At 39.3% G+C, this 461,373-nt stretch carries 430 protein-coding genes, 2 tRNA genes, 64 pseudogenes and 2 riboswitches (1 of these 498 running past the window's edge); of the genes and pseudogenes, 255 read left to right on the forward strand and 241 right to left on the reverse strand.

What is annotated here, in order from left to right:
- Window positions 1–205: 205 nt before the first annotated feature.
- A complete protein-coding gene (locus V8V91_RS15360; protein ID WP_373395982.1) occupies window positions 206–958 on the reverse strand; it encodes an efflux RND transporter periplasmic adaptor subunit in 753 nt (250 codons plus the stop codon).
- Window positions 959–1,325: 367 nt separating this feature from the next.
- On the opposite strand from V8V91_RS15360, the pseudogene V8V91_RS15365 reads away from it, so the two are divergent.
- The 8 genes and pseudogenes from V8V91_RS15365 to V8V91_RS15400 all read left to right on the forward strand — a co-directional run.
- A pseudogene (locus tag V8V91_RS15365) lies at window positions 1,326–1,469 on the forward strand (carboxypeptidase-like regulatory domain-containing protein); the annotation flags it as partial.
- A 42-nt stretch (window positions 1,470–1,511) separates the two neighbouring features.
- Entirely contained in the window at window positions 1,512–3,359 is a 1,848-nt protein-coding gene (locus V8V91_RS15370) for a TonB-dependent receptor plug domain-containing protein (RefSeq protein WP_373395984.1), read from the forward strand.
- Between the two features lie 10 nt (window positions 3,360–3,369).
- Window positions 3,370–4,014 carry a hypothetical protein gene (locus V8V91_RS15375; RefSeq protein WP_373395986.1) on the forward strand — a complete coding sequence of 215 codons (645 nt, stop codon included), beginning with the start codon at window positions 3,370–3,372 and terminating at the stop codon, window positions 4,012–4,014.
- Between the two features lie 86 nt (window positions 4,015–4,100).
- The gene (locus tag V8V91_RS15380) at window positions 4,101–5,168 is read left to right on the forward strand and encodes a sensor histidine kinase (protein WP_373395988.1); all 1,068 of its coding nucleotides are present in this window, start codon (window positions 4,101–4,103) and stop codon (window positions 5,166–5,168) included.
- The gene (locus V8V91_RS15385; protein ID WP_373395990.1) at window positions 5,165–5,917 is read left to right on the forward strand and encodes a LytR/AlgR family response regulator transcription factor; all 753 of its coding nucleotides are present in this window, start codon (window positions 5,165–5,167) and stop codon (window positions 5,915–5,917) included. Before V8V91_RS15380 ends, V8V91_RS15385 begins: the two co-directional genes overlap by 4 nt.
- Window positions 5,918–5,932: 15 nt before the next feature.
- The gene (locus V8V91_RS15390; protein ID WP_373395991.1) at window positions 5,933–6,316 is read left to right on the forward strand and encodes a hypothetical protein; all 384 of its coding nucleotides are present in this window, start codon (window positions 5,933–5,935) and stop codon (window positions 6,314–6,316) included.
- Entirely contained in the window at window positions 6,307–6,774 is a 468-nt protein-coding gene (locus tag V8V91_RS15395; protein WP_373395993.1) for a hypothetical protein, read from the forward strand. Before V8V91_RS15390 ends, V8V91_RS15395 begins: the two co-directional genes overlap by 10 nt.
- Window positions 6,775–6,842: 68 nt before the next feature.
- The gene (locus tag V8V91_RS15400; protein WP_373395994.1) at window positions 6,843–7,058 is read left to right on the forward strand and encodes a hypothetical protein; all 216 of its coding nucleotides are present in this window, start codon (window positions 6,843–6,845) and stop codon (window positions 7,056–7,058) included.
- Window positions 7,059–7,193: 135 nt separating this feature from the next.
- Here V8V91_RS15400 and V8V91_RS15405 read toward each other — a convergent pair whose 3' ends face one another.
- From V8V91_RS15405 to V8V91_RS15415, 3 genes are all read right to left on the reverse strand, one after another.
- Window positions 7,194–8,765 (reverse strand): Rne/Rng family ribonuclease, encoded by a 1,572-nt coding sequence (locus V8V91_RS15405; protein WP_074225798.1) that lies wholly within the window; start codon window positions 8,763–8,765, stop codon window positions 7,194–7,196.
- A gap of 181 nt (window positions 8,766–8,946) precedes the next feature.
- Window positions 8,947–9,744, reverse strand: coding sequence for a tetratricopeptide repeat protein (locus tag V8V91_RS15410; protein WP_373395997.1), 798 nt, complete (start codon window positions 9,742–9,744; stop codon window positions 8,947–8,949).
- A 48-nt stretch (window positions 9,745–9,792) separates the two neighbouring features.
- Complete coding sequence (locus tag V8V91_RS15415) at window positions 9,793–10,101, reverse strand: HU family DNA-binding protein (RefSeq protein ID WP_074225800.1); 309 nt, start codon at window positions 10,099–10,101, stop codon at window positions 9,793–9,795.
- 145 nt (window positions 10,102–10,246) lie between these two features.
- Here V8V91_RS15415 and mutY point away from each other — a divergent pair, with 145 nt between their 5' ends.
- From mutY to V8V91_RS15440, 5 genes and pseudogenes are all read left to right on the forward strand, one after another.
- On the forward strand, window positions 10,247–11,314 hold the full coding sequence (mutY, locus tag V8V91_RS15420) for an A/G-specific adenine glycosylase (protein WP_373395999.1): 1,068 nt from the start codon (window positions 10,247–10,249) through the stop codon (window positions 11,312–11,314).
- A gap of 44 nt (window positions 11,315–11,358) precedes the next feature.
- Window positions 11,359–11,814 carry a single-stranded DNA-binding protein gene (locus V8V91_RS15425; RefSeq protein ID WP_373396000.1) on the forward strand — a complete coding sequence of 152 codons (456 nt, stop codon included), beginning with the start codon at window positions 11,359–11,361 and terminating at the stop codon, window positions 11,812–11,814.
- A 67-nt stretch (window positions 11,815–11,881) separates the two neighbouring features.
- A complete protein-coding gene (gldE, locus tag V8V91_RS15430; RefSeq protein ID WP_373396001.1) occupies window positions 11,882–13,246 on the forward strand; it encodes a gliding motility-associated protein GldE in 1,365 nt (454 codons plus the stop codon).
- Between the two features lie 379 nt (window positions 13,247–13,625).
- Window positions 13,626–18,116 (forward strand): glutamate synthase large subunit, encoded by a 4,491-nt coding sequence (gltB, locus tag V8V91_RS15435; RefSeq protein ID WP_373400715.1) that lies wholly within the window; start codon window positions 13,626–13,628, stop codon window positions 18,114–18,116.
- A 1-nt stretch (window position 18,117) separates the two neighbouring features.
- A pseudogene (locus tag V8V91_RS15440) lies at window positions 18,118–19,595 on the forward strand (glutamate synthase subunit beta).
- A 94-nt stretch (window positions 19,596–19,689) separates the two neighbouring features.
- On the opposite strand, the gene V8V91_RS15445 reads toward V8V91_RS15440, so the two are convergent.
- Both V8V91_RS15445 and V8V91_RS15450 read right to left on the reverse strand, forming a co-directional pair.
- Entirely contained in the window at window positions 19,690–20,121 is a 432-nt protein-coding gene (locus V8V91_RS15445) for a DUF4890 domain-containing protein (protein WP_373396003.1), read from the reverse strand.
- Between the two features lie 88 nt (window positions 20,122–20,209).
- Entirely contained in the window at window positions 20,210–21,541 is a 1,332-nt protein-coding gene (locus tag V8V91_RS15450; protein ID WP_373396005.1) for an NAD(P)/FAD-dependent oxidoreductase, read from the reverse strand.
- Between the two features lie 145 nt (window positions 21,542–21,686).
- Here V8V91_RS15450 and V8V91_RS15455 point away from each other — a divergent pair, with 145 nt between their 5' ends.
- Genes V8V91_RS15455 through V8V91_RS15465 form a run of 3 tightly spaced genes read left to right on the forward strand, consistent with a single transcriptional unit; the run spans window position 21,687 to window position 22,985 of the window.
- On the forward strand, window positions 21,687–22,394 hold the full coding sequence (locus V8V91_RS15455) for a YebC/PmpR family DNA-binding transcriptional regulator (RefSeq protein ID WP_074225806.1): 708 nt from the start codon (window positions 21,687–21,689) through the stop codon (window positions 22,392–22,394).
- A 4-nt stretch (window positions 22,395–22,398) separates the two neighbouring features.
- The gene (locus V8V91_RS15460) at window positions 22,399–22,674 is read left to right on the forward strand and encodes a DUF84 family protein (protein WP_373396007.1); all 276 of its coding nucleotides are present in this window, start codon (window positions 22,399–22,401) and stop codon (window positions 22,672–22,674) included.
- Between the two features lie 35 nt (window positions 22,675–22,709).
- A complete protein-coding gene (locus tag V8V91_RS15465; RefSeq protein ID WP_373396010.1) occupies window positions 22,710–22,985 on the forward strand; it encodes a DUF84 family protein in 276 nt (91 codons plus the stop codon).
- A 162-nt stretch (window positions 22,986–23,147) separates the two neighbouring features.
- On the opposite strand, the gene V8V91_RS15470 is transcribed toward V8V91_RS15465, so the two are convergent.
- A complete protein-coding gene (locus V8V91_RS15470; protein WP_373396012.1) occupies window positions 23,148–24,155 on the reverse strand; it encodes an NTPase in 1,008 nt (335 codons plus the stop codon).
- A gap of 70 nt (window positions 24,156–24,225) precedes the next feature.
- On the opposite strand from V8V91_RS15470, the gene V8V91_RS15475 reads away from it, so the two are divergent.
- From V8V91_RS15475 to V8V91_RS15490, 4 genes and pseudogenes are all read left to right on the forward strand, one after another.
- Complete coding sequence (locus V8V91_RS15475) at window positions 24,226–25,149, forward strand: M28 family peptidase (RefSeq protein WP_373396015.1); 924 nt, start codon at window positions 24,226–24,228, stop codon at window positions 25,147–25,149.
- Window positions 25,150–25,219: 70 nt separating this feature from the next.
- Window positions 25,220–25,699 carry a chloride channel protein gene (locus V8V91_RS15480; RefSeq protein WP_373396017.1) on the forward strand — a complete coding sequence of 160 codons (480 nt, stop codon included), beginning with the start codon at window positions 25,220–25,222 and terminating at the stop codon, window positions 25,697–25,699.
- 32 nt (window positions 25,700–25,731) lie between these two features.
- Window positions 25,732–26,444, forward strand: a pseudogene (locus V8V91_RS15485) (chloride channel protein); the annotation flags it as partial.
- 30 nt (window positions 26,445–26,474) lie between these two features.
- A complete protein-coding gene (locus tag V8V91_RS15490; RefSeq protein ID WP_373400716.1) occupies window positions 26,475–26,996 on the forward strand; it encodes a CBS domain-containing protein in 522 nt (173 codons plus the stop codon).
- Between the two features lie 443 nt (window positions 26,997–27,439).
- On the opposite strand, the pseudogene mtgA reads toward V8V91_RS15490, so the two are convergent.
- The 8 genes and pseudogenes from mtgA to V8V91_RS15530 all read right to left on the reverse strand — a co-directional run bounded on the left by mtgA (window position 27,440) and on the right by V8V91_RS15530 (window position 34,669).
- Window positions 27,440–28,134: pseudogene (gene mtgA, locus V8V91_RS15495) on the reverse strand (monofunctional biosynthetic peptidoglycan transglycosylase).
- Between the two features lie 4 nt (window positions 28,135–28,138).
- Entirely contained in the window at window positions 28,139–28,933 is a 795-nt protein-coding gene (locus V8V91_RS15500) for a trans-aconitate 2-methyltransferase (protein WP_373396019.1), read from the reverse strand.
- A 72-nt stretch (window positions 28,934–29,005) separates the two neighbouring features.
- Window positions 29,006–30,370 (reverse strand): hypothetical protein, encoded by a 1,365-nt coding sequence (locus V8V91_RS15505; protein WP_373396021.1) that lies wholly within the window; start codon window positions 30,368–30,370, stop codon window positions 29,006–29,008.
- The gene (locus V8V91_RS15510; protein WP_373400718.1) at window positions 30,367–30,675 is read right to left on the reverse strand and encodes a DUF3857 domain-containing protein; all 309 of its coding nucleotides are present in this window, start codon (window positions 30,673–30,675) and stop codon (window positions 30,367–30,369) included. Before V8V91_RS15510 ends, V8V91_RS15505 begins: the two co-directional genes overlap by 4 nt.
- Complete coding sequence (locus tag V8V91_RS15515; protein ID WP_373396023.1) at window positions 30,642–31,883, reverse strand: hypothetical protein; 1,242 nt, start codon at window positions 31,881–31,883, stop codon at window positions 30,642–30,644. Before V8V91_RS15515 ends, V8V91_RS15510 begins: the two co-directional genes overlap by 34 nt.
- A 41-nt stretch (window positions 31,884–31,924) precedes the next feature.
- A complete protein-coding gene (locus V8V91_RS15520; RefSeq protein ID WP_373396025.1) occupies window positions 31,925–32,869 on the reverse strand; it encodes a DUF3857 domain-containing protein in 945 nt (314 codons plus the stop codon).
- 4 nt (window positions 32,870–32,873) lie between these two features.
- Window positions 32,874–33,515 (reverse strand): hypothetical protein, encoded by a 642-nt coding sequence (locus V8V91_RS15525; protein ID WP_373396027.1) that lies wholly within the window; start codon window positions 33,513–33,515, stop codon window positions 32,874–32,876.
- A complete protein-coding gene (locus V8V91_RS15530; protein ID WP_373396029.1) occupies window positions 33,512–34,669 on the reverse strand; it encodes a transglutaminase family protein in 1,158 nt (385 codons plus the stop codon). The genes V8V91_RS15525 and V8V91_RS15530 overlap by 4 nt, the downstream gene beginning before the upstream one ends.
- Window positions 34,670–34,923: 254 nt before the next feature.
- Between V8V91_RS15530 and V8V91_RS15535 the strand changes: the two are divergent.
- A pseudogene (locus V8V91_RS15535) lies at window positions 34,924–35,387 on the forward strand (MaoC family dehydratase).
- A gap of 50 nt (window positions 35,388–35,437) precedes the next feature.
- Here V8V91_RS15535 and V8V91_RS15540 read toward each other — a convergent pair.
- The 5 genes and pseudogenes from V8V91_RS15540 to V8V91_RS15560 all read right to left on the reverse strand — a co-directional run bounded on the left by V8V91_RS15540 (window position 35,438) and on the right by V8V91_RS15560 (window position 41,747).
- Window positions 35,438–36,736, reverse strand: coding sequence for a serine hydrolase domain-containing protein (locus V8V91_RS15540; RefSeq protein WP_373396031.1), 1,299 nt, complete (start codon window positions 36,734–36,736; stop codon window positions 35,438–35,440).
- Between the two features lie 78 nt (window positions 36,737–36,814).
- Window positions 36,815–39,243 (reverse strand): annotated as a pseudogene (locus V8V91_RS15545) (outer membrane beta-barrel protein).
- A 204-nt stretch (window positions 39,244–39,447) separates the two neighbouring features.
- Window positions 39,448–40,053, reverse strand: a complete 606-nt coding sequence (locus V8V91_RS15550) for a superoxide dismutase (protein WP_373396032.1) — start codon at window positions 40,051–40,053, stop codon at window positions 39,448–39,450.
- 103 nt (window positions 40,054–40,156) lie between these two features.
- Entirely contained in the window at window positions 40,157–40,600 is a 444-nt protein-coding gene (locus tag V8V91_RS15555) for a nucleoside deaminase (protein WP_373396034.1), read from the reverse strand.
- A 5-nt stretch (window positions 40,601–40,605) separates the two neighbouring features.
- Window positions 40,606–41,747: pseudogene (locus V8V91_RS15560) on the reverse strand (hypothetical protein).
- 232 nt (window positions 41,748–41,979) lie between these two features.
- Here V8V91_RS15560 and V8V91_RS15565 point away from each other — a divergent pair.
- Window positions 41,980–43,092: a Na/Pi symporter gene (locus V8V91_RS15565; RefSeq protein WP_373396035.1), complete on the forward strand. Its 1,113-nt coding sequence runs from the start codon at window positions 41,980–41,982 to the stop codon at window positions 43,090–43,092.
- Here the strand turns inward: V8V91_RS15565 and deoC are convergent.
- From deoC to V8V91_RS15580, 3 genes are read right to left on the reverse strand one after another with little or no spacing between them, the layout of a single operon-like run.
- A complete protein-coding gene (deoC, locus tag V8V91_RS15570; RefSeq protein WP_373396037.1) occupies window positions 43,089–43,754 on the reverse strand; it encodes a deoxyribose-phosphate aldolase in 666 nt (221 codons plus the stop codon). The two genes, V8V91_RS15565 and deoC, sit on opposite strands and share 4 nt — an antisense overlap.
- A 1-nt stretch (window position 43,755) precedes the next feature.
- Window positions 43,756–44,439 (reverse strand): hypothetical protein, encoded by a 684-nt coding sequence (locus V8V91_RS15575; protein WP_373396039.1) that lies wholly within the window; start codon window positions 44,437–44,439, stop codon window positions 43,756–43,758.
- Window positions 44,402–44,806 (reverse strand): hypothetical protein, encoded by a 405-nt coding sequence (locus V8V91_RS15580; protein WP_373396041.1) that lies wholly within the window; start codon window positions 44,804–44,806, stop codon window positions 44,402–44,404. Before V8V91_RS15580 ends, V8V91_RS15575 begins: the two co-directional genes overlap by 38 nt.
- Window positions 44,807–45,063: 257 nt before the next feature.
- On the opposite strand from V8V91_RS15580, the pseudogene V8V91_RS15585 reads away from it, so the two are divergent.
- Window positions 45,064–45,495 (forward strand): annotated as a pseudogene (locus tag V8V91_RS15585) (isoprenylcysteine carboxylmethyltransferase family protein); the annotation flags it as partial.
- 97 nt (window positions 45,496–45,592) lie between these two features.
- Here the strand turns inward: V8V91_RS15585 and V8V91_RS15590 are convergent.
- From V8V91_RS15590 to V8V91_RS15605, 4 genes are read right to left on the reverse strand one after another with little or no spacing between them, the layout of a single operon-like run.
- Window positions 45,593–46,144: an FKBP-type peptidyl-prolyl cis-trans isomerase gene (locus V8V91_RS15590; protein ID WP_373396043.1), complete on the reverse strand. Its 552-nt coding sequence runs from the start codon at window positions 46,142–46,144 to the stop codon at window positions 45,593–45,595.
- Window positions 46,145–46,147: 3 nt separating this feature from the next.
- Window positions 46,148–46,702 (reverse strand): FKBP-type peptidyl-prolyl cis-trans isomerase, encoded by a 555-nt coding sequence (locus V8V91_RS15595; protein WP_373396044.1) that lies wholly within the window; start codon window positions 46,700–46,702, stop codon window positions 46,148–46,150.
- A 45-nt stretch (window positions 46,703–46,747) separates the two neighbouring features.
- Complete coding sequence (locus V8V91_RS15600; RefSeq protein WP_373396046.1) at window positions 46,748–47,674, reverse strand: FKBP-type peptidyl-prolyl cis-trans isomerase; 927 nt, start codon at window positions 47,672–47,674, stop codon at window positions 46,748–46,750.
- Between the two features lie 47 nt (window positions 47,675–47,721).
- Complete coding sequence (locus V8V91_RS15605; protein ID WP_373396048.1) at window positions 47,722–48,690, reverse strand: bifunctional oligoribonuclease/PAP phosphatase NrnA; 969 nt, start codon at window positions 48,688–48,690, stop codon at window positions 47,722–47,724.
- A 252-nt stretch (window positions 48,691–48,942) separates the two neighbouring features.
- Between V8V91_RS15605 and V8V91_RS15610 the strand changes: the two genes are divergently transcribed.
- The 16 genes and pseudogenes from V8V91_RS15610 to V8V91_RS15685 all read left to right on the forward strand — a co-directional run bounded on the left by V8V91_RS15610 (window position 48,943) and on the right by V8V91_RS15685 (window position 64,801).
- Entirely contained in the window at window positions 48,943–49,365 is a 423-nt protein-coding gene (locus V8V91_RS15610) for a nucleoside-diphosphate kinase (RefSeq protein WP_205646073.1), read from the forward strand.
- 279 nt (window positions 49,366–49,644) lie between these two features.
- A pseudogene (nirB, locus tag V8V91_RS15615) lies at window positions 49,645–52,150 on the forward strand (nitrite reductase large subunit NirB).
- A 5-nt stretch (window positions 52,151–52,155) separates the two neighbouring features.
- The gene (locus V8V91_RS15620; protein ID WP_373396050.1) at window positions 52,156–52,350 is read left to right on the forward strand and encodes a hypothetical protein; all 195 of its coding nucleotides are present in this window, start codon (window positions 52,156–52,158) and stop codon (window positions 52,348–52,350) included.
- A complete protein-coding gene (gene nirD / locus V8V91_RS15625) occupies window positions 52,287–52,580 on the forward strand; it encodes a nitrite reductase small subunit NirD (protein ID WP_373400720.1) in 294 nt (97 codons plus the stop codon). The genes V8V91_RS15620 and nirD overlap by 64 nt, the downstream gene beginning before the upstream one ends.
- Complete coding sequence (locus V8V91_RS15630) at window positions 52,543–53,124, forward strand: DUF4202 domain-containing protein (RefSeq protein WP_373396052.1); 582 nt, start codon at window positions 52,543–52,545, stop codon at window positions 53,122–53,124. Before nirD ends, V8V91_RS15630 begins: the two co-directional genes overlap by 38 nt.
- Window positions 53,125–53,127: 3 nt before the next feature.
- Window positions 53,128–54,939: an ATP-binding protein gene (locus tag V8V91_RS15635; RefSeq protein ID WP_373396053.1), complete on the forward strand. Its 1,812-nt coding sequence runs from the start codon at window positions 53,128–53,130 to the stop codon at window positions 54,937–54,939.
- A gap of 58 nt (window positions 54,940–54,997) precedes the next feature.
- Entirely contained in the window at window positions 54,998–55,660 is a 663-nt protein-coding gene (locus V8V91_RS15640; protein ID WP_373396055.1) for a response regulator, read from the forward strand.
- A gap of 139 nt (window positions 55,661–55,799) precedes the next feature.
- Entirely contained in the window at window positions 55,800–57,224 is a 1,425-nt protein-coding gene (locus V8V91_RS15645; protein WP_373396057.1) for an MFS transporter, read from the forward strand.
- 100 nt (window positions 57,225–57,324) lie between these two features.
- Complete coding sequence (locus V8V91_RS15650) at window positions 57,325–57,837, forward strand: molybdopterin-dependent oxidoreductase (protein WP_373396059.1); 513 nt, start codon at window positions 57,325–57,327, stop codon at window positions 57,835–57,837.
- 22 nt (window positions 57,838–57,859) lie between these two features.
- The gene (locus V8V91_RS15655) at window positions 57,860–59,173 is read left to right on the forward strand and encodes a molybdopterin oxidoreductase family protein (protein WP_373396061.1); all 1,314 of its coding nucleotides are present in this window, start codon (window positions 57,860–57,862) and stop codon (window positions 59,171–59,173) included.
- Entirely contained in the window at window positions 59,170–59,886 is a 717-nt protein-coding gene (locus V8V91_RS15660; protein WP_373396064.1) for a molybdopterin dinucleotide binding domain-containing protein, read from the forward strand. The genes V8V91_RS15655 and V8V91_RS15660 overlap by 4 nt, the downstream gene beginning before the upstream one ends.
- Window positions 59,886–60,845, forward strand: a complete 960-nt coding sequence (locus V8V91_RS15665) for an FAD-dependent oxidoreductase (RefSeq protein WP_373396065.1) — start codon at window positions 59,886–59,888, stop codon at window positions 60,843–60,845. Before V8V91_RS15660 ends, V8V91_RS15665 begins: the two co-directional genes overlap by 1 nt.
- Entirely contained in the window at window positions 60,842–62,284 is a 1,443-nt protein-coding gene (locus V8V91_RS15670; RefSeq protein ID WP_373396066.1) for a rubredoxin, read from the forward strand. Before V8V91_RS15665 ends, V8V91_RS15670 begins: the two co-directional genes overlap by 4 nt.
- Window positions 62,285–62,428: 144 nt before the next feature.
- Window positions 62,429–63,601: an alginate export family protein gene (locus tag V8V91_RS15675; RefSeq protein ID WP_373396067.1), complete on the forward strand. Its 1,173-nt coding sequence runs from the start codon at window positions 62,429–62,431 to the stop codon at window positions 63,599–63,601.
- A gap of 190 nt (window positions 63,602–63,791) precedes the next feature.
- Window positions 63,792–64,166: a DUF3703 domain-containing protein gene (locus V8V91_RS15680; RefSeq protein WP_373400721.1), complete on the forward strand. Its 375-nt coding sequence runs from the start codon at window positions 63,792–63,794 to the stop codon at window positions 64,164–64,166.
- Window positions 64,167–64,390: 224 nt separating this feature from the next.
- Entirely contained in the window at window positions 64,391–64,801 is a 411-nt protein-coding gene (locus V8V91_RS15685; RefSeq protein ID WP_373396068.1) for a hypothetical protein, read from the forward strand.
- Window positions 64,802–64,945: 144 nt separating this feature from the next.
- On the opposite strand, the gene V8V91_RS15690 is transcribed toward V8V91_RS15685, so the two are convergent.
- The 14 genes and pseudogenes from V8V91_RS15690 to V8V91_RS15755 all read right to left on the reverse strand — a co-directional run bounded on the left by V8V91_RS15690 (window position 64,946) and on the right by V8V91_RS15755 (window position 75,460).
- Window positions 64,946–65,743: a GTP 3',8-cyclase MoaA gene (locus tag V8V91_RS15690; RefSeq protein WP_373396069.1), complete on the reverse strand. Its 798-nt coding sequence runs from the start codon at window positions 65,741–65,743 to the stop codon at window positions 64,946–64,948.
- On the reverse strand, window positions 65,740–65,961 hold the full coding sequence (locus tag V8V91_RS15695; RefSeq protein ID WP_373396071.1) for a hypothetical protein: 222 nt from the start codon (window positions 65,959–65,961) through the stop codon (window positions 65,740–65,742). Before V8V91_RS15695 ends, V8V91_RS15690 begins: the two co-directional genes overlap by 4 nt.
- Window positions 65,945–66,862, reverse strand: a complete 918-nt coding sequence (gene moaCB, locus V8V91_RS15700; protein ID WP_373396073.1) for a bifunctional molybdenum cofactor biosynthesis protein MoaC/MoaB — start codon at window positions 66,860–66,862, stop codon at window positions 65,945–65,947. Before moaCB ends, V8V91_RS15695 begins: the two co-directional genes overlap by 17 nt.
- A 618-nt stretch (window positions 66,863–67,480) precedes the next feature.
- Window positions 67,481–67,909, reverse strand: coding sequence for a molybdenum cofactor biosynthesis protein MoaE (locus V8V91_RS15705; RefSeq protein WP_074225836.1), 429 nt, complete (start codon window positions 67,907–67,909; stop codon window positions 67,481–67,483).
- Window positions 67,910–67,996: 87 nt separating this feature from the next.
- Complete coding sequence (locus V8V91_RS15710) at window positions 67,997–68,902, reverse strand: ThiF family adenylyltransferase (RefSeq protein WP_373396076.1); 906 nt, start codon at window positions 68,900–68,902, stop codon at window positions 67,997–67,999.
- Entirely contained in the window at window positions 68,853–69,056 is a 204-nt protein-coding gene (locus V8V91_RS15715) for a hypothetical protein (protein ID WP_373400854.1), read from the reverse strand. Before V8V91_RS15715 ends, V8V91_RS15710 begins: the two co-directional genes overlap by 50 nt.
- 208 nt (window positions 69,057–69,264) lie before the next feature.
- On the reverse strand, window positions 69,265–70,077 hold the full coding sequence (cobA, locus tag V8V91_RS15720; RefSeq protein WP_373396078.1) for a uroporphyrinogen-III C-methyltransferase: 813 nt from the start codon (window positions 70,075–70,077) through the stop codon (window positions 69,265–69,267).
- 11 nt (window positions 70,078–70,088) lie between these two features.
- Window positions 70,089–70,664 carry a molybdenum cofactor guanylyltransferase gene (locus V8V91_RS15725; protein ID WP_373396081.1) on the reverse strand — a complete coding sequence of 192 codons (576 nt, stop codon included), beginning with the start codon at window positions 70,662–70,664 and terminating at the stop codon, window positions 70,089–70,091.
- A gap of 8 nt (window positions 70,665–70,672) precedes the next feature.
- Complete coding sequence (glp, locus tag V8V91_RS15730) at window positions 70,673–71,845, reverse strand: gephyrin-like molybdotransferase Glp (protein ID WP_373396083.1); 1,173 nt, start codon at window positions 71,843–71,845, stop codon at window positions 70,673–70,675.
- A gap of 366 nt (window positions 71,846–72,211) precedes the next feature.
- Window positions 72,212–73,013, reverse strand: a pseudogene (locus V8V91_RS15735) (YgcG family protein).
- Window positions 72,991–73,428 (reverse strand): TPM domain-containing protein, encoded by a 438-nt coding sequence (locus V8V91_RS15740; protein WP_074225842.1) that lies wholly within the window; start codon window positions 73,426–73,428, stop codon window positions 72,991–72,993. The pseudogene V8V91_RS15735 and the gene V8V91_RS15740 overlap by 23 nt, the downstream one beginning before the upstream one ends.
- Window positions 73,429–73,438: 10 nt before the next feature.
- Entirely contained in the window at window positions 73,439–74,029 is a 591-nt protein-coding gene (locus V8V91_RS15745) for a LemA family protein (RefSeq protein WP_074225843.1), read from the reverse strand.
- A 121-nt stretch (window positions 74,030–74,150) separates the two neighbouring features.
- Window positions 74,151–75,272: an aspartyl protease family protein gene (locus V8V91_RS15750; protein ID WP_373396086.1), complete on the reverse strand. Its 1,122-nt coding sequence runs from the start codon at window positions 75,270–75,272 to the stop codon at window positions 74,151–74,153.
- Entirely contained in the window at window positions 75,269–75,460 is a 192-nt protein-coding gene (locus tag V8V91_RS15755) for a hypothetical protein (RefSeq protein ID WP_373396088.1), read from the reverse strand. The genes V8V91_RS15750 and V8V91_RS15755 overlap by 4 nt, the downstream gene beginning before the upstream one ends.
- A 151-nt stretch (window positions 75,461–75,611) precedes the next feature.
- Here V8V91_RS15755 and V8V91_RS15760 point away from each other — a divergent pair, with 151 nt between their 5' ends.
- Window positions 75,612–76,085 (forward strand): Fur family transcriptional regulator, encoded by a 474-nt coding sequence (locus V8V91_RS15760; protein ID WP_373396090.1) that lies wholly within the window; start codon window positions 75,612–75,614, stop codon window positions 76,083–76,085.
- Here the strand turns inward: V8V91_RS15760 and V8V91_RS15765 are convergent.
- The gene (locus tag V8V91_RS15765; RefSeq protein WP_373396092.1) at window positions 76,082–76,423 is read right to left on the reverse strand and encodes a hypothetical protein; all 342 of its coding nucleotides are present in this window, start codon (window positions 76,421–76,423) and stop codon (window positions 76,082–76,084) included. The genes V8V91_RS15760 and V8V91_RS15765 overlap by 4 nt on opposite strands.
- 110 nt (window positions 76,424–76,533) lie before the next feature.
- Entirely contained in the window at window positions 76,534–77,148 is a 615-nt protein-coding gene (locus V8V91_RS15770; protein ID WP_373396094.1) for a heme-copper oxidase subunit III, read from the reverse strand.
- A 125-nt stretch (window positions 77,149–77,273) separates the two neighbouring features.
- On the opposite strand from V8V91_RS15770, the pseudogene mfd reads away from it, so the two are divergent.
- The 3 genes and pseudogenes from mfd (at window position 77,274) to rluF (ending at window position 82,839) form a co-directional block, all read left to right on the forward strand.
- Window positions 77,274–80,625 (forward strand): annotated as a pseudogene (gene mfd / locus V8V91_RS15775) (transcription-repair coupling factor).
- A 177-nt stretch (window positions 80,626–80,802) separates the two neighbouring features.
- Window positions 80,803–82,026, forward strand: coding sequence for a gliding motility lipoprotein GldJ (gldJ, locus tag V8V91_RS15780; RefSeq protein ID WP_373396096.1), 1,224 nt, complete (start codon window positions 80,803–80,805; stop codon window positions 82,024–82,026).
- An 82-nt stretch (window positions 82,027–82,108) separates the two neighbouring features.
- Window positions 82,109–82,839: pseudogene (gene rluF / locus V8V91_RS15785) on the forward strand (23S rRNA pseudouridine(2604) synthase RluF).
- On the opposite strand, the gene V8V91_RS15790 reads toward rluF, so the two are convergent.
- Together V8V91_RS15790 and V8V91_RS15795 are read right to left on the reverse strand one after the other, a co-directional pair.
- Window positions 82,836–83,402: a family 16 glycosylhydrolase gene (locus tag V8V91_RS15790; protein WP_373396097.1), complete on the reverse strand. Its 567-nt coding sequence runs from the start codon at window positions 83,400–83,402 to the stop codon at window positions 82,836–82,838. The pseudogene rluF and the gene V8V91_RS15790 sit on opposite strands and share 4 nt — an antisense overlap.
- Window positions 83,318–83,641, reverse strand: a complete 324-nt coding sequence (locus tag V8V91_RS15795) for a hypothetical protein (protein WP_373396099.1) — start codon at window positions 83,639–83,641, stop codon at window positions 83,318–83,320. The genes V8V91_RS15790 and V8V91_RS15795 overlap by 85 nt, the downstream gene beginning before the upstream one ends.
- 233 nt (window positions 83,642–83,874) lie before the next feature.
- Between V8V91_RS15795 and V8V91_RS15800 the strand changes: the two genes are divergently transcribed.
- Entirely contained in the window at window positions 83,875–84,318 is a 444-nt protein-coding gene (locus V8V91_RS15800) for a DoxX family protein (RefSeq protein ID WP_074225849.1), read from the forward strand.
- Between the two features lie 6 nt (window positions 84,319–84,324).
- Here V8V91_RS15800 and V8V91_RS15805 read toward each other — a convergent pair whose 3' ends face one another.
- From V8V91_RS15805 to V8V91_RS15865, 13 genes are all read right to left on the reverse strand, one after another.
- A complete protein-coding gene (locus V8V91_RS15805; RefSeq protein WP_373396100.1) occupies window positions 84,325–84,651 on the reverse strand; it encodes a hypothetical protein in 327 nt (108 codons plus the stop codon).
- A gap of 250 nt (window positions 84,652–84,901) precedes the next feature.
- Window positions 84,902–85,543: a hypothetical protein gene (locus V8V91_RS15810; RefSeq protein ID WP_373396101.1), complete on the reverse strand. Its 642-nt coding sequence runs from the start codon at window positions 85,541–85,543 to the stop codon at window positions 84,902–84,904.
- A gap of 101 nt (window positions 85,544–85,644) precedes the next feature.
- Entirely contained in the window at window positions 85,645–86,322 is a 678-nt protein-coding gene (locus V8V91_RS15815) for a hypothetical protein (RefSeq protein WP_373396104.1), read from the reverse strand.
- Window positions 86,304–86,681: a hypothetical protein gene (locus V8V91_RS15820; protein ID WP_373396106.1), complete on the reverse strand. Its 378-nt coding sequence runs from the start codon at window positions 86,679–86,681 to the stop codon at window positions 86,304–86,306. Before V8V91_RS15820 ends, V8V91_RS15815 begins: the two co-directional genes overlap by 19 nt.
- Before the next feature lie 58 nt (window positions 86,682–86,739).
- Entirely contained in the window at window positions 86,740–87,555 is an 816-nt protein-coding gene (locus V8V91_RS15825; protein WP_373400722.1) for an HAD family hydrolase, read from the reverse strand.
- 267 nt (window positions 87,556–87,822) lie between these two features.
- On the reverse strand, window positions 87,823–88,284 hold the full coding sequence (locus V8V91_RS15830) for a hypothetical protein (RefSeq protein ID WP_373396107.1): 462 nt from the start codon (window positions 88,282–88,284) through the stop codon (window positions 87,823–87,825).
- Entirely contained in the window at window positions 88,281–89,378 is a 1,098-nt protein-coding gene (locus V8V91_RS15835; protein ID WP_373396109.1) for a sulfatase-like hydrolase/transferase, read from the reverse strand. The genes V8V91_RS15830 and V8V91_RS15835 overlap by 4 nt, the downstream gene beginning before the upstream one ends.
- A gap of 342 nt (window positions 89,379–89,720) precedes the next feature.
- Complete coding sequence (locus V8V91_RS15840; RefSeq protein ID WP_373400723.1) at window positions 89,721–89,945, reverse strand: helix-turn-helix domain-containing protein; 225 nt, start codon at window positions 89,943–89,945, stop codon at window positions 89,721–89,723.
- Window positions 89,873–90,883 (reverse strand): hypothetical protein, encoded by a 1,011-nt coding sequence (locus tag V8V91_RS15845; protein WP_373396110.1) that lies wholly within the window; start codon window positions 90,881–90,883, stop codon window positions 89,873–89,875. Before V8V91_RS15845 ends, V8V91_RS15840 begins: the two co-directional genes overlap by 73 nt.
- 112 nt (window positions 90,884–90,995) lie before the next feature.
- A complete protein-coding gene (locus V8V91_RS15850; protein ID WP_373396112.1) occupies window positions 90,996–91,187 on the reverse strand; it encodes a hypothetical protein in 192 nt (63 codons plus the stop codon).
- Between the two features lie 8 nt (window positions 91,188–91,195).
- A complete protein-coding gene (locus V8V91_RS15855) occupies window positions 91,196–91,420 on the reverse strand; it encodes a hypothetical protein (RefSeq protein ID WP_373396114.1) in 225 nt (74 codons plus the stop codon).
- An 8-nt stretch (window positions 91,421–91,428) separates the two neighbouring features.
- Complete coding sequence (locus V8V91_RS15860) at window positions 91,429–91,785, reverse strand: hypothetical protein (RefSeq protein ID WP_373396117.1); 357 nt, start codon at window positions 91,783–91,785, stop codon at window positions 91,429–91,431.
- Between the two features lie 285 nt (window positions 91,786–92,070).
- The gene (locus tag V8V91_RS15865) at window positions 92,071–93,654 is read right to left on the reverse strand and encodes an arylsulfatase (RefSeq protein WP_373396119.1); all 1,584 of its coding nucleotides are present in this window, start codon (window positions 93,652–93,654) and stop codon (window positions 92,071–92,073) included.
- A 441-nt stretch (window positions 93,655–94,095) separates the two neighbouring features.
- Between V8V91_RS15865 and V8V91_RS15870 the strand changes: the two are divergent.
- The 4 genes and pseudogenes from V8V91_RS15870 to V8V91_RS15885 all read left to right on the forward strand — a co-directional run bounded on the left by V8V91_RS15870 (window position 94,096) and on the right by V8V91_RS15885 (window position 100,677).
- Window positions 94,096–96,533 (forward strand): annotated as a pseudogene (locus tag V8V91_RS15870) (prolyl oligopeptidase family serine peptidase).
- 220 nt (window positions 96,534–96,753) lie between these two features.
- Entirely contained in the window at window positions 96,754–97,098 is a 345-nt protein-coding gene (locus tag V8V91_RS15875; RefSeq protein WP_373400724.1) for a DUF4140 domain-containing protein, read from the forward strand.
- Between the two features lie 2 nt (window positions 97,099–97,100).
- Window positions 97,101–98,549, forward strand: coding sequence for a mucoidy inhibitor MuiA family protein (locus V8V91_RS15880; RefSeq protein WP_373396121.1), 1,449 nt, complete (start codon window positions 97,101–97,103; stop codon window positions 98,547–98,549).
- Between the two features lie 646 nt (window positions 98,550–99,195).
- Window positions 99,196–100,677 (forward strand): BCCT family transporter, encoded by a 1,482-nt coding sequence (locus V8V91_RS15885; RefSeq protein WP_373400726.1) that lies wholly within the window; start codon window positions 99,196–99,198, stop codon window positions 100,675–100,677.
- A 42-nt stretch (window positions 100,678–100,719) separates the two neighbouring features.
- Here the strand turns inward: V8V91_RS15885 and betA are convergent, their stop codons facing one another.
- From betA to V8V91_RS15915, 6 genes are all read right to left on the reverse strand, one after another.
- Entirely contained in the window at window positions 100,720–102,390 is a 1,671-nt protein-coding gene (gene betA / locus V8V91_RS15890) for a choline dehydrogenase (protein ID WP_373396123.1), read from the reverse strand.
- A gap of 65 nt (window positions 102,391–102,455) precedes the next feature.
- Complete coding sequence (locus tag V8V91_RS15895; RefSeq protein ID WP_373396125.1) at window positions 102,456–103,301, reverse strand: alkaline phosphatase family protein; 846 nt, start codon at window positions 103,299–103,301, stop codon at window positions 102,456–102,458.
- On the reverse strand, window positions 103,247–103,696 hold the full coding sequence (locus tag V8V91_RS15900; RefSeq protein WP_373396127.1) for a hypothetical protein: 450 nt from the start codon (window positions 103,694–103,696) through the stop codon (window positions 103,247–103,249). The genes V8V91_RS15895 and V8V91_RS15900 overlap by 55 nt, the downstream gene beginning before the upstream one ends.
- 65 nt (window positions 103,697–103,761) lie before the next feature.
- A complete protein-coding gene (locus tag V8V91_RS15905; protein ID WP_373396129.1) occupies window positions 103,762–105,552 on the reverse strand; it encodes a RagB/SusD family nutrient uptake outer membrane protein in 1,791 nt (596 codons plus the stop codon).
- 18 nt (window positions 105,553–105,570) lie between these two features.
- Window positions 105,571–108,810, reverse strand: coding sequence for a SusC/RagA family TonB-linked outer membrane protein (locus V8V91_RS15910; RefSeq protein WP_373396131.1), 3,240 nt, complete (start codon window positions 108,808–108,810; stop codon window positions 105,571–105,573).
- A 373-nt stretch (window positions 108,811–109,183) separates the two neighbouring features.
- Window positions 109,184–109,993: a metallophosphoesterase gene (locus V8V91_RS15915; RefSeq protein ID WP_373396133.1), complete on the reverse strand. Its 810-nt coding sequence runs from the start codon at window positions 109,991–109,993 to the stop codon at window positions 109,184–109,186.
- Window positions 109,994–110,280: 287 nt separating this feature from the next.
- Here V8V91_RS15915 and V8V91_RS15920 point away from each other — a divergent pair, with 287 nt between their 5' ends.
- Window positions 110,281–110,865: a TetR family transcriptional regulator gene (locus V8V91_RS15920; protein ID WP_373396135.1), complete on the forward strand. Its 585-nt coding sequence runs from the start codon at window positions 110,281–110,283 to the stop codon at window positions 110,863–110,865.
- A gap of 21 nt (window positions 110,866–110,886) precedes the next feature.
- Here V8V91_RS15920 and V8V91_RS15925 read toward each other — a convergent pair whose 3' ends face one another.
- From V8V91_RS15925 to V8V91_RS15940, 4 genes are all read right to left on the reverse strand, one after another.
- Window positions 110,887–111,432 carry a hypothetical protein gene (locus V8V91_RS15925; RefSeq protein ID WP_373396136.1) on the reverse strand — a complete coding sequence of 182 codons (546 nt, stop codon included), beginning with the start codon at window positions 111,430–111,432 and terminating at the stop codon, window positions 110,887–110,889.
- Window positions 111,433–111,682: 250 nt separating this feature from the next.
- Complete coding sequence (locus tag V8V91_RS15930) at window positions 111,683–112,057, reverse strand: hypothetical protein (RefSeq protein WP_373396138.1); 375 nt, start codon at window positions 112,055–112,057, stop codon at window positions 111,683–111,685.
- 42 nt (window positions 112,058–112,099) lie between these two features.
- Window positions 112,100–112,381 (reverse strand): transcriptional regulator, encoded by a 282-nt coding sequence (locus V8V91_RS15935; RefSeq protein WP_074225867.1) that lies wholly within the window; start codon window positions 112,379–112,381, stop codon window positions 112,100–112,102.
- Between the two features lie 2 nt (window positions 112,382–112,383).
- On the reverse strand, window positions 112,384–112,947 hold the full coding sequence (locus V8V91_RS15940) for a hypothetical protein (protein WP_373396139.1): 564 nt from the start codon (window positions 112,945–112,947) through the stop codon (window positions 112,384–112,386).
- Window positions 112,948–113,089: 142 nt separating this feature from the next.
- Between V8V91_RS15940 and V8V91_RS15945 the strand changes: the two genes are divergently transcribed.
- The 4 genes from V8V91_RS15945 (at window position 113,090) to V8V91_RS15960 (ending at window position 115,170) form a co-directional block, all read left to right on the forward strand.
- On the forward strand, window positions 113,090–113,542 hold the full coding sequence (locus tag V8V91_RS15945; protein ID WP_373396140.1) for a DUF1569 domain-containing protein: 453 nt from the start codon (window positions 113,090–113,092) through the stop codon (window positions 113,540–113,542).
- On the forward strand, window positions 113,539–113,910 hold the full coding sequence (locus tag V8V91_RS15950; protein WP_373396141.1) for a glyoxalase: 372 nt from the start codon (window positions 113,539–113,541) through the stop codon (window positions 113,908–113,910). Before V8V91_RS15945 ends, V8V91_RS15950 begins: the two co-directional genes overlap by 4 nt.
- 65 nt (window positions 113,911–113,975) lie before the next feature.
- On the forward strand, window positions 113,976–114,584 hold the full coding sequence (locus tag V8V91_RS15955; protein ID WP_373396143.1) for an energy transducer TonB: 609 nt from the start codon (window positions 113,976–113,978) through the stop codon (window positions 114,582–114,584).
- A gap of 112 nt (window positions 114,585–114,696) precedes the next feature.
- The gene (locus V8V91_RS15960) at window positions 114,697–115,170 is read left to right on the forward strand and encodes a copper resistance protein NlpE (protein WP_373396145.1); all 474 of its coding nucleotides are present in this window, start codon (window positions 114,697–114,699) and stop codon (window positions 115,168–115,170) included.
- Here V8V91_RS15960 and V8V91_RS15965 read toward each other — a convergent pair whose 3' ends face one another.
- Window positions 115,171–116,103 carry a hydrogen peroxide-inducible genes activator gene (locus V8V91_RS15965; protein WP_373396146.1) on the reverse strand — a complete coding sequence of 311 codons (933 nt, stop codon included), beginning with the start codon at window positions 116,101–116,103 and terminating at the stop codon, window positions 115,171–115,173. It lies immediately after the preceding gene.
- 180 nt (window positions 116,104–116,283) lie between these two features.
- On the opposite strand from V8V91_RS15965, the gene V8V91_RS15970 reads away from it, so the two are divergent.
- Genes V8V91_RS15970 through V8V91_RS15985 form a run of 4 tightly spaced genes read left to right on the forward strand, consistent with a single transcriptional unit; the run spans window position 116,284 to window position 119,764 of the window.
- A complete protein-coding gene (locus tag V8V91_RS15970; RefSeq protein WP_373396147.1) occupies window positions 116,284–117,591 on the forward strand; it encodes a Gfo/Idh/MocA family protein in 1,308 nt (435 codons plus the stop codon).
- A 32-nt stretch (window positions 117,592–117,623) separates the two neighbouring features.
- Window positions 117,624–118,847: a redoxin domain-containing protein gene (locus V8V91_RS15975; RefSeq protein WP_373396149.1), complete on the forward strand. Its 1,224-nt coding sequence runs from the start codon at window positions 117,624–117,626 to the stop codon at window positions 118,845–118,847.
- Window positions 118,848–118,904: 57 nt separating this feature from the next.
- The gene (locus V8V91_RS15980; RefSeq protein WP_373396151.1) at window positions 118,905–119,345 is read left to right on the forward strand and encodes a MarR family winged helix-turn-helix transcriptional regulator; all 441 of its coding nucleotides are present in this window, start codon (window positions 118,905–118,907) and stop codon (window positions 119,343–119,345) included.
- Window positions 119,342–119,764: an Ohr family peroxiredoxin gene (locus tag V8V91_RS15985; protein ID WP_373396152.1), complete on the forward strand. Its 423-nt coding sequence runs from the start codon at window positions 119,342–119,344 to the stop codon at window positions 119,762–119,764. Before V8V91_RS15980 ends, V8V91_RS15985 begins: the two co-directional genes overlap by 4 nt.
- A 105-nt stretch (window positions 119,765–119,869) precedes the next feature.
- Here the strand turns inward: V8V91_RS15985 and V8V91_RS15990 are convergent, their stop codons facing one another.
- Together V8V91_RS15990 and V8V91_RS15995 are read right to left on the reverse strand one after the other, a co-directional pair.
- Window positions 119,870–120,100 (reverse strand): hypothetical protein, encoded by a 231-nt coding sequence (locus V8V91_RS15990; protein ID WP_373396154.1) that lies wholly within the window; start codon window positions 120,098–120,100, stop codon window positions 119,870–119,872.
- Complete coding sequence (locus tag V8V91_RS15995; RefSeq protein WP_373396156.1) at window positions 120,097–120,843, reverse strand: NADPH:quinone oxidoreductase family protein; 747 nt, start codon at window positions 120,841–120,843, stop codon at window positions 120,097–120,099. Before V8V91_RS15995 ends, V8V91_RS15990 begins: the two co-directional genes overlap by 4 nt.
- A gap of 104 nt (window positions 120,844–120,947) precedes the next feature.
- Here V8V91_RS15995 and V8V91_RS16000 point away from each other — a divergent pair, with 104 nt between their 5' ends.
- A complete protein-coding gene (locus V8V91_RS16000; protein WP_373396157.1) occupies window positions 120,948–122,336 on the forward strand; it encodes a dipeptidase in 1,389 nt (462 codons plus the stop codon).
- A gap of 54 nt (window positions 122,337–122,390) precedes the next feature.
- A pseudogene (locus V8V91_RS16005) lies at window positions 122,391–124,456 on the forward strand (cytochrome c biogenesis protein CcdA).
- Between the two features lie 68 nt (window positions 124,457–124,524).
- Here the strand turns inward: V8V91_RS16005 and V8V91_RS16010 are convergent.
- From V8V91_RS16010 to V8V91_RS16035, 6 genes and pseudogenes are all read right to left on the reverse strand, one after another.
- Window positions 124,525–125,293: pseudogene (locus tag V8V91_RS16010) on the reverse strand (S1/P1 nuclease).
- Window positions 125,294–125,351: 58 nt separating this feature from the next.
- A complete protein-coding gene (locus tag V8V91_RS16015) occupies window positions 125,352–126,542 on the reverse strand; it encodes a M20 family metallopeptidase (RefSeq protein WP_373396158.1) in 1,191 nt (396 codons plus the stop codon).
- Window positions 126,523–127,065 (reverse strand): hypothetical protein, encoded by a 543-nt coding sequence (locus V8V91_RS16020; protein ID WP_373396160.1) that lies wholly within the window; start codon window positions 127,063–127,065, stop codon window positions 126,523–126,525. Before V8V91_RS16020 ends, V8V91_RS16015 begins: the two co-directional genes overlap by 20 nt.
- 11 nt (window positions 127,066–127,076) lie before the next feature.
- A pseudogene (gene secA / locus V8V91_RS16025) lies at window positions 127,077–130,449 on the reverse strand (preprotein translocase subunit SecA).
- 98 nt (window positions 130,450–130,547) lie between these two features.
- Window positions 130,548–130,805, reverse strand: coding sequence for a hypothetical protein (locus V8V91_RS16030; RefSeq protein WP_373396162.1), 258 nt, complete (start codon window positions 130,803–130,805; stop codon window positions 130,548–130,550).
- Window positions 130,751–131,323, reverse strand: a complete 573-nt coding sequence (locus V8V91_RS16035) for a hypothetical protein (protein WP_373396164.1) — start codon at window positions 131,321–131,323, stop codon at window positions 130,751–130,753. Before V8V91_RS16035 ends, V8V91_RS16030 begins: the two co-directional genes overlap by 55 nt.
- 261 nt (window positions 131,324–131,584) lie before the next feature.
- On the opposite strand from V8V91_RS16035, the gene V8V91_RS16040 reads away from it, so the two are divergent.
- Window positions 131,585–132,052 (forward strand): hypothetical protein, encoded by a 468-nt coding sequence (locus V8V91_RS16040; protein ID WP_373396166.1) that lies wholly within the window; start codon window positions 131,585–131,587, stop codon window positions 132,050–132,052.
- Window position 132,053: 1 nt separating this feature from the next.
- Here V8V91_RS16040 and V8V91_RS16045 read toward each other — a convergent pair whose 3' ends face one another.
- The 7 genes and pseudogenes from V8V91_RS16045 to mutS form a co-directional block, all read right to left on the reverse strand.
- Window positions 132,054–132,905, reverse strand: coding sequence for a mechanosensitive ion channel family protein (locus V8V91_RS16045; RefSeq protein WP_373396167.1), 852 nt, complete (start codon window positions 132,903–132,905; stop codon window positions 132,054–132,056).
- A gap of 76 nt (window positions 132,906–132,981) precedes the next feature.
- Window positions 132,982–134,432: pseudogene (gene betB / locus V8V91_RS16050) on the reverse strand (betaine-aldehyde dehydrogenase).
- A 178-nt stretch (window positions 134,433–134,610) separates the two neighbouring features.
- A tRNA-Leu gene (locus tag V8V91_RS16055) sits at window positions 134,611–134,694 on the reverse strand.
- Window positions 134,695–134,761: 67 nt separating this feature from the next.
- Window positions 134,762–134,834: transfer RNA gene (locus V8V91_RS16060), tRNA-Gly, on the reverse strand.
- A gap of 125 nt (window positions 134,835–134,959) precedes the next feature.
- Window positions 134,960–135,340, reverse strand: a complete 381-nt coding sequence (locus tag V8V91_RS16065; protein WP_373396169.1) for a helix-turn-helix transcriptional regulator — start codon at window positions 135,338–135,340, stop codon at window positions 134,960–134,962.
- Window positions 135,337–135,768 carry a hypothetical protein gene (locus V8V91_RS16070; RefSeq protein ID WP_373396171.1) on the reverse strand — a complete coding sequence of 144 codons (432 nt, stop codon included), beginning with the start codon at window positions 135,766–135,768 and terminating at the stop codon, window positions 135,337–135,339. The genes V8V91_RS16065 and V8V91_RS16070 overlap by 4 nt, the downstream gene beginning before the upstream one ends.
- A gap of 53 nt (window positions 135,769–135,821) precedes the next feature.
- A complete protein-coding gene (gene mutS / locus V8V91_RS16075; RefSeq protein WP_373396173.1) occupies window positions 135,822–138,428 on the reverse strand; it encodes a DNA mismatch repair protein MutS in 2,607 nt (868 codons plus the stop codon).
- 94 nt (window positions 138,429–138,522) lie between these two features.
- Here mutS and V8V91_RS16080 point away from each other — a divergent pair, with 94 nt between their 5' ends.
- Window positions 138,523–139,056 (forward strand): RNA methyltransferase, encoded by a 534-nt coding sequence (locus V8V91_RS16080; RefSeq protein WP_373396175.1) that lies wholly within the window; start codon window positions 138,523–138,525, stop codon window positions 139,054–139,056.
- 446 nt (window positions 139,057–139,502) lie between these two features.
- Here V8V91_RS16080 and V8V91_RS16085 read toward each other — a convergent pair whose 3' ends face one another.
- The 9 genes from V8V91_RS16085 to V8V91_RS16125 all read right to left on the reverse strand — a co-directional run bounded on the left by V8V91_RS16085 (window position 139,503) and on the right by V8V91_RS16125 (window position 144,780).
- Window positions 139,503–139,949, reverse strand: coding sequence for a PaaI family thioesterase (locus tag V8V91_RS16085; protein WP_373396177.1), 447 nt, complete (start codon window positions 139,947–139,949; stop codon window positions 139,503–139,505).
- Window positions 139,950–139,957: 8 nt separating this feature from the next.
- Entirely contained in the window at window positions 139,958–140,389 is a 432-nt protein-coding gene (locus tag V8V91_RS16090) for a hypothetical protein (protein ID WP_373396179.1), read from the reverse strand.
- A gap of 192 nt (window positions 140,390–140,581) precedes the next feature.
- A complete protein-coding gene (locus tag V8V91_RS16095; protein ID WP_373396181.1) occupies window positions 140,582–141,340 on the reverse strand; it encodes an SDR family NAD(P)-dependent oxidoreductase in 759 nt (252 codons plus the stop codon).
- Window positions 141,341–141,351: 11 nt separating this feature from the next.
- Window positions 141,352–142,131, reverse strand: coding sequence for a hypothetical protein (locus V8V91_RS16100; RefSeq protein ID WP_373396183.1), 780 nt, complete (start codon window positions 142,129–142,131; stop codon window positions 141,352–141,354).
- Window positions 142,132–142,256: 125 nt separating this feature from the next.
- Window positions 142,257–142,715, reverse strand: coding sequence for a hypothetical protein (locus tag V8V91_RS16105; RefSeq protein WP_373396185.1), 459 nt, complete (start codon window positions 142,713–142,715; stop codon window positions 142,257–142,259).
- Window positions 142,712–143,179, reverse strand: a complete 468-nt coding sequence (locus tag V8V91_RS16110; RefSeq protein ID WP_373396187.1) for an MBOAT family O-acyltransferase — start codon at window positions 143,177–143,179, stop codon at window positions 142,712–142,714. Before V8V91_RS16110 ends, V8V91_RS16105 begins: the two co-directional genes overlap by 4 nt.
- Window positions 143,140–143,670, reverse strand: a complete 531-nt coding sequence (locus V8V91_RS16115; protein ID WP_373396190.1) for a hypothetical protein — start codon at window positions 143,668–143,670, stop codon at window positions 143,140–143,142. Before V8V91_RS16115 ends, V8V91_RS16110 begins: the two co-directional genes overlap by 40 nt.
- A gap of 23 nt (window positions 143,671–143,693) precedes the next feature.
- Complete coding sequence (locus tag V8V91_RS16120; RefSeq protein ID WP_373396192.1) at window positions 143,694–144,227, reverse strand: YfiT family bacillithiol transferase; 534 nt, start codon at window positions 144,225–144,227, stop codon at window positions 143,694–143,696.
- 7 nt (window positions 144,228–144,234) lie between these two features.
- Window positions 144,235–144,780 carry a ComF family protein gene (locus V8V91_RS16125; RefSeq protein WP_373396194.1) on the reverse strand — a complete coding sequence of 182 codons (546 nt, stop codon included), beginning with the start codon at window positions 144,778–144,780 and terminating at the stop codon, window positions 144,235–144,237.
- Window positions 144,781–145,004: 224 nt separating this feature from the next.
- On the opposite strand from V8V91_RS16125, the gene V8V91_RS16130 reads away from it, so the two are divergent.
- From V8V91_RS16130 to V8V91_RS16240, 23 genes and pseudogenes are all read left to right on the forward strand, one after another.
- Entirely contained in the window at window positions 145,005–145,346 is a 342-nt protein-coding gene (locus tag V8V91_RS16130) for a carboxymuconolactone decarboxylase family protein (protein ID WP_074225897.1), read from the forward strand.
- 8 nt (window positions 145,347–145,354) lie between these two features.
- Window positions 145,355–145,716 (forward strand): annotated as a pseudogene (locus V8V91_RS16135) (hypothetical protein).
- Between the two features lie 2 nt (window positions 145,717–145,718).
- Window positions 145,719–146,482 (forward strand): annotated as a pseudogene (locus V8V91_RS16140) (exodeoxyribonuclease III).
- 32 nt (window positions 146,483–146,514) lie between these two features.
- Window positions 146,515–146,916 carry an ATP-binding protein gene (locus V8V91_RS16145; RefSeq protein ID WP_074225900.1) on the forward strand — a complete coding sequence of 134 codons (402 nt, stop codon included), beginning with the start codon at window positions 146,515–146,517 and terminating at the stop codon, window positions 146,914–146,916.
- 3 nt (window positions 146,917–146,919) lie between these two features.
- Window positions 146,920–147,345 (forward strand): rRNA maturation RNase YbeY, encoded by a 426-nt coding sequence (gene ybeY / locus V8V91_RS16150; RefSeq protein ID WP_373396198.1) that lies wholly within the window; start codon window positions 146,920–146,922, stop codon window positions 147,343–147,345.
- An 81-nt stretch (window positions 147,346–147,426) separates the two neighbouring features.
- Window positions 147,427–149,292 (forward strand): tRNA uridine-5-carboxymethylaminomethyl(34) synthesis enzyme MnmG, encoded by a 1,866-nt coding sequence (gene mnmG / locus V8V91_RS16155; protein WP_373396200.1) that lies wholly within the window; start codon window positions 147,427–147,429, stop codon window positions 149,290–149,292.
- Window positions 149,293–149,294: 2 nt separating this feature from the next.
- Window positions 149,295–150,191, forward strand: coding sequence for a class I SAM-dependent methyltransferase (locus tag V8V91_RS16160; RefSeq protein WP_373396203.1), 897 nt, complete (start codon window positions 149,295–149,297; stop codon window positions 150,189–150,191).
- Window positions 150,188–151,234 (forward strand): Ig-like domain-containing domain, encoded by a 1,047-nt coding sequence (locus V8V91_RS16165; RefSeq protein WP_373396205.1) that lies wholly within the window; start codon window positions 150,188–150,190, stop codon window positions 151,232–151,234. Before V8V91_RS16160 ends, V8V91_RS16165 begins: the two co-directional genes overlap by 4 nt.
- Window positions 151,235–151,350: 116 nt before the next feature.
- A complete protein-coding gene (locus tag V8V91_RS16170; protein WP_373396207.1) occupies window positions 151,351–151,560 on the forward strand; it encodes a hypothetical protein in 210 nt (69 codons plus the stop codon).
- A gap of 77 nt (window positions 151,561–151,637) precedes the next feature.
- The gene (locus V8V91_RS16175; protein WP_373396209.1) at window positions 151,638–151,847 is read left to right on the forward strand and encodes a hypothetical protein; all 210 of its coding nucleotides are present in this window, start codon (window positions 151,638–151,640) and stop codon (window positions 151,845–151,847) included.
- Between the two features lie 475 nt (window positions 151,848–152,322).
- On the forward strand, window positions 152,323–154,071 hold the full coding sequence (locus V8V91_RS16180; RefSeq protein WP_373396210.1) for a long-chain fatty acid--CoA ligase: 1,749 nt from the start codon (window positions 152,323–152,325) through the stop codon (window positions 154,069–154,071).
- A 280-nt stretch (window positions 154,072–154,351) separates the two neighbouring features.
- Window positions 154,352–154,761: pseudogene (locus V8V91_RS16185) on the forward strand (MarR family winged helix-turn-helix transcriptional regulator).
- A gap of 104 nt (window positions 154,762–154,865) precedes the next feature.
- Window positions 154,866–157,270: pseudogene (locus V8V91_RS16190) on the forward strand (3-hydroxyacyl-CoA dehydrogenase NAD-binding domain-containing protein).
- Between the two features lie 43 nt (window positions 157,271–157,313).
- Window positions 157,314–158,489 (forward strand): acetyl-CoA C-acyltransferase, encoded by a 1,176-nt coding sequence (locus V8V91_RS16195; RefSeq protein WP_373396211.1) that lies wholly within the window; start codon window positions 157,314–157,316, stop codon window positions 158,487–158,489.
- A 45-nt stretch (window positions 158,490–158,534) separates the two neighbouring features.
- Window positions 158,535–160,328: an acyl-CoA dehydrogenase family protein gene (locus tag V8V91_RS16200; RefSeq protein ID WP_373396213.1), complete on the forward strand. Its 1,794-nt coding sequence runs from the start codon at window positions 158,535–158,537 to the stop codon at window positions 160,326–160,328.
- 122 nt (window positions 160,329–160,450) lie between these two features.
- Entirely contained in the window at window positions 160,451–160,969 is a 519-nt protein-coding gene (locus V8V91_RS16205; protein ID WP_373396214.1) for a cytochrome c, read from the forward strand.
- Between the two features lie 5 nt (window positions 160,970–160,974).
- Complete coding sequence (locus tag V8V91_RS16210; protein ID WP_373396216.1) at window positions 160,975–162,123, forward strand: sorbosone dehydrogenase family protein; 1,149 nt, start codon at window positions 160,975–160,977, stop codon at window positions 162,121–162,123.
- Window positions 162,120–162,758, forward strand: a complete 639-nt coding sequence (locus tag V8V91_RS16215) for a serine hydrolase domain-containing protein (RefSeq protein WP_373396217.1) — start codon at window positions 162,120–162,122, stop codon at window positions 162,756–162,758. The genes V8V91_RS16210 and V8V91_RS16215 overlap by 4 nt, the downstream gene beginning before the upstream one ends.
- 8 nt (window positions 162,759–162,766) lie before the next feature.
- A pseudogene (locus V8V91_RS16220) lies at window positions 162,767–163,402 on the forward strand (serine hydrolase domain-containing protein); the annotation flags it as partial.
- A 17-nt stretch (window positions 163,403–163,419) separates the two neighbouring features.
- Window positions 163,420–163,698, forward strand: coding sequence for a hypothetical protein (locus V8V91_RS16225; protein ID WP_373396218.1), 279 nt, complete (start codon window positions 163,420–163,422; stop codon window positions 163,696–163,698).
- Window positions 163,695–165,647, forward strand: coding sequence for an alpha/beta hydrolase family protein (locus V8V91_RS16230; protein ID WP_373396220.1), 1,953 nt, complete (start codon window positions 163,695–163,697; stop codon window positions 165,645–165,647). The genes V8V91_RS16225 and V8V91_RS16230 overlap by 4 nt, the downstream gene beginning before the upstream one ends.
- Before the next feature lie 11 nt (window positions 165,648–165,658).
- A complete protein-coding gene (locus V8V91_RS16235) occupies window positions 165,659–165,844 on the forward strand; it encodes a hypothetical protein (RefSeq protein WP_373396222.1) in 186 nt (61 codons plus the stop codon).
- A gap of 148 nt (window positions 165,845–165,992) precedes the next feature.
- Window positions 165,993–168,710 carry a PQQ-dependent sugar dehydrogenase gene (locus tag V8V91_RS16240; protein ID WP_373396224.1) on the forward strand — a complete coding sequence of 906 codons (2,718 nt, stop codon included), beginning with the start codon at window positions 165,993–165,995 and terminating at the stop codon, window positions 168,708–168,710.
- Window positions 168,711–168,931: 221 nt separating this feature from the next.
- Here V8V91_RS16240 and V8V91_RS16245 read toward each other — a convergent pair whose 3' ends face one another.
- Window positions 168,932–171,934 carry an AsmA-like C-terminal region-containing protein gene (locus V8V91_RS16245; RefSeq protein WP_373396226.1) on the reverse strand — a complete coding sequence of 1,001 codons (3,003 nt, stop codon included), beginning with the start codon at window positions 171,932–171,934 and terminating at the stop codon, window positions 168,932–168,934.
- 201 nt (window positions 171,935–172,135) lie between these two features.
- Window positions 172,136–173,477, reverse strand: a pseudogene (gene dgt / locus V8V91_RS16250) (dGTP triphosphohydrolase).
- A 108-nt stretch (window positions 173,478–173,585) separates the two neighbouring features.
- On the opposite strand from dgt, the gene V8V91_RS16255 reads away from it, so the two are divergent.
- The 4 genes and pseudogenes from V8V91_RS16255 to V8V91_RS16270 all read left to right on the forward strand — a co-directional run bounded on the left by V8V91_RS16255 (window position 173,586) and on the right by V8V91_RS16270 (window position 176,827).
- Window positions 173,586–174,431 carry a DUF4382 domain-containing protein gene (locus V8V91_RS16255; RefSeq protein ID WP_373396228.1) on the forward strand — a complete coding sequence of 282 codons (846 nt, stop codon included), beginning with the start codon at window positions 173,586–173,588 and terminating at the stop codon, window positions 174,429–174,431.
- A 181-nt stretch (window positions 174,432–174,612) separates the two neighbouring features.
- A complete protein-coding gene (locus tag V8V91_RS16260) occupies window positions 174,613–175,329 on the forward strand; it encodes a DUF4382 domain-containing protein (RefSeq protein WP_373396230.1) in 717 nt (238 codons plus the stop codon).
- Window position 175,330: 1 nt separating this feature from the next.
- The gene (gene ribD, locus V8V91_RS16265; RefSeq protein ID WP_373396233.1) at window positions 175,331–176,353 is read left to right on the forward strand and encodes a bifunctional diaminohydroxyphosphoribosylaminopyrimidine deaminase/5-amino-6-(5-phosphoribosylamino)uracil reductase RibD; all 1,023 of its coding nucleotides are present in this window, start codon (window positions 175,331–175,333) and stop codon (window positions 176,351–176,353) included.
- Window positions 176,346–176,827: pseudogene (locus tag V8V91_RS16270) on the forward strand (GAF domain-containing protein). The gene ribD and the pseudogene V8V91_RS16270 overlap by 8 nt, the downstream one beginning before the upstream one ends.
- Window positions 176,828–176,860: 33 nt before the next feature.
- On the opposite strand, the gene V8V91_RS16275 reads toward V8V91_RS16270, so the two are convergent.
- From V8V91_RS16275 to dxs, 3 genes are read right to left on the reverse strand one after another with little or no spacing between them, the layout of a single operon-like run.
- Entirely contained in the window at window positions 176,861–177,262 is a 402-nt protein-coding gene (locus tag V8V91_RS16275) for an alpha/beta fold hydrolase (protein WP_373396235.1), read from the reverse strand.
- Window positions 177,244–177,627: an alpha/beta fold hydrolase gene (locus tag V8V91_RS16280; RefSeq protein WP_373396237.1), complete on the reverse strand. Its 384-nt coding sequence runs from the start codon at window positions 177,625–177,627 to the stop codon at window positions 177,244–177,246. The genes V8V91_RS16275 and V8V91_RS16280 overlap by 19 nt, the downstream gene beginning before the upstream one ends.
- An 11-nt stretch (window positions 177,628–177,638) precedes the next feature.
- Window positions 177,639–179,552 (reverse strand): 1-deoxy-D-xylulose-5-phosphate synthase, encoded by a 1,914-nt coding sequence (gene dxs / locus V8V91_RS16285; protein WP_373396240.1) that lies wholly within the window; start codon window positions 179,550–179,552, stop codon window positions 177,639–177,641.
- Window positions 179,553–179,730: 178 nt separating this feature from the next.
- On the opposite strand from dxs, the pseudogene V8V91_RS16290 reads away from it, so the two are divergent.
- The 5 genes and pseudogenes from V8V91_RS16290 (at window position 179,731) to V8V91_RS16310 (ending at window position 184,849) form a co-directional block, all read left to right on the forward strand.
- A pseudogene (locus V8V91_RS16290) lies at window positions 179,731–180,478 on the forward strand (ScpA family protein).
- A 55-nt stretch (window positions 180,479–180,533) separates the two neighbouring features.
- On the forward strand, window positions 180,534–181,409 hold the full coding sequence (locus V8V91_RS16295; protein WP_373396242.1) for a lysylphosphatidylglycerol synthase transmembrane domain-containing protein: 876 nt from the start codon (window positions 180,534–180,536) through the stop codon (window positions 181,407–181,409).
- Between the two features lie 149 nt (window positions 181,410–181,558).
- Window positions 181,559–182,644 (forward strand): Mur ligase family protein, encoded by a 1,086-nt coding sequence (locus V8V91_RS16300; RefSeq protein ID WP_373396243.1) that lies wholly within the window; start codon window positions 181,559–181,561, stop codon window positions 182,642–182,644.
- A 4-nt stretch (window positions 182,645–182,648) separates the two neighbouring features.
- Window positions 182,649–184,004: an alanine racemase gene (alr, locus tag V8V91_RS16305; RefSeq protein ID WP_373396245.1), complete on the forward strand. Its 1,356-nt coding sequence runs from the start codon at window positions 182,649–182,651 to the stop codon at window positions 184,002–184,004.
- Window positions 184,005–184,039: 35 nt separating this feature from the next.
- Entirely contained in the window at window positions 184,040–184,849 is an 810-nt protein-coding gene (locus V8V91_RS16310) for an ion transporter (protein WP_373396248.1), read from the forward strand.
- Between the two features lie 97 nt (window positions 184,850–184,946).
- Here the strand turns inward: V8V91_RS16310 and V8V91_RS16315 are convergent, their stop codons facing one another.
- From V8V91_RS16315 to V8V91_RS16330, 4 genes and pseudogenes are all read right to left on the reverse strand, one after another.
- The gene (locus V8V91_RS16315; protein ID WP_373396251.1) at window positions 184,947–185,534 is read right to left on the reverse strand and encodes a TrkA family potassium uptake protein; all 588 of its coding nucleotides are present in this window, start codon (window positions 185,532–185,534) and stop codon (window positions 184,947–184,949) included.
- Window positions 185,535–185,635: 101 nt separating this feature from the next.
- Window positions 185,636–187,450: a TrkH family potassium uptake protein gene (locus V8V91_RS16320; protein ID WP_373396253.1), complete on the reverse strand. Its 1,815-nt coding sequence runs from the start codon at window positions 187,448–187,450 to the stop codon at window positions 185,636–185,638.
- Window positions 187,451–187,490: 40 nt separating this feature from the next.
- Window positions 187,491–188,066, reverse strand: coding sequence for a chloride channel protein (locus V8V91_RS16325; protein ID WP_373400728.1), 576 nt, complete (start codon window positions 188,064–188,066; stop codon window positions 187,491–187,493).
- A gap of 85 nt (window positions 188,067–188,151) precedes the next feature.
- Window positions 188,152–188,606, reverse strand: a pseudogene (locus V8V91_RS16330) (chloride channel protein).
- A gap of 264 nt (window positions 188,607–188,870) precedes the next feature.
- On the opposite strand from V8V91_RS16330, the gene V8V91_RS16335 reads away from it, so the two are divergent.
- Window positions 188,871–189,062, forward strand: coding sequence for an NAD-dependent epimerase/dehydratase family protein (locus tag V8V91_RS16335; protein ID WP_373396254.1), 192 nt, complete (start codon window positions 188,871–188,873; stop codon window positions 189,060–189,062).
- Window positions 189,032–189,760: a TIGR01777 family oxidoreductase gene (locus V8V91_RS16340; protein WP_373396256.1), complete on the forward strand. Its 729-nt coding sequence runs from the start codon at window positions 189,032–189,034 to the stop codon at window positions 189,758–189,760. Before V8V91_RS16335 ends, V8V91_RS16340 begins: the two co-directional genes overlap by 31 nt.
- Window positions 189,761–189,766: 6 nt before the next feature.
- Here V8V91_RS16340 and V8V91_RS16345 read toward each other — a convergent pair whose 3' ends face one another.
- From V8V91_RS16345 to V8V91_RS16355, 3 genes and pseudogenes are all read right to left on the reverse strand, one after another.
- The gene (locus tag V8V91_RS16345) at window positions 189,767–189,940 is read right to left on the reverse strand and encodes a PLDc N-terminal domain-containing protein (protein ID WP_074225930.1); all 174 of its coding nucleotides are present in this window, start codon (window positions 189,938–189,940) and stop codon (window positions 189,767–189,769) included.
- Between the two features lie 4 nt (window positions 189,941–189,944).
- Entirely contained in the window at window positions 189,945–190,169 is a 225-nt protein-coding gene (locus V8V91_RS16350) for a PLDc N-terminal domain-containing protein (RefSeq protein ID WP_373396257.1), read from the reverse strand.
- A gap of 3 nt (window positions 190,170–190,172) precedes the next feature.
- Window positions 190,173–190,337: pseudogene (locus V8V91_RS16355) on the reverse strand (PLDc N-terminal domain-containing protein); the annotation flags it as partial.
- A 283-nt stretch (window positions 190,338–190,620) separates the two neighbouring features.
- Here V8V91_RS16355 and V8V91_RS16360 point away from each other — a divergent pair.
- The 3 genes from V8V91_RS16360 to V8V91_RS16370 all read left to right on the forward strand — a co-directional run bounded on the left by V8V91_RS16360 (window position 190,621) and on the right by V8V91_RS16370 (window position 195,021).
- On the forward strand, window positions 190,621–193,176 hold the full coding sequence (locus tag V8V91_RS16360) for a M14 family zinc carboxypeptidase (RefSeq protein ID WP_373396258.1): 2,556 nt from the start codon (window positions 190,621–190,623) through the stop codon (window positions 193,174–193,176).
- 202 nt (window positions 193,177–193,378) lie between these two features.
- Entirely contained in the window at window positions 193,379–194,479 is a 1,101-nt protein-coding gene (locus V8V91_RS16365; protein WP_373396260.1) for an amidohydrolase family protein, read from the forward strand.
- A 56-nt stretch (window positions 194,480–194,535) separates the two neighbouring features.
- A complete protein-coding gene (locus V8V91_RS16370) occupies window positions 194,536–195,021 on the forward strand; it encodes a hypothetical protein (protein WP_373396262.1) in 486 nt (161 codons plus the stop codon).
- A gap of 5 nt (window positions 195,022–195,026) precedes the next feature.
- Here V8V91_RS16370 and V8V91_RS16375 read toward each other — a convergent pair whose 3' ends face one another.
- Window positions 195,027–197,489 carry a TonB-dependent receptor gene (locus V8V91_RS16375; RefSeq protein WP_373396265.1) on the reverse strand — a complete coding sequence of 821 codons (2,463 nt, stop codon included), beginning with the start codon at window positions 197,487–197,489 and terminating at the stop codon, window positions 195,027–195,029.
- Between the two features lie 136 nt (window positions 197,490–197,625).
- Window positions 197,626–197,722, reverse strand: a riboswitch (TPP riboswitch).
- A 118-nt stretch (window positions 197,723–197,840) separates the two neighbouring features.
- On the opposite strand from V8V91_RS16375, the gene V8V91_RS16380 reads away from it, so the two are divergent.
- From V8V91_RS16380 to V8V91_RS16400, 5 genes are all read left to right on the forward strand, one after another.
- Window positions 197,841–198,686, forward strand: coding sequence for a fumarylacetoacetate hydrolase family protein (locus V8V91_RS16380; protein WP_373396267.1), 846 nt, complete (start codon window positions 197,841–197,843; stop codon window positions 198,684–198,686).
- A gap of 5 nt (window positions 198,687–198,691) precedes the next feature.
- Entirely contained in the window at window positions 198,692–199,048 is a 357-nt protein-coding gene (locus V8V91_RS16385) for a TfoX/Sxy family protein (RefSeq protein WP_373396269.1), read from the forward strand.
- A gap of 79 nt (window positions 199,049–199,127) precedes the next feature.
- Window positions 199,128–199,541 carry a hypothetical protein gene (locus V8V91_RS16390; RefSeq protein ID WP_373396271.1) on the forward strand — a complete coding sequence of 138 codons (414 nt, stop codon included), beginning with the start codon at window positions 199,128–199,130 and terminating at the stop codon, window positions 199,539–199,541.
- Between the two features lie 57 nt (window positions 199,542–199,598).
- Complete coding sequence (locus tag V8V91_RS16395) at window positions 199,599–200,030, forward strand: secondary thiamine-phosphate synthase enzyme YjbQ (protein ID WP_373396272.1); 432 nt, start codon at window positions 199,599–199,601, stop codon at window positions 200,028–200,030.
- 93 nt (window positions 200,031–200,123) lie between these two features.
- Window positions 200,124–202,334 (forward strand): DUF5916 domain-containing protein, encoded by a 2,211-nt coding sequence (locus V8V91_RS16400; protein ID WP_373396273.1) that lies wholly within the window; start codon window positions 200,124–200,126, stop codon window positions 202,332–202,334.
- On the opposite strand, the gene V8V91_RS16405 is transcribed toward V8V91_RS16400, so the two are convergent.
- Window positions 202,306–202,863 (reverse strand): hypothetical protein, encoded by a 558-nt coding sequence (locus V8V91_RS16405; RefSeq protein WP_373396274.1) that lies wholly within the window; start codon window positions 202,861–202,863, stop codon window positions 202,306–202,308. The genes V8V91_RS16400 and V8V91_RS16405 overlap by 29 nt on opposite strands.
- 45 nt (window positions 202,864–202,908) lie before the next feature.
- Window positions 202,909–203,856, reverse strand: coding sequence for a polysaccharide deacetylase family protein (locus V8V91_RS16410; RefSeq protein WP_373396275.1), 948 nt, complete (start codon window positions 203,854–203,856; stop codon window positions 202,909–202,911).
- A 69-nt stretch (window positions 203,857–203,925) separates the two neighbouring features.
- Between V8V91_RS16410 and V8V91_RS16415 the strand changes: the two genes are divergently transcribed.
- Together V8V91_RS16415 and V8V91_RS16420 are read left to right on the forward strand one after the other, a co-directional pair.
- Complete coding sequence (locus V8V91_RS16415; protein WP_373396276.1) at window positions 203,926–204,417, forward strand: DUF1684 domain-containing protein; 492 nt, start codon at window positions 203,926–203,928, stop codon at window positions 204,415–204,417.
- The gene (locus V8V91_RS16420; RefSeq protein ID WP_373396277.1) at window positions 204,398–204,532 is read left to right on the forward strand and encodes a DUF1684 domain-containing protein; all 135 of its coding nucleotides are present in this window, start codon (window positions 204,398–204,400) and stop codon (window positions 204,530–204,532) included. The genes V8V91_RS16415 and V8V91_RS16420 overlap by 20 nt, the downstream gene beginning before the upstream one ends.
- 483 nt (window positions 204,533–205,015) lie before the next feature.
- Here the strand turns inward: V8V91_RS16420 and V8V91_RS16425 are convergent, their stop codons facing one another.
- From V8V91_RS16425 to V8V91_RS16445, 5 genes are read right to left on the reverse strand one after another with little or no spacing between them, the layout of a single operon-like run.
- Window positions 205,016–205,828: a serine hydrolase gene (locus tag V8V91_RS16425; RefSeq protein WP_373400730.1), complete on the reverse strand. Its 813-nt coding sequence runs from the start codon at window positions 205,826–205,828 to the stop codon at window positions 205,016–205,018.
- Window positions 205,777–206,247: a hypothetical protein gene (locus V8V91_RS16430; protein WP_373396278.1), complete on the reverse strand. Its 471-nt coding sequence runs from the start codon at window positions 206,245–206,247 to the stop codon at window positions 205,777–205,779. Before V8V91_RS16430 ends, V8V91_RS16425 begins: the two co-directional genes overlap by 52 nt.
- Window positions 206,248–206,256: 9 nt before the next feature.
- Window positions 206,257–207,069 carry an aminotransferase class I/II-fold pyridoxal phosphate-dependent enzyme gene (locus V8V91_RS16435; protein ID WP_373396279.1) on the reverse strand — a complete coding sequence of 271 codons (813 nt, stop codon included), beginning with the start codon at window positions 207,067–207,069 and terminating at the stop codon, window positions 206,257–206,259.
- 11 nt (window positions 207,070–207,080) lie between these two features.
- Complete coding sequence (locus V8V91_RS16440) at window positions 207,081–207,320, reverse strand: hypothetical protein (protein ID WP_373396281.1); 240 nt, start codon at window positions 207,318–207,320, stop codon at window positions 207,081–207,083.
- Window positions 207,321–207,331: 11 nt separating this feature from the next.
- Window positions 207,332–207,754 (reverse strand): VOC family protein, encoded by a 423-nt coding sequence (locus V8V91_RS16445; protein WP_373396282.1) that lies wholly within the window; start codon window positions 207,752–207,754, stop codon window positions 207,332–207,334.
- A gap of 59 nt (window positions 207,755–207,813) precedes the next feature.
- On the opposite strand from V8V91_RS16445, the gene V8V91_RS16450 reads away from it, so the two are divergent.
- Genes V8V91_RS16450 through V8V91_RS16470 form a run of 5 tightly spaced genes read left to right on the forward strand, consistent with a single transcriptional unit; the run spans window position 207,814 to window position 209,935 of the window.
- On the forward strand, window positions 207,814–207,954 hold the full coding sequence (locus V8V91_RS16450; RefSeq protein WP_373396284.1) for a hypothetical protein: 141 nt from the start codon (window positions 207,814–207,816) through the stop codon (window positions 207,952–207,954).
- Between the two features lie 4 nt (window positions 207,955–207,958).
- Window positions 207,959–208,102 (forward strand): hypothetical protein, encoded by a 144-nt coding sequence (locus V8V91_RS16455; RefSeq protein ID WP_373396285.1) that lies wholly within the window; start codon window positions 207,959–207,961, stop codon window positions 208,100–208,102.
- 29 nt (window positions 208,103–208,131) lie between these two features.
- Complete coding sequence (locus V8V91_RS16460; RefSeq protein ID WP_373400732.1) at window positions 208,132–208,722, forward strand: patatin-like phospholipase family protein; 591 nt, start codon at window positions 208,132–208,134, stop codon at window positions 208,720–208,722.
- On the forward strand, window positions 208,700–209,329 hold the full coding sequence (locus V8V91_RS16465) for a class I SAM-dependent methyltransferase (protein WP_373396287.1): 630 nt from the start codon (window positions 208,700–208,702) through the stop codon (window positions 209,327–209,329). The genes V8V91_RS16460 and V8V91_RS16465 overlap by 23 nt, the downstream gene beginning before the upstream one ends.
- Window positions 209,330–209,332: 3 nt before the next feature.
- Complete coding sequence (locus V8V91_RS16470) at window positions 209,333–209,935, forward strand: trimeric intracellular cation channel family protein (protein ID WP_074225947.1); 603 nt, start codon at window positions 209,333–209,335, stop codon at window positions 209,933–209,935.
- 469 nt (window positions 209,936–210,404) lie between these two features.
- On the opposite strand, the gene V8V91_RS16475 is transcribed toward V8V91_RS16470, so the two are convergent.
- The 12 genes from V8V91_RS16475 to V8V91_RS16530 form a co-directional block, all read right to left on the reverse strand.
- Window positions 210,405–210,578 carry a hypothetical protein gene (locus V8V91_RS16475; protein ID WP_373396289.1) on the reverse strand — a complete coding sequence of 58 codons (174 nt, stop codon included), beginning with the start codon at window positions 210,576–210,578 and terminating at the stop codon, window positions 210,405–210,407.
- A gap of 10 nt (window positions 210,579–210,588) precedes the next feature.
- Window positions 210,589–211,398, reverse strand: a complete 810-nt coding sequence (locus tag V8V91_RS16480) for a DUF4221 family protein (protein WP_373396291.1) — start codon at window positions 211,396–211,398, stop codon at window positions 210,589–210,591.
- Window positions 211,395–211,544, reverse strand: a complete 150-nt coding sequence (locus V8V91_RS16485; RefSeq protein WP_373396293.1) for a hypothetical protein — start codon at window positions 211,542–211,544, stop codon at window positions 211,395–211,397. Before V8V91_RS16485 ends, V8V91_RS16480 begins: the two co-directional genes overlap by 4 nt.
- Complete coding sequence (locus V8V91_RS16490; protein ID WP_373396295.1) at window positions 211,537–212,685, reverse strand: DUF4221 domain-containing protein; 1,149 nt, start codon at window positions 212,683–212,685, stop codon at window positions 211,537–211,539. The genes V8V91_RS16485 and V8V91_RS16490 overlap by 8 nt, the downstream gene beginning before the upstream one ends.
- Window positions 212,678–213,856 (reverse strand): DUF4221 family protein, encoded by a 1,179-nt coding sequence (locus V8V91_RS16495; RefSeq protein ID WP_373396297.1) that lies wholly within the window; start codon window positions 213,854–213,856, stop codon window positions 212,678–212,680. The genes V8V91_RS16490 and V8V91_RS16495 overlap by 8 nt, the downstream gene beginning before the upstream one ends.
- A 28-nt stretch (window positions 213,857–213,884) precedes the next feature.
- On the reverse strand, window positions 213,885–215,033 hold the full coding sequence (locus tag V8V91_RS16500; RefSeq protein ID WP_373396299.1) for a DUF4221 family protein: 1,149 nt from the start codon (window positions 215,031–215,033) through the stop codon (window positions 213,885–213,887).
- 10 nt (window positions 215,034–215,043) lie between these two features.
- Entirely contained in the window at window positions 215,044–215,415 is a 372-nt protein-coding gene (locus tag V8V91_RS16505; protein WP_373400733.1) for a DUF4221 family protein, read from the reverse strand.
- Between the two features lie 357 nt (window positions 215,416–215,772).
- Window positions 215,773–216,180, reverse strand: a complete 408-nt coding sequence (locus tag V8V91_RS16510; protein WP_373396301.1) for a DUF4221 family protein — start codon at window positions 216,178–216,180, stop codon at window positions 215,773–215,775.
- Between the two features lie 10 nt (window positions 216,181–216,190).
- A complete protein-coding gene (locus V8V91_RS16515) occupies window positions 216,191–217,480 on the reverse strand; it encodes a DUF4221 family protein (RefSeq protein WP_373396303.1) in 1,290 nt (429 codons plus the stop codon).
- A gap of 4 nt (window positions 217,481–217,484) precedes the next feature.
- Entirely contained in the window at window positions 217,485–218,603 is a 1,119-nt protein-coding gene (locus V8V91_RS16520) for a DUF4221 family protein (RefSeq protein ID WP_373396305.1), read from the reverse strand.
- Window positions 218,604–218,607: 4 nt separating this feature from the next.
- On the reverse strand, window positions 218,608–219,762 hold the full coding sequence (locus V8V91_RS16525) for a DUF4221 family protein (RefSeq protein ID WP_373396307.1): 1,155 nt from the start codon (window positions 219,760–219,762) through the stop codon (window positions 218,608–218,610).
- 60 nt (window positions 219,763–219,822) lie between these two features.
- The gene (locus tag V8V91_RS16530) at window positions 219,823–220,128 is read right to left on the reverse strand and encodes a DUF4286 family protein (protein ID WP_373396309.1); all 306 of its coding nucleotides are present in this window, start codon (window positions 220,126–220,128) and stop codon (window positions 219,823–219,825) included.
- A gap of 111 nt (window positions 220,129–220,239) precedes the next feature.
- Between V8V91_RS16530 and V8V91_RS16535 the strand changes: the two genes are divergently transcribed.
- The 11 genes and pseudogenes from V8V91_RS16535 to V8V91_RS16585 all read left to right on the forward strand — a co-directional run bounded on the left by V8V91_RS16535 (window position 220,240) and on the right by V8V91_RS16585 (window position 230,139).
- Window positions 220,240–220,908 (forward strand): carotenoid biosynthesis protein, encoded by a 669-nt coding sequence (locus V8V91_RS16535; protein WP_373396310.1) that lies wholly within the window; start codon window positions 220,240–220,242, stop codon window positions 220,906–220,908.
- An 80-nt stretch (window positions 220,909–220,988) separates the two neighbouring features.
- Window positions 220,989–221,435 (forward strand): sterol desaturase family protein, encoded by a 447-nt coding sequence (locus tag V8V91_RS16540; RefSeq protein WP_074225962.1) that lies wholly within the window; start codon window positions 220,989–220,991, stop codon window positions 221,433–221,435.
- Window positions 221,432–222,328: a MerR family transcriptional regulator gene (locus V8V91_RS16545; RefSeq protein ID WP_373396313.1), complete on the forward strand. Its 897-nt coding sequence runs from the start codon at window positions 221,432–221,434 to the stop codon at window positions 222,326–222,328. The genes V8V91_RS16540 and V8V91_RS16545 overlap by 4 nt, the downstream gene beginning before the upstream one ends.
- Window positions 222,329–222,520: 192 nt before the next feature.
- The gene (locus V8V91_RS16550) at window positions 222,521–223,033 is read left to right on the forward strand and encodes an RNA polymerase sigma factor (RefSeq protein WP_074225964.1); all 513 of its coding nucleotides are present in this window, start codon (window positions 222,521–222,523) and stop codon (window positions 223,031–223,033) included.
- A gap of 4 nt (window positions 223,034–223,037) precedes the next feature.
- Complete coding sequence (locus V8V91_RS16555) at window positions 223,038–224,516, forward strand: phytoene desaturase family protein (RefSeq protein ID WP_373396315.1); 1,479 nt, start codon at window positions 223,038–223,040, stop codon at window positions 224,514–224,516.
- 25 nt (window positions 224,517–224,541) lie between these two features.
- A pseudogene (locus V8V91_RS16560) lies at window positions 224,542–225,382 on the forward strand (phytoene/squalene synthase family protein).
- Between the two features lies 1 nt (window position 225,383).
- On the forward strand, window positions 225,384–225,662 hold the full coding sequence (locus V8V91_RS16565; protein WP_373396316.1) for a lycopene cyclase domain-containing protein: 279 nt from the start codon (window positions 225,384–225,386) through the stop codon (window positions 225,660–225,662).
- Complete coding sequence (locus tag V8V91_RS16570; RefSeq protein WP_373396317.1) at window positions 225,616–226,089, forward strand: lycopene cyclase domain-containing protein; 474 nt, start codon at window positions 225,616–225,618, stop codon at window positions 226,087–226,089. Before V8V91_RS16565 ends, V8V91_RS16570 begins: the two co-directional genes overlap by 47 nt.
- A 6-nt stretch (window positions 226,090–226,095) precedes the next feature.
- A pseudogene (locus tag V8V91_RS16575) lies at window positions 226,096–226,940 on the forward strand (4-hydroxy-3-methylbut-2-enyl diphosphate reductase).
- Window positions 226,941–226,963: 23 nt separating this feature from the next.
- Window positions 226,964–227,670 (forward strand): annotated as a pseudogene (locus V8V91_RS16580) (fatty acid desaturase).
- A 66-nt stretch (window positions 227,671–227,736) separates the two neighbouring features.
- Complete coding sequence (locus tag V8V91_RS16585; RefSeq protein WP_373396318.1) at window positions 227,737–230,139, forward strand: carboxypeptidase-like regulatory domain-containing protein; 2,403 nt, start codon at window positions 227,737–227,739, stop codon at window positions 230,137–230,139.
- Window positions 230,140–230,143: 4 nt separating this feature from the next.
- Here the strand turns inward: V8V91_RS16585 and V8V91_RS16590 are convergent, their stop codons facing one another.
- The 3 genes from V8V91_RS16590 to aqpZ are packed head-to-tail and all read right to left on the reverse strand — an operon-like array spanning window position 230,144 to window position 231,841.
- Entirely contained in the window at window positions 230,144–230,596 is a 453-nt protein-coding gene (locus V8V91_RS16590) for a DUF1905 domain-containing protein (RefSeq protein WP_373396319.1), read from the reverse strand.
- 35 nt (window positions 230,597–230,631) lie between these two features.
- Entirely contained in the window at window positions 230,632–231,099 is a 468-nt protein-coding gene (locus tag V8V91_RS16595; protein ID WP_373396320.1) for an outer membrane insertion C- signal, read from the reverse strand.
- Window positions 231,100–231,157: 58 nt separating this feature from the next.
- Window positions 231,158–231,841, reverse strand: a complete 684-nt coding sequence (gene aqpZ / locus V8V91_RS16600) for an aquaporin Z (RefSeq protein ID WP_373396321.1) — start codon at window positions 231,839–231,841, stop codon at window positions 231,158–231,160.
- A 217-nt stretch (window positions 231,842–232,058) separates the two neighbouring features.
- On the opposite strand from aqpZ, the gene V8V91_RS16605 reads away from it, so the two are divergent.
- Window positions 232,059–233,105, forward strand: a complete 1,047-nt coding sequence (locus V8V91_RS16605; protein WP_373396323.1) for a putative zinc-binding metallopeptidase — start codon at window positions 232,059–232,061, stop codon at window positions 233,103–233,105.
- A gap of 19 nt (window positions 233,106–233,124) precedes the next feature.
- On the opposite strand, the gene V8V91_RS16610 is transcribed toward V8V91_RS16605, so the two are convergent.
- The 4 genes from V8V91_RS16610 to V8V91_RS16625 form a co-directional block, all read right to left on the reverse strand.
- Window positions 233,125–234,459 carry a glycoside hydrolase family 28 protein gene (locus V8V91_RS16610; protein WP_373396324.1) on the reverse strand — a complete coding sequence of 445 codons (1,335 nt, stop codon included), beginning with the start codon at window positions 234,457–234,459 and terminating at the stop codon, window positions 233,125–233,127.
- A gap of 100 nt (window positions 234,460–234,559) precedes the next feature.
- The gene (locus V8V91_RS16615; RefSeq protein WP_373396326.1) at window positions 234,560–235,885 is read right to left on the reverse strand and encodes an adenylate/guanylate cyclase domain-containing protein; all 1,326 of its coding nucleotides are present in this window, start codon (window positions 235,883–235,885) and stop codon (window positions 234,560–234,562) included.
- A gap of 295 nt (window positions 235,886–236,180) precedes the next feature.
- Complete coding sequence (locus V8V91_RS16620) at window positions 236,181–236,558, reverse strand: amidohydrolase family protein (protein WP_373396328.1); 378 nt, start codon at window positions 236,556–236,558, stop codon at window positions 236,181–236,183.
- Window positions 236,507–237,172: a hypothetical protein gene (locus tag V8V91_RS16625; protein ID WP_373396329.1), complete on the reverse strand. Its 666-nt coding sequence runs from the start codon at window positions 237,170–237,172 to the stop codon at window positions 236,507–236,509. The genes V8V91_RS16620 and V8V91_RS16625 overlap by 52 nt, the downstream gene beginning before the upstream one ends.
- A gap of 165 nt (window positions 237,173–237,337) precedes the next feature.
- On the opposite strand from V8V91_RS16625, the gene V8V91_RS16630 reads away from it, so the two are divergent.
- Complete coding sequence (locus V8V91_RS16630; protein ID WP_373396331.1) at window positions 237,338–237,637, forward strand: Dabb family protein; 300 nt, start codon at window positions 237,338–237,340, stop codon at window positions 237,635–237,637.
- Window positions 237,638–237,748: 111 nt separating this feature from the next.
- Here V8V91_RS16630 and V8V91_RS16635 read toward each other — a convergent pair whose 3' ends face one another.
- The 8 genes and pseudogenes from V8V91_RS16635 to polA all read right to left on the reverse strand — a co-directional run bounded on the left by V8V91_RS16635 (window position 237,749) and on the right by polA (window position 245,347).
- Window positions 237,749–237,925, reverse strand: a complete 177-nt coding sequence (locus V8V91_RS16635) for a hypothetical protein (protein WP_373396333.1) — start codon at window positions 237,923–237,925, stop codon at window positions 237,749–237,751.
- Window positions 237,907–238,251: a YncE family protein gene (locus tag V8V91_RS16640; RefSeq protein ID WP_373396335.1), complete on the reverse strand. Its 345-nt coding sequence runs from the start codon at window positions 238,249–238,251 to the stop codon at window positions 237,907–237,909. Before V8V91_RS16640 ends, V8V91_RS16635 begins: the two co-directional genes overlap by 19 nt.
- A complete protein-coding gene (locus V8V91_RS16645) occupies window positions 238,236–238,892 on the reverse strand; it encodes a YncE family protein (RefSeq protein WP_373396337.1) in 657 nt (218 codons plus the stop codon). Before V8V91_RS16645 ends, V8V91_RS16640 begins: the two co-directional genes overlap by 16 nt.
- A gap of 11 nt (window positions 238,893–238,903) precedes the next feature.
- Window positions 238,904–239,131: a hypothetical protein gene (locus V8V91_RS16650; RefSeq protein WP_373396339.1), complete on the reverse strand. Its 228-nt coding sequence runs from the start codon at window positions 239,129–239,131 to the stop codon at window positions 238,904–238,906.
- Window positions 239,132–239,220: 89 nt separating this feature from the next.
- Complete coding sequence (locus V8V91_RS16655; RefSeq protein ID WP_373396341.1) at window positions 239,221–240,885, reverse strand: LVIVD repeat-containing protein; 1,665 nt, start codon at window positions 240,883–240,885, stop codon at window positions 239,221–239,223.
- 155 nt (window positions 240,886–241,040) lie between these two features.
- Window positions 241,041–242,413: pseudogene (gene radA / locus V8V91_RS16660) on the reverse strand (DNA repair protein RadA).
- A gap of 151 nt (window positions 242,414–242,564) precedes the next feature.
- Window positions 242,565–243,212: a DNA polymerase gene (locus V8V91_RS16665; protein ID WP_373396342.1), complete on the reverse strand. Its 648-nt coding sequence runs from the start codon at window positions 243,210–243,212 to the stop codon at window positions 242,565–242,567.
- A gap of 11 nt (window positions 243,213–243,223) precedes the next feature.
- Window positions 243,224–245,347, reverse strand: a complete 2,124-nt coding sequence (gene polA / locus V8V91_RS16670; RefSeq protein WP_373396344.1) for a DNA polymerase I — start codon at window positions 245,345–245,347, stop codon at window positions 243,224–243,226.
- Between the two features lie 201 nt (window positions 245,348–245,548).
- Here polA and V8V91_RS16675 point away from each other — a divergent pair, with 201 nt between their 5' ends.
- On the forward strand, window positions 245,549–245,863 hold the full coding sequence (locus V8V91_RS16675; protein WP_373396346.1) for a hypothetical protein: 315 nt from the start codon (window positions 245,549–245,551) through the stop codon (window positions 245,861–245,863).
- Between the two features lie 157 nt (window positions 245,864–246,020).
- Here V8V91_RS16675 and V8V91_RS16680 read toward each other — a convergent pair whose 3' ends face one another.
- Complete coding sequence (locus V8V91_RS16680) at window positions 246,021–246,482, reverse strand: hypothetical protein (RefSeq protein ID WP_373396348.1); 462 nt, start codon at window positions 246,480–246,482, stop codon at window positions 246,021–246,023.
- A gap of 74 nt (window positions 246,483–246,556) precedes the next feature.
- Here V8V91_RS16680 and V8V91_RS16685 point away from each other — a divergent pair.
- A pseudogene (locus V8V91_RS16685) lies at window positions 246,557–248,235 on the forward strand (amidase).
- 52 nt (window positions 248,236–248,287) lie between these two features.
- Here the strand turns inward: V8V91_RS16685 and V8V91_RS16690 are convergent.
- Together V8V91_RS16690 and gpmI are read right to left on the reverse strand one after the other, a co-directional pair.
- A complete protein-coding gene (locus V8V91_RS16690; protein WP_373396350.1) occupies window positions 248,288–248,851 on the reverse strand; it encodes a hypothetical protein in 564 nt (187 codons plus the stop codon).
- Window positions 248,851–250,373, reverse strand: a pseudogene (gpmI, locus tag V8V91_RS16695) (2,3-bisphosphoglycerate-independent phosphoglycerate mutase). The gene V8V91_RS16690 and the pseudogene gpmI overlap by 1 nt, the downstream one beginning before the upstream one ends.
- 134 nt (window positions 250,374–250,507) lie before the next feature.
- Here gpmI and V8V91_RS16700 point away from each other — a divergent pair.
- The 3 genes and pseudogenes from V8V91_RS16700 (at window position 250,508) to V8V91_RS16710 (ending at window position 252,278) form a co-directional block, all read left to right on the forward strand.
- Window positions 250,508–250,903: a DUF4783 domain-containing protein gene (locus V8V91_RS16700; RefSeq protein WP_373396351.1), complete on the forward strand. Its 396-nt coding sequence runs from the start codon at window positions 250,508–250,510 to the stop codon at window positions 250,901–250,903.
- Window positions 250,904–250,958: 55 nt separating this feature from the next.
- Window positions 250,959–251,814 (forward strand): annotated as a pseudogene (nadC, locus tag V8V91_RS16705) (carboxylating nicotinate-nucleotide diphosphorylase).
- 59 nt (window positions 251,815–251,873) lie between these two features.
- Window positions 251,874–252,278 (forward strand): META domain-containing protein, encoded by a 405-nt coding sequence (locus V8V91_RS16710; RefSeq protein ID WP_373396353.1) that lies wholly within the window; start codon window positions 251,874–251,876, stop codon window positions 252,276–252,278.
- A gap of 1 nt (window position 252,279) precedes the next feature.
- Here V8V91_RS16710 and corA read toward each other — a convergent pair whose 3' ends face one another.
- Both corA and queG read right to left on the reverse strand, forming a co-directional pair.
- Entirely contained in the window at window positions 252,280–253,305 is a 1,026-nt protein-coding gene (corA, locus tag V8V91_RS16715; RefSeq protein ID WP_373396355.1) for a magnesium/cobalt transporter CorA, read from the reverse strand.
- Window positions 253,306–253,393: 88 nt separating this feature from the next.
- Window positions 253,394–254,333, reverse strand: a pseudogene (queG, locus tag V8V91_RS16720) (tRNA epoxyqueuosine(34) reductase QueG).
- A 131-nt stretch (window positions 254,334–254,464) separates the two neighbouring features.
- On the opposite strand from queG, the gene V8V91_RS16725 reads away from it, so the two are divergent.
- On the forward strand, window positions 254,465–255,736 hold the full coding sequence (locus tag V8V91_RS16725) for a hypothetical protein (RefSeq protein WP_373396356.1): 1,272 nt from the start codon (window positions 254,465–254,467) through the stop codon (window positions 255,734–255,736).
- Window positions 255,737–256,522: 786 nt separating this feature from the next.
- Here V8V91_RS16725 and V8V91_RS16730 read toward each other — a convergent pair.
- A complete protein-coding gene (locus tag V8V91_RS16730; protein ID WP_373396357.1) occupies window positions 256,523–256,747 on the reverse strand; it encodes a hypothetical protein in 225 nt (74 codons plus the stop codon).
- 190 nt (window positions 256,748–256,937) lie between these two features.
- Between V8V91_RS16730 and V8V91_RS16735 the strand changes: the two are divergent.
- Together V8V91_RS16735 and V8V91_RS16740 are read left to right on the forward strand one after the other, a co-directional pair.
- A pseudogene (locus tag V8V91_RS16735) lies at window positions 256,938–258,037 on the forward strand (VWA domain-containing protein).
- Window positions 258,038–258,042: 5 nt separating this feature from the next.
- Window positions 258,043–259,565 (forward strand): annotated as a pseudogene (locus tag V8V91_RS16740) (magnesium chelatase).
- 125 nt (window positions 259,566–259,690) lie between these two features.
- Here V8V91_RS16740 and V8V91_RS16745 read toward each other — a convergent pair.
- Together V8V91_RS16745 and V8V91_RS16750 are read right to left on the reverse strand one after the other, a co-directional pair.
- On the reverse strand, window positions 259,691–259,870 hold the full coding sequence (locus V8V91_RS16745) for a DUF1304 domain-containing protein (protein WP_373396358.1): 180 nt from the start codon (window positions 259,868–259,870) through the stop codon (window positions 259,691–259,693).
- A 14-nt stretch (window positions 259,871–259,884) separates the two neighbouring features.
- Complete coding sequence (locus V8V91_RS16750) at window positions 259,885–260,031, reverse strand: DUF1304 family protein (RefSeq protein WP_373396359.1); 147 nt, start codon at window positions 260,029–260,031, stop codon at window positions 259,885–259,887.
- A gap of 169 nt (window positions 260,032–260,200) precedes the next feature.
- A riboswitch (cobalamin riboswitch) is annotated at window positions 260,201–260,401 on the forward strand.
- Window positions 260,402–260,613: 212 nt separating this feature from the next.
- Between V8V91_RS16750 and metE the strand changes: the two are divergent.
- Window positions 260,614–262,937 (forward strand): annotated as a pseudogene (gene metE, locus V8V91_RS16755) (5-methyltetrahydropteroyltriglutamate--homocysteine S-methyltransferase).
- 31 nt (window positions 262,938–262,968) lie between these two features.
- Here the strand turns inward: metE and V8V91_RS16760 are convergent.
- Window positions 262,969–263,307: a n-acetylglutamate synthase gene (locus V8V91_RS16760; RefSeq protein WP_373396360.1), complete on the reverse strand. Its 339-nt coding sequence runs from the start codon at window positions 263,305–263,307 to the stop codon at window positions 262,969–262,971.
- Window positions 263,304–264,577 (reverse strand): annotated as a pseudogene (hflX, locus tag V8V91_RS16765) (GTPase HflX). The gene V8V91_RS16760 and the pseudogene hflX overlap by 4 nt, the downstream one beginning before the upstream one ends.
- A 203-nt stretch (window positions 264,578–264,780) precedes the next feature.
- Between hflX and rfbC the strand changes: the two are divergent.
- The 9 genes and pseudogenes from rfbC (at window position 264,781) to purU (ending at window position 271,984) form a co-directional block, all read left to right on the forward strand.
- Complete coding sequence (gene rfbC, locus V8V91_RS16770; protein ID WP_373396361.1) at window positions 264,781–265,335, forward strand: dTDP-4-dehydrorhamnose 3,5-epimerase; 555 nt, start codon at window positions 264,781–264,783, stop codon at window positions 265,333–265,335.
- A gap of 46 nt (window positions 265,336–265,381) precedes the next feature.
- Window positions 265,382–266,080 carry a tyrosine-protein phosphatase gene (locus V8V91_RS16775; protein WP_373396362.1) on the forward strand — a complete coding sequence of 233 codons (699 nt, stop codon included), beginning with the start codon at window positions 265,382–265,384 and terminating at the stop codon, window positions 266,078–266,080.
- 9 nt (window positions 266,081–266,089) lie between these two features.
- Window positions 266,090–267,043: an NAD-dependent epimerase/dehydratase family protein gene (locus V8V91_RS16780; RefSeq protein WP_373396363.1), complete on the forward strand. Its 954-nt coding sequence runs from the start codon at window positions 266,090–266,092 to the stop codon at window positions 267,041–267,043.
- Between the two features lie 143 nt (window positions 267,044–267,186).
- Window positions 267,187–268,188, forward strand: coding sequence for a tetratricopeptide repeat protein (locus tag V8V91_RS16785; protein ID WP_373396364.1), 1,002 nt, complete (start codon window positions 267,187–267,189; stop codon window positions 268,186–268,188).
- Window positions 268,125–268,601, forward strand: coding sequence for a tetratricopeptide repeat protein (locus V8V91_RS16790; RefSeq protein ID WP_373396365.1), 477 nt, complete (start codon window positions 268,125–268,127; stop codon window positions 268,599–268,601). Before V8V91_RS16785 ends, V8V91_RS16790 begins: the two co-directional genes overlap by 64 nt.
- Before the next feature lie 18 nt (window positions 268,602–268,619).
- A pseudogene (locus tag V8V91_RS16795) lies at window positions 268,620–269,391 on the forward strand (phosphosulfolactate synthase).
- Between the two features lie 60 nt (window positions 269,392–269,451).
- Entirely contained in the window at window positions 269,452–270,387 is a 936-nt protein-coding gene (locus tag V8V91_RS16800; RefSeq protein ID WP_373396366.1) for a DUF368 domain-containing protein, read from the forward strand.
- The gene (locus V8V91_RS16805) at window positions 270,384–271,121 is read left to right on the forward strand and encodes a shikimate dehydrogenase (protein ID WP_373396368.1); all 738 of its coding nucleotides are present in this window, start codon (window positions 270,384–270,386) and stop codon (window positions 271,119–271,121) included. Before V8V91_RS16800 ends, V8V91_RS16805 begins: the two co-directional genes overlap by 4 nt.
- Window positions 271,122–271,130: 9 nt before the next feature.
- Window positions 271,131–271,984, forward strand: a pseudogene (gene purU / locus V8V91_RS16810) (formyltetrahydrofolate deformylase).
- Here purU and alr (V8V91_RS16815) read toward each other — a convergent pair.
- Entirely contained in the window at window positions 271,981–273,135 is a 1,155-nt protein-coding gene (gene alr, locus V8V91_RS16815) for an alanine racemase (protein WP_373396370.1), read from the reverse strand. The pseudogene purU and the gene alr (V8V91_RS16815) overlap by 4 nt on opposite strands.
- Before the next feature lie 177 nt (window positions 273,136–273,312).
- On the opposite strand from alr (V8V91_RS16815), the pseudogene V8V91_RS16820 reads away from it, so the two are divergent.
- Window positions 273,313–273,806, forward strand: a pseudogene (locus V8V91_RS16820) (DNA-3-methyladenine glycosylase I).
- On the opposite strand, the pseudogene V8V91_RS16825 reads toward V8V91_RS16820, so the two are convergent.
- The 4 genes and pseudogenes from V8V91_RS16825 to V8V91_RS16840 form a co-directional block, all read right to left on the reverse strand.
- Window positions 273,803–275,327: pseudogene (locus V8V91_RS16825) on the reverse strand (sodium:proton antiporter). The pseudogenes V8V91_RS16820 and V8V91_RS16825 overlap by 4 nt on opposite strands.
- A 181-nt stretch (window positions 275,328–275,508) precedes the next feature.
- Window positions 275,509–276,734 (reverse strand): annotated as a pseudogene (locus tag V8V91_RS16830) (Glu/Leu/Phe/Val dehydrogenase dimerization domain-containing protein).
- Window positions 276,735–276,807: 73 nt separating this feature from the next.
- Window positions 276,808–277,104, reverse strand: coding sequence for an anhydro-N-acetylmuramic acid kinase (locus V8V91_RS16835; RefSeq protein WP_373396372.1), 297 nt, complete (start codon window positions 277,102–277,104; stop codon window positions 276,808–276,810).
- 5 nt (window positions 277,105–277,109) lie between these two features.
- Window positions 277,110–277,880, reverse strand: a complete 771-nt coding sequence (locus V8V91_RS16840; RefSeq protein WP_373396374.1) for an anhydro-N-acetylmuramic acid kinase — start codon at window positions 277,878–277,880, stop codon at window positions 277,110–277,112.
- Window positions 277,881–277,982: 102 nt separating this feature from the next.
- Here V8V91_RS16840 and V8V91_RS16845 point away from each other — a divergent pair, with 102 nt between their 5' ends.
- The 13 genes and pseudogenes from V8V91_RS16845 (at window position 277,983) to V8V91_RS16905 (ending at window position 287,744) form a co-directional block, all read left to right on the forward strand.
- Window positions 277,983–278,699 (forward strand): type III pantothenate kinase, encoded by a 717-nt coding sequence (locus V8V91_RS16845; RefSeq protein ID WP_373396376.1) that lies wholly within the window; start codon window positions 277,983–277,985, stop codon window positions 278,697–278,699.
- Window positions 278,689–279,648: a hypothetical protein gene (locus V8V91_RS16850; RefSeq protein WP_373396377.1), complete on the forward strand. Its 960-nt coding sequence runs from the start codon at window positions 278,689–278,691 to the stop codon at window positions 279,646–279,648. The genes V8V91_RS16845 and V8V91_RS16850 overlap by 11 nt, the downstream gene beginning before the upstream one ends.
- A complete protein-coding gene (locus V8V91_RS16855) occupies window positions 279,645–279,971 on the forward strand; it encodes a hypothetical protein (protein WP_373396378.1) in 327 nt (108 codons plus the stop codon). The genes V8V91_RS16850 and V8V91_RS16855 overlap by 4 nt, the downstream gene beginning before the upstream one ends.
- A gap of 12 nt (window positions 279,972–279,983) precedes the next feature.
- Window positions 279,984–281,285, forward strand: coding sequence for a hypothetical protein (locus V8V91_RS16860; protein ID WP_373396379.1), 1,302 nt, complete (start codon window positions 279,984–279,986; stop codon window positions 281,283–281,285).
- 88 nt (window positions 281,286–281,373) lie between these two features.
- Window positions 281,374–281,631 (forward strand): hypothetical protein, encoded by a 258-nt coding sequence (locus tag V8V91_RS16865; protein WP_373396381.1) that lies wholly within the window; start codon window positions 281,374–281,376, stop codon window positions 281,629–281,631.
- 135 nt (window positions 281,632–281,766) lie between these two features.
- Window positions 281,767–281,916 (forward strand): annotated as a pseudogene (gene lptC, locus V8V91_RS16870) (LPS export ABC transporter periplasmic protein LptC); the annotation flags it as partial.
- A gap of 35 nt (window positions 281,917–281,951) precedes the next feature.
- Window positions 281,952–282,161, forward strand: a complete 210-nt coding sequence (locus V8V91_RS16875; RefSeq protein ID WP_373396382.1) for a hypothetical protein — start codon at window positions 281,952–281,954, stop codon at window positions 282,159–282,161.
- 2 nt (window positions 282,162–282,163) lie between these two features.
- Window positions 282,164–283,444: a hemolysin family protein gene (locus V8V91_RS16880; protein ID WP_074226015.1), complete on the forward strand. Its 1,281-nt coding sequence runs from the start codon at window positions 282,164–282,166 to the stop codon at window positions 283,442–283,444.
- An 85-nt stretch (window positions 283,445–283,529) separates the two neighbouring features.
- Window positions 283,530–285,637, forward strand: a pseudogene (locus tag V8V91_RS16885) (peptidylprolyl isomerase).
- Window positions 285,638–285,720: 83 nt separating this feature from the next.
- The gene (locus tag V8V91_RS16890) at window positions 285,721–285,987 is read left to right on the forward strand and encodes a DUF493 family protein (protein WP_074226017.1); all 267 of its coding nucleotides are present in this window, start codon (window positions 285,721–285,723) and stop codon (window positions 285,985–285,987) included.
- 12 nt (window positions 285,988–285,999) lie between these two features.
- Window positions 286,000–286,232: pseudogene (locus V8V91_RS16895) on the forward strand (4a-hydroxytetrahydrobiopterin dehydratase).
- Window positions 286,229–286,923, forward strand: a pseudogene (rsmI, locus tag V8V91_RS16900) (16S rRNA (cytidine(1402)-2'-O)-methyltransferase). Before V8V91_RS16895 ends, rsmI begins: the two co-directional pseudogenes overlap by 4 nt.
- Window positions 286,924–286,941: 18 nt before the next feature.
- Window positions 286,942–287,744, forward strand: a pseudogene (locus V8V91_RS16905) (inositol monophosphatase).
- 2 nt (window positions 287,745–287,746) lie between these two features.
- On the opposite strand, the gene V8V91_RS16910 reads toward V8V91_RS16905, so the two are convergent.
- Complete coding sequence (locus V8V91_RS16910) at window positions 287,747–288,655, reverse strand: AEC family transporter (protein ID WP_373396383.1); 909 nt, start codon at window positions 288,653–288,655, stop codon at window positions 287,747–287,749.
- 104 nt (window positions 288,656–288,759) lie between these two features.
- Between V8V91_RS16910 and V8V91_RS16915 the strand changes: the two genes are divergently transcribed.
- Entirely contained in the window at window positions 288,760–288,987 is a 228-nt protein-coding gene (locus V8V91_RS16915) for a hypothetical protein (RefSeq protein WP_373396384.1), read from the forward strand.
- On the opposite strand, the gene V8V91_RS16920 is transcribed toward V8V91_RS16915, so the two are convergent.
- Window positions 288,984–289,358, reverse strand: coding sequence for a UDP-glucuronosyltransferase (locus tag V8V91_RS16920; RefSeq protein WP_373396385.1), 375 nt, complete (start codon window positions 289,356–289,358; stop codon window positions 288,984–288,986). The genes V8V91_RS16915 and V8V91_RS16920 overlap by 4 nt on opposite strands.
- Before the next feature lie 160 nt (window positions 289,359–289,518).
- On the opposite strand from V8V91_RS16920, the gene glyA reads away from it, so the two are divergent.
- The 3 genes from glyA to rpiB all read left to right on the forward strand — a co-directional run bounded on the left by glyA (window position 289,519) and on the right by rpiB (window position 292,225).
- Window positions 289,519–290,787, forward strand: a complete 1,269-nt coding sequence (gene glyA / locus V8V91_RS16925; RefSeq protein ID WP_074226024.1) for a serine hydroxymethyltransferase — start codon at window positions 289,519–289,521, stop codon at window positions 290,785–290,787.
- Between the two features lie 16 nt (window positions 290,788–290,803).
- Window positions 290,804–291,661: a twin-arginine translocase subunit TatC gene (gene tatC, locus V8V91_RS16930; protein WP_373396386.1), complete on the forward strand. Its 858-nt coding sequence runs from the start codon at window positions 290,804–290,806 to the stop codon at window positions 291,659–291,661.
- A gap of 126 nt (window positions 291,662–291,787) precedes the next feature.
- Window positions 291,788–292,225 carry a ribose 5-phosphate isomerase B gene (gene rpiB / locus V8V91_RS16935; RefSeq protein WP_373396387.1) on the forward strand — a complete coding sequence of 146 codons (438 nt, stop codon included), beginning with the start codon at window positions 291,788–291,790 and terminating at the stop codon, window positions 292,223–292,225.
- Window positions 292,226–292,384: 159 nt separating this feature from the next.
- Here the strand turns inward: rpiB and V8V91_RS16940 are convergent, their stop codons facing one another.
- The 10 genes from V8V91_RS16940 to V8V91_RS16985 form a co-directional block, all read right to left on the reverse strand.
- Entirely contained in the window at window positions 292,385–292,684 is a 300-nt protein-coding gene (locus V8V91_RS16940; RefSeq protein WP_373396388.1) for a hypothetical protein, read from the reverse strand.
- Window positions 292,685–292,706: 22 nt separating this feature from the next.
- The gene (locus V8V91_RS16945; RefSeq protein ID WP_373396389.1) at window positions 292,707–292,913 is read right to left on the reverse strand and encodes a hypothetical protein; all 207 of its coding nucleotides are present in this window, start codon (window positions 292,911–292,913) and stop codon (window positions 292,707–292,709) included.
- Between the two features lie 140 nt (window positions 292,914–293,053).
- Entirely contained in the window at window positions 293,054–293,350 is a 297-nt protein-coding gene (locus V8V91_RS16950) for an HNH endonuclease (protein WP_373396391.1), read from the reverse strand.
- A gap of 343 nt (window positions 293,351–293,693) precedes the next feature.
- On the reverse strand, window positions 293,694–294,848 hold the full coding sequence (locus V8V91_RS16955; protein WP_373396392.1) for a hypothetical protein: 1,155 nt from the start codon (window positions 294,846–294,848) through the stop codon (window positions 293,694–293,696).
- A 391-nt stretch (window positions 294,849–295,239) separates the two neighbouring features.
- On the reverse strand, window positions 295,240–295,914 hold the full coding sequence (locus tag V8V91_RS16960; RefSeq protein WP_373396394.1) for a hypothetical protein: 675 nt from the start codon (window positions 295,912–295,914) through the stop codon (window positions 295,240–295,242).
- A gap of 166 nt (window positions 295,915–296,080) precedes the next feature.
- Window positions 296,081–296,431, reverse strand: a complete 351-nt coding sequence (locus V8V91_RS16965) for a hypothetical protein (protein ID WP_373396396.1) — start codon at window positions 296,429–296,431, stop codon at window positions 296,081–296,083.
- A 1,545-nt stretch (window positions 296,432–297,976) separates the two neighbouring features.
- Window positions 297,977–299,428, reverse strand: a complete 1,452-nt coding sequence (locus V8V91_RS16970) for an AIPR family protein (RefSeq protein WP_373396398.1) — start codon at window positions 299,426–299,428, stop codon at window positions 297,977–297,979.
- Window positions 299,429–299,768: 340 nt separating this feature from the next.
- The gene (locus V8V91_RS16975; protein ID WP_373396400.1) at window positions 299,769–301,403 is read right to left on the reverse strand and encodes a S8 family peptidase; all 1,635 of its coding nucleotides are present in this window, start codon (window positions 301,401–301,403) and stop codon (window positions 299,769–299,771) included.
- Window positions 301,404–301,510: 107 nt separating this feature from the next.
- Complete coding sequence (locus tag V8V91_RS16980) at window positions 301,511–302,251, reverse strand: TIGR00366 family protein (protein ID WP_373396401.1); 741 nt, start codon at window positions 302,249–302,251, stop codon at window positions 301,511–301,513.
- Window positions 302,252–302,256: 5 nt separating this feature from the next.
- Complete coding sequence (locus tag V8V91_RS16985) at window positions 302,257–302,898, reverse strand: TIGR00366 family protein (protein WP_373396403.1); 642 nt, start codon at window positions 302,896–302,898, stop codon at window positions 302,257–302,259.
- Window positions 302,899–303,362: 464 nt separating this feature from the next.
- On the opposite strand from V8V91_RS16985, the gene V8V91_RS16990 reads away from it, so the two are divergent.
- Entirely contained in the window at window positions 303,363–303,854 is a 492-nt protein-coding gene (locus tag V8V91_RS16990; protein WP_373396405.1) for a hypothetical protein, read from the forward strand.
- Between the two features lie 869 nt (window positions 303,855–304,723).
- Here V8V91_RS16990 and V8V91_RS16995 read toward each other — a convergent pair.
- From V8V91_RS16995 to V8V91_RS17220, 46 genes and pseudogenes are all read right to left on the reverse strand, one after another.
- Entirely contained in the window at window positions 304,724–305,635 is a 912-nt protein-coding gene (locus tag V8V91_RS16995) for an endonuclease/exonuclease/phosphatase family protein (protein ID WP_373396407.1), read from the reverse strand.
- A 457-nt stretch (window positions 305,636–306,092) separates the two neighbouring features.
- Complete coding sequence (locus tag V8V91_RS17000; protein ID WP_373396409.1) at window positions 306,093–307,103, reverse strand: TIR domain-containing protein; 1,011 nt, start codon at window positions 307,101–307,103, stop codon at window positions 306,093–306,095.
- A 1,739-nt stretch (window positions 307,104–308,842) separates the two neighbouring features.
- On the reverse strand, window positions 308,843–309,145 hold the full coding sequence (locus V8V91_RS17005; RefSeq protein WP_373396411.1) for a hypothetical protein: 303 nt from the start codon (window positions 309,143–309,145) through the stop codon (window positions 308,843–308,845).
- 2 nt (window positions 309,146–309,147) lie between these two features.
- On the reverse strand, window positions 309,148–310,221 hold the full coding sequence (locus V8V91_RS17010) for a DNA adenine methylase (protein ID WP_373396413.1): 1,074 nt from the start codon (window positions 310,219–310,221) through the stop codon (window positions 309,148–309,150).
- Window positions 310,222–310,230: 9 nt separating this feature from the next.
- Window positions 310,231–310,554, reverse strand: a complete 324-nt coding sequence (locus V8V91_RS17015; protein ID WP_373396415.1) for a helix-turn-helix domain-containing protein — start codon at window positions 310,552–310,554, stop codon at window positions 310,231–310,233.
- Window positions 310,555–310,921: 367 nt separating this feature from the next.
- Window positions 310,922–312,234 (reverse strand): annotated as a pseudogene (gene eat, locus V8V91_RS17020) (ethanolamine permease).
- Window positions 312,215–312,975 (reverse strand): annotated as a pseudogene (eutC, locus tag V8V91_RS17025) (ethanolamine ammonia-lyase subunit EutC). Before eutC ends, eat begins: the two co-directional pseudogenes overlap by 20 nt.
- Window positions 312,972–314,419: pseudogene (locus V8V91_RS17030) on the reverse strand (ethanolamine ammonia-lyase subunit EutB). Before V8V91_RS17030 ends, eutC begins: the two co-directional pseudogenes overlap by 4 nt.
- A 94-nt stretch (window positions 314,420–314,513) precedes the next feature.
- Window positions 314,514–315,953, reverse strand: a complete 1,440-nt coding sequence (locus V8V91_RS17035; protein ID WP_373396417.1) for a serine hydrolase domain-containing protein — start codon at window positions 315,951–315,953, stop codon at window positions 314,514–314,516.
- Between the two features lie 121 nt (window positions 315,954–316,074).
- Window positions 316,075–318,120, reverse strand: coding sequence for a DUF4157 domain-containing protein (locus tag V8V91_RS17040; RefSeq protein WP_373396419.1), 2,046 nt, complete (start codon window positions 318,118–318,120; stop codon window positions 316,075–316,077).
- Window positions 318,099–318,623 carry a hypothetical protein gene (locus V8V91_RS17045; protein ID WP_373396420.1) on the reverse strand — a complete coding sequence of 175 codons (525 nt, stop codon included), beginning with the start codon at window positions 318,621–318,623 and terminating at the stop codon, window positions 318,099–318,101. The genes V8V91_RS17040 and V8V91_RS17045 overlap by 22 nt, the downstream gene beginning before the upstream one ends.
- 68 nt (window positions 318,624–318,691) lie before the next feature.
- The gene (locus V8V91_RS17050) at window positions 318,692–319,681 is read right to left on the reverse strand and encodes a hypothetical protein (protein ID WP_373400855.1); all 990 of its coding nucleotides are present in this window, start codon (window positions 319,679–319,681) and stop codon (window positions 318,692–318,694) included.
- Window positions 319,578–319,924 (reverse strand): annotated as a pseudogene (locus V8V91_RS17055) (DUF4157 domain-containing protein). Before V8V91_RS17055 ends, V8V91_RS17050 begins: the two are co-directional and overlap by 104 nt.
- 404 nt (window positions 319,925–320,328) lie before the next feature.
- Entirely contained in the window at window positions 320,329–320,715 is a 387-nt protein-coding gene (locus tag V8V91_RS17060) for a hypothetical protein (protein ID WP_373396421.1), read from the reverse strand.
- 10 nt (window positions 320,716–320,725) lie between these two features.
- Complete coding sequence (locus tag V8V91_RS17065; RefSeq protein WP_373396423.1) at window positions 320,726–322,378, reverse strand: DUF4157 domain-containing protein; 1,653 nt, start codon at window positions 322,376–322,378, stop codon at window positions 320,726–320,728.
- A 17-nt stretch (window positions 322,379–322,395) separates the two neighbouring features.
- Window positions 322,396–323,700, reverse strand: coding sequence for an ATP-binding protein (locus tag V8V91_RS17070; RefSeq protein WP_373396424.1), 1,305 nt, complete (start codon window positions 323,698–323,700; stop codon window positions 322,396–322,398).
- Window positions 323,701–323,706: 6 nt separating this feature from the next.
- Complete coding sequence (locus tag V8V91_RS17075; protein WP_373396425.1) at window positions 323,707–324,855, reverse strand: DUF4157 domain-containing protein; 1,149 nt, start codon at window positions 324,853–324,855, stop codon at window positions 323,707–323,709.
- A gap of 72 nt (window positions 324,856–324,927) precedes the next feature.
- Entirely contained in the window at window positions 324,928–325,980 is a 1,053-nt protein-coding gene (locus V8V91_RS17080) for a DUF4157 domain-containing protein (RefSeq protein WP_373396426.1), read from the reverse strand.
- On the reverse strand, window positions 325,977–326,201 hold the full coding sequence (locus V8V91_RS17085) for a hypothetical protein (RefSeq protein ID WP_373396427.1): 225 nt from the start codon (window positions 326,199–326,201) through the stop codon (window positions 325,977–325,979). The genes V8V91_RS17080 and V8V91_RS17085 overlap by 4 nt, the downstream gene beginning before the upstream one ends.
- Window positions 326,202–326,223: 22 nt before the next feature.
- A complete protein-coding gene (locus tag V8V91_RS17090; protein ID WP_373396428.1) occupies window positions 326,224–326,418 on the reverse strand; it encodes a contractile injection system tape measure protein in 195 nt (64 codons plus the stop codon).
- Window positions 326,419–326,536: 118 nt separating this feature from the next.
- Window positions 326,537–327,349 (reverse strand): contractile injection system tape measure protein, encoded by an 813-nt coding sequence (locus V8V91_RS17095; protein ID WP_373396430.1) that lies wholly within the window; start codon window positions 327,347–327,349, stop codon window positions 326,537–326,539.
- The gene (locus V8V91_RS17100; RefSeq protein WP_373396432.1) at window positions 327,313–327,741 is read right to left on the reverse strand and encodes a contractile injection system tape measure protein; all 429 of its coding nucleotides are present in this window, start codon (window positions 327,739–327,741) and stop codon (window positions 327,313–327,315) included. The genes V8V91_RS17095 and V8V91_RS17100 overlap by 37 nt, the downstream gene beginning before the upstream one ends.
- An 8-nt stretch (window positions 327,742–327,749) precedes the next feature.
- Entirely contained in the window at window positions 327,750–330,278 is a 2,529-nt protein-coding gene (locus tag V8V91_RS17105; protein WP_373396434.1) for a PKD domain-containing protein, read from the reverse strand.
- Window positions 330,203–331,939, reverse strand: a complete 1,737-nt coding sequence (locus V8V91_RS17110) for a hypothetical protein (RefSeq protein WP_373396436.1) — start codon at window positions 331,937–331,939, stop codon at window positions 330,203–330,205. The genes V8V91_RS17105 and V8V91_RS17110 overlap by 76 nt, the downstream gene beginning before the upstream one ends.
- A 47-nt stretch (window positions 331,940–331,986) precedes the next feature.
- On the reverse strand, window positions 331,987–332,442 hold the full coding sequence (locus tag V8V91_RS17115; RefSeq protein ID WP_373396438.1) for a hypothetical protein: 456 nt from the start codon (window positions 332,440–332,442) through the stop codon (window positions 331,987–331,989).
- A gap of 2 nt (window positions 332,443–332,444) precedes the next feature.
- A complete protein-coding gene (locus tag V8V91_RS17120; RefSeq protein WP_373396440.1) occupies window positions 332,445–333,260 on the reverse strand; it encodes a hypothetical protein in 816 nt (271 codons plus the stop codon).
- A 181-nt stretch (window positions 333,261–333,441) separates the two neighbouring features.
- The gene (locus tag V8V91_RS17125) at window positions 333,442–335,424 is read right to left on the reverse strand and encodes a hypothetical protein (protein WP_373396442.1); all 1,983 of its coding nucleotides are present in this window, start codon (window positions 335,422–335,424) and stop codon (window positions 333,442–333,444) included.
- Entirely contained in the window at window positions 335,424–336,080 is a 657-nt protein-coding gene (locus V8V91_RS17130; protein ID WP_373396444.1) for a hypothetical protein, read from the reverse strand. The genes V8V91_RS17125 and V8V91_RS17130 overlap by 1 nt, the downstream gene beginning before the upstream one ends.
- Complete coding sequence (locus tag V8V91_RS17135; RefSeq protein WP_373396446.1) at window positions 336,020–338,299, reverse strand: hypothetical protein; 2,280 nt, start codon at window positions 338,297–338,299, stop codon at window positions 336,020–336,022. The genes V8V91_RS17130 and V8V91_RS17135 overlap by 61 nt, the downstream gene beginning before the upstream one ends.
- Before the next feature lie 8 nt (window positions 338,300–338,307).
- On the reverse strand, window positions 338,308–338,808 hold the full coding sequence (locus tag V8V91_RS17140) for a hypothetical protein (protein WP_373396448.1): 501 nt from the start codon (window positions 338,806–338,808) through the stop codon (window positions 338,308–338,310).
- Window positions 338,766–338,993, reverse strand: a complete 228-nt coding sequence (locus V8V91_RS17145) for a hypothetical protein (protein WP_373396450.1) — start codon at window positions 338,991–338,993, stop codon at window positions 338,766–338,768. The genes V8V91_RS17140 and V8V91_RS17145 overlap by 43 nt, the downstream gene beginning before the upstream one ends.
- Before the next feature lie 31 nt (window positions 338,994–339,024).
- Entirely contained in the window at window positions 339,025–339,261 is a 237-nt protein-coding gene (locus V8V91_RS17150) for a GPW/gp25 family protein (protein WP_373396452.1), read from the reverse strand.
- A gap of 156 nt (window positions 339,262–339,417) precedes the next feature.
- Window positions 339,418–339,711, reverse strand: a complete 294-nt coding sequence (locus tag V8V91_RS17155) for a PAAR domain-containing protein (RefSeq protein WP_373396454.1) — start codon at window positions 339,709–339,711, stop codon at window positions 339,418–339,420.
- A gap of 7 nt (window positions 339,712–339,718) precedes the next feature.
- Entirely contained in the window at window positions 339,719–341,488 is a 1,770-nt protein-coding gene (vgrG, locus tag V8V91_RS17160) for a type VI secretion system tip protein VgrG (RefSeq protein WP_373396456.1), read from the reverse strand.
- Window positions 341,489–341,497: 9 nt separating this feature from the next.
- Window positions 341,498–342,214, reverse strand: a complete 717-nt coding sequence (locus V8V91_RS17165) for a LysM peptidoglycan-binding domain-containing protein (protein WP_373396458.1) — start codon at window positions 342,212–342,214, stop codon at window positions 341,498–341,500.
- Entirely contained in the window at window positions 342,214–342,384 is a 171-nt protein-coding gene (locus V8V91_RS17170) for a DUF5908 family protein (protein ID WP_373396460.1), read from the reverse strand. Before V8V91_RS17170 ends, V8V91_RS17165 begins: the two co-directional genes overlap by 1 nt.
- 10 nt (window positions 342,385–342,394) lie before the next feature.
- A complete protein-coding gene (locus V8V91_RS17175) occupies window positions 342,395–342,892 on the reverse strand; it encodes a phage tail protein (protein WP_373396462.1) in 498 nt (165 codons plus the stop codon).
- 3 nt (window positions 342,893–342,895) lie between these two features.
- Window positions 342,896–343,327 carry a phage tail protein gene (locus V8V91_RS17180; RefSeq protein WP_373396464.1) on the reverse strand — a complete coding sequence of 144 codons (432 nt, stop codon included), beginning with the start codon at window positions 343,325–343,327 and terminating at the stop codon, window positions 342,896–342,898.
- A 35-nt stretch (window positions 343,328–343,362) separates the two neighbouring features.
- A complete protein-coding gene (locus V8V91_RS17185; RefSeq protein WP_373396466.1) occupies window positions 343,363–344,463 on the reverse strand; it encodes a phage tail sheath family protein in 1,101 nt (366 codons plus the stop codon).
- Window positions 344,400–344,759: a hypothetical protein gene (locus V8V91_RS17190; RefSeq protein WP_373396467.1), complete on the reverse strand. Its 360-nt coding sequence runs from the start codon at window positions 344,757–344,759 to the stop codon at window positions 344,400–344,402. Before V8V91_RS17190 ends, V8V91_RS17185 begins: the two co-directional genes overlap by 64 nt.
- Before the next feature lie 155 nt (window positions 344,760–344,914).
- The gene (locus V8V91_RS17195) at window positions 344,915–345,406 is read right to left on the reverse strand and encodes a hypothetical protein (protein WP_373396468.1); all 492 of its coding nucleotides are present in this window, start codon (window positions 345,404–345,406) and stop codon (window positions 344,915–344,917) included.
- A gap of 2 nt (window positions 345,407–345,408) precedes the next feature.
- Window positions 345,409–345,999, reverse strand: a complete 591-nt coding sequence (locus V8V91_RS17200; RefSeq protein ID WP_373396469.1) for a DUF4255 domain-containing protein — start codon at window positions 345,997–345,999, stop codon at window positions 345,409–345,411.
- A gap of 156 nt (window positions 346,000–346,155) precedes the next feature.
- Entirely contained in the window at window positions 346,156–346,791 is a 636-nt protein-coding gene (locus V8V91_RS17205) for a LuxR C-terminal-related transcriptional regulator (protein ID WP_373396470.1), read from the reverse strand.
- A gap of 227 nt (window positions 346,792–347,018) precedes the next feature.
- The gene (locus V8V91_RS17210) at window positions 347,019–347,414 is read right to left on the reverse strand and encodes a hypothetical protein (RefSeq protein WP_373396471.1); all 396 of its coding nucleotides are present in this window, start codon (window positions 347,412–347,414) and stop codon (window positions 347,019–347,021) included.
- The gene (locus tag V8V91_RS17215; protein ID WP_373396472.1) at window positions 347,411–347,839 is read right to left on the reverse strand and encodes a hypothetical protein; all 429 of its coding nucleotides are present in this window, start codon (window positions 347,837–347,839) and stop codon (window positions 347,411–347,413) included. Before V8V91_RS17215 ends, V8V91_RS17210 begins: the two co-directional genes overlap by 4 nt.
- The gene (locus tag V8V91_RS17220) at window positions 347,836–348,345 is read right to left on the reverse strand and encodes a hypothetical protein (protein WP_373396473.1); all 510 of its coding nucleotides are present in this window, start codon (window positions 348,343–348,345) and stop codon (window positions 347,836–347,838) included. Before V8V91_RS17220 ends, V8V91_RS17215 begins: the two co-directional genes overlap by 4 nt.
- Before the next feature lie 151 nt (window positions 348,346–348,496).
- Between V8V91_RS17220 and rbfA the strand changes: the two genes are divergently transcribed.
- From rbfA to V8V91_RS17255, 7 genes and pseudogenes are all read left to right on the forward strand, one after another.
- Entirely contained in the window at window positions 348,497–348,880 is a 384-nt protein-coding gene (gene rbfA / locus V8V91_RS17225) for a 30S ribosome-binding factor RbfA (protein WP_074226057.1), read from the forward strand.
- 12 nt (window positions 348,881–348,892) lie between these two features.
- Window positions 348,893–350,118 (forward strand): annotated as a pseudogene (locus V8V91_RS17230) (FtsX-like permease family protein).
- Between the two features lie 176 nt (window positions 350,119–350,294).
- Window positions 350,295–350,897 (forward strand): hypothetical protein, encoded by a 603-nt coding sequence (locus V8V91_RS17235; RefSeq protein ID WP_373396474.1) that lies wholly within the window; start codon window positions 350,295–350,297, stop codon window positions 350,895–350,897.
- Window positions 350,898–351,029: 132 nt separating this feature from the next.
- On the forward strand, window positions 351,030–351,968 hold the full coding sequence (gene solA, locus V8V91_RS17240) for an N-methyl-L-tryptophan oxidase (protein WP_373396476.1): 939 nt from the start codon (window positions 351,030–351,032) through the stop codon (window positions 351,966–351,968).
- 11 nt (window positions 351,969–351,979) lie between these two features.
- Entirely contained in the window at window positions 351,980–352,165 is a 186-nt protein-coding gene (locus V8V91_RS17245; RefSeq protein ID WP_373396478.1) for a hypothetical protein, read from the forward strand.
- Between the two features lie 95 nt (window positions 352,166–352,260).
- Window positions 352,261–354,049, forward strand: a pseudogene (locus V8V91_RS17250) (ABC transporter ATP-binding protein).
- 178 nt (window positions 354,050–354,227) lie between these two features.
- Window positions 354,228–354,896 (forward strand): annotated as a pseudogene (locus V8V91_RS17255) (DUF3050 domain-containing protein).
- A gap of 9 nt (window positions 354,897–354,905) precedes the next feature.
- Here V8V91_RS17255 and V8V91_RS17260 read toward each other — a convergent pair.
- Both V8V91_RS17260 and V8V91_RS17265 read right to left on the reverse strand, forming a co-directional pair.
- Window positions 354,906–355,391, reverse strand: coding sequence for a methyltransferase domain-containing protein (locus V8V91_RS17260; RefSeq protein WP_373396480.1), 486 nt, complete (start codon window positions 355,389–355,391; stop codon window positions 354,906–354,908).
- Complete coding sequence (locus V8V91_RS17265) at window positions 355,379–355,576, reverse strand: hypothetical protein (RefSeq protein WP_373396482.1); 198 nt, start codon at window positions 355,574–355,576, stop codon at window positions 355,379–355,381. The genes V8V91_RS17260 and V8V91_RS17265 overlap by 13 nt, the downstream gene beginning before the upstream one ends.
- Before the next feature lie 329 nt (window positions 355,577–355,905).
- On the opposite strand from V8V91_RS17265, the gene V8V91_RS17270 reads away from it, so the two are divergent.
- On the forward strand, window positions 355,906–356,169 hold the full coding sequence (locus V8V91_RS17270; protein ID WP_373396484.1) for a hypothetical protein: 264 nt from the start codon (window positions 355,906–355,908) through the stop codon (window positions 356,167–356,169).
- A 19-nt stretch (window positions 356,170–356,188) separates the two neighbouring features.
- Complete coding sequence (locus V8V91_RS17275; RefSeq protein ID WP_373396486.1) at window positions 356,189–356,815, forward strand: class I SAM-dependent methyltransferase; 627 nt, start codon at window positions 356,189–356,191, stop codon at window positions 356,813–356,815.
- On the opposite strand, the gene V8V91_RS17280 is transcribed toward V8V91_RS17275, so the two are convergent.
- Window positions 356,812–357,726: a universal stress protein gene (locus V8V91_RS17280; protein WP_373396487.1), complete on the reverse strand. Its 915-nt coding sequence runs from the start codon at window positions 357,724–357,726 to the stop codon at window positions 356,812–356,814. The genes V8V91_RS17275 and V8V91_RS17280 overlap by 4 nt on opposite strands.
- A 103-nt stretch (window positions 357,727–357,829) precedes the next feature.
- Between V8V91_RS17280 and V8V91_RS17285 the strand changes: the two genes are divergently transcribed.
- The 5 genes from V8V91_RS17285 (at window position 357,830) to V8V91_RS17305 (ending at window position 365,682) form a co-directional block, all read left to right on the forward strand.
- The gene (locus V8V91_RS17285) at window positions 357,830–358,324 is read left to right on the forward strand and encodes a 2'-5' RNA ligase family protein (RefSeq protein WP_373396489.1); all 495 of its coding nucleotides are present in this window, start codon (window positions 357,830–357,832) and stop codon (window positions 358,322–358,324) included.
- A gap of 546 nt (window positions 358,325–358,870) precedes the next feature.
- A complete protein-coding gene (locus tag V8V91_RS17290) occupies window positions 358,871–359,665 on the forward strand; it encodes a TonB-dependent receptor plug domain-containing protein (RefSeq protein ID WP_373396490.1) in 795 nt (264 codons plus the stop codon).
- Between the two features lie 856 nt (window positions 359,666–360,521).
- Entirely contained in the window at window positions 360,522–361,874 is a 1,353-nt protein-coding gene (locus tag V8V91_RS17295) for a TonB-dependent receptor domain-containing protein (RefSeq protein WP_373400734.1), read from the forward strand.
- A 99-nt stretch (window positions 361,875–361,973) separates the two neighbouring features.
- A complete protein-coding gene (locus V8V91_RS17300) occupies window positions 361,974–363,494 on the forward strand; it encodes a RagB/SusD family nutrient uptake outer membrane protein (RefSeq protein WP_373396491.1) in 1,521 nt (506 codons plus the stop codon).
- A gap of 202 nt (window positions 363,495–363,696) precedes the next feature.
- Window positions 363,697–365,682, forward strand: a complete 1,986-nt coding sequence (locus V8V91_RS17305) for a M1 family metallopeptidase (protein WP_373396492.1) — start codon at window positions 363,697–363,699, stop codon at window positions 365,680–365,682.
- Between the two features lie 330 nt (window positions 365,683–366,012).
- On the opposite strand, the pseudogene V8V91_RS17310 reads toward V8V91_RS17305, so the two are convergent.
- Both V8V91_RS17310 and V8V91_RS17315 read right to left on the reverse strand, forming a co-directional pair.
- Window positions 366,013–366,474: pseudogene (locus V8V91_RS17310) on the reverse strand (CAP domain-containing protein); the annotation flags it as partial.
- Window positions 366,475–366,760: 286 nt separating this feature from the next.
- A complete protein-coding gene (locus V8V91_RS17315; protein WP_074226070.1) occupies window positions 366,761–367,252 on the reverse strand; it encodes a DUF6702 family protein in 492 nt (163 codons plus the stop codon).
- Between the two features lie 82 nt (window positions 367,253–367,334).
- Between V8V91_RS17315 and V8V91_RS17320 the strand changes: the two genes are divergently transcribed.
- The 4 genes and pseudogenes from V8V91_RS17320 to V8V91_RS17335 all read left to right on the forward strand — a co-directional run bounded on the left by V8V91_RS17320 (window position 367,335) and on the right by V8V91_RS17335 (window position 371,386).
- The gene (locus V8V91_RS17320) at window positions 367,335–367,916 is read left to right on the forward strand and encodes a HupE/UreJ family protein (RefSeq protein ID WP_373396493.1); all 582 of its coding nucleotides are present in this window, start codon (window positions 367,335–367,337) and stop codon (window positions 367,914–367,916) included.
- Between the two features lie 19 nt (window positions 367,917–367,935).
- Window positions 367,936–370,265 (forward strand): annotated as a pseudogene (locus V8V91_RS17325) (M1 family metallopeptidase).
- Between the two features lie 360 nt (window positions 370,266–370,625).
- Window positions 370,626–370,841: a hypothetical protein gene (locus tag V8V91_RS17330; protein WP_373396494.1), complete on the forward strand. Its 216-nt coding sequence runs from the start codon at window positions 370,626–370,628 to the stop codon at window positions 370,839–370,841.
- Complete coding sequence (locus V8V91_RS17335) at window positions 370,838–371,386, forward strand: hypothetical protein (RefSeq protein WP_373396495.1); 549 nt, start codon at window positions 370,838–370,840, stop codon at window positions 371,384–371,386. The genes V8V91_RS17330 and V8V91_RS17335 overlap by 4 nt, the downstream gene beginning before the upstream one ends.
- 295 nt (window positions 371,387–371,681) lie before the next feature.
- Here the strand turns inward: V8V91_RS17335 and V8V91_RS17340 are convergent, their stop codons facing one another.
- The gene (locus V8V91_RS17340; RefSeq protein WP_373396496.1) at window positions 371,682–372,212 is read right to left on the reverse strand and encodes a transposase; all 531 of its coding nucleotides are present in this window, start codon (window positions 372,210–372,212) and stop codon (window positions 371,682–371,684) included.
- A 207-nt stretch (window positions 372,213–372,419) separates the two neighbouring features.
- On the opposite strand from V8V91_RS17340, the gene V8V91_RS17345 reads away from it, so the two are divergent.
- On the forward strand, window positions 372,420–373,199 hold the full coding sequence (locus V8V91_RS17345; protein WP_373396498.1) for an NIPSNAP family protein: 780 nt from the start codon (window positions 372,420–372,422) through the stop codon (window positions 373,197–373,199).
- 122 nt (window positions 373,200–373,321) lie between these two features.
- Here the strand turns inward: V8V91_RS17345 and V8V91_RS17350 are convergent, their stop codons facing one another.
- On the reverse strand, window positions 373,322–374,338 hold the full coding sequence (locus V8V91_RS17350) for an amidohydrolase (protein WP_373396499.1): 1,017 nt from the start codon (window positions 374,336–374,338) through the stop codon (window positions 373,322–373,324).
- 346 nt (window positions 374,339–374,684) lie between these two features.
- Window positions 374,685–375,158: an IS200/IS605 family transposase gene (gene tnpA / locus V8V91_RS17355; protein ID WP_373396500.1), complete on the reverse strand. Its 474-nt coding sequence runs from the start codon at window positions 375,156–375,158 to the stop codon at window positions 374,685–374,687.
- A gap of 253 nt (window positions 375,159–375,411) precedes the next feature.
- Between tnpA and V8V91_RS17360 the strand changes: the two genes are divergently transcribed.
- From V8V91_RS17360 to V8V91_RS17380, 5 genes are all read left to right on the forward strand, one after another.
- Window positions 375,412–375,588: a hypothetical protein gene (locus V8V91_RS17360; RefSeq protein WP_200800418.1), complete on the forward strand. Its 177-nt coding sequence runs from the start codon at window positions 375,412–375,414 to the stop codon at window positions 375,586–375,588.
- Entirely contained in the window at window positions 375,567–376,232 is a 666-nt protein-coding gene (locus V8V91_RS17365) for a pseudouridine synthase (RefSeq protein ID WP_373396501.1), read from the forward strand. Before V8V91_RS17360 ends, V8V91_RS17365 begins: the two co-directional genes overlap by 22 nt.
- Window positions 376,233–376,345: 113 nt before the next feature.
- Entirely contained in the window at window positions 376,346–377,314 is a 969-nt protein-coding gene (locus tag V8V91_RS17370; RefSeq protein ID WP_074226075.1) for a MoxR family ATPase, read from the forward strand.
- Window positions 377,315–377,504: 190 nt separating this feature from the next.
- Entirely contained in the window at window positions 377,505–378,737 is a 1,233-nt protein-coding gene (locus tag V8V91_RS17375; protein ID WP_373396502.1) for a hypothetical protein, read from the forward strand.
- Between the two features lie 118 nt (window positions 378,738–378,855).
- Window positions 378,856–381,735 (forward strand): TonB-dependent receptor domain-containing protein, encoded by a 2,880-nt coding sequence (locus V8V91_RS17380; RefSeq protein WP_373396504.1) that lies wholly within the window; start codon window positions 378,856–378,858, stop codon window positions 381,733–381,735.
- Window positions 381,736–381,787: 52 nt separating this feature from the next.
- Here V8V91_RS17380 and V8V91_RS17385 read toward each other — a convergent pair whose 3' ends face one another.
- Both V8V91_RS17385 and wecB read right to left on the reverse strand, forming a co-directional pair.
- Complete coding sequence (locus V8V91_RS17385) at window positions 381,788–382,276, reverse strand: cupin domain-containing protein (RefSeq protein ID WP_373396505.1); 489 nt, start codon at window positions 382,274–382,276, stop codon at window positions 381,788–381,790.
- Between the two features lies 1 nt (window position 382,277).
- Window positions 382,278–383,375 (reverse strand): non-hydrolyzing UDP-N-acetylglucosamine 2-epimerase, encoded by a 1,098-nt coding sequence (gene wecB / locus V8V91_RS17390; RefSeq protein ID WP_373396507.1) that lies wholly within the window; start codon window positions 383,373–383,375, stop codon window positions 382,278–382,280.
- Between the two features lie 138 nt (window positions 383,376–383,513).
- Between wecB and V8V91_RS17395 the strand changes: the two genes are divergently transcribed.
- The 5 genes and pseudogenes from V8V91_RS17395 to V8V91_RS17415 all read left to right on the forward strand — a co-directional run bounded on the left by V8V91_RS17395 (window position 383,514) and on the right by V8V91_RS17415 (window position 386,404).
- A complete protein-coding gene (locus V8V91_RS17395; RefSeq protein ID WP_373396509.1) occupies window positions 383,514–383,852 on the forward strand; it encodes a hypothetical protein in 339 nt (112 codons plus the stop codon).
- Window positions 383,837–384,178 (forward strand): hypothetical protein, encoded by a 342-nt coding sequence (locus tag V8V91_RS17400; protein WP_373396510.1) that lies wholly within the window; start codon window positions 383,837–383,839, stop codon window positions 384,176–384,178. Before V8V91_RS17395 ends, V8V91_RS17400 begins: the two co-directional genes overlap by 16 nt.
- A gap of 16 nt (window positions 384,179–384,194) precedes the next feature.
- Entirely contained in the window at window positions 384,195–384,896 is a 702-nt protein-coding gene (locus tag V8V91_RS17405) for a hypothetical protein (RefSeq protein ID WP_373396512.1), read from the forward strand.
- Between the two features lie 80 nt (window positions 384,897–384,976).
- On the forward strand, window positions 384,977–385,876 hold the full coding sequence (locus V8V91_RS17410) for a hypothetical protein (RefSeq protein ID WP_373396513.1): 900 nt from the start codon (window positions 384,977–384,979) through the stop codon (window positions 385,874–385,876).
- A 10-nt stretch (window positions 385,877–385,886) separates the two neighbouring features.
- A pseudogene (locus V8V91_RS17415) lies at window positions 385,887–386,404 on the forward strand (peptidylprolyl isomerase).
- 78 nt (window positions 386,405–386,482) lie between these two features.
- Here V8V91_RS17415 and V8V91_RS17420 read toward each other — a convergent pair.
- Together V8V91_RS17420 and rlmH are read right to left on the reverse strand one after the other, a co-directional pair.
- Window positions 386,483–387,094, reverse strand: coding sequence for a hypothetical protein (locus V8V91_RS17420; RefSeq protein ID WP_373396515.1), 612 nt, complete (start codon window positions 387,092–387,094; stop codon window positions 386,483–386,485).
- Window positions 387,095–387,472: 378 nt separating this feature from the next.
- Window positions 387,473–387,946: a 23S rRNA (pseudouridine(1915)-N(3))-methyltransferase RlmH gene (gene rlmH / locus V8V91_RS17425; RefSeq protein ID WP_373396517.1), complete on the reverse strand. Its 474-nt coding sequence runs from the start codon at window positions 387,944–387,946 to the stop codon at window positions 387,473–387,475.
- Between the two features lie 152 nt (window positions 387,947–388,098).
- Between rlmH and V8V91_RS17430 the strand changes: the two genes are divergently transcribed.
- The 3 genes from V8V91_RS17430 to V8V91_RS17440 all read left to right on the forward strand — a co-directional run bounded on the left by V8V91_RS17430 (window position 388,099) and on the right by V8V91_RS17440 (window position 391,824).
- Complete coding sequence (locus V8V91_RS17430) at window positions 388,099–388,605, forward strand: fasciclin domain-containing protein (RefSeq protein ID WP_373396519.1); 507 nt, start codon at window positions 388,099–388,101, stop codon at window positions 388,603–388,605.
- 101 nt (window positions 388,606–388,706) lie between these two features.
- Window positions 388,707–389,501 (forward strand): hypothetical protein, encoded by a 795-nt coding sequence (locus V8V91_RS17435; RefSeq protein WP_373396521.1) that lies wholly within the window; start codon window positions 388,707–388,709, stop codon window positions 389,499–389,501.
- Entirely contained in the window at window positions 389,473–391,824 is a 2,352-nt protein-coding gene (locus V8V91_RS17440) for a S41 family peptidase (protein WP_373396522.1), read from the forward strand. Before V8V91_RS17435 ends, V8V91_RS17440 begins: the two co-directional genes overlap by 29 nt.
- A 248-nt stretch (window positions 391,825–392,072) precedes the next feature.
- On the opposite strand, the gene V8V91_RS17445 is transcribed toward V8V91_RS17440, so the two are convergent.
- The gene (locus V8V91_RS17445; RefSeq protein WP_074226088.1) at window positions 392,073–392,546 is read right to left on the reverse strand and encodes a YcxB family protein; all 474 of its coding nucleotides are present in this window, start codon (window positions 392,544–392,546) and stop codon (window positions 392,073–392,075) included.
- Between the two features lie 147 nt (window positions 392,547–392,693).
- Between V8V91_RS17445 and V8V91_RS17450 the strand changes: the two genes are divergently transcribed.
- The gene (locus tag V8V91_RS17450; protein WP_074226089.1) at window positions 392,694–392,921 is read left to right on the forward strand and encodes a hypothetical protein; all 228 of its coding nucleotides are present in this window, start codon (window positions 392,694–392,696) and stop codon (window positions 392,919–392,921) included.
- Between the two features lie 34 nt (window positions 392,922–392,955).
- Here V8V91_RS17450 and V8V91_RS17455 read toward each other — a convergent pair whose 3' ends face one another.
- The 3 genes and pseudogenes from V8V91_RS17455 to V8V91_RS17465 all read right to left on the reverse strand — a co-directional run.
- Window positions 392,956–393,327 (reverse strand): Fur family transcriptional regulator, encoded by a 372-nt coding sequence (locus V8V91_RS17455; protein ID WP_373396525.1) that lies wholly within the window; start codon window positions 393,325–393,327, stop codon window positions 392,956–392,958.
- Window positions 393,328–393,426: 99 nt separating this feature from the next.
- Complete coding sequence (locus V8V91_RS17460) at window positions 393,427–395,655, reverse strand: zinc-dependent metalloprotease (RefSeq protein ID WP_373396527.1); 2,229 nt, start codon at window positions 395,653–395,655, stop codon at window positions 393,427–393,429.
- A gap of 36 nt (window positions 395,656–395,691) precedes the next feature.
- Window positions 395,692–395,760, reverse strand: a pseudogene (locus V8V91_RS17465) (DUF5118 domain-containing protein); the annotation flags it as partial.
- Window positions 395,761–396,065: 305 nt separating this feature from the next.
- Between V8V91_RS17465 and V8V91_RS17470 the strand changes: the two are divergent.
- Window positions 396,066–396,335: an FAD-dependent oxidoreductase gene (locus V8V91_RS17470; RefSeq protein WP_373396529.1), complete on the forward strand. Its 270-nt coding sequence runs from the start codon at window positions 396,066–396,068 to the stop codon at window positions 396,333–396,335.
- Window positions 396,287–397,117, forward strand: coding sequence for an NAD(P)/FAD-dependent oxidoreductase (locus V8V91_RS17475; RefSeq protein ID WP_373400857.1), 831 nt, complete (start codon window positions 396,287–396,289; stop codon window positions 397,115–397,117). Before V8V91_RS17470 ends, V8V91_RS17475 begins: the two co-directional genes overlap by 49 nt.
- 58 nt (window positions 397,118–397,175) lie before the next feature.
- On the opposite strand, the gene V8V91_RS17480 is transcribed toward V8V91_RS17475, so the two are convergent.
- Window positions 397,176–397,838, reverse strand: a complete 663-nt coding sequence (locus V8V91_RS17480; protein ID WP_373396531.1) for a UbiA family prenyltransferase — start codon at window positions 397,836–397,838, stop codon at window positions 397,176–397,178.
- A gap of 324 nt (window positions 397,839–398,162) precedes the next feature.
- Here V8V91_RS17480 and V8V91_RS17485 point away from each other — a divergent pair, with 324 nt between their 5' ends.
- The 6 genes from V8V91_RS17485 to V8V91_RS17510 are packed head-to-tail and all read left to right on the forward strand — an operon-like array spanning window position 398,163 to window position 400,817.
- On the forward strand, window positions 398,163–398,822 hold the full coding sequence (locus V8V91_RS17485) for a hypothetical protein (RefSeq protein WP_373396532.1): 660 nt from the start codon (window positions 398,163–398,165) through the stop codon (window positions 398,820–398,822).
- Window positions 398,819–399,238: a 3-oxoacyl-[acyl-carrier-protein] synthase III C-terminal domain-containing protein gene (locus tag V8V91_RS17490; protein WP_373396534.1), complete on the forward strand. Its 420-nt coding sequence runs from the start codon at window positions 398,819–398,821 to the stop codon at window positions 399,236–399,238. Before V8V91_RS17485 ends, V8V91_RS17490 begins: the two co-directional genes overlap by 4 nt.
- On the forward strand, window positions 399,238–399,507 hold the full coding sequence (locus tag V8V91_RS17495; protein ID WP_373396536.1) for a hypothetical protein: 270 nt from the start codon (window positions 399,238–399,240) through the stop codon (window positions 399,505–399,507). Before V8V91_RS17490 ends, V8V91_RS17495 begins: the two co-directional genes overlap by 1 nt.
- A 35-nt stretch (window positions 399,508–399,542) precedes the next feature.
- On the forward strand, window positions 399,543–399,941 hold the full coding sequence (locus V8V91_RS17500) for a hypothetical protein (RefSeq protein WP_373400735.1): 399 nt from the start codon (window positions 399,543–399,545) through the stop codon (window positions 399,939–399,941).
- 25 nt (window positions 399,942–399,966) lie between these two features.
- Window positions 399,967–400,323, forward strand: coding sequence for a hypothetical protein (locus V8V91_RS17505; RefSeq protein WP_373396538.1), 357 nt, complete (start codon window positions 399,967–399,969; stop codon window positions 400,321–400,323).
- A 2-nt stretch (window positions 400,324–400,325) separates the two neighbouring features.
- Window positions 400,326–400,817 carry a mechanosensitive ion channel family protein gene (locus tag V8V91_RS17510; protein ID WP_373396540.1) on the forward strand — a complete coding sequence of 164 codons (492 nt, stop codon included), beginning with the start codon at window positions 400,326–400,328 and terminating at the stop codon, window positions 400,815–400,817.
- A gap of 50 nt (window positions 400,818–400,867) precedes the next feature.
- Here the strand turns inward: V8V91_RS17510 and V8V91_RS17515 are convergent, their stop codons facing one another.
- The 4 genes from V8V91_RS17515 to V8V91_RS17530 all read right to left on the reverse strand — a co-directional run bounded on the left by V8V91_RS17515 (window position 400,868) and on the right by V8V91_RS17530 (window position 402,739).
- Window positions 400,868–401,239, reverse strand: coding sequence for a nitroreductase family protein (locus tag V8V91_RS17515; protein WP_373396542.1), 372 nt, complete (start codon window positions 401,237–401,239; stop codon window positions 400,868–400,870).
- 31 nt (window positions 401,240–401,270) lie between these two features.
- A complete protein-coding gene (locus V8V91_RS17520) occupies window positions 401,271–401,474 on the reverse strand; it encodes a nitroreductase family protein (RefSeq protein WP_373396544.1) in 204 nt (67 codons plus the stop codon).
- A gap of 127 nt (window positions 401,475–401,601) precedes the next feature.
- A complete protein-coding gene (locus V8V91_RS17525; RefSeq protein ID WP_373396545.1) occupies window positions 401,602–402,429 on the reverse strand; it encodes a hypothetical protein in 828 nt (275 codons plus the stop codon).
- Window positions 402,430–402,547: 118 nt separating this feature from the next.
- A complete protein-coding gene (locus V8V91_RS17530) occupies window positions 402,548–402,739 on the reverse strand; it encodes a hypothetical protein (protein ID WP_373396547.1) in 192 nt (63 codons plus the stop codon).
- 15 nt (window positions 402,740–402,754) lie between these two features.
- Between V8V91_RS17530 and V8V91_RS17535 the strand changes: the two genes are divergently transcribed.
- The 6 genes from V8V91_RS17535 to V8V91_RS17560 are packed head-to-tail and all read left to right on the forward strand — an operon-like array spanning window position 402,755 to window position 406,489.
- On the forward strand, window positions 402,755–403,462 hold the full coding sequence (locus tag V8V91_RS17535) for a hypothetical protein (RefSeq protein WP_373396548.1): 708 nt from the start codon (window positions 402,755–402,757) through the stop codon (window positions 403,460–403,462).
- A gap of 14 nt (window positions 403,463–403,476) precedes the next feature.
- Window positions 403,477–403,884, forward strand: coding sequence for a hypothetical protein (locus tag V8V91_RS17540; protein ID WP_373396549.1), 408 nt, complete (start codon window positions 403,477–403,479; stop codon window positions 403,882–403,884).
- Complete coding sequence (locus V8V91_RS17545; RefSeq protein WP_373396550.1) at window positions 403,868–404,596, forward strand: hypothetical protein; 729 nt, start codon at window positions 403,868–403,870, stop codon at window positions 404,594–404,596. Before V8V91_RS17540 ends, V8V91_RS17545 begins: the two co-directional genes overlap by 17 nt.
- Before the next feature lie 54 nt (window positions 404,597–404,650).
- A complete protein-coding gene (locus tag V8V91_RS17550; RefSeq protein WP_373396551.1) occupies window positions 404,651–405,793 on the forward strand; it encodes a 5-(carboxyamino)imidazole ribonucleotide synthase in 1,143 nt (380 codons plus the stop codon).
- A complete protein-coding gene (purE, locus tag V8V91_RS17555; RefSeq protein WP_373396553.1) occupies window positions 405,793–406,308 on the forward strand; it encodes a 5-(carboxyamino)imidazole ribonucleotide mutase in 516 nt (171 codons plus the stop codon). Before V8V91_RS17550 ends, purE begins: the two co-directional genes overlap by 1 nt.
- Window positions 406,309–406,339: 31 nt before the next feature.
- On the forward strand, window positions 406,340–406,489 hold the full coding sequence (locus V8V91_RS17560) for a hypothetical protein (RefSeq protein ID WP_200800419.1): 150 nt from the start codon (window positions 406,340–406,342) through the stop codon (window positions 406,487–406,489).
- Here V8V91_RS17560 and V8V91_RS17565 read toward each other — a convergent pair.
- Both V8V91_RS17565 and V8V91_RS17570 read right to left on the reverse strand, forming a co-directional pair.
- Window positions 406,486–406,944, reverse strand: a complete 459-nt coding sequence (locus V8V91_RS17565; protein WP_373396556.1) for a hypothetical protein — start codon at window positions 406,942–406,944, stop codon at window positions 406,486–406,488. The genes V8V91_RS17560 and V8V91_RS17565 overlap by 4 nt on opposite strands.
- Before the next feature lie 13 nt (window positions 406,945–406,957).
- Window positions 406,958–407,314 carry a DUF3127 domain-containing protein gene (locus tag V8V91_RS17570; protein ID WP_074226104.1) on the reverse strand — a complete coding sequence of 119 codons (357 nt, stop codon included), beginning with the start codon at window positions 407,312–407,314 and terminating at the stop codon, window positions 406,958–406,960.
- Between the two features lie 350 nt (window positions 407,315–407,664).
- Here V8V91_RS17570 and V8V91_RS17575 point away from each other — a divergent pair.
- Together V8V91_RS17575 and V8V91_RS17580 are read left to right on the forward strand one after the other, a co-directional pair.
- Window positions 407,665–408,266 (forward strand): annotated as a pseudogene (locus V8V91_RS17575) (RNA polymerase sigma factor).
- Entirely contained in the window at window positions 408,241–408,474 is a 234-nt protein-coding gene (locus V8V91_RS17580) for a hypothetical protein (RefSeq protein WP_373396558.1), read from the forward strand. Before V8V91_RS17575 ends, V8V91_RS17580 begins: the two are co-directional and overlap by 26 nt.
- 33 nt (window positions 408,475–408,507) lie before the next feature.
- Here the strand turns inward: V8V91_RS17580 and V8V91_RS17585 are convergent, their stop codons facing one another.
- From V8V91_RS17585 to V8V91_RS17595, 3 genes are read right to left on the reverse strand one after another with little or no spacing between them, the layout of a single operon-like run.
- The gene (locus V8V91_RS17585; protein WP_373396560.1) at window positions 408,508–409,338 is read right to left on the reverse strand and encodes a prolyl oligopeptidase family serine peptidase; all 831 of its coding nucleotides are present in this window, start codon (window positions 409,336–409,338) and stop codon (window positions 408,508–408,510) included.
- 34 nt (window positions 409,339–409,372) lie between these two features.
- Window positions 409,373–410,536 carry an aldehyde dehydrogenase family protein gene (locus V8V91_RS17590; RefSeq protein ID WP_373396562.1) on the reverse strand — a complete coding sequence of 388 codons (1,164 nt, stop codon included), beginning with the start codon at window positions 410,534–410,536 and terminating at the stop codon, window positions 409,373–409,375.
- Between the two features lie 41 nt (window positions 410,537–410,577).
- Complete coding sequence (locus tag V8V91_RS17595; RefSeq protein WP_373396564.1) at window positions 410,578–410,781, reverse strand: hypothetical protein; 204 nt, start codon at window positions 410,779–410,781, stop codon at window positions 410,578–410,580.
- 543 nt (window positions 410,782–411,324) lie between these two features.
- Here V8V91_RS17595 and V8V91_RS17600 point away from each other — a divergent pair.
- From V8V91_RS17600 to V8V91_RS17705, 22 genes and pseudogenes are all read left to right on the forward strand, one after another.
- Window positions 411,325–413,574 carry a hypothetical protein gene (locus tag V8V91_RS17600; protein ID WP_373396566.1) on the forward strand — a complete coding sequence of 750 codons (2,250 nt, stop codon included), beginning with the start codon at window positions 411,325–411,327 and terminating at the stop codon, window positions 413,572–413,574.
- Between the two features lie 247 nt (window positions 413,575–413,821).
- A complete protein-coding gene (locus V8V91_RS17605; protein WP_373396568.1) occupies window positions 413,822–414,079 on the forward strand; it encodes a hypothetical protein in 258 nt (85 codons plus the stop codon).
- A gap of 217 nt (window positions 414,080–414,296) precedes the next feature.
- Window positions 414,297–414,557 carry a hypothetical protein gene (locus V8V91_RS17610; RefSeq protein WP_373396570.1) on the forward strand — a complete coding sequence of 87 codons (261 nt, stop codon included), beginning with the start codon at window positions 414,297–414,299 and terminating at the stop codon, window positions 414,555–414,557.
- Between the two features lie 195 nt (window positions 414,558–414,752).
- Window positions 414,753–415,202, forward strand: coding sequence for a hypothetical protein (locus tag V8V91_RS17615; RefSeq protein WP_373396572.1), 450 nt, complete (start codon window positions 414,753–414,755; stop codon window positions 415,200–415,202).
- 55 nt (window positions 415,203–415,257) lie between these two features.
- The gene (locus V8V91_RS17620; RefSeq protein ID WP_373396574.1) at window positions 415,258–415,458 is read left to right on the forward strand and encodes a hypothetical protein; all 201 of its coding nucleotides are present in this window, start codon (window positions 415,258–415,260) and stop codon (window positions 415,456–415,458) included.
- 163 nt (window positions 415,459–415,621) lie between these two features.
- Window positions 415,622–416,224, forward strand: a complete 603-nt coding sequence (locus tag V8V91_RS17625; protein WP_373396576.1) for a hypothetical protein — start codon at window positions 415,622–415,624, stop codon at window positions 416,222–416,224.
- Between the two features lie 23 nt (window positions 416,225–416,247).
- Window positions 416,248–416,499, forward strand: a complete 252-nt coding sequence (locus V8V91_RS17630) for a hypothetical protein (RefSeq protein ID WP_373396577.1) — start codon at window positions 416,248–416,250, stop codon at window positions 416,497–416,499.
- 17 nt (window positions 416,500–416,516) lie between these two features.
- The gene (locus tag V8V91_RS17635; RefSeq protein ID WP_373400736.1) at window positions 416,517–416,726 is read left to right on the forward strand and encodes a hypothetical protein; all 210 of its coding nucleotides are present in this window, start codon (window positions 416,517–416,519) and stop codon (window positions 416,724–416,726) included.
- A 389-nt stretch (window positions 416,727–417,115) separates the two neighbouring features.
- The gene (locus V8V91_RS17640; protein ID WP_373396578.1) at window positions 417,116–417,694 is read left to right on the forward strand and encodes a hypothetical protein; all 579 of its coding nucleotides are present in this window, start codon (window positions 417,116–417,118) and stop codon (window positions 417,692–417,694) included.
- Window positions 417,695–417,795: 101 nt separating this feature from the next.
- The gene (locus V8V91_RS17645) at window positions 417,796–418,140 is read left to right on the forward strand and encodes a hypothetical protein (RefSeq protein ID WP_373396579.1); all 345 of its coding nucleotides are present in this window, start codon (window positions 417,796–417,798) and stop codon (window positions 418,138–418,140) included.
- Complete coding sequence (locus tag V8V91_RS17650) at window positions 418,137–418,505, forward strand: hypothetical protein (RefSeq protein WP_373396581.1); 369 nt, start codon at window positions 418,137–418,139, stop codon at window positions 418,503–418,505. The genes V8V91_RS17645 and V8V91_RS17650 overlap by 4 nt, the downstream gene beginning before the upstream one ends.
- Before the next feature lie 246 nt (window positions 418,506–418,751).
- Window positions 418,752–418,868: pseudogene (locus V8V91_RS17655) on the forward strand (hypothetical protein); the annotation flags it as partial.
- Between the two features lie 241 nt (window positions 418,869–419,109).
- Window positions 419,110–419,493 (forward strand): hypothetical protein, encoded by a 384-nt coding sequence (locus V8V91_RS17660; RefSeq protein ID WP_373396583.1) that lies wholly within the window; start codon window positions 419,110–419,112, stop codon window positions 419,491–419,493.
- A 241-nt stretch (window positions 419,494–419,734) separates the two neighbouring features.
- Entirely contained in the window at window positions 419,735–420,010 is a 276-nt protein-coding gene (locus V8V91_RS17665; protein WP_373400737.1) for a hypothetical protein, read from the forward strand.
- Window positions 420,011–420,070: 60 nt separating this feature from the next.
- The gene (locus V8V91_RS17670) at window positions 420,071–420,322 is read left to right on the forward strand and encodes a hypothetical protein (protein ID WP_373396584.1); all 252 of its coding nucleotides are present in this window, start codon (window positions 420,071–420,073) and stop codon (window positions 420,320–420,322) included.
- Window positions 420,323–420,393: 71 nt separating this feature from the next.
- Entirely contained in the window at window positions 420,394–420,678 is a 285-nt protein-coding gene (locus V8V91_RS17675; protein WP_373396586.1) for a hypothetical protein, read from the forward strand.
- A complete protein-coding gene (locus V8V91_RS17680) occupies window positions 420,647–420,907 on the forward strand; it encodes a hypothetical protein (RefSeq protein WP_373396587.1) in 261 nt (86 codons plus the stop codon). The genes V8V91_RS17675 and V8V91_RS17680 overlap by 32 nt, the downstream gene beginning before the upstream one ends.
- Entirely contained in the window at window positions 420,870–425,468 is a 4,599-nt protein-coding gene (locus V8V91_RS17685) for a gliding motility-associated C-terminal domain-containing protein (RefSeq protein WP_373396588.1), read from the forward strand. Before V8V91_RS17680 ends, V8V91_RS17685 begins: the two co-directional genes overlap by 38 nt.
- 8 nt (window positions 425,469–425,476) lie before the next feature.
- Window positions 425,477–426,448 carry a type IX secretion system membrane protein PorP/SprF gene (locus V8V91_RS17690; RefSeq protein ID WP_373396590.1) on the forward strand — a complete coding sequence of 324 codons (972 nt, stop codon included), beginning with the start codon at window positions 425,477–425,479 and terminating at the stop codon, window positions 426,446–426,448.
- A gap of 341 nt (window positions 426,449–426,789) precedes the next feature.
- On the forward strand, window positions 426,790–427,206 hold the full coding sequence (locus V8V91_RS17695; protein WP_373396592.1) for a hypothetical protein: 417 nt from the start codon (window positions 426,790–426,792) through the stop codon (window positions 427,204–427,206).
- Window positions 427,207–428,026: 820 nt separating this feature from the next.
- A complete protein-coding gene (locus tag V8V91_RS17700; RefSeq protein ID WP_373396594.1) occupies window positions 428,027–428,335 on the forward strand; it encodes a hypothetical protein in 309 nt (102 codons plus the stop codon).
- A gap of 55 nt (window positions 428,336–428,390) precedes the next feature.
- A complete protein-coding gene (locus V8V91_RS17705) occupies window positions 428,391–428,654 on the forward strand; it encodes an OmpA family protein (protein ID WP_373396596.1) in 264 nt (87 codons plus the stop codon).
- A 334-nt stretch (window positions 428,655–428,988) separates the two neighbouring features.
- Here the strand turns inward: V8V91_RS17705 and V8V91_RS17710 are convergent, their stop codons facing one another.
- Window positions 428,989–429,666, reverse strand: coding sequence for a helix-turn-helix domain-containing protein (locus V8V91_RS17710; RefSeq protein WP_373396597.1), 678 nt, complete (start codon window positions 429,664–429,666; stop codon window positions 428,989–428,991).
- A gap of 2 nt (window positions 429,667–429,668) precedes the next feature.
- A complete protein-coding gene (locus V8V91_RS17715) occupies window positions 429,669–430,598 on the reverse strand; it encodes a hypothetical protein (protein ID WP_373396599.1) in 930 nt (309 codons plus the stop codon).
- A gap of 131 nt (window positions 430,599–430,729) precedes the next feature.
- Here V8V91_RS17715 and V8V91_RS17720 point away from each other — a divergent pair, with 131 nt between their 5' ends.
- From V8V91_RS17720 to V8V91_RS17835, 24 genes and pseudogenes are all read left to right on the forward strand, one after another.
- Window positions 430,730–431,299 carry an outer membrane beta-barrel protein gene (locus V8V91_RS17720; protein ID WP_373396600.1) on the forward strand — a complete coding sequence of 190 codons (570 nt, stop codon included), beginning with the start codon at window positions 430,730–430,732 and terminating at the stop codon, window positions 431,297–431,299.
- Between the two features lie 488 nt (window positions 431,300–431,787).
- Window positions 431,788–432,066: a LamG-like jellyroll fold domain-containing protein gene (locus V8V91_RS17725; protein WP_373396601.1), complete on the forward strand. Its 279-nt coding sequence runs from the start codon at window positions 431,788–431,790 to the stop codon at window positions 432,064–432,066.
- Complete coding sequence (locus V8V91_RS17730) at window positions 432,033–433,316, forward strand: LamG domain-containing protein (RefSeq protein WP_373396602.1); 1,284 nt, start codon at window positions 432,033–432,035, stop codon at window positions 433,314–433,316. The genes V8V91_RS17725 and V8V91_RS17730 overlap by 34 nt, the downstream gene beginning before the upstream one ends.
- The gene (locus V8V91_RS17735; RefSeq protein WP_373396603.1) at window positions 433,276–433,680 is read left to right on the forward strand and encodes a hypothetical protein; all 405 of its coding nucleotides are present in this window, start codon (window positions 433,276–433,278) and stop codon (window positions 433,678–433,680) included. Before V8V91_RS17730 ends, V8V91_RS17735 begins: the two co-directional genes overlap by 41 nt.
- A gap of 91 nt (window positions 433,681–433,771) precedes the next feature.
- The gene (locus tag V8V91_RS17740; protein ID WP_373396604.1) at window positions 433,772–434,824 is read left to right on the forward strand and encodes a hypothetical protein; all 1,053 of its coding nucleotides are present in this window, start codon (window positions 433,772–433,774) and stop codon (window positions 434,822–434,824) included.
- A complete protein-coding gene (locus tag V8V91_RS17745; protein ID WP_373396605.1) occupies window positions 434,788–435,465 on the forward strand; it encodes a hypothetical protein in 678 nt (225 codons plus the stop codon). The genes V8V91_RS17740 and V8V91_RS17745 overlap by 37 nt, the downstream gene beginning before the upstream one ends.
- Entirely contained in the window at window positions 435,459–436,256 is a 798-nt protein-coding gene (locus V8V91_RS17750) for a hypothetical protein (protein ID WP_373396606.1), read from the forward strand. Before V8V91_RS17745 ends, V8V91_RS17750 begins: the two co-directional genes overlap by 7 nt.
- Before the next feature lie 128 nt (window positions 436,257–436,384).
- Window positions 436,385–438,613: a hypothetical protein gene (locus V8V91_RS17755; protein ID WP_373396607.1), complete on the forward strand. Its 2,229-nt coding sequence runs from the start codon at window positions 436,385–436,387 to the stop codon at window positions 438,611–438,613.
- An 11-nt stretch (window positions 438,614–438,624) separates the two neighbouring features.
- A complete protein-coding gene (locus V8V91_RS17760) occupies window positions 438,625–451,323 on the forward strand; it encodes a beta strand repeat-containing protein (protein ID WP_373396608.1) in 12,699 nt (4,232 codons plus the stop codon).
- Window positions 451,305–454,007 carry a hypothetical protein gene (locus V8V91_RS17765; protein WP_373396609.1) on the forward strand — a complete coding sequence of 901 codons (2,703 nt, stop codon included), beginning with the start codon at window positions 451,305–451,307 and terminating at the stop codon, window positions 454,005–454,007. The genes V8V91_RS17760 and V8V91_RS17765 overlap by 19 nt, the downstream gene beginning before the upstream one ends.
- Window positions 454,008–454,061: 54 nt before the next feature.
- A pseudogene (locus V8V91_RS17770) lies at window positions 454,062–454,115 on the forward strand (hypothetical protein); the annotation flags it as partial.
- Between the two features lie 177 nt (window positions 454,116–454,292).
- Window positions 454,293–454,565: a hypothetical protein gene (locus V8V91_RS17775; RefSeq protein WP_373400738.1), complete on the forward strand. Its 273-nt coding sequence runs from the start codon at window positions 454,293–454,295 to the stop codon at window positions 454,563–454,565.
- 101 nt (window positions 454,566–454,666) lie between these two features.
- Window positions 454,667–455,023 (forward strand): hypothetical protein, encoded by a 357-nt coding sequence (locus V8V91_RS17780; RefSeq protein WP_373396610.1) that lies wholly within the window; start codon window positions 454,667–454,669, stop codon window positions 455,021–455,023.
- Window positions 455,010–455,216, forward strand: coding sequence for a hypothetical protein (locus V8V91_RS17785; RefSeq protein WP_373396611.1), 207 nt, complete (start codon window positions 455,010–455,012; stop codon window positions 455,214–455,216). The genes V8V91_RS17780 and V8V91_RS17785 overlap by 14 nt, the downstream gene beginning before the upstream one ends.
- Window positions 455,217–455,375: 159 nt before the next feature.
- Window positions 455,376–455,654 (forward strand): hypothetical protein, encoded by a 279-nt coding sequence (locus tag V8V91_RS17790; RefSeq protein ID WP_373396612.1) that lies wholly within the window; start codon window positions 455,376–455,378, stop codon window positions 455,652–455,654.
- A gap of 5 nt (window positions 455,655–455,659) precedes the next feature.
- Window positions 455,660–455,824 carry a hypothetical protein gene (locus V8V91_RS17795; protein ID WP_373396613.1) on the forward strand — a complete coding sequence of 55 codons (165 nt, stop codon included), beginning with the start codon at window positions 455,660–455,662 and terminating at the stop codon, window positions 455,822–455,824.
- Window positions 455,784–456,257, forward strand: coding sequence for a hypothetical protein (locus tag V8V91_RS17800; RefSeq protein WP_373396614.1), 474 nt, complete (start codon window positions 455,784–455,786; stop codon window positions 456,255–456,257). Before V8V91_RS17795 ends, V8V91_RS17800 begins: the two co-directional genes overlap by 41 nt.
- A pseudogene (locus V8V91_RS17805) lies at window positions 456,254–456,361 on the forward strand (hypothetical protein); the annotation flags it as partial. The gene V8V91_RS17800 and the pseudogene V8V91_RS17805, both read left to right, overlap by 4 nt.
- A gap of 261 nt (window positions 456,362–456,622) precedes the next feature.
- Entirely contained in the window at window positions 456,623–457,105 is a 483-nt protein-coding gene (locus V8V91_RS17810; protein WP_373396615.1) for a hypothetical protein, read from the forward strand.
- A 113-nt stretch (window positions 457,106–457,218) separates the two neighbouring features.
- The gene (locus V8V91_RS17815) at window positions 457,219–457,377 is read left to right on the forward strand and encodes a hypothetical protein (protein ID WP_373396616.1); all 159 of its coding nucleotides are present in this window, start codon (window positions 457,219–457,221) and stop codon (window positions 457,375–457,377) included.
- A gap of 452 nt (window positions 457,378–457,829) precedes the next feature.
- Window positions 457,830–458,186, forward strand: coding sequence for a hypothetical protein (locus tag V8V91_RS17820; protein WP_373400739.1), 357 nt, complete (start codon window positions 457,830–457,832; stop codon window positions 458,184–458,186).
- Window positions 458,183–459,004, forward strand: a complete 822-nt coding sequence (locus V8V91_RS17825; RefSeq protein WP_373400741.1) for a hypothetical protein — start codon at window positions 458,183–458,185, stop codon at window positions 459,002–459,004. Before V8V91_RS17820 ends, V8V91_RS17825 begins: the two co-directional genes overlap by 4 nt.
- 43 nt (window positions 459,005–459,047) lie before the next feature.
- On the forward strand, window positions 459,048–460,919 hold the full coding sequence (locus V8V91_RS17830; RefSeq protein WP_373396617.1) for a beta strand repeat-containing protein: 1,872 nt from the start codon (window positions 459,048–459,050) through the stop codon (window positions 460,917–460,919).
- Between the two features lie 152 nt (window positions 460,920–461,071).
- A protein-coding gene (locus V8V91_RS17835) for a gliding motility-associated C-terminal domain-containing protein (RefSeq protein WP_373400743.1) crosses the window boundary here: on the forward strand, window positions 461,072–461,373 show its 5' end (the start). 1,540 nt of this gene lie beyond the right edge of the window; 302 of the gene's 1,842 nt are visible here — the first part of the coding sequence; the start codon lies at window positions 461,072–461,074; the stop codon falls past the right edge of the window.

Raw genomic sequence — 461,373 nt, forward strand, 5'->3', positions numbered from 1 at the left:
ATCGACTTTGAAAACAAAAATCTTCCCTGAAACTCACTGAAAGCCCGCTGAGGCACGATTAGCCCATTCTCGACTTCATCAAATGGCACTCTCACCCTTGCAAACTGCCCCGGTCTAATCAATCGATCTGGATTTGGAAAGGTGGTTTGTATCAAAATAGTCCCTGAGGTTTCATCTATCTGCCTATTTATAAAATCAACCATTCCTAATTGATCAAAAACAGTCCCGTCAGATAAAATGAGTTTAATATCTGCAACCTCCGATTTAACTTTTCTTTTTCTTCTTGGTATTCCCTGAATAATAAGAGATAATCATTTTCAGAAAGGTAAAATTCTACCCTAACCGAATCTATCAGCGACACTGTATTCAAAATCACTGGATTGGGATCCCTCCCAACATATTCACCTACTTTTGCATTGGTTTTTCCGATAATACCATTGATGGGAGACTTGATATTCGTATATCCCAATTGAATATCTTGATACCTCACTTGGGCTTCAGCTGCACTTACCATGGCTTTTGCCGCATCTCGATTGGCAATCGCGGCATCTAGGTCTTTTTGTGAAATGGCATTGATTTCTGCAAGTGGGATATATCTAGCCAAATCATTTTCGGCTTGTGTCAAAGCTACTTTTGAAGAAGCTAATTGGCTATTGGCGGTATTGACTCTTTCTTGGAAAGGATCAGAATCTACGGTGTAAAGCAAATCCCCTTTTTGAACCATTCGACCTTCCTGAAAATGTATCCCTTCCAAATAACCTTCAGCCCGCGCACGTATTGGAATGTCTATTTTCCCAAAAACATGGGCAACAAAATCTTTTTCCAACAGAACTGACTCTGATTTGACATTTACTACATCCACCTTAAGCGGGGGAGTTTGAACAGTCTCATTATTCTTAGAGCAGGAAAAAGCCAATAAAGCTATTGCTAAAATCCTAATTCTTTTCAATTGAATCATTGGATGAATGTTTAAATTCAAAAAGGGAATGATTAATTAACAATCTATCTAAAAATGACCATTTTTTGATAATAAAGCACAAACGATGATGGCTTTTATTTAAAACAGGTAGTTCAAATTAATACTTTCAAAAAAATTCATCCACAGGTTTTTACAGTTCAGTAGCAGGTTGATACAGTTCAGTCAGTTCAAATTTTTAACCCGGATTCCTCCCGACATATTTGGCTTAAATCTAAGCCGACATGAAAACGCTCTACCTTTTTACCTATCTCTTTTTTCTTCAAATAGGCCTCTTATTTGGGCAAAGTCAAATTTCGGGAATCATCACCGATGAAAAAGGCCTCCTCTACCAGGTGTCAATATCTTTATTAAAGGTAGCTTTGATGGGGCAAGTAGTGACACAGAGGGCAAATATGTTTTTGAAACTTCTTTAGAAGGTGAACAAACCCTTGTTTTCCAATTTTTAGGATTTAAAGCCCAGGAACTTTCCATCAATTGTAATCAACAATCTATACAAGTAGAATCTATTCGATTAATCGAAGCAATTACCGAAATGAATGCTGTTACTATTTCTGCCGGGGCTATGGATGCGTCGGATGAAAGTAAGGCAGTCATCTTGAAACCAATTGATATTGTCACGACCCCAAGTGCTATGGGTGATGTTGTGGGAGCGTTTCAGACTTTACCAGGTACAAGTACTGTAGGAAATGACGGAAGGCTATTTGTACGTGGTGGTGATGCCAGCGAAGTGGGTATTTATGTGGATGGCATGCGTGTAGGAAATGCTTATGGCACTACTGCTGCAAATGTTCCAACAAGGACTCGATTCAATGCAAATTTATTCAAAGGTACCTTTTTCAGTACAGGAGGTTATTCAGCGGAATATGGCCAAGCGCTTTCCTCTGCTTTGGCTTTAAAAACCAAAGACTTGGCCATCCGAAACCAAGGGGATCTTAGCATCATGTCTGTGGGAGGAGGGTATTCCCACACCCTCGCCAACGAAAAGCACAGCATTACTCTATCCGCTAATTATTTTGATCTACAGGCCTATCAAAATCTAATCAAACAAAACTTTGATTGGGAAAGAAGTCCTCACAGTTGGGATCTGGAATTAGCGGCTCAACAAAAGATTAAAAAGAATGGCTTAGTGAAAGTATTGGCTAGAACAGAATCAGGGGGAATGTCACTTTGGAGACCAGAACCTGGTAAAGAAGAAAGAGGAGTCCTGACAGATATCAACAATACCTATTCTTATGTTCAGACAAATTATAGACAAGCCCTAAAAAACAACTGGACCTTATTTTCAGGTATCGCTTTTTCACACAACAAGGATGAGATCGGGTTGGATAGTCTGCAGGTTCACCGAACTAGTAAGTTAACGCACATTAAAACTACTGCAACCAAAGATTTTTCTGATCGGGTATCTGCCAATTCAGGGATAGAGGTGTATCTCCATGGTTATGAAGAGTTACTTCCCAATAACAACCTTAGCAGAAAAATTGATGAAACCGAAGCTTACCTATTCACAGAATGGGATTGGTATCTCAACAAAGATTTCATAGTAAGAGGGGGCCTTCGAGGAGGTAGGAGCCAGTTATCCGATCAATATTGGCTTGACCCTAGGATTTCTTTAGCATACAAAGTTTCCGAAAATGGAACAATCTCTTTTGCCTCTGGAAAATTTCATCAATTGCCTGTGGATAACTACAGAGTCATAGACAATAGTTTACAAAATTCAAATTCCAATCATCTGATTTTAAATTACTTATATGCAAATGATGGGATTACATTTCGAAGTGAACTTTTTTATAAATCATATGATAGATTGGTCACTTTTGAAGATTATCCACAAGATCCACAAGAGCTAAGTAATGGTGGATACGGTAATGCAAAAGGATTTGACCTCTTTTACAGGGATAGAAAAAGCATCAAAAACACGGATTTTTGGGTCACTTATAGTTTTGTGGACAGTGAGCGAAAATTTGATCAATTCTCCAATCAGGTTCAACCGAATTTTGCTCCAAAGCATAACTTTTCGATAGTCGCAAAGCATTTCATAACAAATCTTAATTCACAATTTGGGGCTTCATTTTCTTTGAATGATGGCTATACCTACTCCAACCCAAATTTGCCGGGAGAAATGAACTCAAAAACCGAGAGCTATCAAAGTTTAAGTCTGTCATGGAGCTACCTACCCAAACCGAATTTGATCATTCATTTAGCTTGCAGCAATGTGTTGGGAAGGGAAAATATCTTTGGATATACCTATACTCAAAATCCCAATGAAATGGGAGTTTTTGAATCTCTGCCAAGTGGACAGGCAGCTCCAAGATTTCTCTTCCTTGGGATCTTCCTGACTTTATCCAAAGACAAAACAGCAAATAATCTAAACAACTTATAAAACTAAAATCATGAAAAAGTCAATTTTAACATTCGCTCTCCTATTTATTTGGATCACTTTTGTAAAAGCCATGGACCCTGCATATGAAGCGGTTATGCAAAAGCAAATACAGGCTATGAACTCTATTCCAAACTTGGAAACAGCACAGCAGGTAACCAATGGTTTTATCAGGATCGCAGAAGCAAAGAATGAGGAGTGGCTTCCATTATATTATGCAGCTTATACGAATGTAATTTCAGCTTTCCGTTTTGATGTTAACAAAGACCAATATTTTGACCAAGCTTTGCAATGGGTGAATAAAGCAGCTGAAATATCGCCAGATAATTCTGAAATCACCGCCTTGCATGGATTCGTTATTATGGGTAAACTAAGTGTAGATCCAGCCAGCAGAGGACAAGAAATGAGTCCTATGGCCATGCAGTTATTTAATAAGGCCATTAACCAAGATCGTGAAAATCCGCGTGCGGTTACCTTAATGGCCCAAATGGAATTAGGAATGTCTCAATTCTTTGGTTCAGGACCAGAAAAAGCATGTGGAATGGCAAGATTAGGGTTAGAGCTTTTTAAGAAGGAGAAAATGAAAATTACGGAAGACTATATCTTACCTACTTGGGGAGAAAGAGATGCTGAGGGTGTTTTAAAGAATTGTAAATGATTTAATTGTGTAAAATCAATAAAGAGCTAATTACGGATGACACGAATCTTTATTCTGAATTAGCTCTTTTTTATTATCTTCCTACGATGCTTAAAAAATCATCTTCTAAAAAAGGTCAAGGATTATGGAATAACTTACGAAGCTTCCTAATCATCAACCTTTGTATAGCCATCATCTTGGTAATATTCTTTTGTCCCAAATGCTTTTTGACTTGGGACGGAATCGTGGGTGTGATTCCTGATTTTTTCTATAGCTTCATCATAACCATGGCCTTGAGTTTTGGAGGTAGTAAAATTGAGGATTTTTATGATCAACGAATTTCTTGGATTTCTTATCCCCTCAAAAGACTAATATGCACCATACTGACTTATTTGGTGTATTCATTTGTCGTATCTTTTATCATTGTATTTTCCTTTGCCTACCTTCAAGGCCAATTTAACTTATCAAAAATCCCATGGAGCTCCATCCTGGATTTCACCTTTGTGCCAATGCAAATTGCGTTTGTATTCATGGCGATATTCACAACCAGAAGTTGGCTATTAGAATGGAGAAAATCAGCGATCGAGGCAGAGCAGCTAAGATCCGAAAAACTAGCTAGTCAGTATCAGGGACTAAAAGACCAGCTAAACCCTCATTTCCTTTTTAATTCTTTAAATGTATTATCAAACCTGGTGTATGAGGATGCAGATCGGTCTGCGGCTTTTATTCAAAAACTTTCTAAGATTTATCGATACGTTTTAGATGTCCAACATGAAGAATTGATATCATTGGAAGAAGAAGCTGCGTTTGCTAGAAACTTTCTAGAACTTCAAAAAATTCGATTTGAGGATAGTTTAGAGTTCAACATCCAACTTCAGCAAGTAACTAATTATTTTTTGCCCCCTCTATCATTGCAATTGCTTTTAGAGAATGCTATTAAACACAATATTGCAAGTCAGGAAAACCCGCTTTTTATTCATATAATTCAGAAAGAAGATGAGTTATGGGTAAGCAATACCTTACAATTGAAATCCGGAAATACAACGACTAACAAAGGAATTGGGCTGGAAAACATCCGCTTAAGATACCTTCATCTCAGCAATAAAGAAATTACAATAACTCAAACACAAGATGAGTTTCTTGTTCAGCTTCCATTATTAAAAATATTCAAATGAAGATTTTACTGATTGAAGATGAAAAACCAGCTGTCAAAAGGCTCTTGAGTCTGATAAAGGATTACTTTCCCAACTCAGAATTCATTACTGATCTAGACACGGTAAAAAAAACCATTCAGTGGCTACACTCTCATGAAAACCCCGATTTGATGTTTTGCGACATCCAATTGGCAGATGGAAACAGTTTTGAGATTTTTGAACAAGTGAGTGTTAAAGCCCCTGTCATTTTTACAACTGCCTACGATCAATATGCCATAAAGGCTTTCAAGGTGAATGCTGTCGATTACCTATTAAAGCCCATAGATCCTGAGGAATTAAAAAGAGCCATAAATAGATTTAATCAACAGAAGCTTAATCAAAACCTGGATTTATCCCTTATTCAACAGCTCATTGGCAAAGAAAAATCCAGCTTTAAAAACCGGTTTTTAGTGAAATTTGGAGAAAAGATCCAAAGTATCTCTATTCAGGATGTTGCTTTCTTTTATAGTGAGGAGCGCGTGACCTTTTTACAAACTCATGAGGGGAAAAAGTACGTGTTGGATAGTACTTTAGAGCAAGTAGAATCGCAGGTAGACCCAACATTATTTTTCCGAATAAACCGAAAATATCTTTGTTCATATTCCTCAATTTCAGATATTTTCATTTATTCAAATAGTAGACTCAAGATAAAATTGATCAATTGTGAAGACCAAGACATTTTGATCAGTCGTGATAAAACTTCAGATTTTAAAAACTGGCTGGATGGTTAGCTCTCACTATTTTTTATGGAAGACAAACTAGATATTGAAAAAAAACAGGAAGAACTGAGTTGGCTGGAAAACCTTCAGCGAAACAGTTGGGAGCCTGAGGTCATCATTTCAGGTATTACGCTTGCCTTTCTATTTGCTTTCCCTTCCCAGCTTTTTGAATTTGCAGCCTACTTGATTCAAGATCTAGGAACAGGCTTTTTACCAGCCATTTTAATCTTGATTTATTCTTCTACCATCATTTCTGTTTTCAAAATTTTCTTTGTGGTGCATTTAATCCTAAGGTTTGTTTGGGCAGGTTTGTTGGGGTTGAGCTATGCATTTCCCGAAGGTGTAATTGAAAAAACCTATTTAAGTTTGGGCAAGGTTATCAATATCAAAAACCGGATGAAATGGTTTTGAAGCTGGAACGCATATGCAGTATGACCTTTGCCTTTCCAGTTTCACTCGTGATTACATTCCTAATTGTAACCGTCTATTTAGGGATTTTGATTTCCATTTATATATGGTTTGATCTCCCTTTTCTATTTATATATGTGATCTTTTTTATGACCATTTTGGGCTTTGCTTTTTTTATGATTTCCTCAAGGAGAACCCGGTTCAAAAAATGGTATTCGAGCACCATCATCAGTTCAATTTCGTCTATTTATCAAAGTAACCTAGGTAAATGGTTTACCGTTTTTTATGCCTTCTTCATATTTGTGTTGGCCCTTCCTATAATCATGACAGATATTGAGGATTTCGGAATGTTTGACAACGAAAGAAATATTGGAGGCCCCAGTGAGCGGGAATGGCCAGCCAAATACCTACATTTTGAGGATTATCATGATCCCGAAAAAGATACCCAAGGGCTTTTATAGATCAAGAAATCACCAATGACAATATCATAGAAATCAGCATTGCCAGATACGAAGGAGATCGAAAAGTGATGGAAGATATTAAGAGAAATTTTTCAGGAAAATTAGACTCCTTGCAATGGAAAATACTTTCTGAAACTGCACATTTACATCGTATCTATGTGGACGATTCACTAATACCTGTGAACAAATGGTCCAAAGTGAGGTTCCCCAATACCAAGCAAAAAATCTATCAAGCAGTACTTGATTTAAAAGAACAGCTCCAGGTCCTCATACACTTCGGGTAGAAAAACTGATGTTGAGTTATGATTTTTTTAGCAATGAACCCACGTTTAAAGTATTGGAGAACTGGTCCAGATTTGAATTTATCAAACAATGAAACTTTCTGAAAAAGAATTATGACCAGGTCAAAAAAAGCGAGACTAATTAGTCTCGCTTTTTACTTGAAGTTCTATTTCCTCTCCAGATTCATCTAAGAATCTGTATTCCGTTACCGGTAGGGAAGAATCTTTGATCAGTTTAATCCATTTGTAATACTTTAAAAACCACTTTACTCTGCGGCTAATAAAACCGGTAGTAAAGTATGCGTGCAGATAGGGATGCAGCCCGATGTGGATATGGTCCACATTTTGGATAGTAGCAATATGCTCCAGATCTTTTTCAAGCTTGTCGGCAACTAAAATAGATGCCTGGATTTTTCCAGTTCCATTACAAGCAGGACAGGTTTCTTTGGTAACAATATTAACTTCCGGCCTTACTCTTTGGCGGGTGATCTGCATGAGCCCAAATTTGCTCAGCGGCAAAACAGTATGCTTAGATCTGTCCAGTTTTAGCTCTTCTTTCATTGCTTCATAGACGACCTTTTTATTTTCGGCTCTTCTCATGTCTATAAAGTCAACTACAATAATACCTCCCATATCTCGGAGGCGCAGCTGTCTGGCAATTTCTTTCGCGGCGACCAGATTGGTTTTTAATGCTGTTGATTCCTGGTCACTTTCCTGATTGGATTTATTTCCACTATTCACATCAATGACGTGAAGGGCTTCGGTGTGTTCGATGATCACATACCCTCCTTGAGGAAGGCTGACCGTCTGTCCAAACAGGCTTTTGATCTGCTTTTCTATTCCAAAATTTTCAAATAGCTTGGCTTTACCATTGTAAAGCCTGACAATTTTTTCTTTCTCAGGCGCTATGGACCTGATGTAGGATCTGATCTGATCGTAAGTGGATTCTTCTTCTACGGTAATTGCATCGAAGGATTCATTGAGAAGGTCCCTCACTAGTGAGGAGGCCATACTCATCTCTCCTATTACCTTGTCTCGACTTTTGGCTTTCAACAATTTTTTCATTCCTTCTTCCCAATTAGTGAGAAGATTTCGAAGGTCTTTGTCCAGTTCAGTCACGGACTGACCTTCTGCCACAGTGCGAATAATCACACCAAAATTGGCAGGCTTGATCGAATTAATGAGCCTTAAAAGTCTTTTTCTCTCGTCGTTGCTTCGGATCTTCTTAGAAACATTCACAGAATCTGAGAAGGGAACCAATACGAGATAACGACCTGGTAGAGAGAGCTCGCAGGATAGTCGGGGTCCTTTTGTAGAGATGGGTTCTTTAACGACCTGTACTAACACTTGATTATTTTTAGACAGGATGTTGGAAATCTTCCCAATCTTGTCTATTTCAGGTTCGTTGTCAAAACCCTTCAAATTATAATTGCTGTAGTTGTTGTTGCGCACCATTTTGGTGAACTTCATCAGGCTGTTGAAATTCGGGCCAAGGTCCTGGTAATGAAGAAAGGCATCTTTCTCATAACCAACATCAATAAAGGCTGCATTGAGCCCATTGACGATTTTTCGGACCGTACCCAAATAAATGTCACCAACCTTGAATTGATTATCCATCCCTTCGGAATGCAATTCAACCAAGCTTTTATCTTGAAGGAGGGCAATTCGACTACCACTTTGAGCAGAATCAATTAATAATTCCGTACTCAAAATCGCGTCTAACTATTATGTAAATGAACGTGTGTTAAAAAACGGGTATAAGAAGAAGTGTATTACTTCTTCTTATGTCTGTTTTTTCTAAGTCTCTTCTTACGCTTGTGCGTAGCGATCTTATGTCTTTTTCTTTTCTTACCGCAAGGCATAGTCTTTAGAATTTAAGTGATATAATAATTTATAGCCTGTCAAGATAGCCCTGGATACTACTAAGGATCATTTCATCCCCGGTCATTTCCTTCACTGCCTCAAACTGAGCTTTTGCTTTATTCTTTTGATTGGCTTCAAAATAGCTCACCCCAAGGTAAAACTGACCTTGAAGATTCTGAGGATGGTATTGAATCAATTCCTCAAAACGCTCCGCAGCTCGCTTGTATTGACCTGATTGAATCGCTAAGATACCCATATTAAACAAAGCATCCTCATTTTGAGGATCTTGCTCGAGAATTTCCCGAAGCATTGTAATACCTTGCATAGGGTTCGAAGACGAAACATAAGTCATGGCGACTTTGGTTTTCAAATCCAATCGGGTGGGATCGTTCTCCAACACCTGAGTTAAGTACTTTCGAGTCTGTTCGGCAGTAAATGCTACCTTATTGGCTTCTAATGCAAACGTGAAAGCTTCGTAGTAGGATTCTCCGGCTTTTTCAGCCAGCACTAAATTGTTGCTCTCATCTGCAGCTAAGCCAAAGTAATAGCCTGCACTGTCAAATTTTCCCAACTCCTGATAAATAGAACCCAAAGAATCCAATAATGATTCAGAATTCACATCTGAATCCCCATTGTCCAATCTTCCTTTGAGTGAAGCTACAGCAGCTTCTTGATCAGGAGTCAACTCAGCCTCATGCATGGCAACCGAATTGGAATCCGAGGACTCTGCACCTGCATTATCCTGAGAAATTGCATCTACTTCGCCCTCATTATCCACCACCACACTCGGCAAGGCATAAAGCCCTGCTATGGCGATGATTCCCACGACAATGAGAATGAGCTGAGTTTTTTCATGTCAAATTATCTTCTCAGATTAATCCTGAGGAGCCAATTCTTTAATTTTCTTGCTATTCTTGATCTTCTCTACAAACACTTTAGAAGGCTTGAAAGCTGGAATGTAGTGCTCATCAATAACGATAGCTGTGTTCTTGGAAATATTACGAGCGATTTTCTTAGCTCTTTTCTTATTGATAAAGCTACCAAAACCTCTTACGTAAATGTTTTCTCCTTCAGACATAGAATCTTTTACTACCTTGAAGAAAGCCTCAACGGCCTGTGTAACATCATCCTTTTGGATTCCTGTCTTGTCTGAAATCTTAGTGATTACTTCTGCTTTTGTCACAGTAATTTTAATTTAGAAATTATGAAATAAGCTTAACAACCTATTAACCAAGTGTTTTTGGGACTGCAAATGTACAAGAACCATCGCAATTAAAAAACAAAATGACAAAAATTAGCTTGATTTGTAAGATAGAATTTTCACATTCATGAACTATAAAGACACTGACTTTCAAGCATTTTCATATCAAATCTTACGCTGGTATCGTCAAAATCCTAGAGATTTACCTTGGCGAGGAACGCGAAATCCATACAAAATTTGGCTCTCTGAAATCATCCTTCAACAAACTCGTGTTGCCCAGGGCTTACCTTATTATGAAAACTTTGTAAACAAATATCCAACAGTTCAAGATTTGGCAAACGCCCTTGAAGAAGAGGTCTTGAGACTATGGCAAGGTCTGGGTTATTATAGTAGAGCCAGAAATCTCCATTTCTGTGCAAAATACATTTGCACTGAGCTCAATGGAAAGTTTCCAGAGTCCTATGAAGGACTTTTAAAATTAAAAGGCGTAGGAAGCTATACTGCCTCCGCCATTGCTAGTTTTGCTTTTGGGGAAGCCAAAGCCGTCGTGGACGGAAATGTGTTCAGAGTACTAGCCCGATATTTCGGAATTGATACTGACATTGCCAGCGGTAAAGGGAAGAAACAATTTGAAGCACTAGCAGATGAAATCATTCCACAGGACATGCCCGATGAATATAATCAGGCCATCATGGATTTCGGTGCCAGACAGTGCACTCCCGCTAACCCCAATTGTACAGAATGCCCCCTTAAATCCAATTGCTTTGCTTATACCAATGAACTGACCAAGGTTCTTCCAGTCAAAATAAAGAAGCTCAAAATCCGAGAAAGGAACTTCCATTACTACCTGATCAAATGCGGAACCAATTGGGTCTGGAATAAAAGAGGATCTGGAGATATCTGGGAAGGGCTTTTTGATTTTCCTTCCAAAGAATACGGTGTAAGCAAAAATCCAATTGATTGGGAATCCTTTGAAGGAGAAGAAACTCAACATTATGAAAAGAAATACCGACATATTCTGTCGCATCAGCGTTTAAATGCCACATTTTCAGAAGTAGAAATCCCGAGCAAGAATTATCATAAATTGGTCGATTGGTGCAATAAAGAGGGTTTCACACTGGTCAAAGAGGACCAAATTGACGAACTGGCCAAGCCTAAGTTGATTGTAAATTTTTTGACTGATCAGGGGATTTGAGTAACTTCATTCTTTCAATAAGAAATTCACAATATTCATAAAATATGGCAGGAGTCAACAAAGTAATATTAGTAGGAAATCTGGGAGCAGACCCTGAAGTAAAATATCTTGAAGGAGATAACGTGGTGGCAAATATCAGCCTAGCTACCACTGAAGCCTATAAAGATCGAAATGGTAATCGAGTTGAACAAACGGAATGGCACGACTTGGAACTTTGGGGTCAGCAAGCCAAGATAGCTGAGCAATACCTAAAGAAGGGAAGTCAAATTTATGTGGAAGGAAAGATAAAATCTGATAAATGGACTGATGACCAAGGTCAAAACAGAAAAAAGGTAAGAATTCGTGTGTTGAGCTTTACCATGCTGGGCGGTAAACCAGAAGGTGGAAATATGCCGGCAGGTCAAGCTAGTAATCCGCAATCCAAGCCAACAGCAGCTCCGGCCCCTTCTGGAGGTGACAAAATGGTTATGGATGAAGGAGATGATGATCTTCCATTTTAATTACAGTCCCCTGAACGTTATTTTCGGGGGATTTTTTTACTTTTGTCCTAAACATTCTGGATAATCCATGGACGACCCCTATCCGAGTTACCATTTACTCGCACAGATCAGCGAATTAAGCTTAAGCTACCTGATCTTTAACAGTTTACTTTTTCTTATTCTTCTGATTGGTTCCGCGTTGGTTTCTGGATCAGAAGTAGCATTTTTCTCCCTATCCAACGAAGATTTAGATTCACTTCAACTCGATCAATCCGGACAAGCAAAACAAGTGATTAGATTGGTAGAAGCTCCTAAAAACCTGCTGAGCACCATCCTTATCCTCAACAACCTGATCAACATTGGAATTGTCACCTTGACCACCTTTGTGTCCTGGTCCATCTTTGGTATGAATGCCACCGGAATCATCGTCATCCTTGTTCAAACGATCGGAGTCACCTTCGCCATTGTTTTCTTTGGCGAGATTGTTCCAAAAGTCTATTCTGCAAAAGCGAGCATGCAGTTTAGTTTGATCATGGCCCCCAGTATCAGCTTCTTCAGTACCATATTGAAACCTATTTCCATTTTCTTGGAAGCCATGAGTAACCTCATTGAGAAAAACATTCAAAAAAGAGGCTATTCCCTTTCTGTGAATGAATTGAATCAAGCTTTGGAAATGACCACTGAGGATACTCCAGAAGAAGAACGCGATATATTAAAAGGAATCGTGAATTTCGGGACTTTGACTGTCAAGCAGGTCATGAGAAGTAGAATGGAAATCACGGCAATTGATGAGGAGATGGACTTCCATGAATTAATGGACAAAATCAATAAGAGTGGCTTCTCCCGAATTCCTGTTTATAATGAGACCATTGACAATATTTCAGGGATACTTTATATCAAAGATTTACTTCCTTTTATAGAAAGAGATGAAAACTTCAACTGGAAAGACCTGATCCGGAAAAGTTACTTCGTCCCTGAAAATAAAAAAGTAGACACCTTGCTGAAAGATTTCCAATTGAAGCGTGTTCATATGGCCATTGTTGTGGACGAATATGGCGGAACTTCTGGCTTGGTTACTCTTGAAGATTTGATTGAAGAAATTATCGGTGAAATTAATGACGAGTTTGATGACACAGACGATATTTTCTTTCAGGAAATTGATGAAAGCACGTTTATTTTTGAAGGCAAAGTTTCTTTGAATGACTTTTGCAAGAAGCTGGAATTGGATCCTCAATTATTTGAAGAAGTCAAAGGTGAAAACGAATCCTTGGGAGGCTTGCTTTTGGAGCTAAATTCCAAACTGCCGAAAAATGGAACCAAAATAAAATTCGAATATTTCGAGTTTACCATCCTTGCCGTTGACGCCAGAAAAATCAAAAAAGTCAAAGTTCATCTTTTAGGGGACCCAAAAGCAATACTGCTAATTTTACTGACTGAAAAAGCCTTTAAGTAGTTGATTCTTAGTTATTCGCTCTTGGCAAAATAATATATTGCTAAATTCCAAATACTAATTTCAACAAAAAGGTGAAATCAAATTTTCTCAAAAAAAATTTATTTCTTTTTAAAATTTTTCGATAAAAACCACTTTTTGTCAAATTCACATTTTTTCTGGCAATTATTGGTTGTTTTACACCCTATTCCTTCTAAAATTATCACATTTTTTAACAGAACTAGGTTTTATTAAACCCTCTACTTTTTTGCGAAAAAATCAAAAATCTCTAATCTCATAAAAAATAAGGCATTTAGAAGGCTGGTTTATTGCCTAAATTTTAATGAAAGAAATTTTTTCTGTATTTTTTGGAAATTTTGAACCTATTAAATTCTACAGAAAAATGCAAAAAGGGTTGTATCGATCGGAGTTTGAGCATGACTCCTGCGGTATTGGTGCAGTTGTCGACTTGTCGGGAGTACCTTCCCACGAGACAATTAGCGATGCCTTATACATGCTTAGTAACATGGAGCATCGTGGGGGCAGAGGATCCGATCCGAAAACAGGAGATGGGGCTGGAGTACTTATACAAGTACCGCATCAATTCTTGAAGGATATTACAGCAAGGTCAGAAATCAATCTACCTGAGGCTGGATATTATGGTGTGGGGATGACATTCTTCCCTAAAAACAAGCAGTTATTTCATAAATCAAAAGAACTCCTTAATCAAATAATTGAGGAATTGGACTTTGAATTGATTGGGTACAGACAGGTCCCAGTGGATGAAACAGTCCCCGGTTCAGGTGCCTTGGAAGTAATGCCTAACATTGAGCAATTATTTGTTAAGCATAAAAAAGGATTGACTGGAATAGATTTAGAGCGTAAACTCTACTTATTGAGAAATTATGCTACTTCTGAAATCAACTCCAAGATTCCAGGGGTAAATAACTCCTTCTATTTTGCGAGTTTAAGTAGCAATACACTTATATATAAAGGACAGCTTCGAACAGATCAGGTTTTAGCCTTCTATAAGGACCTCCAAAACAGCAAAATTGAATCAGCCTTTGCTATCGTTCACTCAAGGTTTTCTACAAATACCTTCCCGAACTGGAGATTGGCCCAGCCATTTAGATTCCTTTCCCACAATGGTGAAATCAACACCATTCGAGGGAATGTGACCAAGATGAAGTCAAAGGAATCCTTGATGAAAACAAAGTACTATTCAGAAGAGGAACTTAAAAAGCTTTTGCCTATCACAAACAGTCAGAATTCCGATTCTGCTAACCTGGATGCGATGGTAGAACTTCTGACTCTTACAGGAAGATCACTTCCGCATGCCATGATGATGCTGGTGCCAGAAGCTTGGCAAGATAATGAAGTCATGGATAGAGACAGAAAGGCATTTTATAAATTCCATGCTTCTTTAGTGGAGCCTTGGGACGGTCCTGCTGCGCTTTTATTTACAGATGGTAAATCTGTTGGAGCTACCTTGGACAGAAACGGTCTAAGACCATTGCGTTATTTTATTACCAAAGATCAACGATTAATCCTTTCCTCTGAGGCTGGTGCCCTACCGATTCGTGAAGCTACCATTGTTGAAAAAGGGAGAATTAGCCCAGGCAGAATGTTATGGGCAGACTTGGAAAAGAAACGAGTACTTTTTGACGAGGAAGTAAAAGGCGAAATCTGCACCAAACAACCTTATGAAAAATGGGTGGCAGACCAACGGATCAAGCTTCGTTTAATGCCTGATCCGGAGGAATTATCCCATCCTTATAATTCTCAAGATCTGAAGAAATGCCAAACGGTATTTGGTTATACTTCTGAGGAACTCAAAGTGGTGCTGGCCCCAATGGGTGATACCGCCTACGAGGCCATCGGTTCTATGGGAGCAGATACTCCTTTGGCCGTTCTTTCCAAACAAAGTCAGCATATTTCGAATTACTTCAAGCAACTTTTTGCTCAGGTAAGTAATCCACCGATTGATCCAATTCGTGAACGTTTGGTTATGTCCTTATTTACCCGTCTGGGAGAGGGACATAATATATTAGAGGAAAGCCCAAGACATACCAGACAGATTCATATCTCTCAACCGGTATTGTTAAATGAAGATTTGGATAAAATCCAAAACATGGAGCACCTTGGCTATAGAAGCCAGAAAATCTATGCGCATTTCAATACAGATCATAAGCCAGGAAGACTTCTGGAAGCTCTTGAGAAACTTTGCATGGAGGCTGAAAAAGCAATCAAGGACAGCAAAAATATCCTGATCATTTCTGATCGAAACAGTTCTGAGGAATGGGCTCCTATTCCATCATTATTGGCTATCGGAGCTGTACACCATCATTTGGTGAAAAACAACATCCGAACGAAAGCTGGTCTGGTGTTAGAGTCTGGAGATATTCGCGAGACGCATCACTTTGCTACTGCTATTGGCTATGGTGCTTCAGCAATCAATCCTTATATGGCGTTGGAATCACTTTTGGAAATGTATGAAAATGGGCAGCTTACTAAAGTAAAAGACCGTAAAAAAGTACTTAGCAATTACCAGGAAGCCATAGGCAAAGGTTTACTTAAAGTTCTTTCCAAAATGGGTATCTCCACCCTACAATCCTATCAAAGTGCTCAGATTTTCGAAGCCTTGGGATTAGGGCCTGAAGTAATTGATAGATGCTTTAAAGGAACCATTTCTAGGATTTCCGGAATCTCATTTGATGAATTGGCGGAAGAAGTATTGATCAGACATAGAGCTGCATACGGAACCAAAAGCCCGGTTCTCGAAACAGGAGGAGTTTATCAATGGAAAAGAAGAGGTGAAAAACACTTATTCAATCCAGAGACTATCCACTTGCTTCAAAAGTCTACCAGACTTAATGACTATGGCTTGTATAAGAAGTTTGCCAATAAAATTAATGAGCAATCCAAGGACGCACTTACATTAAGAGGTCTATTCGAATTCAAAAAGAGAATTACAGTTCCAATTGACGAAGTAGAACCTGCATCTAGCATCATGCGAAGATTTGCTACTGGAGCGATGTCATTTGGATCAATTTCCCATGAAGCACATTCTACCCTGGCTATTGCCATGAATAGAATTGGAGGAAAAAGTAATTCTGGAGAGGGAGGAGAAGATGAAATCAGATTCGCAAGAAAAGAAAATGGAGACTGGGAACGATCCGCAATCAAACAGGTAGCCTCCGGAAGATTTGGAGTAACCAGTAATTACCTTTCTAATGCTGCCGAACTTCAAATCAAAATGGCCCAGGGTGCCAAGCCCGGTGAAGGTGGTCAGCTTCCTGGACATAAGGTTGATGAATGGATCGGAAGAGTAAGACACTCCACTCCAGGAGTAGGATTGATTTCCCCTCCACCACACCACGATATTTATTCTATTGAGGATCTGGCTCAATTGATCTATGATCTTAAAAATGCCAATAGAAAAGCCAGAATAAACGTAAAATTGGTTTCTCAAGCTGGTGTGGGAACGGTAGCTGCCGGTGTGGCCAAAGCAATGGCAGATGTAATATTGATCTCAGGTGCTGATGGAGGTACTGGTGCTTCCCCATTGAGTTCGATCCGACATGCAGGATTACCTTGGGAATTAGGTTTATCAGAAGCACACCAAACCTTGGTGAAAAACAATCTGAGAAGTAGAGTTACACTACAAACTGACGGTCAATTACGAACAGGTAGGGACTTGGCGATTGCTACCTTATTAGGTGCTGAGGAGTGGGGAATATCCACCGCTGCTTTGGTAGTAGAAGGCTGTATCATGATGCGGAAGTGTCATTTAAACACCTGCCCGGTAGGAATTGCTACTCAAAATGAAGAATTGAGAAAGTTATTTACGGGTGATCCAGACCATGTAGTGAATTACTTCAATTTCTTGGTTCAGGACCTTCGTGAAATCATGGCTTCTCTTGGATTTAGAACCATCGATGAAATGGTTGGACAAAGCCATATTCTTCAGTCTACAGGACATCTAAACCATTGGAAGTGGGATAAAGTAGATTTGACTCCAATATTCCACAGAGTAGAAGTGCCAGATCATGTTGGTATCCATAAGCAAATCGATCAGGATTTTGAATTGAAGCGTGTGCTGGATAGACAATTGATCAAAGCGGCTCATCCTTCTTTGGAGCAGGCAGTTCCTTCTACAGGAAACTTCCAAATAAAGAATACTGATCGTTCGGTAGGCGCCATGCTTTCGAATGAAATTTCGAAAATATTCGGAAGTGTAGGATTACCTGATGACACTATAGAATTTAAGTTTACTGGTTCTGCTGGGCAAACCTTTGGAGCCTTCCTTACCAAAGGAGTAAACTTTGAATTGGAAGGAGAAGCCAATGACTACTTTGGCAAAGGCCTTTCAGGAGGAAAACTGATTATTTATCCAAGCCGAAATGCACGATTCAAGCCAGAGGAAAACATCATCATTGGCAACGTTGCTTTCTACGGAGCTACTTCAGGAGAAGCCTATATCAATGGTAAAGGAGGAGAACGATTCTGTGTAAGAAATTCTGGTGTAAAAACCGTGATTGAAGGCATAGGAGACCATGGTTGTGAATACATGACCGGTGGTTTAGTGATCAATTTAGGAGAGATCGGTAGAAACTTTGCTGCTGGAATGAGTGGTGGTATCGCCTTTATTCTAAAAGATTATATCACCGAAATCAATCCTGAACTCGTGGATATCGACAACTTGGAAGAAGAAGATTTTGCTACGATAAAATCCTTCCTGAAGCGACATGTGAAACTCACAGAAAGCGAGTTGGGAACGAAATTCCTAGAAAATTGGGATCAGTCAAAAGAGAAATTTATTAAAGTAATCCCTAGAGATTACAAAGCTGTTTTACAAAAAAGAGCTTCAGAACAATCTAAATCATTGGTGTAAGATGGGAGCGAAAGAAGGTTTTTTACAATTCAAAAGAGAGACGCCTGAATCAAGAGACCCAAAGCAAAGGGTAGGCGATTATAAAGAGATCTATAAGCCGTTTTCCGGTGAACAATTGAACCACCAAGCGGCAAGATGTATGGACTGTGGTATTCCGTTTTGTCATAACGGTTGCCCATTGGGGAATGTAATCCCTGATTTTAATGATGCAGTATATAATGAGGAATGGGAACAAGCGATCAATATTCTGAAAAGCACCAACAATTTCCCTGAGTTTACGGGTAGAATATGCCCTGCTCCATGTGAAGCAAGTTGTGTTTTAGGAATCAACAAAGATCCTGTTGCAATTGAATTGATTGAGAAGAGCATAGCTGAAAAGGCATATGAGCTAGGCTTGATCCTTCCTAAGCCTCCTGAAAAAGAACCGGTAAACAGGTAGCTGTTATCGGTTCAGGACCAGCTGGACTTGCTGCGGCTGATCAATTGAATCAGGCAGGTCATGAGGTTACAGTTTTTGAAAAGGACAACAAACCCGGGGGACTTCTTAGATATGGAATTCCAGATTTCAAATTGGAAAAATGGGTCATCGACAGAAGGATCGACATCATGAAAGAAGAGGGTGTGATTTTCACTTGTGGAACAGAAGTTGGTTTCAATATCAAGGCAGAAAATATCCTTAGAAATTTTGATGCGGTGGTGATTTGTACGGGAGCCGGACAACCAAGAGAACTCCGAATCAATGGAGATAAGTTGAAAGGGGTCCATTTCGCAATGGAATTCCTTGGTAACCAAAATAAGGTGATCAATGGCGAGTTGGAAGAGAATCCAATTTCAGCCAAGGACAAGCATGTATTCGTTATTGGTGGTGGTGACACTGGAAGTGATTGTATCGGCACCTCAAATAGACACGGGGCAAAGTCTATCACTCAGTTGGAATTATTGCCAAAACCTCCAAAGCAAAGAAATACCCTAAATCCTTGGCCAGAGTGGCCGATGACCTTGAGAACTTCCAGTTCTCATGAAGAAGGGTCAGAAAGAATGTTCTCGATCTTGACCAAGGAGTTTATCGGAAATGAGGAGGGTGAAGTGACCGGATTGAAATTAGTAGATATAGAATGGAAGGAAAATGGAGGTCGAATGACCTTTGAGGAAGTGGAAGGCACCGAACGTGTAGAACCATGTGATGTTGCTTTCATAGCCATTGGATTTTCAGGCCCAGCTCAAAATGGATTACTAGATGCATTTGGTGTAGCCACCATGGAGAACACCCTTCCAAAATCCAAAAATTACCAAAGCACAAACTCCAAAGTATTCCTTGCCGGAGATATGCGAAGAGGTCAATCACTTGTAGTTTGGGCAATCTCAGAAGGAAGAGAAGCTGCTGTAAAAGTAGATGAATATCTTATGGGAAGTTCATCTCTACCAATGAAAGACGAATCGTTTTTCCAGGTGGAAGAAGAAATCGCAGGTATTGATTGAGCCTAAAAGCTCAGATTATCCAATAGAATCCCTGTTTAGTTGACAACCCTGCGAAACAGAAAGCCATCCGCTTCGGCAGATGGCTTTCCTATTTTTAATTATCTCCTCTTCTTCTTGGCATTTCCCCTCTTTCTCTAATTTCTCCACCGGGTCTTCTTCCCCTTCGATGTCTTTGGGATTCTTTTAATTCTTCCCACTTTGCTCGTTGCTCCTCAGTCAGTACTTTTTTGATTGCTTCATCTTGAGCCTTCATCTCTTCCCGCCTTGCACTCATTTCGGCTCTTTTAGCATCCATTTCGGCTCTTTTGGCTTCCATTTCTGCCTCTCTTTTCTTGGCATTTTCCAGATTGATTGCCAAAATTTCAGCTTTCTGAGCTTCAGAAAGTTCAAGCTGCTTCGCCATCATCTCTGTTTGTTTTTGAGCTCTCTCTTCAGGGGTAGGTCTTTCTTTGGTCTTCGCCTCTTGTGCGAATGCAGCTGCACCAGCCATCAAGACCAGCATCAATGCAATAGTTAGCTTTTTCATTGTTTTACGGTTTGTTTGTCTTTTAGACATGCCATTTGATGGATAGTTTAATTGGAATTCCAAAACCCTTGTTAACAAACCTTAAATTCTATTTTTCTTCAATTAACTCTTTACGCTCACTGGCTTTAACATACTTTGGCTTGATCAACAACCTAAGGCTCGGATCAAAACTCAAATAATTCCAAGCCCAATCCATAAATATGAACATCTTGTTTTTAACTCCCAAAATGGCCATTAGGTGGACAAAAAGCCAAGTTAGCCAAGCCATTAAACCTTGAAATTTGATAAAAGGAAGATCTACTACGGCTAATTTTCTACCAACTGTAGCCATAGAACCCAAGTCTTTATAGTGAAAAGGCTCCATTTCCCTTCCCTTGGTCAGGTTAATTAAATTTTTTGCTAAGTTCTCAGCTTGCTGCATGGCTACCTGAGCCACTTGTGGATGTCCTTTGGGATACTTTTCTTCTCTCAGTAAAGCCACATCTCCCAGAACAAAAATGTCTTTTTCTCCAACCACCCGATTCATTTCATCAACGTAGATTCTTCCATTAGGAGCGAAATGTTCTTTTGTGAGCCCATCGATAAAATTTGGTTTTATCCCAGCAGCCCAGAGCAAAGTATGAGTACTGATTGATTCTTTCCCTTCCAATTTTACCTGCTCCCCATCATAGTCCTGCACTTTGGTATCCAGCATCACTTCAACCCCCAACTTCTGCAAATATCTCAAAGAATGATCTTGTGATTCCTCTGACATAGCGCCCAGGAGTTTTGGGCCTGCTTCAATCAAGACTACTTTCATATTGCTGAAATTCAGCTCAGGATAATCTTTTGGGAAAACATTGTTTCTCAATTCCGCCATGGCACCTGCCAATTCCACTCCAGTTGGACCGCCTCCCACAATCACTACATTCATCAAGGACTTCCTATCTTCTTGCTTTTCAATATTGATGGCACGCTCATAATTGGAAATGATTTTATTTCTAATGTAGAGTGCTTCAGATACCGTCTTCATAGGACTGGAATTGTATTCTATAGACTGGTTGCCGAAGTAGTTGGTATCTGCCCCCATTGCCAGAACTAGGTAATCATAGTCTATGTATCCAATATCAGAGTAAAGTCGTTTGATTTTGGAATCAAAAGAATGTACCTCAGCCATTCTAAAAATAGAATTTGGAGTATCGTGAAATATCTTCCTTAAAGGGAAAGAAATCGCACTGGGCTCCAATCCAGCTGTGGCCACCTGATAAAAGAGTGGCTGAAACTGGTGGTAATTGTTTTTGTCCAGTAAAATGACTTGGTATGGTCCCTTTATCAGCTTTCTGGCAAGTTTTAATCCCCCAAAACCACCTCCAACAATGACTAGTTTGGGAAGATTGGTTTCTGGAATATTTGGAATGGGTTTTTGTGCGGGTAGTAACATTGGCTGTAGTTTTTCTTAGCTAACGAATTAGAAATAGATAAGGACAAAATTCTACTCTCTTTTTCCTATTTAGAAGATCCGCCAACTTGTACTAGCCTATAGATAAAAAGATTTGTTATTTTTACCACCCTAATAAAGTTTATCCATGGGAAGAGCATTTGAATTCAGAAAAGAAAGAAAATTCAAGCGTTGGGACAAAATGTCCAAAGTATTTACGCGTCTAGGGAAAGAAATAGTGATGGCGGTTAAATCCGGCGGTCCTGATCCCGCATCCAACCCGAGATTAAGAACAATCATCCAAAATGCCAAAGGAGCACAAATGCCCAAGGACAGAATTGAAGCAGCGATCAAACGAGCTTCAAATAAGGATGAAAAAGATTACGAAGAAGTAGTATATGAAGGGTACGGCCCATTTGGGATTGCCGTTATTGTAGAAACTTCTACGGATAACATTAATAGAACTGTAGCAAACGTACGTTCTTACTTTACCAAAGCCGGTGGTTCACTTGGAACATCTGGTTCTGTAAGTTTTATGTTTGACCATAAAGCGGTGTTTCGATTTGCACAAGGCGATTGGGACATGGAGGAGTTAGAGCTAGAGTTAATTGATTACGGACTGTCAGAAATCGATGAGAACGAAGGTGAACTGTTTGTTTACACTGAGTTTGCAGATTTTGGCACCATGCAAAAAGCATTAGAGGAAAAAGGGATTGAAGTAATAAGTGCAGATTTCCAAAGATTCCCTACTTCCTTAACTGAATTGACAGAAGAGCAAGAAGAAATCATCAATAAGATGATTGAAAAGATGGAAGAAGATGATGATGTCAATCAAGTATTTACAAACATGGCCTAGGCAATTGCCTGGGCTTTTTTATGTCTATGAATTTTCCAAAAGAGTAAATTTTCAAGATGCTGAAAAACAATTAATCATAGTAGGAAGTAAAAACCCTGTCAAGATTTCTTGTACTGAATCAGCATTTTCAGAAGCATTTTCAAAATCATTTTTAGTCAATGGGGTAAATACATCTTCCGGGGTTTCGGATCAACCCGTTGGAAGCGAAGAAACTTTGAAAGGAGCTAAAAACAGAGCCACTAATGCTAAAAAACATTTCCTGAAGCAGATTTCTGGGTAGGAATAGAAGGAGGTGTAGATGAAGACGAACATGGAATGTTTGCCTTTGCCTGGATTTACATTGAAAGTGATCAAAATAAATCAAGTCAGTCAAAAACCGGGACTTTTTATCTTCCCGATGAAGTAACCAAACTCATCAAATCAGGAATGGAGCTCGGTGAAGCTGATGATCAGGTTTTTAGTCAACTTAATTCCAAGCAACAAGGCGGTTCAGTAGGAATTCTCACCCATGGAGTAGTAGATAGAAAAGCCTATTATTCTCAAGCAATTATTCTTGCTTTAATCCCATTTCTAAATAAAAACCTCTACTAAAAATACAGGTTTAGTAAAAAAATAACATTTTTGCCTTTCTATTATAAAAAATTTATAAAATGGTTGGAAAATCCAATTAATTGGGCTTGATTAGCAACATTAAATGTAGATACATTCAATTATACATATCACAGAAGTTGTTTCAGTCACCCAAAAATTGATTCAGCTATAAACCTCCTCTGGAGGTTTATTTTTTAAATTCCTCAAGAAGTTTCGAAGCGCAACTTGCCAATCTGGATCTGCATCCCATTCGGGGCCTATATATAGCTCATTTCGAACGATTAGTTTGATATAATATTTAACTACCGTACGATTGGTAGAGTCCCCAGGAGGGACTTCCAGCCCCATACTTTTCATCATATCTGCCTCTCTTGCTTCTACCTTAACCAATAAGAACTGTACCCGATCTCTAATTAATTCCTGGTCGGTTTTTGCTTCCGTTAACCATTCAGTGGCATAGGGATATTCAGCTTTCAATATTTGTTCAATTCCCGATTTTTGAGCTTCCTGCTCTGCTAAAATAGTGGCTTGGGATTTCCCATACATATCATACCTGAAATAGCTCAATAGACCAGATTCTGCGGAAGAGCCTTCAATCGGAATTCCTAGTTTAAATACTTCAAGGTTTAAAGGATTTTCTGATATAAACTGTTGTGCAGAAGAAGTCTCATTTTGCCCTATATTGGGAAACTCAGGCACATCTATTACCAATAAGTTCTTGGACCTCGTGTTGGCCCTAATTGATGCAAATTGTTTGGCTGCTGTTTGTAAATCAGGCCCACTAATGCCAAATAAACTGGTTGAAGGGATCATTTGAGCATTTCCTGTATAAGGTGCAACATGAATGGACGTGTTGTTTTTTTGCCGAGTTACAAAAATTATATTTTTGACCAACCGACTTGAAAAAGCATTGGCATAATCTGCTTGAACTGCATCTGATATCGCTACCTGCTCCAACTCAAAATATCCCACAGGATCTCCCCCTGCCTCCACCAAAGCCGAATGGACACTATCTGCTAATGCTTTCCATTCCATCGCAGGTCTGGCACCGGGGTCATTCGAAACCATGACGATCGATTTTCCATCAAAAAAAGTTTCAGGAAGCGTGCCTTGCCCCATTCCTTTAAGTAGGAAAATGAAAACAAACACGAGAGATAAGATATATTTCATTCGAAGAAATAGGTGATGTCCTTTTGCTTAGTAATTTTACGAATATACATAACGAAAAATATTTTCATTGATGCAGATTAATTTGAAGTCTTTCCTAAGTTTTCTGTTTATCCTAATTGCTTTTTGTTCCAAAGCTCAACAAGTGGATAAAAAATCGCTATTGGACAATATAGAATATTTATCTTCAGATGACTTCAAAGGGAGAAAAACCGGCAGTCCAGAAAACTTAAAAGCCAGAAATTTTATTGTTGAAAAGTTTAAATCCATTGGATTAGAAACCCATTATCTTCAGTTCCAGCAAAAGTTTTCTTTTGAAAGCCGAAGATCCAATGATCGACTTGATGGCGCGAATGTGGTAGGTTTTGTAGCAGGTAGTGAATCTAGAAAATTGATTGTAATCACGGCCCATTTCGATCATGTGGGTGTAGGCAGTCCAATTGATGGCGATAGCATTTTTAACGGAGCGGATGACAATGCCTCAGGAACCGCCGCATTAATAGCCTTGGCAGAATATTTTAAAAAGAATAGACCTAAGCACAGTATGATTTTTGCCGCTTTGGATGGAGAAGAAATGGGGCTACAAGGTGCTAGAGCATTAGTCAGGGATTTTCCATTTCCGCTTGAAACGATTGAACTAAATATTAATATGGATATGATCTCCAGAAATAATCAGGGAGAATTATATGCCTCTGGAACTTATCAAAACCCGGATTTAAAACCGATTTTGGAAAAAGCCTCTTCGGGTCTTACTCCAACTTTGGTTTTTGGGCATGATTTACCGGATACGGGAAGAGATGACTGGAGTAAATCCTCAGATCATGGGGCATTCTTAGAAAAGGGAGTACCACATATTTATTTTGGAGTGGAAGATCACCCGGATTATCATAAACCAAGTGATGAATTTAAAAACATACAACCTGATTTTTATTACGAAGCAGTTAACCTGATTCTTAAATGCACCCTTGCTTTAGACCGCGATTTACTGAAAGAATAGTCTTAATCTTTCGGATTGCCTGAAAGGATGCGTAATTTGTGGATTGTTTCTAAGACTATACCGCTGAATTTTGCCAAAAACAGATTTTATCACAAAGCTTCTAATCTGGCGACTCAGACACCTGAGTAATCAATCATTTATTATCATCCTTAGCGGGATCATAGGAATAGTATCTGGACTAGCGGCTGTCATTTTAAAAAGTGGAGTCCATGCCATCCAAGAATTCTTAACAGAAGACTTTTACAACGAATACGCCAATTTTCTATATATCCTTTATCCGATGATAGGGATTACAGCTGCGTATATTGTAGGAAAATACATTTTTAAAGATGTGGGGGGACATGGTATCCCAGATGTATTGTTTATTATTTCAAAGAAGCAAAGCCTCATTCCCAGGGTAAAAATGTATAGCCGATTATTTACCTCTGCGCTGACAGTAGGTTTTGGAGGTTCCGTAGGTTTGGAAGCACCCATGGTAGTTACCGGCTCGGCCATCGGTTCCAACACGGGCTTATTGATGCATTTAAATGCAAAAAAAAGACCTTATTAATTGGCTGTGGAGCCGCCGCCGCAATATCAGCCATATTCGGAGCGCCGATTGGAGCAGTGATTTTTGCAATTGAGGTAATCTTAATGGAAATAAGCACTGCAAGTTTCATCCCTCTACTCATTGCCTCTGTGATGGGCTCGCTTACCTCCATGGTGTTGATTGGGAAAGACTCCATTTTTAGCTTCAATTTCACTGAAACCTTCAAGGCTTCCCATATGCCTTATTACCTGTTGTTAGGGATTCTTTGTGGATTGGTATCACTTTATTTCAACCGTGCAGTAAGAAGAACAGAATTAGCTCTGGAAGGATTGGAAAGCCAAACGATGAGAATGCTTTATGGAGGTGCTTTTCTAGGCTTTATGGTGTTTTTCTTCCCCCGATATATGGAGAAGGTTATAATACCCTAAACCAGTTAATTGAAGGTAAGTCGGCTGAAATCTTGAATAGAAGCCCATTTTTTTCCGTGATCGAGAACCCTTATATGATTATCATTTTTCTGGTTTTGATCATTTTATTTAAACCTATTGCCTCCGCTTTAACCATTGGAAGTGGGGGAAGCGGAGGGATATTTGCACCTTCTCTTTATGTGGGAGGTATTGTAGGTTTTGTCTTTGCCTATTCCAAAAACCTGTTTGGGTTTCACATTCCTCTTCCATTAGCATCATTTACTTTGGTCGCAATGTGTGGGGTCATGAGTGGTGTTCAACATGCTCCGCTTTCAGCGATATTCCTTATCGCTGAAATTACTGGAGGATACGAACTCTTCGTTCCCTTGATGTTTGTTTCTGCAATTTCTTTTATCACCACTACCTATTACCAAAAGGATAGTTTATATTCCCTTCAATTAAAAGACAAAGGTAAATTCCTGCCTGAATCAAAAGATCAAGAATTATTGGAGTTAATTGATATTACCCATGTAATTGAACGGGACCTTTTACCAGTTCATCCGGATGCCAAATTAAAGGACTTAACCAATCTGGTTAAAATTTCTAAAAGAAACATCTTCCCAGTAGTGGATGAGAAAAAAGCACTTAGAGGCATTGTCACCTTAGATGATATTAGGGATATCATGTTTGATCAATCACAACAAGATTCCGTTTTTATACGAGATTTAATGCATAGTCCTCCAGAAATCCTATTGGCTACTGAAAATATGCAAAAAGCCATGGAGAAATTCGAAAGCTCAGGAGCCTGGAACCTCCCTGTAATTGAAAATGGGATTTATTTAGGCTTCGTTTCTAAATCACGGATATTCAATGCATATAGGAAACGCCTCATTCGTCAGAAGCAAGATTAAGCAAGTTTAGAATAAAATTTGGAATTGGAAATTATCCACTTTTTTCAAGATTTAAATTTTCCTTTTTTTAAGATAGCTACTTTTATCCACAAAATTGACTTATGATTTCATTATATAATGAACTGATTTTCAAATACTTATTATTCGGATGTGGAAAAGTGTGGATAAATAATTGAAATTGTGGATAAAATTTTCTTGCAATTTTCAATCATTAAATAGACGCAATCAAGGCCCTTTTTTTAAATTAATCCTCCGAGAATTTTTGAGATTTCAATTCTATTTTTGAACCTCAATAAATCAAAGTTTAGAATAATATTCTGAAAAAGAAATATTAGTCTTTATTGTACTATTTGATTTGGATCAATTTAGACCGAAAAATACTGGGCCGGAAAATCCTTATTAGTATAAGACAATTTTAACGGGTAAAGTGCAAATTAATTTGCTTAGATTCCAAACCCAATCGGAGCTAAATTATTCATTTGTTTCAATATCCAAGCTTGTCTTCCTATGATATAAGGAGTTGGCTTTTTTGGATTCCAACGAATAGGATTAGGCAATACGGCAGCAATCATTGCGGCTTCATCTCTATTCAGTTTTGCTGCAGGTTTGTTATAATAGTTTTGTGCAGCGGCCTCTATCCCATAAATGCCATTCCCCATTTCGATAACATTCAAATAAACTTCAAGGATCCTTTCTTTGGGCCAAATCAACTCTACCAGCACCGTAAAATATGCCTCTAACCCTTTTCTTAGGTAACTTCTATCTGGCCATAAAAACACATTTTTTACAGTCTGTTGGGTAATGGTACTCGCCCCCTTTATATTCTTCCCTTTTTGATTTCCTTCCCAAGCTTTTTTCATGGCCTCAAAGTCAAAGCCATGATGATCCAAAAATTTCTGATCCTCTGCTGCCACTACAGCCTGAGGAGCATTCTTTGAAATTTTGGTCATAGGAACCAATCTTTCGACAACTTCACCTTTTTTTCTGAATCGAATGTTTGTTCAAATAGCCGAATCACCATCAATGGTGTCACAGGAACAGGAACAAAACGATATAAAACTGTAAAGCCTATAGAAAGGATCAGGAACCACATACCTAGTTTCCAGAGAAATCTCCAAATTTTACGAAATACTTTCATTTAGTTAAATGGTTGCGCTGGCTTGAACAAAGCGATAATAAAAGACCGCATTTCTATCCTCGGAAATGGTATCCAAATCTTGTTCCATTATGCGGATCTCTTCTTCTTTGATTAACTGAGCCTCCAACATAGAATCTGCTCCACTTTTCATCAATCCTTTCCAATAAGTAGTAATTCGTCGCAGGGTATTTGGATCGTGCTGACTTAAGTGAAATCCTCCTGGGAAGAGGTTAATATCTATAAAACCTGCCTCATGAAGTAGGTTCCCCAATTTCAACCCAACATCAGGGTCTCCTCCGAGGGATCTTTGAAACTGGTTAAATTTTTCATAGTAATTTCTTAGTCCTGAAAGCTCTGGGTAGAAATAAAAAGAACTATTATAAACTTCAGTCAGCCAAATTTTGGATCCAGGCAAAAGATGAGATTTTAAGCTCCTTAATACCTGGATTGGTTCTGGAATATGTTCCAATACCCAACAGATAAATGCCCCATCAAATTTCTCATTCAACTGTAGATTCCTAGCATCCTGATGCTCAAAATTAAGTCGACCTTTAAAAGAATCAAGATTGACCTGGGCCTTTTCCAATTGTTTCGATTCAGCATCTACACAAGTGATTCTAATTTCGGGGAATAGGTCCAGCAAAACTTGGGTTTGAGCACCTACTCCAGAACCGATTTCAAGGATATGTTTACATCCAATAAAATCAATTCTGGGGTAGATTAAAGAACCTAAAACTCCTGCTTGTTCTACCAGCCGTTCTTGTTCCTCGGGTACATATCCATGAATGTAATTGGACATTTCTTTCAATTTTTTTCTCAAATTATCATAAATATTAGACTGATTTACCTTTTCACAAATCAGAATTATGTTTTAAGGTTTGGTTATTTTTTTCAAAACAACAGGAGTGTTTAAGTGGTTAGCAAGCTCTTCAAAAATATACTTGAGATCAGGGTATTCTGATACAGAGAAATATTCTGAAGTTACATCCAATTTAGTAGCTATTTTAAGTTCATTTTCTGCCAAGTTTACCAGATAGCTAAACTTGACTGATTTGGATGGTATGGTAATAGAAATTGATTCAGGATAATCCTCTAATTCATATCCCAAAGGGATAGAAATGGTTGAATTTAGATTTTCAAAAAATGGAAACTGAAACTCAACAGGAAGCAATCGGGATTCCTGTGTAAATGGATTCTTGAAAAACTCTGAAAACTGAAAAGGGTAAATAAAGACAAGTTCACCATTGGAATCTTCAATCTTAGAATCAAAAGACAATGTAACAGCCCTTTTTTCCTTCAATTGATTGTCAATATTGATTTCATTAAGATCAAGATTTTTAAATCTAGAAACATTCTCAAAAATGCTTCCTTCACCATTAAAACTTCGGATTGCCTTTCCTATTTTGATAGCTTCATGGTCAGTAAGTCTGATCTGGTTTTTTAAGACGAAACCTAATGAATCATTCTTATCCAATTTTACTGTCTGTATGCTTCCAGACCTAAATTGATGGTGCAATTTTTCCAGTCTTCCCTTCCCCCTTTCCAATACAAAACCTTGGTCTACTAGCTTCTCTAGAGGTAATAATCCAAAGGGTACAATTGAATCACTGGCATCCAAAAGGTAGTTCTTACCCTCAATTTCTGCCGAAATTACCGAAGAGCCAAATTGATTGATGAATGGAACTTCAATTAGCCTTTTCCTCCCTATATATTTATCATTTACCATCACCAGATTTGCATTTATTCCTTGTTTCCTCAATAGATGGAGCAACAGCATGTTCTTATCAAAACTGTTTCCCTTCTTTTCTATTAGCAATTTATCAAGCGGATAAATAGGCTCGAGCCAAGATGAACTCAACAATTCTATTTCCTGTGAAGCAAAATCATACAATGCCTTTGCCTGGTTTAGCTTTGTAAGCGAATCTATTTGAAATACAGGATAATCTTTGATCTCTTCGGGAGCCAAGTTAAAATAAGGAGTAACATCTTCCAGATCTAACCATCGGTTAGCTAATTGATTCCAGTTTGCATAGACCATTTCGGATTCCTCCAATTTATCTGGATTTACATATTCACTCGAGTATAGATATCCATCTACTCTTTCTTGATAGTTAATTAAATTCCCAACAAAAGGCTCATCAGGAAGTGAAGGGATATCCTGCCTTAACCAAGAAAATTCATTCTTTTTAGTAGAAATAGATGCGGCTTCAGAAACTTTTTTCCCCTGTTGAATCATCTGATATTGAAAAAATCTGGAGCCTTGAATGTGTATTTACTAAAAAGCGCCGTGTACTGATATTGAAATGCCCAGCCTTCTAAAATTCCATATTGATGGTCTATTTTCTTATAAGCATATTCAATAATACTACCTTTCTTCACATGTGGAAAAACTAAACGAATCTCAAAGTCTCCATTGCCCAAATTGACTTCCATTATCTGGTCTTTGGTTAATACCTCTATAACCCTTTGGCCATTCTCGAGATATGAAACCTGCCCCTTAATTTTAACTATATTTTCAACCAGGGATCTACCTCTAAAAATGGGATTTTGATATCTCCAAAATTTTCGATGTTGTCATCTAATACCTTATACCTAAAAAGGAAATCAGTATGAAGTCCATTGACCATAAAATAACTAGTCCCTTCTTCCCAAAGGGTTACTATTTTAGCCTCAGGCTCAAAGCTAACGCGTTCTAAGGCCAATTCTTTTTCTGAATAGTGACCAAATTCTACTTGGGCAAAAAGTTGTGAAAACTCCACTAAAAGTAGAACTATGCAAATAAAAACTCCTTTCATTAGATTAAGGAGTAGCCTTTTTCTGAAAATTACCGGAGCATTCAATTTAGAAGCTACTGATTCCATAAAAAACTTTAATTCTGGATAATATTTTGGGTCGATCATTGGATCTTTCACTTCAATTCTTGCAATAATATTTACTACACCTTCTATTTTTGAAGGGCTATAGCTGAAATCTATTTGACCAGAAGAAATAGTGAATTTTTCCTCCATTGGAAAATCATCCAAATCATATCCAGTTGGAATTTTAATTTTCGCATTATAGGTCTCTGTAAATGAAAAGCCAAAATCTACTGGAAAGACCCTATACTCTTGAGTAAATGGGTTTTCAGAAAATGATGAAAATGAAAAAGGGGACACCTCCAAGAATCCATCGTCGACCCTATCTTTACTAGTCACATTAAATTTTGTTGACACATAATTCTTCTCTTTCAATTCATCAAGGACTTCTACGTTTGAATAAACATAATTTTCATCCTCGGCAAAGAGCTTTTCCATCGGTTCATTTTTGTCTTTGAAAGATTTACTGATCCTCGCAAGCTTCAACCCTTCATAAAAATAAGTCCTTAACATGTTGTCGATTTGAAGTCGTCCATCATCTTTCAGGGAAACATCAGTCATTAAGATGGTATTTGAATTATGCCTTATTTTTATCTGTATTAATTCGCTTTTATCCTTAACCAACATTAAGCCTCCCTTTACATGCTTTTCAGGGTCTATATATCCAAATGGAGCAATAGGATCACTCAAATCAAGGTATACTGATTCCCCATCCAACCGAGCTAAAAGTATGATTTCATTAAATTGATTTAAATAAGGAAAAGGGACCAATTCACTTCTCCCATTACCTTTAGAGCCAATCAAAACTGGCGAACATTGAATCCCAATGGAATTTAAAACTCGCATTAAAGCAAGGTTAAGCTCTTCCGGGCTTCCCTTTTTTGATTTCAACAATTGAGAGATATTTTGATTTGGCCAAAACCCTTTAAAATCAGTTAAAAGAAAATTCTGCTGAAAAAAATAATAAGCTTTTTAGCTCTTTCTTTTTCTGTTGCACCATTTAAGTCAATATTCAAAATCTCTTTTTCAATGGGGTTGGACCTAAAAAATCCCATTTCTTGAAAATCCTCAAGTACTCTATTTCCCACCTCCTGCCAGGTGCTCAGCACGTCAACCCATTCCACACCATTATTATAAGCTCCAGAGGAGACCTTTTGATAACGTGAAAGTTGGAATTCTAGACGCTCTCGATAATCAGTAAAATTGTTCATGAAAGGCTCAGCTCGAAGGGAGTGAAGATTCCTCATGGTCCACTTATACACACCATTGTTAGAAGAAACTTCTGCTTCATTGAAATACTTGAAACCCTGACCTAACAATTTGTAATCGTAATAGGGAACCATGGTAATTTCGTAAGAACTACCAAGTGTAGGAATTTCACTCTGAAAGTCCCACCCATCTAAAATTCCCAAGTTTTTATCTGACTTTTTGTAGCTGTATTCCAAAATAGAACCCACTTGAACATTTGGAAAAGTGATTCTCATCTCTTTCCAACCATCCGAAAAATCCACTTCAAAAATGTTATCTTTTTCTACAATTATAGTAGTAGGCTTTCCATTAATAAAATTGGTGATCGTGGCATTTACACCATTGATATTCTCCGTCCTTTCTTCACCAACATAAAATGGTATTTTTACCACTCCTCGAGACTTTCCGGATTCTTTCAAAATTTTCACTCTGAAAAAGTAGCTAGTTTCAAGAAGCCCACTGTAAAATCTGGATTGCCCTTGCTCCCAAAGAATAACCGCATCAGCATCTTTTTCAAAAGAGACTTCTGTCAGGATTTTGTCCTGCTCAGAGAATTCTCCCATTTTTACTTTTTGGGAAAAGACTGTTACAGCTATAAAAACTAGAACAAAGGTAAAAATCAATTCTTTCATAGTCTTAATTTGAAAATGATGATGACTTAATAAAGTAATAGCTTCTAGACCCCGCTTGATTCAATGTTTTCAAAAGTTCTTTCATTGATTCTATTTCCAATTTTTCCGGGAGATTTAATTTGATCTTTCTTTCAATCAGGAGTTTGCCTTCTGAAAATTTATTTGTCAACGTGAACTGGAAATCTTTATCCTCAATCTGGGTATCTTCCAAATCAACCTCTGCCTCAAGACCATCTGGCAAAGTGATTTCATAAGACTCTTCTAAATTCAAAGAGGCATTACTAAGCATGTCCTCTGTAATTTTCTCCAGAAAAGGCTTCAAGATCAATCTTTTGGCAGTAGCCTGTCCAAATCGGCTTATTTGACCGCTAAATTCCAAATTAACTATAGGAATGGAGTCTTTTTTGGTAACTTCAAGAAGGAAATCACGAATAATTAAACCTGAAACAGGTGAATTTTTATGGAAGTAATCTCGCTGACTTCTTTCATCAAGACTATGCTTAAGCATCATCATTTCTTCAGCAAAATTACCTTCCATTTGACGGATCGCATTAATATTAGCATTCCCCTGGGCATCTATTTCCACGGTACTTTTTCCTAAAACCTTATTCCAAGTATCAAAATTATAAGCCGGAGTTTTGGTCAAATATCCACCCCCTCTTGAATTACTAACACATGCCTATTTTTGGTAAATTCTCCTAGAAACCCAGCGGGAAGCAAGTTTGAAGTACATTCCAACCAAATGGGATTATTTTCAGTAGGGACTTGCAGAATCACATGATTAAACTGATTGGATGGTAAATCCAATTCAATATCATCTACATCAACCCCAGCATATACCAGTGTATAATTTGAAGGAATCCCTACCACCTCAAGCATACTTTTCATTAAGTTAGTCAAGCCCTTACAGTCTCCGTATGAATATTTGACTACGTCTCCTGCGGTCATGGTTTGCCAACCCCCAATGCCCAACTGGATACTTACATAGCGGAAGTTTTGTTGCAAAAAATCATAGAGTAAGGATACTTTTTCATACGGATCATCAATCCCTTCAACCAAGGTTAAAATTTCCGATTTAAACTCTTCCGGCAACTCACCACGCCCTTTATTAAGTTCAAATTGCCAAGCAGCAAATCCATTCCAGTCTTCCATAGATCCTTCATGGCCTTCCATTGAAAATAGGTGTGGGGCAATTAATATTTGTCGGAGACTTTTCTTATCAAAATCAGTATCAAGAATTGGGAAATCAAATTCCTCCCAAGTAATTCTTTCTCGTCCATCTTTAGTCTTCTCTTGCACTTTCTGCCCTTGGAGGTTTTGTTCTTTAAACCTAATCCCAACAGAATATGGATAAATGATCTCAAGGGTAGCCTCAGTTACTTTTTGATGAAGGAAATCAACCGGATTCCAAGCAGGAAAATAATAATTAGTCTTATGGTAAGTCTCTGTTCGAACTTTTACTTCTACCGGATATTTTCTAGTCTTTAACCTATAATACTTCCTTCTATTATCTTCAAATATGGAGGTATTGGAAATAATTGCAACATCCGTCATATCTCTGAGACGAGCCTTTTCTATAGTCTTACCAGTTTCCGGATCTATCACATCAAGCTGAAAATCCTTAACCTGAATGAGCTTATCATAAAACAGTGAAGTGAATGTTTGATCCAAACCATCCTCGTCTAAAACTTTGATATGTTTTTCTTCAATTATGGTATAATCGAAACTATCATAAAGTGAATATGTCTTTTTTACTTGGAGGATAGAATGAAACTCTTCCTCTTTTTCCAGAGTATCCAAATGGCTAAAAGCCCCCAAAAAAAGTAATACAAATAAAAGGGAATTAACCATTCAAGATCGACGATATTTTTCGGCCGAAAGTAGATATAAGTTTGATAAAAACTAATAAAATTGGAAAAATAATTTTTTAGTGACAACAACCTAAGTCACTAATGCTCAACAAACAGTATGGGAAGGGCTCCTCTAAGTCTTTTTAGGCTTGGATATCCCAAATAAACTTCACTATTTGAATCTTTAAAAAAACACCAATTCAAATGAGCGCAATAGAAATTGGAAGTTTCGAGGATTTTGAAAAATATAGCGGTAAAGAGTTAGGCACATCCGAGTACTTCCAAATAACCCAAGAGCAAATCAATTTATTTGCAGACGCAACTTATGATCACCAATGGATCCACACCGATCCTGAAAAAGCAAAAACCCAAGGAGCATTTGGCAATACCATCGCACATGGTTATTTAACCCTTAGCATAGTCCCTCATTTATGGGAACAGATCCTGAAGGTCAATAATCTGAAAATGATGATTAATTACGGAATTGAGAGTTTCAGATTTGCTCATCCAGTGCTGGTCACCGACCAAGTTAGACTGGTCGCCACCCTAAAATCCGTTGTGAACCTAAGAGGCACTGTGAAGGCAGAAGTATCTGTAAAATTGGAAATCAAAGATCAGAAAAACCAGCTTTTACGGGCATTTTGGTGTTTCTATACCACTTTCAATAATCAATTGACATAATCTTATATTTAAAATAAAGCCGGATTTACCGGCTTTTTTATTGTTCTGTTTTCTTAAACAAGATAGTTGCCCCTCCTTGTTTCAGAGTCATTTCGCCTTTCTCCGGATCAAAAATCATCGTAGCCCCCGCTTGGACAAATTCAAAAACATGATTTCCTCTGGCTTCTAAAGGAGTATCAGGCTGACCAGTAGGTTTAGCAATCAAGGTATTTCCCTCTTTTACGAAGGTCATTTTAAGTGGAATCTGGTCTGATGCATATTCCCCTAAATACTGATCTAATTCTTCCTCCGTTAACGTTGCAGTTTGAAAATTTGGAATCTTTACTTCTCTTCCAAATTGAGTATCCAAAATGGCTAGGATGATGTTATTGTTATTGTAATTACTGCCATTTGACAAAATACACACCGTAACATCTTCTGAAGGCATATAACCTATCATTGAGGAAAATCCATCAATCCCCCCATTATGGCCATAGGCTACCTTCTCATAATAAGGAAACTGGAACAAACCCCTTCCATACCCTTCTTTTATTTCTTTCATGAATGCCAGACTCTCCTCGGAAATGAGTTTACCTGAAAAAAGCCCTTCAATAAATTTCCCCAAATCTTCTGCGGTAGAAACAATAGCACCAGCTCCTAAAGGAATAGACATATCGGTAACCTGTTCCTCTTGCCAACCATCTTCATAGGAATAGGATTCGGCTTCATTAGTTCCTTTTTCCTGCCCCACTAGCGTATGTTCCAATTGCAAAGGCTTGGTGATTCTTTCCATTACTAATTCTGGATAAGATTTAGAATATACATCCTCCAAAATAAATGTGAGTAAGACAAAATTAGAATTACTATACTCTCCTTTAAAGCCAGGTTCAAAATCACTTCCTCCGTCTTTTATAATTTTCACCAGCTGGTCTCGAGTTTGAGGACTTGTGAAATAAGTTTCATATAAATCATCATTGGTGAAATTATGAATGCCACTTCTATGTTGAAGAAGCATGCTGATGGTGATTTGATCTGAATGAGGAATTTCTGGAATATATTCAGAAAGCGTTTGATCCAGTTTCATCTTTCCTTCCTCCACAGCCTGGAAAACCAGCACTGTTGTAAACATTTTGGTGATGGAGCCCACTCGGAATTGAGTATCCTCCTCTAATTCCACACCCTCTGCAACATCTTTAAAACCAAGGGAACGGGCATAAAGCACTTCTCCATTTGCCTTCAAAAGGACATTGCCCATAAACTTGTCGTGGGCTTCTAAAGAATCGAAATATTGATCCAGTTTATTGAAATCCTGTGCAATTAGCGTAGCACCACTGATTAAAAAAGTAATAAAGTGCAAGTAAACCGTTGTATCATAACAAATTGTCGTCAGTGAATATAAAAAAATCCTCCTTGGGATACAAGGAGGATGGAAGGTTTAGTTAAGTCGATCTCTTTCTTCAGAACTACCAGAGCTTTTATTCACTCGGAAACTTTCGCCTTTAGAGAATCGATAACGAAGGGTAAATCTTACACCTTGGTTACTTCTATATTGTCTAAATGAAGTATCAATATCTGCAAAGTCAACTTTCGCTTTAATGACTTGAGTTCTAAATAGGTCGGTTCCATTTACCGCGATTGTCAATTTATCTTTCATGATGGTCTTGGTTACACCAGCATCAACCCATCCGAAGCCTTCGATTGAACCCTGACCCCAAATCTGTGGTCCTAAATACATACCTACTACTTCCAATTTGAATCCTTTCGGCAAGTTGATATTGTGCTGAGATCTCACCATAAATGATGTCTGTTCAGTATCTAAGTAATCGTCACCAATCTGAGACTTATATCTGTTATAGTTTACCTGCAGCATATTGGAAGTTCCCCACCATTCCCTGATTTGCACAGGAACCATTGCTCTAAAGTTGGCATTTCTTGTTTTGTCAAAATTGTCGGTAAAAGTGGTAGTGGTTCTTTCTTCGTCATCCTGAATGAACACTTGCATAAATGCATCTGAAGTTTCACTATAGCCAATGGTAAATTGATAAGCTCCTTTTACTACATGGTTCATCTCAAAATTATTGGAATATTGAGGCTTCAAATTTGGATTTCCTCTTTCTGAAGTCAATGGGTCTATGTAGTAAACAAATGGATTCAGCAACCTATAATTCGGACGTGTAATTCTTCTGTTCGCATTATAAACGATCTGATAATTGTCAGAAACCTTATGTTGGATAAATGCACTTGGGAATAGGTTAAAGTATTCTTGAGTATTAATTTGGTCCAAAGTCACTGAATTCCCTTCAATATTGGAATACTCCCTCTTAAACCTGCCTGGTAACTTACCTTATCAGAAAATTTCCCTTTATAAGATGCATATCCTGCCAAGACATTTTCATGGTATATAAAGTGGTTACTATTAGGAGTTGGCTCAAAAGGTCCATCTTCAATCGCTAAGGTCAAATCAAGATTATTATCTGACTTCACCCATGAACCTTTTACACCTGTTTCAAGAGTTCCTTTTCCTAGCGGCTTTACAAAATCTACTTTTGCAGTAAAGATATTGTAGTACATATCATTCAATGTATTGAGTCTCCCACGGGCAGCGTCAGACTGATCCTCTCTAGTCCAAGTAGTTGTGCTCAATAAAGATTCACTACCTGAATTCATTCTGGTAAAGTCAATATCTGCAGTCAACTTTGTGCCCAAAGTATCCAAGTTTCCACCATAGTGAAGGTTTCCAAAGAATCGGTTTCCTCCACCATCTGAATCATTATAAGAATCTAAATAGGTCTTATCTACTACGCCAGGAGTGGCTATTTCAGTCAAAGAAGGATTGGTGGTTGTATTGTCAAAATCTGAAGCCTGAAGGTTGATTCCAATGTTGTGGTTTTCATTGATTTCATAATTGGCGGCTCCATTGAAAAACAGATTTTTATTTCTCTGTTTGATTCTAGATTCCTGTAAAAACTTTGAAACCCCTTCTGGTACATCAAAATTCCGCTCAATGTCTAGTTCATTCAAGTTGGCATAATGATTATAATTCAAATCTGCATTGGTAGACCATTTTCCTTTCTTAACATTCAAGGAAACTCCAGCAATCGGAGCCCAGAATCCATTGTACTGACCGCCTGCCTGCACATTTCCAAACATTCCATCTACGGTGTTCTTTTTAAGTCGGATATTGATCACTCCTGCAGATCCTTCTGCATCAAATCTTGCGGATGGATTATTGATCACCTCAATGCTCTTAATATTATCGGCTGGCATGGCTCTTAAAAAATTGGCCAAGTCAGTAGCACTCATGTAGGTTTGGCGATCATTGATCATTACTACCGCCCCAGTACGACCATTCAAATTGATGATTCCATCCTGATCCACATAAATACCTGGAGATCTTCCGATCACATCCAAAGCAGTAGATCCTTCCGCCATCACTGTTCCTTCTACGTTGACAATGGTTTTGTCAGGTTCAATGATAATTTCTGGCCGGGTCGAGGAAACAGTCACTTCATCAAGCCCAGTTGCTTCATCTGTTACCGTCAATTCTCCCATTTCTTTAATTGTGCCAGGTTTCAATTCAAAAGGATCTGATTCATATGGTTTAAAACCAATAGAAGAAATCACCACTTTTACCTGTGCTGTTTTGGCAGATTCAATTAAAAATAATCCATTTTCATCGGATACGGCTCCATCTACAAGATGTCCATCATTTACCGCAATTAAGGCCACATTGGCATAAGGAACTGCCTGCCCATTCTGATCTAAAATTTTCCCGGATATTTTACTAAGATCTTTTGCAGCAAGATTACTCATTCCCAACAAATAAGAGAATAGAGTTAAAAAGAGTAAGTTGGTAGTTTTCATTACTATGAAATATGTGTGTGTTGACTGTGCCAACCAATGAAAACAAAATGCCAAGAGTAAAAAATGGCCCAAAAAGCATAGAATGGCGTTTTTTAGTTAAACAAAAAATTAGACTGTATCAAAACCGAACAGTAATTCGATCGGTTTTAAACAAAAAAATCCCCGATTCAACCCGGGGATTTCGAATGGAACTCTTAGTTCTGCTTATTTGGCAGCAGCATATCTCTTACTAACTTCTTCCCAATTCACTACATTCCAGAATGAAGCAATGTAATCAGGTCTTCTGTTTTGGTAATTTAAATAGTAAGCGTGTTCCCAAACATCCAAACCAAGAATTGGAGTACCTGGGCACTCGGCAACATCCATCAATGGATTATCCTGATTTGGAGATGAGCATACACAAAGTTCTTTTTTAGCATCTACACAAAGCCATGCCCAACCTGAACCAAATCTGGTTGCAGCTGCTTTATTGAATGTTTCTTTGAATGCATCGAAAGAGCCGAATTTTGCATCAATTGCAGCAGCCAACTCTCCAGTAGGAGTTCCTCCACCATTTGGAGAAAGGATAGTCCAGAAAAGTGAGTGATTAAAATGACCACCCCCATTATTTCTTACCGCAGTATTTGAACCTGCGATTTTCAACAACTCTTCCAGAGATTTACCTTCTAGGTCAGTCCCTGCAATTGCATTGTTTAAGTTAGTCACATATCCATTGTGGTGCTTCGTATAGTGGATTTCCATTGTACGTGCATCAATGTTTGGTTCTAATGCATCATATGCATAAGGTAATGAAGGAAGTTCAAAAGCCATATTGTTAAAATTTAAGGTTAAACGTTAAAATTATATTCATTCAAATAATCTGCCTAAGGAACTGGTAGAAAAGAAAAAAAATTCCCTGAAATCCAATTTCCTTTTAGTTTCTCAATTTTTTGAAAAATTCAAGTAACAATTGTTCGGATTCCAAGGCCATTGGGCCCTGAAACAGTTTTGTTTTCGGATGTAGCATTGCCGGGTTGCATTGCTTAAAACCTCTTTTGGGATCTGGTGCTGCAAAATGCACCTCTCCGATCTGGGACCAAAAAAGAGCCCCGGCACACATGGCACAGGGCTCTAATGTCACATATAATTTACATTCGTTGAGATATTTCGATCCCAGGTAATTCTCTGCAGAGGTGATCGCCAGCATTTCAGCATGTGCGGTCACATCATTGAGCATTTCGGTTTGATTGTAAGCTTTTGCAATAATCCTGTTTTTACAGACAATCACAGCACCCACTGGTATTTCACCTTCTTCAAAAGCTTCTTTGGCCTGCTTAAAGGCCTCATTCATGAAATATTCGTGTGTGAAAAGCTCCAACTTTTTTATCTGAAAAATTCGAAAATCTCCTCTCTAATTCCCTCGTTGATGATAACTGCCAACAACAAGGAAACCAATAAGCCAATGAATGCCTTGCTCACATCTTTACTTGCCAATTTATAGGCTCTGCTAACCCATTCCCTACGCTTTTCTGGCTTGCCTGCTTTCCCTAGGGCAATGGCTAATTCACGTCCTCCCAACAATCCGATAAATACCCAAGTGGTACTCATTGGAACTTTGCTGTGAATCTTGAAATAGAATAGGATGATGGCGTATACGAAATCCACAATGGTCGCAGCTCTCACATCCGTGACATTGGACTTCTCATTGACAATAGATTGGATTTTGTCACCTTTTAAATAAAACAGGAATCCAAGTCCTAGGAAGACGAATCCAGCATATGCTGAAAATTCATAGACATTCAACTGTCTTGGAAGGAATACAGCAATGTTTGCCGCATCTTGCATGATCCACACTGCCCATAATGTACCAGAAGTAATCCATTGAAGAAACATCCAGTACGGCTTTGGTTTTCCTTTTAGGTAATTCTCAACAAAACGCTCTAAAAGGAACCATACCACAATTGCAACTCCAAAAGCCAATAGGTAACCTACAAAGCTTTTTTCATGACTTCTACAATGGTGCCCGCTTTATAAGTAAACACATTAAGTAATAAGAATGTGGTGGAAACCGGCATTCTCATTCTGGTCATAATCAATAAAACTATCGGGGCTGCCAATTGTAAAAAAACGAAGCTCTCAGGAGCTTTATCCAAGCCTTTGGTAGTCAAACGCTCATAACTTACATCTCCATTGAAAGTGATCCAGCTGTAAGTAACCGTACCGACAAAAATCAAACCCATAAATAACCACAACCAATACCATTTTTTTGATTGATTGGAGGCGATAAAGGTTCCAATGGTCTGGATACTATCATTGGCAATGGCAGAGTAGGCCGCCAAAGCAAATCCAAACCACATTGCTGCATAGGTATAAGGAAGCAATAATCCGGCAATCGAAATAAGTATACATATACCTACCAGGAACTGCTTTTCTTTCTTGGCAAAGTCAAATATAGAGTATGCACTTTTACTTAACTTTTCTTGATTTATGTTCTGGTCGAGATTCTTTTTCTTAGCCTTGGCCATGTCTTTGTTTTCTATTTGGCAGCAAAATTAATGAAGATAATCTTCTGGGAATATTAAGAAATTGTTAAGTAAGCACAAATTCTTTTCTATTCCACTCAGTTTGGCTTGCAATTCGCAAAAAAATTTCAACTTTTGCGATTTATTTTAATTAAAATTTGGAATTTCTTCGAGATTAGGCTTCGAAGTGAAATATCATTAGTATTAGGGTACTACCAACTATATTACGCCTGGGATGGAATTATATGATCAGGAACAACCTGTAAAAAACAAAACCAAAAGCTATGTCTTAATGCTTTTGGCCATCTTACTATTCATTTTTTCAATCGACCTTCTTACAGTTGCAATGGGGCAACTTAACAACTCTGTGGCAAATGATATTTTAATGGCCACAAAAAACCCCTTTGTGAGCCTTTTCATAGGCCTTTTAATGACCGCTCTGATTCAAAGTAGCTCAACAGTGACTTCGAGCATCGTGGCAATCGTAGCGGCGGGTAACATGAGTATGGAACAAGCTGTTCCTATGGTCATGGGAGCAAATATCGGTACTACCTTGACCTCCACACTTGTTTCATTTTCTTATATCATGAAAAAGAAACAATTCAAAAGAGCCATTTCAGCAGGGATCATTCATGACTTTTTCAACATCATTACGGTCTTTATTTTATTTCCTTTAGAATACTATTTCCAGTTTTTATCCAAAATCGCTCATAAACTGGCTTCCTTTTTCCTGACCAACGAAAATTATTCAGGAACATTCAATTACAACAATAAGGTATTTACACGCCCATTGACTGATTGGATCTCTGAAACTATTCATATTCCTTTTTTAACCTTGGTATTGGCCATATTCCTGGTTTTTGGAGCCATTAAATTACTTTCATCCTCCGTCTATAAGGCCTTTGTATTAGATAGCTTCCAGGAAATCAACAATTTTGTCTTCAAGAAAACCAACCTGGCATTTATTTATGGAATATTTTTCACCGCTGCGGTACAATCCAGTACTGTGACTACCTCTTTGGTGGTGCCTTTGGTAGCAAATAAAAAAGTATCCCTTAAAAAGTCCTTTCCTTTCATCATTGGAGCAAATATTGGAACTACCATCACCGCAGCCATTGCAGCATTTTATAAAACGGAGGCAGCTATCGCGCTAGCCATTGTCCACTTCCTATTCAATTTCTTTGGAGCTTTAATCATCTTGCCTTTCCCTGGAATCAGAAATATCCCTGTTAGGATGGCCACTTATATGGGGGCAAAATCAGTTCAAACGAGATTTATTGGTTTCGCTTATATTTTGCTGACCTTTTTTATCATTCCATTCTTATTGATTTACTTCAGCAACAATTAAGCATATTTCATTTTCCAAGCTTCCATTAATTGCTTGGCTGAACTGGTCCCGATCCGATCTGCACCAGCTTCAATTAACTGAATTGCAAATTCCAAGGATTTAATACCTCCTGAGGCTTTGATACCTACATGTGAGGATAGGGTTGCTCTCATGGTAAGGATATCTTCTACTGAAGCCCCTCTACTTGCAAAGCCGGTGGATGTTTTGACATAATCCGCCCCTGCATCCTGACAGATCAGACAGGCTTCTTTGATTTGGGATTCACTCAGATTGGCGGTTTCAATGATGACTTTCAAAATCCTTTCCTCCCCATGGCATAATTTGGCAATCTGGGCAATTTCAATCTTCGGCCAATTCATTCCTGAGTGATAAGAAGTCTGGGACCATACCAAATCCAATTCATCCGCTCCTTGTTTGATTGCCTCTTTCGTTTCAAACACTTTTGTTGCGGTATCAGTATAACCCAAAGGAAATCCAATCACCGTTACCAATTGGATATCTTCCTCTTTCAACTCTCTTTTAACCTTTTTCAACCAAAATGGCGGAACGCAAACACCTACAAACTGCTCCTCAATGGCATCCTTGATCAAAAGATCCAGTTGATCCGAAGTCATGGTAGCCTGAAGTAATGTGGTTTCTAAATACCTATTGAAATTTTTCATATCAGGAGTCTGCGTTTACATAATTCAATAAATACATAAACTCCAAAGTCAAATCCCCATCCCGCGCAATGGTGGCTCCTTCCAAGATTGGAGAGACCTCTTTATTCAATTCTGGTATGACCCATTGAATAAGCTGATCTCCAAAATCGGTGCTGGCTCCTCTTGGCAACTCGCAAGGTAGATTATCAATTGCCATCACCGAAATACTGGTTTGACTGCCAAATGCTTCAATAGCTTCTCCTGTCTTTCTATCTATATCATACACGGGGTTTAGAATATTGGAAGCTTTGACAGTGGTAGGGATAGACCCATGTATGTCACAAGAGATATCCGCAATTACCGAAATAGCAAAGTCAGGATGGTCAATATCCTTCAGTTCAAACAGCCTGGGTGCATCAGGATCCCAATAATGGGATGCAATTAAAATTTCCCCTTCCTCTGCAAACTTTAAAAAATGACTTTCATACTTTTCAGGATTAGCGTAAAATTCTTCCTGATCATATCCCCCATCCGATTTACGCCTGTTGTAATCCGAGGATTTTAAAACCAAATACACAGGTTCATCAAAATAATGATGGAGGAAATCTTGGGTAGAAACTTCTCTCACTCCCAAAGTATCCAAAATTTCTTTGGCCCCTTTCCCTACTCTACCAGAACCAGTTAGGATAATCTTGATAGGAGGCAATTGTACCTTTTTTAGCTCCTGCTCTAGTTTTTTTATCAAAACACCGATAAGCCCTTTTGATATCAAACAGATCAGTTTTCTGTCCATAAGTCCATAATGCATTATACGCTCCAACTATTCCCGCCCATCTTCCAAATGCCACTACTCTTTTCCCAGATTCATCTTTTAGCACTTCGTAATCCAATAAGCGAATATTTTTATCCAGAACCGCTTTCAACAAGGCACGGTTATAAGGCTGCTTTTTGATAGTATGCGAAAAGAAAAAGAAGGTTTTCCCAGGAATCAGCTGATCAATGGGCACTTCCTTTACCCCAAAAACCACATCACAATCACTCAAATCATCCACTACTTGACAGCCAGCATTCAAGTACTCTATATCGGTAAAGGCACGATGAGGACTGGACTGAATAAAAAAGAATATTCACCAGGATATTGTCTCTGAATATGAATGACTTGGCTAGGGGTAAATGGAGTTCGTCTATCTGGCGGGTTTTTCCTTCGCGGATAATTCCGATTTTCATAAAAATAAGGTTATCGGGTAATCGAGTTATAAATGGGCTATATACTATTAATTTTCAGCTGGAGCATATTTTATAGTACGCACAGCCTTTTCGCTTCCACCAAGTTAAAAGAATTCTAAAAGCCCAATGGGCCGGAAGCCAAAAATGGTTCAGACTTTTTTATACCATCTTTTCCACCTTGCTTTTTATGGGAATCATGATTCAATCCTTATTTATCCCCATTTCAAAATTCCTTGATCAAAGTGATCTTATGACCTATTTGGGATACATGTTTGCCACATTTGGAACAATCCTACTTGTCAAATCTACCAAGCAAATCCAGCTAAAACAGTTCCTAGGGATATCTGCTCAAGAAAAGTCTCCCCTTTTAATTACCACCGGTTTATATGGTAGGGTAAGACACCCATTGTATTTAGGACTAATTTTGATCTTTTTGGGTTATGTCTTGGTTTCGGCAACCTACACGGCCCTAATTCATTTTAGCTGTCTGATTTTGTATTTACCGTTTGGAATGTATTTCGAAGAAAAAATCTAGTGGATCAATTTGGTAAAGCCTATGAGGAATATCAAAAAAGGTACCCATGATCATTCCTAAGTGGAGCAAAAAAAGAGGGCCTAAGCCCTCTTAAATATCAATCCGTTCCTTTAAAGAATACGTCGAAGATCAGTACTGAATTTGGTGGGATTCTACTGTTATTTTCAGAAGAACGATACCCATAAGGAGAAGGAATAATCATCCTTGCTTTGGTACCTGGTCTGATCCTTCTAAAACCAATATCCCATCCTGTAATCACATTTCCTGCACCTACCTGAAACTTAAAGGTTTCATAAGTTCTACCTTCCACATAGATATTATTGTCTCTAGCAATGGTTTCATCCGTGGTATCGAAAACCGAACCGTCCTCCATTAGGAAGCCCGTATACTCCGTATACACAATATTTCCACCTGTAGGCCGAGACCCTACTCCCTCTTCTTGAACAATAATCACTAAACCAGATGGGTCATGGATTCTATATAGACTGTCTACTTGAGCCGTGTCAATATAGGCCGCTATTTTTACTGAGTCGATGGCAAGATTTCCATCTACATCATAAACAGGACCCGTGTTGAAAGGATTATTTGGTTCGCAGGCAATAATCGCACTGAAAAGCCCAACTAAAAGGAAATAGAATAATTTCTTCATGTATTAATTTTCTCTTAGGCCAGGTTTAACTTCCATTAATTCCACTTCAAAGACCAAAGGGGTATTTGGTGGTACTGGTCCTTGACCATTTCTTCCATATCCTAATTCTGAAGGCATGATGATGGTAGCTTTATCCCCAGTTTCCATCTGTCTAATTCCAAACTCAAAGGCAGTAAGAACAGAGAATGTACCCACTTTAAAGGAAAGTGGAGGATACTTATAGTCGCTGTCATACAGCCCATTATCCTTGGCAACTTGTTCGATACTGGTATCAAATACTTGTCCACTCAAGAATTTACCTGTATAGTGAACAACTACGGTATCCCCAACAAAAACCGAATCTTTACTATTAGACAGTTCTTGCCAAATAATGTAATAGGCATTCGCCTGATCCTTGTATTCTTTGACATTGACGATAGTAGTAGTGTCCAAATAGGCCTCAATCTCTGCTTTATCTTCTAAGAAAATAGCTTCTGAAGTCTCTTCTGTATCAATACAAGATACAAGTGTAATGCTTCCTATCAATAAGGAAAGAAATGAATACAGTTTAATTTTCATTGCGTTGGTATAGTTTTTAATTGTTTGTCCTAAGTCTTGGCGGACTTATTTCTGAACATCTACTACCTCTACATCGAAGATTAGGATAGAATTAGGTCCGATCATACCTCCTGCTCCGTTTTCACCATAAGCCAATGGAGAAGGAATCAAGAACTTACCTTTAGAACCTTTTTTCAACAATAACAATCCTTCATCCCATCCAGGAATTACCTGACCCATTCCTACATTTACTGGAAGTGGCTCATAAGGTCTCTGAGGATTATAAACATCATGCTCCTTAGCCAATTCTTCGATAGAAGTATCAAATAACGTCCCGTCCAACAGGTAACCTGCATAATTCACATTCATGGTAGTACCTGGAGTGACTGGCTCACCTGTTCCTTCTTCTTCGATCACATAATAAAGTCCGCTCTCAGTCTTATTCGCATCCAAACCCTTTTCCGCAACATATGCTTCAATAGTTTTTGCTTCTTCTACCAATAATTCTTTTGCTCTATCCGCTCTTTTAAGCTCTTCAGCTTCCATGGTTTGGTTGAAAAAAGCTTCAATTTCTACCTGATCCATGATTTCAAACGCACCTAATCTCACTTTTACTACATCATCCTCTTTCAAGAATGGAGGAAAATTCTCTCCAAAAATAATTTTGGCAGTAGATTCAAATGCAATGCTGTCTCCTTTTTTCAAATTCAAGAAAATCTCATCCATTCCATTGGTAGGAGTAATGGAATCATTAGCCATCAAATAGCCTGGAAATGGCTGACTTGCTGTTGAGTAAATGACAGAGTCATCTCCATTGGTAATTTCCAAGTTGTAAAGAAGAAAATCTCCATTAGGAGCAGTTTCATTTCCTTCAGAAACGTAGGCGTACTCAATTCCGTCTTTTTCAGTTACTTTTTTCTTTTGACAAGAAGAGACTAGGGCTACCCCAAGCGTCAAGACGATTAAAGCCAATAGGCTGTTGTTATTTTTCATAAAGATTAAGTGAATTTTCTAAGTAAAGTGCGGTGATAAAATCGGGCTTAATTTGCTCCAACAGTTTCAACAGGGAAAAGCGAATCCTGATTTTCTTCTACTAATTTTTCAAATCTTTCTACAGTTTCTTTTAGTCCCAAGTTTGACTTACCTCCAGAAGCGTTTTTATGCCCTCCTCCACTGAAGTATTCGGCAGCAAATTTATTTACTGATACTTCACTGGATGATCTAAAAGAGATCTTGATGCCATCTTCACGCTCTGAGAATAAAGCAGCCAATTTTATGCCATCCAAAGATAAAGCATAATTAACCAAACCTTCTGTATCTCCGGTCTGGCTTTGATATTTTTTAAGATCTTTTTTACTGATAGCAAAATATGCAGTGTGCAGATCTTCTCTGACCACCAATCTTCTGCTAATGGCAAATCCGATAAATTTCAATCTGTTGACTGAATTGGAATCATAAATCCAATTGGCAATCTGGGAACTATTTGCTCCCAAATCCAAAAGCTCTGCCACCACCAAGTGAACGTTTTTGGTAGTATTGGGATGTCTAAAACCACCCGTATCAGTCATGATCCCAGCATAAAGGCATTCTGCAATGTCTTTATCGATCAAAGCTTTGTCTCCTAACTCATCGATCAACTCAAAAACCAGTTCACAGGTAGCTGCAGCTTGAGTACTTGAGTATTCAAAATCTGCGAAATCCTCTGGATCTTGGTGATGGTCAATATTTACCACATAAGCGTTGGATTCACGGATCATTTCTCCCAGCTCGTTCACCCTGTTCAATACAGAGAAATCCAGACAAAAGATAATGTCAGCTTCTTCCAGCTTTTTGATGGCAATCTCCCGATGCTCAGGTTTGCTAAAATCCAATACGTCATCATTCCCTTTCATCCAGTTAAGGAAAGAAGGGTAATCGGATGGAGTCACTACACTTACCTCATGTCCTTTTTTAATCAAGTAGTTAGCAAGACCCAAGGAGGAACCCAGTGCGTCAGCGTCGGGCTTCACATGCGTGGTAATGAATATTTTTTGGGGGATGAAATTTCTTTCTTAAATGAGGCTAATGCTTCCATTTTTTAGAATTAGCGGCACTTTGGCTCTAAGTAAGTCGCAAAGGTCATTAATTTTTTGACAAATCCCAACTTATGCATTTACCTGAAAATTAGCCCGATATGCAATAAATAATTTAGAATACTCGGAAGATGGATTTTATTCTCCTATTTTTGCGCCCGAATTAAACCAATGAAAATAAGAAAACCCATGGCAACAAACAGAACATTTACCATGATCAAGCCGGATGCTTTTTCAGCAGGCAACTCAGGAGCTATTCTTAAAATGATTGAAGAAGCTGGTTTTAAAATCATCGCAATGAAAGCCACTCAGTTGACCCCGGCAACTGCAGGTAAATTCTATGAAGTGCATAAAGAAAGACCTTTCTACGCAGACCTTTGCGCTTATATGTCTTCTGGACCAATCATTGCTGCGATTTTAGAAAAAGAAAATGCAGTAGAAGATTTCAGAAAATTAATTGGTGCTACCAATCCAGCTGATGCTGCTGAAGGTACTATCAGAAAAATCTTCGCTAAATCTATCGAAGCAAATGCAGTTCACGGATCTGATTCTGATGAAAATGCAGCCATCGAAGGAAACTTCTACTTCTCCCAAATTGAAAGAATAGGATAATAGTTATACCCAATCTATTCTGAAGGCACCTCCCTAGGGGTGCCTTTTTGATTTTTTACCAATTCCATTTCCAATTACCACTCTTAATATTAATTTTTATAGGTATACGTAGATTCATTTACCGCAAGCTAAAAGTTCTCAAAATCAGCAATCAAGCCCATTTTAAAGAATTACATTAAAAATTATAGACAATTATTACGTACTATATCTTATTTTTTTCATTATCATTTGTTTTAAATTACGTATTTATACTTATATTTGAGTCTAAATTACGTAGACATGAAAAAAGTTATCATCGTAGGTAATGGAATGGTCGGGTTTAAGTTTTGCGAAAAATTGATCGCGCACCCAGATCGATCGAAATTTGATATCTTGGTTTTCGGAGAAGAGCCAAGACCAGCGTATGACAGGGTTCACTTAAGTGAATATTTTGCCCTGAAATCCTCTGAACCATTGTTATTGGCTCCAAGAACTTGGTACGAAGAGAACAAGATCCAACTTAGAACTTCGGAAATGATCTCTGAAATAGATACAATCGCCAAAAGGGTAGTATCCCATAAAAACGAGACTTTTCACTATGATTACTTAATACTGGCTACTGGTTCCTCTCCATTTATTCCTCCTTTAAATGGAGTCTCCAAGCCAGGCGTTTTTATTTATAGAACCATTGAGGATTTAGAAGCAATTGAGGTATATGCCAAAAAATGAAATCCCAAGGACGATTTAAAGCAGCTATTTTGGGCGGGGGATTGTTAGGTCTTGAAGCAGCAAATGCAACTAAAGAACTTGGGATGGATACGCATGTGATTGAATTTGCCCCTCGATTAATGCCAAGGCAGCTGGATCAGCCCGCCAGTGAATTACTGATTTCAAAGATTGAAGATTTGGGTATACAAGTTCACCTTAGCAAAAACTCCAAAGAAATTTTAGGAGAAGCCGAAATAACTGGAATCGAATTCCAGGATGGAGAAACTTTACCTATTGATATGTTGGTAATTTCTGCTGGAATTAGACCCAGAGACGAACTGGCCATCAAATCAGGTCTGGTAACCGGAACAAGAGGAGGAATAGAAGTGAACAACAAAATGCAAACTTCAGATCATTCTGTGTTTGCCATAGGGGAAGTCGCCTTATACAATAATGGAATCTATGGTTTGGTGGCTCCGGGGTATGAAATGGCAAGTGTAGCCGTAGATCAAATCACAGGAGGCTCCAAAGTCATGAGTCCCTCCATCGATATGTCCACCAAACTCAAGCTGGTAGGTACTGAGGTTGCATCTTTTGGAGACCCATTTATAGAGGGAGTAGAGGCAATTCCTATCATTTATGAAAATAAACAGAAAGGTATTTATAAAAGAATCAATATCTCAAATGATGGTAATAGACTCTTGGGTGGAATCCTAGTAGGTGATGCCTCAGATTACAACTCCTTGTTTCAGCTCTACATCAATGGCATCAAACTTCCTGAAAATGCGGAAGACTTAATTTTAGGTGCCCGTGGGGGAGAAAGCGCTGCTTTAGGCTCAGTTTTGGACCTTCCAGATTCTGCACAAATCTGTTCCTGTGAATCTGTCAGCAAAGGAACGATCTGTGATTCATTAAAATCCGGCGCTTGTACCAATTTAATGGACATCGTAAAAGCTACCAAAGCCTCCAGCTGCTGTGGCGGATGTAAACCCATGGTGATGGATTTAGTCAACGAGACATTAAAATCCATGGGACAGAAAGTGAAAGAAACCGTTTGTGAGCACTTCGAATACAGCAGACAAGAACTCTATGACCTCATCAAAATCAACAAAATTTCTGGTTATGATGAAGCTTTGGACAAATATGGCAAAGGTCATGGCTGCGAAATATGCAAGCCGGTCATGGCATCTATTTTTGCCAGTATTTTCATGGAAACCGCCAATCGACAAGTTCCTATTCAAGATTCCAACGATCGATTTCTGGCCAATATTCAGAGAAATGGAACCTATTCCGTGGTACCAAGAGTACCAGGAGGAGAAATCACTCCTGAAAAGCTGGTGGTACTTGGTCAGGTAGCCAAAAAATATGACCTCTACACTAAAATTACCGGTGGTCAAAGAATTGATTTATTCGGAGCCCAATTACATGAGCTCCCTATGATTTGGAAAGAACTGATTGATGCAGGGTTTGAAAGTGGCCACGCCTATGGCAAATCACTACGTACCGTCAAAAGCTGCGTGGGTTCTACCTGGTGCCGCTATGGAATGCATGACAGCGTGAGCTTTGCAATCCGTATAGAAGAAAGATATAAAGGTCTTAGGTCTCCACATAAATTGAAAGGCGGGGTATCAGGCTGTATACGGGAATGTGCTGAAGCAAGAGGCAAAGATTTTGGAATTATAGCTGTAGAAGGTGGGTGGAACCTTTACGTATGTGGAAATGGTGGAGCGACACCGAAGCATGCTGTTCTGCTTGCCTCTCAGCTTGATGATGAAACTTGTATCAAATACCTAGATCGCTTCTTGATCTATTACATACGCACAGCAGCACCATTGATGCGAACTGCACCATGGTTGGATAAATTGGATGGCGGAATTGATTACTTGAAAAAGTAGTAGTGGAAGATTCGCTAGGGTTAGGAGAAGAACTTGAAAATGAAATGGAGGAATTGGTTCAAAAATATGCTTGTGAATGGAAAGAAGCCATTGAAAACCCTGACATGATGAAGCGTTTCAAACACTTCATCAACACAGATGAAAAAGACGATCAATTAGTATTTGTACCAATGCGTGAACAAAAAATGCCAAAACCTTGGTAATCCCTATGGAAGAATTACTCAAAACCTATCAAACTGTCACCACCCAAGAGGTCATCAATTGGGTAGCTGTAGGAAAACCCGAAGATTTCCCTGAAAACGGAGGGGATGCGTCAAGTATAAAAGCAAACAAGTGGCTGTGTTCTACTTTAAAAGAACAGATTCCTGGTTTGCCTGCCAAAATCTTTGTCCACATAAAATAGAAATGGTGCTTTCCAGAGGAATGATCGGAGATGCAGCAGGAATCCCCAAGGTAGCTTGTCCACTTCATAAAAAGACATTTTCGTTGGAAGATGGCAGTAACCTAAATGGGGAAGACTATAGCATCGCTACTTATCCGGTTAAAATAGAAGGGGAAATGTATATATTGGTTTTGCGGATTAAACCAATTTCAAATGAACACCTATCAAAAAGCTATTGCCAAAATCGATGAAATCAATGCAGAGGATCCCATCAAAGAGTTAGATCAGGGAGAGGAAATCTCAAAGGAACTTTTGTATTCAAAGAGGATGACGGCCAAATTGGATGCATTTGAACCCAATGCACCGGAATATTTGAAAATTGCAACAAGAGCCCAGCACATTGAAAGGTGGAAAATCCCAAGATCAGAATACCCCATGGATCGGGTAGGATATCTGAGATGGAGGGAGGAATTAAAAAAGATGCATGCGGAAATCACTGCCGGTATCCTGGAAGAAGTGGGATATGATCAGGATTTCATCGCCAAAGTCACCCATTTGATTCGCAAAAAGCAATTGAAAACCGATGAAGAAACACAGACTTTAGAAGACGTGATCTGCCTGGTTTTTCTAGAAAATTATTTTGAGGATTTTGCTGCAAAACACGAAAAAAAGAAAATCATCGATATCCTTCAAAAAACCTGGGGGAAAATGTCGGAAAGAGGCCATCAAGCGGCACTCCAATTAACCTTTTCACAAGAAAGCCTACAACTAATCAAAGAAGCAGTTTTAGAATAAAAAATGGCTCAGAATACCAAACCCTTAGATCAATATACTTTCAACAGGCTTCGACGTTTATACATCATCGCTTTGGGAGCCATTGCCATTTCCCTGTTGACAAGTCAGTTTTTGATACGAAGCTATCTCAACGATCAGGAAGATGACAGTAAATTGATCAATGTGGCTGGACGTCAACGGATGTTGAGTCAAAAGCTGACCAAAGAGGTCTTATTATTGAGGATCAATGGACCTCAACACCAAAGGAGTTCCCTCATAGATTCCATCAACCATACCAAATTGGAATGGCAAAATGCTCATCAAGCCTTGCAGTTCGGAAATGAGGCAATGGGCTTGGAAGCCGGAAACAGCAAAGAAATCACGGAAATGTTTGAGGCAATCCAGCCATCCTTTGACAAGGTCATCAGCTCCACCAATCAATTAATAGACTTCGCCCAATCCGCTGAAGAAGATCCGTTGGCCATTGACCAGGAATTACAAACCCTACAATTAGCAGCCTCTTCTTTTTTGACCCAAATGGAAGAAATCGTAAACCAATATGATGATGAAGCAAAGGAAAAAGTCTCCCAGCTTAGAAAATTGGAAATTGGGATTACGGTATTTACCCTTTTTATATTACTCTGCGAGTTTTTGATCATATTCTGGCCCTCAGCGAAAGCCATGAAATTAAGTATCCGTGAATTACTTGAGGCAGAGAAGAAAGCCATTAAAATGGCCAAAGATGCAGATCTACTTTCACAGTCCAAAGAAAAATCAGTACGTGAACTGAGAGCATTAAGTCAGGCCATGGACGAAATTCTTCTATTTGCAAGGATCACTCCCGAAGGTTATATCACTCACATGGGAGACCAGTTTTCGAGATTGCTTCAGGTAAAAAAATATAATCTAAATGCGAAGTTTTCCGAGATCATTTCAATTCATGAAAATGAACAATTGATGATGGATAGGATCATTGCTGAAAACAAAAAATCAGGTTGGCAAGGAGAAATAAAGGCAACGAACAAAGAAGGAAAAGAAATTTGGCTGGATTTTTCCATGCTCCCTTTCAGTTCTGGAGAGGACAAATCTGAGCTCATCATCGTTTGCTTGGATATTACCAAACGGAAAGAAGCCATGCTGGAGGTAGAACGGTTGACAAAAGCCAGTTTTGAAGAAAAAATGCAGCAGCAAAAGATCCTGAGCAGACAGATTATTGAAAATCAAGAAAATGAGCAAAACCGAATCGCCAAAGATATTCATGATGGGATTGGTCAAATGCTCACAGGGTTAAAATATTTGCTGGAAAGTGTAGAACTGGAAAACCCAACTCAAGCAAAAGAGAAAATAGAGAAATTAAAATTGCTCACCTCCAATATCATCAAAGGAGTCCGGACAGCCACTTTCAACCTGACCCCTCCCGAACTCAAAGATTATGGAATTGTGCCTGCATTGACAGAACTTACCCAGGAACTAGAAAAATTGACGGACAAGCATATTGTTTTATTTAATAAAACTGACTTTAACCAACGACTGGATTCCTTGGTAGAAATCAATTTATACCGAATCACACAAGAAGCGATTAACAATGCCATCAAATATGCGGATTCTACACATATCATCGTCACCATTTCGCATAGTGAATCTATCCTCAGTATTATAGTAGATGATAATGGCAAAGGCTTCGATAAAAGCAAGCTGAAACCTAAGCCAGATAAAGATGGTGGGATGGGTTTGACCTTTATGCAAGAAAGAATCAATTACATCAATGGAAGGTTATTTATCAACTCTTCACCCAATGAGGGAACAAGAGTCACTTTGAATGTTCCTTTGAATTAAATCACTAGACTTTTATACGTAAATTTGCTTATTTTACTACGTATTAACTTTAGAACCCATGACTCCAACCCAAATAGTCCTTGCTGATGATCACGAGTTAGTTCGTGATGGAATAAGATCCCTTTTAGAGAACGAAACTGGTTTTGAGGTAATTGCAGAAGCTGCAGACGGAGTAGAAGCACTTCAGGTAATTGCCAAAAAGCAGCCTGACCTGTTGATTGTAGACATTCGTATGCCGAATATGAATGGAATCGAGGTAGTAAGACAATTGACGGAAAAATATCCAAAGGTAAAAAAACTGGTACTATCCATGCATGATTCAGAAGAATATGTGGTCGAGTCCATTGAAGCTGGAGCAGACGGGTACCTATTGAAAGGGTCCTCCAAATCTGAATTTTTAAAGGCATTAAACACCATTGCAGAGGGAGGAAAGTATTTTACAGGAGACGTTTCTGCTATTATCATCAATAATTTCGTAGGTGGAAAGCCAAAACCAAGTCCAAAGCCTGAAGCAGTCCCAGAAGAATTGGCAGCTTTAACCAATCGGGAAAAACAGATTTTGGAGTTGATTTTGGAAGGGAAAGGCAATAATGAAATTGCAGAAGCTCTCAAGATCAGTAAAAGAACAGCAGAAGTACACCGCTTCAATTTGATGAAAAAACTCAATGTGAAAAACCTGATCGAACTTACCAATAAGTCAAAAGAGCTTCACTTAATATAAACTACGTATTAATTACGTATTAAAAAGGCCTATTTCGCTGATATAGGCCTTTTTTATATTATATATCTAAATTATTTACGTATTTATTTTACGTAATAAGTATTTTTACTTACTTTTATGAAAGATAAAATTAAGTAAAATGAAAAATCACATCTCACACAAAGCGACACGTTTGAATCTCAGAGATATCAAGAGTGTCCCAATCCGGACTTTCTGGATTACTTCGCTGGCGTTCTTCATTTGTTTTTTTGCTTGGTTTGGGATCGTCCCATTTATGCCCGATGTGGTAAGGGATTTGGGCCTGACTCCTGCACAAAAGTGGAACGCAACGGTTCTGGCAGTAGCAGGTACTGTATTTGCCAGATTATTGATCGGAAAATTATGTGATAAATATGGTCCAAGATTATGCTATACCTGGCTATTAATCCTTGGATCCATTCCTGTAATTCTTAGCGGGTTGGTACAAACCCCGATGCAGTTTTACTTATGTCGCTTATTCACTGGTTTTATCGGAGCTTCTTTTGTGATCACACAAGTACACACTTCCTTGATGTTCGCATCCAATGTAGTAGGCACAGCTAATGCAACCTCTGCAGGATGGGGTAATTTGGGAGGTGGGGCCAACCGTCTTGGAATGCCAATCATCGCAGCTCTTGTCATCAGTTTTGGAATTGCCGAGGGAGATGCATGGAGGTATTCCATGGTCATTGCTGGAATCGTTTGTTTCCTGACCGGATTACTTTACTACTTTTTCACCAAAGATACTCCTGAGGGAAATTATTCGGAACTTGCGGCAAAGGGTGTTGATATCCCTAAAAAGAAAAAAGATTCGGTAGGATTCCTTGAAACTCTCAAAGATTATAGAGTATGGGTATTGTTCATTGTCTATGCCGCTTGTTTTGGAATTGAATTGACTGTCTATGGTACCATGGACGATTACCTACAGAATACCTTCCAGTTGGAAAGAATTACTGCTGGTAATATCGTTTTATCCTTTGCTTTAATGAACATTTTCGCGAGAACCCTGGGAGGATTCTTCGGAGATAAATTCGGAAAATTAAATGGATTAAAGGGAAGAGTTTGGTTTTTGGCAGTGATTCTGGTGGCAGAAGGCCTGATGTTGAGCGTGTTCTCTTTGGCTACCAGTCTGGTGGCAGGCATCACACTCCTCGTATTATTTAGCCTCACCGTACAAATGGCCGAAGGTGCTACCTTTTCAGTAGTCCCATTCATCAATCGAAAAGCAATTGGCTCTATTTCTGGGATTGTGGGAGCAGGCGGAAACTTTGGAGCGTTTTTGGCAGCTTTATTTTTGAGTTCTAAATCAGCTGTGGCTGAGAAAGCAGCACTATTGGCAAGTGAATCACTTAGTGCAGAAGCAGCGGCGGCAGCCCAATCGGCAGCAGCGGCATCTGCAGTTTCCAGCGGATTCCTCTCCATTGGTGCCATGATCGTCTTGGCTGGAGCGATTACCCTGATTATCAAATTCAGCACAGAAGATGAAAGGGAAGCAAAAGTGGAGCTAGAAAAATTACAACCTGAACTGATTCCAATCGAGAAATAATTGTCACATCACTAAAGTAAAGCTCCTTGAAACTGGCATTCTAGCTTTCAAGGAGCTATTTTGAATTTTATTGCTTTACAACCTATCAAACCTAAACCACGTGATTTCCAGCAAAAAAATCAAAACCACTTGTTCTTACTGCGGTGTTGGCTGTGGGATTGTGGCCAGCGTCAATCAACAAGATAAAGTGCTAGTGGAAGGAGACAAAGACCATCCGGTAAATGGTGGCATGCTATGTAGCAAAGGCATGAACCTTCACTATGTAGTAAATGACACTTCGGACAGAATTCTTTACCCTGAAATGCGTTGGAGTAAATCCCATCATTTAGAGAGAGTTTCCTGGGATGATGCTTTGGACCGGGCTGCAGGTGTTTTCAAATCCCTGATCCAAAAGCATGGACCTGATAGCGTGGGTTTCTATGTTTCGGGCCAATGTCTAACTGAGGAATACTACATCGCCAATAAATTGGTCAAGGGTTTCTTAGGCACCAATAACATCGATACCAACTCCAGACTCTGCATGAGCTCTGCAGTAGTGGCGCATAAAAAAACTTTTGGTGAAGATTCTGTTCCAATCTCGTATGATGACATTGAGCTGGCAGATGTTTTTTGATAGCTGGTGCCAATCCAGCCTGGTGTCATCCTATTTTATTCAGAAGGCTAGAAAAACACAAAGAAAAAATCCGAATGTCAAAGTCATTGTGGTAGATCCCAGGAAAACAGATTCGGCAAATTTTGCGGATTTACACTTACAATTGATTCCTGGGACGGATATTATCCTGTATAATGCCATTGGAAGGAGATTGATAGAAACCGGGTTTGTAGATCAAAATTTCATTGATAATCATACAGAAAATTACCTGAAATATAGAAAGCAGGTCATGTCTGTGTCGCTGAGCAATGCCTCTAAATTGTGTGGTGTTTCCATCGATGACATCAGAATGGCAGCAGATTTAATCGGAACCTCCGGTGGTTTCATAAGCATGTGGGCCATGGGTTTGAACCAAAGCTCCGTCGGAACCGACAAAAATTTTTCACTCCTGAATTTATCCTTGGTAACAGGCAGAATAGGGACACCAGGAAATGGACCTTTCTCATTGACCGGCCAACCCAATGCCATGGGAGGAAGGGAAGTGGGAGGAATGGCCAGCCTACTTGCAGTACATAAAGACCTTTCCAATCCCCAGCATAGACAAGAAGTGGCTGATTTCTGGGGTGTAGATAAAATCTCTCCAACTCCGGGATTTTCTGCTACAGAAATGTTTGATGCTTTGGAATCCGGGAAAATGAAAGCTGTTTGGATCATTTGTACCAACCCCATGGTCAGTCTTCCCAACCTCAAAAGAATGGAAAAGGCCTTGGCCAATGCCAAGTTTGTGGTAGTACAGGATATTTCCCATAAATCTGATACGGTGGCATTTGCAGACTTAATCCTTCCTGCCGCAGGATGGTTGGAAAAAGAAGGCACCATGACTAATTCAGAACGCAGAATCTCTTACCTAAACAAGGGAATTAATCCTCCAGGTGAGGCTCGTCCTGATGTGGAAATTCTATGTGATTTTGCAAAACGAATGGGCTTTCGGGGATTCAACTTTACCAATGCAGAGGAAATTTATGAAGAGTACGCCGCAATGACCAAAGGGACCTCCATTGATATTTCATTCCTTAATTATGATCGATTAAAAAATGAAGGGACTTTTCAGTGGCCAGTACCAGAGTACAGGCATACAGGAACACCCCGTTTATTTTCAGATCATAAATTTTACACTCCCTCAGGTAAAGCCATCTTTAATATTCCTGAACAAATTGAAAATACTTCCGAAAAACCCAGTAAAGATTATCCGTTAATTCTCACCACTGGTAGAATTAGAGATCAATGGCATACTATGACCAAAACGGAAAGGTTTCCAGGTTACGAACTCATTATTCTCACCCAGTTTTGGAAATGAACTCTGTAGATGCCTATATCGACAAGGTGAAAGAAGGGGATGTGGTAGAAATAAAAAGTAAAAATGGTGTCGTCCGCGTTCGGGCGAAAATCTCAAAAAATATTCGAGAGGGAGTTGTTTTCCTCCCTATGCATTGGGGTAAGCAACTTCAAAATGACTTGAATCGAGCCAATAACCTCACATTTACCCGTTTGGATCCCCAATCCAAGGAGCCCGATTTTAAATACACTACCGTATCAGTAAAAAAGTATAAAAAACCTCAAGAAAAGATTGTCGTCATCGGAGCAGGTGCCGCAGCCTTTCGGTTTATACAAAACTACCGGGAACATAATGAACAAGACCCCATACATGTCTTTTCAAAAGAGCCATATCCCTTTTACAATCGGGTGCTGTTACCGGAATATGTCACCGAAGAACTTACTTGGGAACAACTCCAAAAAATCAAAGAGCAAGAACTTAAAAAGCTCAAAATTAATCTTCACATCGGTCTTTCTATAGATAAGATCGATCCGATCAAACAATTGGTATTGGATTCTGAAGGAAATGAATACCCATTTGACAAATTGATCATGGCTACTGGCAGCCGGGCTTTTGTGCCTAAAGATGCCCAATTGGATCTACCGGGAAGATTTACGATGCGAAATAAAACCGATGCAGACCGATTCAAAGAGTATTTAAATTCCACCAATTTGGCTCCGGAAACCAACACGTAGTGATTGTGGGAGGCGGTTTGCTGGGATTGGAATTAGCCGCTGCTTTACAGCATACCCTTGTAAAAGTAACCATCATTCAGAGAGGATCCCGATTAATGGAGCGGCAGCTCGATCCTACTTCAAGTAAACTGCTGGCTTTGGATGTTCAAGAACGGGGAATTCATATCTATTTCGACAATGAAGTGAGTACGGTGTTCGACGAGGAGGAAGGTAAAAGCCTGAGCATTACCCTAAAAAGCGGAAAAATTATCCAAGCAAATGCAATAGTATATGCAATTGGAACGCAGCCTAATATAAAGATTGCACGTGACAGTGGAATTATTTGTGGAAGAGGTGTAAAAGTGAATCAGCATTTACAATCTAACTTCCCAAATATTTTTGCCATTGGAGAAATTGCAGAATACAATAATCAGCTGTTTGGCATCACTTCTGCGGCAGAAGAACAAGCAGGTATTTTAGCGAACTATATTGCTGGTGATGTAAGTAGCTCTTATGATGGCTCTGTTTTAATGAATATTTTGAAATTCAAGGATCTTGAACTTTGTAGCATTGGAGATATTTTCATTCCTGAAAATGATGACAGCTATGAAGAAATTGTGTTTACTGATATCAGCCGTAGATATTATAAAAAATGCATTGTCAAGGATGACCTTTTGGTAGGCGCTGTCTTGATGGGAGATAAAAATGAATTTGCCGAATTCAAGACCTTGATTGAAAATCGGATTGAATTATCGGAAAAGCGAAAAAGCCTTTTGATGGGCTCCTCTGAAACCCGACCTGTAATCGGTAAATTAGTTTGTAGCTGTAGTCGGGTTGGGGAGGGAAATATCCAAGAAACCATTGCTGGAGGATGCACTGATTTCAGTGCTCTCTGTACTCAAACAGGTGCAGGGCTTGGCTGTGGAAGCTGTAAAACTGAGGTCCGGGAAATTCTCAATCAATCCAAGGTATTAGTATGAAGCAGTCATTTTCAAGAGTTGTCGTCAAAGGTGGAGTTTTATCTCCTGCAGAATTAAAACAAATTTTGGAACTGGCTGAAAATGCAGGATTGGACACCATTTCTTTGGGTTCCAGGCAAGATATTCTATTCATCAGTGATGAAAAGGAAACTGAAATTCCTCCACAGGACAAATTTCAGATTATTTCTCCTCAGCAAGAAGGTGCCGAAAATATCGTCTCCTCTTACGTTTCTGCAGATATTTTCTCCAATACTCCATGGCTCACTGGAGATCGGTATTTATATATTTTGGAGCAATTTCGGCAGAAAACTGATTTAAAAATCAACATTACTGATCCGCGCCAACGACTCGTTCCTCTTTTTACCGGGCATTTGAATTTCATTGCTTCCGAGCATGAAGATTATTGGTACCTCTATGTAAGACTTCCTGAATGGGAAAAAACAGAAATGTATCCCGCCTTAATTTTTAGCTGGGATCTAGCAAAAGTTGCGGTGGCCATTGAAGATCTTCTAATTGAGGAGCCAGATTCAACAGACATGCTTTTTGAATTGGTGAATGATGCGGTGGATACCAACAATAGAACAGTTGACCACCCTTTGGAAATCCCCTTCTATCTATTTCCTTATTATGAAGGGATCAATAGAGTGGGAGCCGATAGTTATTGGTTAGGATTGTATTGGCGAAACAATAAATATTACACCGAGTTTTTGAAAGTGCTCTGCGATCTATGTGCGGATTGTAAAATCGGGAAAATTTCCATCACTCCATGGAAATCTTTAATCATCAAGGGGATTCCGGAGAAACAAAAATGGGAATGGGAAAAACTCTTGGGAAAATATGGGATCAATGTACGCCACTCCATGTTGGAGCTAAACTGGCATTTACCTGTCAACAACAAGTCAGCCCTAGAACTCAAAGAATACTTAGTCTCCAACTTCGATAAACAAGACATCAGTACCTATGGACTGACTTTTGGAATTACTGATTATACCAAGAAAGCGTACTATTTTACTTCCATAGTCATTGAGAAAAACCTCCCACCAAAAGGGTTAGAAGAACTAAATATCCGAAGTACTTACAATCTTTTGTACGCAAAGAATTTCGACCCCAATACACAGGAATACATTGTGCATGTTCAGGAAGTAGACAAAGTGGAGTTGCCAGGCCTATTGATTGAACTCAGTAAAATGTATTTTGATCAATTGGGTAATGAGCCTGCAAAACAAGAAAAGCCAATCACACCCAAAGAATTCGTAATCACCGAAGTCTACCAATGCAAGGATTGCCTGACCATTTATGATTCCAACTATGGGGACCTGACTCAAAACATTCCTCCAGACACTTCCTTTGACAAATTACCTGATACATATTGCTGTCCGATTTGCGAAGCCCCCAAAAGTAATTTCGTTCAAAAGAAATTTTCAAAGCAAGTAGACTAACCCATTGGTTACCAACACCCTGGGAAAGAGCGAATCTATTCTTCTGTTTTATCAAGATTGAATTAAATACGTAATAAATACGTATTTAATTGTTTATATATTAAGTATTATTACTTATTTTTATACGTATAAACTACTCAACCTATGAAACGGATTCTTACCTTCTTCCTGCTGACCTTATGTTATGCTCAGCTTTCCCAAGCCCAGACCTTTACTCTGGATGCAGATATTCGACCCAGATTTGAATACCGGCATGGATTTGGAAATTTATTTCCTGATGATGCAAAGGCTGCTGCTTTTGTCACCCAAAGATCCAGGCTCAATTTGGGTTATCAGGACACGAAACTGAAAGTATTTATGAGTGTACAAGATGTTAGTACCTGGGGAGACACTCGGCAATTGGCCATCAACGATGAAAATGGCTCCTTTTCCCTTTTTCAAGCTTGGTTAAGTTATTCTTTTACGGAAAACTGGGCACTAAAACTCGGGAGACAGGTAATTTCTTACGATGATCAACGAATTCTTGGTGGAGTAGATTGGGCAATGCAGGGAAGATTCCACGATGCAGCCATGCTAAAATTCTCCAAGAATAAGTTCGATATGGATTTGGCATTTGCTTTTAATCAGGAAAATCAAAAAATCAATGGTTCAGATTATACCATCAATGGCTTTTTCTCTTATAAAGTGATGCAAATGGGCCATTTTCAGAAGACTTGGGACCAAGGATCTATCAGCTTTCTATTCATGAATAATGGTTTTCAGAAATATACTGAAGGTGCAAATCCCCTTCCTGACGGCATCTTCTATAGACAAACCACCGGAACATATTTCAACCTTCCCGTCAGTTTCTTCACCCTAACAGGTTCTGCATACCTGCAAACCGGAAAAGCGACTGCCAACACCGACCTATCTGCCTATCAATACATGTTGGAGGCTAAATTTAAGCCTGGTAAAGTGAATTTGACACTAGGTTTTGAATCGTTGAGCGGTACAGATCAAGGAGGAGAAGAAAAGAATAAATCCTTCTTTCCATTATATGGAACCAACCATAAGTTCAACGGGTATATGGATTACTTTTATGTAGGAAACCATGCCAATAGCGTTGGTTTAAATAATATTTATGGGAAAATAGCATCGCCTATCGGCAAAAGTTCAAGCTTAGGAATGGACATCCATTTCTTTTCTTCCCAAGCCCAACTTGGGGATAATCAAGAAGGCTATTTAGGAACTGAATTGGATCTGGTTTTTAACAAAACCATTTCTAAAAACATCAAAATGGCCATGGGATATTCCCAACTTTTGCTTCAGAAAGTATGAGTGCTATCAAAGGAGGAATTACTTCTGAAAACACCAATAACTGGGGCTGGGTACAATTAATCGTCAATCCCAGACTCTTAAGCTATACTTTTAAAGAAGATTAAAAGATTCTATTTCTTCAGATACTGTTCATCCAAAAATGAATAAATTGGCAGAACTAATGGAGCAAAAACCTCCATCAGTTCTGCCCATGAAATTCTATACCCATATTCCAATAAGTCTAAAACCATTTTTTGAACAGGAACTGGTACTATACAAACTCCAATATGAGAACGGCTATTTACAATCTGCTTGGCATCATTTGGAACGGGCACATATTATTGGGCAGCGATACCCCTATGAACATAGCTACGTTCACTGGAAAATGTTACAGTTTGGGCTTCGCATCAAAAGTACCAAAGAGATTTTTGGACAAATTCCTCGCTTGTTGGTAGGAGGGGTAAAATCCTTTGTAGGAAAAGTCCCGGTTGGTAATCCTGGAGGAGCCAACGTACCACCACTAAAACCATTCCCGATTGACCAAGAACTACAGGCTATATTTTTAAAAGCTGGAGTAAACCATTAAAAGCCCAGTTGATCAGGATTTACATCCAAGTATTTCTAGCCGGACTTTAAAAAAGATTGAAAATCTTAGGATCCAGATTCTAGTTTGCATACCGAAATTATCGGCACTCGAAGGGAGGGGGGGAGGCTCAGGAAAATTTTTATCTCGGCCAGAATAACTGATTGTTTCAATTTTTTCCTTAGTTTCAACGAAACTCTTATTTTAAAATTTCCTGGCTTATAAAAATGAATGAACTTGCAGCTATTGGTAGAAAACGTACCATTCTTATTTCCATCAGTTTATTAATGGTTTCTCTTCATACCATTTACTTTTACCAAGTTTCCGTGCCTGAATTTGAATCTAAAAAACTAATCCAACAGATTATTCGATTCATATTGACTATCGGCTTATTACTGGCTGTATATCAAGGGAAACATTGGGCCAAAAATGCTTCAATTGTGCTATTCTCCCTAGGAATTATTGGAGCAATATATGGATTGACCAAATTCGAAAGTCTATCCATCAACATGACGCCTTTCTTTGTCATGATTTTCGTGTTTGGTATGGCTGTCCATCATTTTGGTCTTTCAAAAAGTTTCAAAGCATTTCAACACTTCCAAAATTCAAAAGACCTCAATCCTCCTATAAAAGAATAAATCAGCTATTCAGGATTTCAAATCCTGAACCTATATCAGCGGATTTCAAATCCGGATTTTAGAATAAAGATTAGAAATCTTAAGACCAAGCCTCGGGATTGAAAATCTCGAAGAGCAGAATGATAATTTAAAAAACATCAATTCTCACCCCCCAATCGCGATCATACTGCGATTATCGGAATGCAAGTCTGGATCGGACAGTTTTTCCAAATTATCCATCCCGGCACGAACGGCCTTTTTATGAAAAATGGATTCCAAAATCAGTTGTTCCACATCTTCCCCTGCCCGTAAAGCAGTCAGCAAATCGGTTTCCTGATTGGAAAAAAGACAGTTTTTAATGCGGCCATTGGCGGTTAGGCGGATACGATTACAAGTTCCACAGAATGGATTGGTCACAGATGAAATTACCCCAAAATCTCCCTGAAATTCCTTAATCTTGAATTTTCGGGCTGTCAGATTATCCTCATCCGGTAAGGAAATCAAGTTTTCTGATCCAAAAGCAGCACCCACTTCTGCGAGCACTTCCTGTTCGGATACCATTTTGGATCGATCCCATTTGTTTCCATCAAAAGGCATAAACTCAATAAATCGAGCAGAAATCGGCAAGTCTTTGGTAAATCGCACAAAGTCCACCACCTCGTCATCATTCAGTCCTTTCATCAGTACGATATTCAACTTCACCTCAAAGTCTTCCCGGATAAACAAGTCCAGGTTATCTAGGGTCTTCTGATAACCTGATCTCCGGGTGATTTCCTTGAAACGCTCTTCTTTCAGGGTATCTAAGCTAAAATTGACTTTTTTAAGTCCATGCTTCTTGAATACGGGAAGAAAGCGATCAGCCAAAATCCCATTCGTGGTAATGGATAGATCCACATCAAATTGAGACAATCGGCTTAAAATATCTTCAAAATCCTTTCGAAGCAGGGGTTCACCACCCGTCAAGCGGATCTTTTTACTCCTAATCTCACAAAAGTTCTAGCCAGACTTTCAATCTCCTCAGCATTCATGATGTATTTGGAAGGCGTCAATGGAATTCCCTCCTCCGGCATGCAATACTTGCAACGCAAATTGCATTTCTCGATCAGAGAAATCCGGAGATAGTCGTGTTTCCTACCAAATTGATCTTTGAGTACCTGAAGTTGTTCAGTCTGCTGTTTCATGCTGAGCTCCTTTCAAGATTTTAAATACATGTAATAAATGCGGGAATACCGCATCCATGGATTCTTTTGCGCCATTGGTGCTACCTGGCAGCGCCAAAATCAAAGCATCCCCAATCGTACCAGCCACAGATCTCGACAACATGGCATAAGGCATTATTTTCTGTCCATAGCTTCGAATGGCTTCTTCGATCCCCGGAATTCTTCTTTCCAAGATAGGTTCCAAGGCTTCAGGAGTTACATCTCTTTTTGAAAGGCCTGTTCCTCCGGTGAAAATGATCAATTTATTGGTATCTGCATATTCCAAAGCCTTTTGACGGATCAGTTCCAACTCATCGGGAATCACCTCATATGAGGATATTTCCACCTCCATGGATTTGAGTTTCTCTACAATGGCTTTTCCTGCTGCATCTTCCTTGATTCCTTTGGAAATAGAATCCGAACAAACAACCACAGCACCATTGATTGTTTTTGGGTGCTGCTGCTTAAAGCTACTTTTGCCTCCTTTTTTCTCGACTAACCCTACTTCTCGGATGACAATTCCCTTGTCGATCGGCTTGAGCATATCGTACATGGTCAAAGCAATCACAGATGCACCATGCATAGCTTCTACTTCTACCCCTGTTTTATAAACCGTTTTCACGGTAATGTAAATATGAATTTCCAATCCTTGGATATCGTATTCTACCGCGGTGTATTCAATGGGAAGGGGGTGACAGTCTGGTATGGTGATGTGGGTATTTTTCACGGCAAACAGCCCCGCCACTTTCGCCATTTCAAAGACATTGCCCTTAGGTACTTTATTTTCGACCACTGCTGTGATGGTTTCAGGCATGCTGACTTGAACAATGGCCTTAGCCTTCGCAACTCTTAGTGTGGTTATTTTATGTGTAATGTCTACCATTTCTATATTTTACTGTCCTCGATCCCGATAATTATCGTAGACGCTCGGACTGACTTTGTTTTGACTGACCAAGTTTCAGTTTTTTCACTGTATCCTTTTGTCTTTCCTCTCTGCCTTCTGCGACTGAAAACTGTCCTAAATGTCTTCGACTTCGCTCAGATTGACAAAATTTTAAGACTTCCGATTTCAGCATTCTCACTTTATACTTCAAACTTCCACTGACCACTGCCTACCGAAAACTGAATACTTCTTTATACTTCTGACTTCAGCTTTCAGACTTTTCATTCTGCTGTCTACCACTGTTAACTGAAAACATCTCACCTTAATTGCTAAATATATTAGGGCTATGATCCCGATAATTATCGTAGACGCTCGGACTGACTTTGTTTTGACTGACCAAGTTTCAGCTTTTTCACTTTATCCTTTTGTCTTTCCTCTCTGCCTACAGCGACTGAAAACTGTCCTAAATGTCTTCGACTTCGCTCAGACTGACAAAATTTTCAGACTTCCGATTTCAGCATTCTCACTTTATACTTCTAACTTCCACTGACCACTGTTCTCGACTCCGCTCGAACTGACAAACTTTTCAGACTTCTGACTTCAGCTTTCAGACTTCAATCAACTATTAACTTTCCACTGACTTTCCTCATTTTCAAAAATCTCCTTTCCGAAAATTGGAACTTCTGACTTCACTTGATTCACCAACCATTCGGTGGCTTCATAAACTTGCTTTCTTCTAGGAGCAGACACAAAAACAAAGATGCAGATGCCTCCTACTTTCACATTCCCCAAACTATGGTAGATATGCATGCAGGTCAAATCGAATTTCTCAAAAGCAGCTTCCCGGATTTCATGAAGCTTTTCATTGGCCATTTCCTCATAACAAGTAAAATCAATGGATTCTACTTTTTTCCCTTCTACCTCATCCCCTCGGACTTGTCCCAAGAAGATATTATGGGCACCAATGCTATGTTTGCCTTGATGTTTGGCTATTGAATCTGCTATGAATTCTGGGGAAATTGCTCCCTCAAGAAATACCTTTTTCATGTAATTGTTATTCAAAGTTATTGGCTACACGGTTCTCGCATCATCAAGGATTAGTTCACAATAAAACCCTTCAGATTATGCGGAGTTTCATGAGTCAATTAATTGTATTAAATCATTTGCTCCCCCTCGAATCAACTTCAAATTCTGAAATCCTTTCTTGGAAAGCAACTCTGCAGCCCTTCTACTTCGAATTCCAGATTGACAAAATATTCTAAACTCTATTTTGGGATCCAATTTTTCACTTTCTTTTTCCAAGACCGAAAGCGGTATTTGGAGGGTATTCGAGAATAAAACTTCCGGTTCTTCTCCATGTTCACGGACATCCAACAAAATAGAATCTCCATTTAATGCTTCATCTGCCAGTATCATTTCAAAGGAAAGAGAAATATCGGGCTTTTTGGGAGAGGATACCTTACCAAATTCAAATACTTGCTGGCTGTTTTGAAGCAAATCATAAATCAGCAGCTTACCGGAAAGCACCTCACCGATCCCTAATATGATTTTAATTGCCTCATTGGCTTGCAACATTCCGATTAATCCCACGGTGGTTCCTAAAACCCCAGCCTCTGCACAGTTGGGCATAGATTGGTTTTCCTGAGGAAAAATATCCCGATAGGAAGGACCTCCTTCGTAATTGAAAACGGAAACTTGTCCCTGGAATTGATGGATGGAACCGTACACAAAGGGTTTTCCAAACTCAATACAAGTATCATTGATGACGTACCGAATAAAAAGATTATCCGTTGCATCGATGATCAAATCATAATTAGGGAAAATTTCTTGGGCCTTTTTTGAAGTCAAAAATTCCTTGTAAACCAAAACTTCCACTTCTGGATTATTCTTGGAAATGGATGTAGCTGATTCTTTCGCTTTGTACAACCCCAGTTGATCCGGGTTATACAGCACCTGTCGATGAAGGTTGGATTCTTCAATTTGGTCTCCATCAATAATTCCGATTGTACCAACTCCCGCCGCTGCTAGATAAGGCAACACAGCACAGCCCAACCCCTGCACCTATCACTAGCACCCGGCTGCTCAACAATTTTTGCTGACCGGACTCTCCCACTTGGGGCAAGGTTGTCTGGCGGATATATCGATTCATTTCAGCCTCCGGAAAAGGGTGGTAAGAAGGCGATTTCGTCTCCATCTTCTAATAGCTGTTCTGAGAGATTAGAAACGATTTTCCTGTTCACGGCAATTTGAAAATTATATTCCCCAAGCTATGTCGGGAGGTTAAATCTGATAGAACTTTAGATAAGGTCATATTCTCCTCCGAAATGTTCTCTGATTCACATTGAGCCGCTTCTGCTATAATTCCGAAATACTTTACCTGTATCATAGGCTATAAATTTCTACTAATTTACGAATGGAATAGTATTAAGATTCTGAAAAATAAACTCATCTTCCAATACATAGTCCAAATCTTCTTTGATTTTTTTGGATGCTAAGTGCACCACTTCTCCAATGACGATGACTGCTGGAGCTGCAATCTGTTCTTTTTCAATCAACTGATGGATCGTCGCAATTGTTCCAATGACCTCTTTTTGCTCGGCTTTAGTTCCATTTTGAATGACTGCTACCGGAAATTCCTGTTTTCCCAAAGCTTTATAAATCGAGGTGATTTCAGCTATTTTTCCCAAACCCATCAATATCACCACAGTGGCAGTGGACTGGGCAGCCAAGGTCACGTCATCAGACAACTTTCGTTCACTGGTAGTCCCGGTAATCACCCAAAAGCTTTCTGAAACTCCTCTGGAGGTAACTGGGATTCCAATGGAAGCGGGTACGGCGATAGAAGAAGATATCCCTGGAATGATACTCGTCTCAATACCGAATTTCTGTACATATTCCTGCTCCTCTTTTCCCCTTCCAAATACGAAAGGATCTCCCCCTTTTAATCGGACTACATGACCAAATTCAAAAGCATAGTTGACGATCAATTCATTGATTTGATCCTGGGAATAAGAATGTATCCCTTTTCTTTTTCCAACCGGGACTTTCAGTGCTTTATTAGCATATTCAAGAATTTCTTCATTTGCCAGGGCATCATACAGCACTACATCAGCATCTTTCAAGGCTTTGATCGCTTTGAGGGTCAGAAGTTCCGGATCTCCGGGGCCTGCTCCCACTAAGGTGAGGTACGGGGATTTTCCTGTAATAGTATTCATGGCTAGGTTTGTTAGGTGAGGCTAAGTAATTCTGCTTGAGTATTGATATTTCGAATTGTAGCTTGATCTTTTGAAGTAATGAGTAATTTTTGATTTCTTAGGCTATCCACTAAAGGGCAAAGCTTCAAATGATGCTGCTCGATGGCATTTTGGAATACCGGAAGTAAGGATTTTTGATAGCATCCGATCAAAGGGTAATCATGTTTTCCATCAGAGAGAATACAGACATCTTTATCAGTACCAATCGCAAATTGAATCAAAGAGGTCAACACCTCTGTCGTTATCTTTGGAATATCACAGCTTAAAATCAGATTGTACCTGGAGCTGGAATCAACCAAAGCGGTGTAAATTCCTCCGACAGGCCCTTGATCCTCCACCACGTCTGGAATTATAGGTAATCCATAGCAAGCATAAGCAGCATTCTTGGTAACCAAAGTAATATCACTGGTCAAAGGAGTAACTGCATCCAAAATCCACTGAAGAAAAGTCTTGCCTTGAAATTCCACCAGCCCTTTCTCTGTGTTCATTCTGGAGCTTTTTCCGCCACAGAGTATATAAACCGCTATTTCTTCATTGATTCGAGGCATTAGACCAATTAAAGTTTAAAGGGAATATACATGACTTCATCCCCATCCTGGATTTCTTTTACATCATCTGGCACAAACAAAAACGCATTGCTTTGGGTAAAAGAAACCAACATGCTTGATGCCTGCTTTGGGTAAACCTCCAATTCGCCGCCTCCTTCTCTCACCTGAAGGAATAGGGACTTATTAAAAACATTTTTATAATTTCCCTTCATTCTACCCTTTTTCAAATTGATATCAATGGCAGCTGTTCCGTTCATTTTTCGTATGGCAGCTGTTACATAAATCAAGAAACAAGTCAAAGAAGAGGCAGGATTCCCTGGCAATGCAAATACCTGCTTTTCGCCCTTTTTCCCATACCAAAGCGGTTTACCTGGCTTTTGATTGACTTTATAGAATTTCTCTTCCACCCCATTTTTCTCTAAGCTTTCTTTGACAAAGTCATAATCACCCACTGAAATCCCTCCAGAGATCATCACCAGATCTGCTTCCAGGGCTTTTTGAATAGCATGAAAAGTCGATTCTTTGTCATCAAGTACATGCTCCGAATGTATCAACTCCACATTCTCTGATTGCAAAGCAGCTTCTAACATGTACTGATTACTTTCATACACTGACCCAGGCTCTAGGAGCGTTCCGGGCTCCTGGAGTTCATTTCCTGTGACGATTAGCGATATTTTGGGTTTCCGTATGACTAAAACCTTGGAGATTCCTAAACCAGCCAAAAACCCGACAATCGCCGCATTGATTTGGGTTCCTCTATTTAGGACCACCTCGTTTTGTTTTATCTGTTCCCCAATTGGTCTCACATTGGTTCCCTTTTCAGGCATTTTTAGAATTCGTATCCCATTAATTGTTTTCTCCACATGCTCTTGCATCACGACAGTATCTACCTGATCAGGAACTCTAGCTCCAGTGAAAATTCGAATACAATCAGATTTGGATACCTCAAATTCCTGGAAATCTCCAGCCTTGCTTTCTCCAATCAACTTCAAATCTCCCTTGGCCCCATATTGGAAAGCATAACCATCCATCGCCGATTGGCGAAATGGGGGAAGGTTGATAGGAGCTTTGACATCTTCGGCTAAAACACATCCATTTACCTCAGATAGAGGCAAAAGCATGGGAGACAAAGCTTCTGTGTTTTGATCGATGATAGAAAGCGCTTGAAATACTGAAACCATAATTAATGTTGAACAGGGTTCTAAGTTAAGTAAATTAAGTATTATTACGTATTTTTCTACGTATTTATTTTCATGAAAAGAGAATCCTTTCTTTTTATTACCAACAAGAAAAAAGAAATCTAAGCATTCCTAATTGGAAAGAAGCTATAAAAATCAAACGGAATGATAGCAAATATCAAAGCTGGCATTTTCTTCCATTACTCTATCTTCTTTCCGTTAAGAAGAAATAGGTATTGATGGAAATTGAAAGCATCATGAAAATCCTTTCTATAAAAATGACAAAAAAAAGCCTGAAATGACATCCATTCCAGGCCTATAATTTTCAGTTTTTTCAAACTTCTTAGTTCTGATTTCATACTTGGTTTACTACCAACTTCCACCGGCTCCGCCACCTCCGAAAGATCCTCCTCCGAAGCCGCCAAAGCCTCCTCCACCACCGCCGCCGAAGCCACCGCCTCCTCCGAAGCCGCCACCTCTACGACCACCACCGAGCATATTGGCAAGCATAATCGTAGTCCAAAGATCTACTCCTCCGCCTCTTCCTCCCATGTGGTTATCATTGTCATTTTTATTTCGGATCAATGGAAGAATTACAAAAAAGAAAATAAAGATCAACAACAAGAAAAAGGCTCCTCCACCTTTTCCTTGAGACTCAATATCCTCTGCCTTATATTCTCCAGAAGCCAATTTGATAATCATATCGGTAGCTTGGTCCAGGCCCTGATAATAGGCCTCCATCTTGAAATTTGGAATGATAAGCTGTTCTACAATTCTCTTAGCCAAGGCATCAGGAACTGCTCCTTCCATCCCATATCCAGTGGCAATGAATACTTTTCTGTCCTCCATTGCTGCTAAGATCAGAATCCCATTGTCATTTTTTGAACCTCCAATTCCCCATGCATCACCTAGTCTAAATGCATAATCTGAAATGTCATACTGACCGACGGACCGCATCATGACGATAGATATCTGGGTAGAGGTGCTATCATTGTAAGCCACCAGTTTATTCTCTAACTGTTGCCGCTCCGCATTTGACAAAGTATTGGTAAAATCATTGACCAATCTAGGGGGTTGGGGCAGGAGGAAAATCCTGTGCAAAAGTCCCTCCAGCAAGCAAAAAGAGAATGATGACAAGTGGTCGGATCTTAGGACCCAAAAGAAATCTCATCAGGAAGTTCGTTTATGTCTGAATCCCCTTGGTAAGGAAAATGGGCTCCAAGCTGGGTTCCGGCTTCATTAATACCTTCTATCAGACCCTGTGTAAATTCGCCAGCCTTGAAACGGCTGACCATATTTTCTTTAATTTTTTCCCAGAAATCATCCGGAACGGCTTCATTGATTCCTGAGTCACCCAAAATCGCAAACTTCTTATCTTCTACTGCTAAGTAGAATAAGACCCCATTTCGGTCCTGTGTCTGATACATTTTGAGTTTATCAAAAACCACTACCGCACGATCAAGTACGTCCCCTTTACAGCGGCTCTCGATGTGAACTTGAATTTCTCCGGAAGTGGAAACTTCTGCGGACTTAATTGCATCTACGATTGCCTTTTTGTCCGCAGAACTGAATAATTTTTCTGCCATGGAATTTTACTTAAAACTGTACTGAGGGCGCATTTTCTGCCCCAGCAGATGCTTCAAAGTAACCTTTGGCTTCAAAGCCATACCATCCCGCAAATATGTTGTTAGGGAATGTTCTGAGGTTAGCATTATAAGCCTGAACAGACTCATTAAAGTTCCTTCTGGCCACAGCGATTCTATTTTCAGTTCCTTCCAATTGCGCTTGAAGCTCTAGGAAGTTTTGATTTGCTTTCAAATCCGGATACCGCTCTACGGTGACCAATAACCTACTCAAAGCTCCGGAAAGCTGATCCTGAGCTTGTTGAAATTCTGCTAATTTATCTGGAGTTAGGTTTCCTGCATCTACATTAACGGAAGTCGCTTTGGCTCTCGCTTCAATCACACCAGTTAGAGTCTCCTGTTCAAAATCTGCGTATCCTTTTACGGTATTGACCAAATTTGGAATCAAGTCTGCTCTTCTCTGATATTGCGTTTGTACCTCAGCCCATTGACCGTTAATTTGTTCCTCGGTTTGAACAAATTGATTGTAAGTTCCTACTGCCTTGGTGTACATATAGATACCCACCACTGCTAAGATTAAAATAGGAATCAATAATTTTTTCATAGTCTGTTTTTTGGTTTAGAAATCGGAATTAATCACGAAAATCACAGAAAGAGGTTTGATTATCTCCCCAAACTGAAATCAAAAATATCCATTTTTTTATTCCAATCGGGTCAATCCTGGATTAAATCTGCTTTTTGAGAACTATGCGGAATACCATATCCTCGTACTTGGTCAAGTCCAAACCTTCATACCTACGGACCTCGAATTCAATTTCTTTACCCTCTTCTGATCTCAAAAGTTTGATGACGTCTGACAATTCCCAGATAAATGCCGGAATCTTGTTAATGGACAAAATTTCGTCAAACTCTTGAATTCCCGCCTTGCTCGCAGGAGAGTTGACCCGCACCTGTCCTACATAAATCCGATTTTCATCATTTGGGACTTTTTTGACCGAAATCCCACTCATATCATATTCGAATGCCGCATAATACTTTTCACCTCTTCTAATCAGCAAACGGTTTCTTGGGTAATCAATAATCAACTTCAACCTTCCCAAGACTTCGGAACCTAGACTACCTTGCCTACCAGATTCCTTGATCACATAGCTAAAAGGCGTCTCGTTTGGATAGGAAGTTAGGACATCTTGCAACCTAAAACCTTGAATATTTAGCGTTTTTACTCTTCCAATAAAACCTTCTAGAACCCCTCCCAGGCTTTGTCCCAATTCAGATTCTATAAATAGTTCTGGTAAAATGATATCATCGGAAGTTTCCTTGTTCAACAGCAAACCATGGTTTGCCCCAGTATCAATCAATAGTTTGGGGTTAAGGATACTTCCATCCTGTTGCCTTACTTTTGCCTCAATATAGGGTTTACTATTCTCTACAATCATCTCCAGCTTTTTATAAAAGATCGGCCGCCATTTCACGGCATCATTTTCATAAAAGGTGATCAGCTCTTTGTCATAATCGATTTTGACAGGATTGTATTTAAAGAATTCATAACCAATAATTCCGTATACCGGAACCCCAATCACCGTCTCCAACTCTAAAAAATCCTCTTCCAGAACCAATAAATTTTGATACGTTCCTTCAATAGGTCCTAAATCAAACGTATTGGTAGGAGAAACAAAAGCAGACAGACTCGCTGAACCATCCGCTCCAATCAGGTCGAGTTGGCGGGAATAATTCAATTCCATGGCATCCCCAAGATTTTTACTGAACAAAATATTGGAGCGAACCCCCGTATCCACTAGAAAATTAATCGGGTAATTTCCGTTGATGGAAACTGGAATAATGATCAAACTATTGGAAGCGTAAAAGGAAGTTGAACTTTATGTTGCTCCTCCTTCATGTAGAATCCAGGAAGTTGAGCATAAAGAGGCACCGAAGTAATCCAAATGAAAAGAAATAAGGCAATCCTTGCACACATATTTACTGAAAAGTTCGGGTGATTGATATAAGATAAATCTTTTTGTAAAATTTTCAGCATATAATTCTCTAAACCCTGAGGCTTACCATATGTTTTACGCAATAGTTTCTCTTTTGTTAAATTAGAATAAAACCAAATTAGCATAGAAAAGGATGGGATTCTTGCCAAAATTTCAAGAATACTCCATCTTTAATTTTTAGCAACCCGAGATATGGCTGATAAAGCACTTATAGAGAAAGCAAAAAAGATTTTTGAAAACTTCCTCACCAAACAAGGAAGCAGAAAGACCCCTGAACGATTTTCCGTAATCGATGAGCTGTACTCCCTTCCGGAAGACGAACATATGGATGTGGAAGGACTTTTTTTAAGCATGAGAAATAAAGGGTATACCATCAGTAGGGCGACTATTTACAATACCTTAGACCTTTTGGTCGAAAGTGGGCTTGCCGTTAAACACCAGTTCAAAGATAAAGTTGCCCTTTACGAGCAGGCGCTAACGTATAAGCATCATGATCATCATGTATGCAACCAATGCCGAAAAATCCGTGAATTCTCTGATCCTAAAATCAATGAAATCAAAGAATCCATGGGAAAGGAATTCAAGTCTTCCATAAAAAGTCACTCTTTAGTGCTTTATGGGGATTGTTTGATCGAAAATTGTGAAAACAAGGTCCCATTAGTTTAATCTTCTTTCTTGAAGACTTTTCTGTAAATAGGAATTCTATAAGTAAATTGAAGAATCATGGCAGGATATAAAAGCCATGTCAGTAGCTTAAAAGGGGCTTGATAACTTATCTCGTCTTGGATAATACTCCCTGCACTAGTGTTAATAATTCGATGTTTGTGTTTCCAGGATTTTAGGAAAAAAGGCAACTCGATCCCCTCATCAATAAAATAAAATTCCTCCTCGGTAGTTTGGTCTTCCGTAATCTTACTTACCCATTTCTGCTTGAATAAAATAAAATTCAATTCCAAGGAAACGATATCTCCTTTCTCAGATCCATCAAACCTGATCAGTTTCACTGGAGGAAAGGGTGGACTTAATTTTTAAAAAGGGATGCTTGAAATCCTTCCTTTACAGAAAGGTAATCCTGCCCCACACTCGTTTTAATTTTGAAATCCATGAGAATCGACTAGAAACTAAGAACAAATAAGAAGAATAAAACCAACCAAATAGCATCCATATAATGCCAGTAAAAAGTAAATAGCCTAATCCTCATTTTCTCAAAAGGGTTGGTCAGTAAAACAAGGTTTTTAATCTGATCCCGTTGGTATTTTCTTAATTGAACCCACATAATCAGAGCAAATACCATTGCACCAAGCAAATGGAAAATATGAATGCCAGACAATACGTAAAGGAAACTGCCACTGGGAACGCCAGTGAAATTGATCCCCATATTGCTGAGTTCCACCCACCCAATCAATTGGAAACATGTAAAGGAAATACCCAACAAGATCGTATTTCGCAAGGAAGCCTGAAGCTTATCCGTGTTTTCTTCTTGATAATGCAATCTCATTTGAGTGGCAGTATAGCCACTCAAAATCAGCAGCATGGTAGAAATTAGGAACGCGATAGGAACGCGATGATTCAATCCTTCCAATTGCCTTAAGCCCGAAAAAAGAAAAGCGACCACCAAAAAAAGAAAAATCAGACCGCTCCCTAGCATTCCTAGGTAAAGGAGTGTTTCATAAGGATGTAGGCTCTCCAGCTTTTGGAACCAAGTTTTAGATTCTTTTGTATTCCCCATGTTTGATAAACATTTTATCTATCCTTAGGTTCAGAGTTTTCTAAATCAATTCAATTTAGCTCTATTGACGATCAAATGCGTTAAATTTGGTCTCTAAACCTTACTATACAAACTACGCTACTATTTTGGATCGACAGGCATTTCTCTCCATCTACCAATCAGACCCGATTTTTCAGACGCTTTCGCATGAATTAAATAAGAAAGAAAAATTCCTCTTGCAATTAAAGGGTCTTTCCGGAAGTCTTGATATGGTTTTTTTTGCAAGCTATTATCTCCAACATGGTGGTTTTCACTTAATCATCGCAACGGATAAAGAACAAGCTGCCTACCTCAATTCAGACCTTCAAAACCTGTTGAACTCCGAAGATCATATGATCTTTCCTTCAAGCTTCAAAAGGGCTTACCAATACGAAGAAGTAGACAATGCCAATGTATTATTACGTTCTGAAATCCTAAATCTTGTGCTGGATGCCAAATCCAATTCCAGGATTATTATCACCTATCCAGAAGCGCTTTATGAACGGGTCATCAACAAAAGGTCCCTGAAAGAAAATACGTTTACCGCCTCGGTGGGAGAATCTGTGGATATGGAATTTGTTTCCGAAATCTTGACCAGCTATGATTTCGAAAAAACTGATTTTGTTTACGAGCCAGGTCAATTTGCCATCAGAGGGGGAATTTTGGATGTATTTTCCTTTTCGAATGAACATCCCTATCGGCTTGAACTTTTTGGAAAAGAAATTGAAAGTATTCGAACCTTTGATCCGGAAAGCCAACTTTCTATTGCCAATGTGGATGAAATTTCACTGATACCGAATGTTCAGACGAAACTACTCCAGGAAGTTCGCCAGTCATTTTTAAGCTTTCTACCTGAAAATTGCAAAATCTGGTATAAGGATTATCAGCTCAATCTGGATGTGATGGATGAGTGTTTTCATAAAGCTGAACAGGCTTTTGATATCATTGCTAAGCAAACCCAAACTGACAAGCTTATGCTGAAGCCTTCAGACCTTTTTGATAAGGGAAAGGATTTTCAAGCATTGGCAACGAATCACTCTCAAATCGAATTTGGGAAGCAATTTTACCTTCGGGGAGGGAAAGAAATCAAATGGGATAGTCAGCCTCAACCTTCTTTTAACAAAAACTTTGACTTATTGGTAAGCAACCTTTCTGAGAATGAGAAAAAAGATTTACCAATATCCTCACAGCTGAGAATGAAAAACAGATAGAGCGTCTATTGGGAATTTTCAGAGAATTGGACCCAACCCTTCAGGTGCAAAGCATGCTTTTGGGTTTAAGAGAAGGGTTCGAAGATCGAATTCTCAAACTGGTTTGCTACACGGATCATCAGCTGTTCGAACGTTTCCACAGATATAAAACCAAAAACAAAGCCAGCAAATCCAAAGCATTAACCATCAAGGAACTGAAGGCACTTCATCCCGGAGACTACATTGTCCATGTGGATTATGGAGTCGGCCGCTTTGCAGGACTGGAAAAGGTGGATGTGAATGGAAAACTTCAAGAAGCGGTTAGACTGGTCTTTCGGGACGATGATTTACTATATGTAAATATTCACTCCCTCCATAAAATCTCAAAATATTCTGGGCAAGAAGGCACCATGCCTTCTATGTCAAAATTAGGTTCACCAGAATGGGACAACAAAAGAAAAAGGTAAAGCGGCAAGTTAAAGACATCGCTAAAGATTTAATCGCTTTGTACGCCAAACGAAGATCCGCTCCCGGTTTCGCCTTTAGCAGGGATTCCGTTCTTCAAGTTGAATTGGAGTCTTCGTTCATCTATGAAGATACTCCTGATCAGGCCATGTCCACGGCAGATGTGAAAGCCGATATGGAAAAATCCTACCCAATGGATCGGTTGGTTTGTGGAGATGTGGGTTTTGGAAAGACAGAAGTGGCCATACGTGCTGCATTCAAGGCAGTTAACGATCGAAAGCAAGTGGCTGTCCTGGTACCTACTACGATTTTGGCCATGCAGCATTACCAAACATTTTGTGAACGGCTGGAAAATCTACCAGTTAAAGTAGAATACATTAACCGGTTCCGTACCGCCAAACAGATCAAAGAGATTGTGGCTCAGGTGAAAACAGGAGAAATCGACATTCTGGTCGGGACCCATAAAATCGTCAACAAAGACATCGTTTTCAAAGACTTAGGATTGTTGATCATCGATGAGGAGCAAAAATTTGGAGTAAAAGTAAAAGACCAACTGAAAAACCTACGGGTCAATGTGGATGTGCTGACTTTGACAGCTACTCCGATTCCAAGAACCCTTCATTTTTCACTGATGGGTGCTAGAGATTTGTCGGTCATTGCCACACCACCTCCCAATAGACAGCCTGTAACAACTGAAGTCGCGACATTTCAAGAAGAAACCATCAGAGATGCAGTAGCCTATGAATTAAGAAGAGGTGGACAAGTATTTTTCGTTCACAATCGGGTAGGAGAAATTGATAGCATTGCCAATTTGATCATGAAACTGGTTCCTGATGCCCGAGTTGTTGGAGCCCATGGTCAGATGGATGGTAAAAAGCTCGAAAAAATCATGGTGGACTTTATCAATCATGAATACGATGTGCTCGTTTCTACCAACATCATTGAATCAGGATTGGATATTCCCAATGCTAACACAATTATCATTAACCGAGCTCATATGTTTGGTTTGAGTGATTTGCATCAAATGAGAGGAAGAGTAGGAAGAAGCAATAAAAAGGCATTCTGTTATTTATTGACCCAACCGATGTCTGGCCTTACCCCAGAAGCAAGAAAAAGACTACAAACATTGGAGGAATTTTCTGATTTAGGAGATGGGTTCAAAGTGGCTATGAAAGATCTCGATATCAGAGGTGCTGGAAACCTCTTGGGAGCAGAACAAAGTGGATTTATTACTGATCTTGGATTTGAAATGTATCATAAAATACTGGATGAAGCAGTGCAGGAATTGAAGGAAAATGAGTTTGCTGCCCTATTCGAAGTAGATCTGAAAGAGAAAGTGAAAGTCTTGGTACAGGATTGTACCATTGAAACAGATTTGGAATTATTGATCCCAGAAGAATATGTCACCAATATTTCAGAAAGATTGGGGCTTTATTCCAAGCTGGATACCATTAAAAATGAAGAAGAACTGGGTAAATTCTCAGCGATGCTGATCGATCGATTTGGTCCCTTGCCTGATTCGGTCAAGGATTTGATGGAAACAGTACGATTGAGATGGATGGCAGAAAAATTGGGAATTGAGAAGCTAAATTTGAAAGGAAGGCAAATGAAATGCTACCTACTTCCTTCTACCAGAGATGATTTCTATTCCTCCGAGGTATTTGGGAAGATTATGAAATTTGTTCAGCTACATGCGAAGCAAAGTAAAATAAAGGAGTATAAAAATCGTTTGATTTTAACAGTATCTGAAATTTCTACGATCTCAAAGGCTCAAAGTGCTCTAAAAGAGATGTCTGAAGTCTGATTTTCGTAAAATTTAACTGGCATAAATATTGTTGTTTTCCATACCTAATTTGTAGAATACTTGAAAATTTGCATAATAAGCACCTTTTCTTAAACTTGCGTTCTAGAAATTTGATTGGAAGTAGTCTGTAATGCTTCTATATTTACAAACTGATCAAGACCTTAAATAGATATAAATATGCGTCTGAGTAACAAATCATGGGGAATGTGGACAGCTGCGTTGGCTATTGTTGCTGGCTCTGTTTTAATCTCTTGTAACAAAACTCCAGGTTACGGTAGAAGAACTGCTAACAACCCAGGCAAAAAAAGTGCGACGACAGGAGCTGAGTTCAGTTTTGATGAAAACGACTCTACTAACTTCTTTGTGGCAAAAAATGCAGAACAAATCCCTGGTCCTAACTTGAAATTCATTCAAGGAGGTCGGGCTGTTTTGGGTTCTCAAGAGGAAGATGTGATGGCATTCCGAGATAATCAGGAAAGAACCGTTACCATTTCCAATTTCTACATGGATGAAACTGAAATCACGAATAATGATTACCGTGAATTTCTTTTCGACATGAAGAAAAAGGTGAGCGCCGATTCTCTTTTGAAGTTAGAGCCTTCAGAAAATGTTTGGTCTGGCGCTATGTCATTCAATGACTTGTACCAATCTTACTATTTCAGATTCCCAGGATTTAATTTCTATCCAGTTGCTGGTGTTTCTTGGACTCAAGCTAATGTATATTCTAAGTGGAGAACTGAGTACGTGCAGGAGTTGATCAGAAAAGAAAGAGAAATTGATTCTACTTTCACCAAAAATCAACTGATCGAGCGTGGCGTCGCCATGGCTGACTTCAGACTTCCAAACGAAGGTGAGTGGGAATATGCAGCCAAAGCAATGATCGGTACTCAATATTTAGACGAAAATCAGGAATATGGTAGAATCTATCCTTGGGATGGTCGTGGAGTGAGAAACCCATACAACGTAAAAAGAAAAGGAAAGCAAGGTGATTTCTTGGCAAACTTCAAAAGAGGTCGTGGTGACTATGCTGGTATTGCAGGTAACCAAAGAAATGACGGAGAGATCCTTCCTACCAACGTGTATGATATGGCTCCAAACGATTTTGGATTGTATCACATGGCTGGAAACATGAACGAGTGGGTATATGATATCTATAGACCTCTTTCTTACCAGGATTTTGATGACTTAAACCCATTAAGAAAAGATGGTGTTTATGATGAAATCGATAACTACGAGACTTCCATGCTAAGCGATGAGTTTAGAGTTTATAAAGGTGGATCTTGGAAAGATGTAGCCTACTGGCTAGCTCCAGGTACTCGTAGATTTATGCACCAGGATTCTGCAACCAACTCAATTGGTTTCAGATGTGCAATGATCTCAATCGGAGAAAAAGGAAAATAATTCTTAATGATAGTTGAATAGCCCCGAGCGAATTTTCGTGTCGGGGCTTTTTTATTTCCAAAGAATCAGGAAATTTTACAATATGGAAGAGAATCAAGGAATCCGAATCAATAAATACCTGAGTGAAGTAGGTTTTGTTCCAGAAGAGAAGGGGATAAGCTCCTCGAAGCAGGAAGGATTACTTTAAATGGAAAAATCCCGGAAGTGGGCACTAAAGTAATGCCCAATGATATTGTAAGGGTAGATGGTAAGCCAGTGGGGAAGCCGATTCAAAATCATGTGTATATCGCATTCAATAAACCCGTAGGGATCGTTTCTACTACCGATACCAAAGGAGAGAAGAATAATATGATTGACTTTATTGGTCATCCTCAGCGGATTTTTCCAATCGGTAGATTAGACAAAGACAGTGAAGGCTTAATTTTCCTTACCAGTGAAGGAGATATTGTCAATAAAATCCTGCGCTCCAAAAACAACCACGAAAAGGAATACATTGTCACTGTGGACAGGCCTATCAACGATCGCTTTATTCAGCGCATGAGCTCTGGAATTCCCATTTTGGACACGGTCACTGATCCCTGTAAAGTGGAACGGATTTCCCGATTCAAATTCAGAATTATCCTCACCCAAGGGCTGAATCGCCAAATCAGAAGAATGTGCGAATATTTGGGATACGAAGTAAAGCAATTGAAGCGCATTCGAATCATGAATGTCCACCTGGATATCCCAGTAGGTAAGTGGAGAGACCTTACTGAAAAGGAGTTGAAGGAATTGAATTATCTGGTAGCAGACAGTTCAAAAACCTTCGATTAACTTCTATTTTTCTGATAAACCCGAACATAATCCACTTGATACTCCCTTGGAAAATCTGTAGGAGAAGGATCTCCCCCATTGGATCCAATAGCCAAATTCAGTAAAATATAGTGGGGTTGATGGAACGGGTTAAACCCATCAGGGTTTACGGTTTTGCTTAGGTCAAATTCATTCAATAATACATCGTCCAAGTAGATTTTAATAGATTCTTCCGTCCAATCCATTTTCCAAATATGGAATTTATTGGCCCATTGAGGGTCATTTTCTAAAAATTGAGAAAATGGGATCTTAGCTTCGTCCCAATTAGCTCTTTTGGTTGCATCCGCCCAAGCAGCATTGGCTAAAATGGTCTGCTCGCCCTTTATCTGATAAAATTCCATCACATCAATTTCTCCATTGGCAGGCCAGGGTTTGGTAACTCCGAGAGTCCAAATCGCAGGCCACATCCCAGCAGAAGTGTCAATTTTGGCTTTCACCTCTAAAATTCCAAATTGAAATTCATACTTGCCTCTCGTATTGATACTAGAAGATGTATATTCAGCAAATTCCCTTGCTTTTTCCAATTTTCGCTTCCTGCTTCAAAACCAGGATTCGCTAGCTTTTCTCTTCTTCCTTGAATCAGGAGTATCCCATTTTGCTGGCTAGCATTGGCCTCTTGATACCATTGAAGCTCATTATTTCTTACAAAGCCCTTTTCAAAATTCCAGGTAGAAAGATCAACAGAACCTTCTTCATTAAACTCTTCTTGCCAAACAAGTTGATATCCTTCCGGAATTTCTTGGGCAAAAGAGGGTTGGATCATTATTAGAACTAAAAAACGAAAACAGATCTGAAAATGATATTCATATAATCAAGGTTTGAAAAGGAATGTACAGCATTTTCAAATTGGTTGGGTCAGAAAATCCTTCAAGTTTCAAGAAATAGTGATCAAAGGCTTAGCGGAAACCCTTTTTTAATCTAATTCCCAACCATCTGAAATTCAAATCATTAATTCAAAACCAACGTATAAAGAGTATAACCAAAACCCATAATAACATGAATGCTGTACAAAAAATGGAACATTGGGCAGATGCCCATCATCCACAATGGATTGACTTTTTACGAGTTGTATTAGGTCTATTTATCTTTTATAAAGGGGTCTTATTTATATCAAATACAGACGCCCTCCTTGAAACCATGAAAAATGCAGATCTCCAATTTGTCAATTTAGGGTTAGCTCATTTTGTAGCTTTTGCCCATTTGGTAGGAGGAATTTTGATCGCCATGGGCTTGGTCACCCGATTTGCCATAGCTTTCCAGATTCCAATTCTTTTAGGGGCGGTATTGTTCGTAAATATTAATCAAGGCTTTTTATCAGTCTCCAATAACTTGGAATTTGAAACCTCCATTTTGGTATTGGTACTGCTGATTGTCTTTTTAATATTCGGATCAGGAAAATTTTCAGTAGATCATTGGATGAAAAAACACCCAAATGGCTAATACCTTTTAATCCACTCTTCTATAGGTCAGGGCTCCAACACAGCTATTTACTCTTCCATTAGGAGTGTCATTGCAAGGATATACCAAATCAAAAGATCTGTTATTTGGAGAAAAAATCATACTACCTGTAATGGGGTAGGTACCTGTAACTTCCGTTTCCTGAAGATTTTCTTTTGGAACATAAAGGAGGTATGCATCCAATTTTAGCTCATACATTTTGGAAATATTCTCTGAATAGGACTCTCCACGGAGTTCGTATGTTCCAATGGCATTACTGTAATAACCTAGTATGTTGGTAGTCTCACTTTCTCTAATCAAAATACTTTTCTCCAATGTGCCATCTGTCTGAAAAATATATTGGAAGATAAAAAGACCTTCTGATCGGAATTATAAACTGCACGCTGCCAAATTCCTTCAAGCGGACTGAGCGGTAGTATGTCCTTGTCTTCTTTACAGGAAAATAAACCTAAGAGAAATGTGAAAAGAAAAATTACCCGAAAGATTTTCATAGAATGCTAATTTTAGAAAGGAGGAAAACTTATCCCTATAACGAAATGGTTAAAGCAATTGCAACGATCGGAGTTTAATCCTTCAAACCAGCTTTTCCTCTTCCGATTGGAAGGTTATAATAGATGGCAACCTGAGAATGTTTATTATTTCCTTGGTTTTTCATCACGTTCACAATTCCTCCTACATATCTGATACCCACTGCATCTATCTTAGACTTCCCGATGAAAGCCCCAATACCCACAATATAGGAGGCATCGATTGGATTGATTTGACTTTTTACATCCACTTCCAGCGATAGTTCTCCATCTGGGACTTTCTTTTCAAAATAGTCTTTTGCTTTCCTTGTCCTCCAAGAAAACTGTGCCCCTCCTTCAAGAAAAAACCCTAGATCAGTTAAATATCGAATAGTGGGAGCCGCACTTAAGTAGCTTATTTTTCGATCATACTTGGTTCCTGAATAAAGTGCATCCAGCTCTGGTTCCATTAGCGAATAGGCTGGAGCTCCTTTCGCTCCTCTAACGTATTTACCTAGTAATTCCAAATTCCAAGCCCAATGATCGTCAAATTTCCGACTAAAAAACAACCCCAAATTCAAGGATCCTAAACCCAATGCTTTAGAATCTTCAAAGTTTGTAATGCCATTTAAGCTGTAATTTGCATGCAATCCAAAGGCATTGTTCTCAGTATTTAACTTATCGCCGAAAATTAAACTCATCAATACTTGAGCATTTGAATAACTTACTATTCCAAAAAATAAAAAAAATGTAAAAATTATGTTGGGCCGCAACTTCATATCTGCTATAGATTTAACTCAATCTATTGTTTTTTATGGATGCCTGCAAACCTATAATTCAAATTCAATAAAAACTGACTTCTTTTACCAAAAACACCTACTTCTGTTCGTAGCATCCAGTTCTTATTGTGCTGATATTGTGTACCTAATATCATGTTAAACCTAGCCGATACTTCTTTATCTAACTTATAATCTATACTAGTTTCTGAAGGATCAATCCCGTTTGCAAAATCTTCCAATCTGCCAATAATCTGTTTGGCTACCAGTCGTTGGGCAGGGGGCAAAGTATCGGCCCATTCATTTAATGTGGAAATAAAGTTGCCACTTCCAAAACCTGGGAAGATCTCCTCTATTAGGATGGATCCTTCGGTATCACTCTGAATGGTCTGGTAAAATACCCCAGCCCAAACAGACATATTTCGCTGAGGATTTTTAAGGGAAGGTAGGGTATGACCAATTCTTAGGCTTGAATTGTAAGCCGGGATTGGCTCCACTATCACATCTACATCCACAAAATTAAAATTATTGTCCCAGGCAGCCCATAAAGGACCCCAAGCTCCGGTCAAAGTACCACCAAAACCAAAACTTTTTGCATTAAAATGTTGTGATGTCTGAAAACCTACTGGTTGTATCAAAGTAATGTCTGTTTGGGTGGTTCCTCCTCCAAACATTCCATAGACGTTCAAAAAGGGAAAACCCATAAATCAGGTCTCACCGTGTAAGCAATGGTCGATGCGATCGTCGGTCCAAACTTGATCAGATTACTGACATCAATCATCTCGCCTCCATTAAGTCCTACTAAGGTTTGATTGATCGTTATTTCCTGCCGTTGGGTAAAATAAATTGCACTTGCCCCCCAAGCATAGGGTAAATCATACCCCGCCTTAGTAGCTTTTGCACCCAAAACTGGAAAGGTATAGGAATAATCCATTTGCTTGAGGCTATCAAAATAGTCCTCATAGATGGGATTGAAAATCTTTTGCGCGCCCTGAGCTACCGCTTGATCATTCAATATTAAACTGAATAGAAAAATAAATAAAACCTTAGCTTGGCAATTCATAGAGATGAGTTTAAAAGGTTCCCTATTCTAAGATAATATCCATAAAGGATAAGAGAAATTAATTGGGGTAAATCGACTTCCATTCTTTGGCCATATCCACTACCAACCAATGGTTTTTTTCAGCATCATCTAAGCCTTTAACCAGTTTTCCAATGGAAGATTCACGGTCATAGGCATATTCCCTTATGGAATCAGTATGATGAATATAAATCCCTAATCTTGGGCCATCAGAGTTTGTTGTATATTCCAACATTTCATAATCTCCATCCGAATTCCCAACCGCGATAGTCGGCTTCAGTCCAATATGCTGATGTATGCCTACGGGCTTACCTGCCTTATCATCAATAAAGTTTAATTCCGGTATTTTGAGTATTTGAAGTTTCCCGTCCACTACTTCATATTTGGCTTTTAAGGAGGAACCTACCACCTGATAAGGAGGTATCCCATAGGCCTCTTCTGCCCAAACTCTTAAAAAGTCTATCCCTCCGCCTGAAACAATAAAGGTTTTGTAGCCATGATCTCTCAAATAATCCAACAGCTCCACCATGGGTTGATAGATCATTTCATTAAAAGGTTTACCTGTTTTTGGATGCTTACTCGTGGACAACCATTCACGCACAGAACTTTCAAACTCATCTTCCGTCATATTGGCATGAGAAACCATCACCAACTCAGCCAAAGCTTTTTCACCTCCCGCCAAAGCTCCATTCAAATCGTCGTTAAGAATTGCCTGAATAGCTTGACTTTTTGACCATTCTGGATGTTCAGCTGCATGCTTTTTGATAAAGTCCACCGCATAAAAAAGTTGAAAATAAATCGGCTGTTCTGACCATAAAGTACCATCGTTATCAAAAACAGCAATCCTCTCATTTATGGAATAAAATCAGCACTTGTCGAATCTGTAGTTTTTTCCACAAACGCTGTAATTCTAGCTTTACTCGGGCCCTCATTCCATGAATGAAGAAACACCTCCTTTTCAGCAACAAAAGGGATAATATTACTGTCACTTTCTTCGTTAGTTATACAACTAATAAGGCTTAAATAGATAACTAATATGATATAATAACAACTCTTGTACATTCGTATTCTAAAGAAAAATATGAATTAAAAAGCCGGTCTTTTGAGACCGGCTTTGATTTACTTACTTATTGTGTGATTTGACCATATTATTTATTTGCTCTTCCACTTTGCTCAAGCTCCAATCACCTGCAGTCTGACTAGGAGGATAATCTTGGAAGGTAGATAAAAAATTAAAGGCATATCCTTGCATAGCTATAAGTATAAAGGCCCTATCAATATACCAATCATAATAGGTGTTTGAACCAATAAGTGCTTTTTCAAAAGGATCTCTTCTCAAGTTAAACAAATAAGGGGCCCTTAATTCTACAAAAGGTTCTAACCATATTTGAAGTTGATCTGCTCTATTCTCTAAAAACATTGCCTTCCAATCCTGGTACCTTAAAGCTGCAACAGCCCCTGCATCATCCACATAAATAAATCCTTCTCTGGGGGATTCTTCCACTTTTCCAGTTAAATAATCCATCTGGTTCACTCCATCTATGTAATTTTTATAAGTTCGACCACCCATTGTTACACCATTCATGATTTTTCTTTCACATTTGGATCTCCAGCCATGGCAGCAAATGTTGGCAACCAATCTTCGTGAGAAACTATTCCGTTCAAAGTTTCTCCTGCTGGTATTTTGCCAGGCCATTTAATAAATGCGGGAACCCTATATGCTCCTTCCCAACTGCTATTTTTCTCTCCATGAAAAGGAGTAGTACCTGCATCTGGCCAGGTATTATAATGAGGTCCATTATCTGTACTGTAGAACACAATGGTATTATCTGCAATTCCTAATTCATCCAATAAATCTAACAGTTGCCCTACATGCATATCATGCTCAATCATTCCATCTGTATATTCATCATTGCCTGGATGTCTATTCTCTTCCTTCACGTGTGTTCTAAAGTGCATCCGAGTAGCATTCCACCATGTAAAGAATGGTTTATCTGCATCTACTTGTTTTTTGATGAATTCCTTTGCCGCAGCAATTGTTTCATCATCAATGGTCTCCATCCTCTTTTTGGTCAAAGCCCCAGTATCTTCAATTTTTTGTCCCCCATTTCCATCAGCCCAACTATGAATTACTCCTCTTGGTCCATAAACCTCTCCGAAAGACTTTCCATTTTTCAAGACTAGATCGGTAGGATAATCAAAATTTTCTGGTTCTTCTTCTGCATTCAAATGATATAGGTTTCCAAAAAACTCATCAAAGCCATGCATAGTTGGCAAATGTTCGTCTCTGTCACCTTGATGGTTCTTTCCAAATTGTCCCGTTGAATACCCAAGATCCTTTAGGACTGTGGCGATGGTAATATCCGTCATCTGCCATCCCTCCTTAGCTCCTGGCATTCCTACTTTGGTCATTCCTGTGCGAACAGGTACATTTCCTCCGATAAAAGCTGCACGACCCGCCGTACATGATTGTTGAGCATAATAATCTGTAAATCCCACTCCCTCTTTCGCAATTCTGTCAATATTAGGGGTCTTGTACCCCATCATGCCGCGGTTATTGTGGCTGATGTTCCAGGTTCCAATATCATCTCCCCAAATCACCAAAATATTGGGTTTATCCTGAGCCCAAGTCAATGAGGTCCACAAAAATATCCCCACCATTAAATAAAATCTTTTCATAATGAAAACAGTTAGGTTAGTAAAATTCTAATTCATAATATGATTAAATTCAAATCTCACCCATTTGGTGAAAATTCATTCCTTTTAAAAGTATTGGCTTGTTAAGAATAGCCTAAAATTGACAAAATGGATTTCCAATCGTAAAAACTGTCTCATCCATTCTCCAAGATCTTAGCTGAAAAGCATTTATCGCTAAAATCAATTCTTAATATACTGAAATCTCGGAGAAACTCTTCTAAAATCAATATATTTTACTTGTTCAGCCATATTTAATTTTATCATAAAACCTCAAATCCAATTAAAAATAATAATAAACTTAAAAACGCTAATACCTGATTGGTTTTAGAATACGGTATCTGGAATATCCTTTAAAAATTGGCTTGGCGTAATCCCTTTGACTTTTTTGAAGGAAGAAATAAACGTGGTCCGATTCGAAAATCCGCATTTGGAGGCTATTCCATCCAAAGTCATTTTTTCATGATACCCTTCACAGATCAATTGTTCAAATTCTTCAATTCTATACTTGTTGATCCATTGATTGAAATTGGTATGAAAACAAGCGTTGATAGCGGGGAAATCTTATAAACAGGAATATCTGATGCAACACTTAAATCATTGATGGAAAAACCCTTCTTTAGAAATAGTTTCTCCTCCTGAATCAATTGATTCAATTTTTGACAAAGTTCTTGATTTTCCCGCTCCAACTGGAACAGTTCCACTGTACTAGATTCAATGGTATTTTTATAATCAATTCCTTCCTGAGATTCATTTTCCCAATAAAACCCATATAAGAGTGAAGGATGAAAAAACAAAAATATTCCTGAACCTATTAGGGTGACCGCTAAAGTAAGGGCTTGCATCCCCAGTGTATAGGCCTCCACCATATTGATAAACCTAAAAAATGGAGGTAAAATTGAAATACTCATGGACACGGCCATAAACCAAAGGTACCGATTGATATCGCGGTTGATCTTGGCCTTATCCCTTCTAATTAAATTTCTGTTGATCCAAAGTAGTCGGATACTTAAAATCAAAAATCCCAATAAATAAATCTGTCGAAAGTAGAAGTGAAACCTATCTGGAAGAAAACTACTTTCTCTAAATAAAAAATGGTCTTCTCCTAATTGTTGGGCTAAGATAATGCTGGACTTTTCTTCTCCAGAAAGTAAATAGTACGGTAAAAAATCAACTAAATTCAGGAAAGAAGGTAATAAAATGAGTAAGTCCCATTTTCTAAATAAAGGACCTCTATAAAGTAAATATCTGACAAATAGATAAAATAATGGAGCAACCAGATAGGCTGAAAGGTTCCCTGTTCTGGAGATATGGGGAAAATCAACCATATCTCCACTTTGATATAGAATAGAAACTAGCAGGCAATGACAAACAGTAAGAAGGCAAAACCCCAACAAAATATTTCCATTTTCCCTTGATCGAGGGAAGAATATCAGGATTATTGATACCAATAATCCAATGATCATTCCAGGCCAAAAAAGCAATAGCATATAGGTAGCAAGCAGGTAAGCTGCTTAAATATAAGTGATTAACTTATCCCATAATGAGCAAATAATAAAAATCACTCAATTTTAATTGTGAGAAGGTGATTCTTTCCACACGCTATTTGGGAAAAAGGAATATGAGCACTGCTCTCCATCCCCAATCGGCTTTTCCACCTTCGGGAGCAGCGAGGTTTATCCTTGGCCCTACTACAAACTGAGTTTTTTGTTTTCCAAGGGATGTGACTGCGCTGAATGTTGGATTTAACCAAATGGTGGAAGTAGAAGCTTCCCAATTCTGTGTCCACTCCATATTGGCTCCTAGCCCAGCTCCGGTCTTCCAATTGTACACCAAAAAGGCTGTACAAACATTTGACTAACATCAGGTCGATCCTCATTTCCTGCTACAGACCAGACTTGATTGATCAATCCACCAATCGTCCATCCATTGGACTGTTTTAATGCCACAGCCGTTGGTCCCATTCCAAATTTTTTGGTAGTTAAAAAGTCATTGGTTCCAATTGGCAAAAGCAGCGCAGGTCCCACTCCCCAAGTTAACTTCTCAGAATTCTTGGGTGAAAAAAAGCAGACATGACTGCATCCCCTAAACCTGATTGTTTTTCTCCGACCGCAGTAATATTGTATTGTGTAATAACAGGTAGCACTACCCGAGTAATCATATTCAAATTTTTGCTCACAGAGACAGGAATTACTGGCTGAATATTCAATGTATTCCTTGTTCCTTGATAAGAACCTATGCCGTAATCCGTGTTGTTCTGGAAAGGCACAGAAATTAAGGAAGCGATGGGGTTTGCCAGTTTTTTTGCTAACTCGGCAGCATCATCTTGAGCATTAGCAGGAAGGTTAAATAGAAAAAATAAGCAAAAGCTTAAAGTAAAAATCTTTTTCATCGTCGTGTTGGTTTATACTAATAAAGATAATTTTTTCTTAGAAAATTGAAATCTCCTACATGTAAAATTTGACCTGGTTTGGTAGTTGTTCCAGTTTCAGAAGAAGATTGGAGTCTTTAATAAAGTAATTGGAATTCAGCTTCAAACAGTTCGGCAAATTTTAGGAATAACCATAGTCTAGCTTCTATTAGAAAAAAGTGGTTCTCACTTTTCATAAAAATGCCCTCAAAAAGAATTACCTTTTGAGGGCATATCAAATTCAAATCCTCTTTTCAGTAAAGGTGTTTATTGCTTACTTTTTTTGATAAACTCTTCTACAACATTTGACATATCAAAACTTTTTCCTCCCTGAACTGGGGGATATTCAGCAAGGGATTGTAGGTGCTCCTGCATAAGTACCCCCATGGGTTGAAGTAGCCATGAAACTTTTTGCATAAGATGTCCATACGAATCTTTATTATCATAAGACTCAAAGGGGTCCATTCTAATGTTAAAAACTAGGGGAACTGTCCTAGGAATCACATTTGCATAATAGTCTTCTTTGGTTGAGAAATGGAATTTCCAGGGTCCCATTCTGACAGCAGTGAGCTTCGATTCATAATAATAGAAAATTGAATTTCTCGCCGATTTATCTGTTTCACCTTTCCAATACGCTAAATTGTTCACACCGTCAATAACTTGCTTCTTTTCGCTCATGACTTTCTCTGCAATATTATCTATCCCGGCAGCCGCGGCAAGGGTGGTGAACATATCCATGTGACTTTGGATGCCATTAAGTTTTTGTCCAGGTTTGATTACTCCTGGCCATCTTACCATTGATAGTACGCGCACTCCACCTTCATAAGTGGTCATTTTCTCACCACGGAAGGGGGTTGTTGCCCCATGCGGCCAAGAAGCATGCTCAGGCCCATTATCGGTTGAATACCAGATAATTGTATTTTCTGCCAAGCCTTGTTCTTCCAACCATTGAAGTACCATTCCTATATCATGATCATGTTGTAACATCCCTGAACCATGAATATCAGCCTCACTGGTATATTCTTCCGCTGCATATTTCCATTTTTCATCTAGGCGAGTATACAAATGCATCCTACTGGTATTCAACCAAACGAAGAATGGTTTATCTTCATCCTTGGCTTTTTTCATAAAATTTTCTGCCATGGGAATTACTTCCTCGGAATCAAAGTTTTTCATTCTTTCCTGAGTTAGCGGTCCAGTATCCTCAATTCGCTGCATTCCTACTTTTCCAAATCTTGGATCTTCCGAGTTATCCATTTGATCAGTTGCCCAAGAATGGATGACTCCTCTTGTACCAAACCTTTCTTCATACGATTCTAAATCACCGGAAAAAGCCTTTCCAAATCGTTGATAATCTCGTTGCTCAGATTCTTCCTGGGTATTTAAATGGTACAAATTTCCATAAAACTCATCGAATCCGTGGGCAGTTGGAAGATGCTCATTTCGATCACCCAAGTGATTTTTACCAAAATGACCAGTTGCATAACCTGCTTCTTTCATATAAGCAGCAAGACTTGGAGAGGCAGCTTGTAAACCTAAGGCATCACCAGGCTGTCCAACTGTAGTCATTCCTGATCTTATCGGATATTGCCCCGTAATAAATGAAGCTCTTCCTGCTGTACAACTTGGTTGAGCATAGTGATCTGTAAATCGAATACCTTCCAACCCAATTCGATCAATGTTTGGTGTGGTATAGCCCATAGTACCCATCCCATAAGCACTTACATTTTGCCAGCCTATATCATCCCCCCAAATCACCAAAATATTGGGTTGCTCTTGTGCCCAGGCCAAGCATGGCCCCAATAATAAGAGGCTCATTGTCCATTGAAAAATCAAATTTACTTTCTTCATCTAATAAATGTTTAAGGTAAGATATCGGTCAAATAATTTTTGATGCCTTCTATAAAATTACTATAAATGTTGACAATTTTTCTCCTCAAAATTCAACTTTTATGCTTTAAAATAATATCGGTCTAGCTTCACTTTTTAAAACACAGCTTGACCGGTTACTATTAACATTTAAAGGTCAAAGGCCTGGCAAATCAAGATCCTACATAAGTAGCATCTTCCAAGCAATTGATTATTGCCTAGATAACAATCTTCTTTTACAAAAGTTATTACCTCAAAATTATTGAATTTACTGGGTCTCCAAGCTTACCCTTTTGGATATAACCCCATGTACTTCAATAAAAATCATACAATCAACACAGAAACCAACCATTGATCTCATTTTTGAAGTCAAAATCGATCAAAAGGGGTTATTTTAGTTATTGAAAATTAAACCTTATCGATATGAACCAAAAATTTACAACCTGTATACTACTTGCGTTTGTGGTCTGGTTTGGAATCCCTGATTCTCAAGCACAAACAGGCTATCAGAAGCCACCGAAGTCAATAACTGACTTAGTAAATGCTCCTAGTACTCCCTCGGTAAATTTTAGTAAAAATGGGGATTGGATGCTGTTATTGGAAAGTGCCGATAACCCAAGCATCGAAGCACTTTCCCAACCGGAATTAAAAATTGCAGGGCTCCGAATTAATCCTGCGACGTCTGGTCCCAGTAGAGGAAGAGGCATTGAAAATATAAAAATAAAGATGACCCAAGGAGGGGAAGAAAAGCAAATTGCAGGGCTTCCTACCAATCCAAGTATGGGTGATTTTAGGATGTCTCATGATGAAAAATTCTTGGCATTTACCCAAACAGAGAGAACAGGAATCAGCCTTTGGATGGTGGATTTAAGCACTTTTGAAGCAAAAAAATTAACGGACCCTATTATTAATGATGTAATGGGCAATTCGGTGATTTGGACTCCTGAAAATAAATTATTGATCAAAGCAGCCAATCCAAATAGAGGTATGATGCCTCAAAGACCTGCTGCTCCAGCAGGCCCAATTATCCAAGAAACTACTGGAGATGCTGCGCCAAGCAGAACCTATCAAGACTTGTTATCAGATCCATATGATGAAGCTTTATTTGCTTATTTCATGGATTCCCAATTGATGTTGGTGGATTTGGATGGTTCAAAAAACCAATCGGAAGCCCTGGAATGATAAAATCCGTGGACCTTTCCCCTGACGGATCCTATATTTTAGTTGACTTGATCAAAAAGCCTTTTTCCTATTTGGTTCCAGCTTATCGATTCCCCTATGATGTGGAAATCTGGTCAATAGGGGGTAAAAAAGTGAAAACCCTTGCAGAAATTCCATTAGATGAAAATCGTCCTACAGGTTTTGATGCAACAGTTACCGGCCCCAGAAATATTAGCTGGAGAGCCGATAAAGCTGCCACACTCTATTGGGTGGAAGCGCAAGATGGTGGTGATGCCAGAGTAGAGATGGAGGAAAGAGAAATTATCTACACTTTGGAAGCTCCATTTACTAGCAGTAAGAAAAAACTAGCCAGTAGCTCCTATAGATTTGCCGGAATCGCGTGGTCTGATGACAACTTTGCCATCATGAACGAACGATGGTCACAAGCTAGAAAAGAAGTTCGATCTGTAATCAATCCATCTGATCCTTCCCAGGGGAAAAGGGTGATCATTGACCGATCTTCCGATGATTTATACAACGACCCGGGAGATCCGCTTTATACCGAAAATGAATTTGGAAGGAATGTACTTCTAAGAAAAGGCGATTTGGTTTTCATGACTAGCCCAGGAGGTTCTCCAGATGGCAATATGCCTTTCCTCTCCACATTTAATACCAAAACAAAAGAGCAGGAAATCTTATGGAGATCCCAGGCACCTTATTATGAACGGGTTGTCAAGGTGCTAGATGAGAACGGAACAGAATTTATCACCCTGAAAGAAAGCACGGATATTCAGCCAAACTATTGGTTGGTCAATACAAGAAAGAGAATTGCTCCTATGCAATTGACCAATTTTGAACATCCATATGAGTCATTAAAAGGAATCCAAAAACAATTGGTGACTTACAAGCGAAAGGACGGATTAAACCTTTCTGCTGTCATTTATACTCCGGCAGGATATGACCCCTCAAAAGATGGTCCCCTCCCTGTATTAATGTGGGCCTATCCAAGAGAATATAAGTCCAAGGAGGTAGCTGCGCAGGTACGTGGTTCAAAATATGCTTTTACTAGATTGAGTTGGGGTTCTCCTCTGTATTGGGTGACACGCGGATATGCAATCATGGACCGTACTGAAATGCCGATTGTAGGTGAGGGTGGCCAAGAACCTAATGATTATTTTGTGGAGCAATTAGTAGCAAATGCTGAAGCAGCAATTGACCATATTGTAGAATTAGGTATTGGTGATCGGAACCGGATTGCAGTGGGAGGACACTCTTATGGAGCATTTATGACCGCCAATTTACTTTCGCACACCAATCTGTTTGCAGCAGGGATTGCCAGAAGTGGGGCATACAATCGAACCTTGACCCCATTTGGATTCCAATATGAACAAAGAACTTATTGGGAAGCACCAGAGGTGTATTTCAATATGTCTCCATTCTCTTTCGCTCACAAAGTAGAAACCCCTATTTTGTTGATTCACGGACAGGCGGATAATAATTCCGGTACTTTCCCCATCCAATCCGAACGCTATTACAATGCTTTAAAAGGTCATGGAGCGACTGCTAGATTGGTTTTCCTACCAAATGAAAGCCATGGTTATGCAGCAGAAGAATCCATTTTGCATACGCTTTGGGAGATGGACACCTGGCTTGAAAAGTATGTGAAAAACAAGAATGAAATCCAGAAAGGAACAGAATAAATAATTCAAATAAGTAATTGACCCTCTTCAAAAAATAATTTGAAGGGGTTATTTTTTATTCTTTAGTTGCCAATCATTACTTTTTTACGTTGATTACTAACAAGTTCTTTCAGAATAATACCCTGTCATATGAAATCATTGATTCTTTTCTCCACATTTTTTTCTAATTTCATTTAATATCTCCGCTCAGGAACTCAAAGAATCTAAGTTCACTTCAAAAATTGAAGAAGTAACCGTATTCCTCTCTGGGGCCCAAATTTTTGAAACTTCTGCCGGGCAAATCCCTGCTGGCGAATCGTTTATCGTCATAAAAGGCCTCTCTCCCTATGTGGATGAAAAAAGCATTCAAGTCAAAGGAAAAGGGGATTTTGTAATTCAGGCCGTCAATAAAAGGATTGACTACCTATCCGGACAAAAAGTAAATGAGGAAGTGAAAGCTTTAGAAGAGCAGATCAATAGAATTGACCAAGCTCAGGAAGAAACTACTATTCGACTGGAGGTGCTAGCGCAACAAGAAAACTTACTTTCTGCCAATAAATCTATCGGGGAAGCCAAAATGGCCTGAATATGACCCAGCTTAAGCAAGCAATGGATTTTTATGAAAGTGAACTCACCAAGATCAAATCTGAAGTAAATCAACTGAATAGCAAGCTAAAAGACAGAACCCTAGAAAAGAACAAACTGATCAATCAGATTCGAACGCTTCAGGAATCCGAAAACAAATCCACATCGGAGGTGAGAATTCGTGTAAAGGCGGATGCTGCTGGCCCAGCAAGTCTTGAATTGAATTACTTGGTGGCCAATGCAGGTTGGTATCCAAAATACGATGTTAGAGTCAGTGACATCAATTCTCCACTGCAACTCAACTATAAAGCAGAAGTCAACCAAAACACAGGTGTTGATTGGAACAATGTTAAACTTAGATTTTCCAATGGGAACCCAAATGAAAGTGGTCAAGTACCTTCTCTAGACAAATGGGAATTGAATTTCGCCAGGCTCACCACTTATGCTCAAAAGAGGACAACTTTCAACAGCGTTTCGGGAAGAGTTTTTGGAGAGGATGGAGAGCCCTTACCTGGAACCTCTGTTTTGGTAAAGGGAAGTACGATTGGTACAGTGACAAATATTGAAGGTTATTATTCACTAAGCCTACCTCAATCAGCCTCATCCTTGGTATTTTCTTTTATTGGCTATTCCCAAAAAGAGGTACCCATTACATCTTCATCCATCAATGTGAGCTTATTTCCTGATACCCAAATGCTAAGTGAAGTAGTTGTCAATGGATATGGTAGTTCTAACAAAAGAGAAATAAATGATCCAATTAGAATTCGTGGAGGTTCCCCAGTTTACGAGGTTGCAGATGAGGTAGCCATAGCTCCCACCCTACAAACAATCGTCCAGGAAAATCAGACCACTGTGGAAATAGAAGTAGCTGAACCTTATACCATCAAATCCAATGGAGAAAAAACCATGGTGGATTTAAAAGCCTATGATATTCCTGCCAATTACCGTTATTCTGCAATTCCAAAAATTGACAACGATGTATTTTTAGTTGCCGAAATCAATGACTGGAACCAATACAGTTTATTGGAAGGAGAAAGCAATCTTTATTTTGAGGATGGGTTTGTCGGTAGATCTGTATTAAATGCATCCAGTATTCAAGACACCCTCAAGATCTCTATGGGTAGAGACAGAAGTATCGTAGTGCAACGAGAAAAGAATGAAGGATTCTCTAAGAAGAGGAGCATTGGTTCCAATATCACTGAAAGTAGAGAATATAAAATCACCGTTCGGAATAATAAATCCCAACCTGTATCCATCCAAGTTGAAGATCAAATTCCTGTCTCTGTCAACTCTGAAATCACAGTAGAAGCATTGGAACTTTCCGGAGGAAAACTAGATCCTCAAACAGGAAAAGTCCGTTGGATCGTTCAAGTTCCCCAGGGCTCTCAACAAGAATTGAAATTACAATATGAGGTAAAATATCCTAAAAGGGAAAAAGTGATTTTAGATTAAATCAAGTTCCAAAATCCTGTTTTTCAGGTGCTTGTATTTGGGTTTTACTTTTCAATTAGAAACACCTAATTGCTGATTCATGGTGCATCTGCTGCTACCAAATTTGGTATTTACTCATTCTAATCTGAATGAAAATGTAATGAATAGATAGGAAATCGTATTGCAAAATTATTGGTATTGCATCCCTCTTATTACCCTCATAAATCAAATGGGATATTTTTTTAAACATCCATTTAGAAAAGTCAATTGGATGGAGTAGTACTAGGAAAACAAGAATGAAATTCGGAAAGGAAAGGCTATTTCATTTTCTTTTTTTCGATAACAAAAAAGCTTTAGTAAAACCAAATCCTTATTAATTTTTATTGAAAAACCAGCGATACTTTTAAGCTGTATTTCTTCTCAAAAAGGTTCTATTTTTTCCAAAAAAACCATTAAAAATTACCCTTAAAAAGTGAGAAAAAATCTAGGATTTGAAGCCAATTTTCATAGGTATTTGCCTCTTAAATAAGGATTTACCAAAACACTGGATATAGGGCCCGATATATTTCCCTAAGCCCGATAAATGGGTTAAATTAGTCAAAAAAACACCCATAGTTATCAAAGATTCTAAAAGTACCCAAGTCCCCTTTTTAAAGAGCATTCAATCCTGGGTTTTTTTCCATCCGCCGGCTTGATTGTTCTATTTGTAACACTCACCTTAATCTTCCAAGAATCCGTAGGAGATTTATTTGAATCTGCACAGTCCTACATTTCTACAAGGTTTGGTTGGCTTTACGTCTTAGCTGTAAATGTTATCCTGATTTTCTGTATTTACCTTGGATTTAGCCGATATAAATCCATCCGTCTTGGAGGGAAAGACGCCAAACCTGAATTCAGTACCTGGGCATGGTTAAGTATGCTTTTCAATGCAGGTATTGGCTTGGTTTTGATGTTTTATGCAGTAGCTGAACCGGTCAGTCACTTTTCCAATCCTCCCTATGGAGAAGCGGGAACTTTGACCGCTGCTAAAAATGCCCTTAACTTATCCTATTTGCATTGGGGCCTCCACGGCTGGGGCGTATATGCGTTAATGGGATTATCCATCGCTTTTTTCAAATACAATAAAGGACTTCCTCTTGGAGTGCGATGGATTTTATATCCATTATTAGGAGATCGGCTGAAAGGTCCAATCGGTCATTTCATTGATACCATGGCCGTCGTTGCCACGATGTTTGGTCTTGCCACTACTCTTGGATTAGGAATTCAACATATTAATTCCGGGATGGAATACCTATTCAATGTCCCTATTAGTGCCAATGTTCAAGTAATCCTTATCGGAATCATCACGATTTGTGCCACTGCCTCCGTAGTTTCTGGTCTTCATAATGGAATTCAGATGCTCAGTAAAATCGCATCTATGATGGCGATTACCTTAATGGCTTTTATGGTCATCGTAGGCCCCACCTTATTTATTCTTGGTTCTACTGTCCAGAGTACCGGGTCTTACCTTCAAAGCCTAATCGGTACTGCGACATGGATGGAAGTGTATCGAGGAACCCATTGGATGGATAGTTGGACCTTCTTTTATTGGGCTTGGTGGTTTGCATGGGCTCCTTTCGTAGGACTATTTATTGCAAGAATATCGAGGGGAAGAACCATTCGCGAATTCATGATGGGAGTATTACTTGGCCCTACAGCTGCAAGTATTGTCTGGATTTCCATTTTTGGAAATACGGCTTTTTATGTGGAATTATTTGGTCCAGGAGGAATCAGCGAAGCGGTACAAGAAAACATCAATACGGGTCTATATTCCCTACTTGAATTATACCCTCTTCCTAATTTAAGTATCTTCTTTGTGGTGCTTGCTGGAGTCATTTTCTTTGTCACTTCCTCAGATAGTGGTTCCTTGGTAATTGACTTTATCACCAGTGGCGGAAGAGATGATACTCCTGTCAAATTGAGAATTTTCTGGGCATTGATTGAAGGGGCAGTAGCTTCGGTATTAGTGCTGGGCGGAGGATTGATTGCCCTTCAAACTGGTTCCCTAGTAACTGGATTACCAGTATGTGTACTGATGCTAGTAGTATGCTACTCCATTTTGAAAGCACTCAAAAAATACAGAGCAGAACATAAAGAAAGCCACGAATAATTTATATTCGTGGCTTTTATAAAAGGGCTGTTCCCCAAAATTTTACACTTTGGAAACAGCCTCTTTTTTTGAATCAGGCGTTTCTATTTTAAAATAAGGCACTTCTTCTGCCGGCAATGGTTTTTTTCCCAGAATAATATCGGCAGCTTTTTCTGCTACCATCATCACAGGAGAATAAATATTTCCATTCGTAACGTATGGGAATACGGAAGCATCCACCACTCTGAGATTTTCCACTCCATGTACTTTCATGGTTTTAGGATCAGTTACATCCATTGGTCCTACTCCCATTCTACAAGTCGAACATGGATGATAGGCGCTTTCACCTTCTTTGGCTACGAAGTCCAAAATTTCCTCATCAGTCTGGACATCCTTGCCAGGGGAAAGTTCCTCCCCTCTCAATTCACCCATGGCATTTGTCTCAATAATTTTTCTGGACAATCGAATGGCTTCCACCCACTCTTTACGCTCTTTTTCTGTGGACAAATAATTGAAAAGAATACTTGGATAGTCTTTTGGATCCGCTGATTTTATTTTCACTCTTCCTCTTACATCCGTATTCATCGGACCCACGTGAAGCTGAAACCCATGTCCTTCTTTTGGAGCAGAACCATCGTACCGGATTGCCAAAGGCAAAAAGTGGAATTGTAAATTTGGATATTCTACAGTGTCATTGCTTCGGATAAATCCTCCTGCCTCAAAATGATTGGAAGCTCCTAGTCCTTTTCTCCTGAATAACCAGTCGAACCCAATTTTTGGTGCTCTCCAAGGGCTCAATGCTGGAAATAAACTAACCGGCTTTTTACAGGCCCATTGAACATATACTTCCAAATGATCCTGCAGATCTTCTCCTACTCCTGGCAAATCATGGACCACAGGGATTCCCAAACTTTTCAAATGTGCTGCATTTCCTACTCCTGAAAGCTGAAGTAATTGAGGAGTATTAATCGCCCCTCCACAACAAATGATTTCCTTGGCATAGACTTGCTTTACTTTTCCTCCTTTTTGATATTCTACCCCAACCGCTTTTTTCCCCTCAAAAAGAATCCTCATCACCATGGCTGAAGTTTCTACATGAAGATTTTTTCGATGCTTTATCGGATGAATGTAAGCACGGGCTGCATTCAATCTTCTTGACTTATAAATGGTTTGATCAAACTTTCCGAAACCTTCTTGTTGGTATCCATTCACATCATCAGTCAAAGGGTATCCTGCCTCCTGAACTGAATTAAAAAAGGCATCAAACAACGGATTATCACACTTGGGAGTGGTCAGTTTTAAGTTTCCTTTGTCTCCACGGTAGTCATCCCCTCCAATCAATCTTTCCTCCACTTTTTTGAAATAAGGAAGGCAATGTGCATAATCCCAATCTTCCAGCCCTTTATCCTGAGACCATTTATTGAAATCCATTGCATTACCACGGATCCAAATCATCCCGTTGATACAGGAAGATCCACCCAATACTTTCCCACGTGGCTGGGCAATTCTGCGGTTATTCATATAGGGCTCCGGGTCTGAAGAATAGCCCCAATTGTAATGAGTTCCAGTCAAAAGATAGGTCAGGGCCGCAGGCATATGAATTCTAAAATCCAGTGTATAATCTGGTTTTCCGGCTTCTAATACCAACACTTCTTTTGAAGAATCTTCACTAAGTCTGTTGGTAAGAACAGCACCAGCAGAACCGCCTCCAACAATTATATAATCGTACTTCATAGTAATCATATTTTTGAGGCATTAAAGCCCACTAGGTTCCTTGCATTATCTAGTTCAACTCTAATTTACTCCTCTGTAATCCAATAATTTAAATAGCCTGAAGGAGTTTCCAAGACTATTTTATAGTATTCTGAATCTGAATTTTCCGGAGAAAATGTGAATTTTTCATCTGAGAGATTGACCTCTCCTATAAATTGGTAATCATCCGTTCCACCCGTTTTAAATTGGTTGGTAGTAGTGAACCACATTTTCCCTGTACCTGTTTTCGAAAGCGATTTCCACGTCAACTGAATTTGGTCTCCATTTTCAACTGCTTTGAAATTACTCACATCTACCGGACCAATAAATGGAACACCATCCAACTCCATCGCATGTTCCTTAAGAATTTCAAGATCCAAGAAGTTGACGATGGATGGGAAAATATCTACTGTAGCACCTACTTCATTAAAATGAGCATTGGTTTCTGGGTAATTTGTAGCAATCCAAACACTTCTTTCACGGTCGCTTTGACCACCATGTCCAAAGCCACTATCCTCTCTACCATGGTCTGTAGTAATGACAATCAGCCAATCTTCATTAAACTTGGATTCGCGTTCTTTGATTGCATCCCAGACTCTTCCAACTTGGATATCCGCCTTTTCAATGGCGTCAACAAACTGTGGACTATTACCGAACTTATGCGACATATCATCAGTAAACTCCAGGTACATCCAAGTAAGATCAGGTGATTTTTCTAATATTTCCTCAGCCGCTTTTTTAGATACCTCTTCATCGATCAAATGAATATACGTTCGTTCCTCATCATGTGGGTAACTGACAGTATCTATTTCCAAACCATCAAAATGATAATCAATGGTCAAATTTCCAGTTTGAGAGAGACCATCTCCTGCAAGTTTGGTTCTGTTGTCCAACCAAGTAGAGTAAATAGCCGTCTTTTTCTCAGGACTTGTATTCTTGAGTACTCTAAATAGAGTGGGGTAATGGTAATTCGGATTTTTAATAGAATTCCCCAAACATTATGTTTGTTTGCCCAGACTCCAGTAAGCACGGTATTGTATCCTACAGCTGAAATGGTAGGTGTTTGGCTGTAACCATCCTTTTCACCTCCCATCGTTGCCTTGGTAATTCCGCCTTCAGCTATGATTTTATCCAAATTTGGGGTGGGAACCGTATCTAGAACATCTTCAGGAATCCCGTCTAAGATTACAAATATTGCTTTTTTAGCAGTTGGTTGATTTTTCTCTTCGGTGGTACAAGATTGTAATGCCAACAATAGGAGGCATGCAGCTACAAATAGGTTTTTCATTCTAGTAATTATAAATAGAGGAAGCCCGGTACATTTACCGGGCTATTTTATCTTACTTGATTAGTTTATTCCCATCCAAAGATCTGAACTAGATTTGGATTTAAAGTTACTTGTTGGATAGGGATAGGTCTGTAATAATATTTTGGCTCCACGAAGTTTCTTTCCTTCGTTTCAGTAACCATGTTACCTCCATTTTCACCATCTGATAAGAATACATCTACGTTTTCGTCAATGGTTCCAGCTTTGTAGTAAATCAAAGCTTCACCCAGACTGTTTTTTTCTTTATCATCTCCAACTGGAATAGTACTGTCCTTATCGACTAAAATAATATCCTCTATTCCATCTCCAGTCATATCGTATTTACCAAGACCAGGGAAATACATTCCCTCTGGAATATTTTCCAAAAGTTTACCGGCATTCCATCTCATCAAATCATCATATCGATACCCTTCCAAGGCCAACTCTACTCTTCTCTCTCTTCTGATTTCAAGTAGCACACCTTGGTTAGCCCCTGAAACTGAAGGATATTTAGAGGTTAAGAATTGATCTGGATTTCCATTTGCTGCAGCCATTTCCAAATTTGGCATCCCAGCTCTTTGCCTCAACACATTGACTGTCATATCCAGATCCCCTTGGCTTAATTCATTCAATTCAGCTTTTGCCTCTGCATGAATCAATAAAGTCTCTGCAAATCGATACACTGGGAAATCATCACTGGATACCTCCACATTATCAATACTATTTACATAGCCTTTCAATTGATGATATCCTGTAAAGTTTTTATTCAAAGACTGAATGTATGGAGTAGCATCCGGCTGTCTTACCCAACCTGGATAAACCACAGTTTGGCTTAATCTAGGGTCTCTATTCTGAAACTCCTCTACAAAAACTTTTTCATTATAACCTTCCATATCAGTAAACCTGGATCCGTCTCTCATCAGGTAACTTAAAACCAGGTCCTTGGAAGGAGATTGTTCGTAATCACCAAAGATGACAGTATTGAAATTGGCTCCTCGGTCTTTATTGGAATCATAAATATTAGCTAGAATTACTTCTGGGTGGCCAACCAAATCCTGTGCTCCGAATAATGAACCATAATCACTTTCTGGATTTCCAGAGTTATAAATGGAAAACAGACCTGAATTCATGATCTCTAGAGAAACGTTCTTGGCTTTTTCCAAAAATGCCGCTGCACTTCCTTCTAATCCCAATTCAGTATGGTATTTTCTATAAGTTCCCTCATATAGAGCTACTCTCGCAGTAAATGCTTTGACTGCCCAAACATCAGGAGTACCTGTAGGAACTGATTCTCTTACATTTGCCATCGCAAAGTCCAAATCTTCCATGACTTTGGTCATGACCATTTCTCGAGAATCTCTTGGCTTGTACAAATCTTCATCCCCTGGACTTAATGTCGTTTCATACCAAGGAACATCAGAATATCTTTTGACCATGTTGAAATAAAACAACGCACGATAATACCTGGCCAATCCTACATAATGGGCGATCCCTTCCTCTGTACCCGTTGCTTTGGTATAGTTATCCAGGAAATAATTGATGTTTCTAAGTGTTCCCCAGTTCCAACCACCAGTAATAGTCTGTGAACTCGGAGAACCTGTCATAATATTTTTAATTTCAATGGCACCAGTGGTCGCACTATTGTCACTGCTTTGGTCAGCCAGATAACTTCCAGGTCCAGCCATGGTAAGCAACCCATTTACATACAATTCTAAATCTTCCTCTGTCTTGAAAAACTCTTCAGGAGCCACTGAAGTCTGAGGATATTTATCTAGAAAACCATCGTTACATGAAGCTAAAAGGAAAGCTGCACTTAAATAAAGGATATATTTTTTCATGATTTTTTCTATTCTTAATTACAGATCTATGTTGATACCGAATGCAAATTTTCTCTGGAATGGATAGGAATTTGCATCTCCACTGGACGCGTTAACCGATTCCGGATCTACATATTTCTTGATGGCAGAGATTTCATATAAGTTCTCTCCAGTCACATAAAATCTTACTTTGGTTACATTCAGTCTATCCGTTAACACCTGAGGAAGGCTATAACCAAGAGTGATATTTTTAAGTCTTAAGTAAGCACCGCTTAGTAAATAATTAGTTTGAGGAATATCCAAACCTGCTCCATAATTGGCATCTGCCAACCAAGATTGAAGTACCGGATAGCTTGAATCCAAATTTTGTTCTGCTAAACCTGCTTCAATGTAAGATTGAGAGTGCTGAGCCAATAAATCTGCTCCGTCTGCTTCTGCTCTGTAGAAATCAAGATTCCAAGGATATACATTCCCATAAGGCTGCTGGTAAGGTCCCCAGAAGAGGTAACGACTTGGGTAATAATCTCTTTTTGCTACACCTTGTAAGAAAATCGATAAGTCAAATCCACTCCAGCCTACATTAATATTTGCTCCATATCGATACCTCGCAGTAGTATTACCAATTAATCTTAAATCTTTTGGATCATCTTGAGATTGACCTCTTTCGATTTTACCATCATTGTCTTGATCTACATACTTTGGCCAGCCTGGTACAATGTCCAAGGCTCCCCACGGTACAATACTGGTTTGATCCAATTGAGCAATTTCATCTTCATTGGCAAATAATCCATCACTTTCAAGGCCCCACAACTCACCAACTTCCTGGCCTACTCTCCAATTGGAGAATAAATTTTGTTCATTTTGGAATTTGGTAATAGTAGATCTAGAGTCAGAAAGAATCATTTTCACACCAAAGGTTACTGGGTTGGAAGTACTTCCTACCTGGTCTCTATATCCAATGGAAAGATCAAATCCTTTAGTTCTTAAATCAGCTGCGTTTTGTTTTGGAGGTGCGGTTCCCAATACTCCTGGTAGTTCAACTGGATCAGTAAGCATTCCTTTGGTATCCCGGATGAAGTAATCAAAAGTACCGCTGATTCGATCTCCTAGAAATCCGAAATCCAAACCAACGTTAGTAGAAATTACTTCTTCCCAGGTATAAAAGTTAGGATCTACAGCCAAAGAAGGAGCAGAGGTAATTATTGTTTTCTTACTACCGTCTATTAGGTAGCTAGATAGATTGGTCGGCAATGCCTGGATATATCCAAAGTTGGCTACATTCTGGTTTCCTAAACTACCATAAGAAGCTCTTACTTTGAATGTAGAAATTACATTGGTCAATGGCTGGAAGAAACCTTCATCCATCATTAGCCAAGAAGCAGAAACGGAAGGGAAGAAACCCCAACGGTTGTCACTTGGGAATCTGGATGATCCATCGTATCGTCCATTTACCTCAAGGATATATTTATCATTGAAGGTATAGTTTATTCTTCCAAACAAACTTCTGACAGAATAGGCACTATAAGAGGGCGTAATAAAGGATTCCCCTGTTGTCAAGCCAATGTATGGAAGGGAAGAAGAAATCAACACTCTTCTTTCTGCTTGAATAGTAGAGTAATCGTAATTCTCCTGATTGTAACCTGCTAAAATTCCGAAGTTGTGCTTACCAAGAGTTTTGGAATATCTACCATAAAAATCCAAAATAGTAGTATTCAAGGTTCCATTTCTTTCGATTACGGACCCATCTCCACCTTCTGTTCGGATGTCCTCAGGACCAAAGCCAATATTGTATTTCTTTCTATCCCAATGGTATTTCCACTGCTCTCTTTTGAAACTGGCTGTTCCTTTGAAAATCAAATCTCCATTTAACATCGTACCTGTAGCTCCCAGGATATTTTGGAAACCGAACATGTTTTCTTGATTTTCTCCACCATCTACTAATCTGGCAGCCAATCTTCCAGTTTCCGTATTTGCCCAAGTACCATCTGGGTTGACCGCCACATCAATTGGTCTTAAGTTATAGACGCTAGTAATGTTGTTTGTTGGATCTTCTCTCTTAGTCTGGTAGATGTTTAAGTTATTATCTACATCTAGCCATTTCAAAGGCTTGGCAGTTACTCGAGCTCTAAGGGAATATCTTTTCCAATAATCATCAGCTAATTTATTTAACCCGTTTTCATTGGTATAATCACCTGACACGTAATAGCCCATCGGCATCTTACCTCCGCTATTTCCACTGATTGCTAAACTATGGTTAGTAGAAAAGCTGGATTTATTAAAGAAGTAATCATACCAGTCATAATTACCCATATATGCCCACCGGTTTGGGTTATTGGGGTCTAGTCTAGTGTCCTCGATAGAAGGATCTTCAGATCTCTCTTTTGCCCATTGGTAATGTGCATCAGAATAATTGACATAATCCCAAGGAGTATTATTAGTGGAAGTTTCCAATACTCTGGAATGGATATAAGGGTCGGTTACTGGCTCGGGAAGTACAGAAGGACGACCCCAAGCAAAATAGTTATTGTAAGTTATTCTTTGATTACCTTCTGTTCCTTTTTTGGTCGTAATCAAAATCACTCCAAATGCAGCTCTAGCACCATAAATCGCAGCTGATGCTGCATCTCGAAGAACCGAGTAAGATTCAATATCGGAAGGATTCAACCTCAATAAATCGCTATTGTTACCTGCAATTCCATCAATAATAATCAAAGGATCTCCTCCATTGATAGAAGTAAAACCTCGAATATTGATATTAGGAACCGATCCAGGTCTACCTCCTTGATAGGTAATGTTCAAACCTGGGCTCATTCCTTGAAGGCCCTGCATCACGTTTGCAATGGGCCTATCTTTAATCTCTTCACCATCCAACTGATCCACAGCCCCAGTTACGTTTACCTTTTTCTGAGTTCCGTATCCTACTACTACGACCTGCTCCAGCAAGGTATCTTCTTCTTGGAAAGTAAGATCTATGATACTCTTGCCTCTCACGGGTTGTTCCATGGTCTTATACCCAATGAAAGAAAATACCAACACAGCATCTTCATTGGAAACCTCAATGGTATAAGATCCATCCAAATCAGTGATCGTACCATTTTGAGTACCCTTTTCCAATACGGATACTCCAGGTATTCCTAATCCTGATTTATCAGTGATCGTTCCTTTGATTTGAGATTGTGCAAACGAACTAATCGCAAAAGTCACAACCAAAAAAACCAAAAGTCCTGTTCTCCTAAACAAGGAGTTTCGGTCTGGGATTCTTTGTAAAACTTGTTCCATATAGTTTTGAATTGAATTGTTTCTATTTCAAATTTTCTTTTCTAAAACGGTTAAAAAATTCCAAATTTAACCAAGAATTTATTGAACATTCATTCAATATTAAATATTGTATATTAAAAATCAAAGCAATTAAATTTCAATTTTAATTAGTTAATGATAATTTAATACTAGGTCTCAGAAATTAATCCTGAAGAAATGGATCAATAATAAAAAGCTAAAAATTGAAGTTTTTCAACAAAAAATTGACCCATTGATTATTGCAGGCTGCTTATTTGCAGTTTTTGAAACATTGAATGGAATTATATAGAAAAACAAAAGCCACCCTTAAAGGATGGCTTATTAGATAATTGTCAGTAAAGAAAAATAAGGTTTTTTATCTCAAAGGGAAATATTCATTTTCCACCTGACCATCTCCGTATAATTTTAAAATAGCATATCCGGGAGGAGTCTCTAAATAATACTGTTTTCCTGCAGACTCTTTGTCTCCATCTCCCCACCAAAAACCACTCAAAGATCCATTGCAGAAATAGTGCACATCATTGTACCAGGTTCTGTCCAACAAATGTTGATGACCACTCAGGCACACTCGAACTTTATCTTTATGTTGATAGAATAATTTTTTTAATTCTTTATGATCCTTATGCTGCCCACCAACCAAAGCATTGGTAATAGAAGTAATTGGAAAGTGAGACATGATTAAGGTTGGAGTATTTGTAGCAAGCTGACTTAGGTCACTTTCTAACCAGTTCATCTGCTCTTCACCTAGGCTGATTCCCTCGTGATTTCCATCCAAAATGATAAAATGCCAACCGTTTTTATCAAAGCTGTAATAAGGGGATGGCATCCCCAAACGCTCCACAACATAGGGTTTCCCATACATAGGTTCCTGATCTTTATCAGCTACATCCCACCAAGGATCATGGTTACCAATGCAACTGTAGACCTCTCTTTCTTTGATTTCATTCCGAAACTGATCCCAAACTTCCCATTGTGCAATAACTCGATCCTTTGTTACTCCTTCATACGAAGCATCATGAATGCTATCTCCTCCGTTGAGGTAAAAATCGGGTTGATGCTTTTTTACAACTTTCAACCAATCAATGGCTCTTGAAGGGACATCCTCTTCAGGCCGAATATGCACATCTGTGATATGGGCTACGGTTAAAACAGGTTTATTCCCCATTTTTTCTCTTCAGCAGATGAAATCGCCGGAAATCCGATCCCTGCCGATACCATTCCAGCATTGGTTAAAAACTTTCTTCTATTCATATTCTACTTAAATCAATATTTTCATGTCAGTAACAAAACCTCACCAAAAGCCATGAAAATCAGCATTTTTTGAATTATTTTTATTTTTAGACCATCAATTTCTATTGAATGACCATTCAATATTATATATTGTAAAACTCAAAACAAAAGAATTTACTCTAATTAAAGAGTACATTAACTTTATTTTAATAATTAATTAATATGGCAACAAAGGTTTCTGTTGATAGAAAAAGAGAAATAATTGAAGGATTTTATCAGCTTTCCAAAGAAAATGGAATTGAGAACACATCCATTGCCAAAATCGGAAAACACCTAGGAATGCCTCCTAGTTTGATTATGCATTATTTCCCCACTAGGGACATATTGATATCCAATCTCATCTCCTTTATCCTAAAGAGATTATTGCAAATTTATACACCTATTATCAAGGAATTGAGGGTTCAAAACTATACTGACCCTCATACATTTGTGGAGCGAATGTTTTCTAGAGATTGGAACCTTTTAATTGATGATGGGGTGTTTTATAGTTGCTTTAGCTTGATTTTCAGGAATGATACCATTAAGTGGGAATACCGAAACCTTCATCTCAAACTCAGAGAGAATTTAAAGGAAATTTTAGATCAAGATGAAAAGTTGAATAAAAAAGATACCGCATTACTTTCTGAACAAATCTTTGTGGTTGTAGAAGGAGCTTACTATTATTTATCCATGATTGATGATCAAGAGCTTTATGAGCAAAAAGTGGAGATTTTTAAAAATCAGGTTTATGATTTGCTAAGAGTGTGAGTCCTTTTTAGCAGTCAGTTTTTAAAACCGTTTCGCGACTCCCACAGCAAATACTGTCACATCATAAATATTTGACCTTACATCTTGGGATAAAACAGCGACCATTTCCCAGCCATTTGAAATTTCTACTCCATATTCCAAACTTAAGCGGGACACAAAATAATTTTCTCCTTTGGCAAATTCACCCCCAAAGCCAAGGGAAATATTCCAGTGTTTTCCAATCTTATAAGACCCGGTAATAGTAGGGGCAATTGGTCTTTCACGTTCTACCACTCCCCCTTCTTCTCCAGTTTCAATAAAGTAATTCTCATTGACAAAATCTGTCTGTATTCCCAAGGCAAACTTTTTTGAAAACCAATAACTATAATCCAATGCAAAAGAGGGGACCATGGTAAATTGCTTTTTCCCTTCACTGGATCTACCCTGACCAATTCTGGAATGTCCCAGTAATAAGGCAACTACGTGTTTTCCCTCCTCCTTTTCCTTTTCTATCTCTTCCTGTGCTTTCAATTCCGAAAAAGAACCTAGAATTAAAAGAATGATTGTAACGTGAAAAATCCTATTCATGTGGTAGTAGTTAAATGCTTGTTACAAATTACAAATGAACTGGTAACGAAAAAAGCAGGACCTTGATCCTGCTTTATTTTCCAGTAAAATATAAAGGAATGTTAACGTACATTTTTTGAAAGAGTCATCTCGAAAAACTGATACCAATTCTCTCCTTGCTTGATTTCACCAATTTCAAACCAAATTCCTTGCTCATCAACTTGAATGATGTAGCGCATGTTTTCCATAGGATACCAATAGAAATCGCCATTTATGGTTTCTGCTTTGAACTCTCCTTTTCGCCCGTTTTGTAAGTAAGATTGAAAGGAATAGTGATCTTTTTCTCCCCAAAGGTGATAATTGCCATCGCATTGTGAATGATTTGATCCTGAGCTTTTCCTTGTCCTTCAATCAAAATTGCCGTTGAGTCCAATTTAAACTGGATGTTTTCCGTTTGGGTAAACTCATGCCTTTGCCGATCAGCTCCCATCATCCATCCACTTCCTGACCATGAACCAATCAAGTGCTGAAGTGATGTGATCGCTTGTTTTGAAACGAGATCTGTTTCTACGTCTTGAGAAAACGCTTGGTACTGAACTCCTGTAAGAATCCAGATTGCTAACATAATTTTAAATAAATTTTTCATTTGTAAACTGGTTTATATTGTAAACTAAAATGACAAAAAATTTTACTCGATGTAATTCTTTAAATTTTCTACATAGGCTTCAAAAGCCTTTACCCCTTTGGAAGTGATTTTACAGGTGGTCAAAGGTCTTTTTCCTTTAAATGACTTATGGATTTTGATATAACCCGCCTTTTCGAGTTTATCCAATTGAACACTCAGGTTTCCTGCAGTCGCTTCCGTTTTTTCCTTTAAGAAAGTAAACTCTGCTTCCTCCAGTCCTATTAACAGTGACATAACTGCCAGTCTTAATTGAGAGTGAAGAAGAGGATCTAGTGGCTTAAACACGTTCACGGTAGTTTTTTCAAATAATATCCTGGCACAAGATATCCCAAAATGATGGCAATCCCTGCTACTAGATACTGATCCATGACCGGTAATGTAAAAGCAATGATGGCTCCCAGTCCGAGGATTACTCCTCCCAGTTTGACTAAGTTGACACGAATAAGGGTGCCCGTAACAAACATTCCCAAAGCTGCCAAAATTAAAATCACAGGATTCTGGTTGAATTCCAAAATATTCATAAATCCCAATACGATGATAATTCCTACAAACACAGCTATCCACAATTGGCTAATCACGATGTCCAGATGAGTTTTGACTCTTGCCTTTTTCCCTTTTCGAATACCATATACCATACTTACAATCGTCGTTGGAATCACCAAAAGCCAAATCAAATAGGAGTTTACTACCCCCGCCTTCATCAAAGCATAATGCCCCAAATTACAGATGGATATCGTCCACCCCCAAAGTAGAATCTGAAAACTTCCATCTCCAGCTACTTCCCTTTTCGCTTTCCTGATCATGTCAGTAATCAGCGCTAAAGAATCTTGACTGCTTAACTCTTTTTCCATAATAGTTTTTTGTTTTCTTGCTATAACGGGATAAATATAAATAGGTTTACATTATAAACCTATTTATATACAAATATTTATGAATCAATTGTTTGAAACGAAGAAAGATGCCTAATTTTATTAGTAAAGGAACATACTACTTATGAAAGATATCTTTGATCCAGCTGTCACTGCTGAATTAGTAAACAGGATCAACCAATTGACACCTGAAACTCAAGGACTTTGGGGAAAAATGAGTGTAGACCAAATGCTTGCCCATTGTAATGTGGCCTATGAAATGGCATTTACTGATAAACATGCAAAACCTAATGCGTTTGTTCGGTTTCTCCTTAAGACTTTTGTGAAAAACGGGGTTGTCAATGAAAAACCCTATCCAAAAAATATTAGAACTGCTCCGGCATTCATCATTGCAGATTCGAGAAATTTCGAAGAAGAAAAGGAGCGCCTGATTGGTTACTTGAATCATACTCTAGAATTGGGAAAGGAACACTTTGAGGGTAAAGCATCTATTTCCTTTGGGCCAATGACTGCTCAAGAATGGAATAATCAATTCTATAAACATTTGGATCATCATCTGAATCAATTTGGCGTATGATTCATCCAGCAAAATCAATTCGAACATTTATAGGAGCCAAGAATTTCGAAGAGAGTACTCGATTCTACCAAACCTTAGGCTTTACAGTAAAACCTCTAAGCAAAGGGTTCTCATTAGTGACTGTTAAGGAAAATATCTGCTTTTACCTTCAGGACTATTATTCCAAAGAATGGTGTGAGAACTGCATGATTTTTTTGGAGGTGGAGCAGCTGGAATCTTATTGGGAAGCTATGAAAGTGCTTGGTCTTCCGGATAAATTTAAAGGAGTCAAGTTGAGCACCATCAAACATGAAGAATGGGGTAGTGAATTTTTCTTACATGATCCTGCAGGAGTATTATGGCATTTTGGTGTTTTCAAAAACAACTAAAAACTCCTTTTTTATATGCTTAAAAATCAGTAGTTTAGTTCAACTAACACTAAACCACGTTTTTTATGAAAAAATTAACCTCTTTCCTAGTGCTCTTATTTTTTGTTGGAATTGGAGTATTTGCTCAAAACTCAGATGGAGCAGCCCCCATGAATCAGATGTTGTCTAAAAATGTAAAATATCCAACAAAAGCCAGAACTGAGAATGTAACCGGATTCGTCACCTTATCCATATCTATTGATGAGGCTGGTTTTCCAAAAGGAGATCCAATCGTTTACTCTTCCCATCCAGAATTATCCGAAGAAGTCTTAAGAACCTATGCCTTGGTAAGGGAAAAATGGAATCCTGATTTTCTAGATGGAAAAAAGACAAATGAAGATTACTTAATGACCTTTGAATTCCGATTAAGTCAGGGAAGAGAATTTATTAAAAATCCATTAGCCAAGTATATGAAACCCCAGGAAGTAGACCATCTCGAAGTTTTAAATAAGGCTATTGAAGAAAATCCTTATTCCCCAAAACTGTATAAAGAAAGAGGAGAATATTACTATATGATCGGAGAAAATTGGCTTTCAAAACTAGACTTCAACCAAAGTAGTTTTCTGAAAAAACAAGAATTAACCAACATAGTAATCATAGGATATGGAGCTTCCAATCAACCAAAATCCCTTTAGAGAATAGCAATTGTAAAGCCTATGGAGAACTGCAATCAGTTCTCCTTTTTTATTATCCAATAGGTTTTGGTTTATGTACTTCAAGGCTACCTTTGTATCAAATTCTATTAAAATGAAGTGCCTTTATACAATTTTTACTCTCTTTTTTCTAGTCTTTCTAAGCTCTTGCTCCAAACAGGAAGTATCGGACAAAGAGGAGATAGAAACGACTGAAAATATACAGGAGCAATTAAGCGAAGGGTTACCAATTGGAGACAACTCCAGAACCTCCTTGGATTGGAACGGGACTTATTCAGGGATTGTACCCTGTGCAGACTGCGAAGGGATAGAAACCACCCTGACACTCAATCAGGATATGACCTATTACATAGTCACCAACTATTTAGGGAGGAATGATGCTCTGGAAGAAACCTTCAACGGAACCTTCAAATGGGATGAAACCGGTTCGAAAATATTCCTAGAAGGCGTAAAGTATGCACCAAACCAATATAAAATCGGAGAAAATCAAATTTGGCAATTAGACAAATCAGGCAATATGATTACTGGAGACTTGGCCGACCATTACATCCTTTACAAAAAACCTTGATTACTTAAACCGAACGATTTTGCCATGGGATTTGGAGGTCATTTTTGCAGGAATAGAATCAGTTATCTCATTATATAAGAGCTCTACTAATTTTTGTTTCAAGTAACTCCGGTTTAAAATAATACTTACTTCCCTAATGGGAGGTACCCCGGCAAATGGACGAATTCTTGATTTTTCTTCATCAGATAAGTCAAACGTAGCTAACTCCGGAAGCAATGTTACTCCCTGGTACTTGTTGACCATGTTTTTTAAACCTTCCAAAGAGCCACTTTCATAATGGAAGTTACTGGGACCACTCAATCTTTGATCACATAGATTAATCACCTGGTCCCTGAAACAGTGACCTTGTTGCAATATCCACAAGTCTTCTTGATTAATCATTTCCGGCCTGAATTCTTTTTCTTTCAGTAGAGGATGACCTTTGGATAAGTAAGCATAGAATTTTTCATAAAACATCGGTTTTTCGACCACCCCAATTTCATGAAGTGGAGTGACCACTATCCCTAAATCCAACTCGTCATTTTTAAGTTTTCTGACAATTTCTTCTGTGACCATTTCCTGAACTTCCATTTTCACTTTTGGATACTTTTCAAGAAACTTTCTAATAAATAGGTGAAGTAAATAAGGAGCGAGTGTAGGGATAATTCCCAGCTTAATTACACCAGAAATATCTCCTTTCAATTGAGCTACCAACTCCAAAATCCCTTTGCTTTCAGATACTACTCTTTTGGCTTGGGCTATAATCTGAACTCCAATCTCAGTGGGAATTACAGGCATTTTGCTTCTATCAAACAAAATCACCCCTAATTCTCTCTCCAGCTTACTCAACTGTGCACTCAATGTGGGTTGGGTCACAAAGCAACTTTCAGCTGCATGCCCAAAATGCCGATGTTTATCCACGGCAATTAAATATTCTAGTTGTTGAATAGTCATGAAAGTAGGTTTAGGTTATTAAAAGTAAAGATTTTTCGAGAACCCTCTAGGAAACCCAAACAAAGACCCCGGATACCTTTAGTCAAAATAAAGGCTGAAAATTTTACTAAACTTCAGAAAAACAGTAATTTATTTTCTCTAATTGTAAATTGACAATCAACAAACCCAAAATAAATACAAATGAGTAAATCTTCTTTTTCAAGAAGGAAGTTTATCGGAACATCCCTTCTTAGCTCTATTGGTCTTAGCAGCATCCCGGCACTCTCTTTTGCCAATTCAAACCCTGCCTTTAAAAAAGACTCCGAAACCATCAAATTAGGCTTTATTGGGGTAGGCAGGCAGGCAATGGGACTGCTTAATAATATGATGAACAATCCTTCTGTGGATGTGATAGCAGGAGCAGATGTGTACGAAATAAAGCTACAGCGTTTCAAAGAACGTGTGGCGAAGAATTATCAGGAGCATCAGCGAGAGGCCAAAGAAGTTCGGCTTTACGCAGACTACAAGGAATTATTAGCAAACCCAGAGGTAGATGCGGTAGTCATCGCATCCCCTGATCACTGGCATGCCATGATGGCAATTGATGCTTGCCACGCTGGAAAAGATATTTACCTTGAAAAGCCGCTGACATTTACCATTCATGAAGGACAGGAATTAATCAAAGCTGTAAGAGAAAATAATATTGTGTTGGCAGTAGGAAGTATGCAACGATCCGCAGCTAACTTCCAACATGCTGTACGAATGGTACAAAAAGGAAATCTTGGTAAAATTACAGAAGTGCTGGTCAATGTGGGAACTCCTCCACATCCTAAGCCTTACGACCTACCTAAACAGGAAATTCCGGCAGGATTAGACTGGAAAACTTGGACAGGCCCTCTTCCAGATATTCATTATAACGAAGAATTGAACCCTCCTATCAGTTTAAATCCTGAACAAAATGAAAAAGTTTGGGGAGCTTGGAGATGGTACGAGGAAACCGGAGGTGGGTTGATGACCGATTGGGGTGCACATATGATCGACATAGCACAATGGGGAATTGGAATGGATAGAAACGGACCAGTGGAGATTATACCTGCTACAGATTCCAGTCCACTCACCTATTTTTATCCAAATGATGTAAAGATACATATCACTCCATTTGATGAAGGACGCCAAGGAGTCAAGTTCTTTGGTGAAAAGGGCTGGATAAAAGTTTCACGTGGCCAATACGATACCAATGTTCCAACATGTGAAAGAAAATTCACTAATGAAGAAACCAGATTCAATGCTCATCACGTCGACTTTATCGATTCAGTTAAAATGAGAAAAGATCCAATTGTCCCTGTGGAAATAGGCCATAGTACTTGTACTTCCTGCACCCTGGGTAACATCGCCCATAAATTGGGAAGACCATTGAAATGGGATCCAACGAAACAAGTGTTTATCGATGATTTTGAAGCCAATACGCATTTGCATTATGTGTACCAGCATGGGTATTCCTTAGGCTAATATTAGCATTCAAAACCTCCTTATCCTCTACTATGAAATCAAAGTTGAAAATTGTTCTCGTTGTTGAACTACTATTGCTTTTAACATTTCTGCTGACAAAATGTAATAGCAAATCAGTTGATGAAATAGGAGGAGAACAGTCTGTTTCAGATCAGGCAGAGTCAAGTTTTGTAGCAAATCCTCAAATGGTGGAGGAAAAGCCAATTGGAAAATTGGCAATAGGAGATAAGGCTCCAGATTTTAACCTTCCTGGGGTGGATGGCAATTTCCATCAACTCTCAGACTATAGTGAAGCAGATGTATTGGTAGTGAACTTTACCTGTAATCATTGCCCAACTGCACAAGCTTATGAAGATCGATTCATTCAAGCTGTGGAAGACTACAAAGGCAAAAACGTTGCCTTTGTAGCTATTTCTACTAATAGCCCCATCGCTATTCTTCCTGAGGAGTTGGGATATACGGACCTCAGTGATACCTATGAGGAAATGAAAATCAGAGCAAAGGACAAAGGCTATAATTTCCCTTATTTATATGACGGAGACCAGCACGAATTTTCCTTGGCATATGGTCCCACTGCCACACCACATGTATTTGTATTCAATAAGAATAGAAAATTGACCTATTCTGGAAGAATAGATTCCTCCGAAAAACCAGGCACCGCGAATGCTGAGGATTTAAGAAATGCCATTGATTTGACTTTGCAGGGAAAAAGTCTTCCCCCTGGTCAAGCTCAAACTCCATCTTTTGGTTGTTCTATGAAATGGGCCTGGAAAAATGACTACACCATTAAAACCAATAAAGCCTGGAATGAAAAAGAAGTGAATTTGGAAAAATTATCACCCTCTGAATTAGTTGAACTTCTTAAAAATGGTACAGATGAATTGCTACTTGTGAACTTCTGGGCTACGTGGTGTGGACCCTGTATTATTGAGTATCCTGAGTTTGTTACCCTTCAAAGAATGTATGGAGAACGAGATTTTCAATTCGTTTCCGTAAGCATGGATAATCCAGATCAGGAAGCCAAAGTTTTGAAGTTTTTGAAAGGAAAAGCTTCTGCCTTACCCAATTACATCATAAACACCAATGACAAATATGAAGTGATCGAGGTGGTAGGAGAAAACTGGGACGGAAGTTTACCGATCACCTTGTTAGTGGAGCCAGGAGGGGAAATAGCCTATTTCGTGCCCGGAACCATTGATTTACTCGCCCTCAAAAGACAAATAGTGGACCATCCTTTAATCGGGAGATATTATTAAAAATCTTTGGATTAAGTTTTTATACAGTTAAATTGTATAAAACTTAATTTGTAGAAAATGGTCTCCCTTCATCAACTTTCACTTGGGCTTTATAGTACGTCAAGGTTACTCATTCAACTTCTTCAAAACATCCTAAAAGAATATCATCTAACTTATCCTCAATACCTGACAATGACTGTGCTGTGGGAAGAGGATAGTATTTTGGTAAAAGAAATCGGTGAAAGGCTTCATTTAGACTCTGGAACACTAACTCCTTTGTTGAAAAAATTGGAAGCAATGAATTATGTCAAGCGACAACGAGGAGAAGATGATGAACGAACTGTTCATATTGAGTTGACCTACCCTGGCAAATCACTTCAAACCAAAGTCCAGCAAGCCCTTCTGCCTTTAGAGGAAATTCTAAACGAAATGCCAGGATTGGAATTATCCGGTTTAAACCATTCCCTTCAAAGCTTGTTAGAAAGCGTAGAAACTTTAAAAAATTTGAAGAAGGAATGAAAAAATTAAAGGTTGATTATACTGCCATAGCTAGAAACATAGGAGGAAGAAAGGGTCATGTCAAATCAGATGATGGATTGTTGGATTTTGATGTGGCCATGCCCAAGGAAATTGGAGGCGAAGGTGGAAAAACGAATCCTGAACAATTATTGGCTGCGGCTTATTCTACCTGTTTTGGAGGTGCGCTGGCGTCAGTCGCTCAAAAAGTAAGTTTGCGTGATTCGGAAATTACAGCCAAAGTACATTTAGGAAGTTTTGGTCCTGAAGATTATGGAATTGCGGTGGATATTTTTGTAAAAATCCCACATGCAAGTTCTTTAGAAGAAGCTCAGAAACTTGCCAATGCTGCGCATGAAATCTGTTTGATTTCCAAAGCCACTAGAGGAAATATTGAAGTTAATGTGACTGCAGTCGAATAAGAATTTATCTTAAAATTTGTAGAATCCTTCTTAAACCTTGTCTTCCTCAACAGTTCACTACATAAAATCGAGAAAAAGTGATTAATTAACCCGAGGAGCAACATTTTACAAGGTGACCAATCCTTTACGATAGTTGCTACGGTCTTGAAGTTTCAATAGTGCCTCTTTTGCTCGATCGATTGGAAACTCCGCCACTTCTGGTCCTTTCAGTTTATCCTCTAAAATCCAGTCAATCAACTGATTTAGATTTGTCAAATTCAGTTCTTTTTCCAATTTGGAAAACTGTCCCCAAAATACCCCTAGAATAGCACAGCCCTTCAGCAATGGTAGATTCATCGGTATTTTGGGAATTTCCCATTGGAGAATCCCACTATTAAATACCTTCCCTTCCAAGCCATTCCCCGAATCGCAGAATCTGTATAGTTCCCTCCAACAGGATCAAACACCACATCCACTCCTTTTCCATTTGTCAATTCTTTGATCCGGCTTTTCAAATCCTCTTCTTCATAGTTTATCAATAAATCAGCACCCCGATCTTTACAGAGTTGAAGTTTCTCTGGAGTGGATGCTCCTGCTAATACCTTGGCACCCATCATTTTTGCAAGTTCCACAGCGGCTAAACCCACTCCACCAGCAGCTCCGAGCACAAGAATAGATTCTCCTGCTTTTAATTCAGCTCTATCTTTCAAGGCATGATAAGAAGTGCTCAAAGTATATAGCATGGTTGCCGCTGATTTTGGATTTAATGATTCAGGAAGTAAGAAAACCCGATCCGAATCTACAGCCACCTTCTCTGCAAAACCTCCCCAACGGCATAGGGCTAACACAGAATCCCCAATCCGAAAATTCGTCACATTTTTCCCTAAGGCAAGGACTTTTCCAGCTACTTCGCCTCCTGGAGAAAAGGGAAGATCTGGCTTAAACTGATACTTGTTCTGGACCATCAGCAGATCTGGAAAATTCACCCCACATGCATTCACCTCTATTAAAATTTGGTTTTCCGCTACAATTGGGTCAGGCACTTCTCTTAATTCCAATAGATCAGGATCTCCAAATTGCTCACAAAGAATCGCTTTCATTCGTTTTTAAAGAATTTCATAAAGAAGAAAAGTAGTATTTAAAGTAGGCAATTCCTCATTAAAAGGATAATTTTGAGCCTTGTATAACCCAATTATAAACTTCTATGGCTGTTTCAGATTTTATCCAGAATAATAAAGACCGTTTTTTAAATGAACTATTAGACTTATTGAGAATTCCATCCGTCAGTGCAGATCCTAAATTCAAAAATGATGTTTTTGCCGCAGCTGAATTTGTGAAGGAAAGTCTAATCAAAGCCGGAGCTGATACTGCAGAAATTTGTGAGACCAAAGGGTATCCGATTGTCTATGGAGAGAAGATCATAAACCCGGAATTCCCTACCGTTTTGGTTTATGGGCACTATGATGTACAGCCTGCAGACCCTTACGAATTATGGGATTCTCCTCCATTTGAGCCGGTTATCAAAAAGACAGAAGAGCATCCACAAGGAGCCATTTTCGCTAGAGGCTCAGCAGATGATAAAGGACAATTCTACATGCATATCAAAGCATTTGAAGCAATGATGGCCTCTGGAGATTTACCTTGCAATGTGAAGTTCATGATTGAAGGAGAAGAAGAAGTCGGCTCGGATAACCTGGACAAATTTGTAATTGAAAACAAGGAGAAATTAAAAGCAGATGTCATATTAATTTCAGACACTCATATGATCAGCATGAAAGACCCTTCGATTACGGTTGGACTTCGTGGCATGGCTTATATGGAAGTGGAAGTGACTGGAGCGAATAGGGACTTACATTCTGGAACTTATGGTGGGGCAGTTGCCAACCCTATCAATATACTCTGCGACATGATTTCTTCCATGAAGGATGAAAATGATCACATTACCATTCCAGGATTTTACGATAAAGTTGCAGAATTAACAGCAGAACAAAGAGCTAGGCTCAATGAAGCTCCTTTTGATCTGGATGAATACAAGAAGAAACTGAAAATAGCCGACGTTCAAGGTGAAAATGGATATACTACCATTGAACGAGTGGGAATCAGACCTACTTTAGATGTCAATGGTATTTGGGGAGGATATATTGGAGAAGGTGCAAAAACCGTGTTGCCATCCAAAGCCTCTGCAAAGATTTCCATGCGACTGGTTCCCGATCAGGATTGGCATGAAATCTCTGAGCTGTTCGAAAACTATTTCAGGTCCATTGCTCCTAACTCCGTGACAGTAAAGGTAATTGCACATCATGGAGGCTCTCCAGCAGTGGTTTCTGATAGCTCGATTGGATACCAAGCAGCAGAAAAAGCCATGGAGCAGACTTTTGGAAAAAGACCTATTCCTACTAGAGAAGGAGGATCTATCCCAATCGTTGCATTGTTCCAAAAAGAGCTGGAAACCGATCCTATTTTATTTGGTTTTGGTTTGGATACTGATGCATTACATTCACCCAATGAACACTATGGGGTAGCCAATTATTTTATTGGAATTGAAACAATTGCGGCATTCTTCAAACATTTCAAAACTTTAAGTAGTCAGTAATTCAGGAACTTATTGCACTTCAATTTCCTTTCGAATACAATCATCCTTGAATACATGAAAATCAACAGATTTCTTCAGGTAGCTGTAGCAATTATCTTATTCCTGAGTCAAAGCTCCCTATCGGAGGCTCAGATTGTATCACCCCCAAGTTGGAATATTAGTTTGGAGCCCAACAAAACCCTTGTGGGAGAGGAATCTACGCTTGTATTTGAAGCTCAGATACCCATAGGATGGTATGTTTACTCCAATGATTTTGATCCAGACTTAGGTCCTAATTTGACTACCTTGGTTTTGGAGGAATCAGCAGATTATTCGCTCTCAGGTTCTCTGACGCCTATTAATCCTAAAGAAAAGTTTGATCCTATCTGGGAAGGGGATGTCACCTATTTCATGGGAAAAGGAAGGTTCGAGCAAAAGTTAATAGCGAATTCCGAATCTGGAACCATCAAAGGCTATTTGGAATACCAAATGTGCTCTGATGTCACCGGCCAATGCATCAACTATGAAGAAGATTTTGAAATTTCCTTCAATGCAGTCTCAGGAAGTAGCAGTGTAAATTCCGAAGCAGCAGGTGAAGAACAGGCCGAATTAGATAGCCCATTTGATGTGGTAGAATCTGAATCTCCCTCCAAAGATGCAGATGAGCAAAAAGTCTCCACATTTACCACAGAAACTTCGGATTCAAGTGAATCCTTAATAGGTTTTATGGTCTTGGCATTCTTAGCAGGCTTGGCAGCATTGCTTACTCCTTGCGTGTTTCCCATGATCCCCATGACCGTCACCTTCTTTACTGGAAGGTCGAAATCCAAGGCAGCGGGAATCCGACAAGCCTTTATATATGGGCTTTCCATTATCGCAATTTATACAGTAGCCGGAACGGCAGTGGCAGCAATCCAAGGACCTGAATTTGCAAATTGGTTGGCAACCCATTGGGTACCCAACCTCTTCTTTTTCGGGGTTTTCATCTTCTTTGCCTTGGCTTTCTTAGGATTATTTGAAATAAACCTTCCATCCAGTTTTGTTAATAAAGTAGATGCCAAAGCTGAAAAAGGAGGCCTAGCCGGAGTATTCTTCATGGCATTTACCTTGGTATTGGTTTCCTTTTCCTGTACAGGACCCATCGTCGGATCCATTTTGATTTCCTCCGCTGGAGGAGAACTCATCAAGCCGATTTTGGGAATGTTTGCATTTTCCATGGCATTTGCCATTCCCTTTACCTTATTCGCCATATTTCCAGAATGGATGAAATCCCTTCCTAAATCAGGTGGCTGGTTAAATTCAGTGAAAGTAGTATTGGGGTTTTTGGAGTTAGCCTTGGCCTTTAAGTTCCTTTCCATTGCAGACCTGGTTTACCATTGGGGAATTTTAGATCGTGATATCTTCTTGATCATCTGGATTGTCATCTTTGGAGCAATGGGACTTTACTTATTAGGAAAAATCCGATTGCCACATGATTCTCCACTGGAAACGATTGGGGTACCAAGACTAATTCTTGCGTTGGTAACCTTTATGTTTGTAGTGTATATGATACCAGGATTGTTTGGAGCACAGCTCAAGTTATTAAGCGGTTACCTTCCTCCAATGACTACTCAAAACTTCTCTATAGCTTCAGGAGCAGGATTAGAGTCGGACAGACCCATTTCTGACGAAACAGTCCTCTATTCTGATATTTTGGATATCCCTTATGGTATCAAAGGGTACTTTGATTATGATCAAGCCATGGCAGCGGCCAAAAAACAGGGAAGCCCTTATTGATTGACTTTACTGGACATGGCTGTGTCAACTGTCGTAAGATGGAAGAAAATGTTTGGGTAGATCCTTCTGTTTTGAACAGGTTGAAAAATGACTTTGTCATGGCCGCATTGTACATTGATGAACGCTTGGAACTTCCGGAAAGTGAATGGTATACCTCTGAATACGATGGAAAGGTTAAAAAGACCCTAGGTAAACAAAATGCCGATTTTCAGATTACTGAATTTAACAATAATGCGCAACCTTATTATGTGATCTTGGACCACAATGGAGAACTTTTAGCAAAACCTCATTCTTATGATACCGATATTTCCAACTTCGTGGAATTTCTGGATGGGGCTAAGAAAGAATTCGAAAAAAGAAAGTAATTAAAATGAAAAGGCTTCTGGAATTAAAATTTCCAGAAGCCTTTTAGATTAAATCTCTTTTTGAATATTTAATAAATCTCCTCTAATATCTGAGCCAATCGCACACTAGCCGCAATTAATCTTTCCTCCACAATATCCCTGGTTTCATATCCATATTCGTAGGAGATCTTTTTATTTTCAGGAAGATTATAAACCCTCGGTCTCAAGCTTACCGCTTCTTTCAACCAATCATCGATGGTAGCTTTTCTATATTGATTTTCCATCTCAGAAGTAATTCTCCTGCTCAATTCATTTCCTATTTCTGTGTAAGACATCGCCCAACGATCAATCATTCCAGAATCCCATACCGAATGCAAATTGCTCGGTTGGTAAAAATACTCCAATTTGACATCGTTACCCCCGATCTTCACCTGTACCCACATGTAAAGGTTGATGAATATCTTCAACAATATGAATCAGCATTTTTAACTTTTCTGCTTCTTCCTGAGGACTTAGGTTTCCAGCTATCAGTTCACTTTTCAATCTAAGGATTGCTTCATAGGCATCGCCACCTTCTTCCTGAAGATCAGGGTCATATTCTCCAGATTTACTGGTCAGGTAATGCCAAGAATACGCAAAGTTGTAAGATCTGTCAGATTTGATTTCATCCATCCAAGTACCGCTTCTTCCCAAGCTCATGGGGCCTAGCACTTGCTCAACTTTCTTTCGAGTTGAATTTTTCAACTGCATATTGGCCATATAGCCGATTAAATAATGACCAAGTTGTCCCCAGGCGAAAACCTGTGACCCCATCATTGACATGATCAGGGTCAAGACAAAAGATTTGATGAATTTCATACCAATAAAATTATCCCTAAATCTAAGATGAAAATAAAAAGAAGAGGTAATCTTAATATTAAGAATTTTGCAATTCTGAAACTGCCAACCAAGCCATCAAACCCGCGCCTATTTCTAAGGCATCTTCTTCAATGTCAAAAGTTGGTGTGTGAACTCCAGAGGTGATTCCCTTTGCCTCATTTCTAGTTCCCAATCTATAAAAACAACCGTTGATCTCTTGGGAGTAATAGGCGAAATCCTCTGCTGCCATCCAGATATCCAAATCCAATACATTTTCCTTTCCTAAGTATTCAATGGCAGCTTGCTGAGACCTATCTGTTAATTCTGGATCATTTTTTAAGAATGGATATCCCTTTCGGATTTCGAAATCCAGTTCTCCTCCCATTCCTTCTACAATTCCATGAGCGATCTGAAGCATTTTCTCATGCGCTTTCGCCCGCCATTCCTCATTGAGCGTTCGGAACGTTCCCTGAATCTTCACTTCATTTGGAATCACATTAGTGGCTCCTAAAGCTTCAAATCGTCCAAAAGAAAGAACTGACGGGATTTTAGGACTAGCCGCTCTACTCACCACTTGTTGTAAAGCCACAATCATATGAGAAGCAATCAATACTGGGTCAATCAAGGTTTCAGGCATAGCTCCATGCCCACCTTTTCCTTTAACAGTAACATAGATTTCGTCGGCACTAGCCATGTAAATTCCTTTTCTGAAACCTACTTTACCGGCATCAATAAAAGGCATCACATGCTGACCTATAATTCCGGCAGGTCTTGGATCCTCTAGAACTTTATCTTTGATCATTAATGAAGCTCCACCAGGTACTACCTCTTCTCCGGGTTGAAAAATCAATTTGATGGTTCCTTCAAAGTCGTCTTTAACTGCATTGAGGATTTTAGCTGCTCCCAATAAAGAAGCCGTATGGGCATCATGCCCACAGGCATGCATTACCCCAACATTTTTGGATTTATAAGGTACATCGTTAGCTTCTATGATCGGCAAGGCATCCATATCTGCTCGAAGTGCCACTACTTTTTTGCTTGGATTTTTACCTTCGATCAAAGCTGACCAGCCTGTGGTAGCTTTTTTATCAATCTTGGTAATTCCTAAATCCTTGAGCTTTTCTTCTACAAAAGCAGAGGTCTTAAACTCGACATAGGATAGTTCTGGATTGGCATGCAGATGTCTGCGGTTCGCAATAACTTCTTCTTTATAGGCCTTGGCCAGTGACTTAATTTTGTCCTTCAGCATTCGAATCTAAGATTTCAGGGGCTTCATATTCTTTTCTCTGAAATCTATCTTGAATAATTCTTGCAGTAGGAAACTGTGATTTGATCAGTGAAAAGCTCTTATGAGCCTCTATTTTATAATTAAACTTACCCACCTTTACCAAATAGCGGGGTTCTTGGTATTGCATTTCAGCTTTTATTTCAGGAAAATATTCCTTCAGCTCATCTTGTGTTTCAAATGCTTTTGTTCGGTCAATGCCAGAGTAAACCAAGACCGAATACCCATTGAAATAAGGCTCAGTTATATTTTTATTATAGATTTCTTGAATCTTTTGGTCTAACTCTCCATCCACCGTTTTCACGGAAGTGTTGGCGTTGGCATTGGATTGAGCTGCCAATTCTGCTTCATAATCAGGGTAAACAGGCAATGAACTCGTCAGATTTTCTTGGTAAGAAGCATAAGCAGAAGCGCCACCAGAAGCGGACTTACTGGAATTACAACCTACTACAACGACTACTAATCCGAGAATCCAAACTGCTTTCATAATCTGTTTATTTAATCGATAATAATACACTTACCTTCCTGAATATCCTGCTCGACACTTTTATATTTCACATCTGATTTGGTAGTTCCATTGGTATATTGAACATTCACCCGATCATTTCTTCCATAAGCTTTGTCAGACTTTCTTGGAGCAACTACTTGAGGCGCTGGCCTTCCTGCACTTGCCGCTGCAGCAGCAGCTCTATTTGCACCTGGATTCAAAGTACTTGAAACTTCTGCTTTGCTCGCTTGTCCTTGTGGCTCTGCCGCTCTAGGAGGTTGCGCCGCATTCACTTGACTTGGGTCTTGTTTTGGTAAATCCGCTCTTGAAATGAATGAAATCACATCTTCATTCAATTTACCGATGAACCGCTTGAACATTTCAAACGCTTCGAACTTATAAATCAATAACGGGTCTTTTTGCTCATACACGGCATTCTGAACAGACTGCTTCAAGTCATCCATATCGCGCAAGTGTTCTTTCCAGTTTTGATCAATGATCGCCAAGGTCACATTCTTTTCAATAGATCGGATCAATTCACGACCTTCACTATTGATCATTCCTTCCAAATTTACGACTACTCCAATCTGCTTGATGCCATCAGAAATCGGAACCATGATGTCTTTCACGGTAGCTCCTCTTTCTTCCTGAACTTTCTTGAAGATTGGAAGCGCCGTGCTCATGATCAACTCATTCTTTTTCTGGTAATTATCAAAGGCCGCTTCATACAACTCTTGAGTCAAAGTTGCGGAATCCTTAGATTTCAAATCACTTTCAGAAATCTGATAATCCAAGCCTAAAGACGTAAAGACATTCAATCTTAAATCTTCAGGATCACCAGTAGATTTTCCCATTTCGATGTTGCTTTCGCATACATCATACATGATATTTAATATATCTAACTCCAGACGATCTCCTTTTAGTGCATTTCTTCTTCTTTTATACACTACTTCACGCTGCGAGTTCATCACATCATCATACTCTAGCAACCTCTTTCTGGTACCGAAATTGTTTTCTTCTACTTTCGTTTGAGCACGCTCAATGGATTTAGTAATCATGCTGTGTTGAATTACCTCTCCTTCTTCAAGCCCCATTCGGTCCATTAACTTGGCAATTCGATCCGAACCAAATAGACGCATTAGGCTATCTTCCAGTGAAACGAAGAATTGAGAAGAACCACATCACCTTGACGTCCAGCACGACCTCTCAACTGTCTATCCACCCGTCTGGATTCGTGTCTTTCGGTACCTATAATGGCTAAACCTCCTGCTTTTTTAGATTCATCCGAAAGTTTAATATCAGTACCACGACCTGCCATGTTGGTAGCAATGGTTACGGTTCCTGCTTGACCTGCAGCAGCAACCACATCTGCTTCCTTCGCATGTTGCTTCGCATTCAATACCTGATGAGGAATTTTCTTAAGAGTGAGCATTCTACTTAGCACCTCTGAAATTTCCACCGAAGTTGTACCCACCAACACAGGTCTTCCTGCTGCTACCAATTCATTGATTTCATCTACAACCGCATTGAATTTTTCACGGACGGTTTTATAAACTTTATCTTCTCTATCTGAACGTTGGATTACTCTGTTGGTAGGAATAACTACCACATCCAATTTATAAATCTCCCAGAATTCCCCAGCTTCAGTTTCTGCTGTACCGGTCATACCAGCCAACTTATGGTACATTCTGAAATAGTTCTGTAAGGTAATCGTCGCGTAAGTCTGAGTGGCATCCTCCACCTTCACGTTTTCCTTCGCTTCAATCGCCTGGTGTAAGCCATCCGAGTATCTTCTACCCTCCATGACACGACCTGTTTGCTCATCCACGATCTTCACTTTTCCATCCACAATGATGTACTCTGTGTCCCTTTCAAACATACAATAAGCCTTTAGCAATTGATTTACTGTATGAATACGTTGGGCTTTTACTCCATAGTCTTTGATGACTTCTTCTTTTCGAACCAACTTCTCTTTATCATCCAAGGAATCATCTTTTTCCAAATCTGCGATTACTACACCGATATCCGGCAAAATGAAAAACTCTGCATTTTCATTCTTGGTAGTCATCGTATCTATCCCACGATCCGTCAAATCAACCACATTGGTTTTTTCATCAATCGTAAACAATAATGGCTCATCTGCCTCAGGCATGTTTCGCTTATTGTCCTGTAGATAGTAGTTTTCTGTTTTTTGAAGAATTACCCGAATGCCTGGTTCAGAAAGGTATTTGATTAATGGCTTGTATTTAGGCATCCCTCTAAAGGCTCTAAATAAAGCCAATCCCCCTTCTTTTTCATTTCCTTCTGCCAATAGTTTCTTAGCAGAGGTTAGGTACCCTTGAACTAATTTCCTTTGTTCGTCGACCAAGGTTGCCACACGAGGCTTCATGTCATCAAACTCATGCACATCGCCTTTTGGTACAGGGCCGGAAATAATCAATGGAGTTCGGGCGTCATCAATCAATACGGAATCGACCTCATCGACCATGGCAAAGTGATGCTTGCCTTGAACCAAGTCTCCGCCATCACGAGCCATGTTGTCACGTAAATAGTCAAATCCAAATTCGTTATTGGTACCATACACGATATCACATGCATAGGCTTTTTTCTTCCAGCTGAATTCGGTTGGTATTTATCAATACAGTCTACAGACAGCCCATGGAATTCAAAAGTGGTGCATTCCATTCGGAGTCACGTTTCGCCAAGTAATCATTGACTGTGACAATGTGAACTCCTCTTCCAGCCAAGGCATTGAGGTACGCAGGAAGTGTGGAAACCAAGGTTTTACCCTCACCAGTAGCCATCTCGGCAATTTTACCACTATGTAAAACCATCCCACCGATTAGCTGAACATCGTAGTGGACCATATCCCAAACTACTTCGTTACCCGCTGCTAACCAGGTGTTGTGCCAGATGGCATGATCTCCATCGATTTCTACATTTTGCTTGCGCGCAGCCAGTTCACGGTCATTCAAATTGGCTGTAACTTTCAGCTGCTTATTTTCTTTGAATCTTCTTGCAGTCTCTTTCACTACTGCAAACGCCGTAGGCATTACCTCCAATAGCACCTCTTCCAAAGATTCATCCCGCTGCTTCTCCAGTTGATCAATTTCATTGAAAAGTTGATCTTTTTGATGAATTGCATTCGCAGGAAGTTCATTGATTTTAATTCTTAACTCTCCAATGCTTTCGTCGATTGTTTTGAGTTTAGCATCAATGATACCTTTGATTTCAGCAGTCTTTGCTCGCAACTCATCGTCACTGAGGGAAGCAAAGCTTTTAAAGATCTTATTGATCTCTTCTACTTTTGGGGTTAATTCTTTAATATCTCTATCGGACTTAGTACCGAATACTTTCGAGTCCTTTGGCAATTAATTCTAACATGTCGAGTGAATGTGATTCTCAAATCGGGCTCTAAAATTAAGCCCTTTTTATTACAATTGATAATGATATCCAGTTAGTACTGAATGATCCTTTTTCTCCTAATTTTTAATAGTTCCGCTAAACACTTGCTCTGCAGGACCGATTAACCAAATATCGGAAAATCCTCCTGATGGCTTTGAAGTAAATTTAACGGATAACTTCCCTCCAAGGGTATTAATTTTTATTTCAGCGGCTGGAAGATCCTTTCCATAGACCAATGCAGCAGCAGTCACTCCGGTCCCACAAGAAAGGGTTTCATTTTCTACACCCCGTTCATAGGTTCTAACGAATATCTCATCTTTGGAAATTGCCTCCACAAAGTTGACATTAGTACCTCCCCGGGAGCATAAGTGGAACTGTATCTCACTTCTTTACCTTCAGCAAAAACAGGATATTCAGAAACCGCATCTACTAAACGAATATGATGAGGGGAACCGGTATTGACGAAATAATCCTGCTCTTTGGATTCAATGCCACTCACATCTCCCATTAATAATTGGACTAATCCGTCTTTGATTACCGCATCATGGGCACCATCTATCGCAAGAAAATGAGTCTTGGAGGCTACGATACCCAAAAATGCAGAAAAAGCAACAGCACTTCGTGCTCCATTCCCACACATACTTTGTGACCCATCGGCATTGAAATAAATCATTTCAAAATCATAATCTGGATGATTCCGAATCAAAATCAATCCATCTGCCCCTATTCCAAACTTACGATCGCATAACTTTGAAACCAGCTCTAAATCAGAAACATCAAATGACTCAGAACGATCATCGATCATTACAAAATCATTTCCTGTTCCTTGATATTTATAAAAGGTAATTTCCATGGAATTATAATTCTAGCAACTTGGTTCAAAAATTCAACCAACTGCCAACTAGATTGCAAACTTAATCAACTTGTCACAAAATCAGACTTATTGTCTGATTCTCAATTTCCAAAACGTCAGAAATAGCACAAGTTCAGCACCTATTTCAACTATTCAAGGGCTATTTCAAAGCAGTTTATCTATTTGCAGGAATAAAAGCTTTTTCTAAGACCGGTAATTCCAGTCTTTTTCATTTATTTCGAACAATCATTAAAATAAAACATGCAAGATCCAAAGTCACTTACCTCAGTCGCTTTATTTCACGAGACATTCAAACATCCAGTTTTAGCAGAACCAACCATTCCTTCAGAAACGCGCTGTAATCTCCGCGTTTCTTTATTGGCAGAAGAGCTAAGAGAATTGGAAGAGGCGATTGAAAACAAAGACCTGGTTGAAATTGCCGATGCTCTTTGTGATTTACAATACGTTTTATCCGGTGCCATCCTAGAGTTTGGGTTAGGTGAAAAATTCAAAACCCTATTTGATGAGGTTCAGCGCTCCAATATGAGTAAAGCCTGTAAATCAGAAGAAGAAGCGAAAGCTACCGTCGCACATTATGAAGCAAAGGGAACGCCCTGCTTTTATGAAAAAGAAGGGGATTTATATCTAGTTTTCAGAGAAGGAGATCATAAAACCCTAAAATCCGTCAACTATTCTCCTGCCGATTTAGCCGGTATCCTCAATAAATAAGTTAAGAAGTCTTCAGGCTATTGCCTTGATGATTTTTCAACTCAATGATCTTGGCCGGCATATTATAGCCGGCCTTTTCTAATGCTGTCAATACCTGAATGATCGCATTACTTTTTACAACTGCATCAGAAATTGAACGCTCAAAGGTATCTACCCAAAATGTTACCTGGATATTTAAGGTACTTTCTGCTAAATCAACTACCCAAACATTTGGGGATTTAACTCCCTGCAAGACACCTGGAACACGGATAATAGAAGATTCAATCAATTCAACTGCCCCTTGATATTCGGATCCATAATCCAGACCAATGATAAAATCATATCGAAGGAATCCATCAATGGTAAAATTGGTCAATGGGTTTTTTAGAATGACTCCATTAGGAATAAATACATCTTTGCCATCTGCCGTTTTGATTTGGGTATCTCTCAGGTTAAGGGTGAGCACCTGTCCTCTCATCCCACTGATATCTACCACATCACCTACCCGAAAAGGTCTTTTGAAGGCGAGGATAATCCCTGCTAAAAAATTTTCTCCAATATCTTTCAAGGCAAAGCCAATGATAAATGCGGAAATTCCGGCTCCTGCTAATAAACCAGAAACCACCCCGGATAAACCAATGATTCGTAGGACGATCAACAGGCCCGCTAAGATGACCAAAGCACTGGCAATTCCAGCAAGAAAATTTGCCAATAAATCATCGTCCATTCGCTTGATTAAACGAACCCTAAGAAAGGTTTTAGATTTTCTGGCGAAAAAAACAAATAATAAAAAGACGCCTAAAGCCACACCAGCAACGAGTAATCCGTTTTTGAGGGTAGGCCAATCTGTAGCAAAAAATTCCAATTCCTTCATTGCAGTAAAATACAAAAAGTCATTCAGATTAGCGTTTTCTGCTCAATCAATGTAGAAAAAGGCTGCCCTTCTTGAATTAAAAGGAATTACCAAGGTCTTTCATTGCCACGTACACGGTTTTCAATTGGGAATAATGCTCGATGGCTGCCAAGCCATTTTCCCTTCCTATCCCAGATTGTTTATAGCCCCCAAATGGGATTTCAACAGGATTGATATTGTAAGAATTAATCCAACACATCCCTGCTTGAAGCCCTGCTACCATACGATGAGCCCTTCGCAAATCATTGGTATAGACTCCTGCTGCTAAACCAAACTCGGTATCATTGGCACGTTGTAAAACTTCTGACTCCTCTTTGAAAGTCAAGATTGTCATGACGGGACCAAAAATTTCTTCTTGTACGATCTGGCAATCATCCACTTTGCTTTCAAAAATGGTAGGTTCTATGAAATAACCTCCTTCACAACCTGGAACAATGATTTGCTTTCCACCAAAGATTAAATCAGCTCCTTGCTTTTTGCCCAAATCAATGTAGCCCATTACTTTTTCAAAATGGGTTTTATTGATTAGTGCACCTATTTGGGTTTCTGGGTCTGAAGGCTTTCCCACTTTGAGCTGCTTTGCTTTTCCGACAAGTTTCGCAATAAATTTTTCGTGGATAGCCTCCTGCACAAAAACTCGAGTACCATTGCTACAAATTTCTCCTTGAGTGTAAAAGTTGCCAAGCATGGCTCCGTTTACCGCTTCATCAATATCGGCATCTTCAAAAATAATAATGGGTGATTTACCTCCTAATTCCAAGGTAACATGCTTTAAGGTAGCAGCAGAAGCTGCCATGACCTTTTTACCTGTTCCTACTTCTCCGGTAATAGAAACCTTGGCTACGGCTGGATGGGCAGTCATCATTTGACCTACCTCACCATCGCCTTGGATCACGTTGAAAACTCCATCTGGCATTCCCGCTTCTTTGAAAATATCTCCCAGTAGATAAGCAGTTAATGGAGTCAATTCAGCAGGTTTAAAAATCATAACGTTCCCACAAGCTAAAGCAGGTGCTGCTTTCCAGCAAGCAATTTGGATAGGATAGTTCCATGCTCCAATACCTGCACAAATCCCCAAAGGTTCTCTTTTGGTGTAGGCAAAATCTCCTCCCAATTCAAAATGCTCTCCATGTAATGTAGGTGCCAACCCTGCATAATATTCCAAGCAATCTGCCCCTGAAATTACATCTACCGCTACTGCTTCCTTGAGGGGTTTACCAGAATCCTGAGATTCCAACAGTGCCAATTCCTCATTTTTTCTCGTAACAAGGCAGAAGCTTTATGTAATATTCTCCCTCTCTCAGTGGGAGACATGGCTGACCATACTTTGAAACCTTTTTTCGCGGACTCGATGGCTATTTCAAAATCTTCCGAAGAAGCACTGGTGACTTGATGGGTTTTTTCGCCAGTGGCAGGATTGAAGTTATCAAAGCTCTTACCTGTTCCGTTGACTGACTTATTATCTATATATAATGGGATGGTTTGCATTTTTGGAGATTTAATGGCCTTTTAGGATCGTTTTTCGTGAAACAAAGGCAAAAGTTGAATGGTCATTCAAATTTATAGGTCTTATCATCCTGACCCAAAAAAGTAGCGATTGAATTTTAAAAAATAAATCTGAGACCGAGTAAAATACAAAAAGCCCCACATTACTGTGAGGCTTTTGTACCAGGAGCGGGAATCGAACCCGCACGGCCGTGAAGCCACAAGATTTTAAGTCTTGCGTGTCTACCTATTCCACCATCCCGGCTTCACTCCAACGATTCGGAGCTACTTAAACTCTAAACAAGAAAGCCCTTGAATCAAGGGCTTCTTAGAGCGAGAGACGAGATTCGAACTCGCGACCCCGACCTTGGCAAGGTCGTGCTCTACCAGCTGAGCTACTCTCGCTTTTTCAAAACTCAAACGATCTTTGAGCGATTTGTGGATGCAAAGGTAAGATCGTTAAATAAATTTACAAGTATTGTTCATGAATTTTTTTCCTTTTTCTTTCGATATTCTCTGATAAAGTTGATTTACAGCACCATATCAAAGTCATAGGAAGCAATAATTTTTATCATTTCTCCCAAGTTTTTTGCTCCCAACTTCCTTAATATATTCTTTCGATGGGTGGAAACCGTATTAAAGGAGATATTCAATTTCTCGCTGATTTCTTTGGATCCTAGCCCATCCAAAATCAAGCTAACTATTTCTTTTTCCTTTTTGGTCAAAGAAATCTCCCGATTTGATGGAGAGTTTTTACTTACAAAAATCCTAGTTCCATCATCTTTTACATAAGAATAATTCCAGTCGTAATTTTTGGTCTTAGGCGTGGTATGCAGTTTCACGATGATATGTAAATCCATCGCAAAATTACCAGCCGAGTCGATCAAATAGGGTTTGACCCTACCCATCATCCAAAACACTTCCTGGGTAGTTCTATGGACCCATCTAGTAGTATAAGAAAACTCAAATCGATGTCTCTCTGTAATGGATAGCTGATGAAATGCATCAAGCACAATCTTCTGGAAACGAAAAGTTCTTCCCTATCGTCTGGATGAATCATAGTAAACGAGGTTTCCATCCCTTTCGATTTAAACATCGAAGCTGGATAGCCTGTCAACTCCTCTATATTTCCAGTAAAAAAGCCTAAACTTAAATTTCGGTAATCAAAACATGCGATGACTAAACCTTCTCTCATCCCGATATTTTGACTGAGAACTTCAAGATCAGCAAGCATCTTTTCCTCATTAGGAGAATCTTTAAACTCCTGCTCTTTCCACGAGTGAAAAAATTTTGAATATTTATCCTGCTTTTTCAGGTCCTTCAAAAGCACCTTATCCATAAACTCTGCTTCCTTGGTTAAAATCCATTCTAATATACATATTTACCTGTCAACTACCCTTCTAATTTTTTCTTAATCTCATGTAATTTCAATAGTGCCTCTATAGGAGAAATCGCATTGATATCTATTTGCTCTATTAACTCCTTGGCTTCTTGAATTTTAGGATCGAGGTCAAATAAACTTAATTGAAAATTGTTTTTAGGAATAGATTTAATGTTTTCGTTTTTCTCACTGACTGCCTTGTCTTTTTCCAAGTGACCCATAATTTCTGAGGCCCTTAAAACAACCGGATTAGGCATGCCAGCCATTTGGGCGACATGAATACCAAAGCTATGTTCACTTCCTCCTTCCTTTAATTTTCTCATGAAAATGACCTTGTTTCCCACTTCCTTGACTGATACATTGAAGTTCTTTATTCTTGGAAAATCTTCTGTAAGTTGATTTAACTCATGGTAATGGGTTGCAAAAAGTGTCTTCGCTTTAAAACTCGGGTGATTATGTAGGTATTCCACGATGGACCATGCAATGGAAATCCCATCGTACGTAGAAGTACCTCTTCCAATTTCATCCATCAAAACCAAACTACGGTTAGATAGATTATTCAAAATGCTAGCCGTTTCCGTCATTTCTACCATAAACGTAGACTCTCCCTTCGATAGATTATCGGATGCCCCTACTCTTGTAAAAACCTTGTCAATAATTCCCACTCGTGCAAAAGAAGCCGGAACAAAACTTCCCATTTGGGCCATTAAAACAATCAAAGCTGTTTGTCTTAACAATGCCGATTTACCTGCCATGTTGGGACCGGTTATAATCATGATTTGTTGGCTGTCATGGTCCAAATAAATGTCATTTGGAACATAATTCTCTCCTAATGGTAGTTGCTTTTCAATCACGGGATGACGACCGTCTTTAAATTCCAGTGTTTCTGTATCTGAAACTTTTGGTCGGGTGTAAGAATTAGTCAGCGCTACTTGAGCAAAAGATAATAACACATCCAGCGTACCTACCACTCGTGCATTTTGCTGAATTTGAGTAACATATTTAGCAGTTTCCTGAACCAGCTCTAAAAAATACTTTTGCTCTAAGCCCACTAATCTTTCCTCTGCATGGAGGATTTTCTCCTCATAATCCTTCAACTCTGGAGTAATATATCGCTCAGCATTGACCAAAGTTTGCTTTCTGATCCATTCTTGAGGAACCTTATCTTTATGGGCATGTGTAACCTCAAGGTAATAGCCAAAGACTTTATTAAAGGCGATTTTTAATGAAGTAATTCCAGTTTTTTGAACTTCACGTTGCTGAAGCTGAACCAAAAAGTCCTTTCCGGTATTGGCGAGATTTCTATACTCATCCAATTCATCATCTACCCCATCTTTGATAATGCCCCCTTGGTGCGTCAGCATAGGAGCATCTTCTTTGAGCTCTTTGTCTATTTTTTCCAACAAAAACTCACAGAGATTGAGTTGATCTGATAGTCTTTTTAAAGTTGGATTTTCCTGACTTTTTAAAAGCTCTTTGATAGGAATAAGTGATTTTAAGGCCCTTTTGATCTGATTGATCTCCCTAGGATTCGCTCTTCCTACCACTACTTTGGATATCAAGCGCTCTAAATCTCCAATAAGTTTGAGTTCTCCTATGATATTCTCTATCAATACTGAGTTTTGATAGAAGAAGTCTACAACATTCAATCTTTCCTCGATGGCTCCTTTGTCTTTTAGTGGCAACACCATCCATTTTTTCATCATTCTGGAGCCCATGGGTGTGACGGTTTGATCCAATATCTGAATCAATGGAACTCCACCGTCATGCTGAGAGTAGACCAACTCCAAATTGCGGATAGTAAACTTATCCAACCATACATATTTCTCTTCGGCAATTCTGGAAATGGCAGAGATATGCTGAATTTCTTTGTGTTCCGTCTCTTCCAGGTAATATAAAATCGCTCCCGCTGCGATTATTCCCAGTTCTTGATCTTCAATTCCAAAACCCTTCAGATTAGCAGTTCCAAAATGACCTTTTAGTTTTTCATAGGTAAAGTCATATTGGAATACCCAATCTTCACAATGAAATGTGATAAAATCATCCTTTAACAGTTCTTGAGCAGCTTTTTTAGCAGCTTTGGAATAAATAATCTCTGAAGGAGCAAAGCTTTGGATCAGCTTTTCCAAATAAGATGCAGAACCTTCAGCACACATGAATTCACCTGTGGATAGGTCCAGAAATGAAATTCCATGCGTATCCTTTCCAAAATGGATGGATGCCAAATAATTATTCCGTTTGGTATCTAGGACCTGATCATTAAATGAAAGGCCAGGAGTTACTAATTCCGTCACGCCTCTCTTCACGATTCCTTTGACGGACTTCGGGTCTTCCAATTGGTCACAAATTGCAACCCTATTTCCCGCTCTTACCAATTTGGGTAAATAGGTATCAAGGGAATGGTGAGGAAAACCTGCCAATTCGATATGAGAAGCAGAGCCATTAGCTCTTTTTGTTAAAACAATGTCCAGCACCTTACTCGCTTTGACTGCATCTTCTCCAAAAGTTTCATAAAAATCCCCTACCCGAAACAGCAATAAGGCGCCTGGATGTTTGGCTTTAATGGCATTATACTGCTTCATTAAAGGGGTTTCTTTGCCATCTTTGGATTTGCTCATGGGAGGGTATGCTTACTTTATACTATTTTTGCTCGGGTTATTCACTTAGAATAAAACCTGAAAATAAGGCAATCCGCAAGCAGAACAAAAGGCGATGAAAAAATTAAGTATGGAAGAGCTCAACAGGCTTTCAATTGAAGATTACAAAAAAGCAGGAAAAAGCCCGATAGTCCTTGTTTTGGATAATGTGAGAAGCCTGAATAATGTGGGTTCAGCTTTTCGAACAGGAGATGCCTTTCGAGTTGAAAAAATTTTTCTTTGTGGAATCACTGGAACACCTCCACATCGGGACATTCAAAAAACTGCTTTAGGAGCCACAGAATCCGTGGAATGGAGTTATTCTGAAAGCACAGTCAAAGCAATTAGCAAGTTAAAAGCGGAGGGATATAAAATCTGTGCCTTGGAACAGGTAGATAATTCCATTTTCTTAAATGAATATCAACCTGAAAAAACAGATAAGATTGCACTGATTTTCGGAAATGAAGTGTTTGGAGTAGAAGACGAGGTACTTGAAAAATGCGATCATATCCTCGAAATTCCTCAATTAGGGACTAAGCATTCCTTAAATATCTCAGTCACCTTAGGCATAGCCGTCTGGGATATGATGGTAAAGCTAAAGCAGTTTTAGTTTTTGTTGAACCGATATCGGATACCGGTAGAACCCCTAAGAATGCTTACCTCCCCAATTATTCCAGCGATTTCCATTTGAAAACCAAAATTTTTGTTCTCAAAGGGGTAAATATTTAAACCCGCCGGAATAACTAAACCTGAAAAATAATTCACCCTGCCACCAAGCCCTCCATAGAATTGAACTGTTTCATTTTTGAAAAACAAATAATTGACAGCCAGTTCTAATCCTGTATATTCAAAACTATTATCTACATCAACCCTGAATTCCGAAAGCAATTGTCCCCTAATTGGCGATTCACTCCAATAAAAGGCCGATTACTAATATGAAATGCTGTTGTCCACTGAGCCTGAGCGATGGAGGCGGTGCCAATAAAAATAAACAGAAAAAATATTCGCTTCATGTCTTAAGATTTAGTTGATCTAAAGCTTTACGGAGTCTTCTTCTTAAAGTTTTAAATCACTCATCTTAACATGGGTTTTGATCATATTCGAGCTCGCTTTGGCCACGATTTTTCCATTATTTTTTCTAATTACCGCTTCCCAATGGTTTATATTCGCCCCGGATCTTACGAGGTCGGCTGTAAGATTCAAATCTTCTCCAATTTGAGCAGAGGAAAGAAAGTCTACACTTAGATTGATACTGGTCATTAAATATTCTGTACCAGTCACAAAATTTGCCATTCCTATTGCATCATCCAACATCAAAGATGCAACTCCACCATGAAGAATTCTGGCCGGATTGCACATATCTGGCCTTACTTGATACCTCACTTTAATGTGGGATTCCGAAACTTCTAAAAGTGTTCCATCTAGCCAATTTCCAGCTGATGAAGGGGTATGATCCAATTTTTTCCCGATGAGGGAGGTAAAGAATTCTAAAGGCGTGGGCATTATTACTTTTATTTATCCTCTAATAACTTAAAATAATCGTTCAATATTTCTTTTATCGCCTCTTGTTCGTCATTTTTTTGCCATAAAGGTTGCCAGCCCTCTTTAGATTCTATTAAAAAATCAGCCTGAGCATCAACCCAAGGTTTAATGGAATTCACATAGGATAAAAAAGTCTGAGCATTTCCATTCTCAAATGTAAAGGAAGCAGAATCTGTTGAAGTAAACGCTTTGATGTTCAATGGCCAATCTAAATTTTTGGGTTCCAGATAAATATAGGCCTCATCTTTTAATGAGTTTTGGATAATCACTAAGTCTAAGCCTCGCTTATTTTCTTCTTGATTTCTGTCTTTATGTCTAAATAAGAGCATTTTAGCATCGGATCGTGCTTCTCGATCATAATGAATCGCCTTCAGGTTTAAAAAACAGGCGATTAGAGTCATTCACCTTAAATGTTTGATCTTCACCTGTATTATTCGCTCTTTTCTCATTGAAAAAAGAAAGTAACAAAACAATGAACACTGAGGCAATTCCAAATATTTTTAGAATTTTCAGTAGCTCAGGCGTAAATATTGGATCTTTAGAAGTGCCTTTTCCCATACATTAATCAACTGTCATCCTATTTAAAGGTTAGATTAATGTACGTAGGATCCTGCGTTAATATCTATGCTAGTTCCTGTAGCATGGTCAGCCAAACCAGAACAAAGGAGAGTAATCATTGGGGCAATATCTTCCGGTTTAGTCAATTCAGTCAGAGCAATGTCGTTTAGAGCATATTCTTCCCCGTATTCAGATAGAATTTCATTGGCCATGTCTGTTCGCGTAAAGCCCGGTGCCACCAAAAATGCTTTGATCCCTACTTTTCCATAATACCTGGCTATAGATCTGGTCAAACTAATTAGTGCTCCTTTAGAAGCAGCGTAGGCCAAGTAATCTGTGGTATCTCCACGAAATGCTGCTCGGGATGAAATATTAATGATTCTTCCATTTTCCAATCCTTTTGCCTGATCAATAAACTCTTTGCACAAAATGCCCAAAGCAGTGGTATTGACCTGAAGAGTTTGGTCCCAAATCTTTGCCCATTCATTAGTGGGCAAGGTATCAGGAGCTGATTTAGCGATTCCTGCATTGTTTACAATTCCAGAAAGGGGGCCATATTTTTTTACTAAATATGGAATGAAGCCGATGACTTGAGAAGAATCACCAAGATCACATTTTTCAATAAAACCTGGGGTTTTCAGTTCTTTCTGTAGTTTGAGGGCTTCTGATTCATTCGCATTGAAGTGTATAATTACCTCAGCACCTGATTGAGAGAGTTGTTTTGCAATGGCTCTTCCAATTCCTCTAGATGCCCCTGTTACCAAGATTCTCTGACCTGTTAATGAAATATTCATAATTGGAAATTTTAAAATGAACTTTTGAGCATATTGAAATCTTCAATAAATGCTTCTGTTGCTAATTTCTTTCCTGAGTTTACTACATGAATGTAGTCAGAAAAATACTTTGGCTCATTAATTTTTCGGGAATGGTTAATCACATGGAACCTTGAATTAGTAACCTGGATATCATCCCTTAAATAGGGAGCAATATAGATAATTAGCTTACTTCCATTCTTTTGTGTCAACTCGCTTATTTTATCAAGGATTGGATTTGGTAACTCTGTCTCAAAAAACCTTGGTTCAGGCATAACTTCTTGAGCCAAATAATCAGGGTATTGGTAATTTCCCAGTTCATCAAATAGGTATTTATAATCAGGTTTGAATAAGGCCAAGGCCGCTGGAGGTAATAATTCCATGTTATAATAAGCATAACCTAATACAGGGAAATATTGCGAACTGAATAATGGTTTTACCCAGCCTTCCTCATACTCTTTAAAATACCTTTGAATATATACTTCCGAAACATAGGGCAAGAACCTATGATCATTTTCAGAAATAATGGTTTTGGAAGTTTCAAAATCAGGTAAGTCCAAAGAAACTACCACCCAATCAGAGGAATAACCTTGGGCATAAAAGTGCTCAAGCATCAATAAAGTGGAAGGCAAAGCAGTATAATCCATTGAAAAATTTACTGCATAGCCATCGACTGCTTCTCCAATCAATTTGGTGTCAATTGAAGCCAAACTTCTACTTGATCCAAAAACAGTCAAATCAAAAGTCTGATTTGGAGAAAAATGGTGAACCAAGTAGGTTGTTTTGAAAAATCACTCTTACCCAGAACTCTTAACCCTATGAATGCCGATACATTAGCAATCAAAAGTGTAAGAGCTAGGTAGATGATTGATTTAGTTACAAACTTTTTCATCATGCATCAAAATTGAAAATAGATGAAACTTTCATGGTTTTTAAACCCTCCGAAATAAAATATAATTAGGACAATTAGTACCAAGCTCCAAGAAGGAAGCAATACTTCTTTTCTCTGTTTGCTTTCATAATAACCTTCTATGATCATCATCCCCAAAATGCATAGCATGACAATACCCAAAATGATCTTCCTTTTATTCGCTTCAAAAATAAAATTGGAAGACCCTTCATTGGTAAACATTAAACCTATGTAATTAAATGCTTGGGAAAGGCTATCTGCCCTAAAAAAGATCCAACCTAAACAGACTACAGTAAAGGTTAGAAATATTTTTGGCAGGTTTTTGAGGATGGAATGCTCATGTAGATCCTGATGTGGTTTCATAAAGAAAAATGGAACGTACAAGATTCCATGGATCAAACCCCAAATGATAAATGTCCAATTGGCCCCATGCCAAAAGCCACTCACCAAAAAACAATCAAAACATTTCTAAAAGAGACCCAAGTGGAAACTCTACTTCCACCAAGAGGAATATAAACATAATCCCTAAACCAACTCGAGAGTGAAATATGCCATCTTTTCCAAAAATCATTGATATTTTGAGCTAGATATGGAAATCTGAAATTCAGCATCAAATCAAATCCAAAAATTCGCGATAAGCCGATTGCTATGTCTGAATACCCACTGAAATCGCCATAGATCTGAAAAGCAAATAATACTACACCAAGTATTAAGGAAAGACTTGATTGATTGGTATAATCAAGAAATATCTCATCTACCATAAATGCTGCATTATCAGCGATAACAATCTTTTTAAACAGGCCCCATATAATTAACCTGAGACCCGAAACAGCAAATGAATAGTCAAAAATCCTGGGTTTTTGGAATTGTCCTAATAGATGAGATGCTCTTTCAATTGGACCAGCAACCAATTGGGGGAAAAACTAACAAAACCAAAAAATGCCAACCAATCATCAGTAGGCTCTAATTTTCTTCTGTAAACATCAATGGTGTAGCTCAACGTTTGAAAAGTATAGAAACTTATCCCCACTGGTAATATAATGTCTAACCTTCCTGTAGGTATCTCTTTCCCAAAAAATGTAAATGCTTCACTAAGCGATTCGGAAAAAAAATTGTAGTATTTGAAAAAACCTAGAACACCAAAGTTTGCCAATAGACTTAACCCCAGCAACATTTTCCTATTAGATTCCACTGTTATGGTACCTAACCGTTTACCAATCAGAAAATCTATTCCGGAACTAAATACAATTAAACTCAAAAAACGCCAATCCCACCAGCCATAGAATATATAACTTGCTACTAATAAGACATATAGCTGGAATTGAAAGTGCTTTCTTAATGCCCAATAGAGTATAAATACTATTGGAAGAAAGATGGCAAACTCAATGGAATTAAACAGCATAGAAATTTAAGTTTGCCTAGGATTTACCAGTTTTCCCTAATCATCAAGGCTTGGATATGGGCTAAATGATGTTTGCCATGCCAGCTATACATTAATGCTATTTCACTCAGAGGATCAGAATGCTGTGATTCAGGGTGGAAATAAGTTTTTGAAAAATCAGCAGAAGACATATGATCTAGGATCACTCCCCATTTGAAGTGAATATTTTTAAGGATTCCGATAGAAATTTCAATAGGCAATTTATTGTCAGCCAATTCAGCCCAAGCTGCCTCGTTGTAAGGTTTAATCGTAGGGTTTTCCTCTGTTAAAGCTAATTTAAACCGGGTATAAGCATTAATATGACTATCTGCACAGTGGTGAACTACTTGCCTCACAGTCCATCCTCCTGGTCTATAGGGAGTATCCAATTGTTCCTCCGCCATATTTTTCACAGTGGATTCTAAGAATTTAGGCAAGGATTTTATTTCTTCAATCGCTTTTGCCAGATCCGATTCAGTAATTTGGTTTGGTATTTGAAATCTACCAATTGGATATTTCAACAATTCAATGTCTATCATATGCTCTTTATTTTCCTGCCGCAATAGTGATCAAATCTACAGTTTTTGCACCATTAGCCAAAAGCACATTTGCACATGAGCAAAGTGTTGCCCCTGTAGTCATTACATCATCAACTAATAAAATTCTTCTGCCATCAGTAGGCCTAGTTATAGCAAATACTTCATCTACATTTTCCATTCTTTGAATTCTTGTCTTTTTAGTCTGGGTATCTGTAAATTTCTTTCTTTCTAACATTTCTTCAATAGGCAATTGCAAGCCATGGGAAAGCCCCTTGGCAAATTCCTCACTTTGATTGTAGCCTCTTCGATATTTTTTAATCGGGTGGAGTGGAACAGGGACAATAACATCCCAATTTTTTGTCAAATCAACTTCATTTAATTGATTGGAGTAGAGTTCACCTAATTGAATTCCTAGCTTTGGTTTATTTCGATATTTAAGACAATGAAGAATTTTTTGACTTTGCCCATTTTTTGTAAACCTTAAAAATGACATGACCATACCCACATTTGCGATGCCTTTTATTTTTTGAGTCAAGTCATTTTCACTCGGCATAGCATGATAAAGTGTCCTGGGGAGCGTTCCAATGCATATTTTACAAAGACAGGATTCAAAATCAAATAAATTTCTGCCGCATAGATCACAGGTTCTGGGAAATATTAAATCGAAAAAATCTTTGAAAAAAAGTAAACGCATCAGCAAAAAGTTCTGTTAGTACAATCCAAGGCCGAATACCTGCTATATTTGCCTGTAAATGTGTATCCTAAACTGTTAATTTAATGAATCTCATAGAGGAATTCAATGATTATAGAGCGATGATGAATGAAAAGATCATGGCTGCTGACAATAAAGTATTAAAGAGGATTTTCAATTTGGATACGAACGCCTTTGCGGAAGGAGCTCTGGATGTCAAAACCAAGGAAATGTTAGGTCTTGCTTGTTCCATGGTCTTGAGGTGTGATGATTGCGTAAAATATCACTTAGGCAAATGCAAAGAAGTTGGATTGAACAAAACCGAAATTTTTGAGGTATTTTCGATTGCCACTTTAATTGGCGGATCTATTGTAATACCTCATTTAAGAAGAGCCTCTGAATACTGGGAAGAGCTTGAAAATCAATAGTTTACAAGATGTTTAAAAAGGATTTAGATCTAGAAAGAAGATGGGCTAAACTATTAGAAGGTCTGAAAGAAACGATAGGAAAAAACCATCAGATCTAAATGGCGTTTTGTTTCTAATAGGAGTACAAGAATTGGGTCAGGGAAACAAGACTTTTACCAAAGAGCAAAAGCAAGATTTGATGCATATTGCTATTTGTAAAGTGCTAAGCTACGATGGTTTCTATGAATTAGATTTTGTTGACCAAGATGGTTGGCCTCATTGGAAGTTGGTGAAAGAACTTCCTTATTTCGATTTATTGGAACAAGAAAAATTATTAAAGATTCAAGTATTGGAATACTTTGAAAAAGAGTACGAAATAGAAATAAAGTAAACATGAAGATTGTCTCCTATAATGTAAACGGCATCCGGGCAGCCATGAACAAAGGATTTGTAGAATGGTTACAACAAACAAACCCTGATGTTATTGGTTTACAGGAAGTTAAGGCATTAGAAAGTCAAATTGATAGTACTATATTTAAGGACTTAGGATATGAAATTTATTGGTATCCGGCAGTAAAAAAGGCTACAGTGGAGTGGCTATTTTTACTAAGAAGACTCCTAAATCTATTAAACATGGAATGGGCTTAGACAAATACGATGATGAAGGAAGATTGTTGGAAGTTGAGTTCGATGATTTTTCATTCCTATCTGCTTATTTCCCATCCGGTACCACTGGAGATATTAGACAAAGCTTCAAATATGAATTTCTGGATGATATCTATGGGTACATGCAGGACTTAAGACAATCAAAACCGAATATCATTTTAAGTGGTGATTATAATATTTGTCACAAAGCGATCGATATTCATAATCCTGTTTCAAATAAAAATAGTTCTGGTTTTTTACCGGAAGAAAGAGCATGGATGGATAAATTCACTGACTCAGGGTTTACAGACACATTCCGGTATTTTAATGAAGATCCTCATCACTATACCTGGTGGAGTTATAGAGCCAATGCAAGAGCCAAGAATTTAGGATGGAGAATAGATTATCATATGGCAACCAATGAAATGCAAAATAAACTGAAAAGGTCCGTAATTTTGCCTGAAGCGAAGCATTCAGATCATTGTCCCATATTATTAGAGTTAACTGATTAAATCATACCTGTTGATCATTGAATAAAATAAAGATGAAATCAATAAAAATTTCCATACCCTCATTAATAGAGAATATTAAAATAATCGAAAGTTTTATCGATAACGCAAGAGAAAACTTCGATATCAATGATGATATCTATGGAAATATTATGATTTCCGTCACCGAATGCATCAGTAATGCAATTATTCATGGAAATCAACATGACAAGAACAAATTAGTGCATCTGGAACTATTTATGGAAGATGAGCTCTTAAGATTCGTTATTGAAGATGAAGGCCCTGGTTTTGATCTTACCGAATTAAAAGATCCTACAGAACCAGAAAACATAGAAAAACCCGGAGGAAGGGGAATATTCTTGATCAAGCATTTATCGGATGAAGTAAAATTTGAAGAAGAAGGAAGAAAGACCATTTTATCCTTCTATATGAATTAAGCCATGGCTATAAATTTCTTTGAGGAAGAAATCACATTTCGTTTAGATAAACGGCAAAAGCGTAAAAAATGGCTTAAATCGATAGCAGACTCTGAAGAGTTCAAAATTCTAGATTTAAATTACATCTTTTGCAGCGACGAATATCTTTACAACATCAATGTTGAATACCTAAATCATGATACATATACGGATATCATCACCTTTGATAATTCTGAAGAAGAAGATAAAATAGAAGGAGATATTTTTATTAGTATCGATCGAGTTGAAGAAAACTCAAAAAAACTTCAAGTCCCCATAGAAGATGAACTAAGCCGGGTAATTAGTCATGGTCTATTTCATCTAATGGGATACAAAGACAAGAAAAAAGAAGAAGTCGAAATGATGCGAACTAAAGAAGAGTTCGCTATTAATTTATTTCAAAACATCTAGTGTTCCACGTGGAACAGAAGAACAACATAAGTTCTCTAAACTTAAACGTTCCACGTGAAACAGTAAACAAAAATATAAATCATGTTTCCAAAATATGATGTCATTGTAGTAGGAGCAGGGCACGCGGGTTGTGAAGCAGCACATGCGGCAGCACAAATGGGTTCTAAGGTATTATTATGTACCATGAACATGAATACCATTGCTCAAATGTCTTGTAATCCTGCCATGGGAGGAGTGGCGAAAGGTCAAATAGTAAGAGAAATTGATGCTTTGGGGGGAATGTCTGGAATAATTTCAGATAAATCCATGATCCAGTTTAGAATGCTAAACAGATCAAAAGGACCTGCTATGTGGTCTCCACGCTCCCAAAATGATAGAATGAGGTTCGCGGAAGAATGGCGATTAGCACTAGAAAGGACTCCAAACGTTGATTTCTGGCAGGAAATGATTACAGGAATCCTAGTAAAGGACGGAAGAGCAAAGGGAGTTAGGACTGGAATAGGAATAGAGATTGAGGCAGAAAGCGTGGTTTTGACCAATGGAACTTTCCTGAATGGTCTCATTCATATCGGTGAAAAACAATTTGGTGGTGGTAGAACCGGCGAGGCAGCAGCAAAGGGAATTACTGAACAATTAGTCTCTTTGGGCTTCGAATCAGGAAGAATGAAGACTGGGACCCCTCCAAGAGTAGATGGAAGAAGTTTGGATTACTCCAAAATGGAGGTACAATATGGTGATGAAAATCCAGAGAAATTCAGCTATTCAGATGAAACCAGCACTATAAAAGAGCAAAGAACTTGCTGGATTACGTATACTAATAAGGATGTTCACAATACTTTAGAGGAGGGTTTTGACCGTTCTCCTATGTTCAATGGAAGGATTCAGGGGTTAGGCCCTAGATATTGTCCTTCTATAGAAGACAAGATTAATAGATTTGCAGAAAGGGATAGACATCAAATATTCGTGGAACCCGAAGGTTGGGACACAGTAGAAATCTATGTAAACGGATTTTCAACTTCTTTGCCTGAAGACGTACAGTACAAAGCTATTCGTAAAATCGCTGGTTTCGAAAACGCAAAAATGTTTAGACCAGGATATGCTATAGAATATGATTTCTTCCCGCCGACTCAACTTAAACTTACTTTAGAAACCCAGTTGGTAGAAAACTTATACTTTGCTGGACAGATCAATGGAACTACAGGATATGAAGAAGCCGCCTCTCAAGGATTAATCGCTGGTATCAATGCAAGTTTAAAAGTGCAGGAAAAAGATCCTTTCTTATTGAAAAGATCAGATGCATATATAGGTGTTCTAATTGATGATTTGATCAATAAAGGGACAGAAGAACCTTACAGAATGTTTACCTCAAGGGCAGAATTCAGGTTATTACTTAGACAAGACAATGCAGATTTACGCCTTACTCAGCTAGGATATGATATTAATTTGGCAAGCCAGGAAAGATTGGATAAAATGCTAAATAAAAAGAAAGAAACTGCCCGACTAATCAATGATCTTAAACAGAAAAAACTGGCTCCAGAACAAATAAACAAAGGTTTAGAACAAATAGGCACTGCTGAGATCAAAGAAAAAATAGTGGTTGAAAAACTGCTAAAAAGACCTCAAATTGGTTTAAATGACCTAATGATTTTAGATCCAGAATTAGATAAATTCCTATCAGGATTTTCAACGGAGGTAAGGGAACAAGCTGAAGTTCAAATTAAGTACGACAGTTATATTGAAAAGGAACAGCAGATGGTAGAAAAATTGAGTAATATGGAAAATTATAAAATTCCACTCAAATTTGATTACTTAAACATTCCTGCACTTTCTAATGAAGGAAAACAAAAGCTAAACAAAATTAAACCCGAAACCTTAGGACAAGCTTCAAGAATCAGTGGGGTATCGCCAGCTGACCTCTCGATCCTTACCGTTTATTTAGGAAGATAATCATGGCTGAAAGACTTAGTAAATGCCCACTCTGCAAAAGTGGGCTTTTTCTTAATTACACAGAAATCAAAGATTATGCAGTAAGCAAGGAGACTTTCATTATCTGCAAATGCCAGAATTGCTCTCTACTTTTTACCAACCCTAGACCCAAGGAAGACAAAATAGGACCCTATTATGATTTTCCAGAATATTATTCCCACGAAAAGAATAATAAAAGCATTACCCAATTCATTTATAATAAGGTAAGGGATTATGCAGTTTCTGAGAAAGTAAAATTGATTACTTCTCTTAAAGGAACAGGCAAACTTTTAGATTATGGCTGCGGAACAGGAGAATTTCTAAATTCCGCTAAACAAAAGGGTTGGAAGATAAAAGGAGTAGAACCTACTAAAAAAGCCAGAGAACAAGCAAATCATTTATTGGAAGATTCAGTGGTAAGAACCATCGATCAATTAGAAGATAAAAAGAAGTATGATGTCATCAGCCTATTTCATGTTTTGGAACACATCCATACACTTAGGAAAACCATAAAAAAACTCATAAAACGCTTAAAATCAGATGGTTATATGATAATTGCAGTTCCAAATCCTACCTCTTGGGATGCACAAAACTATGGCAAAGAATGGGCAGGATGGGATGTACCCAGGCATTTATACCACTTCAATTCAACAGCCATCAAAAATTTTGAACAACTATTTGATTTAGAGCTTGTTGAAACTAAACCAATGCCTTTTGACAGTTACTATGTATCCTTGTTATCCGAAGGATATCTTCATCCAGATCAATCTACCATTTCAAAATACCTAAAAGCAGTAATATCCGGTTGGAAATCCAATAAAGCTGCGAAAAACGAAATGGGACAATACTCCAGTAATCTCTTTATTTTTAAAAAGAAGTGAAATACAGAATATACATAGCATTCCTATTTATCGCTTTGCTATTTTATGCATGTGCAAAGCAAAGCACTCCAATGGGTGGGCCAAGGGACCAAGATCCACCAGTAGTTCTAGAAATGTATCCTACCAATCAAAGTTTGAACCAAAGACCTGAGGAAATACTAATCGTATTCGATGAATATATTAAACTTGATAACCCAAATAAAAATATCATCATCACTCCTAAGGTAGATAAAGATGAATTGGTAATTACAGCATTAAAAAACACGGTAAAAATAGAATTGAATCAGGATTTAGAAGATAGTACTACTTATGTATTCAACTTCCAAAAATCAATTGAGGATTTATCTGAGGGAAACCCAACAGAAAATTTAAAACTTGTTTTTTCTACAGGAGAAACAATTGATAGCCTAAAATTTAGCGGTAAAGTCAATAATTACTTCCCAAAAAGAGGGTTTTTATACGAAAATGTAATCGTGGGATTATATGAATCAAATGATACAACGGATGTATTTACAGCTCCTCCCTACTACCTAAGCCAAGCAGATTCATTGGGAAACTTCACTATAGAAAACATCAAAGCGGGAAAATATAGAGCTTATGCTTGGCATGATGAGAACAATTCTCTCAAAGCAGAATATAAAAGCGAAGCCTATGACTTCATCTTGGATACGATAGATATTCAAGATGAAGTATCAGGAGCAATATTTAATCTGTCCAATGCTGACCAAACTCAAATAAAACTAACGCGATCATCTACTTCTGGAGGAAACTACGATCTAGTACTCAACAAGGACCCGTTAGAAATTGAATTGTCAAATGAAAGAATAGGAAAAGATATCTTTTATAAAGTTACTGATAAAAAAGTCACGCTCTACTCAAAAGAACCTATCCAAGACAGTGTAAGGATTGATGTTCAACTCCAGGATTCATTGAGTTTTAAAGTTGATACTACCATTTTTGCCAAGTTTGAGGAAAGCGAAAGAAGAGCTGAAAAATTAACTTACACAGTCAATTCGGAAAAAACTTTTACCAAGACTTATTAATCGAATTAACCTTCAATAAGCCAATTACAGATATATCCTACGATTCTTTATACATCACGTACGATACAGCATCACAAATCACAATAACTCCTGAAATGATCTCTTTTCAAGACTCCATGAAAAGAGATCAATTAAATATCCAACTCATAATACCAGACTCTCTAACCACTGATATAGTTACTATCAAAGCTGCAGACTCAACCTTCAGAGATATTGAAGGGCAATTTAATGAAGCAGTTTTAGCAGCAAACTATAGAAAACTTAAAAGAGAAACCCTAGCAGACGAGTTATCAGGCCAAATTGTAGGGGCTACAGCACCTATATAGTTCAATTAATTGATTCAAAATCCCAGATAGTAAAGCAGCTTTATATAACTGAAGGGAATGAATTCAAATTTGAACTATTGGAACCAATTTCATACAAAATACGGGTAATAGAAGACTTAAATAAAAATCGTCGCTGGGATCCTTCAAATTATCTAGAGGAGAGGTATGCTGAAAGAGTATTTTATTACGTACATCCAGATACCAATTCACAAGACATAGTTATAAAATCAGGCTGGATTACAGAAGATTTGACCATAGAAGCAACGCCTAAAACAGGTTTAAATTAAGACAAAAAAGACCTGTTGATAACTTGCCATTAACTGTGGAAAAGAGTGAACAAAAACAGGAAAAAATAGACTTATCCCCATCGTTGAAAAAAGGAAAAAACAAAATCTTACCATTCGGGGATAAGTACTGAAATGTCCACAGGAGACCAATAAGTAATCCACAGCTATTTTACTAACAGTTAATAAACAGGAAAATACTTTAAAATAGTGGATAAAAAATCAGTACCCAGAAAATCAATGATTTACATGTGGAAAAAGCTGGTATAACTGTTGGGATATGAAAGAATAAAGCACCTAAGAATCGTGGAGAACTTTTTAAACCACCTTTGTCCACAAATCCACAGGCCTAATAACTGTAATAAGTTTTTTTATTTAAATAAGATATAATAACTATTAGCAAGTGGACAATGTGGATAGATTCTAGAATAAGTCATTTTTTCATTAACTTATTTATCCATAACCCAAAAAACACAAAATGGCCTTACATCGATTATTTGATCTCATCCCCTATCAGATTAGTGAATACGATAAAGAGATTGCACTCGCTTTTAAGGAAAATGGTACTTGGCAAACTTACTCTTCCCGAGATGTAAAGGAAATAATTGAAAATTTGAGTTTGGCATTTTTAAAAGCGGGAATCTCAAAGAATGATAAAGTTGCCCTTATCTCTCAAAACAGACCTGAATGGAATTTTGTAGACTTGGCTTTGCAACAAATTGGGGCGATTTCCATTCCAATGTACCCTACGATAACTACTGAGGATTATCGATACATCTTCGATCATGCAGAAGTTAAAATGATTTTTGTGGGAGACCAGGAAATTCTAACTAAAGCACAAGAAGCTTCGGACGGAAGAAAAATCTTCTGTTTTCAGCAATTGGAAGGAGTAGAATTTTGGAGAGATTTTATGGAATCGGGCCAAAGTGGAGATCTTGCCGAACTAGAAAAAGCCAAATCTGAAGTTACGGCAGATGATCTTTTTACGATTATTTATACTTCTGGGACCACGGGTAGACCTAAAGGGGTCATGTTGACCCATCAAAATGTGCTAAGCAATGTGTTGGCAGTTTCTAAACGGTTTCTTCTTGAAAAGGGAACAAGTAAAGTGCTTAGCTTTTTGCCAATCTGCCATATTTTTGAAAGGACAGCTTCTTTTTGTTTCATCTATATGGGGATATCAATTTATTATGCTGAGAGCCTTGAAAAAATTGGAGATAACTTAAGGGAAATCAAACCCCAAGGTTTCAATACAGTGCCCCGATTATTGGAAAAGATTTATGATAAAATAGTTTCCAAGGGATATGAATTGAAAGGAATAAAGAAGTCACTTTTCTTTTGGGCTTTGAAATTAGGCAATCAATATGATCCAGCAAATGATCAAGGACCTTGGTATAATTGGCAGCTAAAAATGGCCAATAAATTAATATTCAGTAAATGGAGGGAAGCCTTGGGAGGAGAAATTCTTCAAATCAATTCCGGGGCTTCTGCTTTACAACCTCGATTAGCTAGAATTTTCTGGGCAGCAGGCATACCGGTTTGTGAAGGATATGGACTTACAGAAACATCTCCGGTGGTTTCATCCTCAATTTGTAGCCATGAGGAGATTAGAATTGGTTATGTGGGTAAAATATTAGAAGGAGTTCAAGTGAGAATTGCTGAAGATGGTGAAATTTTGGTGAAGGGACCCAATGTGATGCATGGGTATTACAAGCAGGAGGATCTCACAGCTGAGGTGCTCCAAAATGGCTGGTTCCACACAGGAGATATTGGTGAGCTTGATGGAGAATATTTAAAGATTACTGATCGAAAGAAAGAGATGTTTAAAACTTCCGGAGGCAAATACGTTGCTCCGCAAGTAATAGAAAATAAAATCAAGGAATCCAGTCTCATTGACCAGGTAATGGTCGTTGGCGAAAATAGAAATTATCCAGCAGCTTTGATCGTTCCGAGCGAAGATGGCTTGAAAGAATATTGCAGGCATAAAGGATATCCATTTACTGAATTGGCCGAAATGGTAGAAAGGCCAGAAATTATCGCCAAATACGAAAGAATTATAGAGGATATGAACAAGTATTTTGCTAAATGGGAAACCATCAAACGCTTTAAAATTCTTCCAAATCCATGGTCTATCGAGTCCGGTGAATTAACGCCTACCATGAAATTTAAGAGGAAAATTATCTTGGGTAAGTATGAGCAAGAAGTAGAAACTCTATATAATTCTTGATATTCTTTTGATCCAGATCAATTAATGTTTTTGAGGAGATATGAACTAAAATTTCGGACTTTGCCATTTAGCCAAACATGATTTGGAATAGGAACTATTTCTTAAATTATATTCCGAATATTTTTATTTAACTTGGTATTACTAATAAATAGTTTTGTTTATTTAAAAATTACCATTTTTAATTTGTGATGCATGCATAACTTTTTAAACAATATAGTATGCATGCATACAAAATTTTCGTTACATTAGTTGTCCTTGGAATTTGGACTTAATCTGCAGTATGAAGCGAGAAGAAACAGTTGATTATCATATTAAAAGCGCCTGGCATGCCATTTCTAGAATGTACAATCAGAAGGCAGCAGGTGAAGGTTTTACTACTGCGATCGGTTTCGTCTTGATTAATATAAATTCCAAAGAAGGCACACCGGCAACGAAAATAGCGCCGATGATGGGTTTGGAAACAAGGAGCCTTACTAGGATGCTGAAAAACATGGAAGAAAAAGGACTCATTTATAAGAAGCCTGATCTTGTAGATAAAAGATCCGTTAGAATTTTTTTGACGGAGGAAGGAAAAAGAAAAAAGAAATTTCAATTGCCACTATAAGGGAGTTTAATGAGCAGATTCGAGAGGTAGTAAGTGAATCTGATTTGAAAAACTTCTTTCAAGTTTTGAGAAAATTCAATTGGTGATCGATCAGGTTCAGTCCGAAGGATCAGATGAAATCAACAAAATCATATTTGAACTATAAACAAAGAGCCTTAACAGGCCTCTAACTACCGAAAAACCCAAAGAAATGAAAAAGACCATAAAAAATGTCGCCATTTTAGGTTCAGGAGTGATGGGATCAAGAATTGCCTGTCATTTCGCGAACATAGGTGTACAAGTACTTTTATTAGATATTGTTCCATTTGAATTGACGGAACAGGAAGAAAAGAAAGGACTGACCAAAGAGCATCCGATGGTCCGAAATAGGATCGTAAATACGGCTTTGCAAAATACCTTAAAGGCTAAACCATCTCCTATTTATGATAAGGACTTTGCCTCAAGAATTCAAACTGGAAACTTTGATGATGATTTACCTAAAATCAAAGATTATGACTGGATAATGGAAGTGGTGGTAGAACGATTGGATATCAAGCAATCACTTTTTGAAAAGGTTGAAAAATTTCGGAAACCAGGAACCTTAATTACTTCCAATACATCGGGTATTCCGATGCATATGATGTGTGAAGGTAGATCGGAAGATTTTCAGATCAATTTTGCGGGAACTCATTTTTTCAATCCTCCTCGTTATCTCAGGTTATTGGAAATTATACCTGGACCGAAAACAAATCCTGATATCATCGAATTCCTGATGGATTATGGTGATAAATTTCTGGGTAAAGAAACGGTCTTGTGTAAAGATACACCGGCTTTTATTGCCAATAGAATTGGAGTGTATGCCATTATATCGGCTATGCATTCTATAGAGAAAATGGGCTTAGGAGTTTCGGAAGTCGATAAATTGACGGGAACGGTGATAGGTAGAGCAAAATCTGCCACATTTAGAACCATGGATGTAGTGGGATTGGATACCACCGTGAATGTGGCCAATAACCTCTACAAAGCTCTTCCCAATGATGAATCAAGAGAGAAGTTTAAACTTCCAAAAATAGTTGAAGTTCTCTATAACAATAAGTGGTTCGGAGATAAAACAGGTCAAGGTTATTTCAAAATGATTCGTCATAAAGATGGATCGAAAGAGTTAAAAGAAATTGACTTCAACACCTTCGAATACAAAGATGTTGAAAAGCCAAAATTTAAAGCCTTAGAAGCTTCCAAAGGGATTGAAGACCTAAAAGAACGAATCAAATTTTTGGTCAATTTCGATGATCAAGCAGGTGAATTTTACCGAACCACATTTTATGACTTGTTCAGGTATTGTTCCAATAGAATACCGGAAATAGCGGATGAGTTGTATAGAATTGATCAAGCAGTGAGTGCAGGTTTTGGATGGGAATACGGACCATTTGAAAGCTGGGATATTCTAGGAGTTAAGGATACAGTAGAAAAAATGGAAGCAGCGGGTGAAAAACCAGCAGCTTGGGTTTATGAAATGTTAGATGCGGGCAATACTTCTTTTTACAAGGTAGAGGCTGGTAAAAAACACTATTACGATATTCCTACCAAGACTTACAAGGAAGTTCCTGGAATAGAGGATTTCATCATTCTTGATACCTTAAAATCTGCTGGGAAAAAGATTTGGGGAAATGCTGGAGCCACAGTCTATGATATGGGCGATGAGGTTATAGGATTGGAATTTCATACCAAAATGAATTCCATGGGGTCCGAAGTGGTGGAAGGGATCAATACTGCAATTGGTATGGCAGAAAAATCTTACAAAGGATTGGTGATCGGAAACGAGGGAGCCAATTTCTCTGCGGGAGCCAACCTTGCCATGTTGTTTATGTTTGCCGGGGATCAGGATTTCGATGAGATCAATTTAATGATTGCCCAATTCCAAAACACCATGATGCGGGCTAGATTTTCTTCAGTTCCAGTAGTGGTAGCTCCTCATAATATGGCCTTGGGAGGAGGATGTGAACTTTCATTACATTCAGATCACGTACAAGCTCACGCAGAATTGTATATGGGTCTAGTGGAAGTCGGTGTTGGATTAATTCCTGCCGGAGGCGGTACAAAGGAAATGACCCTAAGATTTTCTGATAGCTTGATCAGTGGGGATGTAGAATTAAATCAACTACAAGAATACTTTATGAACATTGCCATGGCAAAGGTTTCTACCTCTGCTCAGGAAGCAAAAGGATTAGGGTATCTGAGAAAGAGTGATGGAATTACATTGAATCGGAAGAGACAATTGGCAGAGGCCAAATCCAAAGTCATTTCTCTATTTAATGAAGGCTACTCACAGCCTATAGAAAAGAAGGACATCAAAGTACTAGGTAAGGAATCCTTGGCTTTGTTTGAAGCAGGTATTACTGGAATGCGATATGGAGCTTATATATCTGAACATGATGCTAAAATTGCCAGAAAACTGGCTTGGGTAATGTCGGGGGAGACTTGTCCTCTCCAACAGAAGTATCAGAACGATATTTATTGGATTTGGAACGGGAGGCATTTTTAAGTTTGACCGGAGAGAAAAAGACCTTGGAAAGAATCCATAGCATACTCTTCAAGGGAAAACCACTTAGAAATTGAATCGCCTGGTATTAAGAAACTCAATAACTCAAAAAGCATTAAAATGGAAGCATATATAGTAAACGGATATAGATCGGCAGTTGGTAAAGCTAAAAAAGGAGGATTTAGGTTTTATAGACCGGATGACCTAGCAGCTGATGTAATCACTCATTTGATTGCTAATACTCCTGGTTTGGAAGTTAAGCACATAGATGATTTGATTGTTGGAAATGCAGTACCCGAGGCAGAACAAGGCATGCAAATGGGTAGAATGATTTCTTTGCTTGCACTTGGAATCGATAACCCTGGATTTATCATCAACAGGTATTGTGGCTCCGGATTGGAAGCGATTGCTTTAGCTGTAGGAAAGGTGAAAGCAGGAATGGCTGATTGCATCATTGCTGGAGGAACTGAAAGTATGTCCTTAGTACCGATGATGGGCTACAAAACGGTTTTGAATTATAAAATTGCCACTGAGCATCCATCCTATTACATCAGTATGGGACTGACGGCAGAGGAATTGGCAAAAGAATATGACATTACTAGAGAAGAGGCAGATGCCTTTTCAGTTCGTTCCCATGAGAGAGCCTTGGCCGCTATTGCCGAAGGGAAATTCAAAGATGAAATCGTCCCTGTAGAAGTAGAAGAAACTTATTTGGACGAAAAAGGGAAAAAGAAAACCAGAAAATTTGTGGTAGATACAGATGAGGGTCCTAGACCTGGTACTACTATGGAAGTTTTGTCTGGTTTGAAGCCTGCCTTTAAAAATGGAGGCCAGGTTACTGCAGGTAATTCTTCCCAAACTTCTGACGGAGCTTCTTTTGTTGTGGTGATGTCTGAGAAGTTTATGAAGTCTCTCAACTTGGAGCCTGTAGCAAGATTAATGTCTTACAGTGTTGCTGGGGTGGATCCAAGAATTATGGGAATTGGTCCAAAAGAGGCTGTTCCGAAAGCCCTGAAGCAAGCAGGACTTAGTCTTCAGAATATTGATTTAGTAGAATTGAATGAGGCATTCGCTGCTCAAGGTTTGGCAGTTATTAAGTCATTGGACCTAGATCCCGATATTGTCAATGTCAATGGCGGTGCAGTGGCACTAGGGCACCCATTAGGTTGTACCGGAGCAAAACTATCGGTGCAGATTTTTAACGAACTAAGAAGACAAAATAAAAAGTATGGCCTCGTAACTGCGTGTGTTGGTGGTGGTCAAGGAGTCGCAGGTGTGTATGAATTATTGAAATAATTCAAGCTTCAAAAACGAAAAAGAAAAAATTTAATAGCATTCCAAATGGCAACTTTAGCAAAATCTATCAAAGGAGGAGAATTCCTGGTTCGGGAAACCTCAGCACAAGAAATTTTTATTCCTGAGGAATATACGGAAGAACAAAAAATGATGGCTCAGGCTTGTCAGGACTTTATTGACACCGAAATCATTCCAAAAATTGAGGAGATTGATAGTATGAAAAATCCTGATCTAGTTCCCTCCATTTTCAAAAAAGCGGGAGAATTAGGCTTGTTGGGGATCTCTGTACCTGAAGAATATGGAGGAATGGGGATGAATTTCGTCACCTCCATGCTGATTGCAGACATTATTGGATCAGCAGGGTCATTCTCTACTACTTATGGAGCGCATACCGGAATTGGAACCCTTCCGATCTTGTACTATGGATCAGAAGAGCAAAAGCAAAAGTATCTTCCCAAACTAGCGACCGGTGAGTGGGCAGCTTGTTATTGCTTAACGGAGCCAGATGCAGGCTCAGATGCGAATAGTGGAAAAACCAAAGCAGAATTGACTCCGGATGGAAAGCATTATTTGATCAATGGACAAAAAATGTGGATTTCCAATGCAGGTTTTGCTGACCTATTTATAGTTTTTGCCAAAATAGAAGATGATAAGAATCTGACTGCTTTTATTGTTGAAAAAACATTTGGTGGGATTACCATGAATGAGGAGGAGAAAAAGATGGGAATCAAAGGCTCTTCTACCCGTCAGGTATTCTTTAATGATTGTAAAGTTCCAGTAGAAAACATGTTATCGGAGCGACAAAATGGATTTAAGATCGCAGTGAATATCTTAAATATTGGAAGAATAAAATTAGGCTCTGGGATTTTAGGAGGTGTAAGAGCTGTCACTACGAATGCGATCAAGTATTCCACTGAACGAAAACAATTCGGTGTAAGTATCAACACCTTTGGAGCGATTAAATCCAAGTTAGCAGAAATGGCCATTAGAACTTACGTTTCAGAATCGCTTTGCTATAGAGCTGGCCAAGATATAGAGGAGCAGATTAATTCTTTCGTGGCGGAAGGAATGGAGGAAAGCCAAGCCAAATTAAAAGGAGTCGAAGCATTTGCCATGGAATGCGCTATCGCTAAAATACATGGGTCTGAAGTGTTGGATTATGTAGTGGATCAAGGAGTCCAAGTATATGGAGGAATGGGTTATTCTGCAGAGGCACCAATGGAAAGAGCTTATCGGGATGCCCGCATCGCCCGTATTTATGAGGGGACGAATGAAATCAACAGGATGTTGATGATCGGAATGCTTTTGAAAAGAGCCATGAAAGGAGAAATCAACTTATTTGAGCCTGCGATGGCAGTTTCAGCGGAACTGACCTCAGTTCCTTCTTTCGAAACCATTGACACATCCGAGTTATTTGCCTCAGAAAAAGAAGTGCTGAAGAAATTGAAAAAAGTATTCTTGATGGTCGGAGGAAAAGCGGCGATGGCATTGCAAGATAAAATTGAAGAGGAGCAGGAAATCATGATGAATCTGGCCGATGTAATGATCGAGATTTATGCTGCAGAATCTGCTATTCTTCGAAGTGAGAAACTAGTGAGTATTCAAGGTGAAGAAACCACTGCAATGCAAATAGCCATGAGTCAAGTATATTTGGCTGAAGCTGTAGATAAAATAAATGCAGCAGCAAAGGAAGCCATCGCAAGTTTTACCAAAGGAGATGAACAAAAAGTGATGCTTATGGGACTGAAAAGATTCACAAAAGCGGATTTAGTCAATACCAAGGAACTTAGAAGACAAATTGCCGATTATATGATTGAGCAAGGAAAATACCCATTTTAACTAAACAGGGATTAATTGGTGAAACCTCTGGTACTTTGTGCCAGAGGTTTTTTTATTTCTAAAACCAGACAGAAAAACAATATTTTTTTCTGTATTTAACAAAAACTCCCAAATTAGTATCGATGAAAAAATTAAGTACCCTTTTTTCCGTTTTAATAATTCTTGCTACCCTATCCTGTACTTCAACTAATGAAGAGGAGTTTGGTGCAACTATTAGTCAAGACGTTGATCAAATTAAAGCCGGAAAAGTTCTTTTTGATCAGAATTGCTCAACTTGTCATAATTTTAACGAGAATGCAATAGGCCCTAACCTAAGTGGTCTTACTCGTCAGGTAGAAACAGATTGGATCAAAAGATTTATCAAAAACCCATCTGAGTTTTTTAAAGCTAAAGATGAAAGAGCAGAAAGGCTTTTGGCCATCTATAAAAATGAAATGCCTGCATTTCCAAACTTTTCTGAAGCTGATCTAAATTCTATTCTAAGCTATCTCCACACGTTTGAAACCCTTCCCATTGAAATATTGGGAGATACTACCTCAAATTTAATTCCGGAGAAAATTCAGGATTCAGGAATTAGGTTTGAATTAGAATTTTTGCCCAACTTCCAGCTTCAGATACCGTTCCAGCTTTGGCTAAAATGACTAAAATGGAGCCTATCCCTGGTACAAATCGCCTGATGATCAATGACCAGAGGATTGGAATCTATGAGTTAGTTGATCAAAAACCACAACTATATATCGATCTATTAAAGCAAAGACCTGATATGGTGAGTAAACCAGGTTGGGCAACGGGATTAGGCAGTTTCACCTTTCATCCTGAGTTTTTGGAGAATGGGCTGTTTTATACAGCTCATACTGAGCCAGGTGGAACACAACCTTCAGATTTTGGCTACACTGATAGTTTGAATGTTTTTATGCAATGGGTTCTGACCGAATGGAAAGCAGATTCTCCAAATTCAAAAACTTTTCAAGGAACCAGTCGGGAAATTCTGAGAATTGACAATGCTTCTCAAGCTCATGGAATGCAGGAGCTCACATTTAATCCAAATTCTGAAAAAGGAGATGAAGATTTTGGCTTGCTATATATAGGTTATGGAGATGGAGGTACAGTGGAAAAACGATTTGCCTATATCTCAGATCATGGAGGAACCGGAGTCTACAGCAGTATTTTAAGAATTGACCCTGCGGGGAATAATAGTGCTAATGGAAAATATGGGATCCCAAGCATTAACCCATTCTCAGGTATTCAAGGAAAAGCAGGTGAAGTTTTGGCATATGGGTTCAGGAATCCAAACAGAGTATTTTGGGATGAATCAGATAAATTATTTGCAACGGATATTGGGCAGCATAGCATTGAAGAAATCAATCTGATTGAGCCGGGCAAATTTTATGGTTGGCCTATCCGAGAAGGAAGATTTATGATTAATCCTTTTGGAAGCTTCCGTACTCTTTACCCTTTGCCAAAGGATGATGATAAAAAGGGGGTAACTTATCCTCTTATTCAGTTGGAGCATGATGAAGCTGTAGCGGTAATTGGAGGCTATTTTCTTTCAGAAGGGAAACTTAAAGGGAATTTTGTATTTGGAGATATTCCAACTGGAAGATTGTTTTTTGCTGATTTAGATCAAAATCCTGAGGTAAAAAGTATGAAAGTGGTTTTTGAAGGGAATGAAACGACTATGGAAGAAATAGTTGGCGGTCGAGTAGATTTGAAATTTGGTATCGATGCCGAAAAACAGGTTTATATCATGAGTAAGAATCAAGGAAAAATCTATAAAATCGTGAATACTTTATGATAAAATCATTAAAGAGCCTTCTTTCCATATCTATTGGGTTCGCTATCCTGCTTAGTTCTTGCACAAAGCAAGAAGAAACCTCAGATTTTATTGTTAATGAAGGGGCAGTAGCCAGATTGGACTCTACTTTACAAGCCTATGTAAATTCAGGAAATGTAGCAGGTATTTCTGCACTGATTTACGGAAAGGATCAGGAGGTGTACTTTAATGCATTTGGTTTTGCCAATAAAGAGAAGAATATCCCGATGGACAGAAATACTATTGTCCAGATTTATTCCATGACAAAACCGATTACTGGTACTTCTTTAATGACATTATATGAAGAAGGGAAATTCCATTTGGATGATCCTCTTGAAAAATATGCACCTGAATTTGCCAATATGAAAGTTTACCAAGGGGTAGATGAAAATGGGAAAATGATTTTGGTAGATGCAGAGAGACCGGTGACTATCCGTGATATTACAAGACATACAGCTGGCTTTCCAAACCGTGATAATATCCCTGGTTTGAGTGATGTTATGAAGGAAAAAGATGCCAGAAGTTATGAAAATACACTCACTGTAATGGCTGAGAAAATTGGAAGCACTCCCTATGGTTTCAACCAGGTACCCAATGGGAATATGGTCAATCTGTAGACGTACAGGCATTTTTGGTAGAACGAATTTCAGGAATTCCTTACGATGAGTATGTTCAGAAGCATGTGTTGGGTCCTTTAAAAATGAATGATACACGATACGTGGTTAGAGAAAAAGATTTCGATAGATTTTCTGCTGCTTACCAGCGAACAGGAGAAGGACAGTTGACCCAGATGCCTGACTCTGCAGCCCATGCTTTTAACCTCAAAAAATGGCCTTTGACTCCAGGTGGATTTGGATTGACCTCTACATTGGATGACTATATGACCTTTGCGAGAATGTTTGTTAATGAAGGCACACTAAATGGAACTAAAATACTGAAACCAGAAACTGTAAAATTGATGGCTACCAACCATCTTCCGGATTCCGTTACAGAAAGATCTTGGCTTCCAAGCAAAGGAAGAGTAGGCTTTGGAATTGACTTTGCGGTAAGGACAGATCCTCCGGCTTCCGCAGAGGAAATGAATGGTGTGGTTGGAGAGTTTTTTTGGGATGGAGCGGCAAGTACTTTATTTTGGGTAGATCCTGTTAATGAATTGACTGCTGTCATGTTTGTCCAGTTATTCCCTTATGATGGAATAAGCCTTCATAAAAATTTTAGAGATGCAGTTTACGGGAAAATTGATATGAACCCTACTCCATAGTACTAAATCGAATGATCATGAAGAAATTTTTTAAGAGAATTGGCACTTGGATTAAAGGGAAACTTAACCTCATCAAACCAGGTATTTTTGCCATTAAAGGTGCAGCTATCGGGCTATTAATTCTGACGTTGATCGTCTTCCAGATTGAAGTAATCGGAATGTCCATCAATTTTAAGGATTCTTGGTTATTGGTTTTTGGGCTGTTGATCTTGATTGCAGTGACCCTGGTTTCTTACCTCTCAGTGAAACTCATCAAATTAATTTTTTCAATCCCCCACTTTATAAACGAATATTGATTGCAAGTTTAATTCTCTTAACTCTTGTCCGATTTGGAGATGAGCGATATATAATTTTTATGATCTTGGTTTTTTCACTTTTTGGAGCAGGGATAGCCATGTTTTGGAAAGGGCATTTTAAAAAACTAAGTACTCCAAAGAAAGTTGTTTCGATTTTAGGCTTTGGAATTGGTGTCGCAGGAATTGGGTTTTTGATCTATTTTGGAAGTATACGTGGATTAGAAATCGATGAACAGATCAATGCCGCCAAACTTACCGAAGCTAAGGTTTCACAGATTGAAGCACCTTCCCCTTCAGTAGATGGAAATTTCCAGGTTACCACTTTTACCTATGGCTCAGGAAAGGATCTTCGCAGAGAAGAATTTGCCGAAGGAGTTACTTATCTGACTGAATCCGTTGATGGAAGAGCCTTTATTGACAACTGGGCCAAATTCAGTGGCTGGTGGCGAGAAAAGTATTGGGGGTTTGATGAAAAGGAATTACCTCTTAATGCAAGAGTTTGGATGCCCGAAGGAACTGGACCTTTTCCATTGGTTCTGGTGGTTCATGGGAATCATCCTATGCAGGATTTTTCAGATCCGGGATACGACTATCTTGGAGAGTTTTTGGCCTCCAAAGGAATGATTTTGGCTTCTGTCGATGAGAACTTTATCAATGGATCTTGGACAGACCTATTTGGCCGATTAGAAAAAGAAAATGATGCAAGGGGTTGGTTGCTTCTTGAACATTTGCGCGTTTGGGATGAGTGGAATAATATGGAAGCCCATCCTCTTTATGGAAAAGTGGATATGGATAAAATTGCGCTCATGGGTCATTCCCGAGGGGGCGAGGCAGTTGGTCATGCTGCCATGCTGAATGCACTGGAGTATTATCCTGATGATGCCTCTATCAAATTAGGGTATCATTTTAATATCAAAGGTGTTGTTGCCATAGCGCCGGTAGATGGACAATATAAGCCTGGAGGCTCAGGGACGAAATTTGAAAATGTAAATTATCTCAGTCTTCATGGAGCGCAAGATGCTGATGTGACCTCTTTTGCGGGAGCGATGCAATATGAGAGAATCAAATTCACGGATAGTGCTTACCATTTCAAATCTTTGATTTATATCTCCGGGGCAAATCATGGGCAATTCAATACTTCATGGGGAGATAACGACATATTGGCGACTTTCAAGGGTGTTCTCAATAGGGAACAATTGATGCCAGCTTCCGAGCAAAGGGAAATAGCCAAAGTTTACATTGGGGCTTTCTTGGAGGCAAGCCTGAACCAAAGAGACGAATATCTTCCCTTGTTTTTGGATCCAAGAAAAGGAAAAGATTGGCTTCCTGAGTCTATTTACTTAAGTCAATTTGAAGATTCCAATACACGTGTTTGGGCAAATTTTGATGAAGACTTTGAACTGACGACCATTACTTCAGGAGGTAAAGCAGAGGCTGAACATTTAAGCGTATGGCGGGAAGGGGAGATAAATATGGAGTATGGCAAAAAGGGAAGCCGAGCCGTTTATTTAGGATGGAATTACGAAAAACTAAATGAGGGAATCGATACACTATGGGAAGACGGTGCAAAACCTTCCATCCCAGATTCGGTTTTGGCAAGCTATACCATCAAACTGGATTCCATAAGTTTTAGGCCGGACTCAACTTCCATGCTGACTTTTTCTTTAGCAGAATCAACAGAAAGTTCAAGTCCAAAAAGTGGAGGAAAATGGAAAAATGACAATGATTCCGATGAAAAAGAGGAAGTTGATGTAGAACAAGAAAATGAGGTAGAGGTAGAAGAAAATGATGAGAATAAGGAAGAGGATAAAAAGGACAAGGACCAGGAAAAAACGCCTGATCCCCCTCTAGATATTAAAATAATTCTTGTCGATGAATCAGGAGAACAAATCGAATTTTTATTGTCAGAATTCTCCCATTTGCAGAGGCAGATTAAATCGAGGTTTTAAAAATTGACTTTTTGGATAAAAAAGACCATTCTGAAAATATTTTTCAAACTTTTACTTATGATTTGGAGCAATTAAGAATTGGTAACCCTAATTTTTCTCCGCAATTATTAACGAAAATTAAATTTCAGTTTGATCAAAATGAAAGTGGAGTAGTGATTTTGGATCAACTGGGAATTACAAAAAAAATAAATTTATAAAAGCCCTTTTTGAACCTATAATTTTTTCATAAACAGCTCTTTCATCCTAATTAAATGCCGTAAGAAGTATTTTAGGTGGATATATCGTACCTATTTTGTCATATTGACAAATTATATCCTGAAACAATTACCCAAAAACAATTGATTTATGAGCCATTTGGTAAGTAAAATTTATAAAGGCCAGATATTCATGGTCTTCCTATTATGTCTGGGTTTGATTTCCTGTAAAGAAACGGAACCAGCAGATGACCCTACTATCAAACCTGAGGAAAATCGCTTTACTAAAGTGGTTTTGACGGAGGGAATGGATGAACCTATGGAAATGACTTTTCTTCCTGGAAAGAGGGTGTTGATTGTAGAAAGAAAAGGGGGAGTCAAAATACTTGATGAGAATACCGGCGAAATGACATTGGTAGCTACCATTCCCGTAAATACGAAATACACGAATAAAGAAGGGGCTGTACGAGAGGCAGAAGAAGGTTTGATGGGCGTAATCGCACATCCGGATTTTGAAAAAAACCATTGGATTTATCTTTATTATGCGGATCCTGTGGATACGCAGCACGTCTTGGCCCGTTATGAATTGGATGGTAATACTCTGAAAGAAGAGACTAAAAAAGTTCTTTTGGTTGTTCCCACCCAACGCGAAGAATGTTGTCATACTGGTGGAGGGATGGTCTTTGATCAAGAAGGTAATTTATACCTAACCGTGGGTAATAATACTGTAAACCCAAGAACAGGTTCTTCTAATCTGGATGAAAGACCAGGTCATGAAAATTCAGATGATCAAAGAGCTCCAGGAAATACCAACGATCTAAGAGGAAAAATTTTAAGAATCCATCCAGAAGATGATGGCACGTATACTATTCCGGAAGGAAATTTATTTCCAGTAGGGACAGAGAAAACAAGACCAGAGATCTACACCATGGGACACAGGAATCCTTGGAGGCCTACTTTGGACAGTGAAACGGGATACCTTTATTGGGGTGAAGTAGGCCCGGATGCTTCAGTGGATTCCATTTGGGGACCTAAAGGGTATGATGAATTTAACCAAGCCAAAGGTCCTGGATTTTTCGGTTGGCCTTACTTTATTGCAAATAATAGACCTTACAATAGACATGATCTGGCAACCGATACCTATGGAGCCCCTTTTGATGTCAACAACCCTGTCAATGAGTCTGTAAATAATACGGGTTTAAGAGAGCTACCCACTCCTGTAGTACCTGCATTTATTTATTACCCTTATGGAGTGTCTGAGGAATTCCCAATGCTAGGTAGTTCGGGGAGAAGTGCGACAGGTGGACCGGTCTTTAGAAAGAATGACTTTTCAAAAAATGCTCCCTTTGTTTTTCCAGCTTATTACGAGGGTAAATGGTTAATAGTAGACTTTATGAGAGGTTGGATTATGGCAGTCACCATGGATGAAAATGGTGATTATCAATCCATGGAGCGTTTTCTTCCAAGCGATAACTTCAGTTCCGCGATAGATATGGATTTTGGTCCAGATGGAGCTTTATATGTTTTGGAGTACGGAAGCGCTTGGTTTAGGGGAAATTCCAATTCTAAATTGGTCAAAATTGAATACAATGCAGGAAATAGAAAGCCTAATGTAAGTGCCTCTGCAGATGTGTTGGCTGGAGCTGTTCCATTTACCTCTAACTTTTCATCAGAAGGAACTAGTGATTACGATGATTACGATCAAGGGAAGCTTGACTATTCTTGGTCTATATCATCAGATAGCGGCACTAAAGAAGTGCTTCAAGGAGAAAATACTTCATATACCTTTGAAACCCCAGGAGTATATAAAGTCCAACTTACGGTGACAGATACCAAGGGAGAGTCAAATGTAGCAAACTTGGAGCTGATAGCCGGAAATGATCGTCCAGCAGTTAGTATTGATTTTAATGGGAAAAACAGAACCTTCTATTTTGGAGAGAATACTTTGGATTACCAAGTAAGTGTTTCAGATAAAGAAGATGGTTCTACTTCAGATGGATCTATTAAATCTGAGGAAGTGGCCATCACATTTGATTATTTACCAGTTGGATTTGACCCAATAGAAATGGCATCCAATCAAAGTGGTGCAGAGTCTATGGCAGTTTTGAATATTGGAAGAAATTTGATTGAAGCCAGTGATTGTAAATCTTGTCATCAATACGACACTACTTCAATTGGGCCAAGCTATACTGCAGTGGCCCTAAAATATCCGAATACTCCTGCTAATGTAGATATGCTGGTAAGTAAGATTATTAATGGCGGAAGTGGGGTATGGGGAGATCATGCCATGAGTGCTCACCCACAACTTTCTGAAGCTGATGCCAAGAGAATGGTGGAATATATATTCAGTTTGAATGAAGTGAACTCGACTGTTACTTCTCTTCCTTTGGAAGGAAAATTGAAACCAGAAATTCCAGCTGATGAAGATGGCCAAGGTGGATTTTTATTGAGAGCTTTTTATACAGACAAAGGAGCTGGCAATATTACTTCCTTAACCGGAGAGGATTATGTGGCCCTAAGAAACCCTTTCTTGGATCCACAACTTTCTGAGATGCGAAAAGGAGTTCAATTACTGACAACACCAAGTATCAATTTCTTTATGGTAGGTGACCAATCCTACCTAGGATTCAAGGACATTGATTTGACAGAAGTAAAGGAAATTGTTCTTTACCTTGGAATTAGTAGCAGAAACGGAGCCAAAGGAGCATCAGTGGAGGTGAGAGTTGACTCCCTACCGGAACGGTTATTGGTCAAACTGAAAAAGTTACGGAAGCACCAAATGGAGGTTTCAGACCTCCAGCAGGAGTATCACGTCTGGAATGGAGAAGACAAAATTCTGCGAAACCTTCTGCGAAATTATCTGAGATAAGCGGGAAGCACGATATTTATTTTATATTCAAAAACGCAGATGCGAAATCTGAGGAAATCTTAGCTGCGATAAATGAAATAGAATTCAAAAAATAACTTTGAATTGTTTGAATCATTCCCTTTTTCAGTAAAAGTTTTTTGACACTGAAAGCTTTGGGAAATGATACAAACCCGAATAATAGCCCCAGACCGAAAGGTCTGGGGCTTTTTCTTCAATAGGATTTAATTTTCTTTGATTTTGGTGGTATCTGGTTTGGTTTCTTTGGGAGCAGATAAAAATCCTTTTAGTAGTTTTTTAGCTTCGTCTACTGCTTTGTCTTTGGTGACATTTGCCTGCTTTTCCAATTCTTTTTTGACACTATCCTGAACTACTTCTGCCTTTAGCTTCATTTCTTTCTTGATGCTGTCCTGAGCAGCATTGAATTGCTCAGTGGCTTTCGTTTGCAATGCTTGAGCTTCCCCACTTACTCTAGCTTTTAATGCATCTGTCAATAAACTTTCTATACTATTTCCTCCTGCCAAAGCTATTTTTGGAGAATTGTATGTACCTGAAAGATTCAAAGCGATAGGGATTTTGGTGTTTTCATCCACCGCAGATCCCGAAATGGTAGCCAAAATGGAATTGGCTTGCGCACCAAATTTTCCGGCCGGAACCTGCATATTGACCAAGTAATTAATGGATCCATCAAAGCCAGCTGATCCTTGTACATTGGCTTCATAATCCCAAAGTTTAACATCAAATGGCTTCACATCCATTACCCCATTATCTATGGAAATGGGGATGGAAATATTACGCAATTGTACCGTATTGACATCTTTCAGACTAGTCAAGCTGGTGATGCCTTCCAAAATTTTACTGTCTTTAAGGGCTGTTTCCGCAATTTTTAACAAGCCAGATCCATCCAAACTTGACAAAAGAGGCATCATATCTTGGCCCAGGTTTCCAGAGAAGCTAAGGGTTGAATTGAATTTTCCGGTCAGGTTTTGTGCAATAGGAGCAAAAGCCTTGACTGTATTAAATGATTTAAATGCCTCTGCTATACTTAATTCCACGATATTCAAATCAAAATTAAATTTTGGTACTGTAATATCTCTAGGGTCATAAGTCCCACTTAATGCAATGCTTCCACCCAAGGTGTTCATGGAGGCATCACTGAACTTCAACACTCCATCTTTCAAGGTCATGCTCCCCTTCATATCTCGCAGACTCATGTTGTCATAAATGACTTCATTCGCTGCAACGCTCATGCTGAAATCAATAGTTGTTGGAAGCTCAATGACTGTCATTTCGGTGTTTGAAGTGTCAGGGCTATTATCCTCTGTCATCCATTCGTTCACATTGAACCGAGTGCTTTTGATCGACAATTGACCTTTTAAAGTACCATTCTCACCTAGCAGATATTCCATGTAGTTGGACAATGATCCGGTCGCTTGAACAGGGCTTTCTCCTAATTTAGAGTCAAATTCCGTTAGCTTAATACTTGCAGGACTGAACTCTGCGATTGCTTTGGATATTTCTACACCTTGAGGAACCTCAGATGAGCTGTACTTAAATCCTGATACTTCCATTCTACCTTTGGTGTCCAACTGCTGATATTTCCCTGCTTCCAAGGCAGCATAGGATCCCTGAGTTAAAATATCTGCTTGAATTCGTCCTTCTAAATTCATGTCCTCCATAGGAAAAATAGCCATGATTTTTTTCAGGTCCACTCCCCCTTTGATTGCTCCATCCCAATTCAACTTCTCAAAATCAGTGATTTTCATTTCTCCTTGGATTTGCTCTTCTTCCAGTTCAAAACCAAACTGACTTAGGTTAACCAAGAAATCATTCATGTTGCCACTGTTGTTTTGAATCAAGGCATTCACATTGATATTTTCTATTGGGGCAGGATATTCGGTGCTTTTTGCATAGCCATTGGCCAATACTAGTTTTGCATCAATTGCTGGAATCACTCCGGCGATAGAATCATACCTACCTTTTGCAGTGGCATTGATCGCAAGGTTTCCTTTCAGCGACATTCCATCAATTGGAAAAATGGAAGTCATTTCTTCTAGGTTCAAATTTCCTTTGATTGCTGCGTCCATTGTATAGGTAATCAGATCTTGCAAAAAGAATTTACCTGAAAGCGGATTGCTACTGAAATCTAAATTGAAAGTAGGGATAGCAACAGAGGTATTGTCCAAATGATCTGTTTCGTTTAATACTCGAAGGTCCAGATGAACATTTTTGACTGGTCTAGGAAGGTCGGGGTATTGAAACATCCCGTCTGCGACCTTCAAGCTGATATCGAAAGCGGGGAATTTAGTATCATTATAAACTCCTTTGACAAAACCCGAGAAATCCATGGTCCCAGATGTTTCCAGACTGGAAAAGCTATCTGAATAGATACCTGGAACCAAGGAAAGGATGCTTTTAAATTCATTGTTTTTTCCAGAGAAAGCCAGATCCAATTCAATATCATCGGCAGGTATAGCCAAGTACCCTGTTAGCCCAAACAAAAAATCATTTAGTTGAAAATCACCTTCTCCTAGGGTAAATCTCATATTACCCATATCAATATTGAGCAAGGTCTCTCCAGAAAAAGTCTTATTGGAAAGGTAACTGGTCCCTTCATAATTTATTTCTGCTATTAAGGCCTCCAGTTCTATAGGCAATTCATATACTTCTGATGTAAATTCTCCATTTCCTATAGCATTTATATCTCCTAAGGCCATAAAATAACTGAGGGAACGATCGTCATAGACCAAGTTAAGATGATTGATTTCAATTTGGTCTACTCCTATTCTTAGGCTGCTTTCTTCAGTCGAGGTAGTTTCTTCAGATGGATAGGTAATATCATAATTGGCAGTTCCATCTTCCAATACTTTTATATAAATACTTCCTCCATTTAAATGCACTCCTGTTAAGGTGGGGTAGTCATCAAATAATACCGACTTTAAATTAAAATCAATTTGAAGTTCATCTAACCTAGCCAGGGTGTCATTTTCAAAAGGAGCATTTCCTACGATTCCAAAATCTTTGACATTGGCAGAAACGTTAGGGAAGTTTCTGAAAATGCTAAGACTAATATTATCCAGATCATAAAGCACCTTGGCATTCACAGATTGGGCAATTTCTTGGTCAATTCGGGCAGCTATTTTATCCTTGAAAATGAAGGGAATAGCGATGGCCGAAGCGATCAGGAATAAAAATATAGCAGATAGTATTATTAGAGTCTTTTTCATAATCGTTGAAATTGGGCAATTGAGCTGTATAGATCTTTTTACACAGGATGGAATTGCAATGCTAAATACGGAGAAGTAAACCGTAAAGGCTTAATTTAAAGCAAGATTTAAGCCGATCAGCAAGAAAAATTTTTGACTTGGAAATAAGAAAGGCCATGATTTTTTCTGAATCATGACCTTGGATAGAATGTAGCGTATAAGTTAAGATCCCGGAAAGGAAATCCCTTTCACTCTTCTATATAAATTGACAGCATATTTATCTGTCATTCCAGATATGAAATCAACCAAAGATCTCAATAATGGATATGGATTCACTTCCGCTCCCCAACCTTTCAATGGAAAGTCTTCAGGTAGCAGTCGTAAGATACTTTTGTCCTGACCTGAGAATCTTTCAGGAAGATAGAATTGGTGATATAATGCTTGGGAGAATACAGAAAGTAATCCTTCCAGTACCTGAAACCCGGCTGCTTCTTTTTCAAGTACTACCTTAGAGCGATAAATTTTGTCTACAGAGACCTTGGAGATTTGTTGAAGTGCTTTGGCAGAAGGGATGATGTCAGTCAATGCTTTGTCAAAGTTTCCCTTGCACATGCTCTCCTCATACTGTGCAAAAACTTCTACAGTTTCACGGATTAACTCTCCGATTGCCAATGCCCTTAAGGCACCTAAGTTTTGGGAATTGGTCCGATTTTTCAATTTTTTCGGATCAAATTTATCTTTTAAAATAGGAGCTAACAGCTTGACAGTATCTTCAAAACTGACCAGCCCTAAAGTACATCCATCTTCCAAATCAATAATGCTGTAGCATATGTCATCAGCCGCTTCTACCAAAAATGCCAAGGGATGGCGTAACCAACATTCCAGGCTGGATTTCTCCATTCCCAAAAAGTTTCCCATTTGCTCAAAATCCACCAGTTGATTGATAAAAAACCATATTTCTTCTGACTTCTTCTTGCGATATCACGATGTGGAATAAAGCTAGGTCTAGGATATTTGGTAAATGCAGCAAGTGTAGCATAAGTGAGTTTGAGTCCATTGGATTTTGAAACTAACATTCTGAATCCCTGTGCATTACCTTCAAAGTTGCAAAGGTCTGCCCATTGTTCACTTCTTACATGTGATTCCCAACATTTTCCGGTATCATGAAATTTAAAAAATCAGAAATGGCTTCTTCTCCTGCATGTCCAAAAGGTGGATTTCCAATATCATGAGTCAAGGCAGCTGCAGCTACTATCGCTCCTACTTCATATGCCGAAATCCCTGTTTTTTGCAGATTAGGGTACTTTTCTAATAAAAATTCCCCAGCAGATTTACCTAATGACCTTCCTACGCTTGATACTTCTAGACTATGCGTTAAACGTGTGTGGACAAATGCCTGTTCGGGTAAAGGAAAGACCTGTGTCTTATCCTGTAGGTTTCGAAAAGGAGCAGAAAATATGATCCTATCATAATCAACTTCGAATTCGCTTCTTGTTATTTGAGTTGGAATAAAACCGGGCTCATCTCCAAATCTGCCCCTGGCCAATAACTTTTCCCATTTCATCATCCCCAAAAATAACAAGCTACTTTTACATTCCGTTTAAAAATCTAAAATTGTAAATTGGCATGGACATTGAATCTTGTCCGGTCAAACTAACCCAACAATTTACAGATGAAAAATCTATTTAATTATTTGATGTTGCTTGGAGTAATGCTTTTTGCTGTTGCATGCTCCAATGATGATGAAACTCCAAATGGAGGAAACGCCAGAATAAATTTTTACTTGGTAGATGCTCCTGGAGATTTCGACGAAGTTTGGATTGAAGTGCTTGCAATCAGGGTTAAAGCAGATGATGATTCCATGGATGATGATTCCCAAGGCAATGATGATGATGACGGGAATGAATCTGATTGGATAGAAATTCCTTACGATGAAGCTAGCCCATACGTGAATTTGATGGACCTTACAGGAGAAAATTCCTTGTTTATTGGTTCGGAAGATTTTCCTGAAGGTGAGATTGATCAATTGCGATTGGTGCTCGGAGATGATAATTATGTAGTCAAAGATGGAGTACGTTCTGATTTGAAGACTCCAAGTGCTCAGCAAAGTGGATTGAAAATTAAGGTAGATGAAGATATCCAAGGAGGAATGAGCTACAATCTAGTGATTGACTTTGACGTTGCTAAATCTATCGTAGTGGCAGGAAACTCAGGAAACATCAATTTGAAACCTGTGTTAAGAGCCTACATGGAAGAAGCAGCTTCTGGCGTAATGGGTCAAGTATTCCCGGCAGAAGCTCAACCTGTGGCAGTGAATGCCCAAAAAGGTGATGATGAGTACAATACATTTGTCGATGACAACGGTAACTTCAAAATGCTTGGAATGGATGATGGAGTTTATACCATCACATTTACTCCAAATGATGGATACCAAATACTGGTAGTAGAGAATGTAGTAGTAGAGGAAGGCGTAGTGTTGACGCTCGATCCGATAACACTTCTACCAATAGAAGAATAAACATTGAAAGCCGGTTTAGACCGGCTTTTTTTATGATTTTTTGATCAGTCTTTCAAAGCCTATATTTTGACTACTTTTAGGCTAAATTTGTAAAGTGAAAAGCAGCGTTTTTAATTTCTTATTTGTCCTGATAATTCTATTCTTTTGGGGATGTAGCGAATTTGATTCGAACCCCAAAGGTTTGCTGAACCTTATTCTGATAGACGCACCGGCCCAATGGGATTCTGTTTTTGTGGAGGTTCAAGGGGTAGATGTAGAGTTGATCAGATCCGGAAGAGAAGATGGAATGATTGAAACCTTTTTTCTTCCTTACGCTCCTGGAGATAAAAAAATTGAAGTGAGTTCCTTGGTAGGTGGCGAAGCCCTTTTATTAGGTAGGGATGAATTACCTAATGGAAAGGTATTGGGTTTGACCATGAGATTGGGAGATGAATATTTTCTCTATTTAGATGAAAAAAGGTATTCCATGAGTTTGGCAGAATCTGCCTCCAATGAAGTTCCCATTGAAATAGAATTGGATATTGAGCAAGGGTTTTCATATGATATCGTATTGGATTTTGATCTTGAAAAATCTATAAAAGTCATAGGTGAAGCACCATTGTCTTTGGAATTGAACCCTATCATAAAAGCCTATAAAGGAGCAGGAACAGGAGAAATTACTGGGGTAGTTAGCCCAACTTCTTTGCAGCCGGCCGTTTATGCAATTATAGATGGGGATTCAATCAGTACACATACCAACAGTTCTGGAACCTATAATTTTAGACTTCCTGAGGGAACCTATTCACTTTACTTTGACCCTAAAAATGAGTCTTTTGCAGATACTCTAATTCACAATGTGGAAGTAGTGGCAAGAGAAACAAATTCCTTGGATTTAGTAACCCTAAAACTGAAGCCTTAGTATGAACGATGAACTCTACATGCAAAGAGCTTTGGAGCTTGCTGAATTAGGGAGAGGGAATGTAAGTCCAAACCCCGTGGTGGGATGTGTGATTGTGCAAGAGGATTTTATTATTGGGGAAGGATACCATCGGAAATATGGGGAGGCCCATGCCGAGGTTAATGCAGTAAAAGATGTCAAGGACCCCAAGTTAATAGAGGGCGCAACTGCCTATGTGACATTGGAGCCCTGCTCCCATTATGGGAAAACTCCTCCTTGTGCCAATTTATTAGTGGAAATGAAAGTGCGAAGAGTTGTCATTGCTGCCGTAGATTCCAATCCTTTGGTTGGAGGAAAAGGGATAACTATTCTAAAGGAAGCGGGTATTGAAGTGGTAACCGGAGTTTTAGAAAAAGAAGCTCGATGGCAAAACCGCAGATTTTTTACTCAGATAGAAAAGAAACGCCCTTATGTAATACTTAAGTGGGCCCAAACCGCTGACGGTTTCGTTGCCAGGAAAGATTTTTCCTCAAAATGGATCAGTAATTTTTCAAGTCGTCAATTGGTTCATAAATGGAGAGCTGAGGAGGATGCAATTATGGTTGGGAAAAACACGGCCAAGTATGACAACCCAGCCCTAAATGTAAGGGATTGGGTAGGTAAAAATCCATTGAGAATCGTCATAGATAGTAGGATGGAGTTGCCAAAGGACTTAAAGCTATATGATCAAGCGGTCCCTACGATTTGTTATAACACACAAAAATCAGAGGTTCATGGTAATCTAGAGTTTGTGAAACTAAAGTCTGGATTTTCTGTTCAGGATATACTTCAAGATTTGCATCAAAAGAAAATACAAAGTCTGATTGTCGAGGGCGGAAGTTTTCTTTTGAATAAATTTCTGGAATCTGAACTTTGGGACGAAGCTCGTGTGTTTACCAGCCAAAATAAATTTGAGGAAGGAATTGTTGCTCCAACCATACAAAAGCCTGCCTCCGAACTAATTTCAGTTTTAGAAGATCGTCTAGCAATACATTATCATGTCTGAAAATCTATATATCCCAGAAGCTGCTACCAAGGCAGAGAAATACGAAGCAGTAATTCCGCAAATTGAAGCATTGATAAGCGGTGAACCAGACTTATATGCCAATTTAGCCAATATTTCTGCTGCCTTGAAAGAGGCTTTCGGGTTTTTTGGGTTGGCTTTTATTTGGTGAAGGAAACGCAATTGGTATTGGGTCCATTCCAGGGTCCTATTGCTTGTACTCGAATTTCCATAGGAAAAGGGGTTTGTGGTACAGCTTGGCAAGAAGCCAAAACGCAACTTGTTCCGGATGTAGATGCTTTTCCAGGCCATATCGCATGTAGCTCTGCCTCAAGATCAGAAATTGTAGTTCCCGTATTTAAAGATAAACAGGTTGCAATGATCTTGGATGTGGATTCTGATCAACTGGATGATTTTGATCAAATCGATCAAGAGTACCTTGAAAAGTTAATGGAATCTTTAGGAAAGACTTTATAATCCATTTGGTCCGGTCTTTTGATCAAGGATTATTTAGGTTAGGTTTTTGGCAAAAGAACGGATGATCTCAATCGTTTCTTCCTTTCTTTCAATCATTCCTACATGCCCTGTGGCTGGAAGTTCAACATAGTCGGTGACAGCATTTTGATGTTTTCTACTCGCTTCAATAGGTACTGCTGTATCCAATTCACCAGCAATCATCATTTTAGGACCTTGGAAATTTGCCAAAACTTCCATGCGGTCTTTTCGATCTCTCATCGCCTTGGTAAGGGCGATTAATCCCTCTAGCGAACAATTTTTTCCTTGTTCGATGGCTTTTTGGATGTCTGAATTTAATTCCTCTCTTCTAGTTTCCGGGAAAAGTGGTGGGACAAAGGAAGTAACAAAGGTATCTACTCCATATTTCTGAAGGAAAATCACGGTGCGGTCTCGCATTTCTTTTTTTCCTGACTGTCTGAAAATGCAGTAGAATTAAAAAGGCCTATGGCTTTTAACTTTTGCCCCATTAACTCAGTGAGTGCCAAGGTAACGTAGCCACCCAATGAATGTCCTATTACTATAGGGTTTAAAATGCCTTCTTCCTCCATCCAATTCTCCAATAAAACAGCGATCTCTTCCATTGTCAGAATAGATTGCTCAAGTTTGGAATTTCCTATCCCAGGAAGGTTTGGGCAAATAATTCTAAAATCCTCGGATAAAGAATTGGCAAAATCCTTCCACATTTCTGCTATTTCACAAAAACCATGGATTAGGACAATAGGCTGACCCTGTCCTTCTTCAAAAAATTCAATACCAGACATATTTGTGATTTTTAGAGGGATTTGACCACTTCTGCCATACTTCTCACAGCATCTGCAATTCCTTCAGGATCAAAACCACACTCTTTCTGTAATTCAATTTGCTCACCATGTTCGATGACCTCATCTGGAATCCCCAAACGTTTTATTTGTGAATGATAGCCATGGTCCATCATCCATTCAAGCACTGCCGATCCGAAACCACCCATAAGGCAACCATCTTCCACGGTGATGACCTTCTTGAATTTGCCAAACACCTCATGGAGTAATTCTCCATCCAAAGGCTTCACAAATCGCATGTCATAGTGCGCAGGATTAAGGCCTTCTTTTTGTAGGGTTTCACAGGCTTCAACAGCGTAGTTTCCAATATGGCCCAAAGTTAAAATGGCTACTTCCTCTCCTTCTTTAATGATTCTTCCCTGACCTGCAGGAATTTGCCTCAATGCAGTTTTCCATTCCGGCATAACGCCTTTACCTCTAGGATATCGGATGGAATATGGACCATTATGCAAGGAACCCGAATACATCATATTTCGGAGCTCTTCCTCATTCATTGGTGCAGAAACCACAAGATTTGGAATGCATCTGAAATAGGCAATGTCATAGGCACCGTGGTGAGTAGGGCCATCGGCTCCAGCAAAACCAGCTCGATCCAGACAGAGAACTACTGGAAGATTTTGAAGACATACATCATGGACCACTTGATCATAAGCACGCTGCATGAATGTAGAATAGATATTACAAAATGGTACTAACCCTTGTGTCGCAAGACCAGCCGAAAATGTAACAGCATGCTGCTCGGCAATACCCACATCAAATGCTCGGTCAGGCATGGCTTTCATCATGATATTCATGGATGATCCCGATGGCATGGCTGGTGTTACACCCATGATTCTATCATCCATTTCTGCTAATTCCACTAAAGTGTTTCCAAAAACATCTTGATACTTTGGTGCTTGAGGAACTGAAGGAGTTTTCTTAAAAATTTCTCCTGTTACTTTATCGAACGTACCTGGCGCATGCCAAGTCGTCTTGTTTCCATTTTCGGCAGGTGCATATCCTTTTCCTTTGACTGTGACACAGTGCAAAATTTTGGGACCTGGAATATCTTTTAAATCCTTGAGTATTTCCGCCAAATGATTTACATCATGTCCATCTACGGGACCAAAGTATCTCAAATTCAAGGATTCAAATAAGTTACTTTGATGAAGTACTGCGGATTTGATGGCTCCTTCAACTTTTGAGATTACTTCTTGAGCACTTGAACCGAATTTGCTGAATTTTCCCAACAGCTTCCATACTTCATCTTTTACTTTATTGTAAGTGTGAGAAGTAGTAATATCTGTGAGGTAGTCCTTGAGTGCTCCTACATTAGGATCAATGGACATGCAGTTATCATTCAAAATGATCAGGACATTGGAATCACTGACTCCTGCATGGTTCATGGCTTCAAATGCCATTCCCCCAGTCATAGATCCATCGCCAATGACAGCGACATGTTGCTTGTGAACTCCTTTGTATTTGGAGCCTACAGCCATTCCTAAAGCAGCAGAAATGGATGTGCTGGAATGACCTACACCAAATGTGTCGTATTCGCTTTCTTTTCTTTTTGGGAAACCAGAAATACCTCCGTACACACGATTGGTATGAAATTGATCTCTTCTACCAGTTAGGATTTTATGCCCATAAGCTTGATGGCCTACATCCCAAACCAGTTGATCTTCAGGAGTATTTAAAATGTAATGAAGAGCCACAGTTAGCTCTACTACACCTAAACTTGCACCAAAATGTCCCCCATACACGGAAACGTTGTCCACTATAAATTGACGCAATTCATCGCATATCTGAACGAGTTTTTCCTTCGGAAACTTCTTCAGGTCAGCGGGGCTGTTGATTTGCGCTAATAATTCTCCTGGTTGAATCAACATGATCTAATTTCTGGTGTCAAAAAGAAATAACTCTCCTTTTAAGTATTTGTTCTAAAATCGGTTAGGATTTCTTTTTGCCTACCTTTTTTCATTCTTTGGCCTAAGTCCAATTAATTTACGCTTAATTGAATATCTTTGGCTACAAGGTTGCAAAATTAACCAATAATTTAAATATCCCTTGAGTTTCGAAATCAAATTACCGCTTTTCGAGGGCCCGTTCGATTTGATGTTATTCTTCATTGAGCGGGACGAATTGGATATATATGATATTCCTATCTCCAAGATAACCAATGATTTCTTAGACTACCTACATCATCTGGAAAAAATGGAGATAGAAGTAGCAAGTGATTTTATTCTCTTTGCAGCAACTTTAATGCGAATTAAATCCAAACTTTTGCTTCCGAGACCTGAATTAAATGAGCAAGGTGAAGAAATAGACCCTCGCGAGGAATTGATCAGAAACCTTTTGGAGTATAAAAAGTACAAATCTGTAATACAGGATTTGGCTAGTTTAGAAGAGACTAGATTAACCAAAGAAAAGAGAGGAAATTTGCTTTTTGAGCTACAGGAATTAAGTAAAGTAGAGGACGTAGATGCTGAAATGCAGCATGTGGATTTATACAAACTGCTCAAAGTGTTTCAGAGAAGTATGGCCAAACTGGTAGCAAGAAGGGATGAAACAAAACATACGGTCATCCAGTACCCTTATACCATAGAGCAGCAAAAAGACTTTGTATTGGAAAGAATTAGTTTTAAAAAACAATACCATTTTCAGAATTTATCACCTACAAACCAGACAAAATTTTTGTGATTTATACCTTTCTGGCTATTCTAGAATTACTTCGCTTTCGAAAGTCACCATTATTATCGGTGAAGGCTTTAATAATTTTTGGGTGGAAAAGACTGAGCCAATAGCTGCCGGCTAAGTATGAAATTGGACAACAAAAAATCTTTCAAACATTAAACCCAAATAAGGTTTGGGTGCCTATCATCATAGGTTTGGGGATCGTTTTTGCGATGTTTTATTTTGATCCCTCTATCAATGCCGAAACCTTAAGTGTCGTTTTTGATGCATCCTTGACTTGGATTTTCTTGGCTGTGGTAGTCATTCTTTTTAGGGATGCTGGATACATCTATCGGATTCGGGAAATCACCAATAGAGAACTTACCTGGACAAGGTCTATTTATGTGATCATTCTATGGGAATTTGCTTCTGCAGTAACCCCTTCTGTCGTTGGAGGTACCGCAGTGGCAATCTTCATACTGAACAAAGAAGGGATCAAGTTAGGAAGAGCGATTGCCTATGTCATGGTGACAGCGATTTTGGATAACTTATTTTTTGTCATAGGGGCTCCTGTAATTCTGTTTTTTGCAAAGGGAAATATATTTCCAGAAAGTAAGGTTCTGGAAACCCAGATGCAAAGTAGTATGGAGGCAATTTTCTGGATTAGTTATGCCCTCTATGCTACCTATAGCCTAATCATGGCAGCCGCATTATTTTATAGACCTAGAGTTTTCAAATGGGTATTGATCAAACTTTTTTCTATCAAATGGCTCCGGAAATGGAAGCATGATGCAAGTGAATATGGAAATCAAATCATTGAAGCATCTAAAGAATTGGCGGGGAAAGACTTCAAATATTGGCTTCCTATTGTAGCAGCTACGATCTTTATTTGGACTTCCAGGTATTTAATGTTGAATGCACTAATCTCTGCCTTTGTGCCTTTGAGTCTCAATGATCATATCATCGTATTTGCAAGACAGGTCATCATGTGGATTGTAATGATGATTTCCCTACTCCTGGTAGCAGTGGTACTGCTGAGTTTTTCTTTGCGCAATTCTTCACACAATTCTTAACTATCTACACATTTGTGACGAGTATCGTCTGGAGGCTACTCTCTTATTACCCTTACTTGATTCTTGGGGCACTATTCTTGCCTAGATGGATTAAACAGGTGTTTTTTAAAAAAAGGAGAATGAAACGCTAGAGTAATATGCTACAGGAAATGACTATCAAGCAAGTTGCTGAAATTACTAAAGGAAAACTTTTAGGAGATTTGGAAAGCAATTTGATTTCTCAAGTAGCTATTGATTCCCGTCAGATTATACATCCCAGTCGTAGCTTGTTTGTTGCTTTGAAAGGAGCAAAAGCAGATGGAACAGTATTTATTCCCCAACTTTTTGAGTTGGGCGTTCGATGTTTTCTGGTTCCAAAAAATTATAAGCCCAAGGAAGACACAGCCTCTTATGTGGCAGTAGAAGATACCAGAGCAGCTTTACAGGAGCTTGCAGAATTTCAACGAAACCAGTTCCAAAAGCCAATAGTTTCCATTACAGGAAGCAATGGCAAAACCATTGTCAAAGAATGGTTAGGTCAGGTCTTAAGCCAAAAATTTCATGTAGCTAAAAGCCCTAAAAGCTATAATTCTCAGGTTGGAGTTCCCCTTTCTATTTTCGGAATCGAAAAGGATCACCAAGTGGCAATTCTTGAAGCAGGAATTTCAAAATCAGGAGAAATGACAGCTTTGGAAAAAATGATTCAACCGAGTTTAGGGATCTTTACCAATATTGGGACTGCACACCAAGAAGGATTTGAAAGCCAAGAGCAAAAGATTTCGGAGAAACTCTGCCTCTTTGAGCATTCAAAACTGTTGATTTACTGTAAAGACCATTCCTTCTTGGCTTCCCAGATTGCCAATAAATTCCCAGAAGATAGATTGATAGCTTGGTCGGATGAGCCCGGTTCAGATTTTACTAGATCTGTTAAAATCAGTGATTATCAAACTAAAATATTCTTATTAAAATCTGATTTAAGCACCTATACTTTTCACGTTCCTTTTAGAGATCCAGCCTCTATTGAGAATATTACCCATGTTTTAGTTGCCGCATTAACACTGGGTCAATCTTCAGAATCGATCCAAGAAGGATTACATCATCTAAAATCGATCGATATGCGCTTGACTTTGAAGCCAGGAGTGCATGAATCCATAATAATTGATGATACCTATAATAACGATTTGGCCGGCTTGAAAGTAGCGCTGGATTTTATGCAGCAGCAGCGTCCCAAAAACAGAGGTCTTAATCCTTTCTGATTTATTGCAACAGGGAGAACCAGAACGGGTTTATTCCATGGTCTCAGATTTGATCGTAAATTATCGCTTAGATAAAATTATCGGCGTGGGTGAAGACATTGCACGGATCGGGACGCATTTTCCTGGGAAGTTTGAGATGTATCCAAAAACGGAAGATTTGCTTGATGCCCTAGATCCTGAACAATTCACCAATGATTTGATTCTGATCACAGGAGCACGTCCTTTTGGTTTTGAAAGAGTTGTCAATAGACTCCAGCAGCGAATCCATGGGACAACTTTAGAGATCAACCTCAATGCTCTTACACATAATTTTAATTTCTATAAAAGGCTGGTTAAACCTGAAACCAAAATGATGGTTATGGTAAAAGCTTTTGCCTATGGGGGTGGAGCAGTAGAAATTGCCAATCATTTACAAACCATGGGCGCAGATTATTTGGCTGTAGCTTTTACCGATGAAGGGGTCACGTTAAGAAAGCATGGAATATCTTTACCTATTATGGTACTGAACCCATTAGAGGAGTCCATAGATTTATGCCATAAGTATGCTTTGGAACCTGTGGTTTTTAGTCCTGAATTTTTTAAAAAGGTCAACCAATATTGTGAGGTCAATGAACGATCCTTATCAATTCACCTGGATTTGGATACCGGAATGCACCGACTGGGTTTTGAGGAGAAACATCTGGTTGAATTAAGAGAGCTGATTTCGAAGTCAAAACATCTAACCATAGCATCTGTGTATACCCATTTGGTGGGTGCTGACGAAGAGCTCCATCGTGATTTTTCATTAGAACAAATCCACAGTTTCCAGCGGATGAAATCAGAATTGGAGCAAATTTTACCTCAGAGCACCCTGTTTCACGCTCTTAACTCTGCGGGTATAACAGCATTTCCAGAATATCAATTTGATATGGTCAGGCTTGGAATTGGCTTGTATGGAGTAGAGGTAACCGGTAAATATGGAAGTTCGCTTCGGTCTATCAGTACCTTAAAGACTACAATTTCTCAGGTGAAAACCATAAATCCAGGAGAAACAGTCGGTTATTCTAGGAAAGGAGTTTTACCTCAAGGAGGGAAAATAGCTACCCTCGGAATAGGTTATGCAGATGGCTATGACAGAAGATTTTCAAATGGAAAAGGATATGTGTTGATTCAGGGGAAAAAAGCTCCCGTAGTAGGAAACGTTTGTATGGATATGTGCATGGTAGATGTGAGCGATTTGGATGTCAAACCTGGAGATGAAGCAATTATCTACGGAGAGCAGATTTCTTTAAAAGAGCTCGCAAGCCAAATAGGAACCATTCCTTATGAGTTATTAACCAACATCAGTACCAGAGTAAAAAGAGTATACTATTTAGATTGAATGGTGCAGGCTGATATTTTTTCCTAAATTCATTTATGAAAATCACTAAAAAGCGGCTTGCGCATATAGTTTTTGAGTCTGACGATTGGGCATCTAAGACGTTCGACATTGTATTGCTTTTTTTGATTTTTGGAAGTATTCTCATTTCCATACTAGACTCAGTGGCAAGTCTTCGTGCTGCCTATGGAGACTTGTTTTGGTGGTTAGAATGGGTATTTACGATTTTATTTACAGTAGAATATGTACTCCGGGTTTGGTTATCCAGAAAACCCAGAGGCTATATTTTCAGCTTTTATGGCTTGGTAGATCTGCTAGCCATTTTACCTTCTTATTTGAGCTTTTTTGTGGTGAATTCCCAGCTTCTAGCAGTGGTAAGAGCTTTACGTTTGCTGCGGGTGATCAGAATCTTAAAATTAGGGAGGTATGTTTCCGAGGCTGAATATTTACAAAGGTCCCTTCGTGCCAGTTCACATAAAATAATGATTTTTATAGGGTTTGTAGTGACCATTGTATTGATCATGGGAACCCTCATGTTTATTATTGAAGGTCCGGAACATGGATTTACGAGCATTCCCGTTGGAATGTACTGGGCGATCGTTACCTTGACTACGGTAGGTTTTGGGGACATCACTCCTGTTACACCCTTAGGCCAGTTTGTCTCCTCTATTATTATGCTTCTAGGATATGCGATCATTGCTGTGCCTACGGGTATAGTAAGTACAGAAATGGCTTCTCAGCGAAAGAAAGCTGATAGACCTAAGTTGGTTACTTGTCCAAATTGCGGCAAAGACGATTTGAAACCTGCAGATAATTTCTGTGGAAATTGTGGGATCAGCCTACGCTAATCTTCCAGATTCAGGAACTCCTGGATGTTTTTAATCTTTCCGAATAGTAAAAGTATATCTCCTTCTTCCAGCAAATACTCTGGGGTGATGACCCCTATTACTCTTTTTCCTGAGTTTTAAGGCCTAGCAAGTTGGTTTTATCTTCCAATTTGATGACTGTCAAAATGTTTAAAAAGAACTCCTTTCGAATATCGGCCTCGGATACTTTCATTCCGAAATAGCGCTTCGGCAATTTTACTTCTATAATGTTGTATTCATCCGAAATCTCCAAGGAGTCCATCACTCCTTTCAATTCCAACCTTTTTGATAATCGATCAGCAGTTTCTTCTTCTGGATGGATAATTTCATCTACTCCAATACTTCGAATGACGGTCTCGTGTAAATCATTAATGGCTCTAGCGATGATCCGTTTTACCTGAAGCTGTTTAAAAATAGCGGTAGACATAATGGAAGCACCGACATCTTCTCCAATGGCAATAATGACCACATCACAGTCTTTGAGGGGTAAGTTTTTCACTGCTTGTGCGTCTGTAGCGTTCATCGTCACCGCATGGGTGATTTTGTTACTGATCAGGTCAATGCGGTTTTCGCTATTATCTACTCCGATTACCTCATGGCCTAAATCGGTAAGTCTCATAGCGAGATACCCGCCAAAGTTTCCCATTCCAACAATGATGTATTTCATGTGTTTATAATTTGATTTTTAAAGGCCACTTGGAATCTATTGAGTATTAAAGGTCCATTTGTGGTATATGGTTCTATGCTCGGTTTCAATGCATAATAGATTTACGTAATAAAGACATTTTCCTCTGGATATTTATAGCGGTGCTGCCCTGCTTTTCTGACAATAGCAATCAATACTGTCAACGTGCCTACCCTACCCATAAACATACAAATCATGATCACTAATTTGCTGGCTGTCCCTAGCTGGGAAGTAATTCCCAAACTCAACCCTACGGTTGAAAAGGCACTAAATACTTCAAAAGCGACATCTATCAAGGGGAGGTGTGGGTCAAAAAGCATAACCAGGAAAATTCCTAAACCAATAACCAAAAAGGATAAAGCAATTACAGCAAAAGCTTTTTGGATGGTTTCATAAGAAATTTGCCTCATAAAAACTTCCACACGCTTTTTACCAGTAGCAATGCTAAGCGTATTTAATAGAGCGACAGCAAATGTGCTTGTTTTAAGTCCTCCTCCAGTTGAACCCGGTGAAGCACCTATCCACATCAGGATCAAATAAATCAAGATAGTAGGTACGGTGAGCAAGGTCATATCGACGGTATTGAACCCAGCCGTTCTTGGGGTAACTGCTCCAAAAACTGCTGTAGCGAATTTTCCATAAGGACTCAACCCTTCAAGGGTACTTTCACTTTCAAATACCCAGAAGGTGATAAAGCCAACAACCAATAGAACTCCTGTGGTATACAAAGAAAGCTTGGTGCTGACATTTGAAACCCTAGGAACGTGTCTATAAGATTCTATTCCCAAGAGTTTTTTGGTTCCTCCTACTACTACATGTTTCAAATAGTTGTAATAGTTGATAAAGACGGGAAAGCCGATGCCTCCTAAAATGATGGCTAAAGCTAAGACCAAATGCATGGAATAGGCCTCTCTAAACCCTGATTCATATAGTCCATTGCTCAATGTGGAGAAACCTGCATTACAGAATGCTGAAATAGCATGGAAAGCGGCAAAAAATAGTTGTTCACCCTTTGAGCTAAACAAGGTGTCTGCTGTGAAATGGTAAATTAGGAAAGCTGCTATTACCTCTGTCAAAACCGTAAAAAAGATGATTTTCAATAGGGTGGAATAAATCTCTCCTACGTTGTTTTCATTAATGTAATCCCTAATGAATAGCTGGTTCTCTATGGAGAAGCTACCTTTAAAAAAGAAACCAAAAAAACTGGTAAAGGTCATCATTCCCAATCCTCCTATTTGAAAAAGGATCATGATGATGGTCTGACCAAAAAATGTGAAATCTTTTGCGGTGTCTAATACGATCAGGCCTGTCACACATACTGCAGAAGTGGAGGTAAATAAGGCGTCAATCAAGGAAATGCCATTTTGAGTGGCATGAGGAAGGCTTAATAAGATGGCTCCAATACAGATCAAGATGAAAAAACTCAAAATAAAAACCAGGGTTGGGCTGGCTTTTAATCGATTGATGCTTAGACTAAACTTGCTGATTTCTATAAAAAATAGAATGGCAACCAGGATATTTACCAGGAAATACTGACGTGAGTAGTTTAGAATTCCTTCAGAAAACTCCATTCCAAATGCATCCCACCTCAATAAGGAAAACCCGATTAAGAATAGGGAAAGCAGTAATTCCAATAAAACCCTGCCGACTAAAATGGAGGGTTCATTCAGTAGGATTTTTAAGATATATCCTATCCCTATCAAGACCAAACAAAGCGTAAATATAAAGGAGGTGATCGCATAGGAACCTGAAGAGGGTTCATATCCCAAATGATACAATAAAATGCCGAAGTTGATAAAGCTGCTGTAACGAACTACACCTTCAACAATTGCTTTCAGCTTTCGCGTGAAATATAAATTGCGAACAGGATTGGAAAAAAATTTAAAATTCAGTTTCATTCAGGCTTGATTCTATTACCTAAAGATAGACTTTAGTGTTTTACTTTTTAAACCATCGACTCCATGAAAAAAAGCTTTTTGAGGGAAAGATGAGAATTTTACCTTCCAAATTTTGGGCAGAATAGATACTGGAGCGGCCACTAAATAGATAAGCAATAAGACATGCCAATGCTAAATAAAAGCCAGATTCTACTCCGAATAATTCCATTCCCATTACTGTACAAGCCATAGGCGTGTTGGTCGCTCCGGAGAAAACACCCACAAAGCCCATTCCTGCTAATAATGCCAAAGGTAAAGGGATCCAGGTAGATAAGGCATTTCCTAAGGTTGCTCCGGTGAAAAACAAGGGAGTAACTTCTCCTCCCTTGAAGCCTGCTCCTAGGGTGAAACCTGTCATTCCTGTTTTTACCAACCAATCGTACCAAGGTAAGGGTGTTTCAAAAGCTTCAACAATCCTTGGTACACCCAATCCGATATAGGTAGTAGTGTCCGATATCCATACAATTAGGGCAATTAAAAGTCCGCCAATGAGCGGACGAAAAGGAGGATAAGAAACCCATTTTGAAAATACATGAGAAAAAAATGCGTGGTTTGGGCAAATAACCTTCCTGAAAATCCAAAGGCAATTCCTGCAGGAATGATCCAAAGAAAATTGATTATTGAAAATGAAGGTACCTCTGGAATCATGTAATGAGTATGGCCTACCCCCCCAAATCTGCGCATACAAAATTTGCTACAAGTCCTGTCCAGAAAGCAGGAAAAACTGACTTCCATCTAAATTTTCTATTGAGCATCCACTCCAAAGCGAAGATTGCTCCAGCCAATGGAGTTCCAAAAACAGAGGCAAAACCTGCTGACACTCCGGCAATTAAAACGATCCTTCTATCCTCTTTTGCCAAATGAAACCATTTGGTCAATTGATCCGCTAAAGAGCCCCCATTTGCACTGCAGTGCCTTCTCGGCCTGCTGATCCCCCAAATAGATGGGTAGCAATCGTACCAAAAAGTACCAACGGAGTCATTCGTAAAGGAATGGGTTGATGGGTTTGATAAAGCTCCTCCAATAAAAGATTATTCCCTCTTACAGAAGACTCCGCATACTTATAATAAGTCCAGCCGATGAGAAAACCCCCAGAGGTAACAAGGCAATGATCCAAAGGTTACTTTCACGAGTTTGACCAGCCCATTCTAAGGCTACTAAAAAGAAGGCAGAAGCGGTTCCTGCGAGTAGCCCTATCAATAAACCAAATCCTGTCCAACGAAATAAGTAAGTAACCAGTGATGTGAAGTTCAATTCCTTTTTTAAAGTTTGGCCCAAATTAGGCATAGAAAATGAAATGGAATAAACAGTCGGACAGTAATGTCAGATTTTGAAATTAACAATTTCCCGAATTTCGGGTTAACTTCGAATAAATCGCCCTATGCAAAATATCCTTATCACCGGAGGTTCAGGTCTAATTGGACAAAGAATCACTGCTTTGTTGGAAGCACAGGGGAAATCTGTGGCTTGGCTCAGCAGAAGTAAACAATCTCAAAAATCTTTTATTTGGGATATTGAAAAAAAAGCATCGATCCCGAAGCTATGGAGTGGGCGGATGCCATTATCCATTTAGCAGGAGCTGGCGTCGCAGATAAAAGATGGACGGAAGAACGGAAAAAATTGATCCTTGAGTCCAGGACTAAATCCACTCAACTTATTTATAAAGCAGTAGCAGCTGCAACTAACCAACCAGATACATTGATCTCAGCCTCAGCTGTTGGGGTTTATGGGTTTAACACCTATACAGATTTGATAGAGGAATCATCTCCAGAAGGAAATGATTTTTTAGCTAATGTGGTCAAAGCTTGGGAAGCAGAAGTAAAAAAAATAGAAAGCCTTCATTTGAGAACCGTGATCTTAAGAATTGGGATTGTTTTGGATGAGCACGGAGGGGCTTTAGGAGAAATGTTGAAACCGGCAGTGGCAGCTCCATTAGGAAATGGAGACCAATGGATGAGTTGGATTCACATCGAGGATTTAGCAAAAATGTTTGTTTTCGCGCTAGAAAAAACCACCTTACAAGGTGTGTTTAATGCCGTTTCACCCAACCCGGCTACGAATTTTAGATTAACCCAAGAAGCAGCAAGGGCAAAAGGAAAACCCTTTATTGGAATTGGGGTCCCTGCATTTTTACTCCGTCTAATCTTAGGAGAGATGGCTGAGATGGTTTTGGGTGGAAATCGGGTTTCTTCTTCAAAAATTCAAAAATCCGGTTTTGAATATGAGTTTCCAATACTCATTCCAGCATTAAAGGATATTTTTCACCGCTAGGAATCTTTAAATTCTTTTTCCTCTTCCGATCAAAAACCATAGGATGGTTCCTAGAAAAGGGACCAAAACTACGATTAGTAGCCAAATGAGCCTGTCAGTTGAATTATGAAAGTTACTGATGACCACATCATAGATGGTGTATGCATAAATGGCAAGGCCAATAATTCCTATTCCAAACATATTTTTAACTTATTTTCGTGCTTTTTCCCAAGAGTAGATAAATGATAGGCCCGATAACCTGGGCAAATAAGATAATGATTAACCATATCAGTTTCATGTTCGCATCCTTGTACTCTGATCGAATGATGTCAACCAAACAATAAATCCATAATATGGTGTAAATCAGGCCAAAAATCATAAAGAAGAAGATCAGTCCTCCTCCCATGTTTTGAATAAAGTGAAATGTCATGTATTAATTTCTTTGTTTTGAAAAATTAGATTCAAACCTTCTAAAATCCTTTTTGGTCCTTTGATTCATGCTGATGTAAAGAAATGTACCAAGGGTAGGGCCCATTAAAATCACCAGTGCCCAAATCAATTTCATAGGATGGCCTCGGAAATCAGATCGGATCAGATCGGTGAGGACATATCATGTAAATCCGAAATAGCTGGCTAGAAATAATTAACTTCCGAGTTGCCAGAAGGATAGACCATTTGATGGTACTATCAAATCCATAGGGCTTCTTCAATTATTTTAACCATTAAACCAATTTAGTTTTTTTTAAAGAATGAAAGTAGGAATTTAGTCGAAAGTTTTAATCCATCTATCTATATGAAATCGAGCATAAACCTTGTTGGACAATGGTTTGAATACCCAATCTGCGAGATTCCATGTGGCTCATTTAAATCAATTTAATCACATGAAAAAGGCTGTTTTGTCGTTTTTATTGACCGTTTTTGCCCTTTTTAGCTATGCTCAAGTGGACTTGAGCTATTATTTGCCGAAAGGTTTTACCTATGATTCCAATATTCCTACACCGAAAGAGGTGCTGGGTTATGAGGTGGGTGAATGGCATGTGAGCCATGACCAGTTAGTAATGTATATGAAGGCAGTAGCAGAAGCCTCTGATCGAGTGACGATCGAAGAAACCGGAAGAACTTATGAAAAAAGGCCTCAGGTTTTACTGACCATCACTTCTCCTGCCAATCATGGTAAAATTGATCAAATCAAGGCAGAAAGAGCCAAACTTAGAGATCCAGCGGCTTCTGTGGATATTAACTCCATGCCAATAGTCATGTTTATGGGATATTCAGTCCACGGAAATGAACCAAGTGGTGCAAATTCTTCCCTATTGGCTATCTACCATTTTGCAGCTGCCAATGAAGTGGGACCTGAATTGGATAACATCATTTTACTTTTAGATCCGGCAATCAATCCAGATGGACTAAACAGATTTGCCTCATGGGTCAATTCTCATAAATCTTACAACCTAAATGGAGATCCGAACGGAAGAGAGTATAATGAAGCTTGGCCAAGAGGAAGAACCAATCATTACTGGTTTGACTTAAATAGAGATTGGTTGCCAGTTCAGCATCCTGAATCCAGGAATCGCGTGAGGGTGTTTCAGGATTGGCTTCCTAACATCCATTTGGATTTCCATGAAATGGGAAGCAATAGTACATTCTTTTTCCAGCCGGGAGTTCCTGCAAGAATGCACCCTCTTACTCCACAAAAGAATTTTGAGTTAACCAAAAAGATCGGTGAGTACCATGCCAAAGCCTTGGATCAAATAGGTTCCTTGTACTATAACCAAGAGAACTACGATGATTTCTATTATGGAAAGGGCTCTACTTACCCAGATGTGCAAGGCTCCATCGGTATTTTATTTGAGCAGGCAAGTTCCAGAGGACACTTACAAAAAACTGACTATGGAATGTTGAGCTTTCCTTTTACCATTAGAAACCAGTTTACAGCTAATCTATCCTCTTATCAGGCTGCCAAAGAAATGCGTGAGGAGTTGAATCAATGGATGAAGGATTTTTATTCTGAGATCAAAACCGAAAGTGATGCGGATGTAAACAAAGCCTACATTTTTGGTAGCAAAGAAGATCTAGCTCGAAGCTACCACTTGGCGGATTTAATTCTCCAGCATGATATCGAGGTATACAGTCTCAAAGAAGATGTGACTTTGAATGGACAGGAATTTAAGAAAGAGAATTCTTATATAGTTCCGGCCAATCAACCACAATACCGTCTGATTAAGGCCATGTTTGAAACCAGAACTTCTTTTCAGGACAGCCTTTTCTATGACATTTCTGCTTGGACTTATCCTATGGCTTTCAACCTGGATTATCAGGCCTTAAATAGTCGAATTTTGAATTTGGCAAATGTGGAAAAGGTGGATAAAAGTAATTTGGTTTTGGCTCCAGGAAAAGTAATTGGAGCCCCAGGTGCTTATCAGTATGCCATGGAATGGACAGGGTATTATGCCCCAAAAGCAGCAAACAAACTAATGAAAGCAGGATTTTTGGTGCGGGTAGCTCACGCGGAATTCAGTACTCCTGATGGGAAGACTTTTGGAAGAGGTACCATTTTAATAGGGAAAGGGGATTCTGGATTGGATGAAAATGCCATGTATCAGAAATTAAATGAAATCGCAGCATCTTCCAATGTGGATATCTACGCGATCAATACGGGATATACCTCTGGAATTAATATGGGTTCCACTTTTACTGAGCCGTTAGACAAACCGGAAATTGCTTTGTTGGTTGAGGGTGGAGTAAATAGTTACGAAGCTGGAGAGATATGGCATTTATTGGACCAACGAATGGGAATGGCTATTACTTTGCTTCCCATGGATGCCATTGGAGGTAATACCTTGGATAAGTATAATGTTGTATTGATGCCTGATGGGAGATACAATGGCCTAGGTAAATCCGGTGCATCAGTTTTAAAAGAATGGGTGTCCAAGGGAGGAACCTTGGTTGCCAAAGGAGGAGCTGTCCGTTTCCTTGCTCAAAATGAAGTAGGATCTTTTTCTTTTAGAGAAATGCCAGAGACTGAACAAGGTCTTCAAAAGAGCTATGCAGATTATGATAATGCTACTGGAGCAAAGGTAACAGGGGGCGCTATTTTTAACGCGAAATTGGACATTACACATCCAATAGGGTATGGGTATACAGGTGCAAATATTCATACCTTCCGAAATGATAATCAATTCATGGAACCTTCTGAGAATCCTTATGCAAACCCACTAGTTTACACGGACAATCCTTTGGCCTCTGGGTATATCCATCCGTCCAATTTGGAAGGATTAAAAAATGGTAGTGTGATACGTATATCTTCTTTAGGTGGAGGAAGAATTGTTGGGTTTGCTGATAATATGAATTTTAGGGCATTTTGGTTTGGAACCAATAAGTTGTACCTGAATGCAATATTTTTTGGACAAACCATTCAAAGAGGCACTGGAAGGTAATTCTCATGTAATACAATCATTAAGTCCCAAGTTATTTAGCTTGGGACTTTTTGTTTATTTTGTGTTTTTTCAAGAAAGTTCCAACCAAAATTTAAAAGCATTCGTTTCACAAGTTATTGTTTTGTGATTAATTCATTTTCAGCCAAATAGTTTACTTACACCCTTCTTCCTATATGAAAAAATCTATACTTCTCAATTTTAGATGGTATGCAGCCGCAATTTTTTAGGATTTTCCACTGTTTCCAAAGCTCAAGAAATGAGTTTTGAGGAATACAATCCTCCATCTACGCTCAAGGTTCCAGAGCATCCCGTTCAAAGAGCCAAATACCCTTTTGTAGATATTCATAGTCATCAAGGGGGAATCAATGAGCAGAAAATAGATCAACTGGTTTCTGAGATGGATGAACTCAATATGGGTGTTTTGGTCAATCTGAGTGGTCGAGGTTTTGGACGTGGGGATAGTAATTCGCAGCAGGAATATATCAAATCCATGATCCAAGAATTTAATACCTATGCACCTGGGAGATTTATGGTATTTACCAATTTGAATTTTGCCGGTTTTGGAGATGAAAACTGGACAAGAATTGCAGTTAAAGAATTGGAAGAGGATGTTCAAGCTGGTGCCAGTGGATTAAAAATTTATAAAAGTCTCGGTTTGAATGTAAAAGACATCAATGGGAATCGGGTTCCAGTAGACCATCCTGATTTAGACCCTGTTTGGGCAAAAGCGGGTGAATTAGGAATTCCTGTGATTATCCACTCAGCGGATCCAGCTCAATTTTGGCAGGAAATGGACGCCAATAATGAACGTTGGCTAGAATTGAAGACACACCCCAACCGGAAAAGAGGGGATGATAATCCGGCTCCTTTTGAACAAATCATTGCAGAGCAGCACCATGTTTTTGAAAAGCATCCTGAAACGACCTTTATCAATGCTCATATGGGTTGGATGGCGAATGATTTAGATGCAGCTTCCGCACATTTGGATAAATTTCCGAATGTGAATTTCGGAATAGGTGCAGTCATTGCTGAATTTGGGAGACAACCAAAAAGAGCCCATGAGTTTTTTGAGAAATACCAGGATAGAGTGCTTTTTGGAAAAGATGCTTACAATAAGGAAGAATATTATACCTATTTCCGTGTGTTGGAGACAGAGGACGAATATTTCCCATATTATAAAAAGTACCATGCCTTTTGGGCAATGTATGGTCTAGGCCTTTCTGATGAAGTCTTGAAAATGCTTTATTACAAAAATGCCCTTCGCATCGTACCAGGAATGGATAAAAGTGTGTTTCCGGACTAAGTCTATTTCCCTAAGTTGATCGTAAAAAATTTTAGGTACCTAACACCAAAATCGAATTGTCCCAATTCAATCATAAAAATGAAACGGCTGGAATCATGGGGCCCCGTTTATTGGGCCTCATTTTAATCGCGGCAGGAGTTCTTGTATTAATTGTTCCATTTTTCATTGTGGTAAGTACAGACCCGCAAAAAATAGGATTGGTGGGTGGCGGAGCATTGATAATAGGTCTGATCTTGGTTTCAATTTATTCCGGAACACTCCTTGATTTTGACAAAAGTAGGTATAAAGAATATCAAAGCATCTTTTGGATTAAATTAGGAACATGGCAAGAGCTACCTACAATTGAAAGAGCAGAACTGGTATTACATAGTTATAGAAGTAAAAATACTCCAAACGGAATTAGTCCTACGTTAGCACAAAATGTCACAATCTACAAGTGTGTTTTACTTGCTAATGGAACCAAGTTTTTAGCACTTGATTTTGCAAAAGAAAATGATGCAGTTTCCGCATTAGATAGAATAAAGAGAGGATTGAAGATTTGACAAGTTCACCTTCTTGATGGGAAAAAAGCACTGAGTTTCCCAAAACCTTTGGAGAAACTCAGTGCTTTGACTTTTTTATAAAACTTCAAATTCAATCCTAGCATAAAATTGGTCCCAGCCATCGGGTAATAATAGTTTTCTGTAATCAATTCTCTTTCAGAATCTCCAGGAATGAAATAGCTAAACGTATAGCCATTCGGCTCATACATTTCATTGAAAATATTATTGACCAAAAGATTTACTTCTAAACTTTTGAAGAACCTAGGCTGAACTTGGTAGCTGATTCTAAAATCATTTGTAAAGAATGAGTCAAGAGATCTGGCGTCATTACTAGTATTGTCCAGGTATTGCTTTCCTACATATTTAGACATCCAGTTGATGGATAAAGGATCAATAGGTTTGTATTCTATTGTAGCAGAAGCAATGGTGTTAGGAGAAAAGGCGATATCAGTATTGTCATAAGTATTCGAAATCTGCTGGAATTCGGACTCGCTGTAATCGTCTATGTACTCCGTAAAATTTTTGATTTTGTTTTGACTGAAGGTAACATTTCCGCCCAAGACCCACGCTTTTGCTACTTGAATAGCACCTGAAAGCTCTATTCCTGCACGGTAGGAATCAGCTACATTTTCTCGAATATAGGCTCCGACATCATTGATCTGGCCTGTTAAAATCAATTGGTCTTTGTAGTCCATATAATAGAAGTTGGCATTGTAGCTAAACCTTCCTTTTTGTGCTCTTACACCTGCTTCAATGTTATTGAGGCGTTCTGGTTTTGGAATTTCTGTGATAGGATTATCTGTAAAATCAGATCTTTTTGGCTCTCTATTGGCAACAGCATAGCTGGCATACCACACTTCACCTGAGCTTTGTTCGTAGCTAAAGCCAAATTTAGGGTTGAAGAAGGTATAGCTCTGTTGACCATCCACAATCCGTTGGTCATCATTGACTCCATAAAATGTGTAATCAATGTTGCGCACTTGCAAATCTCCAAATAGGTTCAAACCAGGGCTAAGTTCATAGGTCCCTTTTAGGTAGATATTTCGATCATCTTTGACTGCATTGTTGAAATAATATTGATCTCGAATTTGAGTTGCTCCTGCTATTCTTGCCCAAATAATTTCTCCAAAATGATCTCCGTCGTATCGATTGGCTCCACCACCAAGGATCACATCCCATTTACCATTATCTGAGATATAATTGATCGAGGCAATTCCTCCGAAGAAATCGTTATCCAACCATCTTCTTCTAATAATATCGGTACTGGAAATGATCTCATCTCCAATCACAACATCTGGTAAGCCGTAGCTTGCAAAATCATCATCTTCACGGTATTGTTCATAGTATCCACGCCCATAGGTATAGTGAAGTGCTGCATTGGTTTTCCAATTGGAACCAATTTTACCTGTATAAATTAATTGGTAATGATCCTGCTGGTAATTATCAGTTTCATTGTCATAGGTGTAATAATTCCAAGTTCTATCATACTCTAATTTTGATTCCGGTAGGCCCCACCAGGATTGATAGGTTTGTTCTTTTCCAGAGAACACATTCAATTTCAGAACATGGTTTTCTCCATAATATCCAGCTGAAACGAAAAAGGATTTTAAATCGGAAAATGCACGGTCTACATAGCCATCAGAAGTTATTTTGGAAAGTCGAGCATCTACCGCAAAGCGATTGTTCAAAAGACCCGTTCCTGCCTTTACAGTATGTCTCCAAGAGTTGAATGATCCAACAGAATTGGAAATCTCAGCATACGGATCATCTTGACGTGTATCTGTCTGAAAATTCAAACTTGCTCCAAAGGTAGCCGCTCCATTAGTAGAGGTACCTACTCCTCGTTGAATTTGAAGATTGTCTACTGAAGAAGCGAAATCAGGCATATTTACCCAAAAAACCCCATGAGACTCTGCATCATTCATGGGAATTCCATTCACGGTAACATTAATTCTGCTTTGATCAGAACCCCGGATCCTCAATCCAGTATATCCGATTCCTGCTCCTGCATCTGAATGAGTCACCACGGAAGGAGTAAAATTGAGGAGAATAGGGATGTCTTGCCCTAAGTTTCTTTTGGAGAGTTCTGCTTTATCGATGGTCTGAAAAGTAGTCGGTGTAATAGCAGAAGCTCTTGTAGCAGAGACAATAAACTCCTCTGTCAGTAGCTCTGTAGGTTGGATTTTTAAAGTCAAATCACCCGAGTAAGGTACCGTCAAACTCTGTTTTAAGCTTTCAAATCCTACATAAGAAACCCGAAGTTGGATCTCCCCTGCCTTCAGCTTGGTGATCGTGAAATTTCCATTTTCATCCGTTACGCTACCTCTACCTTGATTTTCGGCCCAAACAGAAGCACCGATTAATGGTTCTTCGGAACTTGCGTCCAAGATTTTTCCTCTTAGACTTTCCTGTGCCCAAGCAGAAATCGCCAATAGGCAAAAAGCCAGATTTAGCATTAATTTTTTCATGTGTTTTTCCCTTGCGGGATATTGAGGTGAAACTGAGAAAACTTAGGGGAAGTCTTCCTTGATTGTTTACCCGATTGCACAACTTGTACAAAATTGAAAGCGCTACGGCGCCTGTTTGCGAATTCGATTTGGTACTATATTATGCTGCTCATTTCCCTTCGCCGGCATTACCCGGATCAGGTCTTATGGGTATGATCTCAGCCCGAATTATTTAGGCACCCCTTATGATCTTGTTGCAAAGGTAATGGGGAAATGGGTTTTTGCAATTCTTTATTGCCAAATTCAATTGATCAATGGATAAGCTTCCCAATTCTTTTCACTAAATTTCTTGTTCAACAAACCCTTAAACCTATGAAAATCTACAAACTTCCTTCGGGAACACTTCTTGAAAAGGATGCTACCTATTTTTTAGGCCCAAGTCTTTATTGGAATGAACTATTGGGAAGAGAAAATTTGAAGGAATATCTAAATTTTGAATCGAAAGGTTGGCGTGAATTAAAAGAGGAAGAAGCCCAAAAATTGCTGGATGTAGGTTTATTATCTCCTATGGGGGATCAGGAAATCTGGGCTGCTGGTGTTACTTATTTTCGAAGTAGGACTGCCAGAATGGAAGAAAGCCAAGATGCTGGAGGAGCAGATTTTTATGATAAAGTTTATGCAGCTGATAGACCGGAGCTTTTTTTCAAAGCTACAGCAAGCAGGGTCTCACCTCCAGGCGGGAAACTAAATATTAGAAAAGACTCAACTTGGGATGTTCCAGAGCCTGAACTTACGCTTTTGATTTCTCCGGCAGGTAGAATTCAAGGATTTACCGTGGGTAATGACATGAGCAGTCGAAGTATAGAAGGAGAAAATCCATTGTACTTGCCTCAGGCTAAGGTTTATCAAGGCTGTGCTGCCATTGGTCCTTGCATTTTAGTTCAAGATGAGATTTTAGCTGAAGATGTAAAAATCAGGTTGGAAATATTTCGTGAGGGTCAGTTGGCATTTACGGGAGAAACGGCACTATCTCAATTGAAGCGAAAGCCTCAAGAATTAGCTGAATGGCTTTTTAGAGCCAATACATTCCCAATAGGATGTTTTCTAATGACTGGAACCGGGATCGTTCCTGATGAATTTACTTTGGAAGAAGGAGATCGGGTTAGGATAGGTATAGATGAGATTGGGGTACTTGAAAACTTTATTTCCAAAATTTAAGGACCATGGCTTACGATGAATTTCTTGCGGAAAGAATGATTCAAAGCCTACAAGGCAGAGGACTTAATTTTGAGGCGAAGAGGATGATGGGAGGATTGGTGTTCATGGTGAATGAAAAGATGTGCGTGGGCCTCAATAAAGATAAGAATACTGGAAAAGACCAGCTCATGGTCAGAGTGGGTGAATCTGCACAGGAAATGTGTATGAAAAGGACAGGTTGTCGAAGTATGGAATTTACCGGTAGGCCAATGAAAGGGTTTGTTTTTGTTGATCCTGAGGGATTTGACCTTGATGCAGATTGGGATTTTTGGGTGGAAATGGCCTTAAAATACAATCCGGAGGCGAAAAAAAGCAAGAAATAATAATGTGAATCAAGGGTTGGAATAATCTTGGCAAAGAACTTGAGTAAAATCGAATTCGCTTACTCAAACGATTAAACCAATGAAACAGTCTCTTATTTTCGCATTTCTTGCACTTATTGCCTTTGCATGTGATTTTAATGATATGCCCGAGCCTCGGGATGAAACTCAAAAATGGGCTTTGGCGGGTTATCAAGTAGAGGTGTCAGGAGATTTAGAATATACCAATATTCAAGACTCAGCCTATGTTTATTCTCTATTGCCTGATGGAAGTTTTTCCAAAAAAGTAGGAGAATATGAATTGAAGGGGACCTATGAGGAAAGCTTTTCCGATGGTCTGAAACGCTATAAATTCATGTATACCTCGAAAAACAGTTTATTGATTCATAGCTGTGCCACCAGTTCGGAGGATTATTTCATTAATAGCAAAGGACAATTGACGGGTACCTGGGATGCTTGTGATGGCCCCAAGTTATATTTCAATAAACAAAAATAAACTAGAGGAGGGTTAGACCTCCTTTTTTTATTTAGTTTGGAGAATTTACATTTGGGGATGACCAAGTTTTTTCAGCATAAAATACGATTATCGCCTTACCCTGCGGGATATCACTTAATCACCGATATTATTGTAGGCGAATTTCCGGAAATCAAGAAGATAAAAGTTGGGATTCTTCAAATCTTCATTCAGCATACATCTGCTGCTCTCACAATCAATGAAAATGCGGACCCCACTGTAAGAACTGATTTCAAAACCTTTGTGGATGAATTGATTCCGGAGGACTACCCACGGTTTATTCATACCTTTGAGGGACCAGATGATATGCCGGCTCATATAAAAGCCAGTTTTTTTGATTCACACTTGCAAATTCCCATTTCGAATGGAAAATTAGGGCTAGGTATGTGGCAAGGAGTGTATTTATGTGAATTTAGGCTTCATGCGTCACCAAGAAATTTAATCCTTACTGCTTTTGGAGAGCCGTATTAAAATGGCTCCCTAAAATTATAAAATATCGCCATTGGTATAATAAAAGTAAGATCGTAATGGATTGACGATACTTTTGTAAGGTATCCCCGAACTATGCGAACTTATATTTTCCTTTTATTTGCATTCCTTGTTGGAATGGGAACGGCGTTTTCTCAAAATAAACAAAACGCTAATGCTTTTGCATTTAAGCTAAATCAACCCATTGATTTAGATGGAGAATTGGACGAGGAGATATGGTTGGACCCAGAAGGTTGGAATACAGATTTTATGCAGTATTTTCCTTCGGACACATCTTTGTCTGTGGTCAATACCCAAGTGAAGATTGCCTTTGATGATAACAACTTATATATCGCGGCAATCATGGAAAACAATGGCCCTAGAGAATATGTCTCCACATCCTTAAGGAGAGATTATCGGGGCCAACAGAATGATGGAATTACATTTGTATTTGACACATTTAATGATAAAACCAATGCATTTCAATTTGGAGTCAATCCCTATGGCGTTCAGAGAGAAGGGCTTTTGGCCAATGGAGGGATTAGAAGTGAAGATTTGAGTTTAGCTTGGGATAATAAATGGTATGCCGAAGCAAAAATTTATGATACCCATTGGCAAGTAGAAGCCGTAATCCCATTATCCACAATTCGTTTCAAGGATGGGACTCAAAACTGGAATGTGAATTTTTATCGGATAGATAGCCATACTGGAGAGCGCAGTACTTGGTCGCCAATTCCTAGGAACTTATCCATCATTTCTACTGCATTTAATAGGAAATTGATTTTTGAAGAACCGCTTCGTAAAAACTCGGCAAATATTTCTTTGATTCCTTATATGGCAGGGAAAACTTCCAAAAATTACCTTGAAAATACTTCAGAAAAATTCTCTCCCTCTTTTGGAGGAGATGCAAAGGTCGGAATTGGTCCGGCAATGAATTTAGATTTGACATTCAATCCGGACTTTTCACAAGTTGAAGTGGATCAGCAGGTGACTAATTTGGATCGTTTCGAAATCTTTTTTCCAGAGCGAAGGCAGTTTTTCCTAGAAAATGCTGACCTCTTTGACAGTTTTGGCTCCAGACAATCCAGACCATTTTTCTCTAGGAGAATTGGAGTGGATATCGATTCAGCTACAGGCCAAAATGTCCAAAGTAAAATTATTTATGGGGCCCGATTGAGTGGTAAAATCAATGAAGATTGGCGGTTGGGTGTGATGAATATGCAAACCGCCACGGACGAGGAGGCGGGAATTTCAGGAAAGAACTTCTCTGTGGTTGCCCTTCAAAAAAAGATTTTTACGCGCTCAAATATTGGGGTAATTTTCGTAGACCGTGAATCCCTTGCCCTGAATGAATATGAGTCTATTTTCAATCCTAACGAATACAACCGTTTATTGGGTGTGGATTATAACCTGAATTCAGCGGACGGAAAATGGACTGGGAAAGCATTCTATCACAGGACTTTTGAGTCTAAGGAAACAGAAAAGCCTTATTCTTTTAATGCGTATATTTTATTCAATGATATCCATTGGGCTTGGAGTTTGAGCTACAGAGATGTAGGTGAAGATTTTAATCCTGAAGTCGGATACGTCCCAAGGTCAAATTATAAGCGATTTAACCCAGATATAGCCTACTTATTTTACCCAAATTCTAACTTGATCAATCGACATGGACCAAAGGTGGAATATGAAGGCTTGTGGAATGAAACTATTGGGACAACTGATAGAGATATCAATTTGAGTTATAATGTGCAATTCAATTCCTTTTCTACTATTACATTGACTCAAAAAAACAGGTATGTCTATCTCTTTCAAGATTTTGACCCTACTCGGACTGGTGGAGAAAAACTTCCTGCAGGCACAGATTATAAAACCAAAACACTCCAATTAGAATACAATAGTAACCCAAGAAATCTGTTTTTAATAAAATTAGAGGCTGAGACCGGTCAATACTATACAGGTGATTTTCAGCGTGTAGTTAGTGAGATGGGGCTTAGAATTGGAAATAAAGCTAATATTTCCATGAACTTTAATTATGCAAGAATTCGACTTCCAGAGCCTCAAAATGATGCCGACCTGGTATTGGTAGGACCTAGGATAGACTTGACCTTTACCAAGAAACTCTTCTGGACCACCTTCATCCAATACAATAATCAAATTGATAATTTGAACATCAATACGCGTTTGCAATGGAGATTTGCTCCTGTTTCTGACTTCTTCCTAGTTTATACGGATAATTATTTCCCTGATTCCTTTACCCCAAAACAACGTTCTCTGGTATTTAAGCTGAATTATTGGCTGAATCTTTAATCCTTTTAAGTATAGGGATTAATCGGGCTCGATGGGTTCTTTGAAGGAGAATCGGGTAAAAATTAGCTAAAACATTCAGTATTAGGTTGATGAAGGCCATTTTCCAAAAGCCCAATCTAAAGCTCCAAACACTTAACAGAAATAAGAGGATGAAAGGAACTAGATGACCAAACTCTGCCTTTTTTGATTCCATGATCCAATGGTTTATTCCTGATTTGGTTCCATTGAAATAGGCTCGCCGTTGGTCCTTATTTCTCCAAAAAGTATTCAAGAGGAATTTTTGGTAGATCCCGATTCCTATTTTTCTTGAAAATGAAACCAACCCATGAGGATTCTTGATTTTGTAGTACTTTTCTGGAAGGAGTTGATAGGTAGGCCAAGCAAATCCTGCAAATGCAAATGCACCCAATACGAAAAGGTTTGCTAAAAATGAAATAATTAGAGCCTCTACAGGATCATGGGATTGGTTATTCCAGCCCATCATCAGTTCTACTGATCTATAAAACAAGAAGACACTTCCAATTGTCAAAAGGCCTTTCCTTAAAAGATCCCTTAGATAAATTCTTTTCAAATGCTAGAGTATTTTCCCTATTTCCTTCCAGGTGATTAGCTTAATGTTATTTTCCTGAATCAGTTTTTTTGCATGATCGCTTGTGAAGAAATTAAAATCTTCTTGCCGCCACGGAGCATGGTAGGTAGTATGACCTGCAGTTACGGCGTTCATTTCCTCATCATCAAATGCCAAATGCACCAAGAGTACATGTACTCCTGGTTTTAGATTTTCTAATTTATTGGTATAAAACTCTTCCATTCCAGCTTCATAATCCTCTGGATTGGCCATGATGATTTCATTGATGACCGGAATTTTCTCCAAGTTGATCCCTTCAAATAGCGCTTGGTTGGGTTTGATTATTCCTTCCATCATTTGTGTATTGACCATTGCTGGGATCTTCAGTTCTTGAGCAATTTTCAAATAGGACCTCATATATTCAGGTCTACCATAAAAAATGCAGCCCATGTGGGAATCCAAATGGGTAGGTTGTATCCCCATTTGATTAGCGGCTTTGATTTGTGCTCTGATCTCAATCTCTACTTCTTCTGGGCTAGCGTTCTTTGTGACTGGAGGACAATCTGAGTACATGAAGCCTTGTTCGTTGCTTAGTCCGGGCACGACAGACCTTCCTGCTTTTGGAGGCCAATTGAAGTTTTCCCATTCGTTTGTCAAGGTGATATGAATACCGATATCTGCATCTGGAATATCTTTCGCCAATACCCCTACTTCTGCAGACCAAGCCGGAGGAACCATCATACTGGTGGAAGTGACCAAGCCCTTTTTCAAAGCCTCAAAGGTGGCCATATTTTGAGAGTGGGCTACTCCTACATCATCTCCATGGATGATGAGTAGTTTATCTTCTTTGGAATAGCCTAATTTTTCTGCCAATGTTTGGGAGATTGCCCCATAAGGAAGTGCGAAAAGCAAGGCGATAAAAAGTGTTTGTATAGGTTGCTTGGGAAATTGCATATTCTAAATATAAATGATTTGAAGAATTCCTTCCTTAAATTAGGCTTTTGGTGCTTATCCACATCCGAGATGATCAAAAATTTACTGCTTTTAGCCTTTGTGTTTTCTTTTCTTTCTGTTTCAGCCTTGGGGCAAGGTTATATCCAGTCAATTTCAGAATTTCAGGAAACGCTTAATGCAGAATTTAAAGATGCGGATGAATCACCACTTTCTGCCAAGGAAAGAAAGGACTTTAAAGGTCTTCCTTTTTATCCTGTTGATGAACACTTTAGGGTTATTGCAAAATTTGAGAAACTTCCGCCAAGAAGTCTGTTCCAAATGAAAACAACCGCAAATTCTATCAAAGACTATGATGTGTATGGAGTATTGACCTTTTCATTGGAAGGGAAGGGATATCGCTTAAATGTTTATCAAAGCCATGTCTTAAGGACCCAGGAAAAGTATAAAGACTACCTTTTTCTACCCTTTACAGATTTGACGAATGGAACTGAAACCTATGGTGGAGGCAGATACATGGATTTGAAAATTCCCTGGCGATACCATGGAATTAGATTTCAATAAAGCCTACAATCCATTTTGTGCTTATTCCGAGGGGTATGCTTGTCCCATTCCTCCAAGAGAAAATGACTTGCAATTGGAAGTTCGTGCTGGAGTCATGTATTCTCCCAAAAAATAAACTCATTTTCGAAAAGACTTAGCTTTAGCTCGATACACCCAGAGATAGGAGAAAAAACCCAGGATTACCTGAATGAAGATAAAATAGAACCATGTGGAAGGTTGGGATAATGGTTCTGAATTGATTGTACCATTATAATATAGTTTCGATACGGTCAAGGCCACAAGGCATGCGGGAAATACGATGACTAACCAAAATTTGAAAAAAGACTGATAGATGAAAGGGGTCTTTTTAGATTTCATTCCTCTTCTTTGAGACTTGGTTGGGTTTATAAAAAATGTAATAATTAACTACTGAACTTATCGCTAAATAGGACAATAGGACTAAATAGAAATTAGAATCAAAGAAGTATTCCCAAGAATTTCCTCGAGTCTTAATCGAGAAATACCCAATTGTCCAGAAGATAGCACCCGGCAAGGTGATTTTACTCCAAAATTTAATATGAGGAGTAAATGAACGTTGGAATGTGGTTTTTTCTTTCCATCAATAATCAAACTTAAATTCACTTAAGTCTGGCTGAATTAATTTCTTTCTATCCAACTCCTTTTGGTATAGGTATTCCCCAAGCTCGGCAAAAAATGGTTTTCCAATCTCCTCATATTCATAGATGTTGTCATTGAGAGTTTCATTTTCATTGGAATAAACGATGGCTGAAACGAAAAACTCTACTCCCTTTTCCAGGTCCAAAAAGTAACTTCCGTCTATCATGTAGCCATAAGACCAACCTGTTTTATTGAAAATTCTAAAGTTTTTTGGGATGGGATTTTCTGAATTTCCGAATTTGAAAAACTTAGAATATCCGTCGTAAAATTCGGATGAATCATACTTCGGAAAGTCACTTTCTCCAGGAAACATACTCATATATTTCAACGCAAATTCTCTATTTTCCTCAGAAATATGAAAACGTTCACTTTCTAGAAATGCATTGGGAAAAACAATTCTTTGGACTACTCCATGTAGATCAGAAAGAGCAAATTTATTTTTGTAGGTAAAGTCCATGGGCTCATTGATCAAGGAGTCTCCTACCATATGTGCCTTTCCCAACAAGGGTTTTGGATCTACGGAATAGATTTTTTCGGTATGTCTTCCAGGAATTTCCAATAATGTATTTCCTGACTTATCCACAAAGCGAATGGGGTTAAAATACCGATTTTCTTCAGGCGAAATTGGAAATGAAAGTCGTTGGCTAATGACAGTTTTCCACAGACCCTTCTCTTGCAGCTTTTCATTGATATATTCTTGTCCTAGAAGTTCATAGAGCCGATTATTGGCATCGTTATCAGAAACCAGAAGTATTTTTTAATGTAATGAGCAATACTTGGAAGAGAGTCCTTAGAAGAATTATCCACATACGCTGGAATTTGGGATGGACGAACCGAATCGATCAAAAAAATCGTTTCTTTTTCCAAGTTATCCACATTGTTTTCCTCCAACCATTCCAAAGCAAGCAAGGCGATCGGAAGTTTTACTGTTGAGGCTGGATAAAAATACCGATCATCATCTAAGTTGAAACTATAATTGGTAAACATGGGAGTGCCATGTTCATTTCTGTCAATTTGGGTAAAGAGTATTTGTACTTGATACTGTTCTTTGTTTTCCAATACTTTTTGAAGAACAGGGTAGTTGCTTACATCACCTTCGAATGGATTTTCAGGTTCTGAAGTGCAAGAAGAAAAACTGCAAATGGAAAGAATAATGAAAACAAACTTTTTCATAAATAGGACTTAGATGCTATTGGATATTTCTTTAAGATGGAACCAAAGCGTATCAATATCGCGCGCTGTATGAAATGCAGATAAAATGATTCTATTGACGGTTTGGTCATCGGAGGTAGGATATGGAAAAGAAGAGGTGATGTAATTTTTCTGTTCCAGTTTTTCTGCCCAACTCCCTGGTTCATAGGTAAACGTTGGATAATTGCTTAAGCCATGAACATGCTCAGGCATTTCATTTTTTTGCCCGAAATATTTGATCAGTTGGAATAAACGACTTCTTCTGTCTTTATAAATCTCTTGTGATTTCAAAAACGCATGAAGGTATGCCGGAGGACATGGAGAGGCTCCTCCATAGATTGGAAGTTGTTTTACTTCATCAATCATTTGTTGATTGGAAAGTATTATGCCAGCTGGCAGCCCCAGCGCTTTTCCAAGGGATCCTGTAACCATCAAATGGATGGGTAAATCCTTCCATTGAGAATAGGTGCCAAACACTTCGTATCCCAAAACTCCAAATGCATGGCTATCATCTAAGAGTAAGGTTACTTCGTTGGATTGAGCAAGAACCTCTAGCCACCCGTAATCATGTATTTCAGGGATCATGGGATTAACTGCATTGCCTAAAATCAGTATTCTTTGATCTTTTAGGGATTTTGATTTTTCAATACAGGAATCTTTCCAATCCTGAAAACACTGTTTGGGACTTGGTTTTAGATTAATGGGTAGAATCGCAGGGTGTGTATCTGGAGCAACCCATATTTGCTGAGCTTTTGGCTTCAGATATTGTAAGGCTGCCATCCCAGATAGGTAACCGCTACTCATGACAATAGCTGCTACCGCACCTGCTTTTTAGCAAAAAACTCTTCAAATTCTTCAAAAATTTGAAGCCGTATGTTGTTTATCCGGCTTAGGCCATGGTTTAATCCATATTGGTCCATGCCGATAATTAGATTTTCTCGAAACTCAGGTACAAGATCAATTCCCAAATAGGAGGTTCCACTGAAATAATGGAGAACTTGGTCTTGGTAAATGATTTTCCTGTTTATCTTATTTTGTAGATAAAAAGTCTTCAATCTCCAATAATTTATTTCGCGAAAATTTGAGTTTCGTCTTGAAAGGATTTGAATTCCAATGCGTTGCCACACGGATCAAGGAAAAACATGGTAGCTTGTTCCCCTACTTCACCCCTAAATCGAATATAGGGTTCGATCACAAATTCAATTCCATGGTCCTTCAGTTTATCTGCCAAAGCATGCCATTCATCCCAAGGTAAAATCGCACCAAAATGGCGAACAGGCACATTTTTTCCATCTACCGCATTGGTTTTGGCAAGTGCTAGCTCTTCAGGTTTGATATGTGCAGAAAGCTGATGACCGAAAAAATTGAAATCGATCCATTTATCTGTACTTCTTCCTATATCGCATCCCAACAAATCCCCATAAAATGCACGGGTTTCTTCAATATCCCTGATCGGGAAAGCCAGGTGAAAGGGTTTAAATTGGCTCATAATGTGTACTTTCGTTTGAAATTTTCTGCTTCAATTTAGTTTATTATTCCTTGAAAAAAATGTCAGATAGGAAATCAGTGTCTTTGGTTTTGAGTAGCGGTGGTGCAAGGGGATTAGCGCATGTGGGTGTGATCGAAGAGTTGGAAAAAGAGGGTATCATATTGCTGAAATTGCCGGTTGTTCGGCAGGTGCTTTGGTAGGGGGATGTATGCTGCAGGAAAGCTGGAGGAGTTTAAAGATTGGATCTGCCATTTGGATCGAATTGATGTATTTTCCTTGATGGACTTTACCTTTTCCAGTCGGGGTTTTATCAAAGGTGAGAAAGTATACAACGCCTTGAAAAAGTAGTCAGGGATTGCCAGATCGAGGATTTATCTATTCCTTTTTCTTGCAATGCTGTGGATTACAAAACCGGGGAAGAAATAATCTTTAGAAATGGAAGCTTGTATGCGGCAATCCGTGCATCAGGAAGTATTCCATCCGTCTTTCAGCCTGCAAAAATTCCACCTTATGAATTAATTGATGGAGGGGTCTTGAATCCAGTGCCTGTTTCCCTGCTAAAAAATCCACATGAAAGTAAGGTAATTGTGGTGGGACTCAATGGTCCTGATACGGAATTGGTCACTCCACCTAAGAAAGACGCGGAAGGACATCGGTTTATTTCCCTCCCGCATTGGGTGAAGGAATATAGAAACAAGATGAAAGACTATTTTCCAGAACAGGAGAAAGTAGTGAAGTCCAGTTCTTTGAGCTCTATCAATTTAATGACTCGCTCTTTTGATCTGTTGCAAGATCGCTTTTGCAGCTTGTTGATTGAAAAATATCCCGTGGATGTCAATATTCGGGTTGCCAGAAGACAAGCAGGAACTTTGGAGTTTCATAGAGCAGCAGAATTAATCGAAATTGGAAGAATCAAAGCAATTAAAGCATTAGATCATTGGGAAAATGGAAATAGCGGAGCTGAATAAACTACTTGGGAATGTGGATATCTATCTGCTGGATCAAATTCTGAAAGGTAGGTTTTCCAAAGAAATGAAAATTCTGGATACAGGCTGTGGAGAAGGGAGAAATACGGTTTTTTTTATTCGGGAGGGCTATCAGATTTTTGGGATCGATCCCAATGAAATAGCCATTCAATATTGTAGATACCAGGCCAAAAGCTTGGATCCTAATTATGATGTCTTTCGGTTTTTGGAAGGTAAGTTGGAGGACATTCCTTTTCACTCTTCTTCATTTGATGCAGTGATTTGTTCGGCAGTTTTACACTTTGCTTCAGATGTGGATAACTTTTGGGAAATGATTGATGAAATCCATCGAATTTTAAAACCTGGAGGAATTTTTTGGTTTCGGATGTGTACTGGATTTGGAGGGATTTTGTCCGAATCTAAGCCCTTAGGCAAAGGCAGGTACCATTTACCAGATGATTCAGAAAGATTTGTGCTTACTTTGGAAGATGTGGATAAGTTGCAAGACAAAGGCTTCCAATTTTTAGAACAGCCTAAAACCGTGCTGGTCCTAGATCAACGTGAAATGGGAGTATTTATGATGAAGAAAAACGAAACCACTGACCATTAAAGTATGGATTTACAATACGGATTAGAACTATTGGGAACCTTTGTTTTTGCTATTTCTGGAGCTTTGGCGGTTCGGGAGCGGGAACATGATCTTTTTGGAGCAGGGTTTACTGGGTTCATTACTGCTATCGGGGGAGGCACGTTGAGGGATATATTATTGGATAGCTATCCTTTGGTCTGGATTGCGGATGTGAAAGTATTATATGCTGTTTTTGCAGGAATCATGGCTGCCTTTTTATTTCCGAAGTTCCTGAGCAAACTAAGAAAGACCTTATTTCTATTTGATACCCTGGGAATCGGACTGTTTACTGTTTTGGGAGTGGAAAAGGCTTTGAGTTTGGGGGTAAGACCTGAGATCGCCGCGATCATGGGAATGTTTTCGGCAGTCATGGGTGGTGTGATCCGGGATACCTTAACCAATGAAATCCCCATTCTTTTCAGAAAAGAAGTGTATGCCTCCGCGTGTTTGGCAGGTGCGGTTTTGTATGTGGTGTTGAATTACTTTGAAGTGGACCGGGATTACAACCTATTGATATCTATGTCTTTGGTTATTGGAATTCGATTCCTAGCAATGAAATATAAATTGAGTTTGCCAAGACTGGATTAGAAAGTCAGAAGGATTAAGTTAGAAATCTCAAGTGAGAAAGTTAAAAAAAGTATTCAGTAGGCAGTCTCAGTGTTCAAGAGTTCTTAAGTGAATTTACTTTGGGTCATTTCGAGTGCAAGGAGAAATCTATTAAAGATGTTCCCGCAGATGAACGCTGATCACTCGCGCAGATCAGCACAGAAATTAATCATCGAAAATCAGCGGGGAAATTAGGTCCAAAGGTAAGTACACCTGATGTTGTTCGCTGAAAAAGTATTCAGCCTCAGTGTTCAGTACTTTAGAATTGAATTCGTTTAGGTCATTTCGACCTCCTCGATCCCTATCGGGAGGGAGAATTCTTTAACCTGATTATGTTTTAATTCCCGCAGATGTACGCTGAAAAACAACGCAGATAAACGCAGAAATTAATCATTGAATATCTGCGCTTTTAATCTGCGAAAATCTGCGGGGAAATTACTTTTTTAAAATATTACTCTTCAGTAATACTAGTTTTAACCCTTAAAAATCCCAATTCATCCTCTAAATTAATATACGTATAGAGCATTCCATCTTTGATGAACTTGATGGTTGGTTTATGAGTCCAATCTACATTCAGTTCTTCTTCGTGAATTTGATTAAAGTCTTGATCAAAAGCAGTTAGCACGTAAATAAAATTAGGATTTTTGGATTGGATGATTTCGATTCCCTACTGTATCGCCAAAAACCTTATTCAAATCATCATAGACAAGCGGACCAAAATAGACTTCAAGGTCTTTTAATGCTAATGCCAAATCAGAATCGGTTTCAGACATATAGCTTCCTTTTTTAATGTCAGCAGTGAGATCGCTATGGTAGGTTTTGGTACTCAAACTATCAGAATTGATATCGTAAATATGAACTTCATTTTTGGCAGAGGTGCTGATAATCAATTTATTGTCAAAAAAGTCAACAGAACGAGCTTCTCCGGAACTTGATTTTGCACCAGTTTCATAGACGATTGTATATACGAGGTCTTTTAAATAGTCTAATTTATCCGTTGGGATGAGTTTTAGATGATTGGTTTTTAAATCAATTAAAGCAATTCCAAGGATTTCGTTCTCCCAGAAGTAATCGTAAAATCCTGCCATTTGTGAACCTTCCGCATTCAGACTTCTCCTAAATGGGACGATTTCTGCCTTTTCGGGAAGGGTATCATTTTCAAATGCATCTGGGTAAAAGTAATTTCTGGATACCTTTTGCATTTCTGGGTTGAGAACAGTCATTTGGCGAATGTTAAAAAAGGCAAAATTTCCATTTTCCATCGTTTTAAAATTTGATATATGTTCTGGTCCTACCCCATTGGGCCCCTCTCTTTCAAAAGGGACCTTTTCTTTTAAAACTAACTTGTCCAAGTCTATTATTTCCAATTGAGAACCTAATTCATCCACATTGAAGAAAGTCCTTTTATCCTTTGATACTTCAGATGATAAAAGGCTATGTTTCAAAAAAGGAAATCTTCCCCAGCATCAATCTGTACGGTATCAATTTCATAGGCTAGTTGGACGGAACTTCCACTTGTTTCACTTGAATTTTCTTTGGATGAACAACTCAATAAAATGGTTCCCATAACATATAAAATGAACCTATTCATGGGTGATCGCTGGCTTCAACCTCACAAAAGCCATTTCGTCATCGATATTGAGGAAACTATAGAGCATTCCGTCTTTGAAAAACCGATTACTTGAATTGCTAAGGTTTTCCAAAGTCTGCTCTTTTAGCATCGTATAATCCGCATCGAAAAATGTTACAACATCCTTTGTTACCACTGAATCTGCAATCATTCGATCCATGTCAGTACTAATTCTCCAAATGAGATTTTCTTCTTTTTGAAAGATCATGGGGCCAAATTTTACTTGCTTCCTCTTTTCTTTAGAAGCTTCAAAAAGTGCCTCTCTCGTGTCCACCTGTGTAGGAAAGTTTTTGATCCGCTCATTGCCCGTGAGAGTAGATTCAAAAGTTTTATGGAGCAAACTATCCATTGTAAAGTCATAGATATAGACCTCATTCATAGCAGTATTTGTAAGAACCAATTCTCCATTAATAAACTTCATGTAAGATGTTTCTCCAGTAGACATCATGGCATTTCCGTTCATTTCCAGCATGATTCGGAATTCATCCAGCTTTGAAATAGCATCTGTTGGGACGAAATTCAACTCCATTTTTTCCAAATCAATCAGTGCCAGTCCTTTGGCTGGTTTTCTGAAACTTTCATCTTCTAACTCGCCAACGTATGTTTTACCATCTGTGGAGAATATTCCCATATAACTGACCACATCTGTTTCACCAAATTCGTAACCGCTCAAGGTGTTTCTATCGAATTCGTATTTTTTTATCAATTCGCCTTTGGGGCTTATTTCTACTATTTTATTGAAATCAAAAAGCATCAGATTCCCATTACCGATTACTTGAAGTTTGGAAATAAATCCACCACCAATTCCATTTGGGCCCTCTTTTTCAAGCTGAATGGTTTCTTTGAGTGCCAAAGCATCCATGTCTACTACTTCCAATAAAAGAGATTCAGGATTAAGGTTATAAAGTAACTTTTCATCTTGGGTTAAGTCTGATATTCCCAAACCCCAGTTCAAGAAAAAGAAATGGTCTCCAGGGTCGACCATTACCGTGTCCATTTCATAAGTTAATTCCATCCCCATTCCTGAATTTTCATCAGATTTATCAGAGGAGGAACAACTAAACAAAGCAAAGGCTGCCAAAGTAAAATGGTACTTATTCATGAGATATAGTTGGTTTTAGACGTACAAATGCCACTTCATCCTCCATATTGAGAAAAGAATAGATCATGCCATTTTTTACAAATATTTTATAAGGCAATACAAAGTCATCTTGTAGCAATACTTTACCCAGCTGTTCAAATCGTGGATTAAAGGCAGTCAGGACAGTTTTGTAAATGGCCTGATCTCCTTGCATATGGTCAAAATCTTTAGAGAATCTCCAGTACACCTGGTTTTTATCGTCATAAAGGAATTGATAATATTGGACGATTTTATCAGTCAATTTTCTTACTTCTTTGAATTCCTCTTCAGTTTCTGTTCTTTTTGGATAGTTCACTTCCGCTTCAGGTTTTGTATATCGACTGACATAGGATAAGGATGTTAAAGAATCTGTTTTTAGATTGTAGAAATGTGCTTTATTCTCCGCCGTATTGGTATAAATCAAACTGTCATTTTGATATGTGAGGAATATACTGGCTCCAAAAGCAGAGATGGGTTGTTCTCCATTGTAATAAAATACAGTTTGGTATTTTTCTAATTTTTTGAAAATGTCAAGAGGCTTGTACTCAACTGTTTTGTTTTCTAAATCAAAAATTGCTAGACCATCTGGAGTGTTGTCCAATACAGATTTACTTCCGTATAAAGCAATTAAGGTATTTCCATCCTTGGAGATAGTTTCATTTAATAGGATTCTTTTATCGTCTGGAAGTTTCTCACCTACAAAACTTTGGTCTGCATACCGAAAGCCATCCAATTTGTTTCCCTCTTTATCAAATCTGGTAATTAGATAATTGTCGGAGTAAATCAAAGTACCATCCCCTGGATCATAAATTTTGCTGATCATCCCAAACCCTAACCCATCTGGTCCTTCTTTCTGATGTTGGATGGTTTTTGTCAGTTTTAACTGATCTAAGTCTATGACCTGAAGGGTAAGGGCATCTCTGTTGAAATTATAGAGAAATTTATCATCCTGTGATTCACCAGAGCTTGTCAAAAGCCAATTCACATAGATAAATTCATCTCCGGCATCCACCATCACCGTATCTAGTTCATATTTTATTAAACCTTGAGTAGCTGTTTTGTTAGAATCCTTCTTTTCCGAGCAAGAGATCAAAAAAGAACATAGAGAGATAATTAAAAAAATCGTTTCATACCATCTAAAATAGAAAAACATTAAGTTGAAACTAAAGGATTAACATATTTTAAAAATCAAAAGTGATTACTGAAAACCCCAACTCATCTTCCACATTGACGTAGGACCAGAGTTGGCCGTCTTTGAAGAAGGGAAATTCGGGGAGCTCGTCCAAGTCTTCTAGTTCAGTTTCTCCCAACAAATGGAGATCTTTATCAAAGGCCATTAAATAAACCTTGGTATTTGATGGTACATCTTCCACCCCACTTGGAATTAAAACGCCTCCAAATCTGAAAAAGTAACCTCTTTGCTCATCCCAAAGCAATTCTCCAAAGGTAATTTGAGAATGTATTTTTGTGATTTCATCTCGCCAAACTTCTTGGTCAGAGAATTCATTCCTAGATGGGGGATCAGTTTTCTCTTTTGGAGTTTGCTTTAATTCATAAGAATGGAGTACCAACGAGTCATTTTTCGGATCTATTTGGTAGATATCACTGGTGACTGAAGAAGTGAGATAGAACTTTTCGAAATATTCAGCAAGAAAAAAATTTTCGGCATAGACTTGCATCATCGGGCCATCGCTTAGGATTACTTTATACGCTTGTGTTTTGTCCAAAGCAGGCAAAGGGAAAAGCCTTCCTTCTTTGTTTTCTCTGTTGATGACGGCCAATTCTACTGGCTGGTCTTTTTGATCAAAATCCGAACCGGGTACCGTATAGTACCAAGATAGGTCCTTGGTCACCTTTAGTCGGTTGTTTTGTAGGGTTTTATCTTTGATTCCAAGAATATCCTCCTCTTCCAAATTGATCGTCTCCAGTTTTATGCCTTTAAAATCAAAGATCGCTGAAGTATTGAAACTCATTAAATAGAACTTTTCATCTGAAATGAGATCTAAATTCCATAGAAAACCTCCTACCCCATTTGGACCTTCCTTTTCATAAGGGATCTTCTGTTGCAGAGTTAGTTGATCGAGGTTTATGACTGACAGTTGGTTGTCACTTTCTGTAAACAAATAAAGTTTTTTTCGATCTTCACTGATATCGGCAAGCCGAAGATGATTCGACAAATCTATGATTTCCTCTCCAGGGTCCACGACTACGGTATCGACTGTAAAAGTCAAGTTGTTGAGAATATTTTCAGATTTTGAGCTTTCCGATCCTTCTTTTTCAGCACAGGAAAAAATAAATGAGATCAAAAATAAAGCAGATAGTTTTTTCATTCTTTAAGGTTTAAAAATCAAACGTGAATACTGCGAAACCCAGCTCATCTTCTACATTCACATAGGACCAGAGTTTTCCGTCTTTAAAGAAGGGAGATTCGAATCTATATTCAACATTATCTAATTGGGTCTCTCCGATTAGATTTAAGTTCTTGTCATATACAAAAAGAAAAACCTCTGATTTTTTCTCCAGTTTAGGATCCTCTTGAGGAATCAGTTGATAGCCAAACCTAAAGTATTGCTCACGTTGATCATCCCAAAGAAATTTATCAAAACCTACTTGATATTTGAATTTAGCCCATTCTGCATAAAATTCATTTTCATCTCCAACTTCATTTTTTATCTCACCTGATTTTTGGGTGAAACTAATTGGTGATGGAATTTAATTAATCGTATTGAATCGATTTGATAATCATAGATATAAGTATCAGAAGTTGAGGAGCTTGTTATAAAAATTAAATTGTTTAATGTATTTAATTGAACGCCTTCCCGAACACCCATCACTCTTTTTCCTCCTGAAGATGTACTTTAAACTTTAATGTTGGAATGAAATTGGGCAGTGAGATAGTTCTCCCTTTTTTGAATTCTGGTTCTACAATGATTAATCTGACATCGGTAGGTGTATGATATGAACTTGTCAATGCAAACATCAATTTTCCATCATGTGATAATTTGGCTTGATTTGTAATTAGTCCACCCTCATCTATATCTAGGCCTTCTATTTCTTTGAAATTGAATTTTAGACTTTTTCTTTTGCGCCTGTTTTGAAATACGTACCGACATTTATTGAAGAGGACACGAATAAGAACCGATCATTGCTCAATGGTTGTATAGTGGGAGGGTTAAAACCGATAGAATTGGGACCTTCTTTTGAGAATTGGTGGATATCTGTCAATTCGAGGGTTACTAAATCAATTTCATTGATTGCAGTTTTATTATAGTCATAGTAATAATACTTCTGCCCATCCAGAGAAACTGTGGAAAACCTAGCACCATGTCCGAGATTAATTATTTGATCTCCTGGATCTACCATGACAGTGTCAACTGAATAAGTCAGGCTTTCCAGAATATTGCTCGAGGTATTTTCTTCTTTTTCAGCACAGGAAAAAATAAATGAGATCAAAAATAAAGCAGATAGTTTTTTCATTCTTTAAGGTTTAAAAATCAAACGTGAATACTGCGAAACCCAGCTCATCTTCTACATTCACATAGGACCAGAGTTTTCCGTCTTTAAAGAAGGGATAAGATGGTACTTTGACCAACTCGTCGATTTTGGTTTCTCCTTTGAGGTTGAGATTTTGATCATAGGCAAAGAGGTAAACATCCTTTTTTGTTTTAGGGCTATGGTCTTCGGTCTTTTCCATGATGGAAGCAAACCGGAAATACATTTTTCGTTGATCATCATAGATGAAATTCAGATATGAAACCTGAAACAACAATGAATTACTTGCATCGATGACCTCTTGATTTGTTGAAATTTGATTTGAGAAAGGAGGTATTTGTTCATTGGGAACAAGCTTGTGTTGGGGCGATTTAAAAGTCAAGGAGCCACTGGATAAATCATACAGATAAACTTTACTCGTACCTTTAGAGTAAATCAGTGCACTATTTTCTTCTATCTTCATTCCAAGATCAGCAAAATTAGAGACGTAATGGGTTATTCCTTCGGTATGGGAAAAATACAATCGGGTCAAAAATCCGAATTCCTCTAATTCCACGAGCTTTCCTTCCTCTTTTTCGGGATCAAATATTCCCAAATACACTTTTTCTTGGGTTACATTTTTATGTAAAAAGAAAATTCGTTTTCCATCTAAACTAAGTTGGAGACTTTCATATTTGGGAATCGTGGGAGCGTCTAATAGGTTAGAAAAATCCTTTTCTGAAAATTGGTAGGAAAACAATTTTTGGGTTTGGAAATTATAGATTCCGGTAAATTGGTAATCGGCAAAGCCTATTTTTTGGCCATTCAGCAATTGGAACTTCCAAATTTTCGGAGGAACACTATTTGGGCCTTCTCTTTCAAATTGGTAGGAGTCCACCAGCTCTAGACGATCCAAATCAAACTGATAGATTTTATTTGATTTGGTATTTAAAGCATAAAGAAATTTATTATCAGAGGATAAATCTGCGTTTGCTAATCCCCAAGGTAAATAAAGTAAGGTTTCGTTGGAATCAACTAGGATCGAATCGATGGTGAATGACAGGTTTTCTAACAAATTGGAATAGGAAGGAGATAATTCATTCATTACTACTACCTCTGGTTCTTTTGGAGGTTCCTCTTTTGCTAGTTCAATAGAAATGATGGAGTCGACTGGCTCTGGATCGGGTAAAATTGATGCAGCTTTTGAAATGAGGTTAGCTTGCTTAGGTTCTGTTACCTTGGTTTCTTCCTTCTGAGAACAAGAAAAAATAATCATGAGAAATATAGGAATGGTTGCTTTTCTCATGAGTTTAATAGTCAAATGTGAAGATTATAAAACCCAGTTCGTCATCTATATTTACAAAAGACCAAAGTTTCCCGTCTTTGAAAAATTTTAACCCAAAATAATCAATTGGGAAATTTTCCTCATGCAATTGGTTTAGGTCTTGATCAAAAATGGTAAGGATCTGCTTATGGACCGTTGAATCTCCGATTTTTCGATCCAGCTCCCTGGAAAACCTAAAGAACTTTTGATTCTGTTCATCAAAATAGAAATTGCTAAATTCAACTTCCTCATTCATTTGGATGAAAACTTCACGCATTTGCTCCGGAGCATTTAAGGTGGTTCTGCCCGGAACTTTTTTAGTATCAGCAGTAAGTTCGGAATGGTAAGTTTTATGGATGACAGAATCGGATTCTAGATCCAGAAGATAGACTTCATTAAAATTATGGGAGGAAACCAATACCTGACTTTCCATAGGATAAACGTCAACTTGCTCAAATGAACGGGATTGTAATTTTCCATCTATATAAAGACTGGCTATATAGTTTTGGGTCCTTTGCCATAAGTCAAAAGGAAATTTTTTGAGGGATAGATCCTCAAGCGTAATCATCGCCATTCCCGTTTTGGGCTCTTCCCCGTTTTCTGGTCCATAGGGGGCGAATACCTGATTTCCATTATTTGAAATAAAAAACTCTTCTCCCAAGGCTTCGTTTTCTTCCAGCCCTTCTGGCTTTTCTGTTCTAAATCGATATAGCTTACGCTCCTGCAAGGTTGGGTCGAACTCCCGAAAGTCTGTAAAGCCCACAAAGAAAAATTTACCATCCTCACTGATCTTTAAGCCTCGGGGAAAGCCAGTTCCCAATGGGCCTTCTAGATCCATTGGTTTTTGATCTACTAATTTCATTTGTTCCAGATCAATGACTTCAATTCGGGGTACATCTGGATTAAAATTAAAGAGCTGTTTTTTATCGGGACTTAATGCCCCAAGTCCTAATCCTCTTCTTAGATAAATAAAATCTTCACCTGAGTCGACCAAAACAGTATCTATACGGTATGAAAAATTAAATTCCTCCTGCGCTGTTTCATCCCTTGCCTTGGTACAGGATATACAAATTGCCAATAGAAAAATAAGATTAAGTCTCTTCATGAGTTTAAAAGTTAAAAGTGAATACAGCAAAGCCTAGTTCATCACGCACATTCACATAGGACCAGAGTTGGCCGTTTTTCCAAAAGTAGGAACTGGGTACCTTTTCCAGGTTTTCTAAATGGGTTTCACCTACGACATGAAAATCTTTGTCATAAGCAAAAAGATAGATTTCATAGGTGTTAGGATCTCCTCTGTTTTCTCCAAGAAAAGTCCTTTTGCCCAAGCGGAGATATAGTTGCCTAGTTTCATCCCATTTTAAATCCATGAAATTTATTTGCTCCGCAATTTTTCTTTGTTCATCTCTAAAAATGGCTTCATCGGGAGAATCATTGATTACGGTTATATTCCATTCATTGGGTACGGTCTTGTGTTTGATATCTACAAACTCTATACTATCAGCACCAAGTTTTAATTTGTAAAATCCACTCATCGATCCTCCAGAGATAAGCAATTGACCATTTTGCATATCCATGTAATCTGAAGGACCATAATACATCATGTTAGTACCTTCAGCAGTCTTCTGGGTTAAAGTGATATAATAGTCACTGACACTTTTCATTTTAGGAATGGAGTAGGTTTTCATGGACTTGCTAGTGGGATCAATAATCCAGAGTTCATTGATTTTAGCGATTTCACTATAAGGTTGAGAGTATAATTTTTTGCTTTGGAAATCATAAATAGCGCTTCCATATAGCTTCATAAAGTCATTGGTATAGTCAGGATCTAACCCATCAGGAAAAATCTTTAAATCTTGATTCAATTCTCCATTGGTATTGAATATTCCTTGGGCGTTAAAACCTTTTAAAAAAATTTGCTGAGATGGACCTGTTTCAAGCTCACCAATAAAAGAGCCCACACTATTTGGTCCCTCACTATCAAATTCATTCTTTTCGAGCACTTTTAGCCCATCTAAATCAACTGTGATTAGGTTAAGGGGTTTGTTTTCGAAAAATAAAAGCTGTTTTTTATCTTTTGTCAGATCAAAGGCCCCTAATCCAAAACCAAGATTGATAAAGTCTTCTCCAGGGTCTATCACCACAGTATCTACTGAAAAAGTCAGGTTTTCCAGAATATTTCCTTCTTCAGGACTGCCAGCCTCCTTGCTTTCGTTACATGAAAAAAATAGACATAGACAAAAGTATAACGAGTAATTTCTCATTCTTTAAAAGTTAAGAATGGAAAATACAGAAAAATCTGAATAAAATTTAGTTAAGTTTTCTTAATGTACTGATTCCATGAGTGTTCGAAAGGCGAGGGCTTTTTCTCCATACCTTGCCTGCGTTTCGTACCGAAGTGCATGTGCAAACCGGCCTTCGTATTCGATCAGTTTTTTCGTGTTTTCAGCAAAAAACTGGACACTGTAATTGGTTACATGATCATCAGGGCTGTTTAATAACCTGAAAAATTTATGTTCTATAAATAGGCCAGTGGCAAAAATATCAGGGATATGAGTTTCTTTCATCCAATTGACAAAATCCTCTTCTATCTCATTGTTAACAGTGAAAGTAATGTTGTAAAGTATCATATCGGAAGATTTTAACTGGAATTTTGTTTTTTTGTAACAGATTGATTGCTTCAAAGTTAGGTATCTCAACGCAAAAAACCGGAATTACCCCCTTCTAAAGCTCCCAGAAATATGCATAAAATAGCCAAGGCACCTCCAAAGGCTCATGACAAGCAATTGTTGATCGTTAAACTAGTGGTAGTGGCTTTGTATGGAGTTGGGATCATAGGCATGTCAATTCCGGAATATAGGCCCCTATTCCAATCCTTGACTCCAGCACAATTGTTAATCACATTGGGACTGGTTCTATTTTTTCATAGAGGTTGGACGGATTCATTTCCTATCGTAGCAGCTCTTGCGTTTTGGATTGGCTTTGGATCAGAATTGATCGGGATCCATACCGGATATTTATATGGTGACTATGTGTATGGAGATACCTTGGGTCCCAAGTTGTGGGATGTCCCATTGGTGATCGGGGTCAACTGGTTTGTTTTGGTTTATTTGACAGGGGCGGTGTTTTCAAAAAGTATTTCCAATGATTATTATGCTGCATTGATGGGAGCGGTAGCCATGACTGCCTTTGATTATATCATGGAGCCCGTAGCCATGGCTGTGGACATGTGGTACTGGAAGTTTGATATAATTCCTATCGAAAACTATTTGGGATGGTTTGGAGTTTCTTTTTTAATTCACCTGATTTACAGGAAAGCAAATTTTGAAAAGGCTAACCCCTTGGCAGCCTTTTTGTTAATCGTAATGGTACTGTTTTTCTCAATACTCAATTTCACGTTGAAACTATAGTATCACAAGCTTGGAAAAAGGTTTTTACCTAATTCTAAAAATAGTTATAACAAAATAGAAGTATTTAAGTTTTCTACTAGATGATGGAAGCCATAGTCTTTACTTTAGTTGGTTTTGGTCTGATGGAATTGTCTGGTTGGGCAATTCATAAGTATTTAATGCATGGGCCTTTATGGATGATTCATAAAACCCATCATCAACCGAGTAAGTATGCATTTGAACTGAATGATTTATTTTCAGTTCTTTTTGGCAGCATCGCCATTGTCTTAATAATAGTGGGTTTGAAAGAATTCGATTATCGATTCTGGATGGGTGTAGGGATAAGCCTTTATGGATTTTTATATTTCATTTTACATGATGTATTGATCCATAGAAGGGTTAAATGGTTTCAAAAACCAAAGAGTAAGTTTTTAAAAGCAATATTTAGAGCACATCAAGCGCATCATCGTACAAATAAGAAAGATGATGCAGTTTCGTTTGGTTTGTTTTTGGTACCCAAGGAATATTATAAAGAGGAGGAAAAGTGAGCAGTTATTCAATTAAGGATTTAGAGCAGTTATCTGGTATCAAGGCACACACCCTAAGGATTTGGGAGCAGCGCTACAATCTGTTGAACCCAAAGCGGACGGATACCAACATTCGCTTATACGACGATGGCGATTTAAAATTGATTTTAAATGTCGCATTATTAAATGATAATGGATTTAAAATCAGCAAGATTGCTTCCATGAGTCTTTCAGAAATGAAGGAGGAAGTAATCCGTTTGACAGATAGATCTTTGACTCATGATGATCAAGTTCATGCTTTGACCATTTGCATGATCGAAATGGATGAAGATCGTTTTGATAAAGTGCTGACGACTAATATTATCAAAATTGGATTTGAGCAGACCATGCTCAATATCATCTATCCTTTTTTATCAAAAATCGGTTTGTTGTGGCAAACAGGAGCAATTAATCCTGCCCAGGAGCATTTTATTTCCAATTTGGTCCGGCAAAAATTGATTGTGGCGATTGATGGTCAAATACCGAGTATCTCGGGGAAAAAGTTTTTGCTTTTCCTTCCAGAAGGAGAATTACATGAAATATCGATTTTGTTTGCCTCTTATTTAATTAAAAGTAAAGGTCACAAAGTAATCTATTTGGGTCAAAGTACTCCTAAAAGAGACTTAGATGCTGTTTATGATTTAGTGGAACCTGATTATATCTTAACGGTTATGACATCCTGTCCCCCAGATGATTCTCCACAGGAATATGTAGATTACTTGTCAAGCAGATTTTCCAAATCTCAGATTTTCGTTTCGGGCTACCAGGTTGTAGGTCAGGATTTGCAATTTGGTCCAAATGTGAAACAATTCAGCTATATCCGAGAAATTAAAGACGTGCTAGAAGAGATCGGACAAGGTATTTTAGAAAAATAGTTTAATGATAGAGTAAAATGGTTAAACAAAGCATTTCTTCGGGAATGCTTTTTTATGGCCAAAATACCCCATTTGACCATTATTTTTCACCGTTTATGTCAAAATGTTTAACAAAAAATAAAAAATGTTAAACAAAAGGTTGTTATTTTGTTTAATGAATAGTAAGTTTGATTAAACAAAAACTCATAAGCCATGACGACTCTAGAATTTAGCTACTCTTTGAACAATCTTTCCAGTTCATTGAAACCTTTTGCAATGAAGTTGACTCGAGATTTGGATGATGCCAATGACTTGATGCAAGATACGATGGTCAAAGCCTTTACAAATAGAGATAAATTCACGGAAGGGACTAATTTGAAAGCATGGCTTTATACCATCATGAAAAATACCTTTATCACGAATTATCAGAAGATGGTGAGAAGAGGAACGTTCGTAGACACCACAGATAATTTACATTACATCAATTCCAGCGATATCAAAATCGAAAATGGAGTGTTTGGAAATTTGGCAATGGATGATATTTATGAGTCTATTGACAAATTAGATGATGTATTCAAAACGCCATTTTTGATGCACTATAGAGGCTTTAAATACCATGAAATTGCTGAAAAATTACAGATTCCGATAGGAACTGTTAAGAATAGAATTCATATTGCTAGAAAGCAGTTGAAGGAAGATTTAATGGTGTACAAGCATAAAAATTGATTCTATGTCTCATAAACATGCGGTAGTAATAGGTTCAGGTTTTGCTGGACTTTCGGCAGCTACGCATTTAGCAGTAAATAATTACCAGGTTACAATACTAGAGAAAAATGACTCCCCCGGTGGAAGAGCTAGAAAGTTCGAACACCAGGGGTTTGTTTTTGATATGGGGCCAAGCTGGTATTGGATGCCTGATGTATTTGAAATGTATTTCGGTGATTTTGGAAAAAGTCCATCGGATTATTATGACCTCATTAGACTCGACCCTTCCTATGCAGTGATTTATGGAGAACAGGATGTGTTGGAAATTCCAGCAAATCTAGATTCATTTAAAGAAATGCTTGAAAAGATTGAACCTGGAGCAGCTGTTCAATTAGATAAATTTTTGGAGCAGGCTGCCTACAAGTATCAGGTAGGAATACATGATTTAGTAACTAAGCCAAGTAGATCTATATTTGAATTTACATCTCCATCCTTACTCAAGGATATGCTCAGAATGGATATTTTCCAATCCATGTCCAAGCATGTTCGTAAATTCTTCAAATCGGAGAAGATTATTCGCTTGATGGAATTTCCTGTCTTGTTTCTAGGCGAGACTGCCGAAAATATACCTGCTTTATACAGTTTGATGAATTATGCAGATATAGCTTTAGGTACTTGGTACCCCAAAAAAGGCATGCATGAAATAATCAAAGGAATGGTCAGTCTGGCTGAAGAAAAAGGGGTCAAAATCCGTTACGGTTCCGAAGTGGAGGAAATTGAGATTGAAGATGGAATAGCAAAGCGGGTCCGATTGATATCTGGAGAGAAAATTTCTGCAGATGTGGTCGTTGCGGGGGCAGACTATCACCATGTGGATAAGCATTTAGTTAATCCGAAATACAGCAACTATTCAGAAGAGTATTGGGATAAGCGTGTGATGGCTCCTTCCAGTTTGTTGTTTTATTTGGGTATTGATAAGCGTTTGGAAAACCTTCGCCATCACAATTTATTTTTTGATGAACCACTTGGTCCTCATGCTGATGCCATTTATACGCATCCAAGATGGCCAGAAAATCCGCTATTTTACGCATCAGTACCGTCTATTACGGACAGGACTGTGGCACCAGAAGGAATGGAAAATATGTTTTTATTGATTCCATTAGCTCCCGATTTAGATGACTCTGAAGAAATAAGAGAAAAATATTACAATATCATCATGGACAGGTTAGAAAGGATTTCTGGACAGGAAATTAGATCTCATGTGGTTTTCAAAAGGTCCTATGCCCATCGTGATTTCAAAAATGATTACCATGCCTTCAAGGGCAATGCTTATGGTTTGGCCAATACGCTCACACAGACTGCGATACTAAAGCCTTCACTCAAAAACAAAAAGGTTTCTAACTTGTATTATACAGGGCAGCTTACTGTGCCAGGTCCTGGAGTTCCTCCTTCCCTAATTTCGGGCAAAGTCGTTGCAAATGAGGTGATCAAAGAAAATAATTAATGAATTATTGATATATTAATATATGATGAACCCAAGAGATCTATTCGATCAGACAACTTTTGAGTGTAGCAAGCTAATCACACAACGATATAGCACCAGTTTCACATTGGGTATCAAAACTTTGGATCAAAAATTCCATTTGCCAGTTTATGCGATTTATGGATTTGTCCGCTATGCGGATGAAATTGTGGATACATTTCATGATCAGGACAAGGAGAAATTGTTAGCAAGGTTTAAGAAAGATACCTATGAGGCAATAGAAACAGGGATTTCATTAAATCCTGTGCTTCACGCTTTTCAATTGGTAGTCAATAAATATCATATTGATCAAGAATTAATAGAAGCCTTTCTCCATAGCATGGAAATGGATTTGGATTTTAAGACGTATGATGATTCCAAGTATAATGAATATATCTATGGTTCAGCCGAGGTAGTAGGGCTGATGTGTTTGAAGGTCTTTTGTGAGGGGGATGAGGCTGAATATGAAAAGTTGAAAGTTCCTGCTTGTAAACTAGGAGCTGCTTTCCAGAAAGTAAATTTCCTGAGAGATATTAAAAGTGATTATGAAGAACGAGGAAGAGTTTACTTTCCGGAGTTGAGTTCACTCATTTTGATAAAATCGTTAAAAAACAAATCGAAGAAGATATCCAGCGGGATTTTGATGATTCACTGATTGGAATTGAACAACTACCAATGGGTGCAAAACTAGGCGTGAAAGTAGCCTATCTCTATTATCAAAAGCTGTTTGATAAGATCAAAGGGCTGCCAGCTGAAACCATCACCCAGACCAGAATAAGGATTCCGAATTCCAAAAACTCTCCTTGTTAATCGGTACCTATTTTGTGAATAAGTTAGGTATTACTTGATATGGAAAAGTATTTATACTTGGGTGTTAATCTCTTTACCATTTCCTTTCCTTTGGTAAGATCATTTGAACAAAAGATTCAATATTTCAAAAATTGGAAATTCTTGTTTCCTGCGATCTTCCTTACGGGTACTTTCTTTTTGATTTGGGACCATTGGTTTACCAGATTGGGTGTTTGGGAGTTTAACCCAACCTATATTTTGGGGATTTACTTTTTGATTTACCATTGGAAGAATGGCTGTTTTTTTGACAGTACCATTTGCCTGCGTGTTTATTTATGAAGTGTTGAATTATTTTTTTCCTACAGACCCATTGAAGGATTTTGGGAAGCCTTTTGTCTATGTAATGGTTCCATTTCTTATTGGTTTGGGATTCATGCATTTGGATAAGTTATATACATCCATTAATTTCTTCATCGGAGCGGGTGCATTAATTGCCCATTTTATAGTATTTAATGATAAATATTTGGGTAAATTCTTATTTACCTACTTAGTACATCTTATTCCTCTATTCCTATGCAATGGCATATTGACTGGAGGACTTACTGAGGAACCTGTAGTAATTTATAATAATGCAGAAAATCTAGGGATTAGAATATGGACGGTACCTGTTGAAGATACCATCTATTCGATGACCTTATTATTGATGAATATCTCTTTTTATGAAAGATTTAGGAATCAACAAACATTTCAATCTATTGAAAGTTAATAGGCTATGATGCAACTTGAAGTACATATAGATGATCATTCTGGCTTTTGCTTTGGGGTGGTTTATGCTATTGAAATGGCAGAGGAAATCCTGGATGAACAAGGATATTTATATTGCTTAGGGGATATCGTGCATAATGATGAGGAGGTAAACCGTCTGACTAAGAAAGGGTTGAAGATCATTAATCATGAGGATCTGAAGGAATTGAGAGACCAGAAAGTGTTGATCAGGGCTCATGGAGAACCACCATCTACTTATCAATTGGCAATCAATAATAATCTGACTCTAATCGATGCGAGTTGTCCGGTGGTTTTGAAACTACAGAATAGGATCAAAAATTCATTCGATAAGGATGAGACGATTTATATCTATGGAAAGCATGGGCATGCTGAAGTGATTGGGCTCTTGGGACAGACTAGCAATAAGGCGGTAGTTTTTCAGGATATCTCGGAATTGGATTTAGCTACTCTTCCTAGAAACATTACCCTTTATAGCCAGACTACCAAAAGCACTGATAAATTTTACGAGATCAATGAGATACTGAAGCAGAATGGGATTTCTGTAAATACGAATGATACCATTTGTAGACAAGTATCAAACCGAGATAAGGAGTTGAGAGCTTTTGCAGATCGCTTTGATAAAATCATTTTTGTGAGTGGGACTAAATCCTCGAATGGTAAAGTGTTATATAACGTCTGCAAAGAAAAAATCCAAATACATTTTTTGTTTCCAATGCCGACCAGATTAAACCCGATTGGTTTAATCCCAATGAAACGGTTGGTATTTGTGGAGCGACTTCTACTCCGATGTGGTTAATGGAACAAGTTCGAGAGAAAATCTTGACTTTCTGATTTAACTCAACTTGCTTGCAGGTATGATTGCAGGAAATCAAATTTTAGGAAACAAGCATATAGACCCTACTGGGGTGGTGGTGGCTATCTTAATCATCGCTTGCTGGAGTACTTCAATGGTCTTTTTACTTCAGTGGAACATTAATTGGTCCAATCCCCTCACCTATCTTTTTGTATTGATCCAAATGCACCTGTATACAGGATTGTTTATTACAGCACATGATGCCATGCACGGATTGGTTTCATCCAATAAAATTGTAAACAATGTAATAGGCGTATTTGCAGCCCTTCTTTTTCGTACAATTTCTATTGGAAATTGTTTCCCAAACATCATGAACATCATCGGTTTGTGGCCACGGATCAAGATCCGGATTACCATCATTCTGATAACTTCTTTGTTTGGTATTTTAGTTTCATCAAACAGTATCTCAGCGTATGGCAAATTCTTCTAATGGCTATCACCTTCAATATTTTAAAGCTATTTCTGCCTGTGGATAACTTGATAATTTTCTGGATGCTTCCAGCTGTGTTATCCACATTTCAACTATTTTACTTTGGAACTTACCTTCCTCATCGAGGGGAAAGTGATAACAAACACCATTCAAATACACAGTCCAAAAATCACCTTTGGGCATTTATTTCATGCTATTTCTTTGGCTATCACTATGAGCATCATGATTCTCCAGGCACACCTTGGTGGAGGCTGTGGAGAAAAAAGAGGAAATGGTAAAATAAATCCGCATTTAACTAAACTTTTTCTTCCTAAAACTATTTTGTTTTAGAACTACCCATCGCAATGAAAACTAGAGTACTGACATTTCTAATTGTTTTAATATCTATTTCTGCATTTTCCCAAGGAGTGATTAGAGGACGGATTATCAATCCTTCCAATGGGGAGCCTGTGGCCTTTGCCAATGTTTTGGTGTTGGAAACTGAATACGGTGCAATTTCTGATGAAGATGGCAACTACTCCATCGAAAGCATTCCTCCGGGATTATATAATGTGCGTGCAAGTTTTGTTGGGTACAAGACTGAAACCAGGTATGAGGTCCGAGTTACCTTGGCTAAATCTGTGCAATTGGATTTTGAATTGACAGAAGATGCCTCAGAGCTTGGAGAAGTTGTTGTAAGTTCTGAGTTTTCAAGATCTGAGGAAACGCCCCTTTCCGTAAGGAAGCTAAATAGCAATGAAATAGAAAGGTACCCTGGTGGGAATAGAGATATTTCACGAGTTATACAAGCTTTACCTGGAGTAGCAAGTACCCCAAGTTTCCGAAATGATATTTTGATTCGTGGTGGAGCACCGAATGAAAACAAGTTTTTTGTGGATGAGATTGAAGTACCCGTAATTAACCATTTTTCGACGCAAGGTTCCTCGGGTGGACCTGTAGGCCTCTTGAATGTCAACTTAATAAAGAATGTAGATTTGATTGCTGGTGGATTTCCAGCCAATAGAATGGATGCCTTGAGTTCCTTCTTTGAAATTCAGTTGAAAGAAGGGAATAGGGAAAGTATGCAGACCCAATTGACTTTGGGAGCCTCTGAGTTGACCCTTTCCAATGAAGGTCCAATTGGAGAAAAGACCACCTATCTAGTCTCTGCAAGAAGATCATATTTACAGGGTTTGTTTAAAGTTTTGGGCTTGCCCTTTTTGCCCACTTTCAATGATTTTCAAGTGAAAACGACCACCAAACTGAATGATAAAACAGAGTTGACCTTTATTGGAGTTGGTGCCATTGATCAATTTGAATTGAATCAGGATATTCCAGAAGATGAGAGTGAAGAAGAGTTGGAAAACCGCTTGTATTTATTGGATGTTTTGCCTGTTCAGAGCCAATGGAATTATACTACAGGGCTAAAATTAAAACGGTTCAGGGAGAATGGATTCTGGACTTTCGTATTGAGTAGAAATATGCTCAATAATGAGGCTGAAAAGTACTACCGAAATGAAGAAAGCTCTGAGTCCAATTTATTATATCGATATATTTCCCAAGAATCAGAAAATAAATTCAGAGCAGAGAATAGTATTTTCGGAAATGGTTATACCCTGAAATATGGAGTTAATTATGAGTATTCCAGGTATTACATTAAGAACTTTGACCGTGCCACTTTAGCGAATTCTTCAGAAGTGATTGATGTAGAATCAACTTCTAATTTCAATCAGTATGGAGCATTTATCTCTGGAACTAAATATTCGTCAGATGAACGGCTCTTGGTTTCAGGTGGAATAAGAATAGATGGCTCTGATTTTGGAAAGACCGCGCAAAACCCTTTAAATCAGTTCAGTCCTAGAGTTTCTATTTCCTATCAGCTAAAGCCTAATTTATTTGCCACTGCCAATGCTGGTATATATTACCAGAAACCTCCGTATACAGTACTAGGATATAGAAACAATTCCGGTGAATTAGTCAATCAAAATTCGGATGTAAGATTTATTCAAAATAACCAACTGATCGCAGGATTAGAGTTTTTGGCACCGCAACGAAATAGAAGGTTTACAATGGAGGCTTTTTACAAAAAATATAAGAACTATCCTTCTTCTATTCGAAATGGCATTGCTTTAGCCAATCTCGGTGCTGACTTTGGGGTGATAGGAAATGAGCCCGTAGAATCAAATGCAGAAGGCAGGGCATTTGGGTTGGAGTTTTTGGCACAGCAAAGACTTTTTAATAATTTCTATGGGATAGCCTCTTTGACCTTGGTACGTAGTGAATTTACAAATCCAAATACGGAAGGATTTATACCTTCTTCCTGGGATAATAAAGTGATTTTGAGTTTAACCGCAGGCAAACGATTTAATAAAAATTGGGAACTTGGCGGAAGGTGGAGATTTTTGGGCGGAACACCTTATACTCCTTACGATGTAGAAGAATCATCATTGATCAGCAACTGGGATTTAAGGGGTCAACCTATTTTAGATTTCAATCAGATCAATACACAACGACTTTCTGCTTTCCATCAACTTGATTTGCGTGTTGATAAAAAGTATTATTTCCCAAAATGGAGCTTGAACTGGTATGTGGATATCCAAAATGCATACAATTACGAGGCGGAACAACCTGATTTATTGGTACCAGTTCGTGATGAAAATGGGGATATAAAAGTTGATCCAAATGATCCTTCCCGCTATCAACTTAAATTCATTGAAAATACTGCGGGGACTATACTTCCAACAGTTGGAATTATAGTTGAATTTTAAAATTTCAACTTAGCGAGTTCAGAAGTTTGATAATTCGATTGGATTTAGCCTCCATATCGTCAACTGCATAGATATAGCTGATCCAATTATTTTGCTCTTCTTTGGGCAGCTGATTGAATAAGTCCAATTTTCCTGGATCATCTTGAAGACATTCGATTAGTTCTTGAGGAATGGTATTGGGAATTTCTTCTCTATACAACTTAATCGAAACTTCATCCCCTTCTTCTTTTCCTAGGATTTTCCTAATGGGTTTTGCTACTGGTAAAAACACGTAACCATTTCCCATGGGAAGGAGGTGCTTGCCTTCAAATGAATAATCATCAATTGATCCCGAGATTTTCATCATTCCGAAAGCCTTACCAGACTTAATTAAATCCCCTGGAAGCTTTATGAATGTCCAACCACCTTTCCCGGTAAACTTTTCTAAGAGGTATGTTCCTTCAACAATCAGTTCCATAAAAAAAGAGCAAGAATGAATCCTGCTCTTGCTTGTTAATTTGTGGCGTTACTTCCGTCGTTTCCAAACCTCCATCGAATATTCAATCCAAAAACATCTGCAAAAAAGTCTGTGTTTTCTACAATTCGGAATGTTGGCCTCCAATCAGCACCTATCACAATTGGCACTTCTTCAAAGGCATATTCAATACCTATTTCACCAGCCGCCGCCAAAGAGAAGGGATCGTCGATATATAAAGATGGACCAACTCCTACGTACCAATTGAAATCGCTCGATCCTACTGGTCTATATATAAAATCCCATAGAGCGTCAATGCCTACTCCCGAGCCAAAACTTACATCAGCATGGATTCTGCTAAACTGCCCTACAGAAAAAACTCCATCTACAGCCACATTGTTACCGCCAAATTGACCAAATCTCAAACCTACTTCTTGAGCGTTACTTTCAAGAGAAGCTGCCAGTCCAAAGAAAAGTACTAGCGTAAGAATTTTGAAATACTTCATGTTCTTTACATTTAAGGATATTATAAAATAGTCTACAAATATTTAAATTTTACTTGAATTATTCAGATGAAGATAGAAATTTATAGGTAATTCCTGCTAAAAATGCCCCTACTATAGGAGCGACCCAAAATAGCCATAATTGTTTTAAAAAGATGCCTCCGGCAAAGATAGCTTGGCTCGTACTTCTGGCTGGATTGACAGAAGTGTTGGTAACAGGTATAGAAATCAAATGAATTAGAACTAAAGCCAATCCAATTGCGATACCACCAAATCCAGCTGGGGCTTTTCCATGAGTAGCTCCCAAAATCACGATTAGGAAAAAGTAAGTCATGACTATCTCAGTAATCAAAGCAGAGCTCATCGAATAACCTCCTGGAGAAGCTTCTCCATACCCATTTGAAGCGAACCCTCCTAATTCCACGCCTGCCTTTCCTGTAGCGATGGCATATAAAATAGTGGCACCGGCCAAGCCTCCTAAGACTTGAGCGATAATGTAAGGAAGTAAATCCTTGCCCTCAAATCTACCACCAGCCCATAAACCAATGGAGACTGCTGGATTTAAATGACAGCCACTGATATGTCCAATCGCATAGGCCATCGTCAGGACAGTGAGTCCAAATGCCAATGCTACTCCTAAAAAACCTATTCCCAGTTCAGGGAAACCAGCCGCCAAAACGGCACTGCCACAGCCCCCAAGTACTAGCCAAAGGGTACCGATAAATTCTGCTATAAGCTTTTTCATATAAAAAATAGGTTAGTTGTTAACTGACTTTAGGAAATTAAATAAATAATTTTAAAATCAAGTAAGGTTTGGTGTTCTAATTGTAGAATTAATAGAAAAAATAGTGACTTAAGGGGTTGTTTGAAGTAAGGCTTTACTAATTGATATTGCATATTTGAACTAATCCCTAACTAAAGGATTTATATTCATAACAAGCTTTAAAGAAAAAGGAGACTAGATGAAGATATTCGAATGTGAGAAGTGTTTTCAACCGCTTTATTTTGAAAATCAAAGCTGCGAGAAATGTGGGCATTTGGCCGGATTCTCCAATGCTGAATTGGATTTAAAAACATTCGAAATCGGATTGGACTCATTGAAATCTGATGGAGATAATTCTGAATTTAAATTTTGTAGAAACAAAGAATTTGGAGTTTGTAATTGGCTGATTCCTGTAAGTGACCAGGAAGATTTTTGTGTTGCCTGCAAACTCAATAGAACCATTCCGAATTTATCGGATGCAGAAAATTTCAAAAAGTGGCAGAAACTTGAAATCGCAAAACATAGACTCATTTATCAATTGGTTAGGTTAGGGTTGAATCCACAACCTAAAACGGAAGACGTCAATGGTCTAACTTTTGACTTTATTAACAACCAAAATGGAAATGAGGGAAAGGCGATGACCGGACATGATAATGGGGTGATTACTATTCTACTTTCTGAGGCAGATGCTGTCCATCGAGAGCAAATGAAGAAAGAGTTCGAAGAACCTTATCGAACTTTGATTGGACATTTTAGGCACGAGGCAGGTCATTATTATTGGGATCGTTTGGTATTTAATAATCCTACTACTCTCCAGGAATTTAGAAACATCTTTGGGGATGAACGAGTAAATTATGGAGACTCCTTAACTAGCTACTACGCGAAAGGCCCTTTAGCCAATTGGCAGCAAAACTTTATTAGTCAATATGCTACATCTCATCCATGGGAGGATTGGGCTGAGACATGGGCCCATTATCTACATATCATGGATATGGCAGAGACTTCCTATTATTTTGGGATGAAAGTGGAGCCAAAACTCTACGAAAACACGTTGGATGGGGCCATAGGTTTTGACCCCTATGAGTGTACGGATTTTGAGAAAATTTTAAAAGACTTGGGTCCCATTTCATTTGCAATCAATAGTCTAAATCGATCTATGGGAATGCCCGATATGTACCCTTTCGTGATTAGCCCAATAGTAAAAGCTAAAATGGAGTTTATTCATCGATTGGTCTACAAGAGTTAATGGAGGGTTAGGCAAGGATTTAATCTAATGCTTTTCCATTTACGTACACCTTTTTTAAATCAAACCCAGAGACGATTCTTGGGTCGAAAGAGTCATTCTTTGCCTTGATTTTATGATTCTCAAATTTAAATTGGGCTAGTCGATCATGTTCGGTAATCGCCACATCAAAAAAGATATCGCATTCCAAGTTGATGTTTTTCATGGTAATATGGTCCGAAAAAGAATTTGGAACTTCTTTTCTTCCTTTTAGATCGAAAAATTGAGTCCAAGGCTTCACATAGATCATGCTGTATGCCTGCCCGGTAATATTCTCTACTGTAATGTATTCATAGTGTTGAGGGGTGTCTGGACGCATTTTTAACCATAAAAGCCTTCGAGCATCCTGAATTTTTATATTCCTCATGATCACATTCTTATTATGAATGGATTCACTTCCGTTGGTGAGGGCGGAATGGCAAAAGCCGAATTCGCTATCCTCGATTATAATGTGGGTGTTTTCTCCATTGTTTGGGTCTTTATCTGCCCAAGGTCCTTTTCCACCTTTTAAGGCAATGGCATCGTCATTTACTGCGAGGTAGCAGCCTTTGATAAGAACATTATTGACCACATCTAAATCTATGGCATCGGTACTTGGCGCTTTGATGGGTTCATGAGGAGAGGTAATGGTGAGGTCTAAGATCTTAATATTGTTGCATTGGTAATAATGACTACTCCAAAAACCTGCATTAATCAATTTCACATCCTGTAACTGGACGTCATTACTTTTCCAAATAAATACTAATCTAGGCCTGGAAACTTCCAAATTGGTGCAATTAGGGTCTTCCTCTCTTCTTTTCCAGAATGCTTTCCAAAAGTTCAACCCGTTACCATTTATGGTTCCTTTACCTGCAATAGAGAATCCATCTACCTCATAAGCATTCACCAATGCTGCGAAATAGTCTAGATTTTGTCCTTCCATGCGGGATGGGATTTTTGGATAATTGGCAATGTCGTCAGAACCTTTCAAAACGGCTCCTTCTTCTAGATGTAAGCGTGTGTTGGGCTTGAAAAATAAAGCGCCGCTTAAAAATGTTCCTTTTGGAATGATAATAACTCCTCCTCCTGATAGACTTGCCTCATCAATAATTCGCTGAATTTTTTGGGTTTGGAGGAGTGTGCTGTCTGCCAATACTCCATGGGAAGTGATCCTATATTGTTTCCCTAAATCCTTTAATTCTAGTTTGGTATAATCATGAAACCAGGGAGAAATTTTCGAACCATCTGGCCAATAATCCTTATTTACTGCTGTTTGGGAAAAAGCGGCTTGAATACTTAATAAGAGAACTAATAAAAGGGGATTGAGAATTTTCATCATGGTAATACTAACAAATTCATGCCAGAACTGGGAAGAACCGAATTTCAAATTGTTCCATTTACTGGGCAAAGGGTATCCTTTGCTGTCCTGCAAATTTCCATTAAGAAGGATTTTCTTTTCCTTTCATGACATCCATGACGAAATCCAGGGCTGAGTTCCAAGCTGTCATACATCTTTTGGTATTGTTTTCCCCTAGGGTCTTATCAATTGTATAGAGCATGGCTTCCTTTACAACAGGATAATGAGCTGCCTGCACTCCATATTTTACATGATTCTCACCTAATCGCTGCAAGCCTGTGACCAAGTGTTCTGGTCGGGATAGGGAATAAATGATACCTCCTAACATATGGGTCAAGAGACGACCTTGATCGGTCATATTATTTCGAAATAGACTTTTGGCCTCTGGGGCGATTTCAAAAACTTTTTCATAAAATATAGAAGCAAACTCTTCCGGGTTTTCCATCATTATAGGAAGAGAGGCTTGGAGTTCCAATTGCATATCCATTTCCTTAAATCCCAATAATTCAAACAATTCCGCAGGTTCCTCTTTCCCTTTTAGCTCTTTCATGTAGGTTTCCCCAATTTCAAGAGTGTCTTTTGGAATACTATTATAGACTGTTTTAGAAATGAGGATTTTGGATTGGGTAACTTTCGTTTGTTCTTGAATTCTACTGGCTACATTGACAGGGTCACCAATGACTGAAAATTGTTTATGGGTAGGATGTCCCAAATGCCCTATATAGGCTTTTCCAAAATTGATTCCTATTCCAGAGTTTAGCTTGATGTCCAAATCTTTTAATTCAGTGTTATTCAGATGCGTCAAGGCATAATGCATCCCCAAGCCGGCTCGGATGGCATCTGTACATATTTTATCCCTTGTACCTCCGGTTGTTCCAAAAACTCCTATAATTTCATCTCCTACATATTGGTAAATGATCCCATTATTCATCAGAATTGGGTCGCCTAATGCCGTATAAAACTTGTTGAGCAAGAAGGCGATGTCGTAATTCAGGTTATTGGAAGAGAGGTTGGTATAATTTCTTAAATCACAAAAAAGGATCGCAATGGGTCTTTCTTCTGCTTTTCCTACGGGAGAGAGCTCTTTTTGTAATTGATTCACTTCGCCCATAGACCAGATTAAGCGTTGCAAGGTTACATCACCTTTTGGATAGGATTGACAAGCTAGCCGGATAGAAGGGTCCCATTTCCTTGCGTAAGAAGTTTCTTGTTCGAGCTGGTTTTTAGGATTTAAGTTATTGATTCCTTCCAAGATTCTTACTCTACAGGTGGTACACCTTCCATGCCCGCCACATTCATGCAAATGGGTAATTTGATTAGCAATAGAAATATCCAACAGGGAGTTCATATCATCGTCATTTTCCACCACACGATTTATTCCAGCATAGGTAATTTTCTGTTTCATCATTCTAAGAATTAGGTGAAAAATCGAATCAATGGATTCAGATTTCTTTTAAATGCTTATTTCGAGGTCCCTTGTTCATTCTAAAAATTATGGCTCGCAATTATCTAAAAATTGAGATTAATTATCTAGATGCCAATTGAAATCAAAAAAGCTATAAGGAATATCCACAAAAAAGAGCAAATTGTCAATTGAAAATGAGATAGTTATGCTTTCAAATGAAGCATACTTCCAATTGTCTCAATAAAAAAAGAAAAGGAGTGAACTTGGTCCACTCCCTTACTACTTATGTTTTCTATGGTTATTCAAATTTTGAGGCATCTAGATTGAAGAACCTGACTGCATTGTTGAAGAAAATATCCCGTTTTTGATCGTAGGATAAATAAGTTGCATTTTGGATTAAGCCAATTGATGTTTCCAACAGCTTTGGCCAAATCATGAGGTCTGTTCCGTACAATATTCTTTTTCCAAAACCTGCTTGAACTAATCTCTTCAAATAGTCATGAATCTCATCTTGAGGATAGCTCCAGATTAAACCAGCCAAATCCACATAAACGTAGGCATTGGCACCCATCAACGCGATCATTTCATCGATCATAGGGTATCCAGCATGCATGACCCATATTTTTAATTTGGGATGTCTTGCGAGCATATCTTCCAATAAGAAGGGATTTCCCATAGAGGCTCTATAAGAGAGGGGCTTGTGATATTTGCCATTCCATTTCCACCAGTTCCCATATGGATGCCTACAGGAATACCCAGTTCTTCCGCTACTCCAAAATATTCATCCAAAGCCATGTCACTAGGAGATTTTCCTTGGTATTGTGGTGCAATCTCTCCCATAACTTTATAAAAACCACCTGACAAGGAATCCCTGAATGCTTCCACACTCATATCCTGCCCAATTCCAATCGAAGGAATAATACGGTCAGGAGCTGCATTGTACCAATTATGGATAATTTCTGCATCTCCACTGACAACCATCGTGACGTTTAACCGTTCAGTAGCTGATATAATGGCATCCTGCATTTCCTGATCAGATTTTGCAGCTTTCAATGGATCCACGCAATCATTATTTATAAAAGAGGGGGCTGGTTGATTAGGTCCACTTCCTGGCATGGAGGTAAGGAACCAAGGACAGAGATCAGATGCGAATGCTGGGTTTACTTTGGAAGCATGTACATGCACATCGATTATTGGAGGCATTTTCTTTTCAGTTTGCGCTGAAATTTCAAAAGAAAGTAGCGCAATCAATGATAAGAAGCCCGCTTTAGGTATTAATTTTAGGGTCATAATGGAAGTTGAGTTGCTAAAATGAAAATTAGTTCCTTATTGTTTCTTTATGACAAAATAGATGATTCTTTTTAGAATGAAAAATTAATTTTACAGGATATTGGCCTTAGTATTTATTTTCTGTGTATCATTATTGCCACACTTTTCATTTTAAATTCTTTTACTATGATCAATCACAGTGTTTTTTTTAAGTTAAAATTCCCCAAGGGTTCTTCTGAAGAAAAGATATTTTTGAATGCAGCTTCAAAATTATCCACCATCTCAGTTGTAAAGAATTTTCTGGTATTGGATGAAACCAGTCCTAAAAATGAGTATGAATATGGCTTAAAAATGGAGTTTGAAAGCCAAGAAGCCTATGATGCTTATAATGACCATCCACACCATTCCTTGTTTTTAAAAATGTATTGGGATGATTATGTTGACAAGTTTTTAGAGATTGATTATAAGGTAATAGATCTCCAATAAAAAAGGGAGTAACCGATTTGGTTCTCCCTTTTTCCATATTAACTAATATATCAGGTGTTAGTAGAATTTAATTATCGATTTTCATAAAACCTGATTGCTTGAACAATCCTTTTATTCCATTTTCCAAAAGATAATACCACCTGCTTGTTTTCCCATATCTACTGAAGCTACTTTTTTGGCATTTTTGATATCGATCACATCCATTGTCCCCGGCTCACCCCCGATCCCTTCCACAGAAATAAAAGCATATTTGCTATCAGGGGAAATGCTTACACCATGGGAAACCATCCTCGTATTTTTGACACGAGGAAGTTCTTTCTTCTTTTTAAATCCCAAATACCAGTTTCACCACTTCCTTTGTAGGTGGCTACCAAATAGTTGCCATCTGGAGAAATGTCCAGATTATAGGGCGCTTTTCCAGTTTTGAATCTGTCTGTAATTTCCCACTTTTCTAGATCTACTTCCAGAATTTCATCGGATCCATTACCCGCAACATACACTTTCCCATTCGTAGGATGAGGCATGGCCCATGTAGGTTTCGTAGCACTATGGTACATAGGAGTACTCATCGCTGCATGTCCCATTTTTGAGTGATCCATCATGCTGTGGTCCATTCCCCCATGGTAGGCTGTTCCTCTTCTACTCCATCTAGATTTAATTTTCGATTTACTTTCAATTTGGTCGTCGAAATCTCAAATAATTCTCCAGACATCATTCCCACTGAATAATGATACATGCCGTCAGCAGAAATTCTAGAACCATGAGGCATTACTCCCGTTTCGATTTTTTCGATTTCAATCATCTCCTCGGGATCTACGACAGAAACGGTACTAGGAACCATATCACCATGTAGGTTGAAATTCACGCAATACAAAAGCCCTGTTGCTTTGGATACTTGAAGGGAGGCAGGGAATAAGCCAAGCATCACTGTGTCAACGACCTCATTAGTGGCAGTAGAGTATTTGTACAAAGTGCCATAGGGATTGCCATGGGCAAGCGACAAATACCAATATTTTCCATCCGGGCTAACATTAATTCCATGAGGCCCTTCTATTTCGGCTGGCCAAACTCCCACGGGAATCGTCTCCTCAATGGTAGCTTTTTCTCCATCAAATTTTACCAAAGCAACCTCATCTTCAGATTCTGCTGTAACGTAGATGTAATAGTCTTGAGCCTGAGTTACCAGACTGAACAATACAGCGACTATCGTGAATAGGCAAGTTTTATTGAAGACTGATTTTAGAATCTTGCTCATAAGAAAGATTATCAATTATTGTTGTCTATGGTTACATTGTTTGGCACCACCGGCTGTAGTTTAGCAGACCATAATCCACTGTTCCAGTCAGAATAGAAAATATGACCCTTATGTGGTTGTGCTCCCCAGGTAAAAGGCGCATTGGCAATGTATCCATCTGGATCTTCTGGGACAATCCAGGCGATTTCTCTTCCCTGACGGTTTAGATCACCTAAAAGTTCACCACTAAGGTCAACCACTCTAACCCCAGCATTATAGAATGCTGCATATAAAATATCATCCTCAATCCAGAAGTTGTGGGATCCAGCAAAAGGAACTTGGAACCAAGCTACCTCTTTTGGATTTTTAGATCTGTGAAATCAATGATGTGAAGAAAGCCAGCTGCTCTTGCAGGTTTACGACCGTCAGGATCCAAACCATATGGGAATTCTTCGTCTCCCAGTATTACATAAAATTTTCCGGTCTTTTCATCCTTATAAGGGAAAGCAGCATGGTTGGACCCACTTGGATAAGCATAACTTGCAAATTGTACTGGATTAGAAGGAGTACCTCCTGCAATGCCATTTCCAACGTCTACCAATTGAACTCCGTCGGACCAGTTGGAAGAATAGGCTATCCCATCGTGCACCCAAACATCATGAATGGAATGACCAGGGGTATCTAACTCAAATTCTCCTACAATTCTAGGTTTGCTAGGGTCTTCAATGTTGATAGAGTAATATTTTCTACCTGCGCTTAACGCATAGACATGATTTTTGTAAATAAACACATTGTGTACCCCACCTGTTAGGTTCTCCGAAAATTCAGAAATGATACTGACATCCCTTGGGTTACTGACATCAATGATGACCAACCCATTTTTCCTATTGGAGGCTCCTTCTCTGGATATTACGGCCACTTTTCCATCTTCTGATACTTTTACATCATTAACGGTACGAGCATCCACTTTTACAGAATCTATCAATTGGATACCTGCAGGATCTGTTACATCCCAAAAATAAGCTGTTCCGTCTGCTCCCCATGTACCTGTTACCGCATAATCTTTTCCATCTATTCCTTCCCATACCCATAAATCGGAAGTATGCTTGTTGCTCACCGAGCCTTGACCGATTAAGTCAATCTTTCGGGTAATGTTTCTTTCATTGGCTTGTACAGTGATTGATGCCGCTGCTGGTCCAGAAGTAGCATTCAATACATATAAACCTGGTTCATCTGCAACAAATTTCCCCTCTTTTGTGATCAAGCCTGAAGGGGCGGCAGATACATCGAAAGATTCTCCAGTAAAAGAATAATTGATGGGGGCATCACTTATTTCATTTCCGTCTTTATCCAAGGCCAATGCATTTAATGTAAACACATCTCCAGATCGCCCTTCTACTTTATCGGATTTTAAAAGGATTTTAGCAATTGGGTTCTCGATGACATTGATTTCCAAGGTTTCATTTACTCCATCCACTGTTGCTGTCACTTGAACTTTTCCAGCTTTTTTAGGAATCAATTTGGTAAAAGGTGCAACAGATACAATGCTTTCATCAGAGGATGTTAAGGAAATGACCTTTTCAGGTCTTTCAAATCCGGCTTCATCTGTTACAGTCAATTCTAATGGAACCGTGATTCCGGAATAGATTTTCTCTGGAATTATTCCAAAATCCACTTTTGCGATGGCAGCGGGTTCAATGGTTACGGTAATATTAGATCTTAATTGTGGATTCCCAGGGCTGATCACAATGACATCATACTCTCCATGTTTTACAGCAGTTGCCATTCCAGTACTATCCACCACAGAAAGGGCTCTTCGGTTTCTGGAATAAAAAATAAAATCACGATCGGCAACTTTATTCCCAGAGGCATCTACCACCGCTGCTTCTAATTGTAGCGTCTGGCCAATTTTCATGGAAACATTCTCATCACCGACTTTGATGGATAGGTCTTGTGCCTGCAAAAAATTTACAGTGAGCAAGAGGGTAAAAACAGAATAAATGAACTTTTTCATAGGTTGGATTTAAAATGGATTCTGAATTTACGGAATCCTAAAGTCCTAACCATAGAAAATAGGGCAATTTTCTAGTATAGCGTGTATTTTACCTCTTTAATTTATTCAACTCAAAACAGTTTAAAATTTGTTTTGAGCTTTATTCACTTCCTTTATCAAAAAATTTTCTGATACACTTCCTCCAGTTTGCTGACTGCCAAAACCTCAATCTTATATTTTTTTAGATCTAGTCCTTTGACTGCATATTTGGATACAATGATTTTTTTGAAGCCCAGCTTTTCTGCTTCTGCAATTCGGTTTTCGATCCGGTGTATTGCCCGGATTTCTCCTCCTAAACCTACTTCCCCAGCGAAACAAATATGTTCGGAGACAGGAGTGTCTTCATAACTTGAAATTAAGCTTGCACAAACTGCTAAGTCCAAAGCAGGATCATCTACCCGAAGACCCCCTGCAACGTTCAGAAAAACATCTTGCTGCCCTAGTCTCATACCTCCTCTTTTTCCAATACCGCCAAAAGCATATTCAAGCGCTTTGCATCATGACCAGTACTACTTCGTTGTGGAGTTCCGTAGGTGGCTGGACTAACCAAGGATTGGATTTCTATCAGCAAAGGTCGGTTCCCTTCCATCATGGCTCCAATGGCTACCCCATTCAAAACCTCTTCTCGCTGTGTCAAGAGAATTTCAGAAGGGTTGGCTACAGGCCGAAGGCCCTCTACCCGCATTTCATAAATACCCAACTCATGGGTGGAACCAAAACGGTTTTTGCTGGTTCGAAGTATCCTATAGCTCATATGCCGATCGCCTTCAAATTGAAGTACTGTATCAACCATATGTTCCAATACTTTAGGACCAGCTATTGAACCATCTTTCGTAATATGTCCAATCAGGAATACAGGAGTTCCGGTCTCCTTCGCAAATTTCATCAACTCCGCCGTACATTCCCGGACTTGGGAGACGGATCCAGCCGCTGATTCCACATACTGAGAGTTTAAAGTTTGAATAGAGTCTATGACCAACAAATCAGGCTTAAGGACTTCGATTTGTTGAAAAATATGTTGGGTGTTGGTTTCAGAAAGTACATAACAATCAGGATTATGAGCTTCCATCCGGTCTGCCCTCATTTTGATCTGCGCTTCACTTTCCTCTCCGGAAACATACAAAATCTTTTTGCCTGTTAAGGTTAATGCGATTTGTAGCATTAAAGTGGATTTACCAATTCCGGGCTCTCCTCCAATCAAAACCAATGACCCTGGAACTATTCCCCCTCCAAGCACACGGTCCAATTCTGCATCTCCAGTGACATACCGAGGCATTTCTTCATAGTTTACCTCTTGGATTTTCTTGGGTGAATTTGCTTTCTTAGTGGTAGATCCAGCAGGTTTCCAACTCCCTTTACCTGATTCTTCCTTTTGGATTACTTCTTCTACATAAGTGTTCCATTCACCACAGGCAGGGCATTTTCCTAACCACTTGGGACTTTGGGCACCACAGTTTTGACAGAAAAAGGAGGTTTTGATTTTGGCCATTAGATGTTAGAAAATACGAAAGAAGAACTACGAAATTAGAAAGAAGGGAACGATATGGTTTAATATCAATTAGATTTTATTATAGACATGAAGATTGTATCTGTAAATGATTTTGTTAGAATTAAATCAAACCTCTGACATACTAAATCAATTAATGTGCTTCCAGCCAATCGTTTCCGGTTCCTACTTCTACTTCTACAGGAACTGCCATTTTGATTGCGTTTGACATCAATTCCGGTATATGGGACTTTAAGATTTCCACTTCGTCTTTATGTGCGTCAAACACCAATTCATCATGAACCTGAAGGATCATTTTGGACCTTAGTTTTTCTTTTTTCATCCAACGGTGCACATCAATCATGGCAACTTTAATTAAATCAGCTGCAGAGCCCTGTATCGGTGCGTTGATGGCATTTCGCTCGGCAAAACCCCTCATGGTGGCATTTCTGCTATTGATGTCCCTCAAGTATCTTCTACGTCCCAAAATGGTTTCAACATATTCATCTTTTCGGGCTTTTTCTATAGCCCCATCCATGTATTCTTTGACTGCAGGAAACTCTTTAAAGTAAGCATCGATGATTTCTTTGGCTTCAGTTCGGGAAATAGAAAGTCGTTGAGAAAGGCCAAAGGCAGAAATGCCATATATGATCCCAAAATTGGCAGTTTTGGCTTTTCTACGCATATCTGAAGTCACTTCTTCTAATGGCACTTGAAAAATTTTGGCTGCTGTAGTAGCATGAATATCTCTTCCGTTTTTAAAAGCCTCGATCATGGATTCATCTCCTGAGAAAGCGGCCATAATCCTTAATTCTATTTGAGAATAATCTGTGCTAAAAGAATATGGTTTTCGTCTCGAGGTACAAATGCTTTTCGTATTTCTCTTCCTCGCTCGGTACGAATAGGAATATTTTGGAGATTCGGGTTTATGGATGAAAGCCTTCCTGTTGCTGCTACAAACTGATTATAGGTAGTATGGATCTTTCCTGTTTTGGAATTGATCATGGTAGGCAAGGCATCCACATAGGTAGACTTCAATTTGACCATTTGCCTAAAATCCAAAATTGCCCGGGCAATTTCATGTTCATTTGCCAATTTGCTTAACACCTCCTCGCCAGTAGCATATTGGCCGGTTTTGGTCTTTTTGGCTTTAGGGTCCAATTTTAATTTCTCAAAAAGCACATCACCTAGTTGTTTTGGAGAAGCTAAATTGAATCGAACCCCGGCTATTTCATACACTCGATTTTCAATTTCCTTGCTTTCCTTTTCCAGTAACAAAGACATTTCTGCCAAACTTTTAGTGTCAATTTTGACACCTTCAAACTCCATGTCGGCTAGCACCTGGATCAGAGGGTTTTCTACCTCATAAAACAGTTTTTCTAAGTCACTTGATTTTAAAAGTGGATCTAGCTTTTCTTTGAGTTGTAAGGTAATATCAGCATCTTCTGAAGCATATTCTGTTACTTCATCCTCATCCACATCCCGCATATTTCCCTGATTTTTCCCTTTTTTGCCGATGAGTTCAGTGATGGATACAGGTTTGTAATTCAAGTAATGTTCCGAAAGCCAGTCCATAGAATGCTTTCCTTCTGGTTCAATGAGATAATGAGCCAACATGGTATCGTAAAGACCTCCTTTGATTTCAATCTCATAATTTTTTAAGACCAAAAGATCATACTTTACGTTTTGCCCAATTTTCTGAATTTTTTCATTTTCAAAAACTGGTTTTAAAAGCTCCAAAATAGCTAGGGTTTCTACTCTGTCAGCAGGGCAAGGGATATAATAGGCTTCTCCTGGGAGGTAGGAAAAAGAGATTCCAACCAACTCAGCTTCCATTGCATTGACAGAAGTAGTTTCCGTGTCAAAGCAGAGTTCCTCCTGAAGAAGGAGGTATGAAACTAGCTCTTGAATAGCTTCTTTTCCAGAAATTTTATGGTATTGGTGCGCAGTCGTATGAATGGTAGCCGCTTCCTGCACAGGCTCAGCGTTGACTGATTCTTCTTCAAATTCTATAGATGGCTTATTCGATTCGGTAGAACTTTCCCCAAATAAACCCAATTGGTCATTCTTCTTAATAGAGGCTTTTTTGCCAGATCCATCTTTGAAAATTCTACTGGCAAGAGTTCGGAATTCCAATTCCGTAAATAATGCTCTTAGTTTCTCCTCATCGAAGCCATCGTATTGCAACTCTTCATCCACAAATGCCACTGGAACATCCACTTTGATGGTGGCGAGCTCCTTTGATAATAAGCCTTGCTGCGCAAAGTTGACTACGTTTTCTTTTTGCTTTCCTTTCAGGTCATCTGTATTCTTGATTAATTCTTCAACAGAACCATATTGCTTGAGAAGTTTGACAGCAGTTTTCTGCCCGATCCCCGGTATACCCGGGATGTTGTCCACGGCATCTCCCATCAAGCCTAAAATATCGATAACTTGATCCACCCGTTCGATGTCCCATTTTTCGCAAATCTGCTTTGGCCCCATGACTTCCACGCCATTTCCCATAAAAGCTGGTTTATACAGAAAAATATGTTCATCCACTAATTGACCATAATCTTTGTCAGGAGTCATCATATAAACCGTGAACTTTTCAGCTTCAGCTTGCTTTGCCAAGGTTCCGATAATGTCATCTGCTTCATACCCATCCATTTCAAGGATAGGAATATTAAATGCTTTAACGATTTCTTTCACCCATGGAATCGCAACACCTATATCTTCTGGTTGCTCCTGGCGGTTTGCTTTGTAGGCTTCAAATTGCTCATGTCTGAAGGTTGGGGCATGAGTATCGAAGGCGACCCCAATGTGGGTAGGTTTTTCCTTATCTAGAACCTCAAGAAGGGTATTTGTAAAGCCAAGCATCACCCCTGTGTTCAAACCTTTACTATTGATTCTGGGATTTTTACTGAATGCAAAATGGGCTCGATAGATCAGTGCCATGGCGTCCAGTAAAAAAGCTTGTGTGCTTGTTTTTGAGGCATTATTAAATTATTTTGATTCGAATTAAGCTTAAGTTTTGACTTTGTAAGTTAAGAAAAAATAGATGTTGAAAGGCTTCTAAAATTTGGTTCAATATGTTCTGGGACAAAAATTGGCGGCTTTATTGAGAATTTTATTACCTAACCTTAAACAATTTACTTTATGAAAAAGCTATTAGCGATTTTTGCCCTATTCCTTTCCATCCAATTCGTTCAAGCTGAACCAGCCATTGAAAATGAATCGAAAAAAGGAAAAACAGAATTAACTGAGGCTCAAAAAATGAGAGCTGCAGAAATGAAAGCTAGATTGGATGAGATCAAAGCAATGGACTTTAAGTCTATGAGTAAAGACGAGATCAAGGATATTCGTACAGAATTGAAGGAAATGAAGGCAGAAGCTAAGGCAGAAGGTGGAGGAATTTTTCTTTCAGTAGGAGCAATCATTATCATTATTTTGCTTTTAATCCTTATCCTTTAATAGGCATAAAAATTAAAAAAGGACTCGTTTACGAGTCCTTTTTTGTTTTAACACTCAGTCTTATTGTGAATAGGAAAGTTTATGAAGCTTCCTAAACAAGATTATTCCTAAAAAAAGTGGTTTGAATAGGAGAGAGATATATGATGTCCATTTAGAATCATTCATTTGAAGAAAAAGTGTTATCCTTGTTCCTTTTTCTCCAAGAAATTTTTACCTGACAGCCTCTCAGAAAGATCACAATCAAAGGAATGAGCCAAAGCAATTCATTAACAATCAAATGAAATCCACTTCTCTTGTTCCAAGAAATTTCGGGAAGAAAGCCAAGCATAAACCAAATTGCTAAAATGAGCTTGCCTGTAATTCCAGCCAAAATCAAATACACCCAGCTTACAGGATAAAATGCGCTGACGAAAATGATAATCCCCACCAAAATCCCAAAAGTCCCATAATAGTTTGCAGGAAGATATTCTATGCCTTTGGATCCCATCGCTAGCCAGTTGATTAGATCAGGTCCAAACCATTTGAAGAATGCTGACCAGGCGATGGTATACATTCCTGTAAGTAGCAGGATTCCTCTAAAGTGCATGGGGAATACAGGAAATGGAGTTTGCTCATCCATGAGTGGTTTGATTTATTTTGGTTTATTGAAGATCTTGAATGAATTAATACCTTGATACTATACAAAACTATCCAATGAAAATTAATAATCGAATCCGAACTAAAGGTTTTCTGCTTATTCTAGGAGCAAGCACCTGTCTTGCTTTAGGATTTACTTTAGGGAAAAGGGCTGGTGAAATCACTCCTGCAAGTATTGAGGAGGCTTCTAATTTAATTGGACTCTCCTTCAACGCATCAGAAAAAGATAGCATGATTTCTAATTTGAAGAATCAGCTATCCAATTATGAATCCTTACGCAAAGTAGAACTGGATAATTCTGTGGCACCTGCCCTTGTTTTTAATCCGCTTCCCAAGGGTTTCAGTCCAGACTTGACCCAAAAACCCTATGATTGGGGGCTTCCAGCAACTGTCGATTTGCCTGAAAAGGAATCGGATATCGCCTATTTACCTGTTCATGAATTGGCAGTTTTAATAAAATCTAGAAAAATCACTAGTGAACGCCTTACGAGGATTTATCTGAACAGAATCAAAACTTACTCAGATACACTTCAATGTTTGATCACATTGATGGAAGACACCGCCTTGGAGAAGGCTCGGGCAATGGATCAAGAAATTGAATCCGGAAACTATAGGGGGCCTCTACATGGAATTCCTTACGGAATCAAGGATTTGCTAGCTGTCAAAGGAACTAAAACCACTTGGGGAGCTATGCCTTATAAAGATCAGGTAATTGACCAAACTGCTACAGTTGTACAGAAACTGAACGATGCTGGAGGGGTTTTGTTGGGTAAATTCACCTTAGGTGCCCTTGCAATGGGGGATGTTTGGTATGGAGGGAAGACCAAAAACCCTTGGAATTTAAATCAAGGATCTAGCGGTTCCTCGGCAGGATCTGCATCTGCTGTTAGTGCTGGCTTGGTACCTTTCGCAATAGGAACAGAGACTTTGGGTTCTATTGTTTCCCCTTCTACCAGAAATGGAGTTACAGGTTTAAGACCAACCTATGGAAGAGTCAGCAAAAATGGAGCGATGGCCTTGAGTTGGTCCATGGATAAAATTGGACCGATTTCCAGATCTGCATTGGATGACGGAATCGTTCTTTCTATCATCAATGGTGCCGATGATCAAGATTCCAGTACTATTCCTGCCTCATTTAATTACGATTCCAAAAAATCAATAAAGGACCTGAAAATCGGTTATTTCAAACCTTATTTTGAAGGCGACCGGGTAAGTCAAAACGACCTCAATGTATTGGAATTATTAAAAAAGAAGGGCTGGAATTACATCCTTTGGAATTGAAAACCACCATTGAGGCAGGTCCCATTGTCATGATGTTAATGGTGGAAGGCGCAGCTGCTTTTGATGAATTGACCCGATATGGATGGGATGATCAATTGGTTGCACAGCATAAGGGAGCCTGGCCTAATTCCTTCCGTGCGGCAAGGTTTATTCCTGCTGTGGAATATGTTCAGTTGAGTCGCCAGAGAACGGTATTAATAGAGGAAATGCATGAATTAATGAAAGACTATGATGTCATCATTACACCATCCTTTGCAGGGCCACAATTAAGAATTACGAATCTGACAGGGCATCCCGCACTTTGCCTACCTAATGGATTCAATGATTCAGGAAGTCCAACTTCCATTACCTTATTGGCAAATTTGTTTGAAGAAGAGAAATTGGTCCAGTTAGGGGATTTTATCCAGAACCATTCGGATTGGCAGGCAAAAAGACCACCATTGTTTGACCAATAAATTTCCTTGAAAAAGAAAGGCCTTAGAGATGTATATTCTCAAAGGCCATTTTTTATTTGAACCTTAATGCACCCATTATTCTAATATTATTGGGTTTGAGAAACCATATTTTTTGGGTGGTTTCTATGGTATAATGATCAATTTTTTCGGTGGCTTTGGAAATATAGAATTCTGCGTTGGTGACAGAACTGTAGAAAATATTTTCCTTGGCAATTTTTAAAGTTAATAAATGTACCTTATCGTCAATGATACTTACCGTGATATTCTTTACATCTCCTTTTGCATCGGGAAGTAAATTATGAATCAAGTATTCATTTTTTACTTCTGTATCATAGGCGGTGATCAAAGAAGGTTTGTTGATGTCTGCTTCAAAAAAGACATCCAATTCCTCTCTCCATTCCTCCTCTGTTAATTTAACTTCTACCTGTGATTCTTCTCCGTTAATTCTTGAAATTTTGGTTACATCGGCTGCTTCTAAGCCTTTGATTGCTCCTTCCATGTATCCTTTTAGGTCGAAATAAGGCAATACCTCTAAGGAATTGCCATTATTTCCCCCACCACTACAGGCTGTTAAAAAGACAAATAGTAGTACAATAAAACTGATGTTGTATTTCATTATGCTAATAAGATTTCTCCAGTCATATCTTTAGGAATGTCAATTCCCATAAGCTTCAAAATGGTAGGCGCTAAATCACCCAGTTTTCCATCTTTGACCTGAATCTGATCTTTACCGTCTACCATGATGAATGGGACTAAATTAGTAGTGTGAGCTGTATTTGGTGTACCATCTTCATTGATCATCATATCGCTGTTTCCATGATCAGCAATGACTATAATGGTATACCCGTTATCCAAGGCAGTGGTGACTACACTTTCAGCACTTTTATCTACGGCCTCACAAGCTTTCACTGCTGCATCAAACACACCCGTATGACCCACCATATCAGCATTGGCAAAGTTTAAGCAAATAAAGTCTGCGCTTTTCTTGTTCAATTCCGGATTGATTTTGGCCGCAATTTCAAAGGCACTCATTTCGGGCTGAAGGTCGTAAGTAGCTACTTTTGGAGATGGGCAAAGCAATCTACTTTCCCCTTCAAAAACATCTTCTCTACCTCCTGAGAAGAAGAAAGTTACGTGTGGGTATTTTTCAGTTTCCGCAATACGGATCTGTTTTTTTCCTGCCGCTTCCAATACTTCCCCCAAGGTATTGTTTAGATTGTCTTTTTCGAAAAGGACTTTGACTCCTTTGAAGGTATTGTCATAATTAGTGAAGGTCACATAATCCAGATCGAGTTTTTTCATGTTGAAATCCTCAAAATCCTTTTGAGTCAAAACCTGCGTGATTTCTCTACCTCGATCTGTTCTGAAGTTAAAGCAAATTACCAAATCACCTGGAGCGATATGAGCCAATGGTTTGCCGTCTGCTCCCACGTGGATAATCGGTCTAATAAACTCGTCCGTTACATTGTTTTCATAAGACTTTTTTATAGAAGCTAAGATGTCTTTGGACTTTTCTCCTTCAGATTTGACCATGGCATCATAGGCGAGCTTGACTCTTTCCCATCTGTTGTCACGATCCATGGCGTAGTATCTTCCGATTACACTCGCTATCTGTCCAGTAGAAGTGTTCAAGTGTTCTTGTAAATCCGTTAAAAATTTGATTCCACTTTTAGGATCGGTGTCTCTCCCATCAGTGAATGCATGGATGAAGACATCTTCCATTCCGTTATACTTAGCTGCATCGCAAAGCCCTTTCAAGTGATCGATATGTGCATGCACTCCACCATCCGAAACTAGTCCAATAAAATGTGCTTTTTCTTGGAAGCTTTGGCTTTTGCAAAAGCTTCAACTAAAACAGGATGGGTGTTTAAATCCCCATTTTTTACTGCTTGATTGATTTTTACCAAGTCTTGGTACACTACTCTTCCTGCACCAATATTCATATGACCCACTTCTGAATTACCCATTTGACCTTCGGGTAATCCTACTGCAAGCCCTGAAGCTTCAAGTTTTGCGTGCGGGTATTTTGTGTACAAGCTATCAACAAACGGCGTATTAGCTTTATCAATCGCAGATACGGATGCGTCGGTGGCGATACCCCAGCCATCCAAAATCATTAAAAGTACTTTCTTGTCCATGGAGCAAATATATTAATTTTCGACCCAATCCCGACTCTTTAACTTTTACTGACAGGATTTGTCTATTCATTTTTAATATCCAGTAACTCTGCCAAAAATTCTACTTTTGGCTTAGTATTTGCCAAGATAGGACGATGGCCATATTGAACCTATTCTTTTCATTACTTTTCATTTTTCATACCGCTTCATTTGAAGTGGAGGAGGATTTGTCTATTGACCCAGTGATTACGGCTATTAGTACCAATTCCAGTGGCGAGCTTGCCAAGTATTTTGAATCCAGTATCTCCCTGAATGTCAATGGGCAGCAAGGAAGTTATTCCAGAAATCAAGCAGAAATAGTTATTCGGGATTTTTTCAAAAAAGACCCTTCTAAAGGATTCACCATCGTCTATAGTAGCGAGACAAATCCAAGTTTAAGCTCCTTTATTGGAGATTATTTAAGTGGTGAGGGAACTTTCAAAGTTTTTATCAAGGTTTCTCAACAGGACTCAAATTTGAAAATTTATAGCCTGGAGTTTGTAAAAGGTTAATTCATTTTCAAAAAAAATTTCCCTACCAGCTTTTCAAATTGCCTATTTTTGGAACATGAAACCAGCCTACCTGACGGAATCGGCCGTCCAAGCATTTATCAAATCTGCATTTCAAGAGGATATAGGCCCTGGAGATTATTCCTCTTTGGCCTCCATTCCGAAAGGAAAAAAGGAAAAGCCCAACTGCTGATCAAAGGAGAAGGGATTATCGCTGGAATAGAACTTGCCGAGAAAATCTTCAAAATGTATGACCCTTCTCTGAAGGTAGAATTGCTGATTAAAGATGGGGACCCAGTTCAGTATGGGGACATTGGCTTGACTGTTCAAGGCTCTTCCGCATCTATTTTATCCTCAGAAAGGTTGGTGCTAAACTGCATGCAGCGCATGTCTGGAATCGCGACGATCACCCATCGTCTCACCGAAAAATCCTGCATACCAAAGCCCGGTTAATGGATACCAGGAAGACCACTCCGAATTTCAGGCTAATGGAAAAATGGGCTGTACATATTGGTGGAGGAGTGAATCATCGCTTTGCATTATATGATATGGTGATGCTAAAAGATAATCATGTGGATTTTGCAGGGGGAATTAAACCGGCGATTACCCAGACCAAAGCGTATTTGAAAGAGCATGATCTGAATTTAAAAATTGAGGTGGAAACCAGAAATTTGGAAGAAGTAGCTGAAGTGATCGAAGTGGGTGGAGTGGATTTTATTATGCTAGACAATATGGACTATGAAAACATGAGAAAAGCTGTTGCTATGATAGGAGATCAATTCAAGACTGAAGCTTCAGGAGGAATTACAGAGGATACCTTGGTACCAGTTGCCGAATGTGGGGTGGATTTTATCTCGATGGGAGCGTTGACGCATTCCGTTCAAAGTATGGATATCAGTCTAAAAGCATTTTAAGCAGGTTTTTCAACTTTGGCTTCATTTCTGCCTTATTCAATTGAACAATTAAAGCAATCATGAAAAACATAGTATACTTAATCCCTTTTTTTATACTAGCAGCTTGTAGCTCTAAATCGTTTCCTGATTCCAAGTGGGAGGATAAGCAATGGACCTTAGTAGAAATGACAGGAGTACCTGTTCAGATTTCCGGAACCAACCAAGATGCGCATTTGATTTTTGATGCTGAGAGAAGTCAGATTTCGGGATCTGGAGGATGTAATCGAATTTTTGGTCCTTATGAAATTGACAAAAAGAATACGTTGGAATTTGGAAATATTGGGGCCACCATGATGGCTTGCCAGAATTCAGCTTTTGAAAATAAGTTTTTAGAAACCTTGAAATCAGTTCGCTATTACCAACAAACCGGAGGGCAATTATTACTAAAGAATGGTGAAAAACGTGTGATTTTAAAATTTCAATAAGTTAGAGCCATTTCTTCCATCGGAAGAAAAACAACATGCCTATGACGGCTAATCCCATTCCTCCAATCACAAAGAAATAGCCATATTTCCAGTGTAATTCAGGCATATTGTCAAAATTCATCCCATAGACTCCAGCCACAAAACTTAAAGGGATAAAAATAGTGGAGATGATGGTCAGGACTTTCATAACATTGTTCATCCGGTTGGAGAGGCTGTTCATATACAAGTCCAGCACTCCAGAAGACATGTCTCGAAAGACTTCCATGGTTTCAATGACTTGAATGGTATTTTCATACAAATCCCGAATAAAAGGACGGACCTCTGGGGAGATTTTATGTTCGGCATATTTACCAAAAGAACCAATCACTTCACGGAGGGGATAAACAGACCTCCTCAAATCCATCATTTCTCTTCTTTGTAAGTAAAGTGAATTGAGCGTGTCCGTATCAGGTTCGATCATGGCTTGGGATTCAAGATTTTCGATTCGCTCTCCCACATTTTCCATTACGATGAAGTAATTATCAATTACTGCATCTAGCAAGGCATACAACAAGTAATCTGATCCACGCTGTCTGATGGCTCGTTTGGGATCTTGCAAGCGATCTCTAACAAATTGAAAAACATCACCTTTTTTCTCCTGAAAAGTAAGCAATACATTTTCACGTAGTACAAAACTTACCTGCTCATCCACAATAGGTGATTCTGGACTTGGGCATTGGATCATCTTTAAGGTAGAAAAGATATAATCTTCAAAAAGCTCCATTTTTGGCCGCTGATCTACACTTAAAATATCCTCTAAAGTCAGTTTATGGATCCCGAAATGATTCCCTATTTTTTCCAGCAATTCCACATCATGAAGCCCTACAATATCGATCCAGATAACCTTTTTCTGAAGTTTTAAATGAGCATCAAGCTGATCAAGTTTGATGTTTTCTTCATAGAATTCATTTTCATCATAGGTGATTAAATTGATGAAAACTTCCTCCTGCTTTTTGTCTCCAGTAAATATCAATGAGCCTGGAGGCAACCCGATTTTATGACTAGGTCTTTTCTTCTTTTGGGTTTAAAAAGCTTTTGAACGGATTTAAGATTTGGAGCTTTTGGACTCATAAGTACTATTCTTTTGATCGAAGAAATTCGACATTTCTTTTTAGTCCAGCAAATTTGGTACGCTTTACCGCAGATTTTTTAAATACTTTTCTAAAAGTTTCGTCAGTGAGCTCTAACCAATCTTGATTTGTAAATCCTTCCAATTCCGGGTGAGGTTTGAATTTGGGTTCTTGATGGGGTTTGGAAAACCGATTCCAAGGGCATACATCCTGGCAGATATCACAACCAAAAGCCCAGTTGTCCATTTTCCCTTTAAACTCATTGGGAATAGCATCTTTTAGCTCGATGGTCAAATAGGAAATGCATCGTGATCCATCTACTACACTGGGCTGAACAATGGCATCAGTAGGGCAAGCGTCTATACAGGCAGTGCAAGTTCCGCAGTAATCCTTGGTGAGCGGGGTATCTGGGGTAACTTCCAGGTCAATGATTAATTCGGCCAAGAAGAAAAAGCTTCCTTGTTTTTTGTTCAGCAAGAGGCTGTTTTTACCGATCCAACCTAAGCCTGCTTTTTGTGCCCATTGACGTTCCATGACGGGCGCCGAATCCACAAATGCCCGTCCCTCGATTTCTCCTATTTCCTTCCGGAGGATTTCCAGGAAGTCTTTCAGCTTGTCCTTGATTACAAAATGATAATCCTCTCCATACGCATATTTTGCGAGTTTTATGGATTCTGAAGACTGGGGAAGTGTAGTTTCAGGATAGTAATTATATACTAGTGAAACTACTGTTTTAGCACCCTCTACCAGTTTGGTTGGGTCCAGTCGCTTGTCAAAGTGATTAGCCAAATAGCCCATTTCACCTAGGGCTAATCCGGCTCAGCCACTCTTCCAATCTAGGAGCCTCCTCTTCTAAAAAACCAGCTTTAGCTACTCCGCAAAAATCAAAACCCAATCGATTGGCGGTGGATTTGATCAGGGAGGCGTTTTTATCTGCAAGAGTCATGAGGTAAAGATACAACTCTTCTTTTTTTAGTAAGCTTGGTAATCTGAAGGGAATTTAGGTGCTGGAATTTGATTTTAATTAGAAAATTAATTAAATGAAGAAATTTTTAATTAAACAACTATTTCTATTTTATGAAAAACAATTTACGCCCCCCCAAATGCAATTATGGGAATAAGTCTATAAGTTGGTTTTTTGTTCTAATCTTAAATCTGATATTTTTTTCCTGTACACAGGAGCAAGACCCGGTAATTTCCCAAGATGAATTACAAACCATTCGAAACTTTATAGATCTTGAAGTGGCGGGTAAAACGACTTTCGATAACCTTCCGATCGAGCTGGATTGGAAAAAGGCAAAATTGGGAGATGATTTTATGGAAATTCCATTGATTAATCCTATTCGAAGTTTTGAAACAGTGTTGGATTATTTCCAAACTAGGCTTGTAATTTCAAATTCTGACTTGAATGCTTATAAGTTTATTAGTTTGGAATCAAACTTTGATCATAGCCATGATTTATTTACAACTTTAATTTCAGAAAGAAAGGAGGGTAACTGGGTGAGATGGATGCAGATTGATAATAATTTAAGATCGTTGGAAGTAAGTTCTTATCGTACTATCACAGATCCAAAGGCAAATATGCCGTTGGATTGTGTGACAGTAACTTACATGGAAAGAACTTGTTTTTATGAGGGCTTTAGCTTGATTTCTTGTACTGATTGGGAGACTGTTAGCCAATATGAAGTTTGTGGAAGTGAGGGTGAAGGTGGTGGAGGTGGAGGAAGCACTAACTATAAGGAAGATGTTATTATCAAAGACTCCTCTTTTGTTGGCACAAAAGCAGATTGCATTTTTGAAAAATTACTGGACACAAGTGAGGGATTCCAGAAAATGATACAGGAGTTCGATGGTAGTTTTTCGGTTGCAAATTTGATTTTTGCAATGGATAATCTTGGTTCAACAAGGCGCGGAGAAACCTCACCTCCTGAAAATTTTAATATAACAAATACAATAAATAATAACTCTACAAATAGCGGGGCTAGTTATAGGCCTAACTTATTGACTGCCAAAACAATTATTCATGAAGTTATTCATGCAGAAATGTTTAGAAAATTATTATCACTGGCAAGTACAAATGGGAATATTATTACTTCGATACTTTCAAGTATGCTTGAGAACGGTGATTATCCTGGTATGTTAGATTATTATACAAGGTATGGTTTGAATGGATTTCAACATCAACAAATGGCAGCACACTATAGAGAAACAATAGCAAGAATGTTACAAGAATTTCAAACGGGGTTGGTAGTTCCATCTAGTCAAATGCCTTCATCACTTTATATGGATCTTGCATGGGAAGGATTAAATCATAGCACCAATACAGCCTGGCAAACTGCCATTTCTTAATCTGAACGGACTAGAATTGATAACACAATTTCAAATTTCATTGATCAAAATAAAAACCAAGACTGTCAAAACTAATGCTCTTTAGTAATATACTTATGTTGATTTTCAATAGCGTTTTACTGTTTTACTCGAATAAAACAGAGGAAATCTATTTGTTTTTCGATCCAAATTCCACATCCACATGTCAAGTCAGTTCGGAAATGGAAGGCAGATTTCATGTAACCGAAAACATAAAATCTTATGAAAAAATAGAATCTTCCACTGGGAATGTAAGATTTTATATATGTAAAGAATTGTTTCAGTATACCAGCTCAAATCTGATTAAAATTGATAAGTTGTCTAAGTCAGAGTTTTGCAAATTAAAATTTTCCAATTTGGACGACTTGATTAAAAAAGTTAAAAAAGAAAACACTCTTTATCCTTCAGAAGTGTTTCCTATAATTTACATTATAGAAGAAGATATAGACAAATCCTATCGGAAATACCCTGTAGAATGGAAATACTATATTGAATAATTAAGGACAATATTGGATTCCCTGGTTAAAGTAAATCGAAAAGTAGAGTATTTGACAATTTTCAAAGAAATAGGACAGATATACCAATTGACCAATGCAATTTCGATAGAGACATTCCTCCAATCTCTGTGATTATTCCTCCAAAAAACCCGCTTTGGCAATGCCACAAAAGTCAAAGCCTAACTGCTTGGCGGTGGATTTAATCAGGGAGGCATGTTTCTCGGCAGGGGTCATGGAGTAAAGATAAGAGAGTAAATTTTTTTCAATCAAACTAACCCTTCAATAAATCTGGCCTATCCTGATACCATTGCTCTTCGAAAGTTTCTTTGATTTCTACGGGAGCTGCCAAAACTGCCCAAACCATCCAGATAATCAGGCCTGGACCGGAAATAAATAGTAACCAGATCAAAGGTAAGGCTACTTCTAACTGAATTAAGGTGACGAAAACTATCAAAATCCCCGTCACGATTCCCACTACTTGCAAATAGTTTTTCATCTTTTTTAGGTTTTTATTCTATTTATTAAACTACCATACCCTTCTGTTTGTTACTTCTACTGTCGGAAAGAATAAAATTCCACTAAATTGAAATTCAAGGCTTTCCGGTTTAGTGAATTTTGACAAGAGTCTCGTTGTTTTTTTAAAATCAAAGTCTTGTTTCTTGAAATCTTGATACATTAGTCTAATTATGAAAGGATTCCGTTTTACGAAATTTGTTCCCTCTCAGGATCCAGAGAAAAACACCTTTGAAAACCTGCTGAATATATTTTTGCAACTGGTTACCATGACGGGTGGAGATGTGTCTGAGGCTTTGAGTTGGTTGACCAACTTGGATAATCGATACCAACTGACCAATCCCAATTATGGAATCGGTGACTTCATAGACGATCTGAAAAGCAAGGGATACCTGACCGAGGAAAATCAAAAAAGAGAAATTAAAATTACCGGAAAAGCAGAGCAAACCATCCGAAAGTCTGCCTTGGAAGAAATATTCGGTAAACTCAAGCGAGGAAAATCCGGCCAGCACAAAACCACTCACTCTGGACAAGGAGAGGAACGTGGAACAGATCGACGAGCCTATGAATTCGGGGATAACCTGGATCAGATTGCCTTGACCGATTCATTGAGAAATGCACAGGCCAATCACGGATTTGGAGGAGATTATCTGCTTACAGAAGATGATTTGGAAGTGGTAGAAAACGAATATCGTTCTCAAACTTCGACCGTGTTGATGATTGATATTTCCCATTCCATGATTTTATATGGGGAAGACCGAATCACTCCTGCCAAAAAAGTCGCCATGGCATTGGCCGAATTGATCAAAACCCGCTATCCAAAAGATACTTTGGATATTATCGTCTTTGGAAATGATGCCTGGCAAATAGAAATCAAGGATTTGCCTTATCTACAAGTGGGCCCTTACCATACCAATACCGTTGCAGGGTTGGAGCTAGCCATGGACCTCTTGCGAAGAAGAAAAACCCAAACAAGCAGATTTTCATGATTACCGATGGGAAGCCTACCTGTTTGAAGGTGGGGATTAAATACTATAAAAACGCTTTTGGGATAGACAGCAAGATTCTTAGTGAGACGCTGAAATTGGCTGCTCAATGCAGGAAACTAAAAATCCCAGTAACCACCTTTATGATTGCTTCTGATCCATATCTGAAGGAATTTGTGAAAGAATTTACCAAAGTAAACAATGGGAATGCCTATTACAGTAGTCTGAAAGGGCTAGGCGACCTGATTTTTGAAGATTATAGAAGAAACCGAACCAAACGCTTTTAATCACCATGGAATACCAAAAACTGACTGGAAAAGAACTCAAGCAAATAAAAACATTAGGTCAGCTTAAGGCTGCCGGATACCAACCCAAATCCATTAAAGAAGAACTTCGTGATAATCTGATTCAAAAATCAAAGCCAAAGAAAATGTTTTTGAAGGAATCTGGGGATATGAGGATACGGTGATTCCAGATATAGAACGTGCTATTTTATCCAGGCACAACATCAATTTATTGGGCCTTCGTGGACAGGCAAAAACTAGGATTGCCAGAATGATGACTCAGTTGTTGGACGAGTATGTACCGGTGGTCTTTGGGTCGGAATTGAATGACGATCCCATACAGCCCCTGACCTCTGCTGCGAAATATATGATCGAAGAAAAGGGTGATGACACGCCAGTTTCATGGTGGCATCGAGATGATCGATATACCGAGAAATTAGCTACTCCCGATGTGTCGGTAGCAGATTTGATCGGGGATGTAGATCCGATCAAAGCAGCGACTATGAAATTGAGCTACAATGATGAACGTGTCATTCATTATGGGTTGGTGCCTCGCTCCCATCGCTCTATTTTCGTGATCAATGAATTACCGGATTTGCAGGCAAGAATTCAGGTGGCCTTGTTTAATATTTTGCAGGAAGGTGACATTCAAATCCGTGGTTTCAAATTGAGATTGCCTTTGGATATCCAGTTTGTCTTTACCGCAAATCCCGAGGACTACACCAACCGGGGAAGTATTGTCACTCCTCTAAAAGACCGGATCGAAAGTCAGATCATCACACATTATCCGAAATCCATTGAAATAGGTAGAAGAATCACTTCTCAAGAAGCGAATCTGAAAGGGAAGCCAGTAGAAAATATTTTTGTGCCGGAATTGATGAAAGATTTGATTGAGCAAATTGCCATCGAAGCAAGAGCTTCAGAATACGTGGATGAGAAAAGTGGAGTTTCTGCCCGATTGACCATTTCTGCTTATGAAAACCTGATTTCAGCAGCAGAACGGAGAATGTATATGAATGGGGAATCCAATACCATGGTTCGAATTGCCGATTTGATAGGAGTAATACCAGCCATAACAGGTAAAGTGGAATTGGTGTATGAAGGGGAGCAAGAAGGTGCTGGAATTGTAGCATATAGCTTGATAGGAAAAGCAATCCGTTCGCAGTTTGTGAATTACTTCCCTTCTCCAGAACAAAAGAAAAAGTCCAAAGAAGGAAATCCATATGTCATTCCCCTAGCTTGGTTTGGAGAGGGAAATGAACTGGATATTTTGGCTTCCCAATCCGACAAGGATTATAAAACTGCTTTACAATCTGTACCAGGGCTGGAGGAAGTGGTTACAGGAATGGTGAAAAATTTGCCGGAAAAGGAGAAGGAATTCTTTATGGAATTTGCATTGCATGGACTGGCAGAATATTCTCAATTGAGTAAAAAAATGCTGGATACCGGATTGAAATTCAAGGACCTATTCAGCTCCATGTTTGATATGGGGCCTGGGGATCCAGACGATTTCGAGGAGGATGATTTATAATTGATTTCCCGCAGATAAACGCAAATAAAAATCGCAGATAATCGCTGAATGTTTCAAATTAGCGTTTTTCTGCAAAAATAATCAGCGAAAATCTGCGGGAATTTTTTATTTCAAATGAAGCAAAATCAAAGCAAGGAGTGCAGGAAACCCCTGTATCCAAAAGATTTTTTACTTGCAGTCAAGGCACCATAAATTCCCGCTATTAACACACAACTCAAGAAGAAAATTGCGATATAAAATGACCAATGATGATCTTCAATCAATAAAGACCAAATAAGCCCCGCTACCAAAAATCCATTGTACAAACCCTGGTTAGCAGCTAATACTTTGGTTTTAGGGAATACTTCGGGGGTATTTGTTTAAAGGTCTTGCGGCCAATGGTATCCCAAGCGAACATTTCGAAGTATAAGAAATAGAGATGCAGTGCTGCAATTAAGCCAATTAGGAGGTCTGTTAGAAGTGCCATGAAGTTGAAGTTTGGATTCAAATTACATTTTTGTGATCAATAATTGATTAGGTACTTCAAGTGATGTAGAATTCTTTTTTCTAGACTGGGAATTCAGCAAGTAACAAAAACAGTGGGATTAGTTATAGCTGGATAAAATTCATTACTTTCACAATTGAATTAGTTCTATACTTTATCAACCGGAAGCGGTCTTCGATGAAAATCGAGGTTAAAAGGGAATCGTGTGAAAATCACGAACTGTCGCGCAACTGTAAGTAACATACCAAAGGAGTTCATCCTCGCATGTCCACTGTTTTGATCCCCATCAAGGCGGGAAGGACGATGAAATCCGTTACAAGTCAGGAGACCTGCCTATTCCGACCTACCTGATGGTAGGAGAGACAATGCTTTCGCGATTTGAAGCTTTTTGTCGGGTTTGATGCATTATTTCTTAGCGTAACTATTTGTCTGTCCATTCCAGACCAGATAGGCTATGCCTTAGGAAAAGTCTGCGTTTTTCTTGATAAAACATTCAATTTCAAAGTGTTGTGAGGTTCAGTACAAGAGCTTTTAACTCATTATTCAAATTAAAAGTTAAAAGAGATGCAAACGCACAATCTTGGCTACCCGCGAATTGGTAGCAACCGAGAACTCAAAAAGCCTGCGAGTCTTATTGGTCAGGCCAAATCACGTTACATGAATTACAAAGTGTCGGCGTGTCCATCCGAAAACAAAACTGGAAACTTCAGCAGGAGGCAGGAATTGATTTGATCCCTTCCAATGATTTTTCCTTTTACGATCAGGTATTGGATATGTCATTGATGGTGGGAGCGATTCCAGATCGTTACCATGAGGTGATTTTACAAAAAGGGAATAATGAACTGGACTTGTATTTTGCCATGGCCAGAGGGTATCAACAAAATGGGTTGGATATCACTGCCATGGAAATGACCAAGTGGTTTGATACCAATTATCATTACATCGTTCCCGAATTTAGAAAAGACCAACAGTTCAAGTTGTTTTCTACAAAGGCAATTCAGGAATATAACGAAGCTAAACATGCTGGAATTTCCACCAAGCCGGTATTGATAGGTCCTGTTTCTTTTTTATTGTTGGGTAAAGAAAAAGAGTCCGGATTTGATCGGATAGATTTAATCAAAAATCTTCTTCCAGTGTATCTGGAAATACTAAAAAAGTTGGATGCAAACCATGTAGAATGGGTTCAATTTGATGAACCATTTTTAGCGATGGAATTGGGTGCGAAAGAGAAGAAAGCTCTTCACTTTGCTTATTCAGAAATCAAAAAAGTTTTTCCTACCCTAAAAATCATTTTGGCCAATTACTTTGACTGTTTTGGGGAAAATCTGGAAACTGCACTTTCTCTTCCAATTCATACGCTTCATTTGGACTTAGTGAGATGTCCTTCCCAGCTAGACGATATCCTGGATTCTGGAAAACTCGGAGGACAAAAGCACCTTTCTTTAGGCCTCATAGATGGCAGGAATATTTGGATGAATGATTTTCAGAAGTCACTTTCTTATATTCAAAAGGCGGTGGATCAAATTGGTTCAGATCGAGTGTGGGTTGCTCCTTCTTGCTCTCTGATTCATTCACCTTGTGATTTAGCATTGGAAACCAATGAAAAATCTCTTGCACCCCAGATTAAAGAATGGTTGGCGTTTGCGAAGCAAAAAATCGAAGAAGTAGTATGCCTGAAAAAGCTGGCTGAGAAAGATCCCTCCTCAGAAGCACTAGAACAATTAGGGCAAAATCAGCGCGCTATCGAGAATAGAAATACTTCCACGTTGATCCACAACGAACAAGTGAAAAGTAGGGTCAAAGCGATCAACCCAAGGGATGATCAACGCCAAAGCCCCTTTTCTATCCGTCAGGGAATACAGAAAAAAGCTTTAGACCTTCCTCTTTTTCCCACTACCACGATAGGGTCTTTTCCTCAGACCAAGGAGGTCCGATCCTGGAGAGCGAGATTTAAAAAGGAGATCTTAGCCGAGAGGATTATGAAAGACTCTTGGAGGATGAAACTCGGGAGTCTATCGAATGGCAGGAATCGATCGGGATGGATGTATTGGTTCATGGAGAATTTGAGCGAAATGACATGGTTGAATATTTTGGTGAACAGTTAGCCGGATTTGCCTTTACCAAAAATGGGTGGGTTCAAAGTTATGGTAGCCGTTGTGTGAAACCTCCGATCATTTATGGAGATGTTCACAGACCTGCGGCAATGACTGTCCGCTGGTCAGCTTTTGCCCAATCTCTTACCGATAAGCTTGTAAAGGGCATGTTGACGGGGCCAGTAACTATATTACAATGGAGCTTTGTCAGAAATGATCAGCCAAGATCCCAAACATGTACCCAAATTGCATTGGCCATTCGGGATGAGGTAGTGGATTTGGAAAAAGCTGGGATCAAAGTGATTCAAATAGATGAGCCCGCAATTCGTGAGGGGCTTCCCTTCGTAAACCTGATTGGCAAGAATATTTTAATTGGGCTGTTCGAGCTTTTAGAATCTCTGCTAGTGGAGTTAAAGATGAAACTCAGATTCATACCCATATGTGTTATTCTGAGTTCAATGATATCATCCAGAATATTGCGGACATGGATGCCGATGTGATTACTATTGAGTGTTCTAGATCTCAAATGGAGCTGTTAGATGCATTTGGTCAATTTAATTATCCCAACGAAATCGGTCCCGAGTTTATGATATCCATTCGCCAAGAGTACCGAGTAGGGCTGAAATGGTGGATTTAATGGAAAAAGCCAAAGAAGTAATTCCGATGTCTAATTTATGGGTAAATCCCGATTGTGGATTAAAAACCCGCCATTGGGAAGAAACCAAAAAGGCGTTGACTGAAATGGTAGGTGCGGCAAAGGATTTAAGAGAAGCTATGATTGAATCTGTGTCTTAGTATTAAAGGGCAAGTAATTTACTTGCCCTTTTTATATCTCCTCTAAAATTGAATTTCCTTTTGATCTGTCTCCCGAAGTCCATTGCCAGGTTTCGTGAAGGCGGATTTTTCCATTTTCCAGAAGCTCAGGAACCGATGTACAGACTCCTGTCATCAGTTCTCCTTGCGAATTGATCTGATTATACCGCATATCAATTTCTCCGGCATCGTTTACAATCCCGATCAAATGTCCTTTTATAATTTTTCCACCAGAATAGTCACAGGAAAGAATTTTTCCTTCTTGCTTGTAGTGAAAAAGGGTTTCTTCAGAAGTTTCCCCGTTCTCGGTATTGCTAATGGGGCGAAAAGATTTGCCATCGTAATTCATCATTGAGAGGAATTATCGGTTTCTTTCATTTCCCAGTCCACTATTTCATTTTCAAGGTAATGTGGGTAAATTTTTCGATGGGCTTTCTTTACCTCAGCAACCAAAGATTCTCGGAATTCCTCCACATGAAGTCCAGAGGTAGCGGCCATAAATACAGGCTTGATACCGGTTTTTTTCTCATAGGCATCAGACAAAGAAGGAAAATCCAAGTAATTGGCTTCTTCCAATTCCAGTTCACTCATATTCATGATGCCTTCCTCATCGGGCATGGTTTCTACCAAATCAATTTTGTTGAACACCAACAGGATAGGCTTGTCACCAGCATTGATTTCTCTTAGAGTTTCAGTCACAACATTGATATGATCTTCAAAATTGGGATGAGAAATATCGACTACGTGGACCAATAAATCTGCCTCCGGATTTCATCCAAGGTAGACTTGAAGGACTCAATCAAGTGAGTAGGCAGTTTTCGGATAAAGCCTACCGTATCTGATAAAAGGAATGGAATATTATCCAAAACCACTTTTCTGACGGTGGAGTCCACGGTCGCAAAAAGCTTGTTTTCTGCAAGAATATCAGTTTTGGTTATCAGGTTCATCAAGGTACTTTTCCCCACGTTGGTATATCCTACCAAAGCAACCCTTACAATGCCTTTTCTACCTTTTCGTTGGGTAATCCCTTGCTTTTCGATATCCCTGAGTTTTGATTTCAGCAGGGTGATTTTATTTCGAATGTCTCTTTTATCTGTTTCAATCTCTTTCTCACCCGCACCACCACGAGTACTGGTCCCCCCTCTTTGACGCTCCAAGTGCGTCCACATTCTGGTCAAACGAGGAAGTAAGTATTGGAAACGAGCCAGCTCAACCTGGGTCTTTGCTTGGGCTGTTTGGGCTCTGTTTAGAAATATATCGAGGATTAATAAAGAGCGATCATAGATTTTTACTTTCAGCTCATTTTCCAAATTCCGCATTTGGGAAGGGGAAAGATCGTCGTCGAATATGACCATGTCCACTTCAAAATGTTCTACGTATGATTGGATTTCTTCCAGTTTTCCTGACCCTATAAATGTACGGATATCAGGCTTATCCATTTTTTGGGTAAAGCGATAAACTGTTTTGGCTCCCAAGGTTTCTGTAAGAAATGCCAATTCATCCAAATGCTCTTCAGTTTCCCGCTCTGTCTCCCCTTGTCGGATGATCGTTACCAATACAGCTGTATCCACTTTTGGAGCAGTATCGTGTAATTTTTGAAGTTTTCTTGAAAATTTACCCATGAGATTCTGTTATATGCTACTAAAAAGCATTTGAGGTAGATTAAGTTTCATTTTATCAAATTCTCTCCTCTAAACTTAGAATTATGCTGTATGCTTCTTATTATTCTGCAAAGTTCGGGATATTTCCTTAGAATTGATTAGGATACTCCGTATTGGCTTGGTTATTTTACCATTTAATTAATTGCCGTATACGTACATCACCCATGGCTGAGATTTGTAAAACCAGTTTACCTGGTGTCTTAGAAATATTTCCTAAGGTTTTTAATGATCAAAGAGGCTATTTCTTTGAATCATTTAGGGCAGACTGGTTAGAGAAGGAGAATGTTTTTGAAACTTGGGTACAGGATAATCAGTCTTATTCACAGAAAGGAACAGTAAGAGGATTACACTTCCAAAGAGAACCATTTGCACAAGCAAAACTAGTCCGGGTAATTCAAGGGAAGGTGTTGGATGTGGTCGTGGACCTAAGAAAGGATTCCGAAACATTCGGGTCCTATTATTCTACTATTATGGACACTGAAAAGCATAATCTTTTGTATGTTCCAAAAGGATTTGCACATGGATTTTCAGTATTGGAAGATGCGATTTTTGTTTATAAGTGTTCTAATTATTACGATAAGGAAAGTGAAGGGGGTATTCTTTGGAATGACCCAAGTCTTCAGATCGATTGGATGGTGAATGATCCGATTATTTCTGAGAAAGATACAAAGTGGCAAAGTTTAGAGGAATTCAAAGTAACTAGCGAAGGAGGATTGTAATGGGAATTTTTGATTTGTTCAAAAAAAGGAAGTAGTATTTGAAGATTTGGACCTGAGTTGGATGCAGGTGGATATGCATTCCCACCTGATTCCAGGGATTGATGATGGCTCCAAATCCATGGAGGAGTCCTTGGGACTGATCAAACGCTTATCAGATTTTGGACTCAGGAAGATCATCACCACGCCCCATATCATGTCCGAATACTACCGAAATACCCCTGAGATTATAAACATGGGTCTTCAGGATGTTCGCCGAGCAGTAAAAAATGAGGGGATAGAGATCGAAATTGAGGCTGCAGCAGAATATTACATGGATGAGATATTCCTGGAAAAGGTAAAATCCGGAGAGGAATTATTAACCTTTGGCCCCAATCATATATTGGTGGAAACAGGATTCATCAATAAACCTCAAATGCTTCTGGAAACTTTCTTTCAATTAGAAATGGCGGGGTACAAACCTATTTTTGCCCACCCTGAGCGATATCAATATTTAATTTCAGATAAAAAGCTTTTGGAAGACTTGGTAGATAGACAAATCAGTTTTCAAGTAAACCTTCTTTCTCTAACGGGGTTTTATTCCAAGCAAGTAAAAGATTTTGCTGAAATGCTATTAGAGCGAAACTTGGTTAAATTTTTTGGGACTGACTGCCATAACCCAAGGTACCTAGACATGTTGGAGACCTTGACAAGGTCAAAGTCCTATCAAAAGATCAAGGAAATAGAAATTCTCAATTCAAGTCTATAATCTATACAAGTGAAAATTTTAATCACTGGAATCACGGGTCTTTTAGGAAGCTATGTAGCCAAAGAGTTTGCCTCTTTGGGAGAAATACATGGTTTCAAAAGAAAGAGCTCTTCTACCCGATTATTGGATGAGATTAATTTTCCAATTCATTGGCATGAAGGTACAATTTCAGATGTGGGATCCATTGATGATGCAATTCAAGATATAGACTTGGTAATTCACTGTGCAGGAAAGGTCTCTTTTCTTCCAGGGGATGAGGAAGAACTGTTTGAAGTAAATGTACGAGGCACTTCCAATTTGGTGAATTGCATGTTGAATGCGGGTGTGAAGAAACTAATTCACGTAAGCTCTGTGTCTGCATTGGGTAGAAATCCAGAATTAAGCGTAATTGATGAGGAGCATAAGTGGGTGGATTCACCTCTGAATACTAAATATGGTACCTCCAAATACCTTGGGGAGTTAGAAGCTTGGAGAGGTGAACAGGAAGGGCTGGAATTGATTGTGGTAAATCCTTCTATCCTTTTAGGGAAAATAAGTGATGAGAGAAGCAGTACCTCTATTTATGCTCATGTTTTAGGAAATTCGAGCTACTATCCTGTGGGTAGTATAAATTATCTGGACGTAAGAGATGCTTCGAAAATCATGAGGGAACTTTATGAAAAGGCTTGTTGGGGAGATCGGTTTATTCTCAACAAAGAGACCATTAAATACCGCGAGTTTTTCGAAAAAATGGCGAAAGCATTTGGTAAAAAGGTCCCAACTAAACCGGTTTCTAATTCTTTATTGAAATTAGGCTTGTTCTTCCTGGGCATAGCCCGAATGTTAGGCTTGAGTAAAAATCCATTGAATAAGCAAACCGCGATGATTTCCCAGCAGGACATTATCTTCAAAAATGATAAAATAGAAAAGCTGCTTGATTTTAATTATACTCCGATCGAGGAGACCTTTTTGTGGGCAAAATAAACTTATTTTTTGAAGCGATCGTTTGCTTCTTAGATGGTCAAAATGTTTTAGGAATTATTTCTAGATTTTGACACAAAAATTAACAAATTGAGATTTTGAGAGAACAATTTATTTGGTATCTTAAATAAACTTAACTCATCTTAATGACAGGAGATCACGATCACGAGTGGGAAAATGATAAAAAGCTGGTAGAGCGGTTTGAAAATTCCCTGAAATCCAATTTAGAATTGTATTTTGAAGAGGAGGAATTAGAGGATATTATCCGATATTATTTTGATCAGCAAAAGTTCCTTAAAGCATTGAGGGCTAGTGAGTTCTCTTTGGAAAAATTCCCTTACTCAGTAGAGATAAAATTGTTGAAAGCGCAATGTTTGATTTTCAATGATGAATTGGAAGAAGGCTTAAGCATATTAGAGAATATCAACAATATTTCTCCTAACAATGAGGATATCCTATTAGCTTTAGCCAATGCGCATATTTTGGCAGGAAGCCCCCAATACGGTATTGAATTATTGGAAAATTTTCTGCCCTTGGCAGAAGATAAGGCAGAGGTCTATTATTCGCTGGGAAATCTGTACAGAGCGACCAGTGACAATAAAAAAGCATCTTACTATTTCAAGGAAGCGGTGAAGCACCGTATCAATCATGAAGACGCACTTTTCCAGTTGGCAATGATTACGGAAGAGGAAGGGTCTTTTGATGAAATTCTCCAATTCTACCAAGAGTTTATTGATCAGGATCCTTATAGTGCAGGGGCTTGGTATAATTTAGGTGTGGTTTACAACAGGCTTGGACGATTTGAGGAAGCAATCAAGGCCTATGATTATGCCATCATTATCGATGATTCTTTTGCCTCGGCTTATTTTAATTTGGGTAATGCCTTAATGAACACAGAGCAATATGAACTTGCTTTGGAAGCCTATCAAAATACCATCAATTGTGAAGGTGCCAATGCGGAGAATTGTTGCTACATGGGCGCTGCTTATGAAAAGTTGGGAAATATTGAAGGAGCCTTTAAATATTTCAAAAAAGCAGCGAAGTTGGATGAAGAGTATGACGATGCCTGGTTTGGATTGGGCATGTGTATGTTAAAAAAAGAGAAATTTTTGAAGCGATTCACTACTTCAAGAAAGCGCTCAATTTGAATAAACAAAGTCCAAATTACTGGGTAGGTCTGGCTGATGCAGAGTTTAACTTGGGTAATTTACAAGCCAGTTCAGAGGCTTATGAAGAAGCTATCAACCTGGAACCCGGTATTTTAGAGACTTATATTAACCTATCGTTGATCTATTTTGATCAAAATAGATTTGAAGAAGCCGTGGACGTGATCAGTGAAGGAATTGACGAACTTCCTGAGGAGGCGGAACTGTATTATCGTATGGTTGTTTTTCAAATCAAACTAGCCAATTACAAAGAAGCGTTTTCATATTTGGAAAATGCATTAACTTTGGCCTACGATAGGCACGTGGTCTTGTACGAATTAATGCCAGAGCTGGAAAAGCAAAAGGCAATGTCCAAGATCATCGCCCAGTATCGGGAAGAAAATCCTGAGACTTAACATATTAAAACCTAGCCAATGAATTATGAGCTGAAGAACATCCCTGTACGGACTGAAAAGCCACGTACCTCGGGATTTACTATGGCCATGGACAAAGGTCTGAGCCTTAGAGCAACAGAGGATTTTGTCGATAGCTGTTCCGATTTTGTTGACATCGTCAAACTAGGATGGGCAACTTCCTATGTAACTAAAAATCTTTCTGAAAAGATTGCTGTTTATCGAGAAGCAGGAATTCCGGTTTTATTTAGGAGGAACTCTGTTTGAAGCATTTATCGTCCGGGATCAATTCGATGATTACCGAAGAGTGTTGGATAAATATGGATTGGAATATTGTGAGGTTTCGGATGGGTCTATCTCTTTAAACCACGATAGAAAATGTGAATACATTTCCACGCTAGCTAAGGATGTGACGGTGTTATCAGAAGTTGGTTCAAAAGATGCCGCCAAGATCATTCCACCCTATAAGTGGATTGAACAAATGCAGACTGAACTGGATGCAGGTGCTTGGAAGGTAATCGGTGAAGCAAGAGAAGGAGGAAATGTTGGTTTGTTCAGGGATTCCGGTGAAGTTAGACAAGGGTTGGTAGAGGAGATTTTAACTCAAATTCCTGAAGAAAGAATTATCTGGGAAGCTCCGATCAAGGCACAACAAGTTTGGTTTATCAAATTGCTGGGCACCAATGTTAACCTTGGAAATATCAGTCCTACTGAAGTGATTCCATTAGAAACAATCCGTCTTGGGTTGCGTGGGGATACCTTCGATCATTTTATAGGAGAGATTAAATTATAAGTGGATCAAAACCATTAGAGGCTGATCGGTAATGCTTCCGGTCAGCCTTTATTTTTACCTATGGATCTAATCAAAAAATATTTCCTGAATTACCTGAAAGGAATGGCGATGGGTGCAGCAGATATTGTACCCGGTGTTTCCGGAGGTTCCATCGCATTGATTACGGGTATTTACAGCAAGTTGCTGGATAGCATAAACTTATTCAATACGAAGAATTTGAAATTATTGCTATCGTTTCATTTCAAGCCTTTTTATAAGGCTGTCAATGGCACTTTTTTAATAAGCCTGTTTTTAGGAATCCTAACCAGCATATTCACGCTTTCCAAAATCATCACCTATTTGATGGATGAGCATCCGGTTCCGCTTTGGTCCTTTTTCTGTGGATTGATCTTGATCAGTGCTTTTGTCATTCTGAAAGGGATCAACCGCTGGCATTTTGGAGTGGTTTTGGCCATTATTCTTGGTACCATAATCGCCTATTTTGTGACGGAATTGCCTCCGGTCAGTTCTCCGGATTCCATTTGGTTTACTTTTATTTCTGGTTCTATTGCCATTTGTGCAATGATTTTACCCGGGATCAGTGGGAGTTTTCTGCTGCTGATTTTAGGAAAATATGAGACTATCTTAAATGCCGTATCTGAACGCGATGTAGTGACCCTAGGAGTATTTGCCTTTGGCTGTTTGGTAGGGATTCTATCTTTTAGTAGAGTGATCTCCTGGTTATTAAAGAGATATTATGCAGTAACAATCGGATTGCTCTCCGGCTTTATGTTGGGTTCCATGAATAAGCTTTGGCCTTGGAAGATTGTGACTGCCTACAGAACTTCTTCTAGTGGGGAAGAAAAACCATTTTTGACGGAAAATCTATGGCCAGGGGAATACTTGAGCCAAGTAGGTCAGGATCCACAGCTGATGTATGCTGTTCTGGCTTTCCTTTTTGGAATAGGTTTGGTGATAGGAATTGAAAGGTTAGCAAGCATTTTGAATAAATCATGAGAAAATTCGGATTGATAGGATATCCTTTGGGCCATTCGTTTTCAAAAAAGTATTTCACTGCAAAATTTGAAAAAGAAGGAATTGAGGGATGCCAGTTTGATTTGTATGAAATCCCGAAGATTGAGGATTTTAAAGCTGTTTTAGCAGAAAACCCAACCTTGGAGGGAATGGCAGTAACTATTCCTTACAAACAGCAGGTCATTCCATTTTTAGATCAGCTGGATACAGCTTGTGAAGAAATTGGTGCCGTCAATTGTATCAAAATAAAGGATAAAACGCTTATAGGTTATAATACGGATTACATTGGGTTTAAGCATTCCCTAGAATTATGGATAGGAGAAGCCAGGCCAAATGCCTTGGTTTTAGGAACCGGAGGTGCCTCAAAAGCAGTAAAGCAGGCTTTAAAAGATTTGGGAATCAATTTTCTTTCCGTATCCAGAACTAAGGATTCCCAGTCCATTAGCTACCAAGACCTGGAAAATGATCCCGAGATTTTAAAATCGCATCCTTTAATCGTCAATTGTACTCCACTTGGTACGTATCCAAAAGTGGAAGGAATACCTGCTATTCCATTAGAACAAATGGGCCCCGAGATCCTGGTGTATGATTTAGTATATAATCCTGCTGAGACCAAGTTGATGAAGACTTGCATTCAAGCTGGAGGGAGAGCAAAGAACGGACAGGATATGCTTGAATTACAGGCAGAAGCTGCATGGAAAATCTGGAATGATTAAATTACCCCGATGAACAAAGCAATTCTTCTTATTCAATGCCCTGATCAGAAAGGGATCGTCGCAGAAGTGTCGAGGTTTCTTTATGCTTACCATGGAAATATTTTGGAGATTGATCAGCATGTTGATGAGGAATTGAGTTTGTTTTTTATGCGAGCCGCTTGGGAATTGGATTCCTTTTCTCTTCAAAAAGATGAAATTGCCCAAAAATTTGAGGAGGAAGTAGGACAGAAATTCAAAATGGATTTCAACGTTCATTTCAATTTTCCAAGGCCAAAAATGGCCATTTTTGTCAGCAAATTATCTCATTGCCTTTTTGATATTTTGGCCAGGCATCATGCGGGTCAGCTGGAAGTGGATATCCCTTTGGTGGTTTCTAACCATCAAGAGTTAAAGTCTGTCGTGGAGGCTTTTGGTATTCCTTATCATTATATTCCAGTCAGTCGGGATACAAAAATGGAAGCCGAAAAGCAGCAATTGGAGTTGATGAAAAAGCATGATATTGACTTTGTAGTATTGGCTAGGTACATGCAGATTATTTCAGCCACCTTTATCTCAAAATTCCCAAATAGAATTATAAATATTCACCACTCTTTTTTACCTGCCTTTGTGGGGGCCAAACCTTACCATGCTGCTTATGAACGGGGGTGAAAATCATTGGTGCCACTGCTCACTATGTGACAGAGGAATTGGATGCCGGACCGATCATCGAGCAGGAGGTGGCAAGAGTAAGACATCATAACACCATCCCTGATTTAGTGCAAATAGGACAGGACGTGGAGAAAGTGGTGCTCTCCAAGGCGATTAAATACCATTTGGATAGAAAGGTATTGGCCTTCAAAAACAAAACCGTGATTTTTTACTAAGGAATGATCTTCCTTGGAATATCCTTGGGCAATCGGGTGAGCATTTCATAATTGACCTGCTGTGTAGATTCTGAAAAAGATGCAACTGTGATTTCTTTGTTCTTTTGCTTTCCAATCAACACTACCTCATCTCCTACTTCTATATTTTTCAGCTTGGTAATGTTTAGCGCAATGGCATTCATCATGACGGTACCCACCACTTGACAATACTGCCCTCCGATCAACACCTGCCCCTGATTACTCAGCAATCGACTATAGCCATGCCCATAGCCTACAGGAACAATCGCCAGCCTCATGTTATGTAAAGCCATAAAGCTATTCCCATACCCCACAAACTCCCCCATTTTTACAGATTTTATGCTCATGACCGTACTTTTCCAAGTGATCAGTCGCTTTAGTGGATTTTTGTTTGCCTTAGGTAAGGAATTGAGTTTGGCATAAAACGTTTCCTTTGTAGGCCAAAATCCATAGCCTGCAATCCCTATTCTGACCATATCCATGATGGTTTCGGGGAAAATCAAAGTTGCCGCTGAGCAAGCGGTGTGGTATTTATGGAAAACAACTCCTTTATGTGTGAAGTACTCTCTAAATTTATTGTAGACCTCAATTTGATTTTTTACTCGAACATAATTACTGATGCTCTCTGCCCCAGCATAATGGGTACAGAGCCCTTCCAGTTCTAAAGAGTCAGATTCAGCAAGCAATAGTTTGGATAATCGGTCTCGGGAAGACCATTCAAATCCTGTACGATGAAACCCGGTTTCCAATTCAACATGGATTTTGGCAGGAATTCCAAGTTTCTTTGAGAGGTTGATGGCAAGTTCTAGCCTTTGAAAATCGTAAACATAAAAACTAATTCCTGCTTTAATCAGATCTCCCATCTCTTCAGGGTATAGCATCCCCAGGATCATGATCTGAGACTTTTTCTTGGAATGTCTAAAGACTTCCCAGGCCTCATCAGAACTGAAGGTACTGAAATGTCGGATTCCAGCTTTTTCAGCAATTTCTACCATTTGAGGGATGCCATGTCCGTAGGCGTTTCCTTTTACTACAGCCGAAATAATGGTGTTGGGACCAATTTCCGATCTGATATAGCGTATATTTTGGCGGTAAGCTTTTGCGCTAATTTCCAAGAAGGATGTAGCGATCATCGTTTTTAATTTATTGAAATGAAAAAGTAAGACATGCTGTTACTTTATCCCAATTCTCATTTAATTTTATTCTCAAACTTTTAGAAAATTTATATGAACGATCAAAAATCCCGATGTCCTTGGTGTTTGGGCTTCCCAGAGTATGTTGTATACCATGACGAAGAATGGGGAAAACCTGTGTGGGACGATCAAATTCACTTCGAATTTTTAGTATTGGAAAGTGCGCAGGCAGGCTTGAGTTGGGCTACTATTTTGAAAAAGCGACAAGGCTATAAAGATGCCTTTGCTAATTTTGATTATCGAGTGGTGGCGGAATTTCCTGAATCATATGTACAGGAATTACTTACGAATAAAGGAATCATTAGAAATGGAATGAAGATCCGAGCGGCCATCAATAATGCCCAACGCTTTATGGAAGTCCAAAAAGAGTTCGGAACTTTTGCTGCCTATATCTGGGGGTTTGTGGGGGAAAGCCCATTCAAAATGAACTTAAAAAAGGAGATCCATCTCCTGCCACCTCTCCTGAGTCCGATGCCTTGGCAAAGGATCTCAAGAAACGGGGCTTTAAATTTTTAGGAAGTACTACGATTTATGCACACATGCAGGCCACTGGTCTTGTGAATGACCATCTAACTGATTGCTTTCGCCATTCAGAAGTTCAAAACTATTAGCCTACAAAGGCAAAGAACACCAGCCAAACCAAAATAAGGATTGGAAGTAAAACCGGTAAGGAGAATCGAATGATGTAGCCAAAGAAGGATGGCATCTTGATTCCGCTTTGCTCTGCAATGGATTTTACCATAAAGTTAGGTCCATTCCCAATGTAAGTCATTGCTCCGAAGAATACAGAAGCGACTGCAATGGCCATTAACTCAAAAGCAGAATCGGGGAATCCATTGGCTGCGAATTCTCTCACTTGATCAATATTGTTGATATCCGCTCCTTTAGATGCCATAGCTGCGGCCAAGAAATTCAAATAGGTAGGCGCATTGTCCAGGAATCCTGAGAGTGCTTGTGCCCCAATACAATGTGTTGTGGGAAATTAAAGATGCTCCTTCTGGAGATTTAGCAAAGTTTCCTACTAATTCCAATGCCGGCATCATGGTACCAAAGATCCCGATGAAAATAAAGGCCACTTCACGGATGGGCTCAAAATTAAATTCATTTCCTTGGATCGCTCTCTTATCTGCGAATCGATAAGAAAGGAATGCCACGGAAAGCATGATCACCTCTCTTAGGTAAGAAAACTTTTGGCCATCATAGACGATAGCAGGAACTCCCTCGATTACGTTAGGATCCAGGAATACAGAACAAATGATGATAAATAACCAACCAAAGTTTTTCATCCCGATCAAGGAGAACTTGTTGGTATAAGTGATTTCTTCTGGTTCAATTTCGTCATCGGCAGCTTTACCCAATTTCTTGTCTATGAAATAGAAAGCGATAGCAAGCAAAGCTAAAGCAAAAATCCATGCAGGCCAGTTATGCTCCAAGGTCCAGAAGAAAGGAATTCCTTTCAAGAAGCCCAGGAACAACGGAGGATCTCCAATTGGAGTCAAAGAACCTCCCACATTACTTACCATGAAAATAAAGAAGATAATATGGTAGGCTTGAATATTTCCTTTGTTCAAGCGGATAAAAGGTCTGATCAGCAACATGGAAGCTCCAGTGGTTCCGATCAGATTGGAGATTAAAGCTCCAATCAGCAACAAGGAAACATTCGCAAATGGGGTCGCTTTTTTATCTATTTCAATCAAAATACCTCCAGACGCAATGTAAAGGGAGGCTAATAAGGCAATAAACTGAATGTATTCCGCCAGTGCATGTACAGGAGCATGGACATTTGAAAGGATAAACAGATAATAGAAGACGACCAAAATGGCCAAACCTATGGCTATTTTAGGGTAATTTTTATGCCAAAAGTGCTCATAGAATAAAGGACCAGTGGCAATCATTAACAGTAAAACTACAAAGGGAATTACTAACCAAGTTGGAGCCACATGATGCTCCTCATCTCCATGATCGGCTTGATCGTTATGTTCAACAGTAGCGTGTTCGGTATCAGTTTGGTCTGCTTGGGCTAAGAATGTCTCTTTTGTCTCACGTTCTTCAGCAAGGGCAAGCTGAGGCTGTAAGCCATTAAGAAAGAGTATTCCGAAAAGTATGGAGAAACTTAAGATGAAATTCTTCATTTGGCTAATAGGGTCTGCTGGGTAATCTTTTCGGTTAAATGTAACTATTTTCCAGCGGTTAAATTCCCAAAATGGGTTTTGCTAAACTACAGATTTTGGGTGAAAGACCCCAATAGAGAAATAACCGCTAGCAAGAATAATTCAAAAATTAACCTTTGCTAGCGATTCTACCTACTAATTTTTATACGAGTTGTGCTAGAGCTATTTTAAAGGAGCTTTGAGCTATGTTGGTTTTTTCAGGATTTTCCTGAAAAGTTTTGTTCAATGCTTTTTCAATCGTCTTGCTCACATCTGTAAATATTGCCTGGTCAGTGACTTCAGCTTTCTTGCTCATCAAATAGGCAAAGACTCTGGCCATTCCACAGTTGGCAATAAAATCCGGAAGAACTGAAATCCGCTTATCTGCCCAGACTCCAATAGGCCCAAAGAAAATTTCAGGGTCTGCAAATGGCACATTTGCTCCACAGGAAATTACTTCCAACCCTGCATTTACCATGCGTTCTACTTGGTTTTGGGTCACTAATCTGGAAGCCGCAGCAGGAATGAATATTTCACTGTTGATATCCCAGATCTTTTCATTGATTTCTTCAAAAGGAATCATATCCTCGGCTACCAATTTGTTTCCCTCTCTAGCAATAAAGAGGTCTCGAACTTCATCCAAACTCAGACCTTCTTCACGGATGATTCCTCCATCTCTATCAATAATTCCAACCACCTTCACTCCTTCTACTGCTAGAAAACATGCGGCTGCAGCGCCTACATTTCCCCATCCTTGAATAACAGCTCGCTTTCCTTTGATCTGACCACCCCAAATTTTATAATAATGCCTCACAGCCTCTGCCACACCATACCCTGTAATCATGTCGGCTACCGTGTATTTCTTGGGTCCATTGGGCGTATAATGAGGATCTTCCAATACTTTGGAGACTCCTTGCCTTAACTGACCAATCTTTTTGATTTTTCTGGTTCTGTGGCATGGAAGTGCCCATTTACGATTCCTTCCTGAGGATGCCAAAGTCCATAAGTTTCCGTAATAGGGATCACTTCATGGATTTCATCCACATTCATATCACCCCCAGTTCCATAGTAATTTTTCAAAAGCGGCATGACAGCCTTATACCAGCGCTGAAGCACTTCGTTTTTTCTAGGATCATTTGGGTCGAAATTAATCCCTGATTTGGCTCCTCCAATTGCAGGGCCCGATACAGTGAATTTCACCTCCATGGTTTTGGCAAGAGATTCTACTTCTCTTTTGTCCAGTCCTTTACGCATGCGGGTTCCACCTCCTGCAGCTCCTCCTCTTAAAGAGTTGATGACTACCCAGCCTTCGGCCTCAGATTCATTATCGCTCCATTCAAAAACAATTTCAGCTTTTTTGTTTTCGAATTTCTTTAGTAAGTCGTGCATTAATTATTGGGTTTATATCTGCCCCAAAAATATAAAATTTTAATCCCTCTCATAAATTTTGTGGAGGAGCAAATCAGCCAAAGATTGTTCCTCCGGAAGAATCTCTGCTCGCATGGGTAACAGAAGCCAGACAATTTGATTCTCCCCTCAATCTGAGCACTCCTAAAAATCCAAAAATCAATGCTTCTTTAAACTCAATCAATTCGTTGGAAGCTTCAAATTGTTGCCAATTACCTTGGAGCTGATGATGGAGCCGCTCTATAAAATAGGCATGGTAGGCACCTCCTCCGGTGAGGAGAACTTTAGGCTTTTCATGGAGTGCGTAGGCTTGAATGATTTGAGCGATTTGAACCGCATAATGCTCCGTCAATGTGGCTAATTTATCTTTTTCATGAGCCTTACTTGATAGGATGATAGGGAAAAAACTTCGTCCATATCCTCTCTACCAAGGGATTTGGCTCCCTTTTTTTGATAAAAAGGAACCTGGTTTAGCTTTTCCAATAGCTCTGCGTCCACTAGTCCCTCACGTGCCCATTGCCCATCCCGATCATAAGGGCTACCCAGTTTTTCAGCTATGGGATTCAGTAAAAGGTTGAATGGGCTACAATCGAACGCAATTCGTTTTCCTTCCCATTGCATACTGATATTGGAAATGCCACCCAGATTGATGCAAAAGTCTAAATGTGGGAAAAGGAGTTGGTCACCTATAGGAACCAATGGTGCTCCCTGGCCTCCAAGTTGCACATCCAGCATTCTAAAATCATTGATCACTTTCATTTCCGAAGCTTGATGCAGCGCCCATCCATTGCCAATTTGTAAACTCAATCCTTTTTGTGGTTGATGGAAAACGGTGTGACCATGGGAACAGATGGCGATCGGAGAAATTTGCTTTTTAGAACAAAACTTCTTCACTTCCTGACCCATCCATCTTCCAAATGCTACATCCAGGTAGTGAAGGTCCAGTGCATTCAATAGGTGGGCTTTTTGGAGCTGTTCACCCAATTGATCCGGAAAAGGGATAGTGATGGCTTCCAGAATCTCAAATTGCCAAAGGTCGGATTTTTCAAAATGGCAATAAGCCACATCTAAACCATCTCCTGAAGTTCCTGACATCAATCCTATTATGTGGTAGTTCGCGTTGCTCATGGGTTAAAGTTTGTTAAGTATGGAGCAATCCAAAGATAATTTGCTGCTGTAGAAAAGCCCTCTTTTTTTTAATGCCTAATTTGCAGTCTATCCTATTTCTGAATGGACAATCTAATCATTGATATTGGCAATACCAGAATCAAATCTGCCTTGTTTAAGGGGACTGAATTTGTAAGTGAATCAGTTTTTATAGATTTGCCGACTGCTTTGCAGTATTGGAAAGGCCTTTCTTTTCAAAATTGCTTAATAAGTTCTGTGAAGTGGACGGAGAAAGATCTTAAAATTCAAATTCCATTTCCATTTAAATACTTATCCAACAATCTTCAATTTCCTATTGGTAATGCGTACGGTAGTCCAGCTACCCTGGGATTGGATAGGATGGCTGCTGCTGTAGGAGGTTGGCAAATGGCAGGATCAGGTCCAGTGCTGGTAATAGACATGGGAAGTTGTATGACCTTTGATCTGGTAGATGAATCCAATACCTATCGAGGCGGAGCCATCAGTCCAGGGTTATTGATGAGGGCCAAGGCAATGAATGCATTAACTGCCCGACTTCCTTTGGTGGAAGTTTCTGGAAAGCCGGAAGATTTTATAGGAACCAATACCATCAGTTGTATGCAGATAGGTATTTGGTATGGGATTGAATCAGAAATTCTAGGCCAAATCCAAAAATATGAGCAAAAATTCCCCCAAATCAAGGTCTTTGTTTGCGGTGGAGACGCTCAATCTTTTGAATCATTAGCAAAAGACCACATATTTGTAGTCCAAAATTTAGTCCTACATGGATTGAATTGTATTCTAAACCACAATGTTGAGTAAAATCAAATTGCAATTGCTGGGTGTAATCTGCACCCTTTTCTTATTTAGTGAAGCCCAAGCACAGTCTTCAGCTTCTACGTACAGTGCTTTGGGCATTGGTGAATTTAATTACTCAGGATTAACTCAGAACCAGGGAATGGGAGGACTTGGAGTCAGTTATGGTACTGGATGGAATGCCAATGTCGTCAACCCGGCATTGACCACATACAACACCATATTTAATTTCCAGGCCGCATTGAATTATAAGAAATTCAATGCGAAAAATAGCTCCGAATCTTCAGATGTCGATGGTGGAGGTCTTTCCTATGTAGCCATGTCACTTCCATTGAAATCTGGAAAAGTGACGATGGGACTTGGGCTGAACCAAATCACCAGTGTGAATTACCGACTTCAGGTAGAGAGCGCGGTAGAAAATGCTGAGTTGAGAGCCTATAATTATGTGCAGGGAGATGGGGGTATTTCGGAGACTTACATGAGTTTTGGGGTGAAAGTTGCCAAGAATTTCAGCCTCGGTGCGCAAGTTTCTTATCTTTTTGGGTCAACCATTCGGAACAATCAATTGTCACTTTTGAATGATAATGACAACCCTGTAGGGAACACTACTGAATATTATGAAAGATTAACAGTTAGTGATATTGGCTTCAAAGGGGGTGCACATTACGTTGCAAAGCTTTCTGACAAGAACAACTTACACTTTGGTGCCATTTATCAGAATTTGGGGGATGTTAGTGGAAAAGCCTTTGCCAAATTGGCTGCTTTAGGTGAAGCTAGCGATCCCGATTCAGACGGTGATTTGATCGCCAACGATGAAAAAGGCAGTATATACATTCCAAATCGCATCGGATTTGGGGTAACATTTGAAAAAATGAATAAATTCGCCCTCGGTTTGGAGGGGCAATATCAGGATTTTAATAAGTTTAAATCTTTTTTGGAGAGAGTCTTTCTTTGAGGGAAGCCATTAAAGTTGGTTTGGGATTTCGGATTGTACCCGATTACCTAGCGATTGACAGTCCATTGAAAAGAACTACTTATCGATTCGGATTGGAATATCAGCAGACTCCCTACTATCTGAACCAGACAAATATCAATGATATTGGCATTAACTTTGGAGCTTCATTTCCAGTTAATCAATTATCATTGGTGAATTTGGCTGTGAAAGTAGGACAACGCGGCACTACCGATAATGGCCTGATCCAAGAAAATTATGTGAACTTCACGTTTGGATTTTCACTTAATGATAATAGTTGGTTTTATAAACGAGTATTTGAATAAAGCATAATAACCATGAAAATTAAATCAACCCTATTAGGTCTAGCAGCTGTATTGATGGCTGGCGTGGTTCAAGCGCAAGATGGATGGAATTGGCCATCTGATCCTGCGCAAGAAGCCAAAGCAAGAGAATTGAATGCTGCATATACTGACTATATGAAGTCAGAGCAGTATGTAGACGCAACGAAGCCATTAAGTTGGTTACTAGTGAATGTTCCAGAATTAAATGAGTCTTTGTATATCAACGGGACCAAAATTTATGATGGTGCAGCAGATGCAGTTTCTGATGAAGCTCAGAAAAGAGTGTATCAGGATTCCGTAATTGCCCTTTATGAAAAAAGAGGTGAATTGTATGACAATGAACCAAAGTGGATCGAAAACAAAGCTTACTACGGCTATCAGTATTACAAAAGTGATAAGGATAAGTTACAAGGAGCTATCAAGGATTTCGAAAAAGCGATGGAATTGAACGGTACAATCAATTACCAATTGACTGCTGCTTACTTTGATTTGGTTTATAGAAACTATGCTTATAACAAGGCTTATACTCCTGAGGAGATTTTAGAGATTCACGATAAAATCCAAGCGATGCTTGCTGACGCAGAAGCTGAAGGAAAAGATGTATCCAGCCAAAAAGGTACTTTAGAGCAATTGTTGGTGGCTATGGAATTGATCGATTGTGATTTCATCGAAAACACGATGGGTCCAAAATTGGCCTCTGATCCTTCTAATGAGAAATTGGCTAATCAGATCTTCAACTATTCTGTACAATACAAGTGTTTCTCTTCTGATGCGTTCCTTCAGGCTTTGGAAATCATCGATACCAATAACCCTACATTCGCAACTTCTCAAGTAAGAGCGATGAGATATCTACAGGAGAAAGATTACGACAAAGCAGAGCCAGTATTGGAGAAGGCCATGACTTTGGCTGAGAACGATGCTCAGAAAGCGGAAGTGAAGTTTGAATTGGCGAAGATTTATGGCGCCAAAGGTCAGAAGTCTGCTGCTAGAGCTGCTGCTAAAGAAGCTGCTGCAATGGATGAGTCTAAGTCTAAAGATGCTTGGAAATTGATCGGTGACTTGTACATGGGTTCTATGAACGATTGTAAAGGTGGAGAAAGCCGTGCTAAAGATTACTCTATATACATCGCAGCCTATAATGCCTATCAAAGAGCTGGTGACAATACAGGAATGGCCAATGCCAAAGCTAGATTCCCATCCAAAGAGGAATTGTTTACAGAAAGCTTACAAGTGGGCGGCACTATCAACACTGGATGTTGGATTGGTGAAACCGTAACCTTGGCTACAAGAGACTAATTTTAGTTAATATTCTTAAAAGGGCAGCTACTCAGCTGCCCTTTTTGCGTTTACTACTTATCATTTAATTTTCATTTATCTTTGTATCGTGAAGTTTAGCCACCTATTCGTCTTACTTTCTATTTGTGTTATGGCATTTTCCTCTTGCCGGGAAGATGTGGATGCGGCTGCCTTGCAGGTATATGATGGGCCGATGAATACCTCCATTAATATCAACTTGGTATCCAGTGATTCTGCCATTATCAGATCTGAAATCAAAGCTCCCAAGCAATTGGAGTTCGAAAATGGAAATCTGGAATTTCCTGAAGGAATCGACATTACTTTTTTGATAAAGCAGGAAATATAACCACCACCATGCGTGCAGACAGAGGGTATTACCTTAGAGAAGATAATCTTTATAAAGGGGAGGGTGATGTGCAGGTGGAAAATCTGGAAAGGATCAGGGTTTGAAGGCTGAAGAGATTTTTGGAACCCCAATCAAAAGAAAATTTATACGGAGAAATTTGTAACAGTGCGGGATGGGCAGACACTTTTTAATGGTACAGGAATGGAGGCAGATGAAAGCTTTTCCAATTATACCTTGAAAAATATAAGAGATAGTAGGACCTTACTTCCTGGAGAAGAGAAATAAACTCCACATGTATTAGATTTACCAAAAATATTAGATTGAAATTACCTGACGTCCTTATTTTATCTCTTGCGCTAGCATTCGCAATCATTGGAATTCACCTTAGTCTGAGTCAAGGCGTAGAAGTGTCCTATCCAGTTTTTATGTTTGCCGTAGCCTTGCTATTTTGGTTTCAATATAGAAGGACCAACGACCCAAAAGACTCCGAAAAACCAAAGCAAAAAACTAAAAAGCGGAAAAAGCATTAAACATGGATGTTTCTTATTTGATATACGTGATTATCACGCTGCTTTTTTCAGCATTTTTTTCGGGAATGGAAATCGCTTTTATTTCCTCCAACAAGCTGCAGATTGAGCTTCAGCGAAAACAAGGGTCCTTGGTAGGCAAAGTACTCAGTACCTTTGTCAATAATACCGGACAATTTATAGGAACTACCTTGATGGGGAATACCGTCTCCTTGGTGCTCTATGGTATTTTCATGGCATTCCTGTTAGAGGACCCTTTAAACATGATGCTACCGGAAGGCTTTAACAATGAAGCGCTTGTATTGGTGCTCCAAACCGTAATTTCTACCTTGATTGTATTGGTGACGGCAGAATTCCTTCCGAAAAGCATTTTTATGCTGAACCCAAACAGCATGCTCACTTTTTTTGCCTTGCCTTTTTTGGCAATCTATTTTATTATGTATCCCATTGTCTGGGCAGTGGTAGGGCTTTCCAGATTCTTCATTACCAAGATATTGAGACTGGAATACAGTGAAGACAAACCGGTTTTTACCGTGACGGATTTGAATAGTTTTATCCAAAATCATTTGACTCAGGAAAAAGAAGAGGGGAAAGTGGATATAGATACCAAGATTTTCGACAATGCGGTGGAGTTTAAAACAGTGCGTGTGAGAGAATGCATGGTGCCTAGAACAGACATTGTATCGGTAGAAATTGAGGATACCATAGAAGAGCTGAAAGAGGTATTTGCAGAAAGCGGTCACTCCAAGGTGATTGTCTATCGTGAAACCATCGACGATGTGATCGGTTATTGTCATCAACTAGAGCTGTTCAAAAAGCCGAAAAGTATCGAGGAAATCCTAACTCCTATAATTATTGCGCCAGAATCAGCCTTGGCCAATGAACTGCTTATCCAATTTATCCAGGAAAGAAAAAGTTTGGCTTTGGTGGTGGATGAATTTGGGGGAACCAGTGGAATTGTATCCATGGAAGACATCATTGAAGAGATTTTTGGAGAGATCGAAGATGAGTACGACAATGATGATTTGATCGAACAAAAGACCGGAGATCATGAATATTTGTTAAGTGCCCGTCACGAAATAGATTATTTAAATGATAAATATGGATGGGATTTACCTTACGGTGATTTTGAAACATTGTCAGGATTAATTCTTTCTTTGACAGAAAACCTGCCCAAGAAGGGCGAATCGGTCGTTTTTGGTCCGTATACGTTTACAATCATGACCAAGCAAGACCATCGAATTGACTCAGTTAAGCTGAAAATTAATAGCTCAGGGATTTTTTAGATAAATGTTTGATTCAGAATATATTTTGAATTTCGACCCTAATGCTATTATTTTGCGACACTTCTAAAAAAGCGTAGAAATACAAATGGCGTTAATTAAACAAATAAGACAGAGAACGGGTCTCGCAATCGGTGTCATTGCCGGCGGGTTGATTTTATTCCTATTGGGTGGAGATTTGCTAAGTCCAAATTCCTCCATACTCAATTCAAATCAAAATGTTGTTGGGGAAATCGCAGGAGAGGAAATCTCCTATGAAGAGTACGTGGCAAACATTGAGCAATTTAGAGTTGCTTTCCAACAAAGAACAGGTAGAGCTCCTTCCGAGCCAGAAATGTTTACCGTAAGAGAGCAGGCATGGCAGGCATTGATCGTTGAAAAGGTATTCAACGAGGAGTATGAAAAGCTTGGCTTGACCATCTCTGATGCGGAATTAGTAGATATGGTGCAGGGGAAAAACATTGTGGCGGAATTACGTCAGCAATTGGTGAACCCTCAGACCGGTGAATTCGACAAGTCTCAATTGGTATCTTTCCTTCAGTCTTTAGAAAATGCTGATCCTACTCAGCAGGCTTTCTGGGCTCAGCAGGAGCAATTATTTGCAGATTCTAGATTGAGAATCAAATATGACAACATGCTTACCTTCTCGGAGTACGTGACTTCAGTAGAAGCAAAGCACGAATATGAAGCTGCAAATACCATCGCAGATGTTTCTCATTTGTTTGTTCCTTACTATGCAATTGCTGATTCAGCAGTTTCTGTGAGCGAAAGCGAAATGAAAGACTACCTAAGCAAAAACCAAAGTAAGTTCAGAACAGGTACTAGTGCCAATATTGAATATGTAAGCTTTAGCATTTTGCCAAGCAGTGAAGATTCTGCTGAGGTGATTTCGGAGATCCAAAGCTTAACAGAAGAATTGAGAAATTCTGAGAATGACTCTGCTTTTGTAGCTAGAAATTCTGAGACTCAATTCCCTTTCTTTACGTATGCTCCAGGCACCAACCTTCCCGCTAGCTTCACTTCTAATGTAGATGAAATTGAAGAAGGTGCTACTTATGGTCCATTTGTAACTCCAAATTCTACCTATGTTACTTATAAGGTAAGTGATCAATATGAAGGTCCAGCAAGAATGAGAGCTTCTCATATATTATTGAGCACTGAAGGAATGGATGATGCTACCAAAGCTGCTGTCAAAGCGCAAGCAGAGCAGATTTTAGCGGATCTGAAAGGTGGAGCTAACTTCGCAGTAACTGCAAGCCAGTATGGTCAAGATGGAACTGCTCAAAACGGTGGTGACCTTGGCTACTTTGCGAAAGCAGATTTCGTAGAGCCATTTGCCAATGCAGTATTCGCTGCAAAATCTCTTGGTTTGATCAATAATGTAGTGGAAACAGAATATGGTTACCATATCATTGAGGTTACTGGAATGCCATTAACTCAATATACTAAATTGGCAACCTTGGAAATTGAATTGGTAGCAAGTGATGCAACTAGAAACGAAGCATTCAGAAATGCAGATTCTTTTGCTGCTGAGAGCGGAAACAGAAACCAGTTCAAAGAAAATGCGGCTGCGCAAGGATATAGAGTTTTGGAAGCAAGTAATGTAGATGCTACTAGCAGAAACATCAACAACATCCAAAATGCAAGAGAAGTAGTGAGATGGGCATTTACAGAAGCTTCTGCCGATGAGGTGTCCCCAGTATTCGAATTGGATAACAATTATGTAGTTGCTTCTTTGATCAGCAAAAAGAAGAAGGAGATGCGAAATTGGCTGATGTTCGTCCTCAAGTAGAAGCGCAGGTTAGAAATGATAAGAAAGCTGCGATGATTGCTGAGAAATTAGCAGGTAAAGCTACTTTGGAAGAAATGCAAGCAGTATTCCCTGAGGCTTCATTAAATACTACTCCAGACTTGAAGTTGAGTGCTTCTGTGATTCCAGGCGTTGGTTTTGCTCCTAAAGCAATCGGATCCATCTTCGGGTTGAAGAACGCTGGTGACATGACTGCACCGATTAAAGAAGATGTTGGAGTAATCGTAGGTAAGCTGAACAGCTTGAACCCAGCTGCAGAATTAGGAGACTATAGTGGTTTCCAAAGTCAATTGACACAGAGTGCTTCACAAAGGACTTCCTATCAGGTCATGATGGCCCTGCAGGATCTCGCAGATGTGAAAGACTACCGATATAAATTCTTTTAAATAAAGAAGCTCATCGGAACCCATGCCAATCGGCATGGGTTCTTTGTTTGAAGCTATTTCTAAACACGTTGAAGCGGATTACTATGGAAAAGAACTTTGATAGAGAAAACTTTAAAGAGAAATTAGAGGGGTCAGGACAATTTCCTATGCTCTATATGTTTAAATTTATAGTTCCTAAAGGAAAGGAAACTGAGATCGAAGCGTTGTTTCCTAAGAACGAGGTGAAATTAAAGCCTAGTTCAGGAGGGAAGTACATAAGTGCCACTATTCAGGCGATGATGGATACGTCAGATCAGATTGTGGACCTTTATGAAAAAGCAGCTAAAGTAGAAGGAGTTATTTCACTATAAAACCAAAAGATGATGTGGACAGAAGAAGACAATAAACTCAAGCAAACTTTCAAATTTAAAGATTTTCAAGAGGCATTTGCTTTTATGACCCGAGTGGCTTTCCTCGCAGAGGCTTCCCAGCATCATCCCAACTGGAGTAATGTGTATAATGAGGTCACCATTGAGTTGACCACACATGATGAGGGAAATACCGTGACAGAAAGGATCGGTCGTTAGCGAAAGAAATTGATGCCCTGATTAAATGAGCGAAACGTCTCGTCCCAATTTATACATTGTCCCCACTCCTATAGGGAACTTAAAGGATATCACTTACAGAGCGGTAGAAGTGCTGAAACAGGCAGATGTCATCCTCGCGGAAGACACGAGGACTAGTGGCATTTTGTTAAAGCATCTGGAGATATCCCGTCCTTTGCAGAGTTACCATATTTTCAACGAGCATAAAGCAGTGGAAAAATTGGTCAGTAGGATGAAAGCGGGAGAGTATTTTGCCTTGGTTTCAGATGCTGGAACCCCGGCTATTTCAGACCCTGGGTTTTTATTGGTAAGAGCAGTTTTAGAAGCGGGTTTGGAAGTTCAATGCCTTCCGGAGCTACTGCCTTTGTTCCTGCTTTGGTCAATAGTGGATTGCCCAATGATCGATTTGTTTTCGAAGGCTTTTTGCCTCATAAAAAAGGGCGTAAGACCCGAATAGAAGGTCTGATGGAAGAAACCAGGACCATGATTTTTTATGAATCTACCCATCGGATACAAAAAACCTTGCTTCAATTATCCGAAGCTTTTGGAGAAGATCGCCAAGCCTGCGTTTCCAGGGAATTGACGAAACTTCATGAAGAGAATGTCAGAGGTTCACTGGCAGAATTAATAGAATATTACAATACCCACTCAGTCAAAGGCGAAATTGTTTTAGTAGTAGCCGGAAAGAACCCCAAAGCCTAATAACAAATCTATTATTTTATGGATACCCAGAATCAATTAAGTACGCTCCTGGAGCAAACTCAGGAAATTGCCAAGAACGTTGGTTCTTTTATTAGAAAAGAGCGTCAACATTTCAGTGCAGATAAAGTGGAACACAAAGGCTTTAACGATTTGGTTTCTTATGTAGATAAAGAAGCCGAGAAAATGATTGTAGCTGCCCTATCCAAAATTCTTCCTGAGGCCGGTTTTATTACAGAAGAGGGGACTAACACTACCCAGGCGGATCAATACAATTGGGTGATTGATCCATTGGATGGAACTACTAATTTCATTCATGGAATTCCTGTTTTTGCAGTGAGTATTGCTTTGATGGAATACGATGAAGTGATTTTGGGAGTGGTTTATGAAGTGAATAGACATGAATGCTTTTATGCCATGAAAGGTGGTGGAGCTTTCTGTAACGACACCAGAATTAAAGTGAGTTCGGCTCCAGACTTGTCAGCTTCCTTGATTGCTACAGGTTTTCCCTATTACAATTTTGAATTGATCGATAAGTATTTGTTTGCCTTAAAGACCTTTATGCAAAAGACACATGGGATTAGAAGGTTTGGCAGCGCTGCAACCGATCTTTGCTATGTGGCCGCTGGAAGGATTGAAGGATTTTTGAATACAACCTGAATTCCTACGATGTGGCTGCCGGTGCATTGATTGTTCAAGAAGCAGGCGGAGCAGTAACTGATTTCTCTGGTGGGAAGAATTATATTTTCGGAAGGGAGATTATTGCCAGCAATCACCACATTCAAGAAGACTTCACCAAGGAGATACAGGCAATCTGGCAATAGGATTAACCCAATAAGTAATACCATACCAACAAACTAAGTCCAGCAATAGGAATGCCCAGTCCTGCCAATAGCGTGGCTAATTTGGGCCTTAGATCAAAACTGATGGCTACAATGGAACCGGTAATCATAGGGGCCATTGCACTTTCCAACACGGTTACTTTGAAGGTAAGGCTATCTTGAGGTAAGAAATTGCGATAGATCAACCAGACGAGTATAGGAGCTATAATCAACCGATACCCCATCCCCATCCAGAAATAGCGGGACTTTAAAGAGTCAAAATCCAAAGAGAATTTTAACCCAATGGCAAATAAGGCCATTGGGGCCATGGTTCTTCCTATTAGTTTGAGCAAGGGCATCAACATCTCTGGAGTAGGAATTTCCAGAATGCTCATTACTAAGGTGCCCATCAGAAATCCAAAAGGAGGAAAACTGATGATTTTTAGGGGAATGTGACGGAGCTTTCCACTTTTATGACTGTAGAGTGACCCAACAATGATTGACAAGGAAGAAACCAATAAGAAGGATCCTCCTTGATCCATCAACAGGGCGATAGGCATTCCTTCCTTTCCATAGAGCCCTTCTACAATCGGAAAACCTAAAAATGAGGTATTGGCCAAGCCCGCGACAATGATCAGGCAGCCTGTTAAGCCTCGATCCCAGTGCAACAGTTTTCCTAAAATCCCGAAGATGATCCAGGAAGTGATAAAGGTAAACCAAGCCGCAGAAATGGGGATCAATAAGCTCCATTCAGCCTTGATTTGTGGGATATAAAGCAATGCCAAGGCAGGCAATACAATATTCAATAAATAAAAATTGGTCCATTTTGTAGCTTTTTCGGTAGGGAATTCGTCTCGATTTTGAAGAAATAATCCCAAAAAAAGCCCCAAAACTGCAATGATTACTGGTATCATGTAGTTTTAGGATAAAATTGAATTGCTATTAACATAAAATTAATTTTCAAATTTTGTATCGTATTGAAAATCAGCATACTTTTACCTGACCTAACTAAATCTATATGACGAAACTTGTACCTATTTCAATTGAAGGGCGAAAATGGATTCAACTTTCTCAATTAAGTTCGAAACAAGCTCAGCAGCTTAAATCTTGGCTTCCTGTCAATAGTTTGAAGAAGATCTTATTTCAAGGAATGGAATTAAATGAATGCGTAGACTTTTCTACCTATGAATATTGGTTCCGCTCTAGTTATGTATCCAACAGGAGCCAAAATGCCTTAGATTTTTAATCTAAACCTGCATTTTCCCTTTTTTCCTCAAAATATTTTTCCAGCTCTGGGTAGAAAGCACTTTCTGCCTTCGGAATCCCGTATAGGGTCATTTCTATATTTCCTTCATTCGAATCCTGATTCACTTGGATTCCTTCCAATAGGTACACCAAATCCTCAAAATTCAAGGGTTCGAAACTCGAGGATGGATAGAGCATAAAGTCATTCCCATAAAAATCTACCGCCTCGAACTGAATCTTTCCCTCAATCCAGTGTGCATAAATGCTGATCTGTTCTCCCCATTGACTTTCCGGATACTGCATCCTGACCAATAGCACGGAAGTAGTGTCTTCTTGAAAATAGGTTTCCGGTGTGAATTTGAAATCAAACATGCTGCTAAAATAGTGAATCTGTGAAAGGAATTCTTTAATCTTTGATCAAAGCAGTATTTGGATTGGAATATCAAGAGTTTCAGGCTATTTTTGGGCTCGTTTTTGGGCTGTGACCATCAGCTCTTAATCCATAAGCTAATCCGCTTTCAAACCCCTGATTATGAAAAGAGATACGGTAATATTTGATCTGATTGCTCAAGAAGAGGACAGACAAAAGAGAGGAATCGAACTGATTGCCTCCGAAAACTTCACCAGCAAACAAGTAATGGAAGCTGCTGGAAGCGTGTTGACCAACAAATACGCAGAAGGTTTACCAAACAAGAGATATTATGGTGGATGTGAAGTAGTCGATGAAATTGAGCAGCTGGCGATCGACCGTGCCAAGAAATTATTTGGAGCTACTTGGGCCAATGTACAGCCTCACTCTGGGGCACAGGCCAATGCAGCGGTATTATTGGCTTGCCTAAAAGCAGGTGATCCGATTTTAGGATTTGACCTTTCTCATGGAGGTCACTTGACACATGGTTCTCCAGTGAACTTCTCAGGTAAATTATATGAGCCTCATTTCTACGGTGTGGAGGAAGAGACTGGAAGAATCGATTACGATAAAGTGGAAGAGAAAGCCTTGGCTGTTTCTCCAAAATTGATCATTTGTGGTGCTTCTGCGTATAGCCGTGATTGGGATTATGCAAGACTGAGAGAGATTGCGGATGAAGTAGGTGCGCTTTTATTAGCAGATATTTCCCATCCATCTGGTTTGATCGCGAGAGGTTTGTTGAATGATCCATTGGAGCATTGCCATATCGTAACTACGACCACCCATAAAACGTTGAGAGGTCCAAGAGGTGGCTTGATCTTGATGCGTGAGGATTTTGACAATCCTTGGGGATTGACCACTCCAAAAGGAGAAATCAAGAAAATGTCTTCCTTGTTAGATATGGGAGTTTTCCCAGGTACACAAGGTGGCCCATTAGAGCATATCATTGCTGCCAAAGCAATCGCTTTCGAAGAGGCGCTTTCGGATGAATACATGGAATATGTATTGCAAGTAAAGAAGAATGCATCCGTCATGGCAGAAGAGTTCGTACGTTTAGGATATCAAATCATTTCAGGTGGTACAGATAACCACATGATGTTGATCGATCTTAGAAATAAGGACTTGACTGGTAAGATAGCTGAACAGACCTTAGGCAAAGTGGATATCACGATCAATAAGAACATGGTTCCGTTTGATACCAAATCTCCATTTGTCACTTCAGGAATGAGAGTAGGTACTGCTGCTATTACCACCAGAGGCCTGAAAGAAGACGATATGATCAAAATTGTAGGTTTGATTGACCGAGCATTGGTAAATCACGAAAATGAAGCTGAATTGGCTACCATCAGAAGTGAAGTCAATGCATGGATGAATCAGTTTCCATTATATTAGAATTTAAAAATCACCCGTGGCGTTAGATCAATATCAAGATGAGGAAGAAGAAGGAATGTCCTTTTTGGACCATTTAGAAGCCCTTCGTTGGCACCTTCTTCGTTCTGTTTCTGCAATTTTAATACTTTCCGTTGCTGCATTCGTAGCCAAGAGTTTTGTCTTTGGAGTCGTAATCTTGGGACCTTCCAAGGTGGACTTCGTGACCTATCGATGGCTTTGTAATGTCAGTGATTATTTCGGAATCACTGCTCTTTGTATCGATGAATTACCATTTACGATTCAGAATAGGCAAATGACGGGGCAGTTTACCATGCACATGACTTCGAGCTTTGTGGTAGGGTTTATTGCAGCCTTTCCTTTTGTATTCTGGGAGATTTGGAGGTTTATCAGCCCGGGATTATATGATCAGGAGAGAAATGCTGCTCGAGGAGCCGTATTCTTCGTCAGCTTGTTATTCTTTTTGGGAGCGGCCTTTGGATACTATATCCTATCCCCACTTTCCATCAACTTCCTTTCAAACTACCAACTGGATCCTTCGATCCTGAATGAGTTTGATATCACCTCCTACATTTCTACCCTCACGATGTTGGTCTTGGCTTCTGCCATTATGTTCCAGCTTCCGGTAGTGGTGTATTTCTTGGCCATGTCAGGATTGGTGTCTTCAGCCATGCTAAAAGCATATAGAAGACATGCCATTGTAGTGATCTTGGTGCTTTCTGCGATTATTACGCCTCCGGATGTGATTTCCCAGGTCTTGATTGCGATGCCGATCTTGGTGTTGTATGAGGCAGGAATTCAGATTGCGAAAAGACTGGAAAGAAAAAGAGCGATCAAACAAGCGGAAGAAGAAGCAAGAGATGCAATGGGAGATTAGGGAGGTAGGATTTTAAGACATTAGAATCATAATATCCTTCGACTCCGCTCAGGATGACAACAATGTCAGGCTGAGCGCCCGCCTGCCGGAGTGTAGGAAGTCGAAGCCTATATAAATTTACAACTTATGGCAAAGAAGATAGCAATAGGAGGAGATCATGCAGGTTTTGAATACAAAGCCCAAATGATTACCAAACTGGAGTCCCTTGGATATGAAGTGAAGGACTTTGGTCCATTCTCTACCGCATCCGTGGATTACCCAGACTTTGTACATCCTTTGAGTGCTGCGATCGAAGCGGGAAAGTATGAACTCGGGATCGTGATCTGTGGTAGTGGAAATGGGGTGGCGATCACCGCCAACAAGCACCAGGGAATCCGTGCGGCGCTTTGCTGGAATGAAGAATTGGCAGCTTTGGCGAGACAGCATAACAATGCGAATGTACTTGCTTTGCCAGCACGTTTTATTTCCTACGAACTAGCCGAAAAGCTTGCTGAGATTTTCTTGACTACCGACTTTGAAGGGGGAAGACATCAGAATCGAGTAAATAAAATCGCTTGTACCTAATTCAGGATTTTCCATCAATCAAAAGCCCATCTTGTCAAAACAGGATGGGCTATTTTTGTTACTGTTAATGTTTTGGCTAAAATGTCGTACTACGGTTAGATTAGTTGGGAATGCATTTTATCCATTGTTGGGCCTAGTTTATTTTCATTTTTCACCCAACTAAATCATCGAAAGTTTGACCACCTTTCCATTCTTGACCAATTGCAAGTATGTACGTTTTATACGCTCCGTTAAAATCAAAAAAGAACCAAGGTTTTCATGTACTAACTTATTGTTCTCAACAAATACTTTAGCGAGGGCAAAAGGTTTTACATTATCACTTTTGGTAATTACAAAAAGTTCATTTTGATTCTTTGCTAATTCTGTCTTTTCAACAATTGATTCACTGAATTGATTCTTTGAGAATACATTTCCAGGCAAAAGCTTTTCATAATATTTTCTTATTGTACTTTCTGTCAATAATGAGGGGCAATTTGGAAATTCATTTGGCGTTTTCCATTTTTTGAATCGCAATAGGAGTCAATGATTCCGTCAAAGGGTTTTCTTTAGCCATATAGTCAATTTGATAGCTGATTTTTGAAAATATCCATTCTCCTAATTGACTGTCTTTTGGAATCTTACCTTCTTGAGCCCATTGTGTCAAATTCTGTCTTGTGTTGTCGGAATCTTCTTTTGTAACTGTCCTCATCCATCCAAAATTCTGTTCAAGTTCTCCATTTTTTGGTTTAGCTGGATTTTCAAGGAAATTATCAATACTTCCATACTTGAAAATTATCCTTGAAAGGGTTATTGGATTAAGTAAAATGTTTTCCAGTCTTGTAATCCACCTTAAGTTTTCTGGCCTGTTGTTTTTTTATTAGTATCAATATGGTCTACAATATGCTTTTCTGATGGCTGTTTTCCATGAAAAGCAGTTGCCACAATTCTGTGCACAGTTTCTGAAGAAAAATTTAAGTAACCTTTCTGGGAGTCAGGCTTTCCAAAGGTCCATTTTTCATCTAGTGGTCGTTTTCTTTTGTTTTGTTTCCTAAACCTAAAAATGGCTCCATTATCTCTTACATGGTATTCTTCGCCACGATAAATACAGGTTTTCTCAGTTTCAAAAATTTCAAGTAATTCCTTCAAGCTCGTTTTTGGTTTGTAATTAGGCACAGCACTTGAATAAACCCAAGCCCGACATATTTTTTGCATATATATCTGGATGGTCCTCATGGGTAGTAGTGTTAACTACACCAAATTAAGAATTTCGGTGATGACTTCCTTAGAGATATTGAAAAGTTCTAATTTTTCTACCTACTTATTTAAAAAAGTACCTCAGATCGTTCTAAGGGAATTGCAAATTCCTAATATTAAGAAAGATTAGATGCAATCTACGCTCAGCTGGGTGGCAGACATCAAAATAGACTGAGATTTTCAGAAGAAGGCGAGAACAAGAAATTACATATAGTGATAGTTGCGCGTTCTCTTTTTATACTTCTATTTTCACTTTGCTTAATTCGTCATCAAGCATTGAATGTATTTCAATAATTAAATTTAAGTAACTCTTATTATCTCCGTCATCAATCATTAAATTATTGTATTGACTTTCGATTGATTCAGAGAACTCAATTGCTCGTTGTTTTATCAAATATATTTGTTTTCTTAAATTACTAATCAATTCAACAATTGGATCTAATCTGATATCGTAATCTTGCTCTCCCTTTCTTATTGCTAATGCTTTTTGATTAAAATATTTCAAAATATTTTCATCGATTTCAATTAAGTTAGTTTCTTTGATCGGATTTCTATTCTCATCAAAGGATTCCTCGATTATTTTATAATACAGAAAGATAGTTTCATTTGCTAATTCACTAGCTGGATATTTTAAATAATCTTTTTCATTTGTTTCTCGCAAATAGTTGTTTATGAGTTCTGCAAGTCTATCCATTAGTTGAATAAGGCCATTCCTTACCAACATTTTCTTTTCAAACATATCTTTGGAATGATTTTCGTATTTGTCGTATAAATCATTAAATAATTCTGGGAGGAAGTCTAAAATGTTATAAAGATTACTAAATTCTTTAATCCAACTTTCTCGATGATTTAAAAATTCATTAAATCCGTTAAAGATTGAAAGACGGTCTATCTCAACAATTCTTGAATAATTCTTTGATGGCGTTCTAATTAGATAATTTGTTTGAAATGGGTGTTCTTTCTCTTTCTGAAAAAACTCTTTTATGTTTTTAGCCTTTGATTCTATATCAGATTTAATAGCAGTCAAGTCAACTTTTAATAAACTTAACTTGTTGTAATAATCTTTTCTCTCAATAATTAATCTTATTTCCTTTTCTTTTTCTAAACCTTCTTTGAATTGAGTAATTTGAATCTGATTAGCTTTTATTTGCATATAGAAAGCTAAAAATGTTAGAAGTACTCCTGCTAAAGCAATAAAAGGGTTTATAATTCCACCGATTGTATCTCCAATTTGTCCAGTTTCAGTGAAGTCAAATATATCTGATCTTGAAGTAGCGGTAAAAATTAAGGGTGATACAAAAGAAAAAAGAATAATTAATATTGAGATTCCTAAAATCCATTTAGTAACTCTATCCCAATTTTTAATCTTGATTTTTTCTGTATTTCTCATATCTTTCTCAAAATGGCGCCTAACACTTGTTTAAACCTAAGTCCTATAATTCTAAAGAATATATATCTGAATTGTCCTAATCGGTATTCATTGCTGAGTAAACCAAATTAAGAATTTCGGTTGTGACTTCCTTGGCGAAATTGAAAAGTCCGTAATTTTTTCACCTTCTTAGTTAATAATGTGCCTCAGATCGCATTGAGGAAATTTCAAATTCCTAAAAATAAAAAGCTTAGATGAAGTCTAAGCTTAGAGAGGATTGAGTGAATCGCCGTACCTGTCTGCAGACAAGGCAGGTACGAAACCCGTACGAACGTTGAAGTGAGGCCTTTGTGCCTTGGCGTATGCGCATCTTGGGCTAAAAGTTCACTGCCGTATACTTGATTGGGGGTAGTTAATTTCCTTTTTCATAAATGCAAGAGTCAAGCTTTGATTCAGCTGTTATAACTTTTTGTTGTAAAATTTTTAGTGAATCGGATTTCGTTTCAATGATTGAAGCCGCTTCAATTTTGAAAGCATCAAGCTCTCTTGATTTACTCTCCAATCTACTTTCTGCTTTGCCTTTTTCACCTTTTTCTTGAGCTTTTCCTATTTCCAAAGCCATCCAACAGAGTAGTGCGGTTGCGGAAATCCAAACTCCCCAAAATCCAATATTTCGAATTAGTTTCCATTGAGTTGGTGGATACTTTGTGATAGTTTTTTCTACCACTCTTGGATTATCTCTGCAATTTTCAAGCTTCCTTTCTAGGTCAGCTATCTTATTGTCTTTTAGACTTTCAGTTCGGTTCAGTTTCGTTATTGCCTTGGTGCATAAAGTAGAAAGTCCATCTCTAGCACTTTGCCACTTATCTGACCAATTGCCATATAGTCTTTGGGTTTCATCTGGGTTTGAATAGAAATTTGAATGAAACATATCTAAAGCGGTTGCGTCTGAATTCATCCCAATCTTTAGCAGTATTTCTTTAAGACTTTTGGCAAGCTTTCTATTCTTGCCATGAGCATCAATATTTGAATTTTCAAAAGCTTTCTTTAAAGTTTCTAAATCAAAAATTAAATGTTGATTGCTCATCGAATTTATTGTCTTTTTATAATTACCCCGAAGGGTCTTGTATAACCTTCAGTTATGGGTTAATTTACGTTAATTTTCGGTTTTGCACTGAAGCTCGCAATTCCTAGTGAATTCAGAGTTAGTCGAATCCGCCGTAATTACGGTAATGCACTGTTTGGAATAGTCTTTATTCCACTAAATTGAGAAAAATATAAATCTCCATTAGCCATTTCTTTTTATCTCCTTGAACAACTGTACAGTCATTTTTATTCATTCCATAAGTCGGTTCGTCAATATCTCTCTTAATTTGATGAATTTCAATATCAGAAACCTTGTAAGTTTTAACGATAATATTGCCATTTTCATCAACCCAAGTAATATCGAGACTTTGTCCTTTTTTAAATCTAGTAACTTCATATTCGCTACCAGTTTCTTTAATATGTTCGAATTGTTTTAAATCAGTTGTCGACATACAATTGTCGTCTGAACAATTAAAAATAAATCTCGGATAGTAAGGTAATGAGCTTGCTAATGTCATAATTAATTGTTATGGTTTTTAGGTATTACGTATTCAGCCAATTTTACTCCTTTAGCTAATTCAGTTAGATATGAAGCAGAAATTCCAGATTGTTTTATAATGTCTTTTTTGAATATTCACTTTTATTTATTTGGTCTGCGTATTTAATTCCGAACAAATGTATCATAGCAACTGAATCTCCTTTCTGTGCGTTATTATACATTTCTCTAAGTTTTGTTCCTAATTCATTTAAGGTCATGTTTTCTGTTTTTTATTGTTCAAATTGTTATTTCGTCAAATTGTGCCCAACGTGTAGCTACAACGACTATAGCGGTGTTTAGCCGATATAGTCGTTGTAGTTTTTGTTCTCGGCTTTCATTTTATTCTATTAAGAAAGATGTGGCCGAATCTTATTTTCATATTCAATAATTTCATTTTCAATTTCAGAAATTTGTATTAATAATTTTGGTTTTAATTCATTTATTTTCTCAGTGTAAAAATGACTTTTGAAAAAGTAAATCGGAAATTGTATTATTGGAGTTGCTATCATTAATATGAACAAATAAGTTTTTTTTATTTCAAACTGTAAAAAATCTGACTTTATATAAAAATCTGATAAAAAACATGTCAGACAAACAATAATAACAAATATAATTATTGCAAAATTAATAGGTACAAATGTAATGGGATGTTTTTTGGCTAAAAATTCTTTAATAGAAAAAAGAGATTTCCTACCAATATAAATACTGTGAATATAAAGATAAAAGTTAATTCAAAATTATTGAAAGATTTGTTTATAGCTATTATTAATAATATTGAAATACTATATAAAAAAGATAGGAAGGAACATTCTTTAAAGTAGTAAGATTTTTTTGTTTTTTTGTATAATAATCAATATTTGAAGTTGAAGAACTTATTCTATCATTAATTCTAAAATATTCATCATAAAGGGGAATGATCTCTTCATTATATTCTGTTAATTTAGGTGGCCTAATTTCATTTAATTTCTTTTGATATGAACTTAAGGTTTCCTTGTAAATATAAACTCTATAATCTATTCTTCCCGAAATTACTTGATTATAAATTTTAACTGAAAAATTATCTATTAAGGATGATGCTAAGCTTATCCCAACAAATATTTCAAAAAGTGACGTAAGACTTGAAAATTCCATTTATATTTTGTGTCTATTTTACTCCATTTATTCTTTACATAAGGATAGGTAATTTATTTTCTAATTTGAATTCGCATTTTTTTCTGATTGCTGAGAACGGTTGTTTTTTGGTGTTGTAGCATCTCTAAGGGTGCTATGCACTATACATCTTGTTACCAGCTTTTATTTTCTCTAGAATTTTGGTTTTAATGATATTATTTGTTGGGATTTCTTTGAAGAACTTATCATGAGTGTAGAGATCTGGTCGAAGTGCCATTTGCTCTGTAACTACCTCATAAATAATATCAATTACTTCATTTGTAAATTTTGCTCCCTTTTCATTTAGAATTCTTTTTTCTCTTCCCTTTTCTTGGATTGAGAAATGTCTTTTTGATCTATTTCGAAAAAGGCTTGATCAAAAAAGTGTTTCGTGCCACTTACAATATGAAATATTGCTCTGGAAACAAAAGCTTCCTTCTCTGATACAGCCCTTTTTTCTTTTCTTTTTCTGTATTTCTTTTTTCTGGAGTAATAGGGGTTTATAAAGATTGTATAGACGAATTAATTCAGAGGCACTTATTACCATCTCATCAAAAATTTGATCGTATAAGTCTGAAAACACTTTGGACTTACTGTTTTTTGCTTCTGATGCGAGCTCAAGATGATAAGCCATAAAAAGCTGCCCCAATATTTCATTGTTGAAAACCTTGTCTTTTTGTTTGTCTGAATATTGATTTGGTTTACGTTCATAGTAAAATCCAAGGGTTTTAAATTCTTCTTCAAGTTTCCTTTGAATTAGATCATTTGAATGTAGATCTCGACTTCCAACTGGTATTTGATTATTTGAAGTTTCACTAATTTTTTCACTTAGTGGGTCTTCTTTTTTTGCTTCACAGATCCTAACCAATAATTCTATAGATTCTAATTTCTCTGATGAACTCTTATATACTTCAAATAAAGAATGAGAGGTCTGACCACCATTAATAATTTGAAAGTTTTTCAGTTCAGCCAGAGGGGAGCGAGTATTTGGGGCATAATCAACGTTCTCACAAAGTATGGTAATCCCATTGTTAAGATAAAAAAACTGAAAATTATTGTCATCGAGAGCAGATTCGATTATCGCTTTATTTACCCGATGTTTTGGTTTGTATACCCTCACATTTTCATTGAATGCATCCTCATTAACTTCATTATCATTAAGTTTTATAAGTTTTATTAAATCTGTTGCAGCTACGGCTCCTATTACTGTTTTTACATTTCCATCCGATTTTTCGAAATGTTGTTTATCAATAAACCGGATTTGTCCATCAATTTGCTTCGATTTATTGGCTAAAATTATTGCAACAAGATCTTCTTGATCCAAGTAGTAAGGCTCTTCTACGATTCTATATTTATCAACCGCGTTTTTGAGCTTTAATTTTGCATGATCTACTGGGTGTAGTTTGTTGGAAACAACATGAATTTTGAATTCAATTTTACCTGTACTAGCGAGATTTCGTATTTCTTGATATTTCTCCCAAACTGCTCCATTAATAGCCTTTTCATCTAAATTTCCACTTATGATCAAATCTGTAGTTAAGATGAATTGGTCTAAATCTGTTTCTGGGTAATTTTTCTGTGACAGTTCAAATTTGTCAGTGTATTTAAAAGTTAAGATATGAATAGTTCTATCGTCAATATAGATAGCATCTACTTCTCCATCCATCGACCCATCTGTAATTGTTTCCTCTAATTCTTCATCAGTAAGCTTAAATAGAGTTCTCAAACATAGATATGTAAAAGCGGTACCTTTATTTGCAGTGCTTTCTTCAGAAAAAATTTTCTCAACTTTTTGATTAATTACACTAAAGCTTGCTAGGTTGCTCATATTATTTTCTTATTGCTGGTAACACTTTTATATACGCTTTGAGTATATATCCATTAAAAATAGGATCAAGGGAGAGAAATATAAAGCACCGATAATCAGTAATTAGATTGTGTTAAACGATAATAACCATTTTTTGTCGGTTAAAATCTTAGATCTTACCCCAATCCCACCAATCCTTGAAGTACAGAAACTAAAACTTGAGTTCCTATACCCAGTACTGGGTATTTTTGGGGAATTCTTCGGCTTTTGGAGTTGGTTAAACTTGCTACCTATTCTCTTTTAAACCACAAAACCCATCCTGATCACAAGATGGGTTTTGATGGTAAGCTAGGATTTAGCTTTACAAACTTGCTTTTCCGTTGGCGACTTGACTGGCCAAGATCAGGGCATTGTATAGGTTGGCAATCTTCCCGGAGGAAGAAATCTCAGAGAAGGGTTTTTCTTCTCCTTCTGGTCCTCCTACCATTACTTCCATATCCAACACGATGCCGGACTTCAAGATTATCTTCTTCACCTGAGCGGCACTCAGGTTTGGATAATAAGATCGGATCATAGCAGCCAATCCAGTGACCGCAGGAGCGGCCATGGAAGTGCCATCCTGAAATTCATAGGCATCATTCGGCATGGTGGATAGAATCTCTTGCCCAGGGGCGAAGATATCTACGTATTTCTTTCCATAGTTGGAGAAGACAGCGACTAGCTCGGATCCCACCATCGGCGTCAGAGCTCCTACAGTCAGGTAATTATCTTCAAATTCTCCTTGTGTTCCATTGGGATGGTCATTCGGGAAACTTGGGTTCTCCGGATCATCCAAATTAATCCCATCATTTCCAGCAGCATGTACAATCAGTACATCTTTGGAAGCCGCATAGGCTAAGGCATCATAGACCCATTCGGAATTCGGGGAGAATCCCTTTCCAAAACTCGCATTGATGACCTTGGCTCCATTATCTGCTGCATAACGGATCGCCAATGCGATGTCCTTATCGTATTCATCTCCATTGGGTACCGCTCGGATAGACATGATTTTGACATGATTTGCTACTCCATCTACTCCTTTTTTATTATTTCGGGTAGCGGCGATGATTCCTGCCACATGGGAACCATGGCTTTCCTCTGAATCTCTGATGTTTGGATCTCCATTGCCATAATCCTGATCGGAATAATCATAAGGATCATCTCCTACGGGAGTACGACCGTTGAAATCCACATTCAGGTTATAGTTCACCATAGTTTCGTAATACTTGATGCCCTGCTGAAGGTCCTTGATGGCATCAGGGATATTTTCTCCCATGCCCATGACCTGCATCAACATCCCTACGGTTCTTTCTTCCTGTACATTCTTAGGCTCATATCCTTGTAGATCAGCTAAGGAATAGTACTCCTTCCCCAAAGCGGTCTTGATATTTTTATCTGCCAAGGTCACCAATGCTTCGATCTGTTTTAGCTGAGGAAGGGCTGCTCTGGCTTCAGGAAGCTTTTCATTGATCTTTTCTTGGGCAGCTGCTTGGTAGGCCTCATCTCCGATTTTCAACCGGACGATTCTCGCCATTTCCATTTGTTCATTGAAGGATTCGCCTAAGAAGTTGTATCCATGGATGTCGTCAATGTATCCATTCCCATCATTATCGAGACCATCATCCGGCTTCTCGCCCGGATTGGTCCAAAGAACTTCTTGGATATCCTCATGATCCAAGTCAATGCCTGAATCAATTACGGCCACAATGACTTCTTCTCCTTTTTTCTTTTTGAGGAGTTCTGCATAGGCACGGTCCACACTCATGCCCGGGATCGTGTCTTTCTGTAGATCTAGATGTCCCCAATGTCTGGATTCCTGATCGGTCAGTTCGGCTACTTTGGGGCTGGTGTTGGTATAGCTGATTGGTGGGGCGGTGATTAAGGAGGAGGAAGTACATCCTACGACCATCAAGCCTACTCCCAACCCGGCCAATAGCTGGATTTTGCTTCTAATCATAGTCCAATGTAACGCTCCCAATTGAAAAATGGATTGAAAAACCCTGTTAAAATTGGTGAAGGGATGTTGGTTTTACTTCAGTGGCTTTTCGAAAAAACCAATGGTTTCTAAAGTGGGACAAAAAGTACCATCAATGCCGTAGCAATGAAAAAGATGATAAATGGGATGAATAGATAGCCCATGACGTCACGTGCCCGAATCTTAAGGCCAATTCCCATGATGGGAATTATTAGTAGTAAATAGAAAGGTTGCAATGAATTCGTCAATGTTTCTCCAAAAGCAATGGCCAAGGATGCCCTTGCGATCATTTTGGTGACTTCCAGTTCAGGAAGACCTGCCCCTAGTTCTATTACCGCATTAATTATGCTGGGGCCCACTATTGCAAATTCTCCTCCAGCGGAAGGGATGGCAAAATTGACAATTGCCCCGTTGAGGTATGCTAAGAGTGGAAAACTATCGATCGTGCCAACAGACACCATCCATTTCGTCAATTCATTTCCTAATCCGGTATAAATCATGATTCCCATAATGCCTGCATAGAAGGGAAATTGGAAAAGAATCGCAGAAATATTACTACTGGAGCGTTTCATGACGATTCCATACCGTATGGGCGTTTGATGCAAAAACAGACCAATAATGATAAAAATAAAAATCATGATGTTCAGATTGATATCCAGGCCTTTGGTACTGAAATAATAAATGATGTAAGCCAGCCCCATCAGACCAATGATATATTGAATGACAGGGCTATTGTTCACCTTGTCTGAGACTGAACTTTCTTTCATTTTCATGCTTTCCGCCTCCTCTAGGATTGTTTGTGCCTGGATCTGGTTTCCGGAAGATAGCATTTCCTCTAGTCCGTTAGATTTTTTGGAGCAAGCCATAGAAATAGAAGGGGACCAGCGATCAATGAAAAAATGATGATGGAAATATTCAAAACAGAACCTAAGGTATAAGAGGTTGGAATGGTCCTAGACAAAATTCCGGCCTCAATGAGGTAGTTGTTTTCTGTGTTTAGCAGGAGTGGGATGGTGCTTGAAAAACCATTGACCCAAATACCTCCGGAGAAATACACACAGGCCATGAGGTAAGGATAATTCACTCCTTTGATCCGTAAGGCGAGTTCTCTTCCTAATACGGCAGTAATCACGATCCAACCCCAACTGACGGAACTAAGAATCATTCCGATGATGATAATGAAAGGATAAAGCTGTTTTGGGGTTTGTATGAATTGAGTGAGTTTAGATAGGAATCGTTTTACGATGGGAGCAAGGGCGATGGAATAGCCAGTAACCAAGAGTAGTGTCATTTGCATCCCAAATTCAAGCAGCAACCAAAATCCTTGGTACCAGGCTGCAATGATTTCCATAAGGGTAGATTCTGTCCATAAAAAGGCTGATCCAGTGATAATGAGGGTGAGAACCAATGCAAACACAAAAGCATCAGGCATATACTTTTTAAAAAGGTTGGTGAATTGCTCTCCTAGGTCTCCCATGATCTTTAGATTTAATTGAAAAATTTATCGGGTTCTACCTAAATGGCCTTTGTCGGTTCAAATAGGAGTAATCGTAATAGGTATTTTTGGTACTAGGCTGGTAAAAAATCAACCAACAATAACAGCTCTTAATCGAATTGGTAATAAGACTTTCCCTTTCGGAGGTAGGTTTTAATCAGGAATTCAACAGTAAAAATGAATCCGGTCAAATGGTTGGTATAGTAGGTAATAATGAAAGGTAATCACTGTATATGGTACTTGACAACGAAACCTTCTTGTAATAATCCTATATTTAGGCTTATCTAATATCGGAATAATATAAGTTTTATCATAGGTTATTTGCTTTTTAAAAAGACCTAAGGTTACAGCTTTTGCAGAAATCAATAAATAATTTTTTTTGGATTTGGATTTTCTGGGATTGAGGCAAGGTGATAGTTGGTAAATTAAAGTATGAAATCTTACCTATGCCTTCTTTTTGTGCTTTACTATTCTCATGTACTGATAAAGATGATGAAGAACCGGACGTTCCAGGTATTGAAAATATCGCTGGGAGCTATACAGGTTCTTTATTCCATGATGTCATTAAGATTAATGAAACATTTGATACAACCTATACAGTAAATGGAGTCCGACCCATTGTAGCTTTTAATGATCAGGAACAGATAGTCACCATACAAATTCTGAATACGGGAAGATATGTTTTGCCAGAATTAAAGTATAAAGTCAGAAAAATAGAGAATCTAGAGCCAATGAAAATCGTTGATGTTTATCTGGACCTTCTAAACACGAATGAATACCGAATGAAAGCAAGTCCCAATCAAATAGACACACCTGTTTTTAGGATTTGGCCCAAAAACAACCTTAATAGAAGGGATTTATTACAATTTGAAATTTTTCTAAGAAGTCAGGATCCTGATAGCGTGTATAATATTTCTGTTATTGGAGTGAAAAATTAATTGTGCCTCATCTTTCCTAAACTGGGTGTAGTCCTCGACAGCTGTCTGAAGCAACTACTCCATCATATATTTTCAATTTGCAATTGGATTTTCACAAATAATCTACTTCGATCAATCCCTTTTATCCAGCATAGTTTTTTGCACTTGAATCCAAGCTATTCATCTCATTTAGAGGAAAACTACATGATGGTATTACTTAATCGAATTTCTAATTACTTAAAATAAAATGAGGCTGCTTTTAGATACTTTTGCCACATTGAGTTTAAATAATCTTCGTACATACAAGAAGGAATTGACTTGGAACCCAAAATAGATTTTGCTGTTACCCTTTCGCAATAGAAAACCAATTCTTAAGAACAAAACGTAATAAGTGTGGGCGCGTGGGGCTGACGCAGCAGCGGGCCAGCGTTTGGCCTTGTGCGGTTGAAGTCCCGCATAGCTATCGGGATGCTGCGTCTTGACCTTTTGGTTTTGCTTCATGGCAAAAGAACACTCATCAAACTTTTTATATCTTAGATTAGCTTCCATCTTGCTGGCAAAACGATCATGTCTTCGAAAGAAAATCCCGGGCCAGCGCTGGGGAAACCTAATCCATTTTACCCAGGGTTGAAACCCTGGGTTATAAAGCTTTGACCCCGCTGGGGTCTGGAATTAGTAAATTGATTTGATATATCAGTAAATAACCAAAAGCATCAAATGAACGACGAGAGTAGTATATATCGAAGGCTTAATTGAGCAAATAAAACCACATTTCGATACCAATCCCGTTACATATCGGGATCTTGGCACTCAATGAGGCTAGACGTATTTATGACACAGCCTCTAGAATTGGTTTGCAAAAGCTTAGGTTGGATTTTGTTTTTCTACACCTAGTTAGTTTCTGAAGAAATCTGAAATACCGCCATTACAGGAAAATGATCCGAAAGTGTTTCGGGCGCTCCATGATTAAAAATTTTTACTTGGGAACAGGTTTTGGCAAGTGAAGGGCTGGCTAGAATGTAATCAATCCGAACTCGGTTCTGGATAATGCTTTCGCCAGTTTGACCATACAAACCAATCAAAGCAGGGGAAGGAAATGTAAAACTCGCCTCTCGATCGACTTTCCCCAAACTCACATCAATGGCTGGAATGGATAAGAATTCTGACATGGGAGCATAATCAAATTCCCCTAATCTCAAGTTGGAATATTGCTCATTTTTCTCATTGGCCATCTTGGTTTTGAGTGCTGTTTTCGATTCCATCCAATACGCATCCAATGGTGAATGGGCATTAAAATCTCCAAGAATAATATAGGCGTCTGTGGATAACTCTTGAATCCTGGATTTGATCTGCTGGGCTTCTCGCAAGCGGAAGTCAGCATCGGAAGGAGATAAGTGTACCACAAAAAAATCTATCCCATACGTCTGAACATGGAGCAGCCCATGCCAGAAGTTATCCACATTCTTTTCTATCAAAATAATGGGCTCTTTGGATGTCAGGGCAGTTGGATAGCCTTTTTCTTTTAAAATCTGTACATAGTGATGCCCCCATTGAGCCGCATCCTTTTTGAGTTTATCCACATCGTAATTGCAAAGCTCTTGCAAGGCCAATACATCTGGATTTTGCTCCTTTACCCATTGGATCAGACGCTCATTTCGGGTAGTATCCTTTCCCCAATCAAAGCCATTCCAGATATTATAGGTCATGACTTTGAGTTCTTTGTTGGCTTGCTGGGAGAATGTGGATAAGTGTGTTCCAACAAACAAAAAAGCAAAAAATAGAAAATGGGTATGGATGCGCATGGTGTCTAAAAACAGGTTTCAATGGATACTTTAAAATTGGGAATTGTGATTGGTTTGAAAAGGGTTTTGTAAAATTAAAAACTTCATCTTTTCCTTTTACTCCTAATCTGGGTGTAGTTTGTCCCGATAACTTTAGTGGACTACACCCTCATATACTTTTCAATTTGCAATTGAAATAAGGCTTGATTACAAAAAATCAACTTCAATTATTCCCTTCAATTCTAAATAATTTTTGCTCTTGAATACGGGGAATCTTCAGCATTTCCTAGATGGTATGATTTAATCGAATTTCAAATTCTTGTTAATAGAAAGAGGCTGTCTCATAAATAAATTTTGTCACATTGAGCGAAGTCGAAATGTGTTTAATTTGCTCAATTAAGTCTTCGACTCCCTGCCTATCGGAAGGCAGGCGCTCAGGCTGACAAATAGTCGACTTTTGAGACAGCCTCTAGAGGAGTTATAGGGATGGAATGCCTTCAATTTTTTGTTGGGAGCCTTCCCTACAATCAATGTAGTTGGTTAATTTCATAAAGGTGGGTAAGGGTGCAGAGTATAAATAGATAGGAATTAAAATTTGCTGATCAGACTCTCTTTGCCGGAAATGGGCGATATGATATTCCTCCAAACATACTTTTGACTTCAAATATTCCGGAGATAAGAGGGTATAAATATATTGGCAATCATCCAGTGCATTGAATATTTCTTGTTGCCAGGCGAAACCAGGTTTGATCTCTTTTTTATCTAAAAATATTTTCACTTGAGGATTCTCTTTGACTAATTTTTGATGGAGCCAAGTGGCCTCATTGGTATTCACACGAGAGTAACTGATAAAACAGTCGTAATTGTAGCCTGCTGTAAAATGACTACTGGCATTTTTAATTGTATTCTTTTTCTGGCTAAAAATTTTCTTTGCTTCTGCAGCTTGTTCTTGCGTGTAAGCCACAATTTTTATTTGATCAAGATCTAACCCGATATTCAGCCAGTTGATCGAAGCTTCTAACAGAATGGGCAAAATTTTGCTAATGGAATATTTTGCGCTTCCGGTGTTTACAATGAGCATTGCTATACTTTTAATGCCAAATTGTTCCGTCATCGGTAACAGCGATTGAAAAATATCTCCGATGAGTTCTGGTGGTGGCTGGTTTTTTACCAAGGGTTCAAAACATAGAATTCTGGAAAATTGTAACCCTTGGTAATCAGCTGGATTGATCTTTTTGGATAGCCAGCAGGAATAGATTTTTCTTAAATCAATTTCCTTGTCCTTGGCGAGCTTTTCCACCGACAATCCTTTTCTGTCCAATGCCTCAACCATGGAGGAAGGAATAGTAACATAGTTGTTGGGAAATGCAGAAATCACCAATAAATCAAAAAATTCATCGGGTGTTAAATCCGTTAAGTCACCATGATATAACCCAACAGTTTTAGTCTTTCCCTTGTGGATTACTTCTAGTTCATCGAGGAGTTGCATGGGGAATTTCTTTATAGGCCCTTATAAAAAATCAAGCGTTTGCTTTCTAAAATTTACCAAATTCAGCTTTCTGGTCAAAGAAGTCCATTTAGAAGAGTGCAGTCCTGAACTGAGTGTAGTTTTTCCCTACAAAGTCGTGGACTACACCTAGCGTAAGAACCTTTTTGAATATCTCGAGAATCAAAAAGAATCACGCAATACTTCAAAAGAATCAACAGAGACTCTGTTGAGGTCTTGATAGATACTCAAAGAATCAATAGATATTCAAAAAGGGTGTCGCGAGATATAAAAAGAGTCTCGCTTGAACTAAAAAGTATCACGCGAGATACCAAAAGGGCCTATGTTGATACTCAGAGAGTCTCGGGAGATATAAAAAGAATCACCGTTGATACTCCAAGAGTCTCATGATATCCTCCAAGAATCTCGCGAGATTCTTTTTACCCCTCCCCACCAGTCCTTATACCCCCAGGGGGAGGGTACCTCTAGGGGGAGGGGGTAAAGTTATTTTAGGACTAGGCAGATCAATAGTTTGTTTTGTGTAAGCTCCCCCGAAAATTGGGCCAGTCAAAAAGTTTACTTTTCACCTTCGATAGAAGGTAAGTGAATTTTCCAAGCGGTTCAAGACCAAGGCGAGCGGTTGGCTTGGGCCAACCGGTCTTGAGCCGCGTTTTCCGCATCTTCACTCTTTTTGCGCTGCTTAACGGTTTGAAAAGCAAAAGATATGTTCATTTGTCTTTTTCAATAAGTCAACGGGAGTCCGATATCCAAGTGCCTCATGTGGCCTCTTCTCTCCCTGCTTCTGCGAATTTCCATCCATCTTCATCGCTTTTCCCCGGACTCATCCAGGAGAATTAAATACATTGAGCTACAGTTCTTTCTGACCTGATCCACAAGGTTCCACATAATGCTTGCATCGTCACGCGGCCGGGATAAAGACCAGCTCAATCAAACTTTTCCTCCCTACACCAGTGATCCAACAGACGGAGAACCCGTCCATTGTCCACGCGGATCATTTTGGGAGGCCCCGACCAGCTCAACAAACCCAACACTGGATTACCCGTTGTGCCGAAGTGAAAAATCCACTTCCATAGCCAGCATTTCCCGGTTAAGGTCATCCAGAATGTTAAGAACCCGAGCCTGCCGCCAGCGCTATCGCTCATGAAGTCGATAGACCAGACTTGGTTGATCGATTCGCCCGTATAGGGCCTGTTTAATCCTTGCCGTAGCCGCTTCTGTGTCTGCGTCTGATGTTCAGTCCCATGGCAGAATAGATCCGGTAGACCTTTTATGGTTCCATAGATGGCCTTTTCTGCGAAGCCGGTAATGGACTGCCAAAAGCCAATGGCAGGTGTTTGGCTTACCAGTCTTTCCAGCTCCGATCACGGGCATATCGTTTTTTTGGCTTCAGTGCGATGACGCGCGGAGAGTACTTCGGGGCAATGACGCCAAGCCGCCACGCAGATCAGCATCACCCATCTTTTTCGACCCGGCGAACTGAACCAGCATGCCTTTTTCGTCAGGCGTCAGAGCTTTTTGCCAATGCGCAACTCTCGGAGAGCCTCATGTATCAGACTTCAGATCGGCAAACATCCGCTTTAGGCGGGAATTCTCTTTCCTGTTCTTTCAGCTTTTTGACCTCACTGGCTTTTCCATTCCGCCATAACGCTGTTTTCCATTTATAAAAAGTGGCAGGTAACTTGGTATCTCACTATTGCATTTCTTCTACTTTTCTGCCGGCCTCATGAGCTTTGATCGCTTGACGATCTGCGTTTCTGTGAATCTCGATTTTTTTCATAATAACCATTTAAAGTTGATAATTTCAATTCAACTTTCAAATGGCCGACTTTGTAGAGAAACAGTGTAATTCCAGCTTCGAAATTTATTTCCAAGAGGGATTTTAAATCGTTAATTGTGACAGACTCTCCAATATTGAAATCGGTCAAATAGTCAACAAAGGTTTGTGCAAACTCATCCTTCCAGTCAGTTGAAACTTCCCCAAGCTTTAGAATAAGTTCAACTTTCGTTTGTCTATGTCTTTGCATTATTAGTCCTGTCCGATTATAAGATATTCATCAACATTTGATCTTGAAACGGTCGGGTGATTGCCGAAATGATATTTATGTGGTTTGGTTTTAACCTCTATATTATCTTTATGATTCTTCATAATTGAAACTAATGTTTCAAGGTCAGGGTAAGCATTAGAAGAATAAGATAAGACCAAAGTACTATCGCAGAATTTATCAAACATTTGATCAAAAGCATTTAATGCAGTTCTACGATATGAAAATGGTGTGAACTTCTTTTTGATTTTCTTAACTTTTGTGTTTTCCATTATCTCCTCTCCATTCCAATATTTTGATAGCCCTTCAAGGAAATGATACCTTTTTATATAGCAGTTATCATCCGATGGTGGAACGTATGGAGGATCCATATAAACTAAATCTGGCTTGAAATTCTTTTGGCTAAAATCAAAGACATCCATATTGAAAGTTAAATTTTCATGGTGATTATCGAAAACAACATTATTATAAATTTTAGCCTGTTCTAGGAAGTGTTCTCTAAGGGATAGCTTTAAATCACGTCTTCCATCATTATACTTATCCAAATTTCCTGAAATAGTAAACACACCTCTTGGCTGTTTCTTTAAACATGACCTAAATAGTGCTGTATATGCCAATGCTTGCTTATTCTTAGAAGAGAGACTAAGTATGTTATGACTCACTTTGTCAAGAAAAGCTAGGTCGTCTTTGGTAAAAAACACCTTATCAAATGTCTTTTGTATAAAGTCATCAGAATCCACCGTCAAATCCAAAAGTTTTGATAGGTCATTCTTATCTAACTTATCTGATTTGTTTTCAATTACTGCTTTTGAGATTACCGAAGAGAAGTTCAAAAAGTCATTGGAATAAACTTTTTTATTCATTGACTTCAAGAGATATGAGACTACTCCTGATCCTGAAAACGCATCAAATGCTGAATTAAATTCTAGCTCATCAAGAGTTTCGTGAATCCATGGAATTAGTTTGTACTTACTTCCCATATATCTCAACAAAGGGTAGCTATGAATTCTATTTATGTTGGAGGATTCTGCTACTGATGATATTGTCAGTTGTTCCATTTCAGTCATTTAGAATTCCATTTTGCTTTGTTTGGCACTTTTAATTCTGATGTATCTAGCTTTTTCTTCCGCAACAGCGAAAACAGATTCTGAGCATTCGTATTTATTTGCCTGCTCAATCAAAATGTCTGCAACAAAAAGTTCTTTTACTTTAAAAAAATCTAGTTCATAATAATTTGCCAAGGTTTCAAGTTTTGTAAACGGGAATTTCTTTTTGCCTCTTTCAATCTTACTTACATCTGTGTAAGGAAGATCTAACCTTTTAGCAAAGGTGTCTTGTGTTAAATCTTTAGATTCTCTCTGTTTTCTAAGAAATTCACCAAATGTTGACATATTAATTTCTTGACAAAATTTGTCTTGACACTTTATTGGCAAGTTAATGATATTCTTTAGAGTTGCATGAAGTCGGAGAAAAATTTTTACTAATTTGGATTTTTATGTAGTAGTTGGTGTAGCAAAAACCAAATGTTCTGTGGATTTAAATTATGTAATGAATTCTATTGAATTTATATGGAAACTAGATATTTATATTTTTCTCTTAAAGGCTTTAGGTTTTGTTGTCAAGTAATTTTAATGGCTAGAAATTGACTTATATTCTCAATTTCTAACTAGTAAATTCCCCGAATTAAGCCGCCTCCATAATTTTATTTTCAATAAAATTATTTCCAACTATTTTTAATTCTAAATAAGGATATTTTCCTCACCCCTCCCTCTGATACCATATAAAACTTACATACCCAAATCCTACCAAGGCCCAGAAAATGGCCATTAAGGTCAGGTTGTAAATACTCATCGCGAACATGGCGATGATCGCAATTACTAAAGCGATGGTAGGGAAATAAGGATAGGCCGGAACCCGAAATGGGCGCTCCAAGTCTGTATGGTTTTTACGCAGGGCAAAAAAGGCAATCATCGATACGATGTATAAAGTCAAAGCCCCAAAGCAGGCGATGGTGATGATTTCGCCGGTTTTGCCTGTTAGCAAGGCCAGAATCCCGATTCCCATATTCACGATCAAAGCATTCACCGGAGTTTTGGTTTTAGGATGGACTTTCCCCACAAAAGGAGTCACGTAGCGCTCGCGTCCCAGTTCCAGGGTAGATCTTCCCGCTGCCAAAATGATCCCATGAAAGGAGGCTACCAAACCGAAAAGCCCCACGGTAATCAGCAAGTGGTAGAGAATGTTGCTTTCGCCTACAATCTTGGCCAAGGCCAAAGGCAGGGGAGAGTCGGAAGGTTCCATACTTCCTGGAGGATAGACAATGGCTTCCCATCCAGCCACTCCGATGGAGGAGGTAAAGGTCAGCAAACATAAAATCACCAAGGTCAGCAAGGCGGAACCAAAACCGATCAGGATATTGCGCTGTGGGTTTTTGGCTTCTTCGGCTACATTGGCCACGCCTTCGATGGCTAAGAAAAACCAGATCGCAAAGGGAATGGCAGCAAAAGCACCGCCCCAACCGTTTGGCAAAGCATTTTTACTCAAGTTTTCGAATTTGAATTCGCTAAAACTCACTCCGGAAAAAGCAGGAGTTCGACTACCGCGATGATGGTAATGATCAGTTCGAAGTAGGCCGCAAACTTCACCCCGGAGATATTGATCAAAGTGAAAATCAAATAGGCAGTGATGGCAATGGTGGTGATGCTGATCTCCGGGAAAAACACATTGAAATAGGCTCCGATGGCTGCCGCGATGGCAGGTGGAGCGAAGATAAACTCGATACTTTGTGCAATTCCAGCCAGAAACCCCCAGTTTTTACCCAATCCCAATCGGGCATAATCAAAAGCACCTCCGGCTTTGGGAATGGCACAGGCCATCTCCGTGTAGCTAAAGGTAAAGGTCACATACATAATGATGATAAACAGGGTGGCCACAGCCAACCCCAGGGTGCCTCCTTCCGCCAAACCGAGGTTCCAGCCGAAGTACATTCCCGAAATCACATAACCTACGCCCAGCCCCCAAAGCATAAATGGCCCAAGCGTACGTTTTAATTCAGTTTTTTCCTGATTCATTGTTCAAAAGATGGTGGTCAAAAGTATCCTTTAAGTGGACACCGGATAGTTTTAGTCTCAGAGCCTCCGAGGTTAAAAAAGCGAGTTTCTCTGCTGCATAGGCATAAGGCAATCCGCCTGCTCTGATATTGGAAATGCAGTTTCGTTTTTCGTCCGTATTTCCTGCTTTTGGGTTGTATGTCAAGTAAATCCCCATGCTATACGGGGAACTCAAACCGGGTCTTTCCCCGATCAAAATAATGGCGAGTTTGCTGGAAAATAGTTCTCCTATTTCATCACTGATGGCTACCCGCCCTTGTTTTACGATGGAGACGGGTGCCAGTGAGTAGACTGATAGTTTAGGCAAGAGTTCCTTCAAAATGGAATAGCGTTCAAGGCAATTGCCTGGGAACTGAGCCCATCTGCGAAGATGATGGAAAGATCGGATGTAGCCAATTTTAATTTCTGGATGGCTTTTTTGGAACCTTCATCCAGTTTTCTGCCCAAATCCGGTCTTTTGATATAGCTCTCCCGGTTTTCGGCTTGGCTTTGCAAAATCAGGCTTTTCAGCTTGAGATCTTGGAGTCCTTGTTCCAAATGAGGGATATCCAGTTCGGTCCAAACCGCATCTTTCGCCAATGCATGGTCTTTTCGGAATTGGAGCAGTTCATGGGTTTTCAAGCTTCCGCCCGTTCTTCCCAAAGCTATTCGGGCATCGGTAAAGGCTTTGAGTTTTTCCCAAGGATTGGTTTCTTCACTCATAGCTTTAGCAATTTATTTCCCTGAACGTCCAAGACTTTTCCGGTAGCGTCAATCAGATTCATTTTGAGGAGCCACTCGTCAAATTCAGGCGCTCTTTTAAGCCCCAACACTTGTCGGATGTAAAGTTGATCGTGAAAGGAAGTACTCTGGTAATTGAGCATCACGTCGTCGGCACCAGGGATTCCCATAATAAAGTTGCAACCTGCCACTCCCAGTAAGGTGAGCAGGTTATCCATATCATCCTGATCCGCATCGATGTGATTGGTATAGCAGATATCGCAACCCATAGGAAGGCCCATCAATTTGCCGCAAAAATGATCTTCCAATCCAGCTCGGATGACTTGTTTTCCATTATATAGGTATTCAGGTCCGATAAATCCTACCACCGTATTGACCAAAAGGGGCTTGTATTTTCTTGCTACTGCATAGGCCCGAACTTCACAGGTTTGCTGATCGATTCCATGATGAGCATTGGCAGAATGTGCACTTCCCTGGCCTGTTTCGAAGTACATGAAATTATCCCCGATGCTTCCTCGATTCAGTTCTATGCCTGCTTGATAAGCTTCTTCCAAAGTATCCAAGCTAAAGCCAAAACTGGTATTGGTAGCTTCGGTGCCTCCAATGGATTGAAAAATCAGATCTACAGGTGCCTTTCTTGCGATAAGTTTCAAGGTAGTGGTGACATGAGAAAGAATACAGGATTGGGTGGGAATTTCGTATTGCAGTCGGAGCTTTTCCAGCATTTCCAATAGTCGTAGGGTAGTCTCTGCAGAATCCGAAACAGGATTGATGCCGATCACCGCATCGCCTACCCCATAGAGCAATCCGTCGATGGTGCTGGCCATGATTCCTTTGGCATCGTCAGTGGCATGGTTAGGTTGGAGTCTTGTGGAAAAGTGCCCTTTAAGCCCTAAGGTATTTCTGAATTTGCTAATGACTCGGATTTTGGAAGCTGCTAAAATCAGGTCTTGGTTGGCCATGATTTTACTCACGGCAGCGACCATTTCAGGAGTCAGGCCTGGACTGATCTGAGCGATTTTTCTCCATCGGTCTGGTAATCCAGTAACCAGTTTCTAAAATCCCCAACAGTCAATTGGGAGATGGGTTGGAAGGCTTTGTGATCGAGACTATCTTGAACCAATTGTGAAACTGCATCAATTTCGGATGGGATCACTTCTTCAGATAGGAAAAGTTTGAGAGGCAAGTCGGCCAATACGAGTTTGGCGGCCATTCGTTCCTTTTCGGAAGAAGCTGCCAGGCCTGCTAGTTGATCTCCTGATTTTTCCGGGGAGGCCTTTGCTAAAACGGTTTTGAGATCGGGAAAAGTATAGAAAAAATTGCCGATGGTATGCTGGTAAACCATGAAATCAAAATGGGGATTTATTTCAAGTTTTCCAATAATTTTATTTAAGTCCGTCATTGCGAGGAGGAGGAACGACGACATGGCAATCTCGTAAAAATTGGTTCCATTGTTTTTTAAAACGAGACTGCCACGGCTCTAAAAAGGAGCCTCGCAGTGACGATATTATTTCAATTTTTCACTCCTCCACTTTATAAAACTGAAAACTTCCTCCCCAGAGCATACCAACCGGGTTTTCGGAAGGTTGGAACTTTACTCGATCACCTGTTGACAAGTCTACAAAATCAGTTTCTGAGGTAGGAGATAGCAAATTTTCATCCCCATTATTGGGATCGTAAACGAAGATGTTTTTTCCTCGGACACTTACTTCCACCACATAACTTTCGATTCCATTCAAAGGTCGATTCAATTGATAGGATCCGGCAAGGTGATCAAGTTGCTCTTTCGATAACTCCACCAATTCTACCTCGCCTGGATTTCTTAAATTCATCCCATAGTAGTCAGAAATTCCCCGTAGGATTTCTGCCATCAAGCGTACGCCTCCATCGGCGCTTGTCATCACAATAATGGCATCTCCCTGATCTGCATAGCCCATCATGTCATTGCTGAAACCAGCATTTTTTCCTCCGTGTGCAAAGACAACTTTCCCGTCGCGTTCCCCTAAAGCAGGGCCTAACCCCCAACGGTTTTTGTGCTCGGTAAGCATTTGATCTATTAGCTCTTTGGAAAGGACTCCATCAGTTTTACCGGCTCTAATGGCTTGGATTTCCAGGTAATACTTGGCCAAGTCTGAGGGCGTAGTCCAAAGTCCTGCTGCCGCTTGTTCCGGGTAATTATGGTACAAACCCTCAATGCGATTTCCATCACTATCGTAAGCAGCGCTGAAATTGACTTGGTAATTTTGAGGGAGAGGTTGGCCAAAAGTACTATGGTTCATTCCTATTGGCTCTAATACATTTTCTGCTAAAAACACATCCAAGGGTTGTCCTGAAACATCTTCTACAGCTTTTTCCATGACGGTATAACCACCTCCTGAATACCTCCAAATGCTTCCTGGTATGGTATCCACAAAGATCGCCGGGGTATTGCCCTTTCCTTCCAAAACGGTGATTATATCAGGGAAAGTGTCAGTTTGGGTATAACCTGGGAAGCCATGAACGGTCATACCTGCGGAATGCGTCAACAGTCTTTCAAGTGTAACTTTTACAGATTCGGTGAATTTGTTTTCAGGGACTTGCCAACCTTGGAGATAGGTGTTTATATCTTCATTCAAGGCCATTTTTCCTTCCTGCACCAATTTGAGTGCGCCCAAGGCAGCAAGAGGTTTGCTGATGGAACCTGCTTGAAAAATGGTTTCGGTAGTGACGGAATCCCCAGTTTCAGTGTTGGCAATCCCATAGCCTTTGGCCCAATGAAGCTTTCCATCTTTGACCACCGCGATGCTTACCCCAGGAACATGATAGTGCTCCATTCGATCGTAGATGTTCATTTTGGGAATGGGATCCCCTTTTGCCACAAAGGGTGGAATCAGTCCATTTTCAATGGAGTCTATTTGTTCAGCAAGCGAAGTAAGTTGTTGTTCTTTTTTTTCGGGAAAAAATGAGGAAAGTGAATGCAAGCAGGAGGTAGGTTAACTTCTTCATTTTAATTGGTTTAGAGGATTTAAAAGAATCTTGAGAGAATTTAAAAATAATTTGGTTTATGGATAATCCTTTACGGATTTTATGTTGAATCGAACTCTAATCGTCAAAAAATGCATATCTAATTTTTCCATCAGGATGAAATTCGATTAATGCTTTAGACCCAGGTTTAGGCCTAGCATTCAAGATTATGTCAGCGTATCCTTGACCTGCACCTTTTGGTATATTTTTCCAATCAAGATGAGCACCATGTTGAATCTCTACTGGCTTTGATTTCAAGGCTGCTTGGGTGGCTTCGGATAAAGCTTCGAATTCAATAGATTCCCCTTTTAAACTACCTTGCCTAATATCGAATAAATCATAATCTCCAGTAAATCCTTTTCCTGTTACACGATCTACTACTACATTTCCTTTTAATTGAATCTCTCCATTATTAATTCGGGTTTTGAGATCTACTCGCATTTTGTTGTTATTCCATTCCGCCTTTCTTTTTTCGTAACGCTTTGAAATGTTTTCTTTTAACCTTTGGGGCAACTCATTAAAGTTTTTTGGCAATTTGGGCTCGAAATATCCCACTTGGCCGATTTCGCTTTTATTGGCTCCTAAATAGGTATCAAGTTTTTCTATCGTTTTCATCTTAAGAAATTCAGGTTTGGCAGGATGCCCAGCTTTTCTAAGTTTCACTACGACATTTTCTACAGGGCGAACCCTAATCACTAGATTTTCATTTCTAGCGATTTTGGCTATTTCTAATGCAGCTGCAGGACTAATTCCTCCTTTTAAGCCAGCGTGTCTTGCTCTCAAAATTCTTATCCAGGGTTTTGCTGCCTGTAGTCCTTGTTTACTTGATTTTGCTAAGAGATAGATATTAACACTTTCACGCCCAATGGCTTCCCAATCTTCATTTTTAATTGCTTCGTACAATCTCTTTGGAGTTTCTATAATTCCAATTGCCATTCCTTTTAATAGGTCTGTTGTACTTGCTCCTTTAGCTGCCTGATCAGCTAGTGAGCTCTTGAAGCTTGGTTTGTAATAGGTAAAGGAACCAAAATGAACAACAATTTGTCCTAAATCAAATGCCTGTTTGCCTGCTTCTATAAATGGTTCTGTTACTGCAGATAAAGCACCACTGACAAAATTAAACCCTTTCTCAACTAATCCTTTTTTTCTTGGTTTGGCATTCAATGCTTCCTTGTATTTTGAGGAAAGCTTGTCTTTTAAATTCTTAAAATGAACTTTGTAATTTCTAGGGGCAGAGGTTCCAAGGATTCTCAGACTGGATATTTCATTGTTGATTTTAGTTTGCCAATCAGGAATAAGATAATTTGTATCCTGTCCTTTTTTTCGCATTTCTATGATTACCTCTAGGAGTTCATTCGTGTAGCTTTCACTTTCCCTGGCTGAAATTAATTCCCCATACCACAAGTGTATGTCTTGACTTAAAGTGTAGTTAAGTTCAATAAAATCTTCTGAAACAATATCAGATTCATCAATTTTTAAGATTTTTTGAACCGTATTTTTAAAAATCTTTTTTAGATAATTAAGTGCATAAATTCCAGAATAACTTCCTCCAGAATCAATTAATCGTAATAGCTCATTTTCATATTGTTTTTTTATAGATTGCCATTCGTTAAGTCCTTCCCCTGTTATTTTGTAATAATCTTCCTCCAATGAATTTAAAGAATCAGCAAAACTTTGTAATTCTGAAACCGAATTAATAGTGATCATCTTTGATCCTAATTTTTGTAGGTCTCCCAGATACTTTTTTCGAGTTACTGAAGGCGATATTTCATCTGCACGGGCTATTCTTCCAATTAGACTTTCCGAATTAGTTAAATCGATATAACTTTCATATAAACTATCTAATGATTGCTTTTCATCACTAGTTAAGTTAGTGTGAGGTTCTTCCTCTTTCTGAATAGTAGTTGGCTTTCTAATTCCATCATTTTGCTGCAACACATGGGTCAATTCATGTGCCATCAGTTTTTTGCCATTCGGAGTATTGGTCTCAAATTTTCCTGAATTAAAATAAATGTCTGAGCCATGGGTGAATGCTTGAGCTCCGAGATTCTTACTCATTAGTTGAGCCATTGAATCTGTATGGATCCGTACATGAGTAAAATCTACTCCAAACCCTTTTTCCATTTCTGATTTGGTTTTTGTGGAAGGGGATCACCCATTCCTTTGGATGACTCTAATTGTGAAGCAGTTTCTTTGGAAACAAAAGAATGAGAAGACTGCTCTGAATTGGGTTTGCTCATAATTTCTTCCTCTTCCTCACCCTCATCGGATGCCACAACAATTTCCGAATCCGGTTTCAACTGAAGTTCCTCTCTTGATTCTTCGAGTTCGGAAGTTTCACAGAAAGAACACTTGGCCTGGATTGGAGTTTTGCTAACTGGGGTATGATTGGAATTTTGGGATTCTATTTTTGGGAGGGAGGACTTCTTAGAACCATCAAACTTGAAATTTGCTTCTGAAATAGTATCAACTACTTTTTCAGAAACCGCATCAGCTTCCTGCTCAAATTTATCATTAGGTTGGTTGACAGTAAGCTTAGTTTGAATTGGAGATGGAGCAAAAAATGGACCTTCGCGAAATTTTTTAGGGTTTGAGAAGTGGTTTTTTTTTGTTTTAGAGAGTTCCATTCTTTAAAAAATAAGTGTCATAAATGATTTGTTTTATCATATATGATTGATTAACATATTATTCAATTCTATTCATCCGAATACCTGTCGGTAATGTGTTGAACAAAAGCGTCCAATAATCGAAATTGTTCATCATTGATTTCTGAGCTTCCTGTATCAAAATAAACGGTATGCCGAAGTCCATCCTGGGTGTCAAATTGGAAGGGAGTAAATACTTCTCGTTCCACTTCATGTTCTGGAACGCATCTTGGCCCTGGAGGGGTACCATGTATGTTCCAATTTCCAACATTGCTTCCTGCATCAATTCCTACCGCACCCACGTTGAAACCGCCGACATAGATGGAGTTTGCTCCTCTCATAGGGAAGGAAATCCAAGCCATTCCATAGCCAACAAAGGCACCTGCTCCAGCGGTGGTCAAGCGAGAAAGTGTATTGTCAAAATCATCAAAAGTACAGATGTCTTCCGTGACAAAATCCGTCCAATCTCCCCATCCTGGATCTGCTCCTGGAGTTTGTAGTCCTACCCCAATTCCACCTCCCACAAAGGATCCTTCTGCGATTTGACCAGTTCTTCTGTTTTTTAATTGTCCTATGGCAAAGGCTCCTCCTAATCCGGCATGTCCACCCCCTCCGGCAAGAGTCAGTTTAATTGCCCATTGGTTGGTAGCATGTGGTTCGCATTCTTCTGGGATGACTCTGGATTCCATAGATGGTGCCATCCCAGATTCCTGCCTGGTTACTACAATATCAATATCCACCCTCCTCATAGCTGGATCATTTGCTTCTACATCTCCTCCACCTTCTACCAAGGTCTCCCGATCACCCACTCCTTCCGCTGGTAGGGAAACTACCTCTTCATCTCTTTCTCCAGAAACAGAGGATTGAATGGCAAATTCGATCTCACCATTTCCTGCCATATATCTTCGGAACATTTCCTGAAATAAGTATTCCACATTATTCGCACGATCTTGAGAAAGGGTCAGGTTTAATTCTTCTGAAGTACTTCTCCCGGTTTTCCCATCTGGGACTGGCATGGCCTCGGATTCCTCCTTCGACAAATGTTTTGATGGACCGTTGGATTTCATCTGTCCCATTTCCCTGACTTTGCTGAATGGTATGGACTAATTCATGGGCAAGTAGTTTTCTTCCTTCAAAAGATTCAGGTTGGTATTGATTTTCCCCAAAACGATGTCGTTTTGAAGCGTGTAAGCTCGGGCATTGATAGCATCGGCACTCCGATGTGCAGTATCATCACTATGGACTCGAACATCACTGAAATCCTGATCAAATGCAGACTCCATGGACTCCTTTACCCCTGGTTCCAAAGGCTTACCGCTGTTTCTTAGGGCATGAGATACTGAATTGGGGATTCCCTGAGTTGGGGTTTTTGAAATCCCATTTTGTTTGGTCTGGATACTGGATGGATTACTCTTTTTTGAGATTGACTGATTAAAGCTAGATCCCTTTGCTATTTGATCAGAAATCCCATCAGCCTCTTTTTCATAGGAGTCAGTTGGATTATTGACTGATAGCTTGGGCTGAACTCTGATAGGAGAAAAAATGAAACTTTAAATCTCTCTTTGGAAATTGGGCTTGAATTCTTCTGTTTTTGAGGCTCTCTCATTGTCTAAAAATTTAAGGTTCATTTTCCTTCTTTCAATTTGATTTAATCCGCCTGAATGAAGAGGTTGTGGAGTCTATATTTCTATTTTGGAACTCTTAGATCGAAAGAAACTTTAGAGTCAGCTTTAAGAATTTCATTTTCTGCTTCTATGGTAACCCATACTTTTACTTTTTCTCTATCAAACCCGATTACTGAAACAAAGGGAAAACTAAGGTCGAATTCGAATTCATCCATTTTTTCCACCAATAAGTCCTTTTGATCTATTTCGAGGTAGTCTGGAAGTTTATAAAGATGAAATTCATTTATTAGAACATCTTTTTCTCCATCGGAAATGTGGACATCCAAAATAGTAAGTGGAATAGGTTGCTCTTCCTTATTAGTTATTTGAAAACAACCGTTGGTAATTTTAGGCTCTTGCCCAGAATAGAACACCTTGTTTATCGGAATTCCTTTCAATGTTAATTTCATTTCTTATCAATTAAGGGCATGCCGGCCAATTTAAAGGTGTGATAGTTCTTGGATTTACCACTCGTCTTAGACCAGGGACCGTATCACCATTTACTGCATTTCGAACGTAAACAGTACCATTATCTCTCCTCACTCGGACTCTTGTAGAACCGACTTTTGCAATAACTTCTTCATTGGCAGCCATTCCTGGATAAGTTGCCACTTGAGCATCTACACCGGTTTGATCTAAAACTGTATCCCCGGTATTAGGGTCAGTGGTCACTAAACTCGGATCAGGTGTAAGACCTCTCGATATACTCCAGTTTGTTTCCAAGGAGTATGCATAATCTTCTTCATCTGCCCAAGCTTCAGAGCGAAGTCTTCTTGGGGACCGTGCATGTTGATATTCATGATAGAGAGTCTGGGCAACCGTTTCACAATCTTCTGAAATATTCAATCTTATGGTATTTCCTGAAGTTTCACCTGCGCCTTGCATAGGATGTGGTTGCCAAGTTCCACCCTGAAAAATTTCATCCGCCCAAAATAAATCATCTACTAAAATCACAACTCTTAATCCTGTTCTGAAATCATTGATAATTGCTTCATTCCAAGGGCAAAGTATTTCCTGGATACATGCAACATCTGCAGGATTTTGACTTAATGTACTAGAATTATCTACTACAGTAGGGAAGTCGGAGTCTAAAGCGGCCATTGTATTCGCCCCAACTTTTCCTCTTGGATCGGTAGTGATGCTTTTTGCATTTTGATAAGCTATGACTCCTCCTTCGGTTTCTCCTTCAAATGAGCCATCTATCCCAAAATGTAAAAGGAAATGTCCTCTGTCTTGAAGCGCATGTTGGATTTTATTGACGTGTCCTCCTCTTTCTCCTCTTTGCAATACTTTATTTCCATCATATACTTCTTCCAATTCAGGGTCTCTGGCAAATCTTGGGGAACTTAAGTCATGTCCGTCTCCAATTCTTCTTTGAATCTGGGAACTGCTGGTTCCTTTTTGCTGAATTACGTGGGTCAACTCATGGGCTAACAACTTTTTCCCATTTTGACTTTGGGTTTCAAATCTTCCTGTATTGAAGTAAATATCAGAACCATATGTGAATGCCTGTGCACCCAAATTCTTGCTCATACTTTGGGCTACAGTATCCGTGTGAATTCTGACTTGACTGAAATCTGTCCCAAACCCATGTTCCATTTCAGTTTTAGTATTTTTTGGAATGGGCTTTCCCTTTGAGGATGAGTTTTTTAATTCTGTTGAAATATGATTTGATACTTCTGGTTGGGTGTTGGGGTTTTCTTTGGCCTGAAGCAAAAATTCTGATAAGGGCTTTTTCTGAATTTTCTCTTCCAATTCGTTTTGTTCTTCAGCTTCACATGCTGCGCATTTAGTTTGAATTGTTGAATGGTTACCTGATGAGAAAAAACTCCCAAAAAAATTATTTGAAGGAACGGAAGGTGAATTTGGATTATTGTTGTTTCCTATAATTTCAGTTTTAGATGAAAGGTTACTCACAACTTTTTCAGCCATGGCATCTGCCTCTTGTTCATATTTGTCCCCAGGCTGATTTACCGTAAGTTTTGGTTGAATAAAGGCGGGATTGAAAAATGATCCTTTCTTATTACCTCTTTCCAAGAGATTGGAAACTTTAGGTGCATGTGGCTCTCTCATCGTCTAAAAATTTAAATTCATTTTCCTTCCTTCTCCATTTCTCTTTTAATGCTCTTGAGCAATAGTTCTTTGGAAAGCATAATACTATTCTTCTCTAAAGAAGCTAAGGTGATATATTGAATGATATTGAGAATATGGGATCCTGTCAACTCATATCGTTCAGCAAGTTCTTTCAACAAATGCTCATTTTCCAAAGTGAATTGCTGTGGCAAGGTTTTCTCCCAAATCAATCTTCTTTCCTCTGCTTTTGGTGGAGGGAAATATATAATGGAATTGAACCGTCGGATAAATGCCGTATCAATGTTGTTTCTAAAGTTGGAAGCTAAAATCACCAGACCATTGTAACTTTCGATTCGTTGCAGGAGATAAGAGACTTCCTGATTGGCATATTTGTCATGGGCATCTCTGACCCCCGTTCGTTTTCCAAAAATGGCATCCGCTTCATCAAAGAACAGAATCCAGTCCTTGTTTTCGGCTTTATCGAATAAAGTGGATAGGTTTTTTTCCGTTTCTCCAATGTACTTGGAGACAATCATGGAGAGATCTATTCGGAATACTTCTTTGTTGGTGTATTTTCCAAGTAGTGTCGCAGTTAAGGTTTTTCCTGTTCCAGGAGGCCCATAAAATAAGGCTCTATACCCAGGTTTGACTTTTCTTCCCAGATCAAAATCTGACAATAGGGTCTCTTTATGTTTCAACCAAATCTGTAAATCCTTGATCTGGTTCCAAACTTGATCAGGTAGAACTAAATCCTCCCAAGTCATTTCCGTTTGTAAATGTTCTGCAGGGAAGTTGATGCTGAGACTAGGAAGACTGATTTTACCTGTGGTAAATACTTCTACATATTCAGGATCCAGTTGCAGTTTGCCCGATAACTTCGGCTCTCCGGATTTGACAGATGTCAGTAAAAGAATATTGTGTTTGAAAAGTGGGTTGCTTGAATCAAATAACGCGATGAAGCTTAACCGCAATTGGATATCAGTTCCCGCCAGCAAAAATAAAACGGTTTCTCCTGTTGGGATCATTCCTCGATGTTGATCCAGTTTTACCCCTCCAAATTCAGGAAATTCCCCACCATTGGGAAGGTATTTTTCTATGATTTTGTCGAAAAAACCAGGAAGGATATGAGGCACAATCGATGAAGCAAAAAGCACCACTTCAGCCTTACTCAATTTATAATGTTTTAAAAAGTTGGATATGGGAAGATCGCCTGACAGTTTAAAATCAGGAAATGAAAATGATTTCCCATTAAAATAACTTTCCAACCTATTTGAGGTAATGGAATGTAGAAAAGAGATGATCTGTTGAATTTCTTTGCTCATAAGTTCTTAAAACATCCATTGTACTCCTGCATGAATCAATAATCCTGATTGAGGATTGTACCTGAAGCGTATTCCAGCTCCAAATCGTTGGTTTTCTTCGTCAGCTAAAGGCTGAAGGGCCTTGACGGCGGCCATGATGTCGTCAATATTGTCTCCATGGGCTTGATAAAAACTCAAAGGATCATCCATGTTTCCTAAGTCCCCCAATATTCCGCTAGCTCCTGCCCAGCCACTATTTATGGGACCGGCCAAATCAAATGGCATGGGTAATAACCTTGCTCCATATCCCAGATTCAATCCAAAGCCTCCTGTGGTCAGGTCTGCGTTGGCGCCAAACCGGAATTGATCTCGCGAATACCCGAATGATAATGCCGGGGAATGAGGATTGAAACCCAATTGTGTACTCCAAGAGGGAGTTCTGGTTCCTAAGGATATATTTCCTCCATAATCGTATCCTAATCTTGTTCTCAGCAGTCCTTGTGTAAATTGTAGGGCAACCCTACTTGTATTGGCTTCCAGCATCCATTGACCTAAGGACATTTGAATAGCTGGTGGCAACACATCAAAGTCAAATTCAAATTCACTTTCTTCTTCTTCCTCAGGATCGGGACTAATAGTTTCTTCCTCATCCCTCTGGATTTCACCCATAGGGGAGGCACTTTGTTGAACTACGTGAGTCAATTCGTGGGCGATTAATTCCTTTCCTTCCGTGGTATTCGGATTGTAATTAGATGAATTAAAATAGATATCGGTTCCATAAGTAAAAGCCTTTGCGTGGATGCTTTTGCTTGCCTCATCAGCTTCAGAACCTTGATGGATTTTCACCTTGCTAAAGTCATAACCAAGTTTGGATTCCATACTTGATTGGACCTCTTTAGGCAAGGTATTTCCGGATTGCTGATTTGTAGTTAATTGAGATTCCAGGGAATCTGGCACCTGAATATTGCTGGGGTAGGATCCACTGGAAGAGATTTGAGAAAATTGAGGCTTAAAAAATAAATCGGATTGTTCTGATTGAGTCACCTTTTTTGCAATGGAATCTGCTTCCTGTTCAAACTTGTCTCCAGGATTATTGACCTTCAATTTTGTTTGGAAGAATCTTGGTTTGCCTAGATTCAGCTGTTTTTTATCTTTTCTATTTACGAATGATCTCATGACTTTTCCTTTCTTCTACTCTTCCTCTATTCAACTATTAGATCTTTTTCAAAAGCTTTATATTCCAGTGATTTATGGTGCTACAGCGGCTTCACGCTCCTGAATAAAATCTTCTACACTGACTGTATCCCCAGCCGCATTGATCACTGTCACTTCACCACCGCTAACGCTGCGATTTTGTCTTGTGAAAGTATGGATGACTCGATAACCCTCATCACTTCGGAAAGTGAATGTCAACGTTTGTCCACGTTGTCTTTCACGGGTAAAACGGATGGTAGGATCATTGAAAATGTCCTGTAAAAACGCTGCTTCGGAATCATTTCCCGCCTGATGGGCTCTTCTGAATTCCCGAGTCAAATTTCCAGATGCGTCTACAGGACTTAAGCCTGGAGAACCTATTCTTCTGGCATAATTTCTTGCCATGGATCGTTCCGTCAAAATATGCATCAAGTTCATTTGGAAACTGGTATCGTCACTTGCCAATAAATCTTCCAAATCCAAGTACCCAGACATGAATGAATCGATCAATAAGGTGGAAAAACCCGCCGTACTATTTCCTACCAACCCTGCTCCTGTGATTAGTCGGAGAGGTAGGACTGCCGCATTATCAATAAAGCCAATCATACTTGTGTCAAAGAAGGACTGTTCAGCTCCTTCGACCAACTCATATTCCAAGACTCTATCATTCAAGGTATATACCACCGCACTGCTAAGTGCATTCAGCCGATCCACCATTTCCTGCCTTCTATCAAATGCACTTGCTTCCCCTCTTCCCGGCGGTCTTAATTCCACGGTTCGTTGCACTTGTGGATTTCCCTGAGACTGCTGAACCACATGAGTAAGTTCATGAGCCAATAGTTTTTTCCCTTGCTTGCTGGAAGGGTTGTATTCTCCAGAGTTAAAGAAAATATGTTCTTGATGGGTAAAGGCCCGAGCATGTAGCTTTTTGTTTAATTTTTGGGAACCGTCTCCGTCATGAATTTTTACATTCCCAAAATCAGCTCTAAATCGGGATTCCATCCAGTTTCTTGTATCTGAGTTCAATGGTTTTCCATTCCCTTTTTCAGTCTGAATCTTCTGCTCAGTTTCTTGGTCAGCTATTCCACCGGAAGCATAACCTTTCATTTGGAGACTTTCCTCTTCTTCGCATTCAGCACATTTTTTTGAATGTTGGCAGCAGATGAAGTGGGAACTTGGCCCAAGGTATTAAGGTCTTTAACCACCTCTTCTGCCATGGCATCAGCCTCTTGCTCGAATTGATCACCTGGTTGATTGACTTTCAGTTTTGCCTGAAAAAAAGTACCACGATTTCGCGATGTTTTTTCCTGTTCTATATTTCTATTCAACCCTTTCACAACCAAATAAGATTTAATCCCAATCCACAAACATCATTTCATTCATCCAAGGAAGTTTGATCATGCCGATACCCCAAGGCAATTTGTTCATTTGGATATCTACGGTTTTCCTTTCCACTTTCAACTTCCAACCATTCTCTACCCGGCTAATTTTACCGTCTCTCTGTAAAAAAGTCTCCCTCAATCCATCCACACTGGTATTTTTCAACACTGACCAATGTCCGATAACTACTTGAAGTAACTCTTCACATTCTTTTTGAATTCTTTATCCAATTCTTGATTTAATTCCAATACCTCAAATACATCCATGCCTGAGAGGATCTTGTTCAGCACAAAAAATTCTCTGTCAGATCATTTTCACCATAGACCAAATATTGGAGGACTTTTGCTGCCATGTGTTGTTTGGAAGGCGATTCAAATTTTCCTTTTTCAACCAATTGGAGATTAGTGAAAAGTCCCGATAAAAAGGGATGTAAAATTACCAGTCCCGCATTTTCAATGAATATTTCCTCTGCTATATCAAGATCCTTATTAGAAGGGGTTTTACTCTTTGGTTTAGGTAAAATATCCAATGATTGGTCGGATTTACTTCTCCTGCTTCCTTTGGGTATTGTAGTTTCCTCCCTTTTAAGATTTGACTTTTTGATGTTTTTTGGAACCGAAACTTTAGCTAAAGAAGAGGGATGTTTCTTCTTCAAAACCTGAATCAACTGGTCGATTTTCACAGAAAATTCAGGGTTTTTAATTTCTGACAAAGTCCTTGAAAATGCTTCTCGAAATGTTTGGTCTTTGATCAGATCGGAAGCTATAAAATTCGCTAGCGTTGAAATGTTCTTTTTAGGAGTACAGCTTATCAGGATGCTAATAAATTCCTGATCGGATATCACTCTTTTTTTACCAATTACAGAGATGAAATTTTCAAGAATTACTTTTTGGATAGTTACCCAGCCTTGCTTTTGAAAAAAGGAATAGAGAAAAGCAATTTTTGGGTTTAGGGTTTTTCCAAGGTACCCATAAATTTTTGAAATGAATTGGGAAGAAAATGATTGGAACAGTCGCTCTGTAACCAAGGAAGATTTCTGAATGACTTGGGCTAACTTACCTATAAATTTGATTTCAATGGATAAAGCTTTTTCCACCTCATAAGTGGATGAAAAAGGACTGTTCCAGGGGAAATATCCTTTATCCATAAAAAAGAAGATACCTCATTTGCTTTATTTTCCTTAGTGATCAGTTGGGTTTGACTGGATGGTTTGGAGGCAATTTCCTTTCTTACTTGACCCAACACCTGTTGGAGAAGCTTCTCCTCCCAATCTTCATCCGTTATAAATCCACAGTCCAAAATCAACTGATCTATTACCAAAGTAGTCTCAGGACCTATTAGCTGATCAAATTCTTTTTCCAAAGCAGGCTTTACCTTTTCATGAAATACCAACGCAAGTCGATCCTGCAGGCCCAATCCTTCTTCAATTCCTTCAAATTGAACTTGAAGGGAAGCAGTATGGATTTTATGTTGCTGGATCAGGCTCATCTTTTAGATTAAAGTAACCCTTCTAAAACTTTAATTTTCCTCAAATATTTAGGCTTGGCTGTGGCTTCACCATTCACTCTGGTCTGAGTGGAGGCTGCTGTAAAACCTGCTTCTATTCTTGCAATGGCAGCAATATCCGCCCTACCAAAGGCTCCACTCGCCTTTAACTCTGCCCAGCTTTTAGCATGTGCTTCAATGACATCAAAAACTTTTTCCATCGGAATTTTTGCTGCATCATAATCTTCTTTTTGGATACAGACCATATAAGTCACCAATTGGCTTATGATTTGGTAAAGTTGGAAGGCAAATGTTCTAAAGTCCTTGAATTCCAGGATGATTTGGTGGAGTTTTTCCAACCAGTCCATCAGTTTAGAAATCAGCCCTGTATTACCAAATGCTTTGGCAAAGAAATCTGTTTGCTTGGTGAGATTAGAGCTCGCGATGGTCTTCATGGAGGTAAAGAATTCTTTTACCTCACTGTAGGAGCCAAATGTTTCCAGGAATTTTTTAAAGCTGGTGGTTTGCTCTGTCTTATCAAACTTGATAAATGCATTCATCACATTCGATAATGGTCCACAGGTTTTCGTCCTGGTATCTGTATCGGTAGGAGCTGCAGCTACTTTCACAAGAACGGAATCACTTGCGCTAATTCCAGCACTGTCTTTGACGATCAGAGTGAAGGTATAATTTCCTTCAAGTAATCCGGTTACACTGGTTTTGGCTTGGTTTGGTTTTAAAATAGTAGGAGTTACTGGCCCGTTGGCAAATCTCCAATTGAAAGTTAAAGGTCCATTTTCAGGATCTGCAGATTTACTTCCATCCAAATTTGCTGTACCAGGACTGTTTGGATTATCGATGGTAATGGAAATGTCTGACCCTGCATTGGCAACTGGCGGATTGTTTTGAGCTGCCCTTGCAGTAATGGTCACAGAATCCTTATTGCTTGCACCTTTGTCATCCTTCACCAATAACTCAAATACATAGACTCCAGCAGTTGAAATGACTGCCGCAGTTTTTGGTTTATTTGGAGTTTTTAGGGAAACCTGCGGGCCACTTACTTTTGTCCAGGCAAATGATGCAATGGTTCCATCTTCATCTTTGGAAGCTGAGCCATCTAAGGTAACATTTGCAGGTTGACCAGGTACCAATGTAATCGACTGATCTTTACCTGCTTCTGCTATTGGCCCTCTGTTCTCTGGAGCCCCAACGCTGATTCTAACCGAATCTTTATTGGAGGCACCTTGATTATCCGTCACTTTCAACTCAAATTCATATTCACCTGGAGCACTGAATTCTACCGTAGTTTTTGGTTTGTTGGGAGTTTTTAAAGTAACCGAACTTCCACTGATCTGAGCCCAGGCAAAAGCCGTAATGGTACCATCTTCATCTTTGGAACCAGAGCCATCCAAGGTGACTGAAATAGGTTGGTTTGGAGCAATCGTCAATTTTTGATCCCTTCCAGCATTTGCTAGGGGCCCTCTGTTCTCTGGTGCTGCGACGCTGATTTTAACCGAATCTTTATTGGAGGCACCTCTGTTGTCCGTTACCTTCAACTCAAATTCATATTCACCTGGAGCACTAAATTCTACCGCAGTTTTTGGTTTGTTTGGCGTTTTTAAAGTAACCGAACTTCCACTGATCTGAGTCCAAGCAAAAGCCGTGATGGTACCATCTTCATCCTTGGAACCAGAACCGTCCAAGGTGACTGACACTGGTTGACTTGGAGCAATGGTTAGGGTTTGATCCCTTCCGGCATTTGCCACAGGACCAATATTTTCAGGTTCAATAATCGTTATTTTGACCGAATCTTTATTGGAAGCTCCTTGATCGTCCGTCACTGTCAATTCAAACACATATTCTCCTGCAGTTTTGATTTCAGCCGAAGCTTTAGGTTGATTTGGAGTTTTTAGAGTAATTGGAGGGCCACTGATTTGTGACCAAGCAAAAGATATAATAGTTCCATCTTCATCTTTGGAAGCTGTACCATCTAATGTGAAGGCGATCGGTTGATTTGGTCCTAACGTAAATGTTTGGTCTTCTCCCGCATCTGCTATTGGTCCTATGTTTTCGGGTTCTTCATCAGGAAGGATGTAAGCAATTGGAGGGCATTCGCTACAGCATAAATAGGGGAGGTAAAAATCTGCGATTACAGTTCCTTTCGCAATTGGAGTTGCTTGGTCTCTAATTTCTCGGTCTTTGAGGTTGAGAGCATCCAATACATTTTTCGCGGCATCTCCAAGATTCAATTTTTTAATGAGCTCCGAAGCAAATTCAAACTCTGTTTTACTTGCATTCTTGAGGTCAACTGCACGCTCTTTTTTGGATGTATCCGTTAAATTAAATGCCTCTCTTATCCCTGGAGTTGGAGTAGGTGTTGCTTTAGGGTCAGAAGCGGCAAATGAGAGCCCTGAAATAAAATTGGGGTTAAAAAAATTGGCGTTAAAATTAATTTCTGGTAATGTCAGCACCAGATCAGTAGCTCCGTTATATAACAAAATGAAAGTTCCTCCTTTTGGAACTCCCGCTTTATGTTCCAAACCAGGATGTTTTTTGAAGTACTCACTGAAAACGGTAGCAGATGGTATTCCTCAATTCTTTTGAGGTATTCTTCTTTTAGGGCAAATAACTTCTCATTGGCACATTTGAATAGTAATCCCGTATTGGTTTCAGAGAAATAACTTTTTATTTCCTCGTTTTCTGAATTGCTGGCTTCTTTGATCAAACTTGCTACTGTTTTGGAATAAGGAGTCCAAAGTTTATTGTAAGCTTCCTCATCAAACTTGTCCAAATCATAAGCCAAGAGGTATTTGACAATCTCTGCCAATTGCTGGAGGAAGATCAGTAGGAGATCGGGTTGCTTGATGATGTAATCAAAAAATGCTTTATCATTGACAATAAAGTTACTTACATCCTTAGCGACAAAATCTGCCAATTTTTCTCCCTCTTCTACATCTCTTAAGGCCAGATTCTTAATGATATCCTCGTTAGAAATGCTGAGTGGCTGGTTTTTCAAAAGGTCGGACTTGATGGCCTTTTGCATATCCACCAGATTCTTTGAAATATAAAAATCCCGGGTAAAGTTTACTGCGGCCAAGTTTAGATTTGGTGTGGTGGTTCTTTTGGGCCTTAAATTCCCAACATAGGCCATAATTTGCTGTAATTGGCAAACTATTCCTGTGATCATCACCCGATAATCGGAGCTCAAATCTTCTATATGGCATTTGATTTCTTTGCCATTCAGAATAGCGGAGAGATCAATGGCATTCAATGCCAGTACCTCAAAAGGTAAATTGAATTTGTTCTTTTGCTGAATGATATCTGTCAGCGCTGTACGATAGTTTTTTCCAATATGTCCCTCAATCCGGAATGCATTGTACCGCTCTATGTCATACAACAAGGGGTTTTTAACAGGTTCGGGAGCATCTACTTGTTTTGCTGCTCGATAGCCTAAATTATATCGTTCATTTCCGTTATAACTTCGTTTGAAATACCATTTGGAATTGATGGTTTTCCAATCGTAGTAATAGGGAATCGATCTCAAGCTGATTGGTTCGGAACCTAGATAATTAGGGGTAATCTGGATGGATTCGGTAGCAGTAAGTTTTTCACCCATAAACCCTTGCACCATGGCTACAAGTCTTTCCAAAAGGATTGCTGCTTCTTCTACTGATTTTGTTTGGCCATTGAGAATTGGTGATGGTTCGAAATAATTTCTATAACTATTGTTCTTTCCTAATCGAGTATCCTCATGTGCCATTCCTAATGTCAGATGAAGAGGGAATTCCATTTCTTCAGGGCAACATTCCCCATAAGCTTCTCTTATTTTGGATCGAAATTCCAGATATGCTTTGAATAAATCATCGATGAAATCATAGAAATATTGAAGGTAGATTCTCTGGTTTGAACTTGTAGAAAATTTCTTTTTAAAAGATATAAGATTCAGGCCTTTTAATGGATTTTCCTCTGGAAGACCTAGACCTATCGCATAGTTATCCCAGCATCTGACCAGATTTTCTGACATATGGGTCAATGTGACATCATCGGTGATATTCAAGAATCCTTTTAGGATATCTTCTGAAGTTTTCAGGTCTTTGACAGGTACATTATATCGTTTGAGAAGAATGGAGTTGAAACCGGTTTTTTTAGTAGGATCAAGTAATTTTTTATGGATCAGCAATGCCCTCAGGACGAATTCCATTTTGCTGCCTTTGTCATTACAATCTTGAGTATCACAGTTTTTCAAGTCTATTTGCTCCGCTTCCAAAAAAAGCACAACAGCATAATCCTGCAAATTGAGGGTATTAAGTGGTTTTTCTCTTCAGTCTCCTTGTCATCTGAGGGGATCAGTTCCAGAATGTCTTTTTGATTATAAAAAGGAATTTTGTTTCTGTTTTCTATACTGCACTGAGTCAAAAAAGTGAGATCATTGGGAAGAGTGGGAGGAGTATAGTTTGTATAGGATGAATAACTCGTATCGCAAAGTTGAATCAGGTATCCTTGGGAGGTTAATCCACATCCTTTGGAAATAGAAATTTCTGAAGGAGAAGATTGAATCTCTAAACCACAGACGATGCCTCTTCCCAAAAGCTTGATTCGGGTCAGCCTTTCCTGTTGTTCAAGGTAGTTCAATAAGTTGTTCAAGTGCCCATTGGACAAAACCTGATCAGCTTCAAAAACGGGATATGATTGTATAGGCTGCATGATTAAAGATTTTGAGTTCCTAAAATTGTTTTACCCAGCATGACGGGGTTTTTGTCGGCATCACTTTCCTCACAATCGTGCAGTGTTGCCTTTGGATACACAGAGTTGAGTTTTGCCAATATTTCCAGCAAACGGTCATTGGCCTCCTGATACGTGGTTGGGTTTTGCCCATCCTTTTTGAATCGTGCATGTTCTTCGATCCACCTCTTATAGCTAGTTTCAAATTCCCGGAGTTTTTCGTTGCTCACCCAGCAGACTTTCAGTTGAAGGTGAGCCGGAGCTTCTTCTACTAGTTTCTTTTCGAAATAGCTTCGATAGGCCATGTTGTCGAAATGATTAGGCCAGTGGGGAAGAATGATGGAAGCTCTGAAGGAATAGATATCCTCTTCGCATGGACAGTCACAATCATGAAGGCAGACCTCCATGAGTTTAAAATTTTTGCTTTTAGGTCTTAAAAGAATATGTTCGATTAAGTGAAATCCTTCGGGATCTTCACATTCTCCAGCCAATTCAGCAACCAACTCTTCAATCACCAGATTTGCCTCCTCTTCATTGGGAATCGTGTTCTCACTGGTCAAAATGATGCTATTACCTTTTTTGAGTTTGACTTTTTTGGTGGTATAGTGATAGTTCTCCGGACTGATCCCTAATGCCATCACATCTTCCAAAACCGATTCAGCCTCGGATTTATCTTCATAAGGTTTAGAAATCATCTTGACACCGCTTCTGGATGTGAGAGAAAAAGTATGGATGCAATGGATTTCTTCTCCGACTCCGGTCTCCTCACAGCGTATCTCTACATTTTTGATGCAATACAAGAATCGTCTGGTAAAATCCTTTATTCCTGTTATTTGACTGACCTTTTTTCAAGACCGGATACATTCTCCGTATTCCAAAGCTTGGTCTCATCCAAGTCGAAATTTTCATCCTGAGGAAAATAATTGAAGGCCAAGGATCTTCCGTAACTGATTTCAGGATAACTCTGAAGAGTATTTCTTTTTACCTCGATGATTTCCTCCGGTTCAATTTTTCCAGACTAATATTTTCCAGATTAATCCGGTACATCAATAAGGAATAATCACTGAATGATTCAGCAAACCGGGCTAATAAGTGATCCAAAAATCGATTTCTTCTTTCCAGAAATTGGTTGTTGTTTTCATATAGCTTTTGCCAAAGCTCTTGACTGACTGGGTCACCTGGATCATTCGCCAAAGCCTTCTCCATGTCTGGATGAAGGATGTCTCCCACTTCTTTGATGGCACCCAAGTATTGGGAATAGTAGGTTTGACGGATAGCATCCGTTGAATAGAGGTTTTTTGCTTCTGTCAATTGGGCCAGGAAATCTGCTAACAGTTGCTCGAAAAACATTAAATACCCTTTCAGTTGTAACTGTTGGGCTTTCCTCAAATCAGAGGGTTCAGGAGGGAGTCCATATTCTCCCACTCCATAAACCAATGGAAGGTCGTATTGAATGGGCCAATGACTCAAGGTATCTCTCTGATTTCCTTTGGGGATTGGAAGGTCTTCAAACGTTGGAATCAGTTTTCCTGCATTATTTTGTGCATGAAGCAGATGAACGGTATCTCGTACTTCTTCGTACCTGGAAAGAAATGGAAATCCATCTTTAAAAAACAAAATTTTGGAAAAATCGGAACTAAGAACCGGTTTATGCATTGGAGAAATAGGTAGGCACCATGACATTCCCATTTGACCTGGAACAGGTTTTCCATTAGTGTCATATTTTGTCATTAAGAAATTCTTAATTTCCCTGACTCCTTCCAGATCCATCAATAAATTGATGATATCAGATGCATAGATCACCTTTTTCAATTGGGCATTTTCCAATTCCTCAGTATCTATAAAACCATGTCCCAGTTTAGGGCCTTCAAAGATTTCCTCTACAGGAATTCCCTTTTTTAATTGTTGGTTAAGTGGGTAGAAGGTGACTGGAGGATTGAGGTAGTTTTCAATGGTAAAATAAATTTCTGCCTGTACTTTTTCTATGTCTATTTCTGGGCTGACTACCACATCAAAACAAAATGCAACTTCCTCAGAATTGATGGGTTTCACACTGACAAAATCCTCGCATAGATTTCTGTTTTCATGGAGTGATTTAATACAGCTTTTGACTAGTATGTTTGATTTCGAAAGTTTTGTGAGATAGGTATTTAAAACCAAATCCACATATCCACTATCCTGAAGCATTAATTCCACATGGCTGTCCTGTATTTTCCCTTGAGAAGGATTTTTAGGGATGGTTACCCTAAAATTCAAGTTTACGGTCTCTCCATCTTCCAGTTCAATTTTAAATGTATATGACCAAAGAGTACTAGGGTTTTTCTCTAATGTAAATCCGGTATAGGCTGTATCAAGGATCCTTTTGTCTACTTCATTGATGCTTGGAAATTCATATTTGACCTGAAATTCTCCTGATTCTATTTCTTCGGTAGGAGAAAAAGGGAAGACACTGTTTTCTAAAACAATATCGCCAGAATTCATATCTCCTAATTCCAAATCAACCGAAAGGTCCAACAGGACTGTATATAAACCTTTCAGCGAAAGAGGATGCTTGTTTGCCTCATACTGTAGCATGTCATCTTCACAATTGAGGTAGATAGGGACTTCCTGTTTCCCATCTGTAAAGAGCCAGGCGTTATTGATTCCAGGAAGGTCTATCAGAAGCTTACGATAATCAGAAATTGTTAATGGAGCAGTAGTCAATATGTCCCTTGCTGTAAAGCATGTTTGTCCGCTCGCTTCTGTCAGATGATCTTTGATGTCAAAATTTACCCGGTATCCCAATTCGGTGATGGCATAACAAAGGGCTTCTAAAATGGTAATTCCGGGATCATGAGTATTGTAATCAGTCCAGATGTCACTTGAAAGGGACTCGATGTATTCCAGTCCTTCCTTGCGCAATCGTTCATAGTCCAGAGAATGGGCTAACGTTGGGTTTTTGGATATGGTAGGAGAGGTTTTCATCAGCAGTCACAAGTTTGGATTACTTTAATGAGATGTCTTGGAGAACTCAAATTGGATTCATCATAATGAGAAACCAAAACCGATCTGGAGGTAGTAGCTAGTACCTCCTCTACATCATATTGAAACTTTTCAATATTCCCCTCATTATCGCGGATGATATGGTTTAACTTGAAACAGCTTAAAAAATCCACGTAAGGCCTTTCCTCCACAAAATTGATTAAGGCTGATTTGGAAACCTTTCCTCCAAAATTGATTTTTTTATCATTGTCCCAGGCCCATGGGCATAAGAATTTTTCAATTTCCATGTCCAACAAATTCCTATAAAATACTTCATCCATGTGATCATGGAAGTGGACTTCGAAATCCAATTGGACCTCTTCAAATTTAGGGTTGACGACATGAAGAGAGGCAAATGGATTTTTGATTTTGGCCAAGAACAAATCAATGTCGGTCAGTATACCAATTGGTGTGTAGGGGGTGAGCGGATTGATATTGGATTTATTTTTGAGATCTGGAATACAGATTACCGTGATATGACCAGGATAATTTTCGCAAAAGATTTGCTCCCCATTTTTCTCATAAAATCCAGTATGGTTCAGACATTTGACCTGATAAATAGAGGGAATTCCTCTAATACCAAATGCTCGTAATCCCACATGGTAATAGACCTTTGCTTATGTCGTAATCGCTCGCTTACCCGTTGGTATTGGTCCTCATCAGACTCTCTTTCCCTTCCTCCAAAAGAATCTGCAGGCTGATTAACGGATTTAATGGCACTGTCAGATCGTTTTAATTTGCTGATGGTTCCTGAGGGCAGTGTACTCCTGAATTCGACATTTTCAGATTCATTTTGAACCAATTCAACCATTGCCGCTTGGGCTTTGACGTCTATAACTTTACAAACAGCATCTGTATTGTCCGAAACAGAAACCTTTAGCCAAAGGAGATCAGTGGATAAAGAAGTATGAATTTTACCAGCATCTTTGGGAAAACTGATAGTGACAATTCCAGACCTCGTCAGGTTGATGGTTCCATCTTCCACTTTATTTGATTCCAACTGTTGCCAAGCTCCATTGTGATCCAAGTAAGACCATTGGACTTGTTCCTCCATTTTCAAAGGATTCGAACTGCCCTCAGAAAGTAGAAACAGGAAGTTTATAGTCGTAGGAACTTCTGCTTTTGCAATTCCAATCAATAGCTCGCCCTTTTGATTGAATCTTGGGACTAAAGACAAATTTTCATCGGAAATAGGCTGACCGTATCCAAAAGGGGTCAAATGGAAGAAAGTATGACGGGGATTTAATCCTTCGGTAGGAATAAACTCTGAAGCCGAATAGTCTATTGAAAAAGATTCTGAAATCAATTCATTAGGGACAGGAACAGAATTTCCAGACACTTTGCTTTGACCAAACATGGAACTAATATCCAAGAGATCATTGATTCCCTTACTGATGGGGGTAAAATCAGTTATTTCTTCAGATGACCTAGGGGTGACTGTAACCCTAGCTGGACCTTCAATAGGAGTACCTTGCTGCGAATTGATGACCACCTTATCCAAAGCCTCATTTACGTCATCCATGAAACTGGCCAAGGAATAAATTGAAGTGTCCAACCTGAATTTTAAAATTCCTTCGAAGGTTGTGGCCTGTAAGAAGGAATTGGCACCAAAATCCATATTGGTTACTTTTAGCAAATTACCATCGGAGTTTTGTTGGATGGAATAAGATGGTCCTGATTTAGTATTTGGATAAGTATCCCAACTATTCCCATGCAAGTATTGACAAGTAACGGGATCCGAAATGGGGAATTTTACAGTGAGAGAATCTAACCTTTTCTGAAAAATCTCTTTGGAACCTATATAGAATCCTGCATGAAGTTTTGGAAAGTCTCCAAATGGCTTGAAAGGTTTTGAGGCATCAATGGAGCCTCCATCACTACTGAGAGCCAAATCTTTTACACCAACAACATCTACAGAAAGTTGAACGGAATTGAGTGGATTGTTCATCAGATCAGCATACCACATATTGCTATTCTTTTGGTCCAGCGTGGCTGTTAGAAGTGGTAAAGCTGTGAGAAAATTTTTCTTGTGGTTTTTTTCAGAATATGGAATGATTGAGGGTTCTTCCACACCTAGTGAAAACTCCAAAATCAAGGTTTTTTGATTTTCTGTGAACTTGGCATCCACATTTTTTATCAACCAATCTTTTTCTCCCGTCAAACTGACTTGGAAAGGAATTAGCTTTTGGTAACCAGATGAAAGAGAGCCTGTTTTGGACTTTAATGGATTGGTGAAATTTACTGTAATGGTGATAGTACGTTCTCCTTCCTTCAGAAAAAGTAAGTTGGAAGCGATGGCAAACCCTGCATCTTGAGTAGGTTCAGACTTTTGATCTCCAAAGGCAAACCAGCTCTTGTCATCACCTTCAAATTTCTCCCCTTTTCCATCTGCACTATTAACAATGGGGAAGGCTAGCAGATTTTTTTTATGGATTTGAAAGGCTTTGATTTCTTGAACTTGGGCCTGGTTGAAGACTACATCCTCCAGTAGACCATAGCTCATTTCATTCCCATTTAAGTCTTTCCCTCCTTTAAACAGCGTTCCTTTTTGAAGCTGGTGCTGTAGAATATGCTTCTGAAGTTCAAAAGTTAAATGAGCTTGGTCAGGAACAGGTTTTTTGTTTTTTAGCCTTAAAACATCTTTGTAATAGAAATCAAGGTGCCTTTTTGTAAAATTATTTAGACTTTCCTGTGCAGCTTTGAAAAGCTTCAAAAACGCAAGAAAGAGTCCATAATGTGGTTCATGGTAGGAGTAGGTGGATAGTGAAGCCTCTAGTAATTCCTTGGCACTTTGAATAATAGAGGAGGTTCCTCCCAAAAACGCGGTTATTTGGTTGTTGAAAATATTATGGTTGATAATATGACTGATTTTTTCATGGATGGAAGCTCCCGAACGGTCATATTCAACACCTCAGAGGTGAGTGAAAAATAATCTAAGTCAAGCGGGTCGTTTGAATTAATGGTTTGAATAGGGGAGGAAGGGTCAGTTTGCTCTGAACCATCGATCAAAGCCAATTGGCTCGTTCTAAAGTTTGATAATCTAGAAAATGGAGAATTTAATTTAGAGTTGATAATTGATTCAATCTTCTTTTGGTAATCGGGTTCCTCCTTTAATAATCCACATTGTTCATCGATGGTCTTGGCGATGGAAAAAATCAAGTCAAATATAAATTTGAATTGTAAGCTAGATTCACTGTCATCCGAAGCATCAATGGCCAACTTGGTATTTTTTCGGAGCAGTTTGAGGTAATCGGATAGCTGTAGTAAGTCCATTGCCAATAAGACTAAAAAACCACCGATATGTCCATTTTCATCAAGGGCTCCCAAGTTCCCTGATCATTATTGTCCGTGTTTTTATACTTGAGATAAGAAGCATAATTTTTTGCAAAAAGTATCAGTTCCTCCATAGATCGATCATCCACCTTGGCAAAAGTGGGAGGGAGGGAGAGGAGCTTTCTAGTCAATCTATCTTCCCCTTCTCTGATCAATGGATTTTTGTCATTGCAAGCCATCTTTCTTTATTTCAATTCACTACCTTCAGTTTTATAAAAAGGATACAAAGTTGAACCTCGAATTCGTCGTTCTTACTTTGTAGGTAATTGTGATGAGGATCTTTCCTTCAAGCTCCCCTGTGTCATCTAATTCAATTTTTTCTACTTCGATTCTGGGCTCATGGTATAAAATTGCCGTTTGGATTAAGTCAATGATATAGGTTTTGAATGTGGTCGTCAGCGGCTCAAATACCAATTCATGTAGGTTGCATCCATAATCTGAGCGCATGACTCTTTCCCCCTCTTGGTAGAAAGGAGTATTTCAAGGCTACTTTGAATATCATTTTCCTCACTGAGCATTTTAGTCTTTGCTCCTACATTGTCAAATTGAGGAGGAAAACTCCAACCCCTTCCCAAAAAAGATTTATTCATTTTATCCATAGCGTTATCCTCCTATCATTACAGTTGGACATCCAATAATTATCACTCCACCATGTGCTGTGGAATCTCCCATTCTAGCTGCAGGCATTCCTCCAATCATCACCGAAGATGAGCCTGTAATAATGGTGTCTGGAGGTCCCGCACATGTAGCTAAATCGCCAAGTCTTGCAGCTGGTAATCCTCCTATCAACACGGTTGGTTCTCCAGCAGGAAGAATAGGGCCTCCGACATGGGGAGTTCCTCCCGGAGTCAACATGGGACAAGTATGCATATCTGATATTCTAGCTGCTAAAGGCATTTTATCATTAATTTATTTTGACAAGGCTTCCTTTAATATTTACCATAGCTCCCTCCACATCTGTAGTACCGTTACTTTTAAAACTTAAACCAGCAGAAGCTTCGGCACTTAGATTTGCATCGGCTTTAATTGCTATTTCCGGTGCGGCAAAACTGATGGTAGATCCTGCTTTTAGGGTTATTTCCATAGGAGAATCCAAGATAATTCCGCTGTCATCCATCGTTAAGACATTTCCTGAAGCATCTTCCACTTGCACAATTTCTGCTGTGTCATCCATGGTGAGTTTCCTTCCTCCTGGGGTTTCTATAACAATACTTTTATCACCGTCATGAATGGTTATTTTTATTTCTGATCTGGAGACATAGCCCTTTTTGTCGTTTGGTTCTTCGGGGTCAATTGGAGAAGGTTTCGCACTACTATGTACCATTCCTAAAATCACAGGCTGTGAGGGGTCATCATTGATGAAACCAACAATTACCTCGTCATCTATCTCAGGTCGGAAAAATGTCCCCCTATTTTCTCCTGCGTCCAAAGTGGCAACTCTTGCAAAAATTCCAGCATCATTGGGGTTGACTAAGGGAAATCTGACTTTAACCCTACCTTCACCCATAGGATCTATAATATCCGTCACTATGCCTATGTGAAGTCCTTGAATTCTAGAAAATTGACCAGATGAAGAACTGATGGATGATTGATTGAATTTCTCTGTAAAAAAATCCTCTTGCCAGCCAATAGTGGTTTCAGTTTCCCAATTACCCTGACGTAATTCATGTTGAACAGCACTCACGAATGCTTTTCCGTTGAACTGATCACCAAGCCCTTCCAACATAATCCAATCTCCGGGTTTGACTCCTGAACTTCCGGGAAAAGACACTTTGCCTTTTATTTTGGATAGAGACTGTTTATGCCTTTTTGAATCTGCCAGCCCTTGCAAAGCCTCATTGGAAAATTTTCCTGATGTTCTGATTTCAAACTCTTGACCATTGATTTCGGCGATATTGGAATCTGTGATATTGCCTGGGGATGCCGAGGAAAGATCAGTTCCTTCGGTCTCAAGGACTGATTGATTGGCAAAATCCCAAGAAAATGCCTTTACAGCAGTCGCTTGAGAACGGATATCAGATTCTGATTTAAAAGCCAATATATTGGATCCATAGGTCAAGGTTTCCACTGGATCAAGGGATGGGTCAGGCTTAAACACCTTGAATTGTGAGCCATCAATCAAACAGGCCATACCATTGGAATCAATTCTCCCCAATGCAAAATCCCAATCAGTCACATTGGCTTGAAGAAGTTGCTCTTGTGTGGTCCCGAAGGATGGGATATCCATATCAGTCAACCCGTTTTCACTCAATAACTGCTCGACTACATCATTGTCAGCAAGATCATTAAAGTGCCTGCTTTTCGGAGATACGGTCATTTTTACAGACTCATGTTTGCAGGTAAGTATCAGGGTAGATTTGTTGGCATAAACACTATGTGAATTTGCGACGATAATTCCCTTGAATACTGAAGTGTCATCTGCGTTGTAACCTATTTGAATATCTATGCTTTTTCCCAATGCAAACTCTCCACTATTGCCAATCTCAAAATCTGAATCAGCTGCGGATCCATCTGCTAATTTTATTGTGGCATATGGAATTTTATTGAGCTCTTGGTAAACTACGATCTCTAAAACCTGAACCTGTCCAGACACTTCTTGATCAGGATTGGAAAAAGGGGCATCTCCCAATAGGATTTTCGAGGTAACAAGTCCATTGTTTACAGAGGCGATCATGAGGATAAATTATTTAGCTAATGGAGGAAAATAGATTTTTGATCCAGCATTGATTTTTCTAAAACTGTCCAGGGAATTGAATTCAGCCACCTGGATATAGTAAGAGTTCTTTTCATAGATTTTTTCTGTCAATAAATCCAATCGATCAGTCCCTTCAAATTTCCTTTCATGTGTGATGTCGGGGCTTTCTTTATTTTCCCTGGCAGCCCTTTCTACATCGGCAATACTTTCAGCAAATTGGCATTTGGCGATGGCTCTGATAGGTTTTCCATCTGGGGCAAAAACCTTGTATTCTATATCCATTTGCTTGAGAACACCTTTAAACAAGAGTTCTCCCCAATGAATTTTTAAGTAATAAGGTCTATGTTTTTCAGACTGGTAATCAATGATTTTGCGTTTGAACTCTTCTATTTGTTCGGTAACTGTTCCTGGTTTTTCAAATGGATTGGCAATACCTAAACTCAATACCGACATATCTTTTACTACGCCAGTTCCATCGAATAAAAAGTCAAAATTAAAGTCTCCAGGAAGAATTCGATTGAATTTCATATTGGTTCCAGAGGTACCAGGAGCCTGGGTTTCATCGAATTCAAATTTGTAGGATACACTGTAACTAGCAGGATTGACTAAGGCATTAAATTTATTCCCAGAAACCTCCTCTTGGTATTCTGCATCCCGATAGGCCTGGACAAATAATTTTTCAGCTTTTTGACTTAAGTCTAACATTACCTTTCAAGTTTTAATTGGATCATTCTCAAAACATTTTCCGTCACCTCTTTTACTATTTCTTGCTTCATACGATCCAGTTCCGCAGGCTTTGAAGTCTGGGAACTCGGATTGCTATTGCTTGATCCTATTGCTGCCTTAATTTGCAGTTCTCGTATTTCGATGGGCATAATGAAGGGATTATATTCCTATACTACCTGATGCACTGATATTGCCGGCCATTGAAATGGCAGAATCCAGACTGATGATGTTGAAATATTGATAACTCAGCGTTATGGATTCTATTACTATGGTGTTTTGCTCGGCATTGAAACTAGAAACAGCCCATTTCTTGGGGATTGCATTGACCACATACCAGGATTGGATGGGGATATGCTTATCGTTTAGCAAGCAAATGATGATGTTCACTGGTTCGAATACAAAATTTTCAAAGGCATTTTTGCACCACATTAAAATCCCTGAGCCAATAAACATCCCTCTTTTCAGAACTAGGTCGGAATATTTTGCTCTAACAGGTAGTTCCCATACAAATCGGTTTTGGCCTCCTTCAACTATGTTTTCCATTTGCATCTCCATATCTAAACCACTCACTTCCTGAAACCGAAAATCATTTGGGGTTTGTGGGAATAATTGGAAAACCACTGAAAAATGAAAACCTACTGGTGGATAAGGAAACATAGATTATTCGTTTGCGATAGTCAATCCTTCATGAGCCACTTCCATGGTCTCAATGGCAGTTTCGTTTCCTGTGCCATTCAAATCCGTAGATTGAACTTTGATCGGCCAGGCATTTTTCACTTTCCAGACAACCACGGGGGCATGGGTTTCATCTAAAAGAGAAATAATTAGATCCCTTCTTTCAATGGTATTTAATGCAACTGTATTCCACCATAGGTAAAATTCATTGTCACTTTTAAAAATGCCTCGTTTGAGTGTGATATTTGAAAAACTTTGCATTCCCGGCATTTTGATTTTTGAATATTCCGGGCTTGCACCGTCTCTATATTCAATTGGCTCGATGCTTACTTCGAGACCAGTTACTTCGGTGAATCCGATTTTTGTTCCGCCCCAATCAACTTGAAAATGAAACTTAGGAAGAGGATAATTAGCCATGATGATATTGGTTTAAAGTTTTTAGGAATTAACAATTAAGATTCCTGCATTTTGTGAGAAAAACGTAGGATAATGAACTCTGCCGGACGGACTGCAGCCATCCCGATTTCGACTATTAGTCTTCCTTCCAAAATGTCCTGTGCAGTCATTGTTTGACCAAGTCCGCACCTTACATAAAAGGCATGTTCAGGTTTTGCTCCTGCCAATGCGCCTTGTCTCCATAAAAGGGTCAAATAATTCTCCAGCATTGCTCTTAATTTCACCCAGGTGTTGGCATCATTGGGTTCAAATACAAATTGCATGGTGGCTTTTTTAGAGGATTCTTCTACCATAATGAAGAACCTTCTGACATTGACATATCTCCATTCGTTGTCATTACCTGCCAAAGTTCTTGCTCCCCAAACCAAAAATCCTTTGCCTTGGAACATCCGGATGGCATTTACTGATTTTCCAGTAGTGGGATCGATATTCATTCCTCCTTGTTCGGCTTCGCTGATTTTGGCTGTAAGGTCATACACTGCATTCAAAGAAACATTGGCAGGAGCTTTCCAAACGCCTCTAGATCCATCCACCTTGGCATATACCCCAGCCATGGCAGAGGATGGAGGCAAGGTGGGGCTTAATTTTTCCCTGATTTTTGCCAAGCAGGCATTATAAATAGCAGTTTCACCTGTGCGAAGAGAAGCCAAGGTAACAGCTCCAGCATCAGCTCCTCCAGTATTGATGATTACATCTACTTCCGCTTCATCATATTCAAAATCAAAAGTGGTTTTCAGAGAAGGATAATAGACTGCTGCGTAAGTAAGATTATCATTTTTGGTAAATGCAGTCCTAAAGTCACTGATCGTAGTGGTATTATTGGTTCCCGGAGTATGAATGTCTACTAGGGTAAATCGGTCTTGTAATCTAGCACATAAGTCAATGGAGGAAGAAATTAAGGTATAATAATCTCCACTATTGAGGTTGTGAATGGCGTCAGGAAAAACGATGATAGTTGGTTCGTCTTCGGCTTCACATGCCAATAGCCCATTGTCATAATGTTCAGGATCTGGAGTGGCTGAAGAACTGCTTCCTATGGAAATGATGTAGCAAGGACCTCCACCATTGATGAAATACATCCTAAGGTTGTAATACATGGTGAAGGGGAAGGTGTTGTGATGGTTGCATCTGCAGCAAGGGTCTCTCTTACAATAGTTACTTCAATACCCTCTTCATTTTCTGCTTTCCCAAAATAGGTCTCATATTCCTTAAGTGAGAAAATCTTGGTTGGAACATTAGTGAGGGACTCCCCAATTTCATTGGTTGCATCTTGAGTATATCCAATAAATGCGGGGATTGCTGTTTCTACTTGAGCCACAGAAGGTGGAAAGAGCGGGATTTCATTAATATAGACTCCCGGGGTCTTGATAGCGGATTCATTGATTTGTGACATTGGAAAGGATTTTTTAGTTTCTGTTTATCTTCAGTTATTTAAATGAATGGTGAACAGGTGTTCGTTTTCATTACCATTGGCAGTTGTATAAAATAAGTGTTGATTTATGACGTCGGTATATAATCGATGAGTACTAGAGCCTTCTGTCACTATGTCTATGACACCGAAATGACCCGATAGATTTTCAGTACTAGTACTCCAAGAACCAGGATTTCCGGATTAAATATTTTGACCGGAACTTGGGAAACTATTGGCCCTAAAGTGGCTCCTGCCAAATTCATCGAGTTTGCAGAAGCTCTTACATTTATTCGAAACCGGTAGATATTTTCTTTACCATGATCTGGTGCCACTTCAGTTTGAGCTTTTACCTGGTTGGTGAGATTGATTAAAAAACGGGCATTAAAATTTGTAGGCAAACGGAAGTAAGGAGCATCTTCCTCATTCTTGATTCTAATGAAACAAAGTAAAATATCATTTCTCCAACGGTACTGGATTTCATGTTTTCTGAATAGGTTTTCTGTTGGAGGATCTAGATTGATTCTGATATGAGGAGTCAAATACCCTCCAGAGGAAGCGGAAAAAGGGAATGCATCATGGGCAAACCTTATGGAAAATAATTTTTCGAACTTATTAAGAATCCTATCCATGATTAACTCGGTTTGTTTTTGAATTGAGAATCAATGGATTTTACTAAAGGAACTTCCATTCCTTCCTCGATGCTGCTGAAGTAGGCTAGTCGCATTTTGTATACCACAGAGGGGATGTATTTTCCACCCATAATTCCCCAGAGCTGATTGAGTTCCTCGAAGCTGGTAGAATGTAGGTCGAACAGGATTTTTTCCAGGCCAAAATTGGTTAACCCTGGAATATCTGTTTCTGTAAAAACGGATTTGGCCTGAAAAAACGAAATCACCTGGGAGATTCTTTGGAGTCCTGTATTATACTGGTCTTTGTTTGCACCGATCAATAAAAAAACATTCAAATAAATTCCAGGGTTTCTAGAAACTCCTCTTGGAAGCCCTATTGCATCATAGATCTGCTTGTTGGCAGGGTTATTTCTAAGGCTACTTTCCTCCTGAATATTTATAACAGACACAACTACCCTGTCTGAGATATTTGTTTCTGATACCTGCTGAGTTGAATCGATTAAAGATAGATTTCCAAGCAGAACTTCTGGTTCTGTATTTCCAATATGGTCATTTAATAAACCTACAACTGCACCTAAAACCTGATCAATCATGATGAAAAACTCGATGGCTAAAAATGAATGAAATAAAAATCCAACTTCAGTAATTACCGAAGTAAGTCAGGGAAATTAAAAATGAAGTTGAGAAATAATCTCTGTATTAAAGTCCATGAAAACCTTGAGTTTTAAAAATCCATGAATTCAAGGATGTCAGTCGACCAGATTTGCGCAGATAGCCTCTCTTACAAGTCCTGCTGTATTTCTAACCCCCATCTTTTGGATTAAATGCAATCTATGGGTTTCTACCGTACAGGAACTTATAAAAAGTTTGTTGGCAATTTCATGAGTGGTGTATTCTTCTACTATCAATTGGAGAATTTGTTTTTCTCTCTTGGTAATACGCCCACAGTTGGGAGAAGAGGCTTGAGATTGAATCAGCTTTTCAAAAAATATATCCGCCAACTTTGGGTCAACAAAGACCTTTCCTGTTTTAGTAATTTCAATTGCTTCAAAAATACATTCAGGGCAGCAATTTGAGAGAAAATATCCGTTGATTCCTGATTTTAATATTGATTTGATGCTACGAAGGTCTTTAAAATCCCCAAAGGTAAAAATCTTTAGATGTGGTTGACTTTTAAGAATTCTTTGGCTGAGTTTTAGAAGATGGTTCAGCTCTGGAATCACATCAATCCAGACAAAATCCAGGTTCCTAAATGATTTGAGGTCATTTTTTTTCAATTCATCCAAAGAAATCAAATCCACACTAAAACCATTTTTTTTCTCTAGGATCAACTGGAGCCCTTGGATCAGGAGTGTCTTCTTTCCGATAATTAGATGCCTTTCCATAAGATCATTGTTTAAAAATTTTAATTATGCTATGAAATGGAGAGTTCAGTAGGCTTTGAGAAATGGTCAAATCAAAGAAATTCTGGAAAATAGATTTTTCCCAAAAAGAGAGCTTTCCCAAAAATTGGAATTTAATGAACATAAAAAGTCAGATAACAGAAAAATCAAAATAATTAAGGGTGAATAAATTTACCTTTTATCCTTCTGAATGTCAAGAATCTATGTGCTTATTTAAGAATAAATTTCCTGTTTCCAATAGGCTGGTAATGCCTGCTCAACTCAGGAAAATTATTTAAAATAGACTGAAAAAGGCCTTCTTGATCCAAGATGATTTTCGGCTGCTGATGTTGCAGCATTTGATAAAGTTTGGCTTTCTCGGGGATATCTCTGTCTTGGTCAAGATAGAGTTTACTCAATTCGAAATTAAGAAACGGACCACCTAATTTAGCATGTTGATAACCCGAAATATCCGGTCCTAAAATCATAATTTCCTTACCTTCCAACGATGTGTCTACCTGCTCAGAAACAAAATAGGAAGGGTTGTCCACGTTGGATTGCCAATACCACCAAGCAAATGCCGGTAGGCCCACAATAAGTAAGTAAAAGGCAAGATTCGGGATCATTCCTCTTCGAATGTGAAGAAAAACTGAGTAATCAAATAAGAAAGTCCAGGAACAAAAATGATCAGTTGATATCCCGCTTGATTTTTAATTAGCAGAAACTCAGCTGCAGCAAAAATTAGCCATAAAATGACCAATTGCCTTTGCTTTTGCTGGTTGATAGTTGAGCCTTTTAGCACAGCTCCCAAGAAATAACCCACTAAGGAAAGCAGGATAGGAAAAGCACCTATGATTAACCAACTCCAATATGACTGGAAAAGAACTCTGGAAGATTTAAATATCAGAGGCCAAATATCAATAGCCTCTTGTAGGCCGTCATTCCAATAATAGAACACGGCTATCAGAAGAATCGGCAAAGTATATCCAACCAGTGAAAGCATGAGTTGGCGGAAGGAAAAACCACTGATTGCAATCCCAGTCAGAATCATATAGGGTAAGAAAAAATATAACTTGGATGAAATCCTGCTGCTAGACCTCCATAAATACCAATCAAGAGGGTGGATTCACTGGTTTCTTTTTGAAGCACCGTTTGGGAAAACAATTGGCCCAAAGCCAAAATCAAAAATGTACTTCCCAGCATAGCAGGGTTTAAAGAAAGCATATCGAATGAGAAATGAAAAAGTGCTGCCATGATCATTGCGGGCAAATAGGTGTTCTCATCAAACACCCGGTATTTAATTAAGATGGTATTCCAATAAATGATCTGAAACAAAATGAAGATCCTTCCGATTAACTCATAGGCTAAAGGGCTTCTTCCAATTATAAAGTCAACGATTGTAAAAAATCCTGCTGAAAGTGGCCCAGTATTATCAATGATATCTTGATAAAGGAAATATCCTTGTCCAAGTCGTTCACCCAACACCATCCAGGAAAGCTGAAGGGTAGTAAGCGGGAAAGGATCCCATATCAGAAATATGACAGTAAGTACAAGCATGTAAATTGCTAAACCTACGAGTCTGAAAGGGTCATTAACTTTGAAAAATCTAAGCAAGATGTCTGGAAAATTGAGTTTGTATTGGGTAGTCTAAGCCCGAAATTAAAGGTTGCCCAACTATTTCGCTAAATTTGTACCACAAATACTTCACATGGAAAGTAAAAGACAACAAAAATACGCCAAATTGATCCAAAAAGAGCTTGGAGATATCTTTCAAAAAGACGCCAAGCATCTTGTAGGGAAAGCAATGATCACCATCACTCACGTTTTGGTCAGCCCTGACCTGGGCTTTGCAAAAGTATACTTAAGCTTTTTGCTTACTGATCCAGATGCTACCTACAAGCTGATCAACCAACATAAAAAAGAAATCAGGCATCAATTGGCCAAAAGAATCGGAAAGTCAGTCCGAATCATTCCTGAGATCGCATTTTTCCCGGATGACTCTGCTTCCTATGCGCAGCATATGGACAAGGTCATTTCCGATTTGAATATTCCGGAAGCTCCAGAGGAAGAAGATGAAGACTCAGAGGATTAATTCTTAAGGCTTTTGACACTTAGTTTCTTCATAGCGCGCCGATATTTTCGCAGTAAGAAAAAGCGAAACTTTATCACGATTCTTTCCACCATCTCCATGGTTGGAGTAGCCGTGGGTACCATGGCATTGGTAATCGTGATGTCGGTGTTTAATGGCTTGGAGGATTTAATTCGAGGTCTTTTTGCCAGTTTTGATGCGGAATTAAAGATAGAAGCTGCAGAGGGGAAAAGTTTTGAAGTAACCGAAGACTGGTTAGATAGTATTCGATCTTTGGAAGGAGTGGAAGTCTTGACCGAGGTGATAGAAGACAATGCCTTGTTTGATTACAATGGGAATCAAATTGTGGCAAGATTGAAAGGCGTCTCAGACAATTTCTTGGACCAAGGCAGGTTTAAAAATGGCTATTTTTGGGGAGATACTACCCTGGGGACGGATTTAAGACCTGCTGCGATTTTAGGTAGAGGGGTTGGCTTTTTCCTTTCGGTCAATTTGAATGATGTGATCGTTCCATTAAAAGTTTTCTACCCCAAAGCTCCTAGATCGGCTGCTACCATTGATCCCAATCAATTGTATTCCTCGGCGATTCTAGACCCAGTTGCCTTTTTCAGTATAGAGCGACAGTTTGATGATGAGTATGTCATTGCACCGCTGGAATTCGCAAAAAATCTATTGAATTATGGAAATAGAAGGACCTCCTTGGAAATTAAAGTGGAGGAAAGCCATTCTATCAATTCGGTACAATCTAGCCTAAAGGAATTGCTAGGACCTCAATTTTTAGTCAAAAATACCGATGAACAACATGCAGGATTATTGAGAACTGTGAAGCTAGAAAAGCTGTTCGTCTTTCTCACCTTGACTTTTATTTTAGCCATTGCGTCATTTAATATCTTTTTTCATTGAGTATGCTGGCCATTGAGAAGAAAAAGGATATTGCCGTTTTAAAAGCCATGGGAGCTCCTGATAAATTGATCAGAAGGATTTTCTTGAAACAAGGATCCTTGATTGCATTGAGTGGAGCAATTATCGGATTGATTTTGGGTTTTTTGATTTGTCTGGCACAAGAAAAATTCGGCTTGGTCTCCTTGGGTATTTCATCGGCAGTAATCGATTCTTATCCAGTGAAAATAGCCTGGACAGACTTTATTTGGATTAGCTTGGCTGTTATTGGAATTACCTTATTGGCGAGCTATCGACCTGCATTTATTGCTTCCAAAGTGGACACGGTAAAGGAACTTTGAAAGTTCTGGTTTTTTCAATGTATATAAATCCTGTTTAATCAATTGAAAATCAAGGCATACTATTGAATTTTCAAGGTTTGTAAAAAAGAGGATCAAAAAAATCGTGTTATTTTTGCCACGAGGCATGTTTATTGAAGCCCCGATATCAATCCCCCAATTTGTAAATTAAATACCCAATGTTAAAAGTATTGACCCTTTGTAGTTTGATGATGTTGTTTGTAGGACTTGGAAATCTAACTCAAGCACAAGACAGTTCTTCAGATCAGGGATCTCTAAATGGTGGCACGATCGATAGCCAGTTTGATTATATCTACAATGTATCCAATAATTACCAAGAGTATAAGGTAGTTAAACGGACAAACCTGGACAGGTTAAAGTCCAATATTTTGGATTCTATGAGAACCATGAGACAGGAAGTGTTAGATCTTAAAACACAGATTTCCAGTCAAAAAGACTCAATAGGTACCATGAATACGGTATTATTGCAAGCAGAAGCAGATAAAGAAGAAGCCATTGCTGCTAAAGACAATTTCACATTTTTTGGTATTGGCATTCACAAAGGAGTATATAGTTCCATGATGTGGCTTTTGGTGGCAATCTTGGCGGTTGCTCTTGCATTTTTCTCTATGCAATATTTGAGAAGCTTTAAAAAAATCAAGAAAGCCCAAAAGGATTTGGCAGAAGTTCAAGAAGAATTTGACTCCCACAGAAAAAATACCTTAGAACGCGAACGCAAGTTAAAGCGTGAATTGGTTGACGCTCAGATGGGCAAAAAGTAGAAAAATCCTACATATTGAATTTTGACCTTCCAATGGGTTAAAAACTGAGTTTTTCGGTTTTTAACCCATTTTTTTGGTTTCCTTGTAATTTGAAAATCAAATTGGATCTTTTTATAGTCATTTAAAGCATATATGGAATTTCGGGATTTTGAGGTAATAGTAATCGGCTTGGGAGCAGTAGGATCTGCAAGCCTTTACCAACTCTCAAAAGCTGGAGTTTCTGTTTTGGGAATTGATCGATTTGATCCTCCTCACCGTTTGGGGTCTTCCCATGGCGAAACCCGAATCACCAGATTGGCAGTAGGGGAGTCGGATGCTTACGTCCCTATGGTCAAACGATCTCATGAAATATGGAGAGAAATCGAGGCGATGACAGGAAACGCTATTTTTACGGAATGTGGAGGTGTTTTATTGGATTCAGGAAAAACGCCATGGGCCAAACATGGAGTAGATGGTTTTTTCCAGAACACTGTTACCATAGCCGAACAATTTGGTATTGCACACCAAACGATGTCTTCCGATCAATTGAAAATGAAATATCCTTTACTGCAGCTTGAGGAAGAGGGAACTGCCTATTTTGAATATTCTGCTGGATACTTAAAACCTGAAGCAGCCATTCAGGCTCAAATCAATCTTGCAGAAATGAATGGAGCCATTGTTTTGAGAAATAGTCCAGTACTTCAGGTCAAGAAACGATTTGATTCAAAAGTTCAAGTGGAAATAGAAGGGGAAAGTTTGGTAGCAGATGTTGTGATCAATTGTACCGGAGGTTGGATCAAGGATTTCTTATCTCAGACCTATCGTTCAAAATTTAAAATATGCAGGCAAATCCTCCATTGGGTAAAAATTGAACATGAGGATTGGAAAGACTATCCAGTTTTTATGTGGGGTCATGGTCCGAATCCAGAGGATTTTATCTATGGCTTTCCTAGTTTAGATGGGATTTCTATAAAGATGGCAACCGAATCATTTGAAGCTGTGGACCATCCAGACCAAATCATTAGAGACGTAGGAGAGGAGGAGCAACAAAAGTTCTGGAAGGAGCAAGTTGAGCCCCGGTTTAGGGGTTAAAACCAGAGTTTTTGAAATCTGAAGTATGCTTTTATACAGTGAGTGAGGATGCAAAATTTTTTATCCAGAAAAATGTGGATAATGAACGGGAGTGGATGGTTTCTGCCTGTTCGGGACATGGGTTCAAACATTCCGCTGCATTGGGAGAATATTTGGCGGATAGGATATTACAAAAGGCTCCTCGTTTCATTTTATAAGTGGAATTTTATTCTGGGAAAGGGAATTCTAAAATCTGGGAGGATAAACTTCCAAAAACTCTTACTTTTGTCTGTTCAATTACCAAGAAAGTCTAATGGCAAAACAAAGAGGCGCTGCTTTGGAAGAGCACGAAAAGAGGAAGTTGTCAAAGCAGAATTTAGAAAAGATCGGAACCATATTCCGTTTTTTGATGCCCTACAAATGGGCCTTTATTTTGGGTTTGGTGTTCCTGCTCTTTTCTTCTTTAACTTTATTGACGTTTCCATTTGTTGCAGGTAAGCTCATTGATGCTGCTCAAGGCACAGAATGGATTGTCTCAGATATTAATTCCATTGCACTTATACTCGTAGGGATTTTAGCTGTCCAGAGTATTTTTTCTTTCTTTCGGGTATGGCTTTTTGCCTTGGTTTCTGAGCGTTCCATGAGGGATATTAGATTGGCTTTGTATTCTAGAATGGTTCGTTTGCCTATGAAGTTTTTCGATACCCGAAGAACCGGAGAGCTAATTTCAAGAATCACTTCGGATGTAAGTTTGCTTCAAGATACCTTTTCAGTTACGCTGGCAGAGTTTTTCAGACAGATTATCACCTTGATAGCAGGGGTGGCTTTCTTATTAATCAATACGCCGAAGCTTACTTTGTTCATGCTGGGCACGTTCCCCGTATTGGTGTTGATCGCCATGGTTTTTGGGAAGTTTATCAGAAAACTTTCCAAGAAAACCCAAGATGAATTGGCGCTGCCAACGTGATTGTAGAAGAGACTTTGCAGTCTATCAGCACGGTCAAGTCTTTTGTTGGTGAAGTATATGAGTCTGCTCGCTATGGGAAAGGATTGAATTCCGTAGTAGGAGTAGCTTTGAGGCAAGCCAAATACAGAGGAGCATTTATCTCATTTATCATCTTTGCGTTGTTCGGCGGCATTGTAGCCGTGATGTGGTATGGGGCTAGTCTAGTAGGTTCTGGGGATATGAGTGTAGGTGAGCTGGTTTCATTTGTCTTGTATACCACCTTTATCGGAGGATCTATTGCAGGATTAGGGGATATCTATGGTCAGGTCCAAAAAGCCATAGGATCTTCGGAAAGGGTGCTGGAGATTTTGGAAGAAGAAGCAGAACAAGTAGGAGGGGATGTTGCCTTGAATTTCCAGGGAAAGATCGATTTCCAAAATGTGCAGTTTCATTATCCTACCAGGCCAGAAGTAGAAGTTTTAAAAAGCCTAAGATTCCATGTCAATCCAGGAGAAAAAGTAGCTTTGGCAGGTCATTCAGGGGCAGGAAAATCCACGATTATTCAATTGCTTCTTCGATTCTATGATATCCAAAGTGGTCAAATTCTGGTAGATGATAAAAATATCACCAATTGGGACCTACAAGCACTAAGAAGCAAGGTAGGGATGGTTCCTCAAGAAGTTCTTTTGTTTGGCGGCTCGATCCGGAGAATATCTCGTATGCAAAGCCAAATGCGACAGATGCTGAAATTATGGAGGCAGCCAAGAAGGCAAACGCTTGGCAGTTTATCAGTCAATTCCCAGAGGGGTTAGATACCTTGGTTGGAGAACGAGGAGTCAAACTATCCGGAGGACAGAGACAGCGGGTGGCAATTGCAAGAGCGATATTAAAGGATCCATCTATTTTGATTTTGGATGAGGCGACATCCTCTTTGGATGCAGAATCCGAGTCGCTTGTTCAAGAAGCCTTGGATGAATTAATGAAAGGCAGAACGACGATTATTATTGCACATAGACTGGCTACCATCAGAAAAGTGGATAGAATATACGTGTTGAAAGACGGAGAAATTATAGAGGAAGGAAATCACCAGGATTTGATTACCAAAGATGAGGGCTTTTATGCCAATTTGGTACGCCTTCAATTCGCGGAAAACTAAGTTTTAAAAGAAATTTTGTTTTTTGTCATCCAAGGATGGCTCCGTTTCGTAATTCTTCAAAAAAAGTATGAGTACTCCACTTGAAAGATTAATTCAATCTGTTCAGATCGAACGAGAAATCTTATTAGATCATCCTATTTATAAAGACTTAACTAGCCTGGAAGATTTTCAGATTTTCATGAAGTACCATGTATTTGCAGTTTGGGACTTTATGAGTTTGTTAAAATCCTTGCAAGTTAAATTGACGGGAATCAATCTTCCTTGGGTCCCCGCTTCAGACCCGATGATCGCCAGACTTATCAATGATATTGTCTTGGAAGAAGAGAGTGATGAAGATGGTGAAGGAGGGTATTGTAGTCATTTTGAGCTCTATTTGCGAGCAATGAAAGAAGCAGGTGCAGAAACCTATGACATCGATTTGATGCTGCAAAAGCTGAAATCAGGAGCTAATTTTTGGAAGCGATGGAGGAAGTTCAATTACCAGTCTTTGCAAGGACTTTCCTGAAATTGAATTATGAAATGGTCACTAAAGGGAAACCTCACGAAGTTGCGGCTTCCTTTACCTTGGGAAGGGAAGATTTGATTCCTGATTTATTCCGAAAACTAGTGGATGAATTAGTGAAAAATCAACCTGAGAAATTGAAGACACTTTCCTTTTTTTGACCGGCATATCCATTTGGATGAGGAGGAACATGGACCTTTGGCTTGGAGAATGGTGAGCCTTTTAATGGGAGATGATCCAAAGAAATTTGAAGAATCCGAAAAAGCGGCAAGGGAAGCGTTGCAGGCAAGAAAAGTCCTCTGGGATGGAATCCATCGTTCTATCAAAGAAAAAAATACGAATTGATTTAAAGAATTAGCCCAGATTATGGGCAGATAGAGATTTGACCATTCCAAACATCTTTTCTTTATAAATCGATGCTCCTGGAAATAGGTTTCTCATTCCTTTTTCATCCAGTAATAAAATCTCATCCAAATATTGTTGGGCATCTCGTTCATCCCATTTGCGAAGCCGGCTCAACCTTGTTTTTGTTAGTATGGGGAAAATGATAGACTTCGGCATATATTGTGCAAAAGGGATTGCATAATGGGCCTCTATGGGGAAGTATTTATTGGGTGTTTGAATAAAAAAAGTCTTTCCTACCCGTTGGATTTCATTGGCCATTTTCACTTGATTTTCCCAGGTATACACGTGCTCGATTACTGAATTTGAAAATACCAGATCAAAGCTTTGGTCTTCAAATTCTGGCATACAAGTGGCATCTCCAACTACACTTTTCAACCCAGGCTGCTCTACCTTTTCTTTGGTCAAATTCAGAAGGGTAATTTCTACCTGAGGCATTTTAGGTAGGGAACTGTTTTTCCAGAAATAGTCAGTACCCCTACGTCCAAAATTTTTATGGATTCGGAAGTTTTAAAATGAGAGAAGAAAAGGGCTTCAAAAACTTGCTGCCTTTTATTTCTAAGTTTTGCTCCTAAAGAATTGGGATTATCTGATGCAGCAAATAAATCGGTAATAAAACTCATAAATTGCTCGGGTGAGCGTTTTCGGAAAACAATTAAGCCCAAAAGTAATCAGCCTAGGTGATTCTTTTCTTAATTTTTCCAATTAGATTGATTTTTGTCGAATTTAAGCGTTTCTGGATATAGTTTTTTTCAAAATAGCTTGAGTTGAATCTATTCGGCCATAATTTTTTAAAAATTTTCCAATCCGAATCGAAAACTGAAAAGGTTGTCTTTTTAGCTTAAGATTTCGGCTAGTTTTGTCTTTAGCTAGAATATAGTTGTTATCGAACACTTTGTTGTACCCAACTATGGGCGAACAGGTATTCTAACAGAACACAGAGAATATTTGAATGGAGAAATGTAAATTTTGTGGTTCTTCGGAACAATTGGAGTTCAATGCAAAAGAACAGATGTTTGGAATAGGTGAAGCATTTGTTTACAAGGAATGTAAATCTTGTGGTTCTTTACAATTGGCAACAGTCCCTTCGGATATGTCTCCTTATTATAGTGGAGGTTATTATTCATTTCAGGAGCTTGTGCCTTCCAGTTCTCTGAAAAATTTGTTCAAAACCCTTCGCCTGAAGCTTTCTTTTAAGTGGAAGAAAAGAATTTGAACCCACCTATGGGTATTGGTTGAAGAAATTAAGGCCGAAACTTTCGGATCGCATTGCCGATATCGGGTGTGGTAACGGTCAACTCCTTTATGAACTTTTTGCCTCTGGTTATCAGGATTTACATGGGTTTGATCCATTTATGAGCCAAGAAAAAGTGATCTCTCCTAACCTTACCATATGGAAAAAAACCATCGAGGAATCAGAGATGAAGTTTGACTTGATCATGATGCATCATTCATTCGAACATATGTCTGATCCTTTGAAGATTTTGAATTCTTGCTTTGAAAAACTTCGTTCCGGCGGTAAACTACTTATTAGAACCCCTGTTTCTGACGCTCGAGTTTGGAAAGAAGAGCGCGAATTTTGGGTTCAACTGGATGCTCCAAGGCATTTGATTATACCCTCTATCAAAGGATTCGAGTTGGTCTCAAAAAAAGTAGGTTTTGAATTGAATGAGGTAGAATTTGATTCTACTGATTTTCAGTTTTGGGGAACCGAGCTGTACAAACGGGGGCTACCGCTTAACCCAGAGCTAGTTTCGAATGAATTTTCAAAAGAGGAATTTGAGGAGTATCAAAAAAAAGCCCTCTATTATAATCAAGAGGGCTTGGGAGATCAGGTATGCTTTTATTTAACCAAACCTTAAATTTTAAATAGGGCATCGAAAAAGCCCATGGTTTCACCCTTTTTCTTAAAGATCAACATTGGCAATACATTATTAACCATAACCAGCTTTTCAGCAACACTTCCAAGTAAAATGGCAGCTGATTTGGTTTTTCCTCTAGATCCCAATAATACCATGTCCACTCCTAGTTCAAGCGCTTCGTCCAACAAGACTTTTCCATCATCCTGTCCATCATTTAATACAAATTGACATTCCAATTCTGGGTGATTGTGTTTGCTTACAAACTTCTGGAAGTCATGACGAGCATTTTCTTTCATAATTTCTGCAAACTCCTCGAATGATTTGCCGGTTTTGGAATACCCATGAGGGACATGATACATATGAACAGGAACTAGCTCAGCGTGAAGTTCATCCGAAATTCTTTCCCCAAAATCATATATCATATGCGTGTGTTCAGAGAAATCACTTGGGATCATAATTTTCTTCGGAAGCCCAGGAGGACGTTTTTCCTGCAACATAAGAATCGAGCAAGGCGCTTTTTTGGCAATTCCTTTAGCGAGTGAGCCACTTCCTTCCAAGGTCTCTTTCCTACCCATGATGATCAGGTCCACATCCTTAATCTTGGCCCATCTTAAAAATGTGTCCAATGGATGATTACCTTCTTCTGCGAATACCTCTAATTCAATATTCTCAGGGAAGTTAAACTTCTTTAATTTATCTTGAATCAATGCTTCCAGAGACTCATCTCCCGGTGCTAATAAATCGGGGTATTTCTCCAAAATATCCTGAGGTATTGCTAAATCTTTTGCGACATGAACGAAATAGCATTTATCGATTCCTAAGAACTTTAAAAAAACAATCGTTTTTTCAATTAGGATATCGTCCATTTCTGTAAGATCGAGGCCAATCATGGCCTTAGAAAAGTATTTCATAGCTGTTTGGTATTTGGCTTATCAATTTAATAGTTTGATTGAGGAATTCGAATAGTTTTTTTGTTTTTGCACATTAGAATAGATTTCAAGGTAAAATTGAGTGATGGCAATTTTTCAAAAGTATTTCCTAGCAATTGTTCCTGAAGGCGAATTACAGGAAAAAGCGACTGCGTTAAAGTTGGAGTTGAAAGAACATTTCAATATTAAGTATGCCTTGAAATCTCCTGCGCATATTACCCTAAAGATGCCCTTTACTTATAACGAAGCTAAGGAAGATTATTTAATTGAAAAGCTACAGGAGTTTATGATTGATTATTCTCCTTTAGAATTGACCATAGGAGGTATTGATACTTTTGGTAATCGAGTGGTCTTCTTAAAAGTGAAAGGAAATGATGATTTATATCAGCTTCAAACTAATTTGAAAACTTTCTGCAAAAGAGAATTGAAGCTAAATGAGGAGTTAAGCGATAGAAACTATCATCCGCATATGACTTTGGCATTTAAAGATTTGAAAAAAAATTCAATACCAAATATTATTAAAGTTTTGGATTTACAACCTATTTTTGAAAAAATCGCTGTAAGGCAACTTTTTTGCTAAAAAGAGCAAATGGAAGGTGGTTTATTCATAGAAGTGTTGATTTTGGAGAAAAAAACCAGTGATTATTACTGTTGTTTATCCAAAACACCGAAATTTTGTTCCGTTTATAAAAAAAGTTTGTAATTAATTAAATTTTGTATTTCAACTCCTGTATAGAATAATATTCCGATTCATTGGAATGGAAAACGATAGTTCTCAGAATTAAATTGGGTAAATATGCTTAGTTTTTAGTTTACTAAGAATTTTGTTTTGTGTTTTATGAACTAAACAATTTTTAGAACTATATCAATTTTTTTAAAGTCGATTATTTAAAGATATTTTTTAAAAAATCTCAGAATTTAATTACTGCTTTTACCAAGAGAATAGATGGTTTGTTTGGAAAATTGATGTGTAAACATGTGAACCATATAAAAAATAAATTTTTCTAGAAATAACCATATATAATTGCCTTCTAAACCCTTTAGAGGCCTGTTTGAAACTTTTTACAATTCAAACTTTCAGAGGATATTCGCCGCACGATAGTTAAAAAAACTAAATAATCGACCTATGAAGAAAGTTTTATTAGGCTTGGCGTTTACCCTTCTGACAGTCATGTCAGTTTTGGCGCAAAGCAAAACAATCACTGGTAGGGTAACTTCGGCTGAAGAGCCAGAAGGAGTACCAGGAGCAAGCGTGGTGGTGAAAGGAACCACACAAGGAACAATTACGGATTTGGATGGAAGTTATTCTATTCAAGTTCCAAGTGAAGCAACCACTTTGGTCTTCAGTTTTGTAGGATATCTTTCCAAAGAAATGCCTATTGGATCCAGCAGCGTCATCAACGTGGTGATGGATGTGGATGTGAAAACTTTGAATGAGGTAGTAGTAGTAGGTTACGGTACTCAGGAAAGAAGAGAAATTACCGGTTCGGTAACTTCCATTGATAGCAAGTCCATTGAAAACTTGGTATCTCCATCTTTTGAATCTCAATTGGCTGGTAGAGCTCCAGGTGTACAAATCACTACTCCATCTGGTATTTTAGGTGCTGCACCGATTATCAGAATCCGTGGTATCAACTCTATTTCTTCCAGTGCAAGTCCATTGATCGTAATCGATGGTGTGCCAGTTGTAAGCAGCGACAGATCTTCTGTAAATGCTGCCAACCCATTGGCAAACATTAACCCAGCAGATATTGCTTCTTTCGAAGTATTGAAGGATGGTTCTGCTTCTGCGATTTACGGTTCTAGAGCTGCAAATGGTGTCATCTTGATTACAACCAAAAGAGGTGCTTCCGGAAAGCAAAAGTGTCTTACAACACTTCCATGGGTTTCAATGAGGAAGTGGATCGATTCGACTTGTTGACTGGTGATGAGTGGGTAACGATTGCCAATGAGAAAAGAACGAATGCCAACCAATCTCCATTGGCAAATCCAGGTGTTAATACTGACTGGCAAGATCTAATTTTCAGAAAAGGATTTACTCAACAGCATAACCTATCTATTGCTGGTGGTTCTGATGCTACGAAGTATTTCTTCTCTTTGGGTTACACAGATCAAGAGTCTCCAGTAAAACCAAATGAATTGAGCAGATACTCTTTCAGAGCAAACATTGATCACAGTATTTCCAAAGCAGTAAGAATCGGTACTTCTCTTTCTTACTCTTTCACAGAAATTTTTGGTTTGAACAATGGTGCAAACTCTCTTTCTGGTGCGATTTACAATGCAACACGTTCTTTGCCTAACGTGCCGATTTACGATGCTGAAAATACAGCATTTGATGGATTCAACGTAACGGCAAACGGTGCGACTACCGGTTTTGGTGCGAACCTAGCTGGTCCTGACAACAATATTCCAAACATTGGTTTTGTCATTCAAAACAACTTGTACAGAAGCCGTACTCATAGAGCAATTGGAAATGCTTATGGTGAGGTTGACATCATCACTGGTTTGACTGCTAGAACTCAAATTGGTATTGATTTGACCATGAATGATGACTTCCAATCATTGGATCCAAGACATGGTGATGGTAGAAGCTCTAACGGTTCTATGTTCATGGCATACAATCCAGCATTCCGTTGGAACTGGCAAAATACGTTGAATTACCAGACTGTCATTGCAGATGATCATAACTTGAACGTTACTGGTGGTTTAGAATATCAGTTTACTAAATTCTATAATTTCTCTGCTTCAGGAACTGACCTTTCTGATAACTTCTACAGATTGAACAACTTGATTTCTGGTCTTATAACAACCAGTTCTCTGGTGGTGGCTATGCTGAAAGAGGATTCGATTCTTATTTCGGTAGATTCAACTACTCATACAAAGGAAAATATCTTGCCTCTTTTACTGTGAGAAACGATGGTATTTCTGACTTGGCAATTGAAAACCAAAGAGGTACTTTCTTCGGTGGATCTGTGGGATGGAGAGTTTCTGACGAAGCGTTTTTCAACTCTGAATTAATTTCTGATTTCAAAGTTAGAGCTTCTTATGCTGAAGTAGGTAATACTGAAATCGGTACATTCGCTGCTTATGGTGGTTATAGCCCAGTATTGGGTGGTGCTGGCGCAGGTATCGGTTATGCTGCAATTGCGAACAATAACCTACAGTGGGAAACTTCCAAGAAGTTCAACGTAGGTTTGGACATGACCATTGGTCGTGTAACAATCGCTGCTGATTATTTCAAGAATGACATTGATGGTTTGATCCTAGATGCTCCAACTGCACTTTCTCTAGGTGTACCAGGAAATAACATTAGCCAAAACATCGGTTCCATGACCAACTCTGGTTTGGAATTGAGAGCATATGCGAATGTAATCAACAGAGGTAACTTCTCTTGGGATACTGATTTCAACATTACCTTCATCAAAAATGAAGTAAATGAATTGATTTCTCCATTGACTGGAACTTACAACAGAACTGAAGAGGGTAATCCAATCGCTCAGTTGTACGGTTATCAGTGGGCTGGAGTGAACCCTGCAAATGGTAACCCAATGTATGTATCTGGTGATAATATCGTGCAGTACAATTTGGTACCAGGTGCTTTGGGTTATAAAGCGTATGATCCAGCTAATCCAGGCGATGTTTCTGTTGCAGGATCTGCTCCAACTCAGGAATATTTAGGTAATACCCTTCCAAAGTGGCAAGGTGGATGGTCAAACAACTTCAAGTTTGGCAACTTTGATGCTGAAATCTTTACAAGATTCTCTGGTGGTAACTACATCATGAATGAATCTGTAAGAGGTCTTTTGGGTCAAGGTTTCTCTAACAACCATGCAAGCATCTTGAACAGATGGACTGAAAGTGGTCAGGTAACGGACGTACCAAAATTATACTCTGGTCAGGACCAAAACATGTGGCAAAATTCTGCTGCGAACTCAAGATTTGTAGAGAAAGGTGATTTCGTTAAAATCCAAAACATTGTAGTAGGTTATACTATTCCAGCTGCTGCTCTTCAAACTGCTTTCAATGGAGCAATCTCCAATGCTAGATTCTTCGCACAAGTACAGAATCCATTTACTTTCACTGGTTACTCCGGATTGATCCAGAGTCTAACCAGTTCTCAGGTCAGCTGAGCTTCGGTGTAGATTGGAACGTGGCTCCAATCATTCGTACTTACACTCTTGGCCTGAACGTAGGTTTCTAATTTATAAAACCGAAAAAGAAGAATTACTATGAAAAAATTCACAATAAAAAATATCAAAATGGGTTTGGTAGCCCTAGCAATTGCTGGTTTTACCTCTGCCTGTGATGTAACTGAATTGACTCCGGCCAACTTGATTCCTGATTCAGAGGCGTTTTCTACTGCCGCTAGAATTGAATCTGCTGTACTAGGTGTCTATGAATCTGCTCAGCGAGGTTATTACAACAACGCTGTACAAAGAGGTTATCCTTTTGGAGCAGCCAACGTGGAGCAGGGTGACATGCGTGGTGAAGACATGTACAACGACCAGTTGTTCTATGAAATCACTTATGTAGGGTCTTATAGCCCTAACTCTGCCAACAACAATGGTATGTGGATCTCTCTTTACAGAATGATCAACAGATTGAATATCATTTTGGAGAATTTGGATATAGCTGTTGCAGACGGAGTTTTGACTTCTGAGCAAGGTGATAACTACAAAGGTGAAATGCTTTTCTTGAGAGCGTTGGCGCATCATGAATTGTTGGTTCACTTTGCGAGACCTTATTCTGATGATCCATCTTCATTAGGTATTCCTTATAGAACTTTTGGTATCGATGATGTAACCAAAGTTCCAGATGGAGAAGCGGTAGGTAGAACTACAGTAGGTGAAGATTATACACAATTATTGGCTGATTTGGATGCTGCAGAAAGCTTATTATCAGAAGGTGATGCATTTAGAGCTAACAAAGGTGCTGCAATCGCATTGAAGTCAAGAGTTAAATTGCATATGGGAGATTGGGCAGGTGTATTGACTGAATACAATAAACTTACTTCTATGTATGCTGTTACAGCTAATCCTGCTACTCCATTCAGAGGTGGTAACAGTTCTGATAACATCTTCTCTTTTGTTAACTCTGCAGAAGCAAACCCAGGTGTAAACGGTGCGTTGCCTTCCATGTATGGTAACCCTGATTTGGGTGCTAGAGGTTTGGTGAAAATCAGCCCAATTATTTGGAGATCTGAATTTTGGCATGAAGAAGATACCAGAAGATCTGCTTTAACTACCCGTAGCGGAACAGGTATTTTCACTGACAAATATCAGGATGCAACAACCTATACTGATCCTAATGTGATTTTAAGATTTGCTGAAGTAGTATTGAATGCTGCAGAAGCAAACGCTAGAACAGGTAAGTTGGCTGAAGCAGTAACCTTATTAAACTCTGTGAGAAGCCGTGCACTTCCTGCTTCAGTTCCAGCTTATACTGTAGTTGGTCTTGGTAATGAAGACGGCGTATTAACTGCAATCTTCAACGAAAGAAGAATCGAATTCTTGGCAGAAGGTAGAAGATGGGCTGATATCCATAGATTATCAGGTGAAGGAAGAATGAGCGGAGTACCTGCTAAGGCTACTTCTAGATCCATCACTAACATAGATTTCTATACAACTGACAGAGAAATCCCAATGGATCACTCCATTGATTATTCTAGTCACTTGTTTGTTTGGCCTATTCCATTGGCTGAATTACAGACCAATAATACTGCTCCTATTCAGCAGAACCCAGGTTATTAATAAAAGCCTGTTTAATCAAGTGTTTTAAAATCCGGCCCCAGGGCCGGATTTTTTATTTTTATAGGTAAGAGTTTTACCTTCTTCTTTCCAATTCTTGAGTTTTTTGTCAAAATCTGTAAATGAAATACCACACATCTTCATTCTTTGAGGCATTTATTGGATATTTCACTAAGTTTTCAACTCAGTACTAAATTAGATCCTCATGCGTGCTTTTATCCTATTTTTATTTTTCACTACTACAGCTGCTTTTGCACAACAAAATAGTCTGAAACCACTTCGGAATACTATTGAGACCGAGACAAGAGTGATTCGACAGGATGTTCCGATGACTAATTCCATCCGAAAGGCATTTGCAGAAGGTACAAGAGACTTTTCTGGGACTCCAGGCCCAAATTATTGGCAGTTAGAGACAGATTTTACCATCCACGCAAGTTTGGATCCATCCACTCAGACCATCACTGGTTCAGAGAAAATACTTGTTCACAACAATAGCAAGGATGATTTAAATCAAATCGTTTTAAGATTAGACCACAATATATTTAGAGCGGATGTACCTCGTGGATTTTCTACTCCGGCCGAGCAAACAGAGGGGATGATTGTAACACGCTTGCAAGTAAATGGGGATATGGTGGATTTGAATGCTGCTCCTTCTCGTAGAAATGAATCTCCTCAGCTTCGTGTTTCTGGACTAACAAGGACGATAGCTGTTATCACTTTGGAGGAGCCAATTAAAGCGGGTATGACAGCAGAATTGGAAATAGATTGGAATACAAAATTACCGGGTGGTCCAAATGGAAGAGGGCATAGAATGACCCAGCGGTTTGATAGTACCTTATTCCAGCCTACTCAATGGTTTCCTAGACTGGCTAAATATGACGATCTAAGAGGGTGGGAAACGAATGATTATTTAGGACCAGCTGAGTTCTTTAACAATTTTGGAAAATTCGATGTGTCTTTGACAGTGCCTGCGGGATGGATTGTATCTGGGACCGGCGTTTTACAAAACCCAGAAGAAGTTTTGACTCCAAAAGCGATCCGGCAACTTTCAAAAGTTCTGGAGTCTGATGAGGAAATTACCATTGTTGGAGAAGAGGAAAGAGGTCCCGGTGAATCCACCTTGGATGGAGACCAGCTGACTTGGAGATTTGTAGCTGATAAAGTAAATGATTTTGCTTGGGCTACCTCCGATAGATTTATATGGAAAGCTACTAGAGCTATGATTCCAGAGAAGGGTCCAATTCCTATTCATATGGTGTTTATTCCTGAAAGAGCTCGATATTTTGAAAAAGCGGCTGAGATAACCCGCCATGCATTAGAGTTTTACTCCAAGCTTTGGGCACCTTATCCTTTTCCACAATTGACTTTGCAGGATGGTCCAAGCGCCGGAATGGAATACCCCATGGTGATCAACTCGAATCAGGGTGCTGCAGACCATGAAACAGCCCATCAATGGTGGCCGATGATGTTGGGAACCAATGAGACTCGATATGGTTGGATGGATGAAGGGTTCAACCAGTATATGAATATATTGTCAGCAGCAGATGCCGCAGGAGAACCATATGATTTGGATGGTTACGGTCAAAGTTATGGCATGATGAGTGGCAATGAGGATGAAGCTCCTTTGATGTGGAGTGCAAACTATGCGGGAACTGGCTATGGCTATCAAACTTATCGAAAGACACCCTTGATGTTATCCATGCTGGGAGGAATTGTTGGTGATGACAAGGTGATCGATGCCATTCGAAAATACACTGCTGTTTGGGCATATAAGCATCCATCTCCATGGGATTTCATGTTTTTTATGAACCATCAATTAGGAGAAAATCTTGAGTGGTTTTGGTATTACTGGTTATTTACTACAGAAACTGTGGAAGGCTCAATTCAGGATGTAAGCTCGGAAGGAGAAGTAACAACCGTAACCATTAGGCAAGATGGAGCAATGCCATCTCCTATCGTATTGAAAGTGGAATTTGAAAGCGAAGGCCCAGCCATCAAACCTATTTCAAATGGGAAAATGATCGATGCTACTACCATGGAAGTTACTTGGCCAGTTACCGTTTGGTTTGATGGAGATAGAACTTTTGAAGCTAAGATGGATTTAGGGGATAGAAAGATCAAGAAAATCACGCTTGATCCCCATCGTAGATTCCCTGATAAAAACATAGAAGATAATACCTGGGTTAGGTGAAAAAGAATGGATGCTAGGAAGATTATGATTTTTGGATAATCAGTAATTGTGGATCAAGCCCATGTCTTGTGGTGGAATTACCCATGAAATAATACCAAAGAAAAGAAAAGGCTCCTTTTCACTGGAGCCTTTTATGACAATGACGATAGGTATCAACTAAACTAAGAAAAGCCTTACTCTCCGTGTGAGCTGCAAGACAAGTCTGTGTCATCGCACTCTTAAATACTGATTTAGTTACACAAGGTTCCCCCTTTATGATTTTTTATGATTTTAGGCCTAAAACCCCTCCAATCGGGCATTTTTCAGGATAAATGAAATTTTAGGAAGTGCTTATTTTTGTTCACTACTGAAACATTGTACGCTTATGAAATTGGGCATATCATAGAAGGTGTCATCTCCGTAATATGCTGCTGCACATCCCAAATATTGATAGCAGGTACTGATGATATTGTTTTTATGACCTCTGGAATTCATCCATAGAATCAATACTGATCTTGCAAAAGAAATATAGGTATGGGGAACGATTTCTTCTCGTTTTGAACGGGTTACATAGGTGAATATACCACTTGGACCTGGAGGGTTCACTTTCCGACCATATTCATATTGGAGGCCATTGCTTGAGCTGATGTTCTCCGCATAGCAATATGGGTCTAGCCCTTCCAGTTTCAGACGATCAGTTAGCAGCTTTTTGCCAGGCACTTTGCTATAATGAGAGTAAAAATCATAGGAAACCATGTCATCTGCATGGTCTTTGGCAACTTTTTCTGCAGCAGGAAGATGTTTAAAAGGGGAAGCCTTCTTTTTTGACGCATTTCATTGGTGACATAAAAGATGGCTGCATGTAATAAAGGTCGATCGATGTTCTGAAAATCGATGGGCTTATAAATCGCCTCTAATTGAAAGAATTCCTGTACTGAATATTTTTCGTAGTCTTTTTCCGACCAATTTTGGGCAGATAATCGGAAACAGCTACCAAGAAATAGGATGATGAAAAGAAAGCGAAACAAGGGAATAGTTTAATTTGACTTCTTCTCTTTTGACGAAAAAAATGCCAAAATAGTATTCCGAAAAATTTTTTTTAAAACTCCAAGCTTTCAGATTCATGCCCTTTTCTCAAGAGCATACTTTTAGGACTGTTTCCTTTGACATACACATGCACAATGTTTTGCTGGGCTTCGTGCTCAGTTAGCAAAATTGAATTTTGGACTTTGATGGAATGGTCAAAGCTAGTGCTGGCAGATTCTATATAAAACCAAATGGCCTCTTCTTCCACTTCATATCCGAGAATATTCAAAGAAACCGGTTTTCCATCTACCCAGATTTTATTGTGATCTAATAGATATGCATTGACTTGTTTGTTGAACTGATCTTTGTCCGCAGGATTTAAAACATCGATGTTAGCATCGTGAAATTCCTCTAATGAGATTTCCAGATCATCCCAAAATATTTTTTGTGCGATTTCTAATTTTTGGCTGTTTTCATTGTATCTGATCTCGGTGAGACTTAAGAAGAATGGGTGGGAAAATGCCAACCATCCCCAAGAAATCAGACATATATAAAGATGATGCATTTGGTAAGAGTCTTTTGTCTTTTATGGGAATAATCCTGTATAATTGCCGCAATTTACTTCATGAGAAGTAGTTCTATCCTATATGAGTTCCTTTCAATTGTATTTTCGCCTGGGTGTTCAACATATTTTGGACATACAAGGTTACGATCATATTTTATTTGTCTTAGCACTCTGTGCTGTTTTTATTCCAAGGGATTGGAGAAAAATCATCGTGTTGGTGACCGCCTTTACGATTGGACATTCCATTACACTTGCTTTGGCCACTTTCAAAGTCATCCAAGTCAATACAGAATTGATTGAGTTTTTGATTCCTGTGACCATTGCAATCACTGCTTTTATCAGTCTTATAAGACCTAAACCTGCCTCTGGAAAGGGAGTAAGCATCAATTACATTTTTGCTTTATTCTTTGGTCTTATTCATGGCCTTGGTTTTTCCAACTACCTGAGAAATCTCTTAGGGCAAGAGATGTCTATTTGGCAACCCTTATTGGCTTTCAATTTAGGCTTGGAATTAGGACAAATTGTAATCGTGGGGGCCTACCTTCTGGCCACCTCCATTTTAGTGGGATTGGTTGGTGTAAGTAGGAAGGAATGGACCTTGATCGTATCTTCCTTTGTATTTGGGATATCCCTGATGTTAATGTTAGAAATGAAATTTTGGTAATAAATCACCTTATAGTTATATGAAGAAAATCGGATTAATCGCTTCTTTGGCATTATTGAGTGTTGCAGGAGTTTTTGCACAACAACGATCTGAGCAAAACCATGCAGAACGATTTGAGCAGTTGGGGCCTATGCTTCGGACACCAAATGTTTACAGAACAGCCTCAGGAGCTCCAGGCCATATGTACTGGCAGCAACAGGCAAATTATGTGATCAATGTTGAACTGGATGATGAAAACCAATCCATCAAAGGTTCAGAAAAAGTAACCTATATCAATAATTCTCCAGATCAATTGACCTACTTATGGGTTCAGCTGGAGGAGAACCAACGTGGTGCAGATTCCAGTACACCAAAAGTCGCTGAGAGTTCCATCAACAACAGAATGACTCTTCGATCTCTTGAAGGCATCATCTGGGCAAATGAGGACTTTGGATATAAAGTTTTGGAAGTAACGGATGCCAAAGGAAATCCATTGCCAGTGACTGTGAACAATACTATGATGCGAATTGATTTGCCAACGCCATTGAAGGCTGGTGATTCATTTACCTTTGGAGTGGATTGGTCCTTCAATATTACCAATCGAGTTGGATACATTGCTGGTCGTCCAGGATATGAATATTTTGAAGGGGATGGAAACTATCTCTACACCATGGCTGAATGGTTCCCAAGAATGGCTGTTTACTCTGATTTTGAAGGGTGGCAAAACAAGCAATTTTTAGGTAGAGGCGAGTTTGCTTTGGTTTTTGGTAACTATGAAGTAAATATCACTGTGCCTGCTGATCATATGGTGGGTGCGACGGGAGTCTTACAAAACCCAAATCAAGTGCTTTCATCAACAGAGTTGGAGCGTTGGAACAAAGCGAAGCAAACTTATGATGCTCCTGTGGTAATCAGAACGCAGGAAGAAGCTACGGAATTAGAGAAAGGGAAAGCTACTTCAAAGAAAACCTGGAAATTCAAGGCCGAAAATGTGAGGGATTTTGCTTGGACTTCTTCTAGAAAATTCATCTGGGACGCAATGGCTGTGAAGCAAGGCGGCAAAGATGTGATGGCCATGTCTTATTATGGCAAAGAAGCAAATCCACTTTGGGGTCAGTATTCTACCAGAGTAGTTGCCCATACAATCAAGTCTTATTCAAGTCATACTTTTGATTACCCTTATCCCACTGCAATCTCTGTGGAGGCTGCCAACGGTATGGAATATCCAATGATCTGTTTCAACTACGGTCGTCCTGATGCTGATGGCACCTATTCTGAAGCGGTGAAAAACGGAATGATCGGGGTAATTATCCACGAGGTTGGTCACAATTTCTTCCCAATGATTGTCAATTCTGATGAGCGTCAGTGGACTTGGATGGATGAAGGCTTGAATACCTTCATGCAATACATGGCGGAGCAGGAATGGGATAGAAATTTCCCTTCTAGAAGAGGCCCTGCACATAAGATTGTTCCTTACATGAGAAGCCCAAAAATACCTTGGAGCCCATCATGACCAATTCTGAAAACATCGTTCAGTTCGGTCCAAATGCTTACGCAAAGCCAGCTACAGCATTGAATATATTGAGAGAGACTGTAATGGGTCGTGAGTTGTTTGATTATGCTTTCAAAGAATACGCAAGAAGGTGGATGTTTAAGCATCCTACTCCTGATGATTTATTCAGAACTTTGGAAGATGCTTCTGCAGTTGATTTGGATTGGTTCTGGAGAGGTTGGTTCTATGGAACAGAGCCTGTGGATATTGCAATTGAAAATGTAGCTTGGTTTAAATTGGATCAGCGAACTCCTGCAGAGAAAGCTGCTGATGCCAAAGCAGCAGCTGAGTATGATGAGACCAATGTGTCTAGAACTGCCAACATGAAGGATGTTCCTCAAACTGTGATAGAAGCTGATCCAGAGACACGTGATTTCTACACCACATACAATCCATTTACGGTTACTCCTGCTGAAGAGGAAGCTTATCAAAGCTTCATGGCGAGCTTATCTCCAAAAGAAAAAGAGTTGTTGAATTCAAATATGAATTTCTATGAGCTCAACTTCAAAAATGTAGGTGGATTGGTGATGCCTATTATCCTAGAGTGGCATTTTACAGATGGAACTTCTGAAATCGAACGAATCCCTGCGGAGATCTGGAGAATGAATGAAACCGAAGTGACAAAAGTTTTTGCCAAGAAAAAGGAAGTAAAGCAAATCGTTTTGGATCCTTTAAGAGAGACAGCTGATATTGATGAGTCCAATAATTACTGGCCAAGACAATACCAACCTACGCGTTTCGAATTGTTCAAAGGTTCAGGAGCTGCTAGAGGAACTTCTACAGGAAGCAACCCAATGAAAAGAGCAAAAAACAATTAAGAATAAGAAGAGATAGAAGAAAAGCCGGCGAGAGTCGGCTTTTTTCTTTAACCGCAAAGGCCGCAAAGGAGTCGCAAAGAATATCTAGCTCTTTGAGTTAGGTTATCATCCCGCTCTTCGAGGTTTGCAACCTCGAAGCTAGTTCAGAAGATTTTTAATCTTCTAAAGAGATATAAAATCACAAACCTAATTGTTAATTGTCATATACAATCGGATTAGAAATCCTATGATATATGTTCAGGGTTATATCCAGGATAGTAATCGGGACCTGAAAAGCTGGGTTTCTAATCTTTGGAGGGACCTTTGCATTTAGTATTGAGACTATTTGATTTCTAAATTTTAAAACCCTTAAAAAAGGAAATGGAAAAGCTTCAAGCTCGAATTTTGTTTTTACTCTTATTTCTCGCATTACCTCATTTGGTCAAATCCCAATTTAGGCTCAGTTTGGAGTCTGGGGCTGCTTTTTCGCAGTATAATGACGTTAGGGTTCCAAACGGAGAATCAAATTCCTGGACACTATTTTCCCTTCAGGATGATTTCAAGCCTACAACTACTGCTTTTTCAGACTGGAAATGAGCTACCTGATTAATGGTAAACATACAGTCGAATTGACGGCAGCTCCCTTACAGATTGGGTATCAGGATTCACAACTTGAGGAAATAAATTTCGCTGGATCACTATTTTCAGGAGAAGGAATTGATGGTTCTTATCAATTTAATACCTATCGGGCCAGCTATAGATATCGCTTAGTGGGCAATAATCAATGGATCTTGGATTTGGGAGCTACAATTTTGGCTAGAGACGCTCGAATAGCACTTGAGCAAGGTGAGTTGCAGGCTGAGGATACCGATTTGGGATTTGTGCCTTTACTCAGCTTCAATCTGAATTATTCCCCAAAAGATAAACTCTCTTTTGTGTTAAAGGGTGATGCTTTAATTGGTCCGCAGGGGAGGGCTGAGGATATTTTTGCAGGGATAAACTATCCAATTGGAACAAAGGGCCTTCAACTTAAAGCTGGTTATCGTCTAATAGAAGGAGGAGCTGACGTGGATCAGGTATATAATTTTGCCTACATCCATTTTGCTAGTCTAGGATTGGTGTATGATTTTTCTTTTAAATAGAAACTATGATATAAGTTCAGGGTTGCTTACATGCTCCTTGAGTTCCGATAATTATAGGAATGTAACCTCGAAGCTAGATCCGGAGTTTTTTAATTTTTAAAAGAGTTTAAAAAACACTGGCCTGATCGTTAATTGTCCCATATAAACGGATTAAAAATCCTATGAAATAGGTTCAGGATTATAAATCCTGAACAGCGAAGAACAACGCTTTCTTTTTCCTGCTCTCCTGCTCTTCGGGATTTGTAATCCCGAAGCTAGATCTGAAGATTTATAATCTTCAACAAACACTTCCATTTCATCCAAAATCTGTCAATTGAATTGGCCCTTTTCTTATTCCGTAAAAATCTCCGGCGCTACTATTTAAATACTCCTCTTCCTTCTCCACAATTCCGGCTCTTACAGGGTTTTGATGAATGTAATTTACTTTTACACTAAAAAATCTGACGGTAAATATCTCTTCTCCGTGATATCCATCTTCCCAAAACCAAATATTGCCTTGGTAACTCAAGGCTAATAGTAACCATGATTTTCTGCTTTCTCTAGGGTTATCTTGAATAGTTCTAAAAATCTTCTTTGAAGTGAATTTTTTGAAATCCCTAATAATATCTGATAAATTTTCATTTTTTGCTCTTGCAATCAAATGAAGATGATTGCTCATTATCACCCATGAAAATATTTCCAGACCTTTTTCTTTTTGACAAAAGTTGAGACTTTCCAGGATTAGATCTGAATAGTCTTTCCTGCTAAAAACATCTATCCATTGATGAACTGTAAATGTCAGAAAATGAACAGCTCCTTGATCTCGAATTTTGAACTCGAATCCCATAATTAAATTACTAAGCTTTTAGAATTTAGGTGAAAAGGATTGAAAATCCTATAATATAAGTTCAGGATTATATACTCGATGCTTATCGGGACCTGAACAGCCAAAATTCACTTTTTCTTAAAATCTCCTTTAGGAAATGAATTACAGGATAATTTCTTTGTTCAAAAAGGTTATTTTGAACAATCAAAACCCAAAACCTATCATATCATGAATCGAAAGAATTTCATTTTCACCCTATGCATCGTGTTTTCATTTTTTTTGAGTAGCTCTCTATTTGCTCAAAAAAGAGATATCTATGAATTAATTACCTACCATATCGAATCGGCAGACCAAGAAGCGATGTTGGATGCTTATTTGGAAAATGCCTTTATTCCAGCGGCCCACAGACATGGAGTATCCAATGTTGGAGTTTTCAAACCTATAGCTTCCCAGCCTGATGCGGGTCAGAAAGTATATGTATTTATCCCCTTTAAATCTTTGAGTGAGTTTGAGGCATTTGAGGGGAAACTGCTGAAAGACCAAAAATATCTTTCAGATGGTGATGCCTATATCAATGCGGCATTTGATAATCCACCTTACAAAAGAATGGAAACTTCCATCATGAAGGCTATGACGGAACATCCAAAGTATGCTCCTTCTAAATTAACCAATTCAAAGAAAGATAGAATTTATGAATTGAGAAGTTATGAAGGACCTACAGAGAGATTGTATCGTCAGAAAGTGAAGATGTTCAATTCAGGAGAGATGGAGATATTCGACCGATTAAACTGTAGCCCTGTTTTCTATGCTGAGACGATTGTTGGTGCGAATATGCCGAATTTGATGTATATGACCACCCATGAGAATATGGATGTCAGAAATGAGCATTGGAAGCAATTTGGAGTGGATCCAAAATGGGTTGAAATGAGAGATATTGAAGAATACAAAAACACGGTTTCCCGAAATGATACCCGATTATTGTATCCGACAGAATATTCTGATTTATAAACAATTCCTAATAATAGCAGGCTTTCGAGGCTGTTTCAAAGATTTTCTATTTTCACTTTTCGATCCCGTACAATTGTCGAGACGTTCAAGGTGTCATCTTAAATTATTGAAACAGCCTCTTTTTATTGATTAATCTTTCTGGCAATGGCCTCAAATAGTTTTACTCCGGATTCGATGAGTTCATCCGGGAAATCATAGGTAGGTTCATGGAGTTGTGGGCAGTTTTCTCCAGATCCCAATCCAAATAAGTAGGCAGGGCCAGATTGACTGAACAATCCAAAATCCTCGGACCATCGGAATGGTTCTGGTTTGTCGTATATATCGAATCCTAGCTCCTTCATGATAGACTCTGCAATTGTTCCTGCTTCTGGATCATTCTGGGATACAGCAAATTCCTCTCTATAAGAAATCTCAAATTTCAGCTTTTCACTTTCCGAAATACTTTTCACTTTCTCCTCAATTCGTTGGATTAAGATGTCTAATTCCTCCTGATCAAATGCTCTGATGGTTAAACTTAGACTTCCCTTTCCTGCACTGGTACCGAAAGCAAGGCTTCCGATTTCAGCATGAATCACCGTCACTAAGGCAAATCCCTTTAATTTCTCAGGGAGCTGAGGAAGAATTTGAATGAGTTGCGCAATGGCATGGGCAGGATTTATTCCAGCTTCTGGATGAGCTGCATGCGATGTTTTTCCAGTTAATGTGATGGTCATGCCGATACTTCCTGAAGCGAATGTACCTTTTCGAATAACCAATTGATGTAAAGGAAAACCTGGAAGGTTGTGTAGGGCAAAAGCAAAATCAGGTTTGATTCTTTGAAAATTAGGATCCTCCAAAATTCTTCTAGCTCCTTGACCAGTTTCTTCAGCAGGTTGGAATAATAACACCAATTCACCTTTTTCAGGTCTTTGGGCAGCTAATTTTTCACCCAATCCGCAGATAATCGCCATATGACCATCATGACCACACAGATGAGCTTTGCCTTCTACTTTGCTTTTATAGCTTGGATTTCCAGATTCCTGAATGGGAAGTGCATCCAATTCAGCTCGAAATAACGTTCGCGGGCCAGCAGTTTTCCCTTTAAAAATAAATGCAAGACCAAACCCTCCCAAGTTTTCTATTACTTCATCTGGTCCCATTTTAGAGAAAAACTAAGGATTTTAGAAGCGGTATTTCCCTCTTCACCGGCGATTTCTGGTGATTGATGTAGTTCTTTGCGAAGGGTAATCAGTTGGTTAATAGGCATCCTTTAAATGAATTTATTCTAATTGGAATTCAAAGTTATAAATCCATTTTTAATTCAAGTCTTTTCAACCTTAAAGCATCAATTTAGATAATGTCCATTTTACAGAATAAGAAAATTCGACCCAGTAAGGGTCGAATATATATAGCATGAAATGTTTAAATTTTGTGCGACCCCAATAGGGGTCGAATAAAAAAATTGATACTTTTCTATAAATATTGGATCTCTCCGAGATCATACTTTCAAGAAGTTTCAACCCATTCGAACAAATAATCTTCTTTGAAATCAATTTCAAATTTTTGTAAAAATGTAATGTATTCTTCCTTAAAGGATTTCTTCCTATGATGCTCTTTTTGATTTCTAATATAGTTGATGACATGTGGTAGAGTAGAATGGGAATATGAAAAAGCTCCATAACCTGTTTGCCAATTAAATTTTCCTTTCACAAAACCATTATCATTAATCCATTTATTAGAAGACTTTTTAATTTCTCTTACTAAAGAAGAAATTTGACAAGATGGCTTCATCCCTATTAAAATGTGGAGGTGGTCGGGCATGCCATTTATTGCAATTAGCTTTTGACCTTTATTCGTCACAATACCTGTAATATATTTATATAATTGTTTCTCCCAACTTGATAATATTAAGCTTTCTCTGCCTTTAACGGCGAAAATAACTTGGATAAATAGTTGTGAAAAAGTACTTGGGTCATTCATAAAAAGTGTGTTATTAGAAAAAATCTATATTTCTAAATATAAGAAATCCAACTTTAAAACTAATTACTTAAGAGGTTAAATGAATACCGTCGATTGATTTTTTTTGAGGTAGTTCAAATTAATTTTAAGGATATAAAGACCTGATTTTCTTTTGGAACCATTTTTGACGAAAAAAAAGCCTAGCCTAGGATCAGGAACTTTTCAAGATCTGGGGCTATTTTAGAACATCACTTCAACCCTTAATCTAACTTTTATGAGCGAAGCACAAACTCAAGACTACAACGAGCAAATCAAAGCTTTGGAAGCACAAATCACCGGAGACATGTTTGCAGACATGGAAATCCGTGATCAGATCCACAATTTGAAAATGAAAAGAGATGGCATCAAACCAGAGGGATCTGATTTTGAATGCGTAGGTTGCGGAAGTTAATTCCGAAAAAAATAGTGGCACGTTACTTTATTATATACAAACCCTTCGGGGTATTGAGCCAATTTTCAGGAGAGGGGCATACATTAGCCTCTCTTTTTGATTTTCCAAAGGAGGTTTATCCTGTCGGTAGATTGGATAAAGATTCGGAAGGTTTGCTATTAATCACAGATGATAAATGGCTGAACCATCACTTATTGAATCCGAGATTTGGTCATCAACGAACCTATTTAGCCCAAGTGGAGGGGATTCCTACACCAGAAGCATTGAAAGCCTTGGGTAACGGGGTTCGGATAAACGTGGACCGAAAAGACTACTTAACCAAACCTGCCATTGCAAAACTTCTCCCTGAAGCCCCTGAGTTGCCAGATCGGGACCCTCCTATAAGGTACAGAAAGAACGTTCCAGATTCCTGGATAGAATTGACCTTGATTGAAGGGAAAAACAGACAAGTCCGAAAAATGACTGCTGCTGTTGGCTTTCCTACACTTCGTTTGGTACGTAAGTCTATGGAAAAAATCAATATTTTGGGTTTCAAGGTGGGGGAGGTTCAAGAACTGGATCAAGAAACCGTCTATCACAAGCTAGGATTAACCGGCTTTAAGGAAGCTGCGAGGCAATACCAAAAAAGGCCGAAAAGGTCTTAAAAAATCCTAAATTTCCTTTCTACACGAGGCTTTACCGCTTCTAAGATTTAAGATTGTCCTTTGGGACTTTTTAACTTATTTTAGTCCCATCGCATCGTAAAAAATCCTCATCCATGCATCAGGAAAAAATTCAAGCAGTAATAGAAGAAGTAAAAAAGGTGGTCGTAGGACAAGACCGAATGGTCAATAGATTGTTGATCGGCCTCTTTACCAATGGACATATATTATTAGAAGGTGTGCCAGGACTGGCAAAAACTTTGACCGTGAATACCCTTGCTAAAGTCTTACACCTAGATTTCAATCGAATTCAGTTTACGCCGGATTTGCTTCCTGCAGATTTGATCGGGACCATGATCTATAATCAGCAAACAGGTGATTTTGAAGTAAAAAAGGGTCCCATATTTTCCAATTTGATTTTGGCAGATGAGGTGAATAGATCTCCAGCCAAAGTTCAATCCGCTTTATTAGAGGCGATGCAGGAGAAACAAGTAACCATTGGAGAGACTACTTTCCAATTGGATCGGCCATTTTTGGTACTTGCTACTCAAAACCCTGTAGATCAAGAAGGAACCTATCCACTTCCGGAAGCACAGGTCGATCGTTTTATGATGAAAGTCCATATTGACTACCCTAGTAAAGCGGACGAAATGGAAGTCATGAGAAGGATGGCTAATATGTCTTTCACTAATGAAGTGAATCCTATGCTTTCCAAGCAGGACGTATTTGATATTAGAAATCAGATCAACGCAGTGAAAATTGCGGAGCCTTTAGAGCACTATATTATTGAATTGGTATTTGCAACAAGATTTCCAAATCAATATGGTTTGAACAATGAGGCCAAGTACATCATGTTTGGGGTGTCTCCAAGAGCAAGTATCAATTTAAACTTGGCGGCTAAGGCTGTGGCCTACATGGATGGAAGAGATTATGTATTACCAGAAGATATCAAAGAGATAGCTGAGGATGTGTTAAATCACCGAATTATTCTGAATTATGAGGCAGAAGCAGATGGAATTAATACAAGAGACCTAGTAAAAATATTAATGGAAAAAGTCCCGATTAATAAGTCGGTAACATTCTAATAACATTAGAACCTGTTTATTTGGGCTTCCTGCGATGGAAGCCTTTTTTTATGCCAGAATTATTAATTCAATATTAAATTCTGTCAATTTTTTTAAAAAAAGCATAATTCAAAAATTCTATTGTGCTGATTAATTGAATCACTTTTGTATCATCAAAAGAGAACAAAACCACAATTCAATTAATAACTCAATGAAAAAGTTTAACTCCCTATTCATCCTATTCGCAGTGACCGTGTTAGGGTTCACTAGCTGTATAGAGGGTAATGACAAGCCTACACCAATTACTGATCCTGAAAATTCTAGTAATGTACTGGTGTCTTCCAACATTACCACCAATACTACTTGGGAAACTGGTAAAGTTTATGTCCTAGGAGGTAGAATTTCAGTTACTGCTGGAAATACATTGACTATCCAACCTGGAGTAATTGTAAAAGGTGAGGTTGGTACTGGTTCCAATGCTACTGCATTGATCATTGCTAGAGGAGCAAAAATAGATGCGCAGGGAACTGCAACTTCTCCTATCATTTTCACAACGATTGCTGATGAAATCATGCCAGGTGAGATTGCTTCACCAAACTTGGAGCCAAATCTATCTGGTCTTTGGGGTGGATTGATCATCCTTGGTAATGCCAAAGGCTCTTTTGCTGGAGATGTTACTGAAATTCAAATTGAAGGTATTCCACCATCAGATACTAATGGTCTATATGGCGGTACTAATGATGAAGACAACTCAGGTATTTTGAAATATGTCTCTATCCGTCACGGTGGTGCTAACATCGGAGAAGGTAACGAAATCAATGGTCTTACTTTAGGAGGTGTAGGATCTGCTACAGTGATCGAAAATATCGAGGTTATCGGTAACCAAGATGACGGGATCGAATGGTTCGGTGGATCAGTTAACGTGAAAAATGCGTTGGTTTGGAATCCAGGTGATGATGGTATGGATACAGACCAAGCTTGGGCAGGTACTTTGGATAACTTCATCGTAATCGCAGGTAGCGAAACAGATCATACATTGGAAATCGATGGTCCAGAAGGTTCTGCTGTCGCAGGTCATACATTAAAGAATGGTTCTATTAAAGGTAACGATGTAGCTGAGCTAGGTGACTTCAGAGATGGTGCTAGAGGAACATTCGAAAACCTTTACTTCTTTGGATTTGCTGATCCAGCGACTACAGATGGTAGGGGAGATTTATCTCTTAGTGGTGATAAGACATTAGCCACTTTCGCAGATGGTGCATTAAAATTCATGAACCTTGAAGCTACTCTTGCTGATGGTGTAACTCTTGAAACAGTATTTAAGGCGGGAACAGTTGATTTTGCAACTGCAGTTGCCGCTGGTGCTAATACAGTTGGAGCAGATAAGTCAGCATTTGCTAGCTGGACTTGGGCTTCTGTAGCTGGTGAATTAGCGGACTTCTAATAATAAAACAAACCTTTTAGAAAAGGGAAGAAAGGACTTGCAAGGTGTCTTTCTTCCCAATTCTAGAATCAAGTTACTATCAATTTGCTGTATGAAAAATAAATCTACAAACCCGTTCATGGCACGAACTATTGTTGTCCTGATTATTCTGGTATTATCCCAGATTATTGCGGGATTCGCATTTGCACAAACAGGAACTATTCGTGGAACCATCTTCGAAGAAGGTACTGGTGAGCCTCTATTTGGAGTTTCTGTGCTGGTTAAAGAAACTTCTACTGGTGCAGTTACTGACTTCGATGGTAAATTCGAAATTCAAGTACAACCGGGAACTTACTCTCTGGCTATTTCTTATATCTCTTATGCCACTGTTGAATTGACAGGTGTTGAGGTAAAAGCAGGGGAAGTAAATGTATTAAACGACATCTCCATGGCTGAAGAAGCCTCTGAATTGGAGACTGTAACAATTGCTGCAACTGCAATTAGAACTACAGAATCTGCTTTGATGTCTGTAAAAAGAAATGCAGCCAACTTAATGGATGGTATTTCTGCAAGTACCTTCCGTCAAATCGGAGATGGTGATGCTGCTTCTGCGGTGAAGCGTGTTACGGGTGTCTCTATTGAAGGAGGTAAATATATCTACGTTCGTGGATTAGGTGATAGATATACCAAAACTGTATTGAATGGAGTGGATATCCCTGGTCTTGATCCGGATAGAAACTCTATCCAAATGGATATCTTTCCAACGAATGTGATCGACAATATTATTGTATCCAAATCGTTCACTGCTGATCTTCCAGCGGATTTTACTGGTGGGGTAGTGGATATTGAAACAAAAGATTTTCCTGAGGAAAAAAACATGAAGTTGAGCTTGAGTGGAGGAATTAACCCTTCTATGCACTTCAACTCTAATTATTTAAAATACGATGGTGGAAGCACCGATTGGTTAGGTTTCGATGATGGAACCAGGGAGATTCCAACAGGAGGAAGAACTGATATTCCACAATACGGGGATGTGGTTGGTAATCCAAACGGACCAAAAGGATTAGAGTACCAAGAGATTCTTGGCAACTTTAACAAGACCCTAGGTGGATATAGAAGCAATAGCTTGATGGATATGGGAGTTAGCTTCTCTCTAGGAAATCAAATCGCCAGATCAAGAGCTACTTGGGGATATAACTTCGCCTTGACATATAAAGACGAGACTGAATTTTATCAAGATGCAGAATTCAATCTTTTTGCCAAGCCAAGAGAGTCCACTCAATTTGAATTAGAAGCGCTTGAAAAACAAAAAGGTGACTATGGAGTCAATAACGTATTGTTGGGTGGTCTAGCGGGAATTGCTCTAAAGACTGATAATTCTAAGTTCAAATTGAACTTGATGCACCTTCAGAATGGTGAATCTAAAGCTGGTGAATTCGAATTCGAGAACACCAACCTTGGTGCAAACTTTACTGCAAAGCAATATAACCTGGAATATAGCCAAAGAGCATTAACCAGTGTTCTTTTAGGCGGTACACATTACTTGAATGGAAGAGATTGGGAAGTAAACTGGAAGTTGGCTCCAACTCGTTCTACAATTAAAGATCCAGATATCAGGTTCACAAGATTTAGAGTACCTGAGAACACCATCTCTACGGAAGTAGGTTTGCCAGCTAGAATCTGGAGAGACCTAGAAGAATATAGTGTGGTAGGTAAATTGGATGTTGCAAGAAATCTTTCTCTATTCCAAAGAGATGCGAAAGTGAAATTCGGTACTAACTATGTATTCAAATACAGAGACTTTAACATTCAAAGTTTCCAGTTTGCTACAGGAAGCACAGAGTTTACTGGAGATCCTAATGAGATTTTACTTCCAGAAAATCTATTTGCTGCGGATAACAGAAACGGTGTACGATACAACGCGGACTTTATTCCGATCAACCCAAATAAATACGAATCCATTGCTACTAACATTGGTGGATATGCTTCTGTGGAGGCAAATCCAGCAAACAACTTGAAAGCTATCCTTGGTTTGAGAGTAGAGCAGTTTAATCAGTATTATACTGGTACTAACCAAACAGGGACAATCAATTATGACTTAGTGACCATGTTGGATGATTTAGATTTCTTCCCGACTGTCAACTTGATCTACAACTTGAAAGAAAAGCAAAACTTAAGATTCTCTGCTTCTAGAACAATTGCTAGACCATCTTTCAAAGAGTTGTCATATGCTGAAATCTTGGATCCTATCACAGGAAGAACATTTATCGGAGGTCTATACCCTGAAACTACCAATGGAGGTTCTGAAGTATTATGGGATGGTAACTTGGTTTCTACTCGAATCAATAACTTCGATTTGAGATGGGAAGCATTCCAGGATAGAGGTCAAATGTTCTCTGTAAGTGCATTCTATAAGTCTTTTGACAAGCCAATAGAAATGGTTCAGTTCCTTTCTGACCCAGGTACTTTCCAACCAAGAAACGTAGGAAACGGATCAGTAGCAGGTTTGGAATTTGAATTCAGGAAGTCCTTGAAGTTTATCGCTCCTAAATTGGAGAACTTCAATTGGAATACGAACGTGACTGTAACTAAATCTCAGATCAAAATGTCTGAGTCTGAATACAGATCAAGAGTATTGACTGCAAGAGAAGGACAGGAAATTAAAGATACTCGTGATATGGCTGGTCAGGCTCCCTATATCATCAATACAGGGCTTAGCTACCAATCCTATGTGAATGGACTTGAAGCAGGTATATTCTATAATGTTCAGGGATCTACATTGAACTATGTAGGTTTCGGTAACAGAACTGATACTTATACTGTACCATTCCACAGCTTAAACTTAAACGTGAATAAGACGTTTGGAGCGGATGAAAGATTCCAGGCTGGATTCGGTGTTCAGAACTTATTGAATGACAAAAAAGAAATGGTGTTCAAGTCTTATCAGGCTCAAGACCAAATCTTTACAAGATTGTCTCCAGGAACGAAAATCACAATGAGAGTTGCCTTCTCATTCTAAAATAATTACACAACCACAATGATTAAGGGCTCCCAATTTTGGGAGCCTTTTTTTATGTTAATCGCGTGATAATTTTTTCATTTCCAGGGAAGTCTCTGATCAACTCCTCCTTGCCGAAAAGTTCAAAATCTTGAAAATCAAAACCAGGAGCAACAACACAAGAGACTAATGCGTAACTGTCCGGTTCATCCACTGTGCTCCCGAAGATTTTTTCGGCTGGCACTAGCTGTTGGGGACTAGAGGCAGTAGCAGAATTTACTGGACCTAAGGACAATTGATGGTGAAATCCTCCATCCAAAATATGAATAGTCAACGGGCTCCCCTCATGCCAAAACCAGTGTTCATCGCTTTGTATTCGATGGAATTTTGAAACATTAGAGGAGGTCAAAAGGAAATAGATCACTGTACAGAGATTGCGCTCCCCATTTGGGCTTTTCACCAAATCCAGAGATCTATACGTTTCTTTATAGAAACCGCCTTCTGGATGAGGAAGTAGCTCTAATTGAGTAGCCAAATGTGCAATTCTATCCTGAACGTTCATCTTAATCTGGGTACTTATCTATTAATATATTTACAATTCTTTCTGCGGTTTTCCCATCCCAAAGTGGGATTCCTTGGTAGGATTTCCAATTTCCATCCATCACCTTTTTTAAATAAGGTTTCAGTTTTTTAGGGTCTGTTCCTACCAATTCATTGGTACCTAACTGGATGGTTTCTTCCCGTTCTGTATTATCCCTAAGTGTGATACATGGAACATTCATTACAGAGGCTTCTTCTGTGATTCCACCTGAATCGGTGATCACTCCTTTGGCATTCTTTACCAAGTAATTAAACTCTAAATAGCTCAGCGGCTCAGTCATTAATAAATTAGGAGCATTGATGCCTATTTCTTTGAGGTTTTTAGCAGTTCTAGGATGCACAGGGAATATGATCGGCAATCCCTCGGTTCCTTCCAGAATTGCATCAATCATCGCTTTTAATTTGTGTTCCTGATCTACATTGGCAGGGCGATGCATGGTCATCACGAAGTAATTTCCTAGCTCTAGATTTTCAAATACTTCTCCCTCCGGTCTTTTAAAGTGAGGCATTTGTGCCAGGAGCGTATCGATCATGGTATTTCCCACAAAATGGATTTTTTCATCTTGAAAACCGCTATTTCTTAAATTGGTATTGGCAATTTCAGAAGTGGTAAAAAAGTGGTCGGTAATGCTATCAGTTACCATCCTATTGATTTCTTCAGGCATAGTCAAATCACCAGAGCGAATACCACCTTCTACATGGGCAACGTCGATTTGAAGTTTTTTTGCTGTGATAGAACAGGCCAATGTGCTGGTTACATCCCCAACAACCAATACCAAATCTGGGCGGTTTTCGAGTAGTTCAAATTTTTCAAATGCCATGATAGCCGCGGTTTGTTCAGCTTGGGTACCACCTCCTCCTCCAAGGTTTGCATCGGGTTCTGGAATATTAAGTTGCTCAAAAAAATCACCAGACATTTTTTTATCATAATGTTGCCCGGTATGGATCAATCTAAATGTAAGCTTAGCTCCTTCCTTCTGCTTTTTTTGGATGGCATGGATGATTGGTGCTATTTTCATGAAGTTTGGTCGAGCACCAGCGACGATGGTAAATTTACCCATAATGGATTCTTGAAAATTTATTTAAAATTAAAGATTCCTTTTTGTCTATCTTTAGAAAAATAGGAAAGTTTGAATAAACGGCATTTGGCTGGTTTTTGTTTCTTTGTGCAGTACGTTTTTACCTGCAAATTATAATTCATGTCATTTCGCACTTGGTTTAAAAACTGGATACCCTTACCAGTCTTAATTTTCTTAGGATTTCTTACTTCCTGTACCGATACGTTAGAATCTGAAACTATAGTATATTCTAACGATTTTTCGGAACTGGATCTTGCAGGCTTTGAAAATGGAAAGCTTTTTATTTTTGGAAATGATACACTTGCCGGGTATTACCATAACGAGGAAGTAGCAGTGAATGTCTCTGACCTTCCCGCTCATAATCTTCTAAAGGTTACTGTAGAGATTATCGTTCATGATAGCTGGGATGGAAATCCTGATGATGGAGTGGGCGGACCGGATTATTGGTTTTTGGAATAGACAATCAAGAGGTTTTTAGAACTACTTTCTCTAATTCACCTTGTGAATCTACGTATTGTCTTTATCAATCGTATCCCAACACTTATTTTCGACAGAATGTACCAAAGTCAGGTGCTACCCAAACCAATTTACCGGGCCTTTGCTTATTTGGGGCAAGTAATAATTATAGTACCAGATACAGCATTTCCAAGATCGTGGAGCACAGTAACCCCAATGCTAGGATTTACATGAATTCGGACCTCATTGCTGAAAACTCACCTGACCCGGTTTGCGATGAATCCTGGTCTATTTCCAAAATTGAAATTGCAGCACTCACACTTAACTAATCAGATGAAGAATATTGTGAGAAAATTTATAATAATCGGACTATTATTTTTTGTAATTGATGCCTCGATTGCACAGACTGTGCCTGTGGGAATGCCTGTCCTGGACCAATACTTAAGAAGGGCTCAATTATTAGGAAAGGTAGATTCAAGTTCATCTTTTATGATTCGTCCTCTCTACCCAACAGAAGCTTTTGGATTTGAAAATGGATTTGATCTTGATAATTCCTCTGTAGATTTAGATGCTTCCCAAATCCATAGATATTTTGGAAAAGATCGGAAGGGTAAGCTTTTAGTTATGCCTGCAACTTTGAAAGCACAGTATAATTCAACCTATGCTTTTGGGGTAAACGACGGAGCATTTATTCCTAATAGGGGATTCCAGACTATTTTGAGCCCAGGAGTGTATGCAGAGTATGGAAATTGGAGCATCCAGTTACAGCCTGAACTACTTTTGGCAGCTAATAAAGATTACAAAGGATTTCCAATAGAGCATCAGGCGACGATTTTATTTTATTATGAATACATGAACCGCATTGATATGCCTGAAAGGTTTGGAAACTCAGGATACAATAAAGTTTATGGAGGGCAATCTAGTTTTAGATATAACTACCGAGAATTCTCGTTGGGAATTTCAACAGAAAACCTTTGGTGGGGTCCGGGAAGAAGAAATTCCTTATTACTTGGAAATAATGCTCCGGATTTCTTCACTTTACATTAAATACAAGAAAACCAGTTCAGACGAAAATAGGCTCATTTGAAGGGCAGTTTATTTCAGGGTTTTTAAAGTCGAGCGGATATTTGCCACCTCATTCGGATTACAATATTCAAGAAAACCCAGTTTATATTCCAAAACCTGAAGATAGCAACAGATACATTTCAGGGCTGGTATTTACCTATCAACCCAAATGGGTCCCAGGACTTTTTCTAGGCTATGGGTCCGTCAACCATATGTATCGAAAGGATGTGTCTACTTTGGGAGACGTATTACCTGTATTCAATGGCAGAAAAGGACCTGAAAATATATTGGACCCTATTAGAGATAAAAGGCAGCAATTTAGTTCTGGGTTTTTTAGATGGCTTAGTCCGGAAGGTCATTTTGAGTTTTATGGAGAATATGGAACCAATGGCAATAGTAGGAGGATTGGTGATTTTATGATTGAACCCGAGTCTGGAAGAGCTTTCACTTTTGGTTTTTCACATTTGATGAGTCTGAAGAAGCCAGGTCATTATTTCCAGATCAGTTCTGAAATGACCCAAACCGGCCAAACAATCCGAGAAGATATCCGAAATTTAGAAACCTGGTATATCCATGACCATGTGAGGGATGGATATACACATAATGGTCAAGTTTTAGGAGCTGGGAATGGCCCAGGTAGTAATGTGATTTTTGTGGAGTTGGCTTGGGTGAATAATATGAATCGATTCGGACTTCAAATGGAGCGAATTGTTTACAACAATGATTTTTATTACTATCGATACGAGGCCTCCAAAGACTGGAGAAACAAATATGTTGACTTAGTCCCTTCCCTTGTAGGAGACTGGAAAGTCGGTGATTTCCTAATTAGTGGAAAAATGCAGTATGTAAATACATTGAATTACAAATGGTATTTGGAGAATCAACCTGATCAATATTTTGTGCCAGGATATGATCGAAAGAATTTTGTGGCTCAAGTTGGTGTTTCATACCTATTCAGATAAAGTATAAATCATGGTTGTTGAAAAAAATAAAGTCGTTGGGATTGCCTATCAACTCAAGGTAGATGATGGTGAATCCGGAATGGTAGATTTTGAGCATGTGCCAGAAAATCAACCTTTCCTTTTCCTATTTGGGGCAGGTGCTGTTTTTCCAAAATTTGAAGAAGCCTTAGTCGGGAAGTCGGTGGGAGATGAGTTTTCTGTTTTCATCGATTTTGAAAATGCCTATGGAGATTACGAAGAACGAAAAACGAAAACATCATCCCTAAGGCAAATTTCAAAAAGGATGGAAAGAAGCAAAATGAAATGCTAAAAGTAGGAGCGGTGATTCCTATGCAGGATGATAAGGGGAATCAGATCAAGGGTGAAATTACCAAGATCGATTACATGGGAGTTCATATGGATTTTAACCCTCCTTTGGCAGCACATGATTTACAATTTGATGGGAAGATCATTTCTATTCGGGATGCTCAACCGGAAGAAATCGATCACGGCCATGTTCATGGACCTGATGGACATCACCATCACTAATTGAAGTAAAACTTACCAAAACAAAAGCCCCATCCAATGATGAGGCTTTGTTGCTTTATGGGTATTGATTAAAATCTTTTACTTGATGTCGTATCCATAAACCTTATAGGCTTGTTCTTTTGCTAAATCCTGAAGGTTTTTAATACGTTCTGAGTTATATAAAACAAGTGCTTTACTTAGCTGCTTGGATGCTAATCCAAATGATTGCTCGTTGAAATGTGTAATGGCATCATTGTAATATTGTAGGCCTGCGAGCTCAATCAAAGAAACTTTTCTAAAAATAGCATGATCATCTAGACTTAGTTCAGGGTCTCCCAAGCGCTCAGTTAAAGAAGCCAATTGTGCAAATTCAACAGGCTGATAACTTTCCAAATATGCTCTCACCTCTGAAGGGCTTGAGATCATACCACCAATCGCCAAGGTACTTTCTAGGATGACTGTTTTATCATTGATGTCAACCAAGATAAATACATGGTAATCTGTTTCAATGATTTCATAATTGTAATTGTATCGGTCCAAAAGCATACCTAGGGTTGCTGAACCACTTACACAATCAAAATTTCCTTCTTGCAGCATGTCGTTGAATGTAGAATGCTGAACATAGTTTTTGAGAAGGGTCTGATGCGATTTTTGGAAAATAGACCTTAGGAAGTTGTAATCATTTTTGGTTTTCGATCTTTTATGATCCAATTCTTGGATTAACTCTTCCCATTTCTGGTATTGAACATCTTTTGCATGAACCGCAGTAAATAATAAGAGAGGATTGGTTTGTTCTTTTTGCCAAATGGCCTCCTCTGTCTGAGTTTCAAAAATAAATCATCCTCAGGACGTAAATTTCCCTGGGCTAAAATGACGCCATAAAGCCCTATAAATGCCAAGTATGTGAGGATCATATGTTTCATCTTACATGAAGCCTATGTTAATCAGGTAATGTAAAGTTAACAATTTGGTAACATTAGCAAACAAAAAAGCTAAAAACTTAACATTGAGGTAAAAATAAAATGTTGAAAAGCCAGCCGAATTCATGGCTAGCTACTTAATTAATCCTAAATGAAAGTTGAGAATAACTTACTCGTGATGGTAAGGCTCGTTTCTTAAAATTGTAAACCCACGATACAATTGCTCGATAAAAAAAGGCCGTATCATTTGATGTGAAAAAGTCATTTTTGAAATCGAAATTTTCCCATTTGCTCTTGCATATACAGCCTCAGAGAAGCCATAAGGCCCTCCAATTACAAAAATAAGCTGTTTTAGCCCCCAATTCATTTTCTTTTGTAGGTAGGCCGAAAAATCCATAGAGCTGTAGCTTTTTCCTCGTTCGTCTAATAAAATTAATTCATCGGAGTTCGTTAATTTCTTCAAAATTAATTCTCCTTCTTTTTCCTTCTGGAGAGATTCTGACAAGGATTTTGTGTTCTTCAGGTCGGGAATTACCTCAAATTCAAATTTAATGTAAAAATTTAGGCGTTTTGCATACTCCTCAATTAATGAATTGATGGATTGATTATCTGTTTTACCTATACCGATCAATTTGATTTGCATACTCAAATATCTAAAAATTCTTAAATGAAGCCTTTTCTTTTTTGAGGCTCAGGGAAAATAGATTTATTGGTTTGATTAAAAATCTGATAAACAATTGTTTAATAGGCGTGTTACTAGCTTGTAAACTAAAATAACTATTACCAAAAAAAATTATGAAAAAGTTAGTAGCAGCAGTTACACTGACGATGTTAGTAGTAGCTTCCTCATTTACCCCAAAAGTTAATTCAATTCATGAGACCAAAGTGGAGGCAGATATTGTCGATCTAGCCGTGTCCCAGGATTTCTTAAGTACTTTAGTCGCAGCTGTAAAAGCCGGAGACTTAGTAGATGTCTTGAAAGGTGACGGTCCTTTTACTGTATTTGCTCCGACAAACGAAGCATTTGCTCAACTTCCAGCTGGCACAGTAGAAAGTTTATTAAAGCCAGAAAACAAGGAGAAGTTAGTAAAGATTCTTACCTATCATGTAGTACCTGGAAAAGTATTATCCTCTGATTTGAAAAATGGTCAGATGGCCAAAACTGTAGAAGGAAGCTCCGTAAAAGTTACTTTGAAAGATGGTAAGGCAATGATTAATGATGCTACTGTTGTTAATGCCGATATCATGGCAGATAACGGAGTAGTTCATGTGATCGACAAAGTGATTTTACCATCAATGTAATCTTTAATACATTGAATCTATTCAGCCCGTCCTTTGGATGGGCTTTTTTATTGATGGTGGTTTTTTAACTTTAGAATACTTTTCATTTAAACCACCTTGTAATGAGAAACATATTCTTGTCTCTACTGCTATTAGTAGGATTTACTACAGTTACTGCCCAACAATTAAAATCACCATATTTTACATTTTCCCCTACATTGACTCCTGACGGAGAAACAATCATTTTCAGCTATGAGGGAGATCTATGGAAGGTTTCTATCAATGGTGGACAAGCCTATCGGATGACCGCCATGGAAGGAGAAGAAACTAGACCATCTGTTTCTCCGGATGGGAAATGGCTAGCCTTTTCTGGGGAGCAATTTGGAAATATGGATGTGTTCATCATGCCCTTGGAAGGTGGGGAAATCCAACAATTGACTTATCATGAAGCGACGGATGAAGTAGAATCCTGGAGTTGGGATAGTCAAACGATCTATTTTACTTCCAATAGATACAATCGATATACTGCTTTTGAAATTGATATAGCAGGGTTTACTCCAAAACGATTATTTCCCAATTATTTCAATACGGTCCATAATACGGTCGTAAGCCCTGTCACCGGAGAGATTTTTTCAATGAAAGTTGGGAAAGCAAAAACTTTGCACATAGAAAGCGATATAAGGGTGAGTATAATCCAGATATTAAATCCTATAACCCTAAGACCAAGGCTTACCAGCAATACACCGATTATGAAGGAAAGGATTTTGGAGCAAGTATCGATCAGGATGGAAACGTGTATTTCATGTCTGATGAGGCCAATGGAGAATATAACTTATATACTTTTAAAGAGTCCCAAAAACTCAGTTAACCGATTTCCCAACTTCTATCATGTGGCCAAAAGTCAGTGCCAATGGTGAAAAAATAGTCTTCCAAAAGGATTACCAGCTATTTGTATATGATGTGGCATCCGGGGAAACTACCCAGCCAGAATTCACACTATTTCAGAATCAGACTTTAGGGAAAGAAATTTCTAGGGAAGTAGGGGGCAATGTGAGCTATTTTGATGTTTCTCCAGATGGAGAAAAAATGGCATTTGTATCCAGAGGAGTATTATTTATTTCTGACATCAAAGGGAAATTTGTCAAGAGGATTCCCTCTCACCCTAAAGAGGCTGTAGAGGAGGTAAAGTGGATGTCAGATAATAAAACGCTTATCTATTCTCGTACCGTAAAGGGGTATCACAATTGGTTTACGATTTCTGCGGAAAACCCAACTTCAGAAAAGCAACTGACCAATGATCAGGATAAGAACAGAAATCTTTCTTTAAGCGGAGACAGAAGTTTTGGGGTATATGTGAGTGGTAGAAATGAAGTGAGAGAAATTGACATGAATACCTTAGAAAGTAAAGTTTTGGTGGAAGATGAACTCTGGGGGCTTTATACCCCTAATCCATATTACTCTCCAGATGACCAATACATCGTGTATTCCCCCATCAGGAATTTTGAAAGGGAGGTTATGATCTATCATCGTCCTTCTAAAAAAACCATCAATCTCACAAAAACCTTGGTGACTGAAACAAATCCAGTTTGGTCTCCTGATGGGAAGTATATTTATTTCACTACGGATAGAACACAGCCCAGCTATCCTTATGGTACCACCGAGGCGCACCTTTATCGAATGAAGTTGGAGAAGTTTGCGGATCTATTTAAATCTGATGAAGTAGAAAAGCTATTTGCTGAAAAGGAGGAAGGAGATAAGGAAGAGAAAAAGGTGGAAGTTAAAATATCAGAGGGAGATTTTATGGATAGACTGGAAAGAATAGGTCCGAGTTTTGGACAGCAATCTTCTCCTTATGTTATCCAAAAGAATGGTAAAACCACCGTTTTCTATATTTCCAATCATGATGAAGGAAATCCAAAAATGTGGAAAACTACCTTGGAAGATTTCGAAAATCCCAAAACCGAGAAGGTAAGTGATCAGCGAATGGGTGGGTTCCTGATTGTAGAAAATAAAGACAAACTATACCTATTGGCTGGTGGAAAAGTCAATACCCTGGATGGGAATAGTAATAAAATAGAAGAGATTAAAATCAATGAATCCTTTTCTAAAAACCTCCGAGATGAATTTGGACAGATGTATTATGAAGCTTGGGCAGGTATGGAGCAAAACTTCTATGATGGGAATTTCCATGGTGAAAACTGGCAAGAATTAAGGGACCGATATGCCCAATTTCTACCTTATGTACGTAGTAGAGCCAATTTGTCCTTGATTTTCAATGAAATGTTGGGTGAATTAAACACCTCTCATTTTGGCTTTAACTCTAGTGGCAAAGAAGAAGATATTTATTTGGGTACTCGATCCATGGAAACTGGGATCGTATTTAAAAACGAGTCTCCTTTCATTGTGGATAAAGTAATCGCAGATAGTCCACTTGATCTAGATCCTGTTCCTGTTTTACCGGGTGACGAGCTAGTTTCGGTGAATGGTGTAATTGTGGATAAGTCACTAAATCGTGATTCCTATTTTGTAGCACCAACGATGAGTCCAGAGTTGGAATTGATCTTTCAAAGAGGAGGAGAGGAAGTGAAAGTAAAGGTTCGACCGGTTTCCTATAACGCCATGAAAACATGGTTGTACGATGAATGGATGGATGCTAATGAAGCCTATGTAGATGAGAAAACCGGGGATAGAATTTCATATGTTCACATGAAAAACATGGGTGGAGGAGAGCTCCAGCATTTCCTCGAATACATGGTTTCCAATAAAGGAAATAGAGATGGGTTGATCTTGGACCTTCGGTACAATACCGGTGGAAATGTCCATGATCCTGTACTTCAATTCCTTAGTCAAAGAAGTTATTTGCAGTGGAAATATAGAGACGGAGCTTTAACCAATCAGCCTAATTTCTCTCCTTCAGATAAGCCAATCGTTTTATTAATTAATGAACAATCACTTTCAGATGCGGAGATGACCGCTCAAGGTTTCAAGGAGCTTGGGTTGGGAACAATTGTTGGTACGGAAACCTATCGTTGGATAATTTTCACTTCTGGACAAGGTTTAGTGGATGGCTCTTTTTACAGACTTCCTTCCTGGGGTTGTTACACACTCGATGGTCGAAATTTAGAGAAGGAGGGAGTTGACCCAGATATTAGGATGGATGAAAATTTTGTAGATCGATTAGAGGGAAATCAAAAACAGCTGGATAAAGCTATCGAAGTGATTATGGAAAAACTGAAATAAGTCAACAATCATTGTGATTCAAGAAAAACTACCGGATTGGGGAAAAATACTTGATGAATAGGTTTATTCGGATTCAGCTTGTACTGCTTCTTTGGCTTCCATTTTTCTCCTGTTCTGATCCTGATGAAGGGCCTCAACTTGAATGGGATGATTCAAAAGTGTGGGGTGATCAAATGAATTTATACGAGTACTAATGAAAAATAAAAGCCTCCTAATCAGGAGGCTTTGTTATTAAAATGGTCTGATTCTTATTTGATCAGTTCTTTTCTTTTCAGAATAGTTTCCATGAATTTTCGCTCATTATCTGAATTGAAAATTCTGAACGGAAGGTGGATAAATTGTGCCTTTGATAGGTATAGTACATATGCATCTTTTTTCACTTCAGCCTTTTTGATCATATTCCATTGCACTGGCATTCCTTGGCGGGTATTGATTTTCATCAAGATTTGTCTACTGTCAATTTCATAGGCCATTTTCTCAAAAATGGTTTTGTTCTGCTCCATCTGAGTTACCCCTGTAAACTGGATTGCCCAAAATAAAACATATAAGCCATAGGCGATTAAGGCTCCGATAATCCACCAAATGGAAGGAATCCAGAAATAGCCACACATAATGGCTACGGCGATTAGGATTACCCACCATTGCTCTTTCAGAATGCTAGCCAATCCCATTTTAATATAAGTTCCTGTTTCCAGTTGGTATTTTTTCGTCTTTACTATCATCACTTTTATTTTCAGTGCGCAAATATCCTAGTATCTGAGGGATTAAACAAGTCGATTAAAATCATAAAATCATGATTTCTAGAAACAATTTGCAAAAGGCATTGATTTAAAATATGTATTGGATTATCTTATATAAAATTTTTAGCCATGAGTAGTTTAGTAATAGATCTGGTGCTCTGCGGGTTGGCGTATGTGATTTTAATATATTTCGTAGCCACCCTGACTCGTAACTCTCTGAAAAAGCGAGACAGTAACGGAGATGATGGAGATGGAGGTGTGGAAGATATGACCCCACCAAAGATTGATTTACCCCCTGGTGTAATCTGGCCATCTGATGTGCCTAGAGGATCCAGGACGGAGCCGGTGGAGTTTTAATGGCATTTATCACAGATTCCCTGCACCAATAAACTCATTTCTTTTTTTGAAATCCATTTGGGAGTTTGATAGTGGGCAATGTAATTGACTCTAAGCAAGTAGTCTCCCCACATTTTTCACATTTGAAATGCACATGTTCATGGCTATGTTCTTGATGCTCTTCATGTGAACAAAGTGCATATTTAGCTCCTCCACTATCGTCCAAAACCTTGTGGATCACATCTTTGTCAACAAATGTTTTTAAGGTTCTGTAGATCGTAACCCGGTCAAATTGATTGTCTAAGCTATCTTCTAGGTCGGCATGCGCCAGCGCAACCTGCTTTTCAAGGAATTCTCGAATGATTTCCAATCTGCAGTCGGTAATTCGCAACTTGTGACTTTGTAATATGGAATGTGGGTTGGACATATCTATTGTTGACAACGCTAAATTACTAGAAAAATTTGCCTTGGAAAAGAAAGAGGCTCCATTTTGGAGCCTCTAAGCTTTACCTGATTAGGCAGGTTTTTATTTAGGATCTAAGATCGCATCTATTCTGGCAGAAAGATCTTCTAAATGTAGTTTAGACATTTTGTCGGAAGTTCTAGAAATCGCTGCATTGATCTGACTTTGTAGTGTTTTTAACTCACCTCTTGCCATCGGGCGGATATCAGATTGAGAGGCATTAATTTGAGGTCCTACATATCTTCTGAATGCAGCAGGAACGGAAGGCTCATCTTGGGTAAGTAAAACTTCCAATCGCTCGATGTGGGCTCTTTGAAGAGCTCTTCTGTGTACGTCAATGGTTTTACCAGTAGCAAGTTCAGTCCAGATTCCCTTTCTCAAGTCGTCAAATAATTCGGTCAAGGAATAGGCCTCAGATCCATTTAACGCTTCATTTTCAATGACTCTACCTAGTCTTCCCCATTCCAACACACCATTCAATGCGTTTACTTGAACACCTCTGATTCTCTCTAAGGCTCCAAAGTCATCTATTCTAGCAAAGATTTGATCATCCATCAACCAAGTTGGGGTAGCAAACAATTCCTTATTTAAGAAAGCAATGGCTGACTTTTGAATCTCTTTTGGAGTATGTGTATACACAGCCTCATCTTGTCCGGAAGATTTATACACCTCAGCCACTCCACCAACATTCGTTCTAACGTGACCCATATATCTGTTAAACTGGGTTACAACCTGGCCATACATTTCTTCCAGGTCATCATAATCTTTGAAAGGTTTGTCAGGTTCAGCTGTCCAAGTATCTAAATTAGGAACGATTCGCTTCAAGTTTGCGATTCCATACTCTGAAGCTTTCATGGAGTTATCTCCTAAATCTTCAGATTGAGCAGTTGGATCATAACTGTTCCCTTGACGTCCATATCTGTAGATTGGATCTCCATTTTTGGAGGTAATCCATTGATCCAATGTCAGTTGTTCTTCTTCTGGTGTTTTGGCATCTAGGATTGGTCGGTAACCCCAAGCAATCGCAAATTTGTCATAAGGGCCTACATTCGGCATCAAACTAACTCCCTCATCACCAGGCTGAGCTATGTAATTGAATCGAGCATAATCCATAATAGAAGGTGCCGTACCCATTGCTTTGGTGAACTCGGCATCTCTCAATTTCTCCACAGGGTAAGCATGAGAAGAGGCAAAGTTGTGAGGTAATCCTAATGTATGTCCTACTTCATGGGAGGATACAAAACGAATCAATCGACCCATTACTTCATCATCAAATTTGACATTCCTAGCATCTGGATTGATGGCAGCAGTTTGGATAAAGAACCAGTTTCTCAGTAGGTTCATAACATTATGGTACCAACCAATATCAGACTCTAGTATTTCACCTGTTCTTGGGTCGGAAACGTGAGGTCCATAGGCATTCTGAATATCAGAAGCAAAATATCTAATTACCGAATAACGAGCATCTTCTGGACTCCAATCAGGATCTTCTTCTTTACTAGGCGCTCTTTTGGCAGTAATGGCATTCTTGAATCCAGCTTCTTCAAATGCAGCTTGCCAATCTTCCACACCAGCAATTAGGTAAGGAACCCATTTCTCAGGAGTTGCAGGGTCGATGTAATAGACAATCTGCTTTTTCGGTTCTACAAGCTCCCCTCTTTTAAATTTCTCAACATCTTCCTCTTTTACTTCCAATCTCCAGCGGTCAAGAAAGGTTCTATTAGCCGCTTTTTGTGCATCGGATCCATAATCCACAATAGATCTACTAAACCATCCTACTCTTCTATCTGCTAATCGTTGCATCATTGGTTCCTCAGGAAGTAAGATCATAGAGGAATTCATTTCTAAAGTGATTAGTCCAGTAGAGCTGTTGGAAGGAGGCTCAGAAGCATTATAGGTTAAGATATATCTTGCCTCGATATTAATTGGATAGGTATGAATATGCTGGATAAAAGATCGTTCATTGTCCAAACGAGTTACTTTAAAACCAGTTCTTCTGTTTCTAGGTAAGCCTAATGCTTGAACATCTTTACTGAATAAATCAGTTGCTTCAATCACTACGCCCGTAGAGTCAGTAGATCTTGATTTGACATCGAATTTTTGAAGGATCGGTTCAAAGTTGGAGTTTTTAACTGCCATCGAAATAGGCAATGAATCTGCCGCAAAATTGTTGACCGAAACCACTCTCAAAAGGACATTGTCATTGTCTTTCTCCCATCTGAGCATTAAGGTGTTGGTTCGTTCCCCACCATACCCAATACCATCCGCTGTTTTAGCTATGGTCGTAACCATGAGCATGTCTTTCCCGAACATAGACTCAGGAATTTCATAAAAATACTTCTCATCAATTTGGTGGACTTTAAAAAGGCCGTCTTTTGATTTTGCCTCTTTGGTGATTACCTCTGAATAGGGTTTTGGTCCTGACTTAGAGCCGCCATTTGGTTTAGCAGGGGTAGAGGTGACTGCAGGGGCATTTTTGGAGTCTTTCTTTTTTTCTTTTGAGCGAAAGAGTCCTCAGCATGCAAAAAGACACCCATGACACATAGCATCAGAGTAAATCTCCTTAATAATTTGGGTTGCATAATTTTTTGTTAGTTTAAGCTTTCAATTGCTGTCAAAAATAACCTTGATTTTCCTGTAAGGTTGTTTTCCAAAACTAATTATTTGATAAGCGGTTTAATCCAAGAGCTAAAGGGAAAACATTGAGCAATTCAAAATCAGTTGTCATCATTGGAGGAGGCTTAGCAGGCTTAGTCTCAGCCTATTTGCTGGCCAAAAATGGACAAAAAGTACTTTTGATCGAGAAAAAGAGTATCCTCTTCATCGGGTTTGTGGTGAGTATGTTTCCAATGAAGCGCGGGATTTTTTGGTACGTGAAGGACTATTTCCCAAAAAATTGGACTTCCCTCAGATTCATAATTTTTTGTTTTCTGATGTTTTGGGAAATTCAACTACCATTCCTTTGGATCTAGGAGGTTTTGGGATCAGTCGATTCGTTTTTGATCATTTTTTATATGAACAGGCAATAAACTCCGGAGTAGAGATAAAGCTCAAGACCCAAGTGTTTGAGGTGGAGTTTATAGAAAGAGAAAATCAGTTTTGTTTAATCTTATCGGATGGTTCTAAGTGCTTCGCCAATTATGTAATTGGAGCTTTTGGAAAGCGATCAAAACTAGATAAAGCTTTAAAAAGATCTTTTATTGAGCAAAGAAGTCCATTTATAGGAGTCAAATATCATGTAAAAACAGATTTTCTAAGAGACACGGTAGCCCTTCATAATTTTGAAGGAGGTTATTGCGGGATCAATGCCATCGAGGAAGAAAAATTCAATATCTGTTACTTAGGAAGTAGAGAACAATTAAGAGAATTTGGCTCTATCGAAGAGATGGAGCGTGAGCAACTGTGGAAAAACCCCATTTTAAAAAACTTATTAATGAATAGCGACTTCCTTTTTGATAAGCCTGAAGTCATTAATGAAATTAATTTCGAACCCAAAATGCCAGTTGAAAATCATATTCTGATGGTAGGAGATGCAGCTGGCTTAATCACACCTCTATGTGGGAATGGTATGGCAATGGCAATTCAATCGGGGAAATTAGCTGCTGAATCAATAATAGAAGGTGGATTAAGAAATTTGGTAGAAAAGCGTTATGAGCAACAATGGAAGGGATTATTTCAAAAAGGTTATGGTTTGGAAGACAAATTCAAACCCTTTTTGGAGCAAAGAAGAGCTCTGTTTTCGCAGGAAAATTGATTGGGAATTTTCCAATGATCGCTAATTTCATAGTAAGAAATACTCATGGGAGACCATTTTAATTGCCAAAGACCTGTAAAATCTGGGTGTTTTCGAAAAAATAATAGATAAAGAAGGCATTTAGGAATAGTGCAGAGATAGTATTCATTCCCATGGCCCAGCTATAGTTTGCATATTTTTCAGGATTAGTTCGGACGAAGCTAAACCAAAGTAAAAAGAATAAAATAATGGGAGCCATGGCCCCTAAATATACCCAGATTATTTCCTGTTGATTTTTGCTTATAAAATACCAGATGAATGCGATGCCTGTTAGGATAAACCAAAGGTTTGAAAAGTAAAATGTTCCTTTGATTCCAATTTTTAAACTGAGGGTTTTATCACCTCTTTTTGAGTCTTCTCCATGTTGATAGACCTGTGTTAATGGGTAAGACCCCCAAAGCATCATACTGGTCAACATGCCTGGAATGATTACATGGGGTTTAAGTACAGAGGCCCAAGTTAAATCGCTCAAGCCTACATAAGCCATAGCAAGGGTGAAGTATCCCTGAAAAAAACCTGCGATAAACCAGCTTGACCAAGGGTATTTTTTAATTCTGATTCCAGGATGGCTATAAGCCATGCTTACCAAGCCATAAAGGAGAATCATGGAGGCAAATTGCCAATTGATCTGGAGTCCAATAAAAATAGCTACCGCAAAAAACAGCAAGGATAACCAAAACAAGTCTGGGGTAACTTTGGGAGGATTTTTAGGCCTCCAATGCTTTCTTCATCTTGATCATAAAAGCTGTTGTAAGCATTGCTAGAGGGGTATAAGAATAAATGTAGGGATAGAAAAACCCAAAGTATTCTCAATTCCTGAAGGTTCGGAGTGATGGCTAGCGCAAAAAAGAATACCGGCATCAGGAACAATGAAAAAGGAATTCTTAAATGCTTTAAACTGGAAACAGTGATCATATCGTACTTCTAATTGCGCTAATAACTTTATTAAGTAGAGAAGGTTGTATTGCTACGATTCAATTTAGAAAATATCCCTTAACTTAAGAATATGAATTCCAGCATCGTCAGTATTGGCTTAGCCAACCCAGGGTATCCAATCAAACAGGCTTCTATAGCAGGTTTTATGAAATTTGCCCACCAACTCGATGATGTGGAGGCTAGAAAGCTAAGGTTTTTGTATAAAAAATCAGGTATTGAAACCAGGCATAGTGTATTAATGGATTTTGAAAAAGAAGATCCAACCGAGTTTACATTTTTTCCAAACAATCAAGAGTTGTCTCCATTTCCTCGAACCAAATCTAGGATGGGAGTTTTTAATAAATCAGCTCCGGAACTTGCTTTCGAGGCTTCTAAAAAATGTTTGGATAAGGCTTCCATTCAGGCAAAGGAGGTGACCCATCTAATTTTGGTTTCCTGCACTGGAATGGTAGCCCCTGGAGTGGAACTTGAACTGATGAATTTTTTAGGTCTTGATAACTCCGTGGAACGTTATTGCTTGCATTTTATGGGTTGTTATGCAGCTTTTACGGGAATTAAACTTTCTGATAAAATCCTGAAAGCAGAACCTAATGCAAATGTATTATTAGTGTCTGTGGAATTATGCACATTGCATTTTCAAAAAGAGTATGTAGAAGATAATATTTTAGCAAACTCACTTTTTGGAGATGGAGCGGCAGCTGCCTTATTAAAAAATCAGATCACGGCTTGAAAATAAAGTCCTATTTAAGTCAGGTAATTCGAGAAGGAGAAAAAGACATGGCTTGGGGGATAGGAGATTTTGGTTTTGAAATGCGATTGACTAAATACATCCCTTCTTTGTTGGATCAGGGAATACACCAGTTAATAGATTTGTTTGAAAGGAAGTTTCAAGTTTCTAGAATAAAGCACTTCGCTATACATCCTGGTGGAAAACAGATTCTTAACAAAGTTCAAGAGGCCTTTGGATTACCCCAATCTGTAAACTTTCATGCATTGGAAGTCTTGCGAAATTTTGGAAACATGTCTTCAGCTACTATACTTTTTGTACTGGAGCGAATGCTTCATGATGAGGCAGTATCTGGTGATATTCTATCTCTTGGGTTTGGGCCTGGGTTGACTTTGGAAACGCTTCATTTAGAAAAGTAATGGGCAAATTTTCTCAAAGGAGCTACGAAAAGGAATTGATGGATAACCTGGATTGTGGAGGAGAAGAGCTCAATTACACCTTAAATGAATTAAAAACCATCAATAAATGGCTTGGAGGAAATTATGTAACCACTTCAGGTATTGCTAAACTGGTCAAATTGAAACCCCAAGAGACCTATGAGGTCGCAGATATTGGCTGTGGTGGTGGGGATATGATCAAAGTGATGGCAGATTGGTCTAGATCCCAAAAAATAGATTTAAATTTATAGGAATTGACGCCAATCGGAACATTATTGACCTTGCACTGGTTAGGTTATCAAATGAATCCGAAATTACTTTTGAAGTTCAAAATGTATTTGAACCAGGGTTTTCAGATTACAAAGTAGATATAACTACTTGTACGCTCTTTACACATCATTTTACAGATCAAGAACTTATTGATCTTCTTAAATCACTTCGTGAAAAATCCCGCCTGGGAATTGTCATCAATGATTTGCACCGTCATTGGTTTGCTTATTACAGCATTAAAGTATTGACTAGATTATTTAGCAAATCCAAAATGGTACAAAATGACGCTCCATTGTCGGTGTTAAGAAGCTTTTCTAAAAGAGATTGGGAAAAGATATTAAGTTCAGCTCAATTGAAAAATTTTGAAATCAGCTGGCATTGGGCTTTTCGCTGGCAAGTTTTAGTTTTAATATAATCATCAACCAACAAATTTATTTATCATGTTTGAACTGTCTCAAGAAACTACAGATGCACTTTATGCAGAGGGTATTAGTTTAGGTATAGAGATCGCACTTCGAATTTTTAGCGCCTTATTATTTTATTTTGTCGCTAAGTTTATCGCTAAGAAAATCTTAGCGGGTTTAAAGCGCTTTTTAGATAAAAGGGATGACGCACCTTCCTTGAATGAATTCCTTTATGGCTTCTCCAAAATCTTACTTTATGCAGTAGTTTTTGTAGGAGTATTAATGATTTTAGGCGTTCCAGGAAGTTCATTCTTAGCAATATTTGGTGCTGCTGGTCTTGCTATTGGCTTAGCGCTTCAAGGTTCCTTATCCAATTTTGCAGGGGCTTATTGATATTGGCTTTTAAACCATTCAAAGTTGGACATGTGGTGGTCGCTCAGGGCCATACCGGAACCGTTGCAAAAATTCAGATCTTGTATACTCATTTGATGACTTTTGATAATCAAGAGGTGATTATCCCTAATGGTAACCTTGCAAATTCTGACATTGTCAATATGAGTACGCAAGAGACAAGAAGAGCTGAGCTAAAGGTAGGTGTTGCCTATGGAACGAATATTAAGCAAGCAAAAGAGATCATCTTAAACATTTTTGAGAATGATCCGAGAGCATTGAAAGACCCGGCACCTTTTGTTGCATTGAATAATTTTGGGGATAGCTCTTTGGATATTGTGGTCAGAGTTTGGGCAAAGTCAGCGGATATGTGGCCAATGTATTTTGCGGGTATGGAAGCTATTAATTCAGAATTTGAAAAGCATGGAATTGAAATACCATTCCCACAAAGAGTGGTTCACCAAATCAAAGAAAAGGCGGCAGAAGAAGAATCGTAAACCGCGAATAATTTAAAATAGGCGATCAAATAATTTTTGATCGCCTTTTTTTAAAACCTTACCATAATATCATTAAGTGATTTTCGATGAATATCAGGTACATAGGTTTCTTCTTTGGGATACCCTACTGGTACCAATAAAAAGGGCTTTTCATGAGATGGGCGATTTAGAATTTGGCTTAAAAAATTCATAGGACTTGGAGTGTGGGTGACTGCCACCAATCCGGCTTGATGAATTGCCGCAATTAAAAACCCACATGCTATTCCAACGGATTCGCTTACGTAATAATGTTGAACTTTTTCTCCGTTTTCTATACCATAAGACTGCTTGAACACTACGATTAGGTAAGGAGCCTCTTCTAAAAATGGTTTTTCCCAATTGGTTCCTAGGGGTTTTAAATCTGACTTCCAAGTCTCACTCATTCTACCGCCATAGCTGATCTTTTCTTCTTCCTCAGCAGCTGATCGTATTTTTCTTGACTTCTGAATCAGAGATTACGCAGAATGTCCAAGGTTGCTTATGGGCACCTGAGGGAGCGGTGCTTGCAGTTTTGATAATATTCTCGATAACCTCCATGGGAATTGGTCTCGGATCAAATTCTCTCACTGTTCTTCTTTGATCCATTTCAAAGAAGAATTCTTTCGATTTTGAAATCATTTCTTCCGGAGAGATTTGGGCTCTTTTGTAAGGGATATGGTCATACCCATCAATTTTTTCTTTTCTTTTCCATAAAACAAAAACGGCTACCTCGAAAGATAGCCGTTTTTGAGAAAATCAAATAAAATTAATCGAAAGTGATGTCTTTGGTGCCTCCTGGGTAAGTGATTGTACCAGCCTTATCACATTCACCTGAACCATAATCCAAGGTCATGGATGCTCCTTTATAAGTGAACTGGATTTGGCCACTGCTTGGGCTGTATATTCCAGATTCCAGACAGGACTGTGAAATGATAAGGCTTTCTGTAACGGTAGCGGTATAGTCATTGCCTTCTAGGCTTTTTCCGTTCGCTGTTCCAGTTAATTTGGCTTCATATCCAGCGCTACCTAAAGTGATTTCTCTGATTTCATCTGTATTGATCGTAACAAATTTTCCATCTGGAAAAGTCACTTTTCCATTTTCAATTTTTACGGCCAAGGTAATTGTGCTGGTAAAAATATCTAGTTTGGTATTGGTAATGGTTCGAGTACCTTCAATTTTATAGCCATTTACCTCATAACCATCGAAGGTGGTGACGATGTTTGCGCCTGGAACCAATAGGTTTCCAGAGTAAGCAATAGTAAACTTTCCTTTTCTGGTGACTCCGTTTGGACTTTCACAGCCTGCTCCAAAATCTACCGTGATTAATTTTTGCTCTGAATTGGTGGTCACTTCTGTTGATGCACAAAAATCTCCGGCAGCAGTATTGGATTTACGTGCTCCTAAGCCAGTGCTCTCAAGGACAGCTAAAGTAAGGTTATCCAGATCCTCAAATTTTTGATTTACCTGGGAAACTTCGACAACAATCGAAGTGTCTGCCACTGCAGGGGCATCATCCTCCGAATTACAGGAAAACCCAATAAGGCCTACCAATGCTAGGAATAAAAGTGAGTGAAACTTTGTAAAATGGTTCATATAATTATGGGTTGGAGTAAAAGAGTATAATAGTTTAGTAAAAATCGTGCCTACTTTCCAGTAAACAGTAGGTTATCATTTCTTTTTTAAAAATACATAAATACCCTACTAAATGAAATTAGGATGAAAGGTCTTCATTGCTATTTGATTCCTTATTGGATTTGGATTTTTTTCTACCTCCAACACAGCCGATATTTTGAGTGAGAGAAATGTCTTCTGGTAGAATTCCCATTCCATTCTCCAAATCCCAATCCTCTGCATAGGTCTCATCAATTGGTTTCTCTTTTGGTTTGTGTTTTCCTTTTTTCATTGTAATAAGATTTACATGTTTCAACGGGAATCCTTTTCAGGTGGTTTGTTAAGAATCCTTTTTCAGGCAGGGTTGGTTGTACTATCTTTGGGCATGAAGGGATTTGATTATGATATGCATGATCTTCCAGGAAAAATTGCTCAAGTAAAAAGCAGTGCTGGAAGATTGTCTTTTTTAAGGCTCCTTATTTTTGTAGGGATAGGAATTTTTGGGGTGTTGACCATATCCCAATCCGTAATTTGGGCCTTACCATTGATAGCTGCGATTATTATTTTTATTAGTTCTATTCAGAAATATAACCATAAAAAGGACCAGGAGGCGATTTACAATGCCTTAATTTTAATTGATAAACAGGCTGGTCAAAGGAAAGACCGGGAACTGGTAGGAATTGACCAAGGAAAAGAATTTCAAGACAAAAATCACCCTTTTGCCAATGACTTGGATCTTTTTGGAGAACACTCCTTATTTCAATTGGTAAATCATACCGTATCGAAAGGAGCTCGGAAAAAGTTAGCAGATTTAATGAAAAGCTCCTTTGATCAAAAAGAAGCCAAAAAGCATCAAGAGGCAAGTGAGGAGTTGGCAGCAAATCCAGGTTTGTTGAAAGCAATTGAAAGCTGCGGGATCGCATTTTTTTCAGAGGAAAAAGCCTCTTCCCATTGGCGGGAATTACTGACTAGTGAAAAAAGATTCCCTTATATATTTCTGTATTATCTTTTTTAGGCCCTGTTTTTGGATTGATATTAGTAGGATTATCTATCGCTGGAATCATCCCTGGGGCCTTAATAGGTGCTTGGATTTTGCTAGGACTAATTCCATTAGGGTATGTTTTTAAATTTTTGAAGGAGGCATCTGAAAAGCTTCCAACTAGGAGTCAATTGAAAGCCTATACTACCTGGTTATATGAATTGGAGAGAATGGGGTTTTCCTCACCTTTGTTGAAAGAAAAACATCAGTTAATCCTTACCAATAAGGAAAGCGCTTCTCAATTATTTAAACAATTGGATCGACTGGGGATGTGGATTGATAATAGATTGAATATCCTTTATATACCTTTCAACTTATTTTTGGACCGATTTGCTGTTGATGAAGCAATTTCAGACATGGATAAATACCCATGGAAAAGAAATGGCCAAAATCCCTGATCTATTAGAAGATTGGGAAGTCTTGGTTTCATTGGGTGCTTTTGAGTATGAAATTGGTGTTCAAGGTGATCTCCAATTTGATGATTCTGCAGTCTTGGTAGGGTCAGAAATTTCGCACCCCTTGTTGAAACCTGAAAAAGCAATTGCGAATGACTTTCAATTAGGACATACTCAGAAATTCATCCTGTTAACGGGGGCAAACATGAGTGGAAAGACAACATTTATGAGAACACTTGGCATTAATGCGGTCATGGCAAACATGGGGTTGAAACCATTTGCGGGTAAATTTAAAATGGGTGATTTTCAGCTCTACACCAGTATGCGTAATACGGATAATTTGGGAGAGTCGGTCAGTTCATTTTATGCCGAACTAAGTAGAATTCATAATTTGATTGAGCGATTGGAGAAGAAGGAGAAAATATTTTTTCTATTGGATGAAATTCTAAAGGGTACCAATACAGAAGATCGAATAGCCGGGAGCGAGGCTTTGCTCAGACAGGTAGCAAAAACAGAGGGGTTAGGTATAGTCAGTACGCATGATATAGAACTTTCAGCTTTAGAAGGAAAGATTGCAGGTGTTGAAAATCGAAGTTTTCATTCAGAGATTTTGGATGATACCATCAACTTTGATTATAAATTAAAAATAGGGCCATGCCCAAGTTTTAATGCGCATAAATTAATGGAGTTGATGGGAATCAGGTTTCAAGAGTAGGAATGAGTTTTTCCTTCCCCCAGATTCTCGTATTTTTGTGATTCAAATTTAGCTATGGCGAATAAAAACCAATCCCCTGTTTTAGGAGTTCTCGGTGGAGGACAGTTAGGCAGAATGCTGATTCAATCTGCAATTAATTATAATCAAGATATCCACATTTTGGACCCTGATCCAAATGCTCCTTGCAAAGACCTTTCTCAGAAATTTACGGTAGGTTCTCTTAAGGATTTTGATACCGTTTATGCATTTGGAAAAGAATGTGATGTGATTACTGTGGAAATTGAAAGTGTTAATGCTGAAGCGCTTATAAAACTTGAGTCTGAAGGAAAGAAAGTTTATCCACAACCGAAGATCCTTCAATTGATTCAGGATAAAAGAGAGCAAAAACAATTTTATCAACAACATAATATTCCCACCGCTGAATTTATTTTGACAGCAAACAAGTCTGAAGTTATCCACAATAAAAGTTTCCTACCTGCAGTAAATAAGCTAGGAAAAGAAGGGTATGATGGAAGAGGAGTCCAAGTGATAAAATCTGAAGAGGATTTGGACAAAGCGTTTGATGCTCCTGGATTGCTGGAAAAATTAATTGATTTTGATAAAGAAATTGCGGTTACAGTTGCTAGAAATGAGGCCGGTGATTTGACCGTTTATCCAGCTGTAGAATGTGCTTTTCACCCTACTGCCAATTTGGTGGAATTCTTATTTGCCCCCGCAGAAATATCCAAAGAGGTCGAAGATAAAGCCAAAGAAATAGCTAAAGATGTAATTTTAAAGTTGGGGATGGTTGGGATTTTGGCCGTGGAAATGTTCGTAACCAAAGAGGGAGAGGTGTTGGTAAATGAAATTGCTCCAAGGCCCCATAATAGTGGACACCATACGATTGAGGCAAACTTTACCTCCCAGTTTGAGCAGCATTTAAGGTCAGTGATGAATTGGCCTTTAGGTAATCCAGAATTAAGATGCCCTGCAGCTATGATTAATTTATTGGGTGAGGAAGGATTTACAGGCCCCGCTATTGTAGAAGGACAGGAAATTGCAATGGCAGAAAAGGGTGTCTACATTCATATGTATGGTAAAAAATTAACAAAGCCGTTTCGGAAAATGGGGCATGTAACAGTATTGGATGAAGATGTATCCCAACTCAAAACCAAAGCACTGAAAATAAAAGACCTAATTAAAATCAAATCCATCTAATGAAGCCATCAGTAGGAATTATTATGGGAAGCCAATCGGATCTTCCTATCATGTCAGAAGCAGCCCAATTTTTAGAGGAAATTGGGGTTGAGTATGAATTGACGGTGGTTTCGGCTCACAGAACACCTCAACGTATGATTGATTATGCGGGTTCAGCTCGTGAAAGAGGGATCAAAGTAATAGTGGCAGGTGCTGGAGGGGCAGCTCACTTACCTGGAATGGTGGCCTCATTAACGAGTTTGCCTGTGATTGGAGTTCCAATATTAAGCTCTAATTCCATTGATGGTTGGGATAGTATTTTATCCATCCTTCAGATGCCCTCTGGCATTCCAGTGGCTACAGTAGCATTAAATGGAGGTAAAAATGCCGGTATTTTGGCTGCTTCCATTGTAGGCTCCTTTGATCAGAATGTAGCTTCGAAAATGGATGAATTCAAAACAACTTTAAGAGAAAAAGTAGAAGCTTCTGCTCTACAAATAGAACAAAAAGGTTGGAAGAAGATTTTAAAGAAATGAAAAATGCGGCCTAGGCCGCATTTTTTATACTATGAACTGGAAGAAACCAATTCGATTTACCGTGGGAGGGGAAAAATGGGAAGTTCCTTTGAATGTCCTCATTTTAGTGATCCTTATTACGCTTTTGCTAATGTTCTTCGGCGCATGGATGGGCTTTAGCTTTGGTGGAGGAAAATTTTAGTCTGTAAAAATTCCCCAGCCATCATCGTATTTTTCATTGGCATCAAAACCCCTGATCCATTCTACGAAAAGTTCACGATATTCTTCAATCGCATCTCGTAGCAATTGCAAATGTTCTTCGGCATGAGTGGATTCAACAGCAAGCTGATAAGTCATTGCTCTTAGACTTTTAGCATGAACTTTCATAATGGTAGCATTCTCCATTTTAGCGACATAATCTTCCAGGCCTTCGGTACCTGCAAACTTGGAACTCATCATTGTCGCATCTTCCGTCATTAAGCCACCATATAATTCTTTTCTAGCTTCGTCGAGACTACCTACCAAAGCATGAGTTAATGCAATGATGTCTCTAGCTTTTAGCATCAAAGGATGTTTATAAATCCGGTCCTGAGGATTGTTAAAGTTCTCTTCATCCTCATCGTCCCATTCTGAATTTTCATCAAAATCATCCCACATGAGCTGCCTTCAATTAAAATGGTAGCGTATCCTCATCGCTGTCTGAATGAAAACTGCTTACTTCAGGCATTTCGTTAGCGGAAGGAGTGCTAGGTGCTCCATTGCCTGTTCTATCTACTTTATAAGCTTTTACATCCGTATACCATCTTCCATTATATTCTCTGCTTTCTACATCAACACCTAAAGTTACTTGCTCCCCCACCTGAAGTGAAAATTGATCAATTTTATCACCCCAAATTGATAAACAGACCTTTTTAGGGTAGTTACCCCCTGTTTCTAAAATATATTCCTGCTTTCTCCAAGCATTTCCATTTCTAGAATTACCGCCTACTTCTGGTAGAACTTGTATAATCTTTCCGCTTAATTCCATCTTCTAATTTAATTTTAATCGATTTCACGAAGTTAATCAATGGTATGTAAAACTCACGAATGTAGGGGTGTAAAATAGTCTTTGGAAGGAATAGGATTTAACATTTTTTGGCATGAACCTTGGTACTTTCCGTTCTTACAATTTAAATAAGGATTCCAAAAATTTAGTGTTAGCTTGATAATACGAAATAATATTTGGTTTCTTGATTTTCGTGCATTTTATGATGCAAAAAGAGTAGTTTTCTTTGCAAGGGTGTATCGTAAATCATATTTTTAAAATTCTTTCATTTTGTTTCACACTTAATTAATACTATGGTATAGACTTCTACGTTGTTCATAAACCAACTGAAGATGAGTAAAAGAAAAGGACCTCAAGACAGCGATTTGATCTCTCAATATAGAAGTGGAAATGATGCTGCCTTTGATCTTTTGGTAGATCGATACCAAAGTAAACTTTATACCACAATATTCTTGATCGTTAAGGATCAGGCAATTGCTGAAGATTTGTTGCAGGAGGTATTTGTAAAAGTTGTGAATACCCTCAATTCTGATAAATACAATGAAGAGGGTAAATTTCAACCTTGGGTAATGCGTATTGCGCATAACCTGGCCATTGATCATTTTAGAAAAGCAAAGCGATATCCAATGATATTAATGGAGGATGGTTCAAATGTCTTCAATTCGTTGAGATTTGCGGAAGAAACGGTAGAAGATCGTCAAATGAGAGATGAGACTGTCGAGCTTGTCAAAAGGTTGATCGAGGAGCTTCCTGAAGCACAAAAGCAAGTATTAATTATGCGGCATTACCTGGATATGAGTTTTCAGGAAATTGCCGATCAAACTGGAGTTAGCATCAATACCGCATTGGGAAGAATGAGGTATGCGCTAATTCATTTAAGAAAAAAATGAAACACCTTAATGTTGCCTATGACAAAACTATTTACCCCAAATGACCTGATGAGATATATCTATCAGGAAATGACCGAGGAGGAACAAGATCTTTTAGTGCAAGCCTTACACAATGATGAGTCGTTGATGGAAGAATACGTTGAAATGCTGAGCACTTTGGAGCAATTGAACCAGATCAAGCTTCAACCTTCGGAAAAAGTAGTAAATGCCATCAAATCGAGGGCACAGTCTACGGGACTGGAAAGAGTCTAAAAAAATTGGTAACCCCGCAAAAGCGGGGTTTTTTTATAGTTCACTATTAATAAAATCAGCAGCTTTTTGAATTATTATAGGGTAGGTACTCAGTCCGAACCCATGGCCTTGGCCTGGAATCGCTTCATAGTAATAAGAAACACCTGCCTCTTTTAATTTACTTTCCAATAATTCACTTTGTGAAATAGGAACTACCACATCCTCCGAACCATGAAAGAAGACCGTGGGTACACTCGTAGAGGATATATAATTAATAGGACTAGATTCTAAGTAGGCAGTTTCCTTGTTTTCTGGAGTTCCATCAAGCAAAAGCTGTAATCCTTGTTGGGTAAGGGTGTTGAAATCATATAAAGAAATCAAGTCTGTTGGAGGAAATAAAGCCATTACAGCTTGTATATTTCCTATTTCCGGATGCTTATAGCTATGTAAAAGTGCTAAATGTCCCCCTGCACTTGCTCCTGCGAGAATGAGTTCATCAGATACATTCCAGTCATCAGTTTTCGATGCTATATAATTAATAGCGTCTATGATATCATTTTCTTGGGCAGGAAACTGGCCTGAACCGGTACCAAGATCATATAAACTATAATTCAGGGAAACTATTGCATATCCAGGGAAGGAATATTCCAATAATGTCCGAAAAGCTAATATTTCACTTTTATCTCCACTAGTCCAGCTTCCTCCATGAATGTAGACAAATACGGGTGTAGATTCTTTTGTCCTGCCTTCTGGTAAAAATATGTCCATAGAATTGTCCTCGTTGCTTCCATAGGATTCATCGTAAATATCCATTGCAACGATCGGCTCCAATACTGGATCATCCGAATTCGTGCTACAGGAAAAAAATAAGAGTGGTATTGCCAAGGCAACTAAAAACCGAATTGCAAAAAGTTTCTTATCATAACCATTTGATTAAAGTTGAAATAATTTTTTGTGTCTTTTTATCATAGGGTGGTTTCATTAAAGTAGAATTGTTAAAACCTACTCTTTGTTTTAATACCCCCTTTTCATTAGAAAAAGAAAGGTAACCATAATAACCATGTGATTTTCCGATCCCGCTGTTATTGACCCCTCCAAAAGGCAAGTTAGGATGTAGAAAATGTAACACGCAATCGTTGAAGACTACATTTCCTGAGCTAGTTTCATGGATTACCTTCTTATAAGTGTCACTTTCTTCCCCAAAATAATATAAGGCCAGTGGCTTAGGCTTATTATTAATTAATGAAATGGCCTCATCAATTGTTGAGTAGGAGAGGATAGGAAGTAAGGGGCCAAATATCTCTTCTTCAGCGATAGCCATATCTTCTGTGATATTAGATATAAGAGTAGGCTCTATATAAAGTGTTTCTAGGTTAGAATTTCCTCCAAATTCCACCTTCGCACCTTTTGATTTAGAATCTTCTAACAAGGAGTAAAGCCTATTAAAGTGTTTTAGATTTATGACTCTAGCTAAATCCGCTGATTTTTCAATTCCTTTATATTGAGGATCATACATTTTTTGGATGGCCACTTTAAGCTCCATAAGTAGTTGGTCCTTAATATCCTTTTGAACCAATAAATAGTCTGGGGCAATACAGGTTTGCCCACAGTTTAAAAATTTTCCATATATAATTTTAAAAGCAGCATCATTTAAATCTGCATCACTATGTATGATTGTAGGTGATTTTCCACCCAATTCAAGTGTTACGGAGCTTAGGTTTTTGGAGGCAGCTTCCATGACGAGTTTTCCCACTGTGGGGCTGCCAGTAAAAAATATATGGTCAAAAGGAAGCTCAAGTAGTTTCTTAGCCACCTCCGCATCTCCATTAAATACGCGTACTTCAGAGGGATCAAAAATTTCCTCTACCATATTCTGTATTAATCCAGAGGTATGAGGAGATAGTTCTGAAGGTTTTAAAATTACTGGGCAACCTGCTGACAATGCTGAAATCAAGGGTTCAATAGCTAAATTGAACGGATAATTCCAAGGACTAATGATTAATGATACTCCCTTAGGTTCGTATACAATCTTTGCCTTGGTTCCGGTCATAGATAGTCCTGGAGCAACTTTTTTAGGAGCCATCCAGGCTTTTAGGTTTTTAAGAGTATGCTTAATTGCTGCCGTTACAGGATAGATTTCACTAAGATCTGTTTCGGCTGGGTGTTTTTAAAATCTTCATAAAGGGCTACTTGAATTCTCGAAATATTTGTTTCAATCCACTTTTGAATTCTGATGATTCGTTCTGCTCTTTCTTTACGGGAAGAAGTTCTCCATTGGATTGCAGTAGCTTTTTGAGATTCGAAGCATGATATTATTTCTTGGGACATTATTGATTTGATTGCTTGGCCTTAGATACTAATTTTCTTCTTTTATCTAAAAGAAAAACAATTTTTTAGTCTGTATATAGATATTGTGCACAAGGAGTAATTGTATTTTTTCTTTTTTTCAAAATCTTCTGATTTTCAATGAGATAGCATTTTTTGCTTATTTAGCCCCTTTAAGCCCCTAAAAAACAGTTTTAAATACTTGAAAAATAATTTCGTAACAAAAAAATGCATTACGTAAAAATATTTCTATGCATTTATTTGGATATGAAAAGCAAAAAAATGTATTTTTAACGCATAATTGGATTGACATAATACCTTTTAAGGCAAAACATGAAGATCTAATAGTTATAGAATGTTGAATTATTTATGGTTTTGAGCACTAAAAATTGAAATAATTCAATAAGAAATTAATAAAAGTTAATTATTGACGAAAGTTTTACGAACTCGAAAAATTTTAAAAAACACGATATGGACACTTTATCCAATTGTCAATTAACCTCCCAACCACCATCAAGTGGATTTTTCGAAAGGGTTAGAAGGGAGATGGAGTCTTTAAAATCATTCCAGATTTTATTGGTTTTATTTTTTCTGTTAACCTCAGGAGTATTTGCCCAAACAACCGTTCAGGTATCTGAGCCAACAGGGGGCTTCTCTATCGATGGGGATTTAAGAGCTAATTTTCCTGCTCCTTCGGGTGTAGGTGATTGGTTTCCGGGCTTAACGGGTTCAGGAGGGCATGTATTTACTGCTAATGGCAATGTTGCTGTACCAGTTAATATAAGCACCACCTTTTATTTCAAAGATGAAATAAGAGCGATCACTACCCCAGGAACTGGAAACATCTTTTCATCAAGTAAGTTTGATCAAAATCCAAATGATTGGAGTTGGACCACTGGTAATGTGCAGCCAAAAAATGATTTGGGTAATGTGTACTTACATATAGGTACTGATGAGGTAACTAAAGATCAATGGATTTTTGTTGGTGCCGATAGACTTGCAACAAATGGTAATGCTTATGTAGATTTCGAGTTCCTACAAAATGAAATTACCCCTGTTGCAGGCGGTACTTTTTCTGCTGATGGACCTGATGGAGGTAGAACAGTAGGAGACTTTTTAATTGCAGTTGAGTTTGCTAGTACTCCCAACGTTGACTTTTATACTTGGGAGCCAGATGGAAATGGAGGGTTTGCTTGGAAACTAAACACGCCTGGTCCACTTGCTATTGCAGCTCGAAGTATCAATGGAACAATCGATCCTCTTAATACTTATGGAGCTCCTTATAAAGCAGAACAATTTGTTGAAGCGGCAGTGGATTTCACTGCGTTGTTAAATGTTGTTGGTGACGCTTGTGCTGGAGTTTCAATTGGTAATATATTTATCAAATCCAGAGCTTCTGGATCAAGTGATCAATCATCCTTAGCTGATTTTGTGGAGTCTATTCCAGTTCAGATTGAACTTGGTACTGCAACAATCAGCTATAATTCTGATGATTTTTGTGGCGATTCTGCGCTTCCTACTATTTCAGGAATTCAGGAAGGTGAATTCTTTATTTCGGAACAAGGTGTTGGAAACACAGGTACGATCACTATAGATCCTGCAACTGGTGAAATTGATTTGACTTCTGCAGGTCCTGGTGATACTTATAAAATAGGATATCAGTATTTTTCAGTTGGTGGAAATCAATGTGAAAAATTTGCATATTTTGATATCGTATTACCATTACAAGTTCCATCACCAGCTCCTGCTTCTTTCGATTTTTGTGTAGGTTCTGGTGCTAATCAATTACAGGCTATTTCTGTAGCTCCTTTTTCTTCCGACTATCAAATCAATTGGTTTGATTCTAATATGGATCCTTTACAGGGAGCGCCTTCTATTTCCACTGCTTCAGCTGGTGTGTATACTTATTATGTAAGTCAATCCAAAATTGATGGTACTGAGTGTGAAAGTGAAATGGCTGAAATTACTGTCAACGTAGGCGTATGTAGCCTTACATTAGTAAAAGAGGCAACCAATGGACCTACCGGAGAAGATTGTTTAGATCCAACCTTAAATCCAACAATTGACTACAGCTTTACATTGACTAACAATGGAGCTTATCCATTGACAAATATTCAGATTTCTGATCCACTTTTTGAGGCTCCAAACCCAGTGGTAGCATTGACTCTTTCTGACGATGGAAATGGTGATGCAGAATTAGGTGTTGGAGAAACTTGGATTTATACTGCATCTTATACTATTACAGCTACTGATATTGAAAATGGTCAGGTGGAAAACCAAGCTACTGCAAGTGGAGATGCCAATGGTTTTACCGTATCTGACTTATCAGGAACAGCAGTAGACAACGATACTCCTACTGTCGTTTCAGTTTGTCAAAATTATGAATTGACTTTAGATAAGCAGGTTAAATCAGGAGATCCATATTCTGCAGTTGGCAACGTAGTTGTTTATGATTATGTGATTACCAATTCAGGTAATGTGACTCTTGATGGTCCTTTCAGCGTTTCAGATGATAAAATAGCAGGTATTGCCGATGTAAATGGTCCTTTAGCACCTGGTGCAAGTGTAACTGCAACTGGAAGTTATACCATTTCCCAAACTGATATTGACGCAGGTTTTGTAACGAACATCGCTACTGCTTCTGGAAATGGAGTGGTATCTAACTCGGATACAGAAACTGTAAATGCAACTCAAACTCCGTCGATCGAGATTGTGAAGAGTGCTACACCATCTACCTACAATGCAGCAGGGGATGTGATCACGTACACCTTCGATGTGAGCAACACCGCAACGTGACCTTGACAGATGTGACAGTGAGCGATCCATTGAGTGGATTGAGCGCGATCAATTCGGTCCGGTTACCTTGGCACCGGGCGAGAACCAGGTGTTCACGGCAACCTATACCATCACCCAGTCCGACGGCGTGGATGCGGGTCAGGTGGACAACACGGCTACAGCGACAGGCAATGATCCTGACGATGTGGAAGTGAGCGATACTGACAGCGAGACCATCACGGTAGTGAAGGATGCGTCGATCGAGATTGTGAAGAGTGCTACACCATCTACCTACAATGCAGCAGGGGATGTGATCACGTACACCTTCGATGTGAGCAACACCGCAACGACCTTGACAGATGTGACAGTGAGCGATCCATTGAGTGGATTGAGCGCGATCACTCCGGTCCGGTTACCTTGGCACCGGGCGAGAACCAGGTGTTCACGGCAACCTATACCATCACCCAGTCCGACATGGATGCGGGTCAGGTGGACAACACGGCTACAGCGACAGGCACGATCCTGATCGATGTGGAAGTGAGCGATACGGACAGCGAGACCATCACGGTAGTGAAGGATGCGTCGATCGAGATTGTGAAGAGTGCTACGCCATCTACCTACAATGCAGCAGGGGATGTGATCACGTACACCTTCGATGAGCAACACCGCAACGTGACCTTGACAGATGTGACAGTGAGCGATCCATTGAGTGGATTGAGCGCGATCACTCCGGTCCGGTTACCTTGGCACCGGGCGAGAACCAGGTGTTCACGGCAACCTATACCATCACCCAGTCCGACATGGATGCGGGTCAGGTGGACAACACGGCTACAGCGACAGGCAATGATCCTGACGATGTGGAAGTGAGCGATACGGACAGCGAGACCATCACGGTAGTGAAGGATGCGTCGATCGAGATTGTGAAGAGTGCTACGCCATCTACCTACAATGCAGCAGGGGATGTGATCACGTACACCTTCGATGTGAGCAACACCGCAACGTGACCTTGACAGATGTGACAGTGAGCGATCCATTGAGTGGATTGAGCGCGATCACTCCGGTCCGGTTACCTTTGGCACCGGGCGAGAACCAGGTGTTCACGGCAACCTATACCATCACCCAGTCCGACATGGATGCGGGTCAGGTGGACAACACGGCTACAGCGACAGGCAATGATCCTGACGATGTGGAAGTGAGCGATGGCGGACAGCGAGACCATCACGGTAGTGAAGGATGCGTCGATCGAGATTGTGAAGAGTGCTACGCCATCTACCTACAATGCAGCAGGGGATGCGATCACGTACACCTTCGATGTGAGCAACACCGGCAACGTGACCTTGACAGATGTGACAGTGAGCGATCCATTGAGTGGATTGAGCGCGATCACTCCGGGTCCGGTTACCTTGGCACCGGGCGAGAACCAGGTGTTCACGGCAACCTATACCATCACCCAGTCCGACATGGATGCGGGTCAGGTGGACAACACGGCTACAGCGACAGGCAATGATCCTGACGATGTGGAAGTGAGCGATACGGACAGCGAGACCATCACGGTAGTGAAGGATGCGTCGATCGAGATTGTGAAGAGTGCTACGCCATCTACCTACAATGCAGCAGGGGATGTGATCACGTGTACACCTTCGATGTGAGCAACAATCGGCAACGTGACCTTGACAGATGCAGTGAGCGATCCACTGGAGTGGATTGAGCGCGATCACCCGGGTCCGGTTACCTTGGGTAATCGGCGAGAACCAGGTGTTCACGGCAACCTATACCATCACCCAGTCCGACATGGATGCGGGTCAGGTGGACAACACGGCTACAGCGACAGGCAATGATCCTGACGATGTGGAAGTGAGCGATACGGACAGCGAGACCATCACGGTAGTGAAGGATGCGTCGTGATCGAGATTGTGAAGAGTGCTACGCCATCTACCTACAATGCAGCAGGGGATGCGGGATCACGTACACTCGATGTGAGCAACACCGGCAACGTGACCTTGACAGATGTGACAGTGAGCGATCCATTGAGTGGATTGAGCGCGATCATTTCCGGGTCCGGTTGGCCTTGGCACCGGGCGAGAACCAGGTGTTCACGGCAACCTATACCATCACCCAGTCCGACATGGATGCGGGTCAGGTGGACAACACGGCTACAGCGACAGGCAATGATCCTGACGATGTGGAAGTGAGCGATACGGACAGCGAGACCATCACGGTAGTGAAGGATGCGTCGATCGAGATTGTGAAGAGTGCTACACCATCTACCTACAATGCAGCAGGGGATGTGATCACGTACACCTTCGATGTGAGCAACACCGGCAACGTGACCTTGACAGATGTGACAGTGAGCGATCCATTGAGTGGATTGAGCGCGATCACTTCCGGTCCGGTTACCTTGGCACCGGGCGAGAACCAGGTGTTCACGGCAACCTATACCATCACCCAGTCCGACATGGATGCGGGTCAGGTGGACAACACGGCTACAGCGACAGGCAATGATCCTGACGATGTGGAAGTGAGCGATACTGACAGCGAGACCATCACGGTAGTGAAGGATGCGTCGATCGAGATTGTGAAGAGTGCTACGCCATCTACCTACAATGCAGCAGGGGATGTGATCACGCACCTTCGATGTGAGCAACACCGGCAACGTGACCTTGACAGATGACAGTGAGCGATCCATTGAGTGGATTGAGCGCGATCACTCCGGGTCCGGTTACCTTGGCACCGGGCGAGAACCAGTGTTCACGGCAAATCTATACCATCACCCAGTCCGACATGGATGCGGGTCAGGTGGACAACACGGCTACAGCGACAGGCAATGATCCTGACGATGTGGAAGTGAGCGATACGGACAGCGAGACCATCACGGTAGTGAAGGATGCGTCGATCGAGATTGTGAAGAGTGCTGACCATCTACCTACAATGCAGCAGGGGATGTGATCACGTACACCTTCGATGTGAGCAACACCGGCAACGTGACCTTGACAGATGTGACAGTGAGCGATCCATTGAGTGGATTGAGCGCGATCACCGTCCGGTTACCTTGGCACCGGGCGAGAACCAGGTGTTCACGGCAACCTATACCATCACCCAGTCCGACATGGATGCGGGTCAGGTGGACAACACGGCTACAGCGACAGGCAATGATCCTGACGATGTGGAAGTGAGCGATACGGACAGCGAGACCATCACGGTAGTGAAGGATGCGTCGATCGAGATTGTGAAGAGTGCTACGCCATCTACCTACAATGCAGCAGGGGATGTGATCACGTACACCTTCGATGTGAGCAACACCGGCAACGTGACTCGACGATGTGACAGTGAGCGATCCATTGAGTGGATTGAGCGCGATCACTCTCCGGTCCGGTTACCTTGGCACCGGGCGAGAACCAGGTGTTCACGGCACCTATACCATCACCCAGTCCGACATGGATGCGGGTCAGGTGGACACGGCTACAGCGACAGGCAATGATCCTGACGATGTGGAAGTGAGCGATACGGACAGCGAGACCATGGCATCACGGTAGTGAAGATGCGTCGATCGAGATTGTGAAGAGTGCTACACCATCTACCTACAAATGCAGCAGGGGATGTGATCACGTACACCTTCGATGTGAGCAACACCGGCAACGTGACCTTGACAGATGTGACAGTGAGCGATCCATTGAGTGGATTGAGCGCGATCACCCGGGTCCGTTACCTTGGCACCGGGCGAGAACCAGGTGTTCACGGCAACCTATACCATCACCCAGTCCGACATGGATGCGGGTCAGTGGACAACACGGCTACAGCGACAGGCAATGATCCCGATGATGTGGAAGTGAGCGATACTGACAGCGAGACCATCACGGTAGTGAAGGATGCGTCGATCGAGATTGTGAAGAGTGCTACACCATCTACCTACAATGCAGCAGGGGATGTGATCACGTACACCTTCGATGTGAGCAACACCGGCAACGTGACCTTGACAGATGTGACAGTGAGCGATCCATTGAGTGGATTGAGCGCGATCACTTCCGGGTCCTGTTACCTTGGCACCGGGCGAGAACCAGGTGTTCACGGCAACCTATACCATCACCCAGTCCGACGCGGATGCGGGTCAGGTGGACAACACGGCTACAGCGACAGGCAATGATCCCGACGATGTGGAAGTGAGCGATACGGACAGCGAGACCATCACGGCAGTGAAGGATGCGTCGATCGAGATTGTGAAGAGTGCTACGCCATCTACCTACAATGCAGCAGGATGTGATCACGTACACCTTCGATGTGAGCAACACCGGCAACGTGACCTTGACAGATGTGACAGTGAGCGATCCATTGAGTGGATTGAGCGCGATCATTTCCGGTCCGGTTACCTTGGCACCGGGCGAGAACCAGGTGTTCACGGCAACCTATACCATCACCCAGTCCGACATGGATGCGGGTCAGGTGGACAACACGGCTACAGCGACAGGCAATGATCCTGACGATGTGGAAGTGAGCGATACGGACAGCGAGACCATCACGGTAGTGAAGGATGCGTCGATCGAGATTGTGAAGAGTGCTACGCTACCACCTACAATGCAGCAGGGGATGTGATCACGTACACCTTCGATGTGAGCAACACCGGCAACGTGACCTTGACAGATGTGACAGTGAGCGATCCATTGAGTGGATTGAGCGCGATCACCCGGTCCGGTTACCTTGGCACCGGCGAGAACCAGGTGTCTACGGCAACCTATACCATCACCCAGTCCGACATGGATGCGGGTCAGGTGGACAACACGGCTACAGCGACAGGCAATGATCCTGACGATGTGGAAGTGAGCGATACGGACAGCGAGACCATCACGGTAGTGAAGGATGCGTCGATCGAGATTGTGAAGAGTGCTACGCCATCTACCTACAATGCAGCAGGGGATGTGATCACGTACACCTTCGATGTGAGCAACACCGCAACGTGACTCTGACAGATGTGACAGTGAGCGATCCATTGAGTGGATTGAGCGCGATCACTCCGGGTCCGGTTACCTTGGCACCGGGCGAGAACCAGGTGTTCACGGCACCTATACCATCACCCAGTCCGACATGGATGCGGGTCAGGTGGACAACACGGCTACAGCGACAGGCAATGATCCTGACGATGTGGAAGTGAGCGATACGGATACAGTGAGACCATCACGGTAGTGAAGGATGCGTCGATCGAGATTGTGAAGAGTGCTACGCCATCTACCTACAATGCAGCAGGGGACGTGATCACGCATACCTTCGATGTGAGCAACACCGGCAACGTGACCTTGACAGATGTGACAGTGAGCGATCCATTGAGTGGATTGAGCGCGATCACTCCGGGTCCGGCTACCTTGGCACCGGGCGAGAACCAGGTGTTCACGGCAACCTATACCATCACCCAGTCCGACATGGATGCGGGTCAGGTGGACAACACGGCTACAGCGACAGGCAATGATCCTGACGATGTGGAAGTGAGCGATACGGACAGCGAGACCATCACGGTAGTGAAGGATGCGTCGATCGAGATTGTGAAGAGTGCTACGCCATCTACCTACAATGCTGTATGGGGATGTGATCACGTACACCTTCGATGTGAGCAACACCGGCAACGTGACCTTGACAGATGTGACAGTGAGCGATCCATTGAGTGGATTGGAGCGCGATCACTCCGGGTCCGTTATCGCAGACCGGCGAGAACCAGGTGTTCACGGCAACCTATACCATCACCCAACCGACATGGATGCGGGTCAGGTGGACAACACGGCTACAGCGACAGGCAATGATCCTGACGATGTGGAAGTGAGCGATACGGACAGCGAGACCATCACGGTAGTGAAGGATGCGTCGATCGAGATTGTGAAGAGTGCTACACCATCTACCTACAATGCAGCAGGGGATGTGATCACGTACACCTTCGATGTGAGCAACACCGCAACGTGACCTTGACAGATGTGACAGTGAGCGATCCATTGAGTGGATTGAGCGCGATTACCCGGGTCCGGTTACCTTGGCACCGGGCGAACCAGGTGTTCACGGCAACCTATACCATCACCCAGTCCGACATGGATGCGGGTCAGGGTGGACAACACGGCTACAGCGACAGGCAGATCCTGACGATGTGGAAGTGAGCGATACTGACAGCGAGACCATCACGGTAGTGAAGGATGCGTCGATCGAGATTGTGAAGAGTGCTACGCCATCTACCTACAATGCAGCAGGGGATGGGATCACGTACACCTTCGATGTGAGCAACACCGGCAACGTGACCTTGACAGATGTGACAGTGAGCGATCCATTGAGTGGATTGAGCGCGATCACTCCGGTCCGCCATTTTGGCACCGGCGAGAAATCCAGGTGTTCACGGCAACCTATACCATCACCCAGTCCGACATGGATGCGGGTCAGGTGGACAACACGGCTACAGCGACAGGCAATGATCCTGACGATGTGGAAGTGAGCGATACGGACAGCGAGACCATCACGGTAGTGAAGGATGCGTCGATCGAGATTGTGAAGAGTGCTACGCCATCTACCTACAAATGCTGCAGGGGATGTGATCACGTACACCTTCGATGTGAGCAACAACCGCAACGTGACCTTGACAGATGTGACAGTGAGCGATCCATTGAGTGGATTGAGCGCGATCACCCTCCGGTCCGGTTACCTTGGCACCGGGCGAGAACCAGGTGTTCACGGCAACCTATACCATCACCCAGTCCGACATGGATGTGGGTCAGGTGGACAACACGGCTACAGCGACAGGCAATGATCCTGACGATGTGGAAGTGAGATACGGACAGCGAGACCATCACGGTAGTGAAGGATGCGTCGATCGAGATTGTGAAGAGTGCTACGCCATCTACCTACAATGCTGCAGGGGATGTGATCACGTACACCTTCGATGTGAGCAACACCGGCAACGTGACCTGGACAGATGTGACAGTGAGCGATCCATTGAGTGGATTGAGCGCGATCACTCCGGGTCCGGTTACCTTGGCACCGGGCGAGAACCAGGTGTTCACGGCAACCTATACCATCACCCAGTCCGACATGGATGCGGGTCAGGTGGACAACACGGCTACAGCGACAGGCAATGATCCTGACGATGTGGGAAGTGAGCGATAATGACAGCGAGACCATCACGGCAATTACTGATGCAAGAATTGCAATCATCAAAACTGCTACTGTTGATTCTGAGGATGACTGCTATGATACAGGAGATGAAGTGACTTATACTTTCACTGTATACAATACAGGTAATGTAACCTTGGAAAATGTGAACGTGAGTGAATTCCACTTCACAGGTTCCGGAACCCATGTCAGCTATTACATTTGTAAGCAGCAGCATGAATAGCCCTGAAGGCACATTGATGCCAGGTGAAAATGCAGAATACACTGCTACTTACGTGATTACACAAGTTGATACCGACACAAGGTTTATCAATAATCAAGCTGAGGCAACGGCTAGCTATGGTGATGGTTTGACAGTGGATGATCTTTCAGGTGATACCATTGACTCTGATAATGAGACACAAGTAGATCTTTGCCAAGATCCATCTCTTGACCTTACCAAAACTCTTATCTCTAACGATGATGAGTTAGGTGGAGAATTAAGTTTCGAAATCAAGGTTGAGAACACAGGTAATGTAACCTTGTATGACATCTATGTAGAAGATGAAACTACTGGTGATAACTGGACAATTGCTGAATTGATCCCTGGGGCAGAGCAAACATTCACAGTGAATGTGACTATTACTCAGGAAATCATTGACGGTGAGTGCTATGAAAATACTGCATTCGCTGAAGCAAGAGAGTATCTGGATGAGCAGGAGCAACCAGGATCCGGAAATTCTGACCTTCAATACATTGTTATTGCAAGAGATAATGATTCAGCAATCGAATGCTTTACACAGACGCCTTCTATAGCAATCGTAAAATTAGCAGGTGTTGAAAGTGAGGATGATTGCTACGATACTGGTGATTTGATTACTTATACATTCACCGTATATAACACAGGAAATGTGACCTTGAATAATGTTGAAGTGAATGAATTCCACTTCACAGGTACAGGTACCATGTCAGCAATTACTTTCGTAAGCAGCAGCATGAACAGTGCAGAAGGAACTCTGTTACCAAATGAATCTGCAATCTACACTGCGACTTATGAAGTTACTTTGGAGGATACCAATATCCGATACATCAATAACCAGGCAGAAGCAACTGCGGTATTTGAGGAAACTACAGTAGATGATCTATCTGGAGATTCTATTGATACTGATAACGAGACACAAGTTGATCTATGTCAGAACCCAGCACTATCTATTGAAAAATCAATAATAGCTGGTAATCCTTATAGCGTGGTTGGGGACGTAGTAGAGTATCAGTACATCGTAACAAATACTGGAAATGTGACCTTAGATGGACCATTCACAGTAGTGGATGATAAGGTACCTGGTATCCCAGCAGCAGTAGAGAATACGTTGGCACCGAATGAGTCCTTGACTTTGACTGCTACATATACCATTTCTCAAGCTGATTTAACAAATGGTTCGGTTACCAATATTGCTTCAGCAATTGGATACCTCAATGAAACAGAAGTTATGTCAAACCCAGATCAGGCTACAGCTGAAGCGATATTTAATGATATCCTTGCAGTAGATGATAACGCTGGTACCTACACCATTTCTGGAGGAGTTGCATCTATCAATGCATTTGACAATGACTCTTATCTAGGAGGAGCTGCCAACACAGGAAATGTAATTCTTACTACTGTAGTTCCTGATCCTTCAGGTGTATTAACAGTAGATGAAAATGGTGTCATCACTATTGCAGCAAATGCGGTTGCAGGTGATTATGAATTGACTTATAGAATTACAGAAATCGGTAATGCTGACAATTATGATGAAGCAGTAATTAGTGCTACAGTTGAACCTGTATTACTGATAGATGAAATAGAGTCTTATTGCGAATTGGATGCTCCATATTTAAGATGGTTGCTTGAGCCTGCTAACTTTAACTTGCAGGATCTAGCACCAGGAAATCCAAATCCATTGACCATGATTTGGTATGATAGTAATGATCAAGAGATCATTAGATATGAGAATATTCCAATGGAAGGTTACATGTTGTTCCCAGGAGCAGATACCTTACCAGGTGGATATGGAAGTCAGTGGCCAGGATGGAAACTTGTTAAGAAACAATGGATTTCTGGTGACTTTAATTTCGCAGGAGTAAGAGAAGAAGGAGCCTATGTGAGATTTGAATTGAATCCAGAAGTAACTTCTGAGATAGCCTATCCAGGAGCTACAGAGGCATGTAATCCTAATCCAAATCCTCCAATCGCAGTTGACGATGATATGACAGGAATCCCTGTATCAAGCCAACTTGGGTATTCTAACATTGTTAATGTATTGGATAATGATATTTTGGGTGATCTGACAGGATTGGATACCGATTTAGTAGATGTATTTGAGGTATCTCAATCTACGCCAGGAGCCTTAATTCTGGATACAACAACGGGTCTAGTTAGTGTAAGTACAGGTCTTACTCCAGGTATTTATACACTAGAGTATAGAATATGTACTAATCCTAACCCAACGAATTGTGATACAGCAATTGTGACTGTCTTGGTTGTTCAGCCATCTGTTCAAATTGAGAAAACTGTGGTATCCAATGATGATCAGGTAGGTGGATTCATCACCTATAACATCAAAGTCATCAATGATGGAGATGTTGAATTGAATGATATTGAAGTGGTGGATGAGTTGACAGGAGATGCTTGGACAGTTCCGACATTGGCACCAGGTTCTTCTGCAAATTATATAACTCAACTGGTGATTACTCAAGATATCATTGAGCAAGAATGTGTGACCAATACTGCTTCTGCAACTGTATACTTATCATCAGAGGTAGAAAGTATTGTGTTGGCAGAAGATTCTGATTCGGTGGTTGAATGTATGACCTTAAGTCCAGGCATCGATATCGAGAAGGTAGCTAATCCTTCTCAGGTAGAAGCTGCAGGTCAAGAGATAATCTACTCATTGACAGTAACCAATACTGGAAATGTGATTCTATATGATGTGATTATTTCAGATCCTTTGACAAGTCTGAACTTGAATGTTGGCACTATTGCCCCAGGATTGTCTTCTACAATTAATTCACCTTATACCGTAACTCAGTCAGATATGGATGCTGGTTCTATCTTGAACGTGGCTACTACATCTGGAACTACAGTGAAAGGCGAAGTGGTAGAAGATCAAGATGAGGTAACAGTAGAGGCAGTTAGAATTCCAAATATTGACTTGAACAAAACGGTAGATCTAGAATCTGTAAGTAGAGAGGGAATTGTTCTAAACTATACATTGGAAGTGACCAACACAGGTAATGTAACTTTATCTAGTGGTAATTTGGTCGATCCTAAGACCGGACTTTCTTTGCCGAATATTTCCTTGGCACCAGGAGAAATGAAGTCTTTCTCTACTACCTATACAGTAACATTGCAAGACTTATTGAGTGGTAAGCCAATCTTGAATATCGCAACTGTGAATGCGGTGGATACTTTCTCAGGCACAACGGTTCAAGCACAAGGTCAGGCAACTGTTAGTGTGAATCTAGAGCCAGGTATCGAGATTGTGAAAACAGCTGATATTGAAGAGGCAACCTTCCCAGGTCAAGAGATTACCTACACATTGACAGTAACTAATACCGGTACTGCACCATTAGTAAATGTGCTAGTTTCTGATCCATTGACTGGATTTGAGGAGACCATCGGATTGTTATTGCCAAATGAGACTGAAGTCTTTACAACCACTTACATGGTGACTTTGGATGATTTGAGAAACAAAGAACAAGTAAGTAATACAGCTACTGTGAAAGGCACTGCTCCTAATGGAACAGAGGTAGAGGATATGGATTCTGTAGATGTAGCGATGAACTTACCTGCTCCTCCGCCACCGCCGCCAGCTCCAGACCCTGAGATCATTGCCAACGATGATGATTTCGGAACCTATTTCTTGAGCTATGGAGGTAGATTAGGAAACATCTTAGAGAACGATTTGCTAAATGGTCAAAGACCTGATCCAGCAGATGTGGACTTCGAATTCACAGAATTGGACGGAGTAATCGGTTTACTAATTGATGATGATGGTGAATTGAGCTTGATACCAGGTGTGAATGAAGCAAGAGAGTATAGATTGAAATACATCTTGAGAGAGGCTGGAAACCCAAGCAATAATGACGATGCTACAGTAGTCTTCAGATTACAAAACGATCAAGTGGATCTAAATGTGAGCAAGACTTCATTTGAAGCAGAGATCTTTGAAGGAGATGTATTCGATTATGAGATCGTGGTGACTAATGGAGATACTCCAGCATCCAATGTAATTGTAACTGATAATCTTCCAACTGGTGTGACTTACTTAAGTAATGAGGTAACAGTAAATAGTTCTGGAGCAACTGTCACTGATAATGTTTCCGGTACTGCAATTACATGGACAATTCCAGTACTAGCGGCAGATGCATCAGTAACCATTCGAGTGACGGTTAAAGCCGGAGCTGCAGGTACAATTACTAATACAGTGATTGTGGGATCTGATGAGGATGATACCGACGAATCGAACAATCAGGATGATGATGTGAATACCATCTTACCGTTCCACATTCCGAATGTAATCACTCCAAACAACGATGGAGACAATGACACCTTTGTGATCCAGGGTCTTGGCAAGTTTGTCAGCAATGAGATCACGATCTTCAACAGATATGGTGACCATGTTCTCGAACAGGAGAATTATCAAAACGACTGGGACGCTCCAGGGCAAGTGGCAGGAACTTACTTCTTTGTGTTGACCACAGTAGATAGTAACGACAAAACGCACGAGTTCAAGGGCTGGATTCAGGTTATAAAAGAAAATTAAGAAGCGATATGAGAACGACTTTTAGAATCATAGTAATGAGTGTTTTGTTATTCTCGGTATCGGGGATAACAAAGGGCCAGCAGCTTCCCCAGTTCAGCCAGTACATTTTCAACGGGCTGCACATCAACCCGGGCTATGCGGGATACAAGGGGGAGCCTTATATCCAGAGCACGTACCGTAGCCAGTGGGTGAATTTTCCCGGTGCGCCGGAGACGTTCACGGTGACGGCAGACCTGTCCGCCAACGAGGGCAAGATGGGCTTTGGGGTCAGTTTTTTGAGTGACAACCTTGGTCCGGCTCGTACGACAGGAGGACTGTTGACGTATGCCTACCGTATCCAGACGGGTTCGAAGAGCTGGTTGGGTCTTGGGGTGAGCGCGGGCTTCAGCCAGTACTCGATAGACGGGGACATGCTTGATCCGAATGATTTTCCGGACAGCGAGATCCCCGGGGGCCGTGTGAACCTGATGAGTCCGAACCTGAACACGGGTCTGTTTTTCCATACGGACCGTTTTTATGCGGGCTTCAGTATGTACAACATGGTAGGCAAGAAGTCGTTGGAGCGGGAGGATGTAGCCCTTGCGTACCATGACTTCCACTACTACCTGACCGCCGGTGTGATGATCCCGTTTTCGGACCAGGTACAGTTCAAGCCGAGCTTCCTGATCAAGGAGGTGAAGGGAGCTCCCACGAATTATGACCTGAATGCGATGTTCCTGTTCTACGACCGTGTTTGGTTGGGGGGCAGCTACCGTAGCAACCTGAAGATCTGGAACGACAACCTGGCCGAGAATCTGAGCAACCGGAACGCGGTTGCCGCGATCATCGAGATCTTTGCCACGGACCGATTGCGTCTGGGCTATGCGTACGACCATAACCTGAACGTGCTGAGCGACTACAACAACAACTCCCATGAGCTGTCTGTAGGCTTCTACATGACCCCAAGAAAAGCAGTGATGAAAAACCAAAGATGGTTCTGATTATGAAAAAGACATTGACGATATTGAGTATTGCCTCGGCAATGATATTTGGCACGATAGGGACCGTAGAGGCACAGAAGCGGAAGGTGCGATATGCCGATGAGCAGATGGATCTGATGAACTTCCAGCATGCCGTAGAGGTGTACCGGAAGCGTATTCGAAGAAGCCGAACTACCAGGAGACGGCGAAGAAGACGGCTCGAGCCTATGAGGTGCTTCGGGACTATGACAACACATTTGACTGGTGGAAGACGACGGTAGGAGAATACGAGGAGGCGACACCGGGTGATTACCTGCAGCTGTTGCGCTATGCGCAGCTGACCGACCGGATGTCCGAGGCCCGTGCGGTACTGGAATCGAAGGGCGTGGGAGCGGACAGCATCCCAGGTCGCTGCCCTGCTGAAGCTACAGGGAAAGCGGAAGGTGAAGGTGGAAGGCGTGGAAGGTCTGAACAGTTCGAATCTGACTTCACGCTTTGCCAAGGACGGGAACGGGAACAGGTACTTCACCTCCAGCCGTGGGGGTACGTATCCGAGCAAGATGCCGGGCATCCGTATCGACAGGAGGAACAAGATCTTCAGTGAGGAGAAACAGGACTATACGGACCGGGAGTACTTCAGTGTGTACAGACAGGACGGGGATGGGAACGTGAGCGAAGTGGTATCGAACGTTCTGACACCTATAATTTTCCGGATCCGAGCTACGCCTGTTGAACAGGGACTGCTGTTCTATTCGGTGACCCGCGGGATCACCAGGTGAGGAAAAACCGTGAGATCACAGTGCAGCCTGAGATCTACTACAGCAAGGTGAACGAAGACGGAACGCTGGAAGGGTTGCGGTGCCGTTCAACGACTCGATCGGCTATGCGGTGATGAACCCGTATGTGGACGAGGCGGCCAAGCGGCTGTACTTCACCTCTGATATGCCGGGCGGCCTTGGTGGCACGGACCTGTATTCGGAATACGACGAGAACATGAACTTCGGGACTCCTGTGAACCTGGGGGCGACGGTGAACACGCGGGCAACGAGTCCCATGCGTTCAGCAACAGGGGATAAAGTTCTACTTCAGTTCCACGGGCCACCGTGGGTTAGAAGGCATGGACATCTTCATGGCGGACTACAGTGCTACGGGGATGACGAACGTGGAGAACATGGGCTCCCCGATCAACTCGATGGCCGTGACTTCGGCTACCGTGAAGTGGAGCAGGAAGAGGGCAGACCGGAAGACCACCTATCCTCGAACCGAAAGGGGGAATGGGGCTGGATGACATCTACAGTGTGGAAGAGGTGTACAAGCAGTTTGTGGCGCGTGTGATCGACTGCGAGGGAGTGGTGATCAGCGACCTACCTGGCCACGCTCCGTGACAAGACCCCATAACGGGAACGTGCAGACCCAAAGAAACCCCAAGGGGAACTGACTGCGGAACTGGAGCCGGACGGCGATTTTGGGATCAAGATCAGCAAGCCGGGCTACTTCAGCATCACCGACGAGGAGATCACCACAAAAGGCTTTGAGGGGGACACGCTGAAGCGGGGAATACCAGCTGATCCCGATCCCGTACCAGTTGCCGGTATACGCGTGGACATCGTGTACTACGACCTGGACAGGTATGTGATCCGTGAGGATGCCAAGAAGCCGGTGCTGGACAAGCTGGCCGAACTGATGGGCCGCTATCCGTTCCTGGACCTGTTGGTGGGCAGCCACACGGATTCCAGGGCAGTGAAGATACAACATCAAGCTGTCGAACAGCCGTGCGACAGCGGTGACCGAATACATGGCACAGTACGAGATCCCTGCCGAGCGTATCCGTCTGGAATGGTTCGGGAGCAGGAGCTGATCAACGACTGCGGGGACGGGGTTCGTGTGCGGAGTCTGCCCACCAGCTGAACCGAGGTCGGAACTGGTACTGGAGGCGTTCCCGGACCCGAGCAAGCAATATGAGATGCCCGAGGAGCTGAAGGGCAAGGACTTCTGTGATCCGGAGGACCTGTTCAGCCAGATCCAGGATGAGATCGCCCAGATCCCGACGATCTATTTTGACTTTGACAAGAGCATGCTGAGAAACGTGCACAAGAAGGAGCTGGAACGTACGGCGATCATGCTGAAGCGCATGCCGAACCTGATGCTGTACATCGAGGGTCATACTGACCAGCGGGGAGACGATGCCTACAACCAGAAGCTGTCCGAAGAAGGGCGGATGCGGTGAAGGCGTACCTGACCAACCGTGGGATCGAGGAGAACCGGATGGAAGGGCTGGTTCGGGAGACACGACCGGTTCAGGACTGCAGTGACGGGAATTGTACCCCTGCGATGCACCAGCTGAACAGAAGGACTGAGCTGAGGATCGGCAAATCACAGTTCACCTACTCGGGTAGACAGAAAAAGTGGATGTGCTGTAAAATATAATTTAAAGAGAGTCAAAAAGCCGAATCTATAATTTTTAGGTTCGGCTTTTTTTATCTTTTTAAGAAAGGTAGGGGCAGTCAATGAATGAAATAAGCAAATAGTGTGAGGAGACTACATTTGAATGAAAGCTATATTTAGTTTTCTAATTCTTTCCTTAAAAATCTGCTGGAATAACCTACAATACTTGCAACTTCTTCGATTGGGTAACCCTCATTTAATAGACTTTTAGCATAATCTAACTTTACCTTTTTTAAGAATTTGCCTGGAGTAATATTAAACTCCCTGAAGTTTCTATTAAGTTGAACTGTGTTTGTCTCCAAAAAATTAGCAAGCCCTTCTACTGAATTTATCTTGTTGGAAATGATTGTTTCTTCCAGAACCTGAAGACTTAATTGATTACCTTTTAACTCTTCGGAATTTAACTTCTCTGAGTTTTTCTTTTTTAGGTAAGAATAAATCAAAAATCCCAAAACGATAACACAAGCGGAAGAGATTAGAATAATTTTTAAACTAATAGGTGACACCGGTTCCAATTTATTGATGGCAGCAGGAATGAAGCTTTTTGTTACTTCTACAGAATTTAAAGTATATAGCCCATCCACGGCTCCCACATAAATTGAATCATGGAAATAAAAGAATGCATCCCTATTAAATTCTACTCCAGTTATTACAGGTAAAACATCAGTGAAGTCTTTACTTATTACGTATAAGCCGTTTTCTGTGGATATCCATAAATTCCCCAGATTGTCTTTTTCGATATGGACGTTTAGCCTTGTATCTGCAATCTTTTTTAAAGAGCCTGGATCCTCCATTTCTAAGGAAAAACTCCATCATCAGATGCTAGGTAAATTTGATTTTCTGTAGGGTATATATCCCGAATTCTAATCCCTAAGTCAATAATTTCAGAAACTTGACCTCCATCATAAAAAAGAAACTTGCCCTCAGAAGTTGCAAAAAGCAAACCCTCTGGGACCGCTTCTAAATCTAGGTATTCGAAATCCTTATGAATAGGAGCCAAATCAAAATCATCCCCTAATAAATTAATAGATTGAGTGTTTTGGGAATAAATTTGGTTGTTCCATTGAACCGTTTTACGAATATTTCCCGCAAATACATTGGTTGCATTATTTAATAATACCGTTGAATCTGGGGGAATAAATTGGAATAGTTCATCGCTATTGAGGTAATAGTGATCATTTATGACAGTTAAAGGGCCGTTTGAGTAACCAGGTTTTTCCAGCAGAATAGAATCATTTACAAAAATTCCAGAGTAGGTAGAAACAACTTTTAGGCTATCATTGATATAAATGTTTCTGATCGATGTATTATAATAACTTTTAGAATAATGATCATAAATTTGATATTCAAATAATTCACTACCACTAGCTACAAATAGCCTCGAACCTTTAAGTGCTGCTGTAGTGATGAACAATCCCCGCTGAGGGATAAGGTCCTTCATTCCACTGGCATCAAAAAGCTCAGAATTTGGAATAAAATCAGACTCATAAAAACCATCTTTATAAAAAACATAAGCTTTTTTGAACTGTATTTTTTGAGGGTTCCATTCATTATTTTCAAGTAAATATAAATTCTCTCCAGTCTTAGTATAGACCTCTTCCCCTACATTAAAAACATTTCTCACAGGAGAAGCAAAGAAATGTTTGGCGACAAAAACAGTGTCTTGTGCTTTTAATTCAAAATTTTGAATGAAAAATCCGATTAGGATTGGAATAACTCTCTTCATGTTCAAAAATTACACTTAAAAATAACAAGATTTATAAAATAAACACCCTCTGTAATAAATGACACCAAAACAAAATTTTGTGATTCCATCAGGATGCTCAAATTAGGAGATCACTAAACCTACTTTTAAAAATGAAAAAAATTCTATTAGTATTCTCTGTCTTTGTTTTGGGCATTTCATTTTCATTTGCTCAAACTCAAGTGAAACCCGGGGTAGGAATCAACTTTACAAATATCACGGGCGATGGTGCTGATGCCAAAGGACAAGTTGGATGGCAAATCGGTGCCAGTGTTGCCTTTGGAGAAAAGTTTTACATTGAACCTGGGGCGTTTTATCAGACTTCTTCATTTGAATATGTGACTTCAGACTCTGCGCCTGTAACTGATGCTACCTACCATGGGATTCGCATTCCTGTGGCTCTTGGCTTGGATGTTTTGGGAAATGCAGACTCGGCTTTTGGCCTTCGAATATTTGGAGGTGGATCAACCTATATTGTAACAGGTACCAGTAGTGAGTTTTTGGATAAAGATGACATCAGTTCTCCTCAGTGGGGTGTTTTTGCAGGGGCTGGCCTCGACATAGCAATTTTCTACATTGATGCATCTTATCAATGGTCTGTGACCAATATTCAGGAAGATGTATCCAATATTGATTTGGGTAATACAAAGGGCTTTTTCTTGACAGCGGGATTAAGGTTTTAATTAAGTGTTTTAAAAAACCAGATAATAATGGTACTATCTGGTTTTTTAAAATAATACTAATATACAGTTTCGTGGATGTTAACTAATTGCAAAAAAAAGTTGAATTACTTCTATTTAAATGGTAGAGGATTCTTTTTGAGATAAGATTTTTTTACTTTAGTTAAATTGAATCCAAGTCATTTAAAGCGCAGAATGACTTAAATCATGTTCAAAAACAATAAGCCCTTTAACTGACGTGAAATTAAAACATTGTATATGAGTGAGTTGTTTAATTCAACTAGTCTTAGAAATAATGATTTTATAAGATTTCTATGATCTATTTACTAAGTGATTTAAACCATTTAAAAGGTAGTTCTTAGCAATTTCACATCGAGTTTAATTTGTATTTAGTATCCCTGAGTTGATTATATGATAAGATTTTTACAGAAATCTGAAATTTCTAAAATTGCTTTCCTTTCAAATTTCTTGAATGAAAGGATTTGGATTTTTTGTTGGTTTTTTTTGTTTCAATTTTTTCAGTAAATGCTCAGGATAACACGATAAACCTGAATGGCTCCAGCCAATATGCAGAAGTTGCGCATAATTCAAGTTTAAATACTACCAATTTTACTGTGGAAGCATGGGCTTTGGTTACTGGGGGGATTGGTAGTTTTCGGGCTGTTGTTTCCAATAGAAATACAGATACGCAACAGGGCTATGTTATTTATGCCGATAACCTAAACAACTGGCGGGTTTGGGTTGGTACCGGAGGGGGTTTCAAGAGCTAAATGGCCCTGCTGTAGAATTAAATAGTTGGACTCATGTTGCCTTGAGTTATGATGGAACTAACATGCGCCTCTATATTGATGGCAATTTGGTTGCTAATACCAATGTTTCATATGCACCAAATCCCGATCAGCCTGCCCGAATTGGTACCGGACATGATTCGGGAAATACGCCTATATTTTATTTTCCTGGGGATATTGATGAGGTAAGGTTTTGGAATGCCACAAGGACGGAAAAGCAACTTCGTGCCAACTTATTTAAGGATCTGTCGCCTACCGAAACTAATTTAGTGGCCGATTACAAATTTGATACAAATAGTAAAACATTAATCAACAGTTCTACTAACGTAGCTGGATTAAACGGCACAGTAAGAAATTCTCCTAATTTTTTCCCAAGCTCTATTGCCAATCCAATTAACGGACTCCATTTTGATGGGATCAACGATCATGTATCTGTTCCATACAATGCTAATCTAAATCCTACTGATATAACTATTTCAACTTGGGCTAAAGTTACTGGAGGTGCAGGAAGTTTCAGAGCTGTTGTTTCTAATAAAAATTCAAGCTTTCAAGGTTATGTGCTTTATGCCGCAAATAATGATCGTTGGCAATTTTGGATAGGAACTGGATCGGGATGGCGTATCGTTACTAGCACTTCACCGATTATTTTAAATAAATGGACTCACCTGCAAGGTGTTTATAATTCGAGTACCAACACATTGGAATTGTATGTAGATGGGGCCCTTGAAGGAAATTCAACATCTGGTGGCAATTCCATTAAAACATCTATTGAACTATTAATTGGTGCCAGCGATAATTCGGGCAATCCTGGCTTTTTCTTTCCAGGTGAGATAGCTGATATTAAGTTTTGGAACACTCCAAAGACTTATGCTGATGTTTCGAGTACTTTTCAAAATTATGATCCCTTAACTGATCCAAATATCATAGCGCATTATTCTTTTGATCAAGGTTTAAGTGCTCAAAGCAACGGGTTTTTAAAAAAGCTTTATGATTTTGCCGGGGGCTATAATGGAGCGATAAATAATTTTGCTTTGACCGGTTCAGCTTCCAATTTTATAGTTGGCAATCCATCACCTGCAGGAGGAGGAGTATCTGGCGCAGATTTATGGCTGAAGGCAGATGCAGGAGTCTCGCCTTCAACTGGATCTTTGAGCACTTGGGCAGACCAGACAACTAACCACTCAACTACCATTGGGGGAGCCTCAGGTTACTTCCCAACTGGCAAACTTTAACCCTGCTATTACTTTTGACGGCGTAGATGATAGGGTAACGATCCCCTATTCCTCTAGTTTAAATACTCCTTCTTTTACCCTAAGCACGGTAGTAAGTGCTAACCAAGTGAATAATGGTGCGAACATTTTTAACAGTCTTAATTTAAACGCAGCCCCTTTAACTGGATATGCTATTGAAATATTTCGTCAAGATTGGCGATTTGTGGTCGCAGATGGTTCCACCTTATCGCAAGTAGGTGGTAGAGTAATTACCCCCAATAAATGGTTTCTTCTTACCGCCAAGCTTGGGGGAATACTGCAAATCTTTATGTGGATGGTGCTTTATCTGGGACACTACCAATACCTGCATTTCAACAAAATTTAGCAAATAGCTTTAAAATTGCCCATAATTTTAACAATAGTCCGGTATCTCTTTTTTCGGGGGATATTGCTGAAATTTCTTTTTCGGTTATGGTTTGTCATCTAATGAACAAATAAAACTTGAAAGTTATTTAGCGTTAAAATATGGAATTACCCTTGACCAAAGTGTGGCCAATTATGTTAATTCTTCAGGTACAGTCCTATGGAATAATACCTCTTATTGGAATGATGTATTTGGGATAGGAAAAGACGATGCCTCAACGTTGAACCAACCTCGGTCAAACAGTATTAATACGGGATCCGGAGATGGAACTCCTCAAACCGGTAAGGCAAATATTTTGATTGAAAATCCCTCATCTCTAGATAATGGGGATTTCTTAATAATAGGCCATGATAATGGAAACTTGGCTGAGCAAACCACAGATTTACCTGCTTCCTTATCAAGATCCAGCCGATTATCTCGGGAATGGAAAGTAAGGCAAACTGGAGATGTAGGTACTTTTTCATTAAAGATAAATCTAGGAGGAATAACATTGAGTAATACTCAAGCATCACAACTCAAACTTTTGGTAAATGAAACTGGAACGGGTGATTTTACCACAGGAACTTTTCGAGTTATCGATGCGACTGATTTCACCAGTGACGATAATTTAGTTTTTGATGATATCACCCTTAAAGATGGTGAAGTCTTTACGGTTCTAATTGAAAAAAGCTTTGCTTTTAGTGATGCTAATTTATGGCTAAAAACTGAGGTTGGAGTTGCTAGTAAGGCTGTTAACTCGACCCTTGAATTGACAAAATGGGAAGATCAAACTGCTATCAATGATTTTACTACTTTAGGAAAGCCAATATTTTTAAGTGATGAAGTTAATTTTAATAATGCAGTAAGTTTTTCAAATGTAACTTCTAGCGGAATTCCTGAAAATGGTTTAGTAGGTAGCTCGCCGATTACTGCGGTGGAAGTGATGGCTGTGTTTAAGCATAAATCACTTCTTGAGCAAGGCACAATTTTAGGTGGAGATATCGGTGAAGAGGGGATTTTTTCTGCTTTATTAAATAGGACAAAATTAATCGACAATTCAAATAACGATCAGTTTTTGAAAATCAAAAATTGGATTCTCAATTTTCTATCAATACAGTTAATTTAGAGCCCACACTTGCAAGTGCCTACGTCAATGGATTATTAGCACCAGTCACTCAGGAAAGAGGTAGTGATTTTAGTGAGGTCCTCTTCAATGTCCCAGTTATCGGCGGTGGTGCCAATCGAGGTAAACTAAATGGCGAATTGGCTGAACTTATCGTATTTCCAAGATCTCTCACAGAGCTGGAGAGGGCGCAAATGCATTCGTATCTAGCAGTTAAATTTGGAATTACATTAGATCCTTCCATAAACAGGTACATCACTTTTTCTGGAGTTGAAATCTGGAATAATAAACAATATTGGAATGATGTTTTTGGAATAGGAAGACAGCAAGCAAGTGACGTTTACCAAGAGAGCAGCAATAGTATCAATACAGGAAGTGGAACCGGAATTGGTCAAGACGGGAAAGGAAACATTGTAATACAAGCATTAGCTATTCTAGACGATGATGACTTTTTGATGATTGGACATGACAATGGATCCCTTAATCCGCAGGCCACAGATTTACCATCTGGGCTAAAAATGGCTAGAGTTGGTAGAGAATGGAAAGTGAAACAAACTCGATTTGTCGGTGACATCAAGTTGGAATTTTACACAGTGGGTAGGAACTATCCGGAGGTACAGATCCAAGCAATTACAGGATGTTGATCGATACTGACGGAAATGGGGACTTCACAGATGGTGTTGTATTTCAAATTGTCCCCGATGAGGTAACAAATACTAAGTTAGTTTATAATACTATTAGTCAATCACAACTTCCCGATGGAGCAGTTTTTACTTTTGTTGTTGGAACTCCCTCAATTTTTCAAGCGGCCAACCTTTGGCTAAAAGCTGACCAAGGGGTAAGCACTAATGGATCACAACTGACTGGTTGGACTGACCAAACTGGAACCAACACATTTTCAGTGTCTGGTACAGTTTCCTACAATACCGGGATTACTAATTTCAATCCAACGGTCAGCATGTCCAATCCAGCGGGTCAGGGTCTTCCGTCCAATCGGTTAACAGGAAATACTTCCATTTCCGTTGTGGATGCTTTCGCCGTTTATAAAGTAAATACATCATTTTTATCCACTATCATTGGTTCCACTAGCAATCAAAATGGAAGTGGTCCTACGATTTTTGGGAGCGTGACTAATATTAATTCTACTGTTTTAAGTAATGGGACAAGCAATTCATTTTATACTTATGGAAATGGGTCAATTACCTCAAAATTTACGGTCAATAATTTTGATGTATCGCCAAGTGTTTCTCCAAATGTGACAGCAAGACTGAATGGGAGTCCACGATCACTTAATGTATTTGGAAGCCCACCTATCTTTACCGATTTAACTTTTATTCCAGTAATTGGAGGGTCAAATATCCAATGGAATGGACTTGATGGGGATATTGCTGAAATTATTCTTTTTCGAATGCACTTTCTGAAAGTGACAAAATAAAGGTTGAATCCTACCTGGCGATAAAATATGGAATTACCCTTGACCCTACCATTACGAATTATTTGTCGTCAGATGGAACCGTAATTTGGAACAATACAACTTACTGGAATGATGTCTTCGGCATTGGTATGGATAACGTCAATGGCCTTAATCAGCCTCAATCCAATAGCAATAATACAGGTACTGGGGATGGTACAGGACAAAGCGGATTGGGAAACTTGGTACTTAAAAATCCTTCCTCTTTAAATGATGGAGACTTTTTGATCCTTGGTCATGACAATGGCTCATTAGCAGAACAGGGTACCGAGCTTCCAACAGATTTTATCGGTGGTAAACGCATTGGGAGAGAATGGTTAATCAAACAGACTGGAGACGTTGGTACAGTAGATTTGACTTTTGACCTATCAGGCTTGAGTATTAGCGGTTCGGAAGATTTTGATTTTAAACTTTTGATTGATGCAGACGGGGATTTCAGTGCGGGAGCGACTATAGTAGATGTCACAAATATTAATGGAGATTTACTTGAATTCAATGGGCTAGATTTGCCCGATGGTAGTTATTTGACAGTTATTACCAAAAAGCCATTGTTTTCGATTGCTAATCTTTGGTATAAAGCAAATGAAGGTGTTTCTACTTCTGGTACATTTTCTTGGGCTAATTCAGGAACTATTCCAAATGCCCAAGCTCAACAAATTAATGCATCGCAACAACCTACCTATAATATAAGCGGAACTTCCCAGATCAATTTCAATCCTACCTTAACCTTTGATGGGGTAGATGATCTAATTGAAACCCCCGTTCTCCCTGATATTTATAATAAGGAGGGAAGAGGAGAGAGATCTACGCAATTTGCCGTTTATAGGAGGATTTCGACAAACCCTGTTATTGTGTATTCGATAGATGCAGCTGGGACTCCTAGCCCATTACATATAGGTATGACCGACGATGGGAGAATGTACCAGCAAAATACAGTTGCAGTCCCTACCTCTACGACTGCGCTAGGTGAGGTTGCCCTTACCGATATGACCGCGGTCACCGATAGTACTGAGGTTCCTGGCACGTTTAATTCTTTGATTTTAAATAAAAATGGAGCTGTTGGTGCAAATGAATTTTTTGTATCCTACACGGATGTTGCCCCTAATCCTCTTCGTATAGGAAGGTACAATGGCATTTTCAACCAGGTTGAAATAGCAGAGTTGGTTACTTATCCCATAATTCTTAGTGAATCAGAGCGGAGAATTGTTCAAAGCTATCTTGCCCTCAAATATGGAATATCCCTAGACACTTCCGTCAATGCCTATTTGGATGGGGAAGGAAATCAAATCTGGTCAAATACGAATTATTGGAATGATGTATTTGGGATTGGGCGAGACGACTTAAGTGGATTAAATCAACCTCAATCAAATAGTCTCAATACAGGAAGTGGAGACGGTACCGGCCAAAGTGGAAAAGGTAACCTAGTCATAAGTAATCCTTCCTCATTAGATGACAAGGATTATTTTATAGTTGGTCATGATAATGGCTCTTTGGCAGAGCAGGCTACAGAACTACCGAGCAATTATAGAAATAGAATTGGTAGAGAGTGGTTAGTACAACATTCTGGTGATGTGGGTACTGTTGATTTGTCTTTTGATTTGTCAGGAATAACAGTATCCGGCACAATAACTTCTGACTTTGTACTTCTAATCGATTCAGATGGAGATTTCGGAAATGGGGCCACCATCGTTAATGCTTCAAATTTTACAAATAATGTAGTGACATTTAATGGAGTAACTATTCCTGATGGCCACTACATCACCCTGGTAACGAAAAGGGGCTTTATATTTCAAAACTCTAGCCTTTGGCTAAAAGCAGATGATGGGATAACAGCCTTTGGAAATGGGAATGTGTCCATATGGGCGGATCAAAATGGAATTAATTCATTAACTACCAGGGGTAACGTAACTGTTAATCCAGAAGTTATCAACTTTAATGAGTCTGTAAGAATAGTCAATTCAGGAGATGGACTGCCTGCAAATAGGATGGAAGGGACCACGCCTATCTCTGCAGTTGAGGCGTTTGCAATTTATAAAACAAATTCAACCACCCAGACTTCACTTATCGGTTCCACGGTAAATGTAGGTAGCAGTACCACCGGGCAGGTAATTTTCGGAGGCCAATCTTCAAACCCAAATAGAGTTCTGGCCACAGATGGTGTAAATAGTCGTCAATTTTACCTTAATTCAGAACTTTCCTCAAAGTTTACCTTAAATAATTACGACTTATCTCTTAGTGCCTCACCTTTTTCATCTGCCAGGTTAGACGGAGCTTCGATAGCTGTTTCGAATGAAGGGGAGTCAGTGATTATTCCCAATTAACTCTAACTCCTATGATAGGAGGAACTAGAGACACCTGGAGTGCATTTGATGGTGAGGTCGCAGAAATTATTCTATTCCCATTCTCACTTACAGAAAGTGAAAGGATTTCAATCGAGTCTTATTTGGCTCTTAAATACGGTATTTCATTAGATCCATCAGTTACGAATTACCTATCGTCTGATAGTACAATTATTTGGGATCAGTTGAATTATTGGAACGATATTTTTGGAATCGGAAAGGATGACGTGAGCGGACTCAATCAGAATCAATCCAATAGTATCAATTCAGGTAGTGGGGACGGTACTGGTCAAAGTGGGAAAGGGAATTTGGTGCTAAGCAATCCATCTTCTTTGGATAATGGAGACTTTTTATTGATAGGTCATGATAATGGAGTCTTGACAGAGCAATCCTCTGATCTACCCACGAGCCTTGTAGGATCCCTTCGCTTGACAAGGGAATGGAAAGTCCGCCATACTAACGACGTAGGTACAGTAAATCTTACATTTAATACTATCGATCTTAATTTGTCTGGGGGACAAGCTTCAGATTTTAAGCTTTTAATTGATACAGATGGTGATGGAGATTTTACCACTGGTTCAGTCACTGAGGTGAATCCTGACTCTTACGTTTCCGAATTATTAACTTTTTCAAGTTTATCACTTCCAGACAATGCGGTGTTTACCCTGCTTACCTCTTTAACGTTAGCAGACCTCCTTCAAACTGCTAATCTATGGCTGAAAGGTGATCAAGGTGCTACACAAAATGCAGGAAATTTAAGTGGGTGGGTGGATCAAACAGGTACGAATACCTTTACCATTACTGGCAGTCCAACCTTTACTGCCGATGCGATTAACTTTAACCCGGTAGTTGGCTTTAATAACACCTCTAGTCAAACGGTATTACCTACTCATCGGCTGACCGGGAATACTGAGATTTCATACGTTGATGCTTTTGCTGTTTTCAAGCATAATAATTCGCTTAATGCAGGTACAATTCTTGGCGGAGCCACCGCAGGACCTAATTATGGGAAAGCAATTTTTGGCTCATCACGTGATTTTCAGGTTTATGTGGGCAATGGTACCAATAGTACCTACCAAAGTTTTGAAAATCTTGAATATGTCAATTCATACACCATCAATAATCTGGATGTATCCTTGTCCACCTCACCCTTTGCTACAGCCCGTTTGAATGGCGATGCCCAACCTGTAACAACAGAAACTGGAGGGGATTTTTCTAATATTTTATTGACCCCAATGATTGGAGGGACGAATAATAATGGATCTTCATTTGGTTGGATTCCATTTAATGGGAATCTGGCAGAAGTGATTACATTTCCATCAGGTTTTACGGCACGAGATAAGGTAAAAATTGAGTCCTATTTGGCTATAAAATATGGTATTCACCTGATTGGAAATTATGTCAACAGTGCAGGAACTCCGATCTGGGATGCCACAACAAATGCATCATACCACAATGATGTCTTTGGAATAGGCTCCGATGGGGTCACGGGATTAAACCAGACTCAATCCAATAGTATGAATACTGGTAGCGGTGATGGTACTGGACAAAATGGAAAAGCAAATATTGTTTTGAGCAACTCTTCTTCATTGGATCCCGGTGACTTCTTGCTGATCGGTCATGATAACGGTGCATTAGCAGAGCAAACCAGTGAATTGCCTTCCGGATTGACAAATGCAAAACGGATCGGACGTGAATGGAAGGTAAGTCACACCAATGATGTAGGTACTGTAAATCTGAGCATAGATCTATTGGGTATTTCGCTAGGAGGTAATCAGGCAAATAACTACAGATTATTGGTAGATTCAGATGGTGATGGGGATTTTACTACGGGTACGGTCAATGAAGTCATGCCCGATTCCTTTATCAATGGGGTACTACTTTTTTCAAATATCGCGCTGCAAGACAATTCAGTGTTTACATTGGCGACTTCCTTGAATGTTACACTTTTTCAAACTCCTAACCTTTGGTTAAAAAGTGATCAGGGTGTAAGCACAAATTCCGGTAATTTAAGTAGATGGGTTGATCAGAGTTTTACAAATAATTTTTCAGTAGTTGGTGATCCCACTGTTAATGACAGTTCTTTGAATTTCTATCCTGCTGTTACTTTTGCAAATCCCAACAATATTGGACTTCCTGATGATGGATTAATTGGAAAATCTCAAATTAATGCGGTAGAAGCCTTTGCGGTCTTCAAGTATGACGATATTTTTCAGAATGGTGGTACCATTGTCGGGAATACTACAGGAGATGGTGGATTTTTTGAAAGGCTTCTCACAAGTGTGAAAACTAAAGATAGTAATGGGAATACCCAGGTATTTTCCAATCCCAATTCAACAATTGATTTTGCCATCAATTCCATTGATTTGTCTCCCGCACTTGCAAACGCAAGGTTAAATGGTGCACCTGTTTCGGTTACACAAGAATCCGGAGTGGACTTCTCATCTGTTGACTTGACTCCAGTAATAGGCGGAGGTCCAAATGTATTTAGACTGAGTGGTGATTTAACTGAATTGATCATTTTCCCAAATTCTTTATCTGAATCTGATAAAGCAATAATTCAGTCCTATTTGGCCATAAAGTATGGTATTACACTTGACCCCTCAGTCAATGCCTATGTGGATTCAGACGGAAATCAAATCTGGACCGATACAAATTATTGGAATGATGTGTTTGGGATCGGACGAGATGATGTAAGTGGCTTAAACCAAATCTCATCCAACAGTGTAAACAGCGGAAGCGGCAATGGAATAGGGCAAAGCGGCAAAGGAAATATTGTCATCAGCAACCCAAGTTCTTTGGATGACGGAGACTTTTTGATGATTGGACATGACAACGGGGGCTTAGTCGAGCAAACCTCGGATCTTCCAGCAGGTATCAATAAGTTCAGATTAGGGAGGGAGTGGAAAGTTCAGCGTACAATGGCCCCTGGAACTGTGGATCTAGAGTTTGATTTCAATGGACTGGTGACAAGCGGAGGTACTACAAATCTCGATAATTACCGCATGTTGATTGACGAGGATGGAGATGGAGACTTCTCCACTGGTACAGTTCAGCAGATTATTCCGGATTCCTTTGGCAGTCCCAAGCTGATATTTAATGGAGTAAATCTTCCTGATGGAGCGATTTTCACCTTTATTACTGGCGACCCTAATCCTTCTTGGACTGTTACCAAATCCACCACTACCCAAAATTACGATCAGGTAAGAGATTTGATCGAATATGAAATCCAAGTACAGAATACTGGAAATGTGGCCATCACCGCGTTGACACTTACAGATCCAAATACGACTCTTTCATCAACCATAACAGGCGACTTTCCTGTAGTTGGAACCTTGGATGTAGGCGAGACTTGGACCTTCTACGCCACTCATAGAGTCACCCAAGCAGATATCGATGCAGGGAGCTATAGCAACACCGCTACAGTGTCCGGAATTCCTGCAAGCGGAACTTTGGCTCCGGGAATATCCAATACCGTTACGGTCAATGCCGTTCAAAATCCATCCTGGACACTTTCTAAAGAACCAAGTAGAACTACTTATTCTCAAGTTGGTGATGCAACTGCGTTTCGCTTTATTTTAACGAATACGGGAAACATTTCTATTTCAAATATTGATTTGTTTGATATAACTCTGAGCAGAAATCCAGGCCTAGTGGGTACCTCTGATATTGGAGGTGATCGTATTCTTAGCGTTGGAGAATCTTGGACTTACCTTGAACCATATCGGGTTACTCAGGCAGATATTGATGCTGGTAGTTTTGTTAATACTGCAACCGCTTCTGGGACTCCTGCTGGTGGAATTTTGAGTGATGTTTCCGCTTCTGCAACAATTACAGCAATTCAAAACCCATCCTGGACTTTGACCAAATCAAGCTCTACTCTGGACTTTGATGGAGTTGGAGATGTGATTTCATATCAAGTTTTACTTGAAAATACGGGAAATATTACGGTTGATTCTCCAAATACCTCAGATCCTTTGGTTAGAAATTTAATCAAAGTCAGTGGAGATATAACCAATCAAAATGAATTGGATCCGGGTGAAATCTGGACCTATACAGGAACCTATACTGTCAATCAAGCAGACCTGGATAGAGGCTATGTTGAAAATATCGCTACTGCAAATGGAACAACTCAATCTGCTGGTGCTATGCCTAGGATCACTTCCAATCCAGTCAGGGTGGACGCTGTTCCCAACCCAGAATTAACTGTATTAAAAACGACAACGGATCTTTCTTATAGTCAATTGGGTCAAGCATTGACCTATAGGATCACTGTCAGAAATTCAGGAAATGTCACCATTTCTAATGTGACCGTGACAGATCCGGGGGCAAGTACTGGTCCAACATTCCAGTCTGGTGATTTAGGAAATGACCAATTGATGTCTCCTGGCGAAACATGGGTTTATGCTGCAACTCATCTCGTAAACCAAACTGATCTTGATGCCGGGACGTATACAAACACAGCTACTGCCACAGGTACTCCGACTCAAGGAACTCTAGCACCTGCTACTTCAAGTGTCACTGTAAATGGGGTTCCCAACCCTAATTTGAATATTATTAAATCAGCCGATAAAAATGGATACAATACAGCCGGTGAAGTCATTTCTTACACAATAAGTATTACAAACTCAGGTAATGTTACATTAACCAATTTAGTGGCAAATGATCCACTAGCTGGAATTACAAATCAAACTATTGCATCCCTGGCACCAGGACAGACTTCCTCAATTACAGGAACCTATTCGGTGACCCAAGCTGATATTGATGGAGGAAGCATTACTAATAATGTGACAGTCACAGCTGAGGATCCTAGTGGTGGTAGTATTACTCGAACTGATGATTTGAGAATAAATGCCTCCCAAACTCCTCGCTTCACTATTGTGAAAACTGCTGATTTATCAGATGTTTCATCTGCAGGTGAGGTGATTACTTATACCATTCTGGCTACAAATACAGGGAATATCACGATTGAAAATGTTTCTGTGACAGATCCTCTTGTTCCAGCATTGGCTTTGACTGGTGGAGATGTCAACAATAATTCAATTTTAAATGTAGGAGAGGCTTGGACTTACACAGGTACTTATACTGTGACCCAAGCCGATATTGATGCAGGACAAATTTCAAATACAGCAACTCTTTCTGGAACCCCTGTTGCAGGAACTTTAGCAGATAGAACCACTGATATAACCATAGGTGTAAATCAGAATCCATCCTGGACCATTGCTAAAGACTTGACAAATTCTAACCCGGCAACATATTCTACACTTGGCGAGGTATTAAACTACGATATCACAGTCACCAATACAGGTAATGTTTCCATTACAAGCCTGAATCTCTTTGATTTAAAAACTGCTGCTCCTGTAAAATCATCAGGAGATAATGCAAATGTTGGTGTGCTTGATGTAGGAGAAGCGTGGATTTATACAGCTACTTATACCGTTACTCAAGCGGATCTTGATGCGGGATCCTTTACCAATTCGGTTTCTGCTACTGGAGTTAGCGCTGCTGGAAACTTACCGGAAATCACTGCAAGTGAAACTGCAAATGCGGCTCAAACCCCTTCATGGACAGTTACTAAAACAGCCTCTTCAGCAACCTTTGATAGAGCTGGACAAACCATAAACTATTCGATAGTTCTCGATAATACTGGAAATGTTACTATTTCTAATATAGTACCAAGTGATCCTTTGGCGACTTCCGGACCAACTTATGTTTCTGGGGATACGAATCGAGATAGCAATTTGGACCCAACCGAAACTTGGACTTATTCTGCTACCTATCAAATAATGCAGGATGATATTAATGCAGGTGGTTTCACAAATACTGTAACAGTAAGTGGAACTCCACCTACAGGAGCAATTGCAAATGCAACGGATTCGGAAAGCATAACTGCGACAATTAACAGATCGGTAAACATTAACAAAACGGTAGATAAAGCTACTTTTGACAGTGCTAATACGGTCCTAAACTATACCATAAGGGTTACCAATAATGGAAATATCACGCTTAATAACTTGGTAGTAAATGATCCAAAGGCTGGTATTGTAAATCAATCTATTGGAACCTTACAGCCTGGAGCTTCTTCTAATCTCACAGGTACTTATACGGTTACTCAAGCCGATGTCGATAATGGAACAGTTTCCAATACAGCTTCAGTAACTGGTCTAGCCGTGGGTGGTCAAGCAGTCAATGGAAACAGTACTGTTGTTTCGACAGCAAATAAAAATTCATCCATCAATGTCACCAAGACCAGTACTGCTGCAGGTTTTGACCGTGCAGGTCAGGTTCTCAGCTATTCGATTATTATCACAAATGATGGTAATCAAACTTTAAGTCCAGTTGTGCTAACTGATCCATTGACAGGATTAAACCAAACTATTCCAACATTAGCACCTTCACAGTCCAGTACTATTGCGACTTCCTATACTATTACTCAGAACGATGTAGATCGTGGAACTATCTCAAATACGGTTACTGCAGTTGGTACTGATCCTAGCAGCGCAACAATTACTGATACCGATATAGTGACGATTCAAGGTTCCAAAACTGCTGATTTCACAATAGCAAAAACAGTACAACAATCAGGATATTCTTTGGCCGGTGAAGTATTGACTATCCAAATAGTTATAGCAAATTCTGGTAATACTAGAATAAATACAATTGATGTTACTGATCCATTACTCTCTACTGGACCTACTTATGGATCTGGAGATGATGGAAATTCTATTCTAGATGTTGGAGAAAGCTGGACCTATACAGGAACTTATAGTGTCACTCAAGCTGATGTAGATTCAGGGACGATTACGAATACGGGAACAGTGACTGGCTTGGATCCGGATGGAAATACTATTTCAAAAACCGATACAGATATTGTGACAGGATCCAAAAATCCTGACTTAAGCCTGACTAAATCTGTAAGTCCAGCTACTTTCAATAATGTGGGTGATGTGATTACTTATACTTTCACAGTGACCAACTTAGGTAACGTTACACTTAGTGATGTGACTATTAGCGACCCGCTTCTAAGTTTGAATACAGATATTGGAAGTTTGGCTCCAAATCAGACTATTTCAATTACTGAGAACTATACGATTACCCAAGCTGATCTAGATCGTGGTGAGATTGTAAATACCGCACGCGCTGTTGGTCAAGATCCTGATGGAAATGATATTGATGATTCTGATACTGTAGTTTCAGGAGGTAATCCAAGACCTTCTATTGATGTAGAGAAAACTGTCTCAGCTTTTGGTTACTCAATTGAAGGAGAAATCATACAGTATATCCTTACCGTTAAAAATAATGGTAACGTGAATCTCGACAATGCAGAAGTCCAAGACAGCAAATTAGGCTTTAATCAAGCTATTGGTTCTTTAGCACCAGGTCAGGTTGAAGTTTATACGGTTGATTATTCTGTTACTCAACAGGATGTTGATTTAGGAAGAATTGAAAATCTAGCAGAGGCCTCTGGAGTTGAAACATCACTTGGTGTTACGGTTAGAGATTTTGATTCCAACATTCTTAACGGATCACAAAATCCAAAAATAGAGCTTACAAAAACGGTACAAGAGTCAGGCTTTACTACTGCAGGTGAAATTTTAAACTATACTATAACTGTAACAAACACAGGTAATGTCACATTGAATTCTGTACAAGTTCAGGATCCAACGACTGGTTTAGCGGTGAACATAAATACTATGGCACCTAAGCAGATCGAAACTTATACTACAGTTTATACAGTTACCCAAGATGATTTGAATCAAGGATTTGTAGAAAATACTGCTTCAACTTCAGCAAGGGGCACAAGAGGTGAGCCGGTTTCAGACTCTGAAACTATTAAATTAGCAGGAAGTAACAATCCAAATCTAGTATTTACTAAGACAGCTACACCAGCTTCTGTAAGTGCTTTGGGAGAAGTGATTAGATACCAATTAACTGTGAACAACACTGGTAATATCTCTTACCTAAATGTGGTTGTTCAAGACCCATTGTCTAGCCTTTCTGAAAATATTTCAAGATTGGATCCCGGGGTATCCCAAGCTTATACTGCAGCATATACTGTGACCCAAGTTGATCTGGATAGAGGATTTGTAGAAAACAATGCGACTTTGACAGCGGATTTGATTCAGCAAGCAAGTCCCGTTAGTCTAACTCAAACGGTTCGAACTCCTGTCGCTCAATCTCCATCACTTAGAGTAAGGAAAACAGCAGATATTTCTTCTTTTGATGCTCCAAGCACAACAATAAATTATACAATAGCTGTAGAGAATACTGGAAATGTTTCTATAACAAATCTAGCTGTAAACGATCCTCAAACAGCAGCTCCAAGCTATCAATCCGGAGATACAAATGCGGATGGAATTGTGTCTCCTGGAGAAATCTGGACCTATACTGCCAGCTATGTGACTAATCAGGATGATGTGGATAATGGAGGTTTTAGAAATACAGCTACCGCAAGAGGTGATCCTGCGGGAGGTACTCTTAGTCCTGCAAATGGATCTGTGAATGTACCTTCTAATATTAGGGCAAATTGGACCATAGAAAAAACCGCTCAAAATAATCCAAAAGAATACAGTTTTGTAGGGGAAGTAATTACCTATGAGATTGTCCTGACCAATACTGGCAATGCCTCAATTAATACTATTACAATAAACGATCCTGGAGCAGACAGCATTCCAACATTAAATGCTGGTTCGGATGTAGGGAATGATGGTATTCTTAGTATAGGTGAAGCATGGACTTATACAGCAACACATGCCGTCACTCAAGCTGATTTGGATAATGGAACTTATGTCAATGCTGCTGCAGCCTCTGGACTTTTAACATCAGGCCTTATTTCTTCCGTTGCGGATACAGAAATTGTTACAGCTGTACAGAGTCCATCGTGGACTTTAGTGAAAACCAGCACGACGAGTCCAAATAATTACAATGCACTTGGACAAGCTTTAACCTATAATTTGGCTTTGACAAATACCGGTAATGTGACCTTTGCTGGTGTGAATGTAACTGATCCTGGAGTAAATAATTCGCCTCCAACTTTCAGAGGAGGAGATACAAATAATAATAATTTACTGGATGTCGGGGAAGTATGGAATTATACCGCGAGTCACACAACCAACCAAGCAGATATCGATGCTGGCCAATTTGTTAATGTTGCTACGGCAACGGGATTCCCTTCTGGTGGAGCATTAGCCTCAACAACAGGAACAGCAACTGTTACAGCAGTGACTAATTCAGTATTAGTAGTAGAAAAGACAGTAGCTCAAAATGGTTACTTTAGGGTAGGTGAGGTATTAAACTATACAGTAACTGTAAGAAATACTGGTAACACTACTTTAAATAATGTACATGTAGAGGATGTAAAAACTGGTCTTTCTCAAACTATAACAGTTTTTGCTCCAGGCGATTCTCGAACTTACAACCTCAATTATACAGTCACTCAAAATGACATAGATAGGGGAACTATTACTAATACTGCTACCGCAGCAGGACAAACGGCATTAGGTGATCCTGTTAGCGGTCAAGCAACTGACGTTATCAATGGTTCCCAGACACCAGGATTGAATATTACCAAAGGTGTAAGACAAAGCGGTTATATCAACGCAGGTGAGGTAGTAGACTATTCTATCTATGTACAAAATCCAGGAAACATTAACATCTTCAATCTGAGAGTAGAGGATGCTAAAGTTGGATTGGATACAACTCTTACTGTTTTGGCACCAGGTGCATTTGCTACATTTGATGTCAATTATACCATAACCCAAGCTGATGTTGATGCAGGTTCTGTAGTCAACGTGGTTTCTGCAACAGGAGCAGATTTTAGTGGAAATGTATTATCAGATACGGATTCTAAAAATCTTTTCGCAACCCAGAATCCAAAAATGGTAGTTTCCAAATCCGCTTCTACTGTTAATTATGATGCAGTTGGGGATGTGATTTCCTATAATATTTCTATCAGAAACAGAGGTAATGTTACCTTGTCAAATGTCTTGGTTATCGACCCGGATGCGGTTATTACATCAACCAATCCTGTTGCTGCAATTGCACCTGGGCAAGAAGTTATTCTTAACGCTCAGCATGTAGTTACCCAAGCCGATCTTGATGCTGGCAGTTATTCTAATAGAGCAGAGGTCGAAGCTAGGGAACCAAACAATGCTGGCACAATTAAAAGACAAACAAATACAGTTGTTGTTCCCGCAGTTCAGAAACCTGACTTTACAGTTGTAAAAAATTCTTTGACAACTGAATACGATACGGCTACTAATGTTATTAATTATGAGATAATTGTTACCAATATTGGTAATGTTACCCTCTCTGATATAGTGGTTTCAGATCCTAAAGCGATCATTAATTCCGGTAGCCCAATTTCTACTTTAGCCCCAGGGGCTGTAGCTACTGTGACAGCAAGCCATACCGTTGTTCTGGGAGATGTAAATGCTGGAGAATATAGAAATACAGCCACTGGTAAAGCAAAAGATCCGAATAATAAGGAACACACAAGAAATTCTTCCCAGGTAATAGTTCCTGCAATTCAAAAACCTGCTTTGGAAATTTCTAAATCTTCCACGCAAACTACTTATTCTTCAGTAGGGGAAGTTATTAGCTATTCCATGGTAATTAGGAATACTGGAAATGTTACTGTAAGAAGAATTCAAGTGACTGATCCTAACACCACAATTTCTCAATCGCAGTTCCAGTTAAGACCTGATCAACAAAGAACAGTTACTGCAACCCATATAGTGACTCAGGCAGATCTTGATGCTGGACAATATGTAAATACAGCAAGTGTATCCGGAATAGATCCTAAAAATAATGCAGTCAACGCAGTATCTAATTCTGTTACTTTAACTGCTGATCAGACACCTGGATTAGCTGCCACAAAAGTTTCTCAAACGCAAAACTATGCAAGTGTAGGAGAGAATATAAATTATATCATTGAGGTTGAGAATACAGGTAATGTTACACTTAGCAATATTGTGGTAACCGATCCAAATGTTGATATTCTTTCAGGAAACCCAATCGCTTCCTTAGCACCAGGTGCTAAAAGGCAGGTTAGTGTCAGACATATTGTTGAACAGGCAGATTTGGACGCTGGATCTTATAGTAATCAGGCAACTGCCAATGGGGTTGATGTAAATAATGATCCAATAGCTGCTACGACAAATGAAGTAGTTGTGCAAGCAACACAAGCTCCAAGCATCACATTAACTAAAAATGCTGATAAGGCTAGTTACAGCCAGGTTGGTGAGGTAATAACATTTGATCTTTCTATAGAAAACCAAGGAAATGTCACCCTATCGTCTGTCCAGGTAACGGATGCATTGACAGGATTTACTTCACCAAGTATAACGCTTAATTCAAATCAAACTGAAGTTTATACTACTACTTATACAGTTACCCAGGCTGATATTGACAATGGATCAATTGATAATACAGCAACTGTAAATGGAGTCGATACGAACAATAATCCGGTTTCTGATAATGATCAGATTTCTATTACCGCTTCGCAAGACGGAAATATAAGTATTACAAAAGATGCCAACAAAGCGATTGTTTATTCCGCTGGTGAATCCATCACTTATACAATCAATGTAACGAACATAGGAAATGTTACTTTGAGTAATGTGAGAACTCAGGATAATAAACTTGGCTTTGATAATACTGAATCTTCAGACCTAGATCCTGGAGCCTCCGTTTCTTATACCTTGACATATACTGTTACTCAGTCTGATATTGATGCAGGGGAGATACTGAATACAGCTGAGGTCACAGCAGATACACCTGCTGCAAAACAAATCACAGATTCTGATGATCAAAAGGTTGGGGTAGATCAGCAGCGAAAGGTTAGCATCGAAAAAGTAGGTGATTTGAAAACCTATTTCAGAGTTGGTCAGGACATCAACTACAATGTTATTGTACGAAATGAAGGGAATGTGACCTTAACAAATGTAAATGTCACAGATCCAAAAACAGGATTGAATGAAACACTTACATTAGATCCTGGACAGGTTCAGACCTATACAACTGCTCATACGATAGATCAGTCCGACATTGATTCTGGTATTTATGAAAATACTGCTTCGGTGACAGCAAATGCGCCATTAGGGCAATTATTGAGTGACTCTAATACTTGGACTGCTAATGCAGCCCAATTCGGTTCACTTGAAATTAGGAAAATTGTTAGCCCAAGAATATATCAGAATGAAAACGATGTAGTGACATATACCATTTTTGTTACAAATAGGGGTAATGTCACTTTGACTAATGTACAGACCACCGATCCTACTTTATCATATTCTCAAACTGAGGCTGCGCTGGATCCACAACAGTCTGTGACTTATACTATTCCTTATTCTGTGACCCAAAGTGATGTGGATGCTGGATTAATAAGGAATACGGCAACAGTAACTGCTGTCCAGCCTGATAATTCTACGATTACCCGATCTGATGTTGCATTTGCTATTTCATTGGGAAGAGGTGCTATAGATCTTGCGAAAACAGCATTGTCAAACAGCTATACCAATGTAGGTGATGCCATTGATTATGAATTAACTGTTACAAATATCGGTAGTTTGACACTTGAGAATATCCAATTGTCTGATGCGCCAACCGGCCTTAATCCAGCCACATTTACTTTAACTCCGGAGCCTCACAAGTATTTACAACTTCCTATGTGGTGGATCAAGCAGATATAGATGCAGGTCAAGTAATCAATACAGCTACAGTTGTAGGACAAGATAATGTTGGAGCTTCCTACTCTGATTCTGATTCTAAGACTGTCAATGCAATCCAAAGCCCAGGAATTGTAGTAAACAAAACAGCTGATAAATCTTCAGTATCAACCCTTGGTCAAATTGTAACTTACACCATTGAAGTCGAAAACGTTGGAAATGTTACACTGGATGATGTTCAAATTACTGATGCCAAAGTAGGTCTGGCAGAGGTTATCCCAAGCTTTGCTTCAGGAGATATCGTGTCCTATACAGTCGCTTATACAGTAACTCAAGATGACCTTGATGGTGTGCAGTTGGAAAATGTTGTAGATGTTTCTGCTACTGATACGAATGGAGGAATCATTTCAGATCAGGATGATGTAATCATTTCAATAGTAAGACAACCAGGTATTTCACTGACTAAAACGGCTGATGTTTCGTCCGTTAACGCAGAGGGTGATATCATTACTTATACTCTTGTTCTAGAAAATACAGGTAACCTTACACTGGAAAATGTTACTACAGTTGATCCATTGACAGGATTGAGTGCTTTAGAACCAAGCTTGAATCCTGGACAATCTATTTCTTACACCACTAGTTATACTGTAACCCAAACTGATATTGATACTGGCTTCATTGAAAATGATGCTACTGTAACTGCTTTAACAAAACTCAATCTTCCAATTGTTGACAGTGACCAGGTAATTACTCCAGTTAATCAGAATGGAGGAATAGACCTGATCAAAACTGCTGATAAGACTACTTATAGTACTGAAGGAGAGATTATTACTTATACATTTACTGTTGAAAACAATGGAAACTTATCTCTTGATCCGGTCAATTTAATTGATCCATTATTCGGTCTGAATGAGGATTTGGGTATACTTCTACCAAATGCTACTACAACTTATACCTTCCCATATACAATTACTCAAGCAGACGTTGATAGGGGAAATATTAGAAATGTTGCCGAAGCGATTGGTTTTGGACCATCAGGTAAAAAGGTAAGATCATTTGATCAGTTAATTATCTCAGCCAATACTAGCCCGTCCATTGAATTGACAAAAACTGCAAATTTATCAGATTTTGATCAAGTCGGAGATATAATCACTTATACCTTAGAAGTTGAGAATACTGGAAATGTAACCTTGAGTAAAGTGAATTTGAGTGATCCACTACTTGGAATAAGTCAAGTATTGGGCACAATGACTCCAAATGAAATAAGAACTGTTACTGGAACTTATACCATTACCCAAAGTGATTTGGACTTAGGTTCATTAACGAATATCGCCGCAGTAATTGGAACTACACCAAAAGGAAAATCCACTAGCGATAATGCTTCATTAAGGATTGATGCAACTCAGATTCCGTCAATTCTTATTGAGAAATCTGCAGATAGAGCAACTGTTAATTCATTAAATGAGGATATCATTTATCTGTTGAAAGTCACCAATACTGGAAATGTTACTTTGACAAATGTGATCATTACCGATCCATTAACAAATGTAAATCAAACTCTTCCAAGCCTAGCTCCAGGTGATTTTGTGGAGGTGAATACAGATCATTTGGTTTCTCAGGCTGAATTGGATGCAGGAATTATTTCCAATACTGCCACTGCAACAGGTGTGACTCCTACTAATACAACTGTGACTTCTAGTGCAACTGTTGATGTAACAGTTGTTCAGGACGCGACAATTTCATTATCTAAATCAGCAAACAAAACTTCTTTCTCAGTTGATGGAGAGGAAATTGAATATTTCCTTGAAGTATCAAACACTGGAAATGTGACTATCTCATCCATTACTTTGGTTGATCCTAAAACAGGGTTCAATCAAAATATTGGGGATTTAATTCCTGGAGCCGCAGTCACTGTATCTTCAATTTATACAGTTTCCTTAGCAGATATTAATAGCGGTTCAATTGATAATACAGCAACCGCAACTGGTCAGGATCCAATTGGAAACACGGTTTTTGATAACGATCAACTTTCGATCTCAGCAAATCAAAATCCTTCTATTGCTTTCGATAAAATAGCAAATACTCAGACCTTTGATCAGGTAGGAGATATTCTAAATTATGATCTGGTAGTAACGAATACTGGTAATGTTACTTTGGATAATGTTACTGTGACGGATCCATTGACCGGAACAAATCAGAATTTGGGTTCTATTGATCCTGGAATTACTAGGACAATTTCTACTTCATATGCAATCACCCAATTTGATTTAGATGCAGGTCTAGTAAATAATACCGCACAAGTCACGAGCCTTGATCCACTAAATCAATCAATTGAGGCAACAGATAGTGAATCCATTACTGGACAAGTGATCGGGGAGATACTTGTTGAAAAGACTTCAGACCTAAGTTCATTTAGTGCTGTTGGGGATATAATCAATTACACCTTCACAGTTACAAATACTGGAAACGTTACATTGTATGGAGTAGATGTTATTGATCCTATTCTTAATTATACTAGTGTAATAGGGGTTTTGACACCTGGACAAGTGGTTAATCTAACAGTTCCTTATTCTGTTAGTCAGGTAGATATTGATTCCGGTGAAAAAATAAACATAGTCATTGCAGAGGGCTTCGATCCATTCAACACTTTTGTTTTTGACTTGGATGTACTTCTTATTCAAGCAAATCAAAACCCATCATCGATCTGAGCAAGACATCCGATGTATCGACTTACGATGCGGTAGGCGACGTGATCATATGCTTTGACAGTGGAGAACACAGGCAATGTGACCCTGGACAATGTGACGGTAACCGATCCATTGACAGGATTAAATCAGGTAATCGGTACTTTGGCACCGGCAGCCACGGCAATGAGGACGACGACATATACGATCACCCAAGGGGATATTGACGGAGGCCGGGTAATCAACACGGCGAGCGTGACGGGAACTGATCCGACAACGGCTGCACAATCAACTGTGGCAACAGCCACGGTGACCGCGGTACAGACTCCTATTCTGGAAATCACCAAGACCGCGGACAGGAATTTCTATTTCTTGGATGGCCAAGTGATCAGGTATACTCTGGAAGTAGAGAATAAGGGCAATGTGACCCTGACAGATGTAGTGGTCACAGATAACCTGACGGGCTTCACGGGACGGTTCCGACGATGGTTCCGGGTCAGGCCGAAACCTTCAAGACGAGCTATATACGGTTACCTTGGCGGATCTGAACCGCGGGGATCTGTTGAACGAGGTGACAGCTGAAGGCACCTTACCGGATCAGAGTACGATCACGGCGGTGGATGATGTGTTGTTGCCCGGATTCCAGGCGGCAGTTCTTGACCTGGTGAAGACAGCGACCAACGGTGTTTGTGAATGCGGGGGAAGTGGTGAACTATGAGTTTACGATCAGCAATGTAGGGAATGTGACGATCGACAATGTGGTGTTGGATGACCCAAGGATTCCATATAATCAGTCAGTCGGCACGATGTTGCCTGGTGACAGTCAGACCTTCAGCGCGACGTACACGCTGACCCAGTCGGATATTGACGGAAGGTTTATTATAAACACGGCAACGGTAAGCGGTACGGCTCCGGACAATAGTACGGTAGAAGCGATAGACCGTGCCTTTATCACATCGGAGGATTTAGGAGCGATCGAGGTGAGGAAGACCGCGGTGAACAAGACCTATTCCCAGCCGGGACGAGGTGATCAATTATGAGATTGAAGTCAGCAACATCGGCAATATCACGATTACCGATATTGTGGTGGATGATAACCTGACGGGACTTAATATAGCCATTGGCACCCTGTTGCCGAATGAAACAGCGACAGTTCCGACGAGCTATACCGTCACGCAAGGCGATATAGATGGCGGTCGAATGAATAATGTGGCCACGGCAACGGGCAGATGAGAGAATAATACAGGAGCAGTGAGTGACGAGGACAATGCGGTGGCGATTGCCTTGAGAAAAGGGGCGATAAAGATTGATAAACGAACACCTGGAGTACCGAGCTATACGGCGACAGGGGATGTGATTCCATATGAACTGACGGTGACCAATACCGGCAACGTGACGCACTACCGATGTGGAAGTACGGGATCCGTTGACCGGATTGGACCAGGAGATATCGGCCAGCTTGCCCCGGGTCAGGTACAGACGCTGAGTACAAGCTATACGGTTGACCAGACAGATGTGGACAACGGGTTGTTGAGCAACACGGCAAATGTGGCTGCGACCACTCCTGCCAACCTACAGGTAGTTGCCAAGGACAGTGATGTGGTCACAGCTACTCTGAATCCAGGCATTGATCTGACCAGACATCAGATGTATCGACTTACGATGCGGTAGGCGACGTGATCACGTATACGTTGGCTGTTGAGAACATAGGCAACGTGACCTTGGACAATGTGACGGTGACCGATCCGCTGACAGGCGAGAATGATAACGTGGGTACTTTGGCACCGGCTGCCACGGCGAGTGAGGACAACGACTTACACGATCACTCAACAGGATATTGACGCGGGTCAGGTGATCAATACGGCGAGCGCAACGGGAACAGATCCGACTACGGCACAGTCAACGGCAGCGACTTCCACCGTGACCGCAGTTCAGAATCCAGGCATTGATCTGACCAAGACTGCTGATGTCTCTAATTATGATCAAGTAGGTGATGTGATCACGTACACCTTGACTGTTGAGAACACAGGCAATGTGACCTTGGACAATGTAACGGTAACCGATCCATTAACTGGATTGAATCAATCAATCGGTACGATGGCACCAGCCCAGGTGGTAACTGTGACAGAAAGTTATACGGTAACCCAAGGAGACATCGATGTAGGTCAAGTGGTGAATATTGCTACAGTAACAGCAACTGATGCAACCAACGCCAACTTAAGCGACACGGCGACTGCGACTGTAACTGGGTACAGACTGGCGGCATCGATCTGACGAAAACAGCAGATGTAGCCACTTACGATCAAGTAGGTGATGTGATCACGTATACTTTGACAGTGGAGAACACAGGCAATGTGACCCTGGACAATGTGACGGTAACCGATCCATTGACAGGCGAGAATGATAACGTGGGTACTTTGGCACCGGCTGCCACGGCAGTGAGGACAACGACTTACACGATCACTCAACAGGATATTGACGCGGGTCAGGTGATCAACACGGCAAGCGTAACGGGACTTGATCCGACTACGGCTGTACAGTCATCGGCAGCAACTGCTACGGTGACTGCGGTGCAGACAGCCGGTATCGATCTGAGCAAGACATCCGATGTATCGACTTACGATGCGGTAGGCGACGTGATGATCACGTATACTTTGATGGAGAACACAGGCAATGTGACCCTGGACAATGTGACGGTAACCGATCCATTGACAGGATTAAATCAGGTAATCGGTACTTTGGCACCGGCAGCCACGGCAATGAGGACGACGACATATACGATCACCCAAGGGGATATTGACGGAGGCCAGGTAATCAGCACGGCGAGCGTGACGGGAACTGATCCGACAACGGCTGCACAATCAACTGTGGCAACAGCCACGGTGACCGCGGTACAGACTCCTATTCTGGAAATCACCAAGACCGCGGACAGGAATTTCTATTTCTTGGATGGCCAAGTGATCAGGTATACTCTGGAAGTAGAGAATAAGGGCAATGTGACCCTGACAGATGTAGTGGTCACAGATAACCTGACGGGCTTCACCAGGACGGTTCCGACGATGGTTCCGGGTCAGGCCAGGAAACCTTCAAGACGAGCTATACGGTTACCTTGGCGGATCTGAACCGCGGGGATCTGTTGAACGAGGTGACAGCTGAAGGCACCTTACCGGATCAGAGTACGATCACGGCGGTGGATGATGTGTTGTTGCCCGGTTGAGCGGCAGTTCTTGACCTGGTGAAGACAGCGAGCCCAACGGTGTTTGTGAATGCGGGGGAAGTGGTGAACTATGAGTTTACGATCAGCAATGTAGGGAATGTGACGATCGACAATGTGGTGTTGGATGACCCAAGGATTCCATATAATCGAGTCAGTCGGCACGATGTTGCCTGGTGACAGTCAGACCTTCAGCGCGACGTACACGCTGACCCAGTCGGATATTGACGGAAGGTTTATTATAAACACGGCAACGGTAAGCGGTACGGCTCCGGACAATAGTACGGTAGAAGCGATAGACCGTGCCTTTATCACATCGGAGGATTTAGGAGCGATCGAGGTGAGGAAGACCGCGGTGAACAAGACCTATTCCCAGCCAGGACAAGGTGATCAATTATGAGATTGAAGTCAGCAACATCGGCAATATCACGATTACCGATATTGTGGTGGATGATAACCTGACGGGACTTAATATAGCCATTGGCACCCTGTTGCCGAATGAAACAGCGACAGTTCCGACGAAATACCGTCACGCAAGGCGATATAGATGGCGGTCGAATAGATAATGTGGCCACGGCAACGGGCAAGGAGAATAATACAGGAGCAGGGAAGTGAGTGACAAGGACAATGCGGTGGCGATTGCCTTGAGAAAAGGGGCGATAAAGATTGATAAACAGGCACAGGTACCGAGCTATACGGCGACAGGGGATGTGATTCCATATGAACTGACGGTGACCAATACCGGCAACGTGACACTTACCGATGTGGAAGTACGGGATCCGTTGACCGGATTGGACCAGAATATCGGCCAGCTTGCCCCGGGTCAGGTACAGACGCTGAGTACAAGCTATACGGTTGACCAGACAGATGTGGACAACGGGTTGTTGAACAACACGGCAAATGTGGCTGCGACCACTCCTGCCAACCTACAGGTAGTTGCCAAGGACAGTGATGTGGTCACAGCTACTCTGAATCAGGCATTGATCTGACCAAGACATCAGATGTATCGACTTACGATGCGGTAGGCGACGTGATCACGTATACGTTGGCTGTTGAGAACGTAGGCAACGTGACCTTGGACAATGTGACGGTGACCGATCCGCTGACAGGCGAGAATGATAACGTGGGTACTTTGGCACCGGCTGCCACGGCAGTGAGGACAACGGCTTACACGATCACTCAACAGGATATTGACGCGGGTCAGGTGATCAATACGGCGAGCGCAACGGGAACAGATCCGACTACGGCAGCACAGTCAACGGCAGCGACTTCCACCGTGACCGCAGTTCAGAATCCAGGCATTGATCTGACCAAGACTGCTGATGTCTCTAATTATGATCAAGTAGGTGATGTGATCACGTACACCTTGACTGTTGAGAACACAGGCAATGTGACCTTGGACAATGTAACGGTAACCGATCCATTAACTGGATTGAATCAATCAATCGGTACGATGGCACCAGCCCAGGTGGTAACTGTGACAGAAAGTTATACGGTAACCCAAGGAGACATCGATGTAGGTCAAGTGGTGAATATTGCTACAGTAACAGCAACTGATGCAACCAACGCCAACTTAAGCGACACGGCGACTGCGACTGTAACTGCGTTACAGACTGGCGGCATCGATCTGACGAAAACAGCAGATGTAGCCACTTACGATCAAGTAGGTGATGTGATCACGTATACTTTGACAGTGGAGAACACAGGCAATGTGACCCTGGACAATGTGACGGTAACCGATCCATTGACAGGAACTGAACCAGGATATCGGTTCAATGGCACCGGCTCAGGTGGTAACAGTAACTGAAACTTATACAATTGTTCAGAGCGATATAGACGCCGGCCAAGTGGTGAACGTGGCGACAGTGACCGCAACGGATGCAAAGAATGCCAATTTGAGTGACACTGCGACTGCGACTGTGACAGCGAACCAGTCCTCTGGAATTGAATTGACGAAAACAGCAGATGTAACAACTTACGATCAAGTGGGTGATGTGATTACATATACCTTGACTGTGACCAATAACGGAAATGAAACTCTGGACAATGTGACCTTGACGGATCCGTTGACCGGATTGAATCAGGCAATCGGTACGATGGCTCCTACAGCAGTGGTGACGGTAACTGAAACTTACACAATTGCCCAAGCTGATATCGATGCGGGCCAAGTAGTGAACATTGCTACAGTAACAGCAACGGATGCAACCAACGCCAACTTGAGCGACACTGCGACTGCGACTGTAACTGCAAACCAGTCCTCTGGAATTGATCTGACGAAAATGGCAGACGTAACGACCTATGATCAAGTAGGCGACGTGATTACATATACTTTGACCGTAACCAATACAGGCAATGAAACATTAACCGGTGTGACCTTGACGGATCCGTTGACCGGATTGAATCAGGCAATCGGTACGATGGCTCCTACAGCAGTGGTGACGGTAACTGAAACTTACACAATTGCCCAAGCTGATATCAATGCGGGACAGGTAGTGAACGTGGCGACAGTTACCGCGACGGATGCAACCAACGCCAACTTGAGCGACACTGCGACTGCGACTGTAACTGCAAACCAGTCCTCTGGAATTGATCTGACGAAAACGGCAGACGTGACGACCTATGACCAGGTAGGCGATGTAATTACATATACTTTGACCGTAACTAATACAGGCAATGAAACATTAACCGGTGTGACCTTGACCGATCCATTGACCAGACTGAACCAAGCTATCGGTACGATGGCTCCTACAGCAGTGGTGACGGTAACTGAAACTTACACAATTGCCCAAGCTGATATCGATGCGGGCCAAGTAGTGAACATTGCTACAGTAACAGCAACGGATGCAACCAACGCCAATTTGAGCGATACTGCGACAGCGACAGTGAATGCGAACCAGTCTTCTGGCATTGATCTGACGAAAGTAGCTGATGTCTTTACTTACGATCAAATAGGTGATGTGATTACCTATACCTTGACTGTAAGCAATACTGGCAATGAAACTTTAGATAATGTAAACTTGACCGACCCATTAACGGGACTGAACCAAACAATCGGTTCAATGACGCCAGCACAAGTGGTGACGGTAACAGAAACTTATACGATTGTACAAGGCGATATTGATGCGGGTCAGGTAGTCAATACAGCAACAGTGACAGCAACTGATGCCACCAACGCCAATTTGAGCGATACTGCGGTTGTGATTGTGACAGCGAACCGTTCCTCTAGCATTGAACTGACGAAAGTAGCTGATGTCACTACTTACGATCAAGTAGGTGATGTGATTACCTATACCTTGACTGTAAGCAATACTGGCAATGAAACTTTGGATAATGTAACATTAACCGATCCATTAACTGGATTGAATCAAGCAATCGGTTCAATGACGCCAGCACAAGTGGTGACGGTAACAGAAACTTATACGATTGTACAAGGCGATATTGATGTGGGTCAGGTAGTCAATACTGCGACAGTGACTGCAACTGATGCCACCAACGCCAATTTGAGCGATACTGCGACATCGACAGTGACTGCAAACCGTTCCTCTAGCATTGAACTGACGAAAGTAGCTGATGTCACTACTTACGATCAAGAAGGTGATGTGATTACCTATACCTTGACTGTAAGCAATACTGGAAACACGACCTTAAGTAATGTTCTTACAACAGATCCATTAACAGGTTTGGTGGAGACAAATTCTGTTTTGGCTCGGGAGAGTCCGTAACATTCACCCCAACCTATACAGTAACACAGGTAGATCTCGATGCTGGAAGCATTACTAATATTGCTTCAGTTAATGCACAAGACCCATCTGGTAATGATGTCGAAGCAAATGATACAGTTATCGTAACTACAGATGCTAAACCGGCTATTGAGATTACTAAAACAGCCGACAAAGATCTTGTCATTGCACGCGGTGAAGTAATCATTTATACATTGACAGTAACAAATACTGGAAATGTAGAACTAACTGATGTTCAGATAACGGATCCATTGACAGGTTTTGATACGACGATTCCTAGCCTGAGTCCTCAAGAATCAATTGATTTTGAGACGACATACACCGTGACTGAGGCAGATGTTGCCACCAATAATACAATTGTAAATATTGCCTACGTAACAGCCCCTAATCCTGTTGGAGGTGATCCATTGGCTGGTGACGATGATGCTATAACAGA

Source organism: Algoriphagus halophilus (assembly GCF_041729275.1).
Classification (GTDB): Bacteria; Bacteroidota; Bacteroidia; order Cytophagales; family Cyclobacteriaceae; genus Algoriphagus; species Algoriphagus halophilus_A.

What these genes read in the sequence shown, in the direction of transcription:
- V8V91_RS15360 (WP_373395982.1), bottom strand. Translation starts at nt 958, where the DNA reads ATGATTCAATTGAAAAGAATTAGGATTTTAGCAATAGCTTTATTGGCT.
- V8V91_RS15370 (WP_373395984.1), top strand. Translation starts at nt 1,512, where the DNA reads ATGAATGCTGTTACTATTTCTGCCGGGGCTATGGATGCGTCGGATGAA.
- V8V91_RS15375 (WP_373395986.1), top strand. Translation starts at nt 3,370, where the DNA reads ATGAAAAAGTCAATTTTAACATTCGCTCTCCTATTTATTTGGATCACT.
- V8V91_RS15380 (WP_373395988.1), top strand. Translation starts at nt 4,101, where the DNA reads ATGCTTAAAAAATCATCTTCTAAAAAAGGTCAAGGATTATGGAATAAC.
- V8V91_RS15385 (WP_373395990.1), top strand. Translation starts at nt 5,165, where the DNA reads ATGAAGATTTTACTGATTGAAGATGAAAAACCAGCTGTCAAAAGGCTC.
- V8V91_RS15390 (WP_373395991.1), top strand. Translation starts at nt 5,933, where the DNA reads ATGGAAGACAAACTAGATATTGAAAAAAAACAGGAAGAACTGAGTTGG.
- V8V91_RS15395 (WP_373395993.1), top strand. Translation starts at nt 6,307, where the DNA reads ATGGTTTTGAAGCTGGAACGCATATGCAGTATGACCTTTGCCTTTCCA.
- V8V91_RS15400 (WP_373395994.1), top strand. Translation starts at nt 6,843, where the DNA reads ATGGAAGATATTAAGAGAAATTTTTCAGGAAAATTAGACTCCTTGCAA.
- mutY (WP_373395999.1), top strand. Translation starts at nt 10,247, where the DNA reads ATGAACTATAAAGACACTGACTTTCAAGCATTTTCATATCAAATCTTA.
- V8V91_RS15425 (WP_373396000.1), top strand. Translation starts at nt 11,359, where the DNA reads ATGGCAGGAGTCAACAAAGTAATATTAGTAGGAAATCTGGGAGCAGAC.
- gldE (WP_373396001.1), top strand. Translation starts at nt 11,882, where the DNA reads ATGGACGACCCCTATCCGAGTTACCATTTACTCGCACAGATCAGCGAA.
- gltB (WP_373400715.1), top strand. Translation starts at nt 13,626, where the DNA reads ATGCAAAAAGGGTTGTATCGATCGGAGTTTGAGCATGACTCCTGCGGT.
- V8V91_RS15445 (WP_373396003.1), bottom strand. Translation starts at nt 20,121, where the DNA reads ATGAAAAAGCTAACTATTGCATTGATGCTGGTCTTGATGGCTGGTGCA.
- V8V91_RS15450 (WP_373396005.1), bottom strand. Translation starts at nt 21,541, where the DNA reads ATGTTACTACCCGCACAAAAACCCATTCCAAATATTCCAGAAACCAAT.
- V8V91_RS15455 (WP_074225806.1), top strand. Translation starts at nt 21,687, where the DNA reads ATGGGAAGAGCATTTGAATTCAGAAAAGAAAGAAAATTCAAGCGTTGG.
- V8V91_RS15465 (WP_373396010.1), top strand. Translation starts at nt 22,710, where the DNA reads ATGTTTGCCTTTGCCTGGATTTACATTGAAAGTGATCAAAATAAATCA.
- V8V91_RS15470 (WP_373396012.1), bottom strand. Translation starts at nt 24,155, where the DNA reads ATGAAATATATCTTATCTCTCGTGTTTGTTTTCATTTTCCTACTTAAA.
- V8V91_RS15475 (WP_373396015.1), top strand. Translation starts at nt 24,226, where the DNA reads ATGCAGATTAATTTGAAGTCTTTCCTAAGTTTTCTGTTTATCCTAATT.
- V8V91_RS15490 (WP_373400716.1), top strand. Translation starts at nt 26,475, where the DNA reads ATGTTTGTTTCTGCAATTTCTTTTATCACCACTACCTATTACCAAAAG.
- V8V91_RS15500 (WP_373396019.1), bottom strand. Translation starts at nt 28,933, where the DNA reads ATGTCCAATTACATTCATGGATATGTACCCGAGGAACAAGAACGGCTG.
- V8V91_RS15505 (WP_373396021.1), bottom strand. Translation starts at nt 30,370, where the DNA reads ATGATTCAACAGGGGAAAAAAGTTTCTGAAGCCGCATCTATTTCTACT.
- V8V91_RS15520 (WP_373396025.1), bottom strand. Translation starts at nt 32,869, where the DNA reads ATGAAAGAATTGATTTTTACCTTTGTTCTAGTTTTTATAGCTGTAACA.
- V8V91_RS15550 (WP_373396032.1), bottom strand. Translation starts at nt 40,053, where the DNA reads ATGGCTTTTGAACTTCCTTCATTACCTTATGCATATGATGCATTAGAA.
- V8V91_RS15565 (WP_373396035.1), top strand. Translation starts at nt 41,980, where the DNA reads ATGGAATTATATGATCAGGAACAACCTGTAAAAAACAAAACCAAAAGC.
- deoC (WP_373396037.1), bottom strand. Translation starts at nt 43,754, where the DNA reads ATGAAAAATTTCAATAGGTATTTAGAAACCACATTACTTCAGGCTACC.
- V8V91_RS15590 (WP_373396043.1), bottom strand. Translation starts at nt 46,144, where the DNA reads ATGAAGAAATTATTCTATTTCCTTTTAGTTGGGCTTTTCAGTGCGATT.
- V8V91_RS15595 (WP_373396044.1), bottom strand. Translation starts at nt 46,702, where the DNA reads ATGAAAATTAAACTGTATTCATTTCTTTCCTTATTGATAGGAAGCATT.
- V8V91_RS15600 (WP_373396046.1), bottom strand. Translation starts at nt 47,674, where the DNA reads ATGAAAAATAACAACAGCCTATTGGCTTTAATCGTCTTGACGCTTGGG.
- V8V91_RS15610 (WP_205646073.1), top strand. Translation starts at nt 48,943, where the DNA reads ATGGCAACAAACAGAACATTTACCATGATCAAGCCGGATGCTTTTTCA.
- V8V91_RS15620 (WP_373396050.1), top strand. Translation starts at nt 52,156, where the DNA reads ATGGAAGAATTACTCAAAACCTATCAAACTGTCACCACCCAAGAGGTC.
- V8V91_RS15630 (WP_373396052.1), top strand. Translation starts at nt 52,543, where the DNA reads ATGAACACCTATCAAAAAGCTATTGCCAAAATCGATGAAATCAATGCA.
- V8V91_RS15635 (WP_373396053.1), top strand. Translation starts at nt 53,128, where the DNA reads ATGGCTCAGAATACCAAACCCTTAGATCAATATACTTTCAACAGGCTT.
- V8V91_RS15640 (WP_373396055.1), top strand. Translation starts at nt 54,998, where the DNA reads ATGACTCCAACCCAAATAGTCCTTGCTGATGATCACGAGTTAGTTCGT.
- V8V91_RS15645 (WP_373396057.1), top strand. Translation starts at nt 55,800, where the DNA reads ATGAAAAATCACATCTCACACAAAGCGACACGTTTGAATCTCAGAGAT.
- V8V91_RS15660 (WP_373396064.1), top strand. Translation starts at nt 59,170, where the DNA reads ATGAACTCTGTAGATGCCTATATCGACAAGGTGAAAGAAGGGGATGTG.
- V8V91_RS15670 (WP_373396066.1), top strand. Translation starts at nt 60,842, where the DNA reads ATGAAGCAGTCATTTTCAAGAGTTGTCGTCAAAGGTGGAGTTTTATCT.
- V8V91_RS15675 (WP_373396067.1), top strand. Translation starts at nt 62,429, where the DNA reads ATGAAACGGATTCTTACCTTCTTCCTGCTGACCTTATGTTATGCTCAG.
- V8V91_RS15680 (WP_373400721.1), top strand. Translation starts at nt 63,792, where the DNA reads ATGAAATTCTATACCCATATTCCAATAAGTCTAAAACCATTTTTTGAA.
- V8V91_RS15685 (WP_373396068.1), top strand. Translation starts at nt 64,391, where the DNA reads ATGAATGAACTTGCAGCTATTGGTAGAAAACGTACCATTCTTATTTCC.
- V8V91_RS15695 (WP_373396071.1), bottom strand. Translation starts at nt 65,961, where the DNA reads ATGAAACAGCAGACTGAACAACTTCAGGTACTCAAAGATCAATTTGGT.
- moaCB (WP_373396073.1), bottom strand. Translation starts at nt 66,862, where the DNA reads ATGGTAGACATTACACATAAAATAACCACACTAAGAGTTGCGAAGGCT.
- V8V91_RS15705 (WP_074225836.1), bottom strand. Translation starts at nt 67,909, where the DNA reads ATGAAAAAGGTATTTCTTGAGGGAGCAATTTCCCCAGAATTCATAGCA.
- V8V91_RS15715 (WP_373400854.1), bottom strand. Translation starts at nt 69,056, where the DNA reads ATGGAGACGAAATCGCCTTCTTACCACCCTTTTCCGGAGGCTGAAATG.
- cobA (WP_373396078.1), bottom strand. Translation starts at nt 70,077, where the DNA reads ATGAATACTATTACAGGAAAATCCCCGTACCTCACCTTAGTGGGAGCA.
- V8V91_RS15725 (WP_373396081.1), bottom strand. Translation starts at nt 70,664, where the DNA reads ATGCCTCGAATCAATGAAGAAATAGCGGTTTATATACTCTGTGGCGGA.
- glp (WP_373396083.1), bottom strand. Translation starts at nt 71,845, where the DNA reads ATGGTTTCAGTATTTCAAGCGCTTTCTATCATCGATCAAAACACAGAA.
- V8V91_RS15740 (WP_074225842.1), bottom strand. Translation starts at nt 73,428, where the DNA reads ATGGCAGAAAAATTATTCAGTTCTGCGGACAAAAAGGCAATCGTAGAT.
- V8V91_RS15745 (WP_074225843.1), bottom strand. Translation starts at nt 74,029, where the DNA reads ATGAAAAAATTATTGATTCCTATTTTAATCTTAGCAGTGGTGGGTATC.
- V8V91_RS15755 (WP_373396088.1), bottom strand. Translation starts at nt 75,460, where the DNA reads ATGCTGAAAATTTTACAAAAAGATTTATCTTATATCAATCACCCGAAC.
- V8V91_RS15760 (WP_373396090.1), top strand. Translation starts at nt 75,612, where the DNA reads ATGGCTGATAAAGCACTTATAGAGAAAGCAAAAAAGATTTTTGAAAAC.
- V8V91_RS15770 (WP_373396094.1), bottom strand. Translation starts at nt 77,148, where the DNA reads ATGGGGAATACAAAAGAATCTAAAACTTGGTTCCAAAAGCTGGAGAGC.
- gldJ (WP_373396096.1), top strand. Translation starts at nt 80,803, where the DNA reads ATGCGTCTGAGTAACAAATCATGGGGAATGTGGACAGCTGCGTTGGCT.
- V8V91_RS15795 (WP_373396099.1), bottom strand. Translation starts at nt 83,641, where the DNA reads ATGATCCAACCCTCTTTTGCCCAAGAAATTCCGGAAGGATATCAACTT.
- V8V91_RS15800 (WP_074225849.1), top strand. Translation starts at nt 83,875, where the DNA reads ATGAATGCTGTACAAAAAATGGAACATTGGGCAGATGCCCATCATCCA.
- V8V91_RS15810 (WP_373396101.1), bottom strand. Translation starts at nt 85,543, where the DNA reads ATGAGTTTAATTTTCGGCGATAAGTTAAATACTGAGAACAATGCCTTT.
- V8V91_RS15815 (WP_373396104.1), bottom strand. Translation starts at nt 86,322, where the DNA reads ATGGGTTTTCCCTTTTTGAACGTCTATGGAATGTTTGGAGGAGGAACC.
- V8V91_RS15820 (WP_373396106.1), bottom strand. Translation starts at nt 86,681, where the DNA reads ATGAATTGCCAAGCTAAGGTTTTATTTATTTTTCTATTCAGTTTAATA.
- V8V91_RS15830 (WP_373396107.1), bottom strand. Translation starts at nt 88,284, where the DNA reads ATGAATGGTGTAACAATGGGTGGTCGAACTTATAAAAATTACATAGAT.
- V8V91_RS15835 (WP_373396109.1), bottom strand. Translation starts at nt 89,378, where the DNA reads ATGAAAAGATTTTATTTAATGGTGGGGATATTTTTGTGGACCTCATTG.
- V8V91_RS15845 (WP_373396110.1), bottom strand. Translation starts at nt 90,883, where the DNA reads ATGCTATTGCTTTTTTGGCCTGGAATGATCATTGGATTATTGGTATCA.
- V8V91_RS15850 (WP_373396112.1), bottom strand. Translation starts at nt 91,187, where the DNA reads ATGGAGTGGACACAGAATTGGGAAGCTTCTACTTCCACCATTTGGTTA.
- V8V91_RS15860 (WP_373396117.1), bottom strand. Translation starts at nt 91,785, where the DNA reads ATGAAAAAGATTTTTACTTTAAGCTTTTGCTTATTTTTTCTATTTAAC.
- V8V91_RS15865 (WP_373396119.1), bottom strand. Translation starts at nt 93,654, where the DNA reads ATGAAGAAAGTAAATTTGATTTTTCAATGGACAATGAGCCTCTTATTA.
- V8V91_RS15880 (WP_373396121.1), top strand. Translation starts at nt 97,101, where the DNA reads ATGACCCAGCTTAAGCAAGCAATGGATTTTTATGAAAGTGAACTCACC.
- betA (WP_373396123.1), bottom strand. Translation starts at nt 102,390, where the DNA reads ATGAAGTACGATTATATAATTGTTGGAGGCGGTTCTGCTGGTGCTGTT.
- V8V91_RS15900 (WP_373396127.1), bottom strand. Translation starts at nt 103,696, where the DNA reads ATGAAAAACCTATTTGTAGCTGCATGCCTCCTATTGTTGGCATTACAA.
- V8V91_RS15905 (WP_373396129.1), bottom strand. Translation starts at nt 105,552, where the DNA reads ATGAAAAAATATATCCTTTATTTAAGTGCAGCTTTCCTTTTAGCTTCA.
- V8V91_RS15910 (WP_373396131.1), bottom strand. Translation starts at nt 108,810, where the DNA reads ATGGAACAAGTTTTACAAAGAATCCCAGACCGAAACTCCTTGTTTAGG.
- V8V91_RS15915 (WP_373396133.1), bottom strand. Translation starts at nt 109,993, where the DNA reads ATGGGGAATAAACCTGTTTTAACCGTAGCCCATATCACAGATGTGCAT.
- V8V91_RS15920 (WP_373396135.1), top strand. Translation starts at nt 110,281, where the DNA reads ATGGCAACAAAGGTTTCTGTTGATAGAAAAAGAGAAATAATTGAAGGA.
- V8V91_RS15925 (WP_373396136.1), bottom strand. Translation starts at nt 111,432, where the DNA reads ATGAATAGGATTTTTCACGTTACAATCATTCTTTTAATTCTAGGTTCT.
- V8V91_RS15930 (WP_373396138.1), bottom strand. Translation starts at nt 112,057, where the DNA reads ATGAAAAATTTATTTAAAATTATGTTAGCAATCTGGATTCTTACAGGA.
- V8V91_RS15940 (WP_373396139.1), bottom strand. Translation starts at nt 112,947, where the DNA reads ATGGAAAAAGAGTTAAGCAGTCAAGATTCTTTAGCGCTGATTACTGAC.
- V8V91_RS15945 (WP_373396140.1), top strand. Translation starts at nt 113,090, where the DNA reads ATGAAAGATATCTTTGATCCAGCTGTCACTGCTGAATTAGTAAACAGG.
- V8V91_RS15950 (WP_373396141.1), top strand. Translation starts at nt 113,539, where the DNA reads ATGATTCATCCAGCAAAATCAATTCGAACATTTATAGGAGCCAAGAAT.
- V8V91_RS15955 (WP_373396143.1), top strand. Translation starts at nt 113,976, where the DNA reads ATGAAAAAATTAACCTCTTTCCTAGTGCTCTTATTTTTTGTTGGAATT.
- V8V91_RS15960 (WP_373396145.1), top strand. Translation starts at nt 114,697, where the DNA reads ATGAAGTGCCTTTATACAATTTTTACTCTCTTTTTTCTAGTCTTTCTA.
- V8V91_RS15965 (WP_373396146.1), bottom strand. Translation starts at nt 116,103, where the DNA reads ATGACTATTCAACAACTAGAATATTTAATTGCCGTGGATAAACATCGG.
- V8V91_RS15970 (WP_373396147.1), top strand. Translation starts at nt 116,284, where the DNA reads ATGAGTAAATCTTCTTTTTCAAGAAGGAAGTTTATCGGAACATCCCTT.
- V8V91_RS15975 (WP_373396149.1), top strand. Translation starts at nt 117,624, where the DNA reads ATGAAATCAAAGTTGAAAATTGTTCTCGTTGTTGAACTACTATTGCTT.
- V8V91_RS15980 (WP_373396151.1), top strand. Translation starts at nt 118,905, where the DNA reads ATGGTCTCCCTTCATCAACTTTCACTTGGGCTTTATAGTACGTCAAGG.
- V8V91_RS15985 (WP_373396152.1), top strand. Translation starts at nt 119,342, where the DNA reads ATGAAAAAATTAAAGGTTGATTATACTGCCATAGCTAGAAACATAGGA.
- V8V91_RS15990 (WP_373396154.1), bottom strand. Translation starts at nt 120,100, where the DNA reads ATGAATCTACCATTGCTGAAGGGCTGTGCTATTCTAGGGGTATTTTGG.
- V8V91_RS15995 (WP_373396156.1), bottom strand. Translation starts at nt 120,843, where the DNA reads ATGAAAGCGATTCTTTGTGAGCAATTTGGAGATCCTGATCTATTGGAA.
- V8V91_RS16000 (WP_373396157.1), top strand. Translation starts at nt 120,948, where the DNA reads ATGGCTGTTTCAGATTTTATCCAGAATAATAAAGACCGTTTTTTAAAT.
- V8V91_RS16015 (WP_373396158.1), bottom strand. Translation starts at nt 126,542, where the DNA reads ATGCTGAAGGACAAAATTAAGTCACTGGCCAAGGCCTATAAAGAAGAA.
- V8V91_RS16020 (WP_373396160.1), bottom strand. Translation starts at nt 127,065, where the DNA reads ATGAAAGCAGTTTGGATTCTCGGATTAGTAGTCGTTGTAGTAGGTTGT.
- V8V91_RS16035 (WP_373396164.1), bottom strand. Translation starts at nt 131,323, where the DNA reads ATGGAAATTACCTTTTATAAATATCAAGGAACAGGAAATGATTTTGTA.
- V8V91_RS16040 (WP_373396166.1), top strand. Translation starts at nt 131,585, where the DNA reads ATGCAAGATCCAAAGTCACTTACCTCAGTCGCTTTATTTCACGAGACA.
- V8V91_RS16045 (WP_373396167.1), bottom strand. Translation starts at nt 132,905, where the DNA reads ATGAAGGAATTGGAATTTTTTGCTACAGATTGGCCTACCCTCAAAAAC.
- V8V91_RS16065 (WP_373396169.1), bottom strand. Translation starts at nt 135,340, where the DNA reads ATGATGGGTAGGGTCAAACCCTATTTGATCGACTCGGCTGGTAATTTT.
- V8V91_RS16070 (WP_373396171.1), bottom strand. Translation starts at nt 135,768, where the DNA reads ATGGATAAGGTGCTTTTGAAGGACCTGAAAAAGCAGGATAAATATTCA.
- mutS (WP_373396173.1), bottom strand. Translation starts at nt 138,428, where the DNA reads ATGAGCAAATCCAAAGATGGCAAAGAAACCCCTTTAATGAAGCAGTAT.
- V8V91_RS16080 (WP_373396175.1), top strand. Translation starts at nt 138,523, where the DNA reads ATGAAAAAATTAAGTATGGAAGAGCTCAACAGGCTTTCAATTGAAGAT.
- V8V91_RS16085 (WP_373396177.1), bottom strand. Translation starts at nt 139,949, where the DNA reads ATGCCCACGCCTTTAGAATTCTTTACCTCCCTCATCGGGAAAAAATTG.
- V8V91_RS16090 (WP_373396179.1), bottom strand. Translation starts at nt 140,389, where the DNA reads ATGACTCTAATCGCCTGTTTTTTAAACCTGAAGGCGATTCATTATGAT.
- V8V91_RS16095 (WP_373396181.1), bottom strand. Translation starts at nt 141,340, where the DNA reads ATGAATATTTCATTAACAGGTCAGAGAATCTTGGTAACAGGGGCATCT.
- V8V91_RS16115 (WP_373396190.1), bottom strand. Translation starts at nt 143,670, where the DNA reads ATGCTGTTTAATTCCATTGAGTTTGCCATCTTTCTTCCAATAGTATTT.
- V8V91_RS16120 (WP_373396192.1), bottom strand. Translation starts at nt 144,227, where the DNA reads ATGATAGACATTGAATTGTTGAAATATCCAATTGGTAGATTTCAAATA.
- V8V91_RS16125 (WP_373396194.1), bottom strand. Translation starts at nt 144,780, where the DNA reads ATGCCGAGTGAAAATGACTTGACTCAAAAAATAAAAGGCATCGCAAAT.
- V8V91_RS16130 (WP_074225897.1), top strand. Translation starts at nt 145,005, where the DNA reads ATGAATCTCATAGAGGAATTCAATGATTATAGAGCGATGATGAATGAA.
- V8V91_RS16145 (WP_074225900.1), top strand. Translation starts at nt 146,515, where the DNA reads ATGAAATCAATAAAAATTTCCATACCCTCATTAATAGAGAATATTAAA.
- ybeY (WP_373396198.1), top strand. Translation starts at nt 146,920, where the DNA reads ATGGCTATAAATTTCTTTGAGGAAGAAATCACATTTCGTTTAGATAAA.
- mnmG (WP_373396200.1), top strand. Translation starts at nt 147,427, where the DNA reads ATGTTTCCAAAATATGATGTCATTGTAGTAGGAGCAGGGCACGCGGGT.
- V8V91_RS16160 (WP_373396203.1), top strand. Translation starts at nt 149,295, where the DNA reads ATGGCTGAAAGACTTAGTAAATGCCCACTCTGCAAAAGTGGGCTTTTT.
- V8V91_RS16170 (WP_373396207.1), top strand. Translation starts at nt 151,351, where the DNA reads ATGAAAAGAGATCAATTAAATATCCAACTCATAATACCAGACTCTCTA.
- V8V91_RS16180 (WP_373396210.1), top strand. Translation starts at nt 152,323, where the DNA reads ATGGCCTTACATCGATTATTTGATCTCATCCCCTATCAGATTAGTGAA.
- V8V91_RS16195 (WP_373396211.1), top strand. Translation starts at nt 157,314, where the DNA reads ATGGAAGCATATATAGTAAACGGATATAGATCGGCAGTTGGTAAAGCT.
- V8V91_RS16200 (WP_373396213.1), top strand. Translation starts at nt 158,535, where the DNA reads ATGGCAACTTTAGCAAAATCTATCAAAGGAGGAGAATTCCTGGTTCGG.
- V8V91_RS16205 (WP_373396214.1), top strand. Translation starts at nt 160,451, where the DNA reads ATGAAAAAATTAAGTACCCTTTTTTCCGTTTTAATAATTCTTGCTACC.
- V8V91_RS16210 (WP_373396216.1), top strand. Translation starts at nt 160,975, where the DNA reads ATGGAGCCTATCCCTGGTACAAATCGCCTGATGATCAATGACCAGAGG.
- V8V91_RS16215 (WP_373396217.1), top strand. Translation starts at nt 162,120, where the DNA reads ATGATAAAATCATTAAAGAGCCTTCTTTCCATATCTATTGGGTTCGCT.
- V8V91_RS16225 (WP_373396218.1), top strand. Translation starts at nt 163,420, where the DNA reads ATGAAGAAATTTTTTAAGAGAATTGGCACTTGGATTAAAGGGAAACTT.
- V8V91_RS16240 (WP_373396224.1), top strand. Translation starts at nt 165,993, where the DNA reads ATGAGCCATTTGGTAAGTAAAATTTATAAAGGCCAGATATTCATGGTC.
- V8V91_RS16245 (WP_373396226.1), bottom strand. Translation starts at nt 171,934, where the DNA reads ATGAAAAAGACTCTAATAATACTATCTGCTATATTTTTATTCCTGATC.
- V8V91_RS16255 (WP_373396228.1), top strand. Translation starts at nt 173,586, where the DNA reads ATGAAAAATCTATTTAATTATTTGATGTTGCTTGGAGTAATGCTTTTT.
- ribD (WP_373396233.1), top strand. Translation starts at nt 175,331, where the DNA reads ATGAACGATGAACTCTACATGCAAAGAGCTTTGGAGCTTGCTGAATTA.
- V8V91_RS16275 (WP_373396235.1), bottom strand. Translation starts at nt 177,262, where the DNA reads ATGCGAGACCGCACCGTGATTTTCCTTCAGAAATATGGAGTAGATACC.
- V8V91_RS16280 (WP_373396237.1), bottom strand. Translation starts at nt 177,627, where the DNA reads ATGTCTGGTATTGAATTTTTTGAAGAAGGACAGGGTCAGCCTATTGTC.
- dxs (WP_373396240.1), bottom strand. Translation starts at nt 179,552, where the DNA reads ATGTTGATTCAACCAGGAGAATTATTAGCGCAAATCAACAGCCCCGCT.
- V8V91_RS16300 (WP_373396243.1), top strand. Translation starts at nt 181,559, where the DNA reads ATGACTATCAAGCAAGTTGCTGAAATTACTAAAGGAAAACTTTTAGGA.
- V8V91_RS16310 (WP_373396248.1), top strand. Translation starts at nt 184,040, where the DNA reads ATGAAAATCACTAAAAAGCGGCTTGCGCATATAGTTTTTGAGTCTGAC.
- V8V91_RS16315 (WP_373396251.1), bottom strand. Translation starts at nt 185,534, where the DNA reads ATGAAATACATCATTGTTGGAATGGGAAACTTTGGCGGGTATCTCGCT.
- V8V91_RS16320 (WP_373396253.1), bottom strand. Translation starts at nt 187,450, where the DNA reads ATGAAACTGAATTTTAAATTTTTTTCCAATCCTGTTCGCAATTTATAT.
- V8V91_RS16335 (WP_373396254.1), top strand. Translation starts at nt 188,871, where the DNA reads ATGCAAAATATCCTTATCACCGGAGGTTCAGGTCTAATTGGACAAAGA.
- V8V91_RS16340 (WP_373396256.1), top strand. Translation starts at nt 189,032, where the DNA reads ATGGAGTGGGCGGATGCCATTATCCATTTAGCAGGAGCTGGCGTCGCA.
- V8V91_RS16345 (WP_074225930.1), bottom strand. Translation starts at nt 189,940, where the DNA reads ATGTTTGGAATAGGAATTATTGGCCTTGCCATTTATGCATACACCATC.
- V8V91_RS16350 (WP_373396257.1), bottom strand. Translation starts at nt 190,169, where the DNA reads ATGACATTTCACTTTATTCAAAACATGGGAGGAGGACTGATCTTCTTC.
- V8V91_RS16360 (WP_373396258.1), top strand. Translation starts at nt 190,621, where the DNA reads ATGAAAAAGGCTGTTTTGTCGTTTTTATTGACCGTTTTTGCCCTTTTT.
- V8V91_RS16365 (WP_373396260.1), top strand. Translation starts at nt 193,379, where the DNA reads ATGGTATGCAGCCGCAATTTTTTAGGATTTTCCACTGTTTCCAAAGCT.
- V8V91_RS16375 (WP_373396265.1), bottom strand. Translation starts at nt 197,489, where the DNA reads ATGAAAAAATTAATGCTAAATCTGGCTTTTTGCCTATTGGCGATTTCT.
- V8V91_RS16380 (WP_373396267.1), top strand. Translation starts at nt 197,841, where the DNA reads ATGAAAATCTACAAACTTCCTTCGGGAACACTTCTTGAAAAGGATGCT.
- V8V91_RS16385 (WP_373396269.1), top strand. Translation starts at nt 198,692, where the DNA reads ATGGCTTACGATGAATTTCTTGCGGAAAGAATGATTCAAAGCCTACAA.
- V8V91_RS16390 (WP_373396271.1), top strand. Translation starts at nt 199,128, where the DNA reads ATGAAACAGTCTCTTATTTTCGCATTTCTTGCACTTATTGCCTTTGCA.
- V8V91_RS16395 (WP_373396272.1), top strand. Translation starts at nt 199,599, where the DNA reads ATGACCAAGTTTTTTCAGCATAAAATACGATTATCGCCTTACCCTGCG.
- V8V91_RS16400 (WP_373396273.1), top strand. Translation starts at nt 200,124, where the DNA reads ATGCGAACTTATATTTTCCTTTTATTTGCATTCCTTGTTGGAATGGGA.
- V8V91_RS16410 (WP_373396275.1), bottom strand. Translation starts at nt 203,856, where the DNA reads ATGCAATTTCCCAAGCAACCTATACAAACACTTTTTATCGCCTTGCTT.
- V8V91_RS16415 (WP_373396276.1), top strand. Translation starts at nt 203,926, where the DNA reads ATGATCAAAAATTTACTGCTTTTAGCCTTTGTGTTTTCTTTTCTTTCT.
- V8V91_RS16420 (WP_373396277.1), top strand. Translation starts at nt 204,398, where the DNA reads ATGGAATTAGATTTCAATAAAGCCTACAATCCATTTTGTGCTTATTCC.
- V8V91_RS16430 (WP_373396278.1), bottom strand. Translation starts at nt 206,247, where the DNA reads ATGAAAAAGTTTGTTTTCATTATTCTTTCCATTTGCAGTTTTTCTTCT.
- V8V91_RS16435 (WP_373396279.1), bottom strand. Translation starts at nt 207,069, where the DNA reads ATGAGTAGCGGTTACCTATCTGGGATGGCAGCCTTACAATATCTGAAG.
- V8V91_RS16445 (WP_373396282.1), bottom strand. Translation starts at nt 207,754, where the DNA reads ATGAGCCAATTTAAACCCTTTCACCTGGCTTTCCCGATCAGGGATATT.
- V8V91_RS16450 (WP_373396284.1), top strand. Translation starts at nt 207,814, where the DNA reads ATGTCAGATAGGAAATCAGTGTCTTTGGTTTTGAGTAGCGGTGGTGCA.
- V8V91_RS16455 (WP_373396285.1), top strand. Translation starts at nt 207,959, where the DNA reads ATGTATGCTGCAGGAAAGCTGGAGGAGTTTAAAGATTGGATCTGCCAT.
- V8V91_RS16465 (WP_373396287.1), top strand. Translation starts at nt 208,700, where the DNA reads ATGGAAATAGCGGAGCTGAATAAACTACTTGGGAATGTGGATATCTAT.
- V8V91_RS16470 (WP_074225947.1), top strand. Translation starts at nt 209,333, where the DNA reads ATGGATTTACAATACGGATTAGAACTATTGGGAACCTTTGTTTTTGCT.
- V8V91_RS16485 (WP_373396293.1), bottom strand. Translation starts at nt 211,544, where the DNA reads ATGAATAGGTTCATTTTATATGTTATGGGAACCATTTTATTGAGTTGT.
- V8V91_RS16490 (WP_373396295.1), bottom strand. Translation starts at nt 212,685, where the DNA reads ATGAATAAGTACCATTTTACTTTGGCAGCCTTTGCTTTGTTTAGTTGT.
- V8V91_RS16495 (WP_373396297.1), bottom strand. Translation starts at nt 213,856, where the DNA reads ATGTTTTTCTATTTTAGATGGTATGAAACGATTTTTTTAATTATCTCT.
- V8V91_RS16500 (WP_373396299.1), bottom strand. Translation starts at nt 215,033, where the DNA reads ATGAAAAAACTATCTGCTTTATTTTTGATCTCATTTATTTTTTCCTGT.
- V8V91_RS16510 (WP_373396301.1), bottom strand. Translation starts at nt 216,180, where the DNA reads ATGAAAAAACTATCTGCTTTATTTTTGATCTCATTTATTTTTTCCTGT.
- V8V91_RS16515 (WP_373396303.1), bottom strand. Translation starts at nt 217,480, where the DNA reads ATGAGAAAAGCAACCATTCCTATATTTCTCATGATTATTTTTTCTTGT.
- V8V91_RS16520 (WP_373396305.1), bottom strand. Translation starts at nt 218,603, where the DNA reads ATGAAGAGACTTAATCTTATTTTTCTATTGGCAATTTGTATATCCTGT.
- V8V91_RS16525 (WP_373396307.1), bottom strand. Translation starts at nt 219,762, where the DNA reads ATGAGAAATTACTCGTTATACTTTTGTCTATGTCTATTTTTTTCATGT.
- V8V91_RS16530 (WP_373396309.1), bottom strand. Translation starts at nt 220,128, where the DNA reads ATGATACTTTACAACATTACTTTCACTGTTAACAATGAGATAGAAGAG.
- V8V91_RS16535 (WP_373396310.1), top strand. Translation starts at nt 220,240, where the DNA reads ATGCATAAAATAGCCAAGGCACCTCCAAAGGCTCATGACAAGCAATTG.
- V8V91_RS16540 (WP_074225962.1), top strand. Translation starts at nt 220,989, where the DNA reads ATGATGGAAGCCATAGTCTTTACTTTAGTTGGTTTTGGTCTGATGGAA.
- V8V91_RS16550 (WP_074225964.1), top strand. Translation starts at nt 222,521, where the DNA reads ATGACGACTCTAGAATTTAGCTACTCTTTGAACAATCTTTCCAGTTCA.
- V8V91_RS16555 (WP_373396315.1), top strand. Translation starts at nt 223,038, where the DNA reads ATGTCTCATAAACATGCGGTAGTAATAGGTTCAGGTTTTGCTGGACTT.
- V8V91_RS16565 (WP_373396316.1), top strand. Translation starts at nt 225,384, where the DNA reads ATGGAAAAGTATTTATACTTGGGTGTTAATCTCTTTACCATTTCCTTT.
- V8V91_RS16570 (WP_373396317.1), top strand. Translation starts at nt 225,616, where the DNA reads ATGGCTGTTTTTTTGACAGTACCATTTGCCTGCGTGTTTATTTATGAA.
- V8V91_RS16585 (WP_373396318.1), top strand. Translation starts at nt 227,737, where the DNA reads ATGAAAACTAGAGTACTGACATTTCTAATTGTTTTAATATCTATTTCT.
- V8V91_RS16590 (WP_373396319.1), bottom strand. Translation starts at nt 230,596, where the DNA reads ATGGAACTGATTGTTGAAGGAACATACCTCTTAGAAAAGTTTACCGGG.
- V8V91_RS16595 (WP_373396320.1), bottom strand. Translation starts at nt 231,099, where the DNA reads ATGAAGTATTTCAAAATTCTTACGCTAGTACTTTTCTTTGGACTGGCA.
- aqpZ (WP_373396321.1), bottom strand. Translation starts at nt 231,841, where the DNA reads ATGAAAAAGCTTATAGCAGAATTTATCGGTACCCTTTGGCTAGTACTT.
- V8V91_RS16605 (WP_373396323.1), top strand. Translation starts at nt 232,059, where the DNA reads ATGAAGATATTCGAATGTGAGAAGTGTTTTCAACCGCTTTATTTTGAA.
- V8V91_RS16610 (WP_373396324.1), bottom strand. Translation starts at nt 234,459, where the DNA reads ATGATGAAAATTCTCAATCCCCTTTTATTAGTTCTCTTATTAAGTATT.
- V8V91_RS16615 (WP_373396326.1), bottom strand. Translation starts at nt 235,885, where the DNA reads ATGATGAAACAGAAAATTACCTATGCTGGAATAAATCGTGTGGTGGAA.
- V8V91_RS16620 (WP_373396328.1), bottom strand. Translation starts at nt 236,558, where the DNA reads ATGGGAAATCCCTTCTTATTGGAAGATATGCTCGCAAGACATCCCAAA.
- V8V91_RS16625 (WP_373396329.1), bottom strand. Translation starts at nt 237,172, where the DNA reads ATGACCCTAAAATTAATACCTAAAGCGGGCTTCTTATCATTGATTGCG.
- V8V91_RS16630 (WP_373396331.1), top strand. Translation starts at nt 237,338, where the DNA reads ATGATCAATCACAGTGTTTTTTTTAAGTTAAAATTCCCCAAGGGTTCT.
- V8V91_RS16635 (WP_373396333.1), bottom strand. Translation starts at nt 237,925, where the DNA reads ATGGTTTCCCATGGTGTAAGCATTTCCCCTGATAGCAAATATGCTTTT.
- V8V91_RS16640 (WP_373396335.1), bottom strand. Translation starts at nt 238,251, where the DNA reads ATGGACCACAGCATGATGGATCACTCAAAAATGGGACATGCAGCGATG.
- V8V91_RS16645 (WP_373396337.1), bottom strand. Translation starts at nt 238,892, where the DNA reads ATGAGCAAGATTCTAAAATCAGTCTTCAATAAAACTTGCCTATTCACG.
- V8V91_RS16655 (WP_373396341.1), bottom strand. Translation starts at nt 240,885, where the DNA reads ATGAAAAAGTTCATTTATTCTGTTTTTACCCTCTTGCTCACTGTAAAT.
- V8V91_RS16665 (WP_373396342.1), bottom strand. Translation starts at nt 243,212, where the DNA reads ATGGCCGCTTTCTCAGGAGATGAATCCATGATCGAGGCTTTTAAAAAC.
- polA (WP_373396344.1), bottom strand. Translation starts at nt 245,347, where the DNA reads ATGGCACTGATCTATCGAGCCCATTTTGCATTCAGTAAAAATCCCAGA.
- V8V91_RS16675 (WP_373396346.1), top strand. Translation starts at nt 245,549, where the DNA reads ATGAAAAAGCTATTAGCGATTTTTGCCCTATTCCTTTCCATCCAATTC.
- V8V91_RS16680 (WP_373396348.1), bottom strand. Translation starts at nt 246,482, where the DNA reads ATGGATGAGCAAACTCCATTTCCTGTATTCCCCATGCACTTTAGAGGA.
- V8V91_RS16690 (WP_373396350.1), bottom strand. Translation starts at nt 248,851, where the DNA reads ATGAAATACAACATCAGTTTTATTGTACTACTATTTGTCTTTTTAACA.
- V8V91_RS16700 (WP_373396351.1), top strand. Translation starts at nt 250,508, where the DNA reads ATGGCCATATTGAACCTATTCTTTTCATTACTTTTCATTTTTCATACC.
- V8V91_RS16710 (WP_373396353.1), top strand. Translation starts at nt 251,874, where the DNA reads ATGAAAAACATAGTATACTTAATCCCTTTTTTTATACTAGCAGCTTGT.
- V8V91_RS16725 (WP_373396356.1), top strand. Translation starts at nt 254,465, where the DNA reads ATGAAAAACAATTTACGCCCCCCCAAATGCAATTATGGGAATAAGTCT.
- V8V91_RS16730 (WP_373396357.1), bottom strand. Translation starts at nt 256,747, where the DNA reads ATGAAAAACTATTTGCAAGTAGTGGGAATCGTGACGGGGATTTTGATA.
- V8V91_RS16750 (WP_373396359.1), bottom strand. Translation starts at nt 260,031, where the DNA reads ATGGCACTTCTAACAGACCTCCTAATTGGCTTAATTGCAGCACTGCAT.
- V8V91_RS16760 (WP_373396360.1), bottom strand. Translation starts at nt 263,307, where the DNA reads ATGATGAATTACGATGGCAAATCTTTTCGCCCCATTAGCAATACCGAG.
- rfbC (WP_373396361.1), top strand. Translation starts at nt 264,781, where the DNA reads ATGGCTGAGATTTGTAAAACCAGTTTACCTGGTGTCTTAGAAATATTT.
- V8V91_RS16785 (WP_373396364.1), top strand. Translation starts at nt 267,187, where the DNA reads ATGACAGGAGATCACGATCACGAGTGGGAAAATGATAAAAAGCTGGTA.
- V8V91_RS16800 (WP_373396366.1), top strand. Translation starts at nt 269,452, where the DNA reads ATGGATCTAATCAAAAAATATTTCCTGAATTACCTGAAAGGAATGGCG.
- V8V91_RS16805 (WP_373396368.1), top strand. Translation starts at nt 270,384, where the DNA reads ATGAGAAAATTCGGATTGATAGGATATCCTTTGGGCCATTCGTTTTCA.
- alr (WP_373396370.1), bottom strand. Translation starts at nt 273,135, where the DNA reads ATGATCGCTACATCCTTCTTGGAAATTAGCGCAAAAGCTTACCGCCAA.
- V8V91_RS16840 (WP_373396374.1), bottom strand. Translation starts at nt 277,880, where the DNA reads ATGAGCAACGCGAACTACCACATAATAGGATTGATGTCAGGAACTTCA.
- V8V91_RS16845 (WP_373396376.1), top strand. Translation starts at nt 277,983, where the DNA reads ATGGACAATCTAATCATTGATATTGGCAATACCAGAATCAAATCTGCC.
- V8V91_RS16850 (WP_373396377.1), top strand. Translation starts at nt 278,689, where the DNA reads ATGTTGAGTAAAATCAAATTGCAATTGCTGGGTGTAATCTGCACCCTT.
- V8V91_RS16860 (WP_373396379.1), top strand. Translation starts at nt 279,984, where the DNA reads ATGAAAATTAAATCAACCCTATTAGGTCTAGCAGCTGTATTGATGGCT.
- V8V91_RS16880 (WP_074226015.1), top strand. Translation starts at nt 282,164, where the DNA reads ATGGATGTTTCTTATTTGATATACGTGATTATCACGCTGCTTTTTTCA.
- V8V91_RS16890 (WP_074226017.1), top strand. Translation starts at nt 285,721, where the DNA reads ATGGAAAAGAACTTTGATAGAGAAAACTTTAAAGAGAAATTAGAGGGG.
- V8V91_RS16910 (WP_373396383.1), bottom strand. Translation starts at nt 288,655, where the DNA reads ATGATACCAGTAATCATTGCAGTTTTGGGGCTTTTTTTGGGATTATTT.
- V8V91_RS16915 (WP_373396384.1), top strand. Translation starts at nt 288,760, where the DNA reads ATGACGAAACTTGTACCTATTTCAATTGAAGGGCGAAAATGGATTCAA.
- V8V91_RS16920 (WP_373396385.1), bottom strand. Translation starts at nt 289,358, where the DNA reads ATGTTTGATTTCAAATTCACACCGGAAACCTATTTTCAAGAAGACACT.
- glyA (WP_074226024.1), top strand. Translation starts at nt 289,519, where the DNA reads ATGAAAAGAGATACGGTAATATTTGATCTGATTGCTCAAGAAGAGGAC.
- rpiB (WP_373396387.1), top strand. Translation starts at nt 291,788, where the DNA reads ATGGCAAAGAAGATAGCAATAGGAGGAGATCATGCAGGTTTTGAATAC.
- V8V91_RS16945 (WP_373396389.1), bottom strand. Translation starts at nt 292,913, where the DNA reads ATGAGGACAGTTACAAAAGAAGATTCCGACAACACAAGACAGAATTTG.
- V8V91_RS16955 (WP_373396392.1), bottom strand. Translation starts at nt 294,848, where the DNA reads ATGAGAAATACAGAAAAAATCAAGATTAAAAATTGGGATAGAGTTACT.
- V8V91_RS16960 (WP_373396394.1), bottom strand. Translation starts at nt 295,914, where the DNA reads ATGAGCAATCAACATTTAATTTTTGATTTAGAAACTTTAAAGAAAGCT.
- V8V91_RS16965 (WP_373396396.1), bottom strand. Translation starts at nt 296,431, where the DNA reads ATGACATTAGCAAGCTCATTACCTTACTATCCGAGATTTATTTTTAAT.
- V8V91_RS16970 (WP_373396398.1), bottom strand. Translation starts at nt 299,428, where the DNA reads ATGAGCAACCTAGCAAGCTTTAGTGTAATTAATCAAAAAGTTGAGAAA.
- V8V91_RS16975 (WP_373396400.1), bottom strand. Translation starts at nt 301,403, where the DNA reads ATGATTAGAAGCAAAATCCAGCTATTGGCCGGGTTGGGAGTAGGCTTG.
- V8V91_RS16980 (WP_373396401.1), bottom strand. Translation starts at nt 302,251, where the DNA reads ATGCTATCTTCCGGAAACCAGATCCAGGCACAAACAATCCTAGAGGAG.
- V8V91_RS16985 (WP_373396403.1), bottom strand. Translation starts at nt 302,898, where the DNA reads ATGGGAGACCTAGGAGAGCAATTCACCAACCTTTTTAAAAAGTATATG.
- V8V91_RS16990 (WP_373396405.1), top strand. Translation starts at nt 303,363, where the DNA reads ATGCCTTCTTTTTGTGCTTTACTATTCTCATGTACTGATAAAGATGAT.
- V8V91_RS16995 (WP_373396407.1), bottom strand. Translation starts at nt 305,635, where the DNA reads ATGCGCATCCATACCCATTTTCTATTTTTTGCTTTTTTGTTTGTTGGA.
- V8V91_RS17000 (WP_373396409.1), bottom strand. Translation starts at nt 307,103, where the DNA reads ATGCAACTCCTCGATGAACTAGAAGTAATCCACAAGGGAAAGACTAAA.
- V8V91_RS17005 (WP_373396411.1), bottom strand. Translation starts at nt 309,145, where the DNA reads ATGCAAAGACATAGACAAACGAAAGTTGAACTTATTCTAAAGCTTGGG.
- V8V91_RS17010 (WP_373396413.1), bottom strand. Translation starts at nt 310,221, where the DNA reads ATGGAACAACTGACAATATCATCAGTAGCAGAATCCTCCAACATAAAT.
- V8V91_RS17015 (WP_373396415.1), bottom strand. Translation starts at nt 310,554, where the DNA reads ATGTCAACATTTGGTGAATTTCTTAGAAAACAGAGAGAATCTAAAGAT.
- V8V91_RS17040 (WP_373396419.1), bottom strand. Translation starts at nt 318,120, where the DNA reads ATGGAAAAAGGGTTTGGAGTAGATTTTACTCATGTACGGATCCATACA.
- V8V91_RS17045 (WP_373396420.1), bottom strand. Translation starts at nt 318,623, where the DNA reads ATGGAACTCTCTAAAACAAAAAAAAACCACTTCTCAAACCCTAAAAAA.
- V8V91_RS17060 (WP_373396421.1), bottom strand. Translation starts at nt 320,715, where the DNA reads ATGAAATTAACATTGAAAGGAATTCCGATAAACAAGGTGTTCTATTCT.
- V8V91_RS17065 (WP_373396423.1), bottom strand. Translation starts at nt 322,378, where the DNA reads ATGAGAGAGCCACATGCACCTAAAGTTTCCAATCTCTTGGAAAGAGGT.
- V8V91_RS17070 (WP_373396424.1), bottom strand. Translation starts at nt 323,700, where the DNA reads ATGAGCAAAGAAATTCAACAGATCATCTCTTTTCTACATTCCATTACC.
- V8V91_RS17075 (WP_373396425.1), bottom strand. Translation starts at nt 324,855, where the DNA reads ATGAGATCATTCGTAAATAGAAAAGATAAAAAACAGCTGAATCTAGGC.
- V8V91_RS17080 (WP_373396426.1), bottom strand. Translation starts at nt 325,980, where the DNA reads ATGAAAGGTTATGCTTCCGGTGGAATAGCTGACCAAGAAACTGAGCAG.
- V8V91_RS17100 (WP_373396432.1), bottom strand. Translation starts at nt 327,741, where the DNA reads ATGAGCCTGATCCAGCAACATAAAATCCATACTGCTTCCCTTCAAGTT.
- V8V91_RS17110 (WP_373396436.1), bottom strand. Translation starts at nt 331,939, where the DNA reads ATGGAATTCGTCCTGAGGGCATTGCTGATCCATAAAAAATTACTTGAT.
- V8V91_RS17115 (WP_373396438.1), bottom strand. Translation starts at nt 332,442, where the DNA reads ATGCAGCCTATACAATCATATCCCGTTTTTGAAGCTGATCAGGTTTTG.
- V8V91_RS17125 (WP_373396442.1), bottom strand. Translation starts at nt 335,424, where the DNA reads ATGAAAACCTCTCCTACCATATCCAAAAACCCAACGTTAGCCCATTCT.
- V8V91_RS17145 (WP_373396450.1), bottom strand. Translation starts at nt 338,993, where the DNA reads ATGGCTTGCAATGACAAAAATCCATTGATCAGAGAAGGGGAAGATAGA.
- V8V91_RS17150 (WP_373396452.1), bottom strand. Translation starts at nt 339,261, where the DNA reads ATGCGCTCAGATTATGGATGCAACCTACATGAATTGGTATTTGAGCCG.
- V8V91_RS17155 (WP_373396454.1), bottom strand. Translation starts at nt 339,711, where the DNA reads ATGCCTTTAGCAGCTAGAATATCAGATATGCATACTTGTCCCATGTTG.
- vgrG (WP_373396456.1), bottom strand. Translation starts at nt 341,488, where the DNA reads ATGATCGCCTCTGTAAACAATGGACTTGTTACCTCGAAAATCCTATTG.
- V8V91_RS17165 (WP_373396458.1), bottom strand. Translation starts at nt 342,214, where the DNA reads ATGTTAGACTTAAGTCAAAAAGCTGAAAAATTATTTGTCCAGGCCTAT.
- V8V91_RS17170 (WP_373396460.1), bottom strand. Translation starts at nt 342,384, where the DNA reads ATGCCCATCGAAATACGAGAACTGCAAATTAAGGCAGCAATAGGATCA.
- V8V91_RS17175 (WP_373396462.1), bottom strand. Translation starts at nt 342,892, where the DNA reads ATGTTTCCTTATCCACCAGTAGGTTTTCATTTTTCAGTGGTTTTCCAA.
- V8V91_RS17180 (WP_373396464.1), bottom strand. Translation starts at nt 343,327, where the DNA reads ATGGCTAATTATCCTCTTCCTAAGTTTCATTTTCAAGTTGATTGGGGC.
- V8V91_RS17185 (WP_373396466.1), bottom strand. Translation starts at nt 344,463, where the DNA reads ATGTATTACAACCTTAGGATGTATTTCATCAATGGTGGAGGTCCTTGC.
- V8V91_RS17190 (WP_373396467.1), bottom strand. Translation starts at nt 344,759, where the DNA reads ATGTCACAAATCAATGAATCCGCTATCAAGACCCCGGGAGTCTATATT.
- V8V91_RS17195 (WP_373396468.1), bottom strand. Translation starts at nt 345,406, where the DNA reads ATGGATAGGATTCTTAATAAGTTCGAAAAATTATTTTCCATAAGGTTT.
- V8V91_RS17200 (WP_373396469.1), bottom strand. Translation starts at nt 345,999, where the DNA reads ATGATTGATCAGGTTTTAGGTGCAGTTGTAGGTTTATTAAATGACCAT.
- V8V91_RS17205 (WP_373396470.1), bottom strand. Translation starts at nt 346,791, where the DNA reads ATGGAAAGGCATCTAATTATCGGAAAGAAGACACTCCTGATCCAAGGG.
- V8V91_RS17210 (WP_373396471.1), bottom strand. Translation starts at nt 347,414, where the DNA reads ATGATCCCGAATCTTGCCTTTTACTTACTTATTGTGGGCCTACCGGCA.
- V8V91_RS17215 (WP_373396472.1), bottom strand. Translation starts at nt 347,839, where the DNA reads ATGATTCTGACTGGGATTGCAATCAGTGGTTTTTCCTTCCGCCAACTC.
- V8V91_RS17220 (WP_373396473.1), bottom strand. Translation starts at nt 348,345, where the DNA reads ATGCTTGTACTTACTGTCATATTTCTGATATGGGATCCTTTCCCGCTT.
- rbfA (WP_074226057.1), top strand. Translation starts at nt 348,497, where the DNA reads ATGGAAAGTAAAAGACAACAAAAATACGCCAAATTGATCCAAAAAGAG.
- V8V91_RS17235 (WP_373396474.1), top strand. Translation starts at nt 350,295, where the DNA reads ATGTTAAAAGTATTGACCCTTTGTAGTTTGATGATGTTGTTTGTAGGA.
- solA (WP_373396476.1), top strand. Translation starts at nt 351,030, where the DNA reads ATGGAATTTCGGGATTTTGAGGTAATAGTAATCGGCTTGGGAGCAGTA.
- V8V91_RS17260 (WP_373396480.1), bottom strand. Translation starts at nt 355,391, where the DNA reads ATGCCTCAGGTAGAAATTACCCTTCTGAATTTGACCAAAGAAAAGGTA.
- V8V91_RS17265 (WP_373396482.1), bottom strand. Translation starts at nt 355,576, where the DNA reads ATGAGTTTTATTACCGATTTATTTGCTGCATCAGATAATCCCAATTCT.
- V8V91_RS17270 (WP_373396484.1), top strand. Translation starts at nt 355,906, where the DNA reads ATGGAGAAATGTAAATTTTGTGGTTCTTCGGAACAATTGGAGTTCAAT.
- V8V91_RS17280 (WP_373396487.1), bottom strand. Translation starts at nt 357,726, where the DNA reads ATGAAATACTTTTCTAAGGCCATGATTGGCCTCGATCTTACAGAAATG.
- V8V91_RS17285 (WP_373396489.1), top strand. Translation starts at nt 357,830, where the DNA reads ATGGCAATTTTTCAAAAGTATTTCCTAGCAATTGTTCCTGAAGGCGAA.
- V8V91_RS17290 (WP_373396490.1), top strand. Translation starts at nt 358,871, where the DNA reads ATGAAGAAAGTTTTATTAGGCTTGGCGTTTACCCTTCTGACAGTCATG.
- V8V91_RS17300 (WP_373396491.1), top strand. Translation starts at nt 361,974, where the DNA reads ATGAAAAAATTCACAATAAAAAATATCAAAATGGGTTTGGTAGCCCTA.
- V8V91_RS17305 (WP_373396492.1), top strand. Translation starts at nt 363,697, where the DNA reads ATGCGTGCTTTTATCCTATTTTTATTTTTCACTACTACAGCTGCTTTT.
- V8V91_RS17315 (WP_074226070.1), bottom strand. Translation starts at nt 367,252, where the DNA reads ATGCATCATCTTTATATATGTCTGATTTCTTGGGGATGGTTGGCATTT.
- V8V91_RS17320 (WP_373396493.1), top strand. Translation starts at nt 367,335, where the DNA reads ATGAGTTCCTTTCAATTGTATTTTCGCCTGGGTGTTCAACATATTTTG.
- V8V91_RS17330 (WP_373396494.1), top strand. Translation starts at nt 370,626, where the DNA reads ATGGAAAAGCTTCAAGCTCGAATTTTGTTTTTACTCTTATTTCTCGCA.
- V8V91_RS17335 (WP_373396495.1), top strand. Translation starts at nt 370,838, where the DNA reads ATGAGCTACCTGATTAATGGTAAACATACAGTCGAATTGACGGCAGCT.
- V8V91_RS17340 (WP_373396496.1), bottom strand. Translation starts at nt 372,212, where the DNA reads ATGGGATTCGAGTTCAAAATTCGAGATCAAGGAGCTGTTCATTTTCTG.
- V8V91_RS17345 (WP_373396498.1), top strand. Translation starts at nt 372,420, where the DNA reads ATGAATCGAAAGAATTTCATTTTCACCCTATGCATCGTGTTTTCATTT.
- V8V91_RS17350 (WP_373396499.1), bottom strand. Translation starts at nt 374,338, where the DNA reads ATGGGACCAGATGAAGTAATAGAAAACTTGGGAGGGTTTGGTCTTGCA.
- tnpA (WP_373396500.1), bottom strand. Translation starts at nt 375,158, where the DNA reads ATGAATGACCCAAGTACTTTTTCACAACTATTTATCCAAGTTATTTTC.
- V8V91_RS17360 (WP_200800418.1), top strand. Translation starts at nt 375,412, where the DNA reads ATGAGCGAAGCACAAACTCAAGACTACAACGAGCAAATCAAAGCTTTG.
- V8V91_RS17365 (WP_373396501.1), top strand. Translation starts at nt 375,567, where the DNA reads ATGCGTAGGTTGCGGAAGTTAATTCCGAAAAAAATAGTGGCACGTTAC.
- V8V91_RS17370 (WP_074226075.1), top strand. Translation starts at nt 376,346, where the DNA reads ATGCATCAGGAAAAAATTCAAGCAGTAATAGAAGAAGTAAAAAAGGTG.
- V8V91_RS17375 (WP_373396502.1), top strand. Translation starts at nt 377,505, where the DNA reads ATGAAAAAGTTTAACTCCCTATTCATCCTATTCGCAGTGACCGTGTTA.
- V8V91_RS17380 (WP_373396504.1), top strand. Translation starts at nt 378,856, where the DNA reads ATGGCACGAACTATTGTTGTCCTGATTATTCTGGTATTATCCCAGATT.
- V8V91_RS17385 (WP_373396505.1), bottom strand. Translation starts at nt 382,276, where the DNA reads ATGAACGTTCAGGATAGAATTGCACATTTGGCTACTCAATTAGAGCTA.
- wecB (WP_373396507.1), bottom strand. Translation starts at nt 383,375, where the DNA reads ATGGGTAAATTTACCATCGTCGCTGGTGCTCGACCAAACTTCATGAAA.
- V8V91_RS17395 (WP_373396509.1), top strand. Translation starts at nt 383,514, where the DNA reads ATGTCATTTCGCACTTGGTTTAAAAACTGGATACCCTTACCAGTCTTA.
- rlmH (WP_373396517.1), bottom strand. Translation starts at nt 387,946, where the DNA reads ATGCAAATCAAATTGATCGGTATAGGTAAAACAGATAATCAATCCATC.
- V8V91_RS17430 (WP_373396519.1), top strand. Translation starts at nt 388,099, where the DNA reads ATGAAAAAGTTAGTAGCAGCAGTTACACTGACGATGTTAGTAGTAGCT.
- V8V91_RS17435 (WP_373396521.1), top strand. Translation starts at nt 388,707, where the DNA reads ATGAGAAACATATTCTTGTCTCTACTGCTATTAGTAGGATTTACTACA.
- V8V91_RS17440 (WP_373396522.1), top strand. Translation starts at nt 389,473, where the DNA reads ATGTGGCCAAAAGTCAGTGCCAATGGTGAAAAAATAGTCTTCCAAAAG.
- V8V91_RS17445 (WP_074226088.1), bottom strand. Translation starts at nt 392,546, where the DNA reads ATGATAGTAAAGACGAAAAAATACCAACTGGAAACAGGAACTTATATT.
- V8V91_RS17450 (WP_074226089.1), top strand. Translation starts at nt 392,694, where the DNA reads ATGAGTAGTTTAGTAATAGATCTGGTGCTCTGCGGGTTGGCGTATGTG.
- V8V91_RS17455 (WP_373396525.1), bottom strand. Translation starts at nt 393,327, where the DNA reads ATGTCCAACCCACATTCCATATTACAAAGTCACAAGTTGCGAATTACC.
- V8V91_RS17460 (WP_373396527.1), bottom strand. Translation starts at nt 395,655, where the DNA reads ATGGTTACGACCATAGCTAAAACAGCGGATGGTATTGGGTATGGTGGG.
- V8V91_RS17485 (WP_373396532.1), top strand. Translation starts at nt 398,163, where the DNA reads ATGAATTCCAGCATCGTCAGTATTGGCTTAGCCAACCCAGGGTATCCA.
- V8V91_RS17495 (WP_373396536.1), top strand. Translation starts at nt 399,238, where the DNA reads ATGGGCAAATTTTCTCAAAGGAGCTACGAAAAGGAATTGATGGATAAC.
- V8V91_RS17505 (WP_373396538.1), top strand. Translation starts at nt 399,967, where the DNA reads ATGTTTGAACTGTCTCAAGAAACTACAGATGCACTTTATGCAGAGGGT.
- V8V91_RS17515 (WP_373396542.1), bottom strand. Translation starts at nt 401,239, where the DNA reads ATGAGTGAGACTTGGAAGTCAGATTTAAAACCCCTAGGAACCAATTGG.
- V8V91_RS17520 (WP_373396544.1), bottom strand. Translation starts at nt 401,474, where the DNA reads ATGATTTCAAAATCGAAAGAATTCTTCTTTGAAATGGATCAAAGAAGA.
- V8V91_RS17525 (WP_373396545.1), bottom strand. Translation starts at nt 402,429, where the DNA reads ATGAACCATTTTACAAAGTTTCACTCACTTTTATTCCTAGCATTGGTA.
- V8V91_RS17530 (WP_373396547.1), bottom strand. Translation starts at nt 402,739, where the DNA reads ATGAAAAAAGGAAAACACAAACCAAAAGAGAAACCAATTGATGAGACC.
- V8V91_RS17535 (WP_373396548.1), top strand. Translation starts at nt 402,755, where the DNA reads ATGTTTCAACGGGAATCCTTTTCAGGTGGTTTGTTAAGAATCCTTTTT.
- V8V91_RS17545 (WP_373396550.1), top strand. Translation starts at nt 403,868, where the DNA reads ATGGCCAAAATCCCTGATCTATTAGAAGATTGGGAAGTCTTGGTTTCA.
- V8V91_RS17550 (WP_373396551.1), top strand. Translation starts at nt 404,651, where the DNA reads ATGGCGAATAAAAACCAATCCCCTGTTTTAGGAGTTCTCGGTGGAGGA.
- purE (WP_373396553.1), top strand. Translation starts at nt 405,793, where the DNA reads ATGAAGCCATCAGTAGGAATTATTATGGGAAGCCAATCGGATCTTCCT.
- V8V91_RS17560 (WP_200800419.1), top strand. Translation starts at nt 406,340, where the DNA reads ATGAACTGGAAGAAACCAATTCGATTTACCGTGGGAGGGGAAAAATGG.
- V8V91_RS17565 (WP_373396556.1), bottom strand. Translation starts at nt 406,944, where the DNA reads ATGTGGGATGATTTTGATGAAAATTCAGAATGGGACGATGAGGATGAA.
- V8V91_RS17570 (WP_074226104.1), bottom strand. Translation starts at nt 407,314, where the DNA reads ATGGAATTAAGCGGAAAGATTATACAAGTTCTACCAGAAGTAGGCGGT.
- V8V91_RS17580 (WP_373396558.1), top strand. Translation starts at nt 408,241, where the DNA reads ATGACAAAACTATTTACCCCAAATGACCTGATGAGATATATCTATCAG.
- V8V91_RS17590 (WP_373396562.1), bottom strand. Translation starts at nt 410,536, where the DNA reads ATGGCTCCTAAAAAAGTTGCTCCAGGACTATCTATGACCGGAACCAAG.
- V8V91_RS17595 (WP_373396564.1), bottom strand. Translation starts at nt 410,781, where the DNA reads ATGTCCCAAGAAATAATATCATGCTTCGAATCTCAAAAAGCTACTGCA.
- V8V91_RS17600 (WP_373396566.1), top strand. Translation starts at nt 411,325, where the DNA reads ATGGAGTCTTTAAAATCATTCCAGATTTTATTGGTTTTATTTTTTCTG.
- V8V91_RS17615 (WP_373396572.1), top strand. Translation starts at nt 414,753, where the DNA reads ATGGCGGACAGCGAGACCATCACGGTAGTGAAGGATGCGTCGATCGAG.
- V8V91_RS17645 (WP_373396579.1), top strand. Translation starts at nt 417,796, where the DNA reads ATGCAGCAGGATGTGATCACGTACACCTTCGATGTGAGCAACACCGGC.
- V8V91_RS17660 (WP_373396583.1), top strand. Translation starts at nt 419,110, where the DNA reads ATGCTGTATGGGGATGTGATCACGTACACCTTCGATGTGAGCAACACC.
- V8V91_RS17680 (WP_373396587.1), top strand. Translation starts at nt 420,647, where the DNA reads ATGATCCTGACGATGTGGGAAGTGAGCGATAATGACAGCGAGACCATC.
- V8V91_RS17685 (WP_373396588.1), top strand. Translation starts at nt 420,870, where the DNA reads ATGTCAGCTATTACATTTGTAAGCAGCAGCATGAATAGCCCTGAAGGC.
- V8V91_RS17690 (WP_373396590.1), top strand. Translation starts at nt 425,477, where the DNA reads ATGAGAACGACTTTTAGAATCATAGTAATGAGTGTTTTGTTATTCTCG.
- V8V91_RS17705 (WP_373396596.1), top strand. Translation starts at nt 428,391, where the DNA reads ATGCCCGAGGAGCTGAAGGGCAAGGACTTCTGTGATCCGGAGGACCTG.
- V8V91_RS17710 (WP_373396597.1), bottom strand. Translation starts at nt 429,666, where the DNA reads ATGGAGGATCCAGGCTCTTTAAAAAAGATTGCAGATACAAGGCTAAAC.
- V8V91_RS17715 (WP_373396599.1), bottom strand. Translation starts at nt 430,598, where the DNA reads ATGAAGAGAGTTATTCCAATCCTAATCGGATTTTTCATTCAAAATTTT.
- V8V91_RS17720 (WP_373396600.1), top strand. Translation starts at nt 430,730, where the DNA reads ATGAAAAAAATTCTATTAGTATTCTCTGTCTTTGTTTTGGGCATTTCA.
- V8V91_RS17750 (WP_373396606.1), top strand. Translation starts at nt 435,459, where the DNA reads ATGTTGATCGATACTGACGGAAATGGGGACTTCACAGATGGTGTTGTA.
- V8V91_RS17755 (WP_373396607.1), top strand. Translation starts at nt 436,385, where the DNA reads ATGGATAACGTCAATGGCCTTAATCAGCCTCAATCCAATAGCAATAAT.
- V8V91_RS17760 (WP_373396608.1), top strand. Translation starts at nt 438,625, where the DNA reads ATGATAGGAGGAACTAGAGACACCTGGAGTGCATTTGATGGTGAGGTC.
- V8V91_RS17810 (WP_373396615.1), top strand. Translation starts at nt 456,623, where the DNA reads ATGATCACGTATACTTTGATGGAGAACACAGGCAATGTGACCCTGGAC.